Below are 457,218 nucleotides of genomic sequence, written 5' to 3'. Positions count from 1 at the left end.
CGCTCATCCTTCGACAAGCTCAGGACGAACGGATCCACAGCCTGTTCGTATTAAGACTGCGCAGGGCACCCTGGCGCAGGGCATCCTGGCGCAGGGCATCCTGGCGCAGGGCACCCTGGCGCAGGGCACCCTGGCGCAGGGCATTCCATAACCGTTCGTCCTGAGCCTGTCGAAGGATGGACGGGCACCATGCTCGGGTGGAAACACCTTTCTCAACTCAAGGCATCCATCGACGAGTCCGGCTCGAACCTGTGGTGTGCAGCAGTCCCTCAGCCCTTGAAGGCGATCCAGGCGCTCCAGAAAAGGCTGGAGAAAAAGCGCAGCGGCCTGGCGAACCCCGCCTGCGCCAGCAGGGCCTCGACTTCGGCTTCGGAGCCTGGCGGCACTGCACCCGAACGGATCTTCCCCAGCTTTGCCGCGACCTCGGCTTCGCTGGCCCCGGCCATGCGCCAGCGCCGGGCCCAGGCTTGCAGAAACAGGGGCTGCGACTCATAGACGTGGCAATTGCCGGCGATGATCAGCGGCGCGCCTGGCTGCAGGCGCTCGGCAAGGGCGCGCAGAAGGCCATGCTTGGCATCTGCGCTGGGAACATGGTGCAGCACCCCGATGAGAGTTGCCGCGTCGAAGCGCGGCGCCATGGGCAGGGCCTCGACAGGAAGGTCGAACGCCTGCACGCGGTGCGAAAGCTTTTCGCTGTGCACGCGCTGCATTGCCTGCTCGAGCATCGCCGCCGAGGGGTCGGCCGCGACAAAGCGCCAATGCGGCTCGAGCCGGCCCATTGCGCGGATCTCCTGGCCGGTGCCGCCGGCGCCAGCCACCAGGATGGTCTTGGCAGCGGAGCCCAGGTGGGCGGACAGCAGGCATGCGCCCAGCTCGTGGCAGGCATCGTAGCCGGCAAGCGCAATCCGGCTTTGCGTCTCATACTCCGCGGCGCGCGAGTGGTCGAATTTGGCGACAGGATCTATGGCGTTCATGGGGCTGCATTCTGTCCAGCGTTGCGCCTGGGCAAAAGCATCGTTTCACGACGGGCCGCATCTGCAGCGGGGAGGGCGGAGTGCGCATCCCCAGACGAAGCGTCCATTACCTGCCTGTGTGAATCTCAGGAATGTCTGAAAGCCACCGGCATGCATGCTCCAATATCCACCTTTCCACTGACTGCCCTGCAATGATCGTCCGCGAGCGCCCGGCTGGTTTCCGGCTTTTCCTTATCTTGCGGGGCTCGGTGCTGCAGCGCATCCGCGTTTCCCTCGCCTTCAACACGCTGCTGGCGGTGCTGGTGACCCTGGCCCACGGCAGCCTGTTTTCCGTGAAGATCACGCTGACGCCCATTCCCTTCACGCTGATCGGCCTGCCGCTGGCGATCTTCCTGGGCTTTCGCAACAACACCGCCTACGCCCGCTACTGGGAAGGGCGCAAGCTCTGGGGCGAACTGGTGATCCAGGCGCGCACGCTGGCGCGCCAGTGCCTGGGCCTGCTGCAGCTGCCCCAGCCCATCGATCCCTCTCAGCGCGTCAGCGACATGCGCGTCAGCGACGTGCGCGTGCGCATGGTCCACCGTGCGATTGCCTACGCGCATGCGCTGCGCCTGCAGCTGCGTGGGCAGTCCGGGCCCGAGGTGCAGCGCTGGGTCACGCCGCAGGAGTGGGAGTCGCTGCGCGGCAAGCCTGCGGGCAGGCACGCCGATGCGTTGATGCTGAGCATGGGCCGGGACCTGGGCGGCTGCGTGCGCCGCGGCGAGATCGATCCCTGCCTGGCGGCGGCAATGGACACCACGCTGACCAGGATGCAGGCCGTGGCGGCCTCGTGCGAACGCATCCGTCACACGCCCATGCCCTTTTCCTATGCGCTGCTGCTGCACCGCACGGCGTACATGTACTGCTTCCTGCTGCCCTTCGGCCTGGTCGACATCACCGGTTTCATGACGCCGTTCGTCGTGGCCATCGTTGCCTATACCTTCTTTGGCCTGGACGCGCTGGGAGACGAGCTGGAGGAGCCTTTCGGCCTGGAGAGCAACGACCTGCCGCTCGACACCATCTGCCGCGGCATCGAGATCAGCCTGCTCGAGTCGCTCGGCGACCCGGACGTGCCGGCCCCGCTGCAGCCCGTCAATTACCAGCTGACCTGAAAGTTCAGGCAAACACCCCCGCCGTCTCCTGCATCCCCGCCGACACCTCGCAAAGATGGTGCAGGCTGTCGCCGAACGTCATTTCCATCTGCGTCAGGCGCTTGAAATAGTGGCTGACGATGTACTCGTCGGTCACGCCGATGCCGCCGTGCAGCTGCACCGCCTGCTGGCCGATGAAGCGCATCGCCTGGCCCAGCTGCACGCGCGCGCGCGCCACGGCCAGGTGGCGTTCGGCGGCCGGGGCGGTGATCTTCAGGCTGGCGTAGTAGCTCATCGAGCGCGCGAGTTCGAGCTGCATCTTCATGTCCGCCACGCGGTGGCGCAGCGCCTGGAAGCTGGCGATGGCCACGCCGAACTGCTTGCGCTGGTTCATGTAGTCCACGGTGATGGCCAGCGTCTGCTCCATGACGCCCACGGCTTCGGCGCAGAGCGCCGCGTTGGCCACGTCCATGGCCAGCGTCAAGGCCGTGAGCCCGTTGTGCGTCAGCAGCGTCGCCGGGGAATCGGTGCACTCGAGCTCGGCGGCGCGGCTGCCGTCCTGGGTCACATAGCCGCGCGTGCGCACGCCGGCCGCGGCGCGCTCGACCAGGAACAGCGCGATCTGGTCGTCGAGCTTCGCCGGCACCAGAAAGGCATCGGCCTGGTCGCCCGCCGGCACCAGGCTCTTGAGCCCGGTCAGCAGATGCCCGCTGCCGCCGGCCACCGCCCTGGCGCTGCATTCATCGAGCCTGTAGCGCGCCTTGCGCTCCTGGTGCGCCAGAACCACCAGCGCATCGCCACTGGCGATGCGCGGCTGCCACAGCGCCTGCACCGCGGCGGGCGCGTACTGGCACAGCACGGCGCTGGCGACCACGGCCTGCGCCAGCGGCGCCAGCACGATGCCGCGGCCCAGCTCCTCCATCGCCACCATCACCTCGACCGCCCCCTGGCCCAGGCCGCCATGCGCCTCGGGCACGACCAGCGCCGTCAGGCCCAGCTCGGCCAGCTCGCCATAGGTCGCGCGTGAAAAGCCGCCCCCGGCCACCTCGGTGCGCCGACGTTCGAAGGAATAGCCCTTGTCGACCCAGCGGCGCACCGCGTCGCGCAATTGCTGCTGGTCTTCGGAAAAGTTGAAATCCATGGTGCCTCCTCAGCCGAACACAGTTTGGGCGACGATGTTTCGTTGAACTTCGTTGCTGCCGCCATAGATGGTGGTCTTGCGCATGTTGAAGTAGGTCGATGCCAGCGGCGCATTGGTCACCTCGCCGCCGGGGAAGCCGCCGAGCGCGCCCGCGCTCTGGTCGCCCTGCCAGCCGGCCTCCATCGCCTCCTCGATGAAGGGCAGGCTGAACGGGCCCGCGGCCAGCATCATCAGCTCGGTGTAGCGCTGCTGGATCTCGCTGCCCTTGATCTTCAGCAGGGCGGCGATGTCCAGCGGGTTCTTGCCCGAGGTTTCGGCCGAGAGCACGCGCAGCACCATCATCTCCAGCGCGACCACATCGACTTCGAGCAGCGCGATCTGGTCGCGAAAGCGCTGGTCCTCCCAGACGCCCTCGGCCTTGGCGATGCGCTTGAGGCGCTCGAGCTCGCGCTTGGAGCGGTTGACGTCGGCGATGTTGGTGCGCTCGTGCGACAGCAGGTGCTTGGCATAGGTCCAGCCCTTGTTCTCCTCGCCGATCAGGTTCTCCACCGGTACCTTCACGTTGTCGAAGAACACTTCGTTGACTTCGCATTCGCCGTCGAGCAGCTTGATCGGGCGCACCGTCACGCCCGGGCTCTTCATGTCGATCAGCAGGAAGGAGATGCCGGTCTGGGGCTTGCCCTCGGTGCTGGTGCGCACCAGGCAGAAGATCCATTCGCCGTACTGGCCCAGCGTGGTCCAGGTCTTCTGGCCGTTGACCAGGTAGTGGTCGCCCTGGCGCTCGGCGCGGGTCTTGACCGAGGCCAGGTCCGAACCCGCGCCCGGCTCGCTGTAGCCCTGGCTCCACCAGACCTCGCCGCTGGCGATGCCCGGCAGGAAGCGCTGCTGCTGCTCGGGCGTGCCGAAGGCCATGATCACCGGCGCGACCATCACCGGGCCGAAGGGCACGACGCGCGGCGCGCAGGCCAGCGCGCATTCCTCCTCGAACAGGTGCTTTTGCACCGCGCTCCAGCCCGGGCCGCCAAAGGCCGAGGGCCAGCCATGGCCGAGCCAGCCGCGGCGGCCCAATATCTTGGCCCAGCGCTGCAGGTCGTCACGCGACAGCCGCAGTGCGTTGCGCACCTTGTGCGCGATGTCCTCGGGAAGATGGGTGCGTATCCAGGTGCGGACTTCCTCGCGGAAGGCCTGCTCTTCGGGGGTGAATGCGAGATCCATGCGTCAGTCTCCGGTTATCTGGAATTTGTAGCACGCCCGTGCTTTTTTGCGCTGTCCGCAGCGGGACACTGAAGGCGTCAGCCGCGTTCAATCGCCTGTCTGCGCTCCTTCGGGCTCGATGCCCAGCTGCCGGTACAGGGCGTCGAGCTGCGCCTGCAACTGCTGCACCTGGGCTTCGAGCGCCGCGATGCGCGGCTCGGAGCCGCTGCCGGCCGCGGCGCGCGCCGTTGGCGCAGAGGGCAGGGCGGACAAATCGATGGGGCCGCACAGCAGCGATGCCCAGCGCGGCTCGCGCGCACCGGGCGCACGCGGCAGCAGCACGACCAGCGGGCTGCCTTTTTCCTCGCTGCGTTCCTGCAGCTCGTCGAGAAAGGCCTCGACCGAGGAGATATCGGCAAAGCGGTGCCAGCGCTCGGCGTTCAGCCGCAGCTCGGCCGCCGTCTGCGGCCCGCGCAGCAGCAGCAGCGCCAGCAGCACCGCCGACTGCTCGGGCACGCCCACGCCGCGCGGGAAGTTGTGCTCCCAGCGCTGGGTGCGGCTGCCGCTCACCGGCGTCACCAGGCTCATGCGCAGCAGGTCGTCGAGCGCCTGCTGGGCATCGCTTTCGCTGAGCTCCATGACCGGATCGCGGCTGCTTTTCTGGTTGCAGCCGCTGAGCAGCGCGTTGAGCGACAGCGGATAGCTGTCGGGCACCGTGCGGGCCTTTTCCATCAGCGTGGCAAGCACGCGGGCCTGAACGGGATTGAGCGGGGTGGAGCGTGGGTCAAAGGGCATGGATGAGACAATCGAGGGCAATGAAAAACATCGTGATTCTGATCTCCGGCAGCGGCTCGAACATGGCGGCCATCGTGCAGGCCGCCCAGCAACAGGACTGGGCCCGGACCCTGGACGCGCGCGTGGCCGCGGTCGTCAGCAACAAGGCCGATGCCGGCGGCCTGGCCTTTGCCCGGCAGCAGGGCATCGCCACCGAAGTGCTCGACCACAAGGCCTTTGCCAGCCGCGAAGCTTTCGACGCCGCGCTGAGCGAGCTGATCGACCAGTACCAGCCGGCGCTGGTGCTGCTGGCGGGCTTCATGCGCATTCTGACACCGGGCTTCGTCGGCCATTATGCGGGGCGGCTGATCAACATCCACCCCTCGCTGCTGCCGGCCTTCACCGGCCTGCACACGCACCAGCGCGCCATCGACGCGGGCTGCAAGTTCGCCGGCGCCACGGTGCACGAGGTCACGGCCGAGCTCGATATCGGCCCGATCCTCGAGCAGGCCGTGGTGCCGGTGCTGCCCGATGACACGGCCAAGGCGCTGGCGGCGCGGGTGCTGGTGGAGGAGCACCGGATCTATCCGCTGGCGGTGGCGAACTGGTTGAAGAGGCAAAACTGATTCAAACGCTGCTCCTGCGCCTGTCCAGGGATCAAGGGATGGGCGGTCTCTTTCCTGGAGTCCGCCGTCCATCCTTCGACAGGCTCAGGACGAACGTTTCCCCACCGTTCGTGGTGAGCCTGTCGAACCATGGACGGCCAGCCCGCGGAAAAAGAGCTTGCCCATCTTCTGGCGCAGAACAAACGGATTTTCGGCCCACGAAATTCAATTCAACCCCGCGCCTCCCTCTCCGCCTCGACCGAGTAATCCCCCAACCGCCTGAACCGCGGCTGGCGCTGCCCCGCGATCACCACTTCTTCCCCGAACATCGCCGCGGGCCGCACCCACAGCCCGCGCGCGCCATAGAGCGCGCGGTACAGCGTCATGGGTTCGAGCGTCTCGCTGTGGCGCACCATGTCCAGCACCTGGTAGAGCCCGCCCTTGTAGTGGCGGTACAGCCCCGGGGGCGTGGCTTGGATGGAGGGCAGGTCGGTATCGGTAGCATTCATGGTCGGCAATCGCGGTGAAATGCGCACAGTACCAGCGAACGCCGGGGACACTCGGCAAATGGGACAATTGCGCCCATGCACCCCAAAGCCCTTCTCGATGCTTGCGCCGAACTGGTCAAGCTGACCCTGACATTTGAACACCCGGCCGATGCCGTGGTGTCCCGCTATTTCCGTGACAACCGCCACCTGGGCCCGCGCGAACGCGCCACCCTGGCCGAAACCGCATTTGCCGTGCTGCGCAAGAAACTGCTGTTCGAAAGCCTGGCGCGCTCGGGCAGCGGCCCGCGCGAGCGCCGGCTGGCGATCCTGGGCTTCCACGGCCCGCGCGACTTCCTCAAGGCGGCGCTGAGCCCGCAGGAAATCGCCTGGCTCGAGCAATGCGATGCCGTCAAACCCGAAGACCTGATGGAGCCGCACCGCCACAACCTGCCGACCTGGCTGGTCGAGCCGCTCAAGGCGCAGCTGGGCGAGGATTTCTGGGCCCTCGCGCAGAGCATGGAAGAGGGCGCGCCGCTGGACCTGCGCGTCAACGCCCTCAAGGACAAGCGCGCCGAAGTGCAAAAGGAGCTGGCCAAGGCCGGCATCCAGGCCCAGCCCACGCCCTTTTCCCCCTGGGGCCTGCGCATCGAAGGCAAGCCGGCGCTGACGAAGCTCGATGCCTTCACGCGCGGCGCCATCGAAGTGCAGGACGAAGGCTCGCAGCTGCTGGCGCTGCTGCTGGACGCCAAGCGCGGCGAGATGGTCGTTGACTTCTGTGCCGGCGCCGGCGGCAAGACGCTGGCCATCGGCGCGGGCATGCGCAGCACCGGCCGGCTGTATGCCTTCGACGTGTCGGGCCACCGCCTCGAAGCGCTCAAGCCGCGCATGGCGCGCAGCGGGCTGTCGAACGTGCATCCCGCGGCCATCGCGCACGAGCGCGACGAGCGCGTCAAGCGCCTGTCCGGCAAGATCGACCGCGTGCTGGTCGATGCTCCCTGCTCGGGCCTGGGCACGCTGCGGCGCAACCCCGACCTCAAGTGGCGCCAGTCGGAGCAGGCCATTGCCGAGCTGACCGTCAAGCAGACCTCGATCCTGGACAGCGCCGCGCGCCTGGTGAAGTCCGGCGGCCGCCTGGTCTACGCCACCTGCTCGGTCCTGCCCGAGGAAAACGAAGCCATTGCAGAAGCCTTTGCCGCGGCGCATCCCGACTTCGTGCCGCTCGAAGCCGCCGAGCTGCTGGAGCAGCTCAAGGTGGCGGCGGCCGCAGGCCTGTGCAGCGGCGGCCCCTCGGGCGGGCGCTACCTGCGCCTTTGGCCGCACCTGCACCAGACCGACGGTTTCTTTGCCGCGGTCTGGGTGCGCAAGTAAAGCCAGTGGTTACCAATTACCTGTAAGTGCGGGTAATCGGTAGCCATCGTGCAAGTGCGAGGCCCTAGAATGAAGCACCGCCTTTTAGGCGCGGGGGCCGGCAATGTGGAATTTCGATGGCGCGTTCTGGCGCGCACTGCTTGAATGGCTGGGCCACGGACTGTGGCCGCTCACCTGGTGGCAGCTGGTGCTTTTGGCACTTGCCACGACCCATCTGACCATCATCTCGGTTACGGTCTTCCTGCACCGCTGCCAGAGCCACCGCGCGCTCGAGCTTGGGCCCGTTCCTTCCCATTTCTTCCGTTTCTGGCTGTGGCTGACCACCGGCATGGTCACGCGCGAATGGGTGGCCGTGCATCGCAAGCACCATGCCAAATGCGAGTCACCCGAAGACCCGCACAGCCCGCAGCAGCGCGGTTTGCGCCAGGTGCTTTGGCAGGGCGCCGAGCTGTACCGCAGGGAGTCCGCCAGTGCACAGACCCTGCGCAGCTACGGCCAGGGCACGCCCGACGACTGGCTCGAGCGCCGCCTCTACAGCCGTTACCCTGGGCTGGGCATCGCGCTGCTGCTGGTGCTGGAGCTGCTGCTGTTCGGCTTCGCGGGCCTGGCGCTGTGGGCCGTGCAGATGGCCTGGATACCGTTCTGGGCCGCGGGCGTGGTCAATGGCGTCGGCCATTACTGGGGCTACCGCAATTTCGAGGTCCAGGACGCCAGCCGCAATATCCTGCCCTGGGGCCTGCTGATCGGCGGCGAGGAGCTGCACAACAACCACCACACCTATCCCACCGCGGCGCGGTTCTCGGTGCGCCGCCATGAATTCGACGTGGGCTGGCTCTACATCCGGCTGCTGCAGCGCCTGGGCTGGGCCAGGGTGCGCAAGACACCGCCGCGCTGGCGCGAGGGCGCGCCGCGCGCCGAGGCCGACGAGGCCACGCTCGAGGCGCTGATCACCCACCGCTACGAAGCCATGGCGCGCTATGCGCGCGGCCTGCGCGCGGCCTGCAGGGCAGAGGTCCAGGGCCTGAAGGCGCGCCAGGCCCATCGCGATGAGGTCTCGCGGCTGCGGCAGGTGCGCCGCTGGCTGGTGCGCGACCAGGAGCGGCTGCCGCAGCACGCGCGGGCCGAGCTGGCGCAGGTATGCGCCGCGCATCCGGTGCTCGACCAGATGCTGACCATGCGCGAGGAGCTGCGCCAGCTGTGGCTCAACACCTCGCACACGCGCGAGCAGCTCACGGCCGAACTGCGCGCCTGGTGCCGCAAGGCCGAGGCCAGCAACATCCGCATGCTGCAGGAGTTCTCGCTGGCGCTGCGCGCCGTGCAGCGCTAGGGCAAGGGAGCGGTGACCAGACCCTGGCCCACGTCGGCTTCGTCGGTGTGGGGCACGAACACATTCTTGCGCGCATTCGAGATCAGCCGCGCCGCCACGTTGCGCGCGGTGGGCTTGATGTCCGTCTCGCGCAGGAACTGCCACCACAGCGCAGCCACACCCGACACATGCGGGCAGGCCATGCTGGTGCCGCTGATGGTGCGCAGCCCGCCGCCGGGCCAGGCCGAGGTGATGTCCACGCCGGGCGCAGCCAGCAGGGCCTGGGCATTGGAGAACTCGGCGACCTTGAACTTGCCATCGTGGCGGCCGACCGCGGCAACGGAAACCACATCCTCGGCGCCGGCCGGCAGCGACACCGCAACGCGGTAGTCGGACCTGATGTCGCGCCGGCTTTCGTTGCCGGCCGCGGAAATCACCAGCGGCGCGACGCCAAAGGCCGCCTGCGCCTTGAACACCGCCATGAGCGCATCGAACATGCGCAGATTGCTGCCATAGGCCTCCAAGGCCGTCGACGTCGCCAGCGTCAGCGGCCAGCCTTCTTCCGTGAGGCGCGTGATCATGCCGGGAAAATCGAAGCCCAGCGACATCGAGACGATGTCGGCATGCTGTTCCATGGCCCAGGCCAGCGCCTTGAAGATCATCTCGGACTGGCCCACGCCGTCATCGCCCAGCACCTTGCCTATCAGCGCGCGTTCCACGCCGCGCGCAATGCCTATGCGCCGTCCGTTATCGTTGCGGCCGAAAAAGGTGCCTGCGCAATGGGTGCCATGGCCGTTGCGGTCGCCATTGCCATGGTCGCTGAAGTCCTCCTCTATCAGCTTCATGCCGGCAAATGCCGGGTGGTCGGTATCGATGCCCGTGTCCAGCACCGCCACGCAGACGCCACTGCCGTCATACTGACTCTTGTCCGCGCGCACCGCCCTGATGCCCCAGTTGCCGGTCAGCGACAGCGAGTCCCCGGCCACGGGAGAAATCAGCCGCAGAGGCATGGTCGGCACCACCATCTGTATCTGGGGATCGGCCTTGAGTTCGCTCACTGCGCGCTCGGACAGATTCTCGACGGACAGCAGAGGCCGGGCATGCACCAGCGAATACACGCCGGTGTCGAGTTCCCTTTTGCTGATGCGTCTTTGAAATTCGTACTTCAGCGTGATGTAGCGTTTCATGGGCGCTCCGCAGGTGGCTATAGCCAAGCGGGACCATCCCATGCCATGGCTGCCACCAAGACAGTGTGCGCTCACTTGGTTGCGGCGGCAATCGGGCCTTGGTTCCCATCCCAAGCCAGCCAGAGGCGCGGATGTGGCTGATGGGCCACGAGAGGGCACGGTCAGCAACCGGCAGGCAGGAACGAAAAAAGGACACCGAGGTGTCCTTTTCAAGCGGAAGTCCGCGGCGCGGGCCGCAGATCCTATGGAAGCTTACTTGAGCTTCATTTCCTTGTACTCGACATGCTTGCGAGCCTTGGGGTCGAACTTCATGATCAACATCTTTTCAGGCATTGTCTTCTTGTTCTTGGTGGTGGTGTAGAAGTGGCCGGTACCCGCAGTGGATTCCAGCTTGATCTTGTCGCGTCCGCCTTTGGATGCCATGTTGTTTCTCCTTCAGGGAATTAGGCTTGGCCACGGGCACGCAGGTCTGCGAGCACGGCGTCGATACCGTTCTTGTCGATCAGGCGCAGAGCAGCGCTGGAGACGCGCAGACGCACCCAGCGGTTCTCGGTCTCGACCCAGAAACGGCGGTACTGCAGGTTGGGCAGGAAACGGCGCTTGGTCTTGTTGTTGGCGTGGGAAACGTTGTTTCCCACCATGGGCTTCTTGCCCGTTACATCACATACGCGTGCCATGAGGACACTCCGATAGTCTTATACAGCCATGTGCACCGAAACCCCGCAAACGCGGGCCGTGCCCATGGCCTCACCTCGCCAGAATCCGGGTGGCGGTAACCCGTCGCCAAAGCCGGAGCGCCCCAAGGACGCACGCAAATTCAGCAAAGCCTGAGATTATAGGCAACGCTGTCCAAAGAAGCCTTTGTGAAAGACCTTATTCCTGCTCCAGGAAGCGCTGGGCGTCGAGGGCGGCCATGCAGCCGGTGCCGGCGCTGGTGATGGCCTGGCGGTAGACATGGTCCTGCACGTCGCCTGCGGCGAACACGCCCGGCACGCTGGTCTGCGTGGCGAAGCCCTGCAGGCCGCCCTGGGTCACGATGTAGCCGTTCTCCAGCTTCAGATGGCCCTGGAAGATATCGGTGTTGGGCGAGTGCCCGATGGCGATGAAGCAGCCCTGCAGCGCGATGTCCTCGGTATGTTCGTCCTGGGTGCTGCGCAGGCGGATGCCGGTTACGCCCGATTGGTCGCCCAGCACCTCGTCCAGCGTGAAATGGGTCTTGAGCTCGATCTTGCCGGCCTTGACCTTCTCGTGCAGCTTGTCGACCAGGATCGGCTCGGCCTTGAACTTGTCGCGGCGGTGCACCAGCGTGACCTTGCTGGCGATGTTGGACAGGTACAGCGCCTCCTCGACGGCGGTGTTGCCGCCGCCGACCACGCAGACCGGCTGGTCGCGGTAGAAGAAGCCGTCGCAGGTCGCGCAACCCGAGACGCCGCGGCCCATGAAGGCCTGCTCGGAAGGCAGGCCCAGGTACTTGGCCGAGGCGCCGGTGGCGATGATCAGCGCGTCGCAGGTGTAGGTGCCGGAGTCGCCGGTCAGCGTGAACGGGCGCTGGCTGAAGTCGACCTTGTTGATGTGGTCGAACACGATCTGCGTGTTGAAGCGCTCGGCATGCTCCAGGAAGCGCTGCATCAGGTCGGGGCCCTGCACGCCCATCACGTCGGCCGGCCAGTTGTCGACTTCGGTGGTGGTCATCAGCTGGCCGCCCTGGGCCAGGCCGGTCACCAGCAGCGGCTTGAGGTTGGCACGGGCGGCGTAGATGGCGGCGGAATAGCCGGCAGGGCCGGAGCCGAGGATCAGGACTTTGGCGTGTTGCGTAGTGGACATGGTTGCAATCGTGAAGAGCCCGCAGACAGCCGCAGGCAGAGGTTCATCAATGGACGGATGGAGGAGTATCCACCGCGCGGCGGGTTTGCGTACACGCGCCCGGTCAATCACCGATATTGTAAAAAGTGATTGAATCGCTTGAAATTGGAACTTCTTGTTTCAAGTGTCTGCCTTGGCCGACACGGCGTTTCCCATCCGCCTACGGGCGGTGGGGTAAGCTTCCACCTGCGTATGACTTACTCATTGAATGCCCTGAACGGTCCCTCAGGGAAATCGTCCCCCCGCACCGGCCTGGCCCGCTTCGGTCACGAGGTCAGCCTCATCGCGGGGCTGCTGGCACTGGTGTTCCTGCTTCTGTCGCTGCTGAGCTACTCCCCGGAGGATGCCGCCTGGTCGACCTCGGGCGCCGTGCAGGGCCAGTGGGTGCACAACTGGGTCGGCCGATCCGGTGCCTGGCTCGCGGACACCTGCTATTTCGGCTTTGGCTTCTCGGTCTGGTGGCTGGTGCTGGCTGCCGGCGCCAACTGGTTTGCCTCGCTGCTGCGCTGGACGCGCGGCGGCGTGGCGCCGGCCGAGCCGCTGTGGCAGCGGCGCCTGCGCTTCTGGGGCGGGCTGGCGCTGCTGGTGCTGGCCAGTACCGCGCTCGAGTGGTCGCGCATGTACCGCTTCGAGTCGCTGCTGCCCGGGCATGCGGGCGGGGTGATCGGCTATGTGTTCGGCCTGGGCGCCATGCAGTGGCTGGGCTTCACCGGCTCGGGCCTGGCCGGCATCATCCTGTTGGTGTTGGGCGCGGCGCTGGTGTTCGGCTTTTCCTGGGGACAGCTCGCCGAGCGCCTGGGCGGGCGCATCTATTCGATGGTGCGCGTGGGCCGGGCCCGGCACGAGAAGGCCAAGGACGTCGCCGTGGGCCGCAAGGCCGCGCGCGCGCGCCAGGTCGACGTGCAGGAAGAGCGCATCGAGAGCGTCGAAAGCCATCCGCTGCCGATCAAGATCATCGAGCCGGTCGTGGAGCCTCTGGTGGCGTCCGCGGTGGCGCCCAGCGAGCGCGTGACCAAGGAAAAGCACAAGCCGGTGTTCCACGAGCTGCCCGACACCAGGCTGCCGCAGGTGGAGCTGCTGGACGCCGCGCAGCAGCGCCAGGAGACCGTCTCGGCCGACACGCTGGAGATGACCAGCCGCATGATCGAGAAGAAGCTCAAGGACTTCGGCGTCGAGGTGCGCGTGGTGGCGGCCATGCCCGGCCCGGTGATCACGCGCTACGAGATCGAGCCGGCCACGGGCGTCAAGGGCGCGCAGGTGGTGGGCCTGGGCAAGGACCTCGCGCGCTCGCTGTCGCTGGTGTCGGTGCGCGTGGTGGAGACCATCCCCGGCAAGAACTACATGGCGCTCGAGCTGCCCAACGCCAAGCGCCAGTCGATCCGCCTGTCCGAGGTGCTCGGCTCGAAGGTCTACCACGAGGCCAAGAGCATGCTGACCATGGGGCTGGGCAAGGACATCGTCGGCAACCCGGTCGTCGCCGACCTGGCCAAGATGCCGCACGTGCTGGTCGCGGGCACGACCGGCTCGGGCAAGTCGGTGGGGATCAACGCCATGATCCTGTCGCTGCTCTACAAGGCCGAGGCGCGCGACGTGCGCCTGCTGATGATCGACCCGAAGATGCTGGAGATGTCGGTCTACGAGGGCATTCCGCACCTGCTGTGCCCCGTGGTCACCGACATGAAGCAGGCGGCCAACGGCCTGACCTGGTGCGTGGCCGAGATGGAGCGCCGCTACAAGCTGATGAGCAAGCTGGGCGTGCGCAACCTCGCGGGCTACAACGCGAAGATCGACGAAGCCAAGGCCGGCGAAAGCTTCATCTACAACCCCTTCAGCCTCACGCCCGAGTCGCCCGAGCCGCTGGACCGCCTGCCGCACATCGTGATCGTCATCGACGAGCTGGCCGACCTGATGATGGTGGTCGGCAAGAAGATCGAGGAACTGATCGCGCGCCTGGCGCAGAAGGCGCGCGCCGCCGGCATCCACCTGATCCTGGCGACCCAGCGTCCCAGCGTGGACGTGATCACCGGCCTGATCAAGGCCAACATCCCGACGCGCATCGCCTTCCAGGTCAGCAGCAAGATCGACAGCCGCACCGTGCTCGACCAGATGGGCGCCGAGGCGCTGCTGGGCATGGGCGACATGCTCTACATGGCCAGCGGCACCGGCTTGCCGATCCGCGTGCATGGCGCGTTCGTGAGCGACGAGGAGGTGCACCGCGTCGTCGATTACCTCAAGGAGCAGGGCGAGCCCGACTACATCGAGGGCGTCCTCGAGGGCGGCGTCGTCGATGGCGATGGCGAAAGTGGTGGCGAGGGGGGTGAAAGCGGCGAAAAGGACCCCATGTACGACCAGGCGGTCGAAGTGGTCCTCAAGGACCGCAAGGCCAGCATCTCGTACGTGCAGCGCAAGCTGCGCATCGGTTACAACCGCTCGGCGCGCCTGCTGGAAGACATGGAGAAAGCCGGGCTGGTGAGTGCATTGACCACCAGCGGCCAGCGCGAAGTGCTGGTGCCGGCCCGCAACGACTAGTCCCTCGCGCCTTTGGATGGAGAATTTATGAAGCGATTTTTGACAGGTATCGTGCTCATGGCCGGCGCCGGCCTGGCCAGCGCCGACGGGCTGCAACGCCTCGAGGCCTTCATGCAGGGCGCCCAGGCCGGCCGCGCCGAGTTCACCCAGACCGTGACCTCGCCGGCCAAGGATGGCCAGGCGGCGCGCAGCAAGACCTCGAGCGGCGAATTCTCCTTCCAGCGCCCGGGCCGTTTCAAGTTCGACTACCGCAAGCCCTTCGAGCAGCTGATCGTGGCCGATGGCAAGACGCTGTGGATGTACGACGCCGACCTGAACCAGGTCACGCAGCGCGCCCAGGCCAAGGTGCTGGACGCCACGCCGGCCGCGATCCTGGCCTCGGCCGCCAACGTGCAGGCGCTGCGCGCCGATTTCGACCTCAAGGCCGCGCCCGACCAGGACGGCCTGGAATGGGTGCTGGCCGTGCCCAAGGCCAGGGACGGCCAGCTGCAGAGCGTGCGCGTGGGCTTTGCCGGCGAGAAGCTCGCGGCCATCGACATGATCGACAGCTTCGGCCAGCGCTCGCTGATGCGCTTCACCAACGTGCAGACCAGCGCCAGCCTGCCCGCCGAAACCTTCAGGTTCGTCGCGCCCAAGGGGGCCGATGTATTGACGCCTTGAACCGGCGCGTTCCAGGGCTCCCGCGCCAGGAGACTAGCCATGCCTGATCTTTTCGCGCAGGAGCCTGTCGCCCCCCTTGCGGAAGCCCTGCGGCCGCGCACGCTGGACGAGGTGGTGGGCCAGTCGCATCTGCTGGGCGAGGGCAAGCCGCTGCGCCTGGCCTTCCAGTCGGGCAAGCCGCACTCGATGATCTTCTGGGGCCCGCCGGGCGTCGGCAAGACCACGCTGGCGCGGCTCACGGCCACGGCCTTCAAGTGCGAGTTCATCGCGCTGTCGGCCGTGTTCTCCGGGGTCAAGGACATCCGCGCCTCGATGGAGCTGGCGCAGCAGAACCTGGCGCTGGGCAAGCACACCATCCTGTTCGTCGACGAGATCCACCGCTTCAACAAGTCCCAGCAGGATGCGCTGCTGCCCTATGCCGAAAGCGGCCTGGTGACCTTCATCGGCGCGACCACCGAGAACCCCTCGTTCGAGGTGAACTCGGCGCTGCTGTCGCGCGCCCAGGTCTATGTGCTGAAGTCGCTCACCGACGAGGAGCTGCGGCAGCTGCTCAAGCGGGCGCAGGAGATCGCGCTGGGCCATCTGCAGTTCGACGAGCTGGCCGTCGACACGCTGATCGGCTATGCCGACGGCGACGCGCGGCGCTTCCTGAACCTGCTCGAGCAGACCAACACCGCTGCCCGCGCCTCGGGCCTGACGGCCATCACCGCCGACTTCCTGCAGAACGCGCTGACGCTCAACAGCCGGCGCTTCGACAAGGGCGGCGACAATTTCTACGACCAGATCTCGGCGCTGCACAAGTCGGTGCGCGGCTCGCACCCCGATGCCGCGCTGTACTGGCTCACGCGCATGCTCGATGGTGGCGCCGATGCCCGTTACCTGGCGCGGCGCATCGTGCGCATGGCCTGGGAGGACATCGGCCTGGCCGACCCGCGCGCGATGCAGATCGCCAATGACGCGGCGCTGACCTATGAACGTCTGGGTTCGCCCGAGGGCGAACTGGCGCTGGGGCAGGCGGTGATCTACCTGGCCATTGCCGCCAAGAGCAACGCCGGCTACAACGCCTACAACAAGGCGCGGGCCTTCGTGAAGCAGGACAAGAGCCGCGAGGTGCCGGTGCACCTGCGCAATGCGCCGACCAAGCTGATGAAGGAGCTGGGCTACGGCCACGAGTACCGCTATGCGCATGACGAGCCCAATGCCTATGCCGCTGGCGAGACCTATCTGCCCGAGGGCATGCCCGAGCCGCGCTGGTACAACCCGGTGCCGCGCGGCCTCGAGGGCAAGATCGGCGAGAAGCTGGCGCAGCTGCGCCAGTGGGACGAAGAGGCAGGCGGCAAATAGGTCATTGCGCAGCGTTGCGCGCATATGACAGGTTTTTGAATTCGCCGAAGGTGGGTGTCGCGAAGCCGGCCGCCGCCAGGGTGTTTGGCGCAGTTCCGCTGCATTTGCACACAAAAAAATTCCACCTGCTGGTTTTCCGTCTCAGCGCTGCACCCCGCAGCCGGCCTGGCTTTGGCAGCTCGCACCGGCGGGCGGGCAGCGCCTGCAAGTGACTCGATTCGTGACGGATGCGTCCGATTACAAAGCGGTTACATAGGCGAGAGTACACTTCGCCCGGTTGACGCGGCAGGCCTTCAACCCTGTTTGCCTGCGTGTTCCAGAACCCTGGTTAAGGAAACCCATGCTATTTGCCAAGCTGCTGCCACGCGAAGGTAATTTTTTTGAAATGTTCAACCACCACGCCGACCGCATCGTCGAAGCGGCGCATGCGTTCTCGCAGCTGGTGGCAAATTACAACGATCCCCATCTGCGCGAGAAGTTCAACCAGGACGTGGACAACGCCGAGCGCGCCGCCGACCGCGTGACGCACGATGTCAACAAGGCGCTGCACAAGACCTTCATCACGCCGCTGGACCGCGAGCATATCCACGCGCTGATCAACACCATGGACGACGTCGCCGACCTGATCCAGGATTCGGCCGAGACCATGGCGCTGTATGACGTGCGTCATATGACAGATGAGATCACGCGCCTCACCGACCTAAGCGTCAAGTGCTGCGAGCGCGTGCGCGATGCCGTCAAGCTGCTCGACCGCATCTCCGATACCGGCACGGCCGAAGCCGCGCTCAAGACCTGCGAGGAAATCGACCGTCTCGAGTCGGACGCCGACCGCGTGATGCGCGCGGCCATGAGCAAGCTGTTCCGTGAAGAGCCCGATGTGCGCGAAGTCCTCAAGCTCAAGGCGATCTACGAACTGCTCGAGACCATCACCGACAGGTGCGAGGACGTGGCCAACCAGATCGAGGGCATCGTCCTCGAGAATTCCTGATCCGGCCGGAGTCCCGACGCAATGGAAACCGTACAAGCCGCCCTCTGGGTCGTGGTCCTGCTGGTGGCGCTGGCCCTGCTGTTCGATTTCATGAACGGCTTTCATGACGCGGCCAACTCGATCGCCACCGTCGTCTCGACCGGCGTGCTCAAGCCGGCGCAGGCCGTGGTGTTTGCCGCCTTCTTCAATGTCATCGCGATCTTCGTGTTCCACCTGAGCGTGGCCGCGACGGTCGGCAAGGGCATCGTGCAGCCAGGCATCGTCGACACCCACGTGGTCTTCGGCGCGCTGGTCGGCGCCATCGCCTGGAACCTGATCACCTGGTACTACGGCATTCCCAGCAGCTCCTCGCATGCGCTGATCGGCGGCATCGTGGGCGCGGTCATTGCCAAGGCCGGTGCCGGCGCGCTGATTGCCAGTGGCATCTGGAAAACCGTGGCCTTCATCTTCGTCTCGCCGCTGCTGGGCTACCTGCTGGGCTCGCTGATGATGGTGGTCGTGGCCTGGATCTTCCGCCGCGCGCGGCCCAGCAAGGTGGACAAGTGGTTCCGCCGGCTGCAGCTGGTCTCGGCCGGCGCCTACAGCCTGGGCCATGGCGGCAATGACGCGCAAAAGACCATCGGCATCATCTGGCTGCTGCTGATCGCCACCGGCTACACCAGCGTCAGCGACGCCGCACCGCCGACCTGGACCATCGTTTCCTGCTATGTGGCCATCGGCCTGGGAACGATGTTCGGCGGCTGGCGCATCGTCAAGACCATGGGCCAGAAGATCACCAAGCTCAAGCCCGTGGGCGGCTTCTGCGCCGAAAGCGGCGGTGCGCTGACGCTGTTCATCGCCACCGCGCTGGGCGTGCCGGTCTCGACCACGCACACCATCACCGGCGCCATCGTCGGCGTGGGCTCCACCCAGCGCGCCAGCGCCGTGCGCTGGGGCGTGGCCGGCAATATCGTCTGGGCCTGGGTGCTGACGATTCCGGCAAGTGCGTTCGTGGCGTCCATTGCTTACTGGGTCAGCTTGCAGATGTTTGATTGAGGATTGATGCTTCGATGCGAAAAAGCCGCTGGTTTGGGCCAGCGGCTTTTTTTGTGAAACGGCATGCGACGGGGCGATGCCGAATGCTCTGCAGATGACTTGAGCTCAGGCCGTCCATCCTTCGACGGGGCCGCCCAGGCAGGCTCAGGACGAACGGAGGTAGAGGCCTGCTAGCTCATTTGCAACCTCACAACCCAAGCCCAAGCCCAAGCCCGTTCGCCCTGAGCTTGTCGAAGGGGGGGTGTTGAACACGACTCTACTGAGAAATCCTCCGCCCCTCCTCGATCTGATACTCGAAATAGTGCTGAAAGCTGTACGCCAGGCTCGCCATCAGCACCGTGGCCCCCAGCATCAGCGACAGCACGATGGCCAACACCGTGCCCCAGTGCGTGCGGCCGCTGCCGCCATCGGCGGAGCCGGAATTGAAGTGCGCATTCCAGGCATCGGCGGGCATCAGCCCGTAGAGGATGGCGCGCAGCGCGCAGCCGGCGATGGTGAAGCCCAGCAGCGGTATCAGCAGCCAGCTGAGCTGGTCGTCCTGGCCCAGCGCCTGCACGCGCTGCAGGCCGTACAGGCCCAGCGCCGTGGGCAGCGGCAGCAGCCAGCCGTGCCAGTCGCCCAGGCCGTGGAGGTAGAAGCGGTGCAGGCCCAGCGGCCCGCCGAGGAGGGCCAGCCAGGCGGCCAGGGTCTTGCTTTTCATGCGGCCATTATTCGCAGGAATGGCGCGCGCGGACATCAGGAGAGTTGCGGGGGGCTGGTGTCGCCGGCGCCCAGGGTCTTTTCCATCAGCACGATGTCCAGCCAGCGGCCGAATTTCCAGCCCACCGAGCGCATCACGCCGATCTCGGTGAAGCCGCTGGCGCGGTGCACGCCAATCGAGCCCGCGTTGCCAGAGTCGCCGATCACCGCCAGCAGCTTGCGCACGCCGGCCGCCTCGGCCTGTACGCTCAGCGCCTCCAGCAGCAGCCGGCCCACGCCCTGGCCGCGCGCGGTGTCGGCGACATACACCGAGTCCTCGGCGGAAAAGCGGTAGGCCGGGCGCGGCTTGAACCAGTTGGCGTAGGTGAAGCCGAGGATTTCTCCCGCCTCGTCCTCGGCGACGAGATAGGGCAGGCCGCGGCCCAGGACATCGGCGCGGCGCGCCGCCATGTCGGTTTCGCTGGGTGGCTCGATCTCGAAGGTGCCGGTGCCGTGCAGCACATGGTGGCGGTAGATGGCGGTGACGGCAGGGATATCGGAGTCGGTGCTCGCGCGGATAGTAGGCATAAATCTAAGAAGTCGATATAATCGCGTGCTTTGCAGCGTGTCGCTGGCCGGGTGGCTATGTCGCGTGTCTCAACGCCGCAAAAAACATGTACAGCATAAGCTGCACACCACCCAAAGGATAAATCATGGTCGTCATTCGACTCTCTCGCGGCGGTTCCAAGTCGCGCCCGTTCTTCAACATCGTCGTGGCCGACAAGCGCACCCGCCGTGATGGCGCCTTCATCGAGCGCCTGGGTTTCTACAACCCCACCGCCCGTGGCGGCGAAGAAGGTCTGCGCATTGCGCAAGACCGTCTGACGTACTGGAAGGGCGTGGGCGCACAGACGTCCTCCACCGTGGACCGTCTGGTCAAGCAAGCCGCCAAGGCAGCTGCTTAAATCCAGCGCTTCCCTGAAGGCGGGTTCCGTGGCGTATGCTGACGGAGCCCGCTTTTTTTTGTTTCCATTTCCTGCTCGAACCATGGCCCCACTTCCCGCTTTCGAACCCGCCCAGCTGCCTGCCGACGCCGTGGAGGTCGGCCGCATCGCGGACGCCTGGGGTGTCAAGGGCTGGTTCAAGGTGCTGCCTTTCAGCGCCGACGCCGAAGTGCTGCTGACGGCCAAACGCTGGTTCCTGCAGCCCTCGGAGCGCGGCGCGCGCACCTTCGCCGGCACCGTGCTGATGCCGGTCAAGCAGGCGCGCGAGCATTCGGGCTCGATCGTCGCCACGGCCGAGGCCGTGGCCGACCGCACGGCCGCCGAGTCGCTCAAGGGCGCGCGCATCTTCGTCTCGCGCGCCGAATTCCCCCAGGCGGCCGAGGACGAGTATTACTGGGTGGACCTGCTGGGCCTGGATGTGGTCAACCGCGAGGGCGTGGCGCTGGGACAGGTCAAGGACCTGATGTCCACCGGCCCCCAGACCGTGCTGGTCATTGCCTATGAGGAAGAGGGCAAGGCGCTCGAGCGCATGATCCCCTTCGTGTCGGCCTATGTGGACAAGGTCGAACTCTCCGAGCGCCGCATCACGGTGGACTGGCAGACGGATTACTGATGGCCGGAGCCCGCGCCATGCGCTTTGACATCATCACCCTGTTTCCCGAGATGTTCGCGCCCTTCCTGGCCAGCGGCGTCACGCGCCGCGCCTATGCCTCGGGCCAGGTCGAGGTGCGGCTGTGGAATCCGCGCGACTACGCCCAGGGCAACTACCGCCGCGTCGACGACCGGCCCTTCGGCGGCGGCCCGGGCATGGTCATGCTGGTCGAGCCGCTGCAGGCCTGCCTGGATGCGATCCGCGCCGCGCGCGCCGAGGACGCGGCGCAGCAGGTGCCGCTGGTGCTGTTCTCGCCCATCGGCAAGACGCTCGACCATGCGGCCGTGGAACATTGGGCGCAAAGCCCCGGAGCCATCCTGCTGTGCGGGCGCTACGAGGGCATCGACCAGCGCTTCATCGACACCCATGTGGATGCGCAGATCAGCCTGGGCGACTTCGTGCTGTCCGGCGGCGAGATCGCGGCGCTGGCGCTGCTGGACGCCGTGACGCGGCTGCAACCCGGCGTGCTCAACGATGCCGGCAGCCACCAGCTCGACAGCTTCAACCCCAGCCTGGACGGCCTGCTCGACTGCCCGCACTACACGCGCCCCGAGGTCTGGCAGGGGCAGGAGGTGCCGGCGGTGCTGCTGTCCGGCCACCATGCACAGATCGAGCGCTGGCGCCGCGACCAGAGCCTGGAGATCACCGCGCGCCACCGGCCCGAGTTGCTGGAGCAGGCGCGCGCGGCCGGCCGTCTGACCCGCAAGGACGAAGCGGTTTTAGGGAAAATGGCGGACGGGCTATAATCGCGGGCTGTCGATCCTCTGCCGGCCGCTGCATTTTAGGAGCCTTCACAGGTAATGAATGCAGCCATACAGTGCCAATCCCGGTGCTTGCCAATTGTGGCGCGGACAAGATCGTTGGATGTAACCATGAATCTGATCCAGACTCTTGAGCAGGAAGAAATCGCCCGCTTGAACAAGACCATCCCCGCGTTTGCTCCTGGTGACACCGTCATCGTGAGCGTGAACGTGGTCGAAGGCGCGCGCAAGCGCGTGCAGGCCTATGAAGGCGTCGTGATTGCCAAGCGCAACCGCGGCCTCAACAGCGGCTTCACGGTTCGCAAGATCTCCAGCGGTGAAGGCGTGGAGCGTACGTTCCAGACGTACAGCCCGCTGATCGCCGGCATCGAAGTCAAGCGCCGCGGCGACGTGCGCCGTGCCAAGCTGTACTACCTGCGCGAGCGCAGCGGCAAGTCGGCACGTATCAAGGAAAAGCTGCCCGCTCGCAAGACGGCAGCCGCGCCCGCTGCAGCTGCAGAAGCGCCCGCTACCGCCGCCTGAAACGCCTAGGCGCTTCGGGAAAGCCGCTACAGTCCGCTGTAGCGGCTTTTTTGCTTTTGTCGTCATCTTTTTGCATGGATAGACCTGTATCTCCTCCTTTGGCGCCGGGCTTCGACCCCCGTGCGGTGCCGGCGCTGGGCGTCGACAGCCACCTGCCAGCCGTGCCGGCGAGCGCCCAGACGGCGCAGGCGCTGCGCCACCGCTTTGCCGCGCCGCCGCTGTGGTCGCCCGAGATCGAGCGCGAGCCGCTGCTGTTGTCCGCGCGCGCGCCGGCCGAGGCCGCGGTGCTGATCGGCATCGTGCAGCGCGAGCAGCCGATGGTGCTGCTGACCGAGCGCACGCGGCATCTGTCATCGCATTCGGGGCAGGTGGCCTTTCCCGGCGGCAAGCGCGACCCGGAGGACGTGGATGCGGCGGCCACCGCGCTGCGCGAGGCGCAGGAAGAAGTGGGGCTGGAGCCGGCGCTGGTCGAGGTGCTGGGGGCACTGCCGCCCTATGTGACCACCACCGGCTTCGTCGTCACGCCCGTCGTCGGCCTGGTGCCGCCCGAGGCGCGCTACCAGCCCAATCCCTATGAGGTGGCGCAGCTGTTCGAAGTGCCGCTGGCCTTCCTGCTCGACCCTGCGAACCACCAGCGCCATGCGCTGGAGCGTCCCGAAGGGCGGCGCGAATGGCTGTCGATGCCTTACCAGGATGGCCCGCACGAGCGCTATATCTGGGGCGCCACCGCAGGCATGCTGCGCAATTTCTACCGCTTCATGCAGGCCTGAGACCATAGGCCCGCAGGGACAGGCAAAGTATGATGGCCGCATGAGTTTCTTTGCCATCCTGTTTGCCTTGCTGATCGAGCAGGCCCGCCCGCTGGCCCGCAGCAATTCCGTCCATGCCGGATTGCGCGCCTGGACCGTTTCCGTGCGCCGCAATTTCGATGCGGGCCAGTCCTACCATGGCTGGGTGGCCTGGGGCCTGGCGGTGCTGGTGCCGTCCCTGTTCGTGCTGGGCGTGCACTGGTTCCTGACGTGGCTCGTGGGCTGGCCGCTGGCGCTGGTCTGGAACGTGGCGGTGCTGTACGTGACGCTGGGCTTTCGCCAGTTCAGCCACCACTTCACGCGCATCCGCGATGCGCTGGATGCCGCGGATGAATACACCGCCCGCGAGGAGCTCGCGCTGTGGCAGCAGGTCGACACCACCGAGGTGCCGCGCAGCCAGGTCGTGCGCCATGTGATCGAGTATTCGGTGCTGGCCGCGCACCGCTATGTGTTCGGCGTGCTGTTCTGGTATTCGGTGCTGGCGGCGCTGGGCCTGGGCCCGATGGGCGCGGTGCTGTACCGCGCCGCGGAATTCGTCTCGCGCTATTGGTCCAGCCGCGGCTACATGGGCGCGCAGCCCGTGAGCGAGCGCCTGCAGGGCGCCGCCCGCCAGGCCTGGATGTGGATCGACTGGCTGCCCGCGCGCCTCACGGCGTTGAGCTTTGCCGTGGTCGGCAGCTTCGAGGAGGCCATCGACGGCTGGCGTTTCCATGCACAGCGCTTTCCCAACGACAACGATGGCGTGCTGCTGGCCGCCACCGCCGGCGCGATCAACGTGCGCCTGGGCGGCGAAGCGCTCAAGGCGCGCGAGAACGCGCCGCTGATGTCGGGCTTCGAGGGCGAGTCCGAGGTCGACGACAGCGACTCCACGCCGGGCCGATTGGCCGACCTGAGCCACCTGCGCAGCGTGGTCGGGCTGGTGTGGCGTTCGGTGGTGGTGTGGCTGCTGCTGCTGGCGCTGCTGACGCTGGCGCGGCTGCTGGGCTGAGATAGCAGCCGTTGCACTGGCAGGCCATCTGGCAGGCTCGTGGCAACGAGGTGCTGCGCGCGGACATTGCAGCAGGCCGGCTTCAGTGCCTCCCTTGAGGCTGCAGTCCGATACCGGCGTTCGGCGCTGCATTCCCCGAACGGATCCTGGTGGATCCAACAGCGGCTCGCACTGGGCCGCTCCTCCCGGTCCGGGTCCGGCCTTCTTGCGGTTGGATGCAGCCGGCGCACCCTCCGGCAGCCAGGCACCGGAGGGAAACCAAGGGTTTTCCTCGGGCTGGGCGCAGTTGAACTTCTAGCTGCATGCGGTTACTGAAGCTGTAGGACTTCATCCTCTTTGGCTGACGCAATGGTTGCGTTGCCTTTGCTGTTGAAAGGATCTGCCCGTGGCTTTACCGTCCCATGCAAGTGGTCACCGCAATTTTCCGATTGCGAACGGCGTCGGCAGCGTTTCCTCGCCGGTCGATTCCGTGAATTTCCTGCTGGATGTTCCGCGTGAGGCGCTGTCGGGATACCTGCGTTCCGGCAGCGACCTGATCGTCAAGTTCAAGGACGGCAGCAGCCTGCAGATCACGGATTTCTTCCTGCGCGGCGTGGACACTCACCAGCTCATCGTCGTCGAGGGCAATGCGCGCTGGTGGGTCAGGCTGAATCCGCAAGCCACCGGCGATGGCGTGCTGGATGCTGCCCTGGAGCCGCTGGCCGATGAGCAATCCAACGATTTTTTACTGGGCCTTCTCGGCGCTGGCGTGAGTACGGTGGCCGTTGGCGCGGTCGCCGGTGGCGGCGGCAATGCCGGCAGCGGGGAGCCAGCGCCTGGACCCGGGCCGGCACCGGCGCGGCCGCAGATCGATTCGATCGGTGGCTACCGAACGGGGACTGGCGACATCCTCATGGGCGCGGAGGCCGTGGAGATCCGTGGGTCGGGGGTGACACCGAATGGCAGGCTGTCCGTGTTTGTGGATGGACAGCTCGTCGGCACGGCAATCGCCGACGCCAAGGGGCAATGGTCCTATTCGGTGGCAAGGCTGGCCGAGGGCGTGCATGCGGTTACCGTCACGCATACCGATGCCGCCGGCAATACCAGCGAACCGGCGGGCTTCAGCATGGTGGTGGACACCACTGCGCCGCCAGTGCCGCAGATTGCCGGCGTGCTGGATGACTTCGGCGCCATTCAAGGTCCGATTGCTCAGGGGGGTACGACCGACGACCGCACGCCGACGCTGACCGGCACCGCCGAGGCCGGAGCCGTCATCAGGATCTTTGACGGCAGCACTCTTATTGGGACCGTTGTCGCCGGTATCGATGGTCAATGGAGCTTCACGCCCCAGGCGCTGGCCGAAGGCGCGCACCGCCTGAGCGTGTCCGCATCCGATGCCGCGGGCAACTCCAGCGCGCTGCGTACCGCATTCGAGTTGACGATCAACACCAACGGGCCTACGGAGCCCACAGAGCCCACGGAGCCCACGGAGCCCACTGAGCCCACTGAGCCCACTGAGCCCACTGAGCCCACTGAGCCCACCGAGCCCACAGAGCCCACAGAGCCCACCGAGCCCACAGAGCCCACAGAGCCCACAGAGCCCACCGAGCCCACCGAGCCCACGGAGCCTACTGAGTCCACAGAGCCCACAGAGCCCACAGAGCCCACAGAGCCCACAGAGCCCACAGAGCCCACAGAGCCCACTGAGCCCACAGAGCCCACTGAGCCCACAGAGCCCACAGAGCCCACAGAGCCCACTGAGCCCACTGAGCCCACTGAGCCCACTGAGCCCACTGAGCCCACTGAGCCCACTGAGCCCACTGAGCCCACGGCGCCTACGGAGCCCACCGAGCCCACGGAGCCCACGGAGCCCACGGAGCCCACGGAGCCCACGGAGCCTACTGAGCCCACTGAGCCTACTGAGCCCACGGCGCCTACGGAGCCCACCGAGCCCACCGAGCCCACAGAGCCCACCGAGCCCACCGAGCCCACAGAGCCCACAGAGCCCACAGAGCCCACAGAGCCCACAGAGCCCACGGCGCCTACGGAGCCCACCGAACCCACGGAGCCTACTGAGCCTACTGAGCCTACTGAGCCTACTGAGCCCACGGAGCCCACGGAGCCTACTGAGCCCACGGAGCCTACTGAGCCCACGGAGCCTACTGAGCCCACGGAGCCTACTGAGCCTACTGAGCCCACAGAGCCCACAGAGCCCACAGAGCCCACAGAGCCCACCGAGCCCACCGAGCCCACCGAGCCCACCGAGCCCACTGAACCCACTGAACCCACTGAACCCACTGAACCGGTCGACACCAGCGCGCCTGCAGCGCCCACGGGGATGGTGGCCTCGCGGGAGGAGACGCCGACCATTGAGGGACGTGCGGAACCGAACAGCGCCATCACGATCACGGACGCAAATGGCACGGTGGTGGGTACAGGCACCACGGGTGCTGACGGCACTTGGTCCGTGACGCTGGACTATCCGCGCAACAATGGCGAAACACTGACCGTCATAGCCACCGACGCGGCGGGCAACGAAAGCCCGCCAAGCACTGTCGCAGCCCCCGACTTGACCCCACCTGCTGCGCCCTCGAACTTGAGCTCTGGCTCCTCCGATACAACGAGGACGATCATTTCCGGTCGTGCGGAACCGGACAGCACCATCACGATCCGGGACGCCGCTGGCAATCAGGTGGGCACAGGGACAACGCTTGCTGACGGCACCTGGTCCGTGACGCTGTATCAGCCGCTCATCAATAGCGAGGCTCTGGACGTCGTAGCCACCGATGCGGCGGGCAACGAAAGCCCGCCAAGCACTGTCGCGGCTCCCGACTTGACCCCACCTGCTGCGCCCTCGAACTTGAGCTCTGGCTCCTCCGATACAACGAGGACGATCATTTCCGGTCGTGCGGAACCGGACAGCACCATCACGATCCGGGACGCCGCTGGCAATGAGGTGGGCACAGGGACAACGCTTGCTGACGGCACCTGGTCCGTGACGCTGTATCAGCCGCTCATCAATAGCGAGGCTCTGGACGTCGTAGCCACCGATGCGGCGGGCAACGCAAGCCTGTCAAGCACTGTCGCGGCTCCCGACTTGACCCCACCTGCTGCGCCCACGAACTTGAGCTCGGACTCCTCCGATACAACGAGGACGATCATTTCCGGTCGTGCGGAACCGGACAGCACCATCACGATCCTTGGCCCCGATGGGACAGAGGTGGGCACAGGAACGGTGGAACCTGACGGCAACTGGTCCGTGAACCTGGACTCGTCATTCACCAATGGCGAGGTACTGACCGCCATCGCCAGCGATGCCAAGGGCAACAAAAGCACGCCCGCCACGGTGGAGGCCCCCGACACCACAGCTCCTAGCGTGCCCGAGGGCCTTGTGGTCTCCTCCTCGGGTTTGGAAGTTAGCGGTACTGGAGAAGCCGGCAGCACCATCAAGATCTTTGTCCCCGATGGGACAGAGGTGGGCACCGGGACGGTGGATCCTGACGGCAACTGGTCCGTGAACCTGGACTCGTCATTCACCAACGGCGAGATACTGACCGCCATCGCCAGCGATGCCAAAGGCAACAAAAGCACGCCCGCCACGGTGGAGGCCCCCGACACCGCAGCTCCTAGCGTGCCCGAGGGCCTTGTGGTCTCCTCCTCGGGTTTGGAAGTTAGCGGTACTGGAGAAGCCGGCAGCACCATCAAGATCTTTGTCCCCGATGGGACAGAGGTGGGCACCGGAACGGTGGATCCTGACGGCAACTGGTCCGTGAACCTGGACTCGTCATTCACCAATGGCGAGATACTGACTGCCATCGCCAGCGATGCCAAAGGCAACAAAAGCACGCCCGCCACGGTGGAGGCCCACGATACCACCGTACCTGACGCGCCGGTAATCAGCACCAGCGTTGCCATCGATTCAGATGGCATGCCCTTCGAGATTTCCTCAGGTGGCCTCACCCGCTTCAAGACGCTGAAGCTAACCGGCACTGCAGAACCCGCGGCCATCATCACCATCTCTTACCTGGGACGCATGGAGACCTTCGAGGCGAATGAGGATGGTGCATGGAGCTTCACGCCAGGGGATCTGGCCGATGGCGAACACCACTTTGAAATTTCTGCCACCGATGCCGCTGGCAACACCGGCCAGCCCACGCCGTTCACGCTGACGATCGACACCGTTGCGCCGGACGCGCCATTGATCGAGAGCGGTTGGGATAACGTCGGTGCTACACAAGGCTCGCTACACGATGGCGCCAGTACCGATGACACCACGCCGACGCTGAACGGCACCGCCGAAGCCGGCGCCCGTATCAGCATCTTTCACGGCGAAACTTTTATCGGAAATGCTGACGTCGATACCAATGGCCAATGGAGCTTCACGACCCCGGAGCTTCCCAATGGCAATCACAGCTTCACCGTCACGGCCACAGATGCGGCAGGCAATCCAAGCCTTGCCAGCACTCTATTTGAGCTGACGGTCGGCACCGAAGCGCCCGCAGTGCCGTCGGACATCCAAATATCCTGGAGGGCGATGCCGCACGTCTCCGGTAAGGCAGATTTCGCCGGCAGCGTCACGATCCTTCATGGCGACGACCTGCTGGGCCAGGTGGAAACGGATCCAGACGGTTACTGGGAAACGGATGAAGTCGCCACCTGGCTCCAGGCGGCGGGGCTGCCCGAGGGCAATTACGGGCTGACCGCCATCGCCATCGATTCGGAGGGCACAAGCGAGTCGCCGTCCACCGTCAATATCTTCCCGCGCGCGATGCTCACCATCAGCGGTAAGGCAGAGGCCGGCAGTATTGTCACTATCTTCCACGGCCCCACTCGATTGGCCGAGGTGCAAGCGGATGAGAATGGCAACTGGCAGAAGGATTCGTACGGCAAATGGCTCAACGACTACGTGCTGCCCGATGGCAACAACCGACTGACTGCCATAGCCACCGATGCGGCAGGCAACGAAAGTGGGTCCTACGAATTTGATCTGTTGATCGACCAACAGGAGCCGCCAAAGCCGCTGATTACCAACGCGGTGGAAGATTTGAGCGACACGCCGGTTGCTATGGGCTTAGGTGGCTACACCAGGGACAGCACGCCGACGCTGACGGGCACTGCCGAAGGCGGCGCCATCATCAAGATCTATGAAGTCGTCAGCTTCGATGACAGCACCTATCTCGGCTACGTTGTCGCCGATAGCGTCACGGGTGAATGGAGCTTCACGCCAAAGGTGTTGGGCGACGGCGTGCATGTCTTTTTCGTTGAGGCCATCGATGCGTATGGCAACAAGAGCGAACCCAGCGATGGGTTCGAGCTGAAGGTCGACACCATCGCGCCGGAGTTGCTCTCCGCCGAAACCAGCAGCGACGGCGCCACGCTGGTGCTGACCTATGACGAGGCGCTGGATGCCTCCAATGCGCCGTTGGCGGACAGCTTCGTGGTTCATGTCGATGACAACCAGGTGGACGTGACCGACGTGACCGTGGTGGACGCCAGCGTGGTGCTGAGCCTGGCCAGCCCGGTGCTCCATGGCGCAGTCGTGTCCGTGACTTATACCGACCCCAGCGTTGATGACGATGGCGAAGCGCTCCAGGATGCGGTGGGCAACGACGCCGCAAGCCTTGCCGCCACTCCCGTCACCAACACGGTGCCCGACACCACCGGACCGGTTCTTGTCTCGGCCGTCACCAGCAGCAATGGCTACTGGTTGGTGCTGACCTATGACGAAGCGCTGGCTAACTCCAATTCCGTGGCCAGCTTCGTAGTTAATGTCAACGACACTCCGGTGTGGGTGTTCGAAATGACCGTCCAGGACGACCGCGTGGAACTGGCGCTGGCCAGCCCGGTGCTCCATGGAGACACCGTGACGGTGGACTATCTCAGACCTCCTGCGGGTCACGGGCGCTCCCCCATTATGGATGTGCACGGCAATGAAGCAAGCAACCTCACGGGCGCCCAAGTCACCAATCAGGCGATGCTGCTCCCGTATGACATCAAGGTGAGCAGCAATGATGAAGCCAAGCCTGGCTACACCAACGACAGCACGCCGGCGATCAGCGGCAAGGCGGCAGCCGGTAGCATCATCACGATCTATGACGGCGGTCAGGTGCTGGGCGTAGTGGAAGCAGATGGCGAGGGCAACTGGCAGACGGATGCGGACGGTGAATGGTTGCGCGGATCGACGCTGCATGATGCCGTCTACAGGCTGACCGCTACGGCCACCGATGCGACGGGCAACACAAGCGGTTACAGCGGGATATTCGAGCTGACGGTCGATACCATTGCGCCGTCAGTTCCGAAGATCGACAGCGCTTTCTTTTTTCAGCGCCCCCCTTTGGTAGGGGGGGCAGAATATACGCTACTGACCGGCACTTCTGATGCCGGAGCCGTTGTCAAGGTCTACAGCAGCCTTGGGGAAAAACCCTTTCTCGGGTCCATCGTCGCCGATGTATCGGGCAAATGGACCATAAGGTTTGAGCCGCCGGCCGCTAGCAAGGATGGCGTTGTTGTTACGGCCACCGATGCCGCTGGTAACTCGAGTGTTTACAGCGACTCGGTTGTGCCCACCCCAACGTTCGGGCCAGGCCCGCAAGGCTTCTCCTTCAGCGACGACAATGGCCTTTCCATAGCAATGGATGGCAGCGCGGACGATATGACGCCATTGTTCTCGGGAACTACGGAAGCCGGCAGACCCATGACGGCGTTTGGCGGCGCCACCGCGGAGGAGAGCCGTACTTGGTTCTTCATGCCTGAAGAGTCTCTTGACGAGAGCTCTCGCCAGATGACTGCCGATACCACCGGTACCGAAGGCGACGCCAGCGGCGGTCGGGAGAACACGGTCGAGGAAGTGGCACCAGAGGCTGCCACCGGCTTTTCCCTGGCCTCGATGGAAATGACCGAGCCGTTGCTGTTCCCTGCGTCCGCGGAGCCCGTCTCGCCCGGCAATGGCGTGGAATCTGGAGCTGAATCCACCGATGCCGGCTTGATGCCCGCGCAGGCCAATGCCGCAGGCCATATGGACGACCCGCAAGCCGGCAGTGTTCTTGCATTCGCTGCGCGCCCGGCAGATGGCAACCACATCGATCTGTCGCAACTGCTGTCTGGCGCTCCCGCGGAGGCTGGCGCCCTTCCCCAGGGCGAAGATCAGGCCATGATTGCGGGTTTCGACAGCGCGGCGCGCGGCGAGGGCGATGCCGCAGGCATGGCTTTTAGTCCGGAGTTCCTGGGCTTCACGGTCCAGGATGCCACCGAGCTGGAAAAACTGACTGCCAGTCAGCCACTGCTGGTCGTCTGACGCGGGATGCCTGCATGCAACGCTCTTGTCTCACGCAGGAAGCCCTGCGCTGGCCGCGCATCTTCGGCTTCGACGGTTCCCGCCCTGCGCGCACGGCCCGCGCCGCCATGGGGCTGGCGCTTGCGCTGGCGGGCCATGCCGCGGCCGGCCCGCCGCCCTGGGCCGGGGGCGCGCCGGCGACGCGCGCGATCGCGCTGGAGCAGCTGTCGCTGCGCGATGCCATCGGCCTTGCGATCGCCCGCCACCCCGACATCGCGCGCAGCCATGCCGAGATCGCGCAGGGCGCGGCGCAGGTCAGCGTGGCCAAGGCCGCCTGGTATCCGAAGCTCGAATACGGGCTGCGGCCCGGCTATGGCGGCAGCTTCGGGGCCGAGGGCAACCGCGCGGGCGCGCGCGCCTCGGTGGGCGTGTCGCAGCTGCTCCATGACTTCGGCCGCACCGCCAGCCGGATCTCGGCCGCCGACGCCACGCTGAGCCAGAGGACCCACCAGGCGGATGATACGGTCGAGGGGGTGGCGTACCAGACGGCGGCCGGTTTCATCGAGCTGGCCGCGGGCCAGGAGATCATTGCCGCGGCGCAGCGCCAGGTCGATGCGCTGCAGCAGACCCGCGCCAAGATCCACGAACGCGTGCGCGCGGGCCTGTCGCTGCCCTCGGATGCCAATGTCGCCGACCTGGCGCTGCTGCGCGCGCAGGCTGCGGTGATGAAAGCCCAGACGCGGCTGGACGTGGCGGCGGCCCGGGTCAACGAATTGATCGGCGTGCGCCCGCACAGCGTCGAGCGCCTGGCGGCGACGGTGCGCGTGGTGCGCGATCTTGGCAGCGAGGGTGGCGACGTCGAGCGCACGCCCGCGGTGCTGGCCGCGGCGGCGGCGGTCGAGGCCGCGGATGCGCGCGTGCGCCTGGCCGATGCCGAGCGCTATCCCTCGATCAGCGTGGGCGTCAACCGCTCGCAGTCGCTCGGGCGCGCCGATGTGACCAACGACCGCTGGGTCGGCCTGCAGGTGACGGGCAGCTATGGGTTTGGCGGCCTCGCGCAGCACCAGCGCGACGCGGCGCTGGCCGAGCTGCGCGCGAGCCAGGAGAGCCTGGAGAACCAGCGCCTGGTCACGCGCAGCGCGTTGAGCGCCGCCGAGATCGAGGCACAGGGCGCGGCCGCACGCCGCGAGGGCTACGACAAGGTCGTCGCGCTGTCGCGCGCCTCGCGCGATCTGTACTGGCAGGAGTACATGCTGAACAAGCGCACGTTGACCGATGTCGTGAACCCGGAGCGCGACATCTACGACGCCGAGGTGGAAGGCATCAATGCGCTGGCCGACGGCACGCTGGCGCGCATCAAGGCCTACACGGCGGTGGGCCGGCTGGTCACGCTGCTGCGCGAACATGAGGAGGCACCGCGATGAAAGACGAGATCCGCATCGCACCGGCGCAGGGCGGCCGCCGCGAGGAGCTGATGCGCTGGGTCGATCCGCTGCTGTGCGCGGCGCGCGCGCTCGGGCTGGATGTGTCGCCGGAGCAACTGGGCAGCGTGGCGGCGTGGGCCTCCCCGCAGGACCTGGACGCGGCCATCGTCGAGATGGCCTCGGCCGCGGGCCTGGGAGCGCAGTTCGTCGACATGCCGGTGGCGCGGCTGTCGCCGTCGATGCTGCCCGCGCTGGTGGTGTGCGACGGCACGCAGGTCGGCGTGGTCACCGCGGTTTCGGCCGGGCAGGCCAGCGTGCAGCTTTTTCCCGGCGGCAAGGCGGTGGAGCGCGTGCTGCCGCTCGACGGCCCCGGGCTGGCCGGCGCGGCGCGCGTGCTGCTCGTGCAGGAGCGGGCCGCGCGGCGCGACGACCGCGTCGATGCCTATCTGGCCGCCCCGGCCGACTCCTGGCTGTACGGGCTGCTCAAGGGCCAGCGCCGGCTGCTGTTCGATCTGGGCGCGGGTTCGCTGTTCGGCAATCTGCTGGCCATCGGCACCTCGCTGTTCGCCATGCAGGTCTGGGACCGGGTCGTGCCCGCGCGCTCGACGCACACGCTGTGGGTGCTGGCCGCGGGCGTGGCGCTGGCGCTGTGCCTGGAGCTGATGCTGCGCACGCTGCGCGCCTCGCTGGCCGACCGCTTCGGCAAGCGCGCCGACCAGCAGCTCTCCGCGATGTTCTTCGCGCGCGCGCTCGACATCCGCAACGATGCGCGCCCGCGTTCGCCGGGCACGCTGGTGGCGCAGCTGCGCGACCTCGAACAGCTGCGCGAAGTGCTGACGTCGACCAGCCTGGGCGTGCTGCTCGACATGCCGTTTGTCGGGGCCTTCCTGTTCATCATCTGGCTGCTGGGCGGGCCGCTGGTGCTGGTGCCGCTGGCGGCGATTCCGCTGCTGCTGTTGCCCGGCCTGCTGGCGCAGTGGCCCCTGGCGCGGCTGTCGCGCCAGGGGCAGGCGGAGTCGGCGCTGCGCAATGCGGTGCTGATGGAGTCGATCTACCGCGCCGAGGACATCAAGGCGCTGCAGGCCGAGCCGCGCTTTCGCCGCCTTTGGGAGCGCACCAACCGGGTGAACGCCGAGATCGGCCTGCAGCAGCGCCACATTGCCGGCCTGCTGGTGCATGGCGCGCAGACGGTGCAGCAGCTGGCCTATGTGGGCGTGCTGGTGGCCGGGGTCTACGGCATTCTCGATGCGAGCCTGTCGTTCGGCGCGGTGCTGGCCTGCTCGATCCTGACCAGCCGCACGATCGCGCCGCTAGGCCAGATCCCGGCGCTGCTGTCGCGCATCCAGAGCGCGAGGGTGGGCAAGAAGGGGCTCGATGGGCTGTTGGCGCTGCCCGTCGACCATGATCCCGCCAAGGAGGCGTACCACAAGCCGGCGCTCAGGGGCCAGTACCGCTTCGAGAACGTCGCCTACCGCTTCGATCCGCAGGACCGCGTCGTGCTGCAGCTGCCGCAGCTGTCCATCCAGCCGGGCGAGCGGGTTGCTGTCCTGGGGGCCGTCGGCGCGGGCAAGTCGACGCTGCTGCGGCTTCTCGGGGGCCTGGCGACGCCGTCGCAGGGGCGCATCATCCTGGACGACACGCCGATGCCGCTGATCGACGTGGCGGATGTGCGGCGCGACGTCGGCCTGCTGCTGCAGGAATCGGGGCTGTTCTACGGCACGCTGCGCGAGAACCTGCTGATCGCCGATCCGCTGGCCAGCGACGAAGCCATCCTGGCGGCCATGCGCCTGGCCTGCGCGGACCAACTGCTGCTGAAGCAGCCGCATGGCCTCGACCTGAAGCTGCGCGAGGGCGGCATCGGCCTGTCGGGCGGGCAGAAACAGGTGCTGATGCTGGCGCGCATCTTCCTGCGCGCGCCGCAGGTGCTGCTGCTGGACGAGGCCACCGCGTCGCTCGACGAAGGCACCGAACTGGCCATCATCGGGCACCTGCGGCAATGGCTGGGCCGCCGCACGCTGGTGCTTGCCACGCACCGTTATCCGCTGCTGTCGCTGGTCGACCGCATCATCGTGCTGGACAACGGCCGCATCGTGCGCGACGGGCCGCGCGAGCAGGTGCTGCAGGCGCTGCGCGGCAAGCCGCCGAATGCCAAAGCCAGGGCGCCCGCCACCGAGGAGGTTCAGCCATGAGCGCAATCCATGTACCGGCGCGCGCGGGCCTGGGAGAGCGGGCGATGCTGTGGCTGATCGTGGCGTCCATCGCGGCATGCGCCATCTGGGCCTACCTTGCCCCGCTGGACGAGGTCGCCGTGGGCGAGGGCCGGGTCACGCCGGCCTCGCGCGCGCAGATCGTGCAGAGCCTCGAGGGCGGAATCCTGGCCGAGCTCGACGTGCGCGCCGGCACCGTGGTCGAGGCCGGGCAGAAGCTCGCCACGCTGGATCCAGTGCAGGCGCGCTCGTCGATGGAGGAGACGCTCGAGCGCATCGCGTCGCTGCAGGGACGGGCCGCGCGGCTGCGGGCACAGATCGACGACCAGGCCCGGGTCGCCTTTCCCGCGGAGCTTGCCGGCAACCAGGACATCACCGGGCGCGAGCGCCAGCTGTTCGTGGCGAACCAGCGCGCGTTCCGCGAGAATCTGGCGAACCTGCGCGTGCAGCTGCGGCTGGCCGAGGACGAGCTGCAGCTTGCGCTGCCACTGCTCAAGAGCGGCGCGACCAACGAGGTGGAGATCTTGCGCCTGCGGCAGCGGGTCGCGGAATTCTCGACCAAGCTGGCGGCGACGCAAAGCGAGTACTACGTCGCGCTCAAGGCCGATTACGCCAAGACCATGGCCGATCTCGATCCACTGCTGAAGGTGCGCGAAGGCCGCGCCGACCAGCTGCGCCGCACGGTGCTGCACGCGCCGGCGCGCGGCATCGTCAAGGACGTGCGCGTCTCGACCATTGGCGGCGTGGTGGCGCCGGGCGGGGTGCTGATGGAGATCGTGCCGCTCGACGATCAATTGCTGATCGAGGCACGCATCAGCCCGCGCGACATCGCCTTCATCCATCCCGGCCAGGCAGCGACGGTGAAGATCAGCGCCTTCGACTCCTCGGTGTATGGCTCGCTGCCCGCCAGGGTCGAGCAGATCTCGCCCGACACCATGGAGGACCAGGTCGACCGGCGCATCTACTACTACCGGGTGGACGTGCTGACGCGGCACGCGCACCTGGAGACCCGGGACGGCAAGCGCCATCCGATCCTGCCGGGCATGGTCGCGACCGCCGAGATACGCACCGGCAGCCGCACCGTGTGGGAGTATCTGGTCAAGCCGCTGAACCGCGCCGCCGAAGCCCTGCGCGAGCGCTGATGCGGGCTTGCGCGGGATTCAGTAGCGGCGTTCGGCGCTCAGTTCCTCGAACAGGTCCTGGTAGATCCGGTAGCGGTTGGCGCTGATGCGGTGCGTGCTGTCCTCGGCATCGACCTCGGCCATCACGGCGCAGCCGGGTTCGTGCAGGTGGGTGCAGTTGTAGAACCTGCAGTCGGCGGCGCGCGCGCCGATGTCGGGCATGCAGCGCGCGAGGTCCATCGGGCCGATATGGTGCAGGCCGAATTCCTGGAAGCCCGGCGAATCGAGCAGCGCGGTCTGGCGCTCCTCGTCGACCCAGTACCAGGTGGTGCTGGTCGTCGTGTGCTTGCCGGAGTTCAGCGCCTGGGAGATCTCGCCGGTCTGTGCGCGCGCGCCCGGCACCAGCAGGTTGATCAGCGTGCTCTTGCCCGAGCCCGAGGGCCCGAGCACCAGCGTGGCCTTGCCCTGCAGGTGCTGCAGCAGCGCGGCGCGGTCGGTTTCGCTGGATTCGGTCAGCGACAGCGGCAGCACGCCGTAGTGCGGCTTCTCGTTGCCGTGGCGCATGTGGCGGTAGGGCAGCAGCCGCTCCCAGGCGCGCGCGAAGGGCTCGACCAGATCGCTCTTGTTCAGCGCGATCAGCGGCGTGATCTGCGCGGCCTCGGCGGCGATCAATGCGCGCGCCAGCTGGCTTTCGGAGAACACCGGGTCGGCGGCGATCAGGATCAGCACCTGGTCGATGTTGGCGGCAAAGGACTTGGTGCGGATCTCGTCCTGGCGGTAGAACAGGTTGCGCCGCGGCAGCACCTTCTCGATCGTGCCTTCGTCGCCCTGGCCGGCGGCCGGCATGATCCAGCGCACGTGGTCGCCGACCACCGCCTGGCTTTTCTTGCCGCGCGGGTGGCAGATGCGGCGCGCGCCGTCGGGCGACTCGACCACGCAATGCCGGCCATGGCTGGCCACGACCAGGCCTTCGGGGCGGGAGCTGTCCATGGTCATGCGAGCAAGGCGTCGATGCGGCGCGCGCAGTCGAAGTCCGTGGCCGAGACGCCGCCCACGTCATGGGTGTTCAGGCGCACGCTGCAGCGGTTGTACTGCACCAGCAGTTCCGGATGGTGGTCCTGCTGGTGGGCGATCAGCGCCACCGCGTTGACGAAGGCCATGGTCTCGTAATAGTTCACGAAGGAGAAGGTCTTCTCGATGGCCACGTGGGGGCCGTCGCCGTGCAGCTGCCAGCCTTCGGCCTGGGCCAGCTGCGAGACCAGTTGCGTGGCCGTCAGCGCGCGGCGCGGCTGTGCGGACCAGTCCTGTTGCTTGAGTGGTTTGGAAGTCATGGTGCGTTGGGGGCCGGCGCCGGCGCGGGCAGGCGCGCCAGGCGTTCGATGGCCGGTGGGTGCGAATAATGAAAGGCGACGTAGGCCGGATCGGGCGTGAGCGTCGAGGCGTTGTCTTCGTAGAGCGTCAGCAGCGCCGAGGCCAGCGCGCCGCCGTCCGCCTGCGCCGCGGCATAGGCGTCGGCCTCGAATTCGTCGCGGCGCGAGAAATGCGACATCAAAGGCGCGAGGAAGAAGCCGAACACCGGCGCGGCCAGCATGAACAGCAGCAGTGCCAGCGCCTCGTTGCCGGCCAGGCCGCGGGCGCCGGGCAGCAGCAGCTCCAAGCTCGGCAGCACGCCCAGGCCGGTATAGAACCAGGGCTGCTGCGACAGCCAGCCGAGCAAGGCCAGCGCCGCCAGGCTCAGCGCGAACAGGCCGGCCAGCCGCTTGGCGATGTGGCGGTGCTTGAAGTGGCCCAGCTCGTGGGCCAGCACGGCCTCGACCTCGGCCGGCGACAGTTGCGTGAGCAGGGTGTCGTAGAACACCACGCGCTTGGCCGAGCCGAAGCCCGTGAAATAGGCGTTGGCGTGCGCCGAGCGGCGGCTGCCGTCCATGACGAACAGGCCCTTGGCGGCAAAGCCGCAGCGCTGCATCAGGGCGCTCACGCGCGCGCCCAGGCCTTCGTCCCGCAGCGGCTCGAAGCGGTTGAACAGCGGCGCGATCAGCGTGGGATAGAGCCACATCAGCAGCAGGTTGAAGCCGGCCCACACGGCCCACGCCCAGAGCCACCACAGGCTGCCGGCCGAGGCCATCAGCCACAGCACCAGTGCCGCCAGCGGCAGGCCGATGGCGGCCGCGACCAGCGTCGACTTGAGCAGGTCGGCCAGCCACAGCCCGGGCGTGAGCTTGTTGAAGCCAAAGCGCTGCTCGACGACAAAGGTCTGATAGACCGACAGCGGCAGGCCAGCCAGGCCGGAGACCAGCGCAAAGCCGGCCAGCAGGGCCAGCTGCTGGTGCAGGCCCGCGCCCAGCCAGGACAGCAGCCCCTGGTGCAGCGCGTCCAGCCCGCCCAGCAGCGTCCAGCCCAGCAGCAGCGCGGTGGAGACGGCCATGTCCAGCAGCCCGGTGCGCGCCTTGGCCAGGGTGTAGTCGGCCGCTTTCTGGTGCGCGGCCAGCGTGATGCGCTGCGCGAAGGGCGCCGGCACCGCGGCCCGGTGGCGCGCGACATGGCGCACCTGGCGGGCGTTGAGCCACAGGCGCACGAGCAGCTGCAAAGCCAGCAGCGCGGCAAAGCCCAGAGTCAGCAGCAGCGAGGGTGAAAAGGGGGCGGAGGGATGCATGTGAGGGCAGTGTAGGCGACAATTTGCGCCATGTCCGATGCCCCATCCTCCAACCCTCCCGTGCTTGCGAAATCCGATCTGAATCTCGTCTGGCTCGACTGTGAAATGACCGGGCTGCAGCCCGAAACCGACCGCGTGCTCGAGATCGCCGTGGTCGTGACCAATGCCGACCTGTCTATCCGCGTCGAAGGCCCGGTCTTCGCCATCCACCAGAGCGACGCGCTGCTGGGTGGCATGGATGCCTGGAACAAGGGCACCCATGGCCGCAGCGGCCTGATCGAGCGCGTCAAGGCATCCGAAGTGAGCGAGGCGCAGGCCGAGCAGGCGCTGATCGCCTTCCTGTCGCAGTACGTGCCCAAGGGCAAGGTGCCGCTGTGCGGCAACAGCATAGGGCAGGACCGGCGCTTCCTGGTCAACTACATGCCCAAGCTGGAGGCTTTCTTCCACTACCGCAATATCGATGTCAGCACCCTCAAGGAGCTGGCGCGCCGCTGGAAACCTGCGGTCTGCGCCTCGTTCAAGAAGGCGCAGCGCCACACGGCGCTGGCCGACGTGCATGAGTCCATCGACGAGCTGATGCACTACCGCACACACTTCCTGGCGGTGGAAGCCCTGCCGGCCTGATGGCGGACGGCGGAGCGGGCCTGCCCCCGGCAGGCTTGGCCTTTGCATTCTCAGGGCAATTGCGCTATCGAACTTGCAGCATCGGTGGATGCATGTGATAATTGCGCTCTTGCCCCGACCGGGGTAATTTGCGCATCTCCCATCACTCACCGGGCCCCGCTTTTTGATCCGTGCTTCCTCGCACGGCACAAGCAATTTATGCCCAGCCGCCTCGCTCCCGAGCCGGCCACGTTTGACGGTTGATGTTTTTTAACCGTCACGAAGCACCGCAGACAGCTGTCCGGTGGCGCTTCCCCGTGAGAAACAAATGAACGACAACATCATTGAGCAGGGCGCCACCGCCGCTGCAGAATCCTCTTTGGACCATTCCATCCTGAATGCAGCCCATGCTGCCGACGACGCTGCCATCGTTGCAGACGCCGCCTCCGTCATTGCCGAAACCGATTCCCTGGACGCAGCGCCCGAACAAACGCCCAACGGCTTCGTGCAGCTGGGCCTGGCGCCCGAGCTGATCCAGGCCGTTGCCGACCTGGGCTACACCCAGCCCACCGCCGTGCAGGCCAAGGCCATCCCGCTGGCCATGAACAAGGGCACGCACGCGACGCCCTTCGTCGACCTGATGGTGTCGAGCCAGACCGGCTCGGGCAAGACCGCTGCCTTCCTGCTGCCCGTGCTGCACACGCTGCTGGAGCAGCAAGCCGAAGCCGAAGCCGAGGCGCGCGCCGAATTCGAGCGTGCCGTGGCCGAAGCCGCTGCCAAGGGCGAGCCCGCGCCCAAGCGCAACAAGCGCAAGGACCCCACAAACCCGCGCAACTTCAAGGCCGCCACGCCCGGCGCCCTGATCCTGTGCCCGACCCGCGAGCTGGCGCAGCAGGTGGCGCAAGACGCCATCGAGCTGGTCAAGCACTGCCGCGGCCTGCGCGTCGCCAACGTGGTCGGCGGCATTCCCTACCAGCTGCAGATCGCCAAGCTGCAGAACGCCAACCTGGTGGTGGCCACGCCCGGCCGCCTGCTGGACCTGCAGCGCTCGATGCAGATCAAGCTCGACAAGGTGCAGTTCCTGGTGGTGGACGAAGCCGACCGCATGCTCGACCTGGGCTTCTCGGACGACCTCGCCGAAGTCAACCAGATGACCTCGCAGCGCCAGCAGACCATGATGTTCAGCGCCACCTTCGCGCCGCGCATCCAGCAGCTGGCCATGCGCGTCATGCACGACAACGGCGCCGGCGTGAAGAAGATCACCATCGACTCGCCGCAGGAAAAGCACGCCAGCATCAAGCAGGTGCTGTTCTGGGCCGACAACGCCCAGCACAAGCGCAAGCTGCTGGACCACTGGCTGCGCGACACCACGATCAACCAGGCGATCGTGTTTGCCTCCACGCAGGTGGAATGCGACGGCCTGGCCACCGACCTGCAGCAGGAAGGCTTCTCGGCCGTGGCGCTGCACGGCGCGCTGAGCCAGGGCCTGCGCAACCGCCGCCTGCAGGCGCTGCGCGGCGGCCAAGTGCAGATCCTGGTGGCCACCGATGTGGCGGCACGCGGCATCGACGTGCCCACCATCACCCACGTGTTCAACTACGGCCTGCCGATGAAGGCCGAAGACTACACCCACCGCATCGGCCGTACCGGCCGCGCGGGCCGCACCGGCCTGGCCGTCACTTTTGCCGAGATGCGCGACCGTCGCCGCATCTTCGACATCGAGTCGTACACCCGCCAGCAGTTCAGCGCGGAAGTGGTGCCGGGCCTCGAGCCCACGCAGCGCGCTCCCCAGGGCGGCCGTCCCGACGGCCGTGGCCGTGGCGGCGAAGGCCGTGACTACTCCTCGCGCGGCCGTGGCGGCTTTGGCGGCGGCCGTGGCTTCGGCGGCGACCGCGACCGCGGCCGCAGCATGGGCTTCGGCGGCGGTGACCGTGGCTTCGGCGGCGGCGACCGTGGTGGTTTCGGCGGCGGTGATCGCGGCGGCTTCAACGACCGTGGCCCGTCCTTTGCTCCGCGCGGCGCTGCACCCCGTGACGACCGTGGCTTCGGCGGCGCTCCCCGCCGTGACGACGGCTTCGCGCCGCGCCGTCCGGCCTTTGGCGAAAACCGCGGCAACGACCGTGGCGGTTTCGGCGGCAACGACCGCGCAGAGCGTGGCGGTTTCGGCGGCGACAACCGCGGTGAACGCGGCGGCTTCGGCGGCGGCGACCGTGCCCCGCGTGAATACGGCGCACGTCCGGCCTACGCCGGCAAGCCCGCGGGCGGCGCAGGCGGCAAGCCTTCGTTCACGCCCCACGACGCACGCAAGCGTCCCGCACGCCCGGCACGCTGATCTGCGGCGCTGAGCATGTGAAAAAACCGGCCTTGGGGCCGGTTTTTTTATGGGTCGTTGAGTGAGCGTTGCGGTGATCTTGAGGACGTTGCCCTTACACCCTTCGACAGGCTCAGGGCGAGCGGAAAAACCGTTTGCCCTGAGCCTGTCGAAGGGTGAGCGGCCTGGCCACAAATGCAAGGCACCCCGCCGAGAACCCGGACCTCACCCCGTGCTCTTCCTCCCGATCTCCGGCCACCGCGCATGCAGATAGACCCAGGCCCCCAGCCCGATCAGCATCAGCGCCATCGAGGTGATGGCCAGCGCCAGGGTCGAATGCATCACCAGTGGCGCCAGCAGCCCCGCGACCAGGCCGTTGGCCGTCGAGCCGATGAAGGCCTGCAGCGACGAGGCCATGCCGCGGCGCTCCGGGTAGAGGTCCAGCACCAACAGTGTCACGACCGGCACCATCAGCGCCCAGCCCAGCGAGAACAGCGCGATAGGCACCAGCGCCCAGCCGGCATGCAGCGGCAGCACCAGCGTGGCGATGACGTTGAGCGCCGACACCAGCAGCATGATCAGGAAGCCGTGGCGGATCTGGCGCTTCGGTGGAATGCGGCCCGCGAGGCGCCCGCTGAGCCAGGCGCCGGTCATGATGCCGGAGATGATCAGCAGGAACAGCCAGAAGAACTGCGTCGGGCCCAGCCCCAGGTGGTCCCCGAGGAACGCCGGCGCCGCCAGCACGTAGAGGAACATGCCGTTGAAGGGCACGCCGCTGGCCAGCGCCAGCAGCAGGAAGCGCGGGCTCGAGACCAGCTGCCAGTAGCCGCGCATCAGGTGCCGGGTGTTGAAGGGCTGGCGCAGCTCGGCATGCAGGGTTTCGGGCAGCCAGCGGTAGTTGATGCTCCACAGCAGCACGCCGATCAGCGTCAGGAACCAGAAGATGCTGTGCCAGCCGGCCAGCACCAGCAGCCAGCCCCCGGCGATCGGCGCGATGGCGGGGGCGGCGCCGAAGAACAGCGTCACCTGGCTCATGACCTTCTGGGCTTCCGAGGGCGGGTACATGTCGCGAATCACGGCACGCGAGACCACGATGCCCGCGCCCGTGGACAGGCCCTGCAGCGCGCGGAAGAATACCAATTGGCCGATGTTCTGCGACAGCGCACAGCCGGCCGAGGCCAGCGTGAACACGGCCAGGCCCCAGAGCACGACCGGGCGCCGCCCGAAGCTGTCGGCCAGCGCGCCATGGAACAGGTTCATGAACGCGAAGCCGAACAGGTAGGCCGACAGCGTCTGCTGCATCTCCACGGGTGTCGCCCCCAGCGCCTTGGCGATGCCGGAGAACGCGGGCAGGTAGGTGTCGATGGAAAATGGCCCGAGCATGCCCAGCAGGGCCAGAAGGACGGACAGCGTCCAGCGCGGGCCGGGCCAGAGTTGTTGGGCTTGAGGGTGCATGAGGCGTGCCTGGGGGAGAGCGCCTGGCGCCGGGAGTGTCGCATGCAGGCCGCGTGCCGATTGTGCCGTGCAAAACGAAAATCCGCCGGACCCTGCGCGGCACGCGCCGTTCAGGAGGAGCTTGAGGATTGGGTTTCTATCTTCACGATGGCGAAGTTGATCATGCGGGCGTTTTCAATGGCCGGCATCCGATCGAGGACCGTGACCTGACCATCGTCGTACCGGATCCACTGCTCGTCCTTGGCATAGGCAATGTAATGCCCGGTATTGTCCGTGCCGATGAACTCGATGACCTCGCGCGGCTCGAGCGTGAGAACCGTCGTCTGCTTGCCGTCGTTGGTCTTCAGGCGCACGACCTGGTCGAAGTGGAAATTCCTGTTGCCGAGGATGCGCGGACCCTGTCCGTCATCGACGTCGTTTTCCATCCTGATGGTCAGTTGCCGCAGTTCCTGGCCCGGCGTGACCTGCCAGCTGGCGGGCGCGGTCCGGTCGAGGATATCCTGCAGGCTGTCTTGCGCAGTGGCTGGCCGCAGGATCGTCCAGTACTCCTCATCGGTCTTGAACGCATTGTTGTCATCCTTGAGTGCCATCGTGTGAAGCTTGTGCAACGCGAAGGACTCCGACAGCTTGATCAGGAAATCGTTGGCATCCTGCGCCCGGCCGACGATCGTGAACTCTGGATCGCCTCGGGCGTTGAGCGCAGAGAAGGACGGCAGCTTCTGCAGGCTGGCAAAGAAGCCCGCCAGGTCCTCCTGCGTCGGCGCGGTCTCGGAATGGATGTTTTCGATCAGCTGGACGAATTTCATCGCGGCTTCGCGCTGCGGCTCATCGCCGGCAGCGACTTGCGCGATCAGATGCTTCCTCAGCCGTTCAGGCTCGGTCGAATGGATCAGGAACTTCAGTGCCGCGTTCGCATAGCAGGTGCCGCCGAGATTGTCGAACCCGGCCATGGGATGCGGGCTTGGCGTAGAAAGGCTGGGCACCACCGTCGAAGCGCTGTAGGAGTAGCGTGTCACGGATGGCGCGGATGGCGCTGGCATTGCAGGTGTCCCGCGTGTCGCGGCCACGCTTTCGCCTTCGCCGCCGCAGGCGGCCAGCATGAAAGCGGCGCAGAACCAGGGGGCCACCAGGAAGACTGTGCCGAACCAGCGGGCGCAAAGGATCAAATTCGAAGGGAACATGTTTTCTTGCCTCTTTGTGCAGCCTATAGGCAAGGTGAGTGACCCAATCTTTTGATAGGTTCCACCTATCGATATAAATTCATAGATAGTTATTTTTGGAGTTTGCGGCTTGACTCGCGCGAAAAGAAAAAAGCCCACTTCCTGCGAAGTGGGCTTTTGTATTGGTGGGTCCTGAGTGATTCGAACACTCGACCTACGGATTAAGAGTCCGCTGCTCTACCAGCTGAGCTAAGAACCCAATCTTTTGTTGAACCACTGAATTGAAAGTGGTGGGTCCTGAGTGATTCGAACACTCGACCTACGGATTAAGAGTCCGCTGCTCTACCAGCTGAGCTAAGAACCCATCTTGAAGGACCAAGGCGAAAGCAGCCTTGAACTTCCAAAACGTTGAGCATCGACCTTGCGGTCGCTGCGCCGAAAAAGTGGTGGGTCCTGAGTGATTCGAACACTCGACCTACGGATTAAGAGTCCGCTGCTCTACCAGCTGAGCTAAGAACCCACTTTTCCCTTGCGTTTGCAAGCGAGACCTGGATTATGCACTATTTTTTGGATGCCCGCAGCAAAGTCAGGCCATTGCGTTGCGGCTGGCGAGCTCGACGAACAGGCCGCTGTGGTCCAGCTCGCCCAGGCCATGGGCAATGCTGTCGGCGTAGAGCCGCTCGAACAGGCCGGTGATCGGCGCATCGAAGCCGATGTCCTCGGCCGTGGCCAGCGCATTGCGCATGTCCTTGAGCTGCACCGCCATGCGCCCGCCCGGTGCGAAGTCGCGCTCGAGCATGCGCTGGCCGTGCAGCTGCAGGATGCGGCTGTCGGCAAAGCCGCCGCCGATCGCCTCGCGCACCTTGGCCATGTCGGCACCGCCCTTGGCCGCCAGCAGCAGCGCCTCGGCCACGGCGCCGATGGTGATGCCGACGATCATCTGGTTGGCGAGCTTGGCCAGCTGGCCCGCGCCATGCGGCCCCACGTGGGTGGCGCGGCCCAGGCTGGCAAAGACCTTCGCGGCGCGCTCGAAGTCGGCGGCCTTGCCGCCCGCCATGATCGCCAGCGTGCCGGCCTCGGCGCCCGCGGTGCCGCCCGATACCGGTGCGTCGAGATGGGCGATGCCGCGGTCGCCCAGCCGCGCCGCATGGTCGCGCGCCTCGCTCGGCTGGATCGAGGCCATGTCGATGAACAGGCCGCCCTCGGGCAGGGACATGGCCACGCCCTGGAAGAACAGCACGTCCTCGACCACCTGGCCGTTTTCCAGCAGGCTGATGGCGATGTCGGCACCGGCCACGGCCTGCGCGGCGCCCTCGTGCACGCGTGCGCCCTCTGCGGCCAGCGGCTCGGCGCGCGCGCGCGTGCGGTTCCACACATGGACTTCGTGCCCGGCGCGGCACAGGCGGCGCGCCACCGGCAGGCCCATCATGCCGATGCCCAGCACGGCAATCTTCAACGGGGGAGGGGACATGGGTGCAAACGTCCTTGATGGAGTGCGGGGGCGCCGCATGGAAAAAGGCCCGGGGCATGCCATGCGCCGGGCCTCCATCATCACCGCGATCGGGCGTGCAAGCTGTCACCCAGCTTGCAACAGCAATTGCTTACATCAGCAGATGTTCGCCCGCGTTGTCGCCGCCCAGGGTCACGTAGTTGACCTTGCGGATGTCCATCAGCTTGTTGCCGCCGGCGTAGCTGATCGAGCTCTGGATGTCCTGCTCCATCTCGATCAGCGTGCTGGCCAGCGTGCCCTTGACGGGCTCGAGGATGCGCTTGCCCTCGACGTGCTTGTACTCGCCCTTGTTGAAGTCCGAGGCGGAACCGTAGTATTCCTTGAAGCGCTCGCCATCGACCTCGACGGTGTTGCCCGGCGATTCCTCGTGGCCGGCGAACAGCGAGCCGATCATGACCATGCTGGCGCCGAAGCGGATGCTCTTGGCGATGTCGCCATGGCTGCGGATGCCGCCGTCGGCGATGATCGGCTTGGTGGCGACGCGCGCGCACCACTTGAGCGCCGACAGCTGCCAGCCGCCGGTGCCGAAGCCGGTCTTGAGCTTGGTGATGCAGACCTTGCCCGGGCCGATGCCGACCTTGGTCGCGTCGGCGCCCCAGCTCTCGAGCTCGATCACGGCCTCGGGCGTGCCGACGTTGCCGGCAATCACGAAGGACTGCGGCAGCTTTTCCTTCAGGTAGGCGATCATGTTCTTCACGCTGTCGGCATGGCCGTGGGCGATGTCGATGGTGATGTATTCGGGCACCAGGCCTTCGGCGACGAAGCGGTCGACGGTGGCGTAGTCGGGTTGCTTCACGCCCAGCGAGATCGAGGCGAAGCAGCCCTTGGCCTGCATGTCCTTGACGAACTGCACGTTGTCCAGGTCGAAGCGGTGCATGACGTAGAAGTAGCCGTTTTGCGCCAGCCAGGTGCAGATCGACTCGTCGACGACGGTTTTCATGTTGGCCGGGACGGCCGGGATGCGGAACGACCGACTGCCCAGCGTCACGCTGGCATCACACTCCGAACGGCTTTCGACGCAGCATTTGCGCGGCAGCAGGAGAATGTTGTCGTAGTCGAAGATTTGCATGAGATTCCAAGCTCCATAAAGGGTCGCCGCGGAACGATTTCCATGGCGATGGGGCGCTTGGCTTGGTGACCGGTTCGCGGGCGCTGCCGCTTCGGGCGGCCACCGCGGGCCTGCGGGGCAGGCACAAAAAACCGGACCACAAGAAACTTGGGCCCGGTGACTGATTGTACCGGCTCGATGTGCAAAGCAGGAATGCCCCCGAGGATGGACAGGTTGACGGCGTGGGGATCACCCAAGGCTTTTTGACGGCAATGCGGCCAGGCAAGGGCAGGGTTTCTACAATTGCGGCATGTTTCCTCTCGACCTGCTCTCCGGCGCCGAGCCCAGCGCTTCGCCCGACTCCCCCCTGCTGGCCCACCTCAACGAGGAGCAGCTCGCGGCCGTGACGCTGTCCGCGGGCCATGCGCTGATCCTGGCCGGCGCGGGCTCGGGCAAGACCCGGGTGCTGACCACGCGCATCGCCTGGCTGCTGCAGACCGGGCAGGCTACGCCCGCGGGCATCCTGGCCGTGACCTTCACCAACAAGGCCGCCAAGGAAATGAGCGCGCGGCTGTCGGCCATGCTGCCGGTCAACGTGCGCGGCATGTGGATCGGCACCTTCCACGGCCTGTGCAACCGGCTGCTGCGCGCGCACCACCAGGCCGCGGGCCTGCCGCAGTCGTTCCAGATCCTCGACACGCAGGACCAGCTGTCGGCGGTCAAGCGGCTGTGCAAGCAGCACAACGTGGACGAGGAGCGCTTTCCGCCCAAGCAGCTGCAGTATTTCATTGCCGGCTGCAAGGAGGAGGGCCAGCGTCCGGGCGATGTCGCGGTGAGCGATCCCGACACCCGGCGCAAGGTCGAGTTCTACCAGCTCTACGAGGAGCAGTGTCAGCGCGAGGGCGTGGTCGACTTCGGCGAGCTGATGCTGCGCAGCTACGAGCTGCTGCGCGACCAGCCGCACCTGCGCGCGCACTACCAGCGGCGCTTCCAGCACATCCTGGTCGACGAGTTCCAGGACACCAACCGGCTGCAGTACGCCTGGCTCAAGCAGCTTGCCGGCGATGAGGTCGAGGGGCGCATGCAGGCGCACGGCTCGGTGATCGCGGTGGGCGATGACGACCAGAGCATCTATGCCTTTCGCGGCGCGCGCGTGGGCAACATGGCGGATTTCGTGCGCGAGTTCGACGTGCAGCGCCAGATCAAGCTGGAGCAGAACTACCGCAGCTTCAGCAATATCCTGGATTCGGCCAACGCGCTGATCAGCCACAACAGCCGCCGCCTGGGCAAGAACCTGCGCACCACGCAGGGCCCGGGCGAGCCGGTGCGCGTCTACGAGGCGCATACCGACCTGGCCGAGGCGCAGTGGATCGTCGAGGAGATCCGCCAGCTGGTGAAGAACGACGGCTTCGAGCGCCAGGAGATCGCCATCCTCTACCGCAGCAACGCGCAGAGCCGGGTCATCGAGACCGCGCTGTTCAACGCCGCCGTGCCCTACCGCGTGTATGGCGGCTTGCGCTTTTTCGAGCGCGCCGAAATCAAGCATGCGCTGGCCTACCTGCGCCTGCTCGAGAATCCGCATGACGACACCAGCTTCATGCGCGCCGTGAACTTTCCGCCGCGCGGCATCGGCGCGCGCTCCATCGAGCTGCTGCAGGACGCGGCGCGCAGCAGCGGCTGCTCGCTGAGCGACGCCGTGACGGCCGTGCCGGGCAAGGCCGGCGCCAACCTGGGCGCCTTCGTCGCCAAGATCGAGGTGCTGCGCGAGCAGACCCAGGGCAAGAACCTGCGCCAGATCATCGAGGCGGTGCTGGACGCCAGCGGCCTGATCGAACACTACCGCAACGAGAAGGAAGGCGCGGACCGCATCGAGAACCTGCAGGAACTGGTGAACGCGGGCGAGAGCTTCGTCACGCAGGAGGGCTTCGGGCGCGACGCCGTGGCGCTGCCGCTCGACGAGCATGGCCAGGCGCTGCGCCAGAGCCCGGTGAGCCAGGGGCTCGACCCGAGCCTGCCGGTGCTCGACGAGGTGCTGCCGGTGCTGCAGCCGCAGGGGGGCATCGTCGATATCGATACCGGCGAGACGCTGTCGCCACTGGTCGCCTTCCTGACCCACGCCGCGCTCGAGGCCGGCGACAACCAGGCCCAGGCGGGCCAGGACGCGGTGCAGCTGATGACGGTGCATGCGTCGAAGGGCCTGGAGTTCGACGCGGTGTTCATCGGCGGCATGGAGGAAGGCCTGTTCCCGCACGAGAACGCGATGAACGACAGCGGCGGCCTCGAAGAGGAGCGCCGGCTGATGTATGTGGCCATCACGCGCGCCAGGAAGCGCCTGTACCTGAGCCATTCGCAGACGCGCATGCTGCACGGCCAGACGCGCTTTCACATCAAGAGCCGCTTCTTCGACGAGCTGCCGGAAAGCGCGCTCAAGTGGATCACGCCCAAGCAGCAGGGCTTTGGCACTTTCATGCCGCAGGGAGGCGGTGGCTACGGCAGCGCTGGCTACGGCGGCGGCCGTGGCCAGGGCGGGTGGGGCGGGAAAACCGAGACCTTTGCCAGCCCGCCGGTGCCGCCCCAGAAGGCCGCACCCGGCCACGGGCTGAGCGCGGGCACGGCGGTGTTCCACAACAAGTTCGGCGAAGGCAAGGTGCTGGCCATCGAGGGCACGGGCGACGATGCGCGCGCGCAGGTCAACTTCCCGCGCCATGGGACCAAATGGCTGGCGCTGGCGATTGCAAAACTCACCATTGTGGATTGATGGAAGAAGAAAAACAGAGCCTGCCGCAGGCCTCCAAGACCCGCGCCGCGCTGCAGCTGCTGCATCACCGGCAGCTGCGCGAAAGCCTGGCGCTGGCGCCGCAGATGTCGCTGCGCATCGCGCTGATCGCCGGGCTGCAGGCCAGCCTGGCGGTGCTGGTGGCACTGGTATCGACGCTGATGTCGCCCTGGCCTGAACTCGTGGGCTTTCCGGCGCTCGGCGCGCTGGCCGCGCTGTTCGGGCGCTTCGCGCCGCTCGCGCGGCGCCGGCGCATCGTTGCCGTGTGCGCCATGCTGCTGCTGTTCGCGGTGCTGCTGCCAGGGATGGCTTCGCTGCTGGGCGCGAGCGAATGGGGGCTGGTGCTGGTGCTGGCGCTGGTGGCCGGTGCGTCCACGGTGGCGGTGAGCCGCTGGGACCTGGGCGGCCCGGGCGCGGTGATCATCGTGTTTGCCGCCGGGGCTGCGCTGCATCCAGTGGGCAGTTGGCAGGAGCTGGCGGTGCGCCTGGCAGCGACCGCGGCCGGCGGACTGATCGGCTGGCTGGTCTGCTGGCTGACCGACGGGCTGCGCGCGAAGGAACTGCGTCAGCTGCGATTCCCGGCGACGCGCATTCCGCCGCCATCGCACCAGTGGATCGCGGGCGCGCGCATCGCCGCGGGCGCGGCCGTCGCGGCGCTGCTGGCGTGGGCCGCGGGCGCCGCGCACCCGGCCTGGGCGGCCATCGGGGCCACGGCGGTGATGCAGGGCGGCCACCTGCATGTGACCATGAACCGCGCGCTGCAGCGCATGGCCGGCACCGTGCTCGGCGCCTGCCTGGTGTGGCTGATCCTGGCGCAGCACCCGCCGCTGTGGGGCATCGTGCTGGCGATCGTGGCGTTCCAGTTCCTCACCGAGGTGATCATCGGCTTCAACTATGCGCTGGGGCAGATCACGGTGACGCCGATGGCGCTGCTGATGACCCTGCTGGCCTCGCAGAGCGCGCTGCTCGGCAGCATGCCGGTCGAGCGGGTGCTGGACACGGTGCTGGGCGCGGCCGTCGGCATCGCGCTGGCGGTGCTGTTCTCCAGCGCCGACGACCGCGCCTATCTGGCGGCCCTGCGGCGGCGCGCATGACGGCCTGAAATGGACGGGCGCGCTTTCATCTGCGCGTCATATTGCTTTCCTAGAGTGCGGGTACCCGTCGAAGCATCGACACCTACCAAAGAGAGCCGCCCCGTGAGCAAATCCATTTCCGACAAGGTCGTCCGCAACCACAGTGGCAACACGCCTTTCAGCGAAATCCTCGACAAGAGCCTGTCGCGCCGCGCCGTGACCCGTGGCAGCCTGGGCGCCGCGATGGCGCTGATGGCCGGTTTCAGCCTGACAGCCTGTGGCGGCGGCGACGGCGATGCGGTGGCGCCCACCGAGCCCGTGACGCCTCCCGTCACGCCCCCGGTCACTCCCGCGCCAGAACTCAAGCTGGGCTTCGAGTCGCTGGCCAACTCCATGACCGACGCCTGCGTCGTGCCTCCCGGCTACACCGCGCAGGTGCTCGGCGCCTGGGGCACGCCGCTCAACAGCAATGCCGCGCCCTGGGACCGCAATGGCAACAACAGCTCCAACGACCTGTTGAACTCCACCGGCATGCACCATGACGGCATGCACTTCTTCCCGCTCGATGGCAGCTCGACCGAAGGCCTGCTGGTGGTGAACCACGAATACATCGACGAGAAGGTGCTGCACCCGAACGGCCAGACCGGCACCGGCACCGGCCAGAAGCGTCCCGTCGAGGAAGTGCGCAAGGAAATCAACGCCCATGGCGTGGCCGTCATGCACATCCGCAAGACCGGCGCGAAGTGGGACATCGTGCTCGATTCCAGGTACAACCGCCGCTTCACCTCGGCCACGCCCATGCGCCTGGCCGGCCCGGTCGGCGGCACGGACTGGGTCAAGACCCCGTTCTCGCCCAATGGCGCACAGGTGCGCGGCACCAACAACAACTGCGGCAACGGCACCACCCCCTGGGGCACCTACATCACGGCCGAGGAGAACTGGGCTTCGTGCTTCGTCAACACCGGCGTGCGCCCGGCCCACCAGAGCCGCATCGGCGTGTCGACCGCCAAGGGCCGCTACCTGTGGGAGACCGCGGCCGGCGATGTCAGCGAAGTGAACGGGGAGTTCGCGCGCTTCAACGTCACGCCCGGCAGGGGCTGGGAAAACGAAGTCAACGGCTTCGGCTACCTGGTCGAGATCGACCCCTACGACAACACCAGCATCGCCACCAAGCGCACCGCCATGGGCCGTTTCGCCCACGAAGGCGCGGCCTACGGCAACCCGGTTGCCGGCCAGCCTCTGGCGTTCTACAGCGGCGACGATTCGCGCTTCGAATATGTCTACCGCTTCGTCTCGGACGCCGTGTGGGACCCGAAGGACGCCAACCGCACCGACCGCCTGAACGTCGGCGCCAAGTACCTCGACAAGGGCACGCTGTCCGTCGCGCGCTTCAACGATGACGGCACCGGCGAATGGGTGGCCCTGGTGCCCGGCACCGTGGGCAAGGGCGGCAAGACGCTGGGCGCCGAGTTCGGCAGCCTGGACGCGATCCTGATCAACACCCGCGGCGCGGCCGATTTCGTCGGCGCCACGCCGATGGACCGCCCCGAGTGGACGGCAGTGCACCCCACCAACGGCGATGTCTACCTGACGCTCACCAACAACACCAGCCGCAATGCCACGACCGGCACCAACGCCGCCAACCCACGCCAGAACAACGCCAACGGCCACATCATCCGCTGGCACGATGCCAGCGGCTCGAACGCCTTCCGCTGGGACATCTTCGTCTTCGGTGCGTCGGACCTGGACGGCGCCGACACCAACCGCTCGTCGCTCACGGCAGTCAACCAGCTGGCCAGCCCTGACGGCCTGTCCTTCGACAGCCGCGGCATCATGTGGATCCAGACCGACAACGGCCTGGACGGCGGCCGCAACAACAACGTGGCCAAGACCACCAACGACCAGATGCTGGCCGTGATCCCCAAGCCGATGAGCGAGAGCACCGGCACGGGCCCGGTCATCAACGCCAGCAACCAGGCCGAGCTGCGCCGCTTCTTCGTCGGCCCGAACGAAGCCGAAGTCACGGGCGTGGCCTTCAGCCCCGACAACACCAGCATCTTCCTGAACATCCAGCACCCGGTGAACTGGCCCGCGTACGACACGACCGACGCCACGGCCGTGGCCTCCGGCAAGGTCCGCCCGCGCTCGTCGACGGTGGTGATCCAGCGTGCGGATGGGAAGCCGATCGGGGTTTGATCCGCGATCGATGGCCCATGAAAAAACGCCCCTCGGGGCGTTTTTTCATGGCCGCTTGTTTTTCGACCTGTGGACTGTCCTCACCGTTCGTCCTGAGCTTGCCTGGGCGGCCCCGTCGAAGGATGAACGGCCTGTTCACAAGTTGAGGGCCGTGCGCTTCTGGAAGGCCCTGCTGGATTTTTCGCGCAGGCCCTTCACCCTTCGACAGGCTCAGGGCGAACGGTTTTGCGGCCTTGGCCTAGCGAACATCAGCCCTCGCTCAGTTCCGGCTCCCGCCCATCCGGCGCCGAAAAACTGTCGCGGAAAGTGAACACCACCGAAGTGAAGAACATCGCCGCCAGCATCATCGCCGCGCCGACCATGATGCCGCCCGCGATCGCTCCGATCACGCTCATCAGGATGCCGGTGACCAGCGCCAGCACCAGGCCGCAGCCCAGGAAAAAACCCATCCAGGCCAGGCCGAACACCAGATAGGCGCCCCAGTTGCGCAGGCAGGCGACGAAGCTGAAGAACAGCGCCTTGACGGGCGGAATGCCATGCCAGTGGACCAGCCCCGGGGCGTGCCAGAACAGCAGCGACAGGGGAATGTACAGCGCCATCGCGAACCACATGGCAGCCTGGAACTGCGGATCCTCGGCAATCTCGCGCGTCATCGGCTCGCCGCCCAGGTAGACCTGCGCGAACGCGCCGCCATCGATCAGTGCCGACAGGCCCATGATCGCCAGGAAGCCCACGGCATAGAGCAGGCCCAGCGTCAGCATCGCGTTCATGCGCTGCTTGCCGGTGCGGAACGCGACGAGCAGCAGCGTCGGCGTGGGAAAGCGGCCCTGGGTGGCCTCGGCGGCCGCCACCATCATCGCCAGCGAGGTGCAGGGCAGCAGCGCCAGCGCCAGCGCCGGGCCGATGAAGGGCACCAGCGTGACCAGCGACATGCTGGCCATGGCAAGGAAGAACAGCGCCGCCAGCGCCATGGGTTGGCGCCAGAAGGTCTGGACGCCGAGCTTGACCCACTGGACGCCGGTGCGGGCGGGGACGATCTGGAGTTTCATGTAGCGGTGAAATGGGGGAACGGTAACGCGCGCGTGCGGGCGCGAATGGCGCTACTGTACCGCAGGCATTTTCGACCGCTGGATGTAAGGGCGGGTTGCAGGTGCCGCAGCGCTGTGCGCAGCCCTCAGGCGGCGTCCAGCCCTGCGCCCGTAGGGCGCCCCGTCAGTCCAGCTGCATCGGATGCGCAATGCGCTGGCGCAGCACCCGCTCGAAATGCCGTGGGTCATGCGGCGTGAGCATGGCGGCCTCGCGCGGCAGGTAGAAGTCCCACAGGCGCGAGATCCAGAAGCGCAGCGCGCCCGCGCGCAGCTGGGCGTTGAGCAGCTGGCGCTCGGCGCCCGTCAGCGGGCGCACGCGCTGGTAGGCGGCCAGCATGGCCTGGGCGCGCGGCGCGTCGTGCGCGCCTGTCGCATGGTCGATGCACCAGTCGTTGAGGCAGACCGCGAGATCGAAGAGCCAGCTGTCGATGCCGGCGAAGTAGAAGTCGAAGAAGCCCGTGAGCTGCTCGCCGTCGAACATGACGTTGTCGCGGAACAGGTCGGCATGCACCGGGCCGCGCGGCAGCGCCGCATACGCCGAGGAAGCGGCGATGTGGTTCTGATAGGCCAGCTCCGACTGCAGCAGCTCCACCAGGCCGCCGTCCAGATGGGGCAGCACCACCGGCGCGGTTTCGTTCCACCAGGGCAGGCCGCGCAGATTGGGCTGCTGGCGCTCGAAGTTGCGCCCCGCGAGATGCATGCGCGCGAGCATCTCGCCGACGGCCGCGCAGTGCACCGGCGCGGGCGCCAGCTGGCTGCTGCCGCGCAGCCGGTTGACCACGGCCGCGGGCTTGCCGCACACGCGCAGCAGGATGTCGCCGCTCGTGCGGTTGGCCTGCGGGTCGGGCACGGGAATGCCGGCGTGTGCCAGATGCTTCATCAGGTACAGGTAGAAGGGCAGCTGCTGCGCCGTGAGGCGCTCGAACAGCGTCAGCACCCATTCCCCCTGGTCGGTCGTCAGGAAGTAATTGGTGTTCTCGATGCCGCCCTGGATGCCGCGCAGGCTCTGGAAGGTGCCCAGCGGCAGGTGGCGCAGCAGGTCGCGCGCCTCTTTTTCGGAGACTTCGGTGAAAACGGCCATGGCAAAGGCGCGCCCCGGGGGCGGCGCGGCAAAGAAGGAAAAAGGGAAAGCGCTTAGAACTGGCGGATGTTCCACACCCGCGGGCCCGTGGTGTCGGAGCCGCTGCGGCTGCGGTTGCGCACGCCTTCGCTGGGCTGGACCTCGTAGGCGGGCATCTCGCCGACCTTGGGCGTGACGGTGATGCTGCGCGTCTGGCCGCCGACGCGCAGTTCGTCGACGCGGCTGCCTTCGTCCTCGACGCGGATACGCTCGACGCGCTGGTTGGTTCTGTCGGGCGGCGCCGCGCGCGTCCGGGACGCTTCGGTCGCTGTGGCCGCATCAGGGGCTTGGGCAGCGGCAGGCGAATTCTGGGCCAGCACCGGGCTGGCAGCCAGGCTGAGGAGGAGGAGGAGGGGGGCGGCGCGCATGGGGGGATTGTAGGGCCTGGGGAAATCGATGGGTAGCCGGCCGCGGGGCGTGCACAATCCATGCATGAGCAATTCCAAGACACTGGTGCTGGTCGATGGCTCCAGCTATCTCTACCGCGCCTATCACGCCATGCCGGACCTGCGCGCGCGTCCGGGCGACCCGACGAGCCCCGCCACGGGCGCCATCCGCGGCATGATCAACATGCTGCACTCGCTCAAGCGCGAGGTGCCGGCGGATTATGCGGTCTGCATCTTCGATGCCAGCGGTCCGACCTTCCGCGACGCGATCTATCCCGAATACAAGGCGCACCGCTCGCCCATGCCCGACGACCTGCGCGCGCAGATCGAGCCGATCCATGCCGTGGTGCGCATGCTCGGCTGGCCGGTGCTGGCGATCGACGGCGTCGAGGCCGACGACGTGATCGGCACGCTGGCCCAGGTGGCCTCGCGCCAGGGCGTGCGCGTGGTGGTCTCGAGCGGCGACAAGGACCTGAGCCAGTTGGTGGACGAGAACATCACCATCATCGACACCATGAACGGCAAGGTGCGCGACGTGGCCGGCGTGACGGCCGAGTTCGGCGTGCCACCGTCGCTGATGATCGACTACCAGACGCTGGTCGGCGACACGGTCGACAACGTGCCCGGCGTGCCCAAGGTCGGCCCCAAGACCGCCGCCAAGTGGCTCAACGAATACGGCTCGCTCGACGCGCTGCTGGCGCGCGCCGACGAGATCAAGGGCGTGGCCGGGCAGAACCTGCGCGGCAGCCTCGACTGGCTGCCCACGGGGCGCAAGCTGGTGACCATCAAGACCGACTGCGATCTGGTGGAGCATGTCGTGGGCCTGCCCGCGCTGGACGCGTTGGCCTGGCGCGCGCCCGAGGACCGGGCGCTGCATGATTTCTATGTCGAGTATGGTTTCCGCGGCCTGGCGATGGCGCTGGAGAACCGGGCCGAAGCCGCTGCCGCCGAAGCCGCCCCCAAGGCCAAGGGCAAATCCTCCAGGCATGCTGACCAGGGCGACATGTTCGAGCAGCAGGAATCGGCCGAGGCCAGCGAGGAAGCGGCGGCCGCGCAGCAGCGCAGCGTCGACTACGACGTGATCCTGACCTGGGACAGCTTCGATGCCTGGCTGGCGAAGATCGAGGCGGCCGAGCTCACCGCGCTCGACACCGAAACCACCTCGCTGGACGAGCTGCAGGCGCAGATCGTCGGCATCAGCTTCAGCGTCGAGCCCGGCGCGGCGGCCTATGTGCCGCTGCGCCACGAGGGGCTGGACGTGCCGCAGCAGCTGCCCTTCGAGGAAGTGCTGGCGCGCCTCAAGCCGTGGCTGGAGAATCCCGAGCGCCCGAAGCTGGGCCAGCACATCAAGTACGACCGCCATGTGTTCGCCAACCACGGCATCGACGTGCGCGGCTACATGCACGACACCATGCTGCAGAGCTATGTGCTGGAAGTGCACCGCCCGCACGGGCTGGCGAGCCTGGCGCTGCGCCATACCAACCGCACCGGCACCAGCTACGAGGACCTGTGCGGCAAGGGCGCGAGCCAGATCCCGTTCGCGCAGGTGCCGGTGGACAAGGCCGCGGCCTATTCCTGCGAGGACTCGGACCAGACGCTCGATGTGCACCGCGTGCTCTGGCCGCAGCTGGAGAAGGAAACCGCGCTGCGCGCCGTGTATGACCTGGAGCTGCAGACCAGCGAGGCGCTGTTCCGCATCGAGCGCAATGGCGTGCTGATCGACGCGGCCGCGCTCGCCAGGCAGAGCAACGAGCTGGGCCAGCGCATCGTGCAGCTCGAGGCCGAAGCCTTCGAGATCGCCGGCCAGCCCTTCAATCTGTCGAGCCCCAAGCAGCTCGGCGAGATCTTCTTCGACAAGCTGGGCATGCCGGTGGTGAAGAAGACCGCGACCGGCGCGCGCAGCACCGACGAGGAGGTGCTGGAGAAGCTCGCCGCCGACTACCCGCTGCCGGCCAAGCTGCTCGAGCACCGCAGCCTGTCCAAGCTCAAGGGCACCTACACCGACAAGCTGGCGCAGCTGGCGCTGCCGCGCACGGGCCGCGTCCACACCCATTACGCGCAGGCGGTGGCGGTGACGGGCCGCCTGTCGAGCAACGAGCCCAACCTGCAGAACATTCCGATCCGCACCCCCGAGGGCCGGCGCGTGCGCGAGGCCTTCGTCGCGCCGCCGGGCCATGTCATTGCCAGCGCCGACTACTCGCAGGTCGAGCTGCGCATCATGGCGCACCTGTCGGGCGACGAATCGCTGCTGCGCGCCTTCCAGGAAGGCGCCGACGTGCACCGGGCGACGGCCGCCGAGGTGTTCGGCGTGGAGGTCGAGCAGGTCAGCAGCGAGCAGCGCCGCTATGCCAAGGTCATCAACTTCGGCCTGATCTACGGCATGAGCAGCTTCGGCTTGGCGAAGAACCTGGGCATCGAGAGCAAGGCCGCGGCGGCCTACATCGACCGCTATTTCCAGCGCTATCCCGGCGTCAAGCGCTACATGGACGAGACCGTGGAATTCGCGCGCGCCCATGGCTATGTCGAGACCGTGCTGGGGCGGCGCCTGTACCTGCCCGACATCAACGGCGGCAACGGCCCGCGCAAGAAGGCCGCCGAGCGCCAGGCGATCAACGCGCCGATGCAGGGCACGGCCGCCGACCTGATCAAGATGGCCATGGTCGCGGTGCAGGCCGAGCTCGACGCGCACCGTCCCACGGTGCAGGTCGTGCTGCAGGTGCACGATGAACTGGTGTTCGAGCTGCCCGAGGGCGATGTGGAATGGCTGCGCAGCGAGATTCCGCGGCTGATGGCGGGGGTGGGGCAGCTGAAGGTGCCGTTGTTGGCGGAGGTTGGCGTGGGGCCGAACTGGGACAAGGCGCATTGAGGGTTTGGATGGGCTATCAGGCGCGGATTCATCTGGCCGGCTGACTTATCCGTTCGCCCTGAGCCCGTCGAAGGGTGCACGGCCAGTGCTCAAGTTTTGAGGACAGGCCGTCCATGGTTCGACAGGCTCACCACGAACGGTTCCGTATTCGTTCGCTCTGAGCCTGCCTGGGCGGCCCCGTCAAACCATGAACGGCCAGCACTCCAGTTTTCCGCTCCCGCCCACGCACCGCCCGCTCTTCTGCCAAAATCACCCGGCTCGGCCCCTGGGGCCATCGAAAAGAAAAAACAGCTATGACCTTGGCAGCAATCATTCTGGCCACCCTGGCCGCGGGCATCGGCAGCGTGTGGGTGGCGGCGCTGCTCATGCGCGTGGGCGTGTCATCGAAGAACGGCGGCATGATGCCGCAGCGGCTGCTGAGCCTGGCGGCGGGCGCGCTGCTGGCCACCGCCTTCATGCACCTGCTGCCCGAAGCCTTCGAGAGCGAGGCCGGCGCGCATGACCTGTTCCTCACGCTGCTGGTCGGCGTGGTCTTCTTCTTCCTGCTCGACAAGGCCGAGCTCTGGCACCATGGCCACGAGCATGGCCACGGCCACGACAACCATCCCAGCCATTCGCATGCGCACCTGCACGATCACGCGCATGGCCACGACCACCATGGCCATGGCAAGACCTCGGGCGGCGGCTGGGCGGTGCTCACCGGCGACAGCGTGCATTGCTTTGGCGACGGCGTGCTGATCGCCTCGGCCTTCCTGGCCGACATGCGCCTGGGCCTGATCGCGGCGGCCTCGGTGCTGGCGCACGAGGTGCCGCACCACATCGGCGACCTGGTGGTGCTGCGCAATGCCAGCAGCAACCGGCGCGTGGCGCTGATCAAGGTCTCGCTGGCGGGCGCCGTGACGGCGCTGGGCGGCATTGCCGGCTATTTCCTGGTCGGGCAGCTGCAGGACTGGCTGCCGTATTTCCTGGTGCTGGCGTCCAGCAGCTTCGTCTATGTGGCGCTGGCCGATCTGATCCCGCAGCTGCAAAGGCGCCTCACGGCACGCGAGACGGTGGCGCAGATCGCGTGGCTGGTGGCGGGCATGGTGCTGGTCACGGTGGTCAGCGGCCTGGCCCACTCACACTGAATCCGCGGCCTCGCGCAGCGCCGCGCGCACGCTGGCGAGCTGGCGGCGCGATACCGCCAGCGGCTCCTCGATGCCCTGCAGGCGCACGGCCCAGCCTTCGCCCTCCTCGGGGTCGTGGTGCTTTTGCAGCGCGCGCAGCGCGTGGCGCGCGACCAGCGCGTTGCGGTGGATGCGCAGGAACTGCGCGCCGTGGCGCGCTTCGAGCTCGCCCAGCGCGCTGTCGAGGATGTAGCTGTGCGTGGCGGTGCGCACCGTCAGGTATTTGAGCTCGGCCTTGAAGTACAGCACTTCCTCCAGCGGCACGCGTTCGGTGCGCCCGCGGTCCTGGATCAGCAGCATGCCGGGGCTGGGCGGCGGCAGGGCGGCGCGCTGGCGCATCAGCCGGCCCAGCGCCACTTGCAGCCGGCCCAGGCGCACCGGCTTGGTGAGGTAGTCCAGCGCTTCGAGTTCGAAGGCATTGACGGCATGCAGGCTGTCGGCGGTGACGAACACCAGCGCCGGCGCGCGCGGCAGCTCCCGCAGGCGCGCGGCCAGCGACAGCCCGCCCTGGCCGGGCATGTGGATGTCCAGCAGCACCAGTTCGAAGGAAGCTGCCTGCAGCGATGCCCAGGCCTGGGCGCCGTCCGCGGCCTCTTCCACGACCATGGGCGGCAGCGCGGGGTCGGCGCGCGCGGCATCGGCCAGCAGCGTGCGCAGCCGGCTGCGCGCCAGCGCCTCGTCATCGACCAGCAGGATGTGCAGCGGGGAGTTCATGCGCTTTTCTCCAGCGGCAGGAGGATGCGCACGCGCCAGCCGCCCTGGTGGCTGCCGGCGCTGAACTCGGCCTGCAGGTCATGCAGCAGCGACAAACGCTCGCGCACGTTGCGCAGCGCGATGCCATGGCCGCGCGTGGCCGGCGCGGGGCCGGGCGGCAGGCTGTTGGTGATGGTGATCTCGGCGCGGCCGTGGCGCAATGCGGTCGTGAGCACCAGCGTGCCGCCCTCGGCGCTGGGCTCGATGCCGTGGCGGATGGCGTTCTCCACCAGCGGCTGCAGCAGCAGCGGCGGCAGCCGCGCGCCGCCGGCTTGCGGGTCGAGCTGCCAATGCGCGCGCAGCCGCGCGCCGAAGCGCACCTGCTCGATCGCCAGGTAGCGCTGCGCCAGCGCGATTTCCTCGTCCAGCGTGGTGCTGGCATGGGGCTCGGCCAGCGCCGCGCGGAACAGGTCGCTCAAGTCTTCCAGCAGCGCCTCGGCCTGCGCCGGCTCGGCACGCACCAGCGCGATGGCGCTGTTGAGCGTGTTGAACAGGAAATGCGGGCGGATGCGCGACTGCAGCTCGGCCAGCCGCGCGGTGGTGGCCGCCGGCGCCCGGGCGCGCGCGCGCAGCTGCAGCGCCGCCACCAGCAGCGCCGCCAGCAGCATGCCGCCGGCGGCACTGGCCAGCCAGGGCGCACGCAAGCCGTCGCCCAGCAGCCAGAGCATGGCGCAGGCATGGAGCCCGCACAGCGCGCCCAGGCCCATGCCTGCCGCGTACTGCGCCTGCCTCGGCAGCCGCTGCAGCAGGCGCTTGAAACCGCAGGCCACCACCAGCCACAGCAGCGTGCCGGGCAGGGTGCCGCTGGTGAACAGCGCCATGCGCGCGAGCCATTCCAGCGGCGTGGCGGCGCTGAAAAGCGCGGCCGTGGCAACCACGAGCTGCACGAACAGGACCGCGCGCAGCACCACGCCCACATGGCAGGCATCGAACACCAGAACGCGCTGCGCCGCACCCGCCGTGGGGGCTAGTGCGGGGCCGGAGGCGACGGAGGCGGGCGGGGTCGATAAAATTTGCATGTCTCGCATTGCGGCAGCCGGATTTTCCGGCTGCCTTGAACCCTCTGATTATTGCCCTTCCATGTCCAACAGCTCCACCTCGCAACCTTCCCACAACCAGCTCGACACCAAGGCCCAGGCCTGGTCGGCGCTGTTTTCCGAGCCCATGAGCGACCTGGTCAAGCGCTACACCTCGAGCGTGTTCTTCGACAAGCGCCTGTGGCAGGCCGACATCATGGGCAGCCTGGCGCACGCCGAGATGCTGGCCGCGCAGGGCATCATCTCCGGCGATGACCATGCCTCGATCCAGAGGGGCATGGCGCAGATCACCTCGGAGATCGAGTCCGGCGGCTTCGAGTGGAAGCTCGACCTGGAGGACGTGCACCTGAACATCGAGGCGCGCCTGACGCAGCTCGTCGGCGACGCGGGCAAGCGGCTGCACACCGGCCGCAGCCGCAACGACCAGGTCGCCACCGACGTGCGCCTGTGGCTGCGCGGCGAGATCGACGTCATCGGCGGCCTGCTCGCAGAGCTGCAGAAGTCGCTGGTGGAGACCGCCGAGCGCCATGTCGAGGTGATCCTGCCGGGCTTCACCCACCTGCAGGTGGCGCAGCCGGTGAGCTTCGGCCACCACCTGCTGGCCTATGTGGAGATGTTCCAGCGCGACGCCGAGCGCATGGCCGACGTGCGCCGCCGCGTCAACGTGCTGCCGCTGGGCGCAGCAGCGCTCGCCGGCACCACCTACCCGCTGGACCGCGAGCGCGTGGCGCGCACGCTGGGCATGGAAGGCGTGTGCCAGAACAGCCTGGACGCCGTGAGCGACCGCGACTTCGCCATCGAGTTCAGCGCCGCCGCCGCGCTGTGCATGGTGCACATCAGCCGCTTCTCGGAAGAGCTGATCCTGTGGATGAGCCAGAACTTCGGCTTCATCCGCATTGCCGACCGCTTCACGACCGGCTCCTCGATCATGCCGCAGAAGAAGAACCCCGACGTGCCGGAACTGGCGCGCGGCAAGACCGGCCGCGTGGTCGGCCACCTGATGGGCCTGATCACGCTGATGAAGGGCCAGCCGCTGGCCTACAACAAGGACAACCAGGAAGACAAGGAGCCGCTGTTCGACACCGTCGACACGCTCAAGGACACCCTGCGCATCTTCAGCGAGATGGTCGGCGGCCAGCTGAACCCGGCCACGGGCAGGAAGGAGGGCGGCATCAGCGTCAATGCCGAGGCGATGGAGCAAGCCGCGCTCAGGGGCTATGCCACCGCCACCGATCTGGCCGACTACCTGGTCAAGAAGGGCCTGCCTTTCCGCGATGCGCACGAGACCGTGGCGCATGCCGTCAAGGCCGCGATCAGCGAGGGCGTGGACCTGTCGGAGCTGCCGCTGGCGACGCTGCAGGGCTTCCACCCGCAGATCGAGCAGGACGTGTTCGAGTGCCTCAGCCTGCGCGGCTCGCTCAATGCGCGCAACACCCTGGGCGGCACGGCGCCGGCGCAGGTGCGCGCGCAGCTGGCGCGCCACCAGGCACGCCTGGCCTGACGCTGGCGGATTTCCACTGGAGTGCCACACATGCGCCTTACGCGACGCCGTCTTCTGTCCCATGCCGCCGTGCTGTCCAGCGTGGCGGCCTGGGGGCCCATCCATGCGGCCGATCCCCAGCCGATACGCATCCTGGTGGGTTTTCCGCCCGGCGGAGGCTCCGACGCCATCGCGCGCCTGCTGGCGGAGAAGTTGCGCGATGCGCTGGGCCTGACGGTGCTGGTCGACAACCGCCCCGGCGCGGGCGGGCAGATCGCCGCGCAGCTGCTCAAGAGCGCGCCGGCCGACGGCCATACGCTGTTCCTGTCGCACGACCACACGATCTCCATCCTGCCGCAGGTGGTGCGCAAGCCCGGTTTCGATCCGGAGCAGGATTTCGTGCCGGTGGCCGGCATCGCGACCTTCGTGAACGCGCTGGCCGTCTCGAGCCAGACGCCGGCGCGCAATCTGGCCGAGTACGTGCAGTGGGTGCGCCAGCAGGGCGGCAAGAGCGCCGTGGGCATTCCCGCGCCGGCCTCGACGCCGGAGTTCCTGGTCAAGCAGCTGTCGGAGCGCTTCGAGCTCGACCTCGTGGCCGCACCCTACCGCGGCAGCGCTCCGATGCTCGCCGACATGCTGGGCCACCAGATCCCCGCGGGCATCGGCTCGGTGCAGGATTTCATCGAGAACCACCGCGCGGGCAAGATCCGCGTGATCGCGGTGCTGGGCGAGCGGCGCCAGGCCGCGATGCCCGAGGTTCCGACGCTGGCGGAGCAGGGGGTGAAGGGGTACGAGGACCTGCCGTATTACGGCATCTATGCGCCCCGGGGCACGCCTGCCGCCTTCATCGAGCGCTTCTCGGCGGCGATTTCCAGGGTGCTGCAGCTTCCCGAGGTGCGCGAGCAACTGACGGCGCTGGGGCTGACCGTGGGCCATATGGCGCCTGCGCAGCTGGCGCAGCGGGAGCGGGCGTATACGCGGGCCTGGACCGGGATCATCCGCAGAAGCGGGTTTCAGCCGCAGTGAGATAAAACCCTGCACTTATGCAGGGTTTTTTATGCGGAACGCGCAAGCGCCTCCATCATCTATCGATGCGCCCTGAAAGGCAGCACGAAAAACCGTTCGTGGTGAGCCATGTCGAACCATGGACGGCCTGCTTTCAAGATAGAGAGTGGGCCGTCCATCCCTCGACAGGCTCAGGACGAACGGTTTTTTGACGAGTATTGAGCGGAACAACGTTAGCACCGCCACCAAGAGCGCTCGCCATTTCCGGCCCAGCCGGACCGAGAGGGGAACATCCATGGGATTCAAGCAATGGTCAAGCGCCGCATTGGCCCTGTGCGCCGGCAACGCACTGGCGCTGGCCGTGAACCAGTTCAGCCCGCAAGGCGAGGTTGGAAAAGTGCACCAGGTGCGCGTGCAGTTCGATGCCGCGGCCGTGCGCTTTGGCGACCCCAAGGCGGCGGCGCCGCTGCAGCTGGCGTGCAGCGATGCGCAGGCCACGGCCGGCACGGGCCGCTGGACCAGCGAGCGCGAATGGGTGTTTGATTTCAAGCGCGCGCTGCCGCCGGGCGTGCGTTGCACGGCGCAGTTGCACGCGGGCTTCAAATCGCCCTCGGGCCAGGCGCTGACGGGCACCGCGCGCTGGCAGTTCGGCACCGGCGGGCCGCAGGTGCTGTCCATCGCGCCCTCCACCTACGAGGCCATCGACGAGGCGCAGTTCTTCGTGCTGCGCTTCAACGGCCCGGTGGCGCGCGAGACGCTGCTGGCCCATGGCTACTGCGCGCTCGAAGGCGTGGGCGAGCGCATTCCGCTGCGCTGGATCGACGGCGGCGAGCGCAAGCAATTGCTGGAGATGCAGAACTGGACCCAGGACGCCGCGGCCGCGCCGCAGCAGTTCGCCACGCTGGCCTGCAACCGCACGCTGACGGCCGGCGCCAAGATGCGGCTGGTGCTGGGCGCCGGCATTGCCACGCCCGGCGTAGCGACGCCCGGCGTAGCGACCCGCAACGCGCAGGAATTCGGCTTCACGGTGCGCGAACCCTTTGCCGCGGAGCTGCGCTGCGAGCGCGAGAACGCGCAGGCCGCCTGTCTGCCGATCCGTCCCGTTCGGCTGTCTTTCAATGCGCCCGTGCCGCGCGCGCTGGCCGAAGGCATCCAGCTGCAGGGTGGCGGCGCGGCGCTGAAAGCGGTGGTCGACGATGACGAGGATTCCGGCGCGCGCCCCGATCCGCAGGGGCTGGTCGAGCGCGTGCGCTTCGAAGGGCTGGCGACGCTGACCCGCTACCAGCTGCAGCTGCCCTCGGGCTTCAAGGACGCGGCCGGGCGCACGCTGCGCAATGCCGACGCCTTCCCGCTGACGGTGGCCACGGCCGACATGCCGCCGCTGGTCAAGTTCGCGGCCTCGCCTTTTGGCATCGTCGAGCGCTTTGCCGAAGGCCCCGAGGGCCCGGCGCTGCTGCCGGTGACAGTGCGCAAGGTCGAGGCGGCGCTTGCCGGCCAGCAGCTGCAGCCCGCGGGCCAGGTCAGCGTGATCGAGCCGCGCAGCGATGCCGAGATCATTGCCTGGCTGCAAAAGCTCCAGGACTACGACACCAGCCAGATCACGCGCGAGCGCGCGCGGCGCGATGTGCGCGGGCCGCTGCCGCCGGTGGTCGACCGGGACAACCGCGATTACGTGCAGACGCGCATGCTGTCGCTGCTGGCGGGCCGGCGCGAGGCCAAGGCCATGGCGCTGCCGTCGGCCGTGCCGGGCGACCCCCGGCCCTTCGAGGTGGTCGGCATTCCGCTGGCGCCGGGCTTCCATGTGGTGGAGATCGCCTCGCCGCTGCTGGGCGCCGCGCTGCTCGATGAGCGCTATGGCGCGCAGCGCCGGATGTACGTGCGCAGCTCGGCGCTGGTGACCAATCTGGCGGTGCATTTCAAGCTCGGGCGCGAGAATTCCGCGGCCTGGGTGACGACGCTGGACAAGGGCCAGGTCGTGGCCGGCGCCAGGGTGCAGGTGTCGAACTGCAAGGGCGAGGTGCTGGCAACTGCCACCACCGATGCCCAGGGCCTGGCGCAGTTCAGCGGCCTGTCGCCCGAGCCGCAGAACTGCCAGTACCGCAACGCGGCCTATTTCGTCAGCGCGCGCGCCCAGACCGCGGCCGGCCCCGAGCTGGCGTTTGCCTGGAGCGACTGGCAGCGCGGCATCGAGCCCTGGCGCTTCAATGTGCCGACCAGCAGCGACGCCGTTGCCGACCTGCGCGCGCACACCATCTTCGACCGCACGCTGCTGCGCGCCGGCGAGACGCTTTCCATGAAGCATCTGCTGCGCCAGCAGACCATGGGCGGCCTGGCGCTGCCGAAGCCCCGGCCGGCCGAGCTGCGCATCACCCATGTGGGCAGCGGCCAGAGCTTTCGCCAGCCTTTGGCCTGGCGCAACACCGCCAGCGGCGGCCTGAGTGCCGAGAGCCGGTTCGCGGTGCCCGCGGGCGCCAAGCTGGGCGAGTACCAGGTGGAACTGCGCGATCCGCAGGAGCAGCCTTCGTTCCAGCCAATGGCCACCGGATCCTTCCGTGTCGAGGAATTCCGCCTGCCGGTGTTCGAGGGCAGTATCGGTCCCGCCGACAAGAAACCGCTGGTGCGCGCCGAGACGCTGCCGGTGCAGGTGCAGCTCAACTACCTCTCGGGCGGCCCGGCCGATGGCCTGCCGGTGCGCGTGTCGGCGCTGGTGCGTTCCCGCAGCCTGGAGTTCGCCGGCCATGAGGATTTCCATTTCAGTCCGCCGCGCGCCGCCGCCGAGGGCACGCAAAGCGATGACGAAGAGGCCGGCGCGGCGCAGGACACGCGCGTGATCGCCGATGCGCTGCCGCTGGTGCTCGACCGCCAGGGCGCGGGCCGCATCGAGCTCAAGCCCCTGCCGCGCGGCAGCCAGGCGCGCGAGCTGCTGATCGAGGCCAGCTATGCCGACCCCAGCGGCGAGGTGCAGACGCTGCGCAGCACGCAGACGCTGTGGCCGGCGGCGGTGGTGGCGGGCATCCAGGCCGAGAACTGGGTCTCGACGGCGCGCGAGATGCAGTTCCAGGCGCTGGCGCTGGGACTCGATGGCAAGCCCCAGGCCGGCGTGGCGCTCGAGGTGCAGGCCGTGGCGCGCATCACCACCAGCACCCGCAAGCGCCTGGTGGGCGGCTTCTACAGCTACGACAACCAGGCCACGCTCAAGGATCTGGGCACGGTCTGCTCGGGCAAGAGCGATGCGCAGGGCCGGCTGCGCTGCACGGCGAAGATCGCGCAGGCTGGCGAGGTGGAGCTGATCGCCACGGCCACCGACGGCGCGGGCCATGCAGCCCAGGCCGCCACGTCGGTGTGGGTCACGCGCCAGGGCGAGCTGTGGTTCGGCGGCGAGGACCATGACCGCATGGAGCTGCTGCCCGAGCAGCGCAGCTACGCCCCCGGCGAGACCGCGCGGCTGCAGGTGCGCATGCCGTTTCGGCATGCGACGGCGCTGGTGAGCGTCGAGCGCGAGGGCATCCTGAGCACGCGCGTGGTGCAGCTCGAAGGCCAGAACCCGACGGTGGAGCTGCGCGTCGAGGAGGGCTGGGGGCCCAATGTCTACGTCAGCGTGCTGGCGCTGCGCGGGCGGCTGCGCGAAGTGCCCTGGTACAGCTTCTTCACCTGGGGCTATCAATCGCCGCGTGCCTGGTGGAATGCCTTCTGGCACGAAGGCAAGGAATACGCGGCGCCCACCGCGCTGGTCGATCTGAGCCGGCCGGCGTTCCGCCTCGGCATGGCCGAACTCAAGGTCGATGCCGCGGCGCAGCGCCTCGATGTGCAGGTGCGCGCCGACCAGCAAAGCTATCCGGTGCGCGGCACGGCGCAGGTCACCATCACGGCGAAGCTGCCCAATGGCCAGCCCGCGGCGGGCGCGGAGGTGGCGGTTGCGGCCGTGGACCAGGCGCTGCTCGAGCTCATGCCCAATGGCAGCTGGAACCTGCTCGATGCCATGCTGCCGCGCCGCGCCTGGGGCGTGCAGACCGCAACGGCGCAGATGGAAGTCATCGGCCGGCGCCACTACGGCCGCAAGGCCGTGCCTGCGGGCGGCGGCGGCGGGCGCAGCCCGCGGCGCGAGCTCTTCGACAGCGTGCTGCTGTGGCAGCCGGCCGTGGTGCTCGACGCCAAGGGGCAGGCCGTGGTGAAAGTGCCGCTGAACGATCTGCTGACCAGCTTCGAGATCGTCGCGGTGGCCGATGTGGGCGCGCAGCAGTTCGGCACCGGGCGCGCGCGCATCCGCAGCACGCAGGACCTGCAGCTCCTCAGCGGCCTGCCGCCGCTGGTGCGCGAAGGCGACCGTTTCCGCGCCCAGCTCACGCTGCGCAACACCACCGGCCGCGCCATGCAGGTGCAGGTGGCGGCGCGCGCAGCGCCCCTGGCGCTGCAGCCGCAGCGCATCGCGCTGGCCGCGGGCGCATCGCAGGAGGTGGCGTGGGAGGTGACGGTGCCCACGGCGCCCGCGGGCAGCAGCGACCTGGCGATGGCGCTGGACTGGGAGATCGACGCCGAGGATGTGACGCCCGGCGCGCCGCCCGCGCGCGACGCGCTGCGCCTGCGCCAGCGCATCGAGGCGGCCGTGCCGCTGACGGTGCAGCAGGCAACGCTGGTGCAGATCGACGGCCAGTGGCAGGTGCCCGTGGCGCCGCCCGCCGACGCGTTGCCCGGGCGCGGCGGCCTGCAGCTGTCGTTGGCGCCGCGCCTGGCCGACGACCTGCCCAGCGTGCGCCACTGGTGGCTGCGCTATGCCTACACCTGCCTGGAGCAGATCAGCAGCCGCGCGCTGGCGCTGGGCGACGCCGCGCAGTGGCAGCAGGTGATTGCCAAGATGCCCAGCTATCTCGACGAGAACGGCCTGGCGTCGTACTTCCCGCCCACGGGTGGCGCGCAGCACCGCGGCAGCGACACGCTGACGGCCTACCTGCTGGCCGCCAGCCACGAAACCGCGCGCCGCGATCCGCGCCTGGCGCTGCCCGACGCCCTGCGCGCGCAGATGGAAAGCGCGCTGATCGCGTTTGTCGAGGGCCGCCTGGAGCGCTCCGCCGGCAACCCGCGCAACGACCAGGCGCTGGCGCTCGAGGTGCGCAAGCTCGCCGCCATCGAGGCGCTGTCGCGCCACGGCCGCGCCGTGCCGCGCATGCTGGAGAGCATCCGCATCGCGCCGCAGCAGTGGCCCACCCATGCGCTGATCGACTGGCTGCAGATACTGCAGCGCCTGCCCCAGGTGGCGCAGCGCGAGGCGCGGCTGCAGGAGGCCAAGCAGCTGCTGCAAAGCCGCCTGTCCTTCCAGGGCACCCAGGTGGTGTTCAGCACCGAGAAGGACGACCACTGGTGGTGGCAAATGCAGGGCGGGGACAGCAACGCCGCGCGCTTGCTGATGACCGCTCTCACCCTGCCCGAATGGAAAGACGATGTGCCGCGGCTGGCGTTGGGGTTGATTGCGCGCCAGCGTGGCGGGGCGTGGACCACCACCACTGCCAATCTCTGGGGGGTGCTGGCGCTGCAGGCGTTTTCGCGGGAAAGGGAGAGTGCGCCGGTGGGGGGGATCACGGTGGCCAAGTTGGGGGCACAGGCAGTGGCAAAGGATTGGGCTGGGCTTGAGCGGGGGGCCGTCCATCCTTCGACCCTTCGACAGGCTCAGGGCTCAGGACGAACGGAGTCAGATCGTGCTTTTACTACTTCCAGTGCCCAAAACCCGTTCGCCCTGAGCTTGTCGAAGGGCGTTTCAGGGCAGAGCCCAGGCACACAACAGATGTTCCTCCCCTGGACCCCAGGCCAGTTGACCGTGACCCACGAAGGCCCGGGCACCCCCTGGCTGACCCTGCAATCGATAGCCGCCATTCCCCTGAAAAAACCTTTCAGCGCGGGTTACACCGTGCGCAAGACCGTCACCCGCGTCACCCCCTCGCAGCTTCCCGCAGGCAGCTACCGCCGCGGCGATGTGCTGGAAGTGCGCCTCGACATCAACGCGACGGCCGACATGGGCTGGGTCGCGGTGACCGATCCCATCCCTGCAGGCGCGACGATTCTCGGCAGCGGCCTGGGCCGGGATTCGGAAATCGCGCAACAGCAGGACGGCGGCTCCGAGGGCGGGGAAGGCGAGGCGCCCACCTTCGAGGAGCGCAGCTTCTCCTCCTGGCGCGGCTACTACGAGTGGCTGCCGCGCGGCGAGATGCAGGTGCGCTACCGCGTGCGCGTGAGCAATGTGGGCGAATTCGCGCTGCCGCCTACGCGTGTGGAGGCACTGTATGCGCCGGAGATGTTTGGCGAGGCGCCGAATGCGCCGGTGAAGGTGCTGCCGGCGCAGTGACATGCCACACGCGGTCCTTGCCGCAGTCACAAACTGCGGCAAGGACTTGGCAACCTCAGGGTAAGCACCTGCAAAATTGACATCCATTCGTCACGTGGCTTGCCTAGACTGGCGCCATGTCCTTGATCGAACTCGACGGTGTCGCAAAGTCCTGGGGTGCAACTGCGGCGCTGCGCGCGCTGCACCTGCGCATCGAACCGGCAACTTTCTGCGTGCTGCTCGGGCCCTCGGGCTGTGGCAAGTCGACGACGCTGCGCATCATTGCGGGGCTGGAGACCGCGAGCGCCGGCAGCGTGCGCATCGATGGCCGCGAGGTCGGCCACCTGCCGCCGGCGCAGCGCGGCATCGCCATGGTGTTCCAGAACTACGCGCTGTTTCCGCATCTGACGGTGGCGCAGAACATCGGCTTCGGCCTGTCGGTGCGCAAGGTGCCCGCGGCCGAGGCCGCCAAACGCCTTGCCGAAGCCGCCGAACTGCTCGGGCTCACCGCATTGCTCGACCGGCGGCCGGGCCAGCTCTCGGGCGGCCAGCAGCAGCGCGTGGCGCTGGGCCGCGCGCTCGTGGCGCAGGCCAGGGTCTGCCTGATGGACGAGCCGCTTTCGAATCTCGATGCCCAGCTGCGCCAGGAAATGCGCAGCGAGCTGCGCGAGCTGCAGCAGCGCCTGGGCCTGACGGTGGTCTACGTGACCCATGACCAGGCCGAGGCCATGAGCATGGCCGACCAGGTGGTGCTGCTGCACCAGGGGCGCGTCGAGCAGTGCGCGACGCCGCGCGAAATGTATGCGCGGCCCGCGAGCCAGTTCGCGGCGCGCTTCATCGGCACGCCGGCCATGAACCTGATTGCGCTGGAGCACGGCCGCATTGCCGGCAGCGATGTCGGCGTGGGCGCGGGCAGCGTGCGCAGCCTGGGCCTGCGGCCCGAAGCCATCCGCATCGTGCTGGACAGCGAGCCCGGCTTCGAGGCCCGGGTCGTCGGCCAGGAATATCTGGGCGCCGATCTGGTGCTGCGCTGCCAGATCGGCAGCGAAGTGCTCACGGTGCGCGCGCCGGGCCCGCAGCAGGTGCCCACGGGCGCGCAGGTGCGCCTGGCCTGGCAGGACGCGGACACGCATTTCTTCGGCAGCGACGGGCTGCGCCTGGCCACGCGCGGCTGACCCAGCACTCTTTTTTTCGGGCATTGCAACGGCAGTGCCTCGTTGTCTGATCTTTTCAGGAGCTCCCATGCATCGCAAGACCTTCATCCAGACCCTGGCCCTGGCCGCGGCCCTGGGCACGCTGGGTTCCGCCCAGGCCCAGGCCCAGGCGCAGGTGGAAGTGCCCTTCTACTACCCGGTGGCCGTGGGCGGCGCCATTGCCAAGACCATCGACGGCTTCGCTGCCGATTTCATGAAGGCGCATCCGAACATCAAGGTCACGCCGATCTACGCCGGCACCTACCAGGAAACCATCGTCAAGGCGCTCACGGCGCACAAGTCGGGCAAGCCGCCCGCGACCTCGGTGCTGCTGTCGACCGACATGTTCACGCTGATCGACGAAGACGCCATTGCGCCCATCGACCAGTTCGTCAAGACTGCCGAAGACCAGGCCTGGCTCAAGAGCTTCTATCCCGCGTTCATGGCCAACAGCCAGACCGGTGGCAAGACCTGGGGCGTGCCCTTCCAGCGCTCCACGGTGGTGATGTACTACAACAAGGACCTGTTCAAGCAGGCCGGCCTCGATCCGAACCGCGCGCCCCAGAACTGGGCGGAACTGCGCGAAGCGGCGCAGAAGCTCACGCGCAAGGACGCGAGCGGCAAGGTCACGCAATACGGCATCCAGATCCCCTCGACCGGCTTCGGCTACTGGATGCTGCAAACGCTGACGACTCCCAACGGCGTGCTGCTGGCCAACGAGGCCGGCACCAAGGTCACGCTGGACCACCCCAAGGTCATCGAGGCGCTGGACTTCTGGGTCAACCTCGCGCGCCAGGGCGTGCACCCCAGCGGCGTGGTCGAGTGGGGCACGACCCCGAAGGATTTCATCGAGCAGAAGGCGGCGATCATCGTCACCACCACCGGCAATCTGACCAATATCAAGGCCAATGCCAAGTTCGATTTCGGCGTCGGCCAGATCGCCGGCAACGTGCGCAAGGGCTCGCCCACGGGCGGCGGCAACTTCTACATCTTCAAGAAGTCCTCGCCCGCGCAGCAGCAGGCGGCGTTCGAGTTCATCAAGTGGGTGACCCAACCCGAGCGCGCGGCGCAGTGGAGCATGGACACCGGCTATGTGGCGGTGTCGCCCGCGGCCTACGAGACGCCCACGCTGAAGAAATACGGCCAGGAATTCCCGCAGGCGCTGGTCGCGCGCGACCAGCTGCCGGTGTCGGTGGCCGAATTCTCCACGCATGACAACCAGCGCGTGACCAAGCTGCTCAACGACGCCGTGCAGGCCGCGCTCAACGGCAGCAAGACCCCGGCCCAGACGCTCAAGGACGCGCAGCGCGAAGCCGACCGCATCCTGCGCAGCTACCAGTAAAGCGATGGCCGCGGCGACGAACAACGCGCCCCGCGCAGCGGTGAGCCAGCATGCGCTGCATGCGTGGCTGCTGCTGCTGCCCGCCCTGGCGCTGCTGGTGTCGTTCACGCACTGGCCGGCGCTGGCCACGCTGGTCGACAGCTTCTTCTCGACGCCACGCGGCGGCCGGCCCGGCCAGTGGGTCGGGCTCGAGAACTACCAGGTGATGGCCGAGGACCCGGTGTTCTGGCAGGCGGTGCGCAACAACCTGTGGTTTGCGGGCGCGACGATTCCGCTGTCGATCGGTCTGGCGCTGGCGATGGCGCTGTGGGTCAACGAGCGGCTGACCGGCCGCGCCTTCCTGCGCATGGCGTATTTCACGCCGACGGTGCTGCCGATGATCGCAGTGGCCAATATCTGGCTGTTCTTCTACACGCCGCAATACGGCCTGCTCGAGCAGATCACGGGCGCCTTCGGGCTGCCCTCGCACAACTGGCTGGGCGATCCCTCGACGGCGCTGGCCTGCGTGACGCTGGTGGCGATCTGGAAGGAGGCTGGCTTCTTCATGATCTTCTATCTGGCGGCGCTGCAGACGCTGAACCCCAGCCTCAAGGAGGCTGCCGCCATCGAGGGCGCCTCGCGCTGGTACTACTTCAGGCGCGTGCAGTGGCCGCTCTTGATGCCGACCACGCTGTTCGTGCTGGTCAATGCCGTGGTCAATGCCTTCCGGCTGGTCGACCATGTCTTCATCCTGACGCGCGGCGGCCCCGACAACGCCACCAGCCTGCTGCTCTACCACCTCTACGAGGTCGGCTTCAAGTTCTGGGACACGGGCTATGCGGCGGCGATCACCGTGGTGCTGGTGGTGGTGCTGGCCAGCGTCGCGCTGCTGCAGTTTTTCGTCTTGGACAAGCGGGTGCACTACAAATGAGCGCAAGAGAACTGCCGCGCCAGGGCCCGGCGCTTTACGCGGCGTCGTGGCTGGATACCGCCGCAGCCTGGCTGCTGGCGCTGCTGTGGATACTGCCGCTGGTGTACGCGGTGTGGACGGCGTTCCACCCGGCCGAGTTCTCCACGCGCTTCGACCTGGCTGCGCCCTGGACGCTGGAGAACTTCCGCCAGGCCTGGCAGGCCGCGCCCTTTGCGCGCTACTTCCTCAACACCACGCTGCTGGTGGCGATGATCCTGGCGGCGCAGCTGGTGCTGAGCACGCTCGCGGCCTATGCCTTCGCGCGCTACGAGTTCCGCGGCAGGAACGTCGCGTTCGCGCTGGTGCTGGTGCAGCTGATGATCATGCCCGACATCCTGCTGGTGGAGAACTACCAGACCATGGCCAGGCTGGGCGTGGTCGACAGCCTGCTGGCCATCGGCCTGCCGTACTTCGCCTCGGCCTTTGCCATCTTCCTGCTGCGCCAGACCTTCATGGGCATCCCGCGCGAGCTCGACGAAGCCGCGCGCGTCGAGGGCGCCAGCGCCCTGCAGACGCTGTGGCGCGTGTACGTGCCGCTGGCGCGGCCGGTCTACACCGCGTTCGCGCTGGTGTCGGTGAGCTTCCACTGGAACAACTTCCTCTGGCCGCTGATCATCACCAACAGCGTCGAGTCGCGCCCGCTCACCGTGGGGCTGCAGGTGTTCTCCTCGGTGGAGCAGGGCGTGGAATGGTCGACCATCACGGCCGCCACGCTGATGACCTCGGCGCCGCTGCTGCTGGCGTTCCTGCTGTTCCAGCGGCAGTTCGTGCAGAGTTTCATGCGGGCGGGGATCAAGTAGGGGATGTCTCGAGACTGCTGTTTGTCTGGTGCGCTGGCATCAACCCGTTCTTGTGATTCCGTCGAACCAGGGTCCGCCTGCTCTTAAGACTTGAGGACTGGCCGTTCATCCTTCGACAAGCTCAGGACGAATGGTTGAATAGGGCTGTGCTTGCATTTCACCGTTCGTGGTGAGCCATGTCGAACCATGGACGGCCTATCCTCAAAACATATGCGCAGGGAGCCATCCTTCGACGGCCCCCCAATCCCAAACACCGACATCCATCAAATGGCATTCACTGGCTTGGACCAACCAGCCGCTTGGGTTGTAATGCTCCCATGAAAATCCTCAGCTGGAATACCCAATGGTGCTGCGGCCTCGACGGCCACGTCAGCCCGCAGCGCATTCTCGAGCGCGCGCGCGGTTTTGCCGATGCCGATGTGCTGTGCCTGCAGGAGATCGCCGTGAACTACCCGGGCCTGGAGGGCAGTCCGGGCGATCAGCTCGCGCAATTGCAAAAGCTCCTGCCGGGCTGGCAGCTGTTCTTCGGCGCCGCGGTCGACGAATTCACCAGTGCCGGCCGCCAGCGCTTCGGCAATGTGATCGCCACGCGGCTGCCGGCGCTGCAGGTGCAGCATTTCCCGCTGCCCTATCCGCCCGACGCGGGCGTGCGCAGCATGCCGCGCGTGTGCAGCGTGGTCACGGTGATGGATGCGCGCCTGGGCGCGGTGCGCGTCATGACCACCCACCTCGAGTTCTACTCCAAGCCCCAGCGCATGGCGCAGGCGCGCGCGCTGCGCAGCCTGCATCTGGCGGCCTGCAGCGTGGCCGATGCGCCGCCCGAGGAATGCCGCGACGGCTCGCCCTACCAGAGCAAGTCGCAGACCCCGCATGCGGTGCTGTGCGGCGACTTCAACTTCGAGCCGCACGAGCCGGAATTCGCCGCGCTGACCGCACCCTGGGCCGCGGGCGAGGAGGGCGCGCTGAAGCCTGGCCAGTGGCATGACAGCTGGCATCTGCTGCATCCCGACCACCCCCAGCCCCCGACCTTCAAGCTGTTCGACCGGCGCTACGGCCCCGAGCCCATTGCCTGCGACTTCATGCTGGTGAGCGACAGCCTGAAGCCGCGCGTGCGCGCCTGGGAAGTCGATGCGCGCACCCAGGCATCGGACCATCAGCCCGTGGCGCTGACGCTGGGCTGAGCCGGCCATGGGCGCAAAGCCGTGGCCGCGCGCGCTGGCGCTGTGCTGCCTGGCGCTGGCCGCTCCCGCCGCATGGGCACTGCCCAGCTACGAGGAGGTGCGCAGCGCGCACCGCCCCTCCGAAACCCTGCTGCTGTCGCGCGAGGGCGAGGTGCTGCAGCGGCTGCGCACCGATGCCAGCGTGCGCCGCGGCCAGTGGGTGGCGCTGGCCGATATCTCCCCGGCGCTGCGCACGGCGCTGGTGCTCGGCGAAGACCGGCGCTTCTATGAACACAGCGGCGTGGACTGGGCCGCGGTGTCCTCGGCGGCCTGGGGCCGGCTGTGGCACCAGCGCACGCGCGGCGCCAGCACCATCAGCATGCAGCTGGCGGGCCTGGTCGATGGCGACTGGCAGCGCGGCCCGGGCGGGCGCACGCTGGTGCAGAAGCTCGGCCAGAGCGTGGCGGCGCAGGTGCTGGACCGGCGCTGGCGCAAGGACCAGATCCTCGAGGCCTATCTGAACCTGGTGCCCTTTCGCGGCGAACTGGTGGGCATCGATGCACTGTCGCGCACCCTGTTCGGCAAGGCCGCGCACGGCCTGGACGCGCGCGAAGCCGCGGTGGCGGCGGTGCTGGTGCGCGCGCCCAATGCCCCGCCGCAGCGCGTGGCCGAGCGCGCCTGCGCGCTGCTGCAACAGGTGCAGCAGCAATCCATCGACTGCGATGCGCTGGCGCTGTTCGTCGAAGGCAGCCTGCGGCAGCGGCAGTGGCCTGCGGCCGAAGGTGTGGCGCCGCATTTCGCGCGCCGGGTGCTGGCGGAGACCGCCCATCCTTCGACCAGCTCAGGACGAACGGATAATTCCAAGCCGTTCACCCTGAGCCTGTCGAAGGGTGCCGTGCGCAGCACGCTCAGTGCCCCGCTGCAGCGCCATGCCGTGCGCAGCCTGCAGCGGCACCTGCGCGAACTGCAGGGCCGCAATGTGGAAGACGGCGCGGTGCTGGTGCTGGACAACGCCAGCGGCGAGGTGCTGGCCTGGGTCGGCTCCTCGGGTACGCTGAGCCAGGCCGGTGAGGTCGATGGCGTGCTGGCGCTGCGCCAGCCCGGCTCCACGCTCAAGCCCTTTCTCTATGCCCAGGCGCTGGCCGAGAAGCGGCTCACGGCGGCCTCGCTGATCGAGGATTCGCCGGCGCACATTCCCACGCCCGGCGGGCTCTACATCCCGCAGAACTACGACCGGCGCTTCAAGGGCTGGGTGCCGGTGCGCACGGCGCTGGCGGCCTCGCTCAACGTGCCGGCGGTGCGCACGCTGGCGATGGTCTCGCCCGACGCCTTCTTCGCGCAGCTGCGCGCCCTGGGACTGCCGCTGCGCGAGAGCGGCAGCTATTACGGCTACAGCCTGGCGCTGGGCAGCGCCGAGGTGCCGCTGCTGCAGCTCACCAATGCCTATCGCGCGCTGGCGAACGGCGGCTGCTGGCGGCCCGTGGCCGAAGCCGCGCGTTCCAGGCCCGCGTGCCAGCCCGCGCTCGATGCGCGCGCGGCATTCATCGTCGGCGATATCCTGTCCGACGGCAACGCGCGCGCGCCGACCTTCGGTACCGACAGCGTGCTGGCGACGCGCTTCTGGACGGCCGTGAAGACCGGCACCAGCAAGGACATGCGCGACAACTGGGCGGTGGGCTGGTCCCGGCATTACACCGTGGGCGTCTGGGTCGGCAATGCGGGCGGCGCGGCGATGCATGGCGTCAGCGGCAGCAGCGGCGCGGCGCCGGTCTGGGCCGAGGTCATGGCGCATTTGCATGCCGCCAGGCCCAGCCGCGCGCCTGCGCCGCCACCGGCCCTTGCGGGGCAGCCCGCACTGGTGCATGCCGCCGTGCGCTACGGGCCCGACCCGGCGACGGGCGAGCCCTTGTCCGCGGCGCGCAGCGAATGGTTCCTGCCGGGCACGCAGCAGGCGCTGTTCGCGCTCGAGCAGGGCGGGGCCCAGGCCGCGCCGGGCCGCATCCTGCGCCCCGCGCCCGGCACCATCGTCGCGCTTGACCCCGACATCCCACCCGAGCGCCAGCGTTTGCAATTCGCTGCCCAGCTGCCTTCGGGCGATGCGCGCGCGCTGCGCTGGTGGCTCGACGGCAAGGAAGTGGCGCGCGGCGCGCACTGGTCCTGGCTGCCGTGGCCGGGGAGGCATCGGATGGAGCTGCGGGATGCCGAGGGAGCGGTGTTGGACAGCGTGGCGTTCGAGGTCAGGGGGGCGAGGGTGAGGTGATTTCGGGGCCTGCACAGGGGCTTGTGGGGTAGGCCCGGTGTTTTCTAGAGGAGGGCCGTCCATCCTTCGACAGGCTCAGGACGAACGGTTTTCCTCCGTTCGCCCTGAGCCTGTCGAAGGGTGAATGGCCCCCCTCCAGTGAACCAGCGCGCCCGCCCTTGAGCCCTCTGTACAAAATTTCAACCCTCCCCAAATCCTTTCAGCCCCCCAACGCCCCCAGCCCAGCGCCTACGCAGTACGATCCGGATTCAAAAAACAGAGGCACCCCCGTGGCATCCGATCTCTCCAAAATCACCAGCATCGAAGACCTGCGCACCATGGCCAGGCGCCGCGTGCCGCGCATGTTCTACGACTACGCGGACTGCGGCTCGTACACCGAATGCACCTACCGCGCCAACGAGAGCGACTTCCAGCGCATCCAGCTGCGCCAGCGCGTGGCCGTCGACCTGAGCGGCCGCAGCACGCGCAGCACCATGCTGGGCGAGGAGGTGGCCATGCCGGTGGCCATCGCGCCGACGGGGCTCACGGGCATGCAGCATGCCGACGGCGAGATCCTGGGCGCGCGCGCGGCCAAGGAATTCGGCATTCCCTTCACGCTGTCGACGATGAGCATCTGCTCGCTGGAAGACATCGCCGAGGCCACGCAGCGCCACCCGTTCTGGTTCCAGCTGTACGTGATGCGCGACCGCTCCTTCATCGAGAACCTGATCGACCGGGCGCGGGCCGCGAACTGCACGGCGCTGCAGCTCACGCTCGACCTGCAGATCCTCGGCCAGCGCCACAAGGACATCAAGAACGGCCTGTCGGCGCCGCCGCGCCCGACGCTGCGCAACCTGCTGAACCTGGCCACCAAGCCGCACTGGTGCCTGGGCATGCTGGGCACGAAGCGGCGCACCTTCGGCAACATCGTCGGGCATGCCAAGGGCGTGTCGGACCTGTCGTCGCTGGGCGCGTGGACGGCCGAGCAGTTCGATCCGCAGCTGAGCTGGGCCGATGTCGAATGGATCAAGAAGCGCTGGGGCGGCAAGCTGATCCTCAAGGGCATCATGGACGCCGAAGACGCGCGCCTGGCGGTGGACAGCGGCGCCGACGCGCTGATCGTCAGCAACCATGGCGGGCGCCAGCTCGACGGCGCGCCCTCGACGATCGCGGCGCTGCCCTCGATCGTCGAGTCCGTGGGCAGGGACATCGAGGTCTGGATGGATGGCGGCATCCGCAGCGGCCAGGACGTGCTCAAGGCACGCGCGCTGGGCGCGCAGGGCACGCTGATCGGGCGCAGCTTCCTCTATGGCCTGGGCGCCTACGGCCAGGCCGGTGTGACACGCGCGCTGCAGATCATCCAGCGCGAGCTGGACATCAGCATGGCCTTCTGCGGCCGCACGCAGATCGACGATGTGGACCGCTCGATCCTGGTGCCCGGCACCTATCCGCTGCCGTTCCCGGCGGCTTGAAGACGCGCCGCCGCAATCGCTGATGGCTGCGGCGCGCCTCGCCAAAAGCGCAGCCGCGCACGGGCGCCCGGCGCTATGCTCGGGGCAGGGGGAGCCTCCTCCGTCTTCTGGCCTTTCGCATGTCCTCCTTTCTCCTTGATTCGTCCTGGCTCTGGGTGCCGATGGTGCTGTTCGCGGCGCTGGCCCAGACCGCGCGCAACGCCGCGCAGCGCTCCCTGACACAGGCCATCGGCACGCTGCCGGCGACGCTGGTGCGCTTTCTCTACGGCCTGCCTTTTGCGCTCCTGTGGCTCGGGTTCCTGTATCTGATCACGCCGCGCACGCTGCCCGACTTCAGCCCTGCCTACCTGGGCTGGATCGCACTGGGTGCGCTGTTCCAGGTGGGCGGCACGGCCATGCTGCTGCTGGCCATGAAGGCGCGCAACTTCGCCGTCGCCGTGACGCTGTCGAAGACCGAGGTGCTGCAGGTGGCGCTGTTTGGCACCGTGTTCCTGCACGAGTTGCCGACGGCGCTGGCCGTGGCGGCCATGGTGATCGCCACGCTGGGGGTGCTGATCCTGTCGCTGCCGCCGCGCGACAGGCGCTGGTCGCTGTCGGCCTGGTTCAGCCGCTCGGCGCTCTACGGCCTGGCCTGCGGCGCCTTCTTTGCGATTGCCGCGATCGGCTTTCGCGGCGGCGCGCTGGCGCTGGGCGAGCCGGTGCCGTGGATCAACGGCGCCTGGGGCGTGGTGCTGGCGCAGACGCTGCAGTCGCTGGTGCTGGGCGGCTGGATCGCCTGGCGGCATCCGGGCGGCATCGCGCCGGTGTTCCGCGCCTGGCGCGTGTCGCTGGTGGCGGGCAGCATGGGCGCGGCGGCATCGATGGCCTGGTTCACCGCCTATGCGCTGCAGGGCGCGGCCCACGTGCGCACGCTGGGCATGGTCGAGGTGGTGTTCAGCTACCTGGTCTCGCGCCGCGTGTTGCGCGAGCCGCTGAGCTGGCCGGAGAGGATCGGCATGCTGCTGATGCTCTTGGGATTGGTCCTGGTCACGCTGGAGTATTGACCACGCGCGGGCGCGCGTGTCCGTCTGCAAGCACAATCCGGTGGTGACCGAAAGCGCCGAAACGCCCCTGCCGCGCCGCATTGCCCACCTCGACATGGACGCGTTCTATGCCTCCGTCGAGCTGCTGCGCTATCCGCAGCTCAAGGGCCTGCCGCTGGTCATCGGCGGCAGCCGGCGCCGGCCCGACGACGCGCTGCTGCAGCGCCATGCCGGCCAGCCGCTGTCGGCCATTCCCGTCGAGGAATTCCCGCTGCTCAAGGACTATACCGGCCGCGGCGTCATCACCACCGCCACCTACCCGGCGCGCCAGTTCGGCATCGGCTCGGCCATGGGGCTGATGAAGGCCGCGCGGCTGTGTCCGCAGGCGATTTTGCTGCCCGTCGATTTTGCCGAGTACCGGCGCTTTTCGCGGCTGTTCAAGGAGGTGGTGCTGTCGATGGCGCCGCTGATGGAGGACCGCGGCGTCGACGAGGTCTACATCGATTTCACCGATGTGCCCGGTGGCCAGCGCCAGGGCGGGCGCGCGCTGGCCACGCTGATGCAGCGCGCGATCGCCGAGGCCACGGGCCTCACCTGCTCGATCGGCGTGGCGCCCAACAAGCTGCTGGCGAAGATGGCCAGCGAGTTCAACAAGCCCAATGGCATCTCCATCGTGCAGGCCGAGGACCTGGAGAAGCTGGTCTGGCCGCTGGCCTGCCGCAAGATCAACGGCATCGGCCCCAAGTCCGAGGAGAAGCTGCGGGCGCTGGGCATCGTGACCATCGCCGATCTCGCGGCGCGCCCGCGCAGCTGGCTGGTGCAGCAGTTCGGCAAGGCCTATGGCGCCTGGCTGCACGATGCCGCCTGGGGCCGCGACGACCGGCCCGTCGTCACCGAGAGCGAGCCGGTGAGCATGAGCCGCGAGACCACCTTCGAGCGCGACCTGCATGCGCAGGGCGACCGCGAGGAACTCGCGCGCATCTTCACGGCGCTGTGCGAGCAGGTGGCAGCCGACCTGCAGCGCAAGGGCTACTCGGGCCGCACCATCGGCATCAAGCTGCGCTATGCCGACTTCAGGATCGCCACGCGCGACATGACGCTGGAGCTGCCCATCGCCGATGCCGCCTCCATCCGCCGCGCCGCCGGCCAGTGCCTCAAGCGCGTGCCGTTGACGCAGCGCCTGCGGCTGCTGGGCGTGCGCGTGGGGGCGCTGGTGAAGGCGGGGGAGGAGGCGGCTTCGCCAGCGCCACTGGCGCGGCGCGCACGCGCCGGTGCCGACCCGTTCACGGCACCGCTTTTCTAGCCTTCAAAGCCCGGTGCGCCATGCGATGATCGCCGGTTGGCCCGTGTGTGGGCCTGCACGGCATGACCGTGCCCCAGAAATTGCCAGCCAGGAACCCAATGCATGCGTCTCAACTTGCCCGTCACCCAGAACAACCATGATTTTTCTGCGGAGGAACTGCTGGTCTCGACCACCAACACCAAGGGCGAGATCACGCATTGCAATGCCGCCTTTGCGCGCGTCAGCGGCTACTCCTACGAGGAACTGATGGGGCAGCCGCACAACCTGGTGCGCCACCCCGACATGCCCGAGGCGGCTTTCAAGGATATGTGGCGCACCATTGCCCATGGCTATCCCTGGACCGGCCTGGTCAAGAACCGGCGCAAGAATGGCGATCATTACTGGGTCAGCGCCAATGTCACGCCGATCATGGAAAACGGCAAGCCGCGCGGCTACATGTCGGTGCGCAGCAAGCCCGATGCGGCTGCGGTGCGAGAGGCCGAGGCCCTGTATGCGCGCTTGCGCGCCGAGGAAGCTGCGGGCCGGCCGACCCTGCGCCTGCGCGGCGGCGAACTGCGCCATCTGGGCTGGCGCGGTCTGTACAGCCGCTGGCAGGACCTGGGGCTGACGGCGCGCATGGCACTCATGCTGGCGCTGGTGGCGTTGCTGGCGCTGCTGCCCGATCTGCTGGGGTGGACCGGCCCGCAAGCCTGGGGCACGCGCGTGGGCGTGCTGGCGCTGGGCATGGGCTGGGTGCTGTGGCGCTTTCACGCGCGCTGCGCCGCCGGCCTCGACGCCGCGCAGCGCGTGGCGTCGGACCTGGCGGGCTGCAATCTGATGACCGCGTCCGACCCGCGCTACGCCAGTGCGCCCGGCGAGACGGGGACGCTGCTGCGCCGCATGCAGCAGATCCAGATCAATCTGCGCGCCGTGCTCGGCGATCTGCTGCACGATGCCCGCAGCTTTGTGCGGACCTCGCAGGAAATCGCCCAGGGCAGCATCGATCTGGCGGCGCGCACCGAGATCCAGGCTGGCAACCTGCAGCAGACCGCAGCCTCGATGGAGCAGCTCTCGGGCACCGTCAGCCAGACCGCCGATACCGCCCAGCGCATGGCCGGCGCCAGCGAGCACAGCACCCAGGCCGCGAGCCATGGCGGCGCGGCCATCCAGGAGGTCGGAGAGTCGATGGAGCGCATCCGCAGTTCCTCCACGCGCATGCGAGAGATCATCGGCGTCATCGAGAGCATTGCCTTCCAGACCAATCTGCTGGCCCTGAACGCCGCTGTCGAAGCCGCGCGCGCCGGCGAACAGGGGCGCGGCTTTGCGGTCGTGGCCGGCGAAGTGCGCGCGCTGGCGCAGCGCAGCGCAGCCTCGGCCAAGGAAATCGGCGTGCTGATCAACAGCACCGTGGACGGTATCCGCGACGGCAACGCGCGCATGGCCCAGGCCGGCGAGACCATCCAGGGCATGGTGGCAGCCGTGGACCGCGTGGGCGGCCTGGTGCACCAGATCAGCATCGCCACGCGCGAGCAGTCGCTGGGCATCGAGCAGGTCAACGAAGCCGTGGCCCGGCTCGATGCGGTGACCCAGCAGAACGTGGCGCTGGTCGAGGAGTCGGCCGCGTCGGCGGTCTCGCTGGGCCAGCGCGCGCAGATGCTGCAGCGCTCGGTGGCGGTGTTCAAGCTCGGTTGAGGCGGGGCGCCGCACCCGTGCCCCGGCGCCGGCCCTACTGCCGCGCGTTGCGGATATTGGCCGGCAGCGCCTGCGGATGGCTGGTGCGCAGCGGATTGATGTCCAGCCCGCCGCGGCGCGTATAGCGCGCATACACCGACAGCCGCTGCGGCGCGCAGCGCTGCCAGATGTCCATGAAGATGCGCTCCACGCACTGCTCGTGGAATTCGTTGTGGTTGCGAAAGCTCACCAGGTATTGCAGCAGGCGCTCCTCGTCGATCTTCGCGCCGGTGTAGCGGATCTGCACGCTGCCCCAGTCGGGCTGGCCCGTGACCAGGCAATTGCTCTTGAGCAGGTTGCTGGTCAGCGTCTCGGTCACGGCCGGCTCGCTGTGGTCGGCGCGCAGCAGCTCGGGCGCGGGCTGCCAGTGCGTGCATTCCACGTCCAGCCGGTCGAGGCTGATGCCGTCGAATTCCTGCACCTGCTGGCGGTCGAACATCTCGGGCAGCAGCAGCTGCACGCCGACGCTGCCGCGCTGCTCGCTGCCGCGCCAGGCGGCCTCGCCCAGATCGGCGCGCAGCCGCGCCTGCACTTCGCCGGCATCGGCAAGGCGCGTGTTGTTGAAGCTGTTGAGATAGAGCTTGAAGGACTTGCTCTCGATGATGTTCGGCGTCTCGCAGGGAATCGTCACATGCGCGAGCGCCACCTGCGGCTTGCCGCGCGGGTTCAGCCAGGACAGCTCGAAGGCGGTCCACAGATCGGCGCCGAAGAAGGGCGTCTGGCCCGTGAGTCCGAGCTCGGCGCGTTTGGTGGCGCGCGGCAGCGGAAACAGCAGGCTGGGGTCGTACTGGTCTGTATAGGCGGAAGTCTTGCCCAGCTGCGAATGTTCAGGCGTGTTCATGCGGGAATCTCGTGAGAGGCGCGGCGCGGGGCCGCGAGGGAAAAGGAGGTTTCAGTCGAAGCGGCCCTGGCGCAGCCACTTGGTGGCGATCCATTTCTCGCCCTGGATCACGGGCATGCCGCCATGCAGGGTGCGCGTGGCCGGGTCGGGGCGCGCGTAGCTGAAGAACACCGCGTGGCCGCGCTGCGGCACCACCTGCAGCCCGGCTTCGGGAAAGATGGTGGCGCCGCCCTGCGCCGGCTCGTTGAGATAGATGATCAGCGTGCCCACGCGCTGGCCGCCGCGGCGCACGATGCTGGCGGTGCCGGGTTCGTGGGGATCGAAATAATCGTGGTGCGGCTTGTACTCGGCGCCCGGGCCATAGCGCAGCACCTGCAGGCCCTCGCCGTTTTCCAGCGGCCAGTTCAGCAGCCGCGCGATGCGCTCCTCGAGCCGCTGCACCAGCGGCAGTTCGCCGCGCTGGAAGAACATGCCGTCGCTGGTGCGGTCGGCGTTGATCTCCTCGCCGCCCGAGGCGGTTTCCACCGTCAGGGAGCGCGCCAGGCGCGGGCGCGCGGCATCGATCAGCTGCGCGCATTCATCCGCCGAAAGGATCTCGCCAAACAGCACCACGCGCGGCGCGTCCATGCTCATCAGCACGCGCACCTCACGGTCGCCGGCATCGATGGCGCCGGGTTCGCCAGCGAGCTCCGGCTCGGGCAGACCCTGCACGCGCGTGGCCTCGCCGGGGGCGTCCGTCACGGCGTCCATCGCGGTTTCCGCTACGGAGCCCAGGGCTTCGCGCGCCACGCTTTCGTTCCAGCCGGCGGCCACCATGGCCGCGAGCAGCGGGCCGTCCTGCACGCCCAGCAGCCGCTGCTGGGTGATCCAGTCATGCAGTTGCGGGGAGGCGGCTTGGTCTTGCGTGGTGGAGCGGGAGGGCATGGAGGCAGGAGCTGTGGCGGGTGGAGTGGCCGGGCCGGTCATTCGGCCTTGCGGCGAAAGACCAGGCGTTCGGGCGTCGAGGCGGCTTCGGCAAAAGCATAGCCCTCGGCGGCAAACCCTTGCAACTGGGTGGGACGTGTCAGGCGCTGCTGCACGGCGTGGCGCGCCATCAGTCCGCGCGCGCGCTTGGCGTGGAAGCTGATGATCTTGTACTTGCCGGCCTTGAAGTCCTCGAACACGCACTCGACCACGCGCGCGCGCAGCTGCTTCAGCTGCACCGACTTGAAATACTCCTGCGAGGCCAGATTCACCACGACCGGCTCGGCCTCGCCCTCCAGGCGCTGGTTCAGATGCTCGGCAATGCGCGCGCCCCAGAACGCATAGAGGTTGCTGCCTGCGGCATTCTCCAGGCGCGTGCCCATCTCCAGCCGGTAGGGCTGCATCAGGTCCAGCGGGCGCAGCACGCCGTAGAGGCCGCTGAGCATGGCCAGATGCTCCTGCGCCCAGGCAATGTCGTCTGCCGACAGCGTGCCGGCATCCAGGCCCTCGTAGACATCGCCGTCGAAGGCAAACAGTGCCTGGCGCGCGTTCTCCGCGGAGAACCGGGGGCTCCAGGCTTCATAGCGCGCGACATTCAGCGCGGCCAGCTTGTCGCTCAGGCCCATCAGCGCGGCCAGCGACTGCGGGGTCTGCTGGCGCAGCACCTCGATCAGCTCGGCCGATTGCGCCACGAAAGGCGGCAGGGTGTGCTTCAGGCCGGCAGGCAGCGGCGATTCGTAATCCAGGGATTTGGCGGGGGACAGCAGAAGCAGCATGGTCTAGAACGGAACAGGAAAAGACAGGCCCAGAAACAACCAGGGGCCCCTGAAGGCCCCCGGTGTCAGCGCATTCAAGCGTTGGTGGACTGCCGCTCGAAGGGCAGCGTCATCTCGCGCAGGTCACGGCGGGTCTCCACCAGCACCAGCGGACCTTCGTCGATCACCACGGGCGCAGGGCGCTCGCGCGGCACGTGCACCGGCTTGGGCTCGGCTGCAATCGCGGCCTGCACGGCAGCGATCTTCTCGGCATCCGAGTTGACCCATTCCAGGCCGGATTCGCGGGCAATGCCCTGCAGCGCATCGAGCGGCAGGGTGAAGCTGGCGATCTGCGGCAGGCCGGATGCGGTGGGTGCGGCAGCCGGCGCTGCGGCAGCCGGTGCTGCGGCAGCCGGCGCTGCGGTAGCCGGTGCCGCCGCGGGAGCAGGAGCCGCCACAGGAGCAACAGCCACAGGCGCCAGCACCGGGGCCACAGGCTCTTGCACCGCAGCAGCGGGGGCAGGGGCCTGCGCCACGAAAGCCGGCACCGCGCGATCCTCGACCACGGAAGCTTCCGTCACGGCAGCCGGAGCCACTGGCGCTGCTGCCTCCACGGGAGCCTGTGCTGCCGGAGCTGCGGCCACGGGTCCTGCAGCGGGCGCGCTGAAGTAGCTGCGGCGTGCGGGCTCGACTTCGGCCTGCTCGGGCAGGGACACGGGAGCGTCCAGTTCCGGCGGCTGGCTGGCTTCGAATGCCGGCTGCGCGGAAGCGTCACGCGCGGGGCGCTCGCCACGCTCGCGGCGGTCGCGGCCGTAGCGGTCGCGCGAACGGCGCTGGCGGGGTTCGCCTTCACCGGCTGCGGGGGCCTGCTGGCCCTCGCCCTCGGCCTGTGCCAGCGGCTCCTGCGCCGCCGCGTTCAGGTCTTGCGGCAGGCGGTCCTGCGGCAGGCGATCCTGCGGCAGGCGGTCCTGCGGCTGGCCTTCGGCAATGGGGGCTTCCACGGAACGGGGCGCGCGTTCACGGCGCTCGCCGCGTTCACCGCGCTCGCCACGTTCGCGGCGGCCGTTGCCTTCGGCGCGCTCGCCGCGTTCGCGGCGCGGGCCGCGCTCGCTGCGGCCTTCGGCCTCGAGGGAGACTTCATTCTCGGCAGCGCCGACCTGTGCCAGATGCGCCGCGGCTTCCAGCGGCTGGCGTGCTTCCTGCTCGCGGCGCTCGTTGCGCTCGCCGCGCTCGCCACGTTCACCGCGGTTGCGGCCGTTGCGTTCGCCTTCCGGACGTCCGCTGCGCTCGCCTTCGGGACGGCCATTGCGGCCTTCGGCGCGTTCGCCGCGGCGGCCACGGCCTTCGCTGGCTTCGCGGCCGCCTTCACGCGGGCCGTTGCGCTCGCCGCGGCGGCCGCGGCTCTCGCCGTTGCGGCCTTCGCCCGGACGGCCTTCGCGGCGGGCCTCACGGGCTTCGCGTGCGGCAGACGCTTCGGGCGTGGCCGCCACCGGCGTATCTGCCACGGGCGGGGTGCCGAAGCCGAACAGGTTCTTGAGCCAGGCAAAGAAGCCCTGCTCGCGCTGCACCGGGGCGCGCGGCGCGGCATTGGCCGGGCGTGCAGGACGGGCAGCGGTGCCGGCGCCCGGCGCAGCGGTGCGCGCAGTGGCGGCCGGCGCGGCTTCGGCACGTGGTTCCGCCACGGGAGCGGGCGTATCGCGCAGCACGCCCTTGATCACCGGCGTCTGCTTGTTGGTGGGCTCCTGCGAGCGGCGCGTCACGGCGGTGTTGGCCTCGACCTCGTCCGCCAGCTTGTAGCTGGCATCGAGGTTTTCCAGGCGCGGATCGTCGTGCTTGAGGCGCTCGAGCTTGTAGTGCGGCGTCTCCAGCGTCTTGTTGGGCACCATCAGCACCGACACGCGCTGCTTGAGTTCGATCTTGGCGATCTCGTTGCGCTTCTCGTTGAGCAGGAACGAGGCCACTTCCACCGGCACCTGGCAGTGCACGGCGGCGGTGTTGTCCTTCATGGACTCTTCCTGGATGATGCGCAGGATCTGCAGCGCCGAGCTCTCGGTGTCGCGGATGTGGCCCGAGCCACCGCAGCGCGGGCAGTTGATGTGCGCGCCTTCGGACAGCGCGGGCTTGAGGCGCTGGCGGCTCATCTCCATCAGGCCGAACTTGCTGATGCTGCCGAACTGCACGCGCGCGCGGTCCTGGCGCAGCGCGTCGCGCAGGCGGTTCTCGACCTCGCGGCGGTTCTTCGACTCTTCCATGTCGATGAAGTCGATGACGATCAGCCCGCCCAGGTCGCGCAGGCGCATCTGGCGCGCGACTTCGTCGGCGGCTTCGAGGTTGGTGCGCGTGGCGGTTTCCTCGATGTCGCCGCCCTTGATGGCGCGCGCCGAGTTCACGTCCACCGAGACCAGCGCCTCGGTGTGGTCGATCACCACGGCGCCGCCCGAGGGCAGGGTCACGGTGCGCGAATAGGCGGATTCGATCTGGTGCTCGATCTGGAAGCGGCTGAACAGCGGGGCGTCGTCGCGGTAGCGCTTGACCCGGGCGGCGTGCTCGGGCATGACGTGCGCCATGAACTGCTGCGCCTGTTCGTAGATGTCGTCGGTGTCGATGAGGATGTCACCGATCTCGTTGTTGAAGTAGTCGCGGATCGCACGGATCACCAGGCTCGATTCCTGGTAGATCAGGAAGGCGCCCTTGCCACCCCGGGCCGCGCCGTCGATGGCGCTCCAGAGCTTGAGCAGGTAGTTCAGGTCCCATTGCAGTTCGGGGGCGCTGCGGCCGATGCCGGCGGTGCGCGCGATGATGCTCATGCCCTTCGGGTATTCGAGCTGGTCCATCGCTTCCTTGAGCTCGGCCCGGTCCTCGCCCTCGATGCGGCGCGAGACGCCGCCGCCGCGCGGGTTGTTGGGCATCAGCACGACGTAGCGGCCGGCCAGCGAGATGAAGGTGGTGAGGGCCGCGCCCTTGTTGCCGCGCTCTTCCTTTTCGACCTGGACCAGCATTTCCTGGCCTTCGCGGATCACGTCGTTGATGCGCGCCTGGCTGGGGGGCACGCCCTCGGCGAAGTACTGGCGCGAGATTTCCTTGAAGGGCAGGAAGCCGTGGCGGTCTTCGCCGTAGTCGACGAAGCAGGCTTCCAGCGAAGGCTCGACCCGGGTGACCACTGCCTTGTAGATGTTGCCCTTGCGTTGCTCGCGGCCTTCGATCTCGATCTCGTAATCCAGCAGCTTCTGGCCGTCGACGATGGCCAGGCGGCGTTCTTCGGCCTGCGTAGCGTTGATGAGCATCCGTTTCATGATGCGTTTCCTTTGTTCGTTATGGAGGCGGGCCGGTCGGCAGCCATTTGCTGCTTGACCGGCTCGCCTGTGACTGTCAATCAAAGACGGGCTCTATCGGAGCCGATGATGCCGGACTGACGTCTTGAAACGAAAAGGAATGGCCGGGAATGCCGCGGATGCTGAGCGTCATTGGTTATGTCAGCAAGGGGGGCAAGGGCGCTTGGATGGGAGCGAGTGAATGCGCGTGCCGCTGGATCCCGGGAGGGAAAAGCGCCAGCGCGGGAGAAGCCGGGACCCGAGCGCGGACGGGCCGGTGCGGAGGTGAAGACCCCCGTCCCAACAAGACCATCCATGCATAAAGAATCCACATGCTCGCTTTGATCCGCTGGCAGGGGCGAACGCCGGGTCCGCTTGAGGCTGCCAACTTGAGATTCCGTATCAGTGTTTCAATTCGTCAGATTGCCCGGTGTGGCGCAGGCAATACAGGCATCCGGCCTGCAATTTGCGTGTGCGACACCGGCTGGCATCGACCTGCCTGCGCAGCGGGAAATGGCTGGTGGACTAAACTCCATGCAAATCAACCACTTACACTAGTATCGCGCAGGTGAAACACATTATAGAGGGCAAACCGGCAGTGGACCGAGCCCAAGGCACCACATCTCCCGCGGCACGCTTCATCGCCGTCGACGCCGATTCCGCCGGCCAGCGCCTGGATAACTTCCTGATACGCCACCTCAAGGGGGTGCCAAAAACCCATGTCTACCGCATCATCCGCAGCGGCGAAGTGCGCATCAACAAGGGCCGCGCCAGCGCCGACACGCGCGTGACCGAGGGCGACAGCGTGCGCCTGCCGCCGGTGCGGGTCTCCGACAAGGCCGCCGAAAAGGCAGCGCACCCGGCGCCGGCGCGAGAATTCCCCCAGCTGCTCGAGGACGAGCACCTGCTGGCCATCGACAAGCCCGCGGGCGTGGCCGTGCATGGCGGCAGCGGCGTGAGCTTCGGCGTGATCGAGCAGCTGCGCCAGGCGCGTCCCGAAGCCCGCTTTCTCGAACTCGTGCACCGGCTCGACAGGGAAACCTCGGGGATCCTGCTGGTCGCGAAGAAGCGCTCGGCGCTGACCGCGCTGCAGGACCAGTTCCGCGAGCGCGAGACCGGCAAGACCTACCTGGCGCTGGTGCAGGGCAGCTGGCCGGCCAACAGGAAGGTCATCGACACGCCGCTGCACAAATACCTGCTGCCCGACGGCGAGCGCCGCGTGCGCGTGACCACGGCCGACGACCCCGACGGCATGCGCTCGGTGACGCTGGTCAGGGTGCGCACGCAGATCGCCGCGCGGCCGCTGCAGGGCCTGCCGGCGATGAGCCTGCTGGAGGTCACTATCAAGACCGGGCGCACGCACCAGATCCGCGTGCACCTGTCCTCGCAGGGCCATGGCATCGTCGGCGACGACAAGTACGGCGACTTCGATTTGAACCGCCGCGTGCAAAAGCACGGCCTCAAGCGCATGTTCCTGCATGCCTGGCGGTTACAGTTCAACCATCCGGCATCGGGCGAACGCGTGGAGCTGCGCGCGGAGCTGCCTGCGGAGCTTGCCGGTTTCGTGGCCTGAACGGGCCTTTTCCTGTTGCTTTCGACGAAATTAGCATGTCTCTTTCTTCCCGCCGCTTCGACCTGATTGCCTTCGACTGGGACGGCACGCTGTACGACTCGACGGCCGCCATTACCAAGAGCATCCAGGAAGCGGTGCGCGACGTGGGCGGCCAGGTGCCGACCCACGAAGCCGCCTCCTATGTGATCGGCATGGCGCTGATGCCGGCGCTGGCGCATGCCGCGCCCGACGTGCCGCCCGAGAAATACCCCGAGCTGGGCAACCGCTACCGCTACCACTACCTGCAGCACCAGAACGACCTGAGCCTGTTCGAGGGCGTGGTGCCGATGCTCGAGGCGCTGCGCGAGCGCGGCCATCTGCTCACGGTGGCCACCGGCAAGAGCCGGCGCGGCCTGGACGAGGTGCTGGCGCGGGTGCCGCTCAGGGGCCTGATCGACGGCTCGCGCACTGCCGATGAGACCGCGGGCAAGCCGCATCCGCTGATGCTGCAGGAGCTGATGGCCGAATTCGGCGTCGAGCCGGGGCGCGTGCTGATGATCGGCGACACGACGCACGACCTGCTGATGGCGCGCAATGCCGGCTGCGCCAGCGTGGGCGTGGCCTATGGCGCGCATCCGTCGCTGAACTTCGCCGAGCTGCTGCCGCTGCATGTGGCGGACACCGTGGCCGACCTGCACCAGTGGCTGCAGGCCAACGGTTGAGCGCCAAAGGGTCCCGGCTCCGGGTGCAATGGCATTGCGCAAAGCCCGGGGTTGCGGCGCGCTGGCATACTTCCGATGACCTGATACCTGTCGAGTGATGACATGACCACCCCTCTGCCTCCTGGAACCCCCGGCTCCGAACCCTTGCCTCCCGCGGCGCCCGACCTGTGGGCCGAGGAGCGGCCGGACAGCGCCGCGCCCGCGCCCGCGGCCGCAGCCGCGCGGGCGCAGGTCCCGGGCTGGGAGCGCGAGGTGCTGGAGAACCTGGTCATGGCCACCATCCGCGAGCAGCGCGCCGCGCGCCGCTGGCGCCTGTTCGGCCGCATGTCCTGGCTGCTGGTGCTGCTGCTTCTGGGCTGGATGATGTTCGGCCGCGACGTGGCGACCACCACCGTGAGCGGCCCGCACACCGCCGTCGTGGACGTCAAGGGCGAAATCGCCGCCGGCGCCGAAGCCAGCGCCGAGTTCGTCGTCGCCGCCATGCGCAGCGCCTTCGAGGATTCGGGCTCGCGCGCCGTGGTGCTGCTGATCAACTCCCCGGGCGGCAGCCCGGTGCAGGCCGGCATCATCAATGACGAGATCCTGCGCCTCAAGGCCAAGCACGACAAGCCGGTCTATGCGGTGGTCGAGGAAACCTGCGCCTCCGCGGCCTACTACATTGCCGCCGCGGCCGACGCGATCTATGTCGACAAGGCCAGCATCGTCGGCAGCATCGGCGTGCTGATGGATGGTTTCGGCTTCACCGGCACGATGGAAAAGCTCGGCGTCGAGCGCCGCCTCATGACCGCTGGCGAGAACAAGGGCTTTCTGGATCCCTTCAGCCCGCAGTCCGAAGCCCAGCGCCAGCATGCGCAGAACATGCTGGACCAGATCCACCAGCAGTTCATCAACGTCGTGAAGAACGGCCGCGGCGAGCGCCTGAAGATCGATGCCGACACCTTCAGCGGCCTGTTCTGGACCGGCCAGCAGGCCGTCGAGATGGGCCTGGCCGACAAGCTCGGCAACCTCGACTATGTGGCGCGCGAGGTCGTCAAGGTCGAGGAGGTCATCGACTACACGCGCCGCGACAATGTGGCGGAACGGCTGGCCAAGCGCTTTGGCGCGGCGATCGGGGGCGGGGCGGTGCAGACGCTGCGCTCGGCGCTTCCGGTGTTGCGTTGAGGTTCATGGCTCTTTTCGAGGGCAGGCCGTCCACCCTTCGACAGGCTCGGGGCGAACGGTTACGCCCCCAGTCTGCTCTGCGCTAAATTAAGCGCGGCCGGCCTTCAACCCGTTCGTGCTGAGCCTGTCGAAGCATGAACGGCCTGCCCTATAGCAAGGTGGCAGCTTGCCGAGAAAAACGAAGCCAGCCCCGCACCCCTCACCTCCCCAGTGCAAACACCACCGGCGTGCGGTTGTCCGCCGGCACCGGCAGTTGCTTCCACTCGCGCACCAGCCGGCTCTCGATGCGCGCCGTGGCCAGCGTCAGACCCGCGGCCAGCGCCAGGCGGCTGTTGGGCTGCAGCGTCTGCAGCAGCGCCTGCCACAGCGCCGGGTTGCGGTAGGGCGTCTCGATGAACAGCTGGGTCTGGCCCTGGCGCAGCGCCAGCGCCTCGAGCTCGCGGATGCGCTGGCCGCGCGCCGCGCCGTCCTGCGGCAGGTAACCGACAAACGCGAAATTCTGGCCGTTGAGCCCGCTGGCGGCCAGCGTCAGCAGCAGCGAGACCGGGCCGACCAGCGGCGCCACCGTCAGCCCCAGGTCATGCGCGGCGCGCACGATGGAGCTGCCCGGGTCGGCAATGGCTGGCATGCCGGCTTCGCTGACCAGGCCGATATCGTGGCCCTGCAGGGCCGGCGCCAGGAGCAGCTTGGCATCGAACACCGCGCTGCCCCTGTCCCCGTGGTCGCCTTTCTTGTGCGCCTCGCGCGGCAGCTCGACGATGGACTGCGCCTGCAGCGGCGCGGCCAGCGGGAAGAGGGGGGCAATGCGGTTCAGGTAGCCGCGCGTGCTCTTGGCGTTCTCGCAGATCCAGTGCGTGAGGCCGGCGGCGCGGCGCAGCGTGGCCTCGGGCAGCACGTCGCCCAGCGGGGACTGGCTGTCGCAGCCGAAGTCCAGCGGCGCGGGCACGAGGTACAGCGTGCCGCGGGAGGAGGGGGCGGCGCTCATGGCAGTTGCAGCCCGGCGGCGCGCAGCAGCTGGGCGGTGCGGATCAGCGGCAGGCCGATCAGTGCCGTCGGGTCGTCATTGACGATCTGCGTGAGCAGCGTGATGCCCAGTCCCTCGCTTTTGGCGCTGCCCGCGCAGTCGTAGGGCTGCTCGGCGCGCAGGTAGCGCTCGATCTCGTCGTCCGTCAGCTCGCGGAACTGCACTTCCACCGTCGCCAGCGCGGTCTGCGCAAAGCCGCTGGCCTGGCAGACCACGCTGACGGCGGTCTCGAAAAGCACCGTCTGGCCGCGCATGGCCTGCAGCTGGCGCACCGCGCGCTCATGGGTCAGGGGCTTGCCCAGCGGCTGGCCCGCGAGGTCGGCAACCTGGTCGGAGCCGATCACGATGGCTTCGGGGTGCAGCGCGGCCACGGCGCGCGCCTTGGCTTCGGCCAGGCGCCGCGCCAGCGCGCGCGGGGCCTCGCCCAGCGCCGGGGTTTCGTCGACTTCGGGCGACACCGTCTCGAACGCAAGGCCCAGGCGCGACAGCAGTTCGCGCCGGTAGCGCGAGGTCGAGCCCAGGATCAGGGAGCGCGGGCGCAAAGGATTCGGAATGGCAGGGGATTCAAGCATGCGCCGATTCTCTTACACTGGCCGCCATGACCAAGGAATTTTCCCCGGACCGGCTCGATGTCAAGGCGTTTGCGCAGGCGCAGGCGCACCTCGAGGGCCAGGATCCGCTTTCGCGATTCAAACGCCTGGTGCTCGAATCCCAGGGCCCGCACGATGATGTCCAGGTCCGCTGGGCGGCCCAGGGCGAGCTGCGCACCGAGCCCGGGGCGCTGTCGCAGACCTGGCTGCACCTGCAGGCCGAGGTGGACCTGCCGATGGTCTGCCAGCGCTGCCTCACGCTGGCTTCCATCCCCCTGGATGTGGACCGGTCTTTCCGCTTCGTCGCCGATGAAGCCACGGCCGAGGCGCTCGATGATGAAAGTGAGGAGGACCTGCTGGCATTGAGCAAGGACTTCGCGCTGCTCGAGCTGCTCGAGGACGAGCTGCTGATGGAGCTGCCCGTGGTGCCGATGCACGACGTCTGCCCCGAAAGCCTGCCGCTGGCCTCGAGCGACGAGGATTTCAACCAGGCGACGAGCGAGAAGCCCAACCCCTTCGCGGCGCTGGCCAGCCTGCGCATCGCCAAGCCGAAGCCAGACGCCTGAACCGGGTCGCCGCCACTTCCCTCCTGCGCCTGCAGCGCCGAACCTCCTGCGCCTGCAGCGCAGAACCTCCTGCGCCTGCAGCGCAGGAGTGGGTATTACCCTTTCCCCGGGGTTTGCGTTATACTCTTAGGCTTCTCGCGAATCCCCTCGTGTCTTCAATGGGCTGATCGCGTTTTTTACCAACCCCTTCAAGACTCAGGAGCCACCATGGCTGTTCAGCAAAACAAGAAATCCCCCTCCAAGCGCGGCATGCACCGTTCGCACAACGCCCTGAACGTGCCCGGCATCGCCGTCGAGCCGACCACGGGTGAAACCCACCTGCGCCACCACATCAGCCCCAGCGGCGTCTACCGCGGCCGCCAAGTGCTGAAGAACAAGTCCGAAGCCTGATCTTCGACCGCTCCCACAGGGCCCGCGGCTACACACTGAGTAGCGCGGGCTTTTGTGTTTTTGAACGCATCATTTTTCTTTTGAGACCTTCCTGAAGGTCCGCAGGTCGCCCATGATCACACTGGCTGTTGACTGCATGGGGGGCGATCACGGCCCCCGCGTCACGCTCGCGGCGTGCCGTCAGTTTCTTGACAAGCATCCCCAGGCGCATCTTCTGCTCGTCGGCAGGCCCGAGAGCCTGCAATCCTTCCAGCACGAACGTGTGACCCTGGTGCCGGCGGCCGAAGTCGTCGGCATGGACGACCCGGTTGAAGTCGCGCTGCGGCGCAAGAAGGACTCTTCCATGCGCGTCGCCGTGGAGCAGGTCAAGAAAGGTGCCGCCGCCGCTGCCGTGTCGGCCGGCAACACCGGCGCGCTGATGGCCATTGCGCGCTACGTGCTCAAGACCCTCGAGGGCATCGACCGCCCGGCCATCGCCGCGCAACTGCCCAACGGCCTGGGCCGGGCCACCACCGTGCTGGACCTGGGCGCCAACGTCGATTGCACCGCCGAGCACCTGCTGCAGTTCGCCTTCATGGGCACGGCCCTGGTGTCGGTGCTGGACGAAGGCTCGAAGGCTTCGGTCGGCCTGCTCAACATCGGCGAAGAGGCGATCAAGGGCAGCGACGTCATCAAGCGCAGCGGCGAGCTGCTGCGCCAGGCGGGGCAGGCCGGTGAGCTGAACTTCTTCGGCAACGTCGAAGGCAACGACATCTTCAAGGGAACGGTCGACATCGTGGTGTGCGACGGCTTCGTCGGCAACGTGGCGCTCAAGACCAGCGAAGGCGTGGCCTCGATGATCAGCAACGGGCTCAAGCAGGAGTTCAAGCGCAACCTGCTGACCAAGCTGGCGGCCGCAGTGGCCTATCCCGTGCTGTCGGCGCTGATGAAGCGCATGGACCACCGCCGCTACAACGGCGCGGCGCTGCTGGGCCTGCGCGGCCTGGTGTTCAAGAGCCATGGATCGGCCGATGCGATTGCTTTCGAGTACGCGCTGAGCCGGGCGTATGATGCGGCCTGCAATAACTTGCTTGACCGCGTTCAGTCCCGGATCGCCCGCGCCGCTCCCCTGCTGGACGCCGTGCCAGCCACTCCGGCTGCCCCTGTGTCGGCGTCTTGAGCTTAAAAACAGATGAGAATCTATTCCCGCATCACCGGCACCGGAAGCTACCTGCCGCCCCGGCGTGTGACCAATCAGGACATCCAGGCCGATCTGGCCACGCGCGGCATCGAGACTTCGGACGAATGGATCGTCGAGCGCACCGGCATCCGCGCCCGGCATTTCGCCGCGCCCGATGTCGCCAGCAGCGACCTGGCGCTGGAAGCGGCGCGCAACGCGCTCGAGGCCGCGGGCCGCACGGCCGCCGACGTGGACCTGATCATCGTCGCCACCTCCACGCCCGACATGGTCTTCCCGTCCAGCGCCGCGATCCTGCAGCACAAGCTGGGCGCGAGCGGCTGCCCGGCATTTGACGTGCAGGCGGTGTGCAGCGGCTTCGTCTACGCGCTCACGGTGGCCGATGCCCTGGTCCAGACCGGCAGCGCCAAATGCGCGTTGGTCATCGGCGCCGAGGTCTTCAGCCGCATCCTGGATTTCAACGACCGCACGACCTGCGTGCTGTTCGGCGATGGCGCGGGCGCCGTGGTGCTGGAGGCTTCGGAGCAGCCGGGCATCCTGGCCAGCGACCTGCATGCCGACGGCAAGCACAGCGGCATCCTGTGCGTGCCCGGCAACGTCTCGGGCGGCAAGGTGCTGGGCGACCCGGTGCTGAAGATGGACGGCCAGGCGGTGTTCAAGCTGGCCGTGGGCGTGCTCGAGAAGGCCGCGCGCGCCACGCTCGACAAGGCCGGCATGACCGATGCCGACATCGACTGGCTGATTCCCCACCAGGCGAACATCCGCATCATGCAGAGCACCGCCAAGAAGCTCGGGCTGCCGATGGAGAAGGTCATCGTCACCGTCGACCAGCACGGCAACACCTCGGCGGCGTCGATTCCGCTGGCGCTGGACCATGGCGTGCGCAGCGGCCAAATCAAGCCCGGCCAGAACCTGCTGCTCGAAGGCGTGGGCGGGGGCTTCACCTGGGGCGCGGTGCTGCTCAAGCTGTAACCGCCGGCGGCCAAGGGGCCGCCTTTTTTCCAAAACTAAAAGAAGATCGTGAGCATGAAGAAATTTGCATTTGTCTTTCCTGGCCAGGGATCGCAGTCCGTGGGTATGCTGGACGCCTGGCAGGACCATCCGGTGGTCGTGCAGACCCTGCAGGAAGCTTCCGACGCGCTGGGCGAGGATGTCGCCCAGCTGATCCACGCAGGCCCGAAGGAAGCGCTGGCCCTGACCACCAACACCCAGCCGGCGATGCTGGTCGCGGGCGTGGCCGCATGGCGCGTCTGGTGCGCCGAAGGCGGCGCGCAGCCCGAGGCGCTGGCCGGCCATTCGCTGGGCGAGTATTCGGCGCTGGTGGCATCGGGCGTGTTGACGCTGGCCCAGGCCGCGCCGCTGGTGCGCTTGCGCGCGCAGGCCATGCAGGAAGCCGTGCCCGTGGGCGCCGGCGCGATGGCCGCCATCCTCGGCATGGGTGCGGATGCGGTGACCGCAGGCTGCGCCGAAGTCACGGCCCGCCTGGGCGGCACCGAAGCCGTCGAAGCGGTGAATTTCAACGATCCCGCGCAGACCGTCATTGCCGGCAGCAAGCTGGCGGTGGAAAAGGCCTGCGAGGCGCTCAAGGCCGCGGGCGCCAAGCGCGCGCTGCCGCTGCCGGTGTCGGCGCCGTTCCACTCCAGCCTGATGAAGCCCGCCGCCGAGAAGCTGCGCGCGGCGCTGGCGCAGACCGTGCTGGCGGCACCGACGATTCCGGTCATCAACAACATCGACGTCGCGGTGCAGGCCGAGGCCGATGCCATCCGCGACGCTCTGTACCGCCAGGCCTTCGGGCCGGTGCGCTGGGTCGAGTGCGTGCAGGCCATGAAGGCCCGCGGCATCACCCACCTGGTCGAATGCGGCCCGGGCAAGGTGCTGACGGGCCTGACCCGGCGCATCGACGCCGAACTCACGGGCGCAGCCCTCTACGATCCGGCCACACTGGCCGAAGTGAAAGAACTGATCGCATGACAGAAAACTCCAAACCCCAAGTGGCCCTGGTGACCGGCGCCACGCGCGGCATTGGCGCCGCCATCGCGCTGGAACTGGCCGGTCGCGGCTACCAAGTGGTCGGCACGGCCACCTCCGACAGCGGCGCCGAGCGCATCGGCGAGGCCCTGGCGGCCTTTCCCGGCTGCCGCGGCGTCAACCTCAACGTCACCGACGGCGCGGCCGTCGAGGCGCTGATCGACGGCATCGTCAAGGCCCAGGGCGGCCTGCACGTGCTGGTCAACAACGCGGGCATCACGCGCGACCAGCTGGCCATGCGCATGAAGGACGAAGACTGGGACGCGGTGATTGACACCAATCTCAAAGCGGTCTTCCGCGTCAGCCGCGCCGCCATCCGTCCGATGATGAAGCAGCGCTTTGGCCGTATCATCTCGATCACCAGCGTGGTTGGCGCCTCCGGCAATCCGGGCCAGGCCAACTACGCGGCCGCCAAGGCCGGCGTTGCCGGCATGACGCGCGCGCTGGCGCGCGAGCTGGGCAGCCGAAACATCACCGTCAACTGCGTGGCCCCCGGTTTCATTGAAACCGACATGACCGCACAGCTGCCGCAGGAGCAGCGCCAGGCGCTGCAATCGCAGATTGCCCTGGGGCAACTGGGTCAGCCGTCCGACATCGCACACGCCGTCGCCTACCTCGCATCCTTGGGTGCAGGTTACGTGACAGGGCAGGAATTGCATGTCAACGGTGGCATGTACATGTAATTGTCAAGAGTCAACGCCGTATGTCCGAACGGCAGCTGTGCAGGGGTTTTGCTCCAAGCAGCTAGAATCGCGGATTCATTCACAACCCCCAGAGGGAAACCATGAGCGATATCGAAGCACGTGTCAAAAAAATCATCGCCGAACAACTCGGCGTGGAAGAGTCTCAAGTCACCAGCGAAAAGGCCTTCGTGGCTGATCTGGGTGCCGACTCGCTGGACACCGTGGAACTGGTGATGGCTTTGGAAGACGAGTTCGGCATCGAGATTCCCGACGAAGACGCCGAGAAGATCACGACGGTGCAGAACGCCATCGACTACGCCAACACCCACCAGAAGGCCTAAAGGCCTGCGCGCATTGCGCGTTCAGTAGAAAGTTTTACGCATGAGCCGTCGTCGCGTTGTCGTGACCGGCCTGGGTTGCATCAGCCCCGTAGGTAACACGGTGGCGGATGCCTGGGCCAATATCCTGGCCGGCCAGTCCGGAATTGACCTCATCACGAAGTTCGACACCTCGAACTTCTCCTGCAAGATCGCGGGTGAGGTCAAAGGATTTGATGTCGAGTCCTATATCAGCGCAAAGGATGCGCGCGGTATGGACAGCTTCATCCACTATGGCATTGCGGCCGCGGCGCAGGCGGTGCAGGATGCGGGCCTGCCCACGGGCGAAGCCCTGTCCGAGGACCTTGCCACGCGCATCGGCTGCGTGGTGGGCTCCGGCATCGGCGGCCTGCCGCTGATCGAGAATACACAGATCGAACTGGGCAACCGCGGCCCGCGCCGCATCACCCCGTTCTTCGTGCCCGCGTCCATCATCAACATGGTGGCCGGCCACGTGTCCATGCGCTTCGGCTTCAAGGGCCCGAACCTCGCCGTGGTCACGGCCTGTACCACCGGGCTGCACTGCATCGGCGAAGCCGGCCGCATGATCGAGTACGGCGACGCCGACGTGGTGATCGCCGGCGGCACCGAAGCCACGGTCTCGCCCCTGGGCGTGGGCGGCTTTGCCGCCATGCGTGCGCTTTCGACGCGCAACGACGACCCGAAGACGGCGTCGCGTCCCTGGGACAAGGACCGTGACGGCTTCGTGCTGGGCGAGGGCGCCGGCATGCTGGTGCTCGAGGAGTACGAGCACGCCAAGGCCCGCGGCGCCAGGATCTACGCCGAACTGGCGGGCTACGGCATGAGTGCCGACGCCGGCCACATGACCGCGCCCAACATGGACGGCCCACGCCGCGCCATGCTCAACGCCATGCGCAATGCAGGAGTCAACGCCGACCAGGTGGACTACCTCAACGCCCATGGCACTTCCACGCCGCTGGGCGACCTCAACGAGACGCGCGCCATCAAGGCCGCGCTCGGCGACCATGCGAAAGACATGGTGGTGAGCTCGACCAAGTCGATGACCGGCCACCTGCTGGGCGGCGCCGGCGGCATCGAGAGCGTGTTCACGGTGCTGGCGCTGCACCACCAGAAGGTGCCGCCGACCATCAACATCTTCTCGCAGGATCCGGACTGCGATCTCGACTACTGCGCGAATACCGCGCGGGACATGAAGATCGACGTGGCGCTGAAGAACAACTTCGGTTTCGGCGGGACCAACGGCTCGCTGATCTTCAAGCGGATCTGATTCACCTTCAGCCGCTGCACCATGCCAAGGCGCCGCTCTCCCGCACATCTGCTGCCGGGGCGGCGCTTTTTTCATGGGGCCGCGCCATGACGCGCAGCGCGCCGGCGCGCCAGGCCTATGCGCTGGCCAGGCCGCCGCGCGTGCTGGGCTGGGGGCTGCTGGCGCTGGCGGGGCTGGCCGCGGCGGCGCTGGCGCTGTGGGCGCTGCAGGGCGCGGGCGCACGGCCCTGGGCGCCGGCGCTGGGCCTTGCGCTGTGGCTGGCGGTGGGCGCGTTCGCCTGGCGCGGCTGGCGCCAGTGGCCCGAAGGCGCGCTGGAATGGGACGGCAGCGCCTGGTGGCTGCACGCCGGCCAGGACGCGCGGCCCGTGCCGCTGCGCGCCGTGCCTGAGGTCTGCTGGGACGGGCAGGGCTTCCTGCTGCTGCGCGTGGCGCTGCCCGCGCGGCGCCCGCGCTGGCTATGGCTCGAGGCCGCGAGCGCGCCCGCGCTGTGGGGGGATCTGCGGCGTGCGGTATATTGGCGCGCCCGGCCTGCCCAGAGCGCTTGACAGCGCCGGAGGCCGCCCAGCGCGCCCTGAACGATTCCATGAAGCCTTCCGTGACTCCTCCCTCCACCAGCGACAGCGACCTCCAATTGGTGGAGCGGACCAATGCCGGGGACCAGCGGGCCTTCGAGCTGCTGGTGATCAAGTACCAGCGCCGCATCGAGCGCCTGATCGCGCGCATGGTGCGCGACACCGACCAGGTGCAGGACATCGCGCAGGAAACCTTCATCCGCGCCTACCGCGCGCTGCACCAGTTCCGCGGCGAGGCCCAGTTCTATACCTGGCTGTACCGGATCGCGGTCAATACCGCGAAGAAGGCGCTGCTCGACATGAAGCGCAATCCGGTGGTGGCGGATTCGGCATTGCGCAACCAGAGCGACGAACATGAAACTTCTGCCGCTGGACAAGAACTAACCACGGACGAGACACCGGAGACGGTGCTGGCGGCCCAGGAAATCGCCGAGGCGGTGAACGCCGCGATGCAGGCCCTGCCCGAGGAATTGCGCCAGGCGGTGACGCTGCGCGAGATCGAGGGCCTGAGCTACGAGGAGATTGCCGCGGCCATGGAGTGTCCGATCGGCACGGTGCGTTCGCGCATCTTTCGTGCACGCGAGGCGATTTCTGCGCGGGTCAAGCCGCTGCTGGAGAACCAGACGGGCAAGCGTTGGTAAGCGTGGGTAGTTGGCGCTGCTGCGGCGCCGGTGGATGGCAACATGAATCAAGATCTGAACCAAAGTCAAAGAGAACAGCTGTCGGCATTGGCCGACGGGGAACTGGCGGCCGGGGATATTGGCACGGCGCTGGCGTTCGCGGACAGCGATGAAGGCCGCCAGGCCTGGCAGCTGTACCAGCTGGTGGGCGATGTGCTGCGCTCGCCGGAGCTGGCGCACCACGCGCAGCACGACGTGCTGTCGGGCGTGCGCGCCGAGCTGGCGCGCGAGCCGCGGCTGCAGCCTGCGCAGCTGCGGCCCATTGCCGCGGCGCACGCACCCGAGCGCGCGGCCAACGCTTCCGTGTTCCGCTGGAAGATGGCCGCCGGCGTGGCCTCGTTCGCGGCCGTGGCCGCGTTCGGCTGGAGCTCGCTGCGCACGGGCAGCGACAGCGGCATGCAGCTGGTGCAGAACGACACGCCCCAGCAGTCGGTGCCTGGCGAGATGCTGGCCATGCAGGCCGGTCCGGGCGCGCCGATCATGCTGCGCGACCCGCGCCTCGACGAGCTGCTGGCCGCGCACCGCCAGTACAGCAGCGTCGCGGCACTGCAGATGCCGGCGAACTTCCTGCGCAACGCGAGTTTTTCCGACGCTTCCGTGCACCATTGAGTGCCCCGGCAGGGTGCATGATGGCAGGGTGGTCGGCGCGCCTGCCGGGAACCAAATCCGCGCGGCGCGTTCCAAAGCTTGTTTGCTTCGAGAATCGTGAAAGGATGAGAATGTCCCATACCTCCTGGAGATCGGCACGCTCGGCCGTGCTGGCATCGGTCATGGCAGCCGCGTCGGCGGGCGCGCTTCTGCCCGCCTCGGCGCTGGCCCAGGCGCCGGCCGCGCTGCCCTCCGCCGCCGCGGCGGCCGTGCGCGGCCTGCCGGACTTCACCGACCTGGTCGAACAGGTCGGGCCGTCGGTGGTCAACATCCGCACCTCGGAAAAGGTCGCCAGCCGCAACAACGCCGCCGGCATGGACGAGGAGATGCTGGAGTTCTTCCGGCGCTTCGGCGTGCCCATTCCCAACCTGCCGCAGCGCCCGCAGCGGCCCCAGCAGCCGCAGCAGCCCGAAGAGGAGCAGGCGCGCGGCGTGGGCTCGGGCTTCATCCTGACGCAGGATGGCTACGTCATGACCAACGCGCATGTGGTCGAGGGTGCCTCCGAAGTCATCGTGACGCTGACCGACAAGCGCGAGTTCAAGGCCAAGATCATCGGTTCGGACAAGCGCACCGACGTGGCCGTGGTGAAGATCGAGGCCCGCGGCCTGCCCGCCGTCAAGGTCGGCGACGTCAACCGCCTCAAGGTCGGCGAGTGGGTCATGGCCATCGGCTCGCCCTTCGGCCTGGAGAACAGCGTCACCGCCGGCATCGTCAGCGCCAAGCAGCGCGACACGGGTGAATACATTCCCTTCATCCAGACCGACGTGGCCATCAACCCCGGCAACTCGGGCGGCCCGCTGATCAACCTGCGCGGCGAGGTGGTGGGCATCAACAGCCAGATCTACTCGCGCTCGGGCGGCTTCATGGGCATTTCCTTTGCCATTCCCATGGACGAGGCGATCCGCGTCAGCGACCAGCTGCGCACCTCGGGCCGCGTGACGCGCGGGCGCATCGGCGTGCAGATCGGCGCCGTGACCAAGGACGTCGCCGAATCCATCGGCCTGGGCAAGCCCCAGGGCGCGCTGGTCAGCGCCGTCGAGGCCGGCTCGCCGGCCGAGAAGGCGGGCATCGAGGCGGGCGACGTGATCACGCGCTACGAAGGCAAGCCGATCGAGAAGTTCGGCGACCTGCCGCGCATGGTGGGCAACACCAAGCCCGGCACCAAGAGCGCCATCACGGTGTTCCGCCGCGGCAGCCAGCGCGACCTGAGCATCACCATTGCCGAGGTCGAGCCCGATGAGAAGGCCCAGACCGCTGCGGCGCCAGGCGATGACAAGGCACCCAAGTCGTCGTCGGCCGCGGCCCAGCAGCTGGGCCTGGGCGTTGCCGAGTTGAGCGAAGCGCAGAAGAAGGACCTGAAGATCAAGGGCGGCGTGCGCGTGGTCTCGGCCGAGGGCGCGGCCGCGCGTGCCGGCCTGCGCGAGGGCGACGTGCTGCTGGCCGTGGCCAACACCGAGATCGCCAACCTCAAGGGCTTCGAGGCCGCGCTGGCCAAGGCCGACAAGGCCAAGCCGATCAACCTGCTGGTGCGCCGCGGCGAGTGGGCGCAGTATGTGCTGATCCGTCCGTCGCGCTGAAGCGGGACTGCGCCTATCCCCTGGAGCGGCGCATGCACCGCCTGGCGCCGGATTCGGCGCATTGGGTAGAATGGCCGGTTGCGGCCGCAAAGGGTGGCGGCATGCGCCTTCGGGAAGCATGCGCCACCCTGGCCAGTGGAGCGCGGCGCGGTGCCAGAGGGCCCGCGCGCATGACCCTTTCGCCAACTGGCAATTCCCTTCGGGGGCGGTGCGCGGCGGCTTCTGCAGATGGGCTTTTTGCCTACAATGAAGCCCCAACCATCGCAGTTGCCCTAGATTGTTGGTTCAGGGCGCGTCTCCAGTCGACGCGCCCTTTTTTCTTGCACGCGCTCTCCCTGTTTTTTTCTTACCAGACGCCTTTCGTTGATGAAGCACATCAGAAATTTCTCCATCATTGCGCATATCGACCATGGCAAGTCGACCCTTGCGGACCGACTGATCCAACGCTGCGGTGGTCTCGCCGAGCGCCAAATGGAAGCGCAGGTGCTGGACTCGATGGACATCGAGAAAGAGCGCGGCATCACCATCAAGGCACAGACGGCAGCGCTGCAGTACAAGGCCAGGGACGGCCAGGTCTACAACCTGAACCTGATCGACACCCCGGGCCACGTCGACTTCTCGTACGAAGTCAGCCGTTCGCTGTCGGCCTGCGAAGGCGCACTGCTGGTGGTCGATGCCTCGCAGGGCGTCGAGGCCCAGACCGTGGCCAACTGCTACACCGCGCTGGACCTGGGCGTCGAGGTGGTGTCGGTGCTCAACAAGATGGATCTGCCCAATGCCGATCCCGACAACGCCAAGGCCGAGATCGAGGACGTGATCGGCATCGACGCGACGGATGCGATCCCCTGCTCGGCCAAGAGCGGCATGGGCGTCGACGACATCCTCGAGGCCATCGTGGCGAAGATCCCCCATCCCAAGGGCGAGCCCGAGGCGCCGCTGCGCGCGATGATCATCGACAGCTGGTTCGACCCCTATGTGGGCGTCGTCATGCTGGTGCGCGTGGTCGACGGCCAGCTCAGGAAGAACGAGCGCATCAAGCTGATGGCCACGGGGGCGGTCTATGAAGCCGGCTCGCTGGGCGTGTTCACGCCCGCCAACGAGGCGCGCGAGGCGCTGCGCGCGGGCGAGGTGGGCTACGTGATCTGCGGCATCAAGGAGCTCAAGGCCGCCAAGGTCGGCGACACCATCACGCTGGAAAAGAAGCTGCCCAACAACCTGGGCCCGGCCGAGCAGGCGCTGCCCGGCTTCAAGGAGATCCAGCCCCAGGTGTTCGCCGGCCTGTATCCGACCGAAGCCAGCGAGTACGACTCGCTGCGCGACGCGCTCGAGAAACTGCAGCTCAACGACGCCTCGCTGCAGTACGAGGCCGAGGTCTCGCAGGCGCTGGGCTTCGGCTTCCGCTGCGGCTTCCTGGGCCTGCTGCACATGGAGATCGTGCAGGAGCGCCTGGAGCGTGAGTTCGACCAGGACCTGATCACCACCGCGCCCAGCGTGGTCTACGAGGTGGTCAAGGGCGACGGCGAGGTGATCATGGTCGAGAACCCGTCCAAGATGCCCGACCAGGGCCGGCTCCAGGAAATCCGCGAGCCCATCGTCACCGTGCACCTCTACATGCCGCAGGAATACGTGGGCCCGGTGATGACGCTGGCCAACCAGAAGCGCGGCGTGCAGATCAACATGGCCTACCACGGCCGCCAGGTCATGCTGACCTACGAGATGCCGCTGGGCGAGATCGTGCTGGACTTCTTCGACAAGCTCAAGAGCGTCTCGCGCGGCTATGCCTCGATGGACTACGAGTTCAAGGAGTACCGCGCCTCCGACGTGGTCAAGGTCGACATCCTGCTCAACGGCGAAAAGGTCGATGCGCTGTCGATCATCGTGCACCGCTCGCAGTCCGCCTACCGCGGCCGCGCCGTGGTCGCCAAGATGCGCGAAATCATCAGCCGCCAGATGTTCGACGTTGCCATCCAGGCCGCGATCGGCGCCAACATCATCGCCCGCGAGACCGTCAAGGCGCTGCGCAAGAACGTGCTGGCCAAGTGCTACGGCGGCGACATCAGCCGCAAGCGCAAGCTGCTGGAAAAGCAAAAGGCCGGCAAGAAGCGCATGAAGCAGATCGGCGCCGTCGAAGTGCCGCAGGAAGCCTTTCTGGCGATTTTGCAAGTGGAGGATTGATGCGAGCAATGCAATGGATCACGGCGGCCGTGCTGGGCGCCTTCTTGGGCTACATCGCTGCCTGGTATCTGGGTTTCCTGCAGGGCAACTTCTCGCTGCTGCTGTTCCTGGCCACCGTGGTGACCGGCGTGTACTGGGTGGCCGAGCGCCTGTATTTCTGGCCGCGCCGGCGTGCCGCCGCGGCCGCGCTCGAGCAGTCGATGGTCGAGCGCCGCGCCGAGCTCGACCGCAAGGGCATCGCCAAGGTCGATCTCGAGGTCAGCCCCGAGGCCCGGGGCCGCGTGCTGATGCAGCCCTGGTGGCTGGACTGGACGGCGGGCCTGTTCCCGGTGATCGCCATCGTCTTCGTGCTGCGTTCCTTCCTGTTCGAGCCCTTCAAGATTCCCTCGGGCTCGATGATCCCCACGCTGCTGGTCGGCGACCTGATCCTGGTCAACAAGTTCACCTATGGCGTGCGCCTGCCGGTGCTCAACAAGAAGGTCATCGAGGTCTCCACCCCCGAGCGCGGCGACGTGATGGTGTTCCGCTTCCCGCCGCAGCCCACGCTGGACTACATCAAGCGCGTGGTCGGCGTGCCCGGCGACGAGATCGGCTACTTCAACAAGCGCCTGACCATCAATGGCCAGCCCGTCGAGACTGCCAAGCTTCCCGACTTCTTTGAAAAGGACGAGATGAAGTATTTCCAGCAGTTCGAGGAAAAGCTCGGCGGCAAGGCGCATCGGCTGCTCAACAATGCCAATGCGTCGGCCTTCATCCAGGGCGCGAGCGACTTCCCGTTCCGCGAGAACTGCCGCTACAGTGTCGAGGGCGTGAGCTGCAAGGTGCCCGAAGGGCATTACTTCGTGATGGGCGACAATCGCGACAACTCGCTGGATTCCCGCTACTGGGGCTTCGTGCCCGACGAGAACATCGTCGGCAAGGCCTTCTTTGTCTGGATGAACTTCGGCGATCTCAAACGCATCGGCAGCTTCCATTGAGGCCACCGGCGCACCGACTGGCCCGGGCCGCAGCGGCCCCTGACGAGGAGCTCTGAGGAGACCGGAACATGAGAATGCACAACATCGCCCGCCGCACGCGCCAGCGTGGGCTGTCCTTCCTGGGCCTGGTGTTCATGGCCGTGGTGGCTGTCTCGGTGGTCGCCATCGGCGGACAATCCGTCCCCATCTTCCTGGAATACCAGGCCGTGCTCAAGGCGGCGGACAAAGCCGCCCGCGAGGGCAAGACGGTGCCGGAGGTGCGCGCCATCTTCGACCGCGCCGCGACGATCGACAATATCAAATCCATCCAGGGCTCGGACCTGGAGGTGACCAAGCACAACGAACGGGTGCAGGTGGCCTTCAGCTACTCCCGCGAGATAGCGCTCGCGGGGCCAGCCCATCTCGTTTACCGTTTTGAGAAGCAGATTCCCTAGGTGCAACCCGGACTCATCGCATTGCAGCAGCGCCTGCAGCACACATTCAAGGATCCTGCCCTGCTGCAGCGCGCGCTGACGCACCGCAGCTTTTCGGCAGACCACAACGAACGCCTGGAATTCCTCGGCGACTCGGTGCTCAGCCTGGCGATCTCCAGCCTGCTGTACGAGCGGCTGCGCGCGCAGCCCGAGGGCGACCTGTCGCGCGTGCGCGCCAACCTCGTCAAGCAGGATACGCTGCACCGCATCGCGCTGCGCCTGCAGCTGCCCGAGGTGCTGCGCCTGGGCGAGGGCGAATTCAAGTCGGGTGGCAAGCAGCGGCCCTCGATCCTTGCCGACGCGGTGGAAGCGCTGATCGGCGCGGTGTACCTCGATGCGGGCTATGCGCCAGCCGAGGTGGTGGTGCACCACCTGTTCGAGAAGGTCGAGATCAATCCGCAGATGGAGGCAGCGGCCAAGGACGCGAAGACCGCACTCCAGGAATGGCTGCAGGGCCGCAAGATGAAGCTGCCGCAGTACCGTGTGGTGGCGACCACCGGCGCGGCGCACCGCCAGCAGTTCGAGATCGAATGCGCCATCGCCGAGATGGACCTGGTCAAGCGCGGCACGGGCGGCTCCCGCCGCGCGGGCGAGCAGGCCGCGGCCGAGGCCATGTTGAACACATTGAAAGCAAAGAACCATGAATGACGCTACCCACGACGTAGCCGGCGACGCGGACGGGGAACAGCCCGACGCGCATGATCCCATCGGCGCGATGCTGGCCGCGGCCGGCGCGCCGCTGCATGCCGAAGGCCAGCGCTGCGGCCTGATCGCCATCGTCGGCAAGCCCAACGTCGGCAAGTCGACGCTGATGAACGCGCTGGTCGGCCAGAAGATCAGCATCACCTCGCGCAAGGCGCAGACCACGCGCCACCGCATCACCGGCATCGCCACGCGCGAAGCCACGCAGTTCGTGTTCGTCGACACGCCGGGCTTCCAGACCCAGCACTCGACCGCGCTCAACAAGTCGCTGAACAAGACCGTCATGGGCGCGATCAGCGACGTGGACCTGATCCTGTTCGTCGTCGAGGCCGGCAACTTCACGCTGGCCGACGCCAAGGTGCTGAGCCTGTTCAAGCCCGGCATCCCGACGCTGCTGGTGGCCAACAAGCTCGACCAGGTGCACCGCCGCGCGGACATCGCGCCCTGGCTCAAGAGCATGCAGGAGCGCCATCCCTTTGCCGAGTTCGTGCCGATGTCGGCCAAGAAGCGCGACGACATCCAGCGCCTGTTCGGCATCTGCGAGAAGTACCTGCCCGAGCAGCCCTGGTTCTACGGCCCGGACGAGCTCACCGACCGCAGCGAGAAGTTCCTGGTCACGGAAACCGTGCGCGAGAAGCTGTTCCGCTTCACCGGCGACGAGCTGCCCTACACCTCCACCGTGGTGCTGGACAAGTTCAGCGAGGAAAAGAGCAAGCAGCACAAGCGCTTCGTGCGCACCGCGGTGACCATCGTCGTCGAGCGCGAGGGCCACAAGGCGATGGTGATCGGCGAGAAGGGCGAACGCCTCAAGCGCATCAGCACCGAGGCGCGCCAGGAGCTCGAGCGCCTGCTCGACGGCAAGGTGTTCCTGGAAGTCTGGGTCAAGGTGCGCTCCGGCTGGGCCGACGACGAGGCGCGCGTGCGCTCCTTCGGCTACGAATAGCCCGCACATGGCGGCCGCCAAGCGCGTCTCCGAGGAACCTGCCTTCGTGCTCCATCGCTATGACTGGAGCGAATCCAGCCTGATCCTGGAGGTGTTCACACGCCACCGCGGGCGCGTGGCGCTGGCGGCGCGCGGCGCCAAGAAGCCGACCTCGAATTTCCGCCCGGTGCTGCTGCCGCTGCAGCCGCTGCGCGTGACCTACACGCTGGGCGCCGAGGGCAACGCCGAGATCCACACGCTCAAGGGCGCGGAATGGGCCGGCGGCCACGTCATGCCCATGGGCGATGCGCTGCTCTCGGGGCTTTACCTCAACGAGCTGCTGCTGCGGCTGCTGGCGCGCGACGATCCCTACACCGCGCTGTTCGATGTCTATGCCGGCGTGGTGCGCGTGCTGGCCGGCACCCAGGGCGAGGCCCTGGAGCCGGTGCTGCGCGCCTTCGAGCTGGTGCTGCTGCGCGCGCTGGGCCTGCTGCCGAGCCTGGCCGAGGAGACCATGACGCTGTCGGCACTGGCGCCCAGGGGCCGCTATGTGCTGGTGCCCGAGGGCGGCCTGCGCCAGGCTGCCGCCGGCGAGCGCGCGGCGCTCAGCGGCGCGCAGTGGCGATCGCTCGAGCAGGCGCTGGCCGCGGAGCATCTGCCGCAGGCCTACACCGCCACGCTGCGCGCCGCCGCGCCGGTCGCGCTGGCGCTCAAATCCCAATTGCGCACGCTGCTGCAATACCATTGCGGCAACCCGCTGCTGCGCACCCGCCAGCTGATGATGGATCTGCAAAACCTATGACCCACTCCACTTCTCCGTCGACGCGTACTGCCCTGTCGGTCAATGTCAACAAGGTCGCGCTGGTGCGCAACACGCGCCATCTGGGCATTCCCAGCGTGACGCGCGCGGCGCAGCTGTGCCTCGAAGCCGGCGCGCAGGGCATCACGGTGCACCCGCGGCCCGACGAGCGGCACATCCGCGCCAGCGACGTGCGGGAGCTGCACGAACTGCTGCGGCAGTGGCCGGAGGCGGAATACAACATCGAGGGCAATCCCTTCCACAACCTGATGGAATTCGTGCGCGCCCAGCGCCCGCAGCAGGCGACCTTCGTGCCCGACAGCGAGGGCCAGTTCACCAGCGACCATGGCTGGAGCTTTCCGCAGGATGCCGAGCGCCTGGCGCCGCTGATCGCCGAATGCCGGGCCCTGGGCGTGCGCGTGAGCCTGTTCATGGACCCGGAGCCAGAGCAGATGGCGGCGGCCAAGGCCGTCGGCGCGGACCGCGTCGAGCTCTATACAGAGCCCTATGCCGCGGCCTGGGGCACGCCGCAGCAGACGGCGCAGCTCGAGCGCTACCGCGCCGCGGCGCAGGCGGCGCTGGACGCAGGGCTGGGTGTCAATGCCGGCCATGACCTCAGCCTGGACAATCTCGCGGCTTTTGTGGCCGAGGTGCCCGGCCTGCTGGAAGTCTCCATCGGCCATGCACTGATCGGCGATGCGCTCGAGCGCGGCTATGCCGGGGCGGTGCGGGCCTACCAGGAATGCATCGACGCGGGAATGCGCGCGAGAAAGGCTTGACGCCATGATCTACGGCATTGGCACCGATATCTGCGACGTGCGGCGCATCCGCTCCAGCCTGGAGCGACTGGGCGATCGCTTTGCCGAAAAGGTGCTCGCCGAGGGCGAGCTGGCCACCTGGCGTGCGCGCAGCGCGCGCTGGCCGGACCGCGGCGTGCGCTACGTCGCGACGCGCTTTTCCGCCAAGGAGTCGTTCAGCAAGGCCATCGGCCTGGGCATGCGCATGCCCATGACCTGGCGCCACTGCGAGATCGTGAACCTGCCCAGCGGCCAGCCGAGCATCGTGCTGCATGGCGCGCTCAAGGACTGGTTCGAGGAGCGCGGCCTGCAGGTGCACCTGAGCGTGACCGATGAGAGCGACTATGCAGCGAGCTTCTGCGTGGTCGAGAAGAAGCCCGCGAATTGATTTTTCCCGAAAGGACAGGCCGGACATGACCGAGCACGCACCCCTCATCATCGATATCGCGGGCAAGGCACTCACTCCTGCCGACCGCGCTCGCCTGGCGCATCCGCTGGTCGGCGGCATGATCCTGTTTGCGCGCAACTGGGAGAATCGCGCGCAGCTGCTGGCGCTGACGGCAGATATCAAGTCCGTGCGCGAGGACCTGCTGATCTGCGTGGACCATGAAGGCGGGCGCGTGCAGCGCTTTCGCACCGACGGCTTCACCCATCTGCCGCCGATGCGTGCCTTTGGCGACATGTGGATGGATGACGGGGAGGGCGCCAGGCGCCGCGAGGGCAGCGGCGCGCTGCGGGCCATGGACGCGGCCACGGCCGCCGGCTATGTGCTGGGCAGCGAGCTGCGCGCCTGCGGCGTCGATTTCTCCTTCACGCCGGTGCTGGACCTCGACTGGGGCGAAAGCGGCGTGATCGGCGACCGCGCCTTCCATGCGGACGCGCGCGTGGTCGCGGCGCTGGCGAAGAGCCTGATGCACGGCCTGCTGCAGGCCGGCATGGCCAATTGCGGCAAGCATTTTCCCGGGCATGGCTTCGTCAAGGCCGACTCGCACACCGACATTCCCGTGGACCAGCGCGGCCTGCAGGCGATCCTCGCCGACGATGCCGCGCCCTATCCCTGGCTGGCCTCGGTGCTCACCAGCGTCATGCCCGCGCACGTGATCTATTCCAGGGTCGACAAGCGCCCCGCGGGCTTTTCCGCCAGGTGGCTGCAGGACATCCTGCGCGCGCGGCTGCGCTTCGACGGCGCGATCTTCAGCGACGACCTGAGCATGGAAGCCGCGCGCCGCCTGGGTGGCGAGACCCTCGACTTCACCCAGGCCGCCATCGAGGCGCTGAACGCGGGCTGCGACATGGCGCTGCTGTGCAACCAGAGCCTGGATGGCGGAGCGGCCGTGGACGAATGGCTGGAGGGCATGCAGTCCGCGCGCGAGCAAGGCCGCTGGCAGCCCAGCGTGGACAGCGAGTCGCGCCGCCTGGCGCTGCTGCCCGAGACGCTGCCGCAGAGCTGGGACGAGCTGATGCTGCAGCCGGCCTACCGCAATGCGCTGGACCGGCTGCCCTGACAGGGGGCTGGCGGCGCCATCCCGGCCCCGGCAGCCTGGCTCTCAGGCAACAGCCTTGCCGCTGCCTAGGCCCAGCTGGCGCTGCTTCAGGCCAATAACGCCGTTGCCGGCCGGGCCCTCGGACATCTCCTGCAGCATGGCCCTGACCTGCGGCGATGCCTGGGCCAATATGGCGTTGCCCGAGCCCCGCAGGCGCTGTGTGCTCAGGCCGTCGCCGACGGCGATCCGCCGGCCGCTCAGAAGGCCGGTGCCCGGGCATGCCGCGTTGTCGAGGGCTGCGCCAGGCGGGGTTTGCGTGCTGTCCGCGCCACGTACAGGCACCGGCAGCGGGGACGCGGCAATGCGCGCTGAAATGTCGTTCATGGCGTTCACGCGTAGGAGCCCAGCTGCATCTGGAACAGCTCCGGCGGCTCGGCACTGCTCTCTCCGCTGACGTAATCCCTCCACGCCAGGCAGGTGTCGGTCATCCATCCGAGCAGCGCCGCCAGCTTGTCGGCATCGAGGCTCTGCAGGGGGCGGCGCATCGTCATGGTGACCATGTCGTCTTCCGGGACGACGCCCAGGGTGCCGCCGCGGGTGCCGGTGCCGCCGTGGTTGGCCCAGAGCAGCGTGCGCGCCACCTCGGCCCAGCGCTGGGCGGGCACTGTGCCGAGCAGGCTGCACAGCAGCACATCCCCGTGCTCGTCGTTGCCTTCGAACTGCAGGCTGATCGGCAGGTTGTCTATGAGTATTTCCTCGGTGCTGAGCAAGGATGGCGCATCGAGCCCGATCTCTTCCGCAAGGGATGTCAGCAGGGCATCGTAGGTTTGGCGCATAGAGTTTGGCAATTGCGTTGGATGACTCTATGTCACGCGAACGCTCCCAGAGTTCCAACTTTTACTATCTTCGCCTGGCCGGCATCACTGCGGCTTGCTTCCTGTGGCCAGCCGCTGCGCCGCAGCCTCTTCGGCGGCCGTGGGCGGGGCGTTGTCGGGCATGCGGGCATGGATGCCGCCTTTCCAGCGGCGCACCACGCGCTGGAAGATCAAGGCGTTCGGGATCTGCAGCAGCGTGCCTTCGCGGTGCTCCGGAGAGGCATCCTCAAGCGTGGTGTAGAGCATGTTGATGTCCACCACCCGGCCCTTGGGGCCGGTCTTCTCGGCGATGTCGATCAGCTCGATGTAGTCGCCCAGCCGGTAGGGGCCGATGACGACGATCAGCAGCGTGCAGAACAGGTTGGACAGCACGCTCCAGGCCGCGAAGAAGGCGACCGCGCCCACCGTGGCAAAGCCGGTGAAGGCGGTCCACAGCACCGTGGCCGAGACCCCGAGGCGCTCGAGGATCAGCAGCACCGTCGCGGCAATGATCAGCCAGCGGATGACGCCCTGCAGAGGCACCATCAGCTCGCGCGGCAGCGCATAGTGGGTGCCGGCACGGTGGGTCACGCGCTTGAAGAACAGGTTGATCAGCCAGGCGGCAAACAGGATCAGCAGGATCTGCAGGGCGGGCACCAGCAGCTCCAGCCAGTCCTGGAGCCACGGGGGCAGGTGAATGGAAAGATGACGCATGGCTTCGATTGGTCGGAAATGTGAAAGGCCTGGTCCTGGAGTATCGGCCAGTCAGTCAAGCAATAAGCCTAACAGTTATCGCGCAGTCCACTATCAATTCAGCAGGCGTGCGGAATGAAGGTGGGCACCGAGCAAGGGCCGCCCCGCAGCGACGGTGTCGTCCCTGCGCGGGCCGCCCCAGCCGGGCGCCCCCCTCCACCGAAGGATGAGAGGGGGAGGCGAGGCTCGCCCCGCGACGAAGTCGCCCAGGAGGGGCCCGCCTAGGGGGGCCCGCCTAGGGGGTGCTTCGTTGTTCTATCGTGTCCATCTGCATCTCGAAGCTGAAGAACCGGTCCCGCCCCTGGGCCTTGGCGGCATACAGCGCCTGATCGGCGCGCATGACCATGCTTTCGGCGTTGGTGCTGTCGTCGGGAACGCAGGTCGTGATGCCGCCCGAGAGCGTGAGCACGCTGCCCAGCGGCGAGTCGGGGTGGGGGAGGGCGCGCACCCGCAGCATCTTGCCCAGCGCGCGGGCAAAGGTCATCGCGCCGGAACGCGGGGTGTTGGGCAGGATCATGGCGAACTCCTCGCCGCCGTAGCGCGAAGCCACGTCACGCGGGCGCATGCAGACGTCGCGCAGCAGCTTGCCCACTGCGCGCAGACATTCGTCGCCCTTCACGTGGCCGCAGCTGTCGTTGTAGCGCTTGAAGTGGTCCAGATCGCAGAGCATCAGCGTCAGCGGCTTGTTGTCGCGCCGCGCCAGCAGGATCTCCGCATGCAGGATGCGGTCGAAGCCGCGGCGGTTGACCAGGCCCGTGAGCGCATCCATCTCGACCATCTCGTTGAGCCGCTGGTTGGCCAGATGCAGCTCGGCCGACATCGAGACCAGCCGCCGGCGCATGTCCAGCAGCCGGCGCATGGCGCGCAGCTTGGCCACCAGCACGATCGGCTTGACGGGTTTGACCAGATAGTCGTCGCCGCCCGATTCGATGCCGCGCCACAGGTCCAGATCGGTGTCGAGCCCCGACAGGAAGATGATCGGGGTCCAGTCGCCGGCCTCGGATTCGCGCATCTGGTGGGCCACGCCGTAGCCGTCGAGGCCTGGCAGGCGGATGTCCAGCAGCACCAGGTCGGGGCGGCGCAGCTTGAACAGCTGCAGCGCCACCTGGCCGTCGGCGGCTTCCATGATCTCGCTCACGCCCGCATGCTTGAGCTCCTGCACCAGCGAGGCGCGCATGGAGGGCTGGTCTTCCACCACCAGTACCGAGAACGGTGCGTTACCCGGCGCCGCATCCGCATGGGGCGAGGTGAATCGGGCCGCGTTGGGTTCGATGGCTGGAGGCGTCGGGTTCACTTCGGTTCCTTCGGGAGTCCAAGCGACTCCCCGGCAAAGCACGCCTGCGCGCCCGGTGGCGGCAGGAGATACAAGTGTAAACGCCGGCCGACGCGCTCCCGGTATCCCGACTGCCGCCAGGGCTCAATGCTCGCGGCGCAGGGCCGGGAACAGGATCACGTCGCGGATGCTGGCGCTGTCCGTCAGCAGCATCATCAGGCGGTCCAGGCCCACGCCGCAGCCGCCCGTGGGAGGCATGCCGTACTCGAGCGCGCGCACGAAGTCGTGGTCGTAGAACATGGCTTCGTCATCGCCGCTGTCCTTGGCCTCGACCTGGGCGTTGAAGCGCGCGGCCTGGTCCTCGGCATCGTTGAGCTCGCTGAAGCCGTTGCCGAATTCGCGGCCCGTGATGTAGAGCTCGAAGCGCTCGGTCACCTCGGGGCGCTCGTCGTTGGCGCGTGCCAGCGGCGAGATCTCGGTCGGGTGCTCCATGATGAAGGTGGGGTTCCAGAGCTTCTCCTCGACCAGTTCCTCGAAGTACAGCACCTGCAGGCTGGCCAGCGTGCGGCCCGACAGCTTGTCCTTTTCCTCGTTCAGGCCCAGCTTGCGCAGCGCGGGAATCAGCCAGTCGCGCTGGTCGACGTTGTCGCCGGCTTCGGTGTACTTGACGATCGCTTCGCGGATGGTGAGGCGCTCGAAGGGCTGGGCCAGGTCCACGGGCTTGCCGCCATAGCTCAGCTGCAGGCTGCCGACGGCCTTCTGCGCGGTGTCGCGGATCAGCTTCTCGGTGAAGTCCATCAGGTCGCGGTAGTTCCAGAACGCCGCATAGAACTCCATCATCGTGAACTCGGGGTTGTGGCGCACCGAGATGCCTTCGTTGCGGAAGCTCCGGTTGATCTCGAACACGCGCTCGAAGCCGCCGACGATCAGCCGCTTGAGGTAGAGCTCAGGCGCGATGCGCAGGTACATCTCCTGGTCCAGCGCATTGTGGTGCGTGACGAAGGGCTTGGCGTTGGCGCCGCCCGGGATCGGGTGCAGCATCGGCGTTTCGACCTCCAGGAACTGGTGCGCGACCATGAATTCGCGCACGCCGCTGATGGCGCGCGAGCGGGCGGTGAAGCGCCGGCGCGCGTCTTCGTCCATCATCAGATCGACATAGCGCTGGCGGTACTTCTGCTCCTGGTCGGCCATGCCGTGGAACTTGTCGGGCATCGGGCGCAGGCTCTTGGTGAGCAGGCGCAGCGCCGTGACCTTGATCGACAGCTCGCCGGTCTTGGTCTTCATCAGCGTGCCGCTGGCGCCGATGATGTCGCCCAGGTCCCAGCGCTTGAACTGCGCATACAGTTCCTCGCCGATCGCGTCGCGCGTGATGTAGAGCTGGATGCGGCCGCCGGTGGCGCCGAGCGAGCCGTCCTGCACGGTGGCAAAGCTGGCCTTGCCCATGACGCGCTTGAGCATCATGCGGCCGCCCACGCTCACGCTGACCGCAGCGGCTTCCAGTGCTTCGGCTTCCAGGCCGGCATGCGCCGCCTGGATACGGTCCACATGGTGCGTGGGCTGGAAGTCATTGGGGAAGGCCACACCACCGCCCTGGGCCTGGGCCTCGCGCAAGGCCTTGAGTTTTTCGCGGCGCTCGGCGATCAGTTGGTTTTCGTCCTGCGGGGCGGCGGCGTCAACCGCGGAAGTGGTGTTGTTGTCAGACATGAAAGGAGCGCCAGCGGGCAAGCGCTGGTGAAACGGGCCAAAACCCTTGATTTTAGGTTTTTTGGCTGGCTTCGGGCGCATCCCTGCGCAATGGCCGTGGGGCCTTTGGGTGCGGCGCGCGCTGCGCCTCAGAAACCAATGCCCGTGCGCTCGAGCACATCCGCCACGAGTTCCAGCCGCAGCAGCGGATTCTCCAGCTCCATCAGCTGCTGGCGCAGCGCCGTGGGCAGCGGCAGCAGCTCGCACCAGCGGTTGGCGACCCAGCCGCAGTCCTGCAGGTGCAGGGTCTCGGGCAGCGCCAGGCCGGGGTCGTCCGCATGCTGCGTGCGCAGGGTCTGCAGCAGCTGGGCCAGCGCCTGCGCCGCGGGCTGCAGGTCCGCGGGCACATCCACCGGCAGGTCCTGCCCGATGAGCTCCACATCGGCCACCCACAGGCCATGCGGCAGGCAGCGGCGCTCCTGCACGCGAAAGCGCTGCGTGCCCTCGCACAGCAGATGCATCAAACCGGTCTGGGGGTACTGCAGCTGGGCAATCGTGGCCAGGGTACCGATGGCATGGAATTGCTCCGGCGGCGCGCCCGCCTGGCGCACCTCCTGCCCCTCGCTCAGCGCCACCACGCCAAAGGGCGCGCCGGCACGCGCGCATTTGCGCACCATGTCCAGATAGCGCACCTCGAATACGCGCAGCGGCAGCCGGCCGCCCGGGAACAGCACGCTGCCCAGCGGGAACAGCGGCAGCGAAGTGAGGGTCAAGGGTAATGTCATGGCGGTGCGGGCGTGGCCACTATCATCCCATGTTCTACCCGTCGCCTTTGCAGGTTCAGGCGACTGTCTTTGCTGCTTTAATTCCTACATGCTTTTTCAGATCATCACCTTCTTGCTCGATGTCGCGGTGGGCCTGCTCACCGGCCTGTGCCTGCTGCGCCTGTACATGCAGGCCCAGCGCATTCCCTTTTCCAACCCGGTGGGCCGGCTGGTGTTTGCGCTGACCGACTGGATCGTGCTGCCGCTGCGGCGCATCGTTCCCGCTTCGGGGCGCTGGGATGCGTCCAGTGCGATCGCCGCCTATCTGCTGCAGCTGCTGCAGTATGTGCTGCTGTGGCTGATGATGGGATCCGGCGCTTCCCAGGCCTTGTGGCTGCCCTGGCTGGCGCTGTGTGGCGCGGCGCGGGTGGTGCTGACGGGCTGCGTAGGCATCGTGCTGGTTTATGTGATCCTGTCCTGGGTGCAGTCGAATTCGCCCATGTCCGCCATCATGGAGCGCTTGGCCGAGCCTTTGCTGCGTCCGGTGCGTCGGGTGGTTCCTCTCATTGGGGGGATTGATCTGTCGCCGCTGGTGCTGCTGGTGTTGCTGCAGGTGGCGTTGATGGTGTTGGCTTATTTGCAGGCGGGGGTGTTGAGGTAGCTATCTCTTTCTGCAGGTTTAGGCCAGGAGCCGTGTTTACGTCATGCCTTTGCCGCGGGCAGGGGCCGGGTCTCGGCCCGGCAGCCGACCTCCTTTCTTGTCTCGCAACAAGAAAGGAGGCAAAGAAATGCGGCCCTGCTGTCTGCGACCCTGCGCTACGCTCCGGGCAACCTGCCGTGCTCGGTCCGGGGCTGCACCGCGGAACTCACTACGCGCCTTCGGCGCTGCGCTCGGACAACCGCGGTGAGTCAGTTTACGAAGCAGGTGTGTCCTTCGGCACACCTGCCAGCCCCGGCCCTGCGCGCGGCAGGCGCAGCCAGAAGGGCGGGAACCGGGGTCCGAAACCGGAAACCGGAAACCGGAAACCGGGATAGCTTCTGTGGGACGTGAGAGATATTTACCTAATATCTACCGCGCTCTGGCGGATCCAACAAACCGTTCGTCCTGAGCTTGCCTGGGCGGCCCCGTCGAAGGATGGACGGCCACTCTCCAATATAGCGACACGGCTTCAAAGCCCAAAGAAGCTATTCCGCTCCCGGCCCCGCCCATCTGCCCGCGCCTGCCGCGCGCAGGGCCCGGGCTGGGCCGGAGTGCCGAAGGACACGGAGGCTTCGTCAACTGAGTCACCGCGGTTGTCCGAGCGGAGCGCCGCAGGCGCGCAGCGAGTTCCGCGGTGCAGCCCGGAACCGAGCACGGCAGGTTGCCTGGAGCGAAGCGGAGGGTCGCAGGCAGTTGGGGCTAGGCGCCCCCGCCGATTCTTTTGCTTACTTTTCTTGTGCGAGCAAGAAAAGTGAGTCGGCCGCCGGGACGAAACCCCGGCTCCTGCCCATGGCAACGGCATGCTGCAAGCAAAGAGCACAAACAAAAAAGCGATCAATGCATCGCTGCAATGACCGCTTTCGGTGTAACTCAGTTCTGACTTAGTTAAGACACCGCGTCCGCCGGCAACCTCTGCAGCATAGCCAAGCTATTGGCCACCGTATCCCGCAGTTGACGGCGCTCGACGATCATGTCGACAGCACCCTTGTCCTGCAGGAACTCCGCCCGCTGGAACCCTGGCGGCAGCTTCACGCGCACCGTGGTCTCGATCACGCGTGGGCCGGCAAAGCCGATCAGCGCCTTGGGCTCGGCGATGACGATGTCGCCCATGAAGGCAAAGCCCGCCGACACGCCACCCATCGTCGGATCGGTCAGCACGCTGATGTAGGGCAGGCCCTTCTTCGCCAGGCGCGTGAGCGCGGCGTTGGTCTTGGCCATCTGCATCAGGCTCAGCAGGCCTTCCTGCATGCGTGCGCCACCCGTGGCGGTGAAGCAGATGAAGGGCACCTTCTGCTCGATCGCGGTCTCGACGCCGCGCACGAAGCGCTCGCCGACCACCGAGCCCATCGAGCCGCCCATGAAATCGAACTCGAAGCAGGCCACGACCACATTGATGCTCTTGACGGCGCCGCCCATCACGATCAGCGCATCGGTCTCGCCGGTGTTCTCCAGCGCTTCCTTCAGGCGCTCGGGGTACTTGCGGCTGTCCTTGAACTTGAGCGGATCGACGGGCACGACCTCCTGGCCGATCTCATAGCGCCCTTCGGCGTCGAGGAAATGGTTCAGGCGCGCGCGCGCACCGATGCGGTGGTGGTGGCCGCAGGTCGGGCAGACGTTCTGGTTCTTTTCCAGGTCGGCCTGGTACAGCACGGTCTCGCAGGACGGGCACTTGATCCACAGGCCCTCGGGGATCTGATGGCGCTCCGTCGGATCGGTGTGCTGGATTTTGGCAGGCAGCAGTTTTTCAAGCCAAGACATAGTAGTTCCTCTTTGCGGCCACACCCCCAAAGGGTGTGGCCGGGGGGTGCATTATGCGTCCAGTGCCTTACGCACGCCGCGCAGGAAGTCAATCGTCAGCGGTACGACTTTCTCGTGCGGCTGGTCGTTGAGCATCTCGATGATGCGGCTGCCGATCACCACGGCGTCGGCGAACTGGCCGATCGCCTGGGCGGTCTGTGCATCGCGGATGCCGAAGCCCACGCCGACGGGAATGTTCACATGCTTGCGGATGCGCGGCAACATGGCACCGACGGCCGCCGGGTCCAGCGCCGCCGAGCCGGTCACGCCCTTGAGCGAGACATAGTAGACATAGCCGCTGGCCACGCGCGCCACCTGGGCGATGCGCTCGTCGGTGCTGGTCGGCGCCAGCAGGAAGATCAGGTCCATGTTCCGCGCGCGCAGCGCGGCCGCGAACTCTTCGCATTCCTCGGGCGGGTAGTCGACGATCAGCATGCCGTCGACGCCGGCCTTGGCCGCATCATTGACGAAAGCGCCTTCGCCATGGATCTGGTCGTAGCGCTCGACCGGGTTGGCGTAACCCATCAGCACCACCGGCGTGGTGCTGTTCTTCTGCCGGAACTCGCTGACGTATGCCAGCACCTGCACCAGGCCCACGCCCAGCGCCAGCGCCTTGTCGCCGGCCTTCTGGATCGTCGGGCCGTCGGCCATGGGGTCGGAAAAGGGAATGCCCAGCTCGATCACGTCGGAGCCCGCCTCGACCATGCCGTGCATCAGCGCGGGGGTGATCGCGGCAAAGGGGAAACCGGCCGTGACGTAGGGAATCAATGCCTTGCGGCCTTCGGATTGGAGTTTTTCAAATGTGGCGGCAATGCGGCTCATGCGGCAGGCCCTCCCTTGACAGTCAGACCGCGCATCGATGGGCGGTCGTAGAAATCTGCGCCCGACAGGTCGGCCACGGTGCCGATGTCCTTGTCGCCGCGGCCCGAGAGATTGACCAGGATCGACTGATCGGGGCGCATCTGCTTGGCCAGCTTCATGGCATAAGCCACGGCGTGGCTCGATTCGAGCGCCGGAATGATGCCTTCGGCGCGGCACAGGTAGTGGAAGGCTTCCAGCGCTTCGGTGTCGGTGATGCCGACGTACTCCGCGCGCTTGATCTCCTGCAGCCAGGCGTGCTCGGGCCCGACGCCGGGGTAGTCGAGGCCGGCGCTGATGCTGTGCGTCTCCATGATCTGGCCATCCTCGTTCTGCAGGATGAAGGTGCGGTTGCCGTGCAGCACGCCGGAGCTGCCGCGCTGCAGCGAGGCCGAATGCTTGCCGGTCTCCAGGCCCTGGCCCGCGGCTTCGACGCCGATCAGGCGCGTGTTTTCATAGGGAATGTAGGGATGGAAGATGCCGATGGCATTGCTGCCGCCGCCCACGCAGGCAATGACCGCATCGGGCTGGCCGCCGCCGAGGAAGGCCGGCATCTGCTCCAGGCACTCGCTGCCAATCACGCTCTGGAAGTCGCGCACCATCATCGGATAGGGGTGCGGGCCCGCGGCCGTGCCGATGATGTAGAAGGTGCTGTCGACATTGGCGACCCAGTCGCGCATGGCTTCGTTCAGTGCGTCCTTGAGGGTCTTGCTGCCCGACTCCACCGGCACGACGGTGGCGCCCAGCAGCTTCATGCGGTAGACGTTGGGGCTCTGGCGGCGGATGTCCTCGGCGCCCATGTAGATGATGCATTCAAGGCCGTAGCGCGCGCAGATGGTGGCCGTGGCCACGCCGTGCTGGCCCGCGCCGGTCTCGGCGATGATGCGCTTCTTGCCCATGCGCTTGGCGAGCATCGCCTGGCCGATCACGTTGTTGATCTTGTGCGCGCCGGTGTGGTTGAGGTCCTCGCGCTTGAGGTAGATCTGCGCGCCGCCCATCTCGCGGCTCATGCGCCCCGCGTGGTAGACGGGCGAGGGCCGGCCCACGTAGTGCTTGAGTTCGGATTCGAACTCGGCCATGAACTCGGGGTCGTGCTGGAAGCGTGCGTAGGCTTCGCGCAGCTCGGTCAGCGCGTGGGTCAGGGTTTCGCTGGCGAAGCTGCCGCCATAGCGGCCGAAATGGCCGGATGCGTCGGGGTGTTGGTATTCAAACATTGGAATTTCTGCCATGTTGGGCATCGGCCGCCCGCACGGCGGCAACGAAGCGATGGATCTTGTCGGCGTCCTTGACGCCCTTGAGTGCCTGGCCGTCGGGGCCCGTGGCCTCGACGCCGGAGCTGACATCAACGGCCAGCGTCTTGCAGCGCGGTCGCAGCTGCGCGATGCCATCGCTCACGTTTGCAGGCGTAAGTCCACCAGACAAGACGAGGTGAGAGTCGACGCTTGGAGGAAGGAGTGACCAATTGAATGCCTTGCCGCCGCCGCCATAGCCGTCCACATGGGCATCGAGCAGTATGGCTTGGGCGTGAGAGTAACGCTGTGCATATTCTACGAGGTCGAAGCCGGCGGCCGCGTCGCCTAGGGGAATCCGCGCGGCGCGCAGGAAGGGCCGCGCCCCGCTGGCCTCGCGGCACTGCGCCGGCGATTCGTCGCCATGGAACTGCAGGCAGGCGCCGGGAATGCGCGCCACGGCCGCCTGCACCTGGGCCGCGCTCTCGTTGACGAACAGCAGCACCGGCGTGACGAAGGGCGGCAGCCGCCGCGCCAGCGCGGCCGCGCGCTCGATGGAAACGGCGCGCGGGCTGGGAGCGTAGAGCACGAAGCCGACGGCATCGGCGCCCGCGGCCACGGCCTGGTCCACGTCTTCTTCGCGCGTGAGGCCGCAGATCTTGATGCGCGTGCGCGGCAAAACGGTGAGATGGGTCGTCATGGCAGCCAGTCGAATGCCGCGGCGCGCGTCGGCAGGCCCCAGGCCGGATCGTAGACCGGCCCGAGGAAATACAGCCCGTCGGGCGAAAAGGTCGGTGCCGCAGCATCGCGCGAGCGTGCGGCCAGCACCGCCTGCATCCAGTCCACGGGCTGCTTGCCCTGGCCGATGGCGATCAGGCAGCCCATGATGTTGCGCACCATGTGGTGCAGGAAGGCATTGCCCTCGAACTCGAAATGCCAGTAGCAGGTCTGCATTGGCGGCTCGCCGGGGCGGCCCAGGCCGTGCAGCCGGCTGAGCGCGTCGCCCGTGGGCGCGGCGCGGCGCGTGATGTCCAGGCGGCTCAGCGTCTTGACCGGGCTCTTCGCCTGGCAGGCCGAGGCGCGGAAGGAGGAGAAGTCGTGCTCGCCGAGCAGCTGGCGCGCCGCAGCCTGCATCGCCTGGCCGTCGAGCTCGTGGAACACCCAGCCCACGCGGCCGGCCTCGACGCTCGGGCGCACCGGCGACTGCAGCAGCACATAGGCATAGCGCCGCGCCGTGGCGCTGAAGCGCGCGTGGAAGTCGTCGGGCACGGGCTGCGCCCACTGCACGGCGATGTCCGCGGGCAGGAAGGTGTTGGTGCCGCGCACCCAGGAATAGGGCGTGCGCGACAGTTCGGTGTCGAAGTGCGCGACCTGCATGATGCCGTGCACGCCGGCATCGGTGCGGCCGGCGCAGACCGTGGGCACGGGCTGCGTGGCGAAGCGCGCCAGCGCGGCCTCGAGATGGTCCTGCACCGTGCTGCCCGAAGTCTGGCTCTGCCAGCCGTTGTAGCGCTGGCCGTTGTAACCCACGCCCAAGGCTATGCGCATGGCAAATCCTTGCCACGGGCGCCTGGCAAGCCGTGAATCTGCGAAAGGGACATCACTTGATTTCGGCAAGCAGGCGTTGCGCGCGCTCCTTGAGCTCACCCTCGGCTTCGTCGATGACTTCCTCGATCAGCGTGCGCGCGCCCTCGTTGTCGCCAATGGCGGAAAACTCCTGGGCCAGCGCCAGCTTGGTGGCCAGCGGGTCCTCGGCGGCGGCCTGGCTCAGCGTCTTCGCGGGCGGGGTGTCACCCAGGTCCAGCGAGAGATTGCCCAGATCGAATTCCAGGAAGTCGAAGGCCTCAGCCGGCGCGGGCGCGGCGGACTTGGTGGGTGTTTGCGGGGAAGGTGCCGGAGCCGGGGCTGCGGGCTGTTGCGTATCGGGGGGTGGCGTTTCCGGTTGGGCAGGCGCGGCTGCGGGCGCTTCCAACGCCGGCAGTTCCGCCTTGGGCGCCTGGGCGGGAGCCGCGTCCTCATCGTCGTCGGAGCGCAGCTCCAGATCGGGCAGCGCCAGGTGGGCCGCCGTGGGCAGGTCGGCAGGGACTGCCGGCGTCTCGGGCAGCGGTGGCAGCTCGGGCAATGGGGCCGCCGCAGCGGGCTGCTTCCAGACCGGCTCGATGGGCTCCATGGGCTCCATGGGCTTCATCGGCTCCATGGGTGCGATGGGCTCCATCGGCTCCATCGGCTCAAGCCCCATGTCGGTGGAAGGCGCAACGCGCGTGTCGGTCGGCAGATCCAGCCCCAGATCCAGGTCCGGGCTGGGAGCCGGCGCGGGTTCGGAGCCGGCAGCGGGCGCTGCCGAGGCCGCCAGCGCGGCCGCCGCCGCCACGGGTTGCACGAGAGCGCGGTCGTCGGGATTGAGGCGCTCCGGCACAGCCACCTCATCTGCCGGGCCGGCGGGCACCTCGGCGGCCGGGGCTTTGTACAGGGGGTTGGACGGATCGAGCGCACGGCCCTGCTCGGCCAGATGCAGCCACTCGGCGCCTTGGCCCTGCGTCAGCGCGAACACGGTCTGTGCCACTGCCTCGAAGGCCTTGCGGTCATGGCGCTTGACGTGGATATCGGCCAGCCTCTGGTGCAGGGCCAGGCGCTCGGGTTGGGTGCGCAGCGCTTCCTTGAGCACTTCCTCGGCCTGCAGGTCGCGGCCATAGGCCAGGTAGCCATCGGCCTCGACCAGCGGATCGGTCTCGGCGCCGGTGTCGAGCTGGTCTTGCGAATGGGCCAGCTCGGCGCCGAACTGCGTCTGCGCGGTATCGGCCTGCTGGCCCGGAACCGCATCCCGGGGGGAAGCGTCGCGCGGCACCGTATCCGTTGCCGTATCCTGCGCGCGGCGGCGCCGGTATTGGCGGTAGCCGGCATAGCCCAGCAGCAGGGCCAGCAGGCCGGCGCCGGCGAGCGGCAGCGCCGGATTCTCGCGCGAGGTGTCGGCAGAACCGGGGGCAGCGGGAGCGGCGGCCGGCTCAGGTTGCGCAGGGGCCGGGGCGGGCACTGGCGCGGGTGCAGCTTCAGGCGCCGCAGCGCTGTCGGCCACGGGGATTGCAGGCGCTGCGAGGGTCGCGGCCTCGGTGGCCGGCACGCCCGCCGCCGGGAGGCCAACCGGTGTGGCACCCGGCGCCGTTGCGCCCGGTGCCGTTGCGCCCGATGCCGGTACGCCCGGTGCCGGTACGCCCGGTGCCGGTGCAGCCGCAGGGGCGGCGCCCGCGACGTTCTGGAGTTCGTTGAGGTTGCGCGAAAGCTCGGCCAGGCGGTCGGACTGGCTCTGGGCCTGCTTTTCGCGCGCCAGGCGCTCGTCGGCCAGCGCGCCCTTGGACAGCGTGAGCTTGTCTGGCGCGGCCGTGGTCGGCTTGCGGTCCTCGACCTGGGCCTCGACAGTGCCGCTGGCGCTGCGCTGCGCCGCCGTGACGGCGGCCGCGGGCGCGGCGGCCGCGAGCTGGCGGCGGTAGCGGTTGAAGTCCTGGCTCTGGGCAGCAACGATCTGGCGCGCCTCGCGTATCGACGTGGCCTGGGCCGCCGCCTGGTCGGGCAATTCCATCACGGCGCCAGCGCGCATGCGGTTCACGTTGCCGCTGATGAAGGCATGGGGGTTGGCGCGCAGCATCGCCACGAGCATCTGGTCCAGCGACACGCCGGCCGGGCGGTACGCCTGGGCCAGCTCGCTGGCGGTGGAGCCCGCGCGCACCGTGATTTCGGTCAACGGCGCAGGAGCCGGGGGAGCGCTGGGGGGCGCCGCTGCGGGCACGGGACGCGGCGCGCTGCGCGCCGCCGCCAGCGGTTGCGCGGGTGCCGAAGCCGGGGCGCCGATCTGCGGCGGGTTGGTCGCCGGCGCGCTCTGGCGCCCTGCCGGCGGGTCCAGCAGCAGCGTATAGCTGCGCACCACCTGGCCCGCGCTCCAGGAGGCGTTGATCACCAGGTCGACAAAGGACTCGGTCACGGGTTGCGTGCTGCTCAGCTGGAGCACCGCGGAGCCGTCCGGGCGGCGCAGCAGCTGCAGCCTGAACTGGCCGGCGGCGGCCGTGTATTCCATGCCCTGCGCGCGAAAGACAGCGGGCGAGGCGATGCTGGCTTGCAGCGTGTCGGCCTCGGCGGCCGTGATCTGGGGCAGTTCCACTTCCGCGCGCAGGGGCTCGCCGAGCCCCGACTGGACGCTGAGCCGGCCGAGCGCCAGGGCCCAGGCGTCGGTGGCCGTCAGGCTGACAGTGACAAGGGCCGCAGCGGCCAGTGCGGAGAGTTTCCAACGATGCATGGTGGCGTCAACTTTTATGGTTGTGCGGCCCGGGCGAGCGGCATAGTTGTTCTCGGATGAGCGTGCCCGCAGCGGAGCAGGCAGGTCAAAGTGAAAATACCTTAGCAGCAATGCCTGGCAGCGACAACCAAGGTACCAGGCGCATTGTCCAACACCTGGAACGGCGCTCGGCCCTGCGGGCGTGCCAAATGTTGTCCCAAGGCAACGAGAAAACGCCCGCCGGACCACTTTCATGGCCCGCGGGCGCTCGTGGGGGCAAAGCCCCGGCGCGCAGCCAGGGCGAAGCTCAAGCCTTCAAAAGGATCCGGAGCATGCGTCGCAGGGGCTCGGCAGCGCCCCACAGCAGCTGGTCGCCGATCACGAAGGCCGAGAGGTATTCGGGGCCCATGTTCAGCTTGCGCACACGGCCCACGGCCACCTCGAGGCCGCCGGTCACGGCCGCGGGCGTCAGCTCCTTCACGGTGAGCGCGCGGTCGTTGGCGACGAACTTCACCCAGGGGTTGCCCGATTGGATCAGGGTCTCGATCTCCGCCAGCGGCAGGTCGTGCTTGAGCTTGAGCGTCAGCGCCAGCGAGTGGCAGCGCATCGCGCCGATGCGCACGCACAGCCCGTCCACGGGGATGGTGGCGCTGGTGCCGAGGATCTTGTTGACCTCGGCCTGGCCCTTCCACTCCTCCTTGGACTGGCCGTTGGGCAGCTGCACGTCGATCCAGGGGATCAGGCCGCCGGCCAGCGGCGCGCCGAAGTACTCGGTGGGAACGTCGTTGCGGATGGTCTGTGCCACCTGGCGGTCGATGTCGAGAATGGCCGAGGCGGGCGTGGCCAGCGCATCGGACACGGCAGCGTGCACCACGCCCATGCCCTTGAGCAGTTCGCGCATGTGGTTGGCGCCGCCGCCTGAGGCCGCCTGGTAGGTCATGGAGCTGACCCATTCGACCAGGCCGGCCTTGAACAGGCCCGACAGGCCCATCAGCAGGATGGAGTTGGTGCAGTTGCCGCCGATCCAGTTCCTGCCGCCCGCAGCCAGCCGCGACTGGATCAGGTCGTCATTGACCGGGTCGAGCACGATGACGGCGTCTTCTTCCATGCGCAGCGAGGAGGCGGCGTCGATCCAGTGGCCTTGCCAGCCGGAGGCGCGCAGCGGGCCGAACACGGCCTTGGTGTAGTCGCCGCCCTGGGCCGTGATGATGATGTCGCATTGCGCCAGCGCCGCGATGTCGTTGGCATCCTGCAGCGTGGTATGGGTGCGGGCCTGGGCGGGTGCCTTGCCGCCGGCATTCGAGGTGGAGAAGAAAATCGGCTCGATCAGGTCGAAATCGCCTTCGGCCTGCATGCGGTCCATCAACACCGAGCCGACCATGCCGCGCCAGCCCACCAAACCTACCAACTTGCTCATTTTCAACGCCCTTGTGGTTTAAGAAACAATGTTCGACCAGACTGGGGCCCGGCTCGTCTGGCCGGGAGAGGGCGCGCGACGAACCGGGCTGGGTCAGCCTTTGATCGTCGTAATGGTTGTTGCGCGCGCAGCCACGGCTGCCACAGCCACGGCTGCCTGGGCGGCAGCAGTCGTCGGGAGGAAGCGGTTGTGGGCAGCAAACATAGCGCAGCATTGTAATGGATTCCTCCGGTCCGCACCGGCGCCCACCCGCCGGCCCCCTGTAAACGGATTTCAGCAGGCAGGCATGTCGGTGCCGATCCCAGCCAGGCACACCGGCGGCGCGCCTTCCATGGCGAAATCGTCGTGCACAGCCATCGGCGCCTGCCCGCGCTGCGCGAAGCCCTGCGCTCCATGGCCATGATTGCCAAAATAAGCGGCCACCCCGTTGCCCGCCAGCAGATCGCTGTCTTCGCCTGCTCCAAAGGCTGGAACTGTGAAGACTGCGCCTTCCGCCTCGAGAAAGATGTCCGGGCCCAGAAGCCTGTTTTCCAACTGGTCGAGGGTTGCGGTCACTTCATGGGCGAATTCAGCGGCCTTGATGTAGAACACCGTGCAGACGCTTTTGAGCGCCTGGCCGCCCAGTTGCAGCGCTTGCGTGCCTGCTGCCATAGCCAGATCCCGGGTCATGGTGGTGCTGGTGCCGCCCTTGGCCGGGTCGCCGCCGAAATACCAGGCATGGGGCGCTGCGAGAGCCGAGTGTGCAGCCTGCGAGACGAGGTCCTTGGCGCCTAAGGTCCAGGCCGGCACCACGCTGGCCACGGCGCTGGCCGCCGCCGTCATTGTCGCTTTGCCGCTCTGGTGTACCGCCGACAGCGGGCCCCCTGCAAAGACAGATGCCAGTTCCGAGGCGACGTTGCCGATCGTGCTCCAACTGATGTTGTTGTCTTGGCAGTACTTCACGGCGGACGGGCAATACGATGCCGCCGTGTTCCAGAGGGCGTTGGCGCCGTTGTAGAGGAAGGGCATAAAAATAGCATGAATGGTTGAAGAAGGGGCGCCTGCACAGGTTCGTCCCGCTGCTTTCTTGCCTCCGAAGCGTCCACCTTTCGTTCATGCCAGGCACGCATGGCTGCAGGAAATTGGCTCCATATTGAATTAATTGATTTTTAAAATCAATAGCGAATAGCTATTTTGTGATGTTTTGCTGCAGTTTGGTCAGCGGAACTGTGGACGGATGGCGGCTCCCCACGCGGGGTGCTGAGTCAGAGCAGCGGCGCACCGGCATTCATGTCCCAGTTGCCTACAAGGTCCACGCTGGCCGTTGCCTGCGCCGGTGCGTCGCCCGCAGACTCGGGCAATTTCCCGGAGGGCTCCAGCGCGACAGCCTGCGTTGCCGACTTCTCCATCGCTGGCTGCAGTGCCGCTGCCGGCAGCGGCTTCTCACCATGGAGAATTTGCTGTATTCCATTGAACAGCGCTTGGGTCTGGTCATGCAACTGGTTCACCAGCGCGCCGCAGAACACCTGGGTCTGGTGCAGGACGGTCGTGGTGACGAGCAGCTTGAGTCCGGGCGGCAAGTGCATATGTTCGATGCGCTCGAAAATGCTGCGCGTGGCCCAGCCTGCGAGCCCGGTGCAGTAATAATGCGCCTGCTCCAGCACGGCCTCGCGTGCGTGGATTTCGAGGAACAGGTGCAGTTCGTGCACCTGGATCGACCACTGCTGGCGCAAAGCCTGGGAGACCCATTGCACCGAAGCCTGCAACCAATGCGGCGCGTTGGTCCCGGTCTGTTGCGGCACATCGCTGGCAAGCTGGCCCGCGGCGTGGCACCGATCCTGTTGGGCAGGGAATGCGTCAAGTGGGGGCATGCGAGAACCTCGACGGATAGCTACAGGAATTTTTATGCTAGCCGTGGCTTCTCGAAATTTCTAAATGCTGTGCTATTTTTGCCTGCCGGCTTACAGCGCGCGGCAGCACGCAGCCGCCGCTGTCGTGCGTCAACCTCGGCGGCGCGCGCGAGAAAAAGGCAGCCCGCAGGCTGCCTTTTTCTTGCCAGCGGCCGCAGCCGCCTTGCATTCAGGCCAGTGCGGCCACCACCGCATCGCCCATCTCGGCGGTGCCGACGCGCGTCGTGCCTTCGCTCCAGATGTCGGGCGTGCGCAGGCCCTGGGCCAGCACGGCCTGCACGGCGGCTTCGATGCGCTGGGCCGCGGCTTCCTGGTTCAGGCTGAAGCGCAGCATCATCGCGGCCGACAGGATCGTGGCCAGCGGGTTGGCGACGTTCTTGCCGGCGATGTCGGGCGCGCTGCCGTGGCTGGGCTCGTACAGGCCCTGGCCCTTGGAGTTCAGGCTGGCCGAGGGCAGCATGCCAATGGAGCCGGTGAGCATCGAGGCTTCGTCCGAGAGGATGTCGCCGAACATGTTGCCCGTGACCACGACGTCGAAGCGCTTGGGTTCCTTGACCAGCTGCATCGCGGCGTTGTCGACATACATGTGGTCCAGCTGCACGTCGGGATATTCCTTGCCGACCTCGGTCACGATGTCCTTCCAGAACTGGAAGGTCTCGAGCACGTTGGCCTTGTCGACGCTGGTCACGCGCTTGCTGCGCTTTTGCGCCGCCTGGAAGGCGACATGCGCGATGCGCTCGATCTCCGGGCGCGAATAGCGCATGGTGTCGAAGGCTTCCTCGGCGCCGGGGAAATGCCCGTCGGTGGCCACGCGGCGGCCGCGCGGCTGGCCGAAGTAGATGTCGCCCGTGAGCTCGCGGATGATCAGGATGTCGAGGCCGGCGACCAGCTCGGGCTTGAGGCTCGAGGCGTGGGTCAGTTCCTTGTAGCAGATGGCTGGGCGGAAGTTGGCGAACAGGCCCATGTGCTTGCGCAGGCCCAGGATCGCCTGCTCGGGGCGCAGCGGACGGTCCAGCGTGTCGTACTTCCAGTCGCCGACGGCGCCGAACAGCACGGCATCGGCTTCCATCGCCAGCTTCAGCGTGGCTTCGGGCAGCGGATGGCCGGTGAGCGCATAGGCCGCGCCGCCCACGGGGGCGGACTCCATCTCGAAGTCGAGGTCGAGGGCGTTGAGCACCTTGACGGCTTCTGCGACGATTTCCGGGCCGATGCCGTCACCGGCCAAGACTGCAATTTTCATGGGAATTCCCTGTGAATTGAAAAATGGAAAGCCGCAGGCACCGGCGGGAGGTGCCTGCGGCCGGGAGGGCTTCAGCCCTGCACCAGGGTATGGGCCAGCCAGGGCTTGGTGGCCAGGCGCTGGGCTTCGAAGGCCTTGATCTTGTCCGACTGGCGCAGCGTCAGGCCGATGTCATCGTAGCCGTTGAGCAGGCAGTACTTGCGAAAGGCAATCACGTCGAACGGGATCTCGGCGCCCTGCGGGCGCACGATGATCTGGCGCTCGAGGTCGATGGTCAGCTGGTAGCCGGGGAAGGCAGCCACTTCGTCGAACAGCTCGGCCACCACGGCCTCGGGCAGCACGATCGGCAGCAGGCCGTTCTTGAAGCAATTGTTGAAGAAGATGTCGGCAAAGCTCGGCGCGATGACGGCGCGGAAGCCGAACTGGTCCAGCGCCCAGGGCGCGTGCTCGCGGCTCGAGCCGCAGCCGAAGTTCTTGCGTGCCAGCAGGATCGAGGCGCCCTGGTAGCGCGGCTGGTTGAGCACGAAGTCGGGGTTGGGCTTGCGGCTGGCCGGGTCCTGGCCGGGCTCGCCGTGGTCGAGATAGCGCCATTCGTCGAACAGGTTCACGCCGAAGCCGGTCTTCTTGATCGACTTGAGGAACTGCTTGGGGATGATGGCGTCGGTGTCGACGTTCTCGCGGTCCATCGGGGCCACGAGGCCTTGGTGCACGGTGAATTTCTGCATGGGTGATATTCCTCGAAGGTGGGGGCGCGGCTGCCTTCAGGCGAAGCGGCGCACGTCGACGAAATGGCCGTGCACGGCGGCGGCGGCGGCCATGGCCGGGCTGACCAGGTGGGTGCGCCCGCCCGCGCCCTGGCGGCCTTCGAAATTGCGGTTCGAGGTCGAGGCGCAGCGCTCGCCGGGCTCGAGCCGGTCGGCGTTCATCGCCAGGCACATCGAGCAGCCGGGCTCGCGCCACTCGAAGCCCGCGGCCTTGAAGATCTGGTCCAGCCCCTCGCGCTCGGCCTGCTCCTTGACCAGGCCGGAGCCGGGCACGACCATCGCCAGCTTCACGTTCTTGGCGACCTTGCGGCCGAGCCTTTGCACCATGGCCGCGGCTTCGCGCATGTCCTCGATGCGGCTGTTGGTGCACGAGCCGATGAACACCTTGTCGATGCTGATGTCGTCGATGGCCTTGCCCGGCTCGAGGTCCATGTAGGTCAACGCGCGCTCGATGGCGCCGCGCTTGTTGCTGTCCTTTTCCTTGTCCGGATCGGGCACGCGCGCGTCCACGCCCAGCACCATCTCGGGCGAGGTGCCCCAGGTGACCTGCGGCACGATCTGCGCGGCGTCCAGCGTGACGACGGCATCGAACTTCGCGTCGGCGTCGGAATGCAGCGTCTGCCAGTAGGCGACGGCCTGCTCCCATTCGACGCCCGTGGGCGCCAGCGGCCGGCCCTGCACGTAGCGGATGGTCTTCTCGTCCACGGCCACCAGGCCCGCGCGCGCGCCGGCCTCGATCGCCATGTTGCAGACCGTCATGCGGCCTTCCATCGACAGGTCGCGGATCGCCTGGCCGGCGAATTCGATGGTGTAGCCCGTGCCACCGGCGGTGCCGATCTTGCCGATGATGGCCAGCACGATGTCCTTGGCGGTGACCCCGGGCGCGGCCTTGCCGTCCACGCGCACCAGCATGTTCTTCGCCTTCTTCGCCAGCAGCGTCTGCGTGGCCATCACGTGCTCGACTTCCGAGGTGCCGATGCCGTGCGCCAGCGCGCCGAACGCGCCGTGCGTCGAGGTGTGGCTGTCGCCGCAGACCACCGTCATGCCGGGCAGCGTCGCGCCCTGCTCGGGGCCCATCACGTGGACGATGCCCTGGCCCTTGTCCATGAAGGGGAAGAAGGCAGCGGAGCCGAACTCGCCGATGTTGTCGTTGAGCGTGGTGATCTGCTCCTTGCTGATCGGGTCGGCAATGCCTTCGTAGCCCAGCTCCCAGCCGGTGGTCGGCGTGTTGTGGTCGGCAGTGGCCACCACCGAGCTGATGCGCCAGAGCTTGCGGCCGGCGACGCGCAGCCCCTCGAACGCTTGCGGGCTGGTCACTTCATGCACCAGGTGGCGGTCGATGTAGAGGATGGAAGTGCCATCTTCCTCGGTGTGGACGACGTGCTCGTCCCAGATCTTGTCGTACAGGGTGCGTCCCATGGCGTTCTCTCGGCTTGGTGGTTTCAGTGGGGGTGGTAATTCTAGGCGGCGGCCAGGTGCTCGACCAGCAGCCGCGAAGTCATTGGCAGGGTCTCGAAGTCGCGTGCCACGAGCAGCACTTCGCGTGCCGCCCAGTCGTCGCTCAAGACCACGGCGCGCAGGTGGCCGACGCCATGCATCAGCGCGAAGGCGCGGTCGGGCAGCAGGCCCAGGCCCAGGCCGTTGTCGATCATGCGGCACATCGCGTCGAGGCTCGTCACCTGGATGCGCTGGCGCAGCGGCTTGCCCGCATGCGCGGCCGCGGCCTGCATCGCCAGGCTGATGCTGGAGTCGGCCTTGAGGCCGACGATGTCCCAGTCGAGCACCTGCGCGAAGGCCACGCTTTGCGCGGCGGCCAGCGGGTGGGCCTCGGGCACCACGACCACCAGGCGGTCGCTGCGGTAGGGCCTGGCCTGCAGGCCGCCGGCGCCCGCCGGGCCCAGCGTGCAGATGCCGATGTCGGCCGTGCCTTCCTGCACCGCGTGCAGCACCTCGGCGCTCAGGCGCTCCTGCAGGTCGATCTTGATCTGGCTGTGGGTGCGCGCGAAGCGGCCCAGGTCCTCGGGCAGGAACTGCAGGATGGCCGACATGTTGGCATGCATGCGCACGTGGCCGCGCACGCCTTCGGCGTATTCGCTGAGCTCGCCCTGCATGCGCTCGAGCCCGAACAGCACGGTGCGCGCATGGTGCAGCAGGCTCTCGCCGGCCGGGGTCAGGGTCACGCCGCGGCTGTGGCGGTAGAGCAGGGCGGTATCGACCGCGGCTTCGAGGTCGGACAGGCGTTTGCTCACCGCCGAGGCGGCAATGAACTCGCGCTCGGCCGCGCGCCCGATGCTGCCGAGTTCGCAGACGGCGACGAACAGCTGCAGTGAGGTCAGGTCGATGCGGCGCGCAAAGCTGCGCTCGGAATTCTTCATGGGTCTTATATGCTTCTCGAAAAGAGAAGTTGCACCCATTTTCCCTGATTATTTTTGACCTGTCATCGTAAAAAGCGATGGCTTGGGAATTTTCTGGCGAATTTAACCTACGCGGTGGGCAAAAAAATCCCCGCACGGGGCGGGGATCGTTGTTTTTGCCCGCGGCAATCAGCTGAAGAATTTCTTCAGCTTGTCGGTCCAGCTTTCGCCGCTTGGGGAATGCCGGCCGCCGCCCTTTTGCAGCGATTCCTCGAGCTCGCGCAGCAGCTTGCGCTGGTATTCGGTGAGCTTGACCGGGGTCTCGACCACGATATGGCAGTAAAGATCGCCCGGGTAGCTGGCGCGGATGCCCTTGATGCCCTTGCCGCGCAGGCGGAACTGCTTGCCGGCCTGGGTGCCTTCGGGGATGTCGATCGCCGCCTTGCCGGCCAGCGTCGGCACCTCGATCTCGCCGCCCAGCGCCGCGGTGATGAAGCTCACCGGCACCTGGCAGTGCAGGTCGTCGCCCTCGCGCTCGAAGATGTCGTGCTTCTTCGTGCGGATCTCGATGTACAGGTCGCCCGGAGGCCCGCCATTGGTGCCGGGCTCGCCGTTGCCGGTCGAGCGGATGCGCATGCCGTCGTCGATGCCCGCGGGAATCTTGACCTCGAGCGTCTTCTGGTGCTTGACCTTGCCCTGGCCGTTGCAGGTGGTGCAGGGCTCGGGGATGATCTTGCCCGTGCCGCGGCAGTGCGGGCAGGTCTGCTGCACGCTGAAGAAGCCCTGGCGCATCTGCACCGAGCCCTGGCCGGCACAGGTCGTGCAGGTCTTGGCGCTGGTGCCGGGCTTGGCACCCGAGCCGTGGCAGGTCTCGCAGTTGTCCCAGGAGGGAATGCGGATCTGCGCGTCCTTGCCCTTGGCGGCTTCCTCGAGCGTGATTTCCATCGCGTAGCTCAGGTCGTTGCCGCGGTAGACCTGGCGGCCGCCGCCGCGCCCGCCGCGGCCCTGGCTGAACATGTCGCCGAAGATGTCGCCAAAGGCCTCGGCAAAGCCGCCGTAGCCTTCGCCGCCACCCATGCCGCGGTTCGGGTCCACGCCGGCGTGGCCGTACTGGTCGTAGGCCGCGCGCTTCTGCGCATCCGAGAGCATCTCGTAGGCCTCCTTGGCCTCCTTGAAGTTCTCTTCGGCCTTGGCCGCGGCATCACCCTGGTTGCGGTCGGGGTGGTGCTTCATCGCCAGCTTGCGATAAGCCTTCTTGATTTCCTCGTCCGTGGCGTTCTTGGCAACGCCGAGGACTTCGTAATAGTCGCGTTTGGACATTTTGCTTTCTGGGACCGGTTGGAACAGGAACGCCGCGTCCCCCTTGCGGGGAGACGCGGCGGCGGTTGGTCACGCGGGACCTGCCGCGTCAGTCCTTCTTGACTTCCTTGACTTCGGCGTCGACGACATTGTCGTCCTGGGGCGCCGAGCCACCCGAAGCCGCACCGGCAGCGCCCGCGGCAGCGGCGCCTTCGGCACCGCCGGCAGCCTGCGCGTCGGCGTACATCTTCTCGCCGAGCTTCTGGCTTGCGGTCATCAGCGCCGTGGTCTTGGCATCGATGGCGTCCTTGTCTTCAGCCTTGAGGGCTTCTTCCAGTTCCTTCACGGCAGCCTCGATGGCCGACTTCTCGGCGGCATCGAGCTTGTCGCCATGCTCGGCCAGGCTCTTGGTCACGCTGTGCACCGCGGCTTCGCCCTGGTTCCGGGACTGCACCAGTTCCAGCTTCTTCTTGTCGTCGGCCGCGTTGAGTTCGGCGTCCTTGACCATCTGCTGGATCTCTTCCTCCGACAGGCCCGAGTTCGCCTTGATGGTGATCTTGTTTTCCTTGCCCGAGGCCTTGTCCTTGGCGGAGACGTTCAGGATACCGTTGGCGTCGATGTCGAAGGTCACCTCGATCTGCGGCACGCCGCGTGCGGCCGGCGGGATGCCTTCGAGGTTGAACTCGCCGAGCATCTTGTTGCCCGCGGCGATCTCGCGCTCGCCCTGGAACACCTTGATGGTCACGGCGGGCTGGTTGTCGTCGGCCGTCGAGAAGGTCTGCGCGAACTTCGTCGGGATGGTCGTGTTCTTGCTGATCATCTTGGTCATGACGCCGCCCAGGGTCTCGATGCCCAGCGACAGGGGAGTCACGTCCAGCAGCAGCACGTCCTTGCGGTCGCCCGACAGCACCTGGCCTTGAACGGCAGCGCCCACGGCCACGGCTTCGTCGGGGTTCACGTCCTTGCGCGGTTCCTTGCCGAAGAATTCCTTGACCTTTTCCTGCACCTTGGGCATGCGGGTCATGCCGCCGACCAGGATCACGTCATGGATGTCGGACACGGAGATGCCGGCGTCCTTGATGGCCGTGCGGCAGGGCGCAATCGTGCGCTCGATCAGATCGTCGACCAGGCTTTCGAGCTTGGCACGCGTCAGCTTGATGTTCAGGTGCTTGGGGCCCGAAGCGTCGGCCGTCACGTAGGGCAGGTTGATGTCGGTCTGCGAGGAGTTCGACAGCTCGATCTTGGCCTTCTCGGCGGCTTCCTTCAGGCGCTGCAGCGCGAGCACGTCCTTGGACAGGTCCACGCCCTGTTCCTTCTTGAACTCGCCGATGATGTAGTCGATGATGCGCTGGTCGAAGTCCTCGCCGCCCAGGAAGGTGTCGCCATTGGTCGACAGCACTTCGAACTGCTTTTCGCCATCGACGTCGGCGATCTCGATGATCGAGACGTCGAAGGTGCCGCCGCCCAGGTCATACACGGCGATCTTGCGGTCGCCCTTGTCCTGCTTGTCGAGGCCGAAGGCCAGGGCCGCAGCCGTGGGTTCGTTGATGATGCGCTTGACTTCCAGGCCGGCAATGCGGCCGGCGTCCTTGGTGGCCTGGCGCTGCGCGTCGTTGAAGTAGGCCGGCACGGTGATGACGGCTTCGGTCACGGGCTCGCCCAGGAAGTCCTCGGCGGTCTTCTTCATCTTGCGCAGCACTTCGGCGCTGATCTGCGGAGGCGCCAGCTTCTGTCCGCGCACCTCGATCCAGGCGTCGCCGTTGTCGGCCTGGGTGATGGTGTAGGGCATCAGGTCGATGTCCTTTTGCACTTCCTTCTCGGAAAACTTGCGGCCGATCAGGCGCTTGGCGGCGTAGATCGTGTTGCGCGGGTTGGTCACGGCCTGGCGCTTGGCCGAGGCGCCGACGAGGATCTCGCCGTCTTCCTGGTAGGCAATGATCGAGGGGGTGGTGCGCGCACCTTCACTGTTCTCGATCACGCGGGTGGTGTTGCCTTCCATGACAGCCACGCAGCTGTTGGTGGTGCCCAGGTCGATACCGATGATTTTTCCCATGTTATTTCTCCGAAAGACTTCAATTGTGGACTGGCAGGTAACTTGTGGCGGCCGGTGCCGCTTCAAGCCACACCAGCGAAATTTTTCACGCGCAGGCTCAGTTGGGGGCCGTCACCGTGACCAGCGCCGGGCGCAGGATGCGGTCCGCGATCAGGTAGCCCTTCTGCAGCACGGCCACGATGGTATTGGCTGCCTGCTCGGCGGGCACCACACTGATGGCCTGGTGCAGATGGGGGTCGAATTTCTCGCCGGCCGCGGGGTCGATGGGCTGGACCTTGTTGCGCTCGAGCGCGGACATCAGCTGGCGGCGCGTGGCGTCGGCGCCCTCGCGCAGCTGCTCGGACGTGGCCGACTGGATGGCCAGCGCGGCCTCGAGGCTGTCGCAGATCGGCAGCAGGCTTTCGGCAAAGCTTTCGATGCCGAACTTGCGTGCCTTGGCGACTTCGTCCTCGGCGCGGCGGCGCGCGTTTTCCGCTTCGGCCTTGGCGCGCAGGAACTGGTCGGCCAGCTCGGCGCTCTTGGTCTTGATCTCCGCGAGCTCGGCCTGCAGGCGGGCGATTTCGTCCGCGCTGTTGGCGGCCATGGCGGCTTCCACTTCTTCAGGCGAGGCATCTGCCGGGGCAGGGTGGGCTGAGGGATTGAGTTCAGACATGGTTGGGCTCAGGAATGGAAAGAAAAAACGACTGCGGCGCAGTTGGGCACGGGCGCGGGGTTTTCAAGTCCCGCAGCAGCTTGCATGTGCTAAACCGCCTGGCCGCAAGGTCATATTGCGCAGCGGAGTGTACAAGCTCAAGGGAGCAACGCTATAATTGCCTGCTTTGCCTTGCCACACCGCTTGCGACGCAGCGGGGGGCTTAACCCAAAAGGGAGTTTACATGCGTCATTACGAAATCATTTTGTTGATCCACCCGGATCAAAGCGAACAGGTTCCGGCCATGCTGGAGCGCTACAAGGGCATGATCACCGCCGGCGGCGGTAAGGTGCACCGCGAAGAAGACTGGGGCCGTCGCCAGCTGGCCTACATGATCAACAAGCTTGCCAAGGCCCACTACCTGTGCCTGAACATCGAAGCTGATCAGTCCGTCATGGCCGAACTGGAACACGCGTTCAAGTTCAACGACGCCGTGCTGCGCCACCTGACCGTGCAGAAGAAGAAGGCCGACACCGCTCCTTCCTCGATGATGAAGACCGTCGAGCGCGAAGAAGCCCGCAAGGCCAATCAAGCCGAACAGGCCTGATCCGCACGTCGCATCGCACCCACGGAGTGGATAACCACGTTGTCCTGACTGCCTGTATCGCCGAGGTCCAACCCCTGCGCTACACGCCCGCCGGACTGCCCGCACTGGACTTGCGACTCGAGCACGAGTCGCAGCAGCGAGAGGCAGGCAACGAGCGGAAAGTCACGGCAGCTGTCAAAGCGGTGGCCTTCGGGGCACTGGCAGAGCGTCTCGCTCGTCAGGCCCCCGGCAGCAGCTGGAAGTTCCAGGGCTTCCTCGCCACCCCGCGCAACAGCAAGACTGTGGTGATGCACATCCAGGATATTCAACAAAATTAATTTTCAAGAGGTCCAGCAATGGCCACGTTCAAGAAATTCAACAAAGACAAGCGCCCCAAGCGCAACACCCAGTCGCTGCTGTTCAAGCGCAAGCGCTTCTGCCGCTTCACCGTGGCGGGTGTTGAAGAGATCGACTACAAGGATGTCGACACGCTGCGCGACTTCATCGGCGAAAACGGCAAGATCGTGCCCGCACGTCTGACCGGCACCCGCGCCATCTATCAGCGCCAGCTGAACACCGCCATCAAGCGCGCGCGCTTCCTGGCCCTGGTCCCCTACAGCGACCAGCACAAGATCTAAGGAGCACGAAACATGCAAATCATTCTGCTCGAAAAGGTTGTGAACCTGGGTGACCTCGGCGAGATCGTCAAGGTCAAGGACGGCTATGCCCGCAACTTCCTGATCCCTTCGGGTTCCGCCCGCCGCGCGACCGAAGCCAACAAGGCCGAGTTCGAAGCCAAGCGCGTCGAACTGGAAAAGGCTGCCGCCGAGAAGCTGGCTGCTGCACAAGCCGAAGGCGAAAAGCTCGCCGGCGGCAACGTGAAGCTGTCGCAGAAGGCTGGCGTCGACGGCCGTCTGTTCGGCTCGGTGACCAACCACGACATCGCTGCCGAGCTGAACAAGCAAGGCTACAAGGTCGTGAAGTCGCAGGTCCGCCTGCCCAATGGTCCCATCAAGACCATCGGCGACACCACCGTCAGCGTGTCCCTGCACACCGACGTCGTGGTCGACGTCACGGTTTCGGTCTACGGCGAAACCGCCTAATTCAGCGCTTTGCCCTGAATCAAAGCCGCCTTCGGGCGGCTTTTGTATTTTCGCCACCATCTTCATGCGGGCCGCGCCAGCCGGGAGCCATTTGCCATGCGTGCAAGCGCTTGGCGGATGACGGCAGGCGCCGCTGCGGCTAGGATGGAGGGCTTGCTCCCAAGGATATCCATGTCTTCCGTTATGCCCCCGCTCGAGCTCGATGATGCCTTTTCTCCGCCGGACCGCCAGGTCGCGCAGCTGCGCGTGCCGCCGCATTCGATGGAGTCCGAATCCAGCGTGCTGGGCGGCCTGCTGCTGGACAACAACGCCTGGGATCGCGTGGGCGACCTGCTTTCCGACAGCGACTTCTACCGCCACGAGCACCAGCTGATCTATGACGCCATCGGCAAGCTGATCAACGCCAGCAAGCCCGCCGACGTGATCACCGTCTACGAGCACCTGCAGACCATGGGCAAAGCCGAGGAGATCGGCGGCCTGCTGTACCTGAACCAGCTGGCGCAGTACGTGCCCAGCGCCACCAACATCCGGCGCTATGCGGAGATCGTGCGCGACCGCTCGATCCTGCGCAAGCTGATCACGGCCAGCGACGACATCGCCACCAACGCCTTCAACCCCCAGGGCAAGACCGTCGAGCGCGTGCTGGACGAGGCCGAGTCGAAGATCTTCGCCATCGGCGAGGAGGGCGCGCGCAACAAGCAGGGCTTCCAGTCCATGGACACGCTGGTCGTCGACCTGCTCGACCGCGTCCAGGAGATGGCCGACAACCCGATGGACGTCACCGGCGTGCCCACGGGCTTCGCCGATCTGGACCGCATGACCTCGGGCCTGCAGGCCGGCGACCTGGTGGTGCTGGCGGCGCGCCCCTCGATGGGCAAGACCTCGTTCGCGGTGAACATCGCCGAGCACGTGGCGCTCAACGAAGGCCTGCCGGTCGCGATCTTCTCGATGGAAATGGGCGCGGCCCAGCTGGCGGTGCGTATCGTCGGCTCGATCGGCCGCGTGAACCAGGGCAACCTGCGCACCGGCAAGCTCAACGACGACGAGTGGCCGCGCCTGACGGAGGCCATCGAGCGCCTGCGCACGGTGTCGCTGCACATCGACGAAAGCCCGGGCCTGTCGCCGGGCGAGCTGCGCGCCAACTCGCGGCGCCTGGCGCGCCAGTGCGGCAAGCTGGGCCTGATCGTGGTCGACTACCTGCAGCTGATGAGCGGCTCGGGCTCGACCGCCAGCTCCGACAACCGCGCCACCGAACTGGGCGAGATCTCGCGCGGCCTGAAGATGCTGGCCAAGGAGCTGCAATGCCCGGTCATCGCGCTGTCGCAGCTCAACCGCTCGGTCGAGCAGCGCACCGACAAGCGCCCGATGATGTCCGACCTGCGCGAATCGGGCGCCATCGAGCAGGATGCGGACATCATCATGTTCATCTACCGCGACGACTACTACAACAAGGACTCGAAGGAGCCGAACATCGCCGAGGTGATCATCGGCAAGCAGCGTAACGGGCCCACGGGGACGGTGAAGCTGTTCTTTCAGAAGAACCAGACGCGCTTCGAGAATCTGGCGATGGGGGCCGATGATTTTTAAGGTCCGAAGCGCTTCAATTGTGAGTGCAGGCCCGTTACCCTTCGACAAGCTCAGGGCGAACGGTAAGAAGCTAGCCGCGCGCGCGATTTGATCGTTCGTCCTGAGCCTGCCTGGGCGGCCCCGTCGAAGGATGAATGGCCTGTCCTCGAGGCATCGTAACTTCATGAAAAAACGGCCCGAAGGCCGTTTTTCCATTTCAAGCGCAGGGGCTCAGCTCACATACGCCAGACTGCAATCAGCAACCCGACTACGACCACCGCAAGCCCCCCGCACACCCACGCCAGACGCTGGGCTCCCGTGCGCAATAGATCAACGGTGCGTATCACCTGCGCGTTCTGCTCGGCCAGCTGCTGGATCAGCTCGGCCGACTGCTGCTGCCCCTGCTCGAGCTGGCGGATGCGCGCCTCGAGCGTCTGGATCAGCTGCAGCGCCTGCTCGCCCGCGGTGCTCGGGGTGGCAAGCCGGGCTGCAGGCTCCGCAGCGGCGGTGGCAGCCGCCTCGGCAGCGGCCTCCTTCTTGCGCAGCAATCCCTTGGCGGCCTTGAGCACCTGGGGCGTGGCTTCGATCACGTCGCCCCAGGGCACCAGCTTCAATGCGGTGATCCAGCTGATCGCCATGGCTTACAGCACCTCGCTGGCAAAATCCGCCAGGCGCGAGCGTTCGCCGCGCGCCAGCGTGATGTGGCCGCTGTGCGGCCAGCCCTTGAAGCGGTCGACCGAGTAGGTCAGGCCCGAGGAGCCCTCGGTGAGGTAGGGCGTGTCGATCTGCGCCAGGTTGCCCATGCAGACGATCTTCGTGCCGGGGCCGGCGCGCGTGATCAGCGTCTTCATCTGCTTGGGCGTGAGGTTCTGCGCCTCGTCCAGGATCAGGTACTTGTTGAGGAAGGTGCGCCCGCGCATGAAGTTCAGGCTCTTGATCTTGATGCGGCTGCGGATCAGCTCGTTGGTCGCGGCGCGCCCCCACTCGCCGGCGTTGCCGCCGTCGCCCTTGGCCAGGAACTCGAGGTTGTCGTCCAGCGCGCCCATCCACGGGCCCATCTTTTCCTCTTCCGTGCCCGGCAGGAAGCCGATGTCCTCGCCCACGCTCACCGTGGCCCGGGTCATGATGATCTCGGTGTAGCGGCGCTCGTCCAGCACCTGGGTCAGGCCCGCGGCCAGCGCCATCAGGGTCTTGCCGGTGCCGGCCGTGCCGGCAAGCGTCACCAGGTCGATCTCGGGGTCCATCAGCAGGTTCATGGCGAAGTTCTGCTCGCGGTTGCGCGTGGTCACGCCCCAGACCGCGTTCTTGGCATGGCCATAGTCGCGCAGGGTCTTGAGCACGGCGGTGCGCTCGCGGATCTCGGCCACGCGCAGGAACAGGCTGGGCTCGCCCGGCGCCTCGTAGTAGACGAACTGGTTGATCATGAACTGGCTGACGATCGTGCCCGTGACCCGGTAGCAGGTGTAGGGGCCTTCGTTCCAGCTTTCCATGCCCTTGCCGGCCTTGGTCCAGAAGTCCTGCGGCAGCGGCATCAGGCCCGAGTACAGCAGGTCGCCGTCTTCCAGCACCTTGTCGTTCTGGTAGTCCTCGGCGGCCAGGCCCAGCGCGCGCGCCTTGACGCGCATGTTGATGTCCTTGGACACCAGCACCACGTCGCGCCCCTGGTGCTGCCGGCTCAGGGTTTCGACCACGCCCAGGATCTGGTTGTCGGCCTTGCCCTGGGGCAGGCTGGTGGGCAGGGTGAAGTCCAGCGTCTCGGTCTGGAAGAACAGCTGGCCGGTGGCGGCGCGCTGGCCGGATGCATTCAGGCGCAGGCCCTTGGCCAGGTTGTCCTCGCCCTGGGCGGCAACCAGCGCATCGAGGCTGCGGCTGACCTGGCGGCCGTTGCGCGCGACTTCGGTCATGCCCTTCTTGTGCGCGTCGAGCTCTTCCAGCACCACCATCGGCAGGAAGATGTCATGTTCCTCGAAGCGGAACAGGCTGGTGGGATCGTGCAGCAGCACGTTCGTGTCCAGCACGAACAGCGTGGTCGCGCCACTGCGCGACTTGCGCTTGCTCGCGGGGCGCGTGGCGGGTTTGCCGGGCGCGGCGGCGGCGGGCGCCGCGCTGCGGGTGGATCTGGCGGCCACCGGTGCGGCTGCAGGGGCTTCTTCGACCGCAGGCGCAGCGGCGGGGCGGCGCTTGCGCGCGGCAGGCGCGGCGGGTGCCGCGGCCACTGGAGCCGGTGCGGTTTCGGGCGCGGCAGCGCTGGCCGGCGCCGCCCGGCGGCGGCGTGTTGCCGGAGCCGGCGCCGCTGCGGTCACGGCAGGCGAAGGCGTAGCGACGCCCGGCGCATCGGCGCCCGGCGCATCGGCGCCCGTGGCTTCGAGGCCATCGAAGTCGTCGTCGGCAACATCGGTTTGTGCGTTCTTGCGCTGTGCGACCACGCTGAAGGCTTCAGCAGGGAGACTGGCCGCACGGCGGCTGGGAGCGGGAGGCAGTGGCATATTCGGCAGGCCCAATCAAAAAACAGCGAAACAAAAAGCACAAAGCCGCCCAGGAGACCGGGGCGGCTTTGGATTGGAGATACAGCGAGAAGCGAAGCTCAGAAGCATCGTTCCATTATGCATACCTCCATGGCACACGAAGGCTTCAGTGGCCGAAGCAGGGAAATCAGGCGGCTTCCTTCTTCAGGGCCTTGAGCGACTTGACGGCCTTGAGCACTTCCTCGACATGGCCGGGGACCTTCAGGCCGCGCCATTCCTGGTGCAGCACGCCGTCGGCGTCGATCAGGAAGGTGCTGCGCTCGATGCCCTTGACCTTCTTGCCGTACATGATCTTGTTCTTGACCACGCCGAACATGTGGCACATCTTCTCTTCGGTGTCGGCAATGAGTTCGAAAGGCAGCTCGAGCTTTTCCTTGAACTCATCGTGGGATTTCATGTTGTCGCGCGACACACCGAAGACGGCCGCGCCGGCTTTGACAAAATCCTTGTATTTATCCCGAAACTGCATCGCTTCGGTGGTACAACCGGGCGTATTGTCTTTAGGATAGAAGTAGAGAATCACAATCTGGCCGTTGTGGGAGGTGTTGGACACCTTGACCCCGCCGGTTGCATTGGCTTCGAATTCAGGGAGTGGTTTGTTGACAACGATCGCCATGCGCTTCTATCTCTCGGGTGTAGTCGTTGAATAGTTGAGGGCAAAGGTCTGTTATTGCTTTGGTGCAACCCCCAACCGCAGCCGTGTATTTTACCCTGAATTGATTTCTCGCACCTGTTTTCGCTGGCATTACTCCAGCAGCAGCGCCGCGACCACGTTCCTTCCCTCGCCGGCAAGAATGTTGTAGGTGCGGCATGCCGCCTGGGTGTCCATGGCCTCGAGGCCGATGCGCCGCGCCATCAGCGGCTGCAGCCAGGCGGGGGGCACGAAACGGCTGCGCGTGCCGCTGCCGAAAATCACCAGTTCCGCAGGGATTTCGGCCAACGCCGCGAAATGCGCCGGTGTGAGGTCCTCGAAACGGCTGCAGTTCCAGTCCTGGCGCAGGCCCTGCGAACTGATGATCAGGCTGCTGGTGAATTTTTCCTGGTCGATGGCGATCCAGCCGGGGCCGTAGCCGCGAATGGTCTGCGCCTCGGAGCGGTCGGGTTGGAATTTCATGCTGCCCTCGGTTGTGGCGGCTCCCTGGAGGTTGCCAGCGTGGAAGTGAACTGCTGCCATGCCCATGGGCCGATGGTGCAGTGCGGAACTGTGGTCAAATTATAGGTTTCACCAGGGGGTCTTCGCCCCTTGGCGTGTCCTGCAGTAACCCACCGAGCCGCATGAAGACCGTCCACAAATCCGCCAAACTTGCCAACGTCTGCTATGACATCCGCGGGCCCATCATGGACGCGGCCAAGCAGATGGAGGAAGACGGGCACAAGATCATCAAGCTCAACATCGGCAACCTCGCGGTGTTCGGCTTCGATGCGCCCGAAGAGATCCAGCAGGACATGATCCGCAACCTGCCGACCTCGGCCGGCTATTCGGACAGCAAGGGCATCTTCGCCGCGCGCAAGGCTGTCATGCACGAGACCCAGCACCAGGGCATCCAGGGCGTGACGCTCGACGACATCTACCTGGGCAACGGCGCCTCCGAACTGATCGTCATGGCGACCAACGCGCTGCTGGACAACGGCGACGAACTGCTGCTGCCCGCGCCCGACTACCCGCTGTGGACCGCTGCGGCCAGCCTGTCGGGCGGCACGCCCGTGCACTACGTCTGCGACGAGGCCAACGGCTGGATGCCCGATCTCGACGACATCCGCGCCAAGGTCACGCCGCGCACCAAGGGCATTGTCGTCATCAACCCGAACAACCCCACGGGCGCGCTGTACTCGAAGGAACTGCTGCTGGGCATCGTCGCGATCGCGCGCGAGCATGGGCTGGTGATCTTTGCCGACGAGGTCTATGACAAGGTGCTCTACGACGACGCCGTGCATGTGCCGATGGCCAGCCTGTCGACCGACGTGCTGACGCTGACCTTCAACTCGCTGTCCAAGGCCTACCGCTCCTGCGGCTACCGCGCCGGCTGGCTGGTGGTGTCGGGCGACAAGAAGCCCGCGCGCGACTACATCGAGGGGCTGAACATGCTCTCGAACATGCGCCTGTGCGCGAACGTGCCCGGCCAGTGGGCGGTGCAGACCGCGCTGGGCGGCCACCAGAGCATTGACGACCTGGTGCGCCCGGGCGGCCGGCTGCGCGTGCAGCGCGACCTGGCGCACCAGCTCATCACCGCCATTCCAGGCGTGAGCTGCGTCAAGCCGCAGGCCGCGCTGTACATGTTCCCCAGGCTCGACCCCGCGGTCTATCCGATCAGGGACGACCAGCAGTTCTTCCTCGAGATGCTGCAGGAGACCAAGGTCATGCTGGTGCAGGGCACGGGCTTCAACTGGCCCGAACCCGACCATTTCCGCATCGTTTTCCTGCCGCACGAGGCCGACCTGCGCGAAGCCATCCGCCGCGTGGCCGTGTTCCTGGAAAAGGCACGCGTGCGCTTCGGCACGAACTGATCTCCAAGCTTTCCCATCGCTGCGCTTCGCGCAGCCTTTTTTGACTGGCAATTTGCATATGAAACCGATCCAAGTAGGCCTTATGGGCATTGGCACCGTGGGCAGCGGCACCTTCAACGTGCTGCAGCGCAATCAGGGCGAGATTCGCCGCCGCGCAGGCCGCGGGATTGAAATTACCATGGTTGCCGACTTGGACATGGAGCGTGCGAAGAGCGTGGTCGGCGGCGCGGCGCGCGTGGTCAAGGATGCGCGCGAGATCATCGCCAACCCCGAGATCGACGTGGTGGTCGAGCTGATCGGCGGCTACGGCATCGCCAAGCAGCTGGTGCTCGAAGCCATTGCCGCGGGCAAGCATGTGGTCACGGCCAACAAGGCGCTGCTGGCGGTGCACGGCACCGAGATCTTCCAGGCCGCGGCCGACAAGGGCGTGATGGTGGCCTACGAGGCGGCGGTCGCCGGCGGCATCCCGATCATCAAGTCGCTGCGGGAGGGCCTGACGGCCAACTCCATCCAGTGGCTGGCCGGCATCATCAACGGCACGACCAATTTCATCCTGTCCGAGATGCGCGACAAGGGCCTGGACTTCGACGTGGTGCTCAAGGAAGCGCAGCGCCTGGGCTATGCCGAGGCCGACCCGACCTTCGACATCGAGGGCGTGGACGCGGCGCACAAGGTCACGCTGATGAGCGCGATCGCCTTCGGCATTCCCGTGCAGTTCGACAAGGCCTATGTCGAGGGCATCACCGGCCTGGCCGCAACCGACATCCGCTACGCCGAGCAGCTGGGCTACCGCATCAAGCTGCTGGGCATCACCAAGCGCACCGACAAGGGCGTCGAGCTGCGCGTGCACCCCTCGCTGGTGCCCTCCAAGCGCCTGATCGCCAACGTCGAGGGCGCGATGAACGCCGTGGTCGTGCATGGCGACGCCGTCGGCACGACGCTGTACTACGGCAAGGGCGCGGGCTCCGAGCCCACGGCCAGCGCGGTGGTCGCCGACCTGGTCGACATCGCGCGCCTGGCGGACGCCGAGGTCGCGCACCGCGTGCCGCCGCTGGCCTTCCAGTCGCATACGCTCGAAGGCGCGATGGGCAGCCTGCCGGTGCTGCCGATGAGCGAGGTCGTGACCAGCTACTACCTGCGCCTGCGCGTGTCGGATGAAGCCGGCGTGCTGGCCAAGGTCACGGGCCTGCTGGCCAATGCGGGCATCAGCATCGATGCCGTGCTGCAGCGCGAGGCCGACGAGGTCGGCGGCGAGGGCTCGACCCAGACCGACCTGATCATCCTCACGCACGAGACGCGCGAAGGCAACATGGACGCGGCGCTGGCCGAGATCCAGGCGCTGCCCACCGTGCTCGCCAAGATCAACCGCATCCGCAAGGAAGAGCTGAACTGAAGGCCCCGCCCATGCTGTACCTCTCCACCCGCGGCTATCCCGAGCGCAAGCGCTTCTGCGACATCCTGCTCGAGGGCCTGGCGCCCGATGGCGGCCTGTACCTGCCCGAGCACTATCCGCAGATCGATGCGGCCCAGCTCGGCGAGCTGCGCCGCGTCTACCACGAGCAGGGCTATGCCGAGCTTGCGTTCCGCATCCTGTCGCTGTACATCGACGACATCCCGGCCGAGGACCTGCGCGCGCTGTGCGCCAAGACCTATACGGCCGAGGTCTTCGGCACCGGCGAGATCGTGCCGCTGCGCCATGTCGAGGATGGACTGTGGCTCGAGGCCCTGTCCAATGGCCCGACGCTGGCCTTCAAGGACATGGCCATGCAGCTGCTGGGCAACCTGTTCGAGTACGAACTGGGCCGCCGCGGCGAGACGCTCAACATCCTGGGCGCGACCAGCGGCGACACCGGCAGCGCCGCCGAATACGCGATGCGCGGCAAGCAGGGCGTGCGCGTCTTCATGACCAGCCCGCACGGCCGCATGAGCGCCTTCCAGCAGGCGCAGATGTTCAGCCTGCAGGACGAGAATATCCACAACATCGCCATCGAGGGCGTGTTCGACGACTGCCAGGACATCGTCAAGGCGGTCTCGGGCGACCATGCGTTCAAGGCGCGCTACAAGATCGGCACCGTCAACTCGATCAACTGGGCGCGGCTGCTGGCCCAGGTGGTGTATTACTTCGCCGGGTACCTGCAGGCGACGCAGAGCGACGACCAGAAGGTCAGCTTCAGCGTGCCCAGCGGCAACTTCGGCAATGTCTGCGCGGGCCACGTGGCGCGCCAGATGGGCCTGCCGATCGCGAAGCTGGTGGTGGCAACCAACGAGAACGATGTGCTCGACGAGTTCTTCCGCACCGGCGTCTACCGCGTGCGCGGCAGCGCCCACACCTACGAGACCTCGAGCCCGTCGATGGACATCAGCAAGGCCAGCAATTTCGAGCGCTTCGTGTTCGACCTGCTGGGGCGCGACGCCGAGCGCACGCGCCAGCTGTTCGCCGAAGGCGTGGCGCGCGACGGCTTCTTCGACCTGAGCGCCGATCCGCTGTTCGCCCAGGCCGCAGCGCACTACGGCTTCGTCAGCGGCAAGAGCACCCATGCCGACCGTCTGGCGACGATCCGCGATGTCGCCGAGCGCTTCGGCATGGTGATCGACACGCACACCGCCGACGGCGTCAAGGTGGCGCGCGAGCACATGGGCAAAGAGCCGATGATCGTGCTGGAGACCGCGCTGCCGATCAAGTTCGCCGAGACCATCCAGGAGGCGCTGGGCCACCTGCCCGAGCGCCCGGCGAAGTTCATCGGCATCGAGGACTTGCCGAAACGCGTGCAGCGCATGCCTGCCGATGTGGAGCAGGTCAAGGCTTACATCGCAAAACACTGCGACGCGGCCTGATGCGATTGCAAGGCCGGAGCCTGCCATGAAGGTGGTTGGCTTTGCGGGCTATTCGGGTGCGGGCAAGACCACGCTGGTCGAGCAGGTCATTGCGCTGCTGCGCGCGCGTGGCCTGCGCGTCTCCGTGGTCAAGCATGCGCACCACCGCTTCGACGTCGACCGGCCGGGCAAGGACAGCTGGCGCCACCGCCAGGCCGGTGCCTTCGAGGTGCTGGTGGTGTCGGACCAGCGTCTGGCATTGATGCGCGAATTCGAGCAGCCCGGCGCGCCGGACATCCATGCGATGCTTGCCGAGCTCGATGCGGGCGTGGACTGGGTGCTGGTCGAGGGCTTCAAGCACGGCGATCTGCCGAAGATCGAGGTCTGGCGCGCACCCGCGGCGGGCGAGGAAGCCCGTCCCCTGCGCTGCACCGGGGACCCTGGCGTGCTGGCGCTGGCGACCGACGATCCCGCGCTGCTCCCCGCGGCGGTGCCCGCGCAGCTGCCGCTGCTGGATCTGAACCAGCCCGGGGCCGTGGCCGAATGGCTGCTGGCCGATGGCGCACGCTTCGAATACCGGCATCCACACCAAGAAAGCTGATATGCGCGATTCCCTGACTTCCCTTGATTCCGCGCTGGCCTCGCTGCTGGCCCAGGCGCAGCCGCTTGCGGGCAGCGAGCAGGTCAGCACCTTCGATGCCGACGGCCGGGTGCTGCTGGCGCAGGCGGTGTCGCCGCTGCAGGTGCCGCCGCACGACAACAGCGCGATGGACGGCTATGCCGTGCGCAGCTGCGATGTGGCCGCCAGCGGCACGCTGCTGCCGGTATCGCAGCGCATTGCCGCAGGCCAGATGGGCCAGCCGCTGGCGCCGGCCAGCGCCGCGCGCATCTTCACCGGCGCGCCGCTGCCCGCGGGCGCCGATGCGGTGGTGATGCAGGAGGACTGCGAGGCGCTGGAGAACGGGCAGGTGCGCATCCACAGCGTGCCCAAAGCCGGCCAATGGGTGCGCCGCGCGGGCGACGACATCGTGCGCGGCGCGGTGGTGCTCGAAGCCGGCACGCGGCTCACCCCAGCCGAGCTCGGGTTGGCAGCCAGCATCGGCCTGGCGCAGCTCGAAGTCGCACGGCGTCCGCGCGTGGCGCTGTTCTCGACGGGCGACGAGCTGGTCATGCCCGGCAGCGTGCGCCCCGAAGACATGCCTCCCGGCGCGATCTACAACAGCAACCGCTTTTTCCTGCGCGCGATGCTGCAGCGCCTGGGCTGCGAGGTCACCGATCTGGGAATCGTGCCCGATGAGCGTGAGGCGACGCTGGCGGCGCTGCGCGATGCGGCCGGCGCGCATGATCTGATCCTGACCAGCGGCGGTGTGTCGGTGGGCGAGGAAGACCATATCAAGCCCGCGGTCGAGCAGCTGGGCCGGCTCGATCTGTGGAAAATCGCCATCAAGCCGGGCAAGCCCTTTGCCTATGGCCGCGTGGGCGAGGCGCATTTCATGGGGCTGCCGGGCAATCCGGTGTCGAGCTTTGTCACCTTCTTGCTGCTGGTGCGTCCGTTCCTGCTGCGCCTGCAGGGCGTGGCCGACGTGGCGCCGCGCGGCATCGCGGCGCGCGCCGACTTCGACTGGCCGCGCGGCGACCGCCGGCGCGAATTCCTGCGCGTGCGCTACAACGAGGCGGGCGGACTGGAGCTGTTCCGCAACCAGACCTCGAACCTGCTGACCTCGGCGGCCTGGGGCAATGGCGTGGTCGACAACCCGCCGGACAACGCGATTGCGCGCGGCGATACGGTGCGTTTCCTGTCCTTTGCGGATCTGCTGGCATGAACACTGCAATCAACATCAACGTGCGTTATTTCGCCTCGATCCGCGAAGCGCTGGGCACTGGCAGCGAAAGCTGCAGCACCACGGCGAGCACGCTGGGCGCGCTGCGCGACGAACTGATCGCGCGCGGTGGCGCGTACGCCCAGGCGCTGGCGCGCGGCAAGGCGGTGCGCATGGCGCACAACCAGCTGCTCAGCGATGAGTCCGCGGCGCTGGCCCAAGGGGACGAGGTCGCGTTCTTTCCGCCCGTTACCGGAGGCTGAGCATGGCCAAGGATTCCACCGTGAGCGAGCGCACCCGCGCCGCCCTGGCCCAGGCCAAGGCGCGCGGCGTGGTGCTGGGCAGCGCCGGGGCGCGCAATCTGCAGGCGACGCTGGAGAAGCGCACGGCTTCGGCCGATGCGTTTGCTCGGCTTCAGCAGCCGGTATTTGCGGAACTACAGGCGCTGGGGATGACGCATCGGGAGATGGCGGCCGAGCTCAACCGGCGCGGGATTGCTGCGGCGCGGGGAGGGGAATGGACGCATGGGCAGGTGCAGAGGATGTTGAATCGGCTGGCGGGGGCGGGGCAGGGGTGAAGCTGTGATCAGAACTTGAGGACAGGCCGCTCATCCTTCGACAAGCTCAGGACGAACGGGAATACCAAAGCAGGCGCGCAGTATTCAACCGCTTGATCAGGGCGAACGTACTACCAAAGCAGACGCGCCGGTATTTAACCGTTCGTCCTGAGCCTGTCGAAGGATGGACGGCCAGTCCTATAGAACCCCGGTCAACTTCATCCCTGCGCACCCTCATCATCCCCCAACGCCGGACATTTCCACTCCAGCATTTCCGCCAGCCTCTGCACCACCCACCCCGCTTCGGCGGCATTGAGCAGCGTGTCGTCCGCGCGCAGTCCGGCATGGATCCCCAGCAGCACGCCAGCCTCGGAAGGCGCCTCGCGGTGATAGAGGATCTGCGCCTGCTCCACCAGATGGCTGGCGAGGTCTTCGCAGAGCTCGTAGCGTGCCAGCACTTCGGCGGCTGGCGTGCGCAGGCGGCCGCTGCGGTCGGCGTAGAGCGCCGCGAAGCTCGGCGCCACGGTCAGTTGGTTGCCTTCGGACATGGGCTCAGTCGGGCGTGAAATTTTTCTCGAAGTGGATGGCGTCATCCACGAGCTCGAAGGTCACGAGCTGTCCCATCTTTCCGTCCTTGAGCCGGCAGGCGGCAAACAGGCTGTGCTTGCCCTTGAGCTCGAAGCTCGGCAGGTCGATCAGCGCATAGGGGTGGGGCACGAAGACTTCGTACTCGAACACCACGCGGTGCAGGTTGCGCGGCGACGGGAAAAGCTTGTAGTGGCTGGTGGTGATTGCAAGAGTGGCCATGGGAGGGGGGTAAAGTACGCGCCAATGCTAACGAAAAGCGCATTTGCGTTTTGACTACGAGAGGGCGCCATGGCGCACAACAAGAACGAATGGGCCAACAAGGTGTTTGGCCTGATCCGCGCGGGCAATGCCGGCGCCGCATCGGCACAGATCAAGGTGGCGCCGACGGTGGCCGATCTCAAGCGCCTGCAGGTCCTGGTCAAGGGCCTGCCGGACAACAAGGAAAACCGCCAGCTGGCCACCGTGGTCGAGGAAGAGCTGGCGCTATTGTCGGCCCCGCGGCTGCACCGTGCACCATGAGGGTCATGCGGCATGTCGCGGTGCAGACCGCGGATTTCGACACCAGCGCCGAGCTGGCCGCCTTGCGCGCGTCTGACGCACGCGTGGGGGCGGTCTGCTGCTTCGTCGGCTGCGTGCGCGACCGCAACGAAGGCGATGAGGTGGCGTCGATGGAGCTCGAGCACTATCCGGGCATGACCGAGGCTTCGATCGCGGCGATCGTCGACCAGGCCGTGGAGCGCTTCGGCATCCACGGCGCGCGCGTGATCCACCGCGTGGGCCTGCTGCAGCCGCTGGACCAGATCGTGTTCGTGGCCGTGAGCGCGGCGCACCGCGGCGCGTCTTTCCAGGCCTGCGAGTTCATCATGGATTACCTCAAGACCCAGGCGCCATTCTGGAAGAAGGAGCAGACGCCCGAGGGCGCGCGCTGGGTGGACGCGCGGGTTTCGGACGACGCCGCGCTGGCGCGCTGGCAAGCTGGCGCCTGAACGCGGCGCAGGGCGCGCGGTTGCGCCCTTGTCTGGCAGCGGGATGCGCCTCTTTGGCTTGAAATGGGCAGCGACATGCCCCACCTGTGGAGCAATTCGGAGGTTTTCCCGCCATGCGTATCGACAAGTTCACCACCAAATTCCAAGAAGCCCTGGCCGACGCCCAGTCGCTCGCGCTGGGCAACGACCACTCCAATATCGAACCCCTGCACCTGCTGCAGGCCCTGCTGCAGCAGGACGACGGCCCGCGCTCGCTGCTGCAGCGTGCCGGCGCCAATGTCGCTGCCCTGCAGGCGGCGGTGCAGAAGGCCGTGCAGGACCTGCCCAAGGTCCAGGTGCAGGACCAGGTTCAGGTCGGCTCCGACCTGGGCCGGCTGCTGCAGGCCACCGAGAAGGAGGCCATCAAGCGCGGCGACCAGTTCATCGCCAGCGAGATGTTCCTGCTGGCGCTCAGCGACAGCAGCACGCGCGCTGGCCAGCTGCTCAAGGAGAACGGCCTGTCGCGCAAGAGCCTGGAGTCGGCCATCGAAGCCGTGCGCGGCGGCCATGGCGTGGACAGCGCCGAGGCCGAGGGCCAGCGCGAGGCGCTCAAGAAATACACGCTGGACCTGAGCGAGCGCGCGCGCAGCGGCAAGCTCGACCCGGTCATCGGCCGCGACGAGGAGATCCGCCGCGCGATCCAGGTGCTGCAGCGGCGCAGCAAGAACAATCCGGTGCTGATCGGCGAGCCCGGGGTGGGCAAGACGGCGATCGTCGAAGGCCTGGCGCAGCGCATCCTGGCCGGCGAGGTGCCCGAGAGCCTGAAGAACAAGCGCGTGCTGTCGCTGGACATGGCGGGGCTGCTGGCGGGCGCGAAATACCGCGGCGACTTCGAGGAGCGGCTCAAGGCGGTGCTCAAGGAAGTCAGCCAGGAGGAAGGCCGCGTCATCCTGTTCATCGACGAGATCCACACCATGGTCGGCGCCGGCAAGGCGGACGGCGCGATGGACGCGGGCAACATGCTCAAGCCGGCGCTGGCGCGCGGCGAGCTGCACTGCATCGGCGCGACCACGCTCGATGAATACCGCAAGTACATCGAGAAGGACGCGGCGCTCGAGCGGCGCTTCCAGAAGGTGCTGGTCGACGAGCCCAGCGTCGAGGACACGATCGCCATCCTGCGCGGCCTGCAGGTCAAGTACGAGGCGCACCACGGCGTCGACATCACCGACCCGGCGATCGTCGCCGCGGCCGAGCTGAGCCATCGCTACATCACCGACCGCTTCCTGCCCGACAAGGCCATCGACCTGATCGACGAGGCCGCGGCCAAGATCAAGATCGAGCTCGATTCCAAGCCCGAGGTGCTCGACCGCCTCGACCGGCGCATGATCCAGCTGAAGATCGAGCGCGAGGCGATGAAGAAGGAAAAGGACGAATCCTCGCAGAAGCGCCTGGCGCTGATCGAGGAGGACCTGGGCAATCTCGAGCGCGAATATGCCGACCTCGAGGACATCTGGAAGAGCGAGAAGGCCAGCGCCCAGGGCTCGGAGCAGATCCGCAAGGACATCGACCAGATCCACATCCAGATCGAGGAGCTCAAGCGCAAGGGCGACTTCAACAAGGTCGCCGAGCTGCAGTACGGCCGGCTGCCGGCGCTGGAAAAGCAGCTGCATGAAGTGCAGGAAAGCGAGGCCGGCTCCGATGGCGCGCCCGCGCACCGGCTGATGCGCACGCAGGTCGGCGCCGAGGAGATCGCCGAGGTCGTGAGCCGCGCCACGGGCATTCCCGTGGCCAAGATGATGCAGGGCGAAAAGGACAAGCTGCTGCAGATGGAAGCCAAGCTGCACGAGCGCGTGGTCGGCCAGGAGGAAGCGATCGCGGCCGTGGCCAATGCCATCCGGCGCTCGCGCTCGGGCCTGTCCGATCCGAACCGCCCGACCGGTTCCTTCCTGTTCCTGGGCCCGACGGGCGTGGGCAAGACCGAACTGTGCAAGGCGCTGGCAGGATTTCTGTTCGACAGCGAAGACCATCTGGTGCGCGTCGACATGAGCGAGTTCATGGAAAAGCACTCGGTGGCGCGGCTGATCGGCGCGCCGCCGGGCTACGTGGGCTACGAGGAGGGCGGCTACCTCACGGAAGCCGTGCGCCGCAAGCCCTACAGCGTGCTGCTGCTCGACGAGATCGAGAAGGCCCATCCGGACGTGTTCAACGTGCTGCTGCAGGTGCTGGACGATGGCCGCCTCACGGACGGCCAGGGGCGCACCGTGGACTTCAAGAACACGGTGATCGTCATGACCAGCAACATCGGCTCGCCGCTGATCCAGGCCATGGCCGGTGAAGATGCCAGCGACATCAAGGATGCGGTCTGGGGGGAACTAAAAAACCATTTCCGACCCGAATTCCTCAACCGCATCGACGAGACCGTCGTGTTCCATGCGCTGGATGCGAAGAACATCGCCTCGATCGCCCGGATCCAGCTGCGCCTGCTCGAGAATCGGCTGGCGAAGATGGACCTCACGCTCGAGGTCTCCAGCCAGGCGCTCGACGAGCTGGCCAAGGTCGGCTTCGATCCGGTGTTCGGCGCGCGGCCGCTCAAGCGTGCGATCCAGCAGCGCATCGAGAATCCGCTGTCGAAGCTGCTGCTCGAAGGGCGTTTCCCGCCCAAGAGCGTGATTGCGGTGAGCGTCGATCCGGTGCTGGAGCCGGGCGTGTTCCAATTTGCATTGTCTGACCCGGGTTGAGAATTCCGGGCCGCGAGAAAGGCTGAGTTTTGAATGATTTCCTGACCCTGCTGGTGCGCTGGTCGCTGCGCCTGGTCATGCTGGTTGCCGCGACCGTGTTCTTCCTGTGCCTGCTGGCGGCTGCCAGCCTGCTGGCCCTGGTCTGGGGCGCGCGTGCGCTGTGGGCCAGGCTCACCGGCCGGCCGGTCGCACCCTGGGTCATGGGCGTGAATCCGCGTGCGGCCTGGAGCTCGGTCTACCGCTCGCGTGCCGCCTGGCCTGCTTCAGGTGCAGATGCCAAGGCCGAAGAGGAGACTCCGCGCCATCGCGGCGGCTTCCTGCGCAGCAATGCCGAAGTCGTCGACGTGCAACCGCGTGAGGTCCGCGAGCATTGATGTGCCGCTGCGTTGGGGTGGGGCGATGAGGGTGTCCGGTTGCCGTTTTTGTGAATTGTGATGAATCCAGCCGATCTCCATCGTTTGTTCGAAGCCCAGCACCAAGCCAGCCGGTCCCAGGTCGAGGTACCGCTGCTGGTGCGGCGCGAGCGTCTGCTGCGCATGCGCAAGATGCTGGATGAACATGGGTCGGTCCTGGCGGCCGCGGTGCAGGCCGACTTCGGCATGCGCTCGCCGCGGCTGACCGAGGTCGCGGATCTGCTGGTGCTGCGCAATCTGCTGAACCAGTGCCTGCGCCGGCTCGCGCGCTGGATGCGGCCGCAGCGCGTGCGCACGCCGCTGTACCTGCTGCCGGCGCGCGCGCGCATCGAGCGCCAGCCGCTGGGCGTGGTGGGCGTGATTTCCCCCTGGAACTATCCCGTGCAGCTGGCGCTGGCGCCGGCCATCACCGCGCTGGCCGCAGGCAACCGCGTCATGCTCAAGCCCAGCGAGCTCACGCCGCATACCTCGGCGCAGCTCGCGGCGCTGGTGGCGCAGTTCTTTGCCCCCGATGAATTCTGCGTGGTGCAGGGCGACGTCAATGTCGCCACCCAGTTCTCCGGCTTGCCTTTCGATCATCTGGTGTTCACCGGCTCCACGGCCGTGGGGCGGCGCGTGGCGCAGGCCGCGGCCGTGCATCTGACGCCCACCACGCTCGAGCTCGGCGGCAAGTCGCCCTGCCTGGTCGACGAGAGCTGCGACCTGGCCGATGCCGCGCTGAAGATCGCGCATGGCAAGCTGTTCAATGCCGGCCAGACCTGTGTCGCGCCCGACTACCTGCTGCTGCCGCGCGGACGCGAGCAGGCCTTTGCCCAGGCCTACCGCGAGGCCGTGGCGAAGCTCTATCCCACCATCGTCGGCAACCCCGACTACGCCGCGATCCTGACCAAGCGCCATCTGGCGCGGCTGCGCCAGATGCTGCGCCAGGCCCAGTCGCTGGGCGCGCGCATCGAGCTCATGGGCGCGGCGCAGGCCCAGCCCGGCGAGGCCGCGGCCAGCCTATGGAGCGATGCGGCCGAGCGCCAGATGCCGCCGGCGCTGGTGTTCGGCGCGACCTCGGAGATGCAGCTGATGCAGGAGGAGATCTTCGGCCCGATCCTTCCCGTGATCACCTACGAGCGCCTGGACGACGTGGTGGCGGCGCTGAATGCCGGACCCCGGCCCCTGGCCTTGTACTGGTTTGGCAGCGATGAAAATGTGCGGGACGGTATACTTCGGCGCACTGTCAGCGGCGGGGTGACGGTCAACGACACCCTGATGCATGTAGCGCACGAGAACCTGCCGTTTGGCGGGATCGGCGACAGCGGCTGGGGGGCGTACCACGGGGAGCAGGGCTTCCTGCGGTTCAGCCACCAGAAGTCGGTGTTGCTGCAGTCGCGCTGGTCCCTGGGAGCGTTGTTCCATCCTCCCTACGGGCCCCGGCTTGACCGGTTGATGGGACTGTTGCGGCGCTGGTCATAGCGTCTGTGCAGTCTGCGTCATTCGCATTGGTTCAGGCCCGAGCAAGGTATTTTTGTCACCATCCATCGAACGTTGATTTGCCGGGTCCGATCCGGGCCGGCGCCGGTGTCCGCCCTTCATGGGGCGTTATCACATCGGCTTTGTCTGGGCAAGATGCTTCGGACAGCCGTACTTGCGTGAATGGCTACAGCTTCACGCCTCCGGGCAAAAAAACGTTTGCGGTGACAATTCCGCTTTTCCCCATTTTCACCTGTTTTCGTTTCGGTATTTCCATGTCCAGTTTCCAGGTTCGTCCCGCCACGCTTCGCGATGCCAAGGCCATTGCACAGATCCATACCGCTTCCGCCCTGGAGGCCTATAGAGGGCTGGTTCCTGACGATCAATTGAAATCCATGTCGTCGGTTGAAAAGCGCCAGGCGTACTGGCGCGAAGCCATCGAATACTGCGAGCCCCAGGTCCAGGTTGCCATCGATGGCGACAAGATCGTGGGTTTCGTCGGCTTCGACCGCTCGCGCGATGAGAAGTCCCGCCCGACCACCGGCGAGATCTGGGCCATCTACGCGGCCCCCTCGCACTGGGGCCAGGGCGTGGGCGTGACCCTCTGGGACGCGGCCCGCGACGGCCTCGCCGAAGAGGGCTGCACCAACGTCACCGCCTGGGTGCCGCTGCGCAACGAACGCGCGCTGCGCTTCCACGAGATGGCTGGTTTCAAGCGCGAGATGTCCACCGCCAAGACCAACATCATCGGCGGCATCAAGATCGAAGAAGTGCGCCTGAAGCGCCCCTTGAACTGAAGGCCCCGATGCTGCATTGGCGTGAAAAGAATCAGGAGCGCAGCGCTGTCTGGCGCTCCGAAAGCGGTCTCGCGGCGCCCCGCAAGGTGGTGATCGCCGACGACACCCTGTCCGCCGATGCGGCGCACCGCCTGGCCTGCGAGGGGACCTCGCTGCTGTGGCGCGGCGACTTCCAGAACGCGCGGCTGTTGCTGCAGGCGCTGATGCGCCGCCAGGAGCGCGATCCGCGCAAATCCTCGGCCAAGGCGCGGCACCAGAAGCGCCAGGCGGCGCAAAGGCAGGAACTGCTGCCCGAGGAGAGTTTCCCGCATGCGTTCCACCTGCACCGCCAGGCCCAGGCGCAGCGCGCGCGCGTGCTCTCGAGCATCCTGATCGAACTGCAGCCCGACTATGTGATCAGCCTGCGCCGCGCGCCTGATCTGCGCCTGCCTATCACCGAGGGCTGGGGCGCTCCGGAGAAACTCGACCAGACCATCGTCACCCCGCTGCGCGAGCTGCTGGGCTTGGTGGGCGCGCATGAATGGCGCAAGAAGGGCGTGGAGGTCGAGGCGCTGGGCGTGGCGCCGAACAACCGCATCCACCCGCACTACGCGGTCTTCTCGCCGGTGCGCGCCGAATACGTGGGCCTCGTGGCCGAAGCGCCGCTGCCGCCGGGTGCGCAGGCACTGGCCTATGACATCGGCGTGGGCACTGGCGTGCTGACGGCCGTGCTGTCGCGCCGCGGTGTCAAGCGCATCGTCGCCACCGACATGTCGCCGCGCGCCATCGACTGCGCACGCGAGAACCTCGAGCGCCTGGGTTGCCTGAACAAGGTCGAGCTGCTGCAGACCGACCTGTTTCCGGCCGGCCGCGCGCCGCTGGTGGTCTGCAACCCGCCATGGGTGCCGGCCAAGCCGAGCTCGGCGCTGGAGCACGCGATCTACGACCAGGACAGCCGCATGCTGCGCGGTTTCCTGGCGGGCGTGTCGGAGCATCTGACGCCCGATGGCGAAGCCTGGCTGATCCTGTCGGATCTGGCGGAGCACCTGGCGCTGCGCAGCCGCGAGGAGCTGATGGGCTGGATTGAGGCCGCGGGCCTGAAGGTCGTCGGGCGCCTGGACGCCAAGGCGAGCCATGGCAAGGTGGCGGACACCACCGACGCGCTGCACGCGGCGCGCGCGGCCGAAGTGACTTCGCTGTGGCGGTTGGCGGTGCAATAGGACGTACGCTGTCATTGACCGAAAAAGCCGGCGCTTCGGATGGAGGCGCCGGCTTTTTTAATTCTCATGGGACTCGAGACTCCAGTCCGGCACCAGAGGGACCAGTTGCTGGCTTAACTGCGCAGCACGCTGCGCACCTGCATGGGTAGCCACGGCATTGAGCAGTTGGTCGCAGACGCTGCGCAGCGCCTGCCCATCGCGCGCCTCGCGCAGCGCCTGGCGCAGTTGCTCGGCCAGGGCCTGCTGGCGGTGGGCGAACAGGCGCTCGACCATGTCGAAGAGATACATGCGTGTGCCGGCCAGCGTCATGCTGGCGGGCGCCGCTGCCGGGGCCATGGAGGGGGCTGGGCAGGATGTTGAAGCGTCCGTGGTGCGCGACGCCAGATAGCCGGTATGCAGCAGCTGCGCCACCAGGGCCTCGCCCTGGCCGTGGTACATCTGCGCCAGCTGCGGATAGGGAGTGCCTTCGGCCAGCAGCAGCAGTGAGCGCTGGCGCAGGTTCAGGCTGCGCGAACCGGGCGCGAGTTCCTGGTGGGCTTTGGGCGTCTTGTAGAGCAGCATGGGCAGTAGCCCATTGCACCTGCGGCAAATGACATGGCTGTGACGCGCCTGGCGGCGCACGGCGACAATGCGGGTCGAATCAGTGTGAATGCGGAAATTTCTATGACAAATCGGGTGGGTGGACGTGGGCAAGGCCTGGGCGCGCGCGGGGAGGGGACATGAAGCTGCTGCTCGCGCCCATGGAGGGGCTGCTGGATTTCGTGCTGCGCGACGTGCTCACGCGCGTGGGCGGCGCCGACCGCTGCGTGAGCGAATTCATCCGCATCACCGGGACCGTGCTGCCCGACAAGGTGTTCCTGCGCACCATGCCCGAGCTGCGCAACGGCAGCCGCACGCTGGCCGGCGTGCCGGTGCGCGCGCAACTGCTGGGCTCCGACCCCGAGAGCCTGGCAGTGAATGCCGCCAACCTGGCGCGGCTCGGGCCCGAAGGCATCGACCTGAATTTCGGCTGCCCGGCCAAGGTGGTCAACCGCCATGGCGGCGGGGCGGCGCTGCTGCAGGACCCGGAACACATTGCACGCGTGGTCGAGGCCGTGCGCCGCGCGGTGCCGGCGCAGCTGCCGGTCTCGGCCAAGATGCGCCTGGGCTTCAACGACACCGGCCTGATGCGCGAGTGCGCGCAGGCCATGGAGCAGGGCGGGGCCTGCGAGATCGTCGTGCATGCGCGCACCAAGCTGGACGGCTACCGTCCGCCGGCCTATTGGGAGCTGATTCCGCGGATCCGCGAAGCCGTCGGTGTGCCGGTCATTGCCAATGGCGAGATCTGGACCGTGGAGGAGGCACTGCGCTGCCGCGCGCAATCAGGCTGCGACGACCTGATGCTCGGCCGCGGCATCGTCGCCGACCCGGGCCTGGCGCTGGCGATCCGTGCGGCGGTGGGGGAGGGCGTGCCGGCGCCCGTGGAAGTGAGCTGGCCTTCGCTGCTGCCGCAGATCGCGCGTTTCTGGGAGATGGTCTGCGAGGACCTCGAGCCGCGCCAGCGCGCCGGGCGGCTCAAGCAGTGGCTGAACCTGCTGCGCCGGCGCTATCCGGAGGCGGAAGTGGCGTTCCAGGAGGTGCGGGTGCAGACGGATCAGCGGGAGATCACGCAGTGGGTGGGCGAGTTGCCGGGGCGGTGGGGGTAGGTAGGGTGCCGGCGCGGTGGCGCCATAACCCAGGCTGCGCCCTGAAACGCCCTTCGACAAGCTCAGGGCGAACGGTATTGAAGCACTCTCGATCAGGGGAGCAGAGCGCTATTAACCGTTCGTCCTGAGCTTGTCGAAGGATGAATGGCCTGTCCTAGAGAGTCACAACAGGTGATCCGGCGCCAGCGGCCCCAACAACTGCAACAACCACCGCATCGGCAAGCTCACATCCGGCTCGTTGTGTGCATCCTCCAGTCCGCTGCCCTGCGGAGCACGCCACAACAGGCGCTTGCCATCGACCAGCTCCACCTTCCAGGCGCTTTGCGTCAGCGCGGCCTCGATGTTTTCCGTCGCCACGCGTCCCACCGACGGGCTGGCGATCAGCAGCGCGATCTCGGTATTGTGCAGTTGCGAGCGCAGGTCGAGATTCATGGAACCGATGGCGACCAGGCTGCCGTCGAGGATCAGCACCTTGGAATGCAGCATGGCGCGCGAGGCGCCCGGGCCGCTGCCCGAGGACAGGCTGTTGCGCAGGTCGGCGCTTTCGCTGCGCATCTCGTAGAGCTGCACGCCCATGGCCAGCAGTTCCTTGCGGTGGCGCGCATAACCGGCATGTGCCGCGGGAGCGTCGTTCGAGGCCAGCGAATTGGTCAGCACGCGCACGCGCACGCCGCGCTGCGTGGCTTTGGCAAAGGCCTGCTTCATGTCCTCGCCGGGCACGAAGTAGGGCGAGACGATCAGCAGGTCCTGGCGCGCACGCCCCATCATCGTCAGCAGGCCGTCGACCACGGTCTCCGCCTGCAGCTCGGCCGGTGCGATGCTGGCACCCTGGCGCACTGCCATCGTGCCGGTGCCCGGGCGCAGCCCTGGCGGCTCCAGCGGGAGGGCCGCGGGCGCTGGCTCCTCGGTGGTTGCGGGGCTGGGAGAAGCCTCGCGCGTGGCCGCGTTGGCGGTGCCTGGCGCCGCTGCGCCAGTCGCAGCGCCAGGGGTCGGGCCTTCGCCTTCCAGCGCGATCTTGGTGGGTTCGTCCGCCAGCACCACGGCCGGCGCCCAGACCCAGGGCGCCTGGTTCAGGTCCATGGGCTTCTGGTCCCAGATGGTCCTGGAATGCTGCGCCGAGGCACTGTCAGGCGCTGCGGGCGCGGCGCTGGCCTGCACCGCCTCCCGGGTCTTGGCCTGCTCCGCGCTTTCCATGCGCTCGAGCTTCTCGCGGCTGATCAGCGAGGACACGGGATAGGCGCGCTGGTCGTTCCAGTAGCTGTCGAAGCTGCGCGAGAGGTCGCGCACGATGGGGCCGGCCGCCATCACGTCCAGGTCGATGAAATTGCCGCTCTCGTGCTGGTCGAAGTAGGCATCGCCCAGATTGCGCCCGCCGGCAATGCCGATCACGTTGTCGGCGATGAACAGCTTGTTGTGCATGCGCTGCTGGGCCCGGTGGATGTCGGTCAGCGTGCTGAAGATCCGGCCCACGGTGGAGTTGCGCGGCCCGACCAGCGGGTTGAACAGGCGCATCTCGATGTTCGGCACGAAGCCCAGGCGCAGTACCTGGGCGTTGGTGCCCACGCTGTGGAAGTCGTCCAGCAGGATGCGCACGCGCACCCCACGCTCGGCGGCCGCCACCAGCTCGCGCAACAGGCGCCCGGAACTGGTGTCGGCATGGATGGCGTAGTACTGCAGATCGAGGGTTTTCTGCGCGCCTTCGATCAGCGCCAGCCGGCCGCCATAGGCCGCGGGCGCGCCGGACAGCAGCGTGAAGGCCGAGGGGTAGCGCGCCTTGTCGGCGGCATGCCGGTCGCGCACCCATTGGCCCAGCGCGGTCTGCGCGGGCTGCTCCAGGGCATAGGAGACGGGACGGTCGACATTCTGGGGCAGGCTGCCGCAGGCGTTCAGGCCGAAGCTCAGCAGCAGCACGCTGAGCATGCCGCGCCAGCGCAGGCCGCGGGCACGGGAGGACGGGGCCGACTGGTCTAGAAGGGCAGCAGGCATAGGAATAAAAGCAGCAGAGGGTGGGATGGAGAGCTAGCATCGAGCCAGCTCCGATAGCCCAGGTATATCTGCAGTCGCCACGCTTGCTTGTAAGACAACACTGGCTTGAGGGCAGCGCCAGCTTCCCGTCAGCGCGGTGTCAGGAGGACGCCGCGGGTCGGTCCATCATGCGGCCGACATAGCGCGCGATCAAATCGATCTCGAGGTTCACCTGCGAACCGGGCACGAGCACGCCCAGCGCGGTGTTCTCGACGGTATGCGGGATCAGGTTGATGCTCAGCTCGCAGCCATCGGCCTGGTCGTGCACGCGGTTGACGGTCAGGCTCACGCCGTTGACGGTGATCGAGCCCTTGTAGGCCACATAGCGCGCCAGATCGGCGGGCGCGAGGATGCGCAGCTCCCAGCTCTCGCCCAGCTGGGCGAAGTGGGTCACGCGGCCCAGGCCATCCACGTGGCCGCTCACCAGGTGCCCGCCCAGGCGGTCGTGGGCCTGCAGCGCCTTCTCGAGATTGACCGGCCCGGTCTGCGCCAGGCCCGTGGTCTTGTCGAGCGACTCGGCCGACACGTCGACGGTGAAGCTGCCCGCGACCTTGTCGAAGCTGGTGACGGTCATGCAGGCGCCGTTGAGCGCGATGCTGTCGCCCAGGCCCACATCGTCGAGGTAGCCCGCAGGCGTTTCAATGACCAGGCGCTTGCCGTGGGCCGGGGTGTCGCCAAGCGACTGCACGGCGGCGATGCGCCCCATGCCGGTGATGATTCCAGTAAACATGGGCTCGATTGTCGCAGGTGGAAAAAGGCCAGGTTCAGAATGCGGAGCGCTGCGCGAAGCGTGCGCACACGCGGATGTCGGGGCCTGTCGGGGTGACATCGTGGAACACGAGTTCCGGCCCGTCGGCCAGCGCCGTCAGCGGCCCGATATGGCAGATGCCGCGGCCCGAGCCCAGCAGCTTGGGCGCGAGATACAGCAGCAGTTCGTCGACCAAGCCCTCGCGCATCAGGGAGCCATTGAGCTGGTAGCCGGCCTCCACATGCAGCTCGTTGATGCCGCGCCGGCCCAGGTCGCGCAGCATGGCCGCGAGGTCGACCTTGCCCTGGGCGTTGGGCAGGTGCACGACCGTGGCGCCCACTGCCTGCAGCGCCTGCGCCCTGGCGGCGCTGTCGCTGGCGGTGTAGATGAGGCAGTTGCGCCCGGGCACGAACAATTTGGCGTCCAGCGGCGTCTGAAGCCGGCTGTCGACGATGACCACATGCGGCTGGCGCGGTGTGGATACGTCGCGCACATCGAGGCGCGGGTCGTCCTGCAGCACGGTGCCTATGCCGGTGAGCACGGCGCAGGCCTGGGCGCGCCAGGCGTGGCCGTCGGCGCGCGCCTGCGGGGACGTGATCCACTGGCTCTCGCCGTTGGCCAGCGCCGTGGTGCCGTCCAGCGAGGCGGCGGCCTTCATGCGCACCCAGGGGATGCCGCGCACCATGCGGCTGAAGAAGCCGATATTGAGCTCGCGCGCCGCGTCGGCGCCAGGACCGATCTCGACGGACACGCCCGCGGCGCGCAGCCGCGCGAAGCCCTGGCCCGCGACCAGCGGGTTGGGATCTTCCAGCGACGCCACGACGCGGCCGATGCCTGCCGCCACCAGCGCGTCGCAGCAGGGTCCGGTGCGGCCGTGGTGGGCGCAGGGCTCGAGCGTCACGTAGGCGGTGGCGCCCTGCACGGCATGGCCCCGGGCTGCGGCATCGCGCAGCGCCATCACCTCGGCATGCGGGCCGCCGGCCTGCTGGGTATGGCCCTGGCCAAGCACCGTGTGGCCGTCGGGGGCCACGATGACGCAGCCGACGCGCGGATTGGGATTGCTCAGGAAAAGCGCCTGGGCGGCTTGCGCCAGCGCCTGCTGCATAAAGTCGGGAGTGGCCGTCATGTGGCCGCCATACTAGCGCAGAAGGAGGGGCCTCAACGGTTCCAGCAGTCGGCGGAAGTCGCCCCGCCGCTCAGGCCGGTGTTGTCGCGCACGCCGTTGTGGGTCAGGGTGAAGGCGCCGCAGCGGTCGCCGGCCTGGGCGTTTTGCGGGGTGGCAGTGAGCGTGAAGCCGGTGGCGGTGCCGGCCAGCGCGATGGCATAGCGGCCCGAGGGCACGCTGCGCAGCGCGGTGGGAAAGAAGTTGGCGTTGCCGGTGTTGGCGGCAGTGGGGTAGACGCCCGTGACGGTGGCGGCGCGCTCCATCCATTGCGCGGCCTGCAGCAGCCCGGCCCGGGCCTCGGAGCGCGCGCCGCGGCGCACGTATTCCTGGTAGCTGGGAATGGCGATGGCCGCCAGGATGCCGACGATCGCCACCGCGATCATCAATTCGATCAGTGTGAAGCCGCGCGGAATTTTCTTGGGCATGGATCGGATCTTCATTTGAAAATTGCGGCGCATCAGCGCAGCTGGCGCCAGCTCGGGCGCAGCGGTTGTTCGGGCAGCTTGGCCAGTTGGTCGACGGTGCCGTCCGCGCCGGTGCGGATCTCCTGGCCGCGGCTGCTGACGCGGCTTTCCTTGGTCGATGCGGTCATGCGCGAGACGCCGCGGTCGCTGGTGCTGTTGTACACGCCGTCGCCGTTGGTGTCGGCCAGCTGCACGCTGGGTTTCCTGCCGTCCATGATGTTGAGGAAGGTGCGGTACAGGCGCGGCACGCTGGACGCGGGTGCGCAGCTTTCCTCGAGCACGCTGGTGCCCGAGCCCGGCACTTCGGTGATCACCTCCAGGATATTGCTGCCGTCGAAGAAAGACGGGCTTTCCAGCAGCCGTTCGCCGGTGTCGGGTAAATGCAGATACCAACCGCGGCGCGCATTGCTGCCGGTGTAGGACACCGGGTTCTGGCTCACGGTGTAGAAGGTGCGCGTGCTGCTGGCACCGCTGCCGGCAATGGCCGTGGCCGACACGGTCTGCTGCTGCAGGTTGCCCACTCCCGTGCCCAGGGGCTGGGGCTGGCCGCTGGTGGTGTCGACCGTGACGCGGCCGGAGACGATGCGGTAGAGCGTGGTGTCGAGCAGCGAGTAGATGCTCTGCACCGAGACATCGGTGCGGTCGCCCTCGGTGATGTTGCGGCCCGTGCCGAAGGCCACCATCAGGCCCACGCCGCCACGGTCGTTGGGGCGCACCACGGGCGCGGCGGTGATCGGCTGCGCGCTGCTGGCATTGCCCGAGGTATAGACCGCGGTGTAGAAGGGCCGGCCGCTGAAGGCCACGTTCCACAGCGCGGCGTCGGCCGCGCCGATGTCGAACTTCCACAGGTTGCCGCGCAGGTCGCCGGCATAGACGACGTCGGGCGTGCCGTTGCCGTCGATATCGACCAGCTGCGGCGCCGACAGGCCGTTGCTCGTGGCGTTGGCGCCGCTGCTGGCGGCCACGATGGTCCGGAGCTCGCGCGCGCCGTCGAGGTACTGGAGCAGCAGCACCGGCCGCTCGTTGAGGCTGTTGTAGCCGTTGCCCAGGACCACCGCCCAGCGGCCGTTGTTCAGGCGCACGACCTGGCTCGCCCGCTGCGGATTGTTGTCCTCGGTGTCCGGCGCCGCGAAGATATGGCCGATGTCGGCGGCCTCGCCAGTGGTGATGTCGCTGGCGGCGGCGGTCTTGTCCATGACCACCAGGCTGGCGGCATTGGCGGCGGTGAAATTGCTGGCCACGGCCGTGGTGCCGGTCGTGGCGGTGCTGCCCGGGCGCGTAACGTCGAGCACGAAATAGCCCCGGCCGCCCGCGCCCAGCGTGCCGATCAGCAGCGTGCGCCAGTCGGGCGTGGTGGCCGTGCCCCAGTTGACGTCGCCGCTGAAGGGCGAGCCGTCGACGTAGTAGCGGTGGCTGTAGCCGGGGAGCGACAGGTCGTTGAGGTTGCCGATCACGCCCTTGGGCACATAGGCGATCCTTTCCGTGCCGTCGAGCGCGGAAAAGCCATGCAGCATGCCGTCGTTGCCGCCCACATAGATCATGGGCAGGCGCGCCGCGTACCGGGTGGCGAAGGCGCGGTAGTTGTCGAAGGAGTAGTTGCTCACGGGCGTGCCCACGTACCACAGCGCCGAGTTGACGATGTCGCCCTGGCGCGAGCTGCGCTGGCGGAAGGGCTTGGCGGTGGTGCCGCCTTCGAGCGTTCGGTCGCCGCGCAGGAAATTGACGCGGCTGGTGGCCACGCTGTCGGTCTCCAGCACGTTGAGCTTGAACTGGGCCTTCTGCGCCAGGCTCAGGTTGGCCCAGCGGAACTCCACGCCAGCGTTGGTGTCGTTGCGCATGCTGAGGATCAGGCGCGTGTCGACGCTGCTCAGTGCATCGAGCTTGTCTGCGGTGGTCACCGCGGCGGCGGCGCCGGTGACGCCGGGCTTGAGGCCCCAGGCCGCATTGGGCGTGGCGGCGGCCGTGCCCTGGGCCAGCGTGTCGGAGCGCACGTAGCCGCTCCAGCCATCGGCGTTGTAGCCCGACGAGTACTGCGAGGTGCCGGCGCGCGTCACCGAGGCGGAGGCGCTGGTGAAGCTGGTGATGGGGGTGGAGCTGTCCTCGACGATGGTGCTGACGATTTCCTTGAAAGCGCGCGTGAGGTCGTCGGCGGTGGGCGCGGGCGTGAACTTGCCGCGCCCGTTGAGCGCCGCATGCCACAGCTCGATGCGCCGGCCGTTGTCCTTGGCGGTGGCGCCATACCCGGTGCTGCCGTCGCAGGCGCTGTTGCCGCTGCCGGTGTTGCCGCTGCCGCACAGCGGCGAGGGCCAGCTGAGGTCGCCGGTGATCAGGCGGTTGATTTCGCCCGAGTAGTTGTCGGTGCCGAACACCGGGCTGCCGCTCCAGGCCGAGGCACCGCTGCCGAAGCCGATGGTGTAGGTCGTCATGTGCTGCCAGGTGGCCGGGTTGTTCCTGGGATTCCAGAACTGCGGCAGCGTGGTGGTGCGCAGGCCGCTGCCCGAGCCGGAGGTGAAGGTCTCGTCGCCGCTTTTCCTGATCATCGGCTTGATTTCATTGGCAATGCCCGGCTGCAGGTCGGTGGCCCAGTAGTGGAAGGCCAGGTCCGACAGGGTGTTGAGCCCGTAGGTGGTCCGGGTCACGTCCCGGCACAGGATCAGCAGCGTGCATTCGCGCTCGACGGTCGTCGTGGTGTTGAAGCCCCAGTCGTCGCGGTACAGGCGCGAGGTGGCGGCGGCGGGGTCGTACACGGTCTGCCCGTCGCCGAGCGTGGTGCGCGTGTTGTCGAGGTTGCCGATGCCGCCGATGGCCTGGTAGGCGGTCTGGTCCCGGTCGGCATCGACGTGCTGCGCGGTGTTCGTGGTGCCGCTGTTCCAGGCGCCGTCCGTCATGAAGATATGGTAGGAGCGGCGGCAGCTGATGATCGGCGCTTCCTTGGTTCCCGGGTCGGCGGCCCAGGGGCTGTTGATGCCCAGGTCGGTGCGCTTGAGGTAGTCGCCGGCGTTCCTGACCATGCGGTGCGAGGGCGTGCCGCCCGAAGCGTTGAGCGTCTCGACCCAGTTCAGGAAATTGGTGCGGTGCGTGCCCCTGAGGCTCTTGAGCGCGTTGTTGCAGGTGAGGGTGCTCAGCGGAACGTTGTTGCAGGCGCTGTTCATCGACTGCCAGCTCAGGCGGATCAGCCCGTCGGCGACGTTCTCCTCGGAAAAGGTCTGGCGCAGCGCGGCCTTGAGCGTGGCGATGCCCGAGGCGCCCATGCTGCCCGAGTCATCGACCGACACGATGACGTTGGGCGCGGGCTCGCGGCTGGCGGTGCCGGCCGGGTACTGCACCAGGCTCCACTGCGCGGCCAGCGCGGGCGCGGCCGGCAGTGCGGCAAAGGCTGCCAGCAGCAGGGCCCTGAGAAATAGCGCGGTCTTTGCCATGCCTGCTCCGTCAATCCTTGAGTTTCTGCCGCGCCAGCGTCGACTGCAGCACCACCTGCGTGCTGGGCTTGAGCCCCTGGGCCACGGCGGTGATGCGGTAGACCACCGCCGGGTTCAGGTTGAGCTCGAGCTTGGCGGCGCCGCCGAGGTTGGTGATCAGGCCGCTGCCGCTGCTCGCGTAGGGCAGCACCTCGACCCAGTACCACCCGCCCTGGCCCGCGGCCGTGGTCTGCAGGATGGGGTTGCTCAGGTCCTTCTTGAGCGCGCCGGTGAACTCGCCGTAGCGCGCGCCCACGCCGTCGGCGCGCATCTGCGCCAGCAGCGCGCTGTCGTTCCAGAAATCCTGCTTGCCGGTGCGCTTGGCGCAGATGCCCTGCAGGCAGGGCACGTTGGGCCGCGCCTCGAGCACGGCCAGCAGGCCCACGATGTCCTTTTCCTCGTCGACGAACCAGACGCTGGCCGTGCGCCGGCAGACCTTGCCGTCGGCGCTGCTGGGCTGGCACACGCTGCCGTCGGCGTTCTGCCCGAGGATGTCGAGCTCCGCGTCCTGCAGCAGCGCCTGCGCGGCCTCGAAGGTGCGCTGGTAGTCGGCATCGTTGCCGACGATCAGCTCGTTGAACAGCGCCGTGCGCGCGGCCCACACGGCCATCAGCATCGTCAGCAGCACGATCACGATCACGATCAGCAGCGACATGCCGCGCTCGCGCTGGTGGCGGCGCCGCCTCATGGCTGCACCCCGCTCGGCCGGCCCTGGCTGCGGATCTGGTAGGTGCTGCGCAGCACCATGCGCAGCCGCGTGCCGCGCGCCACGCTCTGGTTGGCGCAGTTCAGGTAGAGCTGGCCGCTTTCGGGCAGGTTCTCGCTGCCCTCCATTTCCAGGCAGACCTCGATGGCCTGGATGCGCGGCCACTCGGCGGCGGTGAGCGAGTCGGCCGTGCGGTAGCGCATGGCCGGGCTGCCGAAGCTGCCGGTCTGCTCGACGAAGCGCACGCGGAAATCGGCCACGTTCTCGATCACCGGTTGGGTGATGCCGTCGCTGCCCTTGCATTCGAGCTCGCCGCTGGTCGCGCCTGCGGCCTTGTCCAGCGAGAAGCCGCTGCGGATGACGCTGGCATCCTTGCCCTGGCCCAGGCAATCGCGGAACTGCGATTGCGGCGTTGCGCTGCCCACCACCTCCTCGGTGTAGTTCTGGTAGGCCAGCGTGAGCTGGTCCTCGGATGCGCTGGGGGTGTCGCGGCCGCTCACGGTGGTCATGCCGGCCGGCAGTTCGAAGGCGACCGGGTCGGCAAGGTCCACGGCCTGGGCGCTGTCCTTGGCATAGGCCAGGTTCAGCCGCAGCGAACCCGCCTGTCGCGCCTGCTGGCCGATGGTGCGCAGGGCCTGTGCCGCCTGCTGCTGCAGCTGGCTGGCCTCGCTGGTCGTGCCCGACACCTGGCGCGAGATCATCAGCGTGCCGATGGCCACCGTGATGGTCATCAGGCCGATGGTCAGGCCGACCAGCAGTTCGAGCAGGGTCAGGCCCCGCTGGCGCCGCTTCGAGTGGAGTGCAGGCGTGCGGCGCATGGCGTCAGTCCGGGCAGATGACCTGTGTCGAACCGGTGGCGCCATAGGGCAGGCAGCGCGCGCCGGGCTGGATGTACTGCACGTGGCAGCTGCGCTCGGCGGGGCAGCTGACGCCGCCCGAGGACGTGGCGGGCGGCTGCAGGCCGGCGGCCGCGGTCCGCTCGTTCTCGCGCCAGCTGATCATCACGCCCAGCTGCCGGCGGTCGACGGGAGTGTCCTCGCTGGCCACGAGGAACACCCGGGCATGGCCCAGCGGCAGCGTCTGCTGCACGGTGGCCAGCCACAGCGCGCGGTCGCGGCTGATCAGCTGGGCGCCGCTGCAGGCGCTGGTGGTGCAGCTGGCCTGCAGGGTGCGCAGCGCCGCCAGTTCGGTGGCGCCGGGCGTTGCCGCGGGTTCGGGCGTATCGATGGCATAGCTGGCCAGCAGGGACAGCCCGTTGGGATTGACGCGGATGCGCTCGCTCAGGTCCTCGATCAGGCGCACCGCCTGGGCGCGGCGCACGCTGGTCTGCGTGTCGGCCAGCGTGCGCATCTGCACGCCCAGGATGCCCAGCACGCCCAGCGCCATGACCACGATGGCCACCAGCGACTCGATCAGCGTGACGCCGCGCTGCTTCAGGACCTGCATGCCGCACCTTCCTCCTCGTGGATGCGCGCGCCCGAGGAGATGCACAGCGTGCGCGTGGCCGGGGAGGCGTTGCCGTCGGGGAAGGGCGCGACCACGAAGCTCTTGGCTCCCAGGCCGTCCATCTTCCCCCAGCGGTCCACGGCGATGCTGGCCGTGCCGCCGCTGTGGCGGACCTGGATGTTCGCGGGAATCTGCACCAGCTGCAGCAGCTCCTCGTTGGCGGAGAAGCTGCCGTCGGCGTCGCTGTCGACGAACACCTGCCAGCCGCACCCCCAGTCGGCGGCCGCGGCGGCCAGCGTGCAGCCGTTGGTGTTGTTGGCCAGCTTCTGGATGGCGACATTGCCGCCGCGCTTGATGGCTTCGGAGCGCGCCAGCCGCAGGGTGTCGGTGAGCGCGCCCACGCTCTGCTTGACGCGCCAGCGCTCGAGCACCGGTTTGAACGAGGGCACGGCCAGCGTCATCAGCAGCGCCGCGATGGCCAGGGTGACGAGGATCTCGACCAGCGTCAGGCCCGCCGCATGGCGCATGCCCGGGTCTGCGAAGCGGGAGGATCGGAGCTTCATGCCTGCACTGGAACACGGATCCGCACCCGCTTCCAGCAAAGGCCGACAGGCGGCAGGCTGCGTCCGACCAGCGGAGTGCCGGGCGCTCGGATTCAGCGCCGCCCGGACGCTGCGCGGGGGCGCGCCAGCGCATGGCCCAGGCAGGCGCCGGCGTTGGGCAGACCGCGGCATTCGCGTGCCAGGCGCCGGTCGCGCTGCTGCGTGCTTTCCTCGGAGGGGCTGGGCAGGTGGACGATGCGCGGCTTGCGTTGGCTGGCCCGCGTTGGCGGGCGTGCTGCAGTGACCGGGTCGCCACCGGCCTGCGTGGCGGATGCGCCGCGTGCGGTGGCGGACTGTGCGGCGTTGGCAGCCGTACAGCACAGCAAAGCCAGCACCATGGCCGGCGGCAGCATCGGGAAGCGCATGATCCATCTCCTGTACAGGGAGAAAACGGCGCAGATTCTGCGCTTGCGCGACCGGCTGTGCGGCCTTCGACCCTGACTGCAGCCCCGGTAAAACCAGGCGTGGCCAGGCAGGCAAAAGGGCGGCGCGCTATAATCGTGGGGTTTTGCATGGTGCAAGACGCACGCCGATGGCCGTTCCAGCCGCTGGCGCAAGTCATCAGGAGCGCGGTCTTCGCCGCTCCGCATAAAAGGAAAAAATCATGATCGCATCCTCTATCAAGGCCGAAGTCGTCAAGGCCAATGCCCGTGCCGAAAACGACACCGGCAGCCCGGAAGTCCAGGTCGCGCTGCTGACCGCACGCATCAACGAACTGACCCCCCACTTCAAGCAGCACGCCAAGGACCATCACGGTCGCCGCGGCCTGCTGCGCATGGTGAGCCGCCGCCGCAAGCTGCTGGACTACCTCAAGTCCCGCGATGCCGACCGCTACACCGCGCTGATCGCCAAGCTGGGCCTGCGCAAGTAAGTCGAGTCGGATAGAAGAACGCCTGAGTTAGCCCGCTAGCTCAGGCGTTTTTTACTTCGGAGGATGGATAACAGAGCGAAGCTATGTCATTCCACCAGCCCTGTGCAGTGCCTCGCGGCACAGGTTTGATGGAATGGCATCGTGTTCTGATTTGTCCTCCCAACCATTGTCAGCTATCGACTTTTAGCTATCAATCAAGGAGCAAGAATGAGCATTTTCAACAAAGTGACCAAGACTTTCCAATGGGGCCAGCACACGGTCACCATGGAAACCGGCGAGATCGCGCGCCAGGCTTCGGGCGCGGTGCTGGTGAACATCGACGACACCGTGGTGCTGGCCACCGTGGTGGCCTCGAAGAAGGCCAAGGCCGGCCAGGATTTCTTCCCCCTGACGGTGGACTACATCGAGAAGACCTACGCCGCCGGCAAGATCCCCGGCAGCTTCTTCAAGCGCGAAGCCAAGCCCAGCGAGCATGAGACGCTGACCAGCCGCCTGATCGACCGCCCGATCCGCCCGCTGTTCCCCGAGGGCTTCTACAACGACGTGCATGTCGTGATCCACACCGTGTCGCTGAACCCCGAAGTCGATGCCGACATCGCCGCGCTGATCGCCTCGTCGGCCGCGCTGGCCATCTCGGGCATCCCCTTCAGCGGCCCCATCGGCGCCGCCCGCGTGGGCTACATCAACGGCGAATACGTGCTCAACCCCGGCCAGACGCAGCGCAAGGACTCGCAGATGGACCTGGTCGTCGCCGGCACCGAAGCCGCCGTGCTGATGGTCGAGTCCGAAGCCCAGCAGCTGTCGGAAGAGATCATGCTCGGCGGCGTGGTCTTCGGCCACGAGCAAAGCCGCATCGCCATCGACGCCATCCACGAGCTGGTGCGCGACGCCGGCAAGCCGGTCTGGGACTGGCAGGCTCTCGCCAAGGACGAGGCGCTGATCGCCCAGGTCGCAGCGCTGGGCGAGCAGGCCCTGCGCGACGCCTACCAGATCCGCAACAAGCAAAGCCGCACGCACGCCTGCCGCGACGCCTACGCCGTGGTCAAGGCCGGCCTGACCGAGCAGGGCGTGGTCTTCGACGACGTCAAGGTCGACGGCATGCTGTTCGACATCGAAGCGCGCATCGTGCGCAGCCAGATCCTGGCCGGCGAGCCGCGCATCGACGGCCGCGACACGCGCACCGTGCGCCCGATCGAGATCCGCAACTCGGTGCTGCCCCGCACCCATGGCTCGGCGCTGTTCACGCGCGGCGAGACCCAGGCGCTGGTCGTGGCCACGCTGGGCACGGAACGCGACGCCCAGCGCATCGACGCGCTGGCCGGCGAGTACGAAGACCGCTTCATGATGCACTACAACATGCCTCCCTTCGCCACCGGCGAAGTGGGCCGCATGGGCTCGACCAAGCGCCGCGAGATCGGCCATGGCCGCCTGGCCAAGCGCGCCCTGGTGGCGGTGCTGCCGACCAAGGAAGAGTTCCCCTACACCATGCGCGTGGTGTCGGAAATCACCGAGTCGAACGGTTCCTCGTCGATGGCTTCGGTCTGCGGCGGCTGCCTGTCGCTGATGGACGCCGGCGTGCCGATGAAGGCCCACGTGGCCGGCATCGCCATGGGCCTGATCAAGGAGGACAACCGCTTTGCCGTGCTGACCGACATCCTGGGCGACGAGGATCACCTGGGCGACATGGACTTCAAGGTGGCCGGCACGACCAACGGCATCACCGCGCTGCAGATGGACATCAAGATCCAGGGCATCACCAAGGAGATCATGCAGGTCGCCCTGGCCCAGGCCAAGGAAGCGCGCATGCACATCCTGGGCGCCATGCAGTCCGCCATGGGCGAAGCCAAGACCGAAGTCTCGAACTTCGCTCCCAAGCTCTACACCATGAAGATCAACCCCGAGAAGATCCGCGACGTGATCGGCAAGGGCGGCTCGGTGATCCGGGCGCTGACCGAAGAGACCGGCTGCCAGATCAACATCGACGAAGACGGCACGATCACCATCGCCGCGACGGAAGCCGCCAAGGCCGACGAAGCCAAGAAGCGCATCGAGCAGATCACCGCGGAAGTGGAAATCGGCAAGGTCTACGAGGGCCCCGTGACCAAGATCCTCGACTTCGGCGCGCTGATCAACCTGCTGCCCGGCAAGGACGGACTGCTGCACATCAGCCAGATCGCCCACGAGCGCGTGGAAAACGTCAATGACTATCTGCGCGAAGGCCAGATCGTCAAGGTCAAGGTCATGGAAACCGACGAGAAGGGCCGCGTCAAGCTGTCCATGAAGGCCCTGGCCGAGCGCCCCGCAGGCGAGCAGCGCAGCGAGCGTCCGGCCCCGTCCGAGCGCCGCGAGCCGCGTGAACCGCGCGAGTTCCGTGAGCCGCGCGAGCCGCGCGAACCGCGTGAGTTCCGCGAGCCGCGCGAGCCACGCGAGCCCCGCGCTCCGCGTGCCGATGACCAGCAGCAATAAGCGGCTGGTCCAGCGACCGCCGCTGCGCTGAGGAATCGGCCTCCGTCATGGGAGGCCGATTTTTTGGTTTCTGCCGGGTTCGTGGCGCCGGAGGGCAACCACCGGACGCCGATTCCATTTCTTTTCGTGAGATTGCCCATGCGCGCTGTTGAAATCACCTCTCCCGGAGGCCCCGAGGTACTGCAATTGACCGAGCGTCCGACCCCCGCGGCCGGCGCCGGCGAACTGCTGATCCGCGTGGCGGCCAGCGGCATCAACCGTCCCGACGTGCTGCAGCGCAAGGGTCGCTACGCCCCGCCTCCAGGCACCTCGGACCTGCCGGGCCTGGAAGTGGCCGGCGTGGTGGAGGGCGGCGACGCCCAGGCCATGGCCGATGCCGGCTTAAAGGTGGGCGACCGCGTCTGCGCGCTGGTGGCCGGCGGCGGCTATGCCGAGTATTGCGTCGCGCCCGTGGCGCAGTGCCTGCCGGTGCCGCAGGGGCTGTCGGACGTCGAGGCGGCCTCGCTGCCCGAGACCTATTTCACGGTCTGGAGCAACGTGTTCCAGCGCGGCGCGCTGCAACCCGGCGAGACGCTGCTGGTGCAGGGCGGCAGCAGCGGCATCGGCGTCACGGCGATCCAGCTGGCGCTGGCCTGGGGCGCGACGGTGATCGTCACCGCGGGCACCGACGCCAAGTGCGACAACTGCCTGGAATTGGGCGCGCACCACGCGATCAACTACAAGTCCCAGGACTTCGCGGCCGAGGTGATGCGCATCACCGAAGGACGCGGCGTGGACGTCATCCTCGACATGGTCGCTGGCGACTACGTCGAGCGTGAAGTCGGCTGCCTGGCCGAGGACGGGCGCCTGGTGATCATCGCGGTGCAGGGTGGCGTCAAGTCGCAGTTCGATGCCAGCCTGGTGCTGCGCCGGCGCCTGACGATCACCGGCTCGACGCTGCGTCCGCGCCCGGTGGCCTTCAAGGGCGCGATCGCGCGCGCGCTGCGCGAGAATGTCTGGCCCTGGCTGGAATCGGGCAAGGTGCGCCCCGTGGTCTTTCGCCAATTCGCCGCCGAGCAGGCCGTGCAGTCGCATGCGCTGATGGAATCGAGCGAGCACACCGGAAAAATCGTTTTGACATGGCAAGCATGAAGAAAAAACTCATTGTCGGGAACTGGAAGATGAATGGCAGCCTGGCTGCCAACGCCGCGCTGATCGGCGCGCTGAAAGATGGCCTCGCATCCCAGGACGCCGACGCCGGCTGCGGGGTGGCCGTGGCCGTGCCCGCGCCGTACCTGGCGCAGGTGCAGGGCCTGACCGAAGGCAGCCGCATCGCGCTGGCGGCGCAGGACGTGTCGGAGCACGCGGTCGGCGCCTTCACCGGCGAGAGCTCGGTCGAGATGCTGCGCGACTTCGGCGTGCGCTATGCGCTGGTGGGCCATTCCGAGCGCCGCCAGTACCATGGCGAGACCGACGCCGTCGTGGCCGCCAAGGCCCAGCGCGCGCTGGCCGGGGGCGTCACGCCCATCGTCTGCGTGGGCGAGACGCTGCAGGAGCGCGAAGCCGGCGAGACCGAGAACGTCGTCAAGCGCCAGCTCGCCGCCGTGGTGCAGGCGGTCGGCCATCTGGTGACCGAACTGGTCGTGGCCTATGAGCCCGTCTGGGCCATCGGCACGGGCCGCACCGCCACGCCCGAACAGGCGCAGGAAGTGCATGCCGTGCTGCGCGCCCAGCTGGCCGCGGCCACCACGCAGGCCGAAGGCATTGCCCTGCTGTACGGCGGCAGCATGAATGCGGCCAACGCCGCGCAGCTGCTGGCCCAGCCCGACATCGACGGCGGCCTGGTGGGCGGCGCCTCGCTCAAGGCCGCGGATTTTCTGCAGATCATCGCTGCGGCCGGCACAGGCGCTGCCGACTGAACGCAGCGCGCTTTATTGTTTAGTTAGGAGTTGAAAGAAATGAATGCATTTGCAAGCGTGATCCTTGCCATCCAGATGTTGACGGCGCTGGCCATGATCGGCCTGATCCTGATCCAGCACGGCAAGGGCGCGGACATGGGCGCGTCCTTTGGCGGCGGCAGCTCGGGGAGCCTGTTCGGCGCTTCGGGCAGCGCGAACTTCCTGTCGCGCACGACCGGCATCCTGGCCGCGGTGTTCTTCGTCGCGACGCTGGCCCTGGCCTATATCGGCAACAGCCGCGCGCCCACCACGGGCAGCGTGCTGGAAGGCCCGGCCGCCAGCGTGCCCGTGCCTGCCGCAGGCACTGCGCCGGCAACGCCCGCGGCACCCGCTGCTCCTGCGGCACCGGCCGAAGGCGCGGCGCAGATCCCGACCAAGTAATCTCAAAAATCTGAAAAATCTCTGCTACTAGGGGTTTTTCAGAGTAGAATACTTAGATTGTTCGGGAGGTCAAAGTCTTGCAAAAGACTCCTCTAGCTTCCCGATAAAAAGGATTGAGACGAAGCCGTCGTGGTGAAATTGGTAGACACGCTATCTTGAGGGGGTAGTGGCGAAAGCTGTGCGAGTTCGAGTCTCGCCGACGGCACCATAATATAGACAAAGCCTGCCCAGATGATCAGGCTGTGATCAGTGCTGGGCGTGCCTTTGGTAAAAGGTTTGAGCCCCAGATGAACCTCGATCAGTATCTCCCCGTTCTTCTGTTCATCCTGGTAGGTGCTACCATCGGCATCCTGCCTCTGGCATTGGGCTATTTTCTCGGCCCCAACCGCCCGGACGCCGCCAAGAACTCCCCCTACGAATGTGGCTTTGAAGCCTTCGAGGACGCACGCATGAAGTTCGACGTGCGCTACTACCTCGTGGCCATCCTGTTCATCCTGTTTGATTTGGAAATCGCCTTTCTCCTTCCCTGGGCAGTCTCGCTCCAGGAAGTGGGCCTGGCAGGTTTCGCCGCTGTCGTGATCTTTCTGGCCATCCTGGTCGTGGGCTTTGCCTACGAGTGGAAAAAGGGTGCGCTGGACTGGGAATGACCGGCATTCAATAAGGAAACACGATGATCGAAGGCGTGATGAAGGAAGGCTTCATCACCACGAGCTATGACTCGGTGGTGAATTGGGCCAAGACCGGTTCGCTGTGGCCGATGACCTTTGGTCTGGCCTGCTGCGCGGTGGAAATGATGCATGCCGCTGCGGCACGCTATGACATCGGACGCTTCGGCGCCGAGGTGTTCCGCGCCAGCCCACGGCAATCCGACCTGATGATTGTTGCCGGCACGCTGTGCAACAAGATGGCTCCGGCCCTGCGCAAGGTCTACGACCAGATGTCGGAGCCGCGCTGGGTCATTTCCATGGGCACCTGCGCCAATGGCGGTGGCTACTACCACTACAGCTATTCCGTGGTGCGCGGTTGCGACCGCATCGTCCCGGTCGATGTCTACGTGCCCGGCTGCCCGCCGACGGCCGAGGCGCTGATCTACGGGATCATCCAGCTGCAGCAGAAGATTCGCCGCACCAATACCATCGCTCGCGTCTGAAGGGTTGATGATGACCGCAATTGCAATTCAGCCCGAAAAGCTTCGGGATCTGGTGGCCGCTGCATTGGGCGATCGCGCCCGCAGCGTGACCTTGGCCCTGGGCGAAGTGACCGTCGAAGTGTCGGCAGCGCAGTACCTCTCGGCGATGGAGCTGCTCAAGAGCCATCCCGACTGCCGCTTCGAGCAGCTGATCGACCTGTGTGGCGTCGACTACTCGACCTATGCCGAAGTCGGCCGCGACGGCCCGCGCTACGCCGCGGTCTCGCACCTGCTGTCGGTGAGCCTGAACCAGCGCGTGCGCGTGCGCGTGTTCTGCCCCGATGACGACTTCCCGCTCGTGGCCTCGGTCAGCGAGATCTGGAATGCCGCCAACTGGTTCGAGCGCGAGGCCTTCGACCTGTTCGGCATCGTCTTCGACGGCCACAACGACCTGCGCCGCATCCTGACCGACTACGGCTTCATCGGCCATCCGTTCCGCAAGGACTTCCCGCTCTCCGGCCATGTCGAGATGCGCTACGACCCCGAGCAGCGCCGCGTGGTGTACCAGCCGGTGACCATCGAGCCGCGCGAGATCATCCCGCGCATCATCCGCGAAGAGAACTACGGAGGCCTGCACTGAGGTGCCGCGCACCTCTCGAGTAGACGCACATGGCTGAAATCAAAAACTATTCCCTGAACTTTGGCCCGCAGCACCCGGCAGCGCACGGTGTGCTGCGGCTGGTGCTCGAGCTCGATGGCGAAGTGGTGCAGCGCGCCGACCCGCACATCGGGCTGCTGCACCGCGCGACCGAAAAGCTCGCCGAGCACAAGACCTACATCCAGTCGCTGCCCTACATGGACCGCCTCGACTACGTGTCGATGATGTCCAACGAGCATGCCTACTGCCTGGCGATCGAGAAGCTGCTGGGCATCGAGGTGCCCAAGCGCGCGCAGTACATCCGCGTGATGTTCGCCGAGATCACGCGCCTGATGAACCACCTGATGTGGCTGGGCTCGCACGGCAACGACTGCGGCAGCTCGACCATCCTGATCTACACCTTCCGCGAACGCGAAGACCTGATGGACATGTACGAGGCGGTGTCGGGCGCGCGCATGCACGCGGCCTATTTCCGTCCGGGCGGCGTGTACCGCGACCTGCCCGAGAGCATGGCCCAGTACAAGGTCAGCAAGGTCAAGAACGCCAAGGCCATCGAAGCCCTGAACCGCAACCGCCAGGGCTCGCTGCTGGACTTCATCGACGACTTCACGCAGCGCTTCCCCAAGTGCGTGGACGAGTACGAGACCCTGCTGACCGAGAACCGCATCTGGAAGCAGCGCACCGTGGGCATCGGCGTCGTCACGCCCGAGCGCGCGCTGAACCTGGGCATGACCGGCCCGATGCTGCGTGGCTCGGGCATTGCCTGGGACCTGCGCAAGAGCCAGCCCTACGAGGTCTATGGCGAGCTGGATTTCGACGTGCCCGTGGGCGTCACCGGCGACTGCTACGACCGCTATCTGGTGCGCGTGGCCGAGATGCGCGAGTCCAACCGCATCATCAAGCAGTGCGTGGACTGGCTGCGCGCCAACCCCGGTCCGGTCATCACCGACAACCACAAGGTGGCGCCGCCATCGCGCGAGTCGATGAAGAACAACATGGAAGAGCTGATCCACCACTTCAAGCTCTTCACCGAAGGTTTCCACGTGCCCGAAGGCGAGGCCTATGCCTGCGTCGAGCACCCCAAGGGCGAATTTGGCATTTACCTGGTGAGCGACGGGGCCAACAAGCCCTATCGCCTGAAGATCCGCGCGCCTGGCTTTGCACACCTGCAAACGCTCGACGAGATGGCCCGCGGCCACATGATTGCCGACGCCGTGGCGATCATCGGCACCATGGATATCGTGTTCGGAGAGATTGACCGATGATTACTGAAGCGACTAAGGCGCGCTTTGCGCGCGAGGTGGCCAAGTACCCTGCCGACCAGAAGCAGTCGGCCGTGATGGCCTGCTTGTCCATCGTCCAGCAGGAGCAGGGCTGGGTCAGCCCGGAGAGCGAGGCGCTGATCGCCGAGTACCTGGGCATGCCGCAGATCGCCGTGCATGAAGTCACGACCTTCTACAACATGTACAACCAGCAGCCGGTGGGCAAGTACAAGCTCAACGTCTGCACCAACCTGCCGTGCCAGCTGCGCGACGGCTACAAGGCGTTGCACCACCTGGAGTCCAAGCTGGGCATCAAGATGGGCGAGACCACGGCCGACGGCCTGTTCACGCTGCAGCAGTCCGAGTGCCTGGGCGCCTGCGCCGACTCGCCGGTCATGCTGGTCAACGACCGCAACATGTGCAGCTTCATGAGCAACGAAAAGCTCGACGAGCTGGTGGACGGCCTGCGCGCCGCGGAAGGCCAAGCATGAGCCAGGCAGCACAAGACGTCCTGGCGCGCTTCGCGTCGTCGGGCAATGAGACCTGCTTCCACGACCGCCACATCGAGCCGCAGATCTATGCCGGCCTCGACGGCAGCAACTGGTCGCTCAAGGACTATGTCGCGCGCGGCGGCTACGAAGCGCTGCGCAAGGTCCTGGCCCAGGACGGCGGCGAAGGCCTGACACAGGACCAGGTGATCGCCACCGTCAAGGAATCGGGACTGCGCGGCCGCGGCGGCGCGGGTTTCCCCACGGGCCTGAAGTGGAGCTTCATGCCGCGCCAGTTCCCCGGCCAGAAGCACCTGGTGTGCAACTCGGACGAGGGCGAGCCCGGCACCTGCAAGGACCGCGACATCCTGATGTTCAACCCGCACATCGTGATCGAGGGCATGGCCATCGCGGCCTACGCCATGGGCATCACCGTGGGCTACAACTACATCCACGGCGAGATCTTCGAGGTCTATGACCGCTTCGAAGCCGCGCTGCAGGAAGCCCGCGAAGCCGGCTTCCTGGGCGACAACATCATGGGCAGCGGCTTCAGCTTCCAGCTGCACGCGCACCATGGTTTCGGCGCCTACATCTGCGGCGAGGAAACTGCGCTGCTCGAATCGCTCGAAGGCAAGAAGGGCCAGCCGCGCTTCAAGCCGCCGTTCCCGGCCAGCTTCGGCCTGTACGGCAAGCCGACGACGATCAACAACACCGAGACCTTCGCGGCGGTGCCCTGGATCATCCGCAACGGCGGCCAGGCCTACCTCGAGTGCGGCAAGCCGAACAACGGCGGCACCAAGATCTATTCGGTCAGCGGCGACGTCGAGCTGCCGGGCAACTACGAAGTGCCGATGGGCACGCCGTTCTCCAAGCTGCTCGAGCTCGCCGGCGGCGTGCGCAAGGGCCGCAAGCTCAAGGCTGTCATTCCCGGCGGCTCGTCGTCTCCGGTGCTGCCGGCCGACGTCATCATGCAGTGCACGATGGACTACGACTCGATCGCCAAGGCCGGCTCGATGCTCGGCTCGGGCGCCGTGATCGTCATGGACGACTCGCGCGACATGGTCGAGTGCCTGCTGCGCCTGTCGTACTTCTATTCGCACGAGTCCTGCGGCCAGTGCACGCCCTGCCGCGAAGGCACGGGCTGGCTGTGGCGCGTGGTGCACCGCATCCAGCACGGCCAGGGCCGTCCCGAAGACATCGAGCTGTTGGACTCGGTGTCCGTGAACATCATGGGGCGCACGATCTGTGCGCTGGGCGATGCGGCAGCGATGCCGGTGCGCGCCATGATCAAGCATTTCCGCCCGGAGTTCGAAGCGAAGATCCAGAGCGCTTCCAAGCAGACCGCCTCGGCGGTTTGATCGCGAGACAAGCATATGGTTGAAATTGAACTGGACGGTCAGAAGGTGGAAGTTGCCGAAGGCTGCATGGTCATGCATGCCGCCGAGAAGGCCGGTACCTACATTCCTCACTTCTGCTACCACAAGAAGCTTTCCATCGCGGCCAACTGCCGCATGTGCCTGGTGGACGTCGAAAAGGCGCCCAAGCCGATGCCTGCCTGCGCCACTCCGGTGACGCAGGGCATGATCGTGCGCACCAAGAGCGAGAAGGCCATCAAGGCGCAGCAATCGGTGATGGAGTTCCTGCTCATCAATCACCCGCTGGACTGCCCGATCTGCGACCAGGGCGGCGAATGCCAGCTGCAGGATCTGGCCGTGGGCTATGGCGACGGCAGCTCGCGCTATGAGGAAGAAAAGCGCGTCGTTCTGAACAAGAACGTCGGCCCGCTGGTCTCCATGGCGGAAATGACGCGCTGCATCCACTGCACCCGTTGCGTGCGCTTCGGCCAGGAAGTGGCCGGCGTGATGGAACTGGGCATGATCCACCGCGGCGAGCATTCCGAGATCACCACCGTGGCCGGCGACACCATCGACTCCGAGCTCTCGGGCAACATGATCGACATCTGCCCGGTGGGCGCGCTGACCAGCAAGCCCTTCCGCTACCAGGCCCGCACCTGGGAGCTGTCGCGCCGCAAGTCCGTCAGCCCGCACGATTCCACCGGCGCCAACCTGATCGTCCAGGTCAAGAACCACCGCGTCATGCGCGTTCTGCCGCTGGAGAACGAAGCCGTCAACGAATGCTGGCTGGCCGACCGCGACCGTTTCTCCTACGAAGCGCTCAACAGCGAGGAGCGCCTGACGCGCCCCATGCTCAAGCAGGGTGGCGAATGGCGTGAAGTCGACTGGCAGACGGCGCTCGAATACGTGGCCAACGGCTTGCAGCAGATCAAGCAGGACCATGGCGCCAACGCCATCGGCGCGCTGGTCAGCCCGCACAGCACGCTCGAAGAGCTGCACCTCGCAGCCCAGCTGATGCGCGGCCTGGGCAGCGACAACATCGACCACCGCCTGCGCCATGCCGAGTTCGCACCTGCGGCCGGCGTGCAATGGCTGGGCACCACGATTTCCTCGCTGTCGCAGCTGCAGTCGGTGCTGGTCATCGGCTCCAACCTGCGCAAGGACCATCCGCTGTTTGCCCAGCGCATCCGCCAGGCAACGCGCAAGGGCTGCCAGGTGCATGCCATCAACGGCCAGGAATTCGACTGGGCCATGCCCGTCGCGCAATCCGTGGTCAACGCCGCCGACTGGGCGCAGGCACTGGCCGATGTGGCCGCTGCCGTGGCCCAGGAGAAGGGCATCGACGCTCCCGTGCAGACCGCTGCCTCGAACGAGCAGGCCCAGGCCATTGCCAAGGCGCTGCTGTCGGGCGAGCGCAAGGCGATCCTGCTGGGCAACGCCGCAGCGCACCATGCGCATGCCTCGAGCCTGCTGGCCCTGGCGCAGTGGATCGGCGCGCAGACCGGTGCCAGCGTCGGCTACCTGACCGAAGCCGCCAACACCGTCGGCGCGCAGTGGGTCAAGGCCCAGCCGCAGGCCGGTGGCCTCAACGCCGGCCAGATGCTGGCGGCGGGCGGCCTCAAGGCGGCGCTGCTGATCAACACCGAACCCGCATTCGATTCGGCGGCCGGTGCCCGCGGCCTGGACGGCGCGCAGATGGTCGTCACGCTGAGCCCCTTCAAGGCCAACATGGACATCAGCGACGTGCTGCTGCCGATCGCGCCCTTCTCGGAAACCCCGGGGACCTTCGTCAACGCCGAAGGCCGCATCCAGAGCTTCCATGCCGTGGTGCGTCCGCTGGGCGATACGCGCCCTGCCTGGAAGGTGCTGCGCGTGCTGGCCAACCTGCTGGGCGTGCCCGGCATGGCCTACGAAACGGCGCAGGAAGTGCTGGCCGAAATTGCGCAAGGAGCAGAGCAGGTGCCTGCAGACATTCTGAACAACGCCGCGCTGGCCCCCATGGCCGTGCGCCGCGAAGCCATCGCCGAGCCGGTCGTGGCCCGCATCTACCAGCTCGACGGCATCGTGCGCCGCTCGCCGCCGCTGCAGGCCACGGCCGATGCCAGGGCAGACGGCCAGGCCCGTGACGGAGGTGCCGCATGATCGACGCTCTGTACAACGGCGGCCTCGGGCTGTTCGCCGGTGCCTGGTGGACCGCCGTGGTCTGGCCGGTGCTCTGGATCCTGCTGAAGATCGTCGCCATCGTCGCGCCGCTGATGGGCGCCGTCGCCTACCTGACGCTGTGGGAGCGCAAGCTGCTGGGCTTCATGCAGGTGCGCCACGGCCCCAACCGCGTGGGCCCCTTCGGCCTGCTGCAGCCGCTGGCCGACGGCCTGAAGCTGCTGACCAAGGAAATCATCCAGCCGACGGCCGCCAGCAAGGGCCTGTTCTTCCTGGGCCCAGTCATGGCCATCATGCCGGCGCTCGCTGGCTGGGTGGCGATTCCCTTCGGCCCCGATGTCGCGCTGGCCAACGTCAACGCCGGCATCCTGCTGATCATGGCCATCACCTCGATCGAGGTCTATGGCGTGATCATCGCCGGCTGGGCCTCGAACTCGAAGTACGCCTTCCTGGGCGCGCTGCGCGCCTCGGCGCAGATGGTCAGCTATGAAATCGCCATGGGCTTCTGCTTCCTGGTCGTGATCATGGTCTCGGGCAGCATGAACCTGACCTCGATCGTCCTGAGCCAGGGCACGGGCATGGCCGCCGACATGGGCATGGGCATCCTGTCGTGGAACTGGCTGCCGCTGCTGCCGATCTTCCTCGTCTACCTGATCTCGGGCGTGGCCGAAACCAACCGCCACCCCTTCGACGTGGTCGAAGGCGAAGCCGAGATCGTGGCCGGCCACATGGTCGAGTACTCGGGCATGGGCTTCGCGATCTTCTTCCTGGCCGAATACGCCAGCATGTGGCTCGTGTCCATCCTGGCGGTGGTGATGTTCCTGGGCGGCTGGCTGCCACCGTTCGACTTCCTGTCGTTCATCCCCGGCTGGATCTGGCTCGGTATCAAGACCTTCGTCGTCGTGTCGATGTTCATCTGGATCCGCGCCACCTTCCCGCGCTTCCGCTACGACCAGATCATGCGTCTGGGCTGGAAGATCTTTATCCCGGTCACCCTGGTGTGGCTGGTCATCGTGGGTGCCTGGCTGCACTCGCCTTGGAACATCTGGAATTAAGCGGGGACACAAATGGCTGCTGTTGCTGCTACGAACTTTTCTATCAAGGACTTCTTCAAGAGCTTCATGCTCTGGGAGCTGGTCAAGGGCATGACGCTCACGGGCCGCTACGCCTTCCGCCGCAAGGTGACGGTGCAGTTCCCCGAGGAGAAGACGCCCCTGTCGCCGCGCTTTCGCGGCCTGCACGCGCTGCGCCGCTACGACAACGGCGAAGAGCGCTGCATCGCCTGCAAGCTGTGCGAGGCCGTGTGCCCGGCGATGGCCATCACCATCGAGTCGGATGTGCGCGAGGACGGCACGCGCCGCACCACGCGCTACGACGTCGACCTGACGAAGTGCATCTTCTGCGGCTTCTGCGAGGAAAGCTGCCCGGTCGACTCGATCGTCGAGACGCACATCCTCGAATACCACGGCGAGAAACGCGGCGACCTGTACTTCACCAAGGACATGTTGCTGGCCGTTGGCGACCGCTACGAAGCCGACATCGCCGCCGCGCGCGCGGCCGATGCCAAGTACCGCTGAGGCGGCGCCTGAACACCCAAGAAGATTCGATTCATGGACGCCAAAACTGCTTTTTTCTATCTGTTCGCGGTGGTGCTGCTCGTGGCCTCGTTCCGCGTGGTGACGGCGCGCAACCCCGTGCACGCCGTGCTCAACCTGATCCTGGCCTTCTCGCAGGCCGCCGCGATCTGGCTGCTGCTGCGGGCCGAGTTCCTGGCCATCGCGCTGGTGCTGGTCTACCTGGGCGCCGTCATGGTGCTCTTCCTGTTCGTGGTGATGATGCTTGACATCCGCATCGACGCGCTGCGCCAGGGCTTCTGGAAGCATTTCCCGCTGGCCGCCTTCATCGGCGTGCTGATCGTGTTTGAAATGGGCATGGTGCTGATGAACGGCTTCAGCAGCATCGAGGAACCCAAGGCGATCGCCACCACGGTGCTCAACGCCGCCGGCCAGCCCGAGCCCTACTCGAACACCAAGGAACTGGGCCGCCTGCTCTACACCGAGTACCTGTACCCGGTGGAAATCGCGGCCACGATCCTGCTGGTGGCGATGGTGGCGGCCATTGCCCTGACGCTGCGCCGGCGCAAGGACAGCAAGGCGATCAACCCATCGGAGCAGATCCGTGTGCGTGCCCAGGACCGCGTGCGCATCGTGAAGGTGGCGCCGACCCTCGCGCCGCAGGTACAAGAAGACGCAGGCAACGCCGCCGCGCAGGAGACAAAGGCATGACGCTCACACTCGGGCATTTCCTGACACTGGGGGCGGCGCTGTTCGCCATCGCTGTCATCGGCATCTTTCTGAACCGCAGGAACCTGATCGTCCTGCTCATGGCCATCGAGCTGATGCTGCTGGCCGTGAACATGAATTTCGTGGCTTTCTCCCACTATCTCGGTGACATGCACGGCCAGGTGTTCGTGTTCTTCATCCTGACCGTGGCGGCTGCCGAATCGGCGATCGGCCTGGCCATCCTGGTGTTGCTGTTCCGTAACAAGTCCAGCATCAACGCGGAAGACCTCGACACCCTCAAGGGTTGAGCGGCCGCAACAAGCAAGGTTCTTCAGAAATGAGTCAAACCCTCTCCGCATCCACCCTGCTGGCCGTGCCCCTGGCGCCGCTGGTGGGCTCGGCGCTTGCCGGCCTGTTCGGCACGGCCTTCGGCGGCAACCGCATCGGCCGCGCCGCCAGCCACTCGCTGACCATCCTCGGCGTGTTCATCGCCTTCGTGCTCTCCGCCTTCACGCTCAAGAGCGTCATGATGGACGGCGCCAGCTTCAACGAAACGCTCTACACCTGGATGCAGGTGGGCAGCCTGAAGATGGAAGTCGGCTTCATGGTCGACAGCATCACCGCGATGATGATGGTCGTCGTGACCTTCGTGTCGCTGATGGTCCACCTCTACACCATTGGATATATGCACGAAGACGCGGGCTACAACCGCTTCTTCTCGTACATCTCGCTGTTCACCTTCTCCATGCTGATGCTGGTGATGAGCAACAACCTGCTGCAGCTGTTCTTCGGCTGGGAAGCGGTGGGCCTGGTGTCTTACCTGCTGATCGGCTTCTGGTACAACAAGCCGACGGCGATCTTCGCCAACATGAAGGCCTTCCTGGTCAACCGCGTGGGCGACTTCGGCTTCATCCTGGGCATCGGCCTGATCGGCGCCTACGCCGGCACGCTCAACTACACCGAGATCTTCGCCAGGTCGCAGGAACTGGGCGCGCTGAGCTTCCCCGGCACCGACTGGATGCTGATCACCGTCATCTGCATCTGCCTGTTCATCGGCGCGATGGGCAAGTCGGCGCAGTTCCCGCTGCACGTCTGGCTGCCCGACTCGATGGAAGGCCCGACCCCGATCTCCGCGCTGATCCACGCCGCCACCATGGTGACGGCCGGCATCTTCATGGTGTCGCGCATGTCGCCGCTGTTCGAGCTGTCGGACACCGCGCTGAACTTCATCCTGATCATCGGAGCGATTACCGCGCTGTTCATGGGCTTCCTGGGCATCATCCAGAACGACATCAAGCGCGTCGTCGCCTACTCCACGCTGTCGCAGCTGGGCTACATGACCGTCGCGCTGGGCGCCTCGGCCTACTCGGTCGCCGTGTTCCACCTGATGACGCACGCCTTCTTCAAGGCGCTGCTGTTCCTCGGCGCGGGTTCCGTCATCATGGGCCTGCACCACAACCAGGACATGCGCTGGATGGGTGGCGTGCGCAAGTACATGCCCATCACCTGGATCACCTCGCTGCTGGGCTCGCTGGCGCTGATCGGCACGCCGCTGTTCTCGGGCTTCTACTCGAAGGACATGATCATCGAGGCGGTGCACTTCAGCCAGCTGCCCGCGGCCGGGTTCGCGCACTTCGCGGTGCTGGCCGGCGTGTTCGTCACGGCGTTCTACTCGTTCCGCATGTACTTCCTGGTCTTCCACGGCAAGGAACGCTATGACCAGAACCCCGACGCGCACCATGACGACCACCATGCGCATGACGACCACCACGGCCATGGCCCAGATACCAAGCCGCACGAGTCGCCCTGGGTCGTGACCGTGCCGCTGGTGCTGCTGGCGATTCCCTCGGTGTTCATCGGCTACTTCGCCATCGAGCACATGCTGTTCGGCTCCTTCTTCGACGGCGTCATCACCGTCGACGGCAGCAAGCACGGCGCGATGGCCGGCATCGAAGGCATCTTCCACGGCGCCGCGGCGATGGCTCTGCACGGCCTGCAGACCGCGCCTTTCTGGCTGGCGCTCGCCGGCGTGGCGCTGGCCTACTACATGTATATGGTCAACCCGGCGCTGCCGGCGGCCATCAAGCGCCGCAGCATGCCGATCTACAACCTGCTCGAGAACAAGTACTACCTCGACTGGTTCAACGAGAACGTGCTGGCGCGCGGCACGCGCGGCCTGGGCTTCAGCCTGTGGAAGTTCGGCGACCAGGCGGTCATCGACGGCGCCGTGGTCAATGGCTCGTGGAAGCTCGTGGCGCGCATCGCCGCCTGGGCGCGCGCGCTGCAGACCGGCTACATCTACCACTACGCGTTGGTCATGATCCTGGGCATCTTCCTGCTCATGACCTACTTCGTCTGGCTCAACAAGTAAGGAAGAACAAAAATGGGTTTGTTGAGTCTTGCCATCTGGACTCCGATCGTCTTCGGTGTCCTGCTGCTGGCCCTGGGCCGCGAGGAGCACGCACGTGCCGTTCGCTGGCTGGCGCTGGTTGGTGCCCTGGTCGGCCTGGCGGTCACGCTGCCGCTGTACCAGGGGTTCGACAACGGCACGGCCGCCGCGCAGTTCGTCGAGAAGGTGCTCTGGATCGAGCGCTTCAACGTCAATTACCACCTCGGGGTTGACGGCCTGTCGTTCTGGTTCGTGCCGCTGACGGCCTTCATCACGGTGATCGTGGTGATCGCCTCCTGGGAGTCGATCACCGAGCGCGTGAACCAGTACATGGCCGCGTTCCTGATCCTGTCGGGCCTGATGATCGGCGTGTTCAGCGCGCTCGACGGCATGCTGTTCTACGTGTTCTTCGAAGCCACGCTGATTCCGATGTACCTGATCATCGGCATCTGGGGCGGCCCGAACAAGATCTACGCCGCGTTCAAGTTCTTCCTGTACACGCTGCTCGGCTCGCTGCTGATGCTGATCGCGCTGATCTATCTGTACGTGCAGTCGGGCGGCAGCTTCGACATCGCGACCTGGCACGCGATGCCGCTGTCGGGCACGGCCCAGACGCTGCTGTTCTTCGCCTTCTTCGCGGCGTTCGCCGTGAAGGTGCCGATGTGGCCGGTGCATACCTGGCTGCCCGACGTGCACGTCGAGGCGCCCACCGGTGGCTCGGCCGTGCTGGCGGCGATCATGCTCAAGCTTGGCGCCTATGGTTTCCTGCGCTTCTCGATGCCCATCGCTCCCGACGCCACGCGCGAATGGGCGTGGCTGATGATCGCGCTGTCGCTGATCGCCGTGATCTACGTGGCCATGGTGGCGCTGGTGCAGCGCGACATGAAGAAGCTGGTGGCTTACTCGTCCGTCGCGCACATGGGCTTCGTGACGCTGGGCTTCTTCATCTTCAACGACCTGGGCGTCTCGGGCGGCCTGGTGCAGATGATCGCCCACGGCTTCGTGTCGGGCGCGATGTTCCTGTCCATCGGCGTGCTGTACGACCGCGTGCATTCGCGTGAGATCGCAGCCTACGGCGGCGTGGTGAACACCATGCCCAAGTTCGCCGCCTTCGCGCTGTTCTTCGCCATGGCCAACTGCGGCCTGCCCGCCACCGCCGGCTTCGTCGGCGAGTGGATGGTGATCCTGGGCGCGGTGAAGTTCAACTTCTGGGTCGGCTTCGGCGCGGCCACGGCGCTGATCTTCGGCGCCAGCTACACGCTGTGGATGTACAAGCGCGTGTACCTGGGCCCGGTGGCCAACGACAACGTGCGCAGCCTGACCGACATCAATGCCCGCGAATTCTTCGTGCTGGCGGTGCTGGCGGCAGCCGTGCTCTACATGGGCGTGCACCCCAAGCCCTTCACGGATGTGATGGACGTTTCCGTGGCCCAGCTGCTGCAGCAGGTTGCCGCGTCCAAGCTTCCCTGACAGACTGAATTGAGAGAACCGAGATGATTGACAATATCAGCTGGCTTGCGATCTACCCGGAGATACTGCTCCTGGTCATGGCATGCGTGATCGCCCTGGTCGACCTGGGCGTGCACAGCCCGCGCCGCACCGTTACCTATGTGCTGACGCTGCTGACCCTGGCAGTGGTGGCCGTGCTCCAGGGCGTGTATGCCTCGGGCGGCCAGACCTTCTACGGCTGGGGCAACATGGTGGTCAGCGACGCGATGGGCAACTGGCTCAAGTGCTTCGCCACCGTGGCCCTGATGGTGACGCTGGTCTATGCGCGTCCCTACGCGGCCGACCGCGACATGCTGCGTGGCGGCGAACTGTTCACGCTGTCGCTGTTCGCGCTGCTGGGCATGTTCATCATGATCTCGGGCAACAACTTCCTGATGCTGTACCTCGGCTTGGAACTGATGACGCTGGCCAGCTACGCGCTGGTGGCGCTGCGCCGCGACAATGAAGTGGCCGTCGAGGCCGCGATGAAGTATTTCGTGCTGGGCGCGATAGCCAGCGGCTTCCTGCTCTACGGCATGTCGATGATCTACGGCGCGACCGGTTCCCTCGACATCGGCCAGGTGTTCCGTGCCATCAACTCCGGCGAGATCCGCCACCAGGTGCTGGTGTTCGGCCTGGTCTTCGTCGTGGCTGGCCTGGCCTTCAAGATGGGCGCGGTGCCTTTCCACATGTGGCTCCCCGACGTCTACCAGGGCGCTCCCACGGCGGTGACGCTGATCATCGGCGGCGCGCCCCAGCTGGCCGCGTTTGCCATGACCATCCGCCTGCTGGTGGACGGCCTGCTGCCGCTGGCCATCGACTGGCAGCAGATGCTGGCGGTGCTGGCCATCGGCTCGCTGCTGATCGGTAACCTGGCGGCCATCGGGCAGAGCAACCTCAAGCGCATGCTGGCCTACTCGACGATCTCGCAGATGGGCTTCGTGCTGCTGGGCCTGCTGTCGGGCGTCGTGAACGGCAACGTCGACCCCGCCACCGTCGAGAACGCCTACAGCTCGGCGATGTTCTATGTCATCACCTATGTGCTGACCACGCTGGCGACCTTCGGTGTCGTGCTGCTGCTGGCACGCGAAGGTTTCGAGAGCGAGGAGATTTCCGACCTGGCTGGCCTGAACCAGCGCAGCCCGCTGTATGCCGGCGTCATGGCGATCTGCATGTTCTCCATGGCCGGTATCCCGCCGCTGGTGGGCTTCTATGCCAAGCTGGCGGTGCTGCAGTCGCTGGTGGCCTCGGGCCAGACCCTGTACATCGCGCTGGCGGTGTTCGCGGTGATCATGTCGCTGATCGGCGCCTACTACTACCTGCGTGTCGTCAAGGTCATGTACTTCGACGCGCCGATCACCGCGACCAGCGTGTCCGCGCCCCTCGACGTGCGTGCGGTGCTGAGCGTCAATGGCGCGCTGGTGCTGGTGCTGGGCCTGTTCCCGGGCGGCCTGATGTCGCTGTGCGCCGATGCCATCGTGCGAGCGCTGGCTTCCTGATCCCGCGCGTTAAACTGCCACCTCTGGATCGGGCCGGGCCCGGTCCAGAGGTTTTTATTTATCTATGACTCAGACTGCGTCCATCTGGTTGGTGATTCTGGCGGCCTTCGTGGCCGCCAATTTGCCGTTCATCAACCAACGCTGGTTCGTGGCGGGGCCGGTGGCAGTCGGGCGCAAGCCACTGGCAATGCGCCTGCTGGAGATGCTGCTGCTGTATTTCCTGGTCGGCGGCCTGGCGCGGCTGCTCGAGCAGCGCGTGGGGCAGATCGCGCCCCAGGGCTGGGAGTTCTATGCGATCACCGCTACACTCTTCCTGACGTTGGGCTTCCCCGGTTTCGTCTACCGTTACCTGCTTCGCCATCGTCATTGAACGGCATGGGCTGATCCCGTGATTTGCCATGAAGGTCCTTGATCTAGGCTGCCGGCACGGCCATGTCTTCGAAGGCTGGTTCGCGTCGGAGGACGACTTCCAGTCGCAGAAAGGCCGCGGGCTGGTGCAATGCCCGCTGTGCGGCGATGTGCAGATTGAGAAGCGGCCGAGCGCGCCGCGCCTCAACCTTGGCGCCGCCGCACCGTCCGCTGAGGCCGCATCCACGCCGGCCGCTTCCACCCCCATGCCCGCCCCCTCGCGCCAGGCCCTGCAGGCGGCCTGGCTGCGTGCGTCCCGCGAGCTCATTGCCAAGACCGAGGACGTGGGCACGCGCTTTGCCGAGGAGGCGCGGCGCATGCATCAGGGCGAGGTGCAAACGCGCGCCATCCGTGGCCAGGCCACCGTGAAGGAGGCGGCGGCGTTGCTGGAGGAAGGCATTGGCGTGCTGCCGCTGGCGCTGGCCGACGGGGCCAAGGAAACGCTGCAGTAGCCGGCTTCGCCGGCCAAGCGCTTGCGCAGGCCCTGAAAAAGGCCAAAAACGCCCGTAAACGGAGCGAAATGTTGTTTGCAGACATTTGCGGCAACATTTTTTCATGCGCGGTTCTTGCCCCAAGTTTGCGGGCACTTCGCTGCAAAGCCCGGTGTCTCCTTGCACGCCAGGGCGGCGTCTGCGCCGCGCAAGCACGCTTAAGCGTTTGTACCGAGGTATTTGCCCCAGTGTCGCGCCTGAGGTCGCGGCATACGATGCAACGCATATTGCCTCCAGGGCTGCCGCAGAGCGGGCCCGGACGGTTTTGCAGCATCCACCGGAGCGAGCAGAGCGCACATGAGCGACGTCATTCTCGAGACCAGCCACCTGACCAAGCAGTTCAAGGGTTTCACCGCGGTGAGCGATGTGAACCTGTCGGTCCGCCGCGGCGCCATCCATGCGCTGATCGGGCCGAACGGCGCCGGCAAGACCACCTGTTTCAACCTGCTGACGAAGTTCCTGGAGCCGACCTCCGGCAGCATCCGTTTCAACGGCGAGGACATCACGCGCGCCCAGCCCTCGCAGATCGCGCGCCGCGGGGTGATCCGCTCGTTCCAGATCTCGGCGGTGTTCTCGCACCTCACGCTGCTGGAGAACGTGCGCGTGGGCCTGCAGCGCAAGCTGGGCACGGCCTTTCATTTCTGGCGCAGCGAAAAGAGCCTCGATCAGCTCAACGACCAGGCGATGGCGCTGCTGGCCGAGGTCAACCTCGAGCATCTGGCCGATGAGCTCACCGTGAACCTGCCCTATGGCCGCAAGCGCGCGCTGGAGATCGCCACCACGCTGGCGATGGAGCCGGAGCTGATGCTGCTGGACGAGCCGACGCAGGGCATGGGCCACGAGGACGTCGACCGTGTGACCCAGCTGATCAAGAAGGTCTCGGCCGGCCGCACCATCCTGATGGTCGAACACAACATGAAGGTGGTCTCGAGCATTGCCGACTGCATCACGGTGCTGCAGCGCGGCGCGGTGCTGGCTGAGGGCCCCTATGCCGAAGTTTCAAGCAACCCCAAGGTCATGGAAGCCTACATGGGCACAACCGACGGCCAACTCCAAGGGGCACATTGAGATGGCCGCAAGCAAGACAACCGCGGGACAGCCCGCGCTGGAGATCACCGGCCTGCAGGCCTGGTATGGCGAATCGCATGTGCTGCATGGCGTCGACATGAGGGTAGAGCCGGGCGAGGTGGTGACGCTGCTCGGGCGCAACGGGGCGGGGCGCACCTCGACGCTGCGCGCTGTCATGGGCCTGACGGGGGCGCGCAAGGGCTCGGTCAAGGTCAATGGCGTGGAAACCATCCACATGCCCACGCACCGCATCGCGCACCTGGGGCTCGGCTACTGCCCCGAGGAGCGCGGCATCTTCTCCAGCCTGAGCTGCGAGGAGAACCTGCTGCTGCCGCCGGCGCTCAAGACCGGCGAGAAGGGCATGTCCATCGAGGAAATCTACGACATGTTCCCGAACCTGGCGGAGCGCCGGCACAGCCAGGGCACGCGGCTGTCGGGCGGCGAGCAGCAGATGCTGGCCGTGGCGCGCATCCTGCGCACCGGCGCGCGGCTGCTGCTGCTCGACGAGATTTCCGAAGGCCTGGCGCCGGTGATCGTGCAGGCGCTGGCGCGCATGATCACGGCGCTGCGCACCAAGGGTTACACGGTGGTCATGGTCGAGCAGAACTTCCATTTCGCCGCGCCGCTGGCCGACCGTTTCTACGTCATGGAGCATGGCCGCATCGTCGAGCGCTTCGGCGCCGCCGAGCTGCAATCCAAGATGCCGGTGCTGAATGAACTGCTGGGCGTATAGCCCGTTTTTCCGGCGGTGTCCGCGCTGTGCGGCCCGCGCTTGTGTCTGTTTGAGCCTTATCCATCCAGGAGACATTCCATGAAGACTTCGTTGACGACGCTGGCTTGCGTATTGGCTGCCGCAGGCCTGATGACCCCGCTGGCCCAGGCCCAGGAAAAGGTGAAGATCGGTTTCATCACCGACATGTCCGGGCTGTATGCCGACGTCGAGGGCAAGAACGGCGCGCTGGCCATGCAGATGGCCATCGACGACTTCGGCGGCAAGGTGCTGGGCCAGCCCATCGAGCTGGTCTCCGCCGACCACCAGAACAAGGCCGACATCGCCGCCAGCAAGGCGCGCGAGTGGATCGACACCCAGGGTGTGACGCTGGTCTTCAGCGGCACCAACTCGGGCACGGCGCTGGCGGTGTCCCAGGTGGCCGCGGAGAAGAAGCGCGTGCATTTCAACAGCGGCGCGGGCACGTCGGCCCTGACCAACGAGCAGTGCAATCCCTATACCGTGCACTATGCCTACGACACCGTGGCGCTGGCCAAGGGCACGGGCGGTGCCGTGGTCGACCGCGGCGGCAAGGACTGGTTCTTCCTGACGGCCGACTACGCCTTCGGCCAGGCGCTCGAAGCCGACACCACGGCGGTGATCAAGGCCAAGGGCGGCAAGGTCAACGGCAGCGTCAAGCATCCGCTCAACGCCTCGGACTTCTCCTCCTTCCTGCTGCAGGCGCAGTCCTCGAAGGCGCAGATCCTGGGCCTGGCGAACGCCGGCGGCGACACCATCAACTCGATCAAGGCGGCCAAGGAATTCGGCATCAACAAATCGATGAAGACCGCCGGCCTGCTGGTGTTCCTGACCGACATCCACAGCCTGGGCCTGAAGAACACCGAAGGCCTGCTGCACACCACCAGCTGGTACTGGGACATGAACGACCAGACGCGTGCGTTCGCCAACAAGTTCCAGGCCAAGACCAAGCGCATGCCCACCGACATCCATGCCGCCGATTACTCGGCCGTCATGCAGTACCTGAAGGCCGTGCAGGCCGTCAAGACCACCAATGCCGAGAAGGTCATGGCCTATCTCAAGAGCACGCCGCTGTCCGACTTCTACGCCAAGGGCAGCATCCGCCCCGACGGCACCTATGCGCACGACATGTACCTGGTGGAAGTCAAGTCGCCTGCCGAGTCGAAGAAGCCCTGGGACTACCTGAAGGTGCTGGCGACGCTGCCCGCCGACCAGGTCTGGACGACCAAGGCCGAAACCAAGTGCGCGGCCTGGAAATAAGAGCAACTGACACGGCCCTTGATACGTCGTTGCATTGCCCTGCCGTGCTATCCGCACTGTCTGCGGCAATGCGCCTGGTCTCAAGGGCCGTGTAGGTCGCTCCCGCGTCTGCACTCCCATCACCCTTTCGCGTATACCCCATGGAAATTCTCGGTGTTTCTCTGCCGGGCCTGATGAGCCAGCTCCTGCTGGGGCTGGTCAACGGCTCGTTCTATGCAATCCTGAGCCTGGGCCTGGCCGTCATTTTCGGCCTGCTCAACGTGATCAATTTTGCACATGGGGCGCTGTTCATGCTGGGGGCCGTGAGCACCTGGATGGCGATGAACTACTTCGGCGTCAACTACTGGGTGATGCTGGTGCTGGCGCCGCTGATCGTGGGGCTGCTGGGCGTGCTGATCGAGCGCTTCCTGCTGCGCTGGATCTACCGTCTGGACCATCTCTACGGGCTGCTGCTGACGCTGGGCCTGTCGCTGCTGATCGAAGGCCTGTTCCGCTCGGTCTATGGCGTGTCGGGCCTGGGCTATGACACGCCCGAGTTGCTCGATGGCGCCACCGACCTGGGCTTCATGATGCTGCCCAACTACCGCGCCTGGGTGGTCGTGGCTTCCGTCGCCGTGTGCCTGGCGACCTGGTTCGTGATCGAGAAGACGCGCCTGGGCGCCTACCTGCGCGCCGGCACCGAGAACCCGCGTCTGGTCGAGGCCTTCGGCGTCAACGTGCCGGTGATGATCACGCTGACCTATGCCTTCGGCGCGGCGCTCGCGGCCTTTGCCGGCGTGCTGGCGGCGCCGGTGTACCAGGTCACGCCGCTGATGGGGCAGAACCTGATCATCGTGGTGTTTGCCGTGGTGGTGATCGGCGGCATGGGCTCGATCATGGGCGCCATCCTCACCGGGCTGGCTCTGGGCGTGATCGAGGGCCTGACCAAGGTCTTCTATCCCCAGGCTTCCTCGACCGTGGTGTTCGTCATCATGGTCATCGTTCTCCTGATCCGCCCCGCCGGCCTGTTCGGCAAAGAAAAATAAGGGGCCACGAACATGAACACCAAGCTTCTTGCAAGAATTGGCTATGGCCTGCTGCTGCTGGGCCTGATCGTCGCGCCGTTTGCCGGCGCCTACCCGGTATTCGTGATGAAGCTGATGTGCTTCGCGCTGTTTGCCGCGGCCTTCAATCTGCTGCTGGGCTACGTCGGCCTGCTGTCCTTCGGCCATGCCGCCTTCCTCGGCACGGCGGCCTACCTCACCGGCCACGGCATGAAGGTCTGGGGCCTGTCGCCCGAGCTGGGCATGCTGCTGGGCACGCTGGGCGGCGCGCTGCTGGGCCTGCTGTTCGGCTGGCTGGCGATCCGCCGCCAGGGCATCTATTTCTCGATGATCACGCTGGCGCTGGCGCAGATGGTGTTCTTCGTCTGCCTGCAGATGCCCCAGACCGGCGGCGAGGACGGACTGCAGGGCGTGCCGCGCGGCAATCTGTTTGGCCTGATCGATCTGTCCAACGACCTGACGATGTATTACGTGGCGCTGGTCATCGTCGTGGCGGCGTTCCTGCTGATCGTGCGCACGGTGCATTCGCCCTTCGGGCAGGTGCTCAAGGCGATCAAGGAGAACGAGCCCAGGGCGATTTCGCTGGGATATGACACCACGCGGTTCAAGCTGCTGGCGTTCGTGCTGTCGGCGGCACTCACTGGTTTGGCTGGGTCGCTCAAGACGGTGGTGCTGGGCTTTGCCACGCTGTCGGATGCGCATTGGACCACTTCGGGGCATGTGGTGCTGATGACCTTGATGGGCGGGCTGGGGACCCTTTCCGGACCGCTGGTTGGCTCGGCTGTCGTCGTGTTGATCGAGAACAAGATCGGGGAGCTGGGGACCTTCCTGGGGCGTATCACCGGGTTCGAGTGGTTCAATACGCTGGGGGAGTCGGTGACCATCGTGACCGGGTTGATCTTCGTGGTCTGCGTGCTGGCGTTCCGGCGGGGGATCATGGGGGAGATCAATGCGTGGTTGGGGAGGAAGAAGGTTTGATTGAAGGGAGTTGTTGTGTTGACAGCATGTCTTCGCTGAGGGCAGGAGCCGGGTCTCGGCCCGGCGGCCGACTCACTTTTCTTGCTCGCACAAGAAAAGTAAGCAAAAGAATCGGCGGGGGCGCCTAGCCCCTGCTGTCTGCGACCCTCCGCTTCGCTCCGGGCAACCTGCGGTGCTCGGTCCCGGGCTGTACCGCAGAACTCGCTTCGCGGCTTCGCCGCTACGCTCGAACAACTGCGGTGAGTCAGTTTACGAAGCAGGTGTGTCCTTCGGCACACCTAGCTAGGCGCCCCCGCCAGCCCGGGCCCTGCGCGCCGCAGGCGCAGACAGAAGGGCGGGGTCCGGGGTCCGGGGTAGCTTCTTTGAGGCGTGAGAGATATTTACCTGATCTCTGACTCGCTCTGGCAGGTCCAAGAGACCGTTCGTCCTGAGCTTGTCGAAGGATGAACGGCCCGCTCTCTAATTTTGAGAGCAGGCCGTCCATGGTTCGACAGGCTCACCACGAACGGTAGGGAGACCCGTCCCGGCAAAGGGCACCCCCTAAAACTCTAAAGAGGCTATCCGGTTCCCGGACCCCGAACCCCGGACCCCGCCCATCTGCCTGCGCCTGCCGCGCACAGGGCCCGGGCTGGGCCGCAGTGCCGAAGGACACGGAGGCTTTGTCAACTGACTCAGCGCGGTTGTCCGAGCGGAGCGCCGTAGGCGCGTAGCGAGTTCCGCGGTGCAGCCCGGGACCGAGGACGGCAGGTTGCCCGGAGCGCAGCGCAGGGTCGCAGGTAGTTGGGCCTGTGGCAGCGGCATGAAGTAAGCAAATTGCGAAGCTTCAACCCCAAAACCTAAATCTTCAACCTCTGCGCATACCCCGTCATCTCCAGATACCCGCGCCCGCGCAGCGAGTTGCTATAGGTTTCGCGAAGATCGCACAACCCTTCCCAATAGATCGTTCCGGTCGAAGCACGACTGTCCAACTCCTGCGCATCGAGCAAAGCCTGAACCAGCCAGCTACCCACTGGCGTAGTGATGCGCCACTCCACGGGATAGCGCGCCCCGCTGGCAGGACTGGTCCACCAGCGGTGGGGGGCGAAAACGACTTCGCGCTCGGTGAAGATGCGCGCGACCTGCCCAGGCGCGCGCCAGGAGCCCCCGGCCCAGAGACTGCTCCCGTCGGCCCGGCGCAAACGAAAGGCGGTGAGGGCGCTGCCGTCGTCCAGGTTCATGCCGATCCAGTCCCACCCCTGGGCATCGGGATGCATCAACGCATCGCTGGCTTCATGGTCGAGCCAGGCGCGGTTGGAGGGTGCGTTGTCGATGGTCAGCACCTTGCCGTCCAGCGTGATGCGGCCGGCAACCGTCAGTTGCGGCTGGCTGTAGTAATAGCTGGCCTGCGCGACATCGGGCCCCTTGCGCGAGAGGCCGGCCTGGCCTTGCAGCAGCACCGGCTGGGTGGTGGCCAATTGCAGATCGAGAACGAAACCGTCGCTGGTGAGATGCGCCTCATAGCGGCTGGCCTGCGCGGCCGTACCGGAAGGCGCAGGTGTGCGGCGCAGGAACCAGGAACCGAGCTGCACATCGGTATCGCCCTCGCGCGCATGCGCCAGTCCCATGCCGGCGCGCGCGCTGTGCTGCGCATGCAGCTGGCGCCGGCCGGCGACATCGGTCAGCGCCGCGTGGCCGAAGACCAGCTGGCGCGCGGCAAAGGCCGATCGCAGGTTCTGGGTGGAGGGAACGCGCGTGCGGAAGAAGGTCAGCTGGAAACCCAGCAGCCGGCCCTGCGCCAGCACCTGACCGGTGATGTACCACCACTCGGTTCCCAACTCGGGGTGGCTGCCGAAGTCGCGCGGAAACGCGAAAGTGCGCGGCGGCAGTGCAAGGGCCGCGGCCGGCAGCGCCAACAGGACGCCACCGGCCGCGGCCTGGGTCAGCCAGTGGCGGCGGGAAGCGAGGAGCGGCGGGCGGAAGGCGGACATGGCGCCTGCCAATGTAGCGTATGCACGCCGCGCGTATGCACGCCGCGCAAGCTCAATAAGTCATGTTGAGCTGGAACACGGCCGTGGTGCCGCTGACCTCGTTGCCGACGATCAGCAGCGGCTTGCCGTTGGGCGACTGCGCCGCAGGCACGAAATGCAGGCCTTCGGGGCCCAGGTCGCCGACCTTGTCGAGGTTCTTCTCGGGGTCGAGTTCCCAGCTCTCGCGGGTGTTGAGGTAATCCATCTGCACCGGTGCGCGCGGGTTGGTGATGTCGTACACCAGCACGCCGCCCATGCGCTCGAGGCCGACGAAGGCAAAGGTCTTGTCGCCGATCTTGCCGACGGTCAGGCCTTCGGGCTCGGGGCCCTTGGCGCTGCTGCGCGCGTCGAAAGCCGCGGTCTCGTCGTGGCCGGTGTTGAACCAGGTCTTGCAGGGAATGTCGCGCGCACGGCCGAGCTTGCAGGCATCGCTGGCTAGGAACTTCTCGATGGCTGCGCCCGAATCCCAGACCAGGGCACCGGCCTCGTCCCAGATCGCGAACGATCGGCCGCCGAACGCATACAGGTTGTCGTACATGATGCGGTCGCCGGTGGGGCTGGGCAGGCCGGCGGCGGTGTAGCGCACGGGCGAGCCGTCGGGGTTTTGCTGGTAGCCCTGGGTCCAGGTGACCTTGAGGCGGCCGAGCTGGTCGTCGTCGCGGCACTTGCCGGGCGTGCCGGGGGCGGCGCCGCAGTAGGCGAAGGTTGCGGGGTTGAGCAGGCCGCCGGCGGCGAGTGCGCTCAGGTGCGCCGGCAGGTCGTCGCCCTTGCGACCGCTCCAGCCCTTGGCGTTGGTGAGGTGCTTGACACGGAATTCCTCCATGAAGCCCTTGCTCGTGTCGCCGTTCACATAGTCGGCGTTGTCCTCGCCCCAGGCGCGCGCATCGCCCTCGTTGGCCGTCACCAGGTAGGTCTTGCCGCCGGCGGAGTAGGCGGCGATGCTGTCGGGCATGTAGAGGCTGCGCAGACCGCCCCAGGTCCTGATGTCGAGCTTGCCGTCTTCGTCCTGGATGTCGAGCGCGTTGGCTTCCAGGCTGTTGTCCTTGTAGCCCAGCGCGGTGACCGAAATGACCTTGGCCGAGGCCAGGTCGACGCGCGCCAAGGCGTTGTTCTCCTGCAGCGTGACCCAGGCGGTGCGGCTGTCGGCCGAGACGGCGATGTACTCGGGCTCGAAGTCCCTGGCGGCCGTGGCGTTGGGGCCGAAGATGCGCACGCCGCGCGCGCGCAGGGCGGCTTCCTGGCCGTTGAACTGCGTGAAGCCGGCAGTGCGCGCCACGGGCTTCTTCAGGTCGCTGATGTCGACCACGCTGACCGAGCCTTCGGGATCGATCTGGTAGTCGTCGCTGGGCTCGCCTTCGTTGGCGACCAGCACGTAGCGGCCGTCGGGGCTGAAGGTGACCATGTCGGGCAGCGCGCCGACCTCAACCTGACCGATCAGCTCCAGCGTGCTGGCGCTGTAGAGCGCCATGCGGCCCTTGTCGGTCTTCACCGGCGCCTGCATGGCGACGGCGACGACGCCGTTGCGCACGGCAACGCTGTTGATCTCGGCGCCGGCCAGCACGGCCGTGCCTTCGATGCGGCCGACCTTGGCCGGCAATGCCGGGTTGCTCAGGTCCAGCACGTCGACGGCGCCGGCCAGGGCATTGACCACGAAGCTGCGCTTGCTGGCGGCGTCATAGGCGGTGATCTCGGCGGCGCTCTTGACGAATTCGCCGGTCGCGTAGGTGCCGATCTTCTCGAGCGTCACAGTCGCGGGCGTGGCTTCGGGCGTGGGCGCCGGATCGGCCACGGGCGGCGTGACCACTACGGGGGGCGGTGTCACGACCGCTTCGTCGTTCCCGTCGCTGCCGCCGCAGGCGGCAAGCAGGGCGGTGGCAAGGACGCTCAGGGCAAACAGGCGGGCGGGGGCACGGGGCAGCAGACGCAGGGAAGAAGCCATGGGAAGAGCCGGAGGAACAGGGAAGCCTGGTTTGTAGCCGGCCTCCATGACACTGCCGTGAAACTTCCGTTACCAGTCTTCCTTTACCGCCAGCACCGCGTCGCGCCCGGCTGCGGCGCGGCCCGCGAGCCAGGCAGCCAGCGTGCCCGCGGCCGTCACGGCCAGCGCCAGAAGCGCCAGCCGCAGCCAGGGCAGGCGCAGCTCCATGGTCCAGTGGAAGCTCTGCGGGTTGACCACATGCACCAGGATCACCGCCACGCCCAGGCCCAGCACCGTGCCGGCCAGCGCGCCCAGCGCGCTCCAGACCGCGCCTTCTCCCGCCACGACCCCCAGGATCTGGCGCCGCGTGAGCCCCAGGTGCCCCAGCAGGCCGAACTCCTTGCGCCGCGCCAGCACCTGGGCGCTGAAGCTGGCGGCAATGCCGAACAGTCCGATGCCGATGGCCACCGCCTGCAGCCAGTAGGTCACGGCAAAGCTGCGGTCGAAGATGCGCATCGAGCGTTCGCGCAGGCCGGCGCTGCTGACCCATTCCAGCGGCGCGGCACCGTGGGCCAGCGCCTGGATCCGTGCCTGCAGCGCGGCCAGATCGGTGCCGGGCTCCGGCCAAAGCGCGATTTCCGTCAAGCGCGTGTCGTCCGTGAGGCGCTGCCAGTCCGCGGTATCCATGGCCACGGCGCCGAACTGGCGCACGTAATCGCGCCAGATGCCGGCAACGAAGAATTCGGCATGGACCGGGAAGGCCGGCTGCAGCGCGCTCCAGCGCCGGCCCGGCTGCAGTCCGTACAGCTGGGCCGCGGCTTCGCTGACGTGCACGCTGATCAGGCCGGGCGGCACGGGCAGTGGTGGCGACAACCAGGGCAAGGCCTGGGCCTGCGCGCCCTCGAGCGGACGCACCAGCAGCGCCAGCGCCGGCTGGCGGGCGTCGAGCGCCAGGCTGGCATTGCGCTGCGGCTGGGCGCGCGCCACGCCGGGCAGCGCGCGCAGGGCTTGCAGCAGGCGCGCATCGAGCAGCCCGGCATCGCCTTGCGACGTGCCGCCCGCGGCGCGCACATAGGCCGGCGCGGGCAGCGCGGTGTCGAGCCATTCGAGCATCGAGCCGCGGAAGCTGTCGACCATCACCGTGAGCGCCACGGCCAGGCTCAGGCTGGCGACCACGCCGCCCACCGCCACGCTGGCGCTGGCGCGCATGCGCCGCGCGCGCTCGAAGGCCAGCAGCCACAGCGGGCGCTGGCGCGCGAACGCGGGCAGGCGCGCCAGCAGCCGGCCCAGCAGCCAGGGCAGCGCGGCCATGCCGCCCAGCAGCAGCAGCGCCACCGAGACATAGGCCGCCAGCGGAATTCCGGCAATGGGCGGCAGCCACGCCAGCCCGGCGCTCGCGGCCAGCAGCAGCAACGGCAGGCGCGCACCGGCTTCGGGAATCTGCAGAGCGCCCAGGCCCTTGAGCGTGGCCGCCGCGGGCAGCCGCTGCGCGCTGCGCGCGGGCCACCAGCCACCGGCCAGCGTCGCGGCCAGCCCCAGGCCGGCAAAAGCCAGCGCCGCGCCCGCGCTCCACTGCAGCGCGGGCTGCACATCGCCAAAGTAGCCGCCACCCAGATCGCCGCCCAGCAGCCGCAGCGCCAGCGCCGCCAGGCCCAGGCCCAGCGCGATGCCGCCCACGCTGCCCAGCACGCCCAGCAGCGCCGATTCGGCCAGCACCAGCGCCAGACGCTGGCGCGCCGTGAGCCCGAGCACCGCCAGCAGCGCGAACTGCGGCGCGCGCCGCGCCACGCTCAGCGACAGCACCGAGAACACCAGGAAGGCGCCGGTGAACAGCGCCACCAGCGCCAGCACCGTGAGGTTAACGCGGTAGGCGCGCGACATCTGCGCCACGCGCTGCTGCGCGTTGCCCGGCACGCTGGCCAGCACGCCCGGCGGCCAGCCGGGCGCGGCGCGCAGCTGTGCCAGCAGTCGATCGGCATCGGCGCCCGGCGCCAGCAGCAGATCGATGCGGCTGATCTCGCCCCAGCGCTGCAGCAGCTCCTGCGCCGCGCCGATATCCATCATGGCCAGCGGCGGGCCGCTGGCCGCCACCGTGCCGGCAATGCGCACCGCGACCGATGGGAGCGTTGCCCCTGAAGCGGGCGCGGGCGGCCGCAACGCCAGCCGCGCGCCCGCGGCCTGGGTTTCGCTCAAGCCCAGCGCCTGCAGCGCTGCAGCGTTGAGGAACACCGTGGCCGGTGCAAACAGCTCCAGCCGGTCATGGCCCTCGAAGAGCCGCGGCATCAGCGCCGGTGCCATGGGAGCGAGCTGCAGCGCATCGCCGCCCAGCAGCCGCAGCGTGACCGCGGGCGCTGTGCTCTCGCCCCGCTGCACCTGCACCGCAGCCTCGAGCCAGGGCGCGGCGCGCGCCACCGCGGCATTGCGCGCCACCAGGCCGTAGAGCGGCTCGGGCAACGCACCCTGCATCGCGCGCAGTTCCAGATCGGGCTGGCCCTGCACGCTGCGCACCGCGCGCGAGAACTCGTCGAGCGCCGATGCATTGATCACGTGCACCGCAAAGCCCAGCGCCACGCCCAGCACCACCGCCAGCAAGGCGCTTGCCGTGCGCCAGGGGTGGTGCAGCAGCTCCTGCAGGGAAAAGGTGCGCAGCAGGGCAAGCATGGATCGATTCGATGGACGGTGTGGGTCTGGCGGAACGGGTCTTGCCAGCCGGTTTCTGCAGTGGCCGCCGGGGGCGGTGCCGATCCTTGAAAAAATGGCGGTGGCGGCCACAATTTAACAGCAGGACCGGCAGGCACTGCGCAGACTGCCGCCATGGCGGGCACGCGGCCCGCGCCGGCCCGTGCATGGTGAATCGCAAACCAGGATCAAGGAGGAATGTCATGAGTGCATTGATTGGCCGTGGCGGCCTGCTCGACGAACTTTTCCGCGATGTCAACCCGGGCTTCTACATCCGCCCGCTGCACGGCGATGGGTTGCCTGCGCCTTCGCAGATCCGCATCGATGTGAAGGAAAACGAAGGCGCCTATATCGTGGAGGCGGAAGTGCCGGGCGTGGCCAAGGAAGACATCCAGGTGTCGATCGACGGCAATGTGGTGAGCCTGCGCGCCGAAGTGACGCAGCGCGACGAGCAGACCCAGGGCGGCAAGGTGCTGCGCAGCGAGCGCTTCTATGGCGCCGTGGAGCGCAAGTTCCAGTTGCCCGCAGATATCGATGCCCAGCAGGCCAATGCCCGCTATGACAACGGCGTGCTGTGCCTGACGCTGCCGAAGAAGCAGGGTGGCCAGACCCGCCGGCTGACCGTGGAGTGAGGCTCAGGCCACGGGCGCGCCGCCCGCGGCCATGCCGTCCGCCCGCAGCTGCAGCACGCGGTCGGCCCGCAGCGCGGCCTCGCGCGAATGGGTGGCCAGCACCAGCGCCGCGCCCGCGGCCCGCGCCTGGGACGTGAGCAGGTCGAGAATGCGCGTGGCGGTGGACGGGTCGAGGTTGCCCGTGGGTTCGTCGGCCAGCAGCAGGCGCGGGCGGTGCACCAGCGCGCGCGCGATCGCCACGCGCTGCAGCTGCCCGCCGCTGAGCTGCTGCGGCAGGCGCGCGCCCAGGCCGCCCAGGCCCACGGCTTCCAGCATTTCATCCACGCGCGCAGTTGCCTCGCGCTGGCGGCCCAGCAGCATCAGCGGCAGGGCCACGTTCTGCGCCACATCGAGATGCGGCAGCACATGGAAGGCCTGGAACACGAAGCCCAGATGCGCGCGGCGCCACAGCGCGCGCTGGTCATCATCCAGCGTGCCAAGCTCGATGCCCTCATGCACGATGCGCCCCGCATCCCAGTGGTCGAGCCCCGCCAGGCAGTTGAGCAGCGTCGATTTGCCCACGCCCGATTCGCCGACGATGGCGACGAATTCGCCGGGCGCGACATCGAAGGACACCGCGCGGAAGACGCTGGAGTCCGCGTAGTGCTTGGCCAGGCCCTGGACGGCAATGGCTGGTGGGGTCGCGGTATCCATGGTGTCAGCCGTTTCGATCGATACACGCCAGCGCCGCCTGCACCAGCGCGGCGGTGGCATCGGGCGCATCGCAGGCGATGATCCGGCGCTGCGGCATGCTGCGCAACCAGGTGATCTGGCGCTTGGCCAGCTGGCGCGTGGCGGCAATGCCTTTTTCGCGCAGCAGGTGGCGGTTCAGATCGCCGCCGCGCCGCTGCTGCCAGTCCAGCTCTTCCCAGGCCTGGCGGTAGCCGACGCAGCGCATCGAGGGCAGATCGGGGTGCAGGTCGGCGCGCGCGCGCAGGCCCGCGACTTCCTCGACCAGGCCGGCATCGAGCATCGCGTCGAAGCGCTGCGCGATGCGCGCATGCAGCCAGCTGCGCTCGTTGGGCTCCAGCGAGAGCAGCGTGGCAATGGGCGCCGCCCCGGCGCCGGCCGCGCGCGCGCGGGTATGGAAGTGCGACAGCGGCTGGCCCGAGAGCATGAAGACCTCCAGCGCGCGCTGGATGCGCTGGCTGTCGCCGGGCGCAAGGCGCGCCGCGGTTTCGGGGTCGACCCGGGCCAGCTCGGCATGCATGCCGGGCCAGCCGATCGCGGCGGCACGTTCCTCCAGCTGCGCGCGCACCCCGGCATCCGCCGCGGGCATGTCGTCGATGCCGTCGAACAGCGCCTTGAAATACAGCATCGTGCCGCCCACCAGCAGCGGCAGCGCGCCGCGCGCGCGGATCTCGCCGGTCAGGCGCTGCGCGTCCTGCACGAATTCGGCGGCGCTGTAGGCCTGCAGCGGGTCGCGGATGTCGATCAGGTGATGGGGTACCGCAGCCAGCTCTGCCGCCGAAGGCTTGGCCGTGCCGATGTCCATGCCGCGGTAGACCAGCGCCGAGTCGACGCTGATGATTTCCACGGCCTGGCCGCGCGCGCCCAGGACGGCGGCCAGCGCCAGGGCGCCCGCGGTCTTTCCCGAGGCGGTGGGGCCGGCAATGGCAATGCAGGGCAGGGAGGGGGAGGCGGACATGTCGCTCATGGTCACAAAACAGGCGTCCGGTCGCAAGGGCCGGCGCGGGGGTCATTGAAAGGCAGGGCCGCCGAGCGTAGCAGAGCGCTGCGGCAACTGCGCCGCAAGGGCTGCCTTCAGCGCGCGGATGCGGCTGCCGCGGGCCAGTCGAACAGCTCCTCGAGCGCCATGCGGTACTGCGGCAGCCCCACCGCGTTGGTGTTGTGGTGGCTGCCGCCCTCGACCAGCACCCAGCGCTTGGGACCCTGCGCCGCCGCATACAGCCGCTCGCCCAGCGCCGGCGGAATCAGCCGGTCGCCGCTGCCATGCACCACCAGCAGCGGCGAGCCGATCCGCGCCACGCGCTTTTGCGAATCGAAGGTCTGGGTCAGCAGCGGCCCGACCGGCAGCCAGCCCCAGCGCATGCTGGCCAGCACATCGGACATGCGGGTGAAGGTGCCTTCGACCAGCGTGCCGCGCTCGTCATCGACCTCGCTGGCCAGCGCAATGGCAATGGCGCCACCCAGCGAGTGGCCGAACAGGTAACGGTCGCGCTGCGGATAGCGCTGCGCGAGCCAGTCCCAGCCGGCGCGCGCGTCCTCGATGGCCATCTTTTCCGAAGGCAGGCCGGCCGTGCTCTGGCCGAAGCCGCGGTAGTCGATGGCCAGCACCGAAAAGCCCATCGACTGCATGCGCCGGATGCGCGGCGACGAGCCCGACACGTTCCAGCGCGCGCCGTGCAGATACAGCAGCACCGGCGCATCCGCGTCGGGGGAGGGCATCCACAGCGCATGCAGGCGCACGGGCTCGCCGGAAAGGCGCGAAGTGAAATCGATCCAGACATCCTCCATGCCCGAGGTGTCGGCGCCGTGCCAGGTGCGCTCGGTGGGCTGGAAGATCCATTCGCGCTGCTTGGCATCGAGCAGCGAGCAGCCGCTGGTGGCCAGCAGCGCGCAGCACAGGGAGGCAAGGACCAGGCGGACAGGACGCATAGCGAAGGAGGTTGGGACGTGGCGCCGACATTCAAGGATATGCTCTCGATATTGACCGACCTGTCAGCGGGATTCGGTTACCTTCGGCGATTTTTTCAAGAGACCTCTATGCGCTTGGGTTTGGCTGCCAACCGTCTTCATCATCAGGCCGAGGACGCGGCCCTGTTTTCCTGGCTGCGCGCCTGCGAGTCCGGCATCCGTGAACTGGAACTGGGCCTGCATGCCGTGGGCCGTACCTACGACGCGATCCAGGCGGCGCGCATGCTGCACGGCTATGCCGGCATCCGCCGCTATCCCTATGGCCGCGAGGGCGGGCTGATGAAGCTGGTGGCGGAGGTCGTGGGCCTGGAGGAAGAGGACCGCCGGCTCGACGGCGCGATCTATTTCACCGATCCGGTCGATCCCTCGTCGATCTTCCCCGAGGCGCTGGCCCTGAAGCGCCAGTGTGTGATCCATGGCAAGCCCTTCCTGTCGACGGTGGCCTCGGCGCGCGACTGGATCGAGGTCGAGCGCCTGCACCGCGGCTTCGCGCCCGATGCGCAGGCCAGACGCTTCTATGCGCTCGAGTCGCAGACGCTGGCGCTGATCGCACACGACGCGCTCAAGCCGGCGATGCTGGACTTCGCCGAGCGCAACTTCGCGCTGCTGTCGCGCTTCGCGCGCCGCGTGGGCACGGGCACGACGGGCCAGAAGCTCAACGAGATGGCCTGGAGCAAGGGCTGGCCCGCGGACCGGCCCTGGGTGGACCGCTACCAGAGCGGCCCGCTGGGCGGCGACGCGCAGATCGCCGACCTGGTGCTCGAGCGCCGCTGCCAGCGCGTGATCTTCTTCGAGGACCCGCATGTCGCGCGCCAGCACGAGGCCGACATCCAGCTGCTCGAGCGCGCCGTCACCACCGCCACGCACGAGACGGTCTGCATGACGACGACGCAGGTGGCGCAGCGCTGGTGCGATGCGGCGGGGATGCGGGGCAGGTAGCCGGCTTCCAGGAATGAGAAAAGGGACCTTGCGGTCCCCGGGTATGGGTAGATGCATGCCTGTGCATCTGAGGCAGGGCCATCCATGGTTCGACAGGCTCACCACGAACGGTTTGGCACGGACCTCACGGTCCATGCATTTTGCGATGGCGTGATCAGACCACGCCCTGCGCAATCATCGCATCCGCCACCTTGACGAAGCCCGCGATGTTCGCGCCGTCGATGTAGCTCACCGTGCCATCCTCGCGCTGGCCGTACTTGATGCAGGCCGCATGGATGCTCTGCATGATCTGCAGCAGCCGGTTGTCGACTTCCTCGGCGGGCCAGGACATGCGCACCGAGTTCTGGCTCATCTCCAGGCCCGAGGTGGCGACGCCGCCGGCGTTCGAGGCCTTGCCCGGCGCGTAGAGCACGCCGGCGGCCTCGAAGGCCTTGGCGGCGTCGATGGTCGAGGGCATGTTGGCGCCTTCGGCCACGCACAGCACGCCGTTGGCGATCAGCGCCTGGGCGTCGTCCAGGTCCAGTTCGTTCTGCGTCGCGCAGGGCAGGGCCACGTCCACCGGAATGTGCCAGGGCGTCTGGCCGGCGCGGAACTCCACCCCAGCCACCTCTGCCGCGTAGTCGCTGACGCGGCCGTAGCGGCGGTTCTTGATGTCCATCAACAGTTCGAGCTTGGCGGTGTCGAAGCCCTCCGCGTCATAGACCGTTCCCGAGGAGTCGGACACCGACACCACCTTGGCGCCCAGCGCCATGGCCTTTTCCACCGCGTACTGGGCGACGTTGCCCGAGCCCGAGACCGAGACCGTCAGGCCCTCGAAGGACTTGCCGCGGGTCTTGAGCATTTCCTGCGCGAAGTACACCGTGCCGTAGCCGGTGGCCTCGGGGCGGATCAGCGAGCCGCCAAAGGACAGGCCCTTGCCGGTGAACACGCTGGCCGCGCTGTTGGCCAGCTTCTTGTACATGCCGGCCATGAACCCGACCTCGCGCCCGCCCACGCCGATGTCGCCCGCAGGCACGTCGGTGTCGGGGCCCACATGGCGGTACAGCTCGGTGACGAATGCCTGGCAAAAGCGCATGACCTCGGCATTGCTCTTGCCCTTGGGGTCGAAGTCGGCGCCGCCCTTGCCGCCACCCATGGGCAGCGTGGTCAGCGCGTTCTTGAAGGTCTGCTCGAAGGCCAGGAACTTGAGCACGGACAGGTTCACCGAGGGATGGAAGCGCAGGCCGCCCTTGTAGGGACCGATGGCCATGCTGTGCTGAATGCGGTAACCGCGATTCACCTGGACCTGGCCCTTGTCGTCAATCCAGCTTACACGAAAAATGACGGTACGTTCCGGCTCGATGAGGCGCTCCAGCAGGCCGTTTTCCGCGTACTTGGGGTGCTTCTCGATGAAGGGCCAGAGGCTTTCCATCACTTCGGTGACAGCTTGCAGGTATTCAGGCTGGCCCGGGCTGCGCTGTGCTACGTGTTCGAGGAACTGATCGACGGACTGGTACTTCATGTAAAACACTTTCTGACGAAAAACGGCTGCAGGGATTTTGCTCAAAGATTATGCCCAATAGGTATGCCGTCATGCATCATTTTGGTGAACTCTTGTACATGACTGGTGCATGAATGTTCATTTCCGGTGCGTCACACCCAGGGTTCTCGCTATGACGGTGCATGCAAGCAGCCGGGGCAAGGCGGCGAAGGCGAGAGAAGGTAGAGCACCGGCCGAGCTTTTCAGCGCCCGCGCAGGAACAGCGCGTCGAGCTCGCGCATGTTCATCTGCCGCCAGGTCGGCCGGCCATGGTTGCACTGGTCGGAGCGCTCGGTGACCTCCATCTGCCGCAGCAGGCCGTTCATCTCGTCGAGCGTGAGCTTGCGGTTGGCGCGCACCGCGCCGTGGCAGGCCATGGTCGCCAGGATCTCGTTGCGCGCACGCTGCACCACGGTGCTGGCGTCATGCTCGCCCAGCTCGGCCAACACGCTGCGCGCGAGCTCGACCGCATTGCCCTGCGCCAGCGACGCGGGTACGGCGCGCACCGCCAGGGTCTTGGGCGAAAACGGCGAGATCTCCAGGCCCAGCAGGCCCAGGGTCTCGCCATGCGCATCGGCCGTGGCGACTTCCTGCAGCGTGGCGGCGAAGGTCGCGGGAATCAGCAGCGGCTGGCTGGGAATGCGCTCCTGCTCGGTCAGCGAGGCCTTGAGCCGTTCGTAGACGATGCGTTCGTGCGCCGCATGCATGTCGACCAGCACCAGGCCCTGGGCGTTTTCCGCCAGGATATAGACGCCATGGATCTGCGCCACGGCGCGGCCCAGCGGCCAGTGCGCGGGGCCCTCGGGTGCCGCAGAGCCGTCAGGCACGGCAGCAGGTGCCGCGGCAGGGGCCGCGCCAGATGAGGTGGCAGGCCCTGCGCCAGCTGCCGCGCCAGGCACCGCGAAAATGCTTGCAGGCTGCACCGGCTGGGGCCCCAGGCCGGTGGAGGTGGCGGCCGGTGCCGGCGGCAGGTGGTCTGCGGCCACCGGCAGGTCGGGCGTGCGCATCGGCGCCCACAGTGCGCCCATGTCGCTCACGCGCTGGCCGGGCAGGCTGTTGCCGAAAGGCATGTGCGCCTGCTGGGGGCGCGGCGCCAGGCTGAAAGCCGGCGCTGGCGTGGTTGCCGCGCCGGCCTGCGGTGCGGGCACCGCATCGCCCGAAGCCTCGGCTGCTGCGGCAGCCGCAGCCGCGCGCGGCACCGCCAGCGCGTCCTCTATCGCATGGCGCACCGCCTGGTGCACCTCGCGGCTGTCGCGAAAGCGCACCTCGATCTTGGTGGGGTGCACGTTGACGTCGATGCGCGCCGGATCGATGGTGATGTAGAGCGCATAGATCGGCTGCTTCTGGCCGTGCAGCACGTCTTCGTAGGCGCTGCGCGCGGCGTGCGAGACCACCTTGTCGCGCACGAAGCGGCCGTTGACGTAGCAATACTGGTGGTCGGCACGCGAGCGCGCGGCATCGGGCACGCCGGCGCGTCCGATCACGCCGATGCCGGCGCTGCTGCGCTGCACGGCCACCGACTGCGCCACGAAGTCCTCGCCCAGCACGTCGGCCAGGCGGCGCGCCAATGCCTCCTCGGGCGCGGCCCCCACCACCGCGCGCCACTGCTCGACCAGCTTGCCTTCATGCCAGATGGCGAAGCCGACCTCGGGACGCGCCAGCGCATGGCGGCGCACGGCTTCGACGCAGTGCGCCAGCTCGGTGTTGTCGCTCTTGAGGAACTTGCGGCGCGCGGGTGTCGAGAAGAAAAGCTCCTTGATCTCGACGGTCGTGCCCTGGTTGCGCGCCGTGGGGCGCAGCTCGCCGCTGCGCGCATCGAGCCGGTAGGCGCTGTCCTGGCCGGCCGGGCGCGAATGGATCGAGGCTTCGGATACCGAGGCGATGGCGGCCAGCGCCTCGCCGCGAAAGCCCATCGTGACCACGGTTTCCAGGTCGTGGAGGTCGGCGATCTTGCTGGTGGCATGGCGGCGCAGCGCCACGGGCAGCTCGTCGCGCGGAATGCCCGCGCCGTCGTCCTCGACGGTGATCAGCCGCACGCCGCCGGCGAGCAGGCGCACGGTGACCTGCGTGGCGCCCGCGTCCAGCGCGTTGTCGACCAGCTCGCGCACCACCGAGGCCGGCCGCTCGACGACTTCGCCCGCGGCGATCTGGCTGATGAGCTCATCGGGCAGATCGCGGATCGGGCGGCGGGTGGAAGGAGCGGAGGGGGAGGAAGAAGTTGGGTCGTTCACCCGACTGATTCTAGGGGGTCGGGGCAATTGTCGGCCAGAGGCTGTAGCCGGCATGACGATGGCCGAAAAGAGGTGGCCAAGGGGCGCCCCCTATGAAACTGGCATGGCCCGGCGTGGGGGCAGCGAGGAGGGCCACCCCTAGGCGGGCCCCCCGCACCGAGGCTCCCGTCCCTGGCCGGGCGCCCCTAAGCGGGCCTTCTCCTCCACCGAAGGATGAGAGGGGAAGCGGCGGGCCGCCCCGCGGCGAAGCCGCTCAGGGCGGCCCGCGCAGGGAGTGCCATTTACCTCCGGCGACCGCCGCGGCCACCCTTGCTCAGTTCGTTGCCGACCAGCGCACCTGCGGCGGCGCCGCCCACGGTACCCAGGGTCGAGCCGAACAGCGCATTGCCGGCCACCCCGCCGACCACGGCGCCGGCGCCGGTGCCCAGTTGCGAGCGCGAAGGGCCATGGGCGCAGCCCGCCATCGACAGAACAGCCAGTGCGGTGACGCCGGCGCAGGTGATTTTCTTGAGAGCATTTGTCATGGAGCGACTCCTTGTAGGTAGTGAAAGGGGCAATGGCGGCGTGCCGTTATTGCCATGGGAAACACTTTGCCAGCCGTTTGTAAAGCTCAAGATGTGAAATAGGGATAAATTTGCAAGTAAGCGTAGAACCATGGCAAAGATGTAACCGCTGTCAGCCAAGCCGCTTGGCCATGCGTTGGAGCCTGCATCCGTGCTGCCTTCGGTCAAAATATGTGCTGGCACGGCATGGCGGGCGCTAAAGTGTGGCGTTCCTGCCGGCACCGCCCGGCTGATCCCCGATTCTTGAAAGCACTGTCTTGGAAATCTTTTCGTTTTTGACCGGCGCGGCGGCGTTCCTGCTGGATTTCATCCTGAACATCGACAAGCATCTCGAGGCCTTCGTCATTGCCTACGGGCCCTGGGTCTATGCGCTGGTGTTCGCCATCGTGTTCGTCGAGACCGGCGTGGTGGTCATGCCCTTCCTGCCGGGCGACTCGCTGCTGTTCATCATCGGCGCGCTGTGCGGCATCGGCCTGATGGACTATCCGCTGGCTTGCGGCGTGCTGGTCGTGGCGGCCATCCTGGGTGACCAGTGCAACTACCTGATCGGCCGCCGGATCGGGCCCAAAGTGTTCCAGTGGGAGAACTCGCGCTGGTTCAACCGCAAGGCTTTCGATCGCGCGCATGCCTTCTACGAACGCTATGGCGGCATCACCATCGTGCTGGCGCGCTTCATGCCCTTCATCCGCACCTTCGCGCCCTTCGTGGCGGGCGTCGCTGCAATGGACCGCAGCAAGTTCACCGCCTTCAACATCGGCGGCGCCCTGTTCTGGGTCGGCAGCCTGGTCACGGCGGGCTATGTGTTCGGCAACCTGCCGTGGGTGCGCGAGAACCTGGAGATCATCATCTGGGCGCTGATCCTGGTGCCGGGGCTGATCGCCATCTTCGGGGCCTGGCGTGCGGGGCGCGCGGAAAAGGCGCAGACGCCGACCTGAGCGGCGGTGCTAAGCAAAAAAGCCAGCGGATGCTGGCTTTTTCGTTTGGCGGGGAGGTGCTCAGCGGCGGTCGCTGCGCTTGCCCACTTCGTTGCCGACCAGCGCGCCGGCGGCGGCGCCGCCCACGGTGCCCAGCGTGCCGCCGAACAGCGCGTTGCCGGCCAGGCCGCCGGCGACGGCGCCAGCGCCCGTGCCCAGTTGGGCATTATTGGCGCAGCCGCCCAGAGTGAGTGCGGCGGTAGTGGCCGCAGCCAGGACGTAGATACGTGTCTTCATGGTCATTCCCCTTGTGGCAGTTATTGAAGCTGGGCCTTTGTCAGGCCTTGCTTTCAAGCATGCCCAGTGATGGCAGCAGGGAGTGCGGGCATGGTCCTGCATTGCCTGTAGGACCATTGCCAAACCCATGAACGCAACCTGGGATCAGACTGCGCGGCTGCGCGCCAGGGGCGGGTTCTTGGCGAAATAGCCGCGGATTCCGCGCATCAGCGCATCCGCCAGCTGGTTCTGGTAGGCCGCGCTGCGCAGCTTGGCCTCCTCGCCCGGGTTGCTGATGAAGGCGGTCTCGACCAGCACGCTGGGAATGTCGGGTGCCTTGAGCACCGCGAAGCCCGCCTGCTCGACGCGCGGCTTGTGCAGTTTGGCGAATCCGCCGATCTCGCCGAGCAGCGCGCTGCCGAGCTTGAGGCTGTCGTTGATCTGCGCCGTCGTGCTCATGTCCAGCAGCGCGCGCTGCACCTCCCGGTCCTGCGAGCGGACATTCAGCCCGCCCACCAGGTCGGCCTGGTTTTCCTTGTTCGCCAGCCAGCGCGCGGCGGTGCTCGAGGCGCCGCTCTGGCTGAGCGCGAACACGCTGGCGCCGCTGGCATTGGGCGTGGTGAAGGCATCGGCGTGGATGCTGACGAAGAGGTCGGCCTGCACGCGCCGCGCCTTTTCCACGCGTGTGCCCAGCGGCACGAAATAGTCGCCGTCGCGCGTGAGGTAGGCGCGCATCGGGCTGCCGTTGATCTCCGAGCCGTTGATGCGGTCGCGCAGCAGATGCGCCACCCGCAGCACGACGTCCTTCTCGCGCGTGCCGGCCGGGCCGATCGCGCCCGGGTCCTCGCCGCCATGGCCCGGGTCCAGCGCGATGATGATGATGCGGTCGGTCTGGCGCGCGGTGGCGCGCGAGGGCACCGGCGGCCGGGCGATGGGAGCCGGCGCCTGCGCGATGACCGTCGGCGGCACGGGCGGGGGCACGGGCACGACGGCACCGGGGAAGGCAGGGGCGGGAGCGGCAGCGGCCGTGGCCGCGGCGGCCGTCGCCGCGGCAGGCACCGGTTTCTGGCTGTGCTTGGCAATCAGGTCGCCAAGCAGATCGGGGGCCGGCGTGCCCGACACCGCGGCGGCCGCGGCCGCGCCCGGGGCCGGCGGCGGGGTCATGGTCGCGGCAGCCGCTGCCGTGCCCGGGCCCGCCTCGCGCAGGCGCTCGGTGATCAGCGCTTCGAGCGGGTCGATGGCCTTCTCGGGGTAGAGATCGAACACCAGCCGGTGCTTGTAGGCGGCGACGGGCGCCAGCGTGAACACCTGGGGCGAGGCCTTCTGCTTGAGGTCGATCACCAGCCGCACCACGTTGGGCGAGTTCTGCCCGACGCGGATGGCCTCGATGTTCGGGTCGTCGGCGCGCACCTTGGCCACCAGCTCGCGCAGCGCCGGATTGAGCTCGATGCCCTCGATGTCGACCGCCAGGCGCGGTGGCGAGGGGATAAAGAACTGCTTGGCGACCAGCGGCGTGTCGGATTCCAGCGTGACGCGCGAATACTCCGGCGCGGGCCAGACGCGCACCGCCATGATGGAGGCGCCGCGCGCGATCTGCTGCGTGCCCAGCAGCAGGGCCAGCGTGCCGGCCTGCAGCAGGCTGCGCCGGGAGGAGGAGGGGGGGAGGACGTCGTTCATGCGGGCCAGTGTGCAAGCATGTCGCGGCCGGCTGGGGTGTGAGCCACCAGCGTCACGCCGCGCTGCGTTTCGTCGATTGCTTCGATATGGATGGCTAGATCGGCAGGCGGCGTCATGGCCGCTGCTTTCTCCGGCCATTCTGCCAGCTTGAGCCCCGGGCTGGCGAAAATGTCGCGAAAACCGGCATCTTCCCATTCGCGCGGGTCTTCGAGGCGGTAGAAGTCGAAGTGCCAGATCGACAGGCCGGGCGCTTCGTGCGGTTCGACCACGGCATAGGTGGGGCTCTTGATGCGTCCCTGCACCCCGAGCGCGCGCAGCAGGTGGCGCACCAGCGTGGTCTTGCCCGCGCCCAGGTCGCCATGCAGGGTGACATAGGCATTGCGCAGCCCGGGCCAGCGCGCGAGCTGCGCGGCAAAGCGCGCGGTGTCGTCCTCGGACCGCCACTGCAGGTGGCGTGTCGCGTGCGGGCGGGGGTTATCGTCGCTTCCTACAATCGCAGGGGTATGGTGTGCAGCAGTCAACTCTTTCCTTTGATGCAAGATTGGGCCCGGGGTCTGGGATTTTCCCAAATCGGGGTCGCCGGCGTGGATTTGACCTCAGCCGAGCCCGGGTTGATCCAATGGCTGGAGCAAGGGTTCCATGGTGACATGCATTACATGCAGGCGCATGGCCTCAAGCGCGCGCGCCCGGCCGAACTGGTGCCCGGCACCGTCAGCGTGATCACCGTGCGCATGGACTATCTGCCGCGCGACACGCCCGAGGGCTGGCAGGCGGTGGAATGGGCGCGGCTCGGGCGTCCGCAGGAAGCCATCGTCTCGGTCTATGCCCGCGGCCGCGATTACCACAAGGTGCTGCGCGCGCGCCTGCAAAAGCTCAGCGACCTGATTGCCGCCGAGGTCGGGCCCTTCGGCCACCGCGTGTTCACCGACTCGGCGCCCGTGCTCGAGGCCGAGCTGGCGCGGCGCAGCGGCCAGGGCTGGCGCGGCAAGCACACGCTGGTGCTCAGCCGCGACGCGGGCTCGATGTTCTTCCTGGGCGAGATCTATGTCGACCTGGCGCTCGAACCCACGGCGCCGGTCAGCGCACATTGCGGCAGCTGCCAGTCGTGCAGCGACGCCTGCCCCACGGGCGCCATCGTCGCGCCGCAGCGCGTCGATGCGCGGCGCTGCATCTCCTACCTGACGATCGAGCACGCGGGAGCGATTCCCGAGGAACTGCGCCCGCTGATGGCCAACCGCATCTACGGCTGCGACGACTGTCAGCTCGCCTGCCCGTGGAACAAGTTCGCGCAATCCAGCAGCCTGCCGGATTTCGATGCGCGCGCCGGCCTGGTCGGCGCGCAGCTGGCGCAGCTGTTCGCCTGGGACGAGGCGACCTTCCTGCGCTGCACCGAGGGCAGCCCGATCCGGCGCATCGGCCATGCGCGCTGGCTGCGCAACATTGCCGTGGCGCTGGGCAATGCCTGGCGCGAAACCGGTGATCACGACGTGCGGCAAGCCCTGCTTTCGCGCAGCGAGCACCCCGATGCGCTGGTGCGCGAGCATGTGCAATGGGCGCTGGCGCAGCGCGAGGTGGCGCTCACTCTGGGCTAGGGGTAAACACCAGTAAATTAGTGCGTGCATCCACTTTGCGGTCACGGGTCCAACGCTTAGCATTCAGGGTCCAAAAAACCCTAAAAGGTGACTTTTATGTCTCAACGCAATCGCTGGATCGGCCTTACCCTGGCGCTCGCCAGCTCGGTTGTCATGGCCCAGGCCTACCCGACAAAGCCCATCAAGCTGCTGGTGCCCTTTGCCGCCGGCGGCACCACCGACATCATTGCGCGCGTCATTGCCGAGCCACTGGGCAAGGAACTCGGCCAGGTGGTCGTGGTGGAAAACCGCGGTGGTGGCGGCGGCGCCATCGGTGCGCTCGAGACCGCGCGCCAGAAACCCGATGGCTACAACCTGGGCATCGCCACGCTGTCGAGCATGGCCACCAACCCGGCCATCAACCCCAAGACGCCCTACGATCCGATCAAGGATTTCACGCCGATCATCAACATCGCGGCCACGCCCAACGTGATCGCGGTGAACCCGAAATTCCCGGCCACGGACTACAAGGCCTTCGAGGCCTACCTGAAGAAGAACCCGGGCAAGTACTCCTACGGCTCGTCGGGCACGGGCGGCGTGCAGCACATGCTGATGGAGCTCTACAAGAGCCTGACGCAGATCGACATGGTCCATGTGCCCTACCGCGGCGCGGGCCCGGCGCTCAATGACGCCGTTGCCGGCCAGATTCCGATGGTGCTGGACAACCTGCCTTCGGCGCTGCCCTTCATCAAGGACAAGCGCCTGGTCGCGATTGCCGTGGCCGCGCCCCAGCGCCTGGCCGTGCTGCCCGATGTGCCGACCTTCAAGGAAGTCGGCCTCGAGCAGGTCAACCGCATGGCGTTCTACGGCATCCTGGGCCCGAAGAACATGCCCAAGGAACTGGTCGACAAGATCAACGCCGCCACGCGCAAGGCGCTGCAGGATCCGGCCGTGCGCAAGCGCATCGAGGACACCGGCTCGCTGGTGGTGGCCAATTCGCCCGAAGAGTTCGCCACCGAGCTCAAGAACGAGTTGGCCGTCTACAAGGAAGTGGTCGCCAAGCAGAAGCTGACGCTGGACTGAGCCTCCGCCGCCCCGGCCTACAAGACCCGCAGCGTTCCGCGCTGCGGGTTTTTTCATGCCCGGCTCGTGTACGCTAGGCGCATGCCGACCCCCTTGCCTTCTTCCACGGCCCATGCTGCGCTCGCGCAAAGCCAGGCGGCCATCGATGCCTTCATCGACGCGCTGTTCCTCGAGGACGGGCTGTCGCGCAACACGCTGGCTGCCTACCGGCGCGACCTCACGCTCTATGCGCAGTGGCTGGCCGCGCAGCCCGAGCCGCTGGCGCTGGATGCCACGCAGGAGGCGCAGCTGCAGGCCTATTTCGCGGCCCGGCTGGAGCACAGCAAGGCCACCAGCGCCAACCGGCGGCTCACGGTGCTGCGGCGCTATTTCCACTGGGCGCTGCGCGAAAAGCGCCTGGCGGCCGACCCCACGGTGCGGCTGCTGGCCGCGCGCCAGCCGCCGCGCCTGCCCAAGACGCTGACCCAGGCGCAGGTCGAGGCGCTGCTGAACGCGCCCGACGCCGGCACGCCGCTGGGCCTGCGCGACCGCAGCATGCTCGAGCTGATGTATGCCAGCGGCCTGCGCGTGAGCGAGCTGGTGGGGCTGCAGAACCACCAGGTGGACCTGCGCTCGGGCGTGGTGCGCGTCACGGGCAAGGGCCAGCGCGAGCGCCTGGTGCCCTTCGGCGACGAGGCCGCGTGGTGGCTGCAGCGCTATCTGCAGGAAGCCCGGCCGGCCATTCTGGGTGGGCAGCACAGCGACGACCTGTTCGTGACCCAGCGCGGCAGCGCCATGTCGCGCGTCATGTTCTGGATGCTGGTGAAGAAGCACGCGCAGCAGGCCGGCATCACCGCGCCACTGTCGCCGCACACGCTGCGCCATGCCTTTGCCACCCACCTGCTCAACCATGGCGCCGACCTGCGCGTGGTGCAGATGCTGCTGGGCCATGTCGATATCTCGACCACCACCATCTACACCCATGTGGCGCGCGAAAGGCTCAAGGCGCTGCATGCGCAGCACCATCCCAGGAGCTGAGCCTTCGAGGAATGCCATATTGCCGACCTAAGCACTGCTTATGCGGCTTAAGGCAAAATGCCGGCCATTGCGCAGCCGCGGGAACCGTCCCGCGGCGCCGCCGGCAGGCCCCGAGGGCGCCGGTCCCATCTTTGTTCGGAGTGGTAATGACAAATTCTTTGCGCCGTAGCTGGCTGGTTGCCGGTGCGCTGGCCGCGCTGCCGATGTTCTCCTGGGCCCAGTCCTGGCCCGCGCGCCCCATCCGCGTGGTGGTGTCCTATCCCGCGGGCGGGGTGAGCGACGTGGTCGCGCGCGCGCTGGGCGACAAGCTCACGGCGCAGCTGGGCCAGCCGATCATCGTGGAAAACAAGGCCGGCGCCGGCGGCGCCATCGGCCTCGACCAGGTCGCCAAGTCCCAGCCCGATGGCTATACGCTCGGCTTCTCCTCCATCAGCCCGCTGGCGCTGAGCCCGCACCTGGGCAAGCTGCCCTTCGATCCGGCCAAGGATCTGATGCCCGTGGCCAGCGTGATGTATTCGCCGGTGCTGCTGCTGGGCACCAAGCGCAGCACGGCCAAGGATTTCGGCCAGCTGATCGCCCAGGCCAGGCAGGAGCCGGGCAGCGTGCGCTGGGCCACCGCCGGCCTGGCATCGCTGGGCCACATCATGCTCGAGCAGATCGCCTATTCGGCCAAGGCCGAGATCACGCACATCCCGTACAAGGGCGGCGGCCAACAGCTCAATGACGGCCTGAGCGCGCAGTTCGAGGTGCTCTCCACCAACGCCGGCCCGGCCGTGCTGCAGCACATCAAGAGCGGCTCCTTCCACCCGCTGGCGGTGGGCGCGCCCAAGCGCCTGGCCTCGCTGCCCAACGTGCCCACGCTGGGCGAGCTGGGCTACGCACCGGCCAACCTGTCGTCGCTGTTCGGCATCTTCGCGCCGGCCGGCACGCCCGCGGCCATCGTCGGGCGGCTCAACGCCGAGATCAACAAGGCCCTGGCCCAGCCCGACCTGCAGGCAAAGCTGGCCGCCACGGACAATGTGGCCACCGGCGGCAAGGCAGCCGACTTCGCGCGCCAGATCGCCGAGGAGTCGCAGGGCAATGCGCGCATCATCCGCGCGGCGAATATCAAGCTGGATTGATTGCGCCTGCAGATGGCGAAAGGCCGGCTGTCCCTCGGGGCAGCCGGCCTTTTTCGCAAGTTGCCCAGGAACCCGAGCGGGCCGGGGCAGGTTCAGACTTCGCTCAGGCTTTCAGCCCACGCCAGCGCCTGCAGGTGCGCCCAGTTCACCTGGTGATTGGTCAGGTGCAGGGCGTTGGCGTTGCGCGCGAAGGCATCGTCGTCGCCGCTCTCGCAGGCCTTGGTCAGTTCCAGGAACGGGGCGAACACGCCTTTGCCGTGCAGCAGCGCGTCGACCACGGGCTGGGGCAGCGCCACGGTTTCCACGGCCTTGGCCAGCGGCACGCCCAGCATCACGTCCAGCAGCGAGAATACGCCGACCACGAAGGCATTGTCGGCTTCCTCGGGCGGCAGCAGCTCGGCCGCCAGCAGCTCCATCAGCCGCCCGCGCACCACGGCGGTCTGGCCCACCGCCGGTGGCGAGCCGCCGGCACGCGAGGTGGTCATGAGCAGCGCGGCCCAGCGGAACAGCTTCTTCAGTCCCAGGATCATCACCGCATGGCGGAACGAGGTGATCTCGCAGGACAGCCCGAAACCCGAGGAGTTGATGAAGCGCAGCAGGTTGAAGGACAGCGTCGGGTCCTTCTTCAGCAGCTCCTCGATGTCGGCGGTGCTGGCCTGGTGGCGCACCAGGTTGATGAGCTGCAGGACGGTGGCCTGCGAGGGCCGGATGGTCTGGGCGCGCACCAGGTCGGGCTTGGCGAACCAGAAGCCCTGGAAATAATGCACGCCCAGCTCGCGCATGTGCTCGAACTGCTCGGCGGTCTCGACCTTTTCGGCCACGATGCGGGCGTTGGTATGGGTGCGCGCGAACTTCACCAGCACCCCCGCATCCTTGAGGGCGAAGGTCTGCAGGTCCAGCTTGATGAACGCGGCCATCGGCAGCCAGCTGGCATAGGCGCGGCGCAGCACATGCTGGTCGAAGGCCAGCCGGAAGCCGCGCTCGCGCAGCCCCTGGAAGATCTGCAGCCGCGACTCGATGTCGGCCTGGGTGGCACCTTCCTCCAGCGTCGCCACTTCCAGCACCACCTTGTCGGGGTGGATCAGCTCGAGGTGCCCGCCCGCCAGGCTTTCCTGGGTGCAGTTGATGAACACCGTTTTCTGCCCGACCAGCGCTTCGGCGCCCGCATAGGACAGCGCATTGAACAGCAGCGCCGCGTCGCTGGCGGCAGTGTGGGCGTCGCGCGCGGTCGAGCGGTCGAATAGCTCATACCCGAAGACCTCCCTCTTGTCGTTCACGATGGCTTGACGGGCAATGACGGCCAGATGGTCGGCATCGATGCCTTGGGGCAAGGTGGGGGAGGCAGAAGCGGCAGCGGCTGTGAGACTCATTGGGAGATTATGGAGCGATCTCTGCAACCAGGCAGCGGCAGGGACAGCGGCGTGAGAAATTTACAGCGAATCCGCGAGATGGTCGGCCCAGGCCAGTGCCTGCAGGTGTGCGCCATTGATCTGCGTGCTGCCAAGCGCCAGGCTGCGCGCGGCATGGTCGAAGGCGGCATCGTCGCTGGACTCGCAGGCGGTGGCCAGCGTGAGCAGCATGGCCAGCGGGCCTTCTCCCTGCAGCAGCGCACTGGAGACCGCTTCGGGCACGCCCACCAGCGCCAGGGCCGGCGCCAGCGGCATGGGCAGCATGGCGTCGAGCAGGGAGAACAGACCGGTCACGAATGCGTGGTCGGCCTGGTCCGCATCCATCCCCGCTTCGAGCGCCAGCAGCTCCATGAGCCTGGCGCGCACCACGGCCTTCTGGCACACGGACGAGGGCGGGCCGCCATCGCGCGTGGCCGTGAACAGCAGCGCGGCCCAGCGAAACAGCCTGCGCAGGCCGAGGATCATCACGGCCTCGCGAAAGGAATTGACCGGACGGCGCAGGCCCATGCCCGCCGAATTGATCATCCGCATCAGGTTGAATGCCAGTCCTGCATCCTTCTTCAACACCTGTTCGATGGCCTCGGTGCCCGCCTGCTGGCGCAGCAGGTTGATCAGCTCGATGATGTGCGCCTGCGCAGGCGCCAGCAGCTGCGTGTGGACTTCGGCCGGGCGCGCAAACAGGGAACCCTGGAACAGCTGCATGCCATACCGGGCCGCGCTCTCGTGCTGCTGCGGGGTTTCGACCTTTGCGGCGATCAGCTGCGCCGAAGAGAGGCGGCGTGCGTACGGGACCAGCACCCCCAGCCGCTCGGCAGCCAGTGCCGACATGTCCAGCTTGATGTAGTCGGCCAGCTGCAGCCAGGGCGCATAGGCGCCGTCCAGCACGCTGTGGCCGAACGCCAGGCGAAAGCCCTGGGCGCGCAGCTGCGCCAGGATCGGCAGGCGGGCAGTGACCTCATCCTGGGCGGCATGCCCGAGGGGCGGTATCTCCAGCACCATCTGCGCCGGGTTGAGCAGGTCGAGGTGGCCTCCGGCCAGGCTTTCATGGCTGCAGTTGACGAACAGCAGCTTGGTGCCGACGATCTCCTCGGCGCCTACATGCGACAGCGCGGTGAACACCAGCAGCACGTCGGAGGCCGCAGGGTTCGGCGTGGCAGTGCGTGAGCGGTTGAACAGCTCATACCCGATGACCTGCTGCCTGTGGTCGACGATGGGCTGGCGGGCAATCAGCGGCGGCGCAGGGGCAAGAACGGTGGTTGGTGGGATCATGGATGGCAATCGGGCGAGGCTGGCGGTCTAGCGCTCGATTGTAGGAAAACCGCCGTGGCTTCGCCGCGGTGCCGTCAGCTTTGTTCCAGCCAGCGCAACTCGCTCTCGCTGAAGCCTGCTGCGCGCCGGGCTTGCGTGTTGAAGGGCGGGCGCATGCGCGGGGCCGCGTAGCGGCGCGTGAGTTCGGCGTAATGGGTCTCCGGGTCGAGGCCGTCGCGCGCGCAGAGCCAGCGGTACCAGTGGTTGCCGATCGCCACATGGCCGACCTCCTCGCGCAGGATCACATCGAGGATTTCCACGGCGGCCAGCGCATCGCCGGTGCCGACCTGGCGCAGCTTGGCCTGGATCTGCGGCGTGGCGTCGAGCCCGCGCGCCTCCATGGTGCGCGGCACCAGCGCCATGCGTGCCACGATGTCGCCCTGGGTCTTCTCGCACATCGTCCACTGGCCCTGGTGCGCGGGAAAATCGCCGTAGTCGTGACCCTGGCTGCGCAGGTGCGCGCGCAGCAGCTGGAAGTGCTTTGCCTCCTCGGCCGCCACCTGCAGCCAGTCGCGGTAGAAGGCTTCGGGCATGCGCGGGAAGCGCCAGATGGCATCCAGCGCCAGGTTGATGGCGTTGAATTCGATGTGCGCGATCGCATGGATCAGCACCGCACGCCCCAGCGGCGTGGCCGGCGAACGCCGCGCCATCTCGGTGTGCGGGCGCAGCTCGGGGCGCTCGGGGTGCCCGGGCAGCAGGATGCCGGCAGGCGCTGCAAGTTCCGCAGCGGGGTCTATTGAAAAATCCTGCCGGGAATGCATATGCAATGTCTGCAGGGCTTTGCGTTCAGGATCGGCAAGGCATAAGGCCTCAAGGGCGCGGCGGCGTAACTCCATCCCTACAATTCTAGGTTTGCATAACGAACGGGGACAAACCGATGGCGATTTATGAACTCGAGGGCCGCGCGCCGCAGCTGGCCGCATCCGCCTGGGTGGCCGACAGCGCCCAGGTGATGGGCGATGTGACGCTGGGCGAGGACGTGAGCGTCTGGTTCGGCAGCGTGCTGCGCGGCGACACCGAGAGCCTGCGGGTGGGCGCGGGCAGCAACATCCAGGACGGCAGCGTGCTGCATGCCGACCCGGGCCAGCCGCTGGTCGTGGGCGAGCGCGTCACGGTGGGCCACCAGGTCATGCTGCATGGCTGCACCATCGGCGACGAGTCGCTGATCGGCATCGGGGCGGTGGTGCTCAACGGCGCGAAGATCGGCCGCAACTGCCTGGTCGGGGCCGGCGCGCTGGTCACCGAGGGCAAGGAATTCCCCGACGGCTCGATGATCATCGGCAGCCCCGCCAAGGCGGTGCGCCAGCTGACCCCCGAGCAGATCGAAGGGCTGCGCCAGAATGCGCGGCATTACATTGACAACGCGCGCCGCTACAAGGGCGGCTTGCGCAAGCTCGGCTGAAGCCGGGCATTTTTCCAGGAACACCTGCGTGTCTGAACTCCATAAATTCCTCTTCGAAGGCCTGCCGGTGCGCGGCATGATCGTGCGCCTGACCGATGCCTGGACCGAAATACTCGCGCGCCGCGCCGGCAACAGCGAAACCGGTGCCTATGCGCCACCCGTGCAGGCGCTGCTGGGCGAGATGGCGGCGGCCGGCGTGCTGATGCAGTCGAACATCAAGTTCAATGGGGCGCTGGTCATGCAGGTGTTCGGCGACGGCCCGGTCAAGCTGGCCGTCACCGAGGTCCAGCCCGACCTGAGCTTGCGCGCCACCGCCACGGTGCGCAGCGGGCAGCCGGTGGCCGACAACGCGAACCTGGCCGACCTGCTCAACGTCGCCGGCGGCGCGCGCTGCGCGATCACGCTCGACCCCAAGGACCGCCAGCCCGGCCAGCAACCCTACCAGGGCGTGGTGCCGCTGGAGGACGCGCAGGGCCGGCGCTTCGAGCGCCTGTCCGAGGCGCTGCAGTTCTACATGCTGCAGTCCGAGCAGCTGGACACGGTGCTGGTGCTGGCCGCCAACGACCAGGTGGCCGCGGGCCTGCTGGTGCAGCGCATGCCGGTCAAGGGCGAGGCCAACCTCGCTGCCGCCACGGAAAGCGCCGAGTCCGGCAGCGACCAGATCGGCGTGAACGAGGAATATAACCGCATCGCCACGCTGGCTTCCAGCCTCACGCGCGAGGAACTGCTGACGCTCGACGTCGACACCATCCTGCGCCGGCTGTTCTGGGAGGAGAAGCTGGTGCGCTTCGAGCCCCAGGTGGGCGACAGCGCGCCGCGCTTCGCCTGCAGCTGCAGCCGCGAACGCGTCTCGGGCATGCTGCGCACGCTGGGCCTGGACGAGATCGAGAGCATCGTGCAGGAGCGCGGGCAGATCGAGGTCGGCTGCGAGTATTGCGGGCAGCAGTACCGGTTCGACCCGATCGATGCGGCGCAGCTGTTCACCGAGGCGGGAAAGCAGCCGCCGAGCTCGGGGATGGTGCAGTAAATAGGCTTGCGGGGGATGACGGCGCAGCCGGTCACCCTTCAGCACAATGCACTGTGCCAGGGCAGGAATGGAGCTTGAGGGTTGGCCATTCATCCTTCGACAAGCTCAGGACGAACGGTTGGTGTGCCGGATACGCGCTCATCGTTGGTCCGTACCCTGTGCCGAACTTCAGCAGATATTGGTTCCGGCACGGTGCTTTTTACTCCGTTCGCCCTGAGCTTGTCGAAGGGTGGACGTCCTGTCCTCTATTGAAGACCGGTTGTCAACGAACTGAACAACCTGCGCTCACACTCCGGATCACTGCACTGCTCACAGACAGGCCGCAACCGCTGGCTGGCCTCGCTGGCCCGATGGCGTGAAGTGGTTGCGCAAGGAGCAACGGCATCGATTGCCTGTAGCGCATGCGACAGCCGCTGCAGCGGCGTGATCCCATAGACCACGCGAAACACGACGTCCAGGCGCATCAGCTGTGCGCGCAGGAGGGCATCCTCGCGCTGCTGCTGCGCCTGCGCGGACGCGGGGCATTCGAGGTCCAGCCCGCACAGCAGCCAGCAATGCTGCCCTTGCGCCGGCAGAGCGCGCTGCGGCGCAGCAAGCCACTCGGGGCTCGCATTCAGCACGGTGTAGAGGGGAAGGGCCAGCGCCAGATCGGCGCACAGCGTTTCGGCGCCGCTGTGGCATGCGCCCAGCACATGCACCACGGCCGCCAGCGGTTCAGATGCCATCAACGGTGCATGACCTGCACGAAGATCTCGTTGGGCTTGAGCATGCCCAGCTCGCTGCGCGCCTTGGCCTCGACCATTTCCAGGCCGTTCTTGAGGTCGTTCACCTCGACCTGCAGCCGTTCGTTGGCGCTGCGCACCACGGCGTTGGCGGCATTCTGTTCGGCAATCTGCTGCTTGAGCTCCTGCACGTAGGCCACGCTGCCGTGGCCCAGCCACAGCTGCGCATGCACGGCGCCAAGCAGCACCAGCAGAACCAGTGGAACGATGCGATTGACCATGGGCTTGGGCTAGAAACGTGGCACAGGCTGCGCATGGAGCCTCGGCCCCATGCGCAGCGGCTGGACTCAGCGCAGGTTGTAGAACGCCTCGCGGCCGGGGTAGAAGGCGATGTCGCCCAGGTCTTCCTCGATGCGCAGCAGCTGGTTGTACTTGGCCATGCGGTCCGAGCGCGACAGCGAGCCGGTCTTGATCTGGCCAGCGTTGGTGCCCACCGCGATGTCGGCAATGGTCGAGTCCTCGGTCTCGCCCGAACGGTGCGAGATGACGGCGGTATAGCCCGCGCGCTTGGCCATCTCGATGGCGGCGAAGGTCTCGGTCAGCGTGCCGATCTGGTTGATCTTGATCAGGATGGAATTGGCGATCTTCTTGTCGATGCCTTCCTTCAGGATCTTGGTGTTGGTGACGAACAGGTCGTCGCCCACCAGCTGCACCCTGGAGGCCAGGCGTTCCGTCAGGATCTTCCAGCCGTCCCAGTCGCCTTCGGCCATGCCGTCCTCGATGGAGATGATCGGGTACTTGTCGCACCAGCCGGCCAGCATGTCGGTCCACTGCGTGGCGGTGAGCGTCATGTTGCCTTCGCCGGCCAGCACGTACATGCCGTCCTTGTAGAACTCGCTGGCGGCGCAGTCCAGGCCCAGAGCGATCTGCTCGCCGGCCTGGTAGCCCGCGGCTTCGATCGCGTCGAGGATCAGCTGGATCGCGGCTTCGTGGTTCTCCACGGAAGGCGCGAAACCGCCTTCGTCGCCCACGGCCGTGCTCATGCCCTTGTCGTGGATGATCTTCTTCAGCGCATGGAACACTTCGGCGCCCCAGCGGATGGCTTCGCGGAAGCTCGGTGCGCCCACGGGGATGATCATCAGCTCCTGCAGGTCGAGCGAGTTGTTGGCGTGCGCGCCGCCGTTGATGACGTTCATCATCGGCACCGGCAGCTGCATGCCGCCCATGCCGCCGAGGTAGCGGTACAGCGGCAGGCCGGCTTCCTCGGCCGCGGCGCGGGCCACGGCCATCGACACGGCCAGCATGGCGTTGGCGCCCAGGCGGCCCTTGTTGTCGGTGCCGTCGAGGTCGATCAGGGTCTTGTCCAGGAAGGCCTGTTCCGATGCGTCGAGGCCCAGCACGGCTTCCGAAATTTCGGTGTTGATGTGCTCGACGGCCTTGAGCACGCCCTTGCCCAGGTAGCGGCTCTTGTCGCCGTCGCGCAGCTCGATGGCCTCGCGCGAGCCGGTGGACGCGCCCGAGGGCACGGCCGCTCGGCCCATCACACCCGATTCCAGCAGCACGTCGCATTCGACGGTGGGGTTGCCGCGGCTGTCCAGCACTTCGCGTCCAACGATGTCAACAATCGCACTCATGATTTTCCTTTGGAGGTTTTTGAATCGGGTGATTGGCCAGGCGGGGCAGGCCCCGACTTGGCCGAAGCCCCTGCAGGCAGAGCGCGGCAGGGGCTTTGAATGGGGCAGGCGGCCGGGCCATGGTCGCTCGGGGCTTCAGACGCCTTCGACGCAGACCATGCGCATGATGGCAGCGCCTTCGCGCGCCTCGCGCGCCTTCAGGTATTGAGGCGAATCATAGAAGGCCCGGGCGGCATCGAAGCTGGGGAACTTGAGCACGACGACGCGGCCGGGATTCCAGTCGCCCTCGAGCACTTCCACCGCGCCGCCGCGGATGCAGACCTCGGCGCCATGGGCCTGCATGGCTTCGGTGCTCCACTTGCGGTACTCGGCATACTGCTCGGGGTTGGTGACGTCGACCGATGCAATGATGTAGCCACTCGCCATTTTCTAGGCTCCGAACTGATTTTCGAGGAAACCGTTGCGCTTGGTCACGTCGTCGAGCGCAACCAGCGTTTCCAGCAGCGCGCGCATGTGCTTGAGCGGCACGGCGTTGGGGCCGTCGGACAGCGCATTGCACGGGTCGGGGTGGGTCTCCATGAACAGGCCCGCCACGCCCACGGCCACGGCCGCGCGCGACAGCACCGGCACCATCTCGCGCATGCCGCCACTGGTCTCGCCGTTGCCGCCGGGCAGCTGCACGCTGTGCGTGGCGTCGAACACCACCGGGGCGCCGGTCTCGCGCATGATGGCCAGCGAGCGCATGTCGCTGACCAGGTTGTTGTAGCCGAAGCTCGCGCCGCGCTCGCAGGCGGTGAACGAGTCCTCGGGCAGGCCCGCTTCCCTGGCCGCGGCGCGCGCCTTGCCGATGACATGCTTCATGTCGTGCGGCGCCAGGAACTGGCCCTTCTTGATGTTCACCGGCTTGCCCGACTGGGCCACCGCGCGGATGAAGTCCGTCTGGCGGCACAGGAAGGCCGGGGTCTGGAGCATGTCGACGATGCCTGCCACGTAGGGCACTTCCTCGACGGTGTGCACGTCGGTGAGGATCGGCACGTTCAGTTCCTTCTTCACCTTGGCCAGGATCTCCAGGCCCTTTTCCATGCCCGGGCCGCGAAAGCTCGAGCCCGAGGAGCGGTTGGCCTTGTCGAAGCTGCTCTTGAAGATGAAGTTGATGCCCAGGCCCGAGGTGATTTCCTTGAGCTGGCCGGCCACGTCCATCTGCAGCTGCTCGGACTCGACCACGCAGGGTCCGGCAATGAGGAAAAAGCGCTGGTCGAGGCCGATATCGAAGCCGCAGAGTTTCATGGTGTTTCCTTTTGTCGTGGCCTGTCAGGCCTTGGCGGCGTCGCCACCGGCGCGCTGCTGCTGGTGCACCAGGGCCGCCTTGATGAACGCGTTGAACAGCGGGTGGCCGTTCCAGGGCGTCGACTTGAACTCGGGGTGGAACTGCACGCCGATGTACCAGGGATGCACTTCCTTGGGCAGCTCGACGATCTCCGTCAGGTGCTCGCGCTGCGTCTTCGCCGAGATCACCAGGCCGGCATCGCGCAGCTGGTCAAGGTAATTAACGTTGGCTTCATAGCGGTGGCGGTGGCGCTCCGTCACGACCGGGCCGTAGATGCTGTGCGCCAGCGTGTCGGGCTGCACGTCGGAGCTCTGCGCGCCCAGGCGCATGGTGCCACCCAGATCGGAGTTCACGTTGCGCGTCTTGATCGTGCCGTCCTCGTCCTTCCACTCGGTGATCAGGGCGATGACCGGATGGGGGGTCGATGGGTCGAATTCCGTCGAGTTGGCCTTGTCGAGGCCGGCCACGTGGCGTGCGTACTCGATGGTTGCGACCTGCATGCCCAGGCAGATGCCCAGATAGGGCACCTTGCTCTCGCGGGCATAGCGCGCGGTGCAGATCTTGCCCTCGACGCCGCGCGAGCCGAAGCCGCCGGGCACCAGGATGGCGTCGTACTGCGCCAGCTTCTCGCTGGCGTGGCCTTCGATGGTCTCGGAGTCGAGGTGGTCGATCTTGACGCGCACATGGTTACGCATGCCGGCGTGGCGCAGGGCCTCGTTGACCGACTTGTAGCTGTCGGACAGGTCCACATACTTGCCGACCATGGCGATGCGCACCTCGCCCTGGGGATGCTCGGTTTCATGCACCAGGTTGTCCCAGCGCTTGAGGCTGGTGGGCGGCGTGTTCAGGCGCAGCTTGTCGCAGACCAGGCCGTCGAGGCCTTGCTCGTGCAGCATGCGCGGCACCTTGTAGATGGTGTCCACGTCCCACATCGAGATGACGCCCCACTCGGGAACGTTGGTGAACAGCGAGATCTTCTCGCGTTCCTCGGCGGGCACGGGGTGCTGGGCGCGGCACAGCAGCGCGTCGGGCTGGATGCCGATCTCGCGCAGCTTCTGCACCGTGTGCTGGGTGGGCTTGGTCTTGAGCTCGCCGGCCGTGGCGATCCAGGGCAGGTAGGTCAGGTGCACGAAGGCCGAATTGTTCGGGCCCAGCTTGAGGCTCAGCTGGCGCACGGCTTCGAGGAAGGGCAGCGACTCGATGTCGCCGACGGTGCCGCCGATCTCGCAGATCGCGACGTCGACCGCGTCGGGCGTGCCCAGGCCTGCGCCGCGCTTGATGTAATCCTGGATTTCGTTGGTGACGTGCGGGATGACCTGCACCGTCTTGCCGAGGTAGTCGCCGCGGCGTTCCTTCTCCAGCACGCTCTGGTAGATGCGCCCGGTGGTGAAGTTGTTGGTCTTTTTCATGCGCGTTTCGATGAAACGCTCGTAATGGCCCAGGTCCAGATCGGTTTCGGCGCCGTCGTCCGTCACGAACACTTCACCATGCTGGAACGGCGACATGGTGCCCGGATCCACGTTGATGTAGGGATCGAGCTTGATCAGAGTGACTTTGAGGCCGCGCGACTCGAGGATCGCAGCAAGGGAGGCGGAGGCGATTCCCTTGCCCAGGGAAGACACCACACCGCCGGTGACGAAGACAAATTTGGTCATGTCTTTATAGGTGTTGGTAAAGAAGGATTATAGATGCGTGCCTCTGTGGCGCGCCCGGCCGGGGGGCGATATACCCTGTCAAGCGGCGCCTTGTCTGCTAAATTCCCTGCATGAAAGAGTTCGCTGGCAAACATCTGGTTCTGGGCCTCAGTGGGGGCGTTGCTTGTTACAAGTCGGCGGAGCTGTGCCGGCTGTTGGTCAAGGCCGGCGCGACCGTGCAGGTCGTCATGACCGAGGCGGCCGAGCAGTTCATCACGCCCGTGACCATGCAGGCGCTGTCGGGCCGCACGGTCTATGGCTCGCAGTGGGACGCGCGCGAGGCCAACAACATGCCGCACATCAATCTGTCGCGCGCGGCCGATGCCATCCTGATCGCGCCGTGCAGCGCCGATTTCGCGGCGCGCCTGGCGCAGGGCCGCTCGGACGAACTGCTCAGCCTCATGTGCCTGGCGCGGCCCATCGGGCGCGTGCCACTGCTGCTGGCGCCGGCCATGAACCGCGAGATGTGGGTGCATCCCGCGACGCAGCGCAATTTCGCGCAGGTCGCGCGCGATGGCGCCACCGTGCTGGGCGTGGGCACGGGCGAGCAGGCCTGCGGCGAGACCGGCGACGGCCGCATGCTCGAGCCGGCCGAGCTGATGGATGAATTGAGTGCCTTCTTCACGCCGCAACGGCTCGCGGGCCAGCATGTGCTGGTCACCGCAGGCCCGACCTTCGAGGCCATTGATCCGGTGCGCGGCATCACCAACCGCTCGAGCGGCAAGATGGGTTTTGCCATCGCCCGCGCGGCGCGCGAGGCCGGCGCCGAGGTCACGCTCGTGGCCGGCCCGGTAGCGCTTGCCACGCCGCGCGGCGTGCGCCGCATCGACGTGCAGTCGGCGGCGCAGATGCTGCTGGCCGTCGAGCAGGCGGCCGATGCGGCCAGCGTGTTCATCGCCACGGCGGCAGTGGCCGACTGGCGACCGGCGCTGGCCTCGGAGCAGAAGATCAAGAAGGACGGCTCGGGCGAGGTGCCGGCGCTGGCCTTCGTGGAAAACGCCGACATCCTGGCGCGCGTGGCGCAGTCGCCGCGCGCGCGCGCCGGCGCGCTCTATTGCGTCGGCTTCGCCGCCGAAAGCCACGACCTGCTGGCGCATGCCACGGCCAAGCGGCTGCGCAAGCAGGTGCCGCTGCTGGTCGGCAACATCGGCCCGGCCACCTTCGGGCAGGACGACAACGCGCTGCTGCTGGTCGATGCCGAGGGCCACCGCGAACTGCCGCGGGCCTCCAAGCGCGTGCTGGCGCAGCAACTGGTCGCGGAAATCGCGCAGCGGCTGCGCGCCGTGCCCGCCAGCATTGCACAGGTGTCCGCATGAGCTCCTGGATGCAAAGCCCGAAGGGCCTGCGCCGCAGCACGCAAGCCTGGCTCGATGCCCCGGAGCCTGCCGTCGAGGTCGGCTATGGCGGGCCGGCCGATGGCGATTTCGCCCGCTATGTGGACCAGCTGCTGGCCCAGGCCGAGCAACAGCAGCGCGCGGCCCGTGCGAGCGATGGCACGCGTGCCGCTGCCCCACCTGCGGCAAAAGGCGCTGGCGTGCCCGGCGCCGCACGCGCGCGCCCGGCAGCGGCGGCGGCGCGCGCCGCGGGGCTGAAGGCCCTGGTCTGGGGCAAGCTGGTGCCGATGGCGCTGCTGCTGGTGCTGGGCGTGGCGGTGTTTTTCTCGCAGGGCGCGGTGTTCGCGCTGTTTGGCCTGCTGATGCTCGTGGGCCTGCTGGCCAAGGGCCTGCGCCGCAAAAAACGCTGAAGCCGGCAGGCGCGGCGCGCGGGCACGGCAATTTCGGCGATGATGGCGGCCCATTGCTGCGGCGCGCGTGCGGCCGGGCATCCCTTTTTCCTTTGCACAGATTCCCTGCGCCTGGCCCTCGTGCCGGCTGCGGGGCCCTATCCCATGAACGTTGACCTGAAGATCCTCGACGCGCGGCTGCGCGACAACATGCCCGCCTATGCCACGCCCGGCAGCGCCGGCCTCGACCTGCGCGCCTGCCTCGACGCGCCGCTGACGCTGGCACCCGGCGAATGGCAATTGGTGCCCACGGGCATGGCCATCCATCTGGCCGACCCGGGCTATGCCGCCATGATCCTGCCGCGCTCGGGCCTGGGCCACAAGCATGGCATCGTGCTGGGCAATCTGGTCGGCCTGATCGACAGCGACTACCAGGGCCAGCTGATGGTCAGCGCCTGGAACCGTTCGCCCACCGCCTTCACGCTGCAACCCATGGACCGGCTGGCGCAGCTGGTGATCGTGCCCGTGGTGCAGCCGAGCTTCCGCCTGGTCGAGGAATTCGGCGCGGTGTCGCAGCGCGGCGAGGGCGGCTACGGCTCGACAGGCAAGGCCTGAGGCGCTTGCCAGGCGCATCGAACCGTATCCGGAAGCACTTTGTGTGAGCAAGTGTCAAACCTGTCGACATTGGATGCCGGCCTACCGTTATAGCTTGACAGGCTGGTCAAAATGGACCAGTCCGTGCCGGGGACGGGAGTCCGTCGACCCATGTTCCGCCGGCATGTCGCAACAGGAGATATCCATGCAAAACATTCAACGTTGGAGCCGGGTCTTGGGTGCGGGCGCGATCGTCGCTGCGCTGACGGCATGCGCTGGCTATCCGCAGGGTGGCGGCTATGGCCAGCCCAGCTATCCGGTGGCTTCCCAGCCCATCTATTCCAGCGGCGGCTATGCCAACCAGGGCTATCCCAACCAAGGCTACCCGCAGAGCTATCCGGTGCAGGTGCAGCAAGGCCGGGTGGTGAACATCGAAACCGTGCGCGTGCAGGACTCGAGCGGCGTGGGCGCGGGTGGCGCGATCATCGGTGGCGTGCTTGGCGGCCTGGTGGGCCACAACGTCGGCGGCGGCTCGGGCCGCACGCTGGCCACGGCCGCGGGCGTGGTGGGCGGTGCGCTGGCGGGCAACGCCGTGCAGAACAACATGGGCGGCGGCGGCGTGCGCGACATCTACCGCGTCACGGTGGAAGCGCGCGACGGCAGCCTGCGTTCCTTTGATTACCCGAACCCGCCGCAGCTCAACATCGGCGACCGCGTGCGCATCGAGGGCGACCAGCTGGTGCGTTAAGTCTGGCAATGCAGGGGGCTGGACCAGTCCCCTGCAGGCCTTTCAATGCAAGGTGTCGTTGCCCGGCACCTGCGGCTGGATGCGGAAGAACCCCGTGCCCGCGCTGCCGCGGCCGATTTCCTCCTCGGTGGCTTCGCGCACGCCTTCCACCTTGAGGTGCAGGCGCAGCGCGATGCCGGACAGCGGGTGGTTGCCGTCCAGCACCACATGCTCGGGGTAGATGTCGGTCACGGTATAGAGCGCGTCCTGCGGCGCATCGGGATTGGTGCCCTTGGGCAGCGCATGGCCCTCGAAGGTCATGCCTTCCTCGATTTCGGCGGGGAACAGCGCGCGCGGCTCGAGGAAGATCAGCTTCTCGTCATAGTCGCCAAATGCGTCTTCGGGTTCGAGATGCAGGTCCAGCGTCGCGCCCGGGCTGTGGCCCTGCAGCGCCTGCTCGATGGCCTTGAGCAGGTCGTCGCCGCCGACCAGGAAGTCGACGGGCTCGTCGAGCACGTCGAGCTCATCGCCCAGGGTGTCCTTGAGGGTCCAGGTCAGAGCGACCACGCATTGTTCTTTGATTTCCATGGGTTTGCAGCCTTGTGCAGTCAGCCCTGCAGCGCAGGGAAAAAGGGAAGGCCGCCCGGAGGCAGGCGGCCGGCAGATGCCAGTAGCCGCCATTTTCCCATGAGCGTCAAGCGCGCAACGCAGCGGCGGGCATTCGGCCGAAGGGATCGGCCCCATGCCCCGGCACTCAGCTCCTCTGCGCCAGCGCCTGCTGCAGCCGGGCCAGCAGCCGGTCGATATCCTGCAGGTCCTGGGCCGTGAGGCGCGGGCCGGGCGTGCGCATGGCGGCCGAGGCAATGGCGCCGCGGCGCTTGAGGATCTCCTTGCGCACGGCAACGCCCCACTGGGACTGGTTCTCGAAGTTCAGCAGCGGCAGGTAGAGATCGAACAGATCATGTGCCTCCTGCACCTTGCCCTCAGTGAACAGGCGGTGGACGCCCGACAGCATTTCGGGATGGGAAAAGCCGGACATCGGCCCTTCGATGCCGCGCTGCAGCTCCTGCGGAAGATAGACGCCGTTGTTGCCGGTGAGGATCGCCACCGGGCGGCCCAGCGCGGCACGCAGCCGCGTGATCTTGGCGGCGCTGGGAATGTCCTCCTCCTTGATGGCCTGGATCTGCGGGTGGCACTCCACCAGCCGGGCCATGGTCGGCACGGACATCCACACCCCCGTGGAGAACGGAAAGTCCTGCAGCACGGTGGGCACATCGCCGATGCGCTCGAAAACCGCGGCGAAGTAGCCCAGCACCTCCTCCTCGGTCCTGAGCCCGCCGGGAGGGGCGATCATCACACCCGTGGCGCCGGCGGCCATGACCTGCTCGGTCAAGGCAGCCAGTTGTGCCACGCTGGAATGGCTCACTCCCGCAATGACGGGCGCTCCCCGGGCGCGGTCCACGAAGCGCTCGACCACCTGCAGCGCTTCCTCCATGGACAGCTTGGCGGCTTCGCCGGCCACGCCCAGCACGGTCAAGCCCGCGGCGCCATGCCGCAGATAGAAATCGGTCAACGTATCGATGCTGGGCAGATCCAGCCCGCCATCGTCTGCAAAGGGGGTCTGGGCCACGACATAGAGGCCTTTGAACATTGTCTTCATATGTACTATCCAAACAGATTGTTAGCGCTAATATTAGCGCTAACGACCGACCTGTTCCACCGGGATTACACCGAGGGCGGCGAACCGTCGATGCGTTGGAACGTGCTATCTTCGTCCGCATGAAAGACCGTCCGTCCCCGTCCATGCCAGCCGCTGCGTCGAAGCGCCCGAGGCGCGGCTCCGGCAGGGTCACGCTGGCCGAGGTCGCGGCAGTGGCCGGCGTATCCGCACAGACGGTGTCGCGCGTGCTCAACGGTCCGCAGAACGTTCCGGCCGCCACCGTCGACCGGGTGCGCGCGGCCATCGCGCAGGTCGGCTATGTGCCCAACCGCATGGCCGGCGGACTGGCCTCGGGGCGCAGCAAGCTGGTGGCGGCGCTGGTGCCGGCCCTGGCGTCGCCGGTGTTCCAGGAAACCATCGAGTCGCTGATCCGCTCGCTGGCGGCCAACGGCTACCAGCTGATGCTGGGCGAGAGCGGCTATGACGATGTGGATGAGGTGCAGCTGCTGGAGAACCTGATCAGCCGCGGGCCGGACGGCATCGTGCTCACGCGCGTGCTGCAGTCCGGGCTGGCGCGCGAGCGGCTGGCGAGTTCCGGCATCCCGGTGGTCGAGACCTGGGATCTGACCCCCGATCCGGTGGACATGCTGGTCGGTTTCTCCCACGAACAGGTGGGCGCCGGCGTGGCCGATCTGATGATCGCGCATGGCATACGCCAGCCCGCGCTGGTGACCGGCAACGACCCGCGCGCGCGGCGCCGCCGGCAGGGCTATGCCCGCCGCTTCGTGGAGCGCGGCTGCCTGGCCTCGGTTTCCGACCTGCCGGTGGCGGAGGTCGAGGCGCCTGCGCCGCTGGGCTCGGGCCGCAGGGCGCTGGCCCGGCTGATCGACAGCGGCAGGGCTTTCGATGGCGTTTTCTGCAGCACCGACATGCTGGCGCTGGGGGTGCTGATGGAAGCCGGGGCCCGCAAGCTCGAAGTCCCTGGAAGGCTGGGCGTGGTGGGGTTTGGCGACCTGGTCTTTGCCGCCGACACCACGCCCGCGCTCACCACGGTGCGCATCGACGGCCGCAGGATGGGCCAGCTTGCGGCACAGCTCATCATGCAGCGCGCCCAGGGCCAGGCGGTGGCCGAGCCCGTGCACGACATCGGCTTCGAACTGGTCCTGAGGGACAGTCTCTGAGCCGCTTCAGAAAGGATAGTGGCGCGGCGCCGTCTGCATCGTGATCCAGCGCGTGTCGGTGAAGGCATCGATGCCGGCCTGGCCGCCGAAGTGCCCGTAGCCCGAGCTCTTGACGCCGCCGAAGGGCATCTGCGCCTCGTCATGCACGGTAGGCCCGTTGATATGGCAGATGCCCGACTCGATGCGCGCCGCGACCTGCCAGGCGCGCGCCGTGTCGCGGCCGTAGACGGCGGAGGACAGGCCGAATTCGTTGTCGTTGGCAACGGCAATCGCTTCCTCCACTCCCTGCACGCGCACGATGGCCTTCACCGGCGCGAAGGTCTCCTCGTAGAAGATGTCCATCTCCGAAGTCACGTGGTCGAGCAGCGTGGCGGGCATCAGCGTGTTCTCGGCCTTGCCGCCGCACAGCAGCCTGGCGCCTTTGGCCACGGCATCGTCGATCAGGGCGTTGACGCGATCGACGGTGTTGCGATCGACCACCGAGCCCAGCACCACCGGGCCCTGGCGCGGATCGCCCAGCGGCAGCGATTGCGCGCGCGCCACCAGCTTGGCGATGAATTCGTCGGCCACCTTTTCATCGACGATGATGCGCTCGGTCGACATGCAGATCTGGCCCGAATTGGCAAAGGCGCCAAAGGTCGCTCCGGCCACGGCGGCGTCGATGTCGGCATCGTCGAGCACCAGGAACGGTGCCTTGCCGCCCAGCTCCAGAATGGCCGGCTTGAGGTATTTGGCGGCCGTCTGGCCAATGATGCGGCCCACGCGCGTCGAGCCCGTGAAGTTCACGCGGCGCACGGCCGGGTGGGCGATCAGCGCTTCGACCACGGCGCCGGCATCGGCCGGCGCATTGGTCACGAAGTTCACCACGCCCGGCGGCAGGCCGCCTTCCTGCAAGGCCTCGATGATCAGGCCGTGCGTGGCCGGGCACAGCTCCGAGCCCTTGAGCACGACGGTGTTGCCGCAGGCCAGCGGCGTGGCGATGGCACGCACCGCCAGGATGATGGGCGCGTTCCAGGGCGCGATGCCGACCACCACGCCCGCCGGCTGGCGCACCGCCATCGACAGGCTGCCGGGCACGTTCGAGGGAATGATCTGGCCGCTGATCTGCGTCGTGAGCGATGCGGCTTCGAGGAACATGTCGGCCGCCAGGTGCACGTTGAAGCCGGCCCAGATGCCCGAGGAGCCGGTCTCGGCCGCCATGGCCGCGGCAAAGGCCTCGCCCTTGGATTCCATGGCCTGCGCGGCCTTCATCAGCAGCGCGCGGCGCTCGCCCGGACCCATCGCGGCCCAGGCGGGAAAGGCCTTGGCGGCGGCATCGACCGCGGCGCGCGCATCCTCCACGGTGGCTGCAGGTGCACGCGTGGCGACCTGGCCGTCCAGCGGATTGCGGCGCTCGAAAGTCGCGCCACCGGTGGCGCCCACGGTCTGGCCGCCAATCAGCATCTGTTGTTCGATCATGCAAGTTCCTCCAGTGAATCGCGGGACTGCGCCCGCACGGGCATGGCATATCCTAGGGCTGCGGGCGCTGCGCGGCTATGCCCAGCATGCACGGGGTGCTTGACTGTGGGTGCATGGCGCTCAGGGTTTTCCAGCGCTGGCGCGCTTGTCGGGATAATGGCCCGATGAACACCGCAAGCAGCCTGAGCACCGATGGCCTGACGGCCCGCGAAGCCGTGCCCGCCTGGCAGGAATGGATGTCCACGCTGTTCTCGGGACTGGACACGGACCTGTATGGCGACACGGTGTTCGAAGGGCACCTGCAGCGCTCGCAGGCCGGAGCGGTGGTCATGACGCGGCTCGAGGCGGCGCGCCACCGCGTGATGCGCAGCGTCCAGGGCCGGCGTTCGCATGACCTGGAGCATGTGAAGATCGTCGCCCCGTGGCAGGGGATCGCGGCCGTCAGCCAGCAAGGCCGCGAGGCCAGCGCGCGCAGCGGCAGCTGGGTCATCTACGACACCAGCCTGCCCTACGAAGTGGCCAACCCCGGCTGGTCCGAGCACCTGATCGTCATGCTGCCGCGGCGCAGCCTGGAGCAGCGCGGCATCCGGCTCGAAGGCCTGATGGGGCGCAATGTCGGCGGCGGCTCGGGCATTGCGCGCGTGGCGCTGGAAACCATGCGCAGCACCTATCAGGAGCTGCCGACCATGGCGCCGGCCGTGGCCGAACGCGCGGGCGAGCTGCTGATCGACCTGGTGCACCTGTCGCTCCAGGAGCTGTCGGGCGGCGGCACGGGCGTGACCCGGCAGCAGGCCTTCAAGGACCGCGTCCGCGCCCATGTCGCGGCCCATGTGCGCGATGCGCGGCTGTGCGTGGACGACATCGCCGCGGCCATGAACTGCAGCCGGCGCCACCTCTACAACGCGTTTGCCGACGAACCCCTGACGCTGGCCGCGTGGATCCAGCAGCTGCGCCTGGAGCTGTGCATGCGCGAGCTGCGCGAGCCGCGCCATGCGGGGCGCACGATCACCGATATCGCCTTTGGCTGCGGGTTCAGCAACAGCGCGCATTTCAGCCGGGCGTTCAGGGGGTATACGGGGATGGCTCCGAGCGAGTTTCGGGGGTTGGGGTGAGGTTGTGTGTGCTTGTTTCGAGCGCTGGCCGTCCACCTTTCGACGGCGCCGCCCAGGCGGGCTCAGGGCTCCAGACGCGCATGAGTGGATCTTTTCGAGGACAGGCCCTTCACCCTTCGACAGGCTCAGGGGGCCCGCCTAGGGCGAACGGTTGATACGTTAATCCTGAGCCTGTCGAAGGATGGACGGCCTGCACTCGAGTAAACCGTTCGCCCTGGGCGGGCCCCTCAAGCCTGCCTGGGCGCCTTGTCGAAGGCTAAACGTCCTGTTCTCAAAGCCGGGGCACGGTCCTGTCATGGACAAGTGCCTTGCAAATGGACATCCATAGGACAATGCCCCCATTCTTAGATTGCAAACCGACTCCCATGGATATCGACCACCCCCTCGCCCTGCTCGGCGGAATGACCGCTTCCCAGTTCATGCGCCGCCACTGGCAGAAGAAGCCGCTGCTGGTGCGCCAGGCGGTGCCGGGCATGCTGGCGCCCGTGGGGCGCGATGCGCTGTTCGATCTGGCGGGCCAGGACGGCGTCGAGTCGCGCCTGATCCGCCAGCAGAAGAAGGGCTGGAGCATGGACCACGGCCCCTTTGGCCCCGGCGATCTGCCGAAGCTGGACCAGCGCGCCTGGTCGCTGCTGGTGCAGGGCGTGGACATGCACGACGCGGGCGTGCATGCGCTGCTGCAGCAGTTCCGTTTCGTGCCCGAAGCCCGCCTCGACGATCTGATGATCAGCTATGCCACCGATGGCGGCGGCGTGGGCCCGCATTTCGACAGCTACGACGTGTTCCTGCTGCAGGCGCACGGCAGGCGCCGCTGGCGCATCGGCCGGCAGAAGAACCTGCAGCTGCAGGAAGGCGTGCCGCTGAAGATCCTCGCCGAATTCGAGCCCGAGCAGGAATTCGTGCTCGAGCCCGGCGACATGCTCTATCTGCCGCCGCGCTATGCCCATGACGGCGTGGCCGAGGGCGAATGCATGACCTATTCGATAGGCTTTCGCGCGCCGGCGCGGGGCGAGCTGGCGCGCGAGCTGCTGCTGCGCATGTCGGACGAGCCCGACGAGCCCGAAACCCCGGTGCTGTACCGCGACCCCAAGCAGGAGGCCGTGGCCCATCCCGGCGAGATTCCCGCCGGCATGGCCGAATTCGCGCGCGCCGCGCTCGAGCGCGCGCTGGCCGAGCCGCTGGCGCTCGAACGCGCGCTGGGCGAGTACCTGACCGATCCCAAACCCAATGTCTGGTTCGAGGCGGGCGAGGAGGGCGTCATGCTGGAAGCCATCGTGCTCGACCGGCGCACGCGCATGATGTATGACGCGCGCCATGTCTTCATCAATGGCGAGAGCTATCTGGCCGCAGGGCGTGACGCCAAGCTGATGCGGCTGCTGGCCGACCAGCGCGCGCTGTCGGCGCGCGAGCTGGCGCGCGCCAGCGATGATGCGCTGGAGCTGCTTTCGTCCTGGCACGAAGCCGGCTGGATACGCAGCGCATCCTGATGAGGATGGGGCGCAGGACAGAAGTTCCAGCAGCGATGAACCGGTTTTGTAGGTCAATGCCGCGACCAGCGGGTTAACCCCCAAAAATGAGCGCAAACCAGGGTCGAAGTGTTGTCAGCAATCGTCAGGAATGCCAAAACCTTCCCTATAATTCCTGCTGTGTCGCAGCAATTTTCTTGCGACTCTGCCGGAACGTTCCATGGCTGCAAGAGGCTGGCCGTTGCTGGCATATCGAATTTTCAATGCTCCTCAAAATAGGAATACTGATATGAAGCACTCTATCGTTCTGGCTACCGTGATCGCTGCTGCCGCCCTCGTCGCTTGCAGCAAGAAGGAAGAATCCACCGTGGTCGTTCCCGCTGCGGAAACGCCTGCTGTGGTCGCTCCCGCAGAAACCACGCCTGCCGCTCCCGTCGAGAACACGCCTCCTGCAGCCCTGGGCGCTCCCGCTACCGATGCCACCACCGGCACCACTGGCGCTACCGACACCACCGGCACGACCAGCGTCACCGGCACCACTGGCGGTACCGATGCTTCCTCCGACGCTGCCAAGGCTGCTGCCGACGCCGCTGCCGGCGCTGCCACCACCCCCGCTCGCTAATTCCTTCAGGCCCGGGTGACCGGGCTCTGGAATGAAAGCAAGGCCCCGCTCGCGAGACCGGGGCTTTTTTCATGCCTGGATCGCCCTTGCCGGCCGCACCTCGCCGGCCACCCATGAAAAAAGCCACCGCAAGCGGTGGCTTTTTCGTCGCCGGCCCGAGCGGGCCGCGTGATCGGCTTACTTCAGGTCGTCCGTCAGCACGCGCACGATGCGCTGGGCGTTGGCCGAGGTCTCGGGCACGCCGGCCGAGGTCAGCACCGAGACCGTCGACAGGTTGCCCTCGCTGCGCACCTGCACCTGGTACTTGACTGGATCCGCGACCTCGCCACCCTGGCTGAAGATGCGGCTGAAGAAGCCCTTGGGCTTTTGCTCTCCCGGAGAGACATAGCGCACGTAGTAGATGCCGCGGCTGCGGTCGCGGTCCTCGACCGTGAAGCCGGTGCGGTCCAGCGCCAGGCCGACACGGCGCCAGGCGCGGTCGAAGCCCTCGTCCAGCAGCACCACGGGCGCGTTGTTTACGGTGTCCATGCGCGCGCTGGGCGCGGCCGGCGCGGCGCGTACCGACGCGGCCGCGGCCTGGGACTGCTCCTGGCTCAGGCCCAGCTTGACCATCAGGCGGCGCAGGAACTCGGTTTCCAGTTCCGTATCGGAGGGCCGCGGCTGCCAGGCCGTGGAGTCGCGGTCCTGGGTGGAATAGACCTCGATCATGCCGCGGTGGGTGATGTAGACCTCGGTGCCGCCATCGGGCCTGCGCTCGAGGCGCGTGCGGAACTTGTCGCGCTCGCCGGTGGAGTAGAACGAGTCGAGCACCTTGCCCAGCGCCGCGCGGATCGCGTCCTGCGGCAGCTTGGCGCGGTTCTCGGCCCAGTCGGTTTCCATGATGCCCAGCTTGGCATCCTCCTTGACCATGACGAAGCCATTTTCCAGCCAGAACTCGCGCACCGGGTCCCAGAGCTTGTCGGCCGGACGCGAAATCACGAGCCAGCGCTCGTTGCCCACGCGCTCGATGCGCACGTCGCCGGCGTTGCTGATGACGGTCTGCGCGCCGGTGGGGGCCTGGGCCGCCTGGCCGGCCTGCAGTGCGTTGGCCGAGACCACGCCGCCGGGCACGTTGTAGCGCGTGTCGCGCGTGAGCTGGCTCAGGTCGGGGGGGACTTCAAGCGTGGGCGCCTTGGCCGCGCTCTTGTAGTCGATCTTTTCCGAAGTGAAGGTGGTGCAGGCGGACAGCGCCATGGCAAGGCCCAGCAGGCCAAGACGTGCAGTAGTTGGTTTCACGCGAATTATCCTCGTGCTCTGATGGGGGGACGCAGCTCAGATCAGCTCTGCGGAGCGCATTGCGCTCTCGACCGCGTCGACATTTTGGGGGCTCAGCTGCGTCATCGGCAGGCGCATTGTGCCGCCGCACAGGCCCATGCGCGCCACGGCCCACTTCACGGGAATCGGGTTGGCCTCGATGAACAGGTTGCGGTGCACCGGCATCAGCTGGCGCTGGATCTGCATCGCGCGCTGCACGTCGCCGGCCAGCGCCGCCCGGCACAGCTCGCTCATCAGGCGCGGCGCGATGTTGGCCGTGACGCTGACGTTGCCATGGCCGCCGCAGAGCATCAGCGCCACCGCGGTCGGATCATCGCCGGAATACACGCCGAAGCCGGCGGGCACGTCGCGGATGAGCCACTGGGCGCGCTCGATGTTGCCCGTGGCTTCCTTGATGCCGATGATGCCGGGGATCTGCGCCAGGCGCAGGACGGTGTCGTGCAGCATGTCGGCCATGGTGCGGCCGGGCACGTTGTAGAGGATCGTCGGCAGATCGCCCACGGCCTCGGCAATGGCCTTGAAGTGCTGGTACTGGCCTTCCTGCGTGGGCTTGTTGTAGTAGGGCACGACCTGCAGCTGGCTGTCGGCGCCGACGGCCTTGGCAAAGCGTGCCAGTTCGATGGCTTCCTGCGTGGAGTTGGCACCGCAGCCGGCCATGATCGGCACGCGCTTGGCGGCCTGCTCGACGGCCACGCGGATGATTTCGCAGTGCTCTTCCACATTGACGGTGGGGGATTCACCGGTGGTGCCCACCACGCCAATGCAGTCGGTGCCTTCGGCAATGTGCCAGTCGATCAGTTTGCGCAGGCTCGGGTAGTCGACGCTACCGTCTTCGTGCATGGGGGTGACGAGGGCAACAATGCTGCCGGTGAGAGCGACGGTGGAAGAGGTCATGTCCGCAATTGGAAACGGGAAAGAGACATTCTAACGAGTGCGCGCAATCATTAGCGCGCTTGCCAGGGCATCCCCGGAGCGCAGGCGGTTTCCCGGAGGAAAAAGCGCTCCCTCAGAGCGCCGCAGGGGCCTCGCTGCCCGGCAGCGGGCGCCGCGCCGCAATGCGCTGCACGCAGCGGGGGGGATTGTCGAGAAATCCATCTTCATAGGCAACGACTTGCAACTCGCCCGCGCAGGCGTGCAGGAGCTCGCCCGGCTGCAGCAGGAAGTCCGGGCGCGAGGGCTTGCCGAAACGCGCGTTGCCCGCGGCAAAGGTTTCGTAGAGCAGCACGCCACCGGGTGCGACGCTCGCCACCAGCGTGGGCAGCAGCGCGCGCCACAGGTAGTTCGTGACCACGACCGCGTCGAACTGCGTGCCCGGCAGCGGCCAGGCGCCGTTTTCGATGTCGGCGCACAGCCGCTGCGCCGATGCGGGCAGCGCGGCCAGCGCTTCCTGCGAGCGGTCGATTCCTAGGCCCGGATGGCCGTGCTCGGCAAACCAGTGCAGATGGCGGCCATGTCCACAGGCTACATCGAGCACGGTGCCGCCCGCGGGGACCAGATGGGTGAAGCGTTGGATCCAGGGGGAGGGGGTGTGGAACATTGATGAATTGTGGAGTGGAAACCCAGCCCTGCGGATCAAAACCGGCACTTGGACAGGCTCAGTGCGAACGGTGCACACATCGCGAGACACCCTTCGATCCTTCGACAGGCTCAGGATCAGTGCGAACGGTGTTTTTAAACCGTTCGTCCTGAGCTTGCCTGGGCGGCCCCGTCGAAGGATGAAGGGCCGAACCTCGTGTAAAGGGCATATTGGTCTTTTTTAAAAACAAGCCCACACCTGATCCGCCATCACCCGCATGAATTCCGGATCCGTATACATCCCGAACACCCCCGCCAGCACCAGCGCAACCAGCGCCCAGCCCAGCACGCGCAGGAGCAAGGAACGCCGGGCCATGGCTCAGGCCGCCACCGGCTGGCGCTGCACAGGCGCTTCCCGGATCGGCAGGTTGACCAGCGCCGCAAAGATGCCCAGCGCGATCGACAGATACCACACGATGTCATAGCTGCCGCTGCGGTCGTAGAGATAGCCGCCCAGCCAGACGCCCAGGAAGCTGCCGACCTGGTGGCTGAAGAACACGAAGCCTCCCAGCATGGACAGGTGCTGCACGCCGAAGAGCTGCGCCACCGTGGCGTTGGTCAGCGGCACCGTGGACAGCCACAGGAAACCCATGGCTGCGGAAAAAGCATAGACCGTCCAGGGCGACAGCGGCGCCAGCAGGAAGGCCACCGTCACCACCGAGCGCAGGGAATAGATGCCCGCCAGCAGGTAGCGCTTGGGGAAATGCTGCCCCAGGTTGCCCGCCAGATAGGTGCCGAAGATATTGAACAGTCCGACCAGCGCCAGCGAGTAGCTCGCCACCTGCGGCGCGAGGCCGTAGTCCTTGAGGTAGCTGGGCATGTGCACGCCGATGAACATGACCTGGAAGCCGCAGACGAAGTAGCCCGCCGTGAGCAGCAGGAAGCTGGGTGTGCGCAGCGCCTCGGCCGCCGCCTGGGCCACGCTCTGCTGGCGCGGGGCCGCGCTCCGGCTGCCGGCAAAGCCGGGCTCGCGCAGGCCGAAGGCCAGCGGCACGATCATCAGCACCAGCATGGCCAGCACGACCAGCGCGTTCGACCAGCCGATCTGCGCGATCAGTGCGCCCTCCACGGGCACCATGAAGAACTGGCCGAAGGAGCCCGTGGCCGCTATCACGCCCATGGCCCAGGAGCGGCGCTCGGCAGGAATCTGCCGCCCCAGCACGCCGAAGATCACCGCATAGGTGGTGCCGGCCTGGGCCGCGCCGATCAGCAGCCCGGCGGTGAGCGCAAACCACAGCGGCGTGGTCGACAGCGCCATGCCCGTCAGGCCCAGCGCATAGGCCGCGGCGCCCGCCAGCAGCACGCGGAAGGCGCCGAAGCGGTCGGCCACCATGCCGACGAAGATACCCATGACGCCCCAGGCGATGTTCTGGATGGCGATGGCCATGGCGAAGGACTCGCGCGTCCAGCCCATCTCCTGCGTGATGGGTTGCAGCCACAGGCCGAAGCCATGGCGGATGCCCATGGACAAGGTAACGATTGCGCCCCCGCACAACAGCACCTGCATCATGGAAAGTGGTTTTGAGCTTGTTTTTTGCATGATGATGCAAATGTATCCAGATTGACCTCGCGGCGCAGGCATCCGCGCGACACTGCACGCGCTGCAGGGTATGCTGTGTGTCCATACAGCTTTTTGCTTTGCGCCGCACTACAATCCCAGCCCATGGCAGCAAAACCCTCATCCTCCTCCACGAGCGCGTACTCCGAAGGCTCGATCCGCGTGCTCAAGGGCCTCGAGCCCGTCAAGCAGCGCCCGGGCATGTACACGCGCACCGACAACCCCCTGCACATCCTGCAGGAGGTGCTGGACAACGCCGCCGACGAGGCCCTGGCCGGCTACGGCAAGAAGATCAAGTTCACCCTGCATGCCGACCATTCGGTCAGCGTCGAGGACGATGGCCGCGGCATCCCCTACGGCCTGCATCCCGAGGAGAACGCGCCGGTCATCGAGCTGGTGTTCACGCGCCTGCACGCGGGCGGCAAGTTCGACAAGGGCCAGGGCGGCGCCTACAGCTTCTCCGGCGGCCTGCACGGCGTGGGCGTCTCGGTGACCAATGCGCTCTCGACGCGCATGGAAGTCACCAGCTTTCGCGACGGCCACAGCGCGCGCTTGGTGTTCGGCGCGGGCGACGTGATCGAGCCGCTGCAGGTGCAGCCGCTCACCAGCGGCGAGCGCAAGCGCGGCACCACGGTGCGCGTCTGGCCCGATGCGAAGTATTTCGAGACCGCGCAGCTGCCCATGGGCGAGCTGGTGCACCTGCTGCGCAGCAAGGCGGTGCTGATGCCCGGCGTCACCGTGACCCTGGTCAACGAGAAGACGCGCGAGGCGCCCCAGGTCTGGCAGTACAAGGGCGGCCTGCGCGACTACCTGCAGCAGAACCTGCATGGCGAGCCCGCGATTCCCATGTTCGAGGGCGAGGGCTTTGCCGACCGCCACAACGACAGCTTTTCCGAGGGCGAGGGCGCGGCCTGGTGCGTGGCCTTCACCGAGGACGGCGCGGCAGTGCGCGAGAGCTATGTCAACCTGATTCCCACCACCGCCGGCGGCACCCATGAAAGCGGCCTGCGCGACGGCCTGTTCCAGGCGGTGAAGAACTTCATCGAGCTGCATTCGCTGCTGCCCAAGGGTGTGAAGCTGATGCCCGACGACGTGTTCGCGCGCGCCAGCTATGTGCTCAACGCCAAGGTGCTCGACCCGCAGTTCCAGGGCCAGATCAAGGAGCGGCTGAACTCGCGCGACGCGGTGCGCCTGGTGTCGGGCTTCGTGCGCCCGATCCTCGAGCTGTGGCTCAACCAGCATGTGGAATGGGGCAAGAAGCTCGCCGAGCTGGCGATCAAGGCCGCGCAAAGCCGCCAGAAGGCCGGCCAGAAGGTCGAAAAGCGCAAGGGCTCGGGCGTGGCGGTGTTGCCGGGCAAGCTCACCGACTGCGAGAGCCGCGACATCGCGCACAACGAAGTCTTCCTGGTCGAGGGTGATTCCGCCGGCGGCAGCGCCAAGATGGGTCGCGACAAGGAAACCCAGGCCGTGCTGCCGCTGCGCGGCAAGGTGCTCAACACCTGGGAGGTCGACCGGGACCGGCTGTTCGCCAACAACGAGATCCACGACATCTCGGTGGCGATCGGCGTCGATCCGCACGGCCCGAACGATTCGCCCGACCTGTCCGGCCTGCGCTATGGAAAGGTCTGCATCCTGTCGGATGCCGACGTCGACGGCTCGCACATCCAGGTGCTCTTGCTGACGCTGTTCTTCCGCCACTTCCCCAAGCTGGTCGAGGCCGGGCATATCCACGTGGCGCTGCCGCCGCTGTTCCGCGTCGACGTGCCGGCGCGCGGCAAGAAGCCCGCGGCCAAGGTCTATGCGCTCGACGACAACGAGCTGGCGGCGATCCTCGACAAGTGCGCCAAGGACGGCGTGCCGCGCGAGAAGTGCCAGGTCAGCCGCTTCAAGGGCCTGGGCGAGATGAACGCCGAGCAGCTCTGGGACACCACGCTGAACCCCGACACGCGCCGCCTGCTGCCGGTGCAGCTGCTGAACCTGGGTTTCGCGGAGTCCGAGGACGTCATCACCAAGCTGATGGGCAAGGGCGAGGCCGCGGCCCGCCGCGAGCTCATGGAGCTGCATGGCGATGCCGTGGAAGTCGATATCTGAGCCATGACCTGCCCGGCCCGCCCCCTGCTGCGCCGCAGCTCCCGCCACCGCCTGCTGGCGGCGGGCCTGCTGTGCCTGGGGCTGGCGGCGGCGGGTGGCGCGCGCGCCGATCTCTGGGCGTTTGTCGATGCGCGCGGCGTGACGCATTTCGCGGCCGAGCAGCTCGACGAGCGCTACACGCTGTTCTTCCGCGGCCCGCGCTTCGATTCCGAACTCGACATCGCCGCGCCCATGCAGCCGGGTACGGCGCCGGCCGCGCGTACGCGCGTGCAGTCGTATTTCGACTTGTTGCCGGCCTACAAGAGTGCGCGTCCACACCTGCGCCGCGCGGCCGAGCGCAGCGGCGTCGACTACGCGCTGCTCAAGGCCGTCATTGCCACCGAATCGGGCTTCGATACCCTGGCGGTCTCGCCCAAGGGCGCGCTCGGGCTGATGCAGCTGATGCCGGCCACGGCCGAGCGCTTCGGCGTCGCGCCTACCCGCACGCGCAGCCTGGCGCAGCAGCTGCACGACCCGGCCGTCAATGTGCCCGCGGGCGCGCGCTATCTGGCGCATCTGCTGGACCTGTTCGACGGCCGGCTCGAGCTGGCGCTGGCGGCCTACAACGCCGGCGAGGGCGCGGTGCGCCGCGCCGGGCAGAAGATCCCGCCCTACCGTGAAACACAAAACTATGTGAAGACCGTGCTGGCGCTGTACCGCCAGCTCCAGCCGCTGGCGCCGGTCGCCGCGGCCCGCGCCGAAGGCGGCGCACGGTCCTCACGCATCCGCATGACGCTGCCTGGCGGCGCCAGCGGGACTTTCGACGAGAAACGAGAACAATGAGCGATCAAGATACTTTGGACCTCGCGGTGCAAGCCAATGGCGATGCGCTGGACCTGGGAACCTATGCGCAGCGCGCCTACCTCGAATACGCGCTGTCGGTGGTCAAGGGCCGAGCCCTCCCCGATGTCTGCGACGGCCTCAAGCCGGTGCAGCGGCGCATCCTCTATGCAATGGACCGCATGGGCCTGGGCTACTCGGGCAATACCGCTGCGCGTCCCGTCAAGAGCGCGCGCGTGGTCGGCGATGTGCTGGGGCGCTTCCACCCGCATGGCGACCAGTCAGCCTATGACGCGCTGGTGCGCATGGCGCAGGACTTCGCGCAGCGCTATCCGCTGGTCGACGGCCAGGGCAATTTCGGCAGCCGCGACGGCGACGGCGCTGCGGCCATGCGCTACACCGAGGCGCGGCTGTCGAAGATCACCGGCCTGCTGCTCGACGAGATCGACGAGGGCACGGTGGACTTCGCGCCCAACTACGACGGCTCGACCCAGGAGCCGCGCCAGCTGCCCGCGCGGCTGCCTTTCAGCCTGCTCAACGGCGCCAGCGGCATCGCCGTGGGCCTGGCCACCGAGATCCCGAGCCACAACCTGCGCGAGGTGGCCGATGCCTGCGTCGCGCTGATCAAGAAGCCGCAACTGACCCAGGCCGATCTGGCGCAATTCATCCAGGGTCCCGACTATCCGGGCGGCGGGCAGATCATCAGCAGCGCGTCCGACATCGCCGATGCCTACCGCACCGGCCGCGGCAGCCTCAAGGTGCGCGCGCGCTGGAAGATCGAGGAACTGGCGCGCGGCCAGTGGCAGATGGTGGTCACCGAGCTGCCGCCGGGCGTCTCGGCGCAGAAGGTGCTCGAGGAGATCGAGGAGCTGTCCAACCCCAAGGTCAAGGCCGGCAAGAAGACCCTGAGCCAGGACCAGCAACAGCTCAAGCTGAACCTGCTGGCGGTGCTCGACGGCGTGCGCGACGAGTCCAGCAAGGACGCGCCGGTGCGCATCGTCATCGAGCCCAAGAGCGCCAAGGTGCGCCAGGCCGACCTGGCGCACATGCTGCTGGCCCACACCAGCCTCGAGACCTCGAGCTCCATCAACCTAACGATGATCGGGCTCGACGGCAAGCCGGTGCAGAAATCGCTGCTGCAGATGCTGCGCGAATGGATCGAGTTCCGCCAGGCCACGGTGACGCGGCGCTCGCAGCACCGCCTGGCGAAAGTGCTCGACCGCGCGCACATCCTCGAAGGCCGGCAGATCGTGCTGCTCAACATCGACGAGGTCATCGCCATCATCCGCGAGAGCGAGGAGCCCAAGGCGGCGCTGATCGAGCGCTTCGCGCTGTCCGAGCGACAGGCCGAGGACATCCTCGAGATCCGTCTGCGCCAGCTGGCGCGCCTGGAAGCCATCAAGATCGAGCAGGAGCTCGCGGCGCTGCGCGAGAGCCAGGCCAAGCTGGAAGACATCCTGGGCAACCCGGCCTCGCTGCGCCGGCTCATGGTCAAGGAGATCGAGGCCGACGCCAAGCAGTTCGCCGATGCGCGCCGCACGCTGATCCAGGAGGAGAAGAAGGCCGTGGCCGAGGTCAAGGTCGCCGATGAACCGGTCACCGTGGTGGTGTCGGAAAAGGGCTGGGTGCGCGCGCGCCAGGGCCATGGCCACGAGGCCTCGAGCTTCACCTTCAAGGCCGGCGATGCGCTCTACGGCACCTTCGAGTGCCGCACCGTGGACCAGTTGATCGCCTTCGGCAGCAACGGCCGCGTCTATTCGGTGCCGGTGGCGCAGCTGCCCGGCGGGCGCGGCGACGGCCAGCCCGTCACCACGCTGGTCGAACTGGAGAACGGCACGCGGCTGCAGTACTACTTCGCCGGACCGGCCCAGACCAGCCTGCTGCTGGCGAGCTCCGGTGGCTATGGCTTCCTGGCGAACGTCGAGAGCCTGGTGTCGCGCAACAAGAGCGGCAAGGCCTTCGTCAACCTGGCGGAAGGCGAGACGCTGTGCGCGCCGTCGGTGGCCAGCGGCGGCTCGGGCAGCGCCATCTTGCCGGCCGCCACCCATGTCGCCGTGGGCTCGGTCGGCGGGCGCATCCTGACTTTCGAGATCGCCGAGCTCAAGACCATGTCCAGCGCGGCGCGCGGCCTGCTGCTGCTGGCGCTGGAGGATGGCGACACGCTGGCTGGCGCGGCGGCCTATACCCGCAGCATCCGCCTCGAGGGCACGGGCCGCGGCGGCAAGGCGCGCGAAGAGACGCTGGAGATCCGCAGCCTGAACAACGCCCGCGGCAAGCGCGGTGCCAAGGGCAAGGCGGCCGATCTGGGCTTCAAGCCGGCGCGCATCACGCGCGTGGAGTGAGCTGGCCGCGCCGCAGGCGCGCATGGGAAAGACAATGCCGCTCGGTCCGTGCCGAGCGGCATTTTTTCGCCGCGTCTGCTGCCGGCAGCGGCTGGTCTCTGCGTTCCGGCGCGTGCTCCCGGCAGGCAGTTCCTGCCCTTCAAGGCAGGCTGTGGCCGTGGATCTGACGGCGTCTCCGTGCCGCACGGAGCCATATGCATGGGTAACGGGCGCGCGCGAAGTCCGCCAGCCGCAGCGGGCCTGGCATGCGCATCACCTGGGCGACGCGCAGCCGTGGGTTGCACTGCGGCGAAAGGGTGATGCGCTCAGCCGATCTCGGCGATCAGCTCGATCTCCACGCAGGCGCCGAGCGGAATCTGCGCCACGCCAAACGCGCTGCGCGCATGCTGTCCCTTGGCGCCAAAGACTTCGCCCAGCAATTCGCTGCAGCCGTTGGTGACCAGGTGCTGCTCGGTGAAATCGCCGGTCGAGTTGACCAGGCTCATCACCTTGACGATGCGCTGCACGCGCTCGAGGTTGCCGCCGGTGGCGTGGTGCAGCGTGCCCAGCAGGTCGATGGCGGCAGCGCGCGCCGCGGCCTTGCCTTCTTCGGTGTCCAGGTCGCGGCCCAGCTGGCCGACCCAGACCTTGCCGTCCTTCTTGGCGAGGTGGCCGCTCAGGAACACCAGCGAGCCGGTCTGCACGTAAGGCAGGTAGGCGGCCGCGGGCACGGCCAGTTCGGGCAGTTCGATCTGCAGTTCTTTCAGCTTGTCGTAAACGCTCATCACATTTCCTTTGTGAAATTCCAGGGAATTCGGGTCGTCTGCGAGTGTGACATAGGCACGGCCGCCAAGAGGCACTGATGGGCGCAAGGGCAGGGGCGCGCAATTGGATGGCGCTGGCTAGCATCTGCGCGATGAGCGCTTCGCCTGGCATCCCTGAAACCTGTGCCCAGCCCCTGCGGCCCTGGTATGGGTTCCAGGCTGCGCTCATCGGATTGGTTGCAGGTGCGGCCTGGCAGGTGACCCAGCCTGCGCTGTGGACGACATATGGCTACGCAGCGCTGCTCCTGTCTGGCACAGTGCTGGCCGCAAGCGCCTGGGCCGCACGCCGCCGGGCCTTCGCAGTGCCCTGGCTGCTCTGGGCCCTGGCCGCGGCCTGTGCCATGGCCGTGGGCTGCGGTGCGCGTGCGCTGGCTTTCCAGTCGCAGGCATTGGCGCCGGAGCTCGAAGGCCAGGATCTGCGCGTGACCGGCATCGTGGCCGCGATGCCCGAGCCCGCGCCCTGGGGGCTGCGTTTTCGTTTTGCGGTCGAGCATGCGGTGCACGCCACAAAGGCCGAGGCTGTTCCGGTGCAGCTGCCGCCGCTGATTGACTTGACCTGGCAGGGGCCGCGCAGCGGCACCGGGCCCGGGCCCATGCCACTTTCCGCCGGCGAACGCTGGGCAATGACCGTACGCCTCAAGGCTCCGCATGGGCTGCGCAATCCCCATGGCTTCGACCAGGAGCTGTGGCTCTGGGAGCAGGGGGTACAGGCCACGGGCTATGTGCGCGCGGGCAAGGCCCAGGCGCCGCCGCAGCGGCTGCAACAGACCTGGAGCCATCCCGTGGCGCTGCTGCGCCAGCGGCTGCGCGATGCGATCGTCGGCATGCGCGCCATGCCTTGGGAATGGGCCGGCGTCGAGCCGTCCGGCTGGCAACGCGCGCGCGGCGTGGTCGCGGCGCTGGTGGTCGGCGACCAGCAGGCCATAGAGCGCAGCGACTGGGAGCTGTTCCGTGCCACCGGCGTGGCCCATCTGATGAGCATCTCCGGGCTGCACATCACGCTGTTCGCCTGGCTGGCGGCGGCGCTGCTGGGCTGGACCTGGCGATTATCGGCGCGCTGCTGCCTGTGGGTGCCGGCGCCCACGGCCGCGCTGGTGGGCGGCGTGCTGCTGGCGCTGGCCTATTCGGCGCTCAGCGGCTGGGGCGTGCCGGCGCAGCGCACGGTGACGATGCTGGCCGTGGTCGCCGGACTGCGCCTGGCCGGCGTGCGCTGGCCCTGGTACCAGACCTGGCTGCTGGCGCTGGCGGCCGTGGTGCTGGCCGACCCCTGGGCGCTGTGGCAGGCAGGCTTCTGGCTGAGCTTCGTGGCGGTGGGCGTGCTGTTTGCCTCGGCCGCGAGGACGGACCCGCCTGCCCGGGAGGTTTCCACAGGTCGTCGAACGCTGGACCATCTGCGCTCCCAGGCACTGGCGCTGCTCCGGGCCCAGGCGGTGGTCACGCTGGCGCTCACGCCGCTGGGCCTGCTGCTGTTCGGCCAGGTCTCGCTGGTGGGCGTGGTGGCCAACCTGCTGGCCATTCCCTGGGTGACCCTGGTGGTCACGCCGCTCGCGCTGCTGGGAATGGGCTGGGCACCGCTGTGGCAGCTGGCGACCGCCAGCGTGGTGCCGCTGCATGCCGCGCTGGCCTGGCTGGCGCAGATGCCGGCAGCGCAGCTGTTCCTGCCGGCGGCGCCGCTGTGGGCCGCGCTGGCGGCCATTGCCGGCGGCATCTGGCTGGTGCTGCGCCTGCCGTGGTCGCTGCGCCTGCTCGGCCTGCCGTTGCTGCTGCCGGCGCTGTCGTGGCTGCCCGCGCGCCCCGCGCCGGGCAGCTTCACGCTGCTGGCGGCCGATATCGGGCAGGGCAACGCGGTGCTGGTGCGCACCCGCTCGCACAGCCTGCTGTATGACAGCGGCCCGCGCTACGGGCCCGACAGCGATGCGGGCCAGCGCGTGCTGCTGCCGCTCCTGCGCGCGCAGGGCGAGCGCCTGGACATGCTGATGCTGAGCCATGGCGACAACGACCATACCGGCGGCGCGGCGTCGGTGCAGCGCGCGCAGCCGCAGGCCGCGCTGCGCGGCGCGGCCAGCCCCGAGTGGCCGGCCGCGGTGCGGCAGGCGGCCGTGCCCTGCGCCGCAGGCCAGCGCTGGGCATGGGATGGGGTTGCGTTCGAAGTGCTGCATCCGCTGCCGGCCGAGGCCATGGCCCCGCTGCCGCAGCGCATCGGGGCGAAGGGCAGGGACGCGCCCAACACCCGCAGCTGCGTGCTGCGCATCGAAGCGGCCAATGGCGCGGCGGCCCTGCTCGCGGGCGACATCGAACGCGCGCAGGAGTCCGCGCTGCTGGCGCGCGCAGCGCCCCTGCGCGCCGACTGGCTGCTGGTGCCGCACCACGGCAGCAAGACCTCGTCGAGCGCCGAATGGATTGCCGCCGTGTCGCCACGCCACGCGCTGGTGCAGGCCGGCTACCGCAACCGCTACGGCCACCCCGCGGCGCCGGTCGTGCAGCGCTACCGCGAGCAGCGCGTGAACCTGCTGTCGAGCCCCGCATGCGGCGCCGCGCAGTGGTCTTCGGCGCGGCCGCAGCAGGTCGTCTGCGAGCGCGCGCGCCAGCCGCGCTACTGGCAGGCCGGGGCCCGCAAATAGGCGCTCCGGCCTACCTCGAGGATGCCAGGCGATGGGTAAACTGCCGCGTGGACAAGCGTGGGACCGCAGACGGTCCTGCTTGTGTGGTTCAGGAGACCTACCCAGATGCAACGATTCGACGAAATGTATGCAGCCACGCCCTTCGAGGGCAGCGATGTGCGAGCGCATTACAAAAGCTACCGTGAATGGCTGTCACGCCAGCCCGCCGACACCATGCAGGCGCGGCGCGCCGAGGCGGAGATGATCTTCCGCCGGGTCGGCATCACCTTTGCCGTCTATGGCGCCAAGGACGAGGCCGGCGCCGGGCAGGAACGGCTCATCCCCTTCGACACCATCCCGCGCATCATCCCCGCACCCGAGTGGACGCACCTGCAGCGCGGCCTGACGCAGCGCGCCACGGCGCTCAACCGCTTCATCCACGATATCTACCATGGCCAGGACATCCTGCGCGCCGGCATCGTGCCCTCCGACCTGATCCTGGACAACGCCCAGTTCCGCCCCGAAATGGCCGGGCTCAAGGTGCCGGGCGACATCTACGCGCAGATCGCCGGCATCGACATCGTGCGCGCCGCCAATGCCGACGGCACGGGAGAGTACTACGTGCTCGAAGACAACCTTCGCGTGCCCTCCGGCGTCTCCTACATGCTGGAGAACCGGCGCATGATGATGCGGCTCTTCCCCGACCTGTTCGAGCAGCACGCGGTGGCGCCCGTGGCGCATTACCCCGACCTGCTGCTGGACACGCTGCGCGCCGTCGCGCCCGCCAGCGCGCCCGAGCCCACCGTCGTGGTGCTCACTCCGGGCATGCACAACAGCGCCTATTTCGAGCATGCCTTCCTGGCGCAGCAGATGGGCGTGGAGCTGGTCGAGGGCCAGGACCTGGTGGTCGAGAACGATACCGTGTACATGCGCACCACGCACGGGCGCCGCCGCGTCGACGTCATCTACCGCCGGCTGGACGACGACTTCCTCGACCCCGAGGTGTTCCGCGCCGACTCCTCGCTCGGCTGCGCCGGCCTGATGCGCGCCTACCGCGCCGGCAACGTCGCGATCTGCAATGCCATCGGCACCGGTATCGCCGACGACAAATCGGTCTATCCCTTCGTGCCGGACATGATCCGCTTCTACCTGGGCGAGGAGCCGCTGCTGTCGAACGTCCCGACCTGGATGTGCCGCAAGGAGGACGACCTGAAGTACGTCCTGGACCACCTGGACGAACTCGTGGTCAAGGAAGTGCATGGCGCCGGCGGCTACGGCATGCTGATCGGCCCGGCCGCGACGCGCGCCGAGATCGAGGACTTCCGCCAGGTGCTGGTGGGCAACCCCTCGGGCTACATTGCCCAGCCGACGTTGAGCCTGTCGAGCTGCCCGACCTATGTGGAAAGCGGCATCGCGCCGCGCCACATCGACCTGCGGCCTTTCGTGCTCAGCGGCAAGACAGTGCAGATGGTGGCCGGCGGCCTGACCCGCGTGGCCCTCAAGGAAGGATCGCTGGTGGTCAATTCATCACAGGGCGGGGGCACCAAGGACACCTGGGTGCTGGAAGACGCGACCGAAGCCGAAGGGAGCGCCGCATGCTGAGCCGCACCGCAGACCATCTGTACTGGATGTCGCGCTACATCGAGCGCGCGGAAAACACCGCGCGCCTGCTGAGCGTGAGCTATGACACCTCGATGCTGCCCAAGGCCGCGCGCCAGGGACTCAAATCGTGGCAGGGCGTGCTGTCGATCAGCGAGCTGGTGCCCGCCTATCGCGAGATCCACGGCGAAATCACGCGCGACAAGGTGCTGGACTTCATGGTCCGCGACGACAGCAACCCGGCCTCGATCCTGCGCTGCCTGCGCGCCGCGCGCGAGAACGCGCGCGCCGTGCGCGGCACGCTCACCACCGAAGTCTGGGAAACCCACAACCATACCTGGCTGGAACTCCGGCGCCAACTCGACGATGGCGCCTTCGAGCGCGACCCGGCGCAGTTCTTCGAATGGGTCAAGGAGCGTTCGCATCTGTCGCGCGGCGTCACCCAGGGCACGATGCTGCAGGATGATGCCTACCATTTCCTGCGCCTGGGCACGGCGCTCGAGCGCGCCGACAACACCGCGCGCCTGCTGGATGTGAAGTTCCACGCCATCGAGCGCGGCGACTACCACGGCAGCGCCAGCGGCGGGGTGGCGCAGTTCGACTTCTACCACTGGAGCACACTGCTGCGCAGCGTCTCGGCCTTCGAGGTCTACCGCAAGGTCTATCGCGACGTGATCACGCCCGGGCGCGTGGCCGAGCTGCTGATCCTGCGCCCCGACATGCCGCGCTCGCTGCTGGCCAGCATGCAGGAGGTGGTCGCCAACCTGACGCTGGTCGCCAACGCGCAGTCCGAAGAGACCCAGCGCAAGGCGGGCCGCCTGCTGGTCGACCTGCGCTATGCGCGCATCGAGGAAATCCTCGCCACCGGGCTGCATGCCTATCTCACCGAGTTCCTCGAGCGCGTGAATGCGCTGGGAGGGGATATCAGTCGGGATTTCCTGGTGGCGAATTGAGCTTTACCACTGACGGCTGACCTCAAGAAAAGTCATGGTGGTTACCGTTCGTGGTGAGCTTGCCTAGACAAGTCCGTCGAACCATGGACGGCCTGTGCTCATACTTGGAGCGCAGGCCGTCCATCCTTCGACAAGCTCAGGACGAACGGTGGGAAGGTAGGCGCCTGTTCCCAACCGTTCGTGGTGAGCTTGCCTGGGCGGCCCCGTCGAACCATGGACGGCCTGTTCTCGAGATGGATCGCGCGCCTTGCCATATTCGGAAGTTGCCTGACTTGGTGTCGGTTCAGCCCCGGCCCCCACCCCTGCGCTGCTCCCGCAGCATATATAGATAAAGACTCTCCACCTTCTCCCTCGCCCAAGGCGTCCGGCGCAGGAACTTCAGGCTGGAATTCACGCTCGGCTGGCTCTGGAAGCAGCGGATCGGCACCAGGCGGCCGAGTTCCTCCCAGCCATAGTGCGCCTGCAGGGCCTCGACGATGGCGGCAAGCGTGATGCCATGCAAGGGATTGTTGGACTGCTTGGCGGGTGCGCGGGGCGTATCGGGCGGATTCTGCATGGGGGCGAGCATATCGGGCATGCCGGGCATGCATGGGGTGCAGGGATAAAAAAACGGGCCCTGGGGCCCGTTCAATTGCGCCTGGGCGCGTTATTCGAGTTCGCCCAGCTGCGACTGCAGATAGTTCTGCACGCCGACCTTCTGGATGATGTCCAGCTGGGTCTCGAGGAAGTCGATGTGCTCCTCCGTGTCGTCGAGGATCTTCAGCAGCAGGTCGCGCGAGACATAGTCGCGCACCGCGTCGGCGTGGTGGATGCCATCCTTGATGGTCTGCTGCGCCGCCAGTTCCAGGCGCAGGTCGCAGGCCAGGGCTTCGGGCACGTCTTCGCCGATCTGCAGCTTGCCCAGGTCCTGCAGGTTGGGCAGGCCGTCCAGCATGAAGATGCGGTCCATGAGCCAGTCGGCATGCTTCATCTCGCCGATCGACTCGGCATATTCCTTCTTGGCCAGCTTGTCGAAGCCCCAGTGCTTGTACATGCGGTAGTGCAGGAAATACTGGTTGATGGCCGTGAGCTCATTCTTCAGTTGTGCCTGCAGGTACGCGATGACTTGTGGATCGCCTTTCATGGGGGACTCCTCGATGTTATGGATATGTCGATTGTCGCTGGTCGAATGACCCTGGCAATGGCTTGACCCTGCAAATCCGGTCTGCCTGCGTTTGATGATGACTCGTGTTTGCGTTGAGAAGCAGTCCAGGCGCTATGGATTGTCACATCTAATAGTCAAAATCAATTAACATAATAATGTCAATTGATTGGATGTATTTTGTGAAAGCTCTAAACTGCATACCTGTGTTCAGTCGACTCACTTAAAGGAAGAAACCATGTCCGTCATCAATACCGAAATCAAACCTTTCAAGGCCAGCGCTTTCAAGGCAGGCAAGTTCATCGACATCACCGAAAAGGACGTGCTGGGCAAGTGGGCCGTGTTTGTCTTCTACCCCGCCGACTTCACCTTCGTCTGCCCCACCGAACTGGGCGACGTGGCTGACCACTACGAAGAATTCCAGAAAATGGGCGTGGAGATCTTCTCCGTGTCCACCGACACGCACTTCGTGCACAAGGCATGGCACGATGCTTCGGAAACCATCGCCAAGATCCAGTACACCATGATCGGCGACCCGACCATGGCCATTTCGAACAACTTCGAAATCCTGCGCGCCGACCAGGGCCTGGCCAACCGCGGTACCTTCATCATCGACCCCCAGGGCGTGATCCAGGGCGTGGAAATCACTGCCGAAGGCATTGGCCGCGACGCCACCGAGCTGCTGCGCAAGGTCAAGGCTGCCCAGTACGTTGCCGCCCACCCCGGTGAAGTCTGCCCCGCCAAGTGGAACGAAGGCGAAGCCACCCTGGCTCCTTCGCTGGACCTGGTCGGCAAGATCTAAGCCGTGCCTTTGAAAAGCCCGGGGCGATCCGGGCTTTTTTTGACACCGCAGAACAATAGCTATCGAAATTAATAATTAATAGGAATTGACTATCATGCTTGACGCCACACTCAAGACCCAACTCAAGGCTTACCTCGAACGCGTGCAAAAGCCCATTGAGATCGTCGCCACGCTCGACAACTCGAAGGCGTCCGGCGAAGTCAAATCCCTGCTGGCCGACCTGGTCGCGCTCAGCGACAAGATCACCGTGGTCGAGGACCAGGATGCAGACGCGCGCAAGCCCTCGTTCCTGATCAGCAACCCCGGCATCAACACCGGCGTGCGCTTCGCCGGCGTGCCCCTGGGCCATGAATTCACCTCCCTGGTGCTGGCGCTGCTGCAGGTCGGCGGCCACCCGTCCAAGGAATCGGCCGAACTGATCGAGCAGATCAAGGCCATCGACACGCCGCTGAACTTCGAGACCTACTACTCGCTGTCGTGCCACAACTGCCCGGACGTCGTGCAGGCACTGAACCTGATGAGCGTGCTCAATCCGAACATCACGCACACCGCCATCGACGGCGCGCTGTTCCAGGAAGAGATCGAGGCGCGCGAAGTCATGGGCGTGCCCACGGTGTTCGTCAACGGTACGCGCTTCGGCCAGGGCCGCATGGAGTTGGCCGAGATCGTCGCCAAGGTCGACAGCGGCGCCGAAGCGCGCGCGGCGGCGAAGATCAGCGCCAAGGAAGCGTTCGATGTGCTGATCGTCGGCGGCGGCCCCGCCGGCGCGGCCGCGGCCGTCTACGCGGCGCGCAAGGGCATCCGCACCGGCATTGCCGCCGACCGCATGGGCGGCCAGGTGCTGGACACCGTGGACATCGAGAACTTCATCTCGGTGCAGAAGACCGAAGGTCCGCAGTTTGCCGCGGCGCTCGACCGCCATGTGCGCGACTACGAGGTCGACAGCATGAACCTGCAGCGCGCCAAGGCGCTGGTGCCGGCCACGGAAGAGGGCGGCCTGATCACCGTGGAGCTGGAATCGGGCGCGACGCTGCGCTCGAAGACCGTGATCCTGTCGACCGGCGCGCGCTGGCGCAACATGAACGTGCCCGGCGAAGAGCAATACCGCACCAAGGGCGTGACCTACTGCCCGCACTGCGACGGCCCGCTGTTCAAGGGCAAGCCTGTCGCCGTGATCGGCGGCGGCAATTCGGGCGTGGAGGCAGCCATCGACCTGGCCGGGATCGTCAAGCATGTGACGCTGCTGGAGTTCGGCGCCGAGCTGCGTGCCGACGCGGTGCTGCAGCGCAAGCTGCGCAGCCTGCCGAACGTCACGGTGATCGTCAACGCCGAGACCACCCAGGTCAACGGCGACGGCAAGAAGGTCACGGGCCTGACCTACAAGGACCGCGTGTCGGGCAGCGTCCAGGATCTGGCGCTCGACGGCATCTTCGTGCAGATCGGCCTGCTGCCCAACACCGACTGGCTCAAGGGCACGGTCGAGCTGACGCGCTTCGGCGAGATCATCATCGACGCCAAGGGCCACACCAACGTGCCGGGCGTGTTTGCCGCGGGCGACTGCACCGATGTGCCTTACAAGCAGATCATCATCGCGGCGGGTGCGGGGGCTACGGCGGCGCTGTCGGCGTTTGATCATTTGATCCGTCACTGAAGCCGAGGGGCTTGATGCAAGAGGACTGCCAAGGCAGTCCTTTTTTGATCGTGGCGAGAGCAAGGGCATGCCTTTTTGTAGGGGGGCCATTCATCCTTCGACAGGCTCAGGACGAACGGTTAAACCCCCCGTTCGCCCTGAGCTTGTCGAAGGGTGAACGTCCTGCCCTCTAGAAGAACAACCTAGCCGTCCTTAGCCCCTGAACAGACGCCTAGATTTAATACCCCAGCCGCTCCGGCTTCACATCCTGCAAGATGGTGGTCGCAATCTCCTCGATCGACTTATTGGTGCTAGACAACCACCGGATCCCCGTACGCCGCATCATCGCCTCGGCCTCGGCCACCTCGTGGCGGCAGTTCTCCAGGCTGGCGTAGCGCGAGTTCGGGCGGCGCTCGTTGCGGATGTCCGAGAGGCGCTGCGGGTCGATGGACAGGCCGAACAGCTTCTTGCGCACCGGCAGCAGCGCCGGGGGCAACTGGCGGCGTTCGAAGTCCTCGGGGATCAGCGGGTAGTTGCCGACCTTCAGGCCGAACTGCATCGCCAGGTACAGGCTGGTCGGCGTCTTGCCGCTGCGGCTCACGCCCACCAGGATCACATCGGCGCCCGCGAGATCATGGTTGGTCTGGCCGTCGTCATGGGCCAGGCTGAAGTTGATGGCCTCCATGCGGTCCAGGTATTCCTTGCTCTGGCTGATGTCCGAGAAGCGCCCCACGCGGTGGTGGGACTTGAGCCCCAGCTCCTGTTCCAGCGGGTTGACGAAGGTGCCGAACATGTCCATCAGCATGCCCTTGCAGTTCTCGCGGATGACGTTCACCACCTCCATGTCCACCAGCGTCGTGAAGACGATCGGCTTCTTGCCTTCCACTTCGCCGGTGTGGTTGATCTGGCGCACGGTCTGGTGCGCCTTGTCCACGGTCGTGACGAAGGGAATGCGCACGAAGCGGGCGCTCACGTCGAACTGGGTCATCAGGGCTTTGCCGAAGGTCTCGGCGGTGATGCCGGTGCCGTCGGAGATCAGGAATACGGTGCGCGTGTGCATGGTGCTCTTTGGGGGAAATGAATGACGGGCCAGGCGCGCGGAAACCGGACGCGGGCCTACAATGGCGCCCATTATTCCCAATTTCATGTCCATGCTCGTCTTTGGCCCACAACCACAAGAGCAAAGCCTGCGCAGCGCAGCATGGACCACCCCGCGCCACCGGATGGCGCGGCTGCAGCGGTTTTTAACTTTGGAGCTTTCCCATGTCTGCACTGTTTGAGGCGACCGCCCTGGTCGTTCCTTTCGAGAAATTGCGAATGAGCGACGTCGAGTCGGTCGGCGGCAAGAACGCCTCGCTCGGCGAGATGATCTCCCAGCTGCCCGAGGGCGTGAAGGTGCCCACGGGCTTCGCGACCACGGCGCATGCGTTCCGCCAGTTCCTGGCTTTCGAAGGCCTGGCCGACCGCATCAACGCCAAGCTGGCCGCGCTCGACATCGAGGACGTGCGCGCGCTGGCCACGGCCGGCGCCGAGATCCGCGCCATGGTCGAGAACCAGCCTTTCCCGGCCGACCTGCAGCAGGCCATCGGCGAAGCCTTTGCCACGCTGAGCGCGGGCAACGACCAGGCCTCGTTCGCGGTGCGATCCTCGGCCACGGCCGAGGACCTGCCCGACGCCTCCTTTGCCGGCCAGCAGGAAACCTTCCTCAACGTGGTGGGCATCGACGACGTGCTGCACAAGATGAAGGAAGTGTTCGCCTCGCTCTACAACGACCGTGCGATCTCCTACCGCGTGCACAAGGGCTTCGCGCACGACGTGGTCGCGCTGTCGGCCGGCGTGCAGCGCATGGTGCGCTCCGACACCGGTGCCGCCGGCGTCATGTTCACCATCGACACCGAATCGGGCTTCGAGGACGTGGTGTTCATCACCTCGAGCTACGGCCTGGGCGAGACCGTGGTGCAGGGCGCCGTCAACCCCGACGAGTTCTATGTGCACAAGCCCATGCTCAAGGCCGGCAAGAAGGCGCTGATCCGCCGCAACCTGGGCTCGAAGCTGGTGCAGATGGTGTTCGCCTCGGCCGAGGAGAAGGCCACCAGCGGCAAGCTGGTCAAGACCACCGATGTCGCGCCCGAGCTGCGCAACCGCTACTCGCTGACCGACGCCGACGTCGAGCAGCTCGCGCGCTATGCGCTGGTCATCGAGGAGCACTACGGCCGCCCGATGGACATCGAGTGGGGCAAGGACGGCACCGACGGCCAGATCTACATCCTGCAGGCCCGCCCCGAGACCGTGAAGAGCCAGTCCAAGGGCCAGGCCGAGATGCGCTACAAGCTCATGGGCACGGGCGCGGTGCTGGCCGAAGGCCGCGCCATCGGCCAGAAGATCGGCACCGGCCCGGTGCGCCTGGTCGGCGACATCTCGCAGATGGACCAGGTGCAGCCCGGCGACGTGCTGGTCACCGACATGACCGACCCGAACTGGGAGCCGGTGATGAAGCGTGCCTCGGCCATCGTCACCAACCGCGGCGGCCGCACCTGCCACGCGGCGATCATCGCGCGCGAGCTCGGCATTCCTGCCGTCGTCGGCTGCGGCAACGCCACCGAACTGCTCAAGGCCGGCACGCTGGTCACCGTGTCCTGCGCCGAAGGCGACACCGGCAAGATTTACGACGGCCTGATCGAGACCGAGGTCACCGAGGTGCAGCGCGGCGCGATGCCCGAGATCAAGACCAAGATCATGATGAACGTCGGCAACCCCCAGCTGGCCTTCGACTTCGCGCAGCTGCCCAACGAGGGCGTGGGCCTGGCGCGCCTGGAGTTCATCATCAACAACAACATCGGCGTGCACCCCAAGGCCATCCTGGACTACCCCGCGGTCGATGCCGACCTGAAGAAAGCCGTGGAATCGGTGGCCCGCGGCCATGCCTCGCCGCGCGCCTTCTATGTCGACAAGGTGGCCGAAGGCGTGGCGACGATCGCCGCCGCGTTCTACCCCAAGCCGGTCATCGTGCGCATGTCGGACTTCAAGTCCAACGAATACCGCAAGCTGATCGGCGGCAGCCGCTACGAGCCCGAGGAAGAGAACCCGATGCTGGGCTTCCGCGGCGCGGCGCGCTACATCAGCGCCGACTTCGGCGAAGCCTTCAAGATGGAATGCGAGGCGCTGCGCCGCGTGCGCGAGGACATGGGCCTGACCAACGTGCAGATCATGATCCCCTTCGTGCGCACGCTCAAGCAGGCCGAGCGCGTGAACCAGCTGCTGGCCGACAATGGCCTGAAGCGCGGCGAGAACGGGCTCAAGCTGATCATGATGTGCGAGGTGCCCTCGAACGCCATCCTGGCCGACGAGTTCCTCGAGTACTTCGACGGCTTCTCCATCGGCTCCAACGACCTGACCCAGCTGACGCTGGGCCTGGACCGCGACTCCGGCCTGGAGCTGCTGGCGGCCGACTTCGACGAGCGCGATCCCGCCGTGAAGAAGATGCTCAAGCGCTCCATCGACGCCTGCCTGGCCCAGGGCAAGTACGTGGGCATCTGCGGCCAGGGCCCTTCGGACCACCCGGACTTCGCCGAATGGCTGGCGCAGCAGGGCATCTCCTCGATCTCGCTCAATCCTGACAGCGTGGTTGCCACCTGGCAGCAGCTGGCCGATCGCTGAAAGGCGATTGACCCATGAAAAAAGCGGCCTTGGCCGCTTTTTTTGTTTCTGCGCCGTGCTGACAGCCCTGGCTGAAGCACTGCACCAAAAAGACCGTTCGTCCTGAGCTTGTCGCAGGATGACGGACCTGACGTCAAGTTTTGGAAGTCTCAGGTTTAGGGCGCATGGTTCCCGTTTGGAGGACAGGACGTTCATCCTTCGACAGGATGCCCTGCGCCAGGCTCAGGACGAACGGATAGTTCCAGCTGACAGCTATCGAACAGGCGTTTTCAAACCGCCAGCAGCTCCACATCGAACTTGAGCGTAGCGTTCGGCGGGATCACGCCGCCCGCGCCGCGCGCGCCGTAGCCCAGCGCTGCGGGAATGATCAGCGTGCGTGCGCCGCCGACCTTCATGCCCTGCACGCCTTCGTCCCAGCCCTTGATCACCATGCCGGCGCCCAGGGGGAACACGAAGGGGTCCTTGCGGTCCTTGCTCGAGTCGAACTTCGCGCCCTGCACGCCTTCGTTGTAGAGCCAGCCGGTGTAGTGCACGGTGACGTTGGCGCCACGCTTGGCTTCGGCGCCTTCGCCGACGATGGTGTCTTCGTATTGCAGGCCGGAGGGGGTGGTGGTGAATGCCATGGGAGATCCTTGGAAATGAATGGAGGTGAAAGCGTCCGCGGGGGACAGGTGTCAATGCCGTACTTTACTTCTTGGCGCGCGCCGTGACCCAGCGGTTGGCAAAGGCCTGCACGTCGCTGAGCCTCTTGAGCAGGTCCTGGCCCGTCATCGTCACGATGTAGCCATCGCTGCCATGCTCGAGCAGCCCGCATTCGCGCAGCTCCTTAATGCGGGTGTTGAGCGTGTTGGGGGTGATGCCGCCGACGCTGTCCTGGAGCAGGCGGAAGGTCTGGGGATGTCCGTCCCGCAGCGCCCACAGCACCCGCAGCGCGTAACGGCATTCGAGCCGCTCGAACAGCTGGTTGATGGCGACATTTTCCTTGGGGCTCATGGACGCTTCTCCTTGCGCGATGGGGTGTGGGCAGTGCGTTGGCCACTGCGCCCAGTCGTAAATGACTATAGCGTGGAAACTATCTTGCTACAAGTTTGGTAGCTCCGAAGCCATATCCGCCTTGCGCAGATGAGCAAATCTGGAAAATCCAGGCAATTGTTGCTGCCAAGCCACGCTGGCTGCAGGGGATTAGCTCAGCTTCCGTACGGCCCCATGCTCCGGACTGACGCATCCTCTACCAACGGCATGTTCCAGACCGCAGCCATGCAGATGCGCGACCAGCAGCTGCGCGGCCGTGCTCAGCTGCTCGTGGCTGCGAAAGCAGATGGCGAAGCGCCGCTGCGCCCAGGCATCGGCCAGCGGCACCAGGCGCAGGCCGTAGGCCTTTGCAAAGGGCTCGGCGATCTCGAAAGGCACCACGCTGATCGCCAGGTTGGCGCGCACGACGCGCAGCGCGGCCTCGAAATGCGAGACCTGCATGCGGTGCTGCAGCACCTTGCCGTGCACGGCGGCGGCGCGCGTGAGCATCTGCTGCACCGCGCTGAGCGCCGGCATGTTCACGAATTCATGGTCCAGCACCTCGGCGAAGTGCACCTGCCGGCGCGCGGCGACGGGGTGGCTGGCATGCGCGCAGATGGCCAGGTGGTCGCCGCGGTAGGCCTGGGTCTGCAGGCCCTCGAGGTCGGCCGCGTCCCAGCAGATGCCGACCGAGGCGCTGCCCTCGCGCACGCCGCGCGCCACTTCGGGGCTCACGCGCTCCTCGAGGCTGACCTGGATCTGGCCATGGGCGGGCGCTTGCAGGAAGGCCGCCACGTCGTCGGCCAGCGACTCGGCCATGACCGAAGCGGTGACCAGCAGCCGCACATGGCCGCGCGTGCCCTGGGCATAGCCCGCCATGTCGCGCGCGATCACCGCGCTGCGCGCCAGCAGCGCGCGTGCATGCTCGAGCAGGGTCTCGCCGGCGGGCGTGGGCGCCACGCCGCGGCGCTTGCGCACCAGCAGCTGCGTGCCGACCTGGTATTCGAGCTGGGCCAGCCGCTTGCTGATGGCCGAGCCGACCATGGCCTGCTGCAGGCCCACCGCCGCGATATTGCGTTGCTCGCACACGGCGACGAACAGCCGCAGGGTGGTCAGGTCGAGGTCGCGCATGGAGGTATTCCGTTTGGGAAGGCTAGTGGTTCCAAAATTGATTATCCGTTCCGACCAGGAATTCCTAGAATCGGCGCATTCCCTAACCAGAACGATTTGGAGACCGCATGCCGTCCACTGCTTCCCGCCAAGCCGTCCTCCGCGAAGTCGGCCTGCGCGACGGCCTGCAGAGCCTGGCGCGCACCATGCCGACGGCGCAAAAACTCGCCTGGGTCGATGCCGCCTACGCCGCCGGCCAGCGCGAGATCGAGGTCGGCTCCTTCGTGCCGGCGCGGCTGCTGCCCCAGCTGGCCGACACCGCCGAGGTGCTGGCGCATGCCAAGGCGCTGCCCGGGCTGGTGGCCTCGGTGCTGGTGCCCAATCTCAAGGGCGCGCAGAAGGCGCTGGAATGCGGCGCCGATCTGATGGTGGTGCCGCTGTCGGCCAGCCATGCCCACAGCCTGGCGAATCTGCGCAAGACGCCCGACGAGGTGGTGGCCGAGGTGGCACGCATCCGCGCACAGCGCGACGCGGGCGGCCACGCGACGCTGATCGAGGGCGGTGTGGGTACCGCCTTTGGCTGTACGCTGCAGGGCGAGGTCGAGCCGGCCGAGGTGCTGCGCCTGCTGGTGGCGCTGCTCGATGCGGGCGCGGACCGGGTGAGCCTGGCCGATACCGTGGGCTTTGCCGACCCCGAAATGGTGCGGCGCATGTTCGAGGCAGCGCGCCGCGAGGTCGGAGACAGGCTATGCTGCGCGCACTTCCACGATACGCGCGGGCTCGGCCTGGCAAATGCCTATGCGGCCTGGCAGACCGGCATCGAGCGCTTCGATGCCTGCTTGGCCGGCATCGGCGGCTGTCCGCATGCGCCGGGCGCCAGCGGCAACGTGGCGACCGAGGACCTGGCGTTCATGCTCGAACGCATGGGCGTGGAGACAGGATTGGATATCCAGGCCCTGCTGGCATTGCGCCGGCAGCTCGAGGCCTGGTTGCCGGGGGAGACCCTGCATGGTGTGCTGTGGCAGGCAGGTCTGCCGCAGGTGCTCAATGGCGCGGCGGCGATGGCTGCCTGAGCCGGTTTTGGATGGAACGTGATGTCTGAGAATTTGAATGCTGCGGATGCGGCCAAGGGTGCCGGCCTGCCGCTGCAGGGTCTGCGGGTGGTGGAGTTTTCGCATATGGTCATGGGTCCCACCTGCGGCATGGTGCTGGCGGATCTGGGGGCCGAGGTCATCAAGGTCGAGCCCGTCGAGGGCGACCGCACGCGCCATCTGCTGGGCGCGGGCGCGGGCTTCTTCCCGATGTTCAACCGCAACAAGAAGAGCATCGCGCTGGACCTGCGCCACCCCGAGGGCCTGCAGGCCGCGATCCGCCTGGCCTCGTCGGCCGACATCGTGGTGCAGAACTTCAAGCCCGGCGTCATGAAGAAGTACGGCCTCGACTACAGCGCGCTGTCGCGCCTGAACGAGCGGCTGATCTACGTGAACCACGCGGGCTTCCTGCCCGGCCCCTACGAGCAGCGCACGGCGCTCGACGAGGTGGTGCAGATGATGGGCGGGCTGGCCTACATGACCGGCCGCCCGGGCGACCCGCTGCGCGCGGGTGCCAGCGTCAACGACATCATGGGCGGCATGTTCGGCGCGATCGGCGCGATGGCGGCGCTGATGCAGCGCGCCACCACCGGCCGCGGCCAGGAGATCGATTCGGCGCTGTTCGAGAACAATGTGTTCCTGGTCGGCCAGCACATGATGCAGTACGCCGTGACGGGCGAGGCGGCCGCGCCCATGCCCGAGCGCATCTCCGCCTGGGCGGTGTACGACGTGTTCAGCGTCAAGGACAACGGCCAGATCTTCCTGGCGGCCGTGAGCGACGCGCAGTGGAACACGCTGTGCAAGGCCATGGGCTTTGCCGACCTGCAGGCCGACCCGGCCTATGCCACCAACAACGACCGCGTGCGCGCCCGCCCGACGCTGCTGCCCGAGCTGCGCCACCGCCTGTCGGCCTACAGCACCGAGCAGCTGTCCGATATCTTCGAGCGCAACGGCCTGCCCTACGCGCCCATCGTGCGTCCCGAGCAGCTGTTCGACGACCCGCACCTCAACGCCACGGGCGGGCTGGCCGAGGTCACGCTCACCGATGGCGAGCGTGCCGGGCAGACTGCGCGCACCACCCTGCTGCCGATCCGCATGGACGGCCAGCGCCCCGGCATCCGCCACAACCCGCCCAAGCTGGGGGAACACACCCGGCAGCTGCTGGATTCGCTGGGCTATAGCCCCGACGAGGTCAAAGCCATGGAAGCCAACGGCGCCGTGGTCTAACCCCCAAGCCTGCGCATGCGCGGGCTTTTTTTCGCCATAAAAAACAAAGCAGGAGACAAGCCATGCATTTTCCCCATCTTCCCCGACGCAGCCTCCTGGCCCTTGCGGCCGCCAGCCTCGCGCTCCCGCTGGGCGCGCTGGCCCAGGGCGACAAGCCGCTGCGCGTGATCCTGCCGCTGTCGGCAGGCTCGGGCGCCGACGGCGCGATCCGCGCGATCAGCACCTCGCTGGCCAAGGCCGTGGGCCACCCGGTGGTCATCGAGAACCTGCCGGGCGCGGGTGGCATCACCGGCACGGCGCAGATCGTGCGCGGCCCCAGGGACGGCTCGATGATCGGCGTGGTCTCGAACAACCATGTGGTCAATCCCAGCGTCTACACGTCGATCCCCTTCGACGCCATGCAGGACATCTCGCCGATCACCATCATCGGCGCGACGCCCTTCGTGCTGGTCGCCAACCCGGCGGTGCCGGCGCACAGCATCCAGGAGCTGGTGGCGCTGGCCAAGGCCAAGCCCGGCACGCTGAACTACGGCTCCTCGGGCAACGGCACCATCCTGCACCTGGGCGCGGCAATGGTGGTCGACCAGGCCAAGCTGGACGTCAGGCACATTCCCTACAAGGGCATGGGCATGCTGATGAACGACCTGCTCAGCGGCCAGGTGCAGTGGGCCGTGGTGGCGCTGGCGCCCGCGGCGCCGCACATCAAGAGCGGCATGCTGCGCGCCCTGGGCGTGACCACGGCGCAGCGCGTGCCTTCGATGCCCGAGCTGCCGACGATTGCCGAGCAGGGCCTGCCCGACTATGCGCTCGAAGGCTGGATCGCGGCCGTGGGTCCCAAGGACCTGCCGATGGCCGAGCGCAGCCGCCTGCACCAGGCTTTCCAGCAGACGCTGGCCCAGCCCGAGGCGCGCAACGCGCTGGTCGCGCAGGGCTACGAGATCAAGCTCACGCCGCCCGAAGCCACCGCGGCTTTCATGCGCTCGGAGTTGCAGCGCATGGCGCAGGTCGTGAAGAACGCCCGCGTGAAATTGGATTAGCACTCCCCTGAGCGACTTCGTCGCTTCCCCCTCTCAACCTTCGGTGGAGGGGGACGGCACCCTCGGTGCGGGGCGGCCCTTCCTCGGTGCCCCTGGGGTGGTGATCGCCAGTTTCAGCGGCGGTTGACAACGCATTGGCTGTAATTTACGCGCTCTGGCGCAGCGGCTGCATGGCCTCCCAGCTGCGCAGCTTGCCGGGATTGAGCAAACCCAACGGGTCGAAGCGCTGCTTGGTCTGGACGACGGCGGGGTCGAGGTTGTTCTGCTTGCCGTCCTCGACGATGTAGACATGCGGGTTGTTGATCTGCACGCCATGGTCGCGGTGGATCTGCATGATCTGGTTCAGCCGCTCCTCGGTGGTGTAGCGGATGATCTGCAGCCCGCTGCAGTTGAGCGCGCCTTCCTTGGTGCGCAGGAACTCGAGGTGCATCATGACCTCGCCGCCCAGCGCCGCTTCCAGCGCCTTGACCTGTTCGAGCTTGCGTTTCGGATCGAAGCCGCTCTGGATATAGGTCAGCCCCTTGTCCACCTTGAGCGCATGCAGCGTGGTGTGGTTCCAGGTGTACTCGACCAGGGTCTTGTTGCCGGCCTTCACTTCCTCGGCGGTCTTGCGGTAGCTGACCTGGCCGCCATGCCTGGCCACCATGTCGCGCATGCCGGCTTCGGAATGCGGCGCGACCAGCAGCAGCACCGCGTGGCAGCCCGCGGGCAGGTATTCGGCCAGGCTGGTGAAGTAGGCGGGAATGGGCGCGGCCAGAAAGCACACTTCCTTTTTCTCCAGGCCCGGCGCGCTGGCAAAGCGGTCGGCAAACTCCAGCGCCGCGTCGAATGCGTCGAAGGTCGCAATGCATTCGGTCCACTCCATGGCCGGCGTGAGCGCGACTTCCAGCTCCAGCACGATGCCGTTGGTGCCGTAGGTGTGGTGCAGCAGCATGGCCTCGGCGCCGCGCAGCTCGATGACCTGCGGCTCGGCTTCGACGGTCATGGCACGCACCGCCAGCACGTTGCCCGGCGCGGCCAGCGGGCCGTGGTTGATCGAGCCCGCGCCGCCAAAGCCGCCGCCGAACAGTCCGCCCAGCGTGGCGCTGCGGTAGGTCGAAGGCAGCCAGCGCAGCTCCTGGCCCAGCGGCCTGGCCTGCGCGTCGAAGTCACCCAGGCGGATACCGGCCTGCGCCCGGCCCACGCCGCCGCGCACCCAGCCAAAGGCGTTGTAGCCCGAGAGGTCGAGGATCACGCCGCCCTGCAGCGGCGTGCACTGGCCGTAATTGCCGGTGCCGCTGCCGCGCACCGTGATGGGAATGCCGGCGCTGGCGCAGGCAGCCACCACCTGGCGGATTTCATCTTCGGTGCGCGGGCGCACGGCGATGTCGGCGCGCTTGCCTGCCAGCTCGCGTTTGAGCACCGGGCTGAACCAGGCGAAGTCCTGCGAAAGGCGGCCCACGCGCAGGGGGTCGGAGATCCAGTCGAGGGTGGGGAGGAGGGTGGGGAGGTAGTGGGCTGCGGTAATGGTGGCGGTCATGTCTATCTCTTCAAACGCTTTGGGCAAATTTCCGTTCGTCTGAGCCTGTCGACGGACGAACGGCCTGATGTGTTCACGAGGGCAGGACGTTCATGGTTCGATCCTTCGACAGGCTCAGGATCACCACGAACGGTGGAGAAGAGGAGGGGCTTACACACACCGTTCGTCCTGAGCTCGTCGAAGGATGGACGGCCTGTGTTCAAGTTCAGTGAGCTCGTCTAGCTCTCGCTCGCATGCCAACTTCCTAACGCCACCCGGCTCAGCCACGCCATCAGCACGAACATCGCCACGCCCGTCAGCGAAATCAGCAGCAGCGCCGCGAACATCCGCGGGATGTTGAGTTGAAACCCAGCCTGCAGGATCTGATACGCCAGCCCCGCGCCCGAGCCGCCCGTGCCGGCGACGAATTCGGCCACCACTGCGCCGATCAGCGCCAGGCCGCTGGAGATGCGCAGCCCGCCGAAGAAATAGGGCAGCGCGCTCGGGATGCGCAGCCGCACCAGCGTCTGCAGCCGCGTCGCGCGGTTGAGCTGGAAGTAGCTCTGCAGGTCGGGCTCGACGCTGCGCAGGCCCAGCGTGGTGTTGCTGATGATCGGGAACAGCGCCACCAGCGCGGCGCAGATCACCATCGAGGCAGTCGGGTCCTTGACCCAGATGATGATCAGCGGCGCGACGGCGACGATGGGCGTGACCTGCAGCAGCACGGCATAGGGAAAAAGCGCGGTCTCGATGCGCTTGCTCTGCACGAACAGGAAGGAGATCAGCACCCCGGCCACGGTGGCGGCCACGAAGGCCAGCAGCGTGATCTTGATCGTGACCCACAGCGAGGCGCCCAGCGCGGCCCAGTCGGTAACCAGCGTCTGCAGCATCAGCCAGGGCGAGGGCACCAGATAGGGCGGCAGCTCCAGCCCCGTGACCAGGCCCTGCCACAGCGCGATCAGCACCACGCCGACCAGCAGCGGGTAGAGGATGCGCTGCACGCGTGGCTGGGACAGCAGGGGCGCGCGCGTGGGCCGGACCGGGGCGGCTTTCTTCGCGGCTGGCGCAGCCGGGGCAGTGCGTGGCGCGACGGCGGAAACGGTTGGAAACGGGGTGCTCATGCGAATGCCTCCATGGAGTCGGCGCTGGCGCGCAGCAGGCTGTCCTGCAGCAGCTTGGCGTAGCGGCTGAATTCGGGCGAGACCATGAAATCGGCCGTGCGCGGGTAGGGCGCTTCGATGCGGAACTCCTCGACCACGCGGCCCGGGCGCGCGGCCATCATGACCACGCGGCTCGACAGGAAGACGGCCTCGTGGATCGAGTGCGTGACGAAGATCACCGTGAGCTTCTTCCTGCGCCACAGGTCGAGCAGGTCGGCGTCGAGCTTGTGGCGCGTGATCTCGTCGAGCGCGCCAAAGGGCTCGTCCATCAGCAGCAGGTCGGGCTGGGTCACCAGGCCGCGTGCGATCGACACCCGCATCTGCATGCCGCCCGACAAGGCGCGCGGCAGCGCCTGGGCGAACTTCGACAGGCCGACCAGGGCCAGCGCCTCCGTCACGCGCGCATCGGCCTCGGCGCGCGCCACGCCCGCCAGGTCCAGCGGCAGGCGCACATTGGTCTGCACGCTGGCCCAGGGCATGAGCGTCGGCGACTGGAAGACAAAGGCCATCTTCTTGCCGCTCTCGGCCAGTTGCGCCACGGGCCGGCGCCACAGGTGCAGCCGGCCGTCGGTGGGCTCGAGCAGGCCGGCCACCATTTTGAGCAGCGTGCTCTTGCCGCAGCCCGAGGGGCCAAGCAGCGTGACGAACTCGCCTTCCTCGATGCCCAGGTCCACGGGCAGCAGCGCCTGGGTGCCGTTGGGGTAGGTCTTCTCGGCCGACAGCACCTCCACGGCGGGCGTGGCGGCAGGCGGAAGTTCAGCGGGGGTCATGTTTGCCTTTCGATGAGGAGGCCAAGGGCCTCTGTTTCAGGGCGGTGCGCGATTCAGGGAAGGACCTTGAGGTCCTTGACGAAGCTGGTGTTGTAGGCATCGGCCAGCTTGACCTTGGCGGGGTCGATGAGCTTGGTTTCCACCAGGAAGTCGTAGCTGGCCTTGGCGCGCGCTTCGGTGATCACGCCGATGCCCTGGGTGGCCGCGTCGCCGCCGGTGATCATGCGCAGCTCCTTGAGCTTGGCCACGCTGTAGGCCAGCTGTTCGTCCGTCATGTTGGGGTTGTCCTTCTTGATCAGCGCGTTACCGGGCGCAGGATCGGCCAGGTAGCTCCTCCAGCCTTCCATCGAGGCCTTGACGAAGGCGGTCACCGCGGCGCTGCGCGCCTTGAGCGTCTTGTCCATACACGAAACCGTGGTCGCGTAGGCGGGATAGCCGTGGTCGCTGAACAGCAGCGTGTTGGCCTTGACGCCGGCTTTGGCGATGGCAAAGGGCTCGGAGGTCAGATAACCCTGCTGGGCCACGTTCTTGTCGGCGACGAAAGGCTGGATGTTGAAGGTATAGGGGCGGGTCTGCGAATCGCTCAGGCCGTACTTGGCCTTGAGCCAGGGCCAGAAGCCGCGCTGCGCCGAGGAGCCGATCAGGATGGTCTTGCCCTTGAGGTCCTCGAACCGCTTCACGTCCTCGTGCGTGATCAGCGCCTGCACATCCTTCTGGAAGATCGCGGCAATGGTGGTCACGGGCACGCCGCCCTCGCGCATCTGCACCATCTGCACGTCGCTCGAGCCCATCACGCAGTCGGCCTGGCCCGCGGCCATCATCTGCACGATGTTGACCTGAGGGCCACCCATCTTGATGTGAGCGTCCAGGCCATGTTTCTTGTACAGGCCCGTGGCCAGCGCCTGGTAGAAACCGCCGTGCTCGGCCTGCGCGTACCAGTTGGTCATGAAGGTGAATTTCTCCTGCGCCTGCGCGGTGCCGAGGGCACCAAGGGCGAGCAGCGCGGCGGCACCAAGTTGGGAAAGGCGGGAGGCGGACTTCATCATGGCAGGGCTCCGGAAGGGATAAGGACAGGGTGGGATGCGCGGATATCGCAGGTTTCAGGCCAGCTCGACATGGCCCGTGTGGTGCGCGCGGCCCCAGGTCGGCTCGGGGCGCGCGGCCCACTGCAGCTGGTGCAGCTCGGTGATCGCCGCGGCCCAGCTCGCGGCCAGCGAGTCGAGGATCGCGCGGCCCTGCTCGGCCGTGGCTGGCAGCGGGTCGCCGATGATGCCGCTGGGGCCGAAGTCGCGCGCGCTCCAGGCGCAGGCCGGGCGGCCGTCGGGCGAGAGCAGGGAAGATGGGAACACCGGCGGGTAGTTGGTGACGGCGCGCTCCATGTGCACGGTGTCGGGCGCCAGCGCCAGCATCAGCGCGGTCTCGGCGTGGCCGGCGTGCATGGCCAGCTTCCTTTCCCTGTCCGACAGGTACTTGCCGGCGACATGCGGCACGCGCCAGGTGAAGCTGGGCACGACGATGAAGTCGCCATGGCGCAGGCGCAGTTCGCGCGCGCACATCTCCATGACCTGCGGCTGGCCGCCATGGCCGTTGACGAACAGCAGCTTGCGAAAGCCCGCGCGGTAGACCGATTCGCCGATCTCGTTCATCGTCGCCAGCAGCGTCTCGCCGCTCAGCGTCACGGTGCCGGGGAAGTGCAGGTGCTCCTCCGACTTGCCATAGGTGATCGGCGCCATGGCAAAGGCCGGCACCTCGGCCGGCAGGCGCGCCAGCGCATGGCCCACGACGCCGGCGCTGATCACCGTGTCCACCGCGCAGGGCAGGTGCGGGCCGTGCTGCTCGGTGGCGCCCGTGGGCAGCACGATGACGGTGTTCTCCTTGTCGGGCAAGGCTGCGATCTCGGTCCAGCTCAGATAGGGCAGGAAGCGGTGGGACGGGTTGTAGCCATGCAGCATGGGATGGTCTTTCCTAAGGGCGCTCAGCGCTGGGGCAGCCAGGCCGTGGCTTCGACTTCGATCAGGATCTCGGGCGTGGGCAGCATGCCGCTGACCTCGACCACGGTGGAGGCGGGCGGCTCGCCCGGGAAGAACTGCCGGCGCACGCGGCTGTACTGCGGGAAGTGGTCCAGATCCTTGAAGTACTGCACCAGCTTGATCACATCCGACATCTGGCCGCCCGCGGCCTCGATGGTCTGGCGGATGCGGTCCAGCACATACCAGCTCTGCGCCAGGATCGGGCCTTCCCTGATATCGCTGCTGAACTCGCCGGTGCGGCCGATCAGCGCCGCGGCCTCGTCGGGAATGTCGGCGTAGCCGCGCACGATGCGCCCGGCCGTGGGGTCGACGGCAATGATTCCGGACAGGAACACCATGTCGCCCGCGCGGCGCCACGCGGCATAGCGCGCCAGGGGTTGGGCAATGCCCGGGGTGGTGGCGCTCATGCGAAACTCCTTGTGGGGATGGAAGATCGGGACCATGTGGCACTGGCCTGGCCGCTGGCGACCGCACCCTGGCGCAGCACCACGCGCGCCTGGGTGCGCGAGGGAAAGCCCCAGCAATCGGCCTGCGGGAAGATGATCAGGTCGGCGCTGCTGCCGGGTTGCAGCGGCAAGGCAGGCGCGCCGCGGCGCAGCCAGTCGGCGCGGCACAGCGCCTCGGACCAAAGGTCGAAGGGCTGTTCGAGCTGCGCCGCCAGCACGCCGGTGTTCAATGCTTCCAGTGGATCGAAGCTGCCGACCGGGCAGAACGGGTCCTGCACGTTGTCGCTGGCGATCAGCACCGGAATGCCGCGCGCACGCGCTTCCTTGACCAGCGTCAGCCCGCGCTGGCGCGGCGTGCGGCCCGTGGTGGCGTCCTGCAGCAGCAGATTGGTGATGGGCAGCGTGACCAGCGTGATGCCGCTGGCGGCCACGGCATCGAGCGTGGCCAGCGCCTGGGCCTCGTCCTGCACGGCCAGCGCGCAGGTGTGGCCGCAGACCACATGGCCGTCGAAGCGCAGCTCCCGCAGCAGCGCGGCGGTGGTCGCCAGGCCCTGGGCCTGCGGCGTCAGTTCCTCGTCGACATGCAGGTCCACATCCAAGCCATGCCGCTGCGCGGCCTCGAACAGGTGGCGCAATGCCTGCGGGTTCCAGTTCGACGTGTGCACGAAGCCGCCCAGCAGCGCACCGGGGCCGCTGGCGGCCATCGTGCGCGCCAGGCGCATGGCATCGTCACGCTCTGAATACAGATGCAGCGGAATCAGCGCCACGCGCTCGAGCGTCAGGCGCGGCGCCCATTCCTGCGCCAGTTCGCGCAGCACGTTCCACGCCAGCGGCTGGGCGTCGGGCTCCCACCAGTCGCAGTGCGTGCGCAGGTGGACCGTGCCGGCTTCATGAGCCCATTGCAGCGCGCGGCCGGCGCGGGTGCGGATATCGGCTTCGGTCCAGTGCGGGCGGTCGGCCATCATCGCCTCGATGGCGCCCAGCAGTCCGGGCTTCACGGTGCCCATGCGCGAGAGCGTGAAGGTCTTGTCGAGATGGGTATGCGCATCGACCAGGCCGGGCAGCACCAGCGCGCCGTCCAGATGCCAGGCACCGGCCGGGGCCCTTGCTGGATCGTGCGGCGCGATGCCCCGCACGCGGCCCTGGGACAGATTCAGGTCGGCGAGCACAGGCTGCCCCGCCTGTTCAGGCCATTGCGCGGGCAGCAGCCAGCGCGGCAGGCGCGCGCCCAGAAGATGGTCGGGAGAAGGCATGTGGGGTCTTTCAGGCAAGGCGCGCCATGGCATCGCCCACGCGCGCCTTGAAGGCTTCGAGGCGCCGCGGCGTGGCGACATTGAGGTGGTAGCAGGCGTGGTAGTCGACCCGCGCCCGGCCGCCCGTGAGCAGGCGCAGGTAGCGCGTCACCGACTTGCGCGGCGGATCGCCCATCAGCAGCGCGGTCCAGCGCGGCCGGCCGTAGGTCACCACGGCCGAGATGCGCTTGATATGCGTCAGCGCCGGCTTGACGTTCTGCGGATCGCTGATGTCGAAGGCCACGCCGGGCATCAGCACGCGGTCGAAGAAGCCCTTGAGCATGGCCGGCATGCCGAAGCACCAGGTGGGGAAGCAGAACACCAGGGCCTCGGCCCACAGCAGCCGGTCCACATAGCCCTGTACCGGCAGGCGGTTGCCAGGCACCTCGTGGTAGCCCAGGCGTTCCTCGCGGCTCAGCACCGGGTTGAAGTCTTCCGCATAGAGGTCGCAGTCGTCCACCTCGTGGCCCGCGCCGCGCAGGTTGAGCAGCAGCTCGGTATGCAAGGCCGCGTGGTAGCTGGTCTCCACCGGATGGCAATAGATCACGAGGACGCGCATGCCAGGCCTCAGAGATCGAGCGTGAGGCTGGCGCCATGGCTGCGCGCGCAGCACACCGCGACATGGGTGCGCTGCTCCTCGGCACTGAGGCAGCTGTCGCGATGCGCGGGCGCGCCTTCGAGCCAGCGCGTGGCGCAGGTGCCGCACACGCCCTGCTCGCACAGCGTGTCGATGGCAATGCCGGCCAGCTGCAGCACGTCGGCCATGCTTTCGCCGGGCTCGACATTCAGGCGCAACTGGCTGCGCGCCAGCACCAGTTCAAAGGCGGCTTCGGTGGCAGGGGGCGCTGCGGTGGAGGCGGAGATTTGCATTTTTGACCATTTGATTTGATCGATTGGTCAAACTATTGCAAATCGCATGCCAGCAAGGCTTGCAAGCGCCGGGCGCGCCCTCGTGCCGGCGCATCGACCGCAGGCGTGCAGCCGTTGCTGCCGCTGTCCTATTCTGGTGCGAGCCCGCAGGACAACAGCACGGAATTGGTGAGTTCGCGCCGGATCGGCTCGCGGTCGATGGGCTCGTCGGGCGCCAGGCCCAGCATGATGTGCACCTGCACGCCATAGTCGGCGTAGTGCTGCGTCATCCCCCAGATCTGCATCAGCAGCACCGTGGCGTCCAGGGCGCGCATGCGCCCCTCGGCGATCCAGCGGTCGATCAGCTGCACCTTCTGCTGCGTGGACTTCACGGCCACCGGCCAGTATTTGCCCAGGTTGCGCCCCCCGCCCAGCACCTCGGTGGTGAAGATGCGCGACAGCCCGGGGTTGTCGAGCGCATAGTCGAGCTTCTTGCGCACATAGCCGCCAAGCACCGCCCGCGGGTCGTCGCTGTCGCTGTCGAACACGAAGGCGCTGGACCAGCCATTGAGCACCGAATACAGCAGTTCCTCGTAGAGCTCTTCCTTGCTGCTGATGTAATAGTGCAGCTGTGGCTTGGTGAGCCCCGCGCGCTCGGCAATGGCCTTGGTCGAGGCGCCCTTGAAGCCGTGGCGGCTGAACTCGGCAATTGCCGCCTCGCGGATCGCGCAGAGGATGCGCTCGCGCCCCTGCTTGGCGCGGCTGGGAAGGACTTCGGCGTCGGATGCGGTCATGGGGCGGGCAAATGCGGGGAAGCGGCGATTGTGCCGTGTCAGGATTTCCAGAATCCCACGTGGGGGAGGCTGGCCTCGTCGAGCAGCGCCGGGCCTATGCATTCGATGGCGTGCGGCGACGCGGCAAACACGTCGCGGCACGAGAGCTCGGCATCGCGCTGCTCGGCGCGTTCGCCGCGGAACACGCGCAGGCGCACGGCATCGATGCCGAACACCACGCGCCCGATGCCCGACCAGAAGATCGCGCCCGCGCACATCACGCAGGGCTCGCCGGACGAATACAGGGTGGCGTTGGACAGCACTTCGCGCGGCACCTTGGGCCCCAGCTGGCGCACGGCATTGGTTTCGGCATGGCCCGTGCAGTCGCCGGTCTCGGTGGTGTTGCAATAGGCTTCGGCCAGCAGTTTTCCGTCGCCGCCAACGACCACTGCGCCAAACGGGCGGTTGCCGCGCGCGCGCGCGGTGTGGGACAGGGCAATGGCCTGGCGCAGATAGGTGCCGTCGGCATCGCCAAGAGGCATGGGATCTTCCAGCGGGGCGGGGGTGGCGAACATCAGTGCGGACATGGCGGTCTCCTTCAATGGGGTGGCGATTGCTGGCTGCCATGCACTTTGCATGCCAGTCGGGCACCGTTCTTGCTTGATTCCCGGCAGGAGTAGAAGCGTTCACTGTGCGGTCCAAGCGACCCAGCCAGCCGGAAATTGCTCTTGAAGCCCGCCCGCGCCCCGAGCGCCCATGGCTTCAGGAGAGCGCCGGGGCCCCCGGAGCACTGAAGCCACGCGCGGGTAGACCCTTTCATATTGGAGAACCGCATGAGCACCGCCACCTACGACATGACCGAGCTGCAGAAGGAAACGCGCATGGGCGCGATGGGCAGCGAGAGCCGCTGCCGCGAGATCCGCCGCATCGACCTGTCGGATTTTGCCGAGCGCAAGATCGAGATCGCCAACCAGCTCTGGGATGCCGCCGTCGACGTCGGCTTCTTCCAGGTCGTGAACCACGGCATCGCGCTGGACGACGTGCATGAAGCCTTTGCCATGGCCGAGCGCTTCTTTGCGCTGCCCGATGCCGTCAAGGCCCAATACCCGCTGAAGAAAGCGCTGAACGTGGGCTGGGAAAGCCGCGCCCAGGTGCGCCCCTCGACCGGCACGCCCGACCAGAAGGAGTCCTACCAGATCACGCGCCCGCATATGCACGGCCTGTGGCCCACCGAGCAGGAACTGGCCGGTTTCCAGGCAACGATGCTGGCCTTCGAGGGCCAGTGCTGGCGGGTGGCGATGCAGGTGCTGTCGTGCTTTGCCTGGAAGCTGGGCTTCGACGACGAATTCTTCCTGCGCGCGCACGACCCGGCGCAGCCCAGCTACCAGAGCACCTTGCGCCTGCTGCACTACTTCGCCACGCCCCCGGAACAACAGGCCAGCCTGGGCCTGTGGCGCGCCGGCGCGCACACCGACTTCGACTGCCTGAGCCTGCTGTTCCAGCGCCAGGGGCAGGGCGGGCTGCAGGTCTGCCCGGGCAAGGAAATGGACAGCCAGAAGTGGACCTCGGTCGAGCCCGACGAGAAGGCGATCACCTGCAATATCGGCGACATGCTGATGCGCTGGAGCGACGACCAGCTGCCCTCGAACTTCCACCGCGTGAAGAACCCGCTGCCCGGGGAATACATGGGGCCGCGCTACAGCCTGGCGTTCTTTGCGCAGGCCAACCGCGATGCGCTCATCGAGGGACCGGGGAAGAAATATCCGCCTATTGCTGCGGGGGACTATCTGAATCAGCGGGTGGCGGCGAATTTCAAGGCGTATTGAGACCGGGGCGAAAGTTTCTACACCGTTCGTGCCGAGCTTGGCGCAGGGCACTGTCGAAGCATGAATGGTCTTCCTGGGCTTGGCGAAGGTCTGTTGAGGGACTTGAGTGCCGGCCGTCCATCCTTCGACAAGCTCAGGACGAACGGATGTTGTACCGTTCGTGGTGAGCCCGTCGAACCATGAAGGGCCTGCGCGAAAAAGCCGGCACGGCTTTCCCGAGGTGCACGAGCCAAGCCGTCCATCCTTCGGCGGGGGCGTCCAGACGGGCTCAGCCCGAACGAAAAAAAGCCATCCCGAGGGATGGCTTTTTCCATGGCGCAGAGGCGATTGCTCAGAGCGAATCAATAAAACTGCGCAGCTTGTCCGACCGCGAAGGGTGCTTGAGCTTGCGCAGCGCCTTGGCTTCGATCTGGCGGATGCGTTCGCGCGTCACGTCGAACTGCTTGCCGACTTCCTCCAGCGTGTGGTCGGTGGACATCTCGATGCCGAAGCGCATGCGCAGCACCTTGGCTTCGCGCGGCGTCAGGCCGTCGAGGATGTCCTTGACCACGTCGCGCAGGCCGGCCTGCATCGCGGCGTCGATCGGGGCGGTGTTGGCACCGTCCTCGATGAAGTCGCCCAGGTGGCTGTCGTCGTCGTCGCCGATCGGCGTTTCCATCGAGATCGGCTCCTTGGCGATCTTCATGATCTTGCGGATCTTGTCCTCTGGGATCTCCATCTTCGCCGCCAGGATGGACGCATCGGGCTCGAAGCCGAACTCCTGCAGGTGCTGGCGGCTGATGCGGTTCATCTTGTTGATGGTCTCGATCATGTGCACCGGAATGCGGATGGTGCGCGCCTGGTCGGCGATCGAGCGCGTGATGGCCTGGCGGATCCACCAGGTGGCATAGGTCGAGAACTTGTAGCCGCGGCGGTATTCGAACTTGTCCACGGCCTTCATCAGGCCGATGTTGCCTTCCTGGATCAGGTCCAGGAACTGCAGGCCGCGGTTGGTGTACTTCTTGGCGATCGAGATCACCAGGCGCAGGTTGGCCTCGATCATCTCCTTCTTCGCATCGCGCGACGCACGCTCGCCGTCGTTCATGCGCTTGTTGATGTCCTTGAGGCCGGGCAGCGGCACCACGACGCGCGTCTGCAGGTCGATCAGGTTCTGCTGCAGCTCCTGCACGGGCGGGATGTTGCGCTCGAGCACGGTGCTCCACGACTTGTTGGAGTGGGCCTGCTTGACCACCCATTCGAGGTTCAGCAGGTTGGCCGGGAATTCCTTGATGAAGGTTTCCTGGGGCATGCCGCACTTGTCGACGATGATGCGGCGCAGCTCGCGTTCCTTCTTGCGCACGTCATCGACCTGGGCACGCACCAGGTCGCACAGCTTCTCGATGGTCTTGGCCGTGAAGCGGATGGTCATCAGCTCCTCGGTCAGCGCCGCCTGCACCTTCATGTACGCGGGAGTGCCGTAGCCTTCCTTGTCGTAGATCTTGTGCATCTTCTCGAACAGGTCGCGCATCTTGTCGAAGCGCGCCAGCGCATCGTTCTTGAGCTCTTCGAGCTTCTTGGTCAGCGCCTTGGAGCCGCCCTTGCCGTCGTCGTCGTCCTCTTCGTCGAATTCGTCGAAGTCTTCCTCGGCCACGTAGTCGTCGGCTTCATTGGGGTTGGAGAAGCCGTCGACGATGGTCGAGATGACGACCTTGCCGCTGCGGATCTCCTCGGCCATGTTGAGGATCTCGGCGATCGTCGCCGGCGAGGCGCTGATGGCTTCCATCATGTCCTGCAGGCCGCCTTCGATGCGCTTGGCGATCTCGATCTCGCCTTCGCGCGTGAGCAGCTCGACGGTGCCCATCTCGCGCATGTACATGCGCACCGGGTCCGTGGTGCGGCCGAACTCGGAGTCCACGGTCGAGAGCGCGGCTTCGGCTTCTTCTTCCGCTTCCTCTTCGGTCGTGGCCGACTGGCCGGTGTTGTTCAGCAGCAGCGTCTCGGCGTCGGGCGTCTGTTCATAGACCGCCACGCCCATGTCGTTGAGCATGGAGATGACGACTTCCAGCGTTTCGGCATCGACCAGCTTGTCGGGCAGGTGGTCGTTGATCTCGCCGTGCGTCAGGTAGCCGCGCGTCTTGCCCAGCTTGATCAGCGCCTTCAGGCGCTGGCGGCGGGTCAGCATTTCCTCTTCGGTCAGGACGGTCTCGTCCAGGCCGAATTCCTTCATCAGCGCGCGTTCCTTGGCCTTGCTGATCTTCATGCGCAGCGGCTTGACCTTCTCGGTCGTGGTGCTGGCCGCGGCTTCGACCGTTTCCTCTTCGCCTTCGAGATCCGATTCGATGTCCGACAGGTCGGTGTCGTCAATGTCATCGCCTTCTTCCTTGGCCTTGGGCTTGCGGCCGCGCTTGGCGGCCGGAGCCTTGTCGGCAGCGGCAGGGGCGGCCGCCTTCCTGGCCGCGGGGGCCTTCTTCACGGCGGGTTCGGTGCCGTCTTCGGCAGCGGCCTTGGGTTTGCGGCCGCGCTTGGCGGGGGAGGCGGCCGCCAGCAGGGCGTCGGCGGCGGCAATGAGTTCGGCAGAGGTCTTGGTGGCCACGGATTTGACTTTCTTGACAGCGGAGGAGGGCTCGGTCGCTGTGGGGTTCGCAGTTGTTACGGTCTTGGCCGAGGCTTTTGGCGCGGCCTTGGCAGCTGCGGTTGCAGGCACGGATATTTCATGCGCGGCAGGGCCGGACTTGGGCAACTTCGGAGACTTTGAAGCGGGCATGAGCACCTCTGAAGCAAAATCGAACAAAGAAAACGCAAGCGCCTGGAACTGCGGCGCGTGGACGCGGGCCCACGCAAGGTGGACGGGCGTCCGGAGAAAGATCTCCCGGGCAAGATGTATGGGCGAACATTTGGGGTGCAGTCCTTGCGGTATTTGGGTCCGTGCAGTTGCTGCTACTTACGTGTTTTTCACGTTGACCCGGCCCGGAGGTGCTGCTGTCGCTCTTGCCGCTAGCTCCTAATTATATCTTTGTCCAGCTATTTCAAGAGGGATTGCGCATTTCATTTTGCAGAAACTGCAAACGCGCGTAGAGATCGCGCAGTTGCTGCGCCGCAAGCGGGTTGGTGGCAACAGCCATTGCAGCAACATGGGTTTGCTGCTTGAGATGGTCGATCAGGATGCGGTTGAGCACACCGCGCAGCTCGCGCCGCAGCTCGGGCAGCTCGCCCTCGGGCTGGGCGTGCGGCCCCGTCATCAGCTTCTCCGCCAGCGGTGCCACATCGGCATCGAGGCAGTCGCACAGCCGCTCGCGCAGCACCGCCCAGGGCTGCGCGCCATGCTCCTGAAATTGGGCCTCGAGCCAGGCAAACAAGCCGCCATGCGGCGCGGTGCAGCGCGACAGCGCATCGAAGTCCTCGTGCGAGAGCTCTTCCATGAATTCCATGTGCGCCATGAGCAGCCGCGCCGCCTGGTCGGTGCGCGTTGCCGGCGCGCTGCGCGGGCCGCGCGAGGCGGCCTCGAAGCGGTTGGCCGGCTGGCGGTCCTTCCCCCAGCTGCCTTTTTCCCATTTGCGGCCCTTGCCCGGGCTCGGACTCCAGGGGCCGCTGGCGCTGGCCTGGCCGTAGCTTTCCACAGGGGCACTGTCGGGCGCCCAGCCCATGTCAGGCGGGGCGCCATGGCTGCCGGCGTCGGGGCTGGGGGCAGGGGCGCTGCGTGTGCCGGGACGCGCGGGCTCCTTGCTCCACAGCTCGCTCAGGTCCTGCAGCTGCAGCTGGGTCAGCTCGGCAATTTCCGCCAGCAGCTGGCGCTTGAGCACGCCATCGGGCAGCAGGGCCCACAGCGGGCGCGCGTTGCTGGCCATGCGCGCGCGGCCCTCGGCCAGGCCCAGGTCGCAGCCTTCGCTGGCGGCATCGATCAGGAAGCGGCTCAATGGCTTGGCATCGCCGACCTGGCGCGCAAAGGCATCGCTGCCGAATTCGCGGATGAAGCTGTCGGGGTCGTGCTCGGCCGGCAGGAACAGGAACTTGAGGCTGCGCGTATCGGTGGCATAGGGCAGCGCGGCTTCGAGCGCCTTGTGCGCCGCGCGCCGGCCGGCGGCGTCACCGTCGAAGCTGAAGACCACGGAGTCTGTGAAGCGGAACAGCTTCTGCACATGGTCGGGCGTGCAGGCCGTGCCCAAAGTGGCCACTGCATTGGCGAAGCCCAGCTGGGCCAGCGCCACCACGTCCATATAGCCTTCGGTCACCAGCGCATAGCCCATCTCGCGCAGCGCGTTGCGCGCCTCGAACAGGCCGTAGAGCTCGCGCCCCTTGTGGAAGACCGGGGTTTCGGGGGAATTGAGGTATTTGGGCTTCTCGTCGCCGAACACCCGGCCGCCGAAGCCGATGCACTCGCCCTTGACGTTGCGGATCGGGAACATCAAGCGGTCGCGGAAGCGGTCGTAGCGCTTGTTGTCCTCCTCGTTGACGATCACCAGCCCGCTCTCGTGCAGCAGCGGGTCGTCATACTGGGCAAAGACGCTGGCCAGGCTGCGCCAGCCCTCGGGCGCATAGCCCAGGCCGAAGCGCGCCGCCGTGGCGCCCGTGACGCCGCGGCGCTTGAGGTAGGCGATGGCGTGGGGCGAATCCTTGAGATGGCGGCGGTAGGCATCGCCGGCTTTTTCCAGCACGTCGCTGAGCGTCGCCTGCTTTTCCTTCTGCGCGGCCTGGCGCTGGCGCTCCTGCGGGCTCAGGTCATCCTGGGGCACGACCAGGCCGACCTGGCCGGCAAGGTCCTGCACGGCTTCGACGAAGCCCATGCCGGCATGCTCCATCAGGAAGCCGATGGCATTGCCATTCTTGCCGCAGCCGAAGCAGTGGTAGAACTGTTTGGAGGGGCTGACGCTGAACGACGGCGACTTCTCGCCATGGAAGGGGCACAGCCCCATGAAGTTCGCGCCGCCCTTGCGCAGCTGCACGTAGCGGCCGACGATGTCGACCACGTCCACGCGGGACAGCAGCTCTTGGATGAACGTTTGGGGAATGGACACCGGCCGTATTTTGAACCATCCGGCGCCGCCGCGGCCCGGCAGGGGCAAGGCGCCCGTGCATCCTGCAGCGCCAATGCCACGCCCATAAAAATGGCCCGCACCTTGCGATGCGGGCCGGTCTCCTCCGCCCCGGTACATGCCGGGGTGGTCCTCTGTTGTCCGTGATTTCCGCGGCGAGGGCGGCGCCTCATGCGGGAAAGAACGTCATTGTAGGAAGCTTGCGGCCGTGCGGCCACCGTTTTCTTTTTGATAAATGATGTTTTATATAAGACATGAGAGTTGGACTGTTCGGAAAATGCACGGCGGCATTTTCATGGCATCGCAAGTCCATGTTTCATATGGTTATTTCTTGTTTTCAGTAAGTGCAGAAAGCTCAGGATTGGATGAATGAGGCGTAATTCCTGAGAGGTTTGATGGGGAAATATGTGTGGAAAAGGGTATTTGGAACGTTGTGGCCTCCAGGTTGTGCCTGCCTGCGGAGCACGTTCCCAGTTTGCAGCGAGGCCGCTCGTCCTTCGGCAAGATCAGGACGAACGGTGGCAGACCACCCCATCCACCGTCGTTCGCCCTGAGCCCTTCGAAGGGCGGACGGCCCCCCTCAAGTGCCGGGGGGCCTTCCTCCAGGTCGCTGGCCCTCAATGCCCCACAGACCGCGAAAACACCTGGATCACCACCACCCCCGCCACGATCAGCCCCATGCCGATCAGCGCCGCGGCATCGAGCGTCTGTCCCTGCCAGAACCAGGCGATGGCCGAAACCAGCACGATGCCGGCACCGGACCAGATGGCATAGGCCACGCCCGTGGGCACGGTGCGCAGCGTCAGCGAGAGAAAGAAAAAGGCCAGCGCATAGCCCGTGGCCGTGATGACCGAGGGCCACAGCCGCGTGAAGCCCTCGGCGCTCCTGAGGAAAGAGGTGGCGATGACCTCGCAGACGATGGCCAGCGCCAGATAGAGATAGCTGATGGACATGGCGAGCGTCAGAGGGCAGGGTAGTCGCCCGTGCCCTCGGGCCAGGGGGTCAGCACTTCATAGCCGGTCTCGGTCACGCAGACCATGTGCTCCCACTGGGCGGACAGCGACTTGTCGTTGGTGATCACGGTCCAGCCGTCGCTGAGCTCGCGCGTCGCGGCCTTGCCGGCGTTGAGCATGGGCTCGATGGTGAAGATCATGCCGGGCTCGAGCTTCAGGCCCTGGCCGGGCGTGCCGTAGTTCAGCACGTCGGGCGTGTCGTGGTAGATGCGGCCGATGCCGTGGCCGCAATACTCCTGCACCACCGTGAAGCGTGCGCGCCGGGCCACGCTTTCAATGGCATGTCCGACATCGCCCAGCGTCGCGCCGGGGCGCACCGCCTGCACGCCCGCGCGCATGGCCTCATAGGCGGTGCGCACCAGGCGCCGCGCCTGGGCGCGCGGCTCGCCCACCATGTACATGCGGCTGGTGTCGCCGAACCAGCCGTCCTTGATCAGCGCCACGTCAACGTTGACGATGTCGCCATCCTTGAGGACCTCGCGGTCCGAGGGGATGCCATGGCACACGACATGGTTGACCGAGGCGCAGATGGTCTTGGTGTAGCCGTGGTAGCCGATGTTGGCGGGGATGCAGCCCAGCGTGTCGACGATGTAGTCATGGCAAAGCTTGTCGAGCTGGTTGGTGCTCACGCCGGCGCGTACATGCGGCACCAGCATGGCCAGCACCTCGGCGGCCAGCTGCCCGGCACGGCGCGCTTGCGCGATGTCGGCGACGGTGTGGATCGGAGGGGAGCTCGAGCGCCTCATTGGGCGGCTCCAGGGGCCGGGCGTGGCGCTGCGTCGGGGCGTTGCGTGGGCAGCGCAAAGGACGCGGGCGCGGCCTGCTGGATCAGCAGTTGGCAGATGTCCGAATAGGTCAGCAGCGGATGCAGCTCGGACATCATGCCGACCCGCAGCCAGTGCTCGGCCTGGGCGTTGATGGAACGGCTCAGGGCCGTGCTGGCGGTGCGCACGCTGTCATGCAGTGCGTCTGATATTTTGACGATTCCCATGGAGCGCTATTATACGTTCCATTACGTTTCGTATATTCCACAGGATCTTGGTCAGCCGAAACGGCGCCGCCCCCCGCCTCAAGGCAGGAGCTTGATGAACAGCTGGATCATTCCCGCATTGACGATGTCGATGAAGAAGGCTCCGACCATCGGCACGATCAGAAATGACTTATGCGAGGGCCCGTATTGCGTGGTGATGGCCTGCATGTTGGCAATGGCGGTGGGCGTCGCGCCCATGCCGAAACCGCAGTGCCCCGCGGCCAGCACGGCCGCGTCGTAGTTCCTGCCCATCACGCGGAAGGTGACGAAGGCGGCATACAGCCCCATGGTCAGCGTCTGCGCCAGCAATATGACCATCAGCGGCGCGGCCAGTCCGCTGAGCTCCCACAGCTTGAGCGACAGCAGCGCGATGGCCAGGTAGATCGACAGGGACACGTTGCCGAACAGGTCGATGGCGCGGTCGAAGACCTGGAACTTGAACACGTAGTCCAGGGTATTGCGCAGGATCACGCCGCCGCCCAGCGCCCAGACGAAGGTCGGCAGCTCGAAGGCCGTGCCCTGCGCGAAACCGGTCATGAATTCGGCAAAGCCCAGGCAGGCGGCAAACAGCGCCAGCGTCTCGATGGCGGCGTTGGTCGTGATCAGCCGGATCTTCTGCGGGTTCTCGAAATTTGCCTCGTCGGGTGCTGACTGAACCGATGCATCGCCGTGGCCGCGCAGCCGGTGGCGCGTGACCAACCCCTTGGCCAGCGGCCCGCCGATCAGCCCGCCGATGACCAGGCCAAAGGTGGCACAGGCAATGCCCAGCGTGAGCGCGCCCTGGATGCCGTGCTCTTTCTCGAACACCCCGGCCCAGGCACCGGCCGTGCCATGGCCGCCGACCAGCGTGATCGAGCCGGCAATCAGGCCGATCAGCGGATCCAGGCCCAGCGCCGCCGCCAGGCCGATGCCCACGGCGTTTTGCACCACGATGAAGATGCTGATGATGAACAGGAACAGCACCAGCGCCGAGCCGCCTTCGCGCAGCTTGGAGAAGTTGGCGCTCAGGCCGATCGAGGAGAAGAACAGCAGCATGAACCCGGTCTGCAGGCCGCTGCTGAAGGTGATGGAGTAGCCGGTGAACTCGTGGACGGCAAAGATCAGCGCCGCTGCGACCAATCCGCCGGCCACGGGCTCGGGAATGTTGAAGTCGCGCAGGAAGCGGATTCTCTGGACCAGGAATTTGCCCGCCAGCAGCACCAGGGCTGCGCAGATGAGGGTGTAGTAGGTGCTGAAGCTCAGTTGCATGCGGCTTGGAAAGACAAGATGGCTGCGCCATCGGGAGGCAGGGCCGGAGGCCGGGCGGCCTGGGCGAAGGCCAGGCGGCGGAAAAAGGCGCGCAGTGTAGCACTCACTTCCGGCGCTTCAGCCCAAAGCCCGCATGCACGGGGGCAGCTCAGCGCGTGAGCACGAGTTTGCCCATCACCGCTCGCGAACCCATGCGCGCATACGCCGTCGGCAGTTGCGACAGCTCCATGGTGCAGTCGATCACCGGCTTGATCTTTCCCTGCCGGTACCACTCGAGCAGCGTGGCCATCATGGCGGCGTTGGCCTGCGGCTCGCGCCGGGCGAAGTCGCCCCAGAAGACGCCGACCAGCGAGGCGCCCTTGAGCAGCGCCAGGTTCCAGGGCAGCGCGGGTATGGGGCCGGCCGCGAAGCCGACCACGAGATAGCGCCCGCGCCAGGCAATGGAGCGGAAGGCAGGCTCGGCCAGCGCGCCGCCCACCGGGTCGTAGACCACATCCGGGCCCTTGCCACCGGTCGCGGCTTTCAGCGCCTCGCGCAGGTCGGCAGCGCCGTAATTGATGGTGGCATCGGCGCCCAGCGAGGCGCACAGCGCGCATTTCTCGTCGCTCGAAGCCGCGGCGATGACGCGCGCGCCCGCGGCCTTGGCGATCTGGATGGCTGCCGTGCCCACGCCGCCGGCCGCGCCCAGCACCAGCACGGTCTCGCCGGCGGCGAGCTGCGCGCGGTCGATCAGCGCATGGTGCGATGTGGCATAGGTCATGATGAACGCGGCCGCATCGACCAGCGGGAAGTCGGCGGGCAGCGGCACGCAGGCGGCGGCCGGCGCGATGACATGGGTGCCGAAGCCGCCCGTGCCGCTGAGGCAGGCCACGTGCTGGCCGACCTGCAGCTGCCGCACGCCTGCGCCCACGGCGCGCACCACGCCGGCGAATTCCGAGCCGGGCACGAAGGGCAGCGGCGGCTTGATCTGGTACTTGCCCTGCACGATCAGCAGGTCGGGAAAATTCAGGCTGGCGGCCTTGATCTCGACCAGCACCTCGCCGGCGCCAGGTTCCGGGGTCGGCAGTTCCGTCCATTGCAGCGCATCGACGCCCGTGGGCGTCGTACATAGCCAGGCTTGCATGCAGGTCTCCCGTCGTTGTGTTGCAGGAATGATAGAAGCCGGGCCGGCTGGGGCTTGTCCCTGCCGCGACGGGGTCGGAGGGCGCCTACAATCCGCACCATCCCATGAAAATCCTGATTTCCAACGATGACGGTTATCAAGCGCCCGGACTGGTCGCGCTTTATGAATCGTTGAAGACCATCGCCGAGGTGGAGGTGGTCGCGCCCGAGCACAACAACAGTGCCAAATCCAACGCCCTGACGCTGCACTCGCCGCTGTACGTGCACCAGGCCCCGAACGGCTTCCGCTATGTAAACGGCACGCCGGCCGATTGCGTGCACATCGCGCTGACGGGACTGCTGGGCTACCGCCCGGACCTGGTGGTGTCCGGCATCAACAACGGCGCCAACATGGGCGACGACACGATCTATTCGGGCACCGTGGGCGCGGCCATGGAAGGCTACCTGTTCGGAATTCCCGCCATCGCGTTTTCGCAGGTGGACCGGGGCTGGACCGAGATCGAGGCCGCGGCCGCCAAGGCGCGCGAGATCGTGCAGCAGATGCAGCAGCAGCAACTGGTCGGCGACGCGCCCTGGCTGCTCAACGTCAACATCCCCAACATGCCGCTGGAGGCCATACAGCCGCTCAAGCTGTGCCGGCTGGGGCGCCGGCACGCGGCCGAACGCGTGATCATTCAGGAAAGCCCCCGGGGAGAAGTCATGTACTGGATCGGCAGCGCGGGCGCGGCAAAGGATGACGCCGAGGGCACGGATTTCCATGCCACGGCGCATGGGCATGTGGCGGTCACTCCGCTCAAGGTCGACCTGACCGACCATGAGAACCTGCGCTACTGGGCGCAGACCGCGGCGCGCATCGCCGAGGCCGCCGAGAAGGAAGCCGCGCCGTGACCGAGCGCCGACCCGGTTTTCCTTCGTGGATTGCGTCTTCCGCCAATCCCGGTGCATCGCGCTCCGGCGCCAAGCCCGCAGCCCGCAACCTGGTCGGGCAGGCACCGCGCGCCCCGATGCCGCTGCCCATGCCCATCGGCGTGGGCATGGATTCGGTGGCGGTGCGCAGCCGCATGGTGCAGCGCCTGGCGCAGGGCGGCGTCACCTCGCAGGCGGTGCTGCAGGCCATGGCCAGCGTCGAGCGCCACCATTTCGTCGACAGCGCGCTGGTCAATCAGGCCTATGAGGACACCAGCCTGCCGATCGGGTTGGGCCAGACGATCTCCAAGCCCAGCGTCGTGGCACGCATGACGGCGCTGCTGCTGGGCGCCGAATGCGCTCGCGCAGGGCTGGGCCGGGTGCTGGAGATCGGCACCGGCTGCGGCTACCAGGCAGCGGTGCTGGGCCGGGTGGCGCAGGAGGTCTATTCCATCGAGCGATTGCGCGGTTTGCACGAGAAGGCGCGCACCAATCTGCGCCCGCTGCGGCTGGCACACGTGCATCTGCTGTTCGGTGACGGTATGCTTGGCTATGCCCAGGGTGCGCCCTATGCGGGTATTCTCGCGGCTGCGGGGGGCGATGCCATCCCCGATGCCTGGTGCGAACAACTGGCCGTCGGCGGGCGGCTGGTCGCGCCCATGGGCAACGCGACGGGCGGGCAGAGTCTGCTGGTCATCGACAAGACGTCCTATGGGCTCAAAAGGACGGTTCTCGAGGCGGTGAACTTTGTCCCTTTAAAATCAGGTATTGCCTAAAAGGGATTGCTTATGTTGGTATCGCGAAGTCTTGGGGCTTGGGGATCTGTGCTGCTTGCGGGCCTGGTGCTTGCGGGCTGTGGTTCACAAGTGAACAGGGCTCCAGTGGAAGATCGGGGCTCGGCCTCGTCGGGGGGCACCCTGTCGTCGGGTGCGGCCGCCAAGCCCTTGCCGGGTGCGGAGAATGCAGGCAAGCCCGGCTATTACACGGTGCGTCCGGGCGACACGCTGATCCGCATCGGCCTGGAGAACGGCCAGAGCTGGAAGGACATTGCGCGCTGGAGCAACCTCGACAACCCCAACCTGATCGAGGTGGGGCAGGTGCTGCGCGTGGTGCCGCCGGGCTCGTCCATGGCGGCTGCGCCGGCGCCCACCGATTCCGCCACTGGCCGCGGCGTGGCGCCGGTCGTGGTCGGAGGCGGCGATCCCGCAGCGCCGGCAACGGTGCTGCCCGGAGCGTCCACGCCCTCCAGGCCCGCAGCCTCGGCGCAAAGCGGCTCGGATGAAAGCCTCGGCTTCATCTGGCCGGCATCGGGCAGCCTGATCGCGGGCTTCGACGAAGCGCGCAACAAGGGCTATGACATTGCCGGCAAGGCCGGGGACCCGGTCATTGCGGCCGCGGACGGACGGGTGGTCTATGCCGGCGCGGGCCTGCGTGGCTACGGCAACCTGATCATCCTCAAGCACAACAACACCTACTTGACGGCCTACGCGCACAACCAGACGCTGCTGGTCAAGGAAGACCAGAGCGTGCGCAAGGGCCAGAAGATCGCCGAGATGGGCAGCACTGACGCCGACCGCGTGAAGCTGCACTTCGAGGTGCGCCGCCAGGGCAAGCCGGTGGATCCTTCCAGGTATCTGCCGGCACGTTGAAAGCCCTTCGCGCCTGATTGCGCGTTGGCCGTCCATCCTTCGACAGGCTCAGGACGAACGGTTCGCGGACCGTTCGTCCTGAGTGCGTTTGGGGGCATTTGATAATAGACGCATGGCGTGTGGATATTCCCGCGCGCCATCCACTCTCCATGAACCCTCTTTCTCCCGAGCCGGACACGTCTCTCAGCGAGGACTCGGTTGCGCTCGAAGAAGAAGTTCTCGAGACGCGCCAGGCCCCTGTAGGCATCGAGCAGCATGGCACGCGGCTGGACCGCGCGCTGTGCGTGCTGGTGCCCGAATTCTCGCGCAGCTACCTGCAGCAGCTGCTGGCGCTGGGCGCCGTGCAGCTCAACCAGCGCGTGGTGGAGAAGGCCGCGCTCAAGGTCAAGGCCGGCGACCAGCTGCGCATCGAGATGCGCCCCACGCTGCAGAGCCAGGCCTTCCAGCCCGAGCCCCTGCCGCTCGACGTCGTTTATGAGGACGAATACCTGCTCGTGGTCAACAAGGCCCCGGGCATGGTGGTGCACCCCGCGCCCGGCAACTGGAGCGGCACGCTGCTGAACGCGCTGCTGGCGCGCGACCCGAAGGTGGCCGTGGTGCCGCGCGCGGGCATCGTGCACCGCCTGGACAAGGACACCAGCGGCCTGATGGTGGTCGCGCGCGACCGCCTGACCATGGATGCGCTGGTGGCGCTGATCGCCGCGCGCGACGTCAGCCGCCAGTACCTGGCGCTGGCGCACAAGCCCTGGCTGGGCGCGCGCAGCTGCTCGGTGAACCGGCCCATCGGGCGCGACCCGCGCAACCGCCTGAAGATGGCGGTGGTGGACCTGGCGCAGCATCCGGGCAAGGCCGCGCAGACCGATTTCGCGCTGGTGTCCGGTTGCGACGAGGGCGCGCTGGTGCATTGCACGCTGCATACCGGCCGCACGCACCAGATCCGCGTGCACATGGCCTCCATCGGCCATCCGCTGGTGGCCGACGGCACCTATGGCGGCCATCCGGCCGCGGGCATGCAGCGCCAGGCACTGCATGCCTTCCGCCTGGCTTTCGTGCACCCGATGACCGGCAAGGCGCTGGAATTCCAGGCAAAGCTGCCGGCCGACATGCAGACGGCCTGCGAATCCTGGGGGTTAGCGCTGGCGCCCTAAGGGGAATGCGCGCGCTCGGCTACAATCCGCCCCAGGTTCCGGCCTGCGCCGCGCAGGCGCCAGGCCGGGATACCCGCTGACGCCTGCGCGTCTTCGCCCCCTCCCCTGAAGCCCCGCCTCCGGCGGCGCGTTACCCCGAGTCGCTGCACGATGAATACGGTCGATGCCAAACGGGTTCTGGAAACTGCTCTGATCTGCGCGCTGCAACCGGTCTCCGTGCGGGACCTGCGTGCGCTTTTCGACGATGCACTTGGAACCGACACTGTCAAGGGCCTGCTGCTAGAGCTGCAGGAGGACTGGGCGCTGCGCGGCGTGGAGCTGGTGCAGGTGGCCTCGGGCTGGCGCTTCCAGAGCCGGCCGGAGATGCGCGTGTACCTCGACCGGCTGCATCCGGAAAAGCCGCCGCGCTACACCCGCGCGGCGCTCGAGACGCTGGCCATCATCGCCTACAAGCAGCCGGTCACGCGCGGCGACATCGAGGACATCCGCGGGGTCACGGTGAACAGCCTGCTGATCAAGCAGTTCGAGGACCGCGGCTGGGTCGAGGTCATCGGCCACCGCGAGACGGTGGGACGGCCGGCGCTGCTGGCCACGACGCGGCAGTTTCTGGACGACCTGGGATTGCAGTCCCTCGACCAGTTGCCCGAGATGCAGGCCGGCGTGCCGCAGCAGGACCTTTTCAAGGCCCTGGAGACGCCGGCAGCCGATACGGCAGGAGCAGCGGCAGGGAATCTGGACGGCGCCGAGGCGCCATCCACGCCAGCGGGGCAGGGCGCCGCTGGCCCGGACGGGCAGGCTTCGCTCCTGCCCCAGCTTTGAACGGACATGTCACGCAGGGATGCGACACAGGAAAAACATGATGAATGATTCGACGGCGGATAAACACGGCAACCCCGACGCGGTGCCCGGTACGGACGCAAGCGCGCAGGAGCGCCCCGCGCGCCAGCGCCCCCAGCCGCGCCCGCGCCCGCAGCAGGTCAAGGGCGCGTTCGGCAAGGGTCCGCGCCGCAACACCGCGGTGCCACGCCAGCCTTTGCCGAGCGAAGCCGCGCCGCTTCAGGCCACGCCCGTCGAGGGCTTCGATTTCGCCGATGTGGTGGCCGGAGAGCTCGATGCCCAGGAACTGCAGCCCGAGGACGCAGCCGCGCCCAAGCGCGTGCTGACGCCGCAGGCCGAGTCGCCCAAGCTGCACAAGGTGCTGGCGCAGGCCGGCATGGGCTCGCGCCTGGAGATGGAAAAGCTGATCGTCGAGGGCAAGATCTCGGTCAACAACGAGCCGGCCCACGTCGGCCAGCGGGTGCAGGTGGGCGACCAGATCAAGGTCAATGGGCGGCTGATCCGCTACCGTATCGCGGGCCCCGAGGCGCGCGTGCTGGCCTACCACAAGCCGGCAGGCGAAGTGGTGAGCCATGACGATCCGCAGAACCGCCCGACGGTGTTTCGCCGCCTGCCGCGCCTGCACCAGGGCAAGTGGCAGTCCATCGGCCGCCTCGACCTGAACACCGAGGGCCTGCTGCTGTTCACCAACTCCGGCGACCTGGCCAACAAGCTGATGCACCCGCGCTTCGGCCTGGAGCGCGAGTATGCGGTGCGCGTGCTCGGCGCGCTGAACAAGGAAGAGAAGCAGCGGCTGCTGGACGGCGTGCAGCTCGAGGACGGCGAGGCCGCCTTCGGCTCCATCGAGGACGGTGGGGGCGAGGGCGCGAACTGCTGGTACCGCGTGACGATCTCCGAAGGCCGCAACCGCGAGGTGCGGCGCATGTTCGAGGCCGTGGGCCATGCCGTGAGCCGGCTGATCCGCATCCGCTACGGCGCGATGCTGCTGCCGCGCGGCCTCAAGCGCGGCGCCTTCATGGAGCTCGACGAGAAGGACATCCAGGCGCTGCGCCAGGCGGCGCGCAACCCCGAGGAGCGCGACGCCGAGCGCGCCCCGCGTGGCGCGGCGCGCGCCTCCGGCCGCGGCGCGGCACCGGCGCCGGCGCGCAAGGGTGGCGGCATCTTTGCCGCCCGCACCCCCGCACCGCGCGATGGCGCGGGCCGCAGGCCGGCGCAGGGCGGCCAGGCCCAGCCCGATCCGCTGAAGACCTCGGTGGGCTATATCGGCGAAGACAGCCTGTCGCGCGCCCGCAAGGACGCCAAGCGCGCCACGGCCCAGCGGCGCGGCCGCCGCTGAGCAGGAGTGCTGAGCCCGGGTTGATGGATCAGGGTGCCCGCAGTCTCCAGTGGAGGCCCGGGTGTATGCGCGAGATCGCTAGAATGAGGGGTTTTGTTCTCACGGACAAAAATCTTTCAATCCCTCAAGGAAAATCAAATGGCTATCGAACGCACCCTCTCCATCATCAAGCCCGACGCAGTCGCCAAGAACGTGATCGGCCAGATCTACGCCCGTTTCGAAGGCGCTGGCCTGAAGATCGTCGCTGCCCGCATGGTGCACCTGTCGCGCAACGAAGCCGAGCAGTTCTACGCTGTCCACAGCGCACGTCCTTTCTTCAAGGACCTGGTGGACTTCATGATCTCCGGCCCCGTGATGGTCACGGCCCTGGAAGGCGAGAACGCCATCCTGACGAACCGTGAACTGATGGGCGCCACCGACCCCAAGAAGGCAGAAGCCGGCACGATCCGCGCCGACTTCGCCGACAGCATCGACGCCAATGCAGTGCATGGCTCGGACGCTGCTGAAACCGCGGCAGTGGAAGTTGCCTTCTTCTTCCCCGGCCTGAACATCTACTCGCGTTGATCGCGTGGACGCCGCAGGGCGAGAGGCCTTCGGGCCTTTTGCCGGCGGCGCCTGGCGGCCGGCGTGGACCTGCATGCCGATATGACTACCACCAACCTTCTCGAATTCGATCTCGACGGACTGTGCGCCTACTGCGAACAGCTCGGGGAGAAGCGTTTCAGGGCGACGCAGCTGTTTCGCTGGATCCACCAGCGCGGTGCGAGCGACTTTGAACAAATGAGCGATCTCGCCAAGTCCCTGCGCGAGAAGCTCAAGGCGCGTGCCCACATCACGGCGCTGCCGGTCATCACCGAGCATGTGTCCCAGGACGGCACCGTCAAATGGCTGTTTGACGTGGGCGACGGCAATGCGGTCGAAGCGGTGTTCATTCCCGAGGATGACCGGGGCACGCTTTGCATTTCCTCGCAGGCTGGCTGTGCCGTGGGCTGCCGTTTCTGCTCGACGGGCCACCAGGGCTTCAGCCGCAACCTCACCACGGGCGAGATCCTGGCCCAGCTGTGGTTTGCCGAGCATGCGCTGCGCAAGCGCCTGGGCGTGAGCGAGCGCGTCATCTCCAACGTGGTGATGATGGGCATGGGCGAGCCGCTGCAGAACTACACGGCGCTGGTGCCGGCGCTGCGCGTCATGCTGGACGACCATGGCTACGGCATGTCGCGCCGGCGCGTGACGGTCTCGACCTCCGGCGTCGTGCCGATGATGGACCGCCTGGGCCTGGACTGCCCGGTGGCGCTGGCGGTGTCGCTGCATGCGCCCATCGACGCGCTGCGCGACGACCTGGTGCCGCTGAACCGCAAATACCCGATCGAGGAACTGATGCAGGCCTGCGAGCGCTACCTCGAGCACGCGCCGCGCGACTTCATCACCTTCGAATACTGCATGCTCGACGGCGTCAACGACCAGCCCGAGCATGCCGAGCAGCTGGTCAGGTTGGTGCGCAGCCATGGCGGCGGCCGGCCCTGGTGCAAGCTCAACCTGATTCCCTTCAATCCGTTTCCGGCCTCGGGCCTGCTGCGCTCGCCCAACAGCCAGGTGGCGGAATTCGCGCGCATCCTGACCCAGGCGGGCATCGTCACCACCGTGCGCAAGACGCGCGGCGACGACATCGATGCAGCCTGCGGCCAGCTGGCCGGCGATGTCAAGGACCGCACGCGCGCCGCCGAGCGCATGGCCAAGCGCCGCACCATCACCATCGCTCCCGCTCCCTGAGGAAAACACAAGGCTCATGGCATGAATCCTGGAAACATCGCACGGCTGCCCACTTCCTGTCGCCATTGGGGGCTTGCCGCCTGCCTGGGCCTGGTGCTGCTCACCGGCTGTGCGAGCGGGCCGCGCGATGCAGCCAGCGTCCAGGGCGACATCGTCACGCCGTCCGATGAAAGCGAAGTGCGCCGCCGCGCGCGCATCCGCATGGAGCTGGCGGCCAGCTATTTCCAGCTCGGCAAGACCGAGATCGCGCTCGACGAGATCAAGCAGTCTCTGGCCACCGATCCGAACTATGCCGAGGCGCAGCAGCTGCGCGGCCTGATCTACATGCAGCTGGGCGACCCGGCGCTGGCCGAGGAGGCCTTCCGCCGCGCGCTGGCGCTGGCGCCGCGCGACGCCAACATCATGCACAACTATGGCTGGCTGCTGTGCCAGCAAAAGCGCTTCGCGCAGGCCGATCAGCAGTTCGACGCGGCGCTGGCCGAGCCGCGCTACCAGGCGGCCGCCAAGACCTGGATGGCCAAGGGCCTGTGCCACGAGAGCGCGGGCCAGCACAAGCTGGCCGAGCAGGCGCTGTTCAAGGCTTCCGAAATGGATTCCGGCAACCCGGTCGTCACCTACAACCTGGCCAACGTGCTGTATGTTCAGGGGGAAGTGACGCGTGCGCGTTTCTATATCCGCCGCCTGAACAACAGCGAGCAGGCCAACGCCGAGTCGCTGTGGCTGGGCATCAAGATCGAGCGCTCCCTGCGCGACGAGCTGGCCATGCAGCAGCTGGCCGGCGCGCTGGGACGTCGCTATCCGGAATCGCGCGAGTGGTTGGCCTATCAACGGGGTGCATTCAATGAGTGAGAGAGAGTTGCCGGTGTCCGGTGTTTTGGAAACGCAGCAGGCGGGGGCGCCCGCGCAGGCCACGGCCGGACAGCAGTTGCGCCAGGCGCGCGAGGCCGCGGGGCTGCATGTGGCGGCGCTGGCCGGCGCGCTCAAGGTGCCGGTGCACAAGCTCGAGGCGCTCGAGGCCGACGATTACGCGGCTTTTTCCGACCACGTGTTCATGCGCGGCCTGGCGTCGAGCATCTGCCGCACGCTGGGGCTCGAAGCGCAACCGGTGCTGGACAAGCTGCCGCGCAGCGCGGCCAAGGGCTTCGACGCGCAGCGCACCTTCCTGAACGCGCCGATCAAGGAGCGCCAGAGCAGCGGCATGGCGGCCGGCAGCGGCGGCGTGTCGCGCAAGGCGATCGGCGCGGTCGTCGTGCTGCTGGCGGCAGCGGCTGCGGTCTATTTCCTGCCGGATGGCCTGTTCGATCGCGATGCTGCAGGCGAGGGCGCTCCGGGAGCCGCTGCTCCGGCCACCGTGAGCCAGCCGGTGCAGGCCGTGCCCGCGCCCGCGGCCGCTTTGCCCGCCGCTTCCGTTGCAGATGCACCCGCCGCCGCTGCGCTGCCGGTGGCCCCGGCTGATACGCCGGCGGCCGCAGCGCCGGCTGCCGCAGCGCCGGCTGCCGCGACCGCTCCCGCGGCAGCCGAGGCCTTGCCCGCGGCGGCCGAGACCCCGGCGCTGCCCGGGCAGGCGCCGCTGGTGTTCAACGCCACGGCAACGTCGTGGATCCAGGTCAGGGATGCGCGCGGCGCGGTGGTGCTGAGCAAGACGCTGAATGCCGGTGAATCGGCGCAGGTGTCGGCGCAGGTACCAATGCAGGTGGTGGTGGGCCGCGTCGATGCGACCACGCTGCAGGTGCGCGGCCAGGCTTTCGACCTGGCGGCCGCGGCCCAGGGCCGCAATGTCGCACGCTTCGAGGTGAAATAAGTGAACAACCCCCAACCCATTCCCATGTCCGCGCCCGCCGCGCGGCGCTCGCGCCAGGCGCGCGTCGTCTGGGGCGACCGCGTCGTCACCGTGGGCGGCGATGCGCCGGTGCGCATCCAGTCGATGACCAACACCGACACCGTCGAGGCGATCGAGACCGCGATCCAGGTGCGCGAGCTGGCCCAGGCCGGATCGGAGATGGTGCGCATCACGGTGAACACGCCCGAGGCCGCGGCGGCCGTGCCCTATATCCGCGAGCAGCTCGACCGCATGGGCGAGAACGTGCCGCTGGTCGGCGACTTCCACTACAACGGCCACCGGCTGCTGACCGAATACCCGGAATGCGCCAAGGCGCTGTCCAAGTACCGCATCAACCCCGGCAACGTCGGCAAGGGCGACAAGCGCGACAAGCAGTTCGGCCAGATGATCGAGGCCGCGGCGCGCTATGACAAGGCGGTGCGCATCGGCGTGAACTGGGGCAGCCTGGACCAGGAGCTGCTGGCCAGCCTGATGGACCAGAACAGCCGCCGCGCCCAGCCGTGGGACGCGCGCCAGGTGATGTACGAGGCGCTGATCACCTCGGCCATCGACTCCGCGCGCCTGGCCGAATCGATGGGCCTGGCCGGCAACCAGATCATCCTGTCGTGCAAGGTCAGCGGCGTGCAGGACCTGATCTCGGTCTACCGCGAGCTCGCGCGCCGCTGCGACTACGCGCTGCACCTGGGCCTGACCGAGGCCGGCATGGGCACCAAGGGCACCGTGGCGTCGACCGCTGCGCTGGCGGTGCTGCTGCAGGAAGGCATCGGCGACACCATCCGCGTATCGCTCACACCCCAGCCCGGCGAGGCGCGCACCCAGGAGGTGGTCGTGGCCGGCGAGATCCTGCAGTCGCTGGGCCTGCGCATGTTCGTGCCCAGCGTCACCGCCTGCCCGGGCTGTGGCCGCACCACCAGCACCACCTTCCAGGAACTGGCCAAGCGCATCGACGACCACCTGCGCTCGCAGATGCCGGTCTGGCGCCTGCGCTATCCGGGTGTCGAGGCGATGCGCGTGGCCGTCATGGGCTGCATCGTCAACGGCCCCGGCGAGAGCAAGCATGCCGACATCGGCATCAGCCTGCCGGGCAACGGCGAGGCGCCCGCGGCGCCGGTGTTCATCGACGGCGAGAAGGCCATGACGCTGCGCGGGGACCATATCGCCGAGGAATTCCACGCCATCGTCGACCAGTATGTGCAGCGCCGCTATGGCGCCGCGACGCAGTAGCCGCATCCGGCGCGCTGCCCGGGCCCGCGTGCCCGTCTTTTCATTTCTCCATTTTTTGCCGTGACCACTGAAACCAAAGCCTCTCCCAAGCCGGGAAAGATTGTTGCCGTCAAAGGCATGAACGATATCCTTCCACCCGATTCCGCCCGCTGGGAATGGCTGGAAGGCAAGGTGCGCAGCCTGATGCAGCGCTATGCCTACCGCAACATCCGCACGCCCATCGTCGAGCCGACCCCGCTGTTCGTGCGCGGCCTGGGCGAGGTGACCGATATCGTGGAAAAGGAGATGTACTCCTTCGAGGACCGGCTCAACGGCGAGCAGCTGACGCTGCGCCCCGAGGCCACGGCCGGCGTGGTGCGCGCGGTGGTGGAAAGCAACCTGCTGTACGACGGCGGCAAGCGCCTGTACTACATGGGCCCGATGTTCCGCCACGAGCGCCCGCAGCGCGGCCGCTACCGCCAGTTCCACCAGATCGGCGCGGAAGCGCTGGGCTTCCACGGCGCCGAGGTCGATGCCGAGCTGATCCTGCTGGCCGACGCGCTGTGGAAGGAACTGGGCCTGCAGCAGGTGCGCCTGGAGCTCAACAGCCTGGGCCAGCCCGAGGAGCGCAAGGCGCACCGCGCGGCGCTGATCGCCTACCTGGAGCAGCACCACGAGCTGCTGGACGAGGAAGCCAAGCGCCGCCTGCACAGCAACCCGCTGCGCATCCTCGACACCAAGAACCCGGCCATGCAGGCCATGGTCCAGGCCGCGCCGCGGCTGCTGGACTTCCTGGGCGAGGCCTCGCTCGCCCACCTGAACACCGTCACCGCGATCCTCGACGCCAACGGCGTCGCCTGGAGCATCAACCCGCGCCTGGTGCGCGGCATGGACTACTACAACCTGACGGTGTTCGAGTTCATCACCGACCAGCTGGGCTCGCAGGGCACGATCTGCGGCGGCGGCCGCTACGACTATCTGATCGAGCAGATCGGCGGCAAGGCCGCGCCGGCCGTGGGCTGGGCGCTGGGCGTCGAGCGCGTGCTCGAACTGGTCAAGGAGGCCGGCGTGGCCACGGCCGCGCCCGTGCCCGACGCCTACGCCGTGGTGCCCGATGCCGCGGCGCTGGCGCAGGTCAGCCGCGTGGTGCAGCAGCTGCGCGCAGCCGGCGTCAGCGTGCAGATGCACAGCCCTTCGGGCGCTGCAGGCGGCGCAGGCGAGGGCATGGGCAGCATGAAGTCGCAGTTCAAGAAAGCCGACGCCAGCGGCGCGCGCTTCGCGCTGGTCTTCGGCGCGGACGAACTGGCGCGCGGCGAGGTCACGGTGAAATCGCTGCGCGACGGCAGCGGCGCGCAGACCACGCAATCCCTTGGCGCGGTGGCGCAGTGGGCGACCCTTCTACAATCAACCGACTGAAAACACCCAGCACATCCATGGCCCAACATTTCGACCTCGAAGAACAAGAGCAACTTGACCAGCTCAAGCATTTCTGGAACAAATGGGGTACCCCGATCACGGGTGCCCTGGTTGTCGTGCTAGGCGGTTTTGCGGCCTGGAATGGCTACCAGTACTGGCAGGCACGCCAGTCCACGCAGGCGGCGGCGCTGGCGGATGCGGTGACGCAGGCCGTCGAGGGCCAGCAGCTCGACCGCATCGGCCAGGCGCTCGCGGACCTCAAGAGCAGCTACGCCGCCACGCAGCAGGCGGCGCAGGCGGGCCTGCTGGCCGCGAAGGCCTATGGCGACGCGGGCCAGTGGGATCAGTCCAAGGAGGCTTTGACCTGGGTCGCCGACAAGGGCAGCGATGAAGGCCTGAAGTCGCTCGCGCGCCTGCGCCTGGCGGCGGTGCTGATCGAGCAGAAGCAGCCCGATGCCGCCCTGCAGCAGCTGTCGGCCGGCTTCCCCGCGGAGTTCACCGCCGTGGCTGCCGACCGCCGCGGCGACGCGCTGGCGCTGCAGGACAAGAAGACCGAGGCCGTGGCGGAATACGAGAAGGCCTACAAGGCCTTCGACAGCCAGGTCGATTACCGCCGCCTGGTGGAATTCAAGCTCAACGCGCTGGGTGTGCAGGTGCAGGCCCAGCCCAGCCCAACGGAAGCCAAACTATGAACCGCAGCCTGCCCAAGCGCCTGGTGCGCAGCCTCTGTACCCTGGGTCTGATCGTCAGCCTTGGCGGCTGCGCGTTCTGGAATTCCAGCAAGGTGAAACCCGCGGATCTGGGCCCGAACGTGGTCCTGCTGCCGGTGCAAAAGAGCTGGACGGCCAAGATCGCGCCGCTGGGTCAGCTGCCGCTGGTGGTGGACGTGCATGGCGCGACGCTGGTGCTGGCCAGCCTCGACGGCAGCCTGCAGGCACTGGATGCCAATTCGGGCGCCTCGCTGTGGCAGGCGAAGGTCGGCCAGCCACTAACGGCGGGCGTGGGCGGCAACGGCCGCCTGCAGTCCGTGGTGACGCGCAGCAACGAGGTGGTGCTGCTGGAGCAGGGCCGCGAGGTCTGGCGCAAGCGCCTGCCCGCGGCCTCGTACACGCCGCCGCTGGTGGCCGGCGGCCGCGTGTTCGTGCTGACGGCCGACCGCGCGCTGACCGCCTTCGATGCAGAGGACGGACGCCAGCTCTGGGTCCAGCAGCGCACCGGCGAATCGCTGGTGCTGCGCCAGGCGGGCGTGCTCACGGCCGTGGGCGACACGCTGGTGGCGGGCCTGTCGGGCCGGCTCGTGGGCCTGAACCCCGACAACGGCGCGGTGCTGTGGGAGGCGCCGCTGGCCAGCCCGCGCGGCACCAACGACGTCGAGCGCCTGGTCGACCTGGTGGGCCCGATGCACCGCGACGGCAGCCAGCTGTGCGCGCGCACCTTCCAGGCCACGGTGGCCTGCGTCGATACGGCCAGCGCGCGCGCGCAATGGGCCCAGCCGGCGCGCGGCGCGCAGGGCATCGGCGGCGATGCCGAGCGCATCGTCGGCACCGAGGGGAATGGAACAGTGATCGCATGGCGGCGCGCCGATGGCAGCCGCCTGTGGTCCACGGATCGCCTGCAACTGCGCAAGCTCTCGGCACCCTTGCTGCTGGGACGCTCGGTGGTGGTGGGCGATGACGATGGTCTGGTGCATCTGTTGTCCAGAGAGGACGGTTCACCGCTGAACCGCCTGACAACCGATGACTCCGGGATTGCTGCAGCACCGGTGGTGGCTGCGGATACGCTGGTGGTCGTGACGCGCAATGGTGGCGTGTACGGCTTCCGGCCGGATTGATAGGTATTTGGGGATGAAGCCAGTTATTGCCCTAGTGGGGCGCCCGAATGTGGGCAAATCGACGCTGTTCAATCGGCTTACCAAGTCGAGGGATGCGATCGTCGCCGACTTTGCCGGGTTGACGCGGGACCGCCATTACGGCCAGGGCAAGCAGGGCAAGCACGAGTACATCGTGATCGACACCGGCGGCTTCGAACCCGATGCCTCCAGCGGCATCTTCAAGGAGATGGCCAAGCAGACGCAGCAGGCCGTGGCCGAAGCCGACGTGGTCGTGTTCGTCGTCGATGCGCGCGCCGGTGTGTCCGCCCAGGACCATGACATCGCGAAATACCTGCGCCGCCTGGGCAAGCCCTGCCTGCTGATCGCCAACAAGGCCGAGGGCATGCTCGAGGGCGCGCAGCTCACCGAGTTCTATGAGCTGGGCCTGGGCCAGGTGCACCCGGTGTCCGCGGCCCATGGCCAGGGCATGCGCGGCCTGGTCGAGCTCGCGCTCGAGCCGCTGAACCTGCCCGAGCCCGAGGAGGACTCCTTGGAGGACGGCGAGCTCGGGCCCATCAAGCTGGCCGTGGCCGGCCGGCCCAACGCCGGCAAGTCGACGCTGATCAACACCTGGCTGGGCGAGGAGCGCCTGGTGGCCTTCGACATGCCCGGCACGACGCGCGACGCGATCTCCGTGCCTTTCGAGCGCAACGGCCAGAAGTTCGAGCTGATCGACACCGCGGGCCTGCGCCGCAAGGGCAAGGTCTTCGAAGCCATCGAGAAGTTCTCGGTGGTCAAGACGCTGCAGGCCATCGAGTCGGCCAACGTCGTGCTGCTGCTGATCGACGCCACGCAGGGCGTGACCGAGCAGGATTCGCACATCGCCGGCTTCATCCTGGAAAGCGGCCGCGCCGTGGTGCTCGCGGTCAACAAGTGGGATGCGGTGGACGACTACCAGCGCGAGCTGCTGCAGCGCTCCATCGAGTCGCGCCTGTCCTTCCTGAAATTCGCCTCGCTGCACTTCATCTCGGCGCGCAAGCGCCAGGGGCTGGGGCCGCTGTGGGGCTCGATTGCCCAGGCGCACAAGGCTGCGACCTGCAAGATGTCGACCCCGGTGCTCACGCGCCTGCTGCTCGAGGCCGTGCAGTTCCAGGCGCCCAAGCGCGCCGGCATGTTCCGCCCCAAGATGCGCTATGCGCACCAGGGCGGCATGAACCCGCCGGTCATCGTCGTGCACGGCAATTCGCTCGAGCATGTCACGGATGCCTACAAGCGCTTCCTCGAAGGGCGGTTCCGCAAGGAGTTCAACCTGGTGGGCACGCCGCTGCGCATCGAGATGAAGACCTCGCACAATCCGTTCACGGACAAAGACAAGTAACAGGTCGAAAGCCTTGCAAATTCCCGGTGATGCGGGACGCGCAAGGCTCTGTGGTAAGGTGTCGGTTTACAACAACACTCCCCGAACACGGAGAATATCGTGAGCAACAAAGGCCAACTCCTTCAAGACCCGTTCCTCAACGCGCTGCGCCGCGAGCATGTGCCGGTGTCCATCTATCTGGTCAACGGCATCAAGCTGCAGGGCCAGATCGAGTCCTTCGACCAATATGTCGTGCTGCTGCGCAACACCGTCACGCAAATGGTGTACAAGCACGCGATTTCCACCATCGTTCCCGGCCGTGCCGTGAACTTCTCCACGGCTGAAACCGCCGCAGACAACGAAGCCGCCGGCGCCTGAGATTGCACCACCCAGTCTTTTTCCTGCTTTCAGGGAGTCGCGTGCTGAACGGAACATTCCATGGGCACCTCTGACACCCCCAACGGCTCCGCCACACCGGTCCTTCTGGTCGGTGTGGATTTCGGGCTGCCCCATTTCGATGCCGAGCTCGAGGAGCTCGGCCTGCTGGCCGAGACCGCGGGGCTCGATCCCGTGGCGCGCCTGGCCTGCAAACGCAAGGTACCCGACGCGGCGCTGTTCGTCGGCAGCGGCAAGGCCGACGAGATCCGCATGCTGGCGCAGATGCACGGCGCGCAGGAAGTCCTGTTCGACCAGGCGCTGAGCCCGGCGCAGCAGCGCAACCTCGAGCGCCACCTCGACATGCCGGTCACCGACCGGACCCTGCTGATTCTCGAGATCTTCGGCCAGCGCGCGCGCAGCCATGAAGGCAAGCTCCAGGTGGAGCTGGCGCGCCTGCAATACCTGGCCACGCGCCTGGTGCGGCGCTGGTCGCACCTGGAGCGCCAGCGCGGCGGCATCGGCGGGCGCGGCGGCCCGGGCGAAACGCAGATCGAGCTCGACCGCCGGATGATCGACAAGTCGATCAAGAGCACGCGCGAGCGGCTGGCCAAGGTCAAGAAGCAGCGCGCCACGCAGCGCCGCCAGCGCGAGCGCCGGGACGTGTTCAACGTCTCGCTGGTCGGCTACACCAACGCCGGCAAGTCGACGCTGTTCAACGCGCTGGTCAAGGCCGGCGCCTATGCCGCCGACCAGCTGTTCGCCACGCTCGACACCACGACGCGCCAGTTGTATCTGAGCGATGCGCGCCAATCCGTGTCCCTGTCGGACACCGTGGGTTTCATCCGCGACCTGCCGCACGGGCTGGTCGATGCGTTCCAGGCCACGCTGCAGGAGGCGGTGGATGCCGACCTGCTGCTGCACGTGGTCGATGCCTCGAACCCGGCGTACCCCGAGCAGATCGCCGAAGTGCAGAAGGTGCTGGCCGAAATCGGCGCCGATGGCATTCCGCAGCTGCTGGTCTTCAACAAGCTCGACGCGGTGCCCGCCGAGCAGCGGCCGGCGCAGCTGCAAGACAGCTACGAGTGGGACGGCCAGGCCGTGCCGCGGCTGTTCGTCAGCGCGCGCGCGGGCGAGGGCCTGCCGGCATTGCGCCAGCTGCTCACGGAGCACGTGCTGGCTGCGAAGGGGGCGGATAAGACCCCCGACACACCCGCTGATTTATGAGGCGCCAAGCCCTGTCTGGGCAAAATGCCGAAGGGATCCCTGTCTTTTTTTGAAAAACCGAGACTTTTCGCATGAATTTTTCACAACGCGCGCCCCGTTGGGCGCTGCTGCCCCAGCGCCTTCGGGGGATGTTCAATCTGAACGACCCCCGCTGGGGCAGAGGCGATGACAAGGACCCGAACGGCGCCCGGCCCGACGCCGACCGCCCGGTGCCGCCGCCGTCCAACGGACGCGACCGCCAGCCACAGGGCACGCCGCCCGATCTGGACGAGCTCTGGGGCGACCTCAACCGCAAGCTGTCCGGCCTGTTCCGCGGCAAGAACGGCGGCAACGGCCTGCCGCCCGGCGGGCGCAATGGCGGTGGCTTCCAGCCCGACATGAAGAACGCCGGCGCGGGCATCGGCCTGATCGTCGGCGTGGCGCTGGCGATCTGGCTGGCCACCGGCTTCTTCATCGTGCAGGAAGGCCAGCAGGCCGTCATCACCCAGTTCGGCAAGTACCGCAGCACGGTGGGCGCGGGCTTCAACTGGCGCCTGCCCTATCCGATCCAGCGCCACGAGACGGTGGTCGTGTCGCAGATCCGCTCGGCCGACGTGGGCCGCGACAACGTCATCAAGAGCACGGGCCTGCGCGAGTCGGCCATGCTCACGCGCGACGAGAACATCGTCGAGATCAAGTTCGCCGTGCAATACCGCCTGAGCGATGCGCGCGCCTGGCTGTTCGAGAGCCGCAATCCGGCCGATGCCGTGGTGCAGGCGGCCGAGACCGCGGTGCGCGAAGTGGTCGGCAAGATGTCCATGGACGCAGCGATGCAGGACGAACGCGACCAGATCGCGCCGCGCGTGCGCGCGCTGATGCAGACCATCCTCGACCGCTACAGGGTCGGCGTCGAAGTCGTGGGCATCAACCTGCAGCAAAGCGGCGTGCGTCCGCCCGAACAGGTGCAGGCATCTTTCGACGACGTGCTGCGCGCCGGCCAGGAGCGCGAGCGCGCCAAGAACGAGGCCCAGGCCTATGCCAACGACGTGGTGCCGCGCGCCACCGGTGTCGCCTCGCGCATGCTGGAGGAAGCCGCGGGCTACAAGGAACGCATCGTCGCCCAGGCCCAGGGTGACGCCCAGCGCTTCAGCGCGCTGCAGGCCGAATACCAGAAGGCGCCCCAGGTCACGCGCGAGCGCCTGTACCTGGAGAGCATGCAGCAGATCTACGGCAACGTGACCAAGGTGCTGGTCGATTCGCGCCAGGGCTCGAACCTGCTGTACCTGCCGCTGGACAAGATCATGCAGGCCACCGGCCAGGGCGCGGCGCCCGCCGATGCCGCCGCCGGCGCAGCCGCCACCCCCGCCCCGGGCGCGGCCCCCGTGCCTGCCCCCATGTCGAATGAAGTCCGTGCGCGCGACAACAGCCGTTCGCGCGAACGCGATGCCCGCTAGGAGATTCTTGTGAACAGAGTCGGATTTATTGTCACCAGCCTGCTGGTCGTGCTGGCCCTGCTGAGCTCGATGCTGTTTGTCGTCGACCAGCGCCAGTTCGGCGTGGTCTACGCGCTGGGCCAGATCAAGAGCGTGATCACCGAGCCGGGCCTGCATGTCAAGATGCCGCCGCCGTTCCAAAACGTGCGCTATCTCGACAAGCGCCTGCTGACGCTCGACAGCAACGATACCGAGCCCATGCTGACGGCCGAGAAGCAGCGCGTGGTCATCGACTGGTACGTGCGCTGGCGCATCTCGGAGCCTTCGGAGTACATCCGCAACGTGGGCCTCGACGAAGCCGCGGGCACGATGCAGCTCAACCGCGTGGTGCGCAACGCCTTCCAGGAGGAGATCAACAAGCGCACCGTGAAGGATCTGCTGGCCGACAAGCGCGAGGCGCTGATGGCCGACGTCAAGCGCGAGGTGCTCGAGGCCGTGCGCGGCGCCCGTCCCTGGGGCATGGACGTGGTCGACGTACGCATCACGCGCGTCGACTATGCGGAATCGATCACCGAATCGGTCTACCGCCGCATGGAAGCCGAGCGCAAGCGCGTGGCCAACGAGCTGCGCTCGACCGGCGCGGCCGAGGGCGAGAAGATCCGCGCCGACGCCGACCGCCAGCGCGAGGTCACGGTGGCCAACGCCTATCGCGATGCGCAGAAAGTGAAGGGCGAGGGCGATGCCGAAGCCGCGCGCATCTACGCCGAGGCCTTTGGCCGCGACCCGCAGTTCGCGCAGTTCTACCGCAGCCTCGAGGCCTATAAGGCCAGCTTCAACAAGAAGAGCGACGTGCTGGTGCTGGATCCGTCGTCGACGGAGTTCTTCAAGGCCATGCGCGGCAGCACGGCCGGGGCCGGCGCGGCAGCCGCCCGGTAAGACCGCGGCCGCAGACGCATCGCAAAGGGGCTTCGGCCCCTTTTCTCATTCAGTCTGCCAGCAAAAGTCCGTTCCCAATGCAAGCAAAAACTGGAACCATGCATAAGCCATGGGGCCATGCCGCAGTGGGAGGGCGCCGCGATCCCGTAGAATCGCGTTTTTAACAGCCTCCCCTTTTTTCCATGTCTGCTTGGGTCCTGCCGGATCACATCGCCGATGTATTGCCTTCCGAGGCACGGCACATCGAGGAATTGCGCCGGGGTTTGCTCGATACGGCGCGCCGCTATGGGTATGAGCTGGTCATGCCTCCCCTTCTGGAGCATCTGGAGTCCCTGCTGACGGGCACCGGCGAAGCCCTGGACCTGCAGACGTTCAAGCTGGTCGACCAGCTCTCGGGGCGTTCGCTGGGCCTGCGCGCCGACACCACCCAGCAGGTGGCCCGCATCGACGCCCACCTGCTCAACCGCCGCGGCGTCACGCGCCTGTGCTACTGCGGCCCGGTGCTCCACACGCGTCCCGACCGTCCGCGCGCCACGCGCGAGCCGCTGCAGTTCGGCGCCGAGATCTACGGCCATGCCGGGCTCGAGGCCGACCTCGAGGCGCTGCTGCTGGCGCTGGCCTGCCTGCGCAGCGCCGAGGTCAGCGACGTCAGCGTCGACATGGCCGACGTGCGCGTGGTGCGCAGCCTGCTGGCCGGCGTGGCGCTGGAGGCTCCGGTGCTGCATGCGGTGCACGCGGCGCTGGCGAGCAAGGATGCCAGCGAGCTGGCGCGCCTCACGCGCGACTTCCCCGCGGCTTCGCGCGAGGGCCTGAAGGCGTTGCTGCAGCTCTACGGCGACGTGCAGGTGCTGGACGAAGCCGGGAAGGCGCTGGCCGGCGTGCCCGGTGTGTCCGAGGTGCTGGCCCATCTGAAATGGCTGGCGGCGCGCCTGGACGGCGTCAATGTGACCTTCGACCTGGCCGACCTGCGCGGCTACGGCTACTACAGCGGCACGCGCTTTGCCATGTATGTACCGGGCGCCAGCGACGCGCTGGTGCGCGGCGGACGCTACGACGAGGTCGGCGCGGTGTTCGGCCGCAACCGTCCCGCCGCCGGCTTCAGCCTGGACATCAAGCAACTGGTCGGCGTCGTGCCCGCGCGCGCCCTCAAGGCCGCGATCCGCGCGCCCTGGGGCGATGCGCAGGACGTGAGCGCGGCCATCGCCGCCTTGCGCCAGCAGGGCGAGACCGTGGTCTGCGTCCTGCCGGGCCATGAGAGCGAAGTGGACGAATTTCACTGCGACCGAGAACTGGTGCAAGTTGCCGGGCAATGGGTCGTGCAAGCCGTTTCCGGCATTTGACAATTCATCGGATTTGAATATGAAAGCAAGCAAAGGTCGCAATGTGGTCGTGGTCGGCACCCAGTGGGGTGACGAAGGCAAGGGCAAGCTGGTGGACTGGCTCACCGAAACCGCCCAGGGCGTGGTGCGCTTCCAGGGCGGCCACAATGCCGGGCACACTCTGGTCATCAACGGCGTGAAGACCGCGCTGCATCTGATCCCCAGCGGCATCATGCGCGCCGGCGTCAAGTGCTACATCGGCAACGGCGTGGTGCTGTCGGCCGCCAAGCTGTTCGAGGAAATCGAAGGCCTGGAAAAAGCCGGTGTCGAGGTGCGCAACCGTCTGCGCGTGAGCGAGGCCTGCCCGCTGATCCTGCCGTTCCACGCGGCGCTGGACGTGGCGCGCGAAGCCGCGCGCGAGCAGGGCGGCACCGAGAAGATCGGCACCACCGGCCGCGGCATCGGCCCCGCCTACGAAGACAAGATCGCGCGCCGTGCGCTGCGCGTGCAGGACCTGAAGTATCCCGAGCGCTTCGCCACCAAGCTGCGCGAGCTGCTGGCGCTGCACAACCACATCCTGGTGCATGTGCTGGGCTCGAAGAACTTCACCTTCGGCGACGCGCTCAAGCCCTACATCGCCGACGGCGAAGTGCAGTTCGACGCGGTGTACGAGGAAGCCATGCGCCACGCCGAGCTGCTCAAGCCGATGATGGCCGACGTCTCGCGCGAGCTCAACGAGGCCCACCAGGCCGGTGGCAACCTGCTGTTCGAAGGCGCCCAGGGCACGCTGCTGGACGTGGACCACGGCACCTATCCCTATGTGACCTCGAGCAACTGCGTGGCCGGCAATGCGGCCGCCGGCTCGGGCGTGGGCCCCAGCCTGCTGCACTACGTGCTGGGCATCACCAAGGCCTACTGCACGCGCGTCGGCGGTGGCCCGTTCCCCACCGAACTCGACTGGGAAAAGGAAGGCACGCCCGGCTGGCACATGAGCACCGTGGGCGCCGAGAAGGGCGTGACGACGGGCCGCAGCCGCCGCTGCGGCTGGTTCGACGCGGCGCTGCTCAAGCGCTCGGCCCAGGTCAACGGCCTGTCCGGCCTGTGCATCACCAAGCTCGACGTGCTCGATGGCCTGGAAGAGCTCAAGCTCTGCGTGGGCTACGAACTCGATGGCGAGACCATCGACCTGCTGCCCATGGGCGCGGACGACATCGCGCGCTGCAAGCCGATCTACGAAACCATCCCCGGCTGGACCGACTCCACCGTGGGCGTGACCGACTACGACGCGCTGCCGGCCTCGGCCCGCCGCTATCTGGACCGTATTGCCGAAGTCACGGGCGTGCCGATCGCCATGGTCTCGACCAGTCCCGACCGCGATCACACGATCCTCATGCACAACCCCTACAGCGCGGCCTGACCGCTCTTTGCCACCAACATCCAAGGAACGCCCCATGTTGACCGAAGACGGTAACCACCTGTACGTAAGCTATGACGAATACCACGGCCTGATCGAGAAGCTCGCGCTGAAGATCCACCAGTCGGGCTGGGAATTCGACACCATCCTGTGCCTGGCACGCGGTGGCCTGCGCCCGGGTGACATCCTGAGCCGCATTTTCGACAAGCCGCTGGCCATCATGTCCACCAGCTCCTACCGCGCCGAAGCCGGCACGGTGCAGGGCCATCTGGACCTCGCACGCTTCATCACGACTCCCAAGGGCGAGATCGCCGGCCGCGTGCTGCTGGTCGACGACCTGGCCGACTCCGGCCATACGCTCAACGCCGTGGTGGGCATGCTCAAGAGCAACTACCCGCCGATCACCGAGCTGCGCAGCGCCGTGATCTGGACCAAGGGCCTGTCGTCCTTCAAGGCCGACTACTCGGTGGAGTTCCTGCCGACCAATCCCTGGATCCACCAGCCGTTCGAGAGCTACGACAATCTCACGCCGCAGAAGCTGCTGGAAAAGTGGAAAGTCTGAACCTGCGCTGACCCCCCATCAAAGACCGCTTCGGCGGTCTTTTCCATGGGAGATGCAGTGTTGGTTTTAAATGACATCCGGTGACCGGTACTGGTGCGTCCGTGCACGGTTTTGGACCCGGCGATACACTGCATCCACTCTAGAAAGCGGTGGTTTGTGAAGCGCAATTCTTTCGAGCAGCGACGCGCTGCGCTGGCATTCATTGGACTGGCGGGACTGGCCGCCAAGAGCGTTCTTGCGGCTGCACCAGCGGCCCCGGCGGCGGCCAAGACCGTGCCTGCGCCCCAGCCCCAGGCGGCTGCCGCCAAGGCGCCCCCAGCCAAGTTGCCCCCCATCTTCGTGCTCAATTCCCTGGATGCCTCGGTCAGCGTGATCGACCCCGAGCGCTGGGTCGAGACCACGCGCATACCGACCGGCAAGGAGCCGCACCACCTGTATCTCACGCCCGACGAGAAGTCGCTGATCGTGGCCAATGCGCTGGGCGACTCGCTGACGTTCCTCGACCCGCGCACGGCCCAGGTGCAGCGCGTGGTGCGCGACATCTCCGACCCCTACCACCTGCGCTTCAGCCCGGACATGAAGTGGCTGGTCACGGCCGCCAACCGGCTGAACCACATCGATTTCTACCGCTGGGACGGCCAGCAGCCGACACTTGCCAAGCGCGTGGTCACGGCCAAGACGCCCAGCCATCTGTGGATCGACGCGCGCAGCGCCACGCTGTACTCGACCATGCAGGACAGCGACGAGCTGGTGGCCATCGACATGGCAACGCAGGTCATCACGGCGCGCGTGCGCACCGGCGCAATGCCGGCCGACATCTATGGCAGCCCCGACGGGCGCCGCCTGTATGTGGGCCTGACGGGCAGCGACAGCGTCGAGGTGTTCGACATCTCCGCCGGCCCGCCGCGCAACCTGGCGCTGATCAAGACCGGCAAGGGCGCGCACGCCTTCCGCGCCGCGGGCGACAAACGCCATCTCTATGTCAGCAACCGCGTGGCCAACACCATCGGCAAGATCGACATGCAGACCCAGCAGCTGGTCGATACCTATCCCGCGCCGGGCGGACCGGACTGCATGGACGTGTCGGCCGACGGCCGCTACATCTACGTGAGCTCGCGCTGGGCGCGCAAGCTGTCGGTGATCGACACGGTCGAGAAGAAGGTCGTGCGCCAGGTCAACGTCGGCAAGTCGCCGCACGGCGTGTGGACGCTGGCGCACGCGCCGCGCTGAACCATGCTGCGCCGCACCGCGCTGCTGACCGCCTGCCTGCTGGGCATCAGCGGGCTGTCGCCGAACGCCTGGGCCCAGGACGCCTGCAAGCCGCTCTATCTGACCTTCGACACCGGCCACATGGGCGTGGCGCCGCTGGTGGCCCAAGTGCTGGCCCGCCAGCAGGTGCGCGTGACCTTCTTCGGCGCCAACGAGAAGACCCAGGAGGGCGACGGCAGCCTGGGCGAGCACTGGGCGCCGTGGTGGCGCGCGCGCGCCGCCGAAGGCCATGCGTTTGCCTCGCACACCTGGTCGCATGCCTACTGGCGCGCCGACCTGGGCACGCCCGCCGCACCGGCCTTCCGCGTCAAGCCATCGGCGGGCCCGCGCGCAGGGCAGACCTATACGCTCGATGCCAAGGGCTATTGCGCCGAAATAGCACAGGCCGCCGACCGGCTGCAGCAGATCACCGGCAAGAAACCGCTGCCGCTGTTCCGTGCGCCCGGCGGCAAGACCTCGCCGGCGCTGCTGGCCGCGGCGAAGTCCTGCGGCTGGGCGCATGTGGGCTGGTCGCCCGCGGGTTTCCTGGGCGACGAACTGCCCAGTGAGCGATATAGCAACAAGGCCTTGCTGGACCAGGCGCTGCAGCGCATCCGCAGCGGTGATATCTTGCTGGCCCATCTGGGGATCTGGTCGCGCAAGGATGCCTGGGCACCGGCGGTGCTCGAGCCGCTGCTGGTCGGCCTCAAGCAGCAGGGCTTTTGCTTTCGCACGCTGGACACGCACCCCGATTACAGGAATTGGATAGAAAAGCCTCGTTAAGTGGAGCAGGGCATGCAGGCATTGGTCGATTGGTTCAACGCGGCGCAGCAGCAGCTGTTCGAGGGCGTGGTGCAGCCGCTGCTGTTCTGGCTGGGCATGGCGCATCTGCTGGAAGATGGCTACGCGGCCACGGGCTGGCTGCTGGTGGGCCTGATCCAGCTGGCCGTGATGGTGCTGCTGATCGCGCCGCTGCAGCGCCTGTGGCCGGTCGAGGCCGTGACCGACCGCCGCGCGGTGCGCGTCGATGTGCTCTACACGCTGGTGCATCGGCTGGGACTGTTCCGCATCGCACTGTTCTTCTCCATCGATCCGCTGTGGGACCATCTGTTCGGCACGCTGCGCGTGTGGGGCCTGCCCACCTACCATCTCGACGATCTCTGGCCGGGCGTGACGGACCAGGCGTGGGTCAGCTTCCTGCTGTACCTGGCGGTCTTCGACCTGCTGGACTACTGGATCCACCGCGGCCAGCACCATTTCGGCTGGTGGTGGAAGCTGCATGCGCTGCACCACTCGCAGCGCCAGATGACGATGTGGAGCGACAACCGCAACCACCTGCTCGACGACCTGTTGCGCGACAGCATCATCGTGCTGGTGGCGCAGCTCATCGGCCTGGCGCCGGGCCAGTTCGTGGCCATCGTCGCCATCACCCAGCTCAGCGAGAGCCTGCACCATGCCAACCTGCGGCTTTGGTTCGGGCGCATCGGCGAGCGCCTGTGGGTCAGCCCGCGCTTCCACCGCCGCCATCACACCATCGGCATCGGCCACGAGGCGCGCGGCACGACGCGCCGCAAGCGCGGCGGCAACAACTTCGGCGTGCTGCTGCCCTGGTGGGACATCCTGTTCGGCACGGCCAATTTCGAGCGGCGCTATGACCCTACCGGTGTCCGGGATCAGGTCGAGCCCGACGCCCAGGGGCGCCTGCGCGACTACGGCCAGGGTTTCTGGGCCCAGCAATGGCGTGGAGTTCTCCGATTGATGAACCGTGCATGAACCCGGTATGCTAGGGGCATGCGACTGCTTATCGACTCCTTCTGGCGTGCAGCAGCTTATTGCCTGCACAAACGGGTGATCCTCTGGTCCCTCGTTCCCCTGCTGTTCATGGCGCTGCTTTCGGCCGTGCTGGGTTACTTCTTCTGGGGGCCCGCGGTGCAGTGGGTGCAGGGGCTGCTGGAAGGGGCGAACTGGCTGCAGGCCGTCTGGGGCTGGCTGCAGGCGCGCGGCCTGGGCTTCGGCTCGGCGGCCATCGCGCCGGTGCTGGTGGTGCTGGTGGGCATGCCGATCATCGTGGTGCTGTCGCTGCTGCTGGTGGCGCTGTGCATGGCGCCGGCGCTGGTGGGGCTGGTGGGCGAAAGGCGCTTTCCCGGCCTCGAGCGCAAGCGCGGCGGCTCGGTGCTGGCCAGCCTGGCCTGGTCGCTGGGCTCCACGCTGGTGGCGCTGATCGCGCTGGTCGTGTCCATACCGCTGTGGTTCGTGCCGCCGCTGGTGCTGATCATCCCGCCGCTGATCTGGGGTTGGCTGACCTACCGGGTCATGGCTTTCGATGCGCTGTCCGAGCATGCCAGCAAGCGCGAGCGCCAGGTCATCTTCCTGCGCCACCGCTACAGCCTGATGGCCATGGGCCTGGTCTGCGGCTACCTGGGCGCGGCCCCGGCCATCGTCTGGGCTTCGGGCCTGCTGTTCCTGGCGGCCTTCTGGGTGCTGATCCCGCTGGCCATCTGGATCTACGCGCTGGTGTTCGCGTTCTCCTCGCTGTGGTTCGCGCATTTCTGCCTGGCGGCGCTGGAGGCACTGCGCGCCGGCCCGCAGCCGGCCGATGCCGCGGAAGTCGTGCCGCCGCTGGCGCCGCAGCCCGATGCGGCGGGCGCGCCGTCCCTTTCCTCTCCCCACAAGTGAACATCCATGGATTTGCAGTTTGGCGCCATCATCATTGGCGATGAGATTCTTTCGGGCAAACGCGCGGACAAGCACCTGTCCAAACTGATAGAGCTGCTGGCGGCACGCGGCCTGTCGCTGTCCTTTGCCGAATACATCGGCGACGACCGTCCGCGGTTGACGGCGGCGCTGGCGCGCGCCTTCGACAGTGCCAGCGTGGTGTTTTCCTTCGGCGGCATCGGCGCCACGCCCGACGACCACACGCGCCAGTGCGCCGCCCAGGCGCTGGGCGTGCCGCTGGCGCTGCATCCGCAGGCCGTGGCGCTGATCGAGGAGCGCATGCGCGATGTCGCGGCGGAAAAAGGCGAGCTGTTCGAGCCGGCCCGCCCCGACAACGTGCACCGCCTGCAGATGGGCAACTTTCCGCAGGGAGCCAGCATCATCCCCAACCCCTACAACAAGATCCCGGGCTTTTCCTGCGCCGGCCGCCAGGGCGGGGCGGTGCATTTCGTGCCGGGCTTTCCGGTCATGGCCTGGCCGATGGTGGAAAGCGTGCTCGACCGGCAATACGCACCGCTGTTCCATGGCCCTGCGCGCCGCGAGCGATCGGTGCTGGTGTTCGGCATCGGAGAGGCTACACTCACGCCGCTGATGCAGCAGCTCGAGACCGTGGGTGCGGGCATCCGGGTCTTCAGCCTGCCCAGCGTGGACCATGCGGTGCATGGTGCCCATATCGAACTGGGGATCAAGGGGCCGGTGGACGCAGTGGATGCGACCTGGCCTGCACTGATTGGGGGATTGCACTCTATTGGTGCAACATGGAGCACCGAAGTGGTGCGAGATCTATAGGATTTTTCAGCCTCCAGGGCCTGCACCTCTTTGGTGAATGCCATGGATGCTCCGGTACGGTGCTTTGCTCCGAGCAGGGTGGGGCGCCACGGTAGGGGCAGGCAGATGCAGGCCAAGCTGGCACGCAAACTGCTTGAAGTACCACAACATTTTTTGAACAAGCCGTTTTTGCAGGAGACCCTGATGGCTAAGACCGTTGCAGATGTGATGAAGATGGTGAAGGAGAACGAGGTCAAGTTCGTTGACCTGCGTTTCACCGATACCCGTGGCAAGGAACAGCACGTCACCGTGCCCGTGTCGCATTTCGATGAAGACAAGTTCACTTCGGGCCACGCATTCGACGGCTCCTCGGTGGCAGGCTGGAAGGGCATCGAAGCCTCGGACATGCAGCTCATGCCCGATCCCAATACCGCGAACATCGACCCGTTCTTCGAAGAAACCACGCTGTTCCTGCAGTGCGACGTGATCGAGCCCAGCGACGGCAAGGCCTATGACCGCGACCCGCGCTCCATCGCCAAGCGCGCCGAAGCCTACCTGAAGGCATCGGGCCTGGGCGACACCGCCTACTTCGGACCCGAACCCGAATTCTTCATCTTCGACGGCGTGCGCTGGTCCAACGAACCCGGCAACGTGAGCTACGAGATCGAAGAGTACGAAGCGCCCTGGAACACCGGCACCAAGTTCGACTCCGGCAACCGCGGCCACCGTCCCACCACCAAGGGCGGCTACTTCCCCGTGCCCCCCGTCGACAGCACGCAGGACATGCGCGCCGAGATGTCGCTGATCCTCGAATCGCTGGGCATTCCGGTCGAAGTGTTCCACCACGAAGTGGCGGGCGCCGGCCAGAACGAGATCGGCACGCGCTTCTCGACGCTGGTCGAGCGCGCCGACTGGACGCAGCAGCTGAAGTACGTGGTCTGGAACGTGGCCAACACCTACGGCAAGACCGCGACCTTCATGCCCAAGCCCTACGCCGGCGACAACGGCTCGGGCATGCACGTGCACCAGTCGATCTGGAAGGACGGCAAGAACCTGTTTGCCGGCGACGGCTATGCCGGCCTGTCCGACTTCGCGCTGTACTACATCGGCGGCATCATCAAGCACGCCCGTGCGCTGAACGCCATCACCAACCCCGGCACCAACAGCTACAAGCGCCTGGTGCCCGGCTTCGAAGCTCCCGTGAAGCTGGCCTACTCGGCCAAGAACCGCTCGGCTTCGATCCGCATTCCCTATGTGTCGAACCCGAAGGGCCGCCGCATCGAAGCGCGCTTCCCCGATCCACTGGCCAACCCCTACCTGTGCTTCTCGGCACTGATGATGGCCGGCCTGGACGGCGTGGAAAACAAGATCCATCCCGGCGAAGCCGCGACCAAGGATCTCTACCATCTGCCCCCGGAAGAAGACAAGCTGGTGCCCACCGTGTGCCACAGCCTCGACCAGGCCCTCGAAGCCCTGGACGCGGACCGCGGGTTCCTGACCAAGGGCGGCGTGTTCTCGGACTCCATGCTCGATGCCTACATCGAGCTGAAGATGACCGAAGTGACGCGCTTCCGCCAAGCCGTGCACCCCGTCGAGTACGACATGTACTACTCGCTGTGACAGCACGCCGGCCTGCAAGGGCTGGCGTCTCGGAAAAGCGGCGCAAGCCGCTTTTTTTTGGTCTGCAGGGTGTAGGTTTGCGCGTACAGCCCCCGGGTGAATTCATCCGTTTTTGACCGGTTCGGGCGATACTGGAGGCCAGAGCGCCAGGCGGATCGCAGGCGCCGCAGAACGAGGGAATGTCATGAAGAAGCTGCTGGTACTCCTGTTGTTGCCGCTCGTCGCCCCGCTGGCCTGGTCGCAAAGCACCATCTACCGCTGCGGCAATGAATACACCAACAATGCCAACCGGGCCAAGGAGCTGGGCTGCAAGGCGGTCGATGGCGGACATGTCACGGTGATCCATGGCGGACCGCGTCCGGCAGCCGCGGCGGCGAGCCCGGCAGTCGCCGCGCGCAGCCCGGCGCCCGCACCGCGCGCCGACAGCAGCGCGCAGCGCGCGCGCGATTCCGATGCGCGCGCCATCCTCAACGGCGAGCTGGCCAGGTCGCAGGAGCGCATGGCGCAGCTGGAGCTGGAATACAACAACGGCTACCCCGAGCGCACGGCGCTGGAGCTGCGCAATCCGCAGGCCCATATCGACCGCACCGCCAGCCTCAAGGCGCAGATCGCCCGCTACCAGAGCGACATCGCCGGCCTGCGCCGCGAGATCGCGCGCCTGCCCGGCGCCGCGCCCGAGGCGCCGGCGGGCGCTCCCGCGGTGGTCCCCGTCAACTGAAGCGATACATGCCCCTTACTGTCGAGAACCGGCGCGCCGAGAGCGCCTACCATGTGTTTGATTCGCTGTGCACGCTCACTGCCGTGCTGCAGCTCGATGGCTCGGTGCTGTTCGCCAACGCGGCGCTGGAGAATGCGCTCGGGCTGTCGCGTCGCATGCTCGAGGGCTGCGACTTCGCCGAGCATTTCGCCGATCCGTCGCTGCTGCACAAGGCCATGGACGGCGCGCGCGTGCAGGACTACGCGGCGCTGCGCTTCGAGGCCAGCCTGCGGCGCCAGGCCAAGGAAGCGATTCCCATGCAGGTCATCGTGTCCATTGCCGAAGGCTCGGGCCACGTGCTGCTGGAGATGTCGCCGCTCGAGCAGCAGGTGCGCCAGGACCGCGAGGAGCGGCTACTGGAGCAGACGCAGGCGCACAAGGAGCTGATCCGCAACCTGGCGCACGAGATCAAGAACCCGCTGGGTGGCATCCGCGGCGCGGCGCAGCTGCTGGAGATGGACCTCGACAACCCCGAGATGCGCGAATACACCCAGGTGATCGTGCACGAGGCGGACCGGCTGCAGAGCCTGGTCGACCGGCTGCTGGCGCCGCACCGCCACCCGCACCTGGTGGGCGACGTCAACATCCACGAAGTCTGCGAGCGCGTGCGCTCGCTGGTGCTGGTCGAGTACCCGCAGGGCCTGAGCGTCAGGCGCGACTACGACACCTCCATCCCAGAGTTCCGCGGCGACCGCGCGCAGCTGATCCAGGCGGTGCTCAACATCGTGCAGAACGCGGCGCAGGCGCTTGCCGGGCGCATCGCGCGGGGCGATGCCTGCATCACCTTGCGCACCCGCGTGGCGCGCCAGGTGACTTTCGGCAAGCAACGCTACCGCCTGGCATTGGAATTGCATGTGATCGACAACGGACCGGGCGTGCCAGAGACCATCAGGGACAGGATTTTCTATCCCCTGGTGTCTGGGCGGGATGGCGGATCGGGTCTGGGGCTGACATTGGCCCAGACCTTTGTGCAGCGGCACGATGGCTTGATCGAATGCGACAGCCAGCCGGGCTGCACCGACTTCCGCATTCTCATCCCCTTGCCCTGAGGTCCCTCACAAACCATTGCGCAAGGAAGCAGTAAAAGTATGAAGCCGATCTGGATAGTAGATGACGACCCCTCGATCCGCTTCGTCCTGGAGAAGGCGCTGGCGCGGGAAAACCTGCCCACGCGCAGCTTCACCAACCCGCGCGAGGTACTCGACGCGCTGGCCGACGTGGACCCCGGCGATGCCACGCGCCAGCCGCCGCAGGTGCTGGTCAGCGACATCCGCATGCCCGGCGGCTCGGGGCTGCAGCTGCTTGAACAGGTGCGCGCGCAGCAGCCGGGGCTGCCCGTGATCATCATGACCGCCTACTCCGACCTGGACAGCGCCGTTTCGGCCTTCCAGCGCGGCGCCTTCGAGTACCTGGCCAAGCCCTTCGACCTGCCCAAGGCGGTGGAGCTGATCCGCCGCGCGGTGGAGGAAAGCCAGCGCGAGGAAATCATCGAGGACCAGGCGCCGCTCAACGCCGAGATGCTCGGCCAGGCGCCCGCCATGCAGGACGTGTTCCGCGCCATCGGCCGGCTGAGCCAGAGCCAGGTCACGGTGCTGATCACCGGCGAATCGGGGTCGGGCAAGGAACTGGTGGCGCGCGCGCTGCACAAGCATTCGCCGGTCGCGGGCGGGCCTTTCGTGGCCATCAACACTGCCGCCATCCCGAAGGACCTGCTGGAGAGCGAGCTGTTCGGCCACGAGCGCGGCGCGTTCACCGGCGCGCAGACCCAGCGCCGCGGGCGCTTCGAGCAGGCCGATGGCGGCACGCTGTTTCTCGACGAAATCGGCGACATGCCCTTCGACCTGCAGACGCGGCTGCTGCGCGTGCTCTCCGACGGGCATTTCTACCGCGTCGGCGGCCATGCCCCCGTGAAGGCGCAGGTGCGCGTCATTGCCGCCACCCACCAGGACCTGGAGCAGCGCGTGCGCGAAGGCGGTTTCCGCGAGGATCTGTTCCACCGGCTGAACGTGATCCGGCTGCGCCTGCCGGCGCTGCGCGAGCGCCGCGAGGACGTGCGCATGCTGGCGCGCCATTTCCTGCAGCAAAGCGCGCGCCAACTGGGCGTCGAGCCCAAGCGCATTGCCGAGTCGGCGCTGCAGCGGCTCGAGGCATTCTCCTTCCCGGGCAATGTGCGGCAGCTGGAAAACATCTGCCACTGGCTCACGGTGATGGCGCCGGCGCAGCAGATCTCGGTCAAGGACCTTCCGCCCGAAGTGCTGCAGGCGCCTGCCATTGCCACCGCGGCGCCTCAGGCGGTGGGGGAGCCGGGCAGCTTTGCGCCCGAGCGCGAAGACGCGCCGGCCGACAGCTTCGTGCCGCGCGCGGGCCCTGGCCTGCCGGCAGCGCCGCAAGGCGCCGACGCCGAGCCGCCTGCGGCCGCGGCGGCGCTGCCCACCTGGGAGCCGCTGCTCAATGTGCAGGCGCGCCAGCTGCTGGAGAACGGCCAGGCCGATGTGTGGGACGTGTTGACCCGGCGCTTCGAGTCGCATCTGATCCGCACCGCGCTGCAGGTGACGCACGGCCGGCGCATGGAAGCCGCGCAGCGCCTGGGCATTGGCCGCAACACCATCACGCGCAAGATCCAGGAGCTGGGGCTGGAGGCCGGCGAGGAGCATTGAAGGGCAGGCGGGGCCGCGGGCGCGTGGTCCCGCTCCTACGCCAATGCGTCAGGCGCACTGACCCGAGGGTTTTTTCAGGGTGAAGACAATGGGGGCAGATTCTTTTGTGTGCGGAAAGTGTCCCTCATGCCTGCTCCCTGGATTGCCGATGATTTCTTCCTGCGCCGCACGCAGCGCCAGCTGCGCCCGGTTGGCGCAGGTCGAAGCCAGGCAGCCGCCACAAGCGACGCTGCCAATGAAAGCCCGAAAATTCAAGCCAACCATGAAGCGGCCCAAGACGAGTTCTGGCACGACCACTACCATCTCGAGTCCTATTACGTGAGCGGACGGGGCTATGACCAGTACCGCCCGGCCTACGAGCTGGGCTGGCGCGCGGCACTGCAATACCCTGGTGATTTCGCCTCCGTGGTGCCGGTGCTCGAGGCGCAATGGCAGCGCGACCGGGGCACCAGCCTGCTGGACTGGCGCCAGGTGAGCGGCGCCGTGAAGGCGGCCTGGGAACGCATGCGCCATGCGGGTCCGACCGTGGGCCTGTCGCATCTGCAGTTGCTGGCCATGCTGCAGGCACTGCAGCGCCTGAATCTTCAAACCGCCAAATGCCTGCGCCTGGCCGTCGAGCAGGCGCCTGCCGGACTGCTGCAGCAGATGCTACAGCGCCACATACAGGCCTTCGAAGCCGCCTCGGCCGAGCTCCAGCATGAATTTGCCCTGCCTGCGCACGACCGCCACGGCCGGCGGCTGTCCGCAACGCTGCAGCGCGGCTGGGAGTCCGTCAAGGCCCTGATGGGGCAGCCGACGATGCCCCGGCTGATGGATGCCAGCGAGGATGCCGAAAGGATGCTGCTGGTCGCCTACCGCGGCGCGCTGCGCGAAAGCCTGCCTGAAGCCACGCGCACCGTGCTGCAGCGCCAGGCGATGGCAGTGCAGCGCGGCATCGAAGCCTTGCACTGGCTTCGTTCGTGTCTGCCCCTCTGACGTCGGTCAGCCCAGCGTGACCACCACCGGCGTGTGGTCGCTGGGCTGCGGGTTCTTGCGCGGGGCGCGGTCGATCACGCAGGCGCTGACGCTGGGGCGCAGTGCTTCGCTGACCAGGATATGGTCGATGCGCAGGCCGCGGTTCTTCTGGAACCCGAGCATGCGGTAATCCCACCAGGAAAAGCTTTTCTCGGGCTGCTCGAACAGCCTGAAGGCATCGCACATGCCCAGCTCGAGCAGATCGCGGAAATGCTGGCGCTCCTCGGTGGTGTGGTGGATGGTTTCACGCAGGCCCACGGGATCGAAGGAGTCGCGGTCCTCGGGTGCGACATTGAAGTCGCCGACCAGCACCAGGCGCTCGTTGGCCGCCAGCTCCTTGCGCACCCATTCGCGCAGTGCTTCGAGCCAGCGCATCTTGTAGGCGAATTTGTCAGTGCCAGGTGCCTGGCCGTTGACGAAGTAGCCGTTGATCAGGCGCAGCGGGCCGTTCGGAGTATCCAGCGTGGCGGCAATGATGCGCGCCTGTGCATCGTCATGCTCGGGAATGTTGCGCACCACGTCGCGCGCGGGCGTGCGGCTCAGGATGGCCACGCCGTTATAGGTCTTTTGCCCATGGGTGACCGCATGGTAGCCCGCTTCCTGCAGCGCCAGCAGCGGAAATTTGTCGTCGGTCAGCTTGAGCTCCTGTAACCCCAGCGCATCGACCGGATTGGCTTGCAGCCAGTCGAGCACCTGCGGCAGGCGCACGGTGAGGGAGTTGACGTTCCAGGTGGCAATCTGCATAGGGCTTCTAATATGGATGGATCAAGAGCCGAAATGCTACGCCAGAAACATTCCCTGGCTACGCATTGCCTCCAGCCGCGGCACATTGGAGGCGTATTTGCGCTGCCCGCCTACGCCATCCGCCCCTGTTGTCCGGTTGCCGAGGAAATGCGAGGGAATTTTCCGCCACGGCGGCCGCTTCCCCGTAGGATTTGGTCAGCGGCATATGCACATATGCCTCTTTCCAACCCAATCTCCTCATCCCATGCAACTCATCAGCCAAAGCTTTCTGGACGGCCAGGAAATCCCCGGCGAATTCGCCTTTGCCGTGCCCAACGCCCGTACCCATGTGGCTCTGTCCTCGAACCGCAACCCGCATCTGGCCTGGAGCGAGGTCCCCGAGGGCACGCGCTCGTTCGTCGTGGTCTGCCACGACCCCGACGTGCCCAGCCGCGGCGACGATGTGAACCAGGAAGGGCGCGAGGTGCCGGCCTATCTGCCGCGCGTGGATTTCTTCCACTGGCTGCTGCTGGACATTCCCGCCGACATGCACTTCATCGCCGCCGGCAGCCATTCCGTCGAGGTGACGCCGCGCGGCAAGCCGGGCCCCGAGGCGCAGGGCGGGCTGCGCCATGGCATCAACGACTACACCGGCTGGTTTGCCAATGACGAGGCGATGAAGGGCCGGTATTTCGGCTACGACGGCCCATGCCCGCCGTGGAACGACAGCCTGGTGCATCGCTATGTGTTCACCGTGTATGCGCTGGGCACGCCGACGCTGGCCGTGGAAGGGGAGCTGACGGGCGCCAATGTGCTGGCAGCGCTGGAAAAGGCGCAGGTGCTGGGCAAGGCCAGCGTCACCGGCCTCTACAGCCTTAACCCCAATGTGAAAATCGACTGAAGGGCATGCATGTGACAAGGCCCGGGCCGCCCATGGCGGCCCGGGCCTTGCCGCGGACGGGCCCGCAGGCCCGGAGCCTCCGCGGGATCAGTTGCGGCGGCAGGCGCTGTCGCGGCTGGCCTGGTCGGGCAGCTGCAGCACGCCGGACAGCTCGGCCGTCTTGCCGCTGCTGTCGCGCGTCAGCAGGTTGTTGAAGGTCACGGTGCCCAGCGTCAGGTTGACGGTGGCGCGCTCGAGGTTGGTGCCTTCCTTCACGAAGTTGAAGGTGGTGTCGCCGATCTTGACGTGGTCGCCACGCAGTGCGGGCGTGGTGTTGGTGCCTTCCGTGTAGGCATAGCGGATGTCGCCGCGGATGCCCAGCGTGCGGTCGCCCGAGACTTTGGTCACGTTGTCGAAGTTGAACGCGCACTCGTTCGGGCCGGCCGTGCCGGTGTCCTTGACGCCCGTCAGGCCGACGTTGGTCGTGCCGTAGAAGCCGTTGATGTTGGGGTCGGTGGAGTTGGAGATGCGCAGCACGCCGGTCTCGCCGCTGGGCTCCGGATCATCGTCGTTGCCGCCGCCGCAGCCCACCAGGGCCAGGGCCAGGCTGGCGGTGGCGAGGTAGAAGAATTTCTTGCGCATCGGTTGGAGGTGCTTCATTTTCGGTCCTGAACAAAAAAGGGATGGAAATGTTTGTGTGGCCTTAGGTGGCCGCCCTTGCGATGGTGGCAAAGGGTGTGTCGATAAGTTCTTCAGGAATGTCCCGGATCCTTGCCAGTTCAGGTTGCGCGTTGCTGTCGGCACCGTCCTGCAAAAAAGCCAAGCAATCCGCTGCTCGAACGCGAAAAAAGCCGGCGAACGCTGGCGGGCGACATGCGTTCTGCGCTAAAAAGGGCGTTGGATCGCGCTTGCCGCGCGAGCATGCCCTCCCGCTATCTTTCCAAAGAGGATTTTCATGAGTTCCAGTTACGCAGATACCCGTCTCCTGATCAACAACCAGTGGCAGGATGCCGCCGACGGCCGCACCGACCCCGTGATCAATCCCGCGACGGGCAAGGAAATCGGCCGGGTGGCGCACGCCGGCATCAAGGACCTGGACCAGGCCCTGGCGGCCGCGCAAAAGGGCTTCGAAGTCTGGCGCGCGACCTCTCCCGTCGAGCGCCAGCGCATCATGCGCGCGGCCGCGGCCCTGGTGCGCGAGCGCGCCGACCAGATCGCCACGCTGATGACGCTGGAGCAGGGCAAACCGCTGGCCGAGGCCCGCACCGAAGCGCTGGCCTGCGCGGCCATGACCGAATGGTTCGCCGACGAAGGCCGCCGCATCCATGGCCGCATCGTGCAGGGCGCCAACCTTGCCAGCCACCAGATGGTGCTCAAGCAGCCCATCGGCCCGGTCGCTGCCTTCACGCCCTGGAACTTCCCGCTCAACCAGATCTCGCGCAAGATCGGCCCGGCGCTGGCCACCGGCTGCTCCTTCCTGGTCAAGGCCCCCGAGGAAACTCCGGCTTCGCCCGCAGCCTTCCTGCAGTGCTTCGTCGATGCCGGCGTGCCCGAAGGCGTGGTGGGCCTGGTCTATGGCGACCCGGCCGAGATCTCGGACTACCTGATCGCGCATCCCGTCATCCGCTTCGTCACCTTCACCGGCTCGACGGCCGTGGGCAAGCAGCTGGCCGCCAAGGCCGGCGCGCACATGAAGAAGGTGGTCATGGAGCTGGGCGGCCACGCGCCGGTGATCGTTGCCGAGGACGCCGACGTAGAGGTCGCCGTCAAGGCCATTGGTGCCGCCAAGTACCGCAACGCCGGCCAGGTCTGCATCGCGCCCACGCGCTACCTGGTGCATGAATCGCTGGCGCGCGACTTCCAGCAGGCCTATGTGTCCTTCTCCGAAGGCCTGAAGGTCGGCGACGGCCTGGAATCCGATACCAAGCTCGGCCCGCTGGTCAACGAGCGCCGCCTGCAGTCGATGCAGAAGATCATCGCCGACGTCGAGGCCAAGGGCGGCGACATCGTCACCGGCGGCAAGCGCATCGGCGATGTGGGCAACTTCTTCGCGCCGACGCTGGTGGTGAACCCGTCGATGGACTCGATGCTGTTCAACGAAGAGCCCTTCGGCCCCATTGCCGGCATGCGCACCTTCAAGGCGCTGGACGAAGCCATCGCCGAAGCCAACCGCCTGAGCTATGGCCTGTCGGCCTATGCGTTCACGCGTTCGTTCAAGAACGTGCAGACGCTGTCCGACCGCGTGGAAACCGGCATGCTGTGGATCAACCAGCCCGCCGCGCCCACGGCCGAGCTGCCTTTTGGCGGCGTCAAGGATTCGGGCCTGGGCACCGAAGGCGGCCACGAGGCGCTGGAAGAGCACCTGGTCAGCAAGGTCGTTGCGGTCACCGGCATCTGAGCGGCGCAGCGATCAGCGGCTCAAGGCGGCAGGCAGGGCGCAGGTCCTGCCTGCCGCTTTTCTTCTATCGGGGCTGATGATTCACTTCGGGCTTGGCCCGGAGTTTTTCCCGATGCACGTCGATCCATCGCATCAGGATCTGTGCGCCCTGGAATATCGCCAGGAATCCAATCAGGACCAGTGAAATGAAAATCACGTCCTGTATGAGGTAATGCATCGCTCGGCTTTCAATATATCCGGGCCAGCAGCTTGGCACGGCGTGGGCCGGCATGTCATAAATTCGGCGTAAATTCGCGTGCGCAAAACCTCCATCGAGGGCACGGGAGCGCGCGGAATTTACGCAGAATTTATGCCGGACGCAGGTCCATGCATAGAGAATTTACGCAGCTGCGGCGAATACTTCGAGCTGGCTATTTCGCCAGCAAGATTCGTCAAATTTCTATGCGTTTCGCTAATCAAAGCATTCGGGAGGGCGCGCTCCTTTCAGCCGGCATATTGCTGTGCGCGCTGTCGGGCCAGGCATCCGCCCAGTGGTCGGGCACCGTGGCGCTGACTTCGGATTATGTCTGGCGCGGCTCCTCGCAGACCCGCGAGGAGCCGGCGTTGCAAGGCGGCCTCAGATACACGCACGGCTCGGGTTTCTATGCCTCGGTCTGGGGCTCGAACGTCAAGTTCGCGCCAGACAACGGGGCGCGCTCGGAGTTCGATCTGGCCGCGGGCTGGAGCGGCAAGGTGGCGGAAGACTGGGCTGTGGACCTGTATCTGCTGCGCTACCAATATCCCTCGGCCCACACCCGCCTGAACTGGAACGAGCTCAATGCCAGCGCGACCTGGCGCGACAACTATTGGCTGGCCGTGGGCCACTCCGACAACGCCATGGCCAGCCGCAGCCGCGGCACCTATTTGCAGTTGGGCGCGCGCGTGCCGATCAGCGAGCAGTGGCGCGTGGAAGCCAGCGTTGCGCGCTATGTGCTCGAGAGCCGCTATGCGGACAGCTACACGCATGGCGCGGTCGGCGTGGTGTGGGCCTTCAAGGCGCCCTTCGAGGCCCGCCTGACGCTGCATGGAACCGATTCGGCCGCCAGGCGCCTGTTCACCGGCATGGCCGGCAGCCGCGCCGAGCTGGCGCTGCAGGCGTCCTTCTGAAACGCGGAGCCTGCCATGATGGAATTTGCCTTGTTTCTCGTGCTCGCGGTGGCCCTGGGCTGGCCGCTGGGCCACTACCTCGCGGCCGTGATGCGCGGCGCGCCCATGCGCGGCGACTGGCTGTTCGGCTGGATCGAACGGCCGATCTATCGCCTGCTGGGCACGCGCCCGCAGATCGGCATGAACTGGCGCGGCTATGCCGGCGCCTTCCTGCTGAGCAACCTGGTGCTGGCGCTGCTGGTCTGGGCGCTGTTCATGACCCAGGCCTGGCTGCCGCTGAACCCCGACGGCGTGCCCAACATGTCCTGGGACCTGGCGCTGCACACCATGGTGTCCTTTCTCACGAACACCAACCAGCAGCACTACTCCGGCCAGGCACAGCTGTCCTATCTGGCGCAGATGTGCGGCATCGTCGGCCTGCAGGTGGTCACGCCCGTCATGGGGCTGGCGGTGGTCGCGGCCACGCTGCGCGGGCTGTTCGGCGGGCGCCAGGCGGCAGCTGCCACGGATGCATCCGTGGAAATCGATGTGGGCAATTACTGGGCCGACGTCGTGCGCGCCACATTGCGCTGCGTGCTGCCGCTGTGCCTGGCCCTGTCCGCGCTGCTGAGCTGGCAGGGCGTGCCGGCGACGCTGGCGGCCGGCCCGGTGGCCAGCCCCGTCGAAGCCACGGCCGAACTGCGCGAGCAGAAGATTCCGCTGGGACCGGTGGCGCCGATGGTCGCCATCAAGCAGCTGGGCAGCAATGGCGGCGGCTGGTACGGCCCGAACAGCACGGTGGCGCTGGAGAACCCGACACCGCTGTCGAATTTCCTGCAGCAGCTGGCCATCGCGCTGATTCCGGTGGCGATCATCTTCATGGTCGGCCCGTTCACCGGCCGGCGCCGCTTTGGCGCGATGGTCTTCGGCACGATGCTTTGCATGTCGGTCGCCTCGACCGGGCTGGCGTTGTGGTCCGAAGGCCATTCCGCCACGGCCGTGGACATCGCGCTGATGGAGGGCAAGGAAGTGCGCCTGGGCGCCGAGGCCTCGGCGCTGTGGGCGGCAACGACCACGCAGGTCAACAATGGCTCCGTGAACATGATGCTGGACTCGGCCGCGCCGCTGACCGGGCTGGTGGCCATGTCGAACATGCTGATCAATTCGATCTGGGGCGGGGTCGGCTGCGGGCTGCAGCAATTCATCGTCTATCTGCTGCTGAGCGTGTTCATCGCCGGGCTGATGACGGGCCGCACGCCCGAGCTCTTCGGCCGCAAGATCGAAGGGCCCGAGGTCAAGCTGCTGGCGGTGCTGGTGCTGTGGCAGCCGCTGGTAATCCTGGGCTTCACCGCGGTGGCGCTGGCCGTGCCTGGCCTGGCGGGCAACTCCAACCCGGGCTTCCATGGCATCAGCCAGGTGTTCTACGAGTATGTCTCGGCGTTTGCCAACAACGGCTCGGGCTTCGAGGGGCTGGGCGATGCCACGCCCTGGTGGAACCTGTCCACCGCCTTCGTGCTGGCGGCGGGCCGCTATCCGGCGCTGCTGATCCCGCTGGCCATTGCCGCGATGCTGGCGCGCAAGCGCCGCGCCCCCGAAAGCCCGGGCAGCCTGCAGGTGGAGACCCCCACCTTCGCGCTCACGCTGACCGGCATCGTCCTCATTCTCACGCTGCTGCAGTTCATGCCGGTGCTGGTGCTGGGCCCCGTTGCCGACCATCTGGCCTTGATGCAACTGCTGGCGCGCTGAAGGAAATTCCATGATCCATACCGATTCGATGCAACGCGCAGAACGCCCGGCCGAGAGCGCCGGGCAGGGCCTGCGGGCCGCGCTCGCGGCAGCCTTTGTCAAGCTTTCCCCGCAACACATCATCAAGAACCCGGTCATGGCCGTGGTCTGGGCCGGCACGCTGGCCACCGGCGCGGCGACGCTCGCCGGGCTGGCTTCGCCCGGCTTCGGCTGGGCCGTCACGGGCATCCTGTTCTTCACCGTGCTGTTCGGCAACTACGCCGAGGCCGTCGCCGAGTCGCGCGGGCGCGGCCAGGCGGCGTCGCTGCGGCGCGCGCGCAAGGACCTGATGGCGCGGCGCATCGACGCGCAGGGCCACGAGGAAAGCGTGCCTGCGGCCGAGCTGCGTCCGGGCGACCTGGTGCTGGTCGAGGCCGGGCAGCTGGTGCCCGCAGACGGCGAGATCGAGCAGGGGCTGGCGACCATCAACGAAGCCGCGGTGACCGGTGAGTCGGCACCCGTGCTGCGCGAGGCCGGCACCGACCGCTCGGGCGTGATCGGCGGCACCCAGGTGCTGTCCGACCGCATCGTGGTGCGGGTGACGGCCGAGCCGGGCCACAGCTTCCTGGACCGCATGATCGCGCTGGTCGAAGGCTCCAACCGGCAGAAGACGCCCAACGAGATCGCGCTGGGCATCCTGCTGATGGTGATGACGCTGACCTTTGCCATCGTGGTGGCGACACTGCCCTTCATTGGCGGCTTCGTCGGTGTCGAGGTCAATCTGGTGCTGCTGATCGCGCTGCTGGTGTGCCTGATCCCCACCACCATCGGCGGGCTGCTGCCGGCCATCGGCATTGCCGGCATGAACCGCGCCCTCCAGGCCAATGTGCTGGCCAAGTCCGGCAAGGCGGTGGAAGTGGCCGGCGACGTGGATGTGCTGCTGCTCGACAAGACCGGCACCATCACCCATGGCGACCGCCAGGCGACGGCCTTCCATGCCATGCCCGGCGTGGATGGCGCACTGCTGCGCCAGGCGGCGCTGCTGGCCTCGCTGGCCGATCCGACGCCCGAGGGCAAGTCGGTGGTGCGGCTGGCGCGCGAGAAGGGCGCGCAGGAAGCGCAGGACATGGATCCGCAGGGTGCGCGCTTCGTGCCGTTCTCGGCGCAGACGCGCATGTCCGGGGTGGACCTGGGCGAGCGCGTGATCCGCAAGGGCGCGCTGGCGGCCATCGCCGCGCATGTGCAGTCGCTCGGCGGCCAGGTACCGGCCGAGATCGAGGCGCGTGCCGCGCAGGTCGCGCGCTCCGGCGCCACGCCGCTGGTGGTGAGCGACGGGCGCCAGGCGCTGGGCGTGATCGAGCTGTCCGACGTGATCAAGCACGGCATCAGGGAGCGCTTCGCGCGGCTGCGCGGGATGGGCATCAAGACGGTGATGATCACCGGCGACAACAAGCTCACGGCGGCGCACATCGCGGCCGAGGCCGGGGTCGACGACTACATCGCCGAGGCGCGCCCGGAGGACAAGCTGGCGCGCATCCGCGCCGAGCAGGCCGAGGGCCGGCTGGTGGCGATGGTCGGCGACGGCACCAACGACGCGCCCGCGCTGGCCCAGGCCGATATCGGGCTGGCAATGAACTCGGGCACGCAGGCGGCCAAGGAGGCCGGCAATATGGTCGATCTGGATTCCGATCCGACCAAGCTGCTGGCGGTGGTGGAGATCGGCAAGCAGCAGCTGATCACGCGCGGCGCGCTCACCACCTTCTCGCTGGCCAATGACGTGTCGAAGTACTTCGCCATCCTGCCGGCGCTGTTCGCGGTGGCGATTCCCCAGATGGCGGCGCTGAACGTCATGCAGCTGTCGAGCCCCTCGAGCGCGGTGCTGTCGGCGCTGATCTTCAACGCCGTGATCATCCCGCTGCTGATTCCGCTGGCGCTGCGCGGCGTGCGCTTCAAGCCCGCGAGCGCGACCGAGCTGCTGCGCAACAACATGCTGGTGTACGGCCTGGGCGGGCTGGTGCTGCCCTTCATTGCCATCAAGCTGATCGACATCGTGCTGTCGGCGCTGTTCTCCCTGTGAGGTTCCTGTCATGAGCATTCCAAGCCATTCGGCAAGCCATACGGCAAGCCATCCAGCGAGTCTTTCGGGCGAGACGCCCGCGCGCAGCCTGCGCCAGGAGCTGGCGCAGCAGCCCGCCACTTCCACGGCCGGGCTGCTGCGCGGCGCGCTGGGGCTCGGCGTGATAACGCTGGCCGGTTTCGGCTTCCTGTATTCGCTGGCCGGCGTGGGCCTGGGCCAGGCGCTGTTCCCGGCCGCGGCCAACGGCAGCGTGGTGGAACGCGAGGGCCGCGTCGTGGGCTCGGCGCTGGTGGCGCAGCCCTTTGCCGGCGCCGGCTACTTCCACCCGCGCCCTTCGGCCGCGGGCTACAACCCGATGGCGCTGGCGGGCAGCAACCAGGCACGCACCCATGCCGAGCTGCGCGCGCGGGTCGATGCGGCGCGCGCCGCAGTCGCGCAGCGCGAGGGCGTTGCAGCGGGCGAGGTGCCTTCGGATCTGGTGACGCAGTCGGGCAGCGGCAGCGATCCGCATCTGAGCCCGCAGGCCGTGGCCATCCAGGTCGGGCGCGTGGCGGGCGCGCGCGGCATGGAGCGCGCCGCGCTCGAGGCGCTGGTGGCGCGGCACACCGAGCCCCGCCAATGGGGTGTGCTGGGCGCGCCGCGCATCAATGTGCTGGCGCTGAACCTGGCGCTGGATCGCACTGCCGGGACGGCGCCGTGAGCGCGGGCCTGTCTGTGGGCGTGGCGGCAGGGCCGCAGCGGCTGGAGCTGGTGGTTCTGGGCGCCAGACCTCGCCTGTGCCGCGCGAGCTTTCCCTCCAATGCCATGGGCTGGGCCGCGGTGCGCGGTTTCCTGGCCGGCTACCGCCAGCCGGTGCGCATCGCGGTGGCGGGCGTGGCAGCGCTGGGCTTTGCGCTGGCCGTGGGCAATGCACAGGAGAGACGGGTGCTGATCGTCGCGCCGGCGCTGGCGAAGTCGGCGTTGAAACTTGCGGTGCACGCAAGGAATAATCTGTAGGCTTGCGGGATGGAGAAAACCCATGGGCTTTGAGCAAGCACAGCAGGCGGACGCGCTGATCGGCACGCTGCGGCGCGAGGCCGCGGGGCGGCTCACGGTGTTCCTGGGCGCTTCGCCCGGCGTCGGCAAGACCTATGCGATGCTGACGCGCGCGCGCGAGCTGGCGCGCCAGGGCAAGGACGTGGTGATAGGCATCGTCGAGACGCACGGACGCAGCGAGACCCAGGCACTGGTCGAGGGCCTGCCGCTGGTGCCGCGCCGCAGGATCGAATACCAGGGCCGCTGCCTGGAGGAAATGGACCTCGATGCGCTGCTGGCGCGCCGCCCGGCCGTGGCGCTGGTCGACGAGCTCGCGCACCGCAACGCGCCGGGCAGCCGCCACGAGCGGCGCTGGCAGGATGTGGACGAGCTGCTGGATGCGGGCATCGATGTCTGCACCACCATCAATATCCAGCACCTGGAGAGCCTCAACGACGTGGTGCACCAGATCACCGGCGTGCGCGTCAGCGAGACCGTGCCCGATGCGGTGTTCGAGCGCCTGCGCGACATCCGGCTGGTGGACCTGCCGCCGCGCGAGCTGATCGAGCGCCTCAACCAGGGCAAGGTCTATCTGCCGGAGCAGGCCAGCCAGGCGCTGCAGGCCTTTTTCTCGCCCTCGAACCTCACGGCGCTGCGCGAGCTGGCGATGCAGACGGTGGCCGACCATGTCGACGCCGACCTGCGCGAGACCCGTGCCGCGAACGGCCTGGGCGGTCTGGCCATCCAGCGCCATGTGCTGATCGCCATCGACGGGCGCGGCCCGTCCGAATACCTGGTGCGCGCCGGCAGCCGCATCGCCGAGCGGCGCGACGCGCCCTGGTCGGTGGTCTGCGTCGAGACCGGACGCGGCGCCGCCACGCGTGCGGCGCAGGAGCGCCAGCTGGAGATCGACCGGGCCTTCGCGCTGGCGCGCAGCCTGGGCGGCAGCGCCGAGCTGCTGCATGGCGCGGACGTGGCGCAGGCGCTGCTGGATGCGGCGGCCGCGCGCGGCGCGCGCTCCATCGTCGTCGGCCGCACGCGCGAGCGCCCGGTCGCGCGCATTTTCAACCGCACGCTGACCCAGCAGCTGCTGCGCCGCGGCGCGCGCTACGAGTTGACCATCGTCAGCACGCCCCAGGCACGCCGGCGCGCGCTGCGCCTGCCCGAGCCCGGCGGCGAGCGCAGCGCGCGCCGCGAGCCGGTGCTGGTGCTGCTGGCCACCGCCGGCGCGGTCGCCACGGCGGCGCTGGCGCGGCGCTTCCTGGGCCTCGAAGACCTGTCGGTGGTGTTCCTGATCGCGGTGCTGCTGGTGGCCTCACGCGCGCGCATGGCCACCGCGTTCGCGACGGCGGTGCTGTGCTTCTTCGTCTACGACTTCTTTTTCATCGACCCGCTGCTGACGCTGGCCATCGGCTCGCATGGCGGCGTGGCCACGGTGGTCATGTTCCTGGCGGCGGCGCTGATCGCCGGGCGGCTGGCTTCGCAGCTGCGCCAGCAGGTGGTGGCGCTGCGCGCGGCCAACATCCATGCCACCGCCATGCAGCGCCTGGGCCAGCAGCTGTCCACCGCGGCCGACCTGGGGCAGGTCATTGCCGGCGGCTGCGCGGCGCTGCAGGCAACGCTGCAGGCCGTGGCCTGGATCCGCATCAACGATGTATCGGGGCCGCCGGCCGCCGCTGCGCTGCTGGACGAGAAGGACCGTGCCGCCGCCGACTGGACCCTGCGGCACGGGCAGGCCAGCGGGCGCTTCACCGATACCCTGGCGCACTCGGCCTGGTGGTTCCTGCCGGTGCGCTCGGACCAGGACACGCTGGGCGTGGTGGCGCTGCAGCTGCCCTCGGGCATGGCGCGGCTGGGCTTCGAGCAGCGGCGCCTGGCCGAGCGCATGGTGGAGGACATCGGCCAGGCAGCGCTGCGCGCGCGCCTGGTGTCCGATCTGGAAGTGGCGCGCGTCACGGGAGAGACCGAGCGGCTGCGCTCGGCGCTGCTGTCCTCCGTCTCGCACGACCTGCGCTCGCCGCTGTCGTCGATGATCGGCGCCGCAGGCAGCCTGGCGAGCTACGGCAAGGACATGGGCGAGGAAGACCGCAGCAGCCTGCTGCAGACCATCCGCATGGAAGGCGAGCGGCTGGACCGCTATATCCAGAACCTGCTGGACATGACGCGCCTGGGCCACCAGGGGCTGACGCTCACGCGCGACTGGATCGGTGTCGACGAACTCGTGGGCTCGGCCTGCAGGCGCCTGCAGCGCTATGTGCCCGACACCCGCATCGTCACCGACATCGCCGCCGGACTGCCGCTGGCGCATGTGCATCCCGCGCTGATCGAGCAGGCGCTGTTCAATGTGATGGAAAATGCCGCCAAGTTCTCGCCCCCGGGCGAGCCGCTGCGCGTGGTGGCGCGCAACTCCGGGGACGGGCAGCTGCAGATCGACGTCTGCGACCGCGGCCCGGGCATTCCCGAGGAGGAGCGCAGCCGCATCTTCGACATGTTCTACAGTGTGGAGCGCGGCGACCGCGGGCGGCAGGGCACGGGCCTGGGCCTGACCATCGTGCAGGGCATCATCGGCGCGCACATGGGCGAGGTGCAGGCGCTGCCCGGGCCCGAGGGACGCGGCACCACCATCCGCCTGACGCTGCCCTGGGGCGAGCCCCCGGCATTGGAGCGCAATGAACGTGAACCATGACAGCCTCCCCACCACGCCCGCGGCGCGCGTGCTGGTGATAGACGACGAACCGCAGATCCGCAAGTTCATCGACATCAGCGTGCGATCGCAGGGCTACAAGACGCTGCTGGCCGAAACCGGCGAGCAGGGCCTGGCGCTGCTGGCCACCCAGGGCGCGGACCTGGTGATCCTCGATCTGGGCCTGCCCGACCGCGACGGCCAGGAGGTGCTGCGCGAGCTGCGCCAATGGTCGCGCGTGCCGGTCATCGTGCTCACGGTGCGCTCGAGCGAGGCGCAGAAGGTGGCGCTGCTCGATGCCGGCGCCAACGACTATGTGACCAAGCCATTCGGCATCGAGGAGCTGATGGCGCGCATCCGCGCCTTCCTGCGCAACGCCAGCCGCGAGGGGCAGGTGCTGCCGGCCTATGACGACGGCTGGCTGCGCATCGACCTGGCGCGGCGCGAGGTGCGCCTGGACGGCGCGCCGGTGGCGCTCACGCGCAAGGAATTCGCGCTGCTGTCGCTGCTGGCGCAGCAGCCCGGGCGGCTGATCACGCAGCCGCAGCTGCTGCGCGAGATGTGGGGGCCGACGCACGAGGAGGATGCGCACTACCTGCGCATCCTGGTGGGCAAGCTGCGCCACAAGCTGGGCGACGACGCTGCCGCGCCGACGTACATCATCACCGAGCCCGGGGTGGGGCTGCGCTTTCAGGCCCATGAGCGCAGCGCAGGCGCAAGCTCCTAGCGCAGCACAACTGCGCCCACCAGCGCACAGCCCAGGCCCGCGAGCAGCAGCAGGCGGCAGCGGCCCAGCCGCTGGGCGCGCACGGTGAAGCGGCACGCATCATAGGAAGCCGGCTCGCCCGCCTGCAGCGCGAGGCCCTGCGCCAGCATGGCAATCAGGCCGACGAAGGGCAGCCCCAGCGCAAAGCCGTAGCCGTACACGCCCAGCTGGCGCCGCAGGTATTGCGCCGCATCCAGGCCCTGGCCGTCCATGGTCGACACCACCACCTTCAGCAAGGACTTGCCGGGCGTGGTGCCAAGACAGGCAAAAAGCCCCGCTTCCACCAGCAACGCCAGCGGCAGCAGTGCCAGCGCCAGCAGGTGCAGCGAACCCGGGCGCTGCAGCCAGGGCGCAAAACCGGGCAGCAGTTTCGCCAGCAGCAGGAGGGGCGCCGCAACGATGCCGATGTCCACCACGCGCGCCAGGAAGCGGCGCCAGGCACCGGCCAGCGGCAGATCGAGCAGCGGCGCAGGCCGGGGCTGCCGGCCCTGGTCCTGGCGCAAGGTCCACAGTTCCGCCATCGAGATCCAGCTGCTCAGGCCCTCTTTCCATACCAGGCTCTGCCGCGTCATTTCTCCCTGTTGCAGCATGGCTTCGAGCACTTCCACGGGCACCGGGCCGTGCGGGTCTTCGCCCACCAGATACCACCATGCAGCTTGCATTCCTGTGTCTCCTTCAATCAAAGGCGGGCTGCGCTTCGGCCCGCGGGCATGTGCCCGGGCAGCCGGCGCCGTTCAGTAGCCCAGGTAGGCCATGGCGTAGCTCACACCGATCATGGTGCAGCCGATGCATGCAAGCACCAGCATCCGCACCTCGGTCTGGCACAGCCTGCGCGCCCTGACCGTGAACCGGTTCAGGTCATAGGGCGTGGGCTCGCCGAGCTGCAGGCTCAAGCCCTGCGCCGCCATGGCGATCAGCGAGAGCAGGGGCAGCCCCATGGCCAGGCCGTAATAGAAGACGCCCCACTGGCGCCGCAGGTACTGCGCTCCCGTGGGGCGCTGGCCATCGGGCGTCAGGACCATGACGCCCAGCAGCGCCTTGCCGGGCGTGGAACCAAAGCGCGTGAAAATGCCGGCCTCCACCAGCAGCGCCAGGGGAAGCAGGGCGAGGGTCAGCTGGAAAGGCGCGGACGGGCGTTGGAGCCAGAGCGCGAACCCCGGGATCTGCTGCAGCAGCAGCCAGCCCAGCAGCGCGATGGGCGCGGAAATGGCGCAGAGATCCAGCATGCGCGCCAGAAAGCGGCGCCAGGCACCGGCGAGCGCGAGATCGAAAGGCAACCCGGGCTCCAGCTGCAGGGCACCGGACTTGCGCAGATCCGCGAGCTGCGCCAGCGAGATCCAGTCGCTCAGTCCCTTCTTCCAGACCAGGCTGTGCTGCGCCATCTTCCCTTGATGCAGCAGGGCTTCAAGCGCCTGCGCCGAAACCGGACCCTGCGGACTGCCGCCGAGCCACAACCACCAGGCGTCTTGCCTCCTCGGATCCCCGGCTGGATGCCGCGCGGGCCCGAACCACCAGACAGCTATTTCGGCTGCCATCAGCAAGACCGCCAGGGTCCAGCAAAGATACGCGGAAGGGCGCTGGAACCAGGGCCAGGCCGTGGATGCGGGCTCCAGCTGCAGGAGCAGCTCCATGATCCGCATTGCGGGGGGCATGGCAACGAGCCACACCCATACCGCCAGGCGCTGCATGAGCCGGCGCGAGGCCGTGGCCGGGGTGAGATCGGCCGGCAGCGCGGGCTTGACCCGTGCGGTATCGGTGCCGCGCAGCCGCAGCAGCTCCGCCACGGAGATCCAGTCGCTCATGCCTTCCTTCCAGACCAGGCTCTGCTGCGTCATTTCTCCCTGGTTCAGCATGTCTTCGAGCGCCTGCATGGAAACCGGACCCTGCGGGCTGTCGCCGACCAGATACCACCACATGCCTTGCATTTCCTTGTCTCCCCATGGTGCGCGGCTGGACCGGAGTGCCCTTGCAGGCCGCTAACCCCGGCTCCGCTTGCCAGATCGGCGCAAACAGATTGCTGCTATTGAGCAAATAAATTTATTTAAAGTGTCGATAGTTTATTGCAATCAATGCCTGCCAGGTAAGCGCGTACCAAACGTCAGGAAAGACACATCGTGAAACAATACATACAAAGATGTAATCCAGCGGATGACCCGACCACTGGAAATATTCCCCGAACCTTGAAAGTGCAGATGTTGGAAAGCCATGAAGACACAGCCCCGGTTGCGCAGCGACTGGCGCAGCTCAGTGCGTTGGACCGCGTGATGGCGATAGCCGAGTTCGAGCTCGATGGTTCGTTGAGCCACGCCAACGACAACTTCCTTGCACTGCTTGGTTTCACCCGCGAGGAAGCGGTGGGGCGGCACCACAGCAGCTTCTGCACTCCGGCCTTTGCCGACAGTGCCGAGTACCGCAATTTCTGGCCCCAGCTGCGCGACGGCAAGGCGCGCACCGGCCTGGCCGAGCGGCTGCGCAGCGACGGCAGCAGCTGCTGGCTCGAAGCCACCTATACGCCGGTGCTCGATGGGCAGGGCAAGGTGCGCCAGATCCTGAAGATCGCCACCGACGTCACGCAGCGCCTGCGGCGCGAACAGGCGCAGACCGAACATCTGCAGCGCCTGTCGCTGGTGGCCGATGGGAGCAGCACCGCGGTGGTGATCTGCGACAAAGACTCCCGCATCGTCTACGTGAACAATGGCTTCAGCCGCATGTTCGGCTGGGAGCTCGCTGAAGTCCGGGGCTGCCTCTCCGTGGGGCTGCTGTCCCCGCAGGTGTCGCAGGAGTTCACGGCGCAGTACCTCGCGGCGCTGCGCGCGGGACAGTCGGTCGAGAGCGAGGAGATCGTGACCAGCAAGGACGGGCGGCGCTACTGGGTCAAGGCCGCGAGCAATCCGGTGGCCACGGTGGGTGACTGGAACTACACCGTGACCACGCTTACCGACATCACGCGCTCGAAGATGCACGAGGTGCTGCAGCACCGCGTGCTCGAGGCCATGGTGCGCGAGAGCCCGCTGTCCGAGGTGCTGGAGCTGATCTGCCGCGAGGTCGAGCACATCTCCCCGGAAATCACTGCGGCCATCCTCGGTGTCAGCGAGCAGGGGCTGCTGCAACCGCTGGTGGGTCCCAGCCTGCCCGAGGCCTATTCGCGTCAGCTCGAAGGTGTCGCCATCGGGCCGGCCGTGGGCTCCTGCGGCACGGCGGCCTGGCGCAACGAGACCGTGTGTGTCGACGACATCGCCAGCGATCCGCTCTGGGACGGGTACCGCCATCTGGTCCTGCCGCTTGGCTACGTCGCCTGCTGGTCCACGCCGGTCCACAACAGCCTGGGGCGCGTGGTCGGCACCTTCGCTTTCTATTTCAAGAGCCCGCGCGTGCAGGCCGCACAGCTGTTCCACCAGCTGATGGTCGATGCCTGCGTGCATCTGTGCGCGCTGGCGCTCGAGCGCGAACACACGCGCCAGCGCATCCGCCAGCTGGCGTTCTATGACGGATTGACCGGGCTGCCCAACCGCAGCCTGCTGCAGGCCAAGGCGGACCAGGCGATTGCCATGGCCGAGCGCAACAATGAAAGCCTGGCGGTGCTGTTCATCGACCTGGACCGCTTCAAGCAGGTCAACGATTCGCTGGGCCACCCGGCCGGCGACGAGCTGCTGCGCCAGATCGCCGCCCGGCTGCGCCAGGGCCTGCGCGCTTCGGACATCGCCGGACGGCTGTCGGGGGACGAGTTCGTGGCGGTGCTGGCGCAATCCGATGTGGCGCAGACCACCGAGCTGGTGGAGCGGCTGATGGCGCTGCTGACCGCTCCGGTCACGGTGGCCGGGGTAGCGCTGGCGGCGTCGGCAAGCATCGGCATCGCGATGTTCCCCGGCGACGGGCGCGACATGGAGACGCTGCTGCACCGCGCCGACATGGCGATGTACCAGGCCAAGAGCCAGGGCCGCGGGTGCTCCAGCTTCTTCAGCAGTGAAATGAACCAGCTGGCGCAGGAGCGCCTGGCGCTGGAAACCGCGCTGCGGCTGGCCATCCAGAACCGGCAGCTGCATCTGCACTACCAGCCGCAGGTGGACATGGACAGCGGACGCCTGTGCGGCGTGGAGGCGCTGGCGCGCTGGACCCATCCGGAGCTGGGCGAGATACCGCCCGCACGCTTCATTCCCCTGGCCGAGGAATGCGGCCTGGTGGCCGATCTGGGCCACTGGGCGCTGCGCGAAGCCTGCAGCCAGCTCTCGGCCTGGCGCGCGCAGGGTCATGAGGTGCCGTCCGTCTCCGTCAATCTGTCGCCCACCAGCTTCCACAACCTGGACCTGCCGCGCATGATTGCCAAGACGCTGGAGGCCAACGCGCTGCAGCCCGAGGACCTGACGCTGGAGATCACCGAAAGCGTGCTGCTCGACACCAATCCCAGCACCATGAAGACCATTGCCGAGGTGCATGCCCGGGGCATCCGGCTGGCGATGGACGACTTCGGCACGGGCTACTCGAGCCTGAGCTACCTGCGCCGCCTGCCGGTCAACGAGCTCAAGCTCGACCGCAGCTTCGTTGCGGACCTGGAGAACGACGAGGCCGCGCAGGCGCTCAGCGCCGCCATCCTGGGCATCGGCAAGAGCCTGCATCTCACGGTGGTGGCCGAAGGCGTGGAGACCAGCGAGCAGAAATCGCTGCTGCGCGAGCAGGGCTATCCGGTGGCGCAGGGCTATCTGTTTTCGCGGCCGCTGCATCCGGATGCATTCGGGCGCTGGCTGGAGCAGAGGGTTGAAGGGGACAGGCGCGGTCCTTAGTTGAAAAACGCGTTTGCATAGTCCCAAACATTCGTGGATCGATGGAGGACGGATTCCTAGACTGGCCGCAGAACAAATTCTTCTGGAAACGCGCCATGTCTGGATTCGCAAACCTCTCCCGCCGCCGCATCGCCGCCCTGTCGGCCGGCATGCTCCTGGCCATCGCCTCGGGCCTGGTCACCGCCGCCGCCGAGGCGCCCTGGCCGAACAAGCCGATCACGCTGGTGGTGCCCTATCCGCCGGGCGGCACCAATGACAATGTGGCGCGGCTGATCGCCGAGCAGGTATCGGCGCGGGCCGGGCAGCCAGTGGTCATCGAGTACAAGCCCGGCGCGGGCGGCACCATCGGCGCGCAGTTCGTGGCGCGCGCCAAGCCCGATGGCTACACGCTGCTCAATGCCTCTATAGGCAACCTGGCGATCGCGCCGCAGCTGATGCCGGTGCAGTTCGATTCCTTCAAGTCCTTCCAGTCGATCGCCTACATAGGCGCCGGCATCACCACGTTCGCGGTGCGGCCCGATTTCCCGGCAAGGAACCTGCAGGAGCTCGTGGCCTATGCGAAGAAGCACCCGATCTCGCTGGGCACCTCGGGCGTGGGCACGCCGGGCCACATGGCGGGCGTGTACTTCCAGCAGCTGACCGGCATCCAGATGACGCATGTGCCCTACAAGGGCAGCGCCGCGGCGATCAACGATGCGATCGGCGGCCATGTCGACCTGGTGATCGATCCGCTGAGCACCACCTTCGTGCGCGCCGAGAAGCTCAAGGCGCTGGCCTATTTCGGCACCAAGACGCCGCCCGAGGGGCTCAGAGGCGTGCAGTCGGTGGCGCAGCAGGGCTTCGCCCAATGGGATGACGCGTTTGGCGGCTCGTTCTTCTGGACCGCGCCCGCGGGCATTCCCGAGGCGGTGCAAAGGAAGCTCACCGGCTGGGTGCTCGAGGCGCTGGCCGCGCCCGAGGTGCGCCAGGCGCTGGTGCAGGTCCAGGTCAGCGCTGCGCCTGCAGATGCCGCGGCCACCACTGGCATCGTGCACAGGATGCATGGGCTGGCCAAGGACATCTTCGCGACGCAGCAGCCGGTTGCCCAGGCGAAGTAAGCACCCCGCGCTTCGCGCTTTGGAAAGTTTCACAGGTAGAAGTTCATGCATCTGGGTTTGTTTCTGCTGGCCGCGGGCCACCATGCGGGCGGCTGGCGTTTTCCCGGCGCCGAGTCGGGCACCGAGAATTTCCACTTGATCACGCGCGTGGCGCAGGAGGCCGAGAGCGCGAAGTTCGACATGGTGTTCTTTGGCGACCGGCTGGTCACGAGCCGCGACTCGCACCCCTCGATGGTCACGCGCCCCGATCCGTTGGTGGTGCTGGCGATGCTGGCCGTGCAGACGCGCCATATAGGCCTGGCGGCCACGGCCTCGACCACCTACAGCGACCCCTTCACGCTGGCGCGCGCGCTGGCCTCGGTCGACCTGCTGAGCGAGGGGCGCGCGGCCTGGAACATCGTGACCACGGTGCAAGACGGCTCGGGCAACTTCAGCCGCTCGCTGCACCCCGAGTCGGACGAGCGCTATGCGATCGCGCAGGAATTCGTGCAGGTGGTGCAGGGCCTGTGGCGCTCGTGGGAGGCCGACCCCTATGTGCGCGACAAGGCGCGCGGCATCTATATCGACACGGACAAGATGCATGCGCTCGAGCATGTGGGCAAGTACTTCCAGGTCAAGGGGCCGCTCAACGTCACGCGCAGCCCGCAGGGCGAGCCGGTGCTGATCCAGGCGGGGTCCTCTGGCGCGGGCCAGCAGCTCGGCGCGCGCTGTGCCGAGGTGATCTTCACGGCGCAGCAGGACCTGCAGGCGGCGCAGGAGTTCTACCAGGCGCTCAAGCGCCAGGTCGCGGCCGCGGGGCGCGATCCGGCCAAGGTCAAGGTGATGCCGGGGCTGATGCCGATCATCGGCAGGACCGCGGCCGAGGCGCGGGAAAAGCTCGCGCAGCTGCAGGAATTCACCGACCAGAGCAAGGCGCGCTACATGCTCTCGGCGGAGCTCGATCTCGACCTGGAGGGCCACGACCTGGATGCGCCCGTGCCCGACCTGCCACAGGACGACAAGAGCTTCAGCCGGCGCAAGCTGCTGCTGAAGATCGCGCGCGATCAGCGGCTGACGCTGCGCCAGCTCTACCACCACATCGCCAGCAGCCGCGGCCACCAGGTGGTGGCGGGCACGGCCGAGGACGTGGCCGCGCACATGCTGCACTGGGTCGATGCGGGAGCGGCCGATGGCTTCAACATCATGCCGGCCTGGTTTCCGGGCGGCTTCGAGGAATTCACGCGCGGCGTGGTTCCGATCCTGCAGGAGCGCGGGCGCTTTCGCCGCGAGTACGAAGGCCGCACGCTGCGCGCCCATCTGGGTCTGCACGATCCCGTTTGATTCTTGAACCAAAGGAAGCCCATGTCCGTCTTGTTGATTGCCGGCAGCCCCTCGCCGACCTCCCGCTCCGCGGCCCTGCTGGAATGCGTGGGCCAGCGCCTGGCCAGGCACCATGCCGACGTGCGACGGTTGCAGATCCGCGAGCTGAACGCGCGGGCGATGCTGCAGGCCGATTTCGCCGACCCCTCGATCGCGCGCGCCGCACGCCAGGTGGCCGAGGCCCAGGTGGTCATCGTTGCCACGCCGATCTACAAGGCGGCCTACAGCGGCGTGCTCAAGCTGTTTCTCGACCTGCTGCCGCAGACCGGCCTCAAGGGCAAGACGGTGCTGCCGCTGGCCACCGGCGGCAGCCCGCACCACATGCTGGCGCTGGATTACGCACTGCGCCCGGTGCTGCAGGCGCTGGGCGCCAGGCAGGTGCTCGCGGGCATCTACGCCACCGACGCGCAGGTCTGCGTGCTGCCCGAGGGCGCGAGCACCCTGGCGCCGGAGCTGGCGCTGCGCGTCGATGAAGCGGTTCGGGTGCTGGCGGGGGAGGTGTTGCGGGTGGGAACTCCCGTGGTGACGGGGCAGGCGGTGAGCGCCAGGCGGCCGGCGAACGATCTGGGGGTGGAGTCTGCCGAGGTGTCGATCGCCAAGCTTTGAGGGACGCCGGAGGGTGGCGTGTGGGTGGATCTTGAGGGCAGGACGTCCATCCTTCGGCGGGGCCGCCCAGGCAAGCTCAGGACGAACGGAGGTTTTTGCCGTTCGCCCTGAGCTTGTCGAAGGGTAGACGGCCTGTCCTCACGAAGAAAAGCGCAGTGTCCTCGCCGGCACTGCGTTTCCCGGTCAAAGATGCATCAAACCGTCTGGAAATGATGCGTCCCATCCCGCTTCAGCTGATCCACCAGCCCGAACTCCCAATCCAGATACGCCTGCATCGCGCTGTGCGGCGCCTCGGTGCCTTCATAGGGGCGGCGGTAGCGGTCGATGCGCGGCGATGCGAGGCGGGTCTCGCCTTCTTCCAGCGGCAGGCCTTCGGCAATCCAGGCCTGGGTGCCGCCGGCCAGCGCATAGACCGGGGCGCCGGTGATATCGGCCAGCTCCTTTGCCGCGAAGCGCGCCAGCAGGCTGGTGCCGCAGGTCACGACATAGCGCTCGGCCTTGGGGATGTTCTCCACGGCCTGCGCCAGCTGCGAGCGCAGCGCGAACCAGGCTCCAGGGATGTGGCGCTTCACGTAGTTGGCGCTGCCGGTGAAGTCCAGCAAGGCGGTGGCGGGCTTGCCGTCGCCGCCTTCGAGCCAACCCGCCAGCGTCTGCGCCGTGATGTCCTGCACCGCGCCCGCGGGTTCGGGGTGGACGCTGGCGGGCTGGCCGGTTTCGTTCCAGTCGTCCGCGCCGACGCCATCGAGCACCCACGCCTCCCAGCCCATCTGCGCCAGCCACGAGGCGGTCATGCTGGCGCGCACGCCGTCGTCGTCCGCCAGCACGATGCGCGCGCCGCGCACCGGCGCTGCGTGGTCGGTTTCCTGCACCAGCTGGCCGCCGGGGTAGTTGCGAAAGCCCGCGAGATGCCCGGCCGCGAATTCCTCGGCGCTGCGCACGTCGAAGAAATAGGTGGTGCGGGTGAGCTCGTCGGTGAATTGCTGCAGCTGGTCGCGGCTCGCGCGGCGCACGCCGGCGCGGTCGGCGACGGCGCGGGCGCGCTCTGCCGCCTGGGCGCGCTGTTCTTCCTGGACCTCGGGCGCGCGGCGGTCGGCGCCATGCTCGAGCTGCTGGCCGGCCAGCAGCCAGCCGATGGTGCCGTTGCGCAGCGCGGTGATGCGGTTGGGCAGCCCGGCGTTGACCAGCGACTGCGCGCCGATCAGGCTGCGCGTGCGGCCCGCGCAGTTGACGACGATATGCGTGGACGGGTCGGGCGCGAGCGTGGCGGCGCGCAGCACCAGCTCGGCGCCGGGCACGCTCACGCCGCCGGGAATGCTCATCGTCTGGTATTCATCGAAGCGGCGTGCATCGAGCACCACGACATCGGCTTTCCTGTCGAGCAGTTCCTTGACTTCCTCGGCCGCCAGCGATGGCGTGTGGCGTTCCGCCTCGAGCCATTCGCCAAAGGCCTTGCTCGGCACGTTCACGTCGATGAACAGTTCATAGCCCGCGTTCTCCCAGCCGGCAAGGCCGCCCGCGAGCACGTGCACCTGCGTGTAGCCCAGCGCCTGCAGCCGCTGCGCGGCCACCTCGGCCAGGCCTTCGCCGTTGTCATACACCGCGATGCGCGTATCGCGCCGCGGCAGGCGCTGCCAGGCATCGATCTCGATGCGCCCTGCGGGCAGGTTGGCAGCCCACAGCGGATGGCCCTCGGCAAAGGGCGCCTCCTCGCGCACGTCCAGCAGCGCGATCTCCTCGCCCGCCATCAGGGCCTGGCGGATGTCTTCGGGGGTCAGTTGGGGTGTGGAATTGCTCATGGGGCCTTTTCAAGGGTGGAGGATTCTTGGCGGGCGGCATTCGCATAGCCGGACACGAAGGGCTTGGCGGCACCGTCCTCGGTGAACACATGGCGCTGCACCTTGCCGATGTCGGCGCCGTAGACATGGATGCTGATCGAGACCTGGTCAGGCAGGGCGTTGCGCACGCGGTGCACGTCGCCAATGGTGGGCGACACGGCTTCGACCTCGCCCGGCAGCAGGCGCCGCGCCGGGCCCTCGGGCTGCCAGCGGCCGCGGGCGTCGCGCGCGAAATGCTGGCCTTCCTCGGCGCCGCGCAGCATGCCGATCAGGCCCCAGACGGTGTGGTCGTGGATCGGCGTGCCCTGGCCCGGGCCCCAGACGAAGCTGACCACGGAAAAGCGCCCGGCCGGGTCGGCATGCAGCAGGAACTGCTGGTAGTGCAGGGGGTGGGGCTGGGCCAAGGCGTCGGGCAGCCAGTCGTCATGGGCGACCAGCGACTGCAGCAGCGGCCGGGCATCGGCCAGCAGCGCTGCTTCATCGGCGCTGCGCTCCACCACCTGGGTGAGCTGCTGAACGAAGCGCTGCAGGCGCGGCGCGGGCGTGGTGGTTTCAGTGGACATGTGTGGATTACAGCGTGGGAGCGGGGTTCGCGTAAACGCTGATTTCCGCATATGGATGGCCGTTTTTGTTCGTTCCCCTGGCGCCCGCCATTGACTTCAATCGAGGCTCAGCTTCAACCGCCACGAAAGGACAGCATGGACAGCGTACAGAACCGGGATGGATCGCAAGGTAGGACATGGTCGCGCCGGCATCTGCTGCGCGCGGCCGGCGCCGCCACCCTGGCCGGCGCGGCGGGCGTGGCGGCGCAGCGCGCGGCAGCCGCCGGGCCGCTGCGCCCGATCAAGCTGGCGTGGAACGCCAACGCCATCTGCCTGTCGGCCGCGCCCGTGGCCGTCGAGCGCGGCATCTTCGAGAAGCATGGGCTCAAGGTGGAACTGGTCAACTTCGCGGGCGCGACCGACCAGCTGCTGGAGATCATCGCCACCTCCAAGGCCGATGCCGGGCTAGGCATGATCCACCGGTGGATCAAGCCGCTGGAGTCGGGCTTCGACGTCAAGCTCGTCGGCAGCTCCCATGGCGGCTGCTCGCGCCTGGTGGGCTACTCGCCCGCCGGCATCAGGCAGCTCAAGGACCTCAAGGGCAAGACCATTGCAGTGTCCGATCTGAATTCGCCGGGCAAGAACTTCTTCTCGGTGCTGCTGGCAAAGGCCGGGCTCGACCCCGAACGCGACGTCAGCTGGCGCCAGTTTCCCGGCGACATGCTGGGCCTCGCCGTGGAGAAGGGCGAGGCGCATGCCATTGCCGATGGCGACCCGAACCTGCTGCTGGTGCAGCGGCGCACCAAGGGCCTGGTCGATCTGGCCAGCAATCTTTCGGGCGAGTACGCAGCCAAGACCTGCTGCGTGCTGGGCGTGAGCGGGGCGCTGGTGCGCAATGACCGGCCGGCCGCGGCGGCGCTGACGCGCGCCATCGTCGAGGCCTCGGATTTCATCTCCGACAACCCGGCCGAGACGGCGCGCATCTTCAGCCCGTACTCCAGGGTGCCGGAAAGCGAGCTGCGCGCCGTGCTGGGCACGCTCACGCACCGCAGCCACCCGGTGGGCAAGCCGTTGCGCGACGAGATCGAGTTCTATGCGCGCGACTTCAAGCGGGTGAAGGTACTCAAGCCGAGTACCGATCCCGCGCGCTTTGCGGCCCATGTCCATGCGGACGTGCTGTCCTGATTCCACTGGAGCCATGCCATGAGCACCCTTGCCGAACATATACTGCCGGGCCATCCCGAGCGCCGGCGGCCGGACGAAGGCCGCCTTGAAGTGGAGCTGGCGCCCCTGGCTCCCGCCGTGCAAGCCATTGTGAACTCTACGCCACGCACCCCTCTTTGGTGGCAAGGCGCGCTGGCCGCGCTGGCCTGGGCGCTGCTGGCGCTGCTGACCCACCTGTGGCCCAACCTGCCCGCGGGCTTCACCGAATGGGCCTACACGACGGAGTTTGCCGCGGGCGCGGCGGTGGTGTCGGCGCTGCTGTGGGCGCTGGTGTTTGTGCCCCGAAGCCTGCGGCCCATCGCCCGGCTGCGCGAGCGCTTGCGGCCCGCGGGCCCCTGGCTGGTGGCGCTGGCGCTGGGCCTGGCGTCCTGGGAAGTACTGACGGCCAAGCTGGGCCGGCTGCCCACGCCTTTCTTTGCGCCGCCGCAGGCGCTGGTCGAGGTGTATGCCACCGACACCGAACGCCTGGCCGAGAGCGCGCTGAATTCGCTGCGCCTGCTGGCCATCGGCATCGGCATCGGCGCGCTGGCGGGTTTCGTCACCGGCGTGCTGATCGGCTGGTCGCGCACCGCCAGCTACTGGATCCACCCGGTGCTGCGCGTTCTTGGGCCGGTGCCGACCACGGCGCTGCTGCCGGTGAGCTTTTATTTCTTTCCCTCGAGCTGGTCCACGGCGGTGTTCCTGATCGCGCTGGGCATGGCTTTTCCGGTGGCCATCCTGACCTGGTCGGGCGTGGCCGGCGTGCACAAGAACTTCTATGACGTGGCGCGCACGCTCGGCGCCTCGCAGTGGTTCCTGGTGCTGCGCGTGGCGATTCCCGCGGCGCTGCCGCAGGTGTTCGTGGGCCTGTTCATGGGGTTGGGCGCGGCATTCTCGACGCTGGTCGTCGCGGAGATGCTGGGCGTGAAATCGGGCCTGGGCTGGTATCTGACCTGGGCGCAGGGCTGGGCCGCGTATCCCAACATGTACGCGGCGCTGATCCTGATGGCGCTTCTGTTCTCGGGCGTGATCAGCCTGCTGTTTGCGTTCCGGGACCGCGTGCTGTCCTGGCAGAAGGGGACCTTGAAATGGTGATGACCGCGACCGTGGCGCAGACGCCTGCGCAGTACCTTGCCCCCGCTGCCGGCGCGCGCATCGAAGTCCAGGGCGTGAGCCACTGGTTCGCGCAGCGCGGCCCATCGGCAGCCGATGCGGCCAGGCTGCAGGTCATCGACGATCTGGATCTGGACATCGCGCCCGGCGAATTCGTCGCGCTGCTGGGCCCGAGCGGCTGCGGCAAGAGCACCTTGCTGCGCCTGGTGGCGGGGCTGGAGCCGGCAAGCAGAGGGCGGCTGCTGCAGGATGGCGCGGCCATCACCGACCCCGACCCCTCGCGCATCGTCGTGTTCCAGGACCCGACGCTGTTTCCCTGGCGCTCGGTCCGGGACAACGTCGCGCTGGGCCTGCAGGCGCGCGGCCTGCTCAAATCGCAGGGCCACCGCGTCGACGAGGCGCTGGCGCTGGTCGGGCTCGAAGCCTTTGCGCGCGCGCTGCCGCACGAGCTCTCGGGCGGCATGGCGCAGCGCGTGGCGCTGGCGCGCGCATTGGTCAACGACCCGCGCCTGCTGGTGCTGGACGAGCCGCTGGGCAAGCTCGACTCGCTCACGCGCCTGTCGATGCAGACCGAGCTGGTGGCGCTGTGGCAGCGCAAGGGTTTCTCGGCGCTGCTGGTGACGCACGATGTGGAGGAGGCGCTGTTCATGGCACAGCGCGTCGTGGTGTTTTCCGAGCGGCCCGCGCGCATCCGCGAGGTGCTGGTCAACGATCTGCCCTATCCGCGCCACCGCGGCGACCCGCGGCTGGCCGAGCTGCGGCGCCAGGCGCTGGCGCTGCTTGGGCTGGGAGACAGCTGGTAATCCATGCTTGTGAGCAGCGAGTTCCTGAACGGCGTGCTCGAAGCGCTGTACGCCGCGCAGCTCTTGCTGCGCGATGCCTGGCATGCGCTGGGCCTTTCGGGGGAAGTGGCGCAGCAGCCGGCCTGGCCCTTTGCACGGCGCCTGGCGGCCGAGCGGCTGCTGCTCGAGCCCGGGCATGCGCGCCGCGTCGTCGTCACGCTGGCCTGCGTGGCGGGTGCCATTGCGCTGCTGTCGGCCGCGCTGATTCTGGCGGTGCTGCGGCGCCGCCGGATCTGGCGCCATGGCGTGCTGGCCGCGGCCGCGGCCTTGCTGGTGTTCGCTCCCTGGCCCGCTAGCGCCTTGCTCTGGGCCCCGGCCGTGCCCAGCAGCCTGCACCGCGCGCCCGCGGCATTCTCGGCCCAGAGCATCGTTCAAGGGCAGGGCGTGTTTGCGCAGCACTGCGCGCAGTGCCACGGCGCGGATGCGCGCGGCGAAGGCCCGCTGGCCAGCCAGTTGGCGCAGTGGCCGCCCGATCTTGCCGGCGGGCTGCTTTGGAAACGGCTCGAAGGCGAGCTGTTCTGGCGCATCCGCCATGGCCTGCGCGATGCGCGCTCGGGCGCCGAAACCATGCCCGGAACGCCCGCGCTTTCCGACCAGGAGATCTGGTCGGTGCTGGACTTCCTGCAGGCCCGCGCCGCGGGGCGGATGCTGCGCGACATGGGCGCCTGGGAGCGTCCGGTACGGCTGCCCGCAAGCACACTGGATTGCCGCCATGGCGGGCAGCGCAGCAGCGAGAGCTTGCGTGGGCAGCGGCTGCAGCTGGTGCTGCCGGCGGCAGGCGTCCAGGCCTTGCCGCAGGAAGACCCGCGCTGGGTCACGGTGGTGCTGGGGGCCGTTCCAGAAGATGCCGCGCCCGAATGCCTCGCCCAGGAGCGGGCGCTGCTGCCGGCCATTGCGCTGCTGCTGGGCGTCACGCCCGAAGAGGCCCCGGGCCACAGCCTGTTCGTGGACAAGGACGGCTGGCTGCGCGCGCGTTCGGTGCCGGGGCAGGCGGGATGGTCTGCGGGCGATCTGATCTGCCGCACCGAGGCCGCGCCAGCGGCCGAAGCACCCGCACCTGGCGTGGAAGGCCTGTTGCGCCGAATGGATGCCGACCGCATGCGCCTGGTCCGCGCCGGCTATCCCCACTGAACCTGCATCCCACGAAGATCGCACAAGCAAACGCGTTTTCCTTCGTTGGCAGCCATCCCCCAGCTGCCGATCATGGGGTTTTGCAGCCCTCCAGGAGAACGCGATGTCCGTACAGATCATTGGCCTGATTGCCCCCCAGGAAGCTTCCGAGACGATTTCCCGCAGGGGGCCTGCCGTCGATACCGGTTACGTGCGCCTGCTGGCCCAGGCCCACGAGCACGCGGGCTTCGACCGCATCCTGGTGCCGGCCAGCGCCACCAGCCCCGATCCGCTGCTCACCGTGAGCTATGCCGCGGCCCATACCCAGCGCATCAAGTTCCTGCTCGCGCACCGCCCGGGCTTTGTCTCGCCGACCTTTGCGGCGCGGCAGTTCGCGACGCTGGACCACTACACCGGCGGGCGCGTCGCGGTGCACTTCATCAGCGGCGGCTCGGATGCCGACCAGCAGCGCGACGGCGACTTCCTCGGGCACGACGAGCGCTATGCGCGCACCGAGGAATACATCGCGCTGCTGCGCCGCGTATGGACCGAGCCGCAGCCCTTCGACCACGAAGGCAGCCACTACCGCGCCAGGGGCGTGAGCTCCGAAGTCAAGCCGCTGCAGCAGCCCCATCTGCCGATCTTCTTTGGCGGCGCCTCGGAGCCGGCACTGAAAGTCGCCGGCAGGCTGGCCGATGTCTACGCGCTGTGGGGCGAGTCGCTGGCGCAGGCCGGCGAGCTAGTGCGCCGCGTGCGTGCCGAGGCCGCCAGCCATGGCCGCGAGATCGGATTCAGCATTTCCTTCCGCCCGATCATTGCGCCCACCGAGGAGCAGGCCTGGGAAAAGGCAGAGCAGATCCTCGCGGCCACGCGTGCCAAGCAGGTGCAGATTGCGCATGCACGCGGCACCGGCCCGCAGCAAAGCGAAGGCGCGCGCCGGCTGCTGGCCGATGCAGCCAGGGGCGACCGGGTTGACGAACGCCTTTGGACAGCCGTGGCGCGCGAAACCGGCGGGCGCAGCAATTCGACCTCGCTGGTCGGCACGCCCGAGCAGGTGGCCGATGCGCTGCTCAAGTACTACGACCTGGGCATCACCACGCTGCTGCTGCGGGGCTTCGATCCGCTGCTCGACGCCATCGAATACGGCCGCGAACTGATTCCGCTGATCCGCGAGAAGGTCGCGCAGCGCGAAGCCGCCCGCACCCTGGAACGCAAGGCCGCCTGAGCATGAGGCTCGAGATGCGCTGGGGCGACAGCGCCCGCACGCTGGCCGCGGATTTCGGCCAGCGTGCGGTGGCGCATGACCGCGAAGGCAGCTTTCCCCACGCCAATTTCGCCGACCTGCAGCGCGCCGGCTTGCTGGCGCTGGCCGCGCCGCGCGCCTGGGGCGGGCAGCAGGCCTCGGTGGCGGAACTGGCCGAAGTCATCGGTGCCATCGGCTATGGCTGCCCGGCCACGGCGCTGGTGCTGAGCATGCAGTATCTGCAGCAGCGCGGCATGTTCCGCGCCGGCAGCTTCTGGCCCGAGCATCTTGCGCGGCAATTGGTGCAGGAGGCGGCTGGCAGCGTGTCGCTGGCCAACGCGCTGCGCGTCGAGCCCGAGCTGGGCACGCCCGCGCGCGGCGGCCTGCCGGCAACGGTGGCGCGGCGCACGCCGGATGGCTGGCGCCTGAGCGGGCGCAAGATCTACTCCACCGGCGCGCCGATCCTGCGTTGGTATGTGGTCTGGGCCCGCACCGACGATGCCGAGCCGCTGGTCGGCAGCTTCCTGGTGCGCGCGGACAGCCCGGGCGTGCGGATAGAGACCACCTGGGACCATCTGGGCCTGCGCGCCAGCGGCAGCCACGACGTGATCCTCGATGGCGTGCCCACGCCCCTCGACCACGCCATGGGCCTGGCTGCACCGGGCGCACAGGCACGCGATGTCAACGCCCAGGCGGATATGACAGTGCTGCTGGGCGCGCTCTACACCGGCGTGGCGCTGGCCGCGCGCGACTGGCTGCTGAACTTCCTGCGCGAGCGCACGCCCTCGGGCCTGGGCGCGCCGCTGGCGACGCTGCCGCGCGTGCAGGAGGCGGTGGGGCGCATCGAGGCGCTGCTGCTGTCGAATCAACGCCTGCTGGCGAGCCTTGCCAGCGATCTGGACCGCGGAGAACAGATTGCGCTGGCCGAGAGCGGCCTGGTCAAGACCCTGGTGATGCGCCAGGCCGCGGAGCTGGTGCAGGAAGCGTTGGCGCTGACCAGCAACCATGGCCTGTCGCGGCGCAATCCGCTGGAGCGCCATCTGCGCGATGTGCTGTGCGGGCGCATCCATACGCCGCAGGAAGACAGTGCGCTGGTCGTGGCGGGCCGGCATGCGCTGGAGCAGGGGCAGCGAACGGCTTGAGGCATCGTGGTGTGGGGAGCGTGCCGTTTGGGCAAAATGGCATCCGTCGATGCCTGTATGTGCATTCCCGCTCCGCCTCCATGCTGCCGGCATGGGGCTCGCAACCACCACAGTGATGCTTCCTTCTATCGCCCCGGGTCTACTGCTGCGCCCGCCCGCCCGCCACTTCAGGCGCACCCCATGAGCAGCTCCTCCTTCTCGGGCCGCGATCTGCTGGCCGCGCTGTCGGTGGTGGTGATCTGGGGGCTGAACTTCGTGGCCATGAAATGGGCGCTGGCCGACTTCACGCCCTTCCAGCTGGGCCTGTGGCGCTATGTGTTCGCGGCGCTGCCGCTGGTGCTGATCGTGCGCCGGCCCGATGTGCCCTGGCGCTGGCTCATCGCCTATGGGCTGTGCCAGGGCGTGGGGCAATTCGGCGTGCTGTTCATCGCGCTGCAGGTGGGCATGACGGCGGCGCTGGCTTCGGTGCTGATGCAGACGCAGGTGTTCTTCACCGCGCTGCTGGGCGTGCTGCTGCTGGGCGAGCAGCTCTCGCGCCCGCTCAAGTGCGGCCTAGTCTGCGCGGCCATCGGCCTGGGTTGCTTTGCCATGAACTACGCGGGCGGTGCGGCGGCCGCGGGCACCACCTTGCTGGGTTTCCTCCTGAACCTGGTGGCGGCGGCGATGTGGGCCAGCTCGAATATCGTCGCGCGGCGCATGCAGCAGGTCGCGGGCAGCTACGATGCGCTGGGCTTCGTGGTCTGGAGCGCGATCGTGCCGATCGTGCCTTTCATGCTGCTGAGCTTGCTGTTCGATGCGCCGGCGCAGCGCTGGCAATGGCCCGATGCGCCGCTGGCGAGCTGGCTGTCGGTGGCCTATCTCGGCTGGTGCGCCACCGTCACCGCCTATGCGCTGTGGACTGGCCTGCTCAAGCGCCACCCGGCGAGCCGCGTCGCGCCCTTCAGCCTGGGCGTGCCGGTCATCGGGCTGGCGGCGGGCATCCTGCTGCTGGGCGAACAGGTCACGCACTGGCAGTGGGCGGGTGGGGCATGCATCGTCGTGGCGCTGGTGGTGGTGTTGCTGGGTGCGCGAAGACGCGCCCCCTGAGCGACTGCCCATTTTTTAAGCACCCCCCGCAAACCCAGCACCGGCGCCATTTCCGCCACTTGTTCCGGCAGTTATGCACAAGCTTGGGCACGGTCTGCAGGGATAACCGGAAGGCCCTCCTACCCGCCGAAATCCTGCGTCGGCACTTCCCTGCCGTCTTCGAACATCAGCGTGCGTTCGGGCCAGCGCAGCGCCGCCAGGTTGAAGCGCTCGTCGCGCGCCTCGCCCGCGAGCCGCGCGACCCAGCGCCCGCCCACCGAATAATCCACGCAGAACACATTGCCGCGAGGGCCATGCCAGGACAGCGGCGGCGTCTGGCCGAACAGGTTTTCCTCCTGCTTGCCATGCACCGGCACGCGCGGCGGGTGCAGCCGGCGCCAGTAGTGGCCGATGACCACCGCGGGCGCGTCGTGGTAATCGTTCCACCAGGCCATGCGCTCGACGAAGCGCCACTTGCCGCCCGCATAGAAGGGCTCGGTGCAGCGCCGTTCCAGGCCGGTGGTCAGCACTTTCAGCGGATTGAACACCGCCTTGTTGAGCTCGCTTTCCGAGTGCGCGGGCAGGAAGGGCGGGCGCTCGCGCGCATCCTCCAGGCTGTGCGGCCAGGCCAGCGCCTCGGCCGCACGGCGCGCGCGCAGCTCGCCGGCCCCGGCCTGGGTTTCGGCCACGGCCTCCCAGTGGTCGTATTGCGCGCGCAGGCTACCCAGGGGCATGGCGCGCACGGCCCTGATCTGCGGCTCGACCCAAGCCGCATGGACGATGCGCAGGTCCTCGCGCTCCAGCGCCACGGGCAGGCCGGCGGCGAATTCGGTGATCGCCTGGCGCTCGGCCTCGTCCTGCGGCTGCGCGAAGGGCGCGTACTTGGGTTGGTCGGAGGCCGTGCGGCTGTCGAAGAACCAGCCCGAGCCATCCTTGGGGTCCTCGCGCAGCAGGTTGATCTCATGGTTGCCGGCGACCGCCAGCGCACGCCCGCCTTGCACCAGCCGCCGCGCCAGCGCCAGCACTGCCGGGCTGTCGGGGCCGCGGTCGCAGAAGTCGCCGACGAAGACCAGCTGGCGCTGCGCGGGGTGGCGGCCCTCCTGGTCGTAGCCCAGTTGTGCCAGCAGCGACAGCAGGGCGTCGTATTCCCCATGGACATCGCCCACGATGTCCAGTGGGCCGGAGGGCAGCGGTTGGATCAGGCTCATGCAGTGGCTTTGGAGGCGGGGCGGCTTGCGGCCCCAGGGGCATTATTTCGAAGAACGCATTGCTTGGCGCATGCGCCGACGCAGGGAGGCGTTGCGCGTGTCGCGGCGGTGACAGCTGCAACCGACCTCAGCGCGCGGCGGCAGATGCGCGCACATAGCGCACGAAGGCATAGGGCAGGCCGGTGCGGCTCACGGCCTCGCTGCGCGTGGCCTCGACCCATTCGCTGCCCAGCTGCGGCGCGAAGGCGTCGCCCTGGAAATCGCGGTGGATCTCGGTGACTTCCACGGCGTCGGCCAGCGGCAGGGCCTGCGCATAGATCTGCGCGCCGCCCATCACCCAGACATCGGCGCTGTGCTGCGCCGCCATGGCCAGCGCCTCCTCGAGGCTTGCGGCGCGCAGCGCGCCCGCAGCCTGCCAGCCGGGCTGGCGCGTGACGACGATATTGCTGCGCCCGGGCAGCGGGCGAAAGCGCTCGGGCAGCGAGTCCCAGGTCTTGCGGCCCATGACGACGGCGCTGCCCCCGGTGAGCTGCTTGAAATGCGCCAGGTCTTCGGGCAGGTGCCAGGGCATGGCGTTGTTCTCGCCGATGACGCCATTGGCGGCGCGTGCATAGATCAATTGGACGGACATGGACAGGATCGAGACAGGAAACAGCTGGCCATTGTCCGTCATGGCCGCGATGCCGTCAGTGCGTGAGGTCGACTTGCAACTGATGGAACGTTTTGTAAACGGGTAGCGCACTCTGTAAGAGCTTGTAAACACTACTGACCCGCGGGTTTTTATTGGATCCTACAATTGGAAATATTAACTCGATAGGTTTATTAAATGACTAAGATATTGAAATCCCTGCTGCCGGCTGCAGCGGTGTTGGTTTTCAGCACAGGAGCCTTGGCCCAGGACGCCACGGCCATCGCCAATCCATTGGGTGGTTCGAAACCCGCCGAAGACAAGGTGGTCCGTTATTCAGCCGGCGATTCGATTCCATTGGGATATTTCGTGCCGGCCAGGAAAATACCTGACCAGCCCGGGGAAATGCCTGCCCAGCCCAACGAATTGCCTTCCCAGACCGGTACAGGCCGATATTCGGCGGGCGAATCCATTGTTTTGGGAACGGCGCAGGCGGTGCCGGCAGGCAAGCCGGTTGCAGCCGCCGTGGTTGCAGGCAGCTCCGTGACAACGAGCCCGGTGGCAGGCTCCCCGGTCTCAGGCCCCGTCGAGACACAATCCCCGCCGCAGTCCAAGGCAGCCTGGTTCTCCGACGCCACCCATCTTCCCCTGGCCGGCGCACTGGCCGACAGCGTGACCACGAACATCGGCCTCAACCAGCCCGGTCTCGCCGAGAAAAACGGCCTCATCAACACTTCGCCCGCAGGGCTGGTGGGCCTGTTCGTGATCAAGGCCGGCATCATCTATTACTTCGATCACCAGAAACCCGCGATCCGCAAGTCCGGTTTGAAGGCCACCGCCGGCGTCTGGAATGGCGTGGCCATGAACAACCTTCTTCTCATTGCCGGGGCATCCAACCCCATCAGCCTGATCGGCGGCGCGTTGTTCGGCGTCTTCATGTACCAACGGCAAGGACAGATACTTGAAAAGGAAGAGCTCGCGAAAAATGCACAGTGACACCTTCTGCAAGCACGATGAAAAAAGGCACCGTCAGGTGCCTTTTTTCATGGGCACCGGATCCCTGCCGATGGCAAGGCAAGCACCAATTTCACGCCGGGGATGGAATTTCCGGCGCGCAGGCGTTACCCATGCAGACAGGCCGTACGAATGCGTTCGAACGGCCAGGTCCCGTACCACTTGATGCACTTTGCAATGTCCGCAGGGACAACTGCGTCCAATTTAAGATACTTATGGTTACAAAAAAATCAATAAGTAACACGAGGCCATAGGTCGAACCTTCGACCGGGTGATTTCCGGCCATGGAAATTTCTTGACTTGCCCTTGGGCCGGGGGGTTGAGGGCAGCGTATTTCGCAGCATTCACAGGAAGCTGAAGTGAGCACATCGACCTCCTTTCCATCCAGCGTACGCCTGGCCCTGCTGCTGTGCCTGCTGGCCGAGCCCGCCATGGCGCAGTCCATTCCCGATGCGGGCTCGCTGTCGCGCGAGACCGAGCGCAACCTGGAGGCGCCGCGCGCGGTGGAGCCGCAGCGACCCGCCGCCGCGGCCCAGCCCGTGCCGCAGGACGAGAATGCGCCGCGCGTGGCCGTGCAGCGCATTTCCATCCAAGGCGCGACCCTGATTCCGCTGGAGGAACTGCAGGCGCTGGTGCAGGAATCGGTCGGCAAGTCGCTGACGCTGGCCGAGCTCGAGCAGGCCGCGCAGCGCGTGGCCCAGCATTACCGCGAACGCGGCTGGTACGTGCGCGTCTTCCTGCCGCAGCAGGATGTCACCGATGGCCATATCCGCATCCAGGTGCTCGAGGGCCGCTTTGGCGCGAGCCAGCTGGGCCAACAGAATGGCGAGCGCGCCGACGCCGAGCGTGTGCGGCAACTGGTCACCAACCGGCTGCAAGCCGGCGCGCCACTGTCGGCCGCCGCGCTCGAGCGCGGGTTGCTGCTGGCCAACGACCTCCCGGGCATCGAGGCGCAGGGGCTGCTGCAGGCCGGCCAGAGCGTGGGCCATTCCGATCTGCAGGTGGTGGTGCACGACACTCCCTTGGTGACCGGCGACATCGGCCTGAACAACTTCGGCAATCGCTCCACGGGGCGCGCGCAGGCCGTCGGCGGGCTGGCGCTCAACAACCTCACGGGCATCGGCGACCAGCTGGGGCTGCGGCTGCTGGGCTCGGAGGGCATACGCAGCGTGGTGGGCCGCTACAGCCTGCCGCTGGGCCACGATGGCTTGCGCCTCGCGGCCCATGCCTCGCTGCTGCGCTACGAGCTGGGCGGCAACTTCGGCCGCGAGCTCGAGGGCAAGTCCAGTGGCGCAGGCCTGACTCTGAGCTACCCGCTGGTGCGCCAGGGCGAGCGCAATGTGACGCTGTCGCTGGGTTATGAACACCGCCGCTACAGCGACGACGCTCTGTCGCAGCCGCTGCGCCTCAACAGGATCAACGCCCTGACCCTGGGAATGAATGGCGACCTGCGCGACGGGCTGGGCGGCGGCGGGCTGAGCTGGGCAGGCGCGGACCTGACCCAGGGGTCGTTGAACATCCGCGACATCGAAGGCAGCCGCGCCCAGGACGCGGCCGGCCCGCGCAGCGCCGGCAGCTACACCAAGCTGGCGCTGCAGCTGGGCCGACTGCAATGGCTGGGCGCGGGCTGGCAGGTGCAGGCCGCGCTGTCCGGACAGGTGGCCAACGGCAACCTTGTCAGCTCCGAGCGCATGACCTTGGGCGGCCCCAGCCAGGTGCGCGCCTACCCGATCAACGAAGCCGATGGCGACAGCGGCGTGTTGCTCAAGCTGGAGTTGCAGCGCGAGCTGGGCAGCGGCTGGCGGGCGCTGGCCTTCTATGACGCTGGCCGCATCCGCCAGCACAGGCGCCCCTGGGCCGGCTGGGACGGTGGCAGCGGCCGGGCCAACAGCTACAACCTCTCGGGCGTGGGTGCGGGCCTGAACTGGCGCGGCATTGGCAGCCTGCGCGGCTGGCAGCTGGCAACCAGCATCGCCAAGCCCGTCGGCAGCAATCCCGGGAGCAACCAGGGCCGCAACAGCGACGGCAGCCGCGAGAAAAGCGTGCGCGGCTGGATCAATCTGCAGCGCTACTTCTGACACGCAACGAGCCCGAACAAGCAGCGGCCGTGGCCGCGATGAAGACCTCCGGAAAGCCTTGCCATGAACCACAGCTACCGCCTCGTCTGGAACGACGCCACCCAGCGCTGCGTTCCCGCTCCTGAAACCGCACGCGGCCGCGGCAAGAGCCGCGCGGCCAAGGCATTGGCGCCGATGGCGTTGCTGCTGGGCGCGCTGCTGGCCCTGCCCACAGGGGCACAGGTTCTTCCGACAGGTGGGCAGGTGGTTTCCGGCCAGGCCCACATTGGCCAAGCCGGCAACCAGATGACCATCGATCAGGCAAGCCAGAAGGCCATCCTGCACTGGCAAGGCTTCGACATCGGCAGCGGGGCCAAGGTGCAATTCAACCAGCCCAACGCCAGCGCCATCGCGCTCAACCGCGTGGTGGCCGGCAATGCCAGCCGCATCGACGGCCAGCTCGGCGCCAACGGCCAGGTCTGGCTGGTGAATCCCAACGGTGTGGTGTTCGGCCAGGGCAGCCAGGTGAACGTCGGCGGGCTGGTGGCTTCCACGCTGGATATCGCCAACGAAGACTTCGATGCCGGCAAGCAGGTCTTCAGGCGCGGCGCGGCGCAGGGCGGCATCACCAACCAGGGCCATATCACGGTGGCCGATGGAGGCACGCTGGCGCTGCTGGCGCCCACGGTGAAGAACGAGGGCACGCTTGGCGCGCGGCTGGGCAATGTGGTGCTGGCGGGCGGCGACAAGGTCACGCTGCAGGCCGGGGTGGACGGCAAGCTGCAGGTCGCGGTGGACCCGGCGACGGTGCGCACGCTGATCGAGAATCAGCAGCTGATCACGGCCGATGGCGGTCAGGTGGTGATGACCTCGCGCGCCGCCGATGCGCTGTCGGCTAGCGTGGTGTCCAACAGCGGCACGGTGCAGGCGCGCACGCTGGCCGAGAAGGAGGGGCGCATTTTGCTGCTGGCGGATATGCGGCATGGCGAGACGGTGCACGGCAGCCTGCTCGATGCAAGCGCGCTGCGCGTTTGCACGCGCGGCTCCCCGGGGGTTAACGACTCATTTGAAAATTCCGCACCGAGCCGGGAAATGCGGAAACACAAGACATGAGGCCTGGGCCCCATGCGGGGTCTCAGGTCTTTTCGACCTGGGAGAATTCGAGCTCGACGGGAGTCGAGCGGCCGAAAATCATCACCGACACGCGCAGGCGATTCTTCTCGTAGTTGACTTCCTCGACCGAGCCGTTGAAGTCGGTGAACGGGCCGTCCTTGACGCGCACCAGCTCGCCGGCCAGGAATTCGATCTTGTGGCGCGGCTTGTCGGTGCCTTCCTGCATCTGGCTGACGATCTTCTGCACTTCGTCTTCCGAGATCGGGGCCGGGCGGTTCTTCGCGCCGCCGACGAAACCGGTCACCTTGTTGGTGTGCTCCGCCATCGGGAATGTGGAAGGTGCCTCCTCCATCGGCGGGCTGGTCGGCTACAACAATGCCTATGAAAAGGGCACCACCAGCATCATGCAGGCTGAAGCCTCCGGCAGCGTATCGAGTCGTGGGACCGTCGTTGGCGGGCTGGTGGGCCTCAACAGTGCGGATGGCGACGGCGCATCGGTTCTTATCCGCCGTGTCAATGCGCTTGGGGAGGTTTCGGCTGGCGACTTTGCCGGCGGGCTTGTGGGCTATAACCAAGCTTACAACGGTAGCTCGATCGACATCTCCTATGCCCAGGCCAGTGGGCAGGTAACCGGTGCCAGAGGCAATGTGGGAGGTCTGGTTGGCGGTAATGAAGTCCTCGGGAGCAGCACCGTCTACATCAGCCATGTTCGCTCCAGCGGACCGGTATCGGGTGGTAACTACGTCGGTGGCCTGATTGGCTACAACGGGGTTTTCGGCGGGGGCGAAGTTGCCATCTCGGATGCCGAAGCCAAGGGAGTGGTGCGGGGCACGAGCCAGGTAGGCGGGCTTGTCGGCCAAAACGATGCCAACGAAGGCGGCACGGCCCGCATCTCCAATGCCCATGCCACCGGAGAGCAGGTGGTGGGGACAGGAAAAAATGTCGGCGGGCTGGTCGGTTTGAACTGGGTGGACACGGGCAGCACGGCCAGTATCTCCGGCTCCGATGCGACCGCGGCAGTCTCCGGCGACGAACGCGTCGGAGGCCTGGTCGGCTCCAACGAAGCGCACGGCGGCGAGGCTGAAATCACCGGCTCCCACGCGACCGGAACGGTGTCAGGCGCCAAGCAGGTTGGAGGACTGGTCGGTGCCAACACGGCCGACATGGGCGCGGCCGTGGTGCTGGGCTCCCATGCCACCGGATTGGTCATGGGGACCAATGACGTCGGCGGGCTCGTGGGCTCCAACGAGGCCAGCAACGGCGGCACCGCCAGCATCTCTGGTTCCCATGCCGATGGGCTGATGGTGGTGGGTACGCGAAGCAATGCCGGCGGGCTGGTGGGCCGGAACAGGGTCGAGAATGGCGGCGCGGCCAGCATCTCTTCTTCACAATCCAACGCGATGGTCCAGGGGGCAGGCGTTGTCGGAGGGCTGGTGGGATGGAACGGGGCCGTCACCAGCGGCAAGGCCAGCGTCTCGGGTTCCAAGGCAATCGGTGGCGTGTCTGGCACCGACTACGTTGGCGGGCTGGTGGGCGTCAACCAGGCCGGAGCGGGCGAAGCCGAAATCACCGGCTCCTCTGCCACTGGAGGTGTGGACGGCAGCCAGTATGTGGGCGGCTTGGTGGGCAGCAACTACGCCTCCACCTATGGCAAGGCTTCCATCTCCGGATCCAACGCTTCCGGGGATGTGGATGGTGCCAGCGTGATCGGCGGATTGGCGGGCGAGAACCGTGCCGAGGGCGGGGTGGCGCGCATTGAAAATGCCAATGCCTCTGGACTGGTTTCCGGCGCGGGCGCCTTGATGGCCGGTGGGCTCGTCGGGCATAACGTCGCCAGCGGCTTTGGCGAAGCCCTGGTCTCCGGCTCCCATGCCCACGGATCGGTGGGGGGCACAAGCTATGTCGGCGGCCTGGTGGGTGCTAACGAGGCCGTCGACGATGGCATGGCCCGCATTTCCAGCTCCACTGCCAGGGGGCGAATGGTGGTGGGTTCAGGAGACCATGTCGGAGGGCTGGTCGGCGCCAACCATGCACAGAACGGCGGCGAAGCCAGCATCGTCGATGCCTGGACGCTGGGGCGGACGGTGGACGGCGAATACGTCACGATGCAGGTGACGGGCCACGGCGATGTCGGCGGGCTGGTGGGGCAGAACACGGCGACGGAATTCGGCAAGGCCAGCATCAGCGGTGGCGAAGCTTCTGCCCATGTGAAGTCCACGGGCGATAACGCCGGTGGGCTGGTCGGCCGAAGCAGCGCGTCTTGGTTTGGCGAAACCAGCATCTCCGGTGCATGGGCCAAAGGGTCGGTGGAGAGCGCAGGAAGCAATATCGGCGGACTGGTCGGCACCAACGAGGGCGAGAACGCGGGCATTGCCCGCATCTCCGATTCCGAGGCTGCGGAAATGCGGGCGCAGGGATTGAACAATGTCGGTGGGCTGGTGGGATGGAACAGCGCAAGCGGGTACGGCGAAGCCCGTATCTCCAGCGTCCACTCCAGCGCGAACGTGCAGGGCACCGAGATCAACGCTGGCGGATTGGTCGGCTGGAACACGGCTAGCGCAGTCGGCGAGGCCAGCATCTCCCTGGCCTATGCGACGGGACAGGTGTCGGGGGGCGATGCAGCTGGCGGGCTGGTGGGCGGCAACCTGGCCTTTGGCTTGGGCACGGCACATATCTCGCAATCCTTTGCCAGCGGGTCCGTGCAGACGACGGGAGAGGGCGCCGGCGGACTGGTGGGCTTCAGCGGAAGCCGGGGCGGCGTGGCCACGATTTCCGATTCCTATGCCACGGGGCAGGTGTCGGGCGGCAAATCGGCTGGCGGGCTGGTTGGCGCCCTGGGAAGCGAGGGCGGCGAGGCGCGCATCGTGCATGCCTACTCCACCGGCGCCGTATCGGGCGGCAGCTTTGTCGGCGGGTTGGTGGGCTCGAGCAACGGCAGCATCGAGAGCAGCTTCTACGCCACCACCGACGCGCAGGGCAATGCCATCAACGGCGGCGCGGCCGCCAATGGCGCCGGGCAGGGCAAGACATTGTCCGAGCTCACGCAACTGTCCACCTTTGCGGGCTGGGATATTGACGACCAAGGCGGTACCGGCCGCACCTGGCGCCTCTATGAAGGCTCGGCCACGCCGCTGCTGCGCGGTTTCCTGCAGCAGGTGACGGTGAATGCCCAAGGCAGCGTTTCCGGAAAAACCTACGACGGACAAATCGCGAGCGGCACTCTGGGTTTCACCAGCGACACGCCTGGCGCCGTGCTGCAAGGCCAGCTGGGCTATGCCTCGAGCAGCAAGAATGCCGGCAGCTATGCGATGGCCGACGGCACGCTCAAGTTCAGCGGCCTGTATTCGCATCAGCAGGGGTATGACATCACCTATGCCAGCGAGATGAACGGGTTGTCATTGGACATCGACAAAGCCCAACTGCGTATCGACGGCTCCCAGGTGGTGGATAAAGCCTACGACGGCAATACCGCGGCCCAGGTTGCGGCGGGGCGGCTGCAGGGCCTGGCGGCCAACGAATCGCTGGGCGTGATCGCCAGCGGTGTCTTCGACGGCAAGAATGCCGGCACGCATGGCGTTGTCGTCACCCACCGCCTGGTGAATGGCAGCGATGGCAGCCTGGCAAGCAACTACGTGCTGCTGGCCGATACCCGCTCCTACCAGGGGACCATCGAACGCAAGACGCTGGGCATCGATGGCACGCAGGTCGCAGGCAAGACCTACGACGGCAATGCCATAGCGCAGGTCGCGGCCGGGCAGTTGCAGGGCTTGGTAGGCAATGAATCCCTGGGCGTGAGCGCCAGCGGCGTCTTCGACAGCAAGAACGCAGGCACGCATGGTGCTACGGTGGCCTATGACTTGGCAAATGGCAGCGGCGGCGGCCTGGCGGACAACTACGTGCTGGCTGATACCAAGGCCTACCAGGCCACCATCGAGCGCAGGGCGCTGGGCATCGATGGCACGCAGGTCGCAGGCAAGACCTACGACGGCAATGCTGTGGCGCAGGTGACGGCCGGGCAGTTGCAGGGCCTGGTGGGCAGTGAATCCCTAGGCGTGAGCGCCAGCGGTGTGTTCGACAGCAAGAACGCAGGCACGCAGGGCACTACCGTGGCCTACAACCTGTCCAATGGCGATGGCGGCGGCCTGGCGGACAACTACGTGCTGGCTGATACCAAGGCCTACCAGGCCACCATCGAGCGCAGGGCGCTGGGCATCGATGGCACGCAGGTGGCAAACAAGACCTACGACGGCAATGCTGTGGCGCAGGTGACGGCCGGGCAGTTGCAGGGCCTGGTGGGCAACGAGACCCTGGGCGTGAGCGCCAGCGGTGCTTTTGACAGCAAGAACGCCGGCACGCATGGCGCCACCATTGCTTACAGCGTGGCAGATGGCAGCGATGGCAGTCTGGCGAGCAACTATGTCCTGACGGATACCCGGTCCTACCAGGCCACCATCGAGCGCAAGACACTGGGCATCGATGGCACACAGGTCGCAGGCAAGACCTACGACGGCAATGCCGTGGCGCAAGTCACGGTGGGGCAGTTGCAGGGCCTGGTGGGCAATGAGAGCTTGGGAGTAAGCGCCAGCGGCGTTTTCGACAGCAAGAACGCGGGCACGCATGGCGCCACCGTGGCCTACAACCTGTCCAGTGGCAATGGCGGTCTGGCGGACAACTATGTTCTGGCCGATGGCAATGCCTACCAAGCCACCATCGAGCCCAAGACGTTGAGCATTGAAGGCACTCAGGTCGCAGGCAAGACCTACGACGGCAATGCCGTGGCACAGGTCTCTGCAGGTGAGTTGCAGGGCCTGGTGGGCAGTGAAGCCCTGGGCGTGAGCGCCAGCGGCGTCTTCGACAGCAGGAACGCGGGCATGCGTGGCGCCACCGTGGCCTACACCCTGTCGAATGGCAGCGGCGGCGGACTGGCGGATAACTATGTGCTTGCCGATACCAAAGCCTACCAGGCAGCCATCGAGCGCAGGGCGCTGGGCATCGGTGGCACGCAGGTCGCAGGCAAGATCTACGACGGCAATACCGTGGCGCAGGTCACAGTAGGTCAGTTGCAGGGTCTTGTGGGAAATGAATCCCTTGGCGTGAGTGCCAGCGGTGTCTTCGACGGCAAGAACGCCGGCACGCATGGCACCACCATTGCTTACAGCGTGGCAGATGGCAGTGATGGCAGTCTGGCGAGCAACTATGTCCTGACCGATACCCGGTCCTACCAGGCCACCATCGAGCGCAGGGCGCTGGGCATCGATGGCACGCAGGTGGCAAACAAGACCTACGACGGCAATGCCGTGGCGCAAGTCACAGCCGGGCAGCTGCAGGGCCTGGTGGGCAACGAGACCCTGGGCGTGAGCGCCAGCGGTGTCTTCGACAGCAGGAACGCAGGCCAGCGCAGCGCCAGCGTCGCCTATACCCTGGCCGATGGCAGCGGAGGTGGCCTGGCAGGCAATTACCTGCTGGCCGATACCACCCATGGCGCGACCATCGACAAGGCGGTACTGACCCTCGATGCCGTGACCGATCGCAAGGTCTACGACGGATCCACGGCATCCGATGCAGCGGTGCAAGTGACGGGGTTGGTTGGCGGTGATCGAATCGGCGGAGTCAGCCAGTCGTTCGACAGCCGCAACGCGGGCAGCCGCAGCCTGCAGGTCGATGCGGGTTATGCCGTGGACGATGGCAATGGCGGCAACAACTACGCCGTGCACATTGCCGGGGCCACGGGCCGCATCGATCCCAGGGCGCTGACCATCACTGCGCGCGATGCCGGCAAGCTGCAGGGCCAGGCCCTGGTCTTCGATGGCACCGAGTTCGACACCAATGCCGGGCTGGTTGCGGGGGAGCGCGTGCGCAGCGTGGCGCTGGCCAGCGAAGGCAGCGCGGCGCAGGCAGACAACGGCCGCTATGCGATCGTGGCCCGCGATGCGCAGGGCAGCGGCGGCTTCGAGGCCGGCAATTACGCCATCCGCTATGTCGATGGCCAGCTCGAAGTCACGAACCCGGCAGCGGATATTCCGGACGATATCGCAGGCGCCACGCTGTGCCGCAGCCAGCCGGAACGGCGCTCGATCGTGCCATGCCCCGTGCAGCAGCGTGCCTCGGTTCCGGTCGACCTGCCGCCTCAGGTCCCTGCGCTGACGATGACCGCGGATTTCATCCGCATGCCTTGAGGTCGGCGCCCAGCGCATTGGCGCCCAGCGCGTTGTCGATCAGGCGCTCCACATCCCCGTCGTGGCGCAGCCCCAGCGCCTCGGCACGGGGCGTGGCCAGCGGGGGGTAGCTGGCGTACACGCGGTCGATGGGGGGATCGGGCGCATAGTGCACCAGCTGCTGCGCCGGCACGCCAAAGCGCCGGGCCAGTGCATCGACCACCTCGGCAATGCCCAGGTGCAGTACCGGCATCTGGAAGCTGCGCTGCGGCGTCCAGCGGGATGAATCCATGCCGGCCAAATGCAGGAGATTGTCCACGCAGGTGGCAGCGGACATCCACCAGCAGCGGCCCGTGGCCGAGACCGGCAGCGTGATGCGCTGGCCCTGCGCGAGATGCCAGAACACCTGGCTCATGAAGCCCGATGCCAGGCCGGGGTTCTCGTCGCGCCGCGCGACGATGCCCGGCAGGCGCAGCGAGCAGCCATCGACCCAGCCACGGCGGCTGGCGTCGGCCAGCAGGATTTCGCAGGCCAGCTTATGCGCGCCATAGCTGATCGCGGGCTGCGGCACCTGGTCTTCGCTGGCGCCGTGGGCGGGCTGGTCGCCATAGACCGCGATGGAGCTGGAATAGATGAACCGCGGCGGCCGTGGCAGCGCCTGGCAGGCTTCGATCAATTGCAGCGTGGCATCGAGGTTCACGCTGCGGTCCAGCGCCGGGTCGCGCTCGGAGGCGCCGCCCGGCACGCTGGCCAAGTGGAGGATGGTGTCAGGCTGGGTGGCCATGGCCGCGCGCAGCACCGCAGGCTGGGCAATGCTGCCGCGGATCTGCCGGACGCGGGCATCGCAGCCGGCATCGCGAAAAGACAGGTCGACCAGCACCAGCTGGCTCAGCGGCTGCCCTTCCAGGCCCTCCTGCAGCAGGCGGCGCACGAGCACCTGGCCAATGAACCCCTGCGCGCCGGTGACCAGCACGCGGCTCATGGCTGCCACTGCAGCACGCGCTGCGCGATGCGGCCGAAGGGCGTGTCGCCGGTGCGCTCGCACTGCGCCTGCATCTGCACGCTGTCGCCAAAGCGCATGAAGGCGGTGCGCGGCGCGCCATGCTCGAGGATCTCCAGCACGCGCCGCTCGGCAATGCAGGCCGATCCCGCGGCGCGGTCGGTATTGGACACCGTGCCCGAGCCGATCACCGTGCCCGCCGAGAGGCGTCGCGTGCGCGCCGCATGCGCGATCAGCTCGCCGAAGCCGAAGTCCATTTCGCCGCCATGGGGCGCGCCAAAGTGCTCGCCGTTCCACCGCACCTGCAGCCGCAGGTGCACGCGGCCGTCGCGCCAGGCCTCGCCCAGTTCGTCGGGTGTCAGCGCAATGGGCGCGAAGCTGCTCGAGGGCTTGGCCTGCAGGAAGCCAAAGCCGCTGCGCATCTCGCGCGGCCCCAGCGCGCGCAGGCTCCAGTCGTTGATCTGCACCAGCAGCCGCACCGCGCCCAGCGCCTGGGCCGGCGTAGCGGCCATGGGCACCGGCCCGACGATGGCGCCGAACTCTCCCTCGAAGTCGATGCCGTCGGCTTCGCTGGGCAGCAGCACGTCGGCCTGCGGGCCGAGGAAGTCGTCGCTCGCGCCCTGGTACATCAGCGGCACCGTCTGCGCATCGGGCGCGGGCTCGATATCGAAGGCCTTTTCCATCAGCCGGCCGTGGTTCAGGAAGGCCGAGCCGTCGCACCACTGCGGCGCGCGCGGCAGCGGCGCGGCGCACAGCGCGGGATCGAAGGGTTGCGCATGGCGGCCGGCATGGAGCTCGGTATGAAGCGCCTGCAATGCGGGCGCGACGTCGTCCCACGCCTCCACGGCCGTGCGCAGGTTTGCGGCAATGGCCGTGGCATCGGCCATCGTTGCCAGGTCGCGAGAGACCACCACCAGGCGGCCATCGGGATGTTCGGATCGAAGGGTGGCAAGTTTCATGCAAATGCTTCAGTTGCCGTCGCCGATGGTCGTGCCGCCATCGATGACGAGGTTGTGTCCGGTGATGAAGGCGCCAGCCGCGCTGGCCAGCATGACGGCGGCGCCGGCGACTTCGGCCGGCTCGCCGACGCGGCGCAGCGGCGTCAGCGCCAGGCGCCGCTGCATGAACTGCGCGTTGTCCAGCAGCTGCGCCGCCAGCGGCGTGCGGATCAGGCCTGGCGAGATGGCGTTGACGCGGATGCCCGCGGGCCCCCATTCGACGGCCAGGTTGCGCGCCAGCTGCGCCAGCGCCGCCTTGGACAATCCATACAGCCCGATGGCCTTGTTGCCGCGCAGCCCGGCGATGCTGGACATCAGGATCACGCTGCCGCCGCCGCGCGCCGCCATGGCCGGCAGCAGCTGCGTGCCGAGTTCGAGCACCGCGCGCAGGTTGACGTCCATGACCAGCTGCCAGTCGGCATCCTTGATATCGGCGAGCGGCCCGGCCGGGCCCTGCACCCCGGCGTTGCACACCAGGATGTCGACCTGGCCCTTCCAGGCCAGCGCGCGCGCCGCCTGCTGCGCGATGCCGGAGATGTCGGCGAGATCCATGGGCAGTGAAGTGGCATCGATGCCGGCCGCGCCCAGCTTTTGCACCAGCTGCGCGCAGGCTTCGGCGTCGCGGTCCGAGACCACGATGGCGGCGCCCTGCGCGCCCAGCGCCTCGCACAGCGCGATGCCCAGGCCGCCGCAGGCGCCGGTCACCAGCGCCACCTTGCCGTGAAGGTCAAACAGCGTGGAAGGCATGTCTCACTCCAGCACCACGCCGGCGCTGCGGATCGCGCTGCCCCAGCGTTCGGTCTCGCTCTGGATGAAGCGGCCGAAATCCGCGGGCGGCTGCGGCGCCGGGGTCACGCCCAGGTCGCCGAAGCGGCGCTTGATCTCCTCCGACTGCACCGCCAGCACCACGGCCTGGCGCAGCTGCTCGGCGATCTCCGGTGGCGTGCCGGCCTTCACCACGACGCCGGTCCAGCCCGGCGCGTTCAGGCCCGGATAGCCGAGCTCGGCCACCGTCGGCACCTGGGGCAGGCGCTCCAGGCGCCTGTCGCTGCCGACCACGGCCAGCGCACGCAGCTTACCTTCCTGCACATAGGGAATGCTGTTGGCGGCGACATCAAGCATGGCTTCGATATGGCCGCCCATCAGGTCCTGCACGGCAGGCGCGCCGCCCTTGTAGGCCACATGCTGGAAGTTGCCGCGGGCCTCGCGCTTGAGCATTTCCATCCAGATATGCGGCTGGCTGCCGATGCCGTAGGAGCCATAGGTCAGCGCCGCATCGGGCTTGCGCGTCTTTGCGGACTGCACCAGCTCGTCCAGCGTCTTGAACGGGCTGCCCGGCGGCACGACAAGCAGCAGGCTCGACGTGAGCAGGCGGCTCACGGGCATGAAATCCCGGGCCATGCTGTAGTTGAGCCTGGGGTAGAGCGCCGCGTTCATCGCGAAGGGACCGATGTCCCCATACAGCAGCGTGTGGCCGTCGGCCGGCTGCTGCCTGACATGCGCGGCGGCGATCTGCGCGCCCGCGCCGGGTTTGTTCTCGACGACGACCGGCTGCTTGAGCGTGGTGCTCATGTGCTGTGCCAGCACGCGCGAGACCGCATCGCCGAAACCGCCCGCGGGATAGGGCACGACCCAGATCACCGGGCGGCGGGGGAAAGGCGCGGCGGACTGCGCCGCGGCCAGCGCGGGGACGGTGGCAAGGGGCAGGGCTGCGCCGCGCAGGATCAGGGAACGCCGTGAAATCATGTCTGTCTCCATATGCTTGGGATGTGCCGCCGGTGGCGCGATGCGCGCCGGTGGTCAGGAAGGCAGTATGAAGAAAGCCGTGCACGCAAATGCCGACGGCTTGCGCGAATCGTTGAAAAGCTGCGCTTCAGTGCTGCTGGCGCAGGCGCAGCGGCGTCAGTCCCCAGTGGCGCGCGAAGGCCTGCGAGAAATGCGAGCTGGAGGCAAAGCCCAGCTGGCGCGCGATCTCGCCCACGGGCTCGCGCGTGTGCAGCAGCAGCTCGCGCGCGCGCTCGAGCCGTTGGCGCAGCACGAACTGGTGCGGCGTGAGCCCGCAGCTGGCCTTGAAGCAGCGCGCGAAGTGGAAGGCGCTGAGCTGCACCTCGGCGGCCAGCCGCTCGATGGTCAACGGCTGGTCCAGGTGGTCCTGCACGAAGGCCTGCAGCTGGCGCAGCTGCCGCGCCGTGAGCCCCGCCGCGGGCTGCGGCGCGCTGCCGGGAATGCGGTAATGCTCGAGCAGGTGGATGGCCACGCTGGCGGCAATGCCCTCGGCAAACGCCGGCTGCAGGCCGCTGTGGTCGTCCAGCGCGAGCAGCAGCACCTGCACCAGCTGCGTCAGCACCGGATCGGGCTTGCCGAAGCAGCTGCGCAGGCGCAGCGCCGCGCCCTCCTGGCCGCTGACCTTCTCCAGCCAGTGCGGCGACAGGTCGAGATGCAGGTTGTCGCGCGGCAGCTCGGTGCGCCAGAAGCTGGGCGTGTGCGCCGGCAGCAGCACCACCTCGCCGGTCCTCCAGCGCGCATCATGCGTTTCATTGCCGTGGCGCTGCAGCAGCCCGGTGTCGGGCCCGCGGCGCACGATGATGCAGTGCTTGCCCGCGGGCGGAATGTACAGGTCCTGCGCATCGGCGCGCTGGTGCCACAGCGAGATGCCATGCCAGGGCCGTCCCAGGCTCGAGCACTGGATATGCTCCCGGGGCACGGCATCGAGCGGCTCGTCGATGAAGGCGCGCTGCGCCCCGCGCCAGCGGCGGCTGTCGACCGGCGTCACATCTGGGTCCGGCATGGCGTCTTCACTTCACGGGCAGGGGGTGGGCATGCAGCTATCTTAGCGATTGCGGCCGTGGTCGCCGATGTGTCTGCGGCGACGGGCCGGGCAGCGCCGCGGCGCGGCAAAATACACGGATCGGCCGCGCAGCAGCGGCCATCCGCGTCAAGGCGCCTCCATTTCCCCAGCTCCCCGTGTTCCACGTCTATTGCGCCATCGCCTATCTGTTCATCGTCGCCCGCGTCATCGCGCCCCTGCCCATCCGCCTGCACTGGAAGCTCCTGGCCGCCGCCGCGCTGCTGCCGGGCGCGCTCTACCAGTTCTGGTCGCGCGTATTCTTCGGCAACATGTATGCGCCGGAGCTGCCTTTCCCGGTCGTCGCGCTGCTGGGCTGGACCTTTGGCAGCTTCGTGCTGCTGCTGGTGTTCACCATCGTTGGCGAGATCCTGGAGGTGCTGTACCGGCTGGCCGCGCGCCGGTGGTCGCATCCGCCGCGCGGCACGGCGCGCCGGGTCGCCAGCGTGGTGCTGGCGTTTGCATTGGGGGGCTATGGCTTCATCCAGGCAGCGCGCCTGCCCGAAGTCCACCGCGTGGACTTGGCCGTCAAGGACCTGCCGGCAGAGCTCGAAGGGTTCAGGCTGGTGCAGCTGAGCGACCTGCATATCAGCAAACTGTTCCAGCGTGACTGGGTGCGGGGCGTGGTCGAGCGCACCAATGGCATCGGCGCCGATCTGATCGTGGTCACCGGCGACGTCATCGACGGCAGCGTGGAGGCGCGTCGGGGTGATGTCGAGCCGCTGGCGCAGCTCAGGGCGCGCCACGGCGTGATCGGCATTCCGGGCAACCATGAGTATTACTTCGACTATGGCGCCTGGAAGCCCAGGCTGCAGGAGCTGGGTATCCGCATGCTGACCAACCAGCACGAGGTCGTGCGGCATGGCGATGCGCAGCTGACCGTCGCTGGCATAGCCGATGCCGCGGCGCTGCGCTACGGCGATGAGGGCCCGGATCTGCCCAAGGCGCTGGCGGGCGCGCCGTCTGGCGCGCCCGTCGTGCTGCTGGCGCACCGGCCGGCGGGGGCCGCAAACCACGCGCAGCAGGGCGTTGCGGTGCAGCTTTCGGGCCATACGCACGGCGGCATGGTCGTCGGCATGGCGCCGGTGATCGGGCCGCCCAACGAGGGGTTTCTCAGCCGCGGCTACCGCGTGGGCGGCATGCAGCTCTATGTGAGCAACGGCACGGGGCTGTGGATGGGTTTCCCACTGCGGCTGGGCAAGCCTTCGGAGATCACCGAGTTCGTGCTCACGCGCGGCCGGTAGCAGCACCATGGACACCGCTTCCCCCGCCCGCGGCCTGGCCGCGATGACCTTCGCGCTCACGCTGAGCCAGTTCTTTCGCACCTGCATGGCCGTCATGGCCCCCGAGGTGCAAGCCGACCTGCAGCTGTCGCCGGCCGGGTTCGGCACGCTGTCGTCGTGCTTCTTCCTGTCCTTCGGCATTGCCCAGATTCCCGTCGGCATGGCCTTCGACCGCTATGGGGTCGGCGCGCCCACGCGCTGGCTGATGTCGCTGGGCGTGGTCTCCGCCGCGCTGTTTGCCCTGGCACCCAACGGCGCCACCGCGATGCTGGCGCAGGTGGGCCTGGGCCTGGCCTGCGCGCCGGTGTTCATGGGACTGATGCACTTCGCCGGGCAGGCCCTGCCGCCGCACCAGTTCGCCACCTCGGTCAGCCGGGCCAATGCCGCCGGCATGATCGGCGCGCTGTGCGCCACCGCGCCGCTGGGCTGGGTGGTGCATGCCGTGGGCTGGCGCCCGCCGATGTTCGTGGCCGGCGTGCTGATGGCGGTGGCCTGCTATTTCGTTGCCACCCAGGTGCGCGACAGCGGGCGGGCGCGCGGGGAGGGCACGCTCGCCATGCTGCGCGCCAGCGGGCGGCTGCTGTTCGTTCCCGCGCTGTGGACGCTGATTCCCCTGTGCATGGCAATGGCAGTGGGCACAACGTTCCGCAACTCCTGGGGCGGGCCCTACCTGGCCGATGTCTTCGGCATGCCCGCGGGCACGCGCGGCCTGGCGCTGGCCGTCCTCAGCGTGGCGGCGATCTGCGCGGCCACCGCGCTGCCCTGGTTCGTGCACCGCTCCTCGGTGCGCACGACGGTGTTGGGCTGGTCGCTGGCGGCACTGGCCGCGGGCTGCGCGCTGGCGCTGATGCCCGCCGCGGGCGTGCTGCTGGACATCCCGCTGCTGGCGGCCATGGCAACGATCGGCGTGCTGCATCCGCTGGTGATGGCCCATGGGCGCATGCTGCTGGCGCCGGAAATCGTCGGCCGCGGCCTGGGGCTGCTCAATACCTTCGTGTTCCTGGGCTCGGCGGCGGCGGCCTGGGTCTTCGGCCTGATCGCCGATGCGCAGCTGTCCGCGGGAAGATCCGCCACCGATGCCTTTGCGCGGATCTTCGCCTTTGGCTGCGCGATGCTGCTGGTCGGCATCGCAGCCTATATGCTCAGTCCGTCGATGGCGCGCGCCGCGGCATCGCGGGAAAAATGAAACCTCGGAGGATGACAAGATGAACGGAGCAAAAAGCCTGGTGAAGACGCTGCTGGCCGCTGGCGTGGATACCTGTTTCGCCAACCCCGGCACCAGCGAGATGCACTTCGTGGCGGCGCTCGATCAGGTGCCCGGCATGAAGTGCGTGCTCGGCCTGCAGGAAAACGTGGTCACCGGCATGGCCGACGGCTACTTCCGCATCGCGCGCAAGCCGGCCTGCACGCTGCTGCACTGCGGCCCGGGCCTGGCCAACGGCATGGGCAACCTGCACAACGCGCGCCGCGCGCGCAGCGGCATCGTCAACATCGTGGGCGACCAGGCCACCTACCACCGCCCCTTCGACGCACCGCTCACGGCCGATACGGCCGGCATGGCGCAGACCGTTTCCGCCTGGGTGCGCACCAGCACGCAGACTGCCGACCTGGGGCGCGACGCCGTCGAGGCCGTGCGCGCGGCCCGCACCTATCCCGGCCAGATCGCCACACTGATCCTGCCCGCCGATGTGTCATGGGAAGAGGGCGGCATCGTGGGCGCGCCCTTCGACGCGCCGGTCCCGCCCGCCATCGACGGCGGCGCCATCGAGCAGGCGGCGCGCATCCTGCGCAACCAGCGCGACGTGCTGATCCTGCTGGCCGGCCCCGGCGTGCTGGGCGAAGGCCAGGCGCTGGCGCATCGCGTTGCCAGCGCCACGGGTGCCACCGTGATGGCCAGCTATTCGAGTTCGCATCTGGCGCGCGGCCGCGGCCATATGCAGCTCGAGCGTGTGCCCTATGTCATGGAACAGGCCATCAAGGCGCTGGAACGCTTCAAGCACATCATCCTGGTGAATGCCACGCCGCCCGTGGGCTTCTTCGGCTACCCCGGCATGCCCTCGATCCAGCACGACCCGCAGGCGCAGCTGCATGTGCTGTCGCGCCCCGACCAGGATCCGGTCGAAGCCCTGCGTGGACTGGTCAAGGAACTGGGCGCCCCCGAAGCCGCCATCCCCGACCCGGGCCCGCGCCCCGAGGCCGCGACCGGCGCGCCCACGCCCGAAGGCCTGGCGCAGACACTGGCCGCGCTGATGCCCGACAACGCGATCATCTCGGACGAAAGCATCTCCTACGGCCGCGGCTTCTACAAGTTCACGCATGCCGCCCCCGCGCACGACTGGCTGCACCTGGCCGGCGGCGCCATCGGCGACGGCATGCCGGTGGCCACGGGCGCCGCGCTGGGCGCGAAGGGGCAGCGCCGCGTCATCAACCTGCAGGCCGATGGCTCGGCCATGTATTCGCTGCAGTCGCTGTGGACCCAGGCGCGCGAGCAGCTGCCGGTGACCACCATCCTGCTCAACAACAGCAAGTACAACATCCTGATCGGCGAGTACAGGAGCGTCGGCGCCACGCCGGGCGATACCGCGATGAGCATGCTGGACCTGGGCAATCCGGCCATCGATTGGACCAGGCTCGCCCAGGGCATGGGCGTGGAGGCGGCGCGCGCGAGCTCGCTGGATCAGCTGGCGGATCTGATGCGGGCGAGCTTTGGCAAGCGCGGGCCGTTTGTCATCGAACTGATGATCTGAGCGGCGGGCAGCGCGGGGCGGGGCGCCCGTACATGCGGGCTCCGGCTCAGTGGCTGTCGAAGTGCTCCATCAGCCGGATGCGCCCGGCCTGGACATGGCGCTCCGCCGCCGTCCGGGCCTTTGCCGGTTGCTCATTGACGATGGCGTCATAGATCGCGCGATGCTCGACATTGGAGCGGCGCATGTTGCCCGGGGTGTTGAAGTACTTGCGCCGCACCAGGTGCAGTTCCTTGACGTAGTCGTCATAGGCTTGCTGCGCCCGGCGGTTGTTGGACAACTGCAGGATGAGCGCATGGAACTGCAGGTTCAGTTCGTAGTAGCGCGTGCCTTCGCCGTGCTCGCAGGCTTCGTCCATGCCGGCAAGCAGCTTCTCGAATTCCTGCCGGTGCCCGTCGGTCAGGTGGTCGCAGGCGCGCTCGGCCGCGAATCCGAACACGAGGGCGCGCAGATCGTAGATCTCCAGCGCTTCGCGCAGGGACAGCTGGCGCACGAACACTCCCTTGTTCGGCACCGCGGTGACGATGCCCAGGCCGGCGAGCACCTTGACGGCTTCCCGGATGGGGCCCCGGCTCGTTCCCATGCGCAAGGCCAGCGCCGCTTCGTTGAGGCGCTCGCCGGGCTTGAACTCGCCGGCATAGATCAACTGCTTGATTTCAGCGACGATGGAATGCGACAGGCCCGCACCACGGGTAGTAGGAGACGAATTCATGAGCGAATCGTACATGGGCCCTCGCGTTGCGGAATCATTGCGGCGCTCACTCCACCTTCACGTTGGCATTCTTCACCAGGTTGACCCAGAACTTTCCGTCCTCGGCCAGGAAGCTGCGAAATGCCGCGGGGGATTCCGAGGTGGAGACTTCCGTGCCGTCGCGCGCCAGCGTGGCTTTGACCTGGGGCTGGCGCATGGCGCTGATGGCCGCGTCATACACCTTCCTGACGATCGGCTCGGGCGTGCCCGCGGGCAGGAAGATGCCGTACCAGAACTCGATGTCGTAGTCGGGCAGGCCGGCTTCGCGCATGCCGGGCAGCGACGGCACCAGCGCCGAGCGCTCACGCGTGCTGACGGCCAGGGCCTTGAGCTTGCCGCTGGTGGTCATGGGCAGCACGGAAGGCGAGGTTCCGAAGGTCACCTGCGTGTCTCCGGCCATGACCGACTGGATGGCCAGGCTGCCGCCGCGGTAGGGCACATGCGTCATCTCGGTCTTGGTCACCAACGTGAACAGGGCGGCGCCCAGGTGCGGGGCGGAGCCATTGCCGGAGGTGGAGTAGTTGAGCTCTCCAGGGCGCTTCCTTGCCGCAGCGATGAGCTCGGGCACGGTGTTGATGCCGGTGGCGGGGTTGACGGCCAGCACCAGGGGCGAGGTGGTGATCTTCGTGACCGGCACCAGATCGCGGACGCTGGCAGCGAGCTTGGGGTTGAGCGCCGGATTGACGGAAATGCTGCTGGGGCTGGCAATGAGGATGGTGTAGCCGTCGGCCGGAGATTTGGCCGCGATGTCGGCGGCAATGCTGGATCCATTGCCCGGCTTGTTCTCCACCACGATGGGTTGCCCCAGCGCCTTGCCGAAGGCCTCGCTCATCGCGCGGGCCACCAGGTCGGCGGCGCCGCCAGGAGCGAACCCGACCACCATTCGGATCGGCTTGCTGGGGTAGCTGCCCTGGGCGGCAGCGGCAAAGGTCAGTGTGCCAAGCGCGCAGGCGCAGAGCAGTTTCTTGAGTCGCATGTTGTCTCCCTGTTATGAATTGGAATCAGTCGAGCGCGGGCATTCTCAGAACGATCTTTCCGGCATGGGCGCCGGCTTCCATGCGGGCTTTGGCATCGGCCAGGCCTTCGAAGTCCACGACCTCGTCGATCTGCGGCTTGATGCGGCCGGAGGCGAAATGCGGCAGCACTTCGGCAATGAAGCGCGGCAGCGCGGCCGACTTCTGCGCCTTGGTGCGCAGCTTGTTCGAGACGCCAAACACGGTGAGCCTTTTGGCGTGCAGGGCCTCGAGGTCGATGTCGGCGTGGAGCACCCCATCGACGTAGCCCACGGTCGCGAGCCGCCCCTCGAACGCCAGCGTGCGGATGCTTTCCGCAAAGACCGAGCCGCCGACGGCATTGATGACGAGCTTCACGCCCTTGCCTTCGGTGAGGGCGTTGACCTCTGCCGCGAAGTCGGGCTGTCGCGTGCAGATGCCGGCGTCCAGGCCCAGCCCCTCGAGCATCTCCAGCTTCGCTTGCGACCCGGAGGTTCCGACGACCCTGGCTCCCAGGGCCTTGGCCAGCTGCAGCGACGCCACGCCCACGCCGGAGGAGACGCCATTGATCAGGACCCATTCACCTTGCTGGAGATGCCCCTGCAGCACCAGCATGTCGAACGACACGAGGAAAGTGAGCGGGATGCTCCCGGCTTCTTCCCAGGACAGGTTGCCGGGGATGTGCATCGCCTCCGCCTGGTCCAGCAGCGCATACTCGGCAAACGCACCGGAGCAGCGACCCATCACCCGCTCCCCAGGGCTGAAATCCGTCACCTCCGTGCCGCAGCCGATCACCTCGCCCGCGCACTCGCCGCCAATCGCCTTCCAGCTGCCGGCAGGGCCGTGCAGGCCGTGGCCGGCGACGAATTCGCCCCGGTTGAGCGAGGCCGCGCGCACCCGCACCAGCAATTGCTTCGCGCCGGGCGTGGGTATGGGCACCTCGCGCAATTCAAGTACTGCAGAAGCTTCGTTCTGCTGCATCCAGTAGGAACGCATGCTGTCTCCTTTTGTCGTGGATGGCTCAGCGGCCGCTGAAGACCGGCTTGCGCTTTTGCATGAAGGCGGTGCGGCCTTCGGCGTAGTCGGCGCTCTGGAAGCACCCCTGGATCAGCGCGGTGCACAGTTCCATGTCCAGCTCGGGCGAGGGCTTGAGGATCTCGCGCGTGATGGCCTTGGCCGCCTGGATGGTCAGCGGCGCGTTCTCGGCCATGGCAGTGGTGTATTCGGCCAGCAGCGCGTCGAGGGCGTCGGCCGGGCAGCTGCGCGTGACCAGGCCCAGGCGCTGCGCCTCGTCGCCGTCGATCCGGCGGGCCGTGAAGAACAGGTCCTTGGCAACGCCGGGGCCCACCAGGTCCACCAGGTTCTTCATCGCCGAGTAGCGGTAGCCCAGGCCCAGCCGGGCCGCGGGAATGGACAGCACCGAGTTGCTGGCGGCAATCCGGATATCGCAGCTGATGGCCACGTTGACGCCGCCGCCGATGCAGTAGCCGCGGATGACGGCCAGCGTCGGCTTGGGAAAGTCGTGGATGCTCATCAGCGACTCTTCGGCCATGGCCTCGTAGCGCTTGACGGCTTCCTTGGCCGCGCGCATGTCCTCGAATTGCGAGATATCCGCCCCGGACACGAAGGCCTTGTCCCCCTCGCCGGAGAACACCACCAGGCGCACGCGGCCGTCCTCCCGGGCCACGCGCAGCAGGGGCGGCACGGCTTCCCACATGTCCACGGACAGCGCGTTGTGCCGCGCGGGGTTGTTGAAGCGGATGTGCAGCGTGCTGCCGTCCAGCCAGGCCTTGACGCGCTCGGTCGTGGATTCGTAGGTGGGGTGGTTGGTGGTTTCGGTCATCAGTAGACTCCTTGGGCCTTCATGTTCTGCAGGGCGTCCTGGGCAATGCCGAGCTCGCTCAGTACTTCTTCCGTGTGCTCGCCGCGGCGCGGCGCGGCACGCGCGATGGAGCTGGGCGTGCGCTCGAGCTGCATCGGCTGGCCCACCAGGCGCTGCGGGCCCAGGCGGGCGGAGACCACCTCCTTGACCATGCCCAGGTGCGCGATCTGCGGCTCCTCGAGCGTCTCCTTCACGCTGCTGATCAGGCCGCAGGCAACGCCGCCGGCGTTGAATTCGCGGATCCAGTGCGCGCGGTCTTGCTGTGCCAGGCGTTTGTCTATCTCGGCGTTGAGGGTGTCGCGGTTCGCGGAACGCGATGGCTTGTCGTGGTAGCGGGGGTCGACGATCCACTCGGGCGCGCCGAGGATGTTGCAAAAGCGTTCCCAGATCTTCGAGCCGAACACGGCGATGTTCAGATAGCCGTCGCGCGCCTTGTAGACGCCGGTCGGGATGCTCGTGGGGTGGAAATTGCCGGCCTGCGTGGCGACCTCGCCATCGATGAGATAGCGCGAGGTCTGGAAGTCCATCATGTAGACCATGGATTCCAGCAGGGAGGTGTGCACGAACTGGCCGCGCCCCGAGGCTTCGCGTTCCAGCAGGGCCACCAGAATGCCCTGCGCCGCGAAGATGCCGGCGCAAAGGTCGGCAATGGGGATGCCGACACGCACCGGCCCTTGCTCGGGAAGACCGGTCACGGACATCAGGCCGCCCATGCCCTGGGCGATCTGGTCGAAGCCCGGGCGCTGCGCCAGCGGGCCGGTCTGGCCAAAGCCCGAGATGCTGGCATACACCAGGCCTGGGTTCTGGGCGGACAGCGTCTCGTAGTCGATGCCAAGGCGGTACTTCACGTCCGGGCGGAAGTTCTCGACGACGACGTCGGCGGTGGCAATGAGCCGCTTGAGCGTGGCGATGCCCTCGGGCTCCTTCAGGTTCAGCGTGATGGAGCGCTTGTTACGGTGGGTGTATTGGTAGTCAGAGCCATCCTGGCCTCCCAGCGTGTCGTCGCCGCGCATGTGCTCGGGCATCTGGACCTGGATGACGTCGGCGCCCCAGTCGGCCAGCTGGCGGCAGCAGGTCGGGCCGGCGCGCACCTGCGTCAGGTCGATCACTCGGAAGCGCGAAAGCGCGGAAGAAGCGGGTTGGTGAGGCATGTCGAGGTCCTGGGTAAAGCGAATCTACGCGCCCATTGTTCGACTGTTGCGTTAAAAGTGTCAACACTTATGAATGATATGTTGGCATAGGGATTTCCATTGTTTGCAAAGTTCCGGCAGCGGCCGATGATGCGGTGCCGTGGATCGACAACAAAAAACCCGCCGGCAAGGGCGGGTTGTGCAGGGGGAAACCGGAACCCGGTCTCTGCAGGCCTCGAAATCAGACGGCCATCGGCGCCGTGATATGCGCGTGGTGCCGGTAGCCTTCCAGCGAGAAGTCCGAAGGCTCGACCTTCTCCAGCCATTCGGGCTCATATTTGCCCGTGACCGCATAGTCCGGAATACGGTCCGACAGCACCAGCTTCGGCGCCTCGAAAGGCTCGCGCGTGAGCTGCTCCCTGAGCATGTCCACGTGGTTCTCGTAGATATGCGCGTCGCCGATGAAATAGGTGAACCAGCGCGGCGTGTAGCCCGTGAGGCGCCCCACGAGGTGCAGCAGGGCGGCGCCCTCGGTCAGATTGAACGGCGTGCCCAGGCCCACATCGTTGCTGCGGATATAGAGGCACAGCGAAATTTCACGCTTGGTCTTGTCGACCAGGAACTGATACAGCAGGTGGCACGGCGGCAGCGCCATTTCCTCGAGCTGCGCCCAGTTCCAGCCATGGAACAGGATGCGGCGGTTGCCCGGGTCGTTGATGATCGTGTCCAGGCACTGGCGCAACTGGTCGATGGCCTTGTACATCAGCACGCCGGACTGCACGCCGGGCGCGGCCTCGAGCATGCCGATCTGCTGGTAGCCCCTGGCCGACGCATCGGCGATCTGCGCCTGACCCTGCGGCTGGGCCGGGTCGATGAGCTTGTACGCCGGCCACTGACGCCACTGCACGCCGTAGACCGAGCCCAGGTCGTCTTCCTGCAGGCGGTAGGGGTTGGCCAGCCACTGCGCGTTCTCGTTGGCGTTCTGGTCCCAGACCTTGCAGCCCAGCGCGCGGAATTCGGCGGCGCTGCGATGGGCGCGCATGAAGCCCACGAGCTCGCCCACGGCCGACTTGAACGCCAGTTTCTTGGTCGTGACGGCCGGAAAACCCTGCTGCAGATCGAAGCGCAGCATCGCGCCCGGAATGCTCAGGGTGCGGATGCCCGTGCGGTTGTCTTGCCAGCTTCCGTTGTCGAAGATGTTCTGGACGAGGTCGAGGTACTGTTTCATGGACGGGCAGGAAAATCTATGCCGGGATCGTAGCGCAAGCGGCGCCGCGGTGGAGCCGGCAGGTCTTAGGGCAAGCCCATTGTCGGGGCCTGGTGCAACGCCAGGCTGATTCGGAACCGAGGGGACACTCCAAGGGACGCATGTTCTTCGCGTTCGCTATGCGTCCCAGACACTCATCCTTATTTTGGTCGAAACCAAGAATCAGGGTTTATACCGTTTTATGATTGATTTAATATAACTATCGTGGTTTAATGTTTGATAGAAATTTCAACTATGATATTCGGTTGAGAGTGCACAGCTTTCGCGAGTGATAAAGACGATCAGCGCCAGCTGCACAGATGTGCCGATGGAAATGAATCCAGGCTGAAACCAGCGTCCGGCTTATAGCCAACTCCATAAGTGAGATCTGCATCGAAGCCATATTGCCTGGATAACCATATGTAGAGGAGACAACGTGCCTTCTTTATTTTCTTCATTTTGTGGAAGCCTGGTTTTTGTGCGTTCCGCTGCCCAATGCGCTGTGAAGCTGGCCTCTCTGGCTTTCCTCGTGGTTCATGCCCAGACAACGGTGCCTGTCAAGCTCGCAGGAGATTTCTCGGTGTCGTCCAGTGGGGCTGCGGTTTATCGCATTCCCATCCAATTGCCTCCAGGTATCGCAGGGACGCAGCCCAAGCTGGCGTTGCTCTACAACAGCCAAGCGGGCAACGGCATCATGGGCATGGGGTGGAGTGTGGAGGGTCTCTCGGCCATCACGCGTTGTGCGAAATCCATGGCGACCGATGGAACGCCCGGGGCGATCACCCATAGCCAGGAAGATCGATTTTGTATGGATGGTCAGCGACTTATCAATATCGCCGGCGGTTATGGTGCGGCAGACAGTGAATACCGCACCGAAATCGATGGTTTCAGCAAGATCGTGGCCAAAGGTGCCGCGGAACGCAACGCATCCAATGGGCCTCAAGTATTCATTGTGAAAACCAAGGATGGGCTCACGCTGGAGTACGGCAGCACTGATGACTCGCGCATCGAAGTCCGGGACGGGCACGTTGTGCGCATGTGGGCGCTGAGCAATGTAATCGATGTCAAAGGCAACTGGACTAACTACGCTTATAGCAAAGATCACGTCAATGGCGAGTTCAACATTTCATCCATCAGCTATGGGGGTGATCGAAAAGTCATTTTCGAATATGAAAGCCGTCCCGACATACTGAATGCATTCGAGGCTGGATCGAAAATTCGCCAAAGCGTTCGATTGGCCCGTATCAAGACATATCTGGCGGATAAAGAGCAGCAGAGCCTGGCCGTCACCTACTCTGAAGAGTCCTCTGGTTTCGCCTCGTTGCCAAAAGCAATCAAACGCTGCAGTTCGCAGGAGTGCACGTTCGATACCAGTCTGGAATGGACCTCGGCTGGCAGTCCTAATTTTTCAGGCCAGATGTGGAGTGGTCACTCTGGAGGTCAAGCCAACAACGCTTTGGGCGACTTCAATGGCGATGGCATCACCGACATGATTGGCGATACCGGAGGCGGTGGAATCTGGCATGTGTGCCTTTCCACGACATCGGGCTTCAATTGCGAATCCTGGAGCAGCCACCAGGGAGGCCGGGACAACAACGTTTTTGGCGACTTCAACGGGGATGGTCTCACAGACATGATGGCTCATACCGGTGAAGGTGGGTCATGGCATGTATGTCTATCCACGGGAAGTGGTTTCAGTTGCTCCTATTGGTCCGGCCACGGGGGAGGCCCGCACAACAATGTCGTTGGTGACTTCAATGGAGACGGCCGCGACGATATGGCAGGTTATACCGCAGAGGGAGGGCGCTGGCATGTCTGCCTGTCCACTGGAAGTGACTTCAGCTGCTCGTACTGGAATGGGCATGCCGAAGGTCGAGCCAAAACTGTGCTTGGCGATTTCAACGGAGACGGACTCACCGACATGGCGGGGGGGCCCGACTTGAATGGAATCGTGCGGGTCTGCTTGTCGACGGGAGTGGACTTCAGCTGTTCTCCATGGGTGGTAGGTGGCGATACGCCACTCTCCTCCGGAGACTTCAATGGAGACGGCCGTACCGACTTCATCCGTGACATTCCCGATGCCGGGGCTTGGATGGTCTGCCTGTCGACCGGGGTGGGATTCGATTGCTCTTCGACTTGGTGGAAAGGCCATCGTGGCGGCGCAGACAACAATGCAGTTGGCGATTTCAACGGAGATGGGCGCACCGACATCGCCGGCTATACCGGCAGCGGTGGCATCTGGGATGTCTGCCTTTCCACCGGTACCAGCTTTGACTGTGCTCCCTGGACGGGGCACTCCGGAGGGCCGGGCAACTATGCCGTTGGCGATTTCAATGGAGATGGCCGCTCCGACATGGCAGGTTACGCCGGTGACGGCTCATGGCACATCACGCTGTCGCAGTCGAACGCGACAAGGTCTCTGTCCCGTATCTCGCAAGGAGCCCATTTCATTTCAATCCACGCGCAGAGCCAGGCAAGCCTGGCTGCGAATGGCGGATATTTCCGCGACTCGGGAACGGCCTATCCCCTGAGCGACGCCCGTGGCGCGTTGGCGATGGTCAAGCAAGTCGACATCAGCGACGCAAAAGGCGGCGCAAACCGTACGACGTACCAATACGGCGGTTTGAAAGTGGAACATGCGAGCGGACAACACCCAGGCTCCGGGCGAGGGATGCTGGGCTTTCGCTGGATGAAGAGCGTGTTGGAAAGCACCGGGGTCCAGACGTGCAGTGAGTTTTTCCAGACGTGGCCACATACCGGTCAGGTACGTACCACCGAGACACGCCTCATCAAGCACGGCCCCCATCGTCTGATCAAGCGCAGCGACAACACGCTGGGTTGTTACCAAAGCGAGGGGATGGCTGGTGGAGTCAAGCCGGACTCCGCCATGACCGCCTGTGGTGAATGGGCTGCCGGCAAGGTGCACTTCCCCTTCGTAGCCAGTACCACCGAAAACAGCTGGGAGCTCGATGGAGCGCAAATGCCCACGCTTTTCACCAGCAGCAGCTACGGCGGTTACCCCGACCAGAACGGTGCGGTACGCCAGTTTGGCGATCCCACGCAGATTACCGTGGACATCAGGGAAGGGGCAGGGGTCAAGCATCGCAAGCTCACCACCAATGAATACCAGCCGGCAAGAACCGACGGCCCGGCCTGGATGATCGGGCGCCTGCGCAGGGCGACCGTCACCAGTTCGCAGCCATTTTGATGCAGCGTGCCAGCCGATCGACAACAAGCGATTGAGGGTGCATTCATGAATTGCAAATATTCTGCGATGGCGCATATTCGTTGGCTGATGGCACGTATGTTCTATGTGCTAATCAGTGTTGGCGCATTTGTAGGCATTGATCCACTGGCTCAAGCCCAATACAGCAACATCACGCGAGTCAGCAGTTTCGAATATGACGCCGACGGATTATTGGTCAAAGAGGTGGTGGAGCCTGACAGCCCTCAGGATTGTCTGAGCACCACGTATAGCTACGATGCCTACGGCAACCAGCAGACGGTTTCGACGGCGGTATGTGCTGGCGCCGTCGGCACCGCCCTGGCAAGTGCCGATGCCGCGCGCACTTCCTCGAGCATCTTTGCCGCCCAGACGGTAGTCATTGGCGGCATCAGTTACTTCATCCCGGAGGGCACCTTCGGCACCAGCAGCACAAACGCTCTAGGCCAGAGCGAGACAAGGGAGTTTGACCCTCGCTTTGGAGCAATGACCAAGCTGGTAGGGCCGAATGGCGGGACCACGACCTGGGCCTACGATCCGTTCGGACGCAAGACCGAGGAACGTCGTGCCGACGGAACCTATACCCGTTGGGAGTATCGGTTCTGCGGCATGCCCCAAACCGATGGCGGCGCGGCGCCTTGCGCTGCCGATTCCTCCATTGGCGGCCATTCCCTTGCCTGGTATGCGGTGGAAGCAAGCTACGCCGGCAATGGCGCGCTGCTGGCACCCAAGAAATTACAGATCCACGATGCGCTCGACCGTGTCGTGCGAGTGCAGACGCAGGATTTCCACGACCAGGTGGTGGTGCAAGACACCCACTACACCAGCCTGGGCGAAGTTCTTCAGAGATCCAATCCTTACCGTCTCCAGGGAGGGGCACCGGCTTGGATCAGGTTCCAGTATGACGATATCGGCCGACCGGTCCGAGAGGAGGTTCCCGACTCCGATGCCCCCGGCGCAGCGGCCGTCACCACCTTCGGCTATGGCGGCCTGGTCATTACGGTCACCAACGCCGCCGGGCAGACCAGGACCACCCACAAGAACGCTGCAGGCCAGGTAGCCAAAGTCGTGGATCATCTGGGCGGCGAGCTTGTCTACAGTTACGACGCACTGGGCCAGCTGATCCAGACCAACGCCGCGGGAGCCATCACCAAGATTGGCTATAGCCAACGAGGCCAGAAAGCCTGGATGGAAGACCCGGCAATGGGGCGCTGGGAGTATGAGTACAACGCCTTCGGTGAAATGGTCCGCCAGACAGATGGCCTGGGTCGGAGCAGCACCAGAGCTTATGACATGCTTGGACGCATGACCGAGCGCGCCGAGCCGGATCTGCTCAGCACCTGGCACTATGACAAGAAGGCCGATGGTTCAAGTTGCGGTGCAGGTGTAGGCAAGCTGTGCGAGGCACGTGCAAACAACGGCTACGAGCGCATACATACCTACGATGCCCTGGGCCGCCCGACGGTCACAGGTACCAGACTCGATTCGAGTGCCACCGCCGCCACCATGGGGCAGACCTATGACCCGGTGACGGGTCGCCTTGCCAGCAAGACCTGGCCTACCGGCTACAAAGCCGAGTATTCCTACACTGCTGGCGGCTATGTGAGCAAGGTCGTTGGCGGTGGCGTGGCGGGGCATAGCCAGACCGTGACCTTCGAAGTGCTGGCCATGAACGCCCAGGGAGCGATCACCCAGTACCGCCAGGGCAACGATATCACCACGGTCAAGGACGTGGACGACAGCACCGGCAAGCTGCGCAGCGTGCAGGCCACGCTGGCCGGGCAGGCCTCTGGCAATGTGCTTCATCACAGCTACGGCTATGACGCGCTGGGCAATCTCAAGACGCGTTCCGACGCCAGCACAGGCGTCAACGAGAGCTTCCAATACGATGCGCTCAACCGTTTGGGCCTGTATACGGCCGTCGGTGGCGAGCTGCCGGGTGCGCAGAGCACGCAGGTCCTGTATGACGCGGCAGGGAACATCAGATACAAAAGCGACGCCGGGTACTATCACTACGATCCGGCCCGCCCCAACCGTCTGACCCAGATCACGCAGGAGCCGGCTGCCGGCTGGACTGCTGCGGGGGCGGTGACCGCTGCCAACACGGGCACCCGCCGCCTGAGCTACGCCTTCGATGACGACCGGCCGGGCGCCAAGACCGTCAACGGCACGGCACTGGGCAATGGAAACCTCTGGTACACGGTCAGCCAGGACGATGCCAACGGGCGCCACACGGTGCGCTGGCAAACCTACACCAGCTTCGATATGCCCAGGGAGATTTTCCTTGGCGATTTGACGCAGCCGGCCAACCCCACTGCCACCACCGCCGACCGTACGCTGAGCTTCGTCTATGGCCCTGAGCACCAGCGCGTGCGCCAGGACGTCCAGCTCTCGGCCAATGCCCCCAGCCATCTGCAGGCCGGCACCACCTGGTACTACAACGGCGCTGACAGCCAGGGGCTGGCCTATGAAAAGGAAGTCAGGGCCAACGGAACCACCGAACACAAGCACTATGTGGACGCAGGTGGCATCACCTTTGCCTTGTATGTAAAGCGCGAGGGCCATCCCGATGGCAAGTCGGCGACCAGCATCGCCTACTTCCACCACGACCACCTGGGCTCCATTGCCGCAGTCAGCAACGAGGCCGGAGCGGTGGTCGAGCGCATGGCGTACGACCCTTGGGGCAAGCGACGCTTGCCCAACGGCACCAGCGACACGCTCGATGCGCTGTACGGGGCAAGCACCGAGCGCGGCTACACGCTGCATGAACATCTCGATGAGATGGGCCTCATCCATATGAACGGTCGTGTGTTCGATCCGCTTGTCGGCAGGTTCATGAGCGCGGACCCGAACATCCAATACCCGGACAATCTGCAGAGCCACAACCGATATGCCTATGTCCTGAACAACCCGCTGCTCTATACCGACCCCAGCGGCTACTTCCGTTTCAAGCTCAAAAGGGTAGTTCGGGTAGCGACTGCAATCGTTGTTGCCGTATATGCGCCGCACATGATTTACAGCGCCTGGGCTGGTTCGGCTGCCGCAGCTGCAACCGCTGCGGGAACCACCCTGACGTCGGCTCAGGTGACAGGGATGTGGATCGGCTCGAATATTGCCGCCGGCGGCATATCCGGTGCAGTGTCCAGTGGCAGTCTCAGGGGAACCGTGAGCGGGGCGTTGACTGCAGGCCTGATGTACGGTGCCGGCAGCATTGCGCCCAGTGGTTTCGGCAATGTGGTCGCGCATGCTGCCGTCGGCTGCGTCGGCAGCGCAGCAGGGGGTGGAAAGTGTGAAAGCGGCGCCGCTGCCGGTGCGGTGGGTAGCCTCTTCAGCCAATATGGGCCAAGTTTCGAAAATATCGTTGCAAACACTGTTGCTCACGCGGTAGCGGGGGGTGTCGGTGCAGTTGCAGGCGGCGGCAAATTTGCGAATGGCGCCGAAACGGGAGCTTATGGGTACCTGTTCAATCGGATGCTCCATAGGGGTATGGTTGGTGCAGTGCCAGGTTCAGGAGGCGAGTCAGTACAGGCTAGAAACCAAGCGTTGGCGGTGAGGCTCGATGATTTCTTTGCCGATTTTTTCGATCAATTATCCTATGTTTTCAAAAGTGACAGCGCCAAACTGGCGCGTAATATGAGTCGGGATATCGATCAAATGCGTGAGCCTGGTCAGCATGCCCATCATATAGTTGCCCAGCATAATCGCGCCAAGCCAGCGCTGGCCGTATTGGAGCGTGTGGGGATGGATGTGAATAGTGGCTTTAATGGCGTATTTCTTGACGCGAAGTACCACAGAAACATGCATACTTATGTCTATTACGATGCGGTTAATCAGCGTTTGGAGGGGGCGGGCAGCTACGCGGAAGTAGCTGCCCGGCTGTCGGTTATACGGATGCAACTTATATCAAATACATTCCCTACTGGAAGAAATTAGCTATGAAAAAATTATTCGCGACACACACCTCAAACAAGTATCGGTCGATCCTCCTACGTGACTTTTCAAAATGGCCATTGATCAGTAAAAATATCAATCGCACATCCATGCTGGATGCAGGATTTTCTGCTGATTTTGAATTTGATCCAGATGGTGGTAGAAAAAATAATCTTCCAGACATTTGCACTGTCTATCTCCCCGGCGTGTTGGCCTTTAAGGAGGAGTTAAAGGATGAGCTTTTTCCAGAATCTTCGTGCGGAATTGAGCTTTTGCCCATCACTGTTTCTGATGAGCCGTGGTTATTGCTGAACTGTTTGCAAACTGTTTCTGAATTTGATGCAGCCGCCTCTGAGGTTCTGCGTGGGTTGAACGGTGAAATTTACAGCGTCTTGAAAATTCGCGTGACTGATCCGAAGGCGCAGACATGGGATATCTTTACATTCCAGGAGTCAAACCGTGGTCAGCTTTTTGTGACGAATGCGTTTCGGGAAAGGGTGGGGAAGCTTGGATTGAAAGGCATTGATTTCAAGGAAATTGGCGAGATCGTCTAAGCGCTTTTTGCCATGGCTGAAGTGCTGAATATCCAAGATTGTAGTGAAATTTCCGTCTGCAGGCCGCTGCATATTACTTGCTCTATTCCAAGACGTTATTTTACCTCGCGGCTTGGGATGCAGATCTGCGACGCGGCCAGGCATTCATCGAGCGTGCGCTCATCTTGGTAACGTATGTCGGAGCCATATTTGAACTGTGGGCGGTCTGGCGTGCTGCATATGTTTTGGCGACAGGAAGAGTGTTCCAATTGATTGGAGATTCGATGTAGGAGCATTTGTTGGGTGTCTGGCTTGCTGGGAAATGGTTGCAACAACAAACCTGCTGGCCACTTTTTGGTTTGCATGCCGCCATGGATACTGGTTGCTCACCTGGTATATCTGAGGCAGACCCGTGAGGCGTGTCGGCAAAGTATTGCGTGACCTGTCTTTGAGCGCAGCCGGTGGATGTGATTGATGAAAGAATTCAAATCGTGCACGGATTTCTTTGGAAGATGATTTCCACGAAGGGGAAAGAAATTTATCTTGAAGGCATTGTTTTCAAGGACATTCGCGAAATTATTCAAGCAATTGATCATGTTTCAAATCCGCCATATCCCGCGACCGCGCTGGCCTTCTGGCCCGCAGCCCACGGCTCATCACCTCGTCTACGCCCTGGCGCTATGTTCGCTGGCGGCTTGGGGTACGGCCCTGCTGAGCACCCGCGCAGAGGAAAAGCTGCAGCAGTCACGCGCAAAAATGGATCTGGCCATCCAGCAAGGCAGCAAGCCGGAGCCACCTGCAAGTGATGCGGCAACGCATCAGACTGATCAATGGCCTTCGAGGCACAGCACGAACGAGGTGATCCGGCAGGCCAGTGAGGAGGCCTCGCACAGGGGCATCGTGCTCCGGTCCTTGTCCGTGACGCATCACGCTGCCACCGCTTCCTCCCGGGGCAAGGTGATGCTGGATGTCTCGACCAGGGGCTCCTATGCAGCCTCCAAGGTCTGGCAATCTGCGTTGATGCAGGGCAATCCTTCGCTTGCGGTGCAGAACCTGCGTTTGCAGGCGGTTCCCGGCAGCCATGGAGTGCTGGACGCGCAGTGGACCTGGGTGCTGTATGTACACGATTGAGCCAATCACTGGATCAGCTTTTTGCCGGCTGTGGTGGCGGGTAGTGTTGGCCACGACGGCGGCAGCCGGTGCGTTTGCTGTGATGGCCCATTCAGAGGCCAGAGCCACTACCTCCTCGGCCGCACGCAAACCACTGGAGGTTGCAGCCCGGGATCCTTTCTTCCTGCCGCCGACTGCGCCCCTGGCCGTTGTCGCACCGCCACCAGCCGTGTTGGCCTTGCCGGAGATTCCCAGGGTGCCGGTGCCTCAGCTTATTTTCACCGGCCGCATGCGCACGCCCGGCGGACAAACCATCGTATTGGCCCGCTGGGGCGATGGCAGCTCGGCCAGGCTCGAGCCGGGCAAGGTATTTGCCAACGGCTACCGCGTCGAACGCATGGGCACAGACATGGTGGAACTGATGCACCCGCAGACCCAAGCCGTGGTGCAGCTGGTCCTGCCGCCTGCACCCCGTTTTGAGACCCGATGATCCTTTATGACGTCAGCCAACAAACAGATGATGTTGAAGTGCGCAGGCATCTGCGCGGCCATGCTGCTGCTGGCCGGCTGCGCGCACCAGAGGATCCGTGACGAAGCAGCGGCGCAGCTGCGTGGCGGCCAGTTCGAGGCCGCGATCGAGACCCTGCGGGAGGGCAGCTCGCGCTACCCGGACAGCACCGCATTGCGCAGCGGACTGATCAGCAGCCGCGACGAAGCCCTGGCGCGGCTGGCGGCCCAGGCGACGCAGGAACGCATGAACGGTCAGTGGGATGCGGCGCGCGCGACCTTGGCGCGCGCGCTGCGGCTGGATCCGCAAAATGCCCGCGTGAAGGACCTGCAGACGGACCTGATGCGCGAGCGGCACGTGCAGCAATCGCTGCAGATCGCACGCCAGCAGGCGACCGCAAGCGAGAAGGGCGCCGCATTGCGCACAATAGACAGTGCGCTGGGACATGCACCGCGCCATCCGGAACTGACCCACCTCAAGCGCCAGCTGGAACTGGAGACCCGCATTGCCGCAGGCTCGGACAGCCAGCGGGCCCTGGCCGAGGTCCGCGCGATCAGCCTGGACTTTCGCGATGCGCCGCTGGCCTCGCTGCTGGAAGCGATCCGCGACGGCAGCGGAGTGAGTTTCGTCGTCGATCGCGACGTGCCCATGGACCAGCGTGCCAGCATCTTCATACGCTCGGCCCAGGTCGAAGATGCCATTGACCTGGTGCTGAGCGCCTTTCAACTGTCCCGCCATATCGTGGACGCGAAGACGGTCATGGTATTTCCCAGCACGCCGGAAAAGCTCAAGCAGCACCGCGAGCAGGTGATACGTGTCTTCCACCTGGCCAATGCGCAGGCCAAGACCACGGCCACGCTGCTGCAGAGCATGCTGCGCATCCAGCCGCCCTTTGTCGACGAGAGGGCCAACATGATCGCGCTGCGCGAGCCGCCGGAGATCGTGGCGCTGGCCGAGCGCCTGGTCGCTCTGCACGACCAGGGCGAGGCCGAAGTCATGCTCGAAGTGGAGGTGATGGAGATCAAGGCCACCCGCCTGACCGAATTGGGTATCAATGTGCCGCATAGCGTGAGCCTGTCTCTGCTGCCCCTGGCCGGGCAGGGCGGTCTCACCCTGGACAGCCTGGGCAGCGTCAACTCCGGCCGCATAGGGGTCGGCGTGGGCAGCCTGCTGCTCAATCTGCGGCGTGAGGTCGGTGACTTCAACACCCTGGCCAACCCCCGCATTCGCTCGCGCAGCCGCGAAAAGGCCACGATCCTGATCGGTGACAAGCTCCCGGTGGTCACCACCACCGCCGGCTCCAACGGCTTCGTTTCCGAGAACATTAGCTACCAGGAGGTGGGACTGAAGCTGGAAGTCGAGCCGATCGTGTCTCCCGATGATGAGGTAGCCATCAAGCTGGGCCTGGAAGTCAGCGCGGTGGCCGGTGAGGTGCGCTCCACCGGAGGATCGCTCGCCTATCAGATCGGCACGCGCAATGCCAACACCACGCTGCGCTTGCGTGATGGAGAAACCCAGCTGCTGGGCGGACTGATCAGCAAGAGCGACCGCAACAGCTCCAACCGCATACCCGGGCTGGGCGACCTACCGGTGGCGGGGCGATTGTTTTCCAGCAACAAAGACGATGTGAACAACACCGAATTGGTGTTGGCCATCACTCCGCGCATCCTGCGCTCCGCTCCCCGTCCGGAGCTGGCGCAAGCCGAGATGTGGGTGGGAACGGAGAATTTCACGCGGCTGCGGCAACGCCCGGGTAAGCGTACCAATCCGTCGGCAGAGAAGGCATCCACTGCGGCTGCGGCGGCCGGTGCGCCATCGGGGCCGCCGGTCGATGCGCAGCCGCTGCCAGCAGGCTTGAGCCTCGAGTTCAAAGGCCCCGCATCGGTCAAGGCGGGAGAGACCTTCACCGTGGCGCTACATGCGGCCTCCGGCGTGCCGCTGAGCGGCATGCCCATGGATTTGCGCTTTGCTCCCGAGCATCTGCAGGTCGTGAATGTTTCCGAAGGCACATTTTTCCGCCAGTCACCGGCAGCCAGCAGTTTCACGCACGCCGTCAATGCAGCGCAAGGCCGGGTCAGCGTGGGACTGCTGAGCAATGCCGAGAAGGGGGTGACGGGGACTGGCGATCTGATCCTGTTGCGTCTCAAGGCCCTGGTGCCGGGCAAGGCCGGGCTGTGGTTTCAGGCCCTGGATCCATTGGGGGTGAATGCGCTGGTTCCGCTGGCAGCAAAGCCCACCTGGTCGGTGGAAGTGCAGTGATGGCAGCGCGCACATCCCATGCGTCGTGCCGCTTCGCGCCGGGCTTCACCCTGATCGAGCTGCTGGTGGTAATGGCTGTGCTGGGCATTCTGGCGGCGGCCATCCTGCCACTGGGCGAGACGCTGGTGAAGGCCGGCAAGGAGCGCGAACTGCGCCGGTCGCTATGGGAGATCCGTGCTGCCATCGACGACTACAAGCGCCAGGCAGAACGCGGCGTGATTGCTGCCGGCAGCACCGACTCGGGCTACCCGGCGTCTTTGCAGGTGCTGGTGGCTGGCGTGGCCGATGCCCGGGCGGCAGGAGCAGGGCGGCAGCTGTACTTCCTGCGCCGGATCCCGCGCGACCCGTTTTCCGACCCCAGCCTGCCAGCGCCGCAGACCTGGCGGCTGCGCAGCTATGCCTCTCCCCCCGACAAACCGGCTCCCGGAGCCGACGTTTTCGATGTGCGTTCCTCGTCGGACGCCCTGGCGCTTGATGGAAGCAGCTATGCGAGCTGGTGAACCCATGGGCGATGGATGCGGGCGTTTCATGCGCCAAGCCGGCTTCACGCTGATCGAGCTGTTGGTGGTGCTGGCGGTATTGGCGATCCTGGCGGGCATCACTACGCCCTTGTATCTGGAGCGCGTGCATGAAGCGCGCGAAGCCACGCTGCACTACAACCTGCTGGGGCTGCGCCAGACCATCGACCAGTTCTACCGTGACAAGGGAAGATATCCCCTGACTCTGGACGAAATGGTGGACGCCCGCTATATCCGTGCCGTGCCCGAGGATCCGATCACCGGGCGCAGCGACAGCTGGGTACCGGTGCCGGCGCGGGAAGGGGGTGGCGAATCGGTCTTTGACGTCAGGAGCGGCGCCACCGGGCATGCCAACGACGGGAGTGCCTATGCGAACTGGTGAATTCTTGCCTGGCCGCCGCTGCCGCACGCAAGGCGGCTTCACCCTGGTGGCGTTGCTGGCCGCCCTGGCCCTGCTGGCGCTGGCGACGCATCAGGTGATGGCGGTGGTTTCCCAGCAGGCCCAGCGCGAGCGCGAGGCCGACTTGCTGCGCTCGGGAGCGGACATCGTGCGCGCCATCGGTGCCTATCACGAGCGTTCCCCGGGCGCTGTCAAGCAGTGGCCCTGGTCGCTGGAGGAACTGACCAATGACCGACGCTTTGTCAGCTTGCTCCGCCACCTGCGCCGCGTTCCGCTCGATCCCTTCACGCGTACGGATGATTGGGGCATCGTGGCCGCACCGGGCGGAGGAATTGCCGGGGTCTACAGCAAGGGCCAGGCGCGGCCCATCCGGGCGGCAGGCGCCGAGCCGGCCGAACTCGGCCTGGGCAGCGCACAGCATTACAGCGAATGGCGATTCATATACAAGCCAGCGCCGGACAGTCCGCCGATGGAGCACAAGCCATGAGCAGGATTTTTGCCGTGCGCTACCTGAGCCTGGGCGATGACCGGGTGAGCGAAGAGCGCCTGGTGGCCGAATCGCAGGCATGCTTGCGACAGCGGCTGATGGCGCAAGGCTGCGCCGTGCTGTCGATGCGCGATGTCGGATCTCCTGCCCTGGCGCACCCGCGGCCGCGAAAGGCCCAGCGTGGCCGCTATGCCATTTTCTGCCGGGAAGTGCGCATGCTGATCCAGGCGGGCATGACCGTGGTGGAGGCCGTCGACACGCTCTGTGCGCGCGAGCGTTTGGCCGGGCAGGCCGGCAGCCTTGCTGCGCAGCTGCTGGCCCAGCTCCATCAAGGCATGGCGCTGTCGCAGGCGCTGCAGCAATTGCCCGAGGCGCCAGCAGTGCTCGTGGCGGCGGTCCGCGCGGGAGAACGCACCAGCGACCTGGCGCAGGCGCTGTCCGATTACCTTCAATTCGACGCGCTGGTCGAGCAACTGCGCCGCAAGGTGGTCAGCGCGGCGATCTACCCGGCACTGGTCACTGCGCTAGGCATGGGGATCTCGCTATTTCTGTTGTTGGTGGTGATGCCCAACTTTGCGCGCATGTACACCCATCTGCGCGGCGGTGACGCCAGCGTCTCCGTCAGCGCGATGATCGGCCTGGCCCAGTGGGTGAGCCGTCACCAGGCGGTCACTCTGATCGCGGTCGCTGTGGCCGTGCTCGCGTTGGGCGCCTGGGTCTGGCGCGGCACGGCGCGCCGGCATTTGCTGGCGCTGGCGATGCGCGTGCCCTGGCTCCAACGCCGCGTGGAGGACTTCCGGCTGGCCATGCTCTACCAGGCGTTGGCGCTGATGCTCAAAGGGGGCTACCCGATGACCGAGGCCCTGCGGGTAGCCAGCCGTTCGGCCCTGGATGCAAGGCTGTCGATGGCCCTGCAAACAGGCTTGCACCGCATCGAGCAGGGGGGCGCCGTCGCTCAAGCCCTGGCCGAAGCGCACCTGTGCAACGAGGTGGGCAGGCGCCTGATGGCGGCAGCGGAACGCAATGGCGATTTCCATCTTGCGGCCGATGTCGTTTCCCGGCTGCACGGCGAGCAGTTCGAGCTTTTCGTCGAGCGGCTGACGCGCATCGTCGAACCTGTGCTGCTGATGGCCGTGGCCCTGATGGTCGGTGGCATCGTCATCATGATGTATCTGCCAGTGTTCGATATGGCCACTGTGCTGCGCTGAACTTTTGATCTCTTCGGCATGCTTCAGCACCTATCCAAATTCCCAAACGCAAAACAAGTGGCACAGACCATCGAGCGGGCACGTTCGTCGGGTCCCGTACATGATGGCGCGCTTTGCAACTACCTGCGAATGGAGTGGGGGAGATGTTTTCGGCACAGGCCTTGCTGGACAGCCAGGGCGTGGCGCTGCTTGATGGTGCTGCCCTGGAAAAGGCCCGGGTCAGTGCTATTCCCGGCGTAGCCGAGGGGCTGCGGGTGGAATTGCCGCAAGGCATGCTGCTCCTGTTTGATGATCCATGGTCAAGCACTGCCACCCAATGCCTGCAGCGCCTGGCGACAGCAGGCGCGCGACTGGCCCTGGCCCAACCGGCACAACTGTTGCAGCTTCGAAGCAGGGTCTCCTCGGAAGCCGACAGTTCCGTGCCCACGCGGCCGGTGCCCGCATCCGGTGCAGAGCCTGCCTCGATGGCGGCAGGCCCCGTGGTGGCCTTTGTGAACGAGGCCATCGAACGCGCTTATGCCGACGGCGCCAGCGACATCCACTTTGAGAGCGATAGGCAGGGGGTGGGAGTCAAATACCGGCTTGACGGCGTGATGGCGCGCGGACCGCGGATGGAAGATCCCCAGCGCGCCGAAGAGATCATCTCGCGCATCAAGGTCCTGGCGCAGCTGGACATCACCGAGAGGCGGCGGCCCCAGGACGGACGCATCCATTGGCAGCCTTCCGGGGGCGTGGAGGCGGTGGACCTGCGGGTCTCCATCATGCCGGGCATTTTCGGGGAAGACGCCGTGCTGCGTCTGCTGGACAAGGCCCAGCTGCGCCACGGCGAAAGCGGGGTGTCGCTGGACCTGCTGGGATTCGACGGCAGTGTTGCACCCCTGATTCGCGATCTGGCCACTCGCCCGCACGGCATGCTGCTGATTACCGGGCCTACGGGCAGCGGCAAGACCACCACCGTCTATGCCGCGCTTTCGGAAGTCAACGACGGGCTGGAGAAGATCATCACGATCGAAGACCCCGTGGAATACGAGTTGCCGGGAGTGCTGCAAATACCGGTCAACGAACAGAAGGGGCTGACCTTTGCCACGGGACTGCGCTCCATCCTGCGTCACGACCCGGACAAGATACTGGTTGGTGAAATCCGGGACGCCGAAACCGCAAGGATTGCGGTGCAGTCCTCACTCACGGGTCACCTGGTGTTCACCACCGTCCATGCCAACAGCCTGTTGGATGTGCTGGGCCGCTTCCAGCATTTCGGCATCGAGGCATTCGCGCTGGCATCGGCCTTGAATGGCGTGGTGGTACAGCGTCTGCTGCGCCAGGCCTGCCAGCATTGTTTGCAGTGGCGTGAAACCACGGTGGACGAACGCGCTAGGATCGCCGCGCAACAGACCCCCGTGCCGGAACGCATGCCTTGTCCCTCGGGGTGCCCACACTGTCGGCATACCGGCTACAAGGGGCGTTTCGTCGTGGCGGAGGTGCACATGCTCAGCGATCATGTGCGCGATCTAATGGTGGCCAGGGCCAGCATGAGCGAATTCAAGCAGGCTGTCTATCGGGATCCCGCGCAGCGCCTTATTGCGCAGGCCATCCATCTGGTAGGTATGGGAAAAACGACGCTGGCGGAGGTCACCCGTGTGGTCGGTTTGGCCTGAAAAGCTGGATGTATATGTGGGAGCCGGTCTTGTGCTGGTGCAGTGCCCCGGTGCGCCGCTTTGGCGCTTCGAGCCACCGCCCACCCTGCCGCTCGCCGATGTGCTGCAGAAGGTCGATGAAGCCCTCGGCCGGGAACATGCCAAACCATGGCGTCTGCGCGTACACCTGAGCGCCGCTTTTTGCCCGCCTGTAGCCTTCGTGGCGCCTGCGAGTGTCAGGCGCCATCGGGAAATGGTGGCCCTTGCGCAGGCCCATGCGGCCCTGGCCATTGGAATGCCTGGAGAGCAGGCTGCGGAAATCGTATGCAGCCTCGATTCCCGGCATCGGGGCCTGGCGGCGTTCATGCAGCCAGGCATCTATCAAATCATCCAGCGGTGGGCGCAAAGCTGCCAGGGGCGCCTGCTTGGCCTGCAACCGTTGTGGGCAGTGGCGACGAGAGACCGACTGTCTGAGCGAAGCCAGGTGAACAGACTGGCTTTTCTCGAGCCCGATGCATTGACCGTGCTGGAGCTGAGTACCCGGGGCGCAGCGGGTGCGATGAGCTGGATGAGGCGCTTCGATGCTGCAGAGGCAGTGGCCCATCTGGCGCAGCTGGAGTCGCGATCGGAGGCTCCCGAGCAATGGAATACCGTGATCTTGACCTTCGCTCGGGATCCCGTCGAGGCGGTTTTGTCAGGCGGGCCCAGTGTCTTGCATCGCCACTGGGGAAGGCTGCCATGAGGTCGGTGCAGATCGAGTTTGTGGAAAACGAGACTTGGAAGCTGGTCTGGACAGCTGCTGCGGTTGTGTTGCTGGCGATCACGTTGAGCCTGGTGGTGCCGATCTGGCAAACGCATCGGAAACGCGTGGCATTGGACCAAGAACTCGCCAGCTTTCAAGCGCTGCAGTTGCAGGAGCTGGCTGAGCGGAAGAAAACCGCGAATCCTTTGGGCCACGTGAGAGCCGCCAGCGAGGCCGCGGCCGTCCGCCTGCTTCAACGCGACTGGAACCAGTTGTACGACACCATCGAGGCCCCTGCGTTGGCCGATGCACGATTGCTCCAGCTGAGCTTCGACAGTGCGACTGGGGATGCGACCCTGGAATATGAACTAGACAAGCTGGAGCAGGCCGCGCATGTTTCCAATGCGCTCGATGCTGCGTCGCGCCAGATTGGGCTCTGGCGGCTCGAGCGGTTTGAGCGCGCTGAACAAACCCGTTCGATGAGCGGGGCGGCAACAGTGAAAGGGTATTGGAGGTCCCGCGTGGACCAGACAGCCTGGTGACTTCGTGGCGCAGATGGTCGCGGCAAAAATCTGCTAAGCATATGACTTTAAATGCGAAGTTGCGGGAGCGCACGGACGGCAGGCGGGTCCTAGAATTTCACGATGACGCGTTCCACCCGAAACTTTCAAGGAGACGAGCACATGCGCATTGAAACCCTGGCCGTCCACGCCGGCTACAGCCCGGACCCCACCACCAAGGCCGTGGCGGTTCCCATCTACCAGACCGTGGCCTATGCCTTCGACAACGCCCAGCATGGCGCCGACCTGTTCGACCTGAAGGTGCCGGGCAACATCTACACCCGCATCATGAACCCGACCACCGACGTGCTGGAAAAGCGCGTGGCGGCGCTCGAGGGCGGCATCGCCGCGCTGGCGCTGGCCTCGGGCATGGCGGCTATCACCGCGGCGATCCAGACCATTGCCGAAGCCGGCGACAACATCGTCTCGGCAGCCACACTCTATGGCGGCACCTACAACCTGTTTGCCCACACCTTCCCGCAGCAGGGCATCGAGGTGCGCTTCGCCGATGCGCGCGACCCGCAAAGTTTCGGCAAGCTGATCGACGCCAAGACCAAGGCCGTGTTCATCGAGTCCATTGGCAACCCGCTGGGCAACGTGACCGACATCCGAGCGCTGGCCGATGTCGCCCATGCGCATGGCGTGCCGTTGATCGTCGACAACACCGTGCCCTCGCCCTACCTGCTGCGGCCGATCGAATTCGGCGCGGACATCGTCGTGCACTCGCTGACCAAGTACCTCGGCGGCCATGGCACCAGCGTCGGCGGCGCGATCGTGGACAGCGGCACCTTCCCCTGGGCCGAACACGCCGGGCGCTTCCCGCGGCTGAACGAGCCCGACGTCAGCTACCACGGCGTGGTCTACACCGAAGCGCTGGGCCCGGCGGCCTACATCGGCCGCGCGCGCGTGGTGCCGCTGCGCAACATGGGCGCAGCCCTTTCGCCACAGAACGCCTTCCAGATCCTGCAGGGCATCGAGACGCTGGCGCTGCGCATGGACCGCATCTGCGACAACACGCTGAAGATCGCACAGACGCTGCAGCAGCACCCCAAGGTGGAGTGGGTGCGCTACGCCGGCCTGCCGGACCATCCCGACCATGCCATTGTGCAGAAGCAGTCGGGCGGCCGCGCCTCGGGCATCGTGTCCTTCAGCCTCAAGGCCAATGGCGGCGATGCGCGCGCGGCCGGGGCGCGTTTCCTTGATGCGCTGCAGCTGTTCACGCGGCTGGTCAACATCGGCGACGCCAAGTCGCTGGCCACGCACCCGGCATCCACCACGCACCGCCAGCTCGATGCCGCGGAACTGGCCAAGGCTGGCGTGACCGAGGGCATGGTGCGGCTGTCGGTGGGCATCGAGCATATCGATGATCTGCTGGAGGACCTGGATCAGGCGCTGGCCCAGGTCTGATCGCGGCTTCGACGCAGCTCGGGAACCCGGCGTCCATGGCGCCGGTTTTTTCATGGCTCGCATGACATGTGCCGCAGCGCGGCGCCTTGACCGACAGGCCGCACAGGATGCGCGTATCAGAATGGTGCAGGACCAGGCCTGACAGGCGCCCAGCGCGGGTGCCAGGGCCGTGATACAAGATCGGGATGCGGCGTCGGCGCGATGCCGCAATCAACCCTTTGCTCGAAGGTGTGAACCATGCGCTTTGTGTTTCTTTCCGGTCAGACATTGATGGCCGTGGCCGCGGCAGGCCTGCTGGCCGCCTGCGAGCCCAAGCCGCCCGAACCCAAGGCGGCGCATGCAGCTCCGGCCGTGACGGTCCCCGCGATGGCGGGCACCATCCATGCGGCGCCGGTGCCGCTGAGCACCGCCGACGTCACCTCCACCGCGGCGGTGATCCTGAGCGACAAGCCGGTGCCGAAGACGCCCGCCGCCGATGCTCCGGCAAGCGCCGGCGCGCCGCTGGAATCGCTGGCCACGCTGGCCCCTTCGGTCGGCCAGTACCCCTATGACGCGGACAATTACCTGGAGCAGGGCGTGCTGGCCGCAAGGTTGCGCGCGCTGCTGGGCGCGGAGTACCCGGTGCTGCTGGCGAACATGCGCACGGTGTCGCCCCTCACCGCAGCCGACGGCCTGTGGTTCATCACCGGCAACCGCCCGCACGAAGGCGGCGTCGAGGCGGCGGCCGTCGTCATCGACCCGCAGCAGAACGCGCTGCGCGTCTGGCTGATCAACGCCGGCCAGTCGCAGGAGTTCGTCGATCCCCCGGCGGCGCAGATTCCCTGGCCCAAGGATGTGCAGACGCTGATCCAGAACCAGCGCAAGGCCGTGCCTTAAGCAGCATCCTGGCGAGGTAGAACGCAGCCGGGGTTCATGATCCCCTTGGGGTCCAGCGCCTGCTTGATCGCGCGCATCATCCCCAGCGCCACCGGCGAATGGTATTGCTGCAGCTTGTCCACTTTCAGCGCGCCCACCCCGTGCTCTGCCGAGAACGAGCCGCCGAATTGCGCCACCGCCTCGTAGACCAGATGGTTCACGCGCTCCTCCTGCTCGCGCAGGAAGGCCTTGGGGTCGCCATCGGCCGGCGCCTGCACGTTGTAGTGCAGGTTGCCATCGCCCAGATGGCCGAAGTTGACCAGGCGCACGCCGGGAATTTCCGCCTGCAGCAGCGCATCGGCATGCGCCACGAAGGCGGGAATGCGTGACGCTGCGATCGAGATGTCGTGCTTGATGTTGAGCCCTTCCTCGGCCTGCGCCAGCGGAATGCTCTCGCGCACATGCCACAGGCCCTTGGCCTGCGAGATGCTCTCGGCGACCACGGCGTCGAGCACGCACCCATCCTCGAACGCCATCTCCAGCAGCGCCTCGAAGCGGCTGCGCGCATGTTCCTCGGATTCGCTGTCGGAATTCTCCAGCAGCACGCAGTAGGGCGCCTCGGCCATGTCCGCAAAGGGCACGCGCAGCTGCGGCATGTGGCGCACGACCAGGCTCAGCGCGAATTGGCCCATGACCTCGAAGCCGGTGAGCCCCGCGCCCAGCTGCCGGTGCGCCAGGCCCAGCAGGCGCACGGCGGCTTCCATCGATGGCACCGCAGCCCAGGCCGTCAGGCGCGCCGCGGGCTGCGGGAAGAGCTTGAGCGTGGCCGCGGTGATCACGCCCAGCGTGCCTTCGCTGCCGATGAACAGGTCGCGCAGGTCATAGCCGGTGTTGTCCTTGCGCAGGCCCTTGAGCCCGTCCCAGATCTCGCCCCGGGGCGTGACCACTTCCAGGCCAAGGCACAGATCGCGTGAATTGCCATAGCGCACGACCTGCGTGCCGCCGGCGTTCGTGCCCAGGTTGCCGCCAATGGTGCAGCTGCCCTCGGCGGCCAGCGACAGCGGGAACAGCAGCCCGGCATCGGCCGCCGCCTGCTGCACGTTCTGCAGGATGCAGCCGGCCTCCACCGTGAGCGTCAGGTTGTCGCGGTCGAGGCCGCGCACGGCCTGCATGCGCTGCAGGCTCAGCACGACCTGGGTGCCGCTGGTGTCGGGCGTGGAGCCCACGGACAGGCCGGTGTTGCCGCCCTGGGGAACGATGCTGGTGCCGTTGTCGGCGCAGGCGCGCACGACGGCCGCGACCTCGGCGGTGCTGGCCGGGCGCACCACGGCCAGCGCCTTGCCGTGGCTGCGGCGGCGCCAGTCCTGCTCCCAGGCGCTCAGGTCGCCTTCGGTCAGCACATGGGGGGCGCCAACGATCTGGCGCAGGATATCGAGCAGTGGGGTCATCAGATTTCTCGCAAGGGAATCACAGGGCAGGGGCGGCGGCCGCCCTGGCCGCGCGCTGGCGCCAGCGCACATGCAGCGTGCAGGCCGCGAACAGAGACAGGCACAGCGCGATCTCGGCCAGCGCCAGCCAGCGGCCGGGCGCGGGATCGCTCCAGGCGCGCACCACGCCTTCGGTGAAATACAGCCACACCGCCAGGCTGACCCAGCGGTAGGTGTACATGCGGTGCTTGAGCAGGCCGGCCAGCGCCAGGCACAGCGGCAGGGCCTTGAGCGCCAGCCACGAGCCGCCCGGGCGCAGCGGCGCGAGCCACAGCTCCCAGGCCACGCACAGCAGCACCAGCGCCAGCAGGCTGGCAACGGCCCACCAGCGGGTGGCAGCCACATCGCTGCCGGGTCGGGAATTGGAGGAGTGCATTGGGATGGCATCATATCGGCCATGGCCTTGACCTTTCACCGCGCGAACACGCGCTGGCGCCAATTGGCCCACACCCTGGCGAGCTTCCCGTGGCGCAATACCGCGCACACGCTGTCGGCGCGCTTTCGCGAAGACCGGCTCGGGCTCACCGCCAGCAGCCTCACCTTCACCACCTTGCTGGCGCTGGTGCCCTTCGTGGCCGTTGCGCTGGCGGTGTTCACCGCCTTTCCCACCTTCGGGCGGCTGCAGCTGACGCTGCAGCGCTGGCTCATCGACAGCCTGATCCCCGATGCCATCGCGCAGCAGGTCATGGACTACCTGATGCAGTTCGCGGCCAAGGCCAGCCAGCTCGGCGGCGTGGGCTTCGGCGTGCTGCTGGTCACGGTGATCAGCCTGATCCTCACCGTGGACCGCACGCTCAACAACATCTGGCGCGTGCAGCGCATGCGCTCGCTGGGGCAGCGGCTGCTGATCTACTGGGCGGTGATCACGCTGGGGCCGCTGATGATGGGCGGCAGCATCGCCACCACCTCCTATGTGCTCTATGCCTCGCGCGGCTTGGTCGCGGCGCTGCCCGAGGCGGTGCAGGTGGGCTTCAACTCGCTGGAGTTCCTGCTGCTGTCGGGCGCCATGGCCGCGCTCTACCACTATGTGCCCAACACGCCGGTCAAGTGGCGCCATGCCCTGGTCGGCGGGCTGTTCGTCGCCATCGGCATGGCGCTGGCCAAGAAGATACTGGCGTTGTACCTGTCATCGGTGCCCACCTATTCGGCCATCTACGGCACTTTCGCGACAGTGCCGATCCTGCTGATCTGGATCTATGTCGCCTGGGTGATCTTCCTGCTCGGCGCGGTGGTCACCGCCTATCTGCCCAGCCTGCTGGCCGGCATGGCGCGCCACTCGCCGCACCGCGGCTGGAGCTTCGAGCTGGCACTGGAAGCCGTGGCCGTGCTGGAGGAAACGCGCCACCGGCCCGGGCGCGGCATGCCGGCGCTGGCGCTGGCGCGGCGCCTGCGCGTCGATGCGCTGCAGCTCGAGCCGGCGCTGGCGGCGCTCACGGCGGTGCGCTGGCTGGGCATGCTGCCCGACGAAGGCCAGACGCGCGCGCTCGACGACCGCGAGGCACGCTACGTGCTGCTGTGCGACCCCGACACCACGCCGCTGGCGCCGCTCTTGCAGTACCTGCTGCTGGAGCGAACCCCCAGCACAGAGCCGCTGTGGCAGCAGGCGCATTGGGACGAGCTGACACTGCGCCAGGCGCTGCCCGTTCCCGCGCCCGAGGCGCCTGTTCCCTCCCCGGTGCTGGCCCTGGCCGAGCCTGCGGTGCTGTGGCAGCCTCGGCGGGCCAAGGCGCAGCGCGACGCCTAGCACGGCGGCCTTGGAACTCAGGCCGCCTGAAGAAAGTCCCTCAGCGCAAACAAGGTCTCATCCGGTGACTCCGTCATCTGGTTGTGCCCCATCGGCAACAGCACCCGCTGCGGCTGTTTCCCCGCGGCCTGGGCTGCCTGGAACAGCCCCTGCGCGCCCTTGGGCGGTGTCATCTGGTCCTGCGCGCCCAGCGCGAACAGCACCGGGCAGCTGATCGCCGCAATTGCCGCCTCGCCGCCGGTATAGCTGTCGCACGCAACGAAGCCGGTATGCAGCAGGTTCTGCTGTGAATTGCTCGCCAGCACGCGCCGGCCCAGCGCCAGCCCCGCGCCAAACACCCAGCTGCCCGCACCGCCCGGGGGCGAGAGTGTGGCGCGCGAGAAGGTGTTGACCATTTGAATGGCTTGCTCGGGCGTGTTCAGCGCCGACTCCAGCAGCGCCGGCGAGACCTTCATGGGATGGGCAATGCCCACCAGCGCCAGATGGCTCACGCGATCCCCCAGATCCGCCGCCGCCTGCAGCGCGATCAGGCTGCCCCAGCTGTGGCCGACCAGCGCGGCCTTTTCCAATCCTGCAGCATCCATCAGATCGGCAATGAAGCGTGCCGCTTCCTCGACACTTGAAGGCGCCGGACCCTGGCTGCGGCAGTGGCCGGGCAGGTCGATGGCCAGCACGTTCCAGCCGTGGTTGGCGAGGTAGCGGCTTTGCAGCGCCCAGACGCTGTGGTCGCAGAGCACGCCGTGGATCAGGATGGCCGTGGGCTGCCCCGGGTGCGGCGCCTTGCCGCCGGTATAGGCGTAGATGGAATGGCCTTTGACGTCGATGTTCATGCGCGCTCCTATGCCGCTTTTTCCGCGCCCTTGAGGGCGCGCTTGAGGTCGTCGATCAGGTCGTCGGCATCTTCCAGGCCGATCGACAGGCGGATCGTGCCCTGGCCGATGCCGGCGCCAGCTAGCGCGTCGTCGTCCATGCGGAAGTGGGTGGTGCTGGCCGGGTGGATCACCAGCGAGCGGCAGTCGCCGACGTTGGCGAGGTGGCTGAAGACCTTGAGCGTCTCGATGAACTTCTTGCCCTGGTTGCGGTTGCCGGCGATGTCGAAGCTGAACACCGAGCCCGCGCCGCGCGGCAGCAGCTTCTTCGCCAGCGCATGGCTGGGATGGCTCTCGAGCATCGGGTGGCCGACGCGGCTGACCAGCGGGTGGCTGGCCAGGTACTGCACGACCTTCTCGGTGTTGCGCATGTGGCGCTCCATGCGCAGCGGCAGGGTCTCGATGCCCTGCAGGATCAGCCAGGCGGTATGCGGGCTCATGCAGGCGCCGAAGTCGCGCAGGCCCTCGCGGCGCGCGCGCAGCAGGAAGGCGCCGACGCTGCTTTCCTCGGTGAACACCATGTTGTGGAAACCGTCGTAGGGCGCGGTCAGCTCGGGGAATTTGCCCGAACGCTCCCAGTCGAAGCTGCCGCCATCGACGATCACGCCGCCGATCACCGTGCCGTGCCCGGAGAGGAACTTGGTGGCCGAGTGGTAGACGATGTCCGCGCCCAGCGACAGGGGCTTCATCAGCCAGGGCGAGGTCAGCGTGGAGTCGACCAGCAGCGGCACGCCGGCTTCGTGCGCGATCTGCGAGACGGTGGGGATGTCCAGCACGTCCAGGCCCGGGTTGCCCACGGTCTCGCCGAAGAACAGCCGGGTGTTGGGGCGCACCGCGGCCTTCCAGCCGTCGATGTCGCCGGGCTTGACGAAGGTGGTCTCGATGCCGAAGCGCGCCAGCGTGTAGTGCAGCAGGTTCTGGCTGCCGCCGTAGAGCGCGGTGCTGGCGACGATATGGCTGCCCGCGCCCATCAGCGTGGCCACCGACAGGTGCAGCGCCGCCTGGCCGCTGGCCACGGCGATCGCGCCCACGCCGCCTTCCAGCGCCGACACGCGCTGCTCGAGCACGGCATTGGTGGGGTTGCTGATGCGGCTGTAGACATGGCCGGGCCGCTCGAGGTTGAACAGCGAAGCCGCATGGTCGCTGGACTCGAACACGAACGAGGTGGTGAGGTGGATGGGCACGGCGCGCGCGCCCGTCGCGGGGTCGGGCTGGGTGCCTGCGTGCAGGCTCAGCGTATCGAAGCCGGGGTCAGAGTAACCGGGCATCTTGTCTCCAGTTTTGGTCATTCGCCAGATGGCGCGCCGCCCCGCGGGCGGGCCAACGATTATGCATGGCGTCTGGCGCGCACCACGGCGACCTCGCCGCCGACGCCCGAAAAGCCGCGTCGCGGGCTTCGGGCGCAGGTTTGTCGGCTAAGATCAATCACCCGCAGAAGACGCCGGCAGCCGGAGACAAACCATGAAAGTTCGCGACATTCTTCGCGTCAAGGGCAACACCTTGTACGCCATTTCCCCCGATGAGCCCCTGAGCCGCGCGGTGGAGACGATGGCCGAGAAGGACATCGGCTCGCTGGTCGTCATGGAGCACTCGGACGTGGTGGGCATGCTCACCTTCCGCGAGGTGATCCAGGCCCTGGTCAAGAACGCCGCGGGCACGACGCTGGTGCGCACCGCCATGGACGATGCCCCGCTGACCTGCACCCTGGAAACCGAAATGGACGAGGTGCGCCGCATGATGCTCGACCGCCACGCGCGCTACATGCCGGTGATGGACAAGCGCATGCTGATGGGCGTGATCAGCTTCTACGACGTCGCCAAGGCGGTGGTGGACAGCCAGAACTTCGAGAACCGGATGCTGAAGGCTTATATCCGCGACTGGCCGGAGGGGGAGCGGCAAGGGGCGGAATAACGGCTCCCACGTTCGCCCACTTCGTGTGGCCCTCTGCCGCCTCGAAGGGCAAAGCCCCCACCCCGTTTTGCCTTGGGGCGGCCCGGCGGCAAAACCAGACGTCCACCAATCGGGTGCTGCGCGCGCCATACTCACCGTTCGTCCTGAGCTTGTCGAAGGATGAACGGCCTGTCCTCAGAAAGTGAGCGGACTTGGCCATCGGATGGATTTAAGGCGTGCGCGCCCCCATCCCCCGGCATAATCCCCCGCCATGAGCGGCAATACCTTCGGAACCCTTTTCTGCGTCACCAATTTCGGTGAATCCCACGGCCCGGCCATTGGCTGCGTGATCGACGGCTGTCCTCCGGGCCTGCCTTTGAGCGAAGCCATCATCCAGCACGACCTGGACCGCCGCCGTCCCGGCACCAGCCGCCATGTGACGCAGCGTCAGGAGCCGGACGCCGTGGAGATCCTCTCCGGCGTTTACGAGGGCAAGACCACGGGCACGCCCATTGCGCTGCTGATCCGCAACACCGACCAGCGCAGCAAGGACTACGCCAGCATCGTCGAGAGCTTCCGCCCGGGGCACGCCGACTACACCTACTGGCACAAATACGGCATCCGCGACCCGCGCGGCGGCGGCCGTTCCTCGGCGCGCCTCACGGCCCCCACGGTGGCCGCAGGCGCCGTCGCCAAGCAGTGGCTCAAGGCGCAGTACGGCACCGAATTCCGCGCCTGCATGACGCAGCTGGGCGAACTGGAGATTCCCTTCGAGGATTGGGGCCACGTGCCGAACAACCCGTTCTTCGCGCCCGTGGCCGATGTCTCTGCCTACGAGAGCTACATGGACGCGCTGCGCAAGGCCGGCGACTCCTGCGGCGCGCGCATCCGCGTGCAGGCCAGCGGCATGCCCGTGGGCCTGGGGCAGCCGCTCTACGACAAGCTCGATGCCGACATTGCCTACGCGATGATGGGCCTGAATGCCGTCAAGGGCGTGGAGATCGGCGCCGGCTTCGCCAGCGTCGCGCAGCGCGGCACGGTGCATGGCGACTCGCTCACGCCGGCCGGGTTCGAAAGCAACCATGCGGGCGGCGTTCTGGGCGGCATCAGCACCGGCCAGGACCTCGAGGTCTCGATCGCCATCAAGCCCACCAGCTCCATCCTGAGCCCGCGCGACTCCATCGACATCCACGGCCAGCCCACGGAAGTGATCACCAAGGGCCGCCATGACCCCTGCGTGGGCATCCGCGCCGCGCCCATTGCCGAGGCGCTGCTGGCGCTGGTGGTGATGGACCATGCACTGCGCCACCGCGCGCAGTGCGGCGATGTGCGCCAGGGGGTGGCGCCCATTGCCTCTTCATTGCTCTAAGAGCGGGCCCCAGACGAGAAAAAGCCATCCCGAGGGATGGCTTTTTATTCGTTCGTCCTGAGCCTGCCTGGGCGGCCCCGTCGAAGGATGGACGGCCTGCTTTCGATTTGGAAAGCAGGCCCTTCATGGTTCGATCCTTCGACAAGCTCAGGATCACCACGAACGGTTTAATGTCATATCCGCTGATGGTGGGCTTGCTGGGCAGCGCCGTCGAAGGATGGACGACCCCGCGACAAACGTTATCCCCTGCGCACCTCGTCCATCACATCCTTGAAGTCCTCGATGTCCTCGAAGCTCCGATACACGCTGGCAAACCGGATGTACGCCACCTTGTCCAGCTGCTTGAGCTCATGCATGACCAGCTCGCCAATGCGGCTCGAAGGCACCTCGCGCAGCCCCAGGTTGCGCAGCTTCTCCTCGATGCGTTCGATCGCGGTGTCGACCTGCTCGGTGCTCACCGGGCGCTTGCGCAGCGCCAGCGAGAACGAGCCGCTCAGCTTGGCGCGCTCGTACTCGATGCGCCGCCCGTCCTTCTTGACGATGGCCGGGTAGCTGACTTCAGGCCGCTCGTAGGTCGTGAAGCGCTTGTCGCAACCTCCGCACTGGCGCCGGCGGCGGATGAAGCCGCCGTCTTCCGCTTCGCGCGTCTCGACCACCTGGGTGTCGGGGTGGCTGCAAAAAGGGCACTTCATCGCGCGGTGCCAGGATCAGTCGCGGTAGACCGGGAAGCGCGCGGTCAAAGCCGCCACCTTGGCGCGCACCGCGGCCAGGTTGGCTTCGTCCGTGGGGTTGTCCAGCACGTCGGCCACCAGGTTGGCGGTCAGGCGGGCTTCCTCTTCCTTGAAGCCGCGCGTGGTCATGGCGGGCGTGCCCACGCGGATGCCGCTGGTCACCATCGGCTTTTCCGGATCGTTGGGGATGCTGTTCTTGTTGATCGTGATGTGGGCTGCACCCAGCGCGGCTTCGGCCGCCTTGCCGGTGATGCCCTTGGCACGCAGGTCGACCAGCATGACATGGCTCTCGGTGCGGCCGGAGACGATGCGCAGTCCGCGCTCGGTCAGCGTTTCGGCGAACACCTGGGCGTTCTTCACGACCTGGGCCTGGTAGGCCTTGAACTCGGGCGTCAGCGCTTCCTTGAAGGCCACGGCCTTGCCGGCGATGACGTGCATCAGCGGGCCGCCCTGCAGGCCGGGGAAGATGGCCGAGTTGATGGCCTTCTCGTGCTCGGCCTTCATCAGGATGACGCCGCCGCGCGGGCCGCGCAGGCTCTTGTGGGTCGTGGTCGTGACCACGTCGGCGTGGGGCACGGGGTTGGGGTACACGCCCGCGGCGATCAGGCCGGCGTAGTGCGCCATGTCGACCCACAGGATGGCGCCGATTTCCTTGGCGATCCTGGCGAAGCGCTCGAAGTCGATGCGCAGCGCATAGGCCGAGGCACCGGCAATGATCAGCTTGGGCTTGTGCTCGCGCGCCTTGGCTTCCAGCGCGTCGTAATCGATCTCTTCCTTGGCATCGAGGCCATAGGAGACGACGTTGAACCACTTGCCGGACATGTTCAGCGGCATGCCGTGGGTCAGGTGGCCGCCTTCGGCCAGGCTCATGCCGAGGATGGTATCGCCAGGCTTCAGGAATGCCAGCAGCACGGCCTGGTTGGCCTGCGAGCCGGAATTGGGCTGCACGTTGGCGGCATCGGCGCCGAACAGCTGCTTCACGCGGTCGATGGCGAGCTGCTCGACCACGTCGACGTTCTCGCAGCCACCGTAGTAGCGCTTGCCCGGGTAGCCTTCGGCGTACTTGTTGGTGAGCTGGGAACCCTGGGCTTCCATGACGGCGGGCGAGCAGTAGTTCTCGCTGGCGATCAGCTCGATGTGGTCTTCCTGGCGCTGGTTCTCGGCCTGGATGGCGGCAAACAGTTCGGGGTCGGCTTTTTCAACGGTGATATTGCGGTGGTACATGGCAGTCCTATGAACTTGAAGTCCCTTGAGGCCAAGGGCTGCCCAGGCGAACGGCGGAACGCTTCAGGCTGATCCGTGCCTGGGCGGTACGCTCCCCGGTGGTTCACGGATGCAAATCCGCTGGTTTCCACGTCAGCGGCAGCCCGGTCTTTCGATCTTCGGGACTGCGCCTATCGCCAGTTGCGTACCCCGCTAGTGTAGCTGAGCGCGGATGGCCCGTGCAGCAAAGGGCCGCAGGCCCTGGCACTTGAACAGGCCTGGATCAGAGGCTGGTGTTGAGTGCCACCTGCTCGACGGCGCTCGCCACCGGGGCGGCTGCGGGCGGGGTGGTCTGCTTGGCCGTCAGCAGCGGCTGGGCCGGGGCGGCGGGCAGGGCGCGCAGGCCGGCGGCCTGGCGCAGGCGGCTGTGCTCCGCCAGGACCTTGGCGGCATAACCGCCGTCGTTGGGCAGGTTCGCGGCGCCCACGTAGTGGCGCAGGCCGCCCTCGACCGAACCGGCGCGCGCGATGCAGTCCTTGAGCACCTTGACGCCCACGCGCAGGTTGGTGACGGGATCGAACGCCGCCATGCTGCCGCCGAAGTTCTCGTATTTGTCGGTATGGACGCTGGTCATGACCTGCATCAGGCCCTGGGCGCCGACGGCGCTCTGGGCGAAGGGGTTGAAGCTCGATTCGATGGCCATGATGGCCAGGATCAGCGTGGGGTCGATCTTGTTGCTCTGGCCCAGCGCATAGGCTTCGGACACCAGAGAGGCCAGCGGCTCGGGCGCGACGCGGTACTTCTTGCTGAGCCAATAGGCCACGGCCGCCTGCTCGCGCGGCAGGTCCTTGGGGTTGCGCGCCGTGGCGCGGTCGATCGCATCGGGCTCGGTGGGCATGTCGATCACGGCCACCTGGCGCGACTGCAGCCAGTCGCGCAGCTGGACCTCGCCCTCGAGGCGCAGGTCCGGTCGGGCAAACAGCGTGATGGCCACGAAGGCCACGGCCAGGCCCAGCAGTGCAAAGCCGTTATGGGTGATCTCCAGAAAACCGTCGGTCACATCGGACGCAAAGGTTCGCATCGCTGCGAAGACTTTTGCTGATGCAGGCATGTTGATTCCTTTCAAGAGGCGTCACCCCGCTTTGCTGACCCGGAAAGGGAGCATGGGGCAAGCGCCTAGATTGGCGCGCTGCAATCCCTGGTCGGTGCCGGCTGGACATCGAAGGGGGTGGTCTGGGCCACCTGGCTGCAGCGAAGAGAGGGGTCTCGTTCAAGACTGGCGGATTCTAGGAGCTCACCAAATATTAAGTCAACACTATGGAAAATATCTGTTATATCAAAATGGAATAATGAACGCTGGATGCAAACCCAGGAGTTTGCTGATCTCAACCTTTGGCAACGCCCATTCTTCAAGCCTTTTCAACAGTCTATGAGGCTTGAGCGACCATTGGCAAAACTCATTGGATTGCTGCGCCGCAGCTCGCTTATCCTGGTCCCGACTGCTTGTGGCAGTTGACTGCTGGAAGAGCGTTGTAAGGTGGAACGGCACTTCATCTGTCAGTTCCTCTCTGTAAACTGTCTCGGAAGGCCTGCAGGGAGCAATCGATGCTTCCACGCAACCCGGACGATCCTCTCCTGGTTGCATGCCCCCTACGGCAAAGGACTTGGAGCCTGCCGTGAAGCCCGGTCAGTGGTAGCACTGCTGGCCGGGCTTTCTGTTTGTGCAGCTCTTACTTTTGCTCACCTGCGCCTTTGCCTCCTGCCGGGAACGCAGATGCCGGCGCAGCGTCAGGTCCATCAGCTTGAATCGGCCGGGATTCATCCCATATGGATGAGAGCGCTGTTGCAAGGCCAAGCTGCTGTAACTGACAATGCATCGCATGGCTGTCGAGGCTTGGCATCCCCTGGCGCCGCCGCGGTTGCCTGTCGCGGCGTTTCAGGCTTCCCTCCAGCTGCCGTCGAAGTCCGGCGCAAGGCCGCGGACCCGTACCGAACGGGCTGTGCGGTGATTGAGTTTGGGCTCTGCGCAAATAACAGCGAAAATACTTCTTTATTCACTGCGCCGCTTTGCGGCACAGGCCAGGCTCTGGCGGTCCATGCGGGGCGCCCAGGGCCTATACCATTGAACAATGTCTCCTCATTCTCCACGTAGCAACATGTCTGACGCCCCTGAAGTGAACCCGGCCCCGGCCAAGACCTCTGAAACGCATCCTCTTGATGCGCTGACCGGCGGCGCGTTTTCCGCAGAAACCTCGGGTGAGCGTGCGTCGCGCATCCGGGACTGGCTTGCGACCCAGCCCGCACAAGACCAACTGCAGGAGGTGTTCAAGGAGCTCAGCGTGCGCGACAAGGGCGCGGCCCGCGCGGTGCGCGAGCGGCTCGATGAAATCCGCCGCCTGGAAACCCAGGAAAAGATCGGCGTCGAATGGGCCGACAAGGCGCGCCAGCTGCTGGAGGCCGAGAAGCTCAACATCGCCGATGCCATCGCCTGGCAGCGCGACGCCGCCAAGGCCGGCGCGGCGCTGTCGCGCGAGCCCCTGTCCGTGTTCAAGGCCCAGTTGGCCGAACGCGTGAAGGTCATCGAGGACCTGCAGCACCGCGTGCAGGTTCAGCGCGAAGCCGCCGTCTTGCTGGCCCAGCGCATCGAAGTGCTGTCGACCAAGCCCTGGCGCGATGCCGCGGCCGCGCTCGAGGCACTGAGCGCCGACGTCGCGCACTGGCAGGCCCAGGCGGCAGAGCTCACGGGCGATGCCAACTGGGTCAGCGTGGACGCGAAGTTCCCGCCCCAGCTGGAGAACTCGCGCAAGCAGCTGCTGGTGGTCTGGGATGCGTTCCAGTCCGCCCTGGCGCTGACGCAGGCCGCGGCCCAGGACGAACAAGCCGAGCTGCCGCCGGTGCCGGTCTGGGCCGATGAGCTGCGCGTGGCGCGCGGCCTGCCCGCCGAAGCCGCCGTGGTGGCTGCCAAGACCGCTGCCGCGCCGGCCAAGCCGGCTGCGGCACCGCGCGCCAAGCCGGCCTCCAAGGTGGCGCCCGAAGTGGCCGAGGCCGCCGTGCAGGCCGTGCGCCAGGCACTGGCCGAGCTGACGGCCCTCACTTCCGCCGCCGGCGAACAGCCTGCGCAGGAAGCGGCCCCGGTGGATACCGCCGCGGTGGATGCCGCCGCGGTGGACACCGCCCCTTCGGAAACGACCCCCGCCGAGCCCCAGGCGCCTGCAGCACCTGCAGCGCCGGCCGCCGCCAGGGGCAAGCAGGCCAAGGCCATTGCCCAGCTGCGCGCCGTGCTCAAGCAGCAAGGCCGCCATGTCAATGCCGAACTGGGTGCCGAAGTCAATGCCGCGCTGCTGGCCGCGGGCGATGCCCAGGGCTGGCAGGGCTGGAAGGCCGACTCGGTGCGCGAGGAGCTGGTGCAGCAGGCCGAATCGCTGCTCAACCGTCCCGACGGCCAGGCGCTGGGCGGCCGCAAGATGCAGGAGTCGCTGCGCAGCCTGCGCGAGCAGTGGAAGCAGGCCGACCAGGGCGCGCCCGCCAATCATGCGCTGTGGAAGCGTTTCGACGAGGCCTGCAATGCCGCGCACAAGGTGGTCGAAGCCTGGCTGGACCGCGTGCGCAGCGAAGCCGCCAACAACAAGGCGCAGCGCGTGCAGCTGATCGAGGAAGTCAAGGCCTGGGCGGCAGCGCAGGGCGACTCGACGGACTGGAAGAGCATGTCCCGCAGCCTGCGCCAATTCGGCGAACGCTGGCGCGATGGCGGCCATGTCGGCGAAAAGATGTTTGCCGAGCTGCAGCCGCTGTGGAAGCAGGCCATTGCCGCCGCCGAGGCGCCGCTGCATGCCGCGCAGAAGGCCAGCCTGGCCCGCCGCCACGCCATGATCGACGAGGCCGTGGCGCTGGGCGAGGCCCCGACGCTGCGCATCGACGCCGTCAAGGCGCTGCAGCAGCGCTGGCAGGCCGAGGCGCAGGCCGTGCCGCTGGACCGCAAGCACGAGCAAAAGCTCTGGGATGCCTTCCGCAAGCCGCTGGACGATGCCTTCAACCGCAAGGGCAGCGAACGGGGCAGCCGCGCACAGGTCGAGCTCAGCGAGCGCGACCGCCAGGTGCTCGATGCCTCCAAGGCGCTGGAAGCCGCCAACGCCAGCGGCGATGCGCAGCAGATCCGCGCGGCCATGACGGCGCTGGAAGCAGCTTTGCACAGCCAGGCGCAGGCGCAGGAATCCGCCGCCAAAGCTGACGCAGCCAAGGTCGAAGCAGCTCCGGCTGCCGATGCCGATGCTGGCGCCGAAGCGGCTGCCAAGCCCGCCGCGGTGCACAAGCCCGTGGTGGCGGTGCGCGGCGATGACCGTCCCGGCATGAAGAAGGAAGCGCCTGCGGCCGCGGGGCGCCCCGGCCGTCCTGGCGAGCGCCGCGACAGCCGCGACAGCCGCGATGGCCGCCCTGGTGGCGACCGTGGCGGGCGTTTCGGCGATCGTGGCGACCGCCCGATGCGCGAAGACCGCGGCCCGCGCCTGGCCGATCCGGCCTTCCGCGCGCAGCGCGACGCGCTCGAGCATGCCCAGGCGGCGCTGCGCAAGCTCGCCGTGCAGGCCCATGGCGAAGCCCTGACCCAGCTGCTCAATGCCTGGGAAAAGCGCGATGCCGAGCAGCTGCCCAGCGTACAGGAACTCGGCGGCCGCGTGACCCCGCAGGTGCGCAGCGCCTGGGCCAAGTCGATCGCGGCACCCGTGGCCGGCGATGCGGGCGAAGCCCTGCTGCGCCTGGAGATGGCCGCCGACGTGCCCACGCCCGCCGAGCAGATCACGGCGCGCCGTACGCTGCAACTGCAGTTGCTGACGCGCCGCAACGATCCCTCGCCTGCCGAGACCTGGGGCCAGGATGCCGCCCGCGTGCTGGCCAGCGCGCGCGACGAGGGCAGCGCCCGCCGCCTGCAGAATGCGCTCAAGGCCCTGCTGCGCAAGTAAGCCGCGCAATGCCTGCGAAAAAGCCACTCCGCGGAGTGGCTTTTTTCATGGCGCAGGCGCAGCCGGGGAGGGCGCCAATGCGCCATGCGCGCGCAAAAAGAAAAAGGCCGTTGCATGTGCAACGGCCTTTTGAATCTGGTGCCCAGGAGAGGACTCGAACCTCCACGATGTTACTCGCTAGTACCTGAAACTAGTGCGTCTACCAATTCCGCCACCTGGGCATTTCAGGAAAGATTGAATTATAGGGGAGGTTTTGGAGGTCAAAAGGGAAAATGGGGAATTTTCTTTTTGGGTGGGTGGATGGAGGGGGTGGGCTGGCTTTGACGAGCGGCATCCGCTGGAATGCTGGCTTTTCTTGGAGGACAGGCCGTTCATGGTTCGAGCCTTGGGCAGGCTCAGGATCACCACGAACGCTTCCCAGTCGCTCGCCTTGGCTCCCCTGAGCTTGCGTGCCTTCAACCGTTCGTCCTGAGCCTGTCGAAGGATGGACGGCCTGTCCAAAAGCAAAGGCACATCCTGACCATGGCACATCCAAGCGGAAAAAGAAAAAGGCCGTTGCATGTGCAACGGCCTTTTGAATCTTGGTGCCCAGGAGAGGACTCGAACCTCCACGATGTTACTCGCTAGTACCTGAAACTAGTGCGTCTACCAATTCCGCCACCTGGGCATTTCAGGAAAGATTTGAATTATGCAGTATAAAAAACCGTATTTTTCAAAAATCCCTAAAAAATTTATTTCCTTCGACTTGCTGCCTGGGCCCTGCCGCATCGCACAATCACTTCAAAGACCACTGAGGTAGCAGTGACCCTGAATTTTTCAAAAACCTTCGCAGGTTCTCGTTAAACTTGGTGCCCAGGAGAGGACTCGAACCTCCACGATGTTACTCGCTAGTACCTGAAACTAGTGCGTCTACCAATTCCGCCACCTGGGCATCTCAGGAAAGATCAACATTGTATAGCAAAAAAATGAACCTCAGCACAAACTCTGCCCCCGCAACCGAAGAAATCGAAGGCAGCGTGCAGGGTCATCGCGATGGCCATGGTTTCGTATTGCGCGATGACGGCGAAAAAGACATCTTCATCCCCGCCAATGAAATGCGCGCAGTGCTGCACAAGGACCGCGTCAAGGTCCAGATCGTGCGCTACGACCGGCGCGGGCGGCCCGAAGGGCGCGTGACCGAGATCATCGAGCGCCCGACGAAGACCATCATCGGCCGGCTGCTGCAGGAAAGCGGCGTCTGGCTGGTCGCCCCCGAAGACAAGCGCTACGGCCAGGACGTGCTGATTCCCGCCAACGCCACCGGTACCGCCAAGACCGGCCAGGTCGTGGTGGCCGAGCTCACCGAATCGCCGGCCCTGTTCGGCCAGCCCGTGGGGCGCATCACCGAAGTGCTGGGCGAGGTCGACGACGCGGGCATGGAGATCGAGATCGCGGTGCGCAAGTACGACGTGCCGCACGAGTTCTCGCCCGAGTGCCTGGAGCAGACCAAGGCGCTGCCCGACAAGGTGCGGGCCATCGACCGCAGGCAGCGCATCGACCTGACCGACGTGCCGTTGGTCACCATCGACGGCGAGGACGCGCGCGACTTCGACGACGCCGTCTATTGCGAGCCCGCCAAGATCGGCCGCAGCAAGGGCTGGCGCCTGCTGGTGGCCATTGCCGACGTGAGCCACTACGTGCGCACCGGCAGCGCCATCGACATCGATGCCTACGACCGCGCCACCAGCGTCTATTTCCCGCGCCGCGTGATTCCCATGCTGCCGGAGAAGCTCAGCAACGGGCTGTGCTCGCTGAACCCCGACGTGGACCGCCTGTGCATGGTCTGCGACATGCTGGTAACAGCCAAGGGCGAGATCCACGCCTACCAGTTCTATCCGGCGGTCATGCACAGCCATGCGCGCTTCACCTATACCGAGGTCGCGGCCATCCTCACCAATACGCGCGGCCCCGAGGCCCAGCGCCGCAGCGCGCGCGTGCCCGACCTGCTCAACCTGCATGGCGTCTACCAGTCGCTGCTCAAGGCGCGCCAGGCGCGCGGTGCGGTGGACTTCGAGACCACCGAGACGCAGATCGTCAGCGACGAGAACGGCCGCATCGAGAAGATCATCCCGCGCACGCGCAACGAGGCGCACAAGCTGATCGAGGAGGCGATGCTGGCGGCCAATGTCTGCAGCGCCGATTTCATCGCGCAAAGCGGACAGAACGGGCTGTTCCGCGTGCACGACAAGCCCTCGCTGGAAAAGCAGGAAGTGCTGCGCAACTATCTCAAGGCCATGGCCGTGGGCATGTCGATCAGCGAGAACCCCAAGCCCGCCGAGTTCCAGGCCATCGCGCAGGCCACCAAGGAGCGTCCCGACGCGCCGCAGATCCACACCATGCTGCTGCGCTCGATGATGCAGGCCATCTACACGCCGGTGAACGAAGGGCACTTCGGCCTGGCCTTCGAGGCCTACACCCATTTCACCAGCCCGATCCGGCGCTATCCCGACCTGCTGGTGCACCGCGTGATCAAGTCGGAACTCGAAGGCAAGCGCTACCGCCTGCCGGCGCTGCCGACACCGGGCGAAGCCCACGCCAAGCTGGCCAAGCGGCTGGCCACGCGCGTGAGCGCGCCCGGCCAGAGTCCGCGCAAGAAGCCCGCGGGCGGCGCCGAGCTGCAGGCCTGGGAAGCGGCCGGGCTGCACTGCAGCGCCAACGAGCGCCGCGCCGACGAAGCCAGCCGCGATGTCGAGTCGTGGCTCAAGTGCAAGTACATGCGCGAGCACCTGGGCGAGGAATTCTCGGGCACCGTCACGGCCGTCACCTCCTTCGGCATCTTCGTGACGCTGGACGCGATGTATGTCGAGGGCCTGGTGCACATCACCGAGCTGGGCGGCGAATACTTCAAGTTCGACGAGACGCGCCAGGAGCTGCGCGGCGAGCGCTCGGGCATCCGCTATGCGATCGGCTCGCGCCTGCGCGTGCAGGTCAGCCGCGTCGATCTCGACGGCCGGCGCATCGACTTCCGCCTGGTGCAGGAGGGCGGCGAGGCGCTGCCGTCGCGCAGTGGAAGTGGTGGCAGCAGCGGCAAGCGCGGCGCGCGTGAGGAACGCAGCCCGCGCGAGGAACGCGGCCGGCGCGACGATGCCCTGCAATACGACGATGCGCCGCAGGGGCGCCGCCAGCGTGGCAGCCGCTCCATGCCTTCGCTGCCGCCGCCGTCGCCCATCGAGGGCTTGAAGGCCTCGGTGCGCCGGGCTGCCAGTTCGCCCAAGCCCTCGGGCAAGCCCAAGCGCAAGCCGCGGCGCTGAGTTTTGTGTGCGAGGCCATAGGATAGGCCGTCCATGTTTCGACGGGCTCACCACGAACGTTTTCACCCGTTCGCCCTGAGCTTGCCTGGGCGGCCCCGTCGAAGGGTGAATTGCCTGTCCTATAGAAAAAGTCCTTCTCGCATCCTACGAGGCGAGGGCGTTCATATTGCGACAAGTTCGCCCCGGCACGCTCACCATGAACAGGCATACAAAAAGCCTCGGCTCAGCCGGGGCTTTTTCTATTGCAGCGCCGCAGCCAGCGCGCTGGCCGTGAGCGCCTGGTGCGCGGGCCAGTGATCGGCGGCCGCTCCATGCGCCTGCACCGCGCTGCTGGCGGCCTGGTGCGGCGTCAGGCCCTGCGCCAGCCGTGCGCCGATCAGCCCGGCCAGCACATCGCCGGTGCCGGCCGTCGCCAGACGCGCATTGCCCCTGGCGTTGATGACGGGCAGCTCGCCGGGCGAGGCAGTGACCGAGCCCGACCCCTTGAGCACCACGGTGCAGGCGTAGCGCCCGGCCAGCGCCTGCGCCGCGGCCAGCCGGTTGGCCTGCACCTGCGCGGTGGTGCATTGCAGCAGGCGCGCGGCTTCCAGCGGATGCGGCGTCAGGATGCTGGCAAGGCCGGCATCGGCGCGTGCGCGCAGGGCCCGGGCCAGTGCGCCGTCGCCGGCGACGGCATTCAGGCCGTCGGCATCGAGCACCAGGCGCGGCGCCCGCGCCAGGGCGGCGGGCAGCACGGCGCGCACGGCTTCGCCGCCGCCGCAGCCGCAGACCGCAGTGAGCTGCGGCCAGTCCAGCGCATCGACGCGGCGCAGCATCAGTTCGGGCCAGGGCGGGGCGGTGGTGGCGCCCTCGTCCAGCAGCGCCACCATGACCCGGCCCGCGCCGCCATGCAGCGCGGCCCGCGCCGCCAGCCAGGCCGCGCCGGTCATGCCCATGCCGCGCGCCGCCAGGCCTTCGCCGCCGACCACCGCGACATCGCCAAAGCTGCCCTTGTGGCTGGCATGCGGGGCCTGGGGCCGCGCGTTCACGGGATGTTCCGTGCCCAATTGCGCAGTGGCCCTGGGCGCCAGCGCGCCGCAGCCAAGATCGTCGAGCCAGACGCTGCCGCAGGCATCGCGCCCCTGGGCCGTGAACAGGCCGGGCTTGAGCGTCAGCAGGCTCAGCGTATGGCGCGGCGCCATGGGTATGGAATCCGGGGCGAATCCGTCGGCATACTGTCCGGTATCGGCATCGAGCCCCGAAGGAACATCGACCGCCAGCACCATGGCCTGGCTGGTGCGCAGGGCTTGCAGCAGCTCCTGCAAGGCACCGGACGGCGCGTGGCGCGGCGGGCCGCCGCCCGGCAGGGCCGAGGCGCTCAGGCCGATGCCCAGCAGCGCGTCGATGCACAGATCGCCCGGACCGAGATCGGTGGGCGGGCCCGGCGCAAACACGACGCCGGCCTCGCTGGCGCGCTGCCATGCGGCGCGCGCATCGGCGGGCGCGGCGTCGGGTTCGCCCAGCCAGGTGACGCTGACGGCGCGTCCCGCGAGGTGCAGGCACAGCGCGGCCTCCAGGCCGTCGCCGCCATTGTTGCCGCGGCCGCAGGCGATCCAGACATGGCGCGCATGCGGAGCCAGGGCCAGTGCCAGCCGCGCCGTGGCCGCGCCCGCGCGCCGCATCAGCGTGTGGGCAGGCAGGCCGGCGGCAGCTGCGGCTTCGAGGGTGCGGGTTGCGGCAACGCTGTGCAGCGCATGTTTTCGTTCAAGGGAGATGGCGTGCATGGCCCAGCATAGGGCCGTGCTCAGAAGCGTTCAAGCGTAAGGCCGGCGGTGTCGATGGCCGGAGCGCGTCCCTTGACCAGGTCGGCCAGCACCCAGGCGCAGCCATGGGCCATGGCCGCGCCGTGGGTGCCGTGGCCCAGGTTGAGCCAGATGCCGGGCAGGCCGCTGGCTCCCAGCAGCGGCGCGCCGTCGGGCGTCATGGCGCGCGTGCCGCGCCAGCCCTGCAGGCCCTGCGAGGCGTGCATGCCGCCGGGGAACCACTGGTTGAGCGCGCGGAACAGCCGCTGCAGGCTGGGCTTGTGCAGCGTGCCCGAGGTGCCGAGCTCGGCGCCGCCGCCCGCGCGCACGCGCTGGCCCAGCCGCACCAGCGTGATCTGGCTGTCCCAGTCGAGCAGCGCGCAGCGCGGGGCATGCACCGGCTCGCGCACCGGCGCGCTGGCCGTGTAGCCGCCCAGGCCGATCAGGGGCAGATGCAGGCCCAGCGGGCGCAGCAGCGCGGCGCCTTCCATGCCCGTGCAGACCACGATGGCCTCGTGCTTGCGCGGCGCCGCCTCGTCCGCGAGCTGCACCCGCGCGGGCGCATGCTGCAGCCGCGTGACCTGGGCGTTGAAAACGAATTGCACGCCCATCTGCTGGGCCGAGAAGCGCTGCAGCTGCACCCACAGGCGGCTGTTGGCGGTGGCCGCTTCGGGCAGATTCAGGGCCGCCGCCAGCGGAAAGTCGCCGGCCAGGCCGGGCTCGAGCAGGCGCGCCTGCGCCGCATCGAGCCGCTGCACGGGCACGCCGGCATCGGCCAGCACCTTGAGCGCCGGCGCCAGCCGCGCCAGCGTCGCCTCGCTGCGCAGCAGCACCATGGCGCCGTTCTGCGCCTGCAGGTCCTGGTCCAGCGCCACCGGATCGCCGTCGCGCAGCTGGCGGCTGTATCGGCTCAGCCTTTCGATGGCGGCCAATGCCGGATGCGCCTGTTCCGGCGCGCTGCGGATGCGCCGCCCGGCCTGACGCCATTGCCAGAGCCAGGAAAGCTCGGCGCGGCGCAGGCCGCTGCCGATGCGCAGCAGCGAGGCAGGGGCGCGCAGGCCCGGTGCGCTCCAGGGCTGCAGCAGCGCCGGCGCCAGCCAGCCCGTGGGCGCGAAGCTGGCGCCCTCGGCGGCGCTGCCGTGCCGGTCATAGACGGTGACGGCGTGTCCGTCGCACGCAAGCGCGTGCGCTGTGGCGATGCCGGCGGCGCCGGCACCCACGATGGCGATATTCATGGGGTTGTGTTCAGGAAATGGGGAGCAGCTCGCGCGCTACGAGGAAGCAAGTATGCGCTCTATCTGCAGGCTGATGCCCAGGACCGCGTCGTCGCGCAGCGGGCCGTGCCACACCATCATGCCGACGGGCAGCTCGCCGCGCTGGTGGCAGGGCAGCGACAAGGCGCAGCCGTCGAGCATGTTGACCACCGCGGTATTGCGCAGCAGCAGGTGGTTGGCGCGCTGGAAGCCTGCGTCGCGCTCGGCATCCACTGCGGCGTCCAGGCCTTCGGCCGGCGCCACGCTGTCGATCCGGGGCGCGAGTATCGGCACGGTGGGCGAGAGCAGCGCGTCATAGCCGGCGAGCGCCCGCTCCATGCGCGCGATCCACGCGTTGCGCGCGTTGTGCAGGTCGATATAGTGCGCCGCCGTCATGCTCGCGCCGCGCTCGATGCGGCTGCGGATGCGCGGATCGTAGGGCCGGCCCAGCGCATCGGCGCGTTCGAGCAGCGGCCGGTGCCAGGCGTAGCTTTCGGCGCCGGAGAAGCTGCCGTGGTCGTTGATGTGCAGCAGGGTGTCGAGCTCGGGCAGATCGATGTCGACGATCTGCGCGCCCGCGGCGCGCAGCTGTTCCAGGCTGCGCTCGAAGGCGTGCGCCACGGCGGGCTCGATATCGTCGAAGAACAGCCGGCGCGGCACGGCCAGGCGCCAGTCGGCAATGCCACAGGCGCTGCGCGTCACGGTGCGCGCGGCGAGGATCTCGTGCGCCACGATGGCGTCGCGCACGCTGCGCGTGATGGCGCATACCGTGTCGAGCGTGGGCGACAGCGGCACCGTGCCGGCGGTGGGCGTGAGGCGCGCGGTGTTCTTGAAGCCGACCAGGCCGCACAGCGCCGCCGGAATGCGGATCGAGCCGCCGGTGTCCGATCCCAGGCCGATGTAGGCCGCGCCGCTGGCCACCGACACCGCCGCGCCCGACGACGAGCCGCCGCTCACGCGCGCCGGCCCGGGCAGTGCGCCAAAGCGTGCATCGAATGCGGCCGGGGTGCCGAAATGCGGGTTGGTGCCCACGCCGGAATAAGCGAACTCCACCATATGGGTGCGGCCGATGATCGCGGCGCCGGCCGCGCGCAGCCGCGCGACGGCGGGGCTGTCCTGCGTCGCCAGGGGGGCATCGGCCAGCACCAGCGAGCTGGCGGCGGTGCGCGTGCCCTCGATATCGAAAAGGTCTTTTACCGAGACCGGCAGGCCGGCCAGGGGCAGCTGCGGCGCGGCGCGCGCGGCGCTCTGCATGGCGCTGTCGAACAGCGTCTGGGCAAAGGCATGCTTGCAGACGGGCGAGCGTGCCGTCTCGATGGCGGCCTGCAGCAGGTCGGTGGCGCGGCATTCGCCGCTGCGCACGTTGGCGAGCGCGGAGCAAAGATCAGAGTGCATGCTTGTGGTAGAATTTTTCGGCTTTGCTGAGTGCTGCCTGTTCGGCATGCGATGCAGCGGCGTGTCAGGCGTTCATCCAAGCGTATGAGCGCCCCGGCCGCCGCGCCCACAGTGTGCCCCATGGGCATCCAGCGAAGCAAATAGCAAACCAGTCCCCTCAAGGTGTTGCCCTCCCGGGCAAATGTCGGGCTGGATTTTAGACCCAACCTTTGGAGTATCAATATGTCCGTCACCATGCGCGAAATGCTGGAAGCCGGTGTCCACTTCGGCCACCAGACCCGCTTCTGGAACCCCAAGATGGCCCCGTTCATCTTCGGCCACCGCAACAAGATTCACATCATCAACCTGGAAAAGTCGCTGCCGATGCTCCAGGAAGCGCAGAAGTTCGCCAAGCAGCTGTCCGCCAACCGCGGCACCGTGCTGATGGTGGGCACGAAGCGCCAGGCCCGCGAGCTGGTGGCTGCCGAAGCCCAGCGCGCCGGCGTGCCCTACGTCGACCAGCGCTGGCTGGGCGGCATGCTGACCAACTTCAAGACCGTCAAGACCTCGATCAAGCGTCTGAAGGACATGAAGGTCCAGCAGGAAGCCGGCCTGGAAAGCATGAGCAAGAAGGAACAGCTGATGTTCGCCCGCGAACTCGAGAAGCTGGAAAAGGACATCGGCGGCATCCAGGACATGAACGGTCTGCCCGACGCCATCTTCGTGATCGACGTGGGCTTCCACAAGATCGCCGTGGCCGAAGCCAAGAAGCTGGGCATCCCCCTGATCGGTGTGGTGGACTCGAACCACAACCCCGAAGGCATCGACTACGTGATCCCCGGCAACGATGACTCGGCCAAGGCCGTGGAACTGTACGCCCGCGCGATCGCCGACGCCATCATCGAAGGCCGTGCCGATGCCGTCAACGACGTTGTCAAGGCCGTGGCTGCCGAAGGCTCGGACGAATTTGTGGAAGTGCAAGAGTCGGCTGCCTGAAGTCCGGCAACGCGACCTGTCGCGATAAGGAAGCGGGGCTCTGGTAGCCCCCTTTTTTTACCTTGTAACGAATCGAACTGAAACCGGAGAAATAAGATGGCTGTTATTACCGCAAAACTGGTGGCTGAACTGCGCGCGAAGACCGACGCACCGATGATGGAGTGCAAGAAGGCCCTGACCGAGGCCGACGGCGATCTGGCCAAGGCCGAAGAGCTGCTGCGCGTCAAGCTCGGCACCAAGGCCGGCAAGGCCGCTTCGCGCATCACCGCCGAAGGCGTGGTGGCTGCCTTCATCGAGGGCAATGTCGGCGCGATGATCGAAGTCAACAGCGAAACCGACTTCGTCTCCAAGAACGACAGCTTCCTGGCCATGGCCGACGCCGCCGCCAAGCTGATCGCCAAGCACAACCCCGCCGACATCGAAGCCCTGGGCGCGCTGCCCTACGAGCAAGACACCTTCGGCCCCACGCTGGAAGACGTGCGCAAGGGCCTGATCGGCAAGATCGGCGAGAACATGTCGTTCCGCCGCTTCAAGTACTTCAGCGGCAGCAACCTGGCCTCCTACCTGCACGGCTCGCGCATCGGCGTGGTCGTCGAGTTCGAAGGCGATGCCACCGCCGCCAAGGACGTCGCCATGCACGTGGCCGCCATGAAGCCCGTGGCCCTGAGCAGCGCCGAAGTGCCCGCCGACCTGATCGAGAAGGAGCGCACCGTGGCAACCGCCAAGGCCGCCGAATCGGGCAAGCCCGCCGACATCGTCGCCAAGATGGTCGAAGGCTCGGTGCAGAAGTACCTCAAGGAAGTCTCGCTGAACAACCAGGTCTTCGTGAAGGCCGCCGACGGCAAGCAGACCGTCGAGCAGATGCTCAAGGCCGCCAACACCACCGTCAAGGGCTTCACCCTGTACGTGGTCGGCGAAGGCATCGAGAAGAAGGTGGACGACTTCGCCGCCGAAGTGGCTGCCCAGGTGGCCGCTGCCAAGGCTGGCGCCTAAAGTCAGTCCGCTGACTGTTTCCTTTCCCTGATCTTTTTTTACCGTACGGAGTAGTTTTCATGACCCACGCAGCACCAGCCCACAAGCGCATCTTGCTCAAGTTGTCTGGTGAGGCGCTGATGGGCGACGACTCCTTCGGCATCAACCGCGGCACCATCGAGCGCATGGTGGAGGAAATCGCCACCGTCACCCGCGTGGGTGTGCAGGTGGCCGTGGTGATCGGGGGCGGAAACATCTTCCGTGGCGTGGCCGGTGGCTCCGTGGGCATGGACCGTGCGACGGCCGACTACATGGGCATGCTGGCCACCGTCATGAATGCGCTGGCCCTGGCCGACGCCATGGACAAGCAGGGCCTGACGGCGCGCGTGATGTCGGCCATCGCCATCGAGCAGGTGGTCGAACCCTACGTGCGCCCCAAGGCGCTGCAGTACCTCGAAGAGGGCAAGGTCGTGGTGTTCGCGGCCGGTACGGGCAACCCGTTTTTCACCACCGATACCGCGGCTGCGCTGCGCGGCGCGGAGATCGGTGCCGAAGTCGTGCTCAAGGCGACCAAGGTCGATGGCGTCTATACGGCCGATCCGTTCAAGGACCCCGAAGCCACGCGGTACACCCAGCTGAGCTTCGACGAGGCCATCTCGCGCAACCTGGGCATCATGGATGCCACCGCTTTTGCGCTGTGCCGCGACCAGAAGCTGCCGGTGCGGGTGTTTTCCATCGTCAAGCACGGAGCGCTGCTGCGCGTGGTGATGGGTGAAGACGAAGGTACCTTGGTGTACGCTTGAGCACCATGCACCGCGCAGGTGCATTGCCGATTCCAAGGAATAGACATGACGATTGCTGACATCAAGAAAACCGCCGAAGCCAAGATGGACCAGTCCATCACGGCATTCAAGAACAACCTGGGCAAGATCCGCACCGGCCGCGCCAGTGCCGGCATGCTCGACAGCATCCAGGTCGAGTACTACGGCTCGATGGTGCCGCTGACGCAGGTGGCCAACGTGTCGCTGCTCGATTCGCGCACGCTGAGCGTGCAGCCCTGGGAGAAGAACATGGGCGCCAAGTGCGAGAAGGCCATCCGCGAGAGCGACCTGGGCCTGAACCCCTCGTCGCTCGGAGACCTGATCCGCGTGCCCGTGCCGCCGATGAGCGAGGAGCGCCGCAAGGAAATGACCAAGCTGGCGCGCAATGAAGCCGAAGGCGCGAAGATCGCCATCCGCAACCTGCGCCGCGATGCCAACGATTCGGTCAAGAAGCTGGTCAAGGACAAGCTGGCTTCCGAAGACGACCAGAAGCGCGCCGAAGCCGACGTGCAGAAGGTGACCGACCGCCATATCGTCGCGATCGACCAGCTCGTGGCGGCCAAGGAACAAGAGATCATGGCGGTCTGACGGGTGCCACCTCGATAGGTCACACCTTGTACACCGACATTTGCGTGCCCCGGCACGTGGCCATCGTCATGGATGGCAACGGGCGCTGGGCCAAGCGCCGCTTCATGCCCCGGCTCACGGGCCACTCGCAGGGCGTGAAGGCGCTGCGCCGCTGCGTCAAGGCCTGCCTCGAGCGCGGTGTCGCGGTGCTGACGGTGTTTGCGTTCTCCTCGGAAAACTGGCAGCGGCCGGAAGACGAAGTCACGGGCCTGATGGGCCTGCTCACCAGCGCGCTCGGCCGCGAGGTGTCCGAGCTCGGGCGCGAAGGCGTGCAGCTGCACTTCGTCGGCGAGCGCCGCGGCCTGAGCGAGCGCATGTGCGCGGGCCTGGAGGCCGCAGAGCAGGAAACCGCGCACAACAGCCGGCTGGTGCTCAACATCTGTTTCAATTACGGCGGGCGCTGGGACATCGCCCAGGCCGCGGCCCGCCTGGCCGCGCAGGGCGAGCCCATCACCGAGGCCAGCCTGAACGCGGCCATGGCGCTGGCGCATGTGCCCGACCCGGACCTGCTGATCCGCACTGGCGGCGAAATGCGCATCAGCAACTTTTTGCTGTGGCAGTTGGCATACTCGGAAATGTTCTTCAGCCCCGTCCTGTGGCCCGACTTCGACGAAGCGGCGCTGGACGAGGCCTTTGCTGCCTATGGCGCGCGCGAGCGGCGCTTCGGCAAAACCTCCGCACAAATACAACAGTCGGCCCCTCCCGCGAAGATGCCGGTCTGAGAAAGGGAACCGCGATGCTCAAGCAGCGTGTCATCACCGCCCTGGTCCTGCTGGCGATCCTCCTTCCCGCATTGTTCTATCCGGGGCCGCTGCCTTTCGCGCTGGTCGTGCTGGCGCTGATGACCGCCGGTGCCTGGGAGTGGGGCCGCATGCAGGGCCTGGCACAGGGCGCATCGATCGCGCTGGCCGGCGCCTGCCTGCTGCTGTGCGGCCTGAGCTGGTCGCTGGGCTGGCTGGAGCGGCCGCTCGGCGCGCTGTGGGTCGTGGGTGGCGGCCTCTGGGTGCTGGCGAGCGCGGCGCTGCTGCGCGCCGGCGTGGGCGCCTGGGCGCGCGTGCCGCTGGCGCTGCGCCTGGCCGGCGGGGTGCTGGCGCTGTGGCTGGCCTGGCTGGCGGTCGCGCAGGCGCACCGCATGGGCGTCAACTTCCTGCTTTCGGTGCTGGCGCTGGTCTGGGCCGCCGACATCTTCGCCTATGCCGCCGGCCGCACTTTCGGCCTGAAGTTCACGCGCAACAAGCTGGCGCCCTCGATCAGCCCTGGCAAGAGCTGGGAGGGCGCCTGGGGCGGCATGGCCGGCGTGCTGGTGCTGGCCGCGGTGTGGGTGTTTGCCGACCGCCATTCCGGCGCCGTTTCGCCGAGCTTCTACACGCTCTTGCTGCGCCAGGGCGTCTGGTTCCTGGTGCTGGCCGTCGTGTTCATGGGAACCATGAGCGTGGTCGGTGATCTCATCGAGTCGCTGGTCAAGCGCAGCGCGGGCGTCAAGGACAGCAGCGCGCTGCTGCCGGGCCATGGCGGCGTGCTCGACCGCATCGACGCGCTGCTGCCGACGCTGCCGCTGGCCATGATGCTTTCCTCTTTCGTACTCGCATGAAACAACGTCTCACCATCCTCGGCTCCACGGGCTCCATCGGCACCAGCACGCTGGACGTGGTGGCGCGCCACCTCGACAGCTACGAGGTGTTCGCGCTCAGCGCCGCGACCCAGGTCGAGCCGATGCTGGCGCAATGCGCGCAGTTCCAGCCGCGCTATGCCGTCATGGCCAGCGCCGCCCATGCGCGCGAACTCGCCGACAGGCTCAAGGCCAACGGCCTGACCACCGAAGTGCTGCAGTCCTGCGATGCGCTCGAGCAGATCGCCGCGCATGAAGAGGTCGATGTGGTCATGGCCGCCATCGTCGGCGCCGCGGGCCTGGCCCCGTGCCTGGCGGCGGCCCGGGCCGGCAAGCGCCTGCTGCTGGCCAACAAGGAGGCGCTGGTGGTGGGCGGCGCGCTGTTCATGGACACCGTCAAGCGCCATGGCGCGACGCTGCTGCCCATCGACAGCGAGCATTCGGCCATCTTCCAGTGCCTGCCCGAGGACCGCGCCAGCTGGCCGCGGCGCGTCGACAGCATCCTGCTGACCGCATCGGGCGGGCCGTTTCGCGCGCGCGATCCGGCCAGCCTCTCGCAGATCACGCCCGAGCAGGCCTGCGCGCACCCGAATTTCTCCATGGGGCGCAAGATTTCCGTCGACTCGGCGACGATGATGAACAAGGCGCTGGAGGTCATCGAGGCGCGCTGGCTGTTCGACCTGGCGCCCGAACGCATCAAGGTGGTGATCCATCCGCAGCAGATCGTGCACTCGATGGTGCAGTTCAACGACGCCTCGATATTGGCCCAGCTCGGCACGCCGGACATGCGCGTGCCCATCGCCTGCGGCCTGGCCTGGCCCGAGCGCATCGAGAGCGGCGCGCAGCGCCTGGACTTCTCCCAGTTGGCTTCGCTGACCTTCGAGGATGCGGATGCGCGGCGCTTTCCGGGCCTGCACCTGTCGTGGCAGGCGCTGCGCGCCGCCGAGGGCACGACCACGGTGCTGAACGCGGCCAACGAGATGGCGGTCGATGCCTTCCTGCAGCGGCGCCTGAGCTTCGACCGCATCCATGCGGTCAATCTCGAGACGCTGGAGAACATGCAGCTGGCGCAGGTGCCGGGTTCGCTCGAGGACCTGCTGGCCGTCGATGCCCGGGCGCGCGACTGCGCGCGCGCCGCGGTGCAGCGCTGGGCGCTGGCCTGAGCCGCCGCCTGCGGCCATCCTTTCTTCGATACGGGCCTGAGCGATGTTGATGACTGTCCTTGCCTTCGTCATTGCACTGGGCGTGCTGATCGCAGTGCATGAATACGGCCACTACCGCGTGGCGGTGGCCTGCGGCGTCAAGGTGCTGCGCTTTTCGGTCGGCTTCGGCAAGCCGCTGCTGCGCTGGCGCCCCAAGGGATCCTCGACCGAGTTCGTGCTGGCGGCCTTTCCGCTGGGCGGCTATGTGCGCATGCTCGACGAGCGCGAGGGGGCGGTAGCCCCCGAGGAGCGCCACCTGGCCTTCAACAACCAGCCGCTTCGCGCGCGCGCGGCCATCGTCGCGGCCGGCCCGGCGGCCAACCTGCTGCTCGCGGTGCTGCTGTATGCCGGCGTGAACTGGGTGGGCATCGAAGAACCCAAGCCCTTTCTCGCCAGCCCTGGCGCGGGCTCGCTGGCACAGGCCGCGGGGCTGCAGGGCGGCGAGCGGGTGCAGGCCGTGGCGCGCGGCGAGGGCCCCATGGAGCCCGTGCGCTCCTTCGACGAAGTGCGCTGGGCGCTGGCGCGCGCCGCGCTCGAAGGCCAGGACGCGCGCCTGGAACTGGTGCGGCCCCAGGCAGGCGCCGCCGCCGGTGCAGCCACGGTGCTGCAGCTGCCGCTGGGCAGCCTGGAGACGCGCGAGGCCGACGAGCGGCTGTTCGAGCGCATCGGCGTCGTGGCGCCCTGGACACCGGCCGTGATGGGCGAACTTCTGGCCGATGGCGCCGCGCGGCGCGCAGGCCTGCGTGAAGGCGACCGGGTACTGTCGGTGGGGCCGGTGGCCGTGCGCGACGGCCAGCAGCTGCGCAGCCTGATCCGCGCGTCGGTGCGCGGCAGCGAGGGCCTGGCGCAGGACTGGCGCATCGAGCGCGGCGGCCAGACGCTGCAGCTGTCCGTGCGCCCGGATGCGGTGCAGCAGGACGACCAGTGGGTCGGCCGCATCGGCGCGTTCGTCGGCGCCGCACCCGAGATGACGCTGGTGCGCCGCGGCTTCCTCGAGGGCCTGCAAAACGGCGCGCAGCGCACCTGGGACCTGTCGGTGCTGACGCTGCGCATGATGGGCCGCATGGTCATCGGCGAGGCGTCGATCAAGAACATCAGCGGCCCGCTGACGATTGCCGACTATGCCGGCAAGTCTGCCAGCATGGGAATCACGCAATACCTGGCGTTCCTGGCGCTGATCAGCGTCAGCCTGGGCGTGCTCAACCTGCTGCCACTGCCGGTTCTGGATGGCGGGCACCTGATGTATTATCTTTGGGAAGGCGTCACGGGCCGGCCGGTGTCCGAGGCTTGGATGGAAAGATTGCAGCGTCTCGGCGTGGCTTTGCTGCTGCTGATGATGGGCATCGCCTTTTTCAACGATATCAACAGGCTCTTGGGCTAAGGGCCCCAACTATACTTGCCGAATTTGCCCAGCAAGTCGGCGGCACTTCACTCATGAAAAAACACATCAATCGCTTAGGCGCGCGTACCGCTTCGGCCTTGACCGCCATGGTTCTCGCGGCCAACGCCGCCTGGGCGCTGGAGCCCTTCAAGGTGCAGGACATCCGCGTCGAAGGCCTGCAGCGGGTGGAAGCCGGCACCATCTTCGCATCCATCCCGCTGCGCGTGGGCGATGACTACAACGACGAGAAGGGCTCGGCCGCGATCCGCGCGCTGTTCGCGCTGGGCCTGTTCAAGGACGTGCGGCTGGAGGCCAACGGCAACGTGCTGACGGTGGTCGTGGAGGAGCGCCCCACCATTGCCGACGTCAACTTCGCCGGCACCAAGGAATTCGACAAGGACACGCTGAAGAAGGCCATGCGCGACGTGGGCCTGGCCGAGGGCCGGCCCTTCGACAACGCGCTGGCCGACCGCGCCGAGCAGGAGCTCAAGCGCCAGTACATCAACCGCAGCCTGTATGGCGCGGAAGTCGTGACCACGGTGACGCCCATCGAGCGCAACCGCGTCAACCTCACCTTCACCGTGACCGAAGGCGAGCCGGCGAAGATCAACGAGATCCACATCGTGGGCAACAAGGCCTTCAGCGAATCCACGCTCAAGGGCCTGTTCGACCAGGACACGGGCGGCTGGCTCAGCTGGTACACCAAGTCCGACCGTTACGCGCGCTCCAAGCTCAATGCCGACCTCGAGACGCTGCGTTCGTACTATCTGCAGCGCGGCTACCTCGAATTCCGCATCGATTCGACCCAGGTGGCGATCTCTCCGGACAAGCAGACCATTTCGCTGACGGTGAACATCCACGAGGGCGAGCGCTATGTGGTGTCCGACGTCAAGCTCGAGGGCAACTACCTCGAGCGCGACGACGAATTCAAGTCGATGGTCAAGATCAAGCCGGGCGAGCCCTACAACGCCGACCAAGTGGCCGAAACGACCAAGGCCTTTTCCGACCACTTCGGCAACTTCGGCTTCGCGTTCGCGCGCGTCGAGGCAGTGCCCGAGATCGACCGCGAGAACAACCGTGTATCGATCGTGGTCAAGGCCGAGCCCTCGCGCCGCGCCTATGTGCGCCGCATCCAGGTCAGCGGCAACAACCGCACGCGCGACGAAGTGATCCGCCGCGAGTTCCGCCAGTTCGAGGCCTCGTGGTACGACGGCGACAAGATCAAGCTCTCGCGCGATCGCGTCGACCGTCTGGGCTTCTTCACCGAAGTCAACATCGAGACGCAGGAAGTCCCTGGCTCGCCCGACCAGGTCGACCTGGTGGTGTCGGTGGTGGAAAAGCCCACCGGTTCGCTGCAGCTGGGCGCCGGCTTCTCGAGCGCCGAGAAGGTGTCGCTGTCTTTTGGTATCAAACAGGAAAACGTGTTTGGCTCCGGTAACTATCTGGGCGTGGATGTGAACACCAGCAAGTACCGCCGCACGGTGGTGCTGAGCACCACCGATCCCTACTTCACCAAGGACGGCATCTCGCGCACCCTGGACCTGTACTACCGCACCGACAAGCCCTATGAAGACCAGGGCGGCAACTACGAACTCGTCACGGCCGGCACCGGCGTGCGATTCGGCGTGCCCTTCAGCGAGCTCGACACGGTGTTCTTCGGCGCCGGCGTGGAGCAGACCCGCATCAAGCCGGGCACGAACATCCCCGCCGCCTACCTGGCCTATGGCGATGCCTATGGCTACAGCAGCACGGCCGTGCCTCTGACCATCGGCTGGTCGCGCGACAGCCGCGACAGCGCGCTGGCGCCCAACGCCGGCCGCTACCAGCGCCTCAATACCGATTGGTCGGTGGCGGGCGATGCACGCTATGTGCGCGCCAACTACCAGATCCAGCAGTACGTGCCGCTGAACAAGAAATTCACGCTGGCCTTCAACGGCGAGCTCGGCTGGGGCAAGGGCCTGGGCGGCCGTCCTTTCCCGGTCTTCAAGAACTTCTACTCGGGCGGCCTGGGCTCGGTGCGCGGTTTCGACCAGGGCACGCTGGGCCCGCGCGACGTCATCGGCTCCTCGCTGGGCGGGCCGAAGAAGGTCACGCTGAACGCCGAATTCATGGCGCCGCTGCCGGGCGCGGGCAACGACCGGACGCTGCGCGTGTTCTCCTTCGTGGACGTGGGCAATGTGTTCGGCGACCGCGAATCGGTGGATTTCTCGCTGATGCGCGCTTCGGCTGGCATCGGCTTGAGCTGGATATCCCCACTGGGGCCATTGCGCTTGGCGTATGCTCATCCGGTGCGAAAATTCGCCGGGGATAAAATCCAGAAACTTCAATTCCAAATCGGAACGTCCTTCTAATGAAATCTCTCTCTCGCCAAATCTCTGCGGCCGTGCTGATGAGCACCATGGCTCTGGCTGCGCATGCGCAAGAATTCAAGGCCGGGTTTGTCAATACGGACCGGATCTTCCGCGAAGCAAGCACGGCCAAGGCCGCCCAGGCCAAGCTGGAAACAGAATTCGCCAAGCGCGAAAAGGACCTGGTCGACGCCGGCAATGCGCTGAAGGCGGCTTCGGACAAGTTCGAGCGCGAAGCGCCCACGCTGCCGGAATCGCAGCGCACCACGCGCCAGCGCCAGCTGGTGGACCAGGACCGCGAATTCCAGCGCAAGCGCCGCGAATTCCAGGAAGACCTGAACTCGCGCAAGAACGAGGAACTCTCCGCCGTGCTCGAGCGCGCCAACCGTGTCGTCAAGAGCGTGGCCGAGGCCGAGAAATACGACGTGATCCTGCAGGAAGCGGTCTACATCAATCCCAAGCACGACATCACCGACAAGGTGATCAAGGCGCTCAACGGCGCCAAGTAAATTGCAGCTGAAGACGTACGGACAGTGAGCTTGTTACTCGGGCAAATTGTGGGTGCGCTGGGAGGAACGCTGGAGCTGGCGGATGGCGATACGGAGATCCTCCGCATCGCTCCGCTGGACTCCGCAGGCCCTGGAGACTTGAGTTTCCTGAGCAATCCGCGCTACCAGCAGCAACTGGCCGCCTCCAAGGCGGCCTGTGTCATTGTGGCGCCCGCGATGCGGGAGGCCGCCATGCAGCGCGGCGCCTGCATCGTGGCCGACAACCCCTATGTTTATTTCGCGCGCGCCACGCAGCTGTGGAAGCAGCGGCATGCGCGGGAGGTGCCGCGCGGCGTGCATCCCAGCGCGGTGGTCGACCCCGAAGCCGTGGTCGATCCGACGGCCTGGGTGGGCCCGCTGTGCGTGGTCGAACGCGGCGCGCGCATCGGCGCGGGCACGGTGCTCAAATCGCGCGTCACGGTGGGCGAGAACTGCAGCGTCGGGGCGCGCTGCATCCTGCATGCGGGCGTGGTGCTGGGCTCCGACGGCTTCGGCTTCGCGCCCGAGCGCGGGGCCTGGGTGAAGATCGAGCAGCTGGGCGCGGTGCGCATCGGCGACGACGTGGAAATCGGCGCCAACACCTGCATCGACCGCGGCGCCCTGGACGATACGGTGATCGAGCGCGGCGTGAAGCTGGATAATCTCGTGCAGATCGGGCACAACGTCCATGTCGGGGAGCATGTCGCCATGGCGGGCTGCGTGGGGGTCGCGGGCAGCGCGCGCATCGGTGCGCACTGCACCGTGGGCGGTGGCGCCATCGTGCTCGGGCACCTGCAATTGGCCGAAAATGTGCATGTCTCGGCGGCGACGGTGGTGACGCGTTCTTTGAACAAGCCCGGCGTCTATACAGGAGTGTTTCCTGTCGATGAAAACAACAAATGGGAAAAAAACGCTGCCACTTTGAAGCAGTTGCACAGCTTGCGCGAGCGCATCAAGGCGCTCGAGCAGCAGCAGCCGCAGGACAGCAAGATCGGAACGCAATGATGGATATCCACGCAATTCTCAAGCAACTGCCCCACCGCTACCCCTTTTTGCTGGTGGACAGGGTCCTGGAGCTCGAGAGCAACCAACGCATCAAGGCCGTCAAGAACGTCACGTTCAACGAGCCGTATTTCCAGGGGCATTTCCCGGGCCGCCCGGTGATGCCGGGCGTGCTGATGCTCGAAGCGCTGGCACAGGCCGCAGGGCTGCTGGCGTTCGACGCCATGGGCCAGGTGCCGGACGAGAACAACATCTACTACTTCGTGGGCATCGACGCCGCGCGCTTCAAGCGTCCGGTCGAGCCCGGCGACCAGTTGATGCTGGAGATCACCATTGACCGCGTGCGCGGCGGCATCTGGAAGTTCAAGGGCGTGGCGCGCGTGGGCGACGAGGTGGCCTGCGAAGCCGACCTGATGTGCACCATGCGTGCCGTGGGCTGAGGGTGCCAGTGAGCCGCATCCACTCCACCGCGCTGGTCGACCCGGCGGCCGAACTCGATGCATCGGTTGCCGTGGGACCCTATGCCGTGATCGGGCCGCATGTGCGCATCGGCGCCGGCACCACCGTGGGCGCGCACTGCGTCATCGAGGGCCACACGACGATCGGGCAGGACAACCAGATCTTCCAGTTCGCCTCGCTGGGCGCGCAGCCGCAGGACAAGAAGTACGCCGATGAGCCGACCCGGCTGGTGATCGGCGACCGCAACACCATCCGCGAGTTCTGCACCTTCAATACCGGCACCATCCAGGATGAGGGGCTGACGCGGATCGGCAACGACAACTGGATCATGGCCTATGTGCACATCGCGCATGACTGCATCGTGGGCAACCACACGGTGCTGGCCAACAACGCCACGCTGGCTGGCCACGTCACCGTGGGCGACCATGCGATCCTGGGCGGGCTGACCGGCGTGCACCAGTTCACGCAGATCGGCGCGCATGTGATGGCCGGCTTCGCCAGCCACATCTCGCAAGACGTGCCGCCGTTCATGCTGGTGGACGGCAATCCGCTGGCGGTGCGCGGCTTCAACCTCGAGGGGTTGCGCCGGCGCGGCTTCTCGCCCGAGCGCCTGGCCGCCGTCAAGCAGATGCACCGGCTGCTGTACCGCCAGGGGCTCACGCTCGAGGCGGCGCGCCAGGCCATTGCCTCCCTGGTAGCGCAATACCCCGAAGCCTCCAGCGACATCGAAGCCCTGAGCGCCTTCATTGCCGGCTCCAGGCGCGGCATCGCGCGCTGAGGTGCCGCCCGCCATGACTGCACCGCGCGTCGCGATGGTGGCCGGCGAGACCTCCGGCGACCTGTTGGCCGGACTGATCCTCGACGGTCTCAAGGCCCAGTGGCCGGGGCTGCAGAGCATGGGCATCGGTGGCGCGCAGATGCGGGCACGCGGCTTCGACGCCTGGTGGGACAGCCAGCGTCTGGCGGTGCACGGCTACAACCTCGAAGTCTTCCAGCGCCTGGCCGAGCTGCTGCGCACCCGGCGCCAGCTGCGCGAGCGGCTGCTGGCCGCGCCGCCCAGCGTGTTCGTCGGCGTCGATGCGCCCGACTTCAATCTGGGGCTGGAAGCCGATCTGCGCGCGCGCGGCATCAAGACCGTGCATTTCGTCTGCCCCTCGATATGGGCCTGGCGTGCCAACCGGGTGGAGAAGATCCGCCGCGCGGCCGACCATGTGCTGTGCATATTCCCCTTCGAGCCGGCGCTGCTGGCGTCCCACGGCATTGCCGCGACCTATGTGGGCCACCCGCTGGCCAGCGTCATTCCGCTCGTGCCCGACCGCCAGGCGGCGCGCCGGCGGCTGGGGCTGTCGCCGCAGGCGCTGGTGCTGGCCGTGCTGCCCGGCAGTCGCAACTCCGAAATCCGCCATATCGCGCCCGCGTTCTTCGCGGCCGCGGCGCTGGTGCGCCAGGCCTTTCCCGCCGTGGAGATCGTGGTGCCCGCTGTGCCCTCGCTGATCGACGAGGTGCGCTCGGCCGCCCGGGCCGCCGGGCTCGAGAGCCAGGTGCGCATCCTGGCCGGCCAGTCGCACGACGCGCTGGCCGCCTGCGACTGCACGCTGATCGCCAGCGGCACGGCCACGCTGGAAGCGGCGCTGTTCAAGCGGCCGATGGTGATCGGCTACCGCATGCAGTCGCTGAGCTGGCGCCTGATGCGCCGCAAGCAGCTGCAGCCCTGGGTCGGCCTGCCCAATATCCTGTGCGGCGCATTCGTCGTGCCGGAGCTGCTGCAGGACGCGGCCACGCCAGAGGCCCTGGCGGCCGAGGTACTGCGCTGGCTGCGCGCGCGCGAGAATTCCCCTTCAACCATCGAGGCGCTCGAGCAGCGCTTCACGGCGCTGCACCACGAGCTGCAGCGCGATACCGCCCGATTGGCTGCCGATGCTATCCAGAAAGTTGTCTCCTCCACCTGAACAGGCCTGCTTGCCGTGGCATCCGCCCGGCCTGGTAGCGGGGGTGGACGAGGCGGGGCGGGGCCCGCTGGCCGGCCCGGTGGTGGCGGCCGCCGTGATCCTCGACGACCTGCGCCCGATCGCGGGCCTGGCCGACTCAAAGAAGCTCACGCCCGCGCGCCGGGAGGCGCTGTTCGACGAGATCCGCGCCAAGGCGCTGTGCTGCTCGATTGCCGAGGCCAGCGTGCAGGAGATCGACGAGCTCAACATCCTGCAGGCGACGATGCTGGCGATGCGCCGCGCGGTGATGGGGCTGCGCCTCAAACCCGTGCTGGTGCTGGTCGACGGCAACCGCATCCCGGTGCTGGACATGCAGGCCGAGGCGATCGTCAAGGGCGATGCGCTGGTGCAGGCCATCTCCGCGGCTTCGATCCTTGCCAAGGTGCACCGCGACCGCTGGTGCGAACGCCTGCACGAGCAGTACCCGGCCTATGGCTTTGCCGGCCACAAGGGCTATGGCACGCCCGCCCATCTGACGGCGCTGCAGGCGCATGGCGCCTGTCCGGAGCACCGCCGCTCGTTTTCGCCGGTTTCGCAACTGCTGGCTCCCTCCTTCGTCTGAACGGCTATGACTTCCCCTGTGACCCCCATCCATTCGCGCGACAACGCCTTCGTCAAGGAGCTGCGCCGCCTGTCCCAGGACAGCACGGCCTACCGCAAGCAGGGCCGCGTCTGGCTCGAAGGCGACCACCTGTGCCGCGCGGCACTGGCGCGCGGCCTGCGCCCCCGGATCGCGGTGTTCGCCGAGTCCTTCTGGCCGCAGGTGCCCGCCGAATGGGCCCATGCCGCCGACAAGGTGGTGGTGCTGGCCGATGCCCTGTTTGCCGATGTCAGCGGGCTGGAGTCGCCAGCGCGCATGGGTTATCTGCTGGAATGGCAGCCAGGATTCGAGCCGCAGCCGGGCCAGGCCACGGTGGTGCTCGACCGCGTGCAGGATGCCGGCAACGTCGGCTCGATCCTGCGCAGCGCCGCGGCCTTCGGCTTCACCCAGGTGGTGGCGCTCAAGGGCACGGCGGCGCTGTGGAGCCAGAAGGTGCTGCGCGCGGGCATGGGGGCGCACTTCGGTCTGCACCTGGTCGAGGGCGCCGAGGCCTCGGCGCTCGAGGCGCTGCAGGTGCCGCTGATCGTCACCAGCTCGCACCAGGGCAAGCTGATCCAGCACACCGATCTGCCCTGGCCCTGCGCCTGGGCCATGGGCCACGAGGGGCAGGGCGTGGGGCCGGCCGTCGAGGCGCTGGCGGCGCTGCAGGTGCGCATCGGGCAGCCGGGCGGGGAGGAGTCGCTGAATGTGGCGGCGGCTGCGGCGATCTGTTTGCATGCGAGTGCGTTGAGCGCAGGTGCATGAACCGTTCACCCTTCTACAAGCTCAGGGCGAACGGAGGGTGGGGCTCAGGGCGAACGGAGGGTGGGGCTCAGGACGAACGGAGAGCTTGTAAGTTGAGGATCACAAACCCCTCGTTACCTTCATAAGTCTCCCGCCCCCACGGGTAATCCCCGCCAGCCACGGCCGCGTCACGGTGCACGGCTATAATGGGCGGCTTTCAAGCATTCCACATCTACGCCTAGCGCCGCTTCGAGCCTTCCCCCGCAACACAAGCTACAGCCGGACCCACGTCCAGGCTCGCTGGGCGTAACCGTAATCAAAACCGGAGAACCCAGTGCTTTTGTCTCTCAAGGGAAACTTCCCCCCAGCCATCCTGGCGCTCGCAGACGGCACGGTCTTTATCGGCAACTCGATTGGTGCAGCCGGCACCACCGTCGGCGAAGTGGTGTTCAACACCGCCATCACCGGCTACCAGGAAATCCTCACCGACCCGAGCTATTGCCAGCAGATCGTGACGCTCACGTATCCGCACATCGGCAACTATGGCGTCAACGCCGAGGACATCGAGGCTGACAAGGTCCATGCCGCGGGGCTGATCATCAAGGATCTGCCGCTGCTGGCCAGCAACTTCCGCAAGACGCTGACCCTGTCCGAGTACCTGGTGCGCGAGAAGACCGTGGCGATTGCCAACATCGACACCCGCAAGCTCACGCGCCTGCTGCGCGACAAGGGTGCGCAGAACGGGGCGATCGTCGGCCTGGCCGAGGGCGAGAGCGTGACGCAGGAGCGCATCGACGAGGCGCTGGCCGCCGCCAAGGCCGCGCCGTCGATGAAGGGGCTGGACCTGGCGAAGGTGGTTTCCACGCCCGAGACCTATGCCTGGAACCAGACCGAGTGGGACCTGGGCGAGGGCTATGGCGAGCAAAAGGACCCACGCTTCCACGTCGTGGCCTTCGACTACGGCGTCAAGAAGAACATCCTGCGCATGCTGGCCGAGCGCGGCTGCAAGCTCACCGTGCTGCCCGCGCAGACCCCTGCCGCCGATGTCATGGCGCTGAACCCGGATGGCGTGTTCCTGGCCAACGGCCCGGGCGATCCGCAGCCCTGCGACTATGCGATCGAAGCCACGCGCGAGCTGATCGACGCCGGCGTGCCTACCTTCGGCATCTGCCTGGGCCACCAGCTGATGGCGCTGGCCTCGGGCGCCAAGACCTTCAAGATGGACAACAGCCACCATGGCGCCAACCATCCGGTCAAGGACCTCGACACCGGCCGCGTCAGCATCACCAGCCAGAACCACGGCTTCGCGGTGGAGATGGACACGCTGCCGGCCAACCTGCGCCCGACGCACGTGAGCCTGTTCGACGGCACGCTGCAGGGCCTGGAGCGCACCGACAAACCCGCCTTCTGCTTCCAGGGACATCCCGAGGCTTCGCCCGGACCGCACGATGTCGCCTACCTGTTCGACCGCTTCACGGCATTGATGGCCAAGGCCCAGGAGAATAAATAATGCCAAAGCGCACAGACCTCAAAAGCATCCTGATCATCGGCGCCGGCCCCATCGTCATCGGCCAGGCCTGCGAATTCGACTACTCCGGCGTGCAGGCCTGCAAGGCGCTGCGCGAGGAGGGCTACAAGGTCATCCTGATCAACAGCAACCCCGCGACGATCATGACCGACCCGGCCACCGCCGACGTCACCTACATCGAGCCCATCACCTGGCAGACGGTCGAGAAGATCATCGCCAAGGAGCGCCCCGATGCGATCCTGCCGACCATGGGCGGCCAGACCGCGCTGAACTGCGCGCTCGACCTGTGGCGCAACGGCGTGCTGGACAAGTACAGCGTCGAGCTGATCGGCGCCACGCCCGAAGCCATCGACAAGGCCGAAGACCGCCTGAAGTTCAAGGACGCGATGACCAAGATCGGTCTCGGTTCGGCGCGCTCGGGCATTGCCCACAGCATGGACGAGGCCTGGGCGGTGCAAAAGCAGATGGGTTTCCCCACCGTGATCCGCCCGAGCTTCACGCTCGGCGGCACGGGCGGCGGCATCGCCTACAACCCCGAGGAATTCGAGACCATCTGCAAGCGCGGCCTGGAAGCCTCGCCGACCAACGAGCTGCTGATCGAGGAATCGCTGCTCGGCTGGAAGGAGTACGAGATGGAAGTGGTGCGCGACAAGGCGGACAACTGCATCATCATCTGCTCGATCGAGAACCTGGACCCGATGGGCGTGCACACCGGCGACTCGATCACCGTCGCGCCGGCGCAGACGCTGACCGACAAGGAATACCAGATCATGCGCAACGCCTCGCTGGCGGTGCTGCGCGAGATCGGCGTGGACACCGGCGGCTCGAACGTGCAGTTCTCGGTCAACCCCAATGACGGCCGCATGATCGTCATCGAGATGAACCCGCGCGTGTCGCGTTCCTCGGCGCTGGCCTCCAAGGCCACGGGCTTCCCCATCGCCAAGGTCGCGGCCAAGCTGGCCGTGGGCTACACGCTCGACGAGCTCAAGAACGACATCACCGGCGGCGCGACCCCGGCCTCGTTCGAGCCCTCGATCGACTACGTGGTCACCAAGATCCCACGCTTCGCCTTCGAGAAGTTCCCCACGGCCGACAATCGCCTCACCACGCAGATGAAGTCGGTGGGCGAGGTCATGGCCATGGGCCGCACCTTCCAGGAATCCTTCCAGAAGGCGCTGCGCGGCCTCGAGGTCGGCGTCGACGGCATGAACGAGAAGACCCAGGACCGCGAGACGCTGGAAAAGGAACTGGGCGAGCCCGGTCCCGACCGCATCTGGTACGTGGGCGACGCGTTTGCCATGGGCCTGTCCGTGGACGAGGTGTTCAACCTCACCAAGATCGACCGCTGGTTCCTGGTGCAGATCGAGCAGATCGTGAAGATCGAGATGGAGCTCGACGAGCTCTACGCCCAGAAGGGCGAAGGCACGCTGGCCGCGCTCGACGCCGGCACGCTGCGCGCGCTCAAGCAAAAGGGCTTCTCCGACCGCCGCCTGGCCAAGCTGATGCACACGACGGAAGACGCCGTGCGCGCCGCGCGCCATGCGCTGGCCGTGCGCCCGGTCTACAAGCGCGTCGACACCTGCGCCGGCGAGTTCGCCACCGACACCGCCTACATGTACTCGACCTACGACGAGGAATGCGAAGCGGCGCCGAGCGACAAGAAGAAGATCATGGTGCTCGGCGGCGGTCCCAACCGCATCGGCCAGGGCATCGAGTTCGACTACTGCTGCGTGCATGCCGCGCTCGCCATGCGCGAGGACGGCTACGAGACCATCATGGTCAACTGCAACCCCGAGACCGTGTCCACCGACTACGACACCTCGGACCGCCTGTACTTCGAGTCGCTGACGCTGGAAGACGTGCTGGAGATCGTGGCCGTCGAGAAGCCCGAAGGCGTCATCGTGCAGTACGGCGGCCAGACGCCGCTCAAGCTGGCGCTGGGCCTGGAGAAGGCCGGCGTGCCGATCATCGGCACCTCGCCCGACATGATCGACGCCGCCGAAGACCGCGAGCGCTTCCAGAAGATGCTGCATTCGCTGGGCCTGCGCCAGCCGCCGAACGCCACCGCGCGCACCGACGCCGAAGCCCTGGAGAAGGCCGCCTCGCTGGGCTACCCGCTGGTGGTGCGCCCGAGCTATGTGCTCGGCGGCCGCGCGATGGAGATCGTGCACGAGCAGCGCGACCTCGAGCGCTACATGCGCGAGGCCGTCAAGGTCAGCAACGACTCGCCGGTGCTGCTGGACCACTTCCTGTCCAACGCCATCGAGTGCGACGTGGACTGCGTGCGCGACGTCGAGGGCAAGGTGTTCATCGGCGGCGTGATGGAGCACATCGAGCAGGCCGGCGTGCACTCGGGCGACTCCGCCTGCTCGCTGCCGCCCTACTACCTGAACAAGGACACGATCGAGGAGATCAAGCGCCAGACCGCGGCCATGGCCGAAGGCCTGAACGTGGTCGGCCTGATGAACGTGCAGTTCGCGATCCAGGAGCGCGACGGCAAGGACGTGATCTATGTGCTGGAAGTGAACCCGCGCGCCTCGCGCACGGTGCCCTTCGTCTCCAAGGCCACCGGCATCCAGCTGGCCAAGGTCGCGGCGCGCTGCATGGTCGGCCAGACGCTGGCCTCGCAGGGCATCGACAAGGAAGTCACGCCGCCGTACTTCAGCGTCAAGGAAGCCGTGTTCCCCTTCGTCAAGTTCCCCGGCGTGGACACCATCCTCGGCCCGGAAATGAAGTCGACCGGCGAGGTCATGGGCGTGGGCAAGACCTTCGGCGAGGCCTTCGTCAAGAGCCAGCTCGGCGCGGGCACGCTGCTGCCGCAGTCGGGCCGCGTGTTCCTCACCGTGAAGAACAACGACAAGGCGCGCGCCGTGAACATCGCTCGCGAGCTGGCGGCCATGGGCTTCGAGCTGGTGGCGACCAAGGGCACGGCGGCGGCCATCGCCGAGGCCGGCATCGCGGTGCAGGTGGTCAACAAGGTCACCGAGGGCCGTCCGCACATCGTCGACATGATCAAGATGGGCGACATCGCGATGGTGATCAACACCGTCGAGGAGCGCCGCAACGCGATCGCCGACTCGCGCGCCATCCGCACCAGCTCGCTGCTGGCGCGCGTGACGACCTTCACGACCATCTTCGGCGCCGAAGCCGCCGTCGAAGGCATGAAGAGCATGCACAACCTGGAGGTCTATTCCCTCCAGGAACTGCACGCGCAGCTGGCCGGGGCCTGAGCGCCGGTCCGGGTTATACCGGGTGAATGCCGCGCCAATCGCGGCATAATGGGCCCATGACCAGAAACCGCCGCGCGGCAACGTGCGGCGGTTTGCTTTTGGGCTGGCCCATTGGGCGTGCCCGTAGGGGCGGCGCATTGGCCGTCCTCGGGCACCGCAGCCCCGGACCCCGGGCATCCGCTGGTTTTTTGTGAATTGCCGCGCCAGGCGCGGAGCATGCTGAACGTGGAGAATTACCGATGGCTACCATCCCCATTACCAAGCGCGGTGCGGAAAAGCTCAAGGCCGAGCTGCACCGCCTGAAGACCGTCGAGCGTCCGAACGTGATCCAGGCGATCGCCGAGGCACGCGCCCAGGGCGACCTGAGCGAGAACGCCGAGTACGAAGCCGCCAAGGACCGCCAGGGTTTCATCGAGGGCCGCATCCTCGAGGTCGAAGGCAAGCTTTCGGCCGCGCAGATCATCGACCCTACCGCCGTCGATGCGGGCGGGCGCGTGGTGTTCGGCGCCACGGTGGAGCTCGAGGACGAGAACACCGGCGACACCGTGACCTACCAGATCGTCGGCGAGGACGAAGCCGATCTCAAGGAAGGACTGATCAACATCTCCAGCCCGATCGCGCGCGCGCTGATCGGCAAGGAAGAGGGCGACACCGCCGAGGTCCAGGCCCCGGGCGGCCTGCGCCGCTACGAAGTGGTGGCGGTGCGCTACGTCTGAGCTGCCCCATGGCGAAGTTCGCACCGCAACTGCAAGAGCGCCTGCCGGCGCTGGCCGCCGCGCTGTGGTGGGGGGGCTTGAGCGTCATCGGCTTCCTTGCCGTGCCCCTGCTGTTTGCCCACCTGCCCAGCCCGGCCATGGCCGGGCGCATGGCGGCCACGCTGTTCGCGGCCCAGACCTGGGTGTCGGTGGCCTGCACGGCGCTGCTGCTGGTGCTGGCCAAGCGCCGCCATGCCGAGGCCGAGGAGCCCTGGGCGCGCGATGTGCTGGTGTGGGTGATCGTCGGCATGCTGCTGGCGCTGCTGGTGCAGTTCGGCGTCTCGCCGCGCATCGTGGCGAAGCAGGACCTGCGCCTGTGGCACAGCGTCGGCACCGCGATGTATGCCGTGCAGTGGCTGTGCGCGCTGCGCGTGCTGTGGCGCTGCTGCGCGCCCGCGCGTTGAGAACGGCCCGTGCCGGAAAAAGAAAAAGGCGGTTCGAGACCGCCTTTTTTGTGCCGCGCCTATTCGCGCCAGTGCTCGCCCACCCAGGTGGCCGGCTTGATGAAGCGAAAGCGCCGGTTGCGCCGGCCCGCCAGTGCATCGGGCGGATTGCATTCGCCATGGAAGATCACGACACGCGCGCCCGCGGGCACGAACGGCGGTTTCCAGTAATTGGTCGGCCAGGCGGGGATGCCATGGTACTTGAAGCTCGGGCACCATTCGGCGGGCCAGTACTGCAGCTTGCCCTGGCGGTGCAGGAAGTCCGACAGGTACGCCTGCTCGTTGCGGAACTTGCTGCGGATCTCGTCGAAGTGGCTGCGGAAGTAGGCGAGCACGTCGGGGTGCGCGCCCAGCTCCCAGCGGTAGACGGAGGAATTGCCCGTGATCCGCCAAGGACGCTTGTAGTCGTGGATGATGCGGAACTCGCCCGGCAGCGTGAAGAAGTCGTCGAGCGGGCCCGTGACGACCACGTCCACGTCGAGGAACAGCGCCGTGCCGCGCAAGCCGTGCAGGTCCTCGGTGAAGGTCGCCAGCTTGGTCCAGCCGCGCTCGGGCAGGCCCGCAGGCAAGTCCAGCGAGGGGATCGGCAGGCACTGCACCTCGGGGCGAATCCCCTGGCTGTCGTCGGTCAGGCAGACAAAGCGAAAATCACCCTGCAGATGGCGCCGCACCATGGCGTAGAGCCGGTTGACGTACTCGGGGCCGTATTTGGTGCCCCACTTCATGCAGATGACGTGGCGCTCGCGCGCCGCGGGAGTCGAAATGTCGGTCATGGACAACGCAGCCGGTCTTCAGTCGCCCTGCTGGCGCTTCTTGACGGATTTCTGCTTGACCTTGGCGCGCTTGATCGTGCCGCCGGCCGTGAGGCGCTGGTTGCCCAGCACGCGCAGCTGCTTGACTTCGGGGCGCTGGCCGCCGCGGGAGCTGAACTTGAGCACCTTGACGTCGCGTGGGCCGGGCATGCGGTCCTCGTCGACGGTCTTTTCCTTCTCGGGAATCGGGCGCCACAGCACCAGCAGCTTGCCGATGTGCTGGATCGGCGCGGCGTCCAGCTCGTCGGCCAGCTGTTGGTAGATCTGGTCGCGCGCGGCGCGGTCGTCGTTGAAGACGCGGACCTTGATCAGGCCGTGCGCATTCAGGGCCGCGTGTATTTCTTTTTGCACGGCGGGCGTGAGGCCATCGCCGCCGATCATGACCACGGGGTCGAGATGGTGGGCGTTGGCGCGGTGTTCCCGGCGCTGTGCGGGAGTCAATTGAATTTGGGGCATGGCCCGTATTATCCAGTCAGGACGTAATCAGCATGAAAACCAAGACCAAAAGCAAGAAGGTCAATAAGGCATGGCTCAATGACCATGTCAACGACACCTATGTGAAACTCGCGCAGAAGGAGGGCTTTCGCGCCCGCGCGGCCTACAAGCTCAAGGAGATCGACGAGCAGCTGGGGCTGATCCGCCCTGGCGACTTCGTGGTCGACCTGGGCTCCACGCCCGGCGCCTGGAGCCAGTACGTGCGCCGCAAGCTCTCGCCCCAGGGCGCGGCCGTGGGCGAGCTCAACGGCCGCATCGTCGGCCTGGACCTGCTGCCTATGGAGCCCATCGAGGGCGTGCACTTCATCCAGGGCGACTTCCGCGAGGAAGCGGTGCTGGCCGAGCTCGAGGCGGTGCTGGAGGGCAGGAAGGTCGACGTGGTGGTTTCCGACATGGCGCCCAACCTGTCGGGCATCGACTCGATCGACGCGGCGCGCATCTCGCTGCTGATCGAGCTGGCGGTGGATTTCACCAGGCAGCACATGAAGCCCGAGGGCGCGCTGGTGGTGAAGCTGTTCCACGGCAGCGGCTATACGCAGCTGGTGGACCTGTTCAAGCAGACCTTCAAGGTGGTCAAGCCGATCAAGCCCAAGGCCTCGCGCGACAAGTCCTCCGAAACCTTTCTGGTCGGAATGGGCCTGAAATGAAAGTGCCGGACAAGGCGGCCGCGCAACGAAAGGCCATGCCCCCGGGGGCGAGATGAAGGGATTTATGGGCCCCCAGGCTTGAAGCACCTAAAATGCTCCCCAAATGGGTCATGAAGATTTCGTGATCCTTTCCCTGCATTCCATCTGGAGCCCCGCTTGAACAATCAGTGGTTTTCAAAAATTGCCGTGTGGCTGGTCATCGCCATGGTGCTGTTTACGGTGTTCAAACAATTCGACAACCGTACCAGCGCTGCGTCCGGCTACATCGGCTATTCCGAATTTCTGGACGAAGTTCGCAACAACCGCATCAAGAGCGTGATCCTTCCGGACGGGCAGGGCGGCTCCGAGATCACGGCGGTCACGACCGATGGCCGCAAGCTGCGCACGACGGGCACCTACATGGACCGTGGCCTGGTCGACGACCTGCTCAAATACAACGTCGTTTTCGACAACAAGCCGCGCGAGGAAGGCTCGGTGCTGATGTCCCTGCTCGTGAGCTGGGGCCCGATGCTGCTGCTGATCGGCGTGTGGGTGTATTTCATGCGCCAGATGCAGGGTGGCGGCAAGGGTGGCGCGTTCAGCTTCGGCAAGAGCAAGGCGCGCATGCTCGACGAGAACAACAATACCGTCACCTTTGCCGATGTCGCGGGCTGCGACGAAGCCAAGGAAGAGGTCAAGGAAGTCGTCGACTTCCTCAAGGACCCGAGCAAGTTCCAGAAGCTCGGCGGCCGCATTCCGCGCGGCCTGCTGCTGGTCGGCCCTCCGGGTACCGGCAAGACGCTGCTGGCCAAGTCGATTGCCGGCGAAGCCAAGGTGCCTTTCTTCAGCATCTCCGGTTCGGACTTCGTCGAGATGTTCGTCGGCGTGGGCGCGGCACGCGTGCGCGACATGTTCGAGAACGCCAAGAAGAACGCTCCGTGCATCATCTTCATCGATGAAATCGATGCGGTGGGCCGCCAGCGCGGCGCCGGTGTCGGCGGTGGCAATGACGAGCGCGAGCAGACTCTCAACCAGATGCTGGTCGAGATGGACGGCTTCGAGACCAACATGGGCGTGATCGTCGTGGCTGCCACGAACCGCCCCGACATTCTCGACGCCGCGCTGCTGCGCCCCGGCCGCTTCGACCGCCAGGTCTACGTGACGCTGCCCGACATCCGCGGCCGCGAGCAGATCCTCAACGTGCACATGCGCAAGGTGCCCGTGAGCCAGGACGTGAACGCCGCCGTCATTGCCCGCGGCACGCCCGGCATGTCGGGCGCCGACCTGGCCAACCTGTGCAACGAGGCCGCGCTGATGGCCGCGCGCCGCAACGCGCGTACCGTCGAGATGCAGGACTTCGAGAAGGCCAAGGACAAGATCATCATGGGCCCCGAGCGCAAGTCGATGGTCATGCCCGAGGAAGAGCGCCGCAACACCGCCTATCACGAGGCCGGCCATGCGCTGATCGGCAAGCTGCTGCCCAAGTGCGATCCGGTGCACAAGGTCACGATCATCCCGCGCGGCCGCGCGCTGGGCGTGACCATGAGCCTGCCCGAGAAGGACCGCTACTCCTATGACAAGGAGTTCATGCTGAACCAGATCGCGATGCTGTTCGGCGGGCGCATCGCCGAGGAAGTGTTCATGCACCAGATGACCACGGGTGCCAGCAACGACTTCGAGCGCGCCACGCAGATCGCGCGCGACATGGTCACGCGCTACGGCATGACCGAGGCGCTGGGCCCGATGGTCTATGCGGAAAACGAGGGCGAGGTGTTCCTGGGACGCTCGGTGACCAAGACCAACAACGTCAGCGAGCAGACCATGCAGAAGGTCGATGAAGAGGTGCGCCGCATCATCGACGAGCAGTACAGCCTGGCACGCAAGCTGATCGAGGACAACAGCGACAAGATGCATGCCATGGCCAAGGCGATGCTCGAATGGGAAACCATCGATTCCGAGCAGCTCGACGACATCATGGCCGGCCGCGCGCCGCGCCCGCCCAAGGACTGGACACCGCGCACGCCTTCCTCGGGCGGCGACGACACCAGCGGCGGCACCCCTGCGGTGAAGCCGGCGCCAGGTGCCGATGCCGCGCCGACCGCCGCCTGACCGGCGTACGGGCAAACTGACAGCGGGGCCTGCGGGCCCCGTTTTCTATGGTTCCTTTGATTCGAGAGGCATGAACATGCAGCAATGGCAGACCAGCCGCTTCCTGCTGGACCTGGAGCGTCCGCTGGTGATGGGCATCGTCAACATCACGCCGGATTCCTTTTCCGATGGCGGCCGGCATGGCGGCGTGTCCGGGGCGCTGGCGCACTGCGAGCGGCTGATCCGGGAGGGGGCGCATATCCTCGACATCGGCGGAGAATCGACACGCCCTGGCAGTCCGGCCGTGGGCCTCGAGGAGGAACTGGCGCGCGTGCTGCCGCTGGTGCGCGAAGCGGTGAAGCTGGGCGTGCCGGTTTCGGTCGACACCTACAAGACCGAGGTCATGCAGGCGGTGCTGGAGCTGGGCGCGGACATCATCAACGACATCTGGGCGCTGCGCCAGCCGGGCGCCGCGCAGGTGGTGGCCAGCCATGCGCAATGCGGGGTCTGCCTGATGCACATGCACAGCGTGCCGCAAAGCATGCACCGCGAGCACATGCAGGGCGACGTCGTGCCGCAGGTGCGCGCGTTCCTCCAGGCAGCCGCCGAGGGCCTGCAGGCGCTGGGCGTGGCGCGCGAGCGCATCGTGCTGGATGCGGGCACGGGCTTCGGCAAGACCGTGGCGCAGAATTTCACGCTGCTGGCGCGCGGGGCCGAGCTGGCGGCGCTGGGCTATCCGCTGCTCGCGGGCTGGTCGCGCAAGGGCTCGCTGGGCGAGGTCACGGGCCTGCCGGTGGACCAGCGCCTGGTGCCCAGCGTGGCCGCGGCGCTGCTGTCGGTCGAGCATGGCGCGCGCATCGTGCGCGTGCATGACGTGCGCGAGACGGTGGCGGCGCTGCAGGTGTGGCAGGCCATGCGCGACAATGGCGCTCTTGCCGGCTGAGTTTCCGGCTTCAGATTGACTCTTTCTCAAGGCTGGCTATGGCTCGTGAATATTTCGGCACCGATGGCATCCGGGGCACCGTCGGGCATGCGCCCATCACCCCGGATTTCGTGCTGCGGCTTGCGCATGCCGTGGGACGCGTGCTGCGCCGCAGCGAGCGGCGTCCCACGGTGCTGATCGGCAAGGACACGCGCATTTCGGGCTACATGCTGGAAAGCGCGCTCGAATCGGGCTTCAATTCCGCAGGCGTCGATGTCGTGCTGCTCGGCCCGCTGCCCACGCCTGGCGTGGCCTACCTGACCCGTGCGCAGCGCGCGAGCCTGGGCGTGGTGATCAGCGCCAGCCACAATCCCTATCCCGACAACGGCATCAAGTTCTTCAACGCCCAGGGCAGCAAGCTGCCCGACAGCTGGGAGGAGGAGGTCGAGCGCGCCTTGACCGAGGCGCCGGTCTGGGCCGATTCCGCCGCCCTGGGCAAGACCCGCAGGCTCGACGACGCCGCCGGTCGCTACATCGAATTCTGCAAGAGCACCTTCGCACACGACCTCACGCTCAAAGGTCTGAAGATCGTGGTCGATGCGGCGCATGGCGCGGCCTACCAGATCGCCCCGAAGGTGTTCCATGAGCTGGGCGCCGAGGTGGTGGCCATGGGTTGCGCGCCCAATGGCCTGAACATCAACGACGAGGTGGGCGCGACGCACCCGCAGGCCATGGTGCGCGCCGTGCAGGCGCATGGGGCGGATTACGGCATCGCGCTCGACGGCGACGCCGACCGGCTGCAGATGGTCGATGCCGCGGGCCGGCTCTACAACGGCGACGAACTGCTGTACCTGCTGGCCGCCGACCGGCTGGCGCGCGGCGAAGCCGTGCCGGGCGTGGTCGGCACGCTGATGACCAATCTCGCGGTGGAGTCGGCGCTCAAGGCGCAGGGCGTGGGCTTCGTGCGCGCCAAGGTCGGCGACCGCTATGTGCTGGAAGAGCTGGCGCGCCATGGCTGGCTGCTGGGGGGCGAGGGCTCGGGCCACCTGCTGGCGCTGGACCGCCACACCACGGGCGACGGCCTGGTCAGCGCGCTGCAGGTGCTGCAGGCCTGCGTGCGCGGCGGCAGGACGCTTGCGCAGTGGCTCGAAGCCGTGCCGCTGTATCCCCAGGAACTGATCAACGTGCGGCTGGCGCCGGGGCAGGACTGGAAGGGCAGCGCGCGGCTTGAGCAGGCCCTGCAGTCCGTGCAGGCCGAGCTCGGCGACAGCGGCCGGGTGCTGATACGCCCCAGCGGCACCGAACCCCTGCTGCGCGTCATGGTTGAAGCACGCGATGCCCAGCAGGCAAGCCGCTGCGCGCGGCAGCTTGCCGAGGCGGTCCAGGCGGGGTGAGGCGCGTTTCCTGAAGATTCGGTGCCTGCGGCGGGGCAACCCGGGCGGCTCGCCCGGGCAGGCTCACCACGAACGGTCGAGCGCGCGGGCATCGCATGCAGCGCACGCCATGGGCACCGCGGCGCGGCAGATGCTCAGGCTCTTCCCTTCAGGAAGTCCAGCAGTTCCTCCCCAGGCGGCAGCGGCCGGCTGAAGTAATAGCCCTGGGCCTCGTCGCAGCCCATGTCGCGCAGGAACTGCAGCTGGGCGTCGGTCTCCACCCCCTCGGCAGTGGTCTGCATGCCCAGTGCCTGGGCCATGCGGATGATGGCGCTGACGATGGCGCGGTCGTTGCCGTCGTGGTCCAGGTCCTGCACGAACGACTGGTCGATCTTGAGCTTGTAGATCTGGAAGCGCTTGAGCTGGCTCAGCGAGGAATAGCCGGTGCCGAAATCGTCGATCGACAGGCGTACGCCGCGCGAGCGCAGCTGGTCCATGGTCTCGGTCGCGGTGCGCGGGTCGTTGACGGCCACGCCTTCGGTCAGCTCCAGCTCCAGCGCATCGGGCGGGACCGCGGCGGCATGCAGTATCTGGCTGACCAGGTCGGGCAGCTGCGGCTGGTGGAACTGGATGGCCGACAGGTTGACGGCGATCTTGAGCTCGGCCAGGCCCGCGCTGCGCCAGGCCTTGAGCTGCGCCACGGCATTGCGCAGCACCCATTCGCCGATCTGCAGGATCTGGCCCGTGTCCTCGGCGACGGGGATGAACTCGGAGGGCGAAATGGGACCGAGCTTGGGGTGGTTCCAGCGTAGCAGCGCCTCGACGCTGTGCACCCGGCCGGTGCGGATGCGCACCTGGGGCTGGTAGTGCAGCTGCAGCTCGTCGCGATCGAGGGCGCGGCGCAGCGCGTTCTCCAGCTGCAGCGCACGCAGCGACTGGGCGCGCATCTCGGGCGTGAAGAAGCGGTAGGTGTTGCGGCCGTCGAGCTTGGCGTGGTACATCGCGACGTCGGCCGACTGCGTCAGCGTGTCGAAGTCCATGCCGTCCTGCGGGTACAGGGCGATGCCCATCGAGGGCGCCATGGTCAGCTCGTGGTGGTCGATCTGGTAGGGCTGGCGCGAAGCTTCGAGCAGCTTGTCGGCCACGCGCGCCGCGCCGTGGGCATTGGCGCCGGGCAGCAGCAGCACGAACTCGTCGCCGCCGATGCGCGAGACCGTGTCCTTCTCGCGCACCACCGAGCGCAGCCGCTTGGCGATCTGCACCAGCAGGGTGTCGCCGACGCGGTGGCCCAGCGAATCGTTGACATGCTTGAAGTGGTCCAGATCCAGGAAGATCGCTGCCAGCGGCGCGCCGTTGTCGCGCGCCAGCTGGATCGCCTGGGTGCTGCGGTCGGCCAGCAGCGTGCGGTTGGGCAGGCCGGTCAGCGGGTCGTAATGCGCCAACCAGTAGATGCGGTCCTGGTCGCGCTTGCGGTCGGCCATCTCGCGGTGCAGGTCCTCGACGGTGGCGCTGAGCTCCCGCGTGCGGTCGCGCACCTGCTGTTCGAGCTGCTCGTGCACCTTCGCCAGCGCCGCCTGGGCCTGCGTGCGTTCGGTGATGTCGTCGGTGATCCAGATCGTGCCCTGGTCGGGATCGTGGGCATCGATGAGCTTGCAGCGCACCTCGCAGATGACGGTTCCGCCATCCTTCCTGGAGAGCATCATCTCGCCTTCGAAGCTCAAGCCCACGGTCAGCTGGCGCGCGATGTTCTGCTCCAGCCGCTCCCATTCGGCGGCGCTGGCGAACCAGTGGCGCGCGCTGGTGCCGATCAGCTCGCCCGGCCCGTAGCCGAGCATGGTCTCGAAGTGGCCGTTGCAGCGCGTGAGATGGCCGCGGCGCATGAAGATGATGCCCACGCTCGCATGGTCGAACAGCAACTGCCGCTCGCGCAGCGCGGTGTTGAGCAGGGCCTGGGCCTGGCGCTGCGCGTCGATGTCGTCGAGGGTCCAGACCGAGCCTTCCCCGGGCGCCTGCGGGTCGATGAGCCGGCCGCTGACGTCGCCCCAGAATAGCGTGCCGTCCTGGCGGCGCAGCTGGCATTCGGTGCGGAAGGTCAGCCCCTGGAGCATGCGTGTGCGCGCCGCGCGGGCCAGGCGCAGGAAGCTTCTGGCATCGGGGTGGAGCGACGTTCCAGTGCACCCCGCAAGCTCCCGGGCCGAGGCGTAGCCGAGGATCTCGGCAAAGCGCTCGTTGCAACGCACGATCTCCTGGCCATGCATGAAGGCGATGCCCACTCCGGCACTCGCCAAAAGAGTGTGCTGCTCGCGCTGGATGCGTTCGACTGCGTCAGGCAAGACGGTATGGGAGGAGGGCACGGAGGGGCGCTCGGGCAAAGGGTGTGGATGTGGCGTTCAGGCAGGCACGCAAAATGTTATGAAGTGTAGCATTGACACCAATTTGCATCCACTTGGCGACCCCGACGAAACCGCCCCTGCTAAGGCTGGGGTGCAGTCGCAGTGCTCCACCCATCCGATTCCCGCGGCCGCAACCCAAAGAGCAGGCCATGGCGCAGCGAGCCCTGCGTGACGCGCATTTCCTCGATGCCGAACAGCTGGAACACGGCCTGCATCACGCTCACGCCGCCGCCAATCACCGGCCGCAGCTCCTCGCGCAGGCCGGCCAGCTGCACCTGGCTGCTGTGCCCCTGCAGCTGCAGCTGTGCCTGCAGCCAGTGCAGCCCCGGCCGCGTGATCAGCCCGGGCGGATGACGCTGGGGGCCGCCAGCCTGGGCCGCCAGCACCCGGCTGATGGCGCCGGCCGTGCCCGAGGCGCCGTAGGCCTGCTCCCAATGCGCGGCGGAGAAATCCACCGCCAGCGGCTGCAGCAGCGCGCGGGCACTGTCGAGGGCCGCGTCGAACTGCTCCGGCCGCAGGCCGCCGTCGGCGAAATGCCGCAGCGACCAGGCCACGCTGCCGATCTCCACCGAACGCGTGCGCTGCGCGGCAAAGCCCTGGCCCAGGCACACCTCGGTCGAGCGTCCGCCGATGTCGACCACCAGGCGGCGGCGGTTCGAGGGCGGCAGCAGCCTCGCCACCCCTTGGTAGATCAGCCGGGCCTCCTCCTCGCCATCGATGACTTCGATGGGCACCCCGAGGATCGCACTGCCGCGCGCGAGGAAGTCGTCGCGGTTGGTGGCTTCGCGCAGGGTCTGCGTCGCCACGGCGCGCACCCGCTGCGGCGGCAGGCCGGCGATCAGCGCGGCGAAGCGCTGCAGGCAGGCCCAGCCGCGCTCCATGGCCTCGCGGCTGAGCCGGCCCTGGGCGTCCAGCGAGCCTCCCAGGCGGATGGTTTCCTTGCGACAGGTGTGTGACACAAGGCGGCCGCCGGCGAAATGTCCGATTTCCAGCAGGCAGCTGTTGGAGCCGATATCGATCGCGGCAAGCAGGCTGGCGTCGTGCATGGAAAGCAAAGAGGTCAAAAAGCGGGCAGCTTAGCACCTTAGCCTGGCCGCGTACGCATCCGTGCCAGCCGCCGACGCAAGATTGCCCCTGTCATGCAGGGCATCCACTGTCATCTCGCTGACACAAATGCGGTCGATACTCGGCGGTGCCGCGTCTTTTGCACATAGTAGGATTGTTTGTGACCCCCCTGACCTCTACACAGCCGGAGCGCGCCGCCCCCAGCGAGGCCGATGCGGCTGGCTTGAATCCGCAGACCCGGGAGGCGCCGGCGCAGGCCGAATCGGCGGCCGTGCCGCCCCTGGATGAAGCGGTGGCGCCGCCTGCGGACACCTTTGCCGAAGCACCGGGCGCAGCAGCGGGCGTGCTGCTCGACCGGGACCACAGCATCCTGGCGTTCAACGACCGGGTGCTCGACTGGGCCGTGCGCGACGATGTGCCGCTGCTCGAGCGCCTGCGCTATCTGTGCATCGTTTCCTCCAATCTGGATGAATTCTTCGAGGTCCGCGCGGCGCCGCACATCACCGCCGAACTCAGTGGAGACGGCCAGGGCGCGTACACGTCGGCGACCTTCCAGGCGCTGATGGAGCAGGCCCATGACCTGGTGGCGCGGCAGTACGAGCTCTACAACAAGGCCCTGGTGCCGGCCTTCGCGCGCCAGGGCATCCGCATCGTCTCGCATGGCGAGCGCTCGAGCGCACAGCGCCGCTGGGTGCGCGAGTATTTCCTGTCCGAGGTCCGGCCGCTGCTGATTCCGCTCGGGCTGGACCCGGCGCATCCATTCCCGCAGGTCGCGAACAAGGCGTTGAATTTCATCGTCCGGCTCAAGGGACCGGATGCGTTCGGCCGCACCAACGAGGTGGCGATCGTCAAGGTGCCGCGGGCCTTGCCGCGGCTGGTGCGGCTGCCGGCCAAGGTGGCGGGCAAGCAGCGCCTGTTCGTCAGCCTCTCGAGCATCGTGCGCGCCCACCTCAAGGAGCTGTTCCCGGGGCGAGAGGTGGTCGAGTTCTCGCAGTTCCGCGCCACGCGCCATTCGGAGCTGGCAGTGGACGAGGAAGACGTGGGCAACCTGCGCATGGCATTGCGCCAGGGGCTGCACCACCGCCACTACGGCCAGGCCGTGCGCCTGGAAGTGTCCTCCAGCTGCTCCCCGTTTCTTGCGGAACTGCTGCTGGCGCAGTTCCACCTGCCGCCGCAGGCGCTGTTCCGCGTGCAGGGCCCGGTCAATCTGGTGCGCCTGGGGCAGCTCGTCGACCTGGTCAACGATCCCTCGCTGCTGTTCCCGCCGTGGCAGCCGGCGTGGCCGCGCCAGCTGCAGCGCGGCGTGTCGGTCATGGCCCAGCTGCGCCAGCGCGATGTCCTGATCCACCAGCCCTTCGAGAGCTTCGAGGGCGTGCTGGCCCTGCTGCGCGAGGCGGTGAACGACCCGCAGGTGCTGGTGATCAAGCAGACCATCTACCGCACCGGCTCCGATTCGGAGCTGATGGACCTGCTGGCCGAAGCCGTGCGCCGCGGCAAGGAGGTCATGGCCGTGGTCGAGCTCAAGGCACGTTTCGACGAGGAGGCCAACATCAACTGGGCCGAGACGCTGGAGCGGGTCGGCGCCCAGGTGGTCTATGGCGTGGTCGGCCTCAAGACCCATGCCAAGATGATGCTGATCACGCGGCGCGAGGGCCGGCGCCTGCGCCGCTACGGGCACCTGTCCACGGGCAACTACAACCTGCGCAGCGCCAGGCTCTACACCGATCTGGGCTATATGACGTCGGACCCGACGGTGACGGCCGACATGGACGAGGTGTTCAACCACCTGGCCAGCCACAACCGCCTGCCGCAGCTGCAATGCCTGGTCATGGCGCCGTTCCATCTGCACAGCCGGATGATCGCCTTGATCGGCCAGACGGGCGAGGCCGCAGCCAAGGGGCAGCCGGCGCGCATCGTGGCCAAGATGAATGCGCTGACCGACGAGGCGCTGATCCATGCGCTGATCGCGGCCGGGCGCAAGGGCGTGCATATCGACCTGATCGTGCGCGGCGCCTGCATGCTCGCGCCGCAGGTTCCCGGGCTCACCGACAACATCCGCGTGCGCTCGGTGATCGGCCGCTTCCTGGAGCATACCCGGGTGTTCTACTTCCGCCAGGGCGAGAAGGAGAACCTCTACCTGTCCAGCGCCGACTGGATGAACCGCAACATGATGCGGCGCATCGAGCTGGCCTGGCCGGTGCGCGATGCGGCGCTGCGCCAGCAGATCATCGACGAGTGCCTGGTGGCCTATCTGCATGACGACCGCGATGCCTGGACGCTGAACCCCGACGGCACCTACACCCGCGCGCCGCGCCCCCAGCAGGGCAACGGCGCGCAGAACGCGCTGATGGGGCGCTACGGGCCGCCGCTGCTGGCGCTGCCCAATTGATCCGCTCAGGCACCCGC

The 457,218-nt window shown here is 67.1% G+C and carries 400 protein-coding genes, 7 tRNA genes, 2 pseudogenes and 1 riboswitch; of the genes and pseudogenes, 246 read left to right on the top strand and 163 right to left on the bottom strand.

The window, feature by feature from the left end; all coding sequences use genetic code 11:
* Positions 1–269: 269 nt before the first annotated feature.
* The gene (locus M9799_RS04755; RefSeq protein WP_231043581.1) at positions 270–974 is read right to left on the bottom strand and encodes a class I SAM-dependent methyltransferase; all 705 of its coding nucleotides are present in this window, start codon (positions 972–974) and stop codon (positions 270–272) included.
* A 191-nt stretch (positions 975–1,165) separates the two neighbouring features.
* Between M9799_RS04755 and M9799_RS04750 the strand changes: the two genes are divergently transcribed.
* The gene (locus M9799_RS04750; protein WP_231043582.1) at positions 1,166–2,125 is read left to right on the top strand and encodes a bestrophin family protein; all 960 of its coding nucleotides are present in this window, start codon (positions 1,166–1,168) and stop codon (positions 2,123–2,125) included.
* 4 nt (positions 2,126–2,129) lie between these two features.
* Here the strand turns inward: M9799_RS04750 and M9799_RS04745 are convergent, their stop codons facing one another.
* The 3 genes from M9799_RS04745 to M9799_RS04735 all read right to left on the bottom strand — a co-directional run bounded on the left by M9799_RS04745 (position 2,130) and on the right by M9799_RS04735 (position 5,234).
* Entirely contained in the window at positions 2,130–3,245 is a 1,116-nt protein-coding gene (locus M9799_RS04745; protein ID WP_231043583.1) for an acyl-CoA dehydrogenase family protein, read from the bottom strand.
* 9 nt (positions 3,246–3,254) lie between these two features.
* Positions 3,255–4,460 (bottom strand): acyl-CoA dehydrogenase family protein, encoded by a 1,206-nt coding sequence (locus M9799_RS04740; RefSeq protein ID WP_231043584.1) that lies wholly within the window; start codon positions 4,458–4,460, stop codon positions 3,255–3,257.
* An 87-nt stretch (positions 4,461–4,547) separates the two neighbouring features.
* Positions 4,548–5,234 (bottom strand): YceH family protein, encoded by a 687-nt coding sequence (locus M9799_RS04735; RefSeq protein ID WP_231043585.1) that lies wholly within the window; start codon positions 5,232–5,234, stop codon positions 4,548–4,550.
* Between the two features lie 20 nt (positions 5,235–5,254).
* Here M9799_RS04735 and purN point away from each other — a divergent pair, with 20 nt between their 5' ends.
* Positions 5,255–5,839, top strand: a complete 585-nt coding sequence (gene purN / locus M9799_RS04730; RefSeq protein WP_231043586.1) for a phosphoribosylglycinamide formyltransferase — start codon at positions 5,255–5,257, stop codon at positions 5,837–5,839.
* A 209-nt stretch (positions 5,840–6,048) separates the two neighbouring features.
* On the opposite strand, the gene M9799_RS04725 is transcribed toward purN, so the two are convergent.
* Positions 6,049–6,327: a DUF1653 domain-containing protein gene (locus M9799_RS04725; RefSeq protein ID WP_231043587.1), complete on the bottom strand. Its 279-nt coding sequence runs from the start codon at positions 6,325–6,327 to the stop codon at positions 6,049–6,051.
* Between the two features lie 75 nt (positions 6,328–6,402).
* Here M9799_RS04725 and M9799_RS04720 point away from each other — a divergent pair, with 75 nt between their 5' ends.
* Positions 6,403–7,674, top strand: a complete 1,272-nt coding sequence (locus M9799_RS04720) for an RsmB/NOP family class I SAM-dependent RNA methyltransferase (RefSeq protein WP_231043588.1) — start codon at positions 6,403–6,405, stop codon at positions 7,672–7,674.
* 103 nt (positions 7,675–7,777) lie between these two features.
* Positions 7,778–9,001 (top strand): DesA family fatty acid desaturase, encoded by a 1,224-nt coding sequence (locus M9799_RS04715; RefSeq protein WP_231043589.1) that lies wholly within the window; start codon positions 7,778–7,780, stop codon positions 8,999–9,001.
* Here the strand turns inward: M9799_RS04715 and M9799_RS04710 are convergent.
* The 4 genes from M9799_RS04710 to trxB all read right to left on the bottom strand — a co-directional run bounded on the left by M9799_RS04710 (position 8,998) and on the right by trxB (position 11,991).
* Positions 8,998–10,167, bottom strand: a complete 1,170-nt coding sequence (locus tag M9799_RS04710; RefSeq protein ID WP_231043590.1) for a S8 family peptidase — start codon at positions 10,165–10,167, stop codon at positions 8,998–9,000. The genes M9799_RS04715 and M9799_RS04710 overlap by 4 nt on opposite strands.
* A gap of 252 nt (positions 10,168–10,419) precedes the next feature.
* Positions 10,420–10,590, bottom strand: a complete 171-nt coding sequence (rpmG, locus tag M9799_RS04705; RefSeq protein ID WP_008904999.1) for a 50S ribosomal protein L33 — start codon at positions 10,588–10,590, stop codon at positions 10,420–10,422.
* Positions 10,591–10,610: 20 nt separating this feature from the next.
* Entirely contained in the window at positions 10,611–10,844 is a 234-nt protein-coding gene (gene rpmB / locus M9799_RS04700) for a 50S ribosomal protein L28 (protein ID WP_159910637.1), read from the bottom strand.
* 196 nt (positions 10,845–11,040) lie between these two features.
* The gene (trxB, locus tag M9799_RS04695) at positions 11,041–11,991 is read right to left on the bottom strand and encodes a thioredoxin-disulfide reductase (RefSeq protein ID WP_231043591.1); all 951 of its coding nucleotides are present in this window, start codon (positions 11,989–11,991) and stop codon (positions 11,041–11,043) included.
* 231 nt (positions 11,992–12,222) lie between these two features.
* Between trxB and M9799_RS04690 the strand changes: the two genes are divergently transcribed.
* The 5 genes from M9799_RS04690 to M9799_RS04670 all read left to right on the top strand — a co-directional run bounded on the left by M9799_RS04690 (position 12,223) and on the right by M9799_RS04670 (position 18,586).
* Positions 12,223–14,559, top strand: a complete 2,337-nt coding sequence (locus M9799_RS04690; RefSeq protein WP_231043592.1) for a DNA translocase FtsK — start codon at positions 12,223–12,225, stop codon at positions 14,557–14,559.
* Between the two features lie 27 nt (positions 14,560–14,586).
* Positions 14,587–15,219, top strand: a complete 633-nt coding sequence (gene lolA / locus M9799_RS04685) for an outer membrane lipoprotein periplasmic chaperone LolA (RefSeq protein ID WP_231043593.1) — start codon at positions 14,587–14,589, stop codon at positions 15,217–15,219.
* A gap of 39 nt (positions 15,220–15,258) precedes the next feature.
* Positions 15,259–16,563 (top strand): replication-associated recombination protein A, encoded by a 1,305-nt coding sequence (locus M9799_RS04680; RefSeq protein ID WP_231043594.1) that lies wholly within the window; start codon positions 15,259–15,261, stop codon positions 16,561–16,563.
* Positions 16,564–16,903: 340 nt separating this feature from the next.
* A complete protein-coding gene (locus M9799_RS04675; RefSeq protein WP_231043595.1) occupies positions 16,904–17,551 on the top strand; it encodes a DUF47 domain-containing protein in 648 nt (215 codons plus the stop codon).
* A 21-nt stretch (positions 17,552–17,572) separates the two neighbouring features.
* Positions 17,573–18,586 carry an inorganic phosphate transporter gene (locus tag M9799_RS04670; protein WP_231043596.1) on the top strand — a complete coding sequence of 338 codons (1,014 nt, stop codon included), beginning with the start codon at positions 17,573–17,575 and terminating at the stop codon, positions 18,584–18,586.
* A 256-nt stretch (positions 18,587–18,842) separates the two neighbouring features.
* Here M9799_RS04670 and M9799_RS04665 read toward each other — a convergent pair whose 3' ends face one another.
* Together M9799_RS04665 and M9799_RS04660 are read right to left on the bottom strand one after the other, a co-directional pair.
* On the bottom strand, positions 18,843–19,286 hold the full coding sequence (locus M9799_RS04665) for a hypothetical protein (protein WP_231043597.1): 444 nt from the start codon (positions 19,284–19,286) through the stop codon (positions 18,843–18,845).
* Between the two features lie 35 nt (positions 19,287–19,321).
* Complete coding sequence (locus tag M9799_RS04660; RefSeq protein ID WP_231043598.1) at positions 19,322–19,852, bottom strand: GNAT family N-acetyltransferase; 531 nt, start codon at positions 19,850–19,852, stop codon at positions 19,322–19,324.
* A 125-nt stretch (positions 19,853–19,977) separates the two neighbouring features.
* Here M9799_RS04660 and rpsP point away from each other — a divergent pair, with 125 nt between their 5' ends.
* From rpsP to M9799_RS04630, 6 genes are all read left to right on the top strand, one after another.
* Positions 19,978–20,229: a 30S ribosomal protein S16 gene (gene rpsP / locus M9799_RS04655; protein ID WP_231043599.1), complete on the top strand. Its 252-nt coding sequence runs from the start codon at positions 19,978–19,980 to the stop codon at positions 20,227–20,229.
* 82 nt (positions 20,230–20,311) lie between these two features.
* Positions 20,312–20,881, top strand: coding sequence for a ribosome maturation factor RimM (gene rimM / locus M9799_RS04650; protein ID WP_231043600.1), 570 nt, complete (start codon positions 20,312–20,314; stop codon positions 20,879–20,881).
* A gap of 17 nt (positions 20,882–20,898) precedes the next feature.
* A complete protein-coding gene (gene trmD / locus M9799_RS04645) occupies positions 20,899–21,666 on the top strand; it encodes a tRNA (guanosine(37)-N1)-methyltransferase TrmD (RefSeq protein ID WP_231043601.1) in 768 nt (255 codons plus the stop codon).
* 126 nt (positions 21,667–21,792) lie between these two features.
* Positions 21,793–22,203, top strand: a complete 411-nt coding sequence (gene rplS, locus M9799_RS04640) for a 50S ribosomal protein L19 (protein WP_231043602.1) — start codon at positions 21,793–21,795, stop codon at positions 22,201–22,203.
* Between the two features lie 74 nt (positions 22,204–22,277).
* Positions 22,278–22,973 carry a CoA pyrophosphatase gene (locus M9799_RS04635; RefSeq protein ID WP_231043603.1) on the top strand — a complete coding sequence of 232 codons (696 nt, stop codon included), beginning with the start codon at positions 22,278–22,280 and terminating at the stop codon, positions 22,971–22,973.
* 40 nt (positions 22,974–23,013) lie between these two features.
* A complete protein-coding gene (locus M9799_RS04630) occupies positions 23,014–24,000 on the top strand; it encodes a CobD/CbiB family protein (RefSeq protein ID WP_231043604.1) in 987 nt (328 codons plus the stop codon).
* Positions 24,001–24,391: 391 nt separating this feature from the next.
* Here the strand turns inward: M9799_RS04630 and M9799_RS04625 are convergent, their stop codons facing one another.
* A complete protein-coding gene (locus M9799_RS04625; protein ID WP_263725592.1) occupies positions 24,392–24,712 on the bottom strand; it encodes a hypothetical protein in 321 nt (106 codons plus the stop codon).
* Positions 24,713–24,892: 180 nt separating this feature from the next.
* On the opposite strand from M9799_RS04625, the pseudogene M9799_RS20640 reads away from it, so the two are divergent.
* The 5 genes and pseudogenes from M9799_RS20640 to M9799_RS04600 form a co-directional block, all read left to right on the top strand.
* Positions 24,893–26,488 (top strand): annotated as a pseudogene (locus M9799_RS20640) (Ig-like domain-containing protein); the annotation flags it as partial.
* A gap of 87 nt (positions 26,489–26,575) precedes the next feature.
* Positions 26,576–31,273 carry an Ig-like domain-containing protein gene (locus M9799_RS04615; protein WP_422692654.1) on the top strand — a complete coding sequence of 1,566 codons (4,698 nt, stop codon included), beginning with the start codon at positions 26,576–26,578 and terminating at the stop codon, positions 31,271–31,273.
* 14 nt (positions 31,274–31,287) lie between these two features.
* Entirely contained in the window at positions 31,288–32,676 is a 1,389-nt protein-coding gene (locus tag M9799_RS04610; protein WP_231043940.1) for a TolC family protein, read from the top strand.
* Positions 32,673–34,865, top strand: a complete 2,193-nt coding sequence (locus M9799_RS04605; protein WP_231043941.1) for a type I secretion system permease/ATPase — start codon at positions 32,673–32,675, stop codon at positions 34,863–34,865. The genes M9799_RS04610 and M9799_RS04605 overlap by 4 nt, the downstream gene beginning before the upstream one ends.
* Entirely contained in the window at positions 34,862–36,025 is a 1,164-nt protein-coding gene (locus M9799_RS04600; protein WP_231043942.1) for a beta-barrel domain-containing protein, read from the top strand. The genes M9799_RS04605 and M9799_RS04600 overlap by 4 nt, the downstream gene beginning before the upstream one ends.
* 18 nt (positions 36,026–36,043) lie before the next feature.
* On the opposite strand, the gene rsgA is transcribed toward M9799_RS04600, so the two are convergent.
* Genes rsgA through M9799_RS04585 form a run of 3 tightly spaced genes read right to left on the bottom strand, consistent with a single transcriptional unit; the run spans position 36,044 to position 38,657 of the window.
* The gene (gene rsgA / locus M9799_RS04595) at positions 36,044–36,994 is read right to left on the bottom strand and encodes a ribosome small subunit-dependent GTPase A (protein ID WP_377007357.1); all 951 of its coding nucleotides are present in this window, start codon (positions 36,992–36,994) and stop codon (positions 36,044–36,046) included.
* Positions 36,995–36,996: 2 nt separating this feature from the next.
* Complete coding sequence (locus tag M9799_RS04590; RefSeq protein ID WP_231043944.1) at positions 36,997–37,335, bottom strand: 4a-hydroxytetrahydrobiopterin dehydratase; 339 nt, start codon at positions 37,333–37,335, stop codon at positions 36,997–36,999.
* Complete coding sequence (locus tag M9799_RS04585) at positions 37,332–38,657, bottom strand: M48 family metallopeptidase (RefSeq protein ID WP_231043945.1); 1,326 nt, start codon at positions 38,655–38,657, stop codon at positions 37,332–37,334. The genes M9799_RS04590 and M9799_RS04585 overlap by 4 nt, the downstream gene beginning before the upstream one ends.
* Positions 38,658–38,687: 30 nt before the next feature.
* Between M9799_RS04585 and orn the strand changes: the two genes are divergently transcribed.
* Entirely contained in the window at positions 38,688–39,281 is a 594-nt protein-coding gene (gene orn / locus M9799_RS04580; protein WP_231043946.1) for an oligoribonuclease, read from the top strand.
* 307 nt (positions 39,282–39,588) lie between these two features.
* Complete coding sequence (locus tag M9799_RS04575) at positions 39,589–41,592, top strand: DEAD/DEAH box helicase (RefSeq protein WP_231043947.1); 2,004 nt, start codon at positions 39,589–39,591, stop codon at positions 41,590–41,592.
* Between the two features lie 204 nt (positions 41,593–41,796).
* Here M9799_RS04575 and M9799_RS04570 read toward each other — a convergent pair whose 3' ends face one another.
* The 7 genes from M9799_RS04570 to M9799_RS04540 all read right to left on the bottom strand — a co-directional run bounded on the left by M9799_RS04570 (position 41,797) and on the right by M9799_RS04540 (position 46,765).
* Positions 41,797–43,026, bottom strand: a complete 1,230-nt coding sequence (locus M9799_RS04570) for a multidrug effflux MFS transporter (protein WP_231043948.1) — start codon at positions 43,024–43,026, stop codon at positions 41,797–41,799.
* A 110-nt stretch (positions 43,027–43,136) separates the two neighbouring features.
* Positions 43,137–44,207, bottom strand: coding sequence for a hypothetical protein (locus tag M9799_RS04565; protein WP_231043949.1), 1,071 nt, complete (start codon positions 44,205–44,207; stop codon positions 43,137–43,139).
* A gap of 162 nt (positions 44,208–44,369) precedes the next feature.
* Positions 44,370–44,445, bottom strand: a tRNA-Lys gene (locus tag M9799_RS04560).
* A gap of 29 nt (positions 44,446–44,474) precedes the next feature.
* Positions 44,475–44,550: transfer RNA gene (locus tag M9799_RS04555), tRNA-Lys, on the bottom strand.
* Between the two features lie 80 nt (positions 44,551–44,630).
* A tRNA-Lys gene (locus tag M9799_RS04550) sits at positions 44,631–44,706 on the bottom strand.
* A gap of 66 nt (positions 44,707–44,772) precedes the next feature.
* Positions 44,773–45,657: an NAD(P)-dependent oxidoreductase gene (locus M9799_RS04545; protein WP_231043950.1), complete on the bottom strand. Its 885-nt coding sequence runs from the start codon at positions 45,655–45,657 to the stop codon at positions 44,773–44,775.
* 130 nt (positions 45,658–45,787) lie between these two features.
* Positions 45,788–46,765, bottom strand: coding sequence for a GMP reductase (locus tag M9799_RS04540; protein ID WP_231043951.1), 978 nt, complete (start codon positions 46,763–46,765; stop codon positions 45,788–45,790).
* A 289-nt stretch (positions 46,766–47,054) separates the two neighbouring features.
* On the opposite strand from M9799_RS04540, the gene M9799_RS04535 reads away from it, so the two are divergent.
* The 3 genes from M9799_RS04535 to M9799_RS04525 all read left to right on the top strand — a co-directional run bounded on the left by M9799_RS04535 (position 47,055) and on the right by M9799_RS04525 (position 52,789).
* Positions 47,055–49,502 (top strand): UvrD-helicase domain-containing protein, encoded by a 2,448-nt coding sequence (locus M9799_RS04535; protein ID WP_231043952.1) that lies wholly within the window; start codon positions 47,055–47,057, stop codon positions 49,500–49,502.
* On the top strand, positions 49,502–50,614 hold the full coding sequence (locus M9799_RS04530; RefSeq protein ID WP_231043953.1) for an FUSC family protein: 1,113 nt from the start codon (positions 49,502–49,504) through the stop codon (positions 50,612–50,614). Before M9799_RS04535 ends, M9799_RS04530 begins: the two co-directional genes overlap by 1 nt.
* Before the next feature lie 102 nt (positions 50,615–50,716).
* Positions 50,717–52,789: a PhoX family protein gene (locus M9799_RS04525; RefSeq protein ID WP_231043954.1), complete on the top strand. Its 2,073-nt coding sequence runs from the start codon at positions 50,717–50,719 to the stop codon at positions 52,787–52,789.
* A gap of 248 nt (positions 52,790–53,037) precedes the next feature.
* Here M9799_RS04525 and M9799_RS04520 read toward each other — a convergent pair whose 3' ends face one another.
* The 3 genes from M9799_RS04520 to M9799_RS04510 form a co-directional block, all read right to left on the bottom strand.
* Positions 53,038–53,838 carry a BPSS1780 family membrane protein gene (locus M9799_RS04520; RefSeq protein ID WP_231043955.1) on the bottom strand — a complete coding sequence of 267 codons (801 nt, stop codon included), beginning with the start codon at positions 53,836–53,838 and terminating at the stop codon, positions 53,038–53,040.
* Positions 53,839–54,001: 163 nt separating this feature from the next.
* Positions 54,002–54,958, bottom strand: a complete 957-nt coding sequence (locus M9799_RS04515; protein ID WP_231043956.1) for a homoserine kinase — start codon at positions 54,956–54,958, stop codon at positions 54,002–54,004.
* A 53-nt stretch (positions 54,959–55,011) separates the two neighbouring features.
* Entirely contained in the window at positions 55,012–55,365 is a 354-nt protein-coding gene (locus M9799_RS04510; RefSeq protein ID WP_231043957.1) for a hypothetical protein, read from the bottom strand.
* A 64-nt stretch (positions 55,366–55,429) separates the two neighbouring features.
* Between M9799_RS04510 and polA the strand changes: the two genes are divergently transcribed.
* Together polA and M9799_RS04500 are read left to right on the top strand one after the other, a co-directional pair.
* On the top strand, positions 55,430–58,249 hold the full coding sequence (gene polA / locus M9799_RS04505; protein WP_231043958.1) for a DNA polymerase I: 2,820 nt from the start codon (positions 55,430–55,432) through the stop codon (positions 58,247–58,249).
* Positions 58,250–58,542: 293 nt separating this feature from the next.
* A complete protein-coding gene (locus tag M9799_RS04500; protein ID WP_255662673.1) occupies positions 58,543–59,376 on the top strand; it encodes a ZIP family metal transporter in 834 nt (277 codons plus the stop codon).
* Here the strand turns inward: M9799_RS04500 and M9799_RS04495 are convergent.
* Together M9799_RS04495 and M9799_RS04490 are read right to left on the bottom strand one after the other, a co-directional pair.
* Positions 59,368–60,117, bottom strand: a complete 750-nt coding sequence (locus M9799_RS04495) for a LytR/AlgR family response regulator transcription factor (protein WP_231044219.1) — start codon at positions 60,115–60,117, stop codon at positions 59,368–59,370. The genes M9799_RS04500 and M9799_RS04495 overlap by 9 nt on opposite strands.
* 8 nt (positions 60,118–60,125) lie before the next feature.
* The gene (locus M9799_RS04490) at positions 60,126–61,196 is read right to left on the bottom strand and encodes a sensor histidine kinase (protein WP_231043959.1); all 1,071 of its coding nucleotides are present in this window, start codon (positions 61,194–61,196) and stop codon (positions 60,126–60,128) included.
* Positions 61,197–61,248: 52 nt separating this feature from the next.
* Here M9799_RS04490 and argH point away from each other — a divergent pair, with 52 nt between their 5' ends.
* From argH to M9799_RS04425, 13 genes are all read left to right on the top strand, one after another.
* Entirely contained in the window at positions 61,249–62,706 is a 1,458-nt protein-coding gene (gene argH / locus M9799_RS04485) for an argininosuccinate lyase (protein WP_231043960.1), read from the top strand.
* Positions 62,707–62,736: 30 nt separating this feature from the next.
* Positions 62,737–63,711 (top strand): Bug family tripartite tricarboxylate transporter substrate binding protein, encoded by a 975-nt coding sequence (locus tag M9799_RS04480; protein ID WP_231043961.1) that lies wholly within the window; start codon positions 62,737–62,739, stop codon positions 63,709–63,711.
* Between the two features lie 274 nt (positions 63,712–63,985).
* Entirely contained in the window at positions 63,986–70,024 is a 6,039-nt protein-coding gene (locus M9799_RS04475; protein ID WP_231043962.1) for an alpha-2-macroglobulin family protein, read from the top strand.
* A gap of 116 nt (positions 70,025–70,140) precedes the next feature.
* Positions 70,141–71,178, top strand: a complete 1,038-nt coding sequence (locus M9799_RS04470) for an ABC transporter ATP-binding protein (RefSeq protein ID WP_231043963.1) — start codon at positions 70,141–70,143, stop codon at positions 71,176–71,178.
* Between the two features lie 67 nt (positions 71,179–71,245).
* Positions 71,246–72,538 (top strand): ABC transporter substrate-binding protein, encoded by a 1,293-nt coding sequence (locus M9799_RS04465; protein WP_231043964.1) that lies wholly within the window; start codon positions 71,246–71,248, stop codon positions 72,536–72,538.
* 4 nt (positions 72,539–72,542) lie between these two features.
* Positions 72,543–73,448, top strand: coding sequence for a carbohydrate ABC transporter permease (locus tag M9799_RS04460; RefSeq protein ID WP_231043965.1), 906 nt, complete (start codon positions 72,543–72,545; stop codon positions 73,446–73,448).
* Complete coding sequence (locus tag M9799_RS04455; RefSeq protein WP_231043966.1) at positions 73,445–74,287, top strand: carbohydrate ABC transporter permease; 843 nt, start codon at positions 73,445–73,447, stop codon at positions 74,285–74,287. The genes M9799_RS04460 and M9799_RS04455 overlap by 4 nt, the downstream gene beginning before the upstream one ends.
* 317 nt (positions 74,288–74,604) lie before the next feature.
* Positions 74,605–75,468: an endonuclease/exonuclease/phosphatase family protein gene (locus M9799_RS04450; RefSeq protein ID WP_231043967.1), complete on the top strand. Its 864-nt coding sequence runs from the start codon at positions 74,605–74,607 to the stop codon at positions 75,466–75,468.
* Between the two features lie 7 nt (positions 75,469–75,475).
* On the top strand, positions 75,476–77,707 hold the full coding sequence (gene pbpC, locus M9799_RS04445; RefSeq protein WP_231043968.1) for a penicillin-binding protein 1C: 2,232 nt from the start codon (positions 75,476–75,478) through the stop codon (positions 77,705–77,707).
* A 317-nt stretch (positions 77,708–78,024) separates the two neighbouring features.
* The gene (locus M9799_RS04440) at positions 78,025–79,158 is read left to right on the top strand and encodes an alpha-hydroxy acid oxidase (RefSeq protein ID WP_231044220.1); all 1,134 of its coding nucleotides are present in this window, start codon (positions 78,025–78,027) and stop codon (positions 79,156–79,158) included.
* 119 nt (positions 79,159–79,277) lie between these two features.
* Positions 79,278–80,201 carry a DMT family transporter gene (locus tag M9799_RS04435; RefSeq protein ID WP_231043969.1) on the top strand — a complete coding sequence of 308 codons (924 nt, stop codon included), beginning with the start codon at positions 79,278–79,280 and terminating at the stop codon, positions 80,199–80,201.
* Positions 80,202–80,295: 94 nt separating this feature from the next.
* Complete coding sequence (locus M9799_RS04430; protein WP_231044221.1) at positions 80,296–81,483, top strand: Y-family DNA polymerase; 1,188 nt, start codon at positions 80,296–80,298, stop codon at positions 81,481–81,483.
* A gap of 102 nt (positions 81,484–81,585) precedes the next feature.
* The gene (locus tag M9799_RS04425; RefSeq protein WP_231043970.1) at positions 81,586–83,154 is read left to right on the top strand and encodes a methyl-accepting chemotaxis protein; all 1,569 of its coding nucleotides are present in this window, start codon (positions 81,586–81,588) and stop codon (positions 83,152–83,154) included.
* 34 nt (positions 83,155–83,188) lie between these two features.
* Here M9799_RS04425 and queF read toward each other — a convergent pair whose 3' ends face one another.
* From queF to M9799_RS04405, 4 genes are all read right to left on the bottom strand, one after another.
* A complete protein-coding gene (queF, locus tag M9799_RS04420) occupies positions 83,189–84,034 on the bottom strand; it encodes an NADPH-dependent 7-cyano-7-deazaguanine reductase QueF (protein ID WP_231043971.1) in 846 nt (281 codons plus the stop codon).
* Positions 84,035–84,085: 51 nt separating this feature from the next.
* Positions 84,086–84,958, bottom strand: coding sequence for a 2OG-Fe(II) oxygenase (locus M9799_RS04415; RefSeq protein ID WP_231043972.1), 873 nt, complete (start codon positions 84,956–84,958; stop codon positions 84,086–84,088).
* Between the two features lie 38 nt (positions 84,959–84,996).
* Positions 84,997–85,773, bottom strand: coding sequence for a peroxide stress protein YaaA (gene yaaA, locus M9799_RS04410; protein ID WP_231043973.1), 777 nt, complete (start codon positions 85,771–85,773; stop codon positions 84,997–84,999).
* Between the two features lie 74 nt (positions 85,774–85,847).
* Positions 85,848–89,045 carry an Rne/Rng family ribonuclease gene (locus M9799_RS04405; protein WP_231043974.1) on the bottom strand — a complete coding sequence of 1,066 codons (3,198 nt, stop codon included), beginning with the start codon at positions 89,043–89,045 and terminating at the stop codon, positions 85,848–85,850.
* Positions 89,046–89,631: 586 nt separating this feature from the next.
* Here M9799_RS04405 and M9799_RS04400 point away from each other — a divergent pair.
* From M9799_RS04400 to M9799_RS04390, 3 genes are all read left to right on the top strand, one after another.
* The gene (locus M9799_RS04400) at positions 89,632–90,636 is read left to right on the top strand and encodes an RluA family pseudouridine synthase (RefSeq protein ID WP_318530288.1); all 1,005 of its coding nucleotides are present in this window, start codon (positions 89,632–89,634) and stop codon (positions 90,634–90,636) included.
* 35 nt (positions 90,637–90,671) lie between these two features.
* Positions 90,672–91,337 carry an HAD family hydrolase gene (locus M9799_RS04395; protein WP_231043976.1) on the top strand — a complete coding sequence of 222 codons (666 nt, stop codon included), beginning with the start codon at positions 90,672–90,674 and terminating at the stop codon, positions 91,335–91,337.
* Positions 91,338–91,439: 102 nt separating this feature from the next.
* Positions 91,440–92,498, top strand: coding sequence for a S49 family peptidase (locus M9799_RS04390; RefSeq protein WP_231043977.1), 1,059 nt, complete (start codon positions 91,440–91,442; stop codon positions 92,496–92,498).
* Between the two features lie 199 nt (positions 92,499–92,697).
* On the opposite strand, the gene M9799_RS04385 is transcribed toward M9799_RS04390, so the two are convergent.
* Together M9799_RS04385 and M9799_RS04380 are read right to left on the bottom strand one after the other, a co-directional pair.
* Positions 92,698–93,483: an SAM-dependent methyltransferase gene (locus M9799_RS04385; RefSeq protein WP_231043978.1), complete on the bottom strand. Its 786-nt coding sequence runs from the start codon at positions 93,481–93,483 to the stop codon at positions 92,698–92,700.
* Positions 93,480–94,094, bottom strand: a complete 615-nt coding sequence (locus M9799_RS04380) for a Maf family nucleotide pyrophosphatase (protein ID WP_231043979.1) — start codon at positions 94,092–94,094, stop codon at positions 93,480–93,482. The genes M9799_RS04385 and M9799_RS04380 overlap by 4 nt, the downstream gene beginning before the upstream one ends.
* A gap of 26 nt (positions 94,095–94,120) precedes the next feature.
* On the opposite strand from M9799_RS04380, the gene M9799_RS04375 reads away from it, so the two are divergent.
* The 21 genes from M9799_RS04375 (at position 94,121) to nagZ (ending at position 112,409) form a co-directional block, all read left to right on the top strand.
* The gene (locus M9799_RS04375) at positions 94,121–94,678 is read left to right on the top strand and encodes a YceD family protein (protein WP_231043980.1); all 558 of its coding nucleotides are present in this window, start codon (positions 94,121–94,123) and stop codon (positions 94,676–94,678) included.
* 207 nt (positions 94,679–94,885) lie between these two features.
* Positions 94,886–95,068, top strand: coding sequence for a 50S ribosomal protein L32 (gene rpmF / locus M9799_RS04370; RefSeq protein ID WP_231043981.1), 183 nt, complete (start codon positions 94,886–94,888; stop codon positions 95,066–95,068).
* 112 nt (positions 95,069–95,180) lie between these two features.
* Positions 95,181–96,227 carry a phosphate acyltransferase PlsX gene (plsX, locus tag M9799_RS04365; RefSeq protein ID WP_231043982.1) on the top strand — a complete coding sequence of 349 codons (1,047 nt, stop codon included), beginning with the start codon at positions 95,181–95,183 and terminating at the stop codon, positions 96,225–96,227.
* Positions 96,228–96,239: 12 nt separating this feature from the next.
* Entirely contained in the window at positions 96,240–97,217 is a 978-nt protein-coding gene (locus M9799_RS04360; protein WP_231043983.1) for a beta-ketoacyl-ACP synthase III, read from the top strand.
* A 54-nt stretch (positions 97,218–97,271) separates the two neighbouring features.
* The gene (gene fabD, locus M9799_RS04355; protein WP_231043984.1) at positions 97,272–98,216 is read left to right on the top strand and encodes an ACP S-malonyltransferase; all 945 of its coding nucleotides are present in this window, start codon (positions 97,272–97,274) and stop codon (positions 98,214–98,216) included.
* Positions 98,213–98,956 carry a 3-oxoacyl-ACP reductase FabG gene (fabG, locus tag M9799_RS04350; RefSeq protein ID WP_231043985.1) on the top strand — a complete coding sequence of 248 codons (744 nt, stop codon included), beginning with the start codon at positions 98,213–98,215 and terminating at the stop codon, positions 98,954–98,956. The genes fabD and fabG overlap by 4 nt, the downstream gene beginning before the upstream one ends.
* A gap of 101 nt (positions 98,957–99,057) precedes the next feature.
* Positions 99,058–99,297 (top strand): acyl carrier protein, encoded by a 240-nt coding sequence (gene acpP, locus M9799_RS04345; RefSeq protein ID WP_048441207.1) that lies wholly within the window; start codon positions 99,058–99,060, stop codon positions 99,295–99,297.
* Positions 99,298–99,337: 40 nt separating this feature from the next.
* Positions 99,338–100,582 (top strand): beta-ketoacyl-ACP synthase II, encoded by a 1,245-nt coding sequence (fabF, locus tag M9799_RS04340; protein ID WP_231043986.1) that lies wholly within the window; start codon positions 99,338–99,340, stop codon positions 100,580–100,582.
* 86 nt (positions 100,583–100,668) lie between these two features.
* Positions 100,669–101,127 (top strand): hypothetical protein, encoded by a 459-nt coding sequence (locus tag M9799_RS04335; protein WP_231043987.1) that lies wholly within the window; start codon positions 100,669–100,671, stop codon positions 101,125–101,127.
* A 38-nt stretch (positions 101,128–101,165) separates the two neighbouring features.
* Positions 101,166–101,795, top strand: coding sequence for an RNA polymerase sigma factor RpoE (gene rpoE / locus M9799_RS04330; RefSeq protein WP_231043988.1), 630 nt, complete (start codon positions 101,166–101,168; stop codon positions 101,793–101,795).
* 42 nt (positions 101,796–101,837) lie between these two features.
* The gene (locus tag M9799_RS04325; RefSeq protein WP_231043989.1) at positions 101,838–102,443 is read left to right on the top strand and encodes a sigma-E factor negative regulatory protein; all 606 of its coding nucleotides are present in this window, start codon (positions 101,838–101,840) and stop codon (positions 102,441–102,443) included.
* A 161-nt stretch (positions 102,444–102,604) separates the two neighbouring features.
* Complete coding sequence (locus tag M9799_RS04320; protein ID WP_377008606.1) at positions 102,605–104,059, top strand: DegQ family serine endoprotease; 1,455 nt, start codon at positions 102,605–102,607, stop codon at positions 104,057–104,059.
* A 366-nt stretch (positions 104,060–104,425) separates the two neighbouring features.
* A complete protein-coding gene (gene lepA, locus M9799_RS04315; RefSeq protein WP_231043991.1) occupies positions 104,426–106,234 on the top strand; it encodes a translation elongation factor 4 in 1,809 nt (602 codons plus the stop codon).
* Complete coding sequence (gene lepB / locus M9799_RS04310; RefSeq protein ID WP_231043992.1) at positions 106,234–107,211, top strand: signal peptidase I; 978 nt, start codon at positions 106,234–106,236, stop codon at positions 107,209–107,211. The genes lepA and lepB overlap by 1 nt, the downstream gene beginning before the upstream one ends.
* 74 nt (positions 107,212–107,285) lie before the next feature.
* Positions 107,286–107,645: a DUF4845 domain-containing protein gene (locus M9799_RS04305; protein ID WP_231044222.1), complete on the top strand. Its 360-nt coding sequence runs from the start codon at positions 107,286–107,288 to the stop codon at positions 107,643–107,645.
* On the top strand, positions 107,646–108,332 hold the full coding sequence (gene rnc / locus M9799_RS04300; protein WP_231043993.1) for a ribonuclease III: 687 nt from the start codon (positions 107,646–107,648) through the stop codon (positions 108,330–108,332).
* A complete protein-coding gene (gene era, locus M9799_RS04295; RefSeq protein ID WP_377007336.1) occupies positions 108,325–109,329 on the top strand; it encodes a GTPase Era in 1,005 nt (334 codons plus the stop codon). The genes rnc and era overlap by 8 nt, the downstream gene beginning before the upstream one ends.
* A gap of 7 nt (positions 109,330–109,336) precedes the next feature.
* On the top strand, positions 109,337–110,110 hold the full coding sequence (gene recO / locus M9799_RS04290; RefSeq protein ID WP_231043994.1) for a DNA repair protein RecO: 774 nt from the start codon (positions 109,337–109,339) through the stop codon (positions 110,108–110,110).
* Positions 110,107–110,886 carry a pyridoxine 5'-phosphate synthase gene (locus tag M9799_RS04285; protein WP_231043995.1) on the top strand — a complete coding sequence of 260 codons (780 nt, stop codon included), beginning with the start codon at positions 110,107–110,109 and terminating at the stop codon, positions 110,884–110,886. The genes recO and M9799_RS04285 overlap by 4 nt, the downstream gene beginning before the upstream one ends.
* Positions 110,887–110,890: 4 nt before the next feature.
* Positions 110,891–111,292, top strand: coding sequence for a holo-ACP synthase (gene acpS / locus M9799_RS04280; protein ID WP_231043996.1), 402 nt, complete (start codon positions 110,891–110,893; stop codon positions 111,290–111,292).
* 25 nt (positions 111,293–111,317) lie between these two features.
* Positions 111,318–112,409, top strand: a complete 1,092-nt coding sequence (gene nagZ, locus M9799_RS04275) for a beta-N-acetylhexosaminidase (protein WP_231043997.1) — start codon at positions 111,318–111,320, stop codon at positions 112,407–112,409.
* Between the two features lie 42 nt (positions 112,410–112,451).
* On the opposite strand, the gene M9799_RS04270 is transcribed toward nagZ, so the two are convergent.
* The 6 genes from M9799_RS04270 to M9799_RS04245 form a co-directional block, all read right to left on the bottom strand.
* The gene (locus M9799_RS04270) at positions 112,452–112,772 is read right to left on the bottom strand and encodes a hypothetical protein (RefSeq protein WP_231043998.1); all 321 of its coding nucleotides are present in this window, start codon (positions 112,770–112,772) and stop codon (positions 112,452–112,454) included.
* A gap of 5 nt (positions 112,773–112,777) precedes the next feature.
* Entirely contained in the window at positions 112,778–113,224 is a 447-nt protein-coding gene (locus tag M9799_RS04265; RefSeq protein WP_231043999.1) for a CesT family type III secretion system chaperone, read from the bottom strand.
* A gap of 84 nt (positions 113,225–113,308) precedes the next feature.
* Complete coding sequence (locus M9799_RS04260) at positions 113,309–113,956, bottom strand: mechanosensitive ion channel family protein (protein ID WP_231044000.1); 648 nt, start codon at positions 113,954–113,956, stop codon at positions 113,309–113,311.
* 274 nt (positions 113,957–114,230) lie between these two features.
* Positions 114,231–115,268, bottom strand: a complete 1,038-nt coding sequence (locus M9799_RS04255; protein ID WP_231044224.1) for a GGDEF domain-containing response regulator — start codon at positions 115,266–115,268, stop codon at positions 114,231–114,233.
* A gap of 144 nt (positions 115,269–115,412) precedes the next feature.
* On the bottom strand, positions 115,413–116,972 hold the full coding sequence (lysS, locus tag M9799_RS04250) for a lysine--tRNA ligase (protein WP_231044001.1): 1,560 nt from the start codon (positions 116,970–116,972) through the stop codon (positions 115,413–115,415).
* Between the two features lie 128 nt (positions 116,973–117,100).
* On the bottom strand, positions 117,101–117,736 hold the full coding sequence (locus M9799_RS04245) for an LON peptidase substrate-binding domain-containing protein (RefSeq protein ID WP_231044002.1): 636 nt from the start codon (positions 117,734–117,736) through the stop codon (positions 117,101–117,103).
* 88 nt (positions 117,737–117,824) lie between these two features.
* Between M9799_RS04245 and M9799_RS04240 the strand changes: the two genes are divergently transcribed.
* The gene (locus tag M9799_RS04240) at positions 117,825–118,376 is read left to right on the top strand and encodes a YggT family protein (protein WP_231044003.1); all 552 of its coding nucleotides are present in this window, start codon (positions 117,825–117,827) and stop codon (positions 118,374–118,376) included.
* 924 nt (positions 118,377–119,300) lie between these two features.
* Here the strand turns inward: M9799_RS04240 and accD are convergent.
* The 16 genes from accD to grpE all read right to left on the bottom strand — a co-directional run bounded on the left by accD (position 119,301) and on the right by grpE (position 138,231).
* Positions 119,301–120,173: an acetyl-CoA carboxylase, carboxyltransferase subunit beta gene (accD, locus tag M9799_RS04235; protein ID WP_231044004.1), complete on the bottom strand. Its 873-nt coding sequence runs from the start codon at positions 120,171–120,173 to the stop codon at positions 119,301–119,303.
* Positions 120,174–120,224: 51 nt separating this feature from the next.
* Positions 120,225–121,034 (bottom strand): tryptophan synthase subunit alpha, encoded by an 810-nt coding sequence (gene trpA, locus M9799_RS04230; protein ID WP_231044005.1) that lies wholly within the window; start codon positions 121,032–121,034, stop codon positions 120,225–120,227.
* A complete protein-coding gene (trpB, locus tag M9799_RS04225) occupies positions 121,031–122,284 on the bottom strand; it encodes a tryptophan synthase subunit beta (RefSeq protein ID WP_231044006.1) in 1,254 nt (417 codons plus the stop codon). Before trpB ends, trpA begins: the two co-directional genes overlap by 4 nt.
* Complete coding sequence (locus M9799_RS04220) at positions 122,277–122,999, bottom strand: phosphoribosylanthranilate isomerase (RefSeq protein ID WP_231044007.1); 723 nt, start codon at positions 122,997–122,999, stop codon at positions 122,277–122,279. The genes trpB and M9799_RS04220 overlap by 8 nt, the downstream gene beginning before the upstream one ends.
* On the bottom strand, positions 122,996–123,847 hold the full coding sequence (gene truA, locus M9799_RS04215; RefSeq protein ID WP_231044008.1) for a tRNA pseudouridine(38-40) synthase TruA: 852 nt from the start codon (positions 123,845–123,847) through the stop codon (positions 122,996–122,998). The genes M9799_RS04220 and truA overlap by 4 nt, the downstream gene beginning before the upstream one ends.
* Before the next feature lie 52 nt (positions 123,848–123,899).
* Entirely contained in the window at positions 123,900–126,584 is a 2,685-nt protein-coding gene (locus M9799_RS04210) for a motility hub landmark protein FimV (RefSeq protein ID WP_231044009.1), read from the bottom strand.
* A 286-nt stretch (positions 126,585–126,870) separates the two neighbouring features.
* Positions 126,871–127,980, bottom strand: a complete 1,110-nt coding sequence (asd, locus tag M9799_RS04205; protein WP_231044010.1) for an aspartate-semialdehyde dehydrogenase — start codon at positions 127,978–127,980, stop codon at positions 126,871–126,873.
* Between the two features lie 273 nt (positions 127,981–128,253).
* Complete coding sequence (locus M9799_RS04200; protein ID WP_231044011.1) at positions 128,254–128,988, bottom strand: hypothetical protein; 735 nt, start codon at positions 128,986–128,988, stop codon at positions 128,254–128,256.
* 236 nt (positions 128,989–129,224) lie between these two features.
* Positions 129,225–129,830: a hypothetical protein gene (locus tag M9799_RS04195; RefSeq protein ID WP_231044012.1), complete on the bottom strand. Its 606-nt coding sequence runs from the start codon at positions 129,828–129,830 to the stop codon at positions 129,225–129,227.
* 208 nt (positions 129,831–130,038) lie between these two features.
* Positions 130,039–131,109, bottom strand: a complete 1,071-nt coding sequence (leuB, locus tag M9799_RS04190; protein ID WP_231044013.1) for a 3-isopropylmalate dehydrogenase — start codon at positions 131,107–131,109, stop codon at positions 130,039–130,041.
* Between the two features lie 71 nt (positions 131,110–131,180).
* Positions 131,181–131,834 carry a 3-isopropylmalate dehydratase small subunit gene (leuD, locus tag M9799_RS04185; RefSeq protein ID WP_231044014.1) on the bottom strand — a complete coding sequence of 218 codons (654 nt, stop codon included), beginning with the start codon at positions 131,832–131,834 and terminating at the stop codon, positions 131,181–131,183.
* A 36-nt stretch (positions 131,835–131,870) separates the two neighbouring features.
* The gene (gene leuC, locus M9799_RS04180; protein WP_231044015.1) at positions 131,871–133,292 is read right to left on the bottom strand and encodes a 3-isopropylmalate dehydratase large subunit; all 1,422 of its coding nucleotides are present in this window, start codon (positions 133,290–133,292) and stop codon (positions 131,871–131,873) included.
* A 41-nt stretch (positions 133,293–133,333) separates the two neighbouring features.
* On the bottom strand, positions 133,334–134,248 hold the full coding sequence (locus M9799_RS04175; protein WP_231044016.1) for a LysR family transcriptional regulator: 915 nt from the start codon (positions 134,246–134,248) through the stop codon (positions 133,334–133,336).
* Between the two features lie 168 nt (positions 134,249–134,416).
* Positions 134,417–135,547, bottom strand: coding sequence for a molecular chaperone DnaJ (dnaJ, locus tag M9799_RS04170; RefSeq protein ID WP_231044017.1), 1,131 nt, complete (start codon positions 135,545–135,547; stop codon positions 134,417–134,419).
* An 88-nt stretch (positions 135,548–135,635) separates the two neighbouring features.
* Positions 135,636–137,579 carry a molecular chaperone DnaK gene (gene dnaK, locus M9799_RS04165; RefSeq protein WP_231044018.1) on the bottom strand — a complete coding sequence of 648 codons (1,944 nt, stop codon included), beginning with the start codon at positions 137,577–137,579 and terminating at the stop codon, positions 135,636–135,638.
* Between the two features lie 97 nt (positions 137,580–137,676).
* On the bottom strand, positions 137,677–138,231 hold the full coding sequence (gene grpE, locus M9799_RS04160; RefSeq protein WP_231044019.1) for a nucleotide exchange factor GrpE: 555 nt from the start codon (positions 138,229–138,231) through the stop codon (positions 137,677–137,679).
* 223 nt (positions 138,232–138,454) lie between these two features.
* On the opposite strand from grpE, the gene rpsF reads away from it, so the two are divergent.
* From rpsF to dnaB, 5 genes are all read left to right on the top strand, one after another.
* Entirely contained in the window at positions 138,455–138,817 is a 363-nt protein-coding gene (gene rpsF, locus M9799_RS04155) for a 30S ribosomal protein S6 (protein ID WP_231044020.1), read from the top strand.
* Between the two features lie 26 nt (positions 138,818–138,843).
* Positions 138,844–139,134 carry a primosomal replication protein N gene (gene priB / locus M9799_RS04150; protein WP_231044021.1) on the top strand — a complete coding sequence of 97 codons (291 nt, stop codon included), beginning with the start codon at positions 138,844–138,846 and terminating at the stop codon, positions 139,132–139,134.
* An 18-nt stretch (positions 139,135–139,152) separates the two neighbouring features.
* Positions 139,153–139,434, top strand: coding sequence for a 30S ribosomal protein S18 (rpsR, locus tag M9799_RS04145; RefSeq protein ID WP_012207026.1), 282 nt, complete (start codon positions 139,153–139,155; stop codon positions 139,432–139,434).
* A 12-nt stretch (positions 139,435–139,446) separates the two neighbouring features.
* A complete protein-coding gene (gene rplI / locus M9799_RS04140) occupies positions 139,447–139,899 on the top strand; it encodes a 50S ribosomal protein L9 (protein ID WP_231044022.1) in 453 nt (150 codons plus the stop codon).
* A 171-nt stretch (positions 139,900–140,070) separates the two neighbouring features.
* Positions 140,071–141,486 carry a replicative DNA helicase gene (dnaB, locus tag M9799_RS04135; RefSeq protein WP_231044023.1) on the top strand — a complete coding sequence of 472 codons (1,416 nt, stop codon included), beginning with the start codon at positions 140,071–140,073 and terminating at the stop codon, positions 141,484–141,486.
* 215 nt (positions 141,487–141,701) lie between these two features.
* On the opposite strand, the gene M9799_RS04130 is transcribed toward dnaB, so the two are convergent.
* The 4 genes from M9799_RS04130 to M9799_RS04115 form a co-directional block, all read right to left on the bottom strand.
* Entirely contained in the window at positions 141,702–142,103 is a 402-nt protein-coding gene (locus tag M9799_RS04130) for a hypothetical protein (RefSeq protein WP_231044024.1), read from the bottom strand.
* 3 nt (positions 142,104–142,106) lie between these two features.
* Positions 142,107–143,951, bottom strand: a complete 1,845-nt coding sequence (locus M9799_RS04125) for a PhoH family protein (RefSeq protein WP_231044025.1) — start codon at positions 143,949–143,951, stop codon at positions 142,107–142,109.
* Positions 143,952–144,117: 166 nt separating this feature from the next.
* A complete protein-coding gene (locus M9799_RS04120) occupies positions 144,118–144,606 on the bottom strand; it encodes a peroxiredoxin (protein ID WP_231044026.1) in 489 nt (162 codons plus the stop codon).
* A 129-nt stretch (positions 144,607–144,735) separates the two neighbouring features.
* Positions 144,736–145,104 (bottom strand): Mth938-like domain-containing protein, encoded by a 369-nt coding sequence (locus M9799_RS04115; RefSeq protein WP_231044027.1) that lies wholly within the window; start codon positions 145,102–145,104, stop codon positions 144,736–144,738.
* Between the two features lie 161 nt (positions 145,105–145,265).
* Here M9799_RS04115 and M9799_RS04110 point away from each other — a divergent pair, with 161 nt between their 5' ends.
* From M9799_RS04110 to M9799_RS04080, 7 genes are read left to right on the top strand one after another with little or no spacing between them, the layout of a single operon-like run.
* Positions 145,266–146,495, top strand: coding sequence for a pyridoxal phosphate-dependent aminotransferase (locus tag M9799_RS04110; protein WP_231044028.1), 1,230 nt, complete (start codon positions 145,266–145,268; stop codon positions 146,493–146,495).
* Positions 146,496–146,553: 58 nt separating this feature from the next.
* Positions 146,554–147,888 carry a homoserine dehydrogenase gene (locus tag M9799_RS04105; protein ID WP_231044029.1) on the top strand — a complete coding sequence of 445 codons (1,335 nt, stop codon included), beginning with the start codon at positions 146,554–146,556 and terminating at the stop codon, positions 147,886–147,888.
* 11 nt (positions 147,889–147,899) lie between these two features.
* On the top strand, positions 147,900–149,330 hold the full coding sequence (gene thrC / locus M9799_RS04100) for a threonine synthase (protein WP_231044030.1): 1,431 nt from the start codon (positions 147,900–147,902) through the stop codon (positions 149,328–149,330).
* 25 nt (positions 149,331–149,355) lie between these two features.
* Positions 149,356–149,910 carry a molybdopterin-guanine dinucleotide biosynthesis protein B gene (gene mobB, locus M9799_RS04095; protein ID WP_231044031.1) on the top strand — a complete coding sequence of 185 codons (555 nt, stop codon included), beginning with the start codon at positions 149,356–149,358 and terminating at the stop codon, positions 149,908–149,910.
* A 1-nt stretch (position 149,911) separates the two neighbouring features.
* Positions 149,912–151,132, top strand: a complete 1,221-nt coding sequence (locus M9799_RS04090) for a molybdopterin molybdotransferase MoeA (protein ID WP_231044032.1) — start codon at positions 149,912–149,914, stop codon at positions 151,130–151,132.
* A gap of 8 nt (positions 151,133–151,140) precedes the next feature.
* The gene (moaD, locus tag M9799_RS04085; RefSeq protein WP_231044225.1) at positions 151,141–151,392 is read left to right on the top strand and encodes a molybdopterin converting factor subunit 1; all 252 of its coding nucleotides are present in this window, start codon (positions 151,141–151,143) and stop codon (positions 151,390–151,392) included.
* 2 nt (positions 151,393–151,394) lie between these two features.
* The gene (locus M9799_RS04080; protein ID WP_231044033.1) at positions 151,395–151,706 is read left to right on the top strand and encodes a recombinase family protein; all 312 of its coding nucleotides are present in this window, start codon (positions 151,395–151,397) and stop codon (positions 151,704–151,706) included.
* Between the two features lie 197 nt (positions 151,707–151,903).
* Here M9799_RS04080 and M9799_RS04075 read toward each other — a convergent pair whose 3' ends face one another.
* Both M9799_RS04075 and M9799_RS04070 read right to left on the bottom strand, forming a co-directional pair.
* Positions 151,904–152,233, bottom strand: a complete 330-nt coding sequence (locus M9799_RS04075) for a hypothetical protein (protein ID WP_231044034.1) — start codon at positions 152,231–152,233, stop codon at positions 151,904–151,906.
* 4 nt (positions 152,234–152,237) lie between these two features.
* Positions 152,238–152,492: a hypothetical protein gene (locus tag M9799_RS04070; protein WP_231044035.1), complete on the bottom strand. Its 255-nt coding sequence runs from the start codon at positions 152,490–152,492 to the stop codon at positions 152,238–152,240.
* 69 nt (positions 152,493–152,561) lie between these two features.
* Here M9799_RS04070 and M9799_RS04065 point away from each other — a divergent pair, with 69 nt between their 5' ends.
* The 7 genes from M9799_RS04065 (at position 152,562) to M9799_RS04035 (ending at position 159,843) form a co-directional block, all read left to right on the top strand.
* Complete coding sequence (locus M9799_RS04065; RefSeq protein WP_231044036.1) at positions 152,562–152,792, top strand: hypothetical protein; 231 nt, start codon at positions 152,562–152,564, stop codon at positions 152,790–152,792.
* A gap of 5 nt (positions 152,793–152,797) precedes the next feature.
* Positions 152,798–153,259, top strand: coding sequence for a molybdenum cofactor biosynthesis protein MoaE (locus tag M9799_RS04060; protein WP_377007314.1), 462 nt, complete (start codon positions 152,798–152,800; stop codon positions 153,257–153,259).
* Positions 153,260–153,372: 113 nt separating this feature from the next.
* Entirely contained in the window at positions 153,373–155,976 is a 2,604-nt protein-coding gene (gene clpB, locus M9799_RS04055; RefSeq protein WP_231044038.1) for an ATP-dependent chaperone ClpB, read from the top strand.
* A 29-nt stretch (positions 155,977–156,005) separates the two neighbouring features.
* Entirely contained in the window at positions 156,006–156,350 is a 345-nt protein-coding gene (locus M9799_RS04050; RefSeq protein ID WP_231044039.1) for a hypothetical protein, read from the top strand.
* A 60-nt stretch (positions 156,351–156,410) separates the two neighbouring features.
* Positions 156,411–157,850 carry a coniferyl aldehyde dehydrogenase gene (locus M9799_RS04045; RefSeq protein WP_231044040.1) on the top strand — a complete coding sequence of 480 codons (1,440 nt, stop codon included), beginning with the start codon at positions 156,411–156,413 and terminating at the stop codon, positions 157,848–157,850.
* Positions 157,851–158,122: 272 nt separating this feature from the next.
* On the top strand, positions 158,123–158,644 hold the full coding sequence (locus tag M9799_RS04040) for a GNAT family N-acetyltransferase (protein WP_231044041.1): 522 nt from the start codon (positions 158,123–158,125) through the stop codon (positions 158,642–158,644).
* A gap of 8 nt (positions 158,645–158,652) precedes the next feature.
* Complete coding sequence (locus M9799_RS04035; RefSeq protein WP_231044042.1) at positions 158,653–159,843, top strand: methyltransferase; 1,191 nt, start codon at positions 158,653–158,655, stop codon at positions 159,841–159,843.
* A gap of 57 nt (positions 159,844–159,900) precedes the next feature.
* Here the strand turns inward: M9799_RS04035 and M9799_RS04030 are convergent, their stop codons facing one another.
* Entirely contained in the window at positions 159,901–160,404 is a 504-nt protein-coding gene (locus M9799_RS04030) for a hypothetical protein (RefSeq protein ID WP_231044043.1), read from the bottom strand.
* Positions 160,405–160,562: 158 nt separating this feature from the next.
* On the opposite strand from M9799_RS04030, the gene M9799_RS04025 reads away from it, so the two are divergent.
* A complete protein-coding gene (locus M9799_RS04025) occupies positions 160,563–161,528 on the top strand; it encodes a tRNA dihydrouridine synthase (RefSeq protein ID WP_231044044.1) in 966 nt (321 codons plus the stop codon).
* A gap of 162 nt (positions 161,529–161,690) precedes the next feature.
* On the opposite strand, the gene M9799_RS04020 is transcribed toward M9799_RS04025, so the two are convergent.
* The 10 genes from M9799_RS04020 to M9799_RS03975 all read right to left on the bottom strand — a co-directional run bounded on the left by M9799_RS04020 (position 161,691) and on the right by M9799_RS03975 (position 172,507).
* Entirely contained in the window at positions 161,691–163,514 is a 1,824-nt protein-coding gene (locus M9799_RS04020; RefSeq protein ID WP_377007307.1) for a phospholipase D family protein, read from the bottom strand.
* A gap of 139 nt (positions 163,515–163,653) precedes the next feature.
* Positions 163,654–164,283, bottom strand: coding sequence for a riboflavin synthase (locus M9799_RS04015; protein ID WP_231044045.1), 630 nt, complete (start codon positions 164,281–164,283; stop codon positions 163,654–163,656).
* Between the two features lie 34 nt (positions 164,284–164,317).
* A complete protein-coding gene (gene ribD, locus M9799_RS04010) occupies positions 164,318–165,427 on the bottom strand; it encodes a bifunctional diaminohydroxyphosphoribosylaminopyrimidine deaminase/5-amino-6-(5-phosphoribosylamino)uracil reductase RibD (RefSeq protein ID WP_231044046.1) in 1,110 nt (369 codons plus the stop codon).
* A 32-nt stretch (positions 165,428–165,459) separates the two neighbouring features.
* Positions 165,460–165,891 carry a type IV pilin protein gene (locus M9799_RS04005; protein WP_231044047.1) on the bottom strand — a complete coding sequence of 144 codons (432 nt, stop codon included), beginning with the start codon at positions 165,889–165,891 and terminating at the stop codon, positions 165,460–165,462.
* Positions 165,892–165,923: 32 nt separating this feature from the next.
* The gene (locus M9799_RS04000; protein WP_231044048.1) at positions 165,924–169,349 is read right to left on the bottom strand and encodes a pilus assembly protein; all 3,426 of its coding nucleotides are present in this window, start codon (positions 169,347–169,349) and stop codon (positions 165,924–165,926) included.
* A 10-nt stretch (positions 169,350–169,359) separates the two neighbouring features.
* On the bottom strand, positions 169,360–170,076 hold the full coding sequence (locus M9799_RS03995; protein ID WP_231044049.1) for a pilus assembly PilX family protein: 717 nt from the start codon (positions 170,074–170,076) through the stop codon (positions 169,360–169,362).
* Positions 170,073–170,912, bottom strand: a complete 840-nt coding sequence (locus M9799_RS03990) for a PilW family protein (protein ID WP_231044050.1) — start codon at positions 170,910–170,912, stop codon at positions 170,073–170,075. The genes M9799_RS03995 and M9799_RS03990 overlap by 4 nt, the downstream gene beginning before the upstream one ends.
* A gap of 4 nt (positions 170,913–170,916) precedes the next feature.
* Entirely contained in the window at positions 170,917–171,540 is a 624-nt protein-coding gene (pilV, locus tag M9799_RS03985) for a type IV pilus modification protein PilV (protein ID WP_263725588.1), read from the bottom strand.
* Positions 171,528–172,103 (bottom strand): GspH/FimT family pseudopilin, encoded by a 576-nt coding sequence (locus tag M9799_RS03980; RefSeq protein WP_231044051.1) that lies wholly within the window; start codon positions 172,101–172,103, stop codon positions 171,528–171,530. The genes pilV and M9799_RS03980 overlap by 13 nt, the downstream gene beginning before the upstream one ends.
* A gap of 92 nt (positions 172,104–172,195) precedes the next feature.
* On the bottom strand, positions 172,196–172,507 hold the full coding sequence (locus M9799_RS03975) for a hypothetical protein (RefSeq protein WP_231044052.1): 312 nt from the start codon (positions 172,505–172,507) through the stop codon (positions 172,196–172,198).
* Between the two features lie 239 nt (positions 172,508–172,746).
* Here M9799_RS03975 and rpsO point away from each other — a divergent pair, with 239 nt between their 5' ends.
* The 27 genes from rpsO to M9799_RS03840 all read left to right on the top strand — a co-directional run bounded on the left by rpsO (position 172,747) and on the right by M9799_RS03840 (position 198,503).
* On the top strand, positions 172,747–173,013 hold the full coding sequence (gene rpsO / locus M9799_RS03970) for a 30S ribosomal protein S15 (protein ID WP_159914338.1): 267 nt from the start codon (positions 172,747–172,749) through the stop codon (positions 173,011–173,013).
* Between the two features lie 207 nt (positions 173,014–173,220).
* Entirely contained in the window at positions 173,221–175,479 is a 2,259-nt protein-coding gene (gene pnp, locus M9799_RS03965; RefSeq protein ID WP_231044053.1) for a polyribonucleotide nucleotidyltransferase, read from the top strand.
* Between the two features lie 138 nt (positions 175,480–175,617).
* Positions 175,618–176,610, top strand: coding sequence for an NAD(P)H-quinone oxidoreductase (locus M9799_RS03960; RefSeq protein ID WP_231044054.1), 993 nt, complete (start codon positions 175,618–175,620; stop codon positions 176,608–176,610).
* Positions 176,607–177,377 carry a triose-phosphate isomerase gene (tpiA, locus tag M9799_RS03955; protein WP_231044055.1) on the top strand — a complete coding sequence of 257 codons (771 nt, stop codon included), beginning with the start codon at positions 176,607–176,609 and terminating at the stop codon, positions 177,375–177,377. The genes M9799_RS03960 and tpiA overlap by 4 nt, the downstream gene beginning before the upstream one ends.
* Before the next feature lie 39 nt (positions 177,378–177,416).
* On the top strand, positions 177,417–177,797 hold the full coding sequence (secG, locus tag M9799_RS03950; RefSeq protein WP_231044056.1) for a preprotein translocase subunit SecG: 381 nt from the start codon (positions 177,417–177,419) through the stop codon (positions 177,795–177,797).
* A 123-nt stretch (positions 177,798–177,920) separates the two neighbouring features.
* Positions 177,921–178,005: transfer RNA gene (locus M9799_RS03945), tRNA-Leu, on the top strand.
* A gap of 79 nt (positions 178,006–178,084) precedes the next feature.
* A complete protein-coding gene (locus M9799_RS03940; protein WP_231044057.1) occupies positions 178,085–178,444 on the top strand; it encodes an NADH-quinone oxidoreductase subunit A in 360 nt (119 codons plus the stop codon).
* 23 nt (positions 178,445–178,467) lie between these two features.
* A complete protein-coding gene (locus M9799_RS03935; RefSeq protein WP_231044058.1) occupies positions 178,468–178,947 on the top strand; it encodes a NuoB/complex I 20 kDa subunit family protein in 480 nt (159 codons plus the stop codon).
* Positions 178,948–178,957: 10 nt separating this feature from the next.
* A complete protein-coding gene (locus tag M9799_RS03930; RefSeq protein ID WP_231044059.1) occupies positions 178,958–179,566 on the top strand; it encodes an NADH-quinone oxidoreductase subunit C in 609 nt (202 codons plus the stop codon).
* 29 nt (positions 179,567–179,595) lie between these two features.
* The gene (locus M9799_RS03925) at positions 179,596–180,849 is read left to right on the top strand and encodes an NADH-quinone oxidoreductase subunit D (RefSeq protein ID WP_231044060.1); all 1,254 of its coding nucleotides are present in this window, start codon (positions 179,596–179,598) and stop codon (positions 180,847–180,849) included.
* Entirely contained in the window at positions 180,846–181,337 is a 492-nt protein-coding gene (gene nuoE / locus M9799_RS03920; protein WP_231044061.1) for an NADH-quinone oxidoreductase subunit NuoE, read from the top strand. The genes M9799_RS03925 and nuoE overlap by 4 nt, the downstream gene beginning before the upstream one ends.
* Positions 181,334–182,692 carry an NADH-quinone oxidoreductase subunit NuoF gene (gene nuoF / locus M9799_RS03915; protein WP_231044062.1) on the top strand — a complete coding sequence of 453 codons (1,359 nt, stop codon included), beginning with the start codon at positions 181,334–181,336 and terminating at the stop codon, positions 182,690–182,692. Before nuoE ends, nuoF begins: the two co-directional genes overlap by 4 nt.
* Positions 182,693–182,707: 15 nt before the next feature.
* Positions 182,708–184,831, top strand: coding sequence for an NADH-quinone oxidoreductase subunit NuoG (gene nuoG / locus M9799_RS03910; protein WP_231044063.1), 2,124 nt, complete (start codon positions 182,708–182,710; stop codon positions 184,829–184,831).
* Positions 184,828–185,904, top strand: coding sequence for an NADH-quinone oxidoreductase subunit NuoH (nuoH, locus tag M9799_RS03905; RefSeq protein ID WP_231044064.1), 1,077 nt, complete (start codon positions 184,828–184,830; stop codon positions 185,902–185,904). Before nuoG ends, nuoH begins: the two co-directional genes overlap by 4 nt.
* A gap of 12 nt (positions 185,905–185,916) precedes the next feature.
* The gene (gene nuoI, locus M9799_RS03900; RefSeq protein ID WP_231044065.1) at positions 185,917–186,426 is read left to right on the top strand and encodes an NADH-quinone oxidoreductase subunit NuoI; all 510 of its coding nucleotides are present in this window, start codon (positions 185,917–185,919) and stop codon (positions 186,424–186,426) included.
* 33 nt (positions 186,427–186,459) lie between these two features.
* The gene (locus tag M9799_RS03895; RefSeq protein ID WP_231044066.1) at positions 186,460–187,134 is read left to right on the top strand and encodes an NADH-quinone oxidoreductase subunit J; all 675 of its coding nucleotides are present in this window, start codon (positions 186,460–186,462) and stop codon (positions 187,132–187,134) included.
* Positions 187,131–187,439 (top strand): NADH-quinone oxidoreductase subunit NuoK, encoded by a 309-nt coding sequence (gene nuoK / locus M9799_RS03890; RefSeq protein WP_231044067.1) that lies wholly within the window; start codon positions 187,131–187,133, stop codon positions 187,437–187,439. Before M9799_RS03895 ends, nuoK begins: the two co-directional genes overlap by 4 nt.
* A 29-nt stretch (positions 187,440–187,468) precedes the next feature.
* Positions 187,469–189,502 carry an NADH-quinone oxidoreductase subunit L gene (gene nuoL, locus M9799_RS03885; RefSeq protein WP_231044068.1) on the top strand — a complete coding sequence of 678 codons (2,034 nt, stop codon included), beginning with the start codon at positions 187,469–187,471 and terminating at the stop codon, positions 189,500–189,502.
* 12 nt (positions 189,503–189,514) lie between these two features.
* On the top strand, positions 189,515–190,990 hold the full coding sequence (locus M9799_RS03880; protein WP_231044069.1) for an NADH-quinone oxidoreductase subunit M: 1,476 nt from the start codon (positions 189,515–189,517) through the stop codon (positions 190,988–190,990).
* A 23-nt stretch (positions 190,991–191,013) separates the two neighbouring features.
* The gene (gene nuoN / locus M9799_RS03875; RefSeq protein WP_231044070.1) at positions 191,014–192,507 is read left to right on the top strand and encodes an NADH-quinone oxidoreductase subunit NuoN; all 1,494 of its coding nucleotides are present in this window, start codon (positions 191,014–191,016) and stop codon (positions 192,505–192,507) included.
* A gap of 64 nt (positions 192,508–192,571) precedes the next feature.
* Positions 192,572–192,877, top strand: a complete 306-nt coding sequence (locus M9799_RS03870; protein ID WP_231044071.1) for a DUF2818 family protein — start codon at positions 192,572–192,574, stop codon at positions 192,875–192,877.
* Between the two features lie 28 nt (positions 192,878–192,905).
* Positions 192,906–193,367 (top strand): DUF1178 family protein, encoded by a 462-nt coding sequence (locus M9799_RS03865; RefSeq protein WP_231044072.1) that lies wholly within the window; start codon positions 192,906–192,908, stop codon positions 193,365–193,367.
* 336 nt (positions 193,368–193,703) lie between these two features.
* On the top strand, positions 193,704–194,474 hold the full coding sequence (locus tag M9799_RS03860; protein WP_231044073.1) for an ABC transporter ATP-binding protein: 771 nt from the start codon (positions 193,704–193,706) through the stop codon (positions 194,472–194,474).
* Position 194,475: 1 nt separating this feature from the next.
* Positions 194,476–195,207, top strand: a complete 732-nt coding sequence (locus tag M9799_RS03855) for an ABC transporter ATP-binding protein (RefSeq protein ID WP_231044074.1) — start codon at positions 194,476–194,478, stop codon at positions 195,205–195,207.
* 78 nt (positions 195,208–195,285) lie between these two features.
* Positions 195,286–196,482 (top strand): ABC transporter substrate-binding protein, encoded by a 1,197-nt coding sequence (locus M9799_RS03850; RefSeq protein WP_231044075.1) that lies wholly within the window; start codon positions 195,286–195,288, stop codon positions 196,480–196,482.
* Positions 196,483–196,622: 140 nt separating this feature from the next.
* Positions 196,623–197,507, top strand: coding sequence for a branched-chain amino acid ABC transporter permease (locus M9799_RS03845; protein ID WP_231044076.1), 885 nt, complete (start codon positions 196,623–196,625; stop codon positions 197,505–197,507).
* 12 nt (positions 197,508–197,519) lie between these two features.
* Positions 197,520–198,503, top strand: a complete 984-nt coding sequence (locus tag M9799_RS03840) for a branched-chain amino acid ABC transporter permease (RefSeq protein ID WP_231044077.1) — start codon at positions 197,520–197,522, stop codon at positions 198,501–198,503.
* 836 nt (positions 198,504–199,339) lie between these two features.
* Here the strand turns inward: M9799_RS03840 and M9799_RS03835 are convergent.
* The 3 genes from M9799_RS03835 to M9799_RS03825 all read right to left on the bottom strand — a co-directional run bounded on the left by M9799_RS03835 (position 199,340) and on the right by M9799_RS03825 (position 205,088).
* Positions 199,340–200,470 (bottom strand): lipocalin-like domain-containing protein, encoded by a 1,131-nt coding sequence (locus M9799_RS03835; RefSeq protein WP_231044078.1) that lies wholly within the window; start codon positions 200,468–200,470, stop codon positions 199,340–199,342.
* A 52-nt stretch (positions 200,471–200,522) separates the two neighbouring features.
* Complete coding sequence (locus M9799_RS03830) at positions 200,523–202,448, bottom strand: choice-of-anchor I family protein (protein ID WP_231044079.1); 1,926 nt, start codon at positions 202,446–202,448, stop codon at positions 200,523–200,525.
* A 69-nt stretch (positions 202,449–202,517) separates the two neighbouring features.
* The gene (locus tag M9799_RS03825; RefSeq protein WP_231044080.1) at positions 202,518–205,088 is read right to left on the bottom strand and encodes an FtsX-like permease family protein; all 2,571 of its coding nucleotides are present in this window, start codon (positions 205,086–205,088) and stop codon (positions 202,518–202,520) included.
* 221 nt (positions 205,089–205,309) lie between these two features.
* Between M9799_RS03825 and M9799_RS03820 the strand changes: the two genes are divergently transcribed.
* Positions 205,310–205,738 (top strand): Hsp20/alpha crystallin family protein, encoded by a 429-nt coding sequence (locus M9799_RS03820; protein ID WP_231044081.1) that lies wholly within the window; start codon positions 205,310–205,312, stop codon positions 205,736–205,738.
* 3 nt (positions 205,739–205,741) lie between these two features.
* Here the strand turns inward: M9799_RS03820 and M9799_RS03815 are convergent, their stop codons facing one another.
* The 3 genes from M9799_RS03815 to M9799_RS03805 form a co-directional block, all read right to left on the bottom strand.
* Positions 205,742–206,431: an ABC transporter ATP-binding protein gene (locus M9799_RS03815; protein ID WP_231044082.1), complete on the bottom strand. Its 690-nt coding sequence runs from the start codon at positions 206,429–206,431 to the stop codon at positions 205,742–205,744.
* Between the two features lie 4 nt (positions 206,432–206,435).
* On the bottom strand, positions 206,436–207,425 hold the full coding sequence (gene miaA, locus M9799_RS03810; RefSeq protein WP_231044228.1) for a tRNA (adenosine(37)-N6)-dimethylallyltransferase MiaA: 990 nt from the start codon (positions 207,423–207,425) through the stop codon (positions 206,436–206,438).
* Positions 207,426–207,541: 116 nt separating this feature from the next.
* Complete coding sequence (locus M9799_RS03805; RefSeq protein WP_231044083.1) at positions 207,542–208,396, bottom strand: alpha/beta hydrolase; 855 nt, start codon at positions 208,394–208,396, stop codon at positions 207,542–207,544.
* A 108-nt stretch (positions 208,397–208,504) separates the two neighbouring features.
* Here M9799_RS03805 and M9799_RS03800 point away from each other — a divergent pair, with 108 nt between their 5' ends.
* Complete coding sequence (locus tag M9799_RS03800) at positions 208,505–209,374, top strand: methylglyoxal synthase (protein WP_231044084.1); 870 nt, start codon at positions 208,505–208,507, stop codon at positions 209,372–209,374.
* Between the two features lie 154 nt (positions 209,375–209,528).
* Here the strand turns inward: M9799_RS03800 and gdhA are convergent, their stop codons facing one another.
* From gdhA to M9799_RS03785, 3 genes are all read right to left on the bottom strand, one after another.
* A complete protein-coding gene (gene gdhA / locus M9799_RS03795; protein ID WP_231044085.1) occupies positions 209,529–210,875 on the bottom strand; it encodes an NADP-specific glutamate dehydrogenase in 1,347 nt (448 codons plus the stop codon).
* 221 nt (positions 210,876–211,096) lie between these two features.
* The gene (mutL, locus tag M9799_RS03790) at positions 211,097–213,124 is read right to left on the bottom strand and encodes a DNA mismatch repair endonuclease MutL (protein ID WP_422689229.1); all 2,028 of its coding nucleotides are present in this window, start codon (positions 213,122–213,124) and stop codon (positions 211,097–211,099) included.
* Positions 213,125–213,405: 281 nt separating this feature from the next.
* Positions 213,406–213,648 carry a glycine zipper 2TM domain-containing protein gene (locus M9799_RS03785; protein ID WP_231044087.1) on the bottom strand — a complete coding sequence of 81 codons (243 nt, stop codon included), beginning with the start codon at positions 213,646–213,648 and terminating at the stop codon, positions 213,406–213,408.
* 296 nt (positions 213,649–213,944) lie between these two features.
* On the opposite strand from M9799_RS03785, the gene M9799_RS03780 reads away from it, so the two are divergent.
* A complete protein-coding gene (locus tag M9799_RS03780) occupies positions 213,945–214,622 on the top strand; it encodes a DedA family protein (RefSeq protein ID WP_231044088.1) in 678 nt (225 codons plus the stop codon).
* 60 nt (positions 214,623–214,682) lie between these two features.
* On the opposite strand, the gene M9799_RS03775 is transcribed toward M9799_RS03780, so the two are convergent.
* The 3 genes from M9799_RS03775 to tsaE all read right to left on the bottom strand — a co-directional run bounded on the left by M9799_RS03775 (position 214,683) and on the right by tsaE (position 217,075).
* Entirely contained in the window at positions 214,683–214,898 is a 216-nt protein-coding gene (locus M9799_RS03775) for a glycine zipper 2TM domain-containing protein (RefSeq protein ID WP_231044089.1), read from the bottom strand.
* A gap of 144 nt (positions 214,899–215,042) precedes the next feature.
* The gene (locus M9799_RS03770) at positions 215,043–216,554 is read right to left on the bottom strand and encodes an N-acetylmuramoyl-L-alanine amidase (protein WP_231044090.1); all 1,512 of its coding nucleotides are present in this window, start codon (positions 216,552–216,554) and stop codon (positions 215,043–215,045) included.
* Positions 216,551–217,075, bottom strand: a complete 525-nt coding sequence (tsaE, locus tag M9799_RS03765) for a tRNA (adenosine(37)-N6)-threonylcarbamoyltransferase complex ATPase subunit type 1 TsaE (protein WP_231044091.1) — start codon at positions 217,073–217,075, stop codon at positions 216,551–216,553. Before tsaE ends, M9799_RS03770 begins: the two co-directional genes overlap by 4 nt.
* A gap of 12 nt (positions 217,076–217,087) precedes the next feature.
* On the opposite strand from tsaE, the gene queG reads away from it, so the two are divergent.
* The 4 genes from queG to M9799_RS03745 all read left to right on the top strand — a co-directional run bounded on the left by queG (position 217,088) and on the right by M9799_RS03745 (position 221,346).
* Positions 217,088–218,146, top strand: a complete 1,059-nt coding sequence (gene queG, locus M9799_RS03760) for a tRNA epoxyqueuosine(34) reductase QueG (RefSeq protein ID WP_231044229.1) — start codon at positions 217,088–217,090, stop codon at positions 218,144–218,146.
* A gap of 96 nt (positions 218,147–218,242) precedes the next feature.
* On the top strand, positions 218,243–219,208 hold the full coding sequence (locus tag M9799_RS03755; protein ID WP_231044092.1) for a tripartite tricarboxylate transporter substrate binding protein BugE: 966 nt from the start codon (positions 218,243–218,245) through the stop codon (positions 219,206–219,208).
* Between the two features lie 81 nt (positions 219,209–219,289).
* Positions 219,290–220,225 carry a site-specific tyrosine recombinase XerD gene (gene xerD, locus M9799_RS03750; protein ID WP_231044093.1) on the top strand — a complete coding sequence of 312 codons (936 nt, stop codon included), beginning with the start codon at positions 219,290–219,292 and terminating at the stop codon, positions 220,223–220,225.
* A 146-nt stretch (positions 220,226–220,371) separates the two neighbouring features.
* Complete coding sequence (locus M9799_RS03745; protein ID WP_231044094.1) at positions 220,372–221,346, top strand: Bug family tripartite tricarboxylate transporter substrate binding protein; 975 nt, start codon at positions 220,372–220,374, stop codon at positions 221,344–221,346.
* Positions 221,347–221,438: 92 nt separating this feature from the next.
* Here M9799_RS03745 and M9799_RS03740 read toward each other — a convergent pair whose 3' ends face one another.
* The 3 genes from M9799_RS03740 to M9799_RS03730 all read right to left on the bottom strand — a co-directional run bounded on the left by M9799_RS03740 (position 221,439) and on the right by M9799_RS03730 (position 224,899).
* The gene (locus tag M9799_RS03740; protein ID WP_231044095.1) at positions 221,439–222,716 is read right to left on the bottom strand and encodes an EAL and HDOD domain-containing protein; all 1,278 of its coding nucleotides are present in this window, start codon (positions 222,714–222,716) and stop codon (positions 221,439–221,441) included.
* 60 nt (positions 222,717–222,776) lie between these two features.
* Positions 222,777–224,024: an EAL and HDOD domain-containing protein gene (locus tag M9799_RS03735; RefSeq protein ID WP_231044096.1), complete on the bottom strand. Its 1,248-nt coding sequence runs from the start codon at positions 224,022–224,024 to the stop codon at positions 222,777–222,779.
* A gap of 74 nt (positions 224,025–224,098) precedes the next feature.
* Entirely contained in the window at positions 224,099–224,899 is an 801-nt protein-coding gene (locus M9799_RS03730; RefSeq protein ID WP_231044097.1) for a ferritin-like domain-containing protein, read from the bottom strand.
* A gap of 41 nt (positions 224,900–224,940) precedes the next feature.
* Here M9799_RS03730 and M9799_RS03725 point away from each other — a divergent pair, with 41 nt between their 5' ends.
* Both M9799_RS03725 and hslO read left to right on the top strand, forming a co-directional pair.
* Entirely contained in the window at positions 224,941–225,465 is a 525-nt protein-coding gene (locus M9799_RS03725; protein WP_231044098.1) for a gamma carbonic anhydrase family protein, read from the top strand.
* Positions 225,466–225,493: 28 nt separating this feature from the next.
* Complete coding sequence (gene hslO / locus M9799_RS03720; protein WP_231044099.1) at positions 225,494–226,492, top strand: Hsp33 family molecular chaperone HslO; 999 nt, start codon at positions 225,494–225,496, stop codon at positions 226,490–226,492.
* Positions 226,493–226,737: 245 nt separating this feature from the next.
* On the opposite strand, the gene M9799_RS03715 is transcribed toward hslO, so the two are convergent.
* From M9799_RS03715 to M9799_RS03690, 6 genes are all read right to left on the bottom strand, one after another.
* Positions 226,738–227,193, bottom strand: a complete 456-nt coding sequence (locus M9799_RS03715) for a hypothetical protein (protein WP_231044100.1) — start codon at positions 227,191–227,193, stop codon at positions 226,738–226,740.
* 23 nt (positions 227,194–227,216) lie between these two features.
* Positions 227,217–227,495 (bottom strand): septum formation initiator family protein, encoded by a 279-nt coding sequence (locus M9799_RS03710; RefSeq protein WP_231044101.1) that lies wholly within the window; start codon positions 227,493–227,495, stop codon positions 227,217–227,219.
* A 66-nt stretch (positions 227,496–227,561) separates the two neighbouring features.
* Positions 227,562–228,848: a phosphopyruvate hydratase gene (eno, locus tag M9799_RS03705; RefSeq protein ID WP_231044102.1), complete on the bottom strand. Its 1,287-nt coding sequence runs from the start codon at positions 228,846–228,848 to the stop codon at positions 227,562–227,564.
* Between the two features lie 135 nt (positions 228,849–228,983).
* Positions 228,984–229,274, bottom strand: a complete 291-nt coding sequence (locus M9799_RS03700; protein ID WP_231044103.1) for a DUF1330 domain-containing protein — start codon at positions 229,272–229,274, stop codon at positions 228,984–228,986.
* 3 nt (positions 229,275–229,277) lie between these two features.
* The gene (gene kdsA, locus M9799_RS03695; RefSeq protein ID WP_231044104.1) at positions 229,278–230,135 is read right to left on the bottom strand and encodes a 3-deoxy-8-phosphooctulonate synthase; all 858 of its coding nucleotides are present in this window, start codon (positions 230,133–230,135) and stop codon (positions 229,278–229,280) included.
* 24 nt (positions 230,136–230,159) lie between these two features.
* Positions 230,160–231,830 (bottom strand): CTP synthase, encoded by a 1,671-nt coding sequence (locus M9799_RS03690; protein WP_231044105.1) that lies wholly within the window; start codon positions 231,828–231,830, stop codon positions 230,160–230,162.
* A 110-nt stretch (positions 231,831–231,940) separates the two neighbouring features.
* Between M9799_RS03690 and coaBC the strand changes: the two genes are divergently transcribed.
* The 4 genes from coaBC (at position 231,941) to M9799_RS03670 (ending at position 234,934) form a co-directional block, all read left to right on the top strand.
* Complete coding sequence (coaBC, locus tag M9799_RS03685; RefSeq protein ID WP_231044106.1) at positions 231,941–233,185, top strand: bifunctional phosphopantothenoylcysteine decarboxylase/phosphopantothenate--cysteine ligase CoaBC; 1,245 nt, start codon at positions 231,941–231,943, stop codon at positions 233,183–233,185.
* The gene (locus M9799_RS03680) at positions 233,182–233,613 is read left to right on the top strand and encodes a hypothetical protein (protein ID WP_231044107.1); all 432 of its coding nucleotides are present in this window, start codon (positions 233,182–233,184) and stop codon (positions 233,611–233,613) included. Before coaBC ends, M9799_RS03680 begins: the two co-directional genes overlap by 4 nt.
* Positions 233,614–233,757: 144 nt before the next feature.
* Positions 233,758–234,207, top strand: coding sequence for a dUTP diphosphatase (gene dut / locus M9799_RS03675; RefSeq protein ID WP_231044108.1), 450 nt, complete (start codon positions 233,758–233,760; stop codon positions 234,205–234,207).
* Between the two features lie 184 nt (positions 234,208–234,391).
* Positions 234,392–234,934, top strand: coding sequence for an outer membrane lipoprotein (locus M9799_RS03670; protein ID WP_231044109.1), 543 nt, complete (start codon positions 234,392–234,394; stop codon positions 234,932–234,934).
* Positions 234,935–234,976: 42 nt separating this feature from the next.
* Here M9799_RS03670 and M9799_RS03665 read toward each other — a convergent pair whose 3' ends face one another.
* Positions 234,977–235,501: an FKBP-type peptidyl-prolyl cis-trans isomerase gene (locus M9799_RS03665; protein WP_231044110.1), complete on the bottom strand. Its 525-nt coding sequence runs from the start codon at positions 235,499–235,501 to the stop codon at positions 234,977–234,979.
* A gap of 166 nt (positions 235,502–235,667) precedes the next feature.
* Complete coding sequence (locus tag M9799_RS03660) at positions 235,668–236,573, bottom strand: dihydrodipicolinate synthase family protein (RefSeq protein WP_231044111.1); 906 nt, start codon at positions 236,571–236,573, stop codon at positions 235,668–235,670.
* A 143-nt stretch (positions 236,574–236,716) separates the two neighbouring features.
* Here M9799_RS03660 and M9799_RS03655 point away from each other — a divergent pair, with 143 nt between their 5' ends.
* Entirely contained in the window at positions 236,717–237,754 is a 1,038-nt protein-coding gene (locus M9799_RS03655) for a LacI family DNA-binding transcriptional regulator (protein ID WP_231044112.1), read from the top strand.
* 6 nt (positions 237,755–237,760) lie between these two features.
* Here the strand turns inward: M9799_RS03655 and M9799_RS03650 are convergent, their stop codons facing one another.
* Positions 237,761–239,212, bottom strand: a complete 1,452-nt coding sequence (locus M9799_RS03650; RefSeq protein WP_231044113.1) for an aldehyde dehydrogenase — start codon at positions 239,210–239,212, stop codon at positions 237,761–237,763.
* 164 nt (positions 239,213–239,376) lie between these two features.
* Here M9799_RS03650 and M9799_RS03645 point away from each other — a divergent pair, with 164 nt between their 5' ends.
* The 3 genes from M9799_RS03645 (at position 239,377) to M9799_RS03635 (ending at position 242,412) form a co-directional block, all read left to right on the top strand.
* Positions 239,377–240,324 (top strand): helix-turn-helix domain-containing protein, encoded by a 948-nt coding sequence (locus tag M9799_RS03645; RefSeq protein WP_231044114.1) that lies wholly within the window; start codon positions 239,377–239,379, stop codon positions 240,322–240,324.
* A gap of 365 nt (positions 240,325–240,689) precedes the next feature.
* Positions 240,690–241,811, top strand: coding sequence for a cupin domain-containing protein (locus M9799_RS03640; RefSeq protein ID WP_231044115.1), 1,122 nt, complete (start codon positions 240,690–240,692; stop codon positions 241,809–241,811).
* 268 nt (positions 241,812–242,079) lie between these two features.
* Positions 242,080–242,412 (top strand): hypothetical protein, encoded by a 333-nt coding sequence (locus M9799_RS03635; protein WP_231044116.1) that lies wholly within the window; start codon positions 242,080–242,082, stop codon positions 242,410–242,412.
* 177 nt (positions 242,413–242,589) lie between these two features.
* On the opposite strand, the gene bamC is transcribed toward M9799_RS03635, so the two are convergent.
* From bamC to M9799_RS03610, 5 genes are all read right to left on the bottom strand, one after another.
* Positions 242,590–243,687: an outer membrane protein assembly factor BamC gene (bamC, locus tag M9799_RS03630; RefSeq protein ID WP_231044117.1), complete on the bottom strand. Its 1,098-nt coding sequence runs from the start codon at positions 243,685–243,687 to the stop codon at positions 242,590–242,592.
* A 36-nt stretch (positions 243,688–243,723) separates the two neighbouring features.
* On the bottom strand, positions 243,724–244,620 hold the full coding sequence (gene dapA, locus M9799_RS03625; RefSeq protein WP_231044118.1) for a 4-hydroxy-tetrahydrodipicolinate synthase: 897 nt from the start codon (positions 244,618–244,620) through the stop codon (positions 243,724–243,726).
* Between the two features lie 112 nt (positions 244,621–244,732).
* Positions 244,733–245,263 carry a class I SAM-dependent methyltransferase gene (locus M9799_RS03620; RefSeq protein ID WP_231044119.1) on the bottom strand — a complete coding sequence of 177 codons (531 nt, stop codon included), beginning with the start codon at positions 245,261–245,263 and terminating at the stop codon, positions 244,733–244,735.
* Between the two features lie 219 nt (positions 245,264–245,482).
* Positions 245,483–245,617: a hypothetical protein gene (locus M9799_RS03615; RefSeq protein ID WP_255662700.1), complete on the bottom strand. Its 135-nt coding sequence runs from the start codon at positions 245,615–245,617 to the stop codon at positions 245,483–245,485.
* 3 nt (positions 245,618–245,620) lie between these two features.
* Positions 245,621–246,811, bottom strand: a complete 1,191-nt coding sequence (locus M9799_RS03610; RefSeq protein WP_377007273.1) for an MFS transporter — start codon at positions 246,809–246,811, stop codon at positions 245,621–245,623.
* A gap of 153 nt (positions 246,812–246,964) precedes the next feature.
* Here M9799_RS03610 and M9799_RS03605 point away from each other — a divergent pair, with 153 nt between their 5' ends.
* Genes M9799_RS03605 through parC form a run of 3 tightly spaced genes read left to right on the top strand, consistent with a single transcriptional unit; the run spans position 246,965 to position 252,111 of the window.
* The gene (locus M9799_RS03605; RefSeq protein WP_231044121.1) at positions 246,965–248,950 is read left to right on the top strand and encodes a DNA topoisomerase IV subunit B; all 1,986 of its coding nucleotides are present in this window, start codon (positions 246,965–246,967) and stop codon (positions 248,948–248,950) included.
* 3 nt (positions 248,951–248,953) lie between these two features.
* Entirely contained in the window at positions 248,954–249,772 is an 819-nt protein-coding gene (locus tag M9799_RS03600; RefSeq protein WP_231044122.1) for a lytic transglycosylase domain-containing protein, read from the top strand.
* Positions 249,769–252,111: a DNA topoisomerase IV subunit A gene (gene parC / locus M9799_RS03595; protein WP_231044123.1), complete on the top strand. Its 2,343-nt coding sequence runs from the start codon at positions 249,769–249,771 to the stop codon at positions 252,109–252,111. Before M9799_RS03600 ends, parC begins: the two co-directional genes overlap by 4 nt.
* 305 nt (positions 252,112–252,416) lie before the next feature.
* Here parC and M9799_RS03590 read toward each other — a convergent pair whose 3' ends face one another.
* Entirely contained in the window at positions 252,417–252,875 is a 459-nt protein-coding gene (locus M9799_RS03590) for a RidA family protein (RefSeq protein WP_231044124.1), read from the bottom strand.
* Positions 252,876–253,006: 131 nt separating this feature from the next.
* Here M9799_RS03590 and M9799_RS03585 point away from each other — a divergent pair, with 131 nt between their 5' ends.
* From M9799_RS03585 to M9799_RS03575, 3 genes are all read left to right on the top strand, one after another.
* Complete coding sequence (locus tag M9799_RS03585; RefSeq protein ID WP_231044125.1) at positions 253,007–255,535, top strand: DNA internalization-related competence protein ComEC/Rec2; 2,529 nt, start codon at positions 253,007–253,009, stop codon at positions 255,533–255,535.
* Positions 255,536–255,640: 105 nt separating this feature from the next.
* The gene (locus tag M9799_RS03580) at positions 255,641–257,116 is read left to right on the top strand and encodes a circularly permuted type 2 ATP-grasp protein (protein WP_231044126.1); all 1,476 of its coding nucleotides are present in this window, start codon (positions 255,641–255,643) and stop codon (positions 257,114–257,116) included.
* Positions 257,110–258,066: an alpha-E domain-containing protein gene (locus M9799_RS03575; RefSeq protein ID WP_231044127.1), complete on the top strand. Its 957-nt coding sequence runs from the start codon at positions 257,110–257,112 to the stop codon at positions 258,064–258,066. Before M9799_RS03580 ends, M9799_RS03575 begins: the two co-directional genes overlap by 7 nt.
* A 283-nt stretch (positions 258,067–258,349) precedes the next feature.
* Here M9799_RS03575 and M9799_RS03570 read toward each other — a convergent pair whose 3' ends face one another.
* Positions 258,350–258,634, bottom strand: coding sequence for a VF530 family protein (locus M9799_RS03570; RefSeq protein ID WP_231044230.1), 285 nt, complete (start codon positions 258,632–258,634; stop codon positions 258,350–258,352).
* Between the two features lie 78 nt (positions 258,635–258,712).
* On the bottom strand, positions 258,713–259,189 hold the full coding sequence (gene bfr / locus M9799_RS03565; protein WP_231044128.1) for a bacterioferritin: 477 nt from the start codon (positions 259,187–259,189) through the stop codon (positions 258,713–258,715).
* 256 nt (positions 259,190–259,445) lie between these two features.
* Here bfr and ahpC point away from each other — a divergent pair, with 256 nt between their 5' ends.
* Positions 259,446–260,009 (top strand): alkyl hydroperoxide reductase subunit C, encoded by a 564-nt coding sequence (gene ahpC / locus M9799_RS03560; RefSeq protein WP_231044129.1) that lies wholly within the window; start codon positions 259,446–259,448, stop codon positions 260,007–260,009.
* A gap of 94 nt (positions 260,010–260,103) precedes the next feature.
* Positions 260,104–261,660, top strand: a complete 1,557-nt coding sequence (gene ahpF / locus M9799_RS03555; RefSeq protein WP_231044130.1) for an alkyl hydroperoxide reductase subunit F — start codon at positions 260,104–260,106, stop codon at positions 261,658–261,660.
* 217 nt (positions 261,661–261,877) lie between these two features.
* Here ahpF and ppsR read toward each other — a convergent pair whose 3' ends face one another.
* Positions 261,878–262,699 carry a posphoenolpyruvate synthetase regulatory kinase/phosphorylase PpsR gene (gene ppsR, locus M9799_RS03550; RefSeq protein ID WP_231044131.1) on the bottom strand — a complete coding sequence of 274 codons (822 nt, stop codon included), beginning with the start codon at positions 262,697–262,699 and terminating at the stop codon, positions 261,878–261,880.
* A gap of 203 nt (positions 262,700–262,902) precedes the next feature.
* Here ppsR and ppsA point away from each other — a divergent pair, with 203 nt between their 5' ends.
* Positions 262,903–265,296, top strand: coding sequence for a phosphoenolpyruvate synthase (gene ppsA, locus M9799_RS03545; RefSeq protein ID WP_231044132.1), 2,394 nt, complete (start codon positions 262,903–262,905; stop codon positions 265,294–265,296).
* Positions 265,297–265,565: 269 nt separating this feature from the next.
* On the opposite strand, the gene M9799_RS03540 is transcribed toward ppsA, so the two are convergent.
* From M9799_RS03540 to M9799_RS03530, 3 genes are all read right to left on the bottom strand, one after another.
* The gene (locus tag M9799_RS03540; protein ID WP_231044133.1) at positions 265,566–265,919 is read right to left on the bottom strand and encodes an FKBP-type peptidyl-prolyl cis-trans isomerase; all 354 of its coding nucleotides are present in this window, start codon (positions 265,917–265,919) and stop codon (positions 265,566–265,568) included.
* 64 nt (positions 265,920–265,983) lie between these two features.
* Positions 265,984–266,289 (bottom strand): winged helix-turn-helix transcriptional regulator, encoded by a 306-nt coding sequence (locus tag M9799_RS03535; RefSeq protein ID WP_231044134.1) that lies wholly within the window; start codon positions 266,287–266,289, stop codon positions 265,984–265,986.
* A 189-nt stretch (positions 266,290–266,478) separates the two neighbouring features.
* Positions 266,479–267,438, bottom strand: a complete 960-nt coding sequence (locus tag M9799_RS03530; RefSeq protein WP_231044135.1) for a LysR family transcriptional regulator — start codon at positions 267,436–267,438, stop codon at positions 266,479–266,481.
* Positions 267,439–267,545: 107 nt separating this feature from the next.
* On the opposite strand from M9799_RS03530, the gene M9799_RS03525 reads away from it, so the two are divergent.
* From M9799_RS03525 to M9799_RS03515, 3 genes are all read left to right on the top strand, one after another.
* Positions 267,546–268,490 carry a hydroxymethylglutaryl-CoA lyase gene (locus tag M9799_RS03525; RefSeq protein ID WP_231044136.1) on the top strand — a complete coding sequence of 315 codons (945 nt, stop codon included), beginning with the start codon at positions 267,546–267,548 and terminating at the stop codon, positions 268,488–268,490.
* 21 nt (positions 268,491–268,511) lie between these two features.
* Positions 268,512–269,735, top strand: coding sequence for a CaiB/BaiF CoA transferase family protein (locus M9799_RS03520; RefSeq protein ID WP_231044137.1), 1,224 nt, complete (start codon positions 268,512–268,514; stop codon positions 269,733–269,735).
* 62 nt (positions 269,736–269,797) lie between these two features.
* On the top strand, positions 269,798–270,772 hold the full coding sequence (locus tag M9799_RS03515) for a tripartite tricarboxylate transporter substrate-binding protein (RefSeq protein ID WP_231044138.1): 975 nt from the start codon (positions 269,798–269,800) through the stop codon (positions 270,770–270,772).
* A 145-nt stretch (positions 270,773–270,917) separates the two neighbouring features.
* Here the strand turns inward: M9799_RS03515 and M9799_RS03510 are convergent, their stop codons facing one another.
* The 11 genes from M9799_RS03510 to M9799_RS03460 all read right to left on the bottom strand — a co-directional run bounded on the left by M9799_RS03510 (position 270,918) and on the right by M9799_RS03460 (position 280,177).
* The gene (locus M9799_RS03510) at positions 270,918–272,291 is read right to left on the bottom strand and encodes an FAD-binding oxidoreductase (RefSeq protein ID WP_231044139.1); all 1,374 of its coding nucleotides are present in this window, start codon (positions 272,289–272,291) and stop codon (positions 270,918–270,920) included.
* Between the two features lie 218 nt (positions 272,292–272,509).
* Positions 272,510–273,391: an ABC transporter permease gene (locus tag M9799_RS03505; protein WP_231044140.1), complete on the bottom strand. Its 882-nt coding sequence runs from the start codon at positions 273,389–273,391 to the stop codon at positions 272,510–272,512.
* Positions 273,388–274,200, bottom strand: coding sequence for an ABC transporter ATP-binding protein (locus M9799_RS03500; protein ID WP_231044141.1), 813 nt, complete (start codon positions 274,198–274,200; stop codon positions 273,388–273,390). The genes M9799_RS03505 and M9799_RS03500 overlap by 4 nt, the downstream gene beginning before the upstream one ends.
* Before the next feature lie 53 nt (positions 274,201–274,253).
* Positions 274,254–275,246 (bottom strand): ABC transporter substrate-binding protein, encoded by a 993-nt coding sequence (locus M9799_RS03495; protein WP_377007260.1) that lies wholly within the window; start codon positions 275,244–275,246, stop codon positions 274,254–274,256.
* Positions 275,247–275,300: 54 nt separating this feature from the next.
* Entirely contained in the window at positions 275,301–276,152 is an 852-nt protein-coding gene (locus M9799_RS03490; protein WP_231044142.1) for a creatininase family protein, read from the bottom strand.
* Between the two features lie 23 nt (positions 276,153–276,175).
* The gene (locus M9799_RS03485; RefSeq protein ID WP_231044143.1) at positions 276,176–276,637 is read right to left on the bottom strand and encodes a RidA family protein; all 462 of its coding nucleotides are present in this window, start codon (positions 276,635–276,637) and stop codon (positions 276,176–276,178) included.
* Positions 276,634–277,929 (bottom strand): amidohydrolase family protein, encoded by a 1,296-nt coding sequence (locus M9799_RS03480; RefSeq protein ID WP_231044144.1) that lies wholly within the window; start codon positions 277,927–277,929, stop codon positions 276,634–276,636. The genes M9799_RS03485 and M9799_RS03480 overlap by 4 nt, the downstream gene beginning before the upstream one ends.
* A gap of 10 nt (positions 277,930–277,939) precedes the next feature.
* A complete protein-coding gene (locus M9799_RS03475) occupies positions 277,940–278,527 on the bottom strand; it encodes an NAD(P)H-dependent oxidoreductase (protein ID WP_231044145.1) in 588 nt (195 codons plus the stop codon).
* Positions 278,528–278,535: 8 nt separating this feature from the next.
* On the bottom strand, positions 278,536–278,838 hold the full coding sequence (locus tag M9799_RS03470; RefSeq protein WP_231044146.1) for a 2Fe-2S iron-sulfur cluster-binding protein: 303 nt from the start codon (positions 278,836–278,838) through the stop codon (positions 278,536–278,538).
* Positions 278,839–278,966: 128 nt separating this feature from the next.
* Complete coding sequence (locus tag M9799_RS03465) at positions 278,967–279,611, bottom strand: TetR family transcriptional regulator C-terminal domain-containing protein (RefSeq protein ID WP_231044147.1); 645 nt, start codon at positions 279,609–279,611, stop codon at positions 278,967–278,969.
* A 38-nt stretch (positions 279,612–279,649) separates the two neighbouring features.
* Positions 279,650–280,177, bottom strand: a complete 528-nt coding sequence (locus M9799_RS03460; protein ID WP_231044148.1) for a nucleoside deaminase — start codon at positions 280,175–280,177, stop codon at positions 279,650–279,652.
* A gap of 246 nt (positions 280,178–280,423) precedes the next feature.
* Here M9799_RS03460 and M9799_RS03455 point away from each other — a divergent pair, with 246 nt between their 5' ends.
* Complete coding sequence (locus tag M9799_RS03455) at positions 280,424–281,416, top strand: isopenicillin N synthase family dioxygenase (protein ID WP_231044149.1); 993 nt, start codon at positions 280,424–280,426, stop codon at positions 281,414–281,416.
* Between the two features lie 331 nt (positions 281,417–281,747).
* Here M9799_RS03455 and rpoD read toward each other — a convergent pair whose 3' ends face one another.
* From rpoD to M9799_RS03420, 7 genes are all read right to left on the bottom strand, one after another.
* Positions 281,748–284,159: an RNA polymerase sigma factor RpoD gene (gene rpoD / locus M9799_RS03450; RefSeq protein ID WP_231044150.1), complete on the bottom strand. Its 2,412-nt coding sequence runs from the start codon at positions 284,157–284,159 to the stop codon at positions 281,748–281,750.
* 262 nt (positions 284,160–284,421) lie between these two features.
* Positions 284,422–286,407, bottom strand: coding sequence for a DNA primase (dnaG, locus tag M9799_RS03445; protein WP_231044151.1), 1,986 nt, complete (start codon positions 286,405–286,407; stop codon positions 284,422–284,424).
* 635 nt (positions 286,408–287,042) lie between these two features.
* Entirely contained in the window at positions 287,043–287,378 is a 336-nt protein-coding gene (locus M9799_RS03440; RefSeq protein WP_231044152.1) for an SMR family transporter, read from the bottom strand.
* Positions 287,379–287,386: 8 nt separating this feature from the next.
* Positions 287,387–288,184, bottom strand: coding sequence for a type I methionyl aminopeptidase (gene map, locus M9799_RS03435; protein WP_231044153.1), 798 nt, complete (start codon positions 288,182–288,184; stop codon positions 287,387–287,389).
* Positions 288,181–288,429, bottom strand: a complete 249-nt coding sequence (locus M9799_RS03430) for a ParD-like family protein (RefSeq protein WP_231044154.1) — start codon at positions 288,427–288,429, stop codon at positions 288,181–288,183. Before M9799_RS03430 ends, map begins: the two co-directional genes overlap by 4 nt.
* Before the next feature lie 78 nt (positions 288,430–288,507).
* Positions 288,508–289,716 (bottom strand): sodium/glutamate symporter, encoded by a 1,209-nt coding sequence (gltS, locus tag M9799_RS03425; protein ID WP_231044155.1) that lies wholly within the window; start codon positions 289,714–289,716, stop codon positions 288,508–288,510.
* A gap of 148 nt (positions 289,717–289,864) precedes the next feature.
* Positions 289,865–290,839, bottom strand: a complete 975-nt coding sequence (locus tag M9799_RS03420; protein WP_231044156.1) for an NADPH:quinone oxidoreductase family protein — start codon at positions 290,837–290,839, stop codon at positions 289,865–289,867.
* A 104-nt stretch (positions 290,840–290,943) separates the two neighbouring features.
* On the opposite strand from M9799_RS03420, the gene surE reads away from it, so the two are divergent.
* The 32 genes from surE (at position 290,944) to M9799_RS03260 (ending at position 324,095) form a co-directional block, all read left to right on the top strand.
* Positions 290,944–291,726: a 5'/3'-nucleotidase SurE gene (gene surE / locus M9799_RS03415; protein WP_231044157.1), complete on the top strand. Its 783-nt coding sequence runs from the start codon at positions 290,944–290,946 to the stop codon at positions 291,724–291,726.
* On the top strand, positions 291,723–292,520 hold the full coding sequence (locus M9799_RS03410; RefSeq protein ID WP_231044158.1) for a protein-L-isoaspartate(D-aspartate) O-methyltransferase: 798 nt from the start codon (positions 291,723–291,725) through the stop codon (positions 292,518–292,520). The genes surE and M9799_RS03410 overlap by 4 nt, the downstream gene beginning before the upstream one ends.
* A gap of 12 nt (positions 292,521–292,532) precedes the next feature.
* Positions 292,533–293,393: a peptidoglycan DD-metalloendopeptidase family protein gene (locus M9799_RS03405; RefSeq protein ID WP_231044159.1), complete on the top strand. Its 861-nt coding sequence runs from the start codon at positions 292,533–292,535 to the stop codon at positions 293,391–293,393.
* A 149-nt stretch (positions 293,394–293,542) separates the two neighbouring features.
* Complete coding sequence (locus M9799_RS03400; RefSeq protein WP_231044160.1) at positions 293,543–294,541, top strand: RluA family pseudouridine synthase; 999 nt, start codon at positions 293,543–293,545, stop codon at positions 294,539–294,541.
* A gap of 150 nt (positions 294,542–294,691) precedes the next feature.
* A complete protein-coding gene (gene scpB, locus M9799_RS03395; RefSeq protein WP_231044161.1) occupies positions 294,692–295,360 on the top strand; it encodes an SMC-Scp complex subunit ScpB in 669 nt (222 codons plus the stop codon).
* Positions 295,361–295,400: 40 nt separating this feature from the next.
* Complete coding sequence (locus tag M9799_RS03390; RefSeq protein WP_231044162.1) at positions 295,401–296,714, top strand: pseudouridine synthase; 1,314 nt, start codon at positions 295,401–295,403, stop codon at positions 296,712–296,714.
* A 138-nt stretch (positions 296,715–296,852) separates the two neighbouring features.
* Positions 296,853–297,278, top strand: coding sequence for a nucleoside-diphosphate kinase (gene ndk / locus M9799_RS03385; protein ID WP_231044163.1), 426 nt, complete (start codon positions 296,853–296,855; stop codon positions 297,276–297,278).
* An 81-nt stretch (positions 297,279–297,359) separates the two neighbouring features.
* On the top strand, positions 297,360–298,484 hold the full coding sequence (gene rlmN / locus M9799_RS03380; protein WP_231044164.1) for a dual-specificity RNA methyltransferase RlmN: 1,125 nt from the start codon (positions 297,360–297,362) through the stop codon (positions 298,482–298,484).
* A 21-nt stretch (positions 298,485–298,505) separates the two neighbouring features.
* Complete coding sequence (pilW, locus tag M9799_RS03375) at positions 298,506–299,333, top strand: type IV pilus biogenesis/stability protein PilW (protein WP_231044165.1); 828 nt, start codon at positions 298,506–298,508, stop codon at positions 299,331–299,333.
* Positions 299,334–299,346: 13 nt separating this feature from the next.
* Complete coding sequence (locus M9799_RS03370) at positions 299,347–300,285, top strand: helix-turn-helix domain-containing protein (RefSeq protein WP_231044166.1); 939 nt, start codon at positions 299,347–299,349, stop codon at positions 300,283–300,285.
* A gap of 24 nt (positions 300,286–300,309) precedes the next feature.
* Entirely contained in the window at positions 300,310–301,548 is a 1,239-nt protein-coding gene (ispG, locus tag M9799_RS03365) for a flavodoxin-dependent (E)-4-hydroxy-3-methylbut-2-enyl-diphosphate synthase (protein WP_231044167.1), read from the top strand.
* Between the two features lie 117 nt (positions 301,549–301,665).
* On the top strand, positions 301,666–302,943 hold the full coding sequence (gene hisS / locus M9799_RS03360) for a histidine--tRNA ligase (RefSeq protein ID WP_231044168.1): 1,278 nt from the start codon (positions 301,666–301,668) through the stop codon (positions 302,941–302,943).
* Between the two features lie 17 nt (positions 302,944–302,960).
* Positions 302,961–303,635 (top strand): YfgM family protein, encoded by a 675-nt coding sequence (locus M9799_RS03355; protein ID WP_231044169.1) that lies wholly within the window; start codon positions 302,961–302,963, stop codon positions 303,633–303,635.
* Positions 303,632–304,774, top strand: a complete 1,143-nt coding sequence (gene bamB / locus M9799_RS03350; protein ID WP_231044170.1) for an outer membrane protein assembly factor BamB — start codon at positions 303,632–303,634, stop codon at positions 304,772–304,774. Before M9799_RS03355 ends, bamB begins: the two co-directional genes overlap by 4 nt.
* Positions 304,775–304,787: 13 nt before the next feature.
* Entirely contained in the window at positions 304,788–306,131 is a 1,344-nt protein-coding gene (gene der, locus M9799_RS03345; RefSeq protein ID WP_231044171.1) for a ribosome biogenesis GTPase Der, read from the top strand.
* Positions 306,132–306,230: 99 nt separating this feature from the next.
* On the top strand, positions 306,231–306,488 hold the full coding sequence (hfq, locus tag M9799_RS03340) for an RNA chaperone Hfq (RefSeq protein WP_231044172.1): 258 nt from the start codon (positions 306,231–306,233) through the stop codon (positions 306,486–306,488).
* 60 nt (positions 306,489–306,548) lie between these two features.
* Positions 306,549–307,712, top strand: coding sequence for a GTPase HflX (hflX, locus tag M9799_RS03335; protein WP_231044173.1), 1,164 nt, complete (start codon positions 306,549–306,551; stop codon positions 307,710–307,712).
* A 71-nt stretch (positions 307,713–307,783) separates the two neighbouring features.
* Positions 307,784–309,145: an FtsH protease activity modulator HflK gene (gene hflK / locus M9799_RS03330; protein ID WP_231044174.1), complete on the top strand. Its 1,362-nt coding sequence runs from the start codon at positions 307,784–307,786 to the stop codon at positions 309,143–309,145.
* 9 nt (positions 309,146–309,154) lie between these two features.
* Complete coding sequence (hflC, locus tag M9799_RS03325; RefSeq protein ID WP_231044175.1) at positions 309,155–310,060, top strand: protease modulator HflC; 906 nt, start codon at positions 309,155–309,157, stop codon at positions 310,058–310,060.
* 182 nt (positions 310,061–310,242) lie between these two features.
* A complete protein-coding gene (locus M9799_RS03320) occupies positions 310,243–311,400 on the top strand; it encodes an ATP phosphoribosyltransferase regulatory subunit (RefSeq protein WP_231044176.1) in 1,158 nt (385 codons plus the stop codon).
* A gap of 19 nt (positions 311,401–311,419) precedes the next feature.
* Entirely contained in the window at positions 311,420–312,796 is a 1,377-nt protein-coding gene (locus M9799_RS03315) for an adenylosuccinate synthase (RefSeq protein ID WP_231044177.1), read from the top strand.
* A gap of 34 nt (positions 312,797–312,830) precedes the next feature.
* Complete coding sequence (locus M9799_RS03310; RefSeq protein WP_231044178.1) at positions 312,831–313,355, top strand: phosphoribosyltransferase; 525 nt, start codon at positions 312,831–312,833, stop codon at positions 313,353–313,355.
* A 273-nt stretch (positions 313,356–313,628) separates the two neighbouring features.
* Positions 313,629–314,585, top strand: coding sequence for a YncE family protein (locus M9799_RS03305; protein ID WP_231044232.1), 957 nt, complete (start codon positions 313,629–313,631; stop codon positions 314,583–314,585).
* Between the two features lie 3 nt (positions 314,586–314,588).
* Positions 314,589–315,386, top strand: a complete 798-nt coding sequence (locus M9799_RS03300) for a polysaccharide deacetylase family protein (RefSeq protein ID WP_231044179.1) — start codon at positions 314,589–314,591, stop codon at positions 315,384–315,386.
* A gap of 12 nt (positions 315,387–315,398) precedes the next feature.
* The gene (locus M9799_RS03295; RefSeq protein WP_231044180.1) at positions 315,399–316,376 is read left to right on the top strand and encodes a sterol desaturase family protein; all 978 of its coding nucleotides are present in this window, start codon (positions 315,399–315,401) and stop codon (positions 316,374–316,376) included.
* Positions 316,377–316,394: 18 nt separating this feature from the next.
* On the top strand, positions 316,395–317,279 hold the full coding sequence (locus M9799_RS03290) for an EI24 domain-containing protein (protein ID WP_231044181.1): 885 nt from the start codon (positions 316,395–316,397) through the stop codon (positions 317,277–317,279).
* A gap of 6 nt (positions 317,280–317,285) precedes the next feature.
* Entirely contained in the window at positions 317,286–318,107 is an 822-nt protein-coding gene (locus M9799_RS03285) for a competence/damage-inducible protein A (protein ID WP_231044182.1), read from the top strand.
* Between the two features lie 183 nt (positions 318,108–318,290).
* Positions 318,291–319,706, top strand: coding sequence for a type I glutamate--ammonia ligase (gene glnA, locus M9799_RS03280; RefSeq protein WP_231044183.1), 1,416 nt, complete (start codon positions 318,291–318,293; stop codon positions 319,704–319,706).
* Between the two features lie 184 nt (positions 319,707–319,890).
* Entirely contained in the window at positions 319,891–320,424 is a 534-nt protein-coding gene (locus M9799_RS03275; RefSeq protein WP_231044184.1) for a hypothetical protein, read from the top strand.
* 8 nt (positions 320,425–320,432) lie between these two features.
* On the top strand, positions 320,433–321,512 hold the full coding sequence (gene glnL, locus M9799_RS03270) for a nitrogen regulation protein NR(II) (protein ID WP_231044185.1): 1,080 nt from the start codon (positions 320,433–320,435) through the stop codon (positions 321,510–321,512).
* 39 nt (positions 321,513–321,551) lie between these two features.
* On the top strand, positions 321,552–323,120 hold the full coding sequence (gene ntrC, locus M9799_RS03265; protein ID WP_231044186.1) for a nitrogen regulation protein NR(I): 1,569 nt from the start codon (positions 321,552–321,554) through the stop codon (positions 323,118–323,120).
* A 126-nt stretch (positions 323,121–323,246) separates the two neighbouring features.
* Positions 323,247–324,095, top strand: a complete 849-nt coding sequence (locus tag M9799_RS03260) for a PA2169 family four-helix-bundle protein (RefSeq protein WP_231044187.1) — start codon at positions 323,247–323,249, stop codon at positions 324,093–324,095.
* Positions 324,096–324,101: 6 nt separating this feature from the next.
* On the opposite strand, the gene xth is transcribed toward M9799_RS03260, so the two are convergent.
* Positions 324,102–324,878, bottom strand: a complete 777-nt coding sequence (xth, locus tag M9799_RS03255) for an exodeoxyribonuclease III (RefSeq protein WP_231044188.1) — start codon at positions 324,876–324,878, stop codon at positions 324,102–324,104.
* Between the two features lie 244 nt (positions 324,879–325,122).
* Between xth and M9799_RS03250 the strand changes: the two genes are divergently transcribed.
* Positions 325,123–325,758 carry a YbhB/YbcL family Raf kinase inhibitor-like protein gene (locus M9799_RS03250; protein WP_231044189.1) on the top strand — a complete coding sequence of 212 codons (636 nt, stop codon included), beginning with the start codon at positions 325,123–325,125 and terminating at the stop codon, positions 325,756–325,758.
* Between the two features lie 87 nt (positions 325,759–325,845).
* Here M9799_RS03250 and M9799_RS03245 read toward each other — a convergent pair whose 3' ends face one another.
* Positions 325,846–326,397, bottom strand: a complete 552-nt coding sequence (locus M9799_RS03245; RefSeq protein ID WP_231044190.1) for a hypothetical protein — start codon at positions 326,395–326,397, stop codon at positions 325,846–325,848.
* Positions 326,398–326,692: 295 nt separating this feature from the next.
* On the opposite strand from M9799_RS03245, the gene M9799_RS03240 reads away from it, so the two are divergent.
* The 8 genes from M9799_RS03240 (at position 326,693) to M9799_RS03205 (ending at position 337,486) form a co-directional block, all read left to right on the top strand.
* Positions 326,693–328,135 carry an NAD-dependent succinate-semialdehyde dehydrogenase gene (locus M9799_RS03240; RefSeq protein WP_231044191.1) on the top strand — a complete coding sequence of 481 codons (1,443 nt, stop codon included), beginning with the start codon at positions 326,693–326,695 and terminating at the stop codon, positions 328,133–328,135.
* 441 nt (positions 328,136–328,576) lie between these two features.
* Positions 328,577–329,281: a TorF family putative porin gene (locus M9799_RS03235; protein WP_231044192.1), complete on the top strand. Its 705-nt coding sequence runs from the start codon at positions 328,577–328,579 to the stop codon at positions 329,279–329,281.
* Between the two features lie 15 nt (positions 329,282–329,296).
* The gene (kdpA, locus tag M9799_RS03230) at positions 329,297–331,006 is read left to right on the top strand and encodes a potassium-transporting ATPase subunit KdpA (protein WP_231044193.1); all 1,710 of its coding nucleotides are present in this window, start codon (positions 329,297–329,299) and stop codon (positions 331,004–331,006) included.
* Positions 331,007–331,016: 10 nt separating this feature from the next.
* A complete protein-coding gene (gene kdpB, locus M9799_RS03225; RefSeq protein WP_304505209.1) occupies positions 331,017–333,062 on the top strand; it encodes a potassium-transporting ATPase subunit KdpB in 2,046 nt (681 codons plus the stop codon).
* Between the two features lie 10 nt (positions 333,063–333,072).
* Positions 333,073–333,762 (top strand): potassium-transporting ATPase subunit KdpC, encoded by a 690-nt coding sequence (gene kdpC, locus M9799_RS03220; RefSeq protein ID WP_231044194.1) that lies wholly within the window; start codon positions 333,073–333,075, stop codon positions 333,760–333,762.
* Positions 333,759–334,058, top strand: coding sequence for a hypothetical protein (locus M9799_RS03215; RefSeq protein WP_231044195.1), 300 nt, complete (start codon positions 333,759–333,761; stop codon positions 334,056–334,058). Before kdpC ends, M9799_RS03215 begins: the two co-directional genes overlap by 4 nt.
* Before the next feature lie 22 nt (positions 334,059–334,080).
* Positions 334,081–336,762, top strand: a complete 2,682-nt coding sequence (locus tag M9799_RS03210) for a sensor histidine kinase (protein WP_231044196.1) — start codon at positions 334,081–334,083, stop codon at positions 336,760–336,762.
* Positions 336,746–337,486 (top strand): response regulator, encoded by a 741-nt coding sequence (locus tag M9799_RS03205; protein WP_231044197.1) that lies wholly within the window; start codon positions 336,746–336,748, stop codon positions 337,484–337,486. Before M9799_RS03210 ends, M9799_RS03205 begins: the two co-directional genes overlap by 17 nt.
* Here the strand turns inward: M9799_RS03205 and M9799_RS03200 are convergent.
* Together M9799_RS03200 and M9799_RS03195 are read right to left on the bottom strand one after the other, a co-directional pair.
* Positions 337,483–338,187 carry an RDD family protein gene (locus tag M9799_RS03200; protein ID WP_231044198.1) on the bottom strand — a complete coding sequence of 235 codons (705 nt, stop codon included), beginning with the start codon at positions 338,185–338,187 and terminating at the stop codon, positions 337,483–337,485. The two genes, M9799_RS03205 and M9799_RS03200, sit on opposite strands and share 4 nt — an antisense overlap.
* A 72-nt stretch (positions 338,188–338,259) precedes the next feature.
* Complete coding sequence (locus tag M9799_RS03195) at positions 338,260–339,441, bottom strand: RDD family protein (protein WP_231044199.1); 1,182 nt, start codon at positions 339,439–339,441, stop codon at positions 338,260–338,262.
* 276 nt (positions 339,442–339,717) lie between these two features.
* Between M9799_RS03195 and M9799_RS03190 the strand changes: the two genes are divergently transcribed.
* From M9799_RS03190 to ssuE, 4 genes are all read left to right on the top strand, one after another.
* The gene (locus tag M9799_RS03190; protein ID WP_377007223.1) at positions 339,718–342,303 is read left to right on the top strand and encodes a sensor domain-containing protein; all 2,586 of its coding nucleotides are present in this window, start codon (positions 339,718–339,720) and stop codon (positions 342,301–342,303) included.
* Between the two features lie 95 nt (positions 342,304–342,398).
* Positions 342,399–343,400, top strand: coding sequence for a Bug family tripartite tricarboxylate transporter substrate binding protein (locus tag M9799_RS03185; protein ID WP_231044201.1), 1,002 nt, complete (start codon positions 342,399–342,401; stop codon positions 343,398–343,400).
* 45 nt (positions 343,401–343,445) lie between these two features.
* On the top strand, positions 343,446–344,720 hold the full coding sequence (locus M9799_RS03180; protein WP_231044202.1) for an LLM class flavin-dependent oxidoreductase: 1,275 nt from the start codon (positions 343,446–343,448) through the stop codon (positions 344,718–344,720).
* Between the two features lie 21 nt (positions 344,721–344,741).
* Positions 344,742–345,365 carry an NADPH-dependent FMN reductase gene (gene ssuE, locus M9799_RS03175; protein ID WP_231044203.1) on the top strand — a complete coding sequence of 208 codons (624 nt, stop codon included), beginning with the start codon at positions 344,742–344,744 and terminating at the stop codon, positions 345,363–345,365.
* A 194-nt stretch (positions 345,366–345,559) separates the two neighbouring features.
* On the opposite strand, the gene M9799_RS03170 is transcribed toward ssuE, so the two are convergent.
* The gene (locus M9799_RS03170; RefSeq protein WP_231044204.1) at positions 345,560–347,161 is read right to left on the bottom strand and encodes a rhodanese homology domain-containing protein; all 1,602 of its coding nucleotides are present in this window, start codon (positions 347,159–347,161) and stop codon (positions 345,560–345,562) included.
* A complete protein-coding gene (locus M9799_RS03165) occupies positions 347,158–347,763 on the bottom strand; it encodes a cysteine dioxygenase family protein (RefSeq protein ID WP_231044205.1) in 606 nt (201 codons plus the stop codon). Before M9799_RS03165 ends, M9799_RS03170 begins: the two co-directional genes overlap by 4 nt.
* A gap of 135 nt (positions 347,764–347,898) precedes the next feature.
* Between M9799_RS03165 and M9799_RS03160 the strand changes: the two genes are divergently transcribed.
* The 7 genes from M9799_RS03160 to M9799_RS03130 all read left to right on the top strand — a co-directional run bounded on the left by M9799_RS03160 (position 347,899) and on the right by M9799_RS03130 (position 355,481).
* Entirely contained in the window at positions 347,899–348,927 is a 1,029-nt protein-coding gene (locus M9799_RS03160; protein ID WP_231044206.1) for an ABC transporter substrate-binding protein, read from the top strand.
* 18 nt (positions 348,928–348,945) lie between these two features.
* Positions 348,946–350,040 (top strand): ABC transporter permease, encoded by a 1,095-nt coding sequence (locus tag M9799_RS03155; RefSeq protein WP_231044207.1) that lies wholly within the window; start codon positions 348,946–348,948, stop codon positions 350,038–350,040.
* Complete coding sequence (locus M9799_RS03150) at positions 350,034–350,861, top strand: ABC transporter ATP-binding protein (protein WP_263725587.1); 828 nt, start codon at positions 350,034–350,036, stop codon at positions 350,859–350,861. Before M9799_RS03155 ends, M9799_RS03150 begins: the two co-directional genes overlap by 7 nt.
* Before the next feature lie 3 nt (positions 350,862–350,864).
* The gene (locus M9799_RS03145) at positions 350,865–352,031 is read left to right on the top strand and encodes a c-type cytochrome (RefSeq protein WP_231044209.1); all 1,167 of its coding nucleotides are present in this window, start codon (positions 350,865–350,867) and stop codon (positions 352,029–352,031) included.
* A 103-nt stretch (positions 352,032–352,134) separates the two neighbouring features.
* Entirely contained in the window at positions 352,135–353,235 is a 1,101-nt protein-coding gene (locus tag M9799_RS03140) for an LLM class flavin-dependent oxidoreductase (RefSeq protein ID WP_231044210.1), read from the top strand.
* A gap of 2 nt (positions 353,236–353,237) precedes the next feature.
* The gene (locus M9799_RS03135; RefSeq protein ID WP_231044211.1) at positions 353,238–354,395 is read left to right on the top strand and encodes an acyl-CoA dehydrogenase family protein; all 1,158 of its coding nucleotides are present in this window, start codon (positions 353,238–353,240) and stop codon (positions 354,393–354,395) included.
* 180 nt (positions 354,396–354,575) lie between these two features.
* Positions 354,576–355,481 carry an EamA family transporter gene (locus M9799_RS03130; RefSeq protein WP_231044212.1) on the top strand — a complete coding sequence of 302 codons (906 nt, stop codon included), beginning with the start codon at positions 354,576–354,578 and terminating at the stop codon, positions 355,479–355,481.
* Positions 355,482–355,600: 119 nt separating this feature from the next.
* Here the strand turns inward: M9799_RS03130 and M9799_RS03125 are convergent, their stop codons facing one another.
* Both M9799_RS03125 and M9799_RS03120 read right to left on the bottom strand, forming a co-directional pair.
* Entirely contained in the window at positions 355,601–356,668 is a 1,068-nt protein-coding gene (locus tag M9799_RS03125) for a metallophosphoesterase (RefSeq protein WP_231044213.1), read from the bottom strand.
* A 127-nt stretch (positions 356,669–356,795) separates the two neighbouring features.
* Positions 356,796–357,299 (bottom strand): dihydrofolate reductase, encoded by a 504-nt coding sequence (locus tag M9799_RS03120; RefSeq protein WP_231044214.1) that lies wholly within the window; start codon positions 357,297–357,299, stop codon positions 356,796–356,798.
* 207 nt (positions 357,300–357,506) lie between these two features.
* Here M9799_RS03120 and M9799_RS03115 point away from each other — a divergent pair, with 207 nt between their 5' ends.
* The 3 genes from M9799_RS03115 to M9799_RS03105 all read left to right on the top strand — a co-directional run bounded on the left by M9799_RS03115 (position 357,507) and on the right by M9799_RS03105 (position 361,480).
* Positions 357,507–358,292, top strand: coding sequence for a hypothetical protein (locus tag M9799_RS03115; RefSeq protein WP_263725586.1), 786 nt, complete (start codon positions 357,507–357,509; stop codon positions 358,290–358,292).
* A 377-nt stretch (positions 358,293–358,669) separates the two neighbouring features.
* A complete protein-coding gene (locus M9799_RS03110) occupies positions 358,670–360,388 on the top strand; it encodes a ShlB/FhaC/HecB family hemolysin secretion/activation protein (protein WP_231044216.1) in 1,719 nt (572 codons plus the stop codon).
* Between the two features lie 63 nt (positions 360,389–360,451).
* Positions 360,452–361,480 carry a two-partner secretion domain-containing protein gene (locus tag M9799_RS03105; RefSeq protein ID WP_231044217.1) on the top strand — a complete coding sequence of 343 codons (1,029 nt, stop codon included), beginning with the start codon at positions 360,452–360,454 and terminating at the stop codon, positions 361,478–361,480.
* Positions 361,481–361,502: 22 nt separating this feature from the next.
* Here the strand turns inward: M9799_RS03105 and nusG are convergent.
* Positions 361,503–361,796, bottom strand: a pseudogene (gene nusG, locus M9799_RS03100) (transcription termination/antitermination protein NusG); the annotation flags it as partial.
* An 88-nt stretch (positions 361,797–361,884) separates the two neighbouring features.
* Here nusG and M9799_RS03095 point away from each other — a divergent pair.
* On the top strand, positions 361,885–367,656 hold the full coding sequence (locus M9799_RS03095) for a YDG domain-containing protein (protein ID WP_263725881.1): 5,772 nt from the start codon (positions 361,885–361,887) through the stop codon (positions 367,654–367,656).
* Here M9799_RS03095 and M9799_RS03090 read toward each other — a convergent pair.
* The 5 genes from M9799_RS03090 to M9799_RS03070 form a co-directional block, all read right to left on the bottom strand.
* Positions 367,640–368,617, bottom strand: a complete 978-nt coding sequence (locus tag M9799_RS03090) for an NAD-dependent epimerase/dehydratase family protein (protein WP_231044236.1) — start codon at positions 368,615–368,617, stop codon at positions 367,640–367,642. The genes M9799_RS03095 and M9799_RS03090 overlap by 17 nt on opposite strands.
* The gene (locus M9799_RS03085) at positions 368,614–369,594 is read right to left on the bottom strand and encodes a fumarylacetoacetate hydrolase family protein (protein ID WP_231044237.1); all 981 of its coding nucleotides are present in this window, start codon (positions 369,592–369,594) and stop codon (positions 368,614–368,616) included. The genes M9799_RS03090 and M9799_RS03085 overlap by 4 nt, the downstream gene beginning before the upstream one ends.
* 9 nt (positions 369,595–369,603) lie before the next feature.
* Complete coding sequence (locus M9799_RS03080; RefSeq protein WP_231044238.1) at positions 369,604–370,380, bottom strand: SDR family NAD(P)-dependent oxidoreductase; 777 nt, start codon at positions 370,378–370,380, stop codon at positions 369,604–369,606.
* 3 nt (positions 370,381–370,383) lie between these two features.
* On the bottom strand, positions 370,384–371,379 hold the full coding sequence (locus M9799_RS03075; RefSeq protein WP_231044239.1) for a Bug family tripartite tricarboxylate transporter substrate binding protein: 996 nt from the start codon (positions 371,377–371,379) through the stop codon (positions 370,384–370,386).
* A gap of 127 nt (positions 371,380–371,506) precedes the next feature.
* Positions 371,507–372,421, bottom strand: coding sequence for a helix-turn-helix domain-containing protein (locus M9799_RS03070; protein ID WP_231044240.1), 915 nt, complete (start codon positions 372,419–372,421; stop codon positions 371,507–371,509).
* Positions 372,422–372,597: 176 nt separating this feature from the next.
* On the opposite strand from M9799_RS03070, the gene M9799_RS03065 reads away from it, so the two are divergent.
* From M9799_RS03065 to M9799_RS03055, 3 genes are read left to right on the top strand one after another with little or no spacing between them, the layout of a single operon-like run.
* Positions 372,598–373,722 carry a metallophosphoesterase gene (locus M9799_RS03065; RefSeq protein WP_231044241.1) on the top strand — a complete coding sequence of 375 codons (1,125 nt, stop codon included), beginning with the start codon at positions 372,598–372,600 and terminating at the stop codon, positions 373,720–373,722.
* Positions 373,723–373,729: 7 nt separating this feature from the next.
* Positions 373,730–374,947, top strand: coding sequence for an MFS transporter (locus M9799_RS03060; RefSeq protein WP_231044242.1), 1,218 nt, complete (start codon positions 373,730–373,732; stop codon positions 374,945–374,947).
* 19 nt (positions 374,948–374,966) lie between these two features.
* Positions 374,967–376,508, top strand: a complete 1,542-nt coding sequence (locus M9799_RS03055; RefSeq protein WP_231044243.1) for an acetolactate synthase large subunit — start codon at positions 374,967–374,969, stop codon at positions 376,506–376,508.
* Positions 376,509–376,554: 46 nt separating this feature from the next.
* Here the strand turns inward: M9799_RS03055 and M9799_RS03050 are convergent, their stop codons facing one another.
* From M9799_RS03050 to M9799_RS03025, 6 genes are all read right to left on the bottom strand, one after another.
* Entirely contained in the window at positions 376,555–377,217 is a 663-nt protein-coding gene (locus M9799_RS03050) for a GntR family transcriptional regulator (protein WP_231044244.1), read from the bottom strand.
* A gap of 46 nt (positions 377,218–377,263) precedes the next feature.
* A complete protein-coding gene (locus tag M9799_RS03045; protein ID WP_231044245.1) occupies positions 377,264–378,232 on the bottom strand; it encodes a Bug family tripartite tricarboxylate transporter substrate binding protein in 969 nt (322 codons plus the stop codon).
* 25 nt (positions 378,233–378,257) lie between these two features.
* Positions 378,258–379,244 (bottom strand): zinc-binding dehydrogenase, encoded by a 987-nt coding sequence (locus tag M9799_RS03040; protein WP_231044246.1) that lies wholly within the window; start codon positions 379,242–379,244, stop codon positions 378,258–378,260.
* A 25-nt stretch (positions 379,245–379,269) separates the two neighbouring features.
* Positions 379,270–380,091 (bottom strand): enoyl-CoA hydratase, encoded by an 822-nt coding sequence (locus tag M9799_RS03035; RefSeq protein ID WP_231044247.1) that lies wholly within the window; start codon positions 380,089–380,091, stop codon positions 379,270–379,272.
* The gene (locus M9799_RS03030; RefSeq protein WP_231044248.1) at positions 380,091–381,281 is read right to left on the bottom strand and encodes a CaiB/BaiF CoA transferase family protein; all 1,191 of its coding nucleotides are present in this window, start codon (positions 381,279–381,281) and stop codon (positions 380,091–380,093) included. The genes M9799_RS03035 and M9799_RS03030 overlap by 1 nt, the downstream gene beginning before the upstream one ends.
* Positions 381,282–381,501: 220 nt before the next feature.
* Positions 381,502–382,488 carry a thymidylate synthase gene (locus M9799_RS03025; RefSeq protein ID WP_231044249.1) on the bottom strand — a complete coding sequence of 329 codons (987 nt, stop codon included), beginning with the start codon at positions 382,486–382,488 and terminating at the stop codon, positions 381,502–381,504.
* Between the two features lie 454 nt (positions 382,489–382,942).
* On the opposite strand from M9799_RS03025, the gene M9799_RS03020 reads away from it, so the two are divergent.
* From M9799_RS03020 to M9799_RS02950, 15 genes are all read left to right on the top strand, one after another.
* Complete coding sequence (locus M9799_RS03020) at positions 382,943–385,714, top strand: FG-GAP-like repeat-containing protein (protein ID WP_231044250.1); 2,772 nt, start codon at positions 382,943–382,945, stop codon at positions 385,712–385,714.
* Positions 385,715–385,759: 45 nt separating this feature from the next.
* Positions 385,760–389,662 carry an RHS repeat-associated core domain-containing protein gene (locus M9799_RS03015; protein WP_231044251.1) on the top strand — a complete coding sequence of 1,301 codons (3,903 nt, stop codon included), beginning with the start codon at positions 385,760–385,762 and terminating at the stop codon, positions 389,660–389,662.
* Positions 389,663–389,664: 2 nt separating this feature from the next.
* Entirely contained in the window at positions 389,665–390,213 is a 549-nt protein-coding gene (locus M9799_RS03010) for a hypothetical protein (RefSeq protein WP_231044252.1), read from the top strand.
* Between the two features lie 522 nt (positions 390,214–390,735).
* Positions 390,736–391,323, top strand: coding sequence for a hypothetical protein (locus M9799_RS03005; RefSeq protein WP_231044253.1), 588 nt, complete (start codon positions 390,736–390,738; stop codon positions 391,321–391,323).
* Complete coding sequence (locus tag M9799_RS03000; RefSeq protein ID WP_231044254.1) at positions 391,310–391,792, top strand: hypothetical protein; 483 nt, start codon at positions 391,310–391,312, stop codon at positions 391,790–391,792. Before M9799_RS03005 ends, M9799_RS03000 begins: the two co-directional genes overlap by 14 nt.
* Positions 391,793–391,852: 60 nt before the next feature.
* Positions 391,853–394,069: a cohesin domain-containing protein gene (locus tag M9799_RS02995; protein ID WP_231044255.1), complete on the top strand. Its 2,217-nt coding sequence runs from the start codon at positions 391,853–391,855 to the stop codon at positions 394,067–394,069.
* Positions 394,069–394,569, top strand: a complete 501-nt coding sequence (locus tag M9799_RS02990) for a type II secretion system protein (RefSeq protein ID WP_231044256.1) — start codon at positions 394,069–394,071, stop codon at positions 394,567–394,569. The genes M9799_RS02995 and M9799_RS02990 overlap by 1 nt, the downstream gene beginning before the upstream one ends.
* Before the next feature lie 28 nt (positions 394,570–394,597).
* The gene (locus M9799_RS02985; protein WP_231044257.1) at positions 394,598–394,969 is read left to right on the top strand and encodes a type II secretion system protein; all 372 of its coding nucleotides are present in this window, start codon (positions 394,598–394,600) and stop codon (positions 394,967–394,969) included.
* Entirely contained in the window at positions 394,956–395,474 is a 519-nt protein-coding gene (locus M9799_RS02980; RefSeq protein ID WP_231044258.1) for a prepilin-type N-terminal cleavage/methylation domain-containing protein, read from the top strand. Before M9799_RS02985 ends, M9799_RS02980 begins: the two co-directional genes overlap by 14 nt.
* The gene (locus M9799_RS02975) at positions 395,471–396,682 is read left to right on the top strand and encodes a type II secretion system F family protein (RefSeq protein WP_231044259.1); all 1,212 of its coding nucleotides are present in this window, start codon (positions 395,471–395,473) and stop codon (positions 396,680–396,682) included. Before M9799_RS02980 ends, M9799_RS02975 begins: the two co-directional genes overlap by 4 nt.
* Before the next feature lie 143 nt (positions 396,683–396,825).
* Complete coding sequence (locus M9799_RS02970) at positions 396,826–398,337, top strand: GspE/PulE family protein (protein ID WP_231044260.1); 1,512 nt, start codon at positions 396,826–396,828, stop codon at positions 398,335–398,337.
* Positions 398,318–399,058, top strand: a complete 741-nt coding sequence (locus tag M9799_RS02965) for a hypothetical protein (RefSeq protein ID WP_231044261.1) — start codon at positions 398,318–398,320, stop codon at positions 399,056–399,058. Before M9799_RS02970 ends, M9799_RS02965 begins: the two co-directional genes overlap by 20 nt.
* Positions 399,055–399,600 carry a hypothetical protein gene (locus tag M9799_RS02960; protein WP_231044262.1) on the top strand — a complete coding sequence of 182 codons (546 nt, stop codon included), beginning with the start codon at positions 399,055–399,057 and terminating at the stop codon, positions 399,598–399,600. Before M9799_RS02965 ends, M9799_RS02960 begins: the two co-directional genes overlap by 4 nt.
* A 141-nt stretch (positions 399,601–399,741) precedes the next feature.
* Positions 399,742–401,025 (top strand): O-acetylhomoserine aminocarboxypropyltransferase/cysteine synthase family protein, encoded by a 1,284-nt coding sequence (locus tag M9799_RS02955; RefSeq protein ID WP_231044263.1) that lies wholly within the window; start codon positions 399,742–399,744, stop codon positions 401,023–401,025.
* A gap of 237 nt (positions 401,026–401,262) precedes the next feature.
* Positions 401,263–401,901 carry a hypothetical protein gene (locus M9799_RS02950; protein WP_231044264.1) on the top strand — a complete coding sequence of 213 codons (639 nt, stop codon included), beginning with the start codon at positions 401,263–401,265 and terminating at the stop codon, positions 401,899–401,901.
* On the opposite strand, the gene M9799_RS02945 is transcribed toward M9799_RS02950, so the two are convergent.
* Together M9799_RS02945 and M9799_RS02940 are read right to left on the bottom strand one after the other, a co-directional pair.
* Positions 401,898–403,328 (bottom strand): FAD-binding oxidoreductase, encoded by a 1,431-nt coding sequence (locus tag M9799_RS02945; RefSeq protein ID WP_231044265.1) that lies wholly within the window; start codon positions 403,326–403,328, stop codon positions 401,898–401,900. The two genes, M9799_RS02950 and M9799_RS02945, sit on opposite strands and share 4 nt — an antisense overlap.
* 19 nt (positions 403,329–403,347) lie before the next feature.
* On the bottom strand, positions 403,348–403,743 hold the full coding sequence (locus M9799_RS02940; protein WP_231044266.1) for a DUF2069 domain-containing protein: 396 nt from the start codon (positions 403,741–403,743) through the stop codon (positions 403,348–403,350).
* 21 nt (positions 403,744–403,764) lie between these two features.
* Here M9799_RS02940 and M9799_RS02935 point away from each other — a divergent pair, with 21 nt between their 5' ends.
* The gene (locus M9799_RS02935) at positions 403,765–405,111 is read left to right on the top strand and encodes a YihY family inner membrane protein (protein ID WP_231044267.1); all 1,347 of its coding nucleotides are present in this window, start codon (positions 403,765–403,767) and stop codon (positions 405,109–405,111) included.
* Positions 405,112–405,128: 17 nt separating this feature from the next.
* On the opposite strand, the gene M9799_RS02930 is transcribed toward M9799_RS02935, so the two are convergent.
* Together M9799_RS02930 and M9799_RS02925 are read right to left on the bottom strand one after the other, a co-directional pair.
* Positions 405,129–405,941 (bottom strand): alpha/beta fold hydrolase, encoded by an 813-nt coding sequence (locus M9799_RS02930; RefSeq protein ID WP_231044268.1) that lies wholly within the window; start codon positions 405,939–405,941, stop codon positions 405,129–405,131.
* Positions 405,942–405,949: 8 nt separating this feature from the next.
* On the bottom strand, positions 405,950–407,248 hold the full coding sequence (locus M9799_RS02925; RefSeq protein WP_231044269.1) for an O-acetylhomoserine aminocarboxypropyltransferase: 1,299 nt from the start codon (positions 407,246–407,248) through the stop codon (positions 405,950–405,952).
* A gap of 193 nt (positions 407,249–407,441) precedes the next feature.
* Here M9799_RS02925 and M9799_RS02920 point away from each other — a divergent pair, with 193 nt between their 5' ends.
* Entirely contained in the window at positions 407,442–407,891 is a 450-nt protein-coding gene (locus tag M9799_RS02920) for a CBS domain-containing protein (RefSeq protein ID WP_175504578.1), read from the top strand.
* Positions 407,892–408,141: 250 nt separating this feature from the next.
* Positions 408,142–409,239, top strand: coding sequence for a chorismate synthase (gene aroC, locus M9799_RS02915; RefSeq protein ID WP_231044270.1), 1,098 nt, complete (start codon positions 408,142–408,144; stop codon positions 409,237–409,239).
* Positions 409,240–409,478: 239 nt separating this feature from the next.
* Here the strand turns inward: aroC and nrdR are convergent, their stop codons facing one another.
* From nrdR to M9799_RS02900, 3 genes are all read right to left on the bottom strand, one after another.
* Positions 409,479–409,931, bottom strand: a complete 453-nt coding sequence (gene nrdR, locus M9799_RS02910) for a transcriptional regulator NrdR (protein WP_231044271.1) — start codon at positions 409,929–409,931, stop codon at positions 409,479–409,481.
* Positions 409,932–409,946: 15 nt separating this feature from the next.
* On the bottom strand, positions 409,947–411,194 hold the full coding sequence (gene glyA / locus M9799_RS02905) for a serine hydroxymethyltransferase (RefSeq protein ID WP_231044272.1): 1,248 nt from the start codon (positions 411,192–411,194) through the stop codon (positions 409,947–409,949).
* A gap of 33 nt (positions 411,195–411,227) precedes the next feature.
* Positions 411,228–411,388, bottom strand: a riboswitch (ZMP/ZTP riboswitch).
* Positions 411,389–411,456: 68 nt separating this feature from the next.
* Positions 411,457–412,284 carry a lytic transglycosylase domain-containing protein gene (locus tag M9799_RS02900; protein WP_231044273.1) on the bottom strand — a complete coding sequence of 276 codons (828 nt, stop codon included), beginning with the start codon at positions 412,282–412,284 and terminating at the stop codon, positions 411,457–411,459.
* Between the two features lie 1,045 nt (positions 412,285–413,329).
* On the opposite strand from M9799_RS02900, the gene M9799_RS02895 reads away from it, so the two are divergent.
* Positions 413,330–416,128, top strand: coding sequence for a DUF349 domain-containing protein (locus tag M9799_RS02895; protein ID WP_231044274.1), 2,799 nt, complete (start codon positions 413,330–413,332; stop codon positions 416,126–416,128).
* Positions 416,129–416,264: 136 nt separating this feature from the next.
* On the opposite strand, the gene M9799_RS02890 is transcribed toward M9799_RS02895, so the two are convergent.
* The 3 genes from M9799_RS02890 to M9799_RS02880 form a co-directional block, all read right to left on the bottom strand.
* Positions 416,265–416,349, bottom strand: a tRNA-Leu gene (locus tag M9799_RS02890).
* A 361-nt stretch (positions 416,350–416,710) separates the two neighbouring features.
* Positions 416,711–416,795: transfer RNA gene (locus tag M9799_RS02885), tRNA-Leu, on the bottom strand.
* 179 nt (positions 416,796–416,974) lie between these two features.
* A tRNA-Leu gene (locus tag M9799_RS02880) sits at positions 416,975–417,059 on the bottom strand.
* Between the two features lie 34 nt (positions 417,060–417,093).
* Here M9799_RS02880 and rnr point away from each other — a divergent pair.
* On the top strand, positions 417,094–419,418 hold the full coding sequence (gene rnr / locus M9799_RS02875; RefSeq protein ID WP_231044275.1) for a ribonuclease R: 2,325 nt from the start codon (positions 417,094–417,096) through the stop codon (positions 419,416–419,418).
* 239 nt (positions 419,419–419,657) lie between these two features.
* Here the strand turns inward: rnr and M9799_RS02870 are convergent, their stop codons facing one another.
* The 3 genes from M9799_RS02870 to M9799_RS02860 are packed head-to-tail and all read right to left on the bottom strand — an operon-like array spanning position 419,658 to position 423,847.
* A complete protein-coding gene (locus M9799_RS02870) occupies positions 419,658–421,181 on the bottom strand; it encodes an NAD(P)H-hydrate dehydratase (protein WP_231044276.1) in 1,524 nt (507 codons plus the stop codon).
* A gap of 20 nt (positions 421,182–421,201) precedes the next feature.
* Positions 421,202–422,434 (bottom strand): FAD-dependent oxidoreductase, encoded by a 1,233-nt coding sequence (locus M9799_RS02865; protein ID WP_231044277.1) that lies wholly within the window; start codon positions 422,432–422,434, stop codon positions 421,202–421,204.
* Between the two features lie 36 nt (positions 422,435–422,470).
* Positions 422,471–423,847 (bottom strand): amidase, encoded by a 1,377-nt coding sequence (locus M9799_RS02860; protein ID WP_231044278.1) that lies wholly within the window; start codon positions 423,845–423,847, stop codon positions 422,471–422,473.
* A gap of 222 nt (positions 423,848–424,069) precedes the next feature.
* On the opposite strand from M9799_RS02860, the gene rpsB reads away from it, so the two are divergent.
* From rpsB to M9799_RS02760, 20 genes are all read left to right on the top strand, one after another.
* A complete protein-coding gene (gene rpsB / locus M9799_RS02855; protein WP_231044279.1) occupies positions 424,070–424,822 on the top strand; it encodes a 30S ribosomal protein S2 in 753 nt (250 codons plus the stop codon).
* Positions 424,823–424,918: 96 nt separating this feature from the next.
* Entirely contained in the window at positions 424,919–425,815 is an 897-nt protein-coding gene (gene tsf, locus M9799_RS02850) for a translation elongation factor Ts (protein ID WP_231044280.1), read from the top strand.
* A 59-nt stretch (positions 425,816–425,874) separates the two neighbouring features.
* Positions 425,875–426,597 carry a UMP kinase gene (pyrH, locus tag M9799_RS02845; RefSeq protein WP_231044281.1) on the top strand — a complete coding sequence of 241 codons (723 nt, stop codon included), beginning with the start codon at positions 425,875–425,877 and terminating at the stop codon, positions 426,595–426,597.
* Between the two features lie 45 nt (positions 426,598–426,642).
* Positions 426,643–427,203 (top strand): ribosome recycling factor, encoded by a 561-nt coding sequence (gene frr / locus M9799_RS02840; protein ID WP_231044282.1) that lies wholly within the window; start codon positions 426,643–426,645, stop codon positions 427,201–427,203.
* 68 nt (positions 427,204–427,271) lie between these two features.
* Complete coding sequence (gene uppS, locus M9799_RS02835; protein WP_231044477.1) at positions 427,272–427,964, top strand: polyprenyl diphosphate synthase; 693 nt, start codon at positions 427,272–427,274, stop codon at positions 427,962–427,964.
* A 14-nt stretch (positions 427,965–427,978) separates the two neighbouring features.
* Complete coding sequence (locus M9799_RS02830; RefSeq protein WP_231044283.1) at positions 427,979–428,833, top strand: phosphatidate cytidylyltransferase; 855 nt, start codon at positions 427,979–427,981, stop codon at positions 428,831–428,833.
* Positions 428,830–430,014, top strand: coding sequence for a 1-deoxy-D-xylulose-5-phosphate reductoisomerase (gene ispC / locus M9799_RS02825; RefSeq protein WP_231044284.1), 1,185 nt, complete (start codon positions 428,830–428,832; stop codon positions 430,012–430,014). The genes M9799_RS02830 and ispC overlap by 4 nt, the downstream gene beginning before the upstream one ends.
* 43 nt (positions 430,015–430,057) lie before the next feature.
* Positions 430,058–431,434 carry an RIP metalloprotease RseP gene (gene rseP, locus M9799_RS02820; protein ID WP_231044285.1) on the top strand — a complete coding sequence of 459 codons (1,377 nt, stop codon included), beginning with the start codon at positions 430,058–430,060 and terminating at the stop codon, positions 431,432–431,434.
* Positions 431,435–431,487: 53 nt separating this feature from the next.
* Entirely contained in the window at positions 431,488–433,785 is a 2,298-nt protein-coding gene (gene bamA, locus M9799_RS02815) for an outer membrane protein assembly factor BamA (protein ID WP_231044286.1), read from the top strand.
* Entirely contained in the window at positions 433,785–434,291 is a 507-nt protein-coding gene (locus M9799_RS02810) for an OmpH/Skp family outer membrane protein (protein WP_231044287.1), read from the top strand. Before bamA ends, M9799_RS02810 begins: the two co-directional genes overlap by 1 nt.
* A 24-nt stretch (positions 434,292–434,315) precedes the next feature.
* Positions 434,316–435,314, top strand: coding sequence for a UDP-3-O-(3-hydroxymyristoyl)glucosamine N-acyltransferase (gene lpxD, locus M9799_RS02805; RefSeq protein WP_231044288.1), 999 nt, complete (start codon positions 434,316–434,318; stop codon positions 435,312–435,314).
* The gene (fabZ, locus tag M9799_RS02800) at positions 435,311–435,751 is read left to right on the top strand and encodes a 3-hydroxyacyl-ACP dehydratase FabZ (RefSeq protein WP_231044289.1); all 441 of its coding nucleotides are present in this window, start codon (positions 435,311–435,313) and stop codon (positions 435,749–435,751) included. The genes lpxD and fabZ overlap by 4 nt, the downstream gene beginning before the upstream one ends.
* A gap of 8 nt (positions 435,752–435,759) precedes the next feature.
* Positions 435,760–436,548 (top strand): acyl-ACP--UDP-N-acetylglucosamine O-acyltransferase, encoded by a 789-nt coding sequence (gene lpxA / locus M9799_RS02795; RefSeq protein ID WP_231044290.1) that lies wholly within the window; start codon positions 435,760–435,762, stop codon positions 436,546–436,548.
* 13 nt (positions 436,549–436,561) lie between these two features.
* Entirely contained in the window at positions 436,562–437,719 is a 1,158-nt protein-coding gene (gene lpxB, locus M9799_RS02790) for a lipid-A-disaccharide synthase (RefSeq protein WP_231044291.1), read from the top strand.
* A complete protein-coding gene (gene rnhB / locus M9799_RS02785) occupies positions 437,688–438,320 on the top strand; it encodes a ribonuclease HII (RefSeq protein ID WP_231044292.1) in 633 nt (210 codons plus the stop codon). The genes lpxB and rnhB overlap by 32 nt, the downstream gene beginning before the upstream one ends.
* A gap of 6 nt (positions 438,321–438,326) precedes the next feature.
* Positions 438,327–439,103 carry a TrmH family RNA methyltransferase gene (locus M9799_RS02780; protein WP_231044293.1) on the top strand — a complete coding sequence of 259 codons (777 nt, stop codon included), beginning with the start codon at positions 438,327–438,329 and terminating at the stop codon, positions 439,101–439,103.
* A 313-nt stretch (positions 439,104–439,416) separates the two neighbouring features.
* Positions 439,417–440,592 (top strand): glutamine-hydrolyzing carbamoyl-phosphate synthase small subunit, encoded by a 1,176-nt coding sequence (gene carA / locus M9799_RS02775; protein WP_231044294.1) that lies wholly within the window; start codon positions 439,417–439,419, stop codon positions 440,590–440,592.
* The gene (carB, locus tag M9799_RS02770) at positions 440,592–443,840 is read left to right on the top strand and encodes a carbamoyl-phosphate synthase large subunit (RefSeq protein ID WP_231044295.1); all 3,249 of its coding nucleotides are present in this window, start codon (positions 440,592–440,594) and stop codon (positions 443,838–443,840) included. Before carA ends, carB begins: the two co-directional genes overlap by 1 nt.
* A 239-nt stretch (positions 443,841–444,079) precedes the next feature.
* Entirely contained in the window at positions 444,080–444,556 is a 477-nt protein-coding gene (greA, locus tag M9799_RS02765; protein WP_231044296.1) for a transcription elongation factor GreA, read from the top strand.
* An 8-nt stretch (positions 444,557–444,564) separates the two neighbouring features.
* On the top strand, positions 444,565–444,999 hold the full coding sequence (locus M9799_RS02760) for a DUF4149 domain-containing protein (RefSeq protein ID WP_422689314.1): 435 nt from the start codon (positions 444,565–444,567) through the stop codon (positions 444,997–444,999).
* Positions 445,000–445,058: 59 nt separating this feature from the next.
* Here the strand turns inward: M9799_RS02760 and M9799_RS02755 are convergent, their stop codons facing one another.
* Positions 445,059–445,811, bottom strand: a complete 753-nt coding sequence (locus M9799_RS02755) for a glycosyltransferase (RefSeq protein WP_231044297.1) — start codon at positions 445,809–445,811, stop codon at positions 445,059–445,061.
* A gap of 18 nt (positions 445,812–445,829) precedes the next feature.
* Positions 445,830–446,306 (bottom strand): YhbY family RNA-binding protein, encoded by a 477-nt coding sequence (locus M9799_RS02750; protein ID WP_184275855.1) that lies wholly within the window; start codon positions 446,304–446,306, stop codon positions 445,830–445,832.
* Positions 446,307–446,338: 32 nt separating this feature from the next.
* Between M9799_RS02750 and M9799_RS02745 the strand changes: the two genes are divergently transcribed.
* From M9799_RS02745 to glmM, 4 genes are all read left to right on the top strand, one after another.
* The gene (locus M9799_RS02745; RefSeq protein WP_231044298.1) at positions 446,339–446,992 is read left to right on the top strand and encodes an RlmE family RNA methyltransferase; all 654 of its coding nucleotides are present in this window, start codon (positions 446,339–446,341) and stop codon (positions 446,990–446,992) included.
* A gap of 156 nt (positions 446,993–447,148) precedes the next feature.
* Positions 447,149–449,080 carry an ATP-dependent zinc metalloprotease FtsH gene (gene ftsH, locus M9799_RS02740; RefSeq protein WP_231044299.1) on the top strand — a complete coding sequence of 644 codons (1,932 nt, stop codon included), beginning with the start codon at positions 447,149–447,151 and terminating at the stop codon, positions 449,078–449,080.
* A 70-nt stretch (positions 449,081–449,150) separates the two neighbouring features.
* On the top strand, positions 449,151–450,002 hold the full coding sequence (folP, locus tag M9799_RS02735; protein WP_231044300.1) for a dihydropteroate synthase: 852 nt from the start codon (positions 449,151–449,153) through the stop codon (positions 450,000–450,002).
* A 38-nt stretch (positions 450,003–450,040) separates the two neighbouring features.
* Positions 450,041–451,375: a phosphoglucosamine mutase gene (gene glmM / locus M9799_RS02730; protein ID WP_231044301.1), complete on the top strand. Its 1,335-nt coding sequence runs from the start codon at positions 450,041–450,043 to the stop codon at positions 451,373–451,375.
* 134 nt (positions 451,376–451,509) lie between these two features.
* Here glmM and M9799_RS02725 read toward each other — a convergent pair whose 3' ends face one another.
* Together M9799_RS02725 and M9799_RS02720 are read right to left on the bottom strand one after the other, a co-directional pair.
* Positions 451,510–453,687, bottom strand: a complete 2,178-nt coding sequence (locus M9799_RS02725) for an EAL domain-containing protein (protein ID WP_318530287.1) — start codon at positions 453,685–453,687, stop codon at positions 451,510–451,512.
* Positions 453,688–453,827: 140 nt separating this feature from the next.
* Positions 453,828–454,793 (bottom strand): Ppx/GppA family phosphatase, encoded by a 966-nt coding sequence (locus tag M9799_RS02720; protein ID WP_231044303.1) that lies wholly within the window; start codon positions 454,791–454,793, stop codon positions 453,828–453,830.
* Positions 454,794–455,104: 311 nt separating this feature from the next.
* Between M9799_RS02720 and ppk1 the strand changes: the two genes are divergently transcribed.
* On the top strand, positions 455,105–457,201 hold the full coding sequence (gene ppk1, locus M9799_RS02715) for a polyphosphate kinase 1 (protein WP_422689390.1): 2,097 nt from the start codon (positions 455,105–455,107) through the stop codon (positions 457,199–457,201).
* Positions 457,202–457,218 lie beyond the last annotated feature (17 nt).

Source organism: Comamonas endophytica, assembly GCF_023634805.2.
GTDB lineage: Bacteria > Pseudomonadota > Gammaproteobacteria > Burkholderiales > Burkholderiaceae_C > Comamonas > Comamonas endophytica.
This window is presented reverse-complemented; position numbering and strand designations above follow the sequence as displayed.

Excerpts from the sequence above, each read along its gene's own strand:
- M9799_RS04755 (WP_231043581.1), bottom strand. The coding sequence starts at position 974 with ATGAACGCCATAGATCCTGTCGCCAAATTCGACCACTCGCGCGCCGCG.
- M9799_RS04750 (WP_231043582.1), top strand. The coding sequence starts at position 1,166 with ATGATCGTCCGCGAGCGCCCGGCTGGTTTCCGGCTTTTCCTTATCTTG.
- M9799_RS04745 (WP_231043583.1), bottom strand. The coding sequence starts at position 3,245 with ATGGATTTCAACTTTTCCGAAGACCAGCAGCAATTGCGCGACGCGGTG.
- M9799_RS04740 (WP_231043584.1), bottom strand. The coding sequence starts at position 4,460 with ATGGATCTCGCATTCACCCCCGAAGAGCAGGCCTTCCGCGAGGAAGTC.
- M9799_RS04735 (WP_231043585.1), bottom strand. The coding sequence starts at position 5,234 with ATGCCCTTTGACCCACGCTCCACCCCGCTCAATCCCGTTCAGGCCCGC.
- purN (WP_231043586.1), top strand. The coding sequence starts at position 5,255 with ATGAAAAACATCGTGATTCTGATCTCCGGCAGCGGCTCGAACATGGCG.
- M9799_RS04725 (WP_231043587.1), bottom strand. The coding sequence starts at position 6,327 with ATGAATGCTACCGATACCGACCTGCCCTCCATCCAAGCCACGCCCCCG.
- M9799_RS04720 (WP_231043588.1), top strand. The coding sequence starts at position 6,403 with ATGCACCCCAAAGCCCTTCTCGATGCTTGCGCCGAACTGGTCAAGCTG.
- M9799_RS04715 (WP_231043589.1), top strand. The coding sequence starts at position 7,778 with ATGTGGAATTTCGATGGCGCGTTCTGGCGCGCACTGCTTGAATGGCTG.
- M9799_RS04710 (WP_231043590.1), bottom strand. The coding sequence starts at position 10,167 with ATGAAACGCTACATCACGCTGAAGTACGAATTTCAAAGACGCATCAGC.
- rpmG (WP_008904999.1), bottom strand. The coding sequence starts at position 10,590 with ATGGCATCCAAAGGCGGACGCGACAAGATCAAGCTGGAATCCACTGCG.
- rpmB (WP_159910637.1), bottom strand. The coding sequence starts at position 10,844 with ATGGCACGCGTATGTGATGTAACGGGCAAGAAGCCCATGGTGGGAAAC.
- trxB (WP_231043591.1), bottom strand. The coding sequence starts at position 11,991 with ATGTCCACTACGCAACACGCCAAAGTCCTGATCCTCGGCTCCGGCCCT.
- M9799_RS04690 (WP_231043592.1), top strand. The coding sequence starts at position 12,223 with ATGACTTACTCATTGAATGCCCTGAACGGTCCCTCAGGGAAATCGTCC.
- lolA (WP_231043593.1), top strand. The coding sequence starts at position 14,587 with ATGAAGCGATTTTTGACAGGTATCGTGCTCATGGCCGGCGCCGGCCTG.
- M9799_RS04680 (WP_231043594.1), top strand. The coding sequence starts at position 15,259 with ATGCCTGATCTTTTCGCGCAGGAGCCTGTCGCCCCCCTTGCGGAAGCC.
- M9799_RS04675 (WP_231043595.1), top strand. The coding sequence starts at position 16,904 with ATGCTATTTGCCAAGCTGCTGCCACGCGAAGGTAATTTTTTTGAAATG.
- M9799_RS04670 (WP_231043596.1), top strand. The coding sequence starts at position 17,573 with ATGGAAACCGTACAAGCCGCCCTCTGGGTCGTGGTCCTGCTGGTGGCG.
- M9799_RS04665 (WP_231043597.1), bottom strand. The coding sequence starts at position 19,286 with ATGAAAAGCAAGACCCTGGCCGCCTGGCTGGCCCTCCTCGGCGGGCCG.
- M9799_RS04660 (WP_231043598.1), bottom strand. The coding sequence starts at position 19,852 with ATGCCTACTATCCGCGCGAGCACCGACTCCGATATCCCTGCCGTCACC.
- rpsP (WP_231043599.1), top strand. The coding sequence starts at position 19,978 with ATGGTCGTCATTCGACTCTCTCGCGGCGGTTCCAAGTCGCGCCCGTTC.
- rimM (WP_231043600.1), top strand. The coding sequence starts at position 20,312 with ATGGCCCCACTTCCCGCTTTCGAACCCGCCCAGCTGCCTGCCGACGCC.
- trmD (WP_231043601.1), top strand. The coding sequence starts at position 20,899 with ATGCGCTTTGACATCATCACCCTGTTTCCCGAGATGTTCGCGCCCTTC.
- rplS (WP_231043602.1), top strand. The coding sequence starts at position 21,793 with ATGAATCTGATCCAGACTCTTGAGCAGGAAGAAATCGCCCGCTTGAAC.
- M9799_RS04635 (WP_231043603.1), top strand. The coding sequence starts at position 22,278 with ATGGATAGACCTGTATCTCCTCCTTTGGCGCCGGGCTTCGACCCCCGT.
- M9799_RS04630 (WP_231043604.1), top strand. The coding sequence starts at position 23,014 with ATGAGTTTCTTTGCCATCCTGTTTGCCTTGCTGATCGAGCAGGCCCGC.
- M9799_RS04610 (WP_231043940.1), top strand. The coding sequence starts at position 31,288 with ATGCAACGCTCTTGTCTCACGCAGGAAGCCCTGCGCTGGCCGCGCATC.
- M9799_RS04605 (WP_231043941.1), top strand. The coding sequence starts at position 32,673 with ATGAAAGACGAGATCCGCATCGCACCGGCGCAGGGCGGCCGCCGCGAG.
- M9799_RS04600 (WP_231043942.1), top strand. The coding sequence starts at position 34,862 with ATGAGCGCAATCCATGTACCGGCGCGCGCGGGCCTGGGAGAGCGGGCG.
- rsgA (WP_377007357.1), bottom strand. The coding sequence starts at position 36,994 with ATGGACAGCTCCCGCCCCGAAGGCCTGGTCGTGGCCAGCCATGGCCGG.
- M9799_RS04590 (WP_231043944.1), bottom strand. The coding sequence starts at position 37,335 with ATGACTTCCAAACCACTCAAGCAACAGGACTGGTCCGCACAGCCGCGC.
- M9799_RS04585 (WP_231043945.1), bottom strand. The coding sequence starts at position 38,657 with ATGCATCCCTCCGCCCCCTTTTCACCCTCGCTGCTGCTGACTCTGGGC.
- orn (WP_231043946.1), top strand. The coding sequence starts at position 38,688 with ATGTCCGATGCCCCATCCTCCAACCCTCCCGTGCTTGCGAAATCCGAT.
- M9799_RS04575 (WP_231043947.1), top strand. The coding sequence starts at position 39,589 with ATGAACGACAACATCATTGAGCAGGGCGCCACCGCCGCTGCAGAATCC.
- M9799_RS04570 (WP_231043948.1), bottom strand. The coding sequence starts at position 43,026 with ATGCACCCTCAAGCCCAACAACTCTGGCCCGGCCCGCGCTGGACGCTG.
- M9799_RS04565 (WP_231043949.1), bottom strand. The coding sequence starts at position 44,207 with ATGTTCCCTTCGAATTTGATCCTTTGCGCCCGCTGGTTCGGCACAGTC.
- M9799_RS04545 (WP_231043950.1), bottom strand. The coding sequence starts at position 45,657 with ATGTCCCCTCCCCCGTTGAAGATTGCCGTGCTGGGCATCGGCATGATG.
- M9799_RS04540 (WP_231043951.1), bottom strand. The coding sequence starts at position 46,765 with ATGCAAATCTTCGACTACGACAACATTCTCCTGCTGCCGCGCAAATGC.
- M9799_RS04535 (WP_231043952.1), top strand. The coding sequence starts at position 47,055 with ATGTTTCCTCTCGACCTGCTCTCCGGCGCCGAGCCCAGCGCTTCGCCC.
- M9799_RS04530 (WP_231043953.1), top strand. The coding sequence starts at position 49,502 with ATGGAAGAAGAAAAACAGAGCCTGCCGCAGGCCTCCAAGACCCGCGCC.
- M9799_RS04520 (WP_231043955.1), bottom strand. The coding sequence starts at position 53,838 with ATGAAACTCCAGATCGTCCCCGCCCGCACCGGCGTCCAGTGGGTCAAG.
- M9799_RS04515 (WP_231043956.1), bottom strand. The coding sequence starts at position 54,958 with ATGGCCGTTTTCACCGAAGTCTCCGAAAAAGAGGCGCGCGACCTGCTG.
- M9799_RS04510 (WP_231043957.1), bottom strand. The coding sequence starts at position 55,365 with ATGCGCGCCGCCCCCCTCCTCCTCCTCCTCAGCCTGGCTGCCAGCCCG.
- polA (WP_231043958.1), top strand. The coding sequence starts at position 55,430 with ATGAGCAATTCCAAGACACTGGTGCTGGTCGATGGCTCCAGCTATCTC.
- M9799_RS04500 (WP_255662673.1), top strand. The coding sequence starts at position 58,543 with ATGACCTTGGCAGCAATCATTCTGGCCACCCTGGCCGCGGGCATCGGC.
- M9799_RS04490 (WP_231043959.1), bottom strand. The coding sequence starts at position 61,196 with ATGCGAGACATGCAAATTTTATCGACCCCGCCCGCCTCCGTCGCCTCC.
- argH (WP_231043960.1), top strand. The coding sequence starts at position 61,249 with ATGTCCAACAGCTCCACCTCGCAACCTTCCCACAACCAGCTCGACACC.
- M9799_RS04480 (WP_231043961.1), top strand. The coding sequence starts at position 62,737 with ATGCGCCTTACGCGACGCCGTCTTCTGTCCCATGCCGCCGTGCTGTCC.
- M9799_RS04475 (WP_231043962.1), top strand. The coding sequence starts at position 63,986 with ATGGGATTCAAGCAATGGTCAAGCGCCGCATTGGCCCTGTGCGCCGGC.
- M9799_RS04470 (WP_231043963.1), top strand. The coding sequence starts at position 70,141 with ATGTCCTTGATCGAACTCGACGGTGTCGCAAAGTCCTGGGGTGCAACT.
- M9799_RS04465 (WP_231043964.1), top strand. The coding sequence starts at position 71,246 with ATGCATCGCAAGACCTTCATCCAGACCCTGGCCCTGGCCGCGGCCCTG.
- M9799_RS04460 (WP_231043965.1), top strand. The coding sequence starts at position 72,543 with ATGGCCGCGGCGACGAACAACGCGCCCCGCGCAGCGGTGAGCCAGCAT.
- M9799_RS04455 (WP_231043966.1), top strand. The coding sequence starts at position 73,445 with ATGAGCGCAAGAGAACTGCCGCGCCAGGGCCCGGCGCTTTACGCGGCG.
- M9799_RS04450 (WP_231043967.1), top strand. The coding sequence starts at position 74,605 with ATGAAAATCCTCAGCTGGAATACCCAATGGTGCTGCGGCCTCGACGGC.
- pbpC (WP_231043968.1), top strand. The coding sequence starts at position 75,476 with ATGGGCGCAAAGCCGTGGCCGCGCGCGCTGGCGCTGTGCTGCCTGGCG.
- M9799_RS04440 (WP_231044220.1), top strand. The coding sequence starts at position 78,025 with ATGGCCAGGCGCCGCGTGCCGCGCATGTTCTACGACTACGCGGACTGC.
- M9799_RS04435 (WP_231043969.1), top strand. The coding sequence starts at position 79,278 with ATGTCCTCCTTTCTCCTTGATTCGTCCTGGCTCTGGGTGCCGATGGTG.
- M9799_RS04430 (WP_231044221.1), top strand. The coding sequence starts at position 80,296 with ATGGACGCGTTCTATGCCTCCGTCGAGCTGCTGCGCTATCCGCAGCTC.
- M9799_RS04425 (WP_231043970.1), top strand. The coding sequence starts at position 81,586 with ATGCGTCTCAACTTGCCCGTCACCCAGAACAACCATGATTTTTCTGCG.
- queF (WP_231043971.1), bottom strand. The coding sequence starts at position 84,034 with ATGAACACGCCTGAACATTCGCAGCTGGGCAAGACTTCCGCCTATACA.
- M9799_RS04415 (WP_231043972.1), bottom strand. The coding sequence starts at position 84,958 with ATGCCCTCCCGCTCCACCACGCAAGACCAAGCCGCCTCCCCGCAACTG.
- yaaA (WP_231043973.1), bottom strand. The coding sequence starts at position 85,773 with ATGCTGCTTCTGCTGTCCCCCGCCAAATCCCTGGATTACGAATCGCCG.
- M9799_RS04405 (WP_231043974.1), bottom strand. The coding sequence starts at position 89,045 with ATGAAACGGATGCTCATCAACGCTACGCAGGCCGAAGAACGCCGCCTG.
- M9799_RS04395 (WP_231043976.1), top strand. The coding sequence starts at position 90,672 with ATGTCTCTTTCTTCCCGCCGCTTCGACCTGATTGCCTTCGACTGGGAC.
- M9799_RS04390 (WP_231043977.1), top strand. The coding sequence starts at position 91,440 with ATGACCACCCCTCTGCCTCCTGGAACCCCCGGCTCCGAACCCTTGCCT.
- M9799_RS04385 (WP_231043978.1), bottom strand. The coding sequence starts at position 93,483 with ATGAGCGCCGCCCCCTCCTCCCGCGGCACGCTGTACCTCGTGCCCGCG.
- M9799_RS04380 (WP_231043979.1), bottom strand. The coding sequence starts at position 94,094 with ATGCTTGAATCCCCTGCCATTCCGAATCCTTTGCGCCCGCGCTCCCTG.
- M9799_RS04375 (WP_231043980.1), top strand. The coding sequence starts at position 94,121 with ATGACCAAGGAATTTTCCCCGGACCGGCTCGATGTCAAGGCGTTTGCG.
- rpmF (WP_231043981.1), top strand. The coding sequence starts at position 94,886 with ATGGCTGTTCAGCAAAACAAGAAATCCCCCTCCAAGCGCGGCATGCAC.
- plsX (WP_231043982.1), top strand. The coding sequence starts at position 95,181 with ATGATCACACTGGCTGTTGACTGCATGGGGGGCGATCACGGCCCCCGC.
- M9799_RS04360 (WP_231043983.1), top strand. The coding sequence starts at position 96,240 with ATGAGAATCTATTCCCGCATCACCGGCACCGGAAGCTACCTGCCGCCC.
- fabD (WP_231043984.1), top strand. The coding sequence starts at position 97,272 with ATGAAGAAATTTGCATTTGTCTTTCCTGGCCAGGGATCGCAGTCCGTG.
- fabG (WP_231043985.1), top strand. The coding sequence starts at position 98,213 with ATGACAGAAAACTCCAAACCCCAAGTGGCCCTGGTGACCGGCGCCACG.
- acpP (WP_048441207.1), top strand. The coding sequence starts at position 99,058 with ATGAGCGATATCGAAGCACGTGTCAAAAAAATCATCGCCGAACAACTC.
- fabF (WP_231043986.1), top strand. The coding sequence starts at position 99,338 with ATGAGCCGTCGTCGCGTTGTCGTGACCGGCCTGGGTTGCATCAGCCCC.
- M9799_RS04335 (WP_231043987.1), top strand. The coding sequence starts at position 100,669 with ATGACGCGCAGCGCGCCGGCGCGCCAGGCCTATGCGCTGGCCAGGCCG.
- rpoE (WP_231043988.1), top strand. The coding sequence starts at position 101,166 with ATGAAGCCTTCCGTGACTCCTCCCTCCACCAGCGACAGCGACCTCCAA.
- M9799_RS04325 (WP_231043989.1), top strand. The coding sequence starts at position 101,838 with ATGAATCAAGATCTGAACCAAAGTCAAAGAGAACAGCTGTCGGCATTG.
- M9799_RS04320 (WP_377008606.1), top strand. The coding sequence starts at position 102,605 with ATGGCAGCCGCGTCGGCGGGCGCGCTTCTGCCCGCCTCGGCGCTGGCC.
- lepA (WP_231043991.1), top strand. The coding sequence starts at position 104,426 with ATGAAGCACATCAGAAATTTCTCCATCATTGCGCATATCGACCATGGC.
- lepB (WP_231043992.1), top strand. The coding sequence starts at position 106,234 with ATGCGAGCAATGCAATGGATCACGGCGGCCGTGCTGGGCGCCTTCTTG.
- M9799_RS04305 (WP_231044222.1), top strand. The coding sequence starts at position 107,286 with ATGCACAACATCGCCCGCCGCACGCGCCAGCGTGGGCTGTCCTTCCTG.
- era (WP_377007336.1), top strand. The coding sequence starts at position 108,325 with ATGAATGACGCTACCCACGACGTAGCCGGCGACGCGGACGGGGAACAG.
- recO (WP_231043994.1), top strand. The coding sequence starts at position 109,337 with ATGGCGGCCGCCAAGCGCGTCTCCGAGGAACCTGCCTTCGTGCTCCAT.
- M9799_RS04285 (WP_231043995.1), top strand. The coding sequence starts at position 110,107 with ATGACCCACTCCACTTCTCCGTCGACGCGTACTGCCCTGTCGGTCAAT.
- acpS (WP_231043996.1), top strand. The coding sequence starts at position 110,891 with ATGATCTACGGCATTGGCACCGATATCTGCGACGTGCGGCGCATCCGC.
- nagZ (WP_231043997.1), top strand. The coding sequence starts at position 111,318 with ATGACCGAGCACGCACCCCTCATCATCGATATCGCGGGCAAGGCACTC.
- M9799_RS04270 (WP_231043998.1), bottom strand. The coding sequence starts at position 112,772 with ATGAACGACATTTCAGCGCGCATTGCCGCGTCCCCGCTGCCGGTGCCT.
- M9799_RS04265 (WP_231043999.1), bottom strand. The coding sequence starts at position 113,224 with ATGCGCCAAACCTACGATGCCCTGCTGACATCCCTTGCGGAAGAGATC.
- M9799_RS04260 (WP_231044000.1), bottom strand. The coding sequence starts at position 113,956 with ATGCGTCATCTTTCCATTCACCTGCCCCCGTGGCTCCAGGACTGGCTG.
- lysS (WP_231044001.1), bottom strand. The coding sequence starts at position 116,972 with ATGTCTGACAACAACACCACTTCCGCGGTTGACGCCGCCGCCCCGCAG.
- M9799_RS04245 (WP_231044002.1), bottom strand. The coding sequence starts at position 117,736 with ATGACATTACCCTTGACCCTCACTTCGCTGCCGCTGTTCCCGCTGGGC.
- M9799_RS04240 (WP_231044003.1), top strand. The coding sequence starts at position 117,825 with ATGCTTTTTCAGATCATCACCTTCTTGCTCGATGTCGCGGTGGGCCTG.
- accD (WP_231044004.1), bottom strand. The coding sequence starts at position 120,173 with ATGTCTTGGCTTGAAAAACTGCTGCCTGCCAAAATCCAGCACACCGAT.
- trpA (WP_231044005.1), bottom strand. The coding sequence starts at position 121,034 with ATGAGCCGCATTGCCGCCACATTTGAAAAACTCCAATCCGAAGGCCGC.
- trpB (WP_231044006.1), bottom strand. The coding sequence starts at position 122,284 with ATGTTTGAATACCAACACCCCGACGCATCCGGCCATTTCGGCCGCTAT.
- M9799_RS04220 (WP_231044007.1), bottom strand. The coding sequence starts at position 122,999 with ATGACGACCCATCTCACCGTTTTGCCGCGCACGCGCATCAAGATCTGC.
- truA (WP_231044008.1), bottom strand. The coding sequence starts at position 123,847 with ATGCGCATAGCCTTGGGCGTGGGTTACAACGGCCAGCGCTACAACGGC.
- M9799_RS04210 (WP_231044009.1), bottom strand. The coding sequence starts at position 126,584 with ATGCATCGTTGGAAACTCTCCGCACTGGCCGCTGCGGCCCTTGTCACT.
- asd (WP_231044010.1), bottom strand. The coding sequence starts at position 127,980 with ATGAGCAAGTTGGTAGGTTTGGTGGGCTGGCGCGGCATGGTCGGCTCG.
- M9799_RS04200 (WP_231044011.1), bottom strand. The coding sequence starts at position 128,988 with ATGCCCTTCCTCTACAACGGCGCCAACGCCCTCTGGAACACGGCGGCA.
- M9799_RS04195 (WP_231044012.1), bottom strand. The coding sequence starts at position 129,830 with ATGCCCCCACTTGACGCATTCCCTGCCCAACAGGATCGGTGCCACGCC.
- leuB (WP_231044013.1), bottom strand. The coding sequence starts at position 131,109 with ATGAAAATTGCAGTCTTGGCCGGTGACGGCATCGGCCCGGAAATCGTC.
- leuD (WP_231044014.1), bottom strand. The coding sequence starts at position 131,834 with ATGCAGAAATTCACCGTGCACCAAGGCCTCGTGGCCCCGATGGACCGC.
- leuC (WP_231044015.1), bottom strand. The coding sequence starts at position 133,292 with ATGGGACGCACCCTGTACGACAAGATCTGGGACGAGCACGTCGTCCAC.
- M9799_RS04175 (WP_231044016.1), bottom strand. The coding sequence starts at position 134,248 with ATGAAGAATTCCGAGCGCAGCTTTGCGCGCCGCATCGACCTGACCTCA.
- dnaJ (WP_231044017.1), bottom strand. The coding sequence starts at position 135,547 with ATGTCCAAACGCGACTATTACGAAGTCCTCGGCGTTGCCAAGAACGCC.
- dnaK (WP_231044018.1), bottom strand. The coding sequence starts at position 137,579 with ATGGGAAAAATCATCGGTATCGACCTGGGCACCACCAACAGCTGCGTG.
- grpE (WP_231044019.1), bottom strand. The coding sequence starts at position 138,231 with ATGTCTGAACTCAATCCCTCAGCCCACCCTGCCCCGGCAGATGCCTCG.
- rpsF (WP_231044020.1), top strand. The coding sequence starts at position 138,455 with ATGCGTCATTACGAAATCATTTTGTTGATCCACCCGGATCAAAGCGAA.
- rpsR (WP_012207026.1), top strand. The coding sequence starts at position 139,153 with ATGGCCACGTTCAAGAAATTCAACAAAGACAAGCGCCCCAAGCGCAAC.
- rplI (WP_231044022.1), top strand. The coding sequence starts at position 139,447 with ATGCAAATCATTCTGCTCGAAAAGGTTGTGAACCTGGGTGACCTCGGC.
- dnaB (WP_231044023.1), top strand. The coding sequence starts at position 140,071 with ATGTCTTCCGTTATGCCCCCGCTCGAGCTCGATGATGCCTTTTCTCCG.
- M9799_RS04130 (WP_231044024.1), bottom strand. The coding sequence starts at position 142,103 with ATGGCGATCAGCTGGATCACCGCATTGAAGCTGGTGCCCTGGGGCGAC.
- M9799_RS04125 (WP_231044025.1), bottom strand. The coding sequence starts at position 143,951 with ATGCCACTGCCTCCCGCTCCCAGCCGCCGTGCGGCCAGTCTCCCTGCT.
- M9799_RS04120 (WP_231044026.1), bottom strand. The coding sequence starts at position 144,606 with ATGGCGATCGTTGTCAACAAACCACTCCCTGAATTCGAAGCCAATGCA.
- M9799_RS04115 (WP_231044027.1), bottom strand. The coding sequence starts at position 145,104 with ATGAAATTCCAACCCGACCGCTCCGAGGCGCAGACCATTCGCGGCTAC.
- M9799_RS04110 (WP_231044028.1), top strand. The coding sequence starts at position 145,266 with ATGAAGACCGTCCACAAATCCGCCAAACTTGCCAACGTCTGCTATGAC.
- M9799_RS04105 (WP_231044029.1), top strand. The coding sequence starts at position 146,554 with ATGAAACCGATCCAAGTAGGCCTTATGGGCATTGGCACCGTGGGCAGC.
- thrC (WP_231044030.1), top strand. The coding sequence starts at position 147,900 with ATGCTGTACCTCTCCACCCGCGGCTATCCCGAGCGCAAGCGCTTCTGC.
- mobB (WP_231044031.1), top strand. The coding sequence starts at position 149,356 with ATGAAGGTGGTTGGCTTTGCGGGCTATTCGGGTGCGGGCAAGACCACG.
- M9799_RS04090 (WP_231044032.1), top strand. The coding sequence starts at position 149,912 with ATGCGCGATTCCCTGACTTCCCTTGATTCCGCGCTGGCCTCGCTGCTG.
- M9799_RS04080 (WP_231044033.1), top strand. The coding sequence starts at position 151,395 with ATGGCCAAGGATTCCACCGTGAGCGAGCGCACCCGCGCCGCCCTGGCC.
- M9799_RS04075 (WP_231044034.1), bottom strand. The coding sequence starts at position 152,233 with ATGTCCGAAGGCAACCAACTGACCGTGGCGCCGAGCTTCGCGGCGCTC.
- M9799_RS04070 (WP_231044035.1), bottom strand. The coding sequence starts at position 152,492 with ATGGCCACTCTTGCAATCACCACCAGCCACTACAAGCTTTTCCCGTCG.
- M9799_RS04065 (WP_231044036.1), top strand. The coding sequence starts at position 152,562 with ATGGCGCACAACAAGAACGAATGGGCCAACAAGGTGTTTGGCCTGATC.
- M9799_RS04060 (WP_377007314.1), top strand. The coding sequence starts at position 152,798 with ATGCGGCATGTCGCGGTGCAGACCGCGGATTTCGACACCAGCGCCGAG.
- clpB (WP_231044038.1), top strand. The coding sequence starts at position 153,373 with ATGCGTATCGACAAGTTCACCACCAAATTCCAAGAAGCCCTGGCCGAC.
- M9799_RS04045 (WP_231044040.1), top strand. The coding sequence starts at position 156,411 with ATGAATCCAGCCGATCTCCATCGTTTGTTCGAAGCCCAGCACCAAGCC.
- M9799_RS04040 (WP_231044041.1), top strand. The coding sequence starts at position 158,123 with ATGTCCAGTTTCCAGGTTCGTCCCGCCACGCTTCGCGATGCCAAGGCC.
- M9799_RS04035 (WP_231044042.1), top strand. The coding sequence starts at position 158,653 with ATGCTGCATTGGCGTGAAAAGAATCAGGAGCGCAGCGCTGTCTGGCGC.
- M9799_RS04030 (WP_231044043.1), bottom strand. The coding sequence starts at position 160,404 with ATGCTGCTCTACAAGACGCCCAAAGCCCACCAGGAACTCGCGCCCGGT.
- M9799_RS04025 (WP_231044044.1), top strand. The coding sequence starts at position 160,563 with ATGAAGCTGCTGCTCGCGCCCATGGAGGGGCTGCTGGATTTCGTGCTG.
- M9799_RS04020 (WP_377007307.1), bottom strand. The coding sequence starts at position 163,514 with ATGCCTGCTGCCCTTCTAGACCAGTCGGCCCCGTCCTCCCGTGCCCGC.
- M9799_RS04015 (WP_231044045.1), bottom strand. The coding sequence starts at position 164,283 with ATGTTTACTGGAATCATCACCGGCATGGGGCGCATCGCCGCCGTGCAG.
- ribD (WP_231044046.1), bottom strand. The coding sequence starts at position 165,427 with ATGACGGCCACTCCCGACTTTATGCAGCAGGCGCTGGCGCAAGCCGCC.
- M9799_RS04005 (WP_231044047.1), bottom strand. The coding sequence starts at position 165,891 with ATGCCCAAGAAAATTCCGCGCGGCTTCACACTGATCGAATTGATGATC.
- M9799_RS04000 (WP_231044048.1), bottom strand. The coding sequence starts at position 169,349 with ATGGCAAAGACCGCGCTATTTCTCAGGGCCCTGCTGCTGGCAGCCTTT.
- M9799_RS03995 (WP_231044049.1), bottom strand. The coding sequence starts at position 170,076 with ATGAGGCGGCGCCGCCACCAGCGCGAGCGCGGCATGTCGCTGCTGATC.
- M9799_RS03990 (WP_231044050.1), bottom strand. The coding sequence starts at position 170,912 with ATGCGCCGCACGCCTGCACTCCACTCGAAGCGGCGCCAGCGGGGCCTG.
- pilV (WP_263725588.1), bottom strand. The coding sequence starts at position 171,540 with ATGCAGGTCCTGAAGCAGCGCGGCGTCACGCTGATCGAGTCGCTGGTG.
- M9799_RS03980 (WP_231044051.1), bottom strand. The coding sequence starts at position 172,103 with ATGAAGCTCCGATCCTCCCGCTTCGCAGACCCGGGCATGCGCCATGCG.
- M9799_RS03975 (WP_231044052.1), bottom strand. The coding sequence starts at position 172,507 with ATGCGCTTCCCGATGCTGCCGCCGGCCATGGTGCTGGCTTTGCTGTGC.
- rpsO (WP_159914338.1), top strand. The coding sequence starts at position 172,747 with ATGATCGCATCCTCTATCAAGGCCGAAGTCGTCAAGGCCAATGCCCGT.
- pnp (WP_231044053.1), top strand. The coding sequence starts at position 173,221 with ATGAGCATTTTCAACAAAGTGACCAAGACTTTCCAATGGGGCCAGCAC.
- M9799_RS03960 (WP_231044054.1), top strand. The coding sequence starts at position 175,618 with ATGCGCGCTGTTGAAATCACCTCTCCCGGAGGCCCCGAGGTACTGCAA.
- tpiA (WP_231044055.1), top strand. The coding sequence starts at position 176,607 with ATGAAGAAAAAACTCATTGTCGGGAACTGGAAGATGAATGGCAGCCTG.
- secG (WP_231044056.1), top strand. The coding sequence starts at position 177,417 with ATGAATGCATTTGCAAGCGTGATCCTTGCCATCCAGATGTTGACGGCG.
- M9799_RS03940 (WP_231044057.1), top strand. The coding sequence starts at position 178,085 with ATGAACCTCGATCAGTATCTCCCCGTTCTTCTGTTCATCCTGGTAGGT.
- M9799_RS03935 (WP_231044058.1), top strand. The coding sequence starts at position 178,468 with ATGATCGAAGGCGTGATGAAGGAAGGCTTCATCACCACGAGCTATGAC.
- M9799_RS03930 (WP_231044059.1), top strand. The coding sequence starts at position 178,958 with ATGACCGCAATTGCAATTCAGCCCGAAAAGCTTCGGGATCTGGTGGCC.
- M9799_RS03925 (WP_231044060.1), top strand. The coding sequence starts at position 179,596 with ATGGCTGAAATCAAAAACTATTCCCTGAACTTTGGCCCGCAGCACCCG.
- nuoE (WP_231044061.1), top strand. The coding sequence starts at position 180,846 with ATGATTACTGAAGCGACTAAGGCGCGCTTTGCGCGCGAGGTGGCCAAG.
- nuoF (WP_231044062.1), top strand. The coding sequence starts at position 181,334 with ATGAGCCAGGCAGCACAAGACGTCCTGGCGCGCTTCGCGTCGTCGGGC.
- nuoG (WP_231044063.1), top strand. The coding sequence starts at position 182,708 with ATGGTTGAAATTGAACTGGACGGTCAGAAGGTGGAAGTTGCCGAAGGC.
- nuoH (WP_231044064.1), top strand. The coding sequence starts at position 184,828 with ATGATCGACGCTCTGTACAACGGCGGCCTCGGGCTGTTCGCCGGTGCC.
- nuoI (WP_231044065.1), top strand. The coding sequence starts at position 185,917 with ATGGCTGCTGTTGCTGCTACGAACTTTTCTATCAAGGACTTCTTCAAG.
- M9799_RS03895 (WP_231044066.1), top strand. The coding sequence starts at position 186,460 with ATGGACGCCAAAACTGCTTTTTTCTATCTGTTCGCGGTGGTGCTGCTC.
- nuoK (WP_231044067.1), top strand. The coding sequence starts at position 187,131 with ATGACGCTCACACTCGGGCATTTCCTGACACTGGGGGCGGCGCTGTTC.
- nuoL (WP_231044068.1), top strand. The coding sequence starts at position 187,469 with ATGAGTCAAACCCTCTCCGCATCCACCCTGCTGGCCGTGCCCCTGGCG.
- M9799_RS03880 (WP_231044069.1), top strand. The coding sequence starts at position 189,515 with ATGGGTTTGTTGAGTCTTGCCATCTGGACTCCGATCGTCTTCGGTGTC.
- nuoN (WP_231044070.1), top strand. The coding sequence starts at position 191,014 with ATGATTGACAATATCAGCTGGCTTGCGATCTACCCGGAGATACTGCTC.
- M9799_RS03870 (WP_231044071.1), top strand. The coding sequence starts at position 192,572 with ATGACTCAGACTGCGTCCATCTGGTTGGTGATTCTGGCGGCCTTCGTG.
- M9799_RS03865 (WP_231044072.1), top strand. The coding sequence starts at position 192,906 with ATGAAGGTCCTTGATCTAGGCTGCCGGCACGGCCATGTCTTCGAAGGC.
- M9799_RS03860 (WP_231044073.1), top strand. The coding sequence starts at position 193,704 with ATGAGCGACGTCATTCTCGAGACCAGCCACCTGACCAAGCAGTTCAAG.
- M9799_RS03855 (WP_231044074.1), top strand. The coding sequence starts at position 194,476 with ATGGCCGCAAGCAAGACAACCGCGGGACAGCCCGCGCTGGAGATCACC.
- M9799_RS03850 (WP_231044075.1), top strand. The coding sequence starts at position 195,286 with ATGAAGACTTCGTTGACGACGCTGGCTTGCGTATTGGCTGCCGCAGGC.
- M9799_RS03845 (WP_231044076.1), top strand. The coding sequence starts at position 196,623 with ATGGAAATTCTCGGTGTTTCTCTGCCGGGCCTGATGAGCCAGCTCCTG.
- M9799_RS03840 (WP_231044077.1), top strand. The coding sequence starts at position 197,520 with ATGAACACCAAGCTTCTTGCAAGAATTGGCTATGGCCTGCTGCTGCTG.
- M9799_RS03835 (WP_231044078.1), bottom strand. The coding sequence starts at position 200,470 with ATGTCCGCCTTCCGCCCGCCGCTCCTCGCTTCCCGCCGCCACTGGCTG.
- M9799_RS03830 (WP_231044079.1), bottom strand. The coding sequence starts at position 202,448 with ATGGCTTCTTCCCTGCGTCTGCTGCCCCGTGCCCCCGCCCGCCTGTTT.
- M9799_RS03825 (WP_231044080.1), bottom strand. The coding sequence starts at position 205,088 with ATGCTTGCCCTGCTGCGCACCTTTTCCCTGCAGGAGCTGCTGCACCAC.
- M9799_RS03820 (WP_231044081.1), top strand. The coding sequence starts at position 205,310 with ATGAGTGCATTGATTGGCCGTGGCGGCCTGCTCGACGAACTTTTCCGC.
- M9799_RS03815 (WP_231044082.1), bottom strand. The coding sequence starts at position 206,431 with ATGGATACCGCGACCCCACCAGCCATTGCCGTCCAGGGCCTGGCCAAG.
- miaA (WP_231044228.1), bottom strand. The coding sequence starts at position 207,425 with ATGTCCGCCTCCCCCTCCCTGCCCTGCATTGCCATTGCCGGCCCCACC.
- M9799_RS03805 (WP_231044083.1), bottom strand. The coding sequence starts at position 208,396 with ATGCGTCCTGTCCGCCTGGTCCTTGCCTCCCTGTGCTGCGCGCTGCTG.
- M9799_RS03800 (WP_231044084.1), top strand. The coding sequence starts at position 208,505 with ATGCGCTTGGGTTTGGCTGCCAACCGTCTTCATCATCAGGCCGAGGAC.
- gdhA (WP_231044085.1), bottom strand. The coding sequence starts at position 210,875 with ATGAAGTACCAGTCCGTCGATCAGTTCCTCGAACACGTAGCACAGCGC.
- M9799_RS03785 (WP_231044087.1), bottom strand. The coding sequence starts at position 213,648 with ATGACAAATGCTCTCAAGAAAATCACCTGCGCCGGCGTCACCGCACTG.
- M9799_RS03775 (WP_231044089.1), bottom strand. The coding sequence starts at position 214,898 with ATGAAGACACGTATCTACGTCCTGGCTGCGGCCACTACCGCCGCACTC.
- M9799_RS03770 (WP_231044090.1), bottom strand. The coding sequence starts at position 216,554 with ATGAACGACGTCCTCCCCCCCTCCTCCTCCCGGCGCAGCCTGCTGCAG.
- queG (WP_231044229.1), top strand. The coding sequence starts at position 217,088 with ATGCAAGATTGGGCCCGGGGTCTGGGATTTTCCCAAATCGGGGTCGCC.
- M9799_RS03755 (WP_231044092.1), top strand. The coding sequence starts at position 218,243 with ATGTCTCAACGCAATCGCTGGATCGGCCTTACCCTGGCGCTCGCCAGC.
- xerD (WP_231044093.1), top strand. The coding sequence starts at position 219,290 with ATGCCGACCCCCTTGCCTTCTTCCACGGCCCATGCTGCGCTCGCGCAA.
- M9799_RS03745 (WP_231044094.1), top strand. The coding sequence starts at position 220,372 with ATGACAAATTCTTTGCGCCGTAGCTGGCTGGTTGCCGGTGCGCTGGCC.
- M9799_RS03740 (WP_231044095.1), bottom strand. The coding sequence starts at position 222,716 with ATGAGTCTCACAGCCGCTGCCGCTTCTGCCTCCCCCACCTTGCCCCAA.
- M9799_RS03735 (WP_231044096.1), bottom strand. The coding sequence starts at position 224,024 with ATGATCCCACCAACCACCGTTCTTGCCCCTGCGCCGCCGCTGATTGCC.
- M9799_RS03730 (WP_231044097.1), bottom strand. The coding sequence starts at position 224,899 with ATGGAGTTACGCCGCCGCGCCCTTGAGGCCTTATGCCTTGCCGATCCT.
- M9799_RS03725 (WP_231044098.1), top strand. The coding sequence starts at position 224,941 with ATGGCGATTTATGAACTCGAGGGCCGCGCGCCGCAGCTGGCCGCATCC.
- M9799_RS03710 (WP_231044101.1), bottom strand. The coding sequence starts at position 227,495 with ATGGTCAATCGCATCGTTCCACTGGTTCTGCTGGTGCTGCTTGGCGCC.
- eno (WP_231044102.1), bottom strand. The coding sequence starts at position 228,848 with ATGAGTGCGATTGTTGACATCGTTGGACGCGAAGTGCTGGACAGCCGC.
- M9799_RS03700 (WP_231044103.1), bottom strand. The coding sequence starts at position 229,274 with ATGGCGAGTGGCTACATCATTGCATCGGTCGACGTCACCAACCCCGAG.
- kdsA (WP_231044104.1), bottom strand. The coding sequence starts at position 230,135 with ATGAAACTCTGCGGCTTCGATATCGGCCTCGACCAGCGCTTTTTCCTC.
- M9799_RS03690 (WP_231044105.1), bottom strand. The coding sequence starts at position 231,830 with ATGACCAAATTTGTCTTCGTCACCGGCGGTGTGGTGTCTTCCCTGGGC.
- coaBC (WP_231044106.1), top strand. The coding sequence starts at position 231,941 with ATGAAAGAGTTCGCTGGCAAACATCTGGTTCTGGGCCTCAGTGGGGGC.
- M9799_RS03680 (WP_231044107.1), top strand. The coding sequence starts at position 233,182 with ATGAGCTCCTGGATGCAAAGCCCGAAGGGCCTGCGCCGCAGCACGCAA.
- dut (WP_231044108.1), top strand. The coding sequence starts at position 233,758 with ATGAACGTTGACCTGAAGATCCTCGACGCGCGGCTGCGCGACAACATG.
- M9799_RS03670 (WP_231044109.1), top strand. The coding sequence starts at position 234,392 with ATGCAAAACATTCAACGTTGGAGCCGGGTCTTGGGTGCGGGCGCGATC.
- M9799_RS03665 (WP_231044110.1), bottom strand. The coding sequence starts at position 235,501 with ATGGAAATCAAAGAACAATGCGTGGTCGCTCTGACCTGGACCCTCAAG.
- M9799_RS03660 (WP_231044111.1), bottom strand. The coding sequence starts at position 236,573 with ATGAAGACAATGTTCAAAGGCCTCTATGTCGTGGCCCAGACCCCCTTT.
- M9799_RS03655 (WP_231044112.1), top strand. The coding sequence starts at position 236,717 with ATGCCAGCCGCTGCGTCGAAGCGCCCGAGGCGCGGCTCCGGCAGGGTC.
- M9799_RS03650 (WP_231044113.1), bottom strand. The coding sequence starts at position 239,212 with ATGATCGAACAACAGATGCTGATTGGCGGCCAGACCGTGGGCGCCACC.
- M9799_RS03645 (WP_231044114.1), top strand. The coding sequence starts at position 239,377 with ATGAACACCGCAAGCAGCCTGAGCACCGATGGCCTGACGGCCCGCGAA.
- M9799_RS03640 (WP_231044115.1), top strand. The coding sequence starts at position 240,690 with ATGGATATCGACCACCCCCTCGCCCTGCTCGGCGGAATGACCGCTTCC.
- M9799_RS03635 (WP_231044116.1), top strand. The coding sequence starts at position 242,080 with ATGAAGCACTCTATCGTTCTGGCTACCGTGATCGCTGCTGCCGCCCTC.
- dapA (WP_231044118.1), bottom strand. The coding sequence starts at position 244,620 with ATGACCTCTTCCACCGTCGCTCTCACCGGCAGCATTGTTGCCCTCGTC.
- M9799_RS03620 (WP_231044119.1), bottom strand. The coding sequence starts at position 245,263 with ATGTTCCACACCCCCTCCCCCTGGATCCAACGCTTCACCCATCTGGTC.
- M9799_RS03615 (WP_255662700.1), bottom strand. The coding sequence starts at position 245,617 with ATGGCCCGGCGTTCCTTGCTCCTGCGCGTGCTGGGCTGGGCGCTGGTT.
- M9799_RS03610 (WP_377007273.1), bottom strand. The coding sequence starts at position 246,811 with ATGATGCAGGTGCTGTTGTGCGGGGGCGCAATCGTTACCTTGTCCATG.
- M9799_RS03605 (WP_231044121.1), top strand. The coding sequence starts at position 246,965 with ATGGCAGCAAAACCCTCATCCTCCTCCACGAGCGCGTACTCCGAAGGC.
- M9799_RS03600 (WP_231044122.1), top strand. The coding sequence starts at position 248,954 with ATGACCTGCCCGGCCCGCCCCCTGCTGCGCCGCAGCTCCCGCCACCGC.
- parC (WP_231044123.1), top strand. The coding sequence starts at position 249,769 with ATGAGCGATCAAGATACTTTGGACCTCGCGGTGCAAGCCAATGGCGAT.
- M9799_RS03590 (WP_231044124.1), bottom strand. The coding sequence starts at position 252,875 with ATGAGCGTTTACGACAAGCTGAAAGAACTGCAGATCGAACTGCCCGAA.
- M9799_RS03585 (WP_231044125.1), top strand. The coding sequence starts at position 253,007 with ATGAGCGCTTCGCCTGGCATCCCTGAAACCTGTGCCCAGCCCCTGCGG.
- M9799_RS03580 (WP_231044126.1), top strand. The coding sequence starts at position 255,641 with ATGCAACGATTCGACGAAATGTATGCAGCCACGCCCTTCGAGGGCAGC.
- M9799_RS03575 (WP_231044127.1), top strand. The coding sequence starts at position 257,110 with ATGCTGAGCCGCACCGCAGACCATCTGTACTGGATGTCGCGCTACATC.
- M9799_RS03570 (WP_231044230.1), bottom strand. The coding sequence starts at position 258,634 with ATGCTCGCCCCCATGCAGAATCCGCCCGATACGCCCCGCGCACCCGCC.
- bfr (WP_231044128.1), bottom strand. The coding sequence starts at position 259,189 with ATGAAAGGCGATCCACAAGTCATCGCGTACCTGCAGGCACAACTGAAG.
- ahpC (WP_231044129.1), top strand. The coding sequence starts at position 259,446 with ATGTCCGTCATCAATACCGAAATCAAACCTTTCAAGGCCAGCGCTTTC.
- ahpF (WP_231044130.1), top strand. The coding sequence starts at position 260,104 with ATGCTTGACGCCACACTCAAGACCCAACTCAAGGCTTACCTCGAACGC.
- ppsR (WP_231044131.1), bottom strand. The coding sequence starts at position 262,699 with ATGCACACGCGCACCGTATTCCTGATCTCCGACGGCACCGGCATCACC.
- ppsA (WP_231044132.1), top strand. The coding sequence starts at position 262,903 with ATGTCTGCACTGTTTGAGGCGACCGCCCTGGTCGTTCCTTTCGAGAAA.
- M9799_RS03540 (WP_231044133.1), bottom strand. The coding sequence starts at position 265,919 with ATGGCATTCACCACCACCCCCTCCGGCCTGCAATACGAAGACACCATC.
- M9799_RS03535 (WP_231044134.1), bottom strand. The coding sequence starts at position 266,289 with ATGAGCCCCAAGGAAAATGTCGCCATCAACCAGCTGTTCGAGCGGCTC.
- M9799_RS03530 (WP_231044135.1), bottom strand. The coding sequence starts at position 267,438 with ATGCGCGACCTCGACCTGACCACCCTGCGGCTGTTCGTCGCCGTGTGC.
- M9799_RS03525 (WP_231044136.1), top strand. The coding sequence starts at position 267,546 with ATGCCGTCCACTGCTTCCCGCCAAGCCGTCCTCCGCGAAGTCGGCCTG.
- M9799_RS03520 (WP_231044137.1), top strand. The coding sequence starts at position 268,512 with ATGTCTGAGAATTTGAATGCTGCGGATGCGGCCAAGGGTGCCGGCCTG.
- M9799_RS03515 (WP_231044138.1), top strand. The coding sequence starts at position 269,798 with ATGCATTTTCCCCATCTTCCCCGACGCAGCCTCCTGGCCCTTGCGGCC.
- M9799_RS03510 (WP_231044139.1), bottom strand. The coding sequence starts at position 272,291 with ATGACCGCCACCATTACCGCAGCCCACTACCTCCCCACCCTCCTCCCC.
- M9799_RS03505 (WP_231044140.1), bottom strand. The coding sequence starts at position 273,391 with ATGAGCACCCCGTTTCCAACCGTTTCCGCCGTCGCGCCACGCACTGCC.
- M9799_RS03500 (WP_231044141.1), bottom strand. The coding sequence starts at position 274,200 with ATGACCCCCGCTGAACTTCCGCCTGCCGCCACGCCCGCCGTGGAGGTG.
- M9799_RS03495 (WP_377007260.1), bottom strand. The coding sequence starts at position 275,246 with ATGATGAAGTCCGCCTCCCGCCTTTCCCAACTTGGTGCCGCCGCGCTG.
- M9799_RS03490 (WP_231044142.1), bottom strand. The coding sequence starts at position 276,152 with ATGCTGCATGGCTACAACCCGTCCCACCGCTTCCTGCCCTATCTGAGC.
- M9799_RS03485 (WP_231044143.1), bottom strand. The coding sequence starts at position 276,637 with ATGAGCGCCACCACCCCGGGCATTGCCCAACCCCTGGCGCGCTATGCC.
- M9799_RS03480 (WP_231044144.1), bottom strand. The coding sequence starts at position 277,929 with ATGCCTTCTCCCGACCATCTTCTGGGCGCGCGCCTGCCGCGCTGGCTG.
- M9799_RS03475 (WP_231044145.1), bottom strand. The coding sequence starts at position 278,527 with ATGCGCGTCCTCGTGATCTATTGCCATCCGGTGGAGACCAGCTACCAC.
- M9799_RS03470 (WP_231044146.1), bottom strand. The coding sequence starts at position 278,838 with ATGCAAATCTCCGCCTCCACCGCAGCGCCCCCTGCCACCGAAGCCGCC.
- M9799_RS03465 (WP_231044147.1), bottom strand. The coding sequence starts at position 279,611 with ATGACCGCATCCGACGCCGAAGTCCTTCCCAGCCGCGCCAAGCAGGGG.
- M9799_RS03460 (WP_231044148.1), bottom strand. The coding sequence starts at position 280,177 with ATGTCCGCACTGATGTTCGCCACCCCCGCCCCGCTGGAAGATCCCATG.
- M9799_RS03455 (WP_231044149.1), top strand. The coding sequence starts at position 280,424 with ATGAGCACCGCCACCTACGACATGACCGAGCTGCAGAAGGAAACGCGC.
- rpoD (WP_231044150.1), bottom strand. The coding sequence starts at position 284,159 with ATGCCCGCTTCAAAGTCTCCGAAGTTGCCCAAGTCCGGCCCTGCCGCG.
- M9799_RS03440 (WP_231044152.1), bottom strand. The coding sequence starts at position 287,378 with ATGTCCATCAGCTATCTCTATCTGGCGCTGGCCATCGTCTGCGAGGTC.
- map (WP_231044153.1), bottom strand. The coding sequence starts at position 288,184 with ATGAGGCGCTCGAGCTCCCCTCCGATCCACACCGTCGCCGACATCGCG.
- M9799_RS03430 (WP_231044154.1), bottom strand. The coding sequence starts at position 288,429 with ATGGGAATCGTCAAAATATCAGACGCACTGCATGACAGCGTGCGCACC.
- gltS (WP_231044155.1), bottom strand. The coding sequence starts at position 289,716 with ATGCAACTGAGCTTCAGCACCTACTACACCCTCATCTGCGCAGCCCTG.
- M9799_RS03420 (WP_231044156.1), bottom strand. The coding sequence starts at position 290,839 with ATGCAAGCCTGGCTATGTACGACGCCCACGGGCGTCGATGCGCTGCAA.
- surE (WP_231044157.1), top strand. The coding sequence starts at position 290,944 with ATGAAAATCCTGATTTCCAACGATGACGGTTATCAAGCGCCCGGACTG.
- M9799_RS03405 (WP_231044159.1), top strand. The coding sequence starts at position 292,533 with ATGTTGGTATCGCGAAGTCTTGGGGCTTGGGGATCTGTGCTGCTTGCG.
- M9799_RS03400 (WP_231044160.1), top strand. The coding sequence starts at position 293,543 with ATGAACCCTCTTTCTCCCGAGCCGGACACGTCTCTCAGCGAGGACTCG.
- scpB (WP_231044161.1), top strand. The coding sequence starts at position 294,692 with ATGAATACGGTCGATGCCAAACGGGTTCTGGAAACTGCTCTGATCTGC.
- M9799_RS03390 (WP_231044162.1), top strand. The coding sequence starts at position 295,401 with ATGAATGATTCGACGGCGGATAAACACGGCAACCCCGACGCGGTGCCC.
- ndk (WP_231044163.1), top strand. The coding sequence starts at position 296,853 with ATGGCTATCGAACGCACCCTCTCCATCATCAAGCCCGACGCAGTCGCC.
- rlmN (WP_231044164.1), top strand. The coding sequence starts at position 297,360 with ATGACTACCACCAACCTTCTCGAATTCGATCTCGACGGACTGTGCGCC.
- pilW (WP_231044165.1), top strand. The coding sequence starts at position 298,506 with ATGAATCCTGGAAACATCGCACGGCTGCCCACTTCCTGTCGCCATTGG.
- ispG (WP_231044167.1), top strand. The coding sequence starts at position 300,310 with ATGTCCGCGCCCGCCGCGCGGCGCTCGCGCCAGGCGCGCGTCGTCTGG.
- hisS (WP_231044168.1), top strand. The coding sequence starts at position 301,666 with ATGAACGATATCCTTCCACCCGATTCCGCCCGCTGGGAATGGCTGGAA.
- M9799_RS03355 (WP_231044169.1), top strand. The coding sequence starts at position 302,961 with ATGGCCCAACATTTCGACCTCGAAGAACAAGAGCAACTTGACCAGCTC.
- bamB (WP_231044170.1), top strand. The coding sequence starts at position 303,632 with ATGAACCGCAGCCTGCCCAAGCGCCTGGTGCGCAGCCTCTGTACCCTG.
- der (WP_231044171.1), top strand. The coding sequence starts at position 304,788 with ATGAAGCCAGTTATTGCCCTAGTGGGGCGCCCGAATGTGGGCAAATCG.
- hflX (WP_231044173.1), top strand. The coding sequence starts at position 306,549 with ATGGGCACCTCTGACACCCCCAACGGCTCCGCCACACCGGTCCTTCTG.
- hflK (WP_231044174.1), top strand. The coding sequence starts at position 307,784 with ATGAATTTTTCACAACGCGCGCCCCGTTGGGCGCTGCTGCCCCAGCGC.
- M9799_RS03320 (WP_231044176.1), top strand. The coding sequence starts at position 310,243 with ATGTCTGCTTGGGTCCTGCCGGATCACATCGCCGATGTATTGCCTTCC.
- M9799_RS03315 (WP_231044177.1), top strand. The coding sequence starts at position 311,420 with ATGAAAGCAAGCAAAGGTCGCAATGTGGTCGTGGTCGGCACCCAGTGG.
- M9799_RS03310 (WP_231044178.1), top strand. The coding sequence starts at position 312,831 with ATGTTGACCGAAGACGGTAACCACCTGTACGTAAGCTATGACGAATAC.
- M9799_RS03300 (WP_231044179.1), top strand. The coding sequence starts at position 314,589 with ATGCTGCGCCGCACCGCGCTGCTGACCGCCTGCCTGCTGGGCATCAGC.
- M9799_RS03295 (WP_231044180.1), top strand. The coding sequence starts at position 315,399 with ATGCAGGCATTGGTCGATTGGTTCAACGCGGCGCAGCAGCAGCTGTTC.
- M9799_RS03290 (WP_231044181.1), top strand. The coding sequence starts at position 316,395 with ATGCGACTGCTTATCGACTCCTTCTGGCGTGCAGCAGCTTATTGCCTG.
- M9799_RS03285 (WP_231044182.1), top strand. The coding sequence starts at position 317,286 with ATGGATTTGCAGTTTGGCGCCATCATCATTGGCGATGAGATTCTTTCG.
- glnA (WP_231044183.1), top strand. The coding sequence starts at position 318,291 with ATGGCTAAGACCGTTGCAGATGTGATGAAGATGGTGAAGGAGAACGAG.
- M9799_RS03275 (WP_231044184.1), top strand. The coding sequence starts at position 319,891 with ATGAAGAAGCTGCTGGTACTCCTGTTGTTGCCGCTCGTCGCCCCGCTG.
- glnL (WP_231044185.1), top strand. The coding sequence starts at position 320,433 with ATGCCCCTTACTGTCGAGAACCGGCGCGCCGAGAGCGCCTACCATGTG.
- ntrC (WP_231044186.1), top strand. The coding sequence starts at position 321,552 with ATGAAGCCGATCTGGATAGTAGATGACGACCCCTCGATCCGCTTCGTC.
- M9799_RS03260 (WP_231044187.1), top strand. The coding sequence starts at position 323,247 with ATGCCTGCTCCCTGGATTGCCGATGATTTCTTCCTGCGCCGCACGCAG.
- xth (WP_231044188.1), bottom strand. The coding sequence starts at position 324,878 with ATGCAGATTGCCACCTGGAACGTCAACTCCCTCACCGTGCGCCTGCCG.
- M9799_RS03250 (WP_231044189.1), top strand. The coding sequence starts at position 325,123 with ATGCAACTCATCAGCCAAAGCTTTCTGGACGGCCAGGAAATCCCCGGC.
- M9799_RS03245 (WP_231044190.1), bottom strand. The coding sequence starts at position 326,397 with ATGAAGCACCTCCAACCGATGCGCAAGAAATTCTTCTACCTCGCCACC.
- M9799_RS03240 (WP_231044191.1), top strand. The coding sequence starts at position 326,693 with ATGAGTTCCAGTTACGCAGATACCCGTCTCCTGATCAACAACCAGTGG.
- M9799_RS03235 (WP_231044192.1), top strand. The coding sequence starts at position 328,577 with ATGCGTTTCGCTAATCAAAGCATTCGGGAGGGCGCGCTCCTTTCAGCC.
- kdpA (WP_231044193.1), top strand. The coding sequence starts at position 329,297 with ATGATGGAATTTGCCTTGTTTCTCGTGCTCGCGGTGGCCCTGGGCTGG.
- kdpB (WP_304505209.1), top strand. The coding sequence starts at position 331,017 with ATGATCCATACCGATTCGATGCAACGCGCAGAACGCCCGGCCGAGAGC.
- kdpC (WP_231044194.1), top strand. The coding sequence starts at position 333,073 with ATGAGCATTCCAAGCCATTCGGCAAGCCATACGGCAAGCCATCCAGCG.
- M9799_RS03210 (WP_231044196.1), top strand. The coding sequence starts at position 334,081 with ATGGGCTTTGAGCAAGCACAGCAGGCGGACGCGCTGATCGGCACGCTG.
- M9799_RS03205 (WP_231044197.1), top strand. The coding sequence starts at position 336,746 with ATGAACGTGAACCATGACAGCCTCCCCACCACGCCCGCGGCGCGCGTG.
- M9799_RS03200 (WP_231044198.1), bottom strand. The coding sequence starts at position 338,187 with ATGCAAGCTGCATGGTGGTATCTGGTGGGCGAAGACCCGCACGGCCCG.
- M9799_RS03195 (WP_231044199.1), bottom strand. The coding sequence starts at position 339,441 with ATGTGGTGGTATCTGGTCGGCGACAGCCCGCAGGGTCCGGTTTCCATG.
- M9799_RS03190 (WP_377007223.1), top strand. The coding sequence starts at position 339,718 with ATGTTGGAAAGCCATGAAGACACAGCCCCGGTTGCGCAGCGACTGGCG.
- M9799_RS03185 (WP_231044201.1), top strand. The coding sequence starts at position 342,399 with ATGTCTGGATTCGCAAACCTCTCCCGCCGCCGCATCGCCGCCCTGTCG.
- M9799_RS03180 (WP_231044202.1), top strand. The coding sequence starts at position 343,446 with ATGCATCTGGGTTTGTTTCTGCTGGCCGCGGGCCACCATGCGGGCGGC.
- ssuE (WP_231044203.1), top strand. The coding sequence starts at position 344,742 with ATGTCCGTCTTGTTGATTGCCGGCAGCCCCTCGCCGACCTCCCGCTCC.
- M9799_RS03170 (WP_231044204.1), bottom strand. The coding sequence starts at position 347,161 with ATGAGCAATTCCACACCCCAACTGACCCCCGAAGACATCCGCCAGGCC.
- M9799_RS03165 (WP_231044205.1), bottom strand. The coding sequence starts at position 347,763 with ATGTCCACTGAAACCACCACGCCCGCGCCGCGCCTGCAGCGCTTCGTT.
- M9799_RS03160 (WP_231044206.1), top strand. The coding sequence starts at position 347,899 with ATGGACAGCGTACAGAACCGGGATGGATCGCAAGGTAGGACATGGTCG.
- M9799_RS03155 (WP_231044207.1), top strand. The coding sequence starts at position 348,946 with ATGAGCACCCTTGCCGAACATATACTGCCGGGCCATCCCGAGCGCCGG.
- M9799_RS03150 (WP_263725587.1), top strand. The coding sequence starts at position 350,034 with ATGGTGATGACCGCGACCGTGGCGCAGACGCCTGCGCAGTACCTTGCC.
- M9799_RS03145 (WP_231044209.1), top strand. The coding sequence starts at position 350,865 with ATGCTTGTGAGCAGCGAGTTCCTGAACGGCGTGCTCGAAGCGCTGTAC.
- M9799_RS03140 (WP_231044210.1), top strand. The coding sequence starts at position 352,135 with ATGTCCGTACAGATCATTGGCCTGATTGCCCCCCAGGAAGCTTCCGAG.
- M9799_RS03135 (WP_231044211.1), top strand. The coding sequence starts at position 353,238 with ATGAGGCTCGAGATGCGCTGGGGCGACAGCGCCCGCACGCTGGCCGCG.
- M9799_RS03130 (WP_231044212.1), top strand. The coding sequence starts at position 354,576 with ATGAGCAGCTCCTCCTTCTCGGGCCGCGATCTGCTGGCCGCGCTGTCG.
- M9799_RS03125 (WP_231044213.1), bottom strand. The coding sequence starts at position 356,668 with ATGAGCCTGATCCAACCGCTGCCCTCCGGCCCACTGGACATCGTGGGC.
- M9799_RS03120 (WP_231044214.1), bottom strand. The coding sequence starts at position 357,299 with ATGTCCGTCCAATTGATCTATGCACGCGCCGCCAATGGCGTCATCGGC.
- M9799_RS03105 (WP_231044217.1), top strand. The coding sequence starts at position 360,452 with ATGAACCACAGCTACCGCCTCGTCTGGAACGACGCCACCCAGCGCTGC.
- M9799_RS03095 (WP_263725881.1), top strand. The coding sequence starts at position 361,885 with ATGCAGGCTGAAGCCTCCGGCAGCGTATCGAGTCGTGGGACCGTCGTT.
- M9799_RS03090 (WP_231044236.1), bottom strand. The coding sequence starts at position 368,617 with ATGAGCCGCGTGCTGGTCACCGGCGCGCAGGGGTTCATTGGCCAGGTG.
- M9799_RS03085 (WP_231044237.1), bottom strand. The coding sequence starts at position 369,594 with ATGAAACTTGCCACCCTTCGATCCGAACATCCCGATGGCCGCCTGGTG.
- M9799_RS03080 (WP_231044238.1), bottom strand. The coding sequence starts at position 370,380 with ATGCCTTCCACGCTGTTTGACCTTCACGGCAAGGTGGCGCTGGTGACC.
- M9799_RS03075 (WP_231044239.1), bottom strand. The coding sequence starts at position 371,379 with ATGATTTCACGGCGTTCCCTGATCCTGCGCGGCGCAGCCCTGCCCCTT.
- M9799_RS03070 (WP_231044240.1), bottom strand. The coding sequence starts at position 372,421 with ATGCCGGACCCAGATGTGACGCCGGTCGACAGCCGCCGCTGGCGCGGG.
- M9799_RS03060 (WP_231044242.1), top strand. The coding sequence starts at position 373,730 with ATGGACACCGCTTCCCCCGCCCGCGGCCTGGCCGCGATGACCTTCGCG.
- M9799_RS03055 (WP_231044243.1), top strand. The coding sequence starts at position 374,967 with ATGAACGGAGCAAAAAGCCTGGTGAAGACGCTGCTGGCCGCTGGCGTG.
- M9799_RS03050 (WP_231044244.1), bottom strand. The coding sequence starts at position 377,217 with ATGAATTCGTCTCCTACTACCCGTGGTGCGGGCCTGTCGCATTCCATC.
- M9799_RS03045 (WP_231044245.1), bottom strand. The coding sequence starts at position 378,232 with ATGCGACTCAAGAAACTGCTCTGCGCCTGCGCGCTTGGCACACTGACC.
- M9799_RS03040 (WP_231044246.1), bottom strand. The coding sequence starts at position 379,244 with ATGCGTTCCTACTGGATGCAGCAGAACGAAGCTTCTGCAGTACTTGAA.
- M9799_RS03035 (WP_231044247.1), bottom strand. The coding sequence starts at position 380,091 with ATGACCGAAACCACCAACCACCCCACCTACGAATCCACGACCGAGCGC.
- M9799_RS03030 (WP_231044248.1), bottom strand. The coding sequence starts at position 381,281 with ATGCCTCACCAACCCGCTTCTTCCGCGCTTTCGCGCTTCCGAGTGATC.
- M9799_RS03025 (WP_231044249.1), bottom strand. The coding sequence starts at position 382,488 with ATGAAACAGTACCTCGACCTCGTCCAGAACATCTTCGACAACGGAAGC.
- M9799_RS03015 (WP_231044251.1), top strand. The coding sequence starts at position 385,760 with ATGAATTGCAAATATTCTGCGATGGCGCATATTCGTTGGCTGATGGCA.
- M9799_RS03010 (WP_231044252.1), top strand. The coding sequence starts at position 389,665 with ATGAAAAAATTATTCGCGACACACACCTCAAACAAGTATCGGTCGATC.
- M9799_RS03000 (WP_231044254.1), top strand. The coding sequence starts at position 391,310 with ATGTACACGATTGAGCCAATCACTGGATCAGCTTTTTGCCGGCTGTGG.
- M9799_RS02995 (WP_231044255.1), top strand. The coding sequence starts at position 391,853 with ATGCTGCTGCTGGCCGGCTGCGCGCACCAGAGGATCCGTGACGAAGCA.
- M9799_RS02990 (WP_231044256.1), top strand. The coding sequence starts at position 394,069 with ATGGCAGCGCGCACATCCCATGCGTCGTGCCGCTTCGCGCCGGGCTTC.
- M9799_RS02985 (WP_231044257.1), top strand. The coding sequence starts at position 394,598 with ATGCGCCAAGCCGGCTTCACGCTGATCGAGCTGTTGGTGGTGCTGGCG.
- M9799_RS02980 (WP_231044258.1), top strand. The coding sequence starts at position 394,956 with ATGCGAACTGGTGAATTCTTGCCTGGCCGCCGCTGCCGCACGCAAGGC.
- M9799_RS02975 (WP_231044259.1), top strand. The coding sequence starts at position 395,471 with ATGAGCAGGATTTTTGCCGTGCGCTACCTGAGCCTGGGCGATGACCGG.
- M9799_RS02970 (WP_231044260.1), top strand. The coding sequence starts at position 396,826 with ATGTTTTCGGCACAGGCCTTGCTGGACAGCCAGGGCGTGGCGCTGCTT.
- M9799_RS02960 (WP_231044262.1), top strand. The coding sequence starts at position 399,055 with ATGAGGTCGGTGCAGATCGAGTTTGTGGAAAACGAGACTTGGAAGCTG.
- M9799_RS02955 (WP_231044263.1), top strand. The coding sequence starts at position 399,742 with ATGCGCATTGAAACCCTGGCCGTCCACGCCGGCTACAGCCCGGACCCC.
- M9799_RS02950 (WP_231044264.1), top strand. The coding sequence starts at position 401,263 with ATGCGCTTTGTGTTTCTTTCCGGTCAGACATTGATGGCCGTGGCCGCG.
- M9799_RS02945 (WP_231044265.1), bottom strand. The coding sequence starts at position 403,328 with ATGACCCCACTGCTCGATATCCTGCGCCAGATCGTTGGCGCCCCCCAT.
- M9799_RS02940 (WP_231044266.1), bottom strand. The coding sequence starts at position 403,743 with ATGCACTCCTCCAATTCCCGACCCGGCAGCGATGTGGCTGCCACCCGC.
- M9799_RS02935 (WP_231044267.1), top strand. The coding sequence starts at position 403,765 with ATGGCCTTGACCTTTCACCGCGCGAACACGCGCTGGCGCCAATTGGCC.
- M9799_RS02930 (WP_231044268.1), bottom strand. The coding sequence starts at position 405,941 with ATGAACATCGACGTCAAAGGCCATTCCATCTACGCCTATACCGGCGGC.
- M9799_RS02925 (WP_231044269.1), bottom strand. The coding sequence starts at position 407,248 with ATGCCCGGTTACTCTGACCCCGGCTTCGATACGCTGAGCCTGCACGCA.
- M9799_RS02920 (WP_175504578.1), top strand. The coding sequence starts at position 407,442 with ATGAAAGTTCGCGACATTCTTCGCGTCAAGGGCAACACCTTGTACGCC.
- aroC (WP_231044270.1), top strand. The coding sequence starts at position 408,142 with ATGAGCGGCAATACCTTCGGAACCCTTTTCTGCGTCACCAATTTCGGT.
- nrdR (WP_231044271.1), bottom strand. The coding sequence starts at position 409,931 with ATGAAGTGCCCTTTTTGCAGCCACCCCGACACCCAGGTGGTCGAGACG.
- glyA (WP_231044272.1), bottom strand. The coding sequence starts at position 411,194 with ATGTACCACCGCAATATCACCGTTGAAAAAGCCGACCCCGAACTGTTT.
- M9799_RS02900 (WP_231044273.1), bottom strand. The coding sequence starts at position 412,284 with ATGCCTGCATCAGCAAAAGTCTTCGCAGCGATGCGAACCTTTGCGTCC.
- M9799_RS02895 (WP_231044274.1), top strand. The coding sequence starts at position 413,330 with ATGTCTGACGCCCCTGAAGTGAACCCGGCCCCGGCCAAGACCTCTGAA.
- rnr (WP_231044275.1), top strand. The coding sequence starts at position 417,094 with ATGAACCTCAGCACAAACTCTGCCCCCGCAACCGAAGAAATCGAAGGC.
- M9799_RS02870 (WP_231044276.1), bottom strand. The coding sequence starts at position 421,181 with ATGCACGCCATCTCCCTTGAACGAAAACATGCGCTGCACAGCGTTGCC.
- M9799_RS02865 (WP_231044277.1), bottom strand. The coding sequence starts at position 422,434 with ATGAATATCGCCATCGTGGGTGCCGGCGCCGCCGGCATCGCCACAGCG.
- M9799_RS02860 (WP_231044278.1), bottom strand. The coding sequence starts at position 423,847 with ATGCACTCTGATCTTTGCTCCGCGCTCGCCAACGTGCGCAGCGGCGAA.
- rpsB (WP_231044279.1), top strand. The coding sequence starts at position 424,070 with ATGTCCGTCACCATGCGCGAAATGCTGGAAGCCGGTGTCCACTTCGGC.
- tsf (WP_231044280.1), top strand. The coding sequence starts at position 424,919 with ATGGCTGTTATTACCGCAAAACTGGTGGCTGAACTGCGCGCGAAGACC.
- pyrH (WP_231044281.1), top strand. The coding sequence starts at position 425,875 with ATGACCCACGCAGCACCAGCCCACAAGCGCATCTTGCTCAAGTTGTCT.
- frr (WP_231044282.1), top strand. The coding sequence starts at position 426,643 with ATGACGATTGCTGACATCAAGAAAACCGCCGAAGCCAAGATGGACCAG.
- uppS (WP_231044477.1), top strand. The coding sequence starts at position 427,272 with ATGGATGGCAACGGGCGCTGGGCCAAGCGCCGCTTCATGCCCCGGCTC.
- M9799_RS02830 (WP_231044283.1), top strand. The coding sequence starts at position 427,979 with ATGCTCAAGCAGCGTGTCATCACCGCCCTGGTCCTGCTGGCGATCCTC.
- ispC (WP_231044284.1), top strand. The coding sequence starts at position 428,830 with ATGAAACAACGTCTCACCATCCTCGGCTCCACGGGCTCCATCGGCACC.
- rseP (WP_231044285.1), top strand. The coding sequence starts at position 430,058 with ATGTTGATGACTGTCCTTGCCTTCGTCATTGCACTGGGCGTGCTGATC.
- bamA (WP_231044286.1), top strand. The coding sequence starts at position 431,488 with ATGAAAAAACACATCAATCGCTTAGGCGCGCGTACCGCTTCGGCCTTG.
- M9799_RS02810 (WP_231044287.1), top strand. The coding sequence starts at position 433,785 with ATGAAATCTCTCTCTCGCCAAATCTCTGCGGCCGTGCTGATGAGCACC.
- fabZ (WP_231044289.1), top strand. The coding sequence starts at position 435,311 with ATGATGGATATCCACGCAATTCTCAAGCAACTGCCCCACCGCTACCCC.
- lpxB (WP_231044291.1), top strand. The coding sequence starts at position 436,562 with ATGACTGCACCGCGCGTCGCGATGGTGGCCGGCGAGACCTCCGGCGAC.
- rnhB (WP_231044292.1), top strand. The coding sequence starts at position 437,688 with ATGCTATCCAGAAAGTTGTCTCCTCCACCTGAACAGGCCTGCTTGCCG.
- M9799_RS02780 (WP_231044293.1), top strand. The coding sequence starts at position 438,327 with ATGACTTCCCCTGTGACCCCCATCCATTCGCGCGACAACGCCTTCGTC.
- carB (WP_231044295.1), top strand. The coding sequence starts at position 440,592 with ATGCCAAAGCGCACAGACCTCAAAAGCATCCTGATCATCGGCGCCGGC.
- greA (WP_231044296.1), top strand. The coding sequence starts at position 444,080 with ATGGCTACCATCCCCATTACCAAGCGCGGTGCGGAAAAGCTCAAGGCC.
- M9799_RS02760 (WP_422689314.1), top strand. The coding sequence starts at position 444,565 with ATGGCGAAGTTCGCACCGCAACTGCAAGAGCGCCTGCCGGCGCTGGCC.
- M9799_RS02755 (WP_231044297.1), bottom strand. The coding sequence starts at position 445,811 with ATGACCGACATTTCGACTCCCGCGGCGCGCGAGCGCCACGTCATCTGC.
- M9799_RS02750 (WP_184275855.1), bottom strand. The coding sequence starts at position 446,306 with ATGCCCCAAATTCAATTGACTCCCGCACAGCGCCGGGAACACCGCGCC.
- M9799_RS02745 (WP_231044298.1), top strand. The coding sequence starts at position 446,339 with ATGAAAACCAAGACCAAAAGCAAGAAGGTCAATAAGGCATGGCTCAAT.
- folP (WP_231044300.1), top strand. The coding sequence starts at position 449,151 with ATGAACATGCAGCAATGGCAGACCAGCCGCTTCCTGCTGGACCTGGAG.
- glmM (WP_231044301.1), top strand. The coding sequence starts at position 450,041 with ATGGCTCGTGAATATTTCGGCACCGATGGCATCCGGGGCACCGTCGGG.
- M9799_RS02720 (WP_231044303.1), bottom strand. The coding sequence starts at position 454,793 with ATGCACGACGCCAGCCTGCTTGCCGCGATCGATATCGGCTCCAACAGC.